This is a genomic window from Halorientalis brevis (assembly GCF_042678165.1).
GTDB lineage: Archaea > Halobacteriota > Halobacteria > Halobacteriales > Haloarculaceae > Halorientalis > Halorientalis brevis.
The window spans coordinates 218,464-550,325 of the sequence record NZ_JBHUDJ010000002.1 but is presented as its reverse complement, the minus strand read 5'-3'; the positions used below and the strand labels follow the sequence as shown (position 1 = coordinate 550,325).

General features: G+C 66.2%; 332 protein-coding genes, 1 tRNA gene and 4 pseudogenes. 156 read left to right on the top strand and 181 right to left on the bottom strand.

Features of this window, described 5'->3' with window-relative positions; genetic code table 11:
* Nucleotides 1-74: 74 nt before the first annotated feature.
* The gene (gene metX / locus ACFR9U_RS06500; protein WP_247379318.1) at nt 75-1,283 is read right to left on the bottom strand and encodes a homoserine O-acetyltransferase MetX; all 1,209 of its coding nucleotides are present in this window, start codon (nt 1,281-1,283) and stop codon (nt 75-77) included.
* Entirely contained in the window at nt 1,284-2,576 is a 1,293-nt protein-coding gene (locus ACFR9U_RS06495; RefSeq protein WP_247379320.1) for an O-acetylhomoserine aminocarboxypropyltransferase/cysteine synthase family protein, read from the bottom strand. It abuts the gene before it with no gap.
* Nucleotides 2,577-2,810: 234 nt separating this feature from the next.
* Between ACFR9U_RS06495 and ACFR9U_RS06490 the strand changes: the two genes are divergently transcribed.
* A complete protein-coding gene (locus tag ACFR9U_RS06490; protein WP_247379323.1) occupies nt 2,811-3,530 on the top strand; it encodes a TraB/GumN family protein in 720 nt (239 codons plus the stop codon).
* A gap of 66 nt (nt 3,531-3,596) precedes the next feature.
* Nucleotides 3,597-4,709, top strand: coding sequence for a pyridoxal-phosphate-dependent aminotransferase family protein (locus ACFR9U_RS06485; protein ID WP_247379325.1), 1,113 nt, complete (start codon nt 3,597-3,599; stop codon nt 4,707-4,709).
* Nucleotides 4,710-4,793: 84 nt separating this feature from the next.
* Here ACFR9U_RS06485 and ACFR9U_RS06480 read toward each other — a convergent pair whose 3' ends face one another.
* Nucleotides 4,794-5,147: a DUF8028 family protein gene (locus tag ACFR9U_RS06480; protein WP_247379327.1), complete on the bottom strand. Its 354-nt coding sequence runs from the start codon at nt 5,145-5,147 to the stop codon at nt 4,794-4,796.
* 158 nt (nt 5,148-5,305) lie between these two features.
* On the opposite strand from ACFR9U_RS06480, the gene ligA reads away from it, so the two are divergent.
* Entirely contained in the window at nt 5,306-7,390 is a 2,085-nt protein-coding gene (gene ligA / locus ACFR9U_RS06475; RefSeq protein WP_247379329.1) for an NAD-dependent DNA ligase LigA, read from the top strand.
* Nucleotides 7,391-7,448: 58 nt separating this feature from the next.
* Here the strand turns inward: ligA and ACFR9U_RS06470 are convergent, their stop codons facing one another.
* Genes ACFR9U_RS06470 through ACFR9U_RS06460 form a run of 3 tightly spaced genes read right to left on the bottom strand, consistent with a single transcriptional unit; the run spans nt 7,449 to nt 9,583 of the window.
* On the bottom strand, nt 7,449-8,303 hold the full coding sequence (locus ACFR9U_RS06470; protein WP_247379332.1) for an ABC transporter permease subunit: 855 nt from the start codon (nt 8,301-8,303) through the stop codon (nt 7,449-7,451).
* A complete protein-coding gene (locus ACFR9U_RS06465) occupies nt 8,300-9,250 on the bottom strand; it encodes an ABC transporter ATP-binding protein (protein WP_247379334.1) in 951 nt (316 codons plus the stop codon). Before ACFR9U_RS06465 ends, ACFR9U_RS06470 begins: the two co-directional genes overlap by 4 nt.
* A 60-nt stretch (nt 9,251-9,310) precedes the next feature.
* Nucleotides 9,311-9,583 (bottom strand): DUF7967 family protein, encoded by a 273-nt coding sequence (locus ACFR9U_RS06460; protein WP_247380103.1) that lies wholly within the window; start codon nt 9,581-9,583, stop codon nt 9,311-9,313.
* A gap of 122 nt (nt 9,584-9,705) precedes the next feature.
* Between ACFR9U_RS06460 and ACFR9U_RS06455 the strand changes: the two genes are divergently transcribed.
* Nucleotides 9,706-10,335, top strand: a complete 630-nt coding sequence (locus tag ACFR9U_RS06455) for a hypothetical protein (RefSeq protein WP_247379337.1) — start codon at nt 9,706-9,708, stop codon at nt 10,333-10,335.
* A 39-nt stretch (nt 10,336-10,374) separates the two neighbouring features.
* On the top strand, nt 10,375-12,183 hold the full coding sequence (locus tag ACFR9U_RS06450) for an excinuclease ABC subunit C (protein WP_247379339.1): 1,809 nt from the start codon (nt 10,375-10,377) through the stop codon (nt 12,181-12,183).
* Nucleotides 12,184-12,505: 322 nt separating this feature from the next.
* Here ACFR9U_RS06450 and ACFR9U_RS06445 read toward each other — a convergent pair whose 3' ends face one another.
* The gene (locus ACFR9U_RS06445; protein ID WP_247379341.1) at nt 12,506-13,138 is read right to left on the bottom strand and encodes a DUF7344 domain-containing protein; all 633 of its coding nucleotides are present in this window, start codon (nt 13,136-13,138) and stop codon (nt 12,506-12,508) included.
* Between the two features lie 323 nt (nt 13,139-13,461).
* On the opposite strand from ACFR9U_RS06445, the gene ACFR9U_RS06440 reads away from it, so the two are divergent.
* The 5 genes from ACFR9U_RS06440 to ACFR9U_RS06420 all read left to right on the top strand — a co-directional run bounded on the left by ACFR9U_RS06440 (nt 13,462) and on the right by ACFR9U_RS06420 (nt 16,731).
* A complete protein-coding gene (locus ACFR9U_RS06440) occupies nt 13,462-14,514 on the top strand; it encodes an SPFH domain-containing protein (RefSeq protein ID WP_345893394.1) in 1,053 nt (350 codons plus the stop codon).
* 63 nt (nt 14,515-14,577) lie between these two features.
* Nucleotides 14,578-15,384: an MOSC domain-containing protein gene (locus ACFR9U_RS06435; RefSeq protein ID WP_247379345.1), complete on the top strand. Its 807-nt coding sequence runs from the start codon at nt 14,578-14,580 to the stop codon at nt 15,382-15,384.
* 314 nt (nt 15,385-15,698) lie between these two features.
* Nucleotides 15,699-16,043, top strand: a complete 345-nt coding sequence (locus tag ACFR9U_RS06430; RefSeq protein WP_247379347.1) for an ArsR/SmtB family transcription factor — start codon at nt 15,699-15,701, stop codon at nt 16,041-16,043.
* Nucleotide 16,044: 1 nt separating this feature from the next.
* Nucleotides 16,045-16,356 carry a DUF7521 family protein gene (locus tag ACFR9U_RS06425; protein WP_247379349.1) on the top strand — a complete coding sequence of 104 codons (312 nt, stop codon included), beginning with the start codon at nt 16,045-16,047 and terminating at the stop codon, nt 16,354-16,356.
* 63 nt (nt 16,357-16,419) lie between these two features.
* Nucleotides 16,420-16,731 (top strand): DUF7521 family protein, encoded by a 312-nt coding sequence (locus tag ACFR9U_RS06420; protein ID WP_247379351.1) that lies wholly within the window; start codon nt 16,420-16,422, stop codon nt 16,729-16,731.
* On the opposite strand, the gene ACFR9U_RS06415 is transcribed toward ACFR9U_RS06420, so the two are convergent.
* The 4 genes from ACFR9U_RS06415 to ACFR9U_RS06400 form a co-directional block, all read right to left on the bottom strand.
* Nucleotides 16,732-17,121 (bottom strand): tautomerase family protein, encoded by a 390-nt coding sequence (locus ACFR9U_RS06415; RefSeq protein WP_247379353.1) that lies wholly within the window; start codon nt 17,119-17,121, stop codon nt 16,732-16,734. It abuts the gene before it with no gap.
* Between the two features lie 40 nt (nt 17,122-17,161).
* Nucleotides 17,162-18,004, bottom strand: coding sequence for an ABC transporter permease (locus ACFR9U_RS06410; RefSeq protein ID WP_247379356.1), 843 nt, complete (start codon nt 18,002-18,004; stop codon nt 17,162-17,164).
* Nucleotides 18,004-19,005: an ABC transporter ATP-binding protein gene (locus tag ACFR9U_RS06405; RefSeq protein WP_247379358.1), complete on the bottom strand. Its 1,002-nt coding sequence runs from the start codon at nt 19,003-19,005 to the stop codon at nt 18,004-18,006. The genes ACFR9U_RS06410 and ACFR9U_RS06405 overlap by 1 nt, the downstream gene beginning before the upstream one ends.
* 102 nt (nt 19,006-19,107) lie before the next feature.
* The gene (locus ACFR9U_RS06400) at nt 19,108-20,226 is read right to left on the bottom strand and encodes a sulfite exporter TauE/SafE family protein (protein ID WP_247379360.1); all 1,119 of its coding nucleotides are present in this window, start codon (nt 20,224-20,226) and stop codon (nt 19,108-19,110) included.
* A 579-nt stretch (nt 20,227-20,805) separates the two neighbouring features.
* Here ACFR9U_RS06400 and ACFR9U_RS06395 point away from each other — a divergent pair.
* Nucleotides 20,806-21,000: a hypothetical protein gene (locus tag ACFR9U_RS06395; protein WP_247379362.1), complete on the top strand. Its 195-nt coding sequence runs from the start codon at nt 20,806-20,808 to the stop codon at nt 20,998-21,000.
* 68 nt (nt 21,001-21,068) lie between these two features.
* Here the strand turns inward: ACFR9U_RS06395 and uvrB are convergent, their stop codons facing one another.
* A complete protein-coding gene (uvrB, locus tag ACFR9U_RS06390; RefSeq protein ID WP_247379364.1) occupies nt 21,069-23,135 on the bottom strand; it encodes an excinuclease ABC subunit UvrB in 2,067 nt (688 codons plus the stop codon).
* Between the two features lie 97 nt (nt 23,136-23,232).
* Here uvrB and ACFR9U_RS06385 point away from each other — a divergent pair, with 97 nt between their 5' ends.
* Nucleotides 23,233-23,493: a hypothetical protein gene (locus ACFR9U_RS06385; protein ID WP_247379367.1), complete on the top strand. Its 261-nt coding sequence runs from the start codon at nt 23,233-23,235 to the stop codon at nt 23,491-23,493.
* Between the two features lie 30 nt (nt 23,494-23,523).
* Here ACFR9U_RS06385 and ACFR9U_RS06380 read toward each other — a convergent pair whose 3' ends face one another.
* Both ACFR9U_RS06380 and ACFR9U_RS06375 read right to left on the bottom strand, forming a co-directional pair.
* Nucleotides 23,524-24,387, bottom strand: coding sequence for a DUF106 domain-containing protein (locus tag ACFR9U_RS06380; protein WP_247379369.1), 864 nt, complete (start codon nt 24,385-24,387; stop codon nt 23,524-23,526).
* Nucleotides 24,388-24,419: 32 nt separating this feature from the next.
* Nucleotides 24,420-25,694, bottom strand: coding sequence for an MFS transporter (locus ACFR9U_RS06375; protein ID WP_247379371.1), 1,275 nt, complete (start codon nt 25,692-25,694; stop codon nt 24,420-24,422).
* A gap of 144 nt (nt 25,695-25,838) precedes the next feature.
* Here ACFR9U_RS06375 and ACFR9U_RS06370 point away from each other — a divergent pair, with 144 nt between their 5' ends.
* A complete protein-coding gene (locus ACFR9U_RS06370; protein WP_247379373.1) occupies nt 25,839-27,065 on the top strand; it encodes a right-handed parallel beta-helix repeat-containing protein in 1,227 nt (408 codons plus the stop codon).
* 20 nt (nt 27,066-27,085) lie between these two features.
* Here ACFR9U_RS06370 and ACFR9U_RS06365 read toward each other — a convergent pair whose 3' ends face one another.
* Both ACFR9U_RS06365 and ACFR9U_RS06360 read right to left on the bottom strand, forming a co-directional pair.
* Nucleotides 27,086-27,709, bottom strand: coding sequence for a rubrerythrin family protein (locus ACFR9U_RS06365; protein WP_247379375.1), 624 nt, complete (start codon nt 27,707-27,709; stop codon nt 27,086-27,088).
* 160 nt (nt 27,710-27,869) lie between these two features.
* The gene (locus ACFR9U_RS06360; protein ID WP_247379377.1) at nt 27,870-28,724 is read right to left on the bottom strand and encodes a sulfurtransferase; all 855 of its coding nucleotides are present in this window, start codon (nt 28,722-28,724) and stop codon (nt 27,870-27,872) included.
* A gap of 272 nt (nt 28,725-28,996) precedes the next feature.
* Here ACFR9U_RS06360 and ACFR9U_RS06355 point away from each other — a divergent pair, with 272 nt between their 5' ends.
* Together ACFR9U_RS06355 and ACFR9U_RS06350 are read left to right on the top strand one after the other, a co-directional pair.
* Entirely contained in the window at nt 28,997-29,812 is an 816-nt protein-coding gene (locus ACFR9U_RS06355; protein WP_247379379.1) for a sulfurtransferase, read from the top strand.
* A gap of 129 nt (nt 29,813-29,941) precedes the next feature.
* A complete protein-coding gene (locus tag ACFR9U_RS06350) occupies nt 29,942-30,184 on the top strand; it encodes a hypothetical protein (RefSeq protein WP_247379381.1) in 243 nt (80 codons plus the stop codon).
* A gap of 257 nt (nt 30,185-30,441) precedes the next feature.
* Here the strand turns inward: ACFR9U_RS06350 and ACFR9U_RS06345 are convergent, their stop codons facing one another.
* Together ACFR9U_RS06345 and ACFR9U_RS06340 are read right to left on the bottom strand one after the other, a co-directional pair.
* Nucleotides 30,442-31,452, bottom strand: a complete 1,011-nt coding sequence (locus ACFR9U_RS06345) for an AI-2E family transporter (protein ID WP_247379383.1) — start codon at nt 31,450-31,452, stop codon at nt 30,442-30,444.
* A gap of 134 nt (nt 31,453-31,586) precedes the next feature.
* Nucleotides 31,587-32,324 carry a class I SAM-dependent methyltransferase gene (locus ACFR9U_RS06340; RefSeq protein ID WP_247379385.1) on the bottom strand — a complete coding sequence of 246 codons (738 nt, stop codon included), beginning with the start codon at nt 32,322-32,324 and terminating at the stop codon, nt 31,587-31,589.
* Nucleotides 32,325-32,429: 105 nt separating this feature from the next.
* Between ACFR9U_RS06340 and ACFR9U_RS06335 the strand changes: the two genes are divergently transcribed.
* Together ACFR9U_RS06335 and ACFR9U_RS06330 are read left to right on the top strand one after the other, a co-directional pair.
* On the top strand, nt 32,430-32,852 hold the full coding sequence (locus ACFR9U_RS06335) for a DUF2391 domain-containing protein (RefSeq protein ID WP_247379387.1): 423 nt from the start codon (nt 32,430-32,432) through the stop codon (nt 32,850-32,852).
* Nucleotides 32,853-32,907: 55 nt separating this feature from the next.
* Nucleotides 32,908-33,486: a DUF7090 family protein gene (locus ACFR9U_RS06330; protein WP_247379389.1), complete on the top strand. Its 579-nt coding sequence runs from the start codon at nt 32,908-32,910 to the stop codon at nt 33,484-33,486.
* Here the strand turns inward: ACFR9U_RS06330 and ACFR9U_RS06325 are convergent.
* The 6 genes from ACFR9U_RS06325 to ACFR9U_RS06300 all read right to left on the bottom strand — a co-directional run bounded on the left by ACFR9U_RS06325 (nt 33,483) and on the right by ACFR9U_RS06300 (nt 38,210).
* Nucleotides 33,483-33,752 carry a UPF0058 family protein gene (locus ACFR9U_RS06325; RefSeq protein WP_282594338.1) on the bottom strand — a complete coding sequence of 90 codons (270 nt, stop codon included), beginning with the start codon at nt 33,750-33,752 and terminating at the stop codon, nt 33,483-33,485. The genes ACFR9U_RS06330 and ACFR9U_RS06325 overlap by 4 nt on opposite strands.
* Before the next feature lie 164 nt (nt 33,753-33,916).
* Nucleotides 33,917-34,714, bottom strand: a complete 798-nt coding sequence (locus ACFR9U_RS06320) for a DUF7089 family protein (RefSeq protein WP_247379393.1) — start codon at nt 34,712-34,714, stop codon at nt 33,917-33,919.
* A 153-nt stretch (nt 34,715-34,867) separates the two neighbouring features.
* Nucleotides 34,868-36,337, bottom strand: a complete 1,470-nt coding sequence (locus ACFR9U_RS06315; protein WP_247379395.1) for an MATE family efflux transporter — start codon at nt 36,335-36,337, stop codon at nt 34,868-34,870.
* Nucleotides 36,338-36,519: 182 nt separating this feature from the next.
* On the bottom strand, nt 36,520-37,125 hold the full coding sequence (locus ACFR9U_RS06310) for a hypothetical protein (RefSeq protein WP_247379397.1): 606 nt from the start codon (nt 37,123-37,125) through the stop codon (nt 36,520-36,522).
* Nucleotides 37,126-37,250: 125 nt separating this feature from the next.
* Nucleotides 37,251-37,496 (bottom strand): ferredoxin, encoded by a 246-nt coding sequence (locus tag ACFR9U_RS06305; RefSeq protein WP_247379399.1) that lies wholly within the window; start codon nt 37,494-37,496, stop codon nt 37,251-37,253.
* Nucleotides 37,497-37,544: 48 nt separating this feature from the next.
* Nucleotides 37,545-38,210 carry a chemotaxis protein CheC gene (locus tag ACFR9U_RS06300; RefSeq protein ID WP_247379401.1) on the bottom strand — a complete coding sequence of 222 codons (666 nt, stop codon included), beginning with the start codon at nt 38,208-38,210 and terminating at the stop codon, nt 37,545-37,547.
* 126 nt (nt 38,211-38,336) lie between these two features.
* Between ACFR9U_RS06300 and ACFR9U_RS06295 the strand changes: the two genes are divergently transcribed.
* From ACFR9U_RS06295 to ACFR9U_RS06280, 4 genes are all read left to right on the top strand, one after another.
* Nucleotides 38,337-40,697, top strand: coding sequence for an ATP-dependent DNA helicase (locus ACFR9U_RS06295; protein WP_247379404.1), 2,361 nt, complete (start codon nt 38,337-38,339; stop codon nt 40,695-40,697).
* Nucleotides 40,697-41,185 (top strand): KEOPS complex subunit Cgi121, encoded by a 489-nt coding sequence (gene cgi121, locus ACFR9U_RS06290; protein WP_247379406.1) that lies wholly within the window; start codon nt 40,697-40,699, stop codon nt 41,183-41,185. Before ACFR9U_RS06295 ends, cgi121 begins: the two co-directional genes overlap by 1 nt.
* Before the next feature lie 79 nt (nt 41,186-41,264).
* A complete protein-coding gene (locus ACFR9U_RS06285) occupies nt 41,265-42,599 on the top strand; it encodes an oxidoreductase (protein WP_247379408.1) in 1,335 nt (444 codons plus the stop codon).
* A gap of 65 nt (nt 42,600-42,664) precedes the next feature.
* The gene (locus ACFR9U_RS06280) at nt 42,665-43,528 is read left to right on the top strand and encodes an alpha/beta fold hydrolase (protein ID WP_247379410.1); all 864 of its coding nucleotides are present in this window, start codon (nt 42,665-42,667) and stop codon (nt 43,526-43,528) included.
* A 118-nt stretch (nt 43,529-43,646) separates the two neighbouring features.
* Here ACFR9U_RS06280 and ACFR9U_RS06275 read toward each other — a convergent pair whose 3' ends face one another.
* On the bottom strand, nt 43,647-44,255 hold the full coding sequence (locus ACFR9U_RS06275) for a MaoC family dehydratase (RefSeq protein ID WP_247379412.1): 609 nt from the start codon (nt 44,253-44,255) through the stop codon (nt 43,647-43,649).
* Between the two features lie 235 nt (nt 44,256-44,490).
* Between ACFR9U_RS06275 and ACFR9U_RS06270 the strand changes: the two genes are divergently transcribed.
* From ACFR9U_RS06270 to ACFR9U_RS06245, 6 genes are all read left to right on the top strand, one after another.
* Nucleotides 44,491-44,799 carry an AbrB/MazE/SpoVT family DNA-binding domain-containing protein gene (locus tag ACFR9U_RS06270; protein ID WP_247379414.1) on the top strand — a complete coding sequence of 103 codons (309 nt, stop codon included), beginning with the start codon at nt 44,491-44,493 and terminating at the stop codon, nt 44,797-44,799.
* 4 nt (nt 44,800-44,803) lie between these two features.
* Nucleotides 44,804-45,352 carry a hypothetical protein gene (locus tag ACFR9U_RS06265; RefSeq protein ID WP_247379416.1) on the top strand — a complete coding sequence of 183 codons (549 nt, stop codon included), beginning with the start codon at nt 44,804-44,806 and terminating at the stop codon, nt 45,350-45,352.
* A gap of 54 nt (nt 45,353-45,406) precedes the next feature.
* Nucleotides 45,407-45,949, top strand: coding sequence for a poly(R)-hydroxyalkanoic acid synthase subunit PhaE (locus tag ACFR9U_RS06260; RefSeq protein ID WP_247379418.1), 543 nt, complete (start codon nt 45,407-45,409; stop codon nt 45,947-45,949).
* Nucleotides 45,946-47,376 (top strand): class III poly(R)-hydroxyalkanoic acid synthase subunit PhaC, encoded by a 1,431-nt coding sequence (phaC, locus tag ACFR9U_RS06255; protein ID WP_247379421.1) that lies wholly within the window; start codon nt 45,946-45,948, stop codon nt 47,374-47,376. The genes ACFR9U_RS06260 and phaC overlap by 4 nt, the downstream gene beginning before the upstream one ends.
* Nucleotides 47,377-47,520: 144 nt before the next feature.
* On the top strand, nt 47,521-48,261 hold the full coding sequence (fabG, locus tag ACFR9U_RS06250; protein WP_247379423.1) for a 3-oxoacyl-ACP reductase FabG: 741 nt from the start codon (nt 47,521-47,523) through the stop codon (nt 48,259-48,261).
* A gap of 6 nt (nt 48,262-48,267) precedes the next feature.
* Entirely contained in the window at nt 48,268-48,717 is a 450-nt protein-coding gene (locus ACFR9U_RS06245) for a TIGR00725 family protein (RefSeq protein ID WP_247379426.1), read from the top strand.
* A gap of 4 nt (nt 48,718-48,721) precedes the next feature.
* Here ACFR9U_RS06245 and ACFR9U_RS06240 read toward each other — a convergent pair whose 3' ends face one another.
* The 4 genes from ACFR9U_RS06240 to ACFR9U_RS06225 are packed head-to-tail and all read right to left on the bottom strand — an operon-like array spanning nt 48,722 to nt 53,332.
* Nucleotides 48,722-49,966, bottom strand: a complete 1,245-nt coding sequence (locus ACFR9U_RS06240) for an ABC transporter ATP-binding protein (RefSeq protein ID WP_247379428.1) — start codon at nt 49,964-49,966, stop codon at nt 48,722-48,724.
* 5 nt (nt 49,967-49,971) lie between these two features.
* Nucleotides 49,972-50,895: a carbohydrate ABC transporter permease gene (locus ACFR9U_RS06235; RefSeq protein ID WP_247379430.1), complete on the bottom strand. Its 924-nt coding sequence runs from the start codon at nt 50,893-50,895 to the stop codon at nt 49,972-49,974.
* Nucleotides 50,895-51,884, bottom strand: a complete 990-nt coding sequence (locus tag ACFR9U_RS06230) for a carbohydrate ABC transporter permease (protein ID WP_247379432.1) — start codon at nt 51,882-51,884, stop codon at nt 50,895-50,897. Before ACFR9U_RS06230 ends, ACFR9U_RS06235 begins: the two co-directional genes overlap by 1 nt.
* Nucleotides 51,885-51,886: 2 nt before the next feature.
* The gene (locus ACFR9U_RS06225; RefSeq protein WP_247379434.1) at nt 51,887-53,332 is read right to left on the bottom strand and encodes an extracellular solute-binding protein; all 1,446 of its coding nucleotides are present in this window, start codon (nt 53,330-53,332) and stop codon (nt 51,887-51,889) included.
* A gap of 211 nt (nt 53,333-53,543) precedes the next feature.
* Between ACFR9U_RS06225 and ACFR9U_RS06220 the strand changes: the two genes are divergently transcribed.
* Nucleotides 53,544-54,146, top strand: a complete 603-nt coding sequence (locus ACFR9U_RS06220) for a cupin domain-containing protein (protein ID WP_247379436.1) — start codon at nt 53,544-53,546, stop codon at nt 54,144-54,146.
* A 27-nt stretch (nt 54,147-54,173) separates the two neighbouring features.
* Here ACFR9U_RS06220 and ACFR9U_RS06215 read toward each other — a convergent pair whose 3' ends face one another.
* From ACFR9U_RS06215 to ACFR9U_RS06205, 3 genes are all read right to left on the bottom strand, one after another.
* On the bottom strand, nt 54,174-55,691 hold the full coding sequence (locus ACFR9U_RS06215) for a glutamate-cysteine ligase family protein (RefSeq protein ID WP_247379438.1): 1,518 nt from the start codon (nt 55,689-55,691) through the stop codon (nt 54,174-54,176).
* 43 nt (nt 55,692-55,734) lie between these two features.
* Nucleotides 55,735-56,115, bottom strand: a complete 381-nt coding sequence (locus ACFR9U_RS06210; protein ID WP_247379440.1) for a universal stress protein — start codon at nt 56,113-56,115, stop codon at nt 55,735-55,737.
* A gap of 101 nt (nt 56,116-56,216) precedes the next feature.
* Entirely contained in the window at nt 56,217-56,432 is a 216-nt protein-coding gene (locus ACFR9U_RS06205; protein ID WP_247379442.1) for a hypothetical protein, read from the bottom strand.
* 504 nt (nt 56,433-56,936) lie between these two features.
* On the opposite strand from ACFR9U_RS06205, the gene ACFR9U_RS06200 reads away from it, so the two are divergent.
* Complete coding sequence (locus ACFR9U_RS06200) at nt 56,937-57,692, top strand: ribonuclease H-like domain-containing protein (protein WP_247379444.1); 756 nt, start codon at nt 56,937-56,939, stop codon at nt 57,690-57,692.
* On the opposite strand, the gene ACFR9U_RS06195 is transcribed toward ACFR9U_RS06200, so the two are convergent.
* The 4 genes from ACFR9U_RS06195 to ACFR9U_RS06180 all read right to left on the bottom strand — a co-directional run bounded on the left by ACFR9U_RS06195 (nt 57,693) and on the right by ACFR9U_RS06180 (nt 61,041).
* On the bottom strand, nt 57,693-59,123 hold the full coding sequence (locus ACFR9U_RS06195) for a carotenoid oxygenase family protein (RefSeq protein ID WP_247379446.1): 1,431 nt from the start codon (nt 59,121-59,123) through the stop codon (nt 57,693-57,695).
* A 52-nt stretch (nt 59,124-59,175) separates the two neighbouring features.
* The gene (locus tag ACFR9U_RS06190) at nt 59,176-59,790 is read right to left on the bottom strand and encodes a GNAT family N-acetyltransferase (RefSeq protein WP_247379448.1); all 615 of its coding nucleotides are present in this window, start codon (nt 59,788-59,790) and stop codon (nt 59,176-59,178) included.
* Nucleotides 59,791-59,979: 189 nt separating this feature from the next.
* Nucleotides 59,980-60,249, bottom strand: a complete 270-nt coding sequence (locus tag ACFR9U_RS06185) for a hypothetical protein (RefSeq protein WP_247379450.1) — start codon at nt 60,247-60,249, stop codon at nt 59,980-59,982.
* Nucleotides 60,250-60,324: 75 nt separating this feature from the next.
* Complete coding sequence (locus ACFR9U_RS06180; protein ID WP_247379452.1) at nt 60,325-61,041, bottom strand: hypothetical protein; 717 nt, start codon at nt 61,039-61,041, stop codon at nt 60,325-60,327.
* 371 nt (nt 61,042-61,412) lie between these two features.
* Between ACFR9U_RS06180 and ACFR9U_RS06175 the strand changes: the two genes are divergently transcribed.
* From ACFR9U_RS06175 to ACFR9U_RS06160, 4 genes are read left to right on the top strand one after another with little or no spacing between them, the layout of a single operon-like run.
* Entirely contained in the window at nt 61,413-62,075 is a 663-nt protein-coding gene (locus ACFR9U_RS06175) for an energy-coupling factor ABC transporter permease (RefSeq protein WP_247379454.1), read from the top strand.
* A complete protein-coding gene (locus ACFR9U_RS06170) occupies nt 62,072-62,353 on the top strand; it encodes an energy-coupling factor ABC transporter substrate-binding protein (RefSeq protein WP_247379457.1) in 282 nt (93 codons plus the stop codon). Before ACFR9U_RS06175 ends, ACFR9U_RS06170 begins: the two co-directional genes overlap by 4 nt.
* Nucleotides 62,354-62,356: 3 nt before the next feature.
* Nucleotides 62,357-63,085 (top strand): cobalt ECF transporter T component CbiQ, encoded by a 729-nt coding sequence (gene cbiQ / locus ACFR9U_RS06165; protein ID WP_247379459.1) that lies wholly within the window; start codon nt 62,357-62,359, stop codon nt 63,083-63,085.
* Entirely contained in the window at nt 63,073-63,816 is a 744-nt protein-coding gene (locus ACFR9U_RS06160) for an energy-coupling factor ABC transporter ATP-binding protein (protein ID WP_417458106.1), read from the top strand. The genes cbiQ and ACFR9U_RS06160 overlap by 13 nt, the downstream gene beginning before the upstream one ends.
* Here the strand turns inward: ACFR9U_RS06160 and leuS are convergent.
* The 4 genes from leuS to ACFR9U_RS06140 form a co-directional block, all read right to left on the bottom strand.
* The gene (leuS, locus tag ACFR9U_RS06155; protein WP_247379464.1) at nt 63,809-66,451 is read right to left on the bottom strand and encodes a leucine--tRNA ligase; all 2,643 of its coding nucleotides are present in this window, start codon (nt 66,449-66,451) and stop codon (nt 63,809-63,811) included. The two genes, ACFR9U_RS06160 and leuS, sit on opposite strands and share 8 nt — an antisense overlap.
* Nucleotides 66,452-67,184: 733 nt before the next feature.
* Nucleotides 67,185-67,619, bottom strand: coding sequence for a hypothetical protein (locus ACFR9U_RS06150; protein WP_247379466.1), 435 nt, complete (start codon nt 67,617-67,619; stop codon nt 67,185-67,187).
* 225 nt (nt 67,620-67,844) lie between these two features.
* Entirely contained in the window at nt 67,845-69,059 is a 1,215-nt protein-coding gene (locus ACFR9U_RS06145; RefSeq protein ID WP_247379468.1) for a site-2 protease family protein, read from the bottom strand.
* Nucleotides 69,060-69,761: 702 nt separating this feature from the next.
* Entirely contained in the window at nt 69,762-70,322 is a 561-nt protein-coding gene (locus ACFR9U_RS06140; protein WP_247379470.1) for a SprT-like domain-containing protein, read from the bottom strand.
* 141 nt (nt 70,323-70,463) lie between these two features.
* Between ACFR9U_RS06140 and ACFR9U_RS06135 the strand changes: the two genes are divergently transcribed.
* Both ACFR9U_RS06135 and ACFR9U_RS06130 read left to right on the top strand, forming a co-directional pair.
* Nucleotides 70,464-71,681, top strand: coding sequence for an acyl-CoA dehydrogenase family protein (locus ACFR9U_RS06135; protein WP_247379472.1), 1,218 nt, complete (start codon nt 70,464-70,466; stop codon nt 71,679-71,681).
* Nucleotides 71,682-71,724: 43 nt separating this feature from the next.
* On the top strand, nt 71,725-72,516 hold the full coding sequence (locus ACFR9U_RS06130; RefSeq protein WP_247379475.1) for an N-acyl homoserine lactonase family protein: 792 nt from the start codon (nt 71,725-71,727) through the stop codon (nt 72,514-72,516).
* Here the strand turns inward: ACFR9U_RS06130 and ACFR9U_RS06125 are convergent.
* The 5 genes from ACFR9U_RS06125 to ACFR9U_RS06105 form a co-directional block, all read right to left on the bottom strand.
* Nucleotides 72,513-73,622 (bottom strand): site-2 protease family protein, encoded by a 1,110-nt coding sequence (locus ACFR9U_RS06125; protein ID WP_247379477.1) that lies wholly within the window; start codon nt 73,620-73,622, stop codon nt 72,513-72,515. The genes ACFR9U_RS06130 and ACFR9U_RS06125 overlap by 4 nt on opposite strands.
* A gap of 52 nt (nt 73,623-73,674) precedes the next feature.
* Nucleotides 73,675-74,772: an NADH:flavin oxidoreductase/NADH oxidase gene (locus tag ACFR9U_RS06120; RefSeq protein WP_247379479.1), complete on the bottom strand. Its 1,098-nt coding sequence runs from the start codon at nt 74,770-74,772 to the stop codon at nt 73,675-73,677.
* Nucleotides 74,773-74,838: 66 nt separating this feature from the next.
* Nucleotides 74,839-75,483 (bottom strand): hypothetical protein, encoded by a 645-nt coding sequence (locus ACFR9U_RS06115; protein WP_247379481.1) that lies wholly within the window; start codon nt 75,481-75,483, stop codon nt 74,839-74,841.
* A gap of 65 nt (nt 75,484-75,548) precedes the next feature.
* Nucleotides 75,549-76,562 (bottom strand): NADP-dependent oxidoreductase, encoded by a 1,014-nt coding sequence (locus ACFR9U_RS06110; protein WP_345893391.1) that lies wholly within the window; start codon nt 76,560-76,562, stop codon nt 75,549-75,551.
* 68 nt (nt 76,563-76,630) lie between these two features.
* Entirely contained in the window at nt 76,631-77,512 is an 882-nt protein-coding gene (locus tag ACFR9U_RS06105; RefSeq protein WP_247379483.1) for a universal stress protein, read from the bottom strand.
* 100 nt (nt 77,513-77,612) lie between these two features.
* Between ACFR9U_RS06105 and ACFR9U_RS06100 the strand changes: the two genes are divergently transcribed.
* Nucleotides 77,613-78,491, top strand: a complete 879-nt coding sequence (locus tag ACFR9U_RS06100) for a universal stress protein (RefSeq protein ID WP_247379485.1) — start codon at nt 77,613-77,615, stop codon at nt 78,489-78,491.
* 21 nt (nt 78,492-78,512) lie between these two features.
* Here ACFR9U_RS06100 and ACFR9U_RS06095 read toward each other — a convergent pair whose 3' ends face one another.
* Entirely contained in the window at nt 78,513-79,670 is a 1,158-nt protein-coding gene (locus tag ACFR9U_RS06095; protein ID WP_247379487.1) for an MBL fold metallo-hydrolase, read from the bottom strand.
* A 222-nt stretch (nt 79,671-79,892) separates the two neighbouring features.
* Here ACFR9U_RS06095 and ACFR9U_RS06090 point away from each other — a divergent pair, with 222 nt between their 5' ends.
* Together ACFR9U_RS06090 and ACFR9U_RS06085 are read left to right on the top strand one after the other, a co-directional pair.
* Nucleotides 79,893-80,609: a hypothetical protein gene (locus tag ACFR9U_RS06090; protein ID WP_247379489.1), complete on the top strand. Its 717-nt coding sequence runs from the start codon at nt 79,893-79,895 to the stop codon at nt 80,607-80,609.
* A 44-nt stretch (nt 80,610-80,653) separates the two neighbouring features.
* Nucleotides 80,654-80,944, top strand: a complete 291-nt coding sequence (locus ACFR9U_RS06085; protein ID WP_247379491.1) for a DUF7526 family protein — start codon at nt 80,654-80,656, stop codon at nt 80,942-80,944.
* Here the strand turns inward: ACFR9U_RS06085 and ACFR9U_RS06080 are convergent.
* The 4 genes from ACFR9U_RS06080 to ACFR9U_RS06065 form a co-directional block, all read right to left on the bottom strand.
* Entirely contained in the window at nt 80,941-81,429 is a 489-nt protein-coding gene (locus tag ACFR9U_RS06080; RefSeq protein WP_247379493.1) for a hypothetical protein, read from the bottom strand. The two genes, ACFR9U_RS06085 and ACFR9U_RS06080, sit on opposite strands and share 4 nt — an antisense overlap.
* Nucleotides 81,422-81,877, bottom strand: coding sequence for a hypothetical protein (locus ACFR9U_RS06075; protein WP_247379495.1), 456 nt, complete (start codon nt 81,875-81,877; stop codon nt 81,422-81,424). Before ACFR9U_RS06075 ends, ACFR9U_RS06080 begins: the two co-directional genes overlap by 8 nt.
* 77 nt (nt 81,878-81,954) lie before the next feature.
* Nucleotides 81,955-82,296 (bottom strand): glutaredoxin family protein, encoded by a 342-nt coding sequence (locus ACFR9U_RS06070; protein WP_247379497.1) that lies wholly within the window; start codon nt 82,294-82,296, stop codon nt 81,955-81,957.
* A 48-nt stretch (nt 82,297-82,344) separates the two neighbouring features.
* On the bottom strand, nt 82,345-82,596 hold the full coding sequence (locus ACFR9U_RS06065; RefSeq protein ID WP_247379501.1) for a BolA family protein: 252 nt from the start codon (nt 82,594-82,596) through the stop codon (nt 82,345-82,347).
* Nucleotides 82,597-82,880: 284 nt separating this feature from the next.
* Between ACFR9U_RS06065 and ACFR9U_RS06060 the strand changes: the two genes are divergently transcribed.
* The 3 genes from ACFR9U_RS06060 to ACFR9U_RS06050 all read left to right on the top strand — a co-directional run bounded on the left by ACFR9U_RS06060 (nt 82,881) and on the right by ACFR9U_RS06050 (nt 85,242).
* Nucleotides 82,881-83,489, top strand: a complete 609-nt coding sequence (locus ACFR9U_RS06060; protein WP_247379503.1) for a class I SAM-dependent methyltransferase — start codon at nt 82,881-82,883, stop codon at nt 83,487-83,489.
* A gap of 56 nt (nt 83,490-83,545) precedes the next feature.
* Entirely contained in the window at nt 83,546-83,995 is a 450-nt protein-coding gene (locus ACFR9U_RS06055; protein WP_247379506.1) for a CBS domain-containing protein, read from the top strand.
* A 272-nt stretch (nt 83,996-84,267) separates the two neighbouring features.
* Nucleotides 84,268-85,242 carry an ROK family protein gene (locus ACFR9U_RS06050; protein WP_247379508.1) on the top strand — a complete coding sequence of 325 codons (975 nt, stop codon included), beginning with the start codon at nt 84,268-84,270 and terminating at the stop codon, nt 85,240-85,242.
* A gap of 10 nt (nt 85,243-85,252) precedes the next feature.
* On the opposite strand, the gene ACFR9U_RS06045 is transcribed toward ACFR9U_RS06050, so the two are convergent.
* The 5 genes from ACFR9U_RS06045 to ACFR9U_RS06025 all read right to left on the bottom strand — a co-directional run bounded on the left by ACFR9U_RS06045 (nt 85,253) and on the right by ACFR9U_RS06025 (nt 88,966).
* Nucleotides 85,253-86,731 carry a sodium:solute symporter family protein gene (locus ACFR9U_RS06045; protein WP_247379510.1) on the bottom strand — a complete coding sequence of 493 codons (1,479 nt, stop codon included), beginning with the start codon at nt 86,729-86,731 and terminating at the stop codon, nt 85,253-85,255.
* Nucleotides 86,732-86,944, bottom strand: coding sequence for a DUF3311 domain-containing protein (locus tag ACFR9U_RS06040; protein ID WP_282594339.1), 213 nt, complete (start codon nt 86,942-86,944; stop codon nt 86,732-86,734). It abuts the gene before it with no gap.
* 74 nt (nt 86,945-87,018) lie between these two features.
* The gene (gene queC, locus ACFR9U_RS06035; protein ID WP_247379512.1) at nt 87,019-87,738 is read right to left on the bottom strand and encodes a 7-cyano-7-deazaguanine synthase QueC; all 720 of its coding nucleotides are present in this window, start codon (nt 87,736-87,738) and stop codon (nt 87,019-87,021) included.
* 2 nt (nt 87,739-87,740) lie between these two features.
* The gene (locus tag ACFR9U_RS06030) at nt 87,741-88,505 is read right to left on the bottom strand and encodes a 7-carboxy-7-deazaguanine synthase QueE (RefSeq protein ID WP_247379514.1); all 765 of its coding nucleotides are present in this window, start codon (nt 88,503-88,505) and stop codon (nt 87,741-87,743) included.
* Complete coding sequence (locus ACFR9U_RS06025; protein WP_247379516.1) at nt 88,505-88,966, bottom strand: 6-pyruvoyl trahydropterin synthase family protein; 462 nt, start codon at nt 88,964-88,966, stop codon at nt 88,505-88,507. Before ACFR9U_RS06025 ends, ACFR9U_RS06030 begins: the two co-directional genes overlap by 1 nt.
* Before the next feature lie 108 nt (nt 88,967-89,074).
* On the opposite strand from ACFR9U_RS06025, the gene ACFR9U_RS06020 reads away from it, so the two are divergent.
* The 4 genes from ACFR9U_RS06020 to ACFR9U_RS06005 all read left to right on the top strand — a co-directional run bounded on the left by ACFR9U_RS06020 (nt 89,075) and on the right by ACFR9U_RS06005 (nt 96,155).
* On the top strand, nt 89,075-90,928 hold the full coding sequence (locus tag ACFR9U_RS06020) for a PAS domain-containing sensor histidine kinase (RefSeq protein ID WP_247379518.1): 1,854 nt from the start codon (nt 89,075-89,077) through the stop codon (nt 90,926-90,928).
* Between the two features lie 175 nt (nt 90,929-91,103).
* Nucleotides 91,104-93,404, top strand: a complete 2,301-nt coding sequence (locus ACFR9U_RS06015; RefSeq protein WP_247379521.1) for a PAS domain-containing sensor histidine kinase — start codon at nt 91,104-91,106, stop codon at nt 93,402-93,404.
* Between the two features lie 328 nt (nt 93,405-93,732).
* Entirely contained in the window at nt 93,733-95,052 is a 1,320-nt protein-coding gene (locus ACFR9U_RS06010) for an APC family permease (RefSeq protein ID WP_247379523.1), read from the top strand.
* The gene (locus ACFR9U_RS06005) at nt 95,049-96,155 is read left to right on the top strand and encodes a 3-hydroxyacyl-CoA dehydrogenase (RefSeq protein ID WP_247379525.1); all 1,107 of its coding nucleotides are present in this window, start codon (nt 95,049-95,051) and stop codon (nt 96,153-96,155) included. The genes ACFR9U_RS06010 and ACFR9U_RS06005 overlap by 4 nt, the downstream gene beginning before the upstream one ends.
* 2 nt (nt 96,156-96,157) lie before the next feature.
* Here ACFR9U_RS06005 and ACFR9U_RS06000 read toward each other — a convergent pair whose 3' ends face one another.
* Complete coding sequence (locus ACFR9U_RS06000) at nt 96,158-97,807, bottom strand: thiamine pyrophosphate-binding protein (protein WP_247379527.1); 1,650 nt, start codon at nt 97,805-97,807, stop codon at nt 96,158-96,160.
* A 148-nt stretch (nt 97,808-97,955) separates the two neighbouring features.
* On the opposite strand from ACFR9U_RS06000, the gene ACFR9U_RS05995 reads away from it, so the two are divergent.
* Nucleotides 97,956-98,531, top strand: coding sequence for a peroxidase-related enzyme (locus tag ACFR9U_RS05995; RefSeq protein ID WP_247379530.1), 576 nt, complete (start codon nt 97,956-97,958; stop codon nt 98,529-98,531).
* Nucleotides 98,532-98,806: 275 nt separating this feature from the next.
* Here ACFR9U_RS05995 and ACFR9U_RS05990 read toward each other — a convergent pair whose 3' ends face one another.
* The 6 genes from ACFR9U_RS05990 to ACFR9U_RS05965 all read right to left on the bottom strand — a co-directional run bounded on the left by ACFR9U_RS05990 (nt 98,807) and on the right by ACFR9U_RS05965 (nt 104,856).
* Nucleotides 98,807-99,580 carry a creatininase family protein gene (locus tag ACFR9U_RS05990; RefSeq protein WP_247379532.1) on the bottom strand — a complete coding sequence of 258 codons (774 nt, stop codon included), beginning with the start codon at nt 99,578-99,580 and terminating at the stop codon, nt 98,807-98,809.
* A gap of 91 nt (nt 99,581-99,671) precedes the next feature.
* Entirely contained in the window at nt 99,672-100,193 is a 522-nt protein-coding gene (locus ACFR9U_RS05985) for an Lrp/AsnC family transcriptional regulator (RefSeq protein ID WP_247379534.1), read from the bottom strand.
* 92 nt (nt 100,194-100,285) lie between these two features.
* A complete protein-coding gene (locus tag ACFR9U_RS05980) occupies nt 100,286-101,074 on the bottom strand; it encodes a carbon-nitrogen hydrolase family protein (RefSeq protein WP_247379537.1) in 789 nt (262 codons plus the stop codon).
* Nucleotides 101,071-101,868 carry an enoyl-CoA hydratase/isomerase family protein gene (locus ACFR9U_RS05975; protein ID WP_247379539.1) on the bottom strand — a complete coding sequence of 266 codons (798 nt, stop codon included), beginning with the start codon at nt 101,866-101,868 and terminating at the stop codon, nt 101,071-101,073. The genes ACFR9U_RS05980 and ACFR9U_RS05975 overlap by 4 nt, the downstream gene beginning before the upstream one ends.
* Nucleotides 101,861-104,053, bottom strand: coding sequence for an acetate--CoA ligase family protein (locus ACFR9U_RS05970; protein ID WP_247379541.1), 2,193 nt, complete (start codon nt 104,051-104,053; stop codon nt 101,861-101,863). Before ACFR9U_RS05970 ends, ACFR9U_RS05975 begins: the two co-directional genes overlap by 8 nt.
* A 2-nt stretch (nt 104,054-104,055) precedes the next feature.
* Nucleotides 104,056-104,856 (bottom strand): enoyl-CoA hydratase/isomerase family protein, encoded by an 801-nt coding sequence (locus ACFR9U_RS05965; protein WP_247379543.1) that lies wholly within the window; start codon nt 104,854-104,856, stop codon nt 104,056-104,058.
* 148 nt (nt 104,857-105,004) lie between these two features.
* Between ACFR9U_RS05965 and ACFR9U_RS05960 the strand changes: the two genes are divergently transcribed.
* From ACFR9U_RS05960 to ACFR9U_RS05945, 4 genes are read left to right on the top strand one after another with little or no spacing between them, the layout of a single operon-like run.
* Entirely contained in the window at nt 105,005-106,093 is a 1,089-nt protein-coding gene (locus ACFR9U_RS05960) for an ABC transporter substrate-binding protein (protein ID WP_247379545.1), read from the top strand.
* 6 nt (nt 106,094-106,099) lie between these two features.
* A complete protein-coding gene (locus ACFR9U_RS05955; protein WP_247379547.1) occupies nt 106,100-107,143 on the top strand; it encodes an ABC transporter ATP-binding protein in 1,044 nt (347 codons plus the stop codon).
* Nucleotides 107,140-108,003 (top strand): ABC transporter permease, encoded by an 864-nt coding sequence (locus ACFR9U_RS05950; protein ID WP_247379549.1) that lies wholly within the window; start codon nt 107,140-107,142, stop codon nt 108,001-108,003. Before ACFR9U_RS05955 ends, ACFR9U_RS05950 begins: the two co-directional genes overlap by 4 nt.
* Nucleotides 108,000-108,788, top strand: coding sequence for an ABC transporter permease (locus tag ACFR9U_RS05945; RefSeq protein ID WP_247379551.1), 789 nt, complete (start codon nt 108,000-108,002; stop codon nt 108,786-108,788). The genes ACFR9U_RS05950 and ACFR9U_RS05945 overlap by 4 nt, the downstream gene beginning before the upstream one ends.
* Nucleotides 108,789-108,864: 76 nt before the next feature.
* Here the strand turns inward: ACFR9U_RS05945 and ACFR9U_RS05940 are convergent, their stop codons facing one another.
* On the bottom strand, nt 108,865-109,269 hold the full coding sequence (locus ACFR9U_RS05940; protein WP_247379554.1) for a CBS domain-containing protein: 405 nt from the start codon (nt 109,267-109,269) through the stop codon (nt 108,865-108,867).
* 204 nt (nt 109,270-109,473) lie between these two features.
* On the opposite strand from ACFR9U_RS05940, the gene ACFR9U_RS05935 reads away from it, so the two are divergent.
* The gene (locus tag ACFR9U_RS05935) at nt 109,474-110,370 is read left to right on the top strand and encodes a hypothetical protein (RefSeq protein WP_247379556.1); all 897 of its coding nucleotides are present in this window, start codon (nt 109,474-109,476) and stop codon (nt 110,368-110,370) included.
* Nucleotides 110,371-110,385: 15 nt separating this feature from the next.
* Here ACFR9U_RS05935 and ACFR9U_RS05930 read toward each other — a convergent pair whose 3' ends face one another.
* From ACFR9U_RS05930 to ACFR9U_RS05920, 3 genes are all read right to left on the bottom strand, one after another.
* On the bottom strand, nt 110,386-111,786 hold the full coding sequence (locus tag ACFR9U_RS05930; RefSeq protein WP_247379558.1) for an MEDS domain-containing protein: 1,401 nt from the start codon (nt 111,784-111,786) through the stop codon (nt 110,386-110,388).
* Between the two features lie 77 nt (nt 111,787-111,863).
* A complete protein-coding gene (locus tag ACFR9U_RS05925) occupies nt 111,864-112,082 on the bottom strand; it encodes a DUF7542 family protein (RefSeq protein WP_247379560.1) in 219 nt (72 codons plus the stop codon).
* Nucleotides 112,083-112,150: 68 nt separating this feature from the next.
* Entirely contained in the window at nt 112,151-113,392 is a 1,242-nt protein-coding gene (locus ACFR9U_RS05920; RefSeq protein ID WP_247379563.1) for an RNA-guided endonuclease InsQ/TnpB family protein, read from the bottom strand.
* Nucleotides 113,393-113,610: 218 nt separating this feature from the next.
* Between ACFR9U_RS05920 and ACFR9U_RS05915 the strand changes: the two genes are divergently transcribed.
* The 7 genes from ACFR9U_RS05915 to sfsA all read left to right on the top strand — a co-directional run bounded on the left by ACFR9U_RS05915 (nt 113,611) and on the right by sfsA (nt 120,815).
* Nucleotides 113,611-114,528, top strand: coding sequence for an SDR family NAD(P)-dependent oxidoreductase (locus ACFR9U_RS05915; protein ID WP_247379566.1), 918 nt, complete (start codon nt 113,611-113,613; stop codon nt 114,526-114,528).
* A 13-nt stretch (nt 114,529-114,541) separates the two neighbouring features.
* Nucleotides 114,542-114,922: a hypothetical protein gene (locus tag ACFR9U_RS05910; protein WP_247379569.1), complete on the top strand. Its 381-nt coding sequence runs from the start codon at nt 114,542-114,544 to the stop codon at nt 114,920-114,922.
* Nucleotides 114,923-115,062: 140 nt separating this feature from the next.
* Complete coding sequence (locus tag ACFR9U_RS05905; RefSeq protein WP_247379572.1) at nt 115,063-115,464, top strand: thiamine-binding protein; 402 nt, start codon at nt 115,063-115,065, stop codon at nt 115,462-115,464.
* 190 nt (nt 115,465-115,654) lie between these two features.
* Nucleotides 115,655-118,369: an aconitate hydratase AcnA gene (acnA, locus tag ACFR9U_RS05900; RefSeq protein ID WP_247379574.1), complete on the top strand. Its 2,715-nt coding sequence runs from the start codon at nt 115,655-115,657 to the stop codon at nt 118,367-118,369.
* 261 nt (nt 118,370-118,630) lie between these two features.
* A complete protein-coding gene (locus tag ACFR9U_RS05895; RefSeq protein WP_247379576.1) occupies nt 118,631-118,882 on the top strand; it encodes a hypothetical protein in 252 nt (83 codons plus the stop codon).
* 131 nt (nt 118,883-119,013) lie between these two features.
* A complete protein-coding gene (locus ACFR9U_RS05890; protein WP_247379578.1) occupies nt 119,014-120,018 on the top strand; it encodes an arsenic resistance protein in 1,005 nt (334 codons plus the stop codon).
* An 83-nt stretch (nt 120,019-120,101) separates the two neighbouring features.
* Complete coding sequence (gene sfsA / locus ACFR9U_RS05885; protein ID WP_247379581.1) at nt 120,102-120,815, top strand: DNA/RNA nuclease SfsA; 714 nt, start codon at nt 120,102-120,104, stop codon at nt 120,813-120,815.
* An 84-nt stretch (nt 120,816-120,899) separates the two neighbouring features.
* Here the strand turns inward: sfsA and ACFR9U_RS05880 are convergent, their stop codons facing one another.
* The 3 genes from ACFR9U_RS05880 to ACFR9U_RS05870 all read right to left on the bottom strand — a co-directional run bounded on the left by ACFR9U_RS05880 (nt 120,900) and on the right by ACFR9U_RS05870 (nt 122,712).
* The gene (locus ACFR9U_RS05880) at nt 120,900-121,172 is read right to left on the bottom strand and encodes a DUF7577 domain-containing protein (RefSeq protein WP_247379583.1); all 273 of its coding nucleotides are present in this window, start codon (nt 121,170-121,172) and stop codon (nt 120,900-120,902) included.
* A gap of 386 nt (nt 121,173-121,558) precedes the next feature.
* Nucleotides 121,559-122,338, bottom strand: coding sequence for a DUF7504 family protein (locus ACFR9U_RS05875; protein ID WP_247379585.1), 780 nt, complete (start codon nt 122,336-122,338; stop codon nt 121,559-121,561).
* A gap of 200 nt (nt 122,339-122,538) precedes the next feature.
* Complete coding sequence (locus ACFR9U_RS05870; RefSeq protein ID WP_247379587.1) at nt 122,539-122,712, bottom strand: DUF7556 family protein; 174 nt, start codon at nt 122,710-122,712, stop codon at nt 122,539-122,541.
* A 754-nt stretch (nt 122,713-123,466) separates the two neighbouring features.
* On the opposite strand from ACFR9U_RS05870, the gene ACFR9U_RS05865 reads away from it, so the two are divergent.
* From ACFR9U_RS05865 to ACFR9U_RS05840, 6 genes are all read left to right on the top strand, one after another.
* Nucleotides 123,467-124,870 (top strand): dihydrolipoyl dehydrogenase family protein, encoded by a 1,404-nt coding sequence (locus tag ACFR9U_RS05865; protein WP_247379590.1) that lies wholly within the window; start codon nt 123,467-123,469, stop codon nt 124,868-124,870.
* Nucleotides 124,871-124,922: 52 nt separating this feature from the next.
* Entirely contained in the window at nt 124,923-125,090 is a 168-nt protein-coding gene (locus ACFR9U_RS05860; protein ID WP_247379593.1) for a hypothetical protein, read from the top strand.
* 71 nt (nt 125,091-125,161) lie between these two features.
* Nucleotides 125,162-125,503 carry an ArsR/SmtB family transcription factor gene (locus ACFR9U_RS05855; protein WP_247379595.1) on the top strand — a complete coding sequence of 114 codons (342 nt, stop codon included), beginning with the start codon at nt 125,162-125,164 and terminating at the stop codon, nt 125,501-125,503.
* A 1-nt stretch (nt 125,504) separates the two neighbouring features.
* On the top strand, nt 125,505-125,831 hold the full coding sequence (locus ACFR9U_RS05850; RefSeq protein WP_247379597.1) for a hypothetical protein: 327 nt from the start codon (nt 125,505-125,507) through the stop codon (nt 125,829-125,831).
* Nucleotides 125,831-126,133 carry a DUF7521 family protein gene (locus ACFR9U_RS05845; RefSeq protein ID WP_247379600.1) on the top strand — a complete coding sequence of 101 codons (303 nt, stop codon included), beginning with the start codon at nt 125,831-125,833 and terminating at the stop codon, nt 126,131-126,133. Before ACFR9U_RS05850 ends, ACFR9U_RS05845 begins: the two co-directional genes overlap by 1 nt.
* 158 nt (nt 126,134-126,291) lie before the next feature.
* Entirely contained in the window at nt 126,292-127,422 is a 1,131-nt protein-coding gene (locus ACFR9U_RS05840) for a hypothetical protein (RefSeq protein WP_247379602.1), read from the top strand.
* A gap of 81 nt (nt 127,423-127,503) precedes the next feature.
* On the opposite strand, the gene ACFR9U_RS21350 is transcribed toward ACFR9U_RS05840, so the two are convergent.
* Entirely contained in the window at nt 127,504-127,734 is a 231-nt protein-coding gene (locus ACFR9U_RS21350; RefSeq protein WP_465262012.1) for a DUF8106 domain-containing protein, read from the bottom strand.
* Nucleotides 127,735-127,756: 22 nt separating this feature from the next.
* Entirely contained in the window at nt 127,757-127,936 is a 180-nt protein-coding gene (locus tag ACFR9U_RS05835) for a DUF7317 family protein (protein ID WP_247379604.1), read from the bottom strand.
* A 289-nt stretch (nt 127,937-128,225) separates the two neighbouring features.
* Here ACFR9U_RS05835 and ACFR9U_RS05830 point away from each other — a divergent pair, with 289 nt between their 5' ends.
* Nucleotides 128,226-128,900, top strand: a complete 675-nt coding sequence (locus ACFR9U_RS05830) for a cupin domain-containing protein (protein WP_247379607.1) — start codon at nt 128,226-128,228, stop codon at nt 128,898-128,900.
* Between the two features lie 108 nt (nt 128,901-129,008).
* On the opposite strand, the gene ACFR9U_RS05825 is transcribed toward ACFR9U_RS05830, so the two are convergent.
* The gene (locus ACFR9U_RS05825; protein ID WP_247379609.1) at nt 129,009-129,308 is read right to left on the bottom strand and encodes a DUF4242 domain-containing protein; all 300 of its coding nucleotides are present in this window, start codon (nt 129,306-129,308) and stop codon (nt 129,009-129,011) included.
* Nucleotides 129,309-129,478: 170 nt separating this feature from the next.
* On the bottom strand, nt 129,479-129,739 hold the full coding sequence (locus ACFR9U_RS05820) for a hypothetical protein (protein ID WP_247379612.1): 261 nt from the start codon (nt 129,737-129,739) through the stop codon (nt 129,479-129,481).
* Nucleotides 129,740-130,142: 403 nt separating this feature from the next.
* On the opposite strand from ACFR9U_RS05820, the gene ACFR9U_RS05815 reads away from it, so the two are divergent.
* From ACFR9U_RS05815 to ACFR9U_RS05805, 3 genes are all read left to right on the top strand, one after another.
* A complete protein-coding gene (locus tag ACFR9U_RS05815) occupies nt 130,143-130,388 on the top strand; it encodes a DUF7861 family protein (protein ID WP_247379614.1) in 246 nt (81 codons plus the stop codon).
* A gap of 106 nt (nt 130,389-130,494) precedes the next feature.
* Nucleotides 130,495-130,926, top strand: a complete 432-nt coding sequence (locus ACFR9U_RS05810) for a ribonuclease H family protein (protein WP_247379616.1) — start codon at nt 130,495-130,497, stop codon at nt 130,924-130,926.
* A 76-nt stretch (nt 130,927-131,002) separates the two neighbouring features.
* Complete coding sequence (locus ACFR9U_RS05805) at nt 131,003-132,268, top strand: saccharopine dehydrogenase family protein (RefSeq protein WP_247379619.1); 1,266 nt, start codon at nt 131,003-131,005, stop codon at nt 132,266-132,268.
* A gap of 46 nt (nt 132,269-132,314) precedes the next feature.
* Here ACFR9U_RS05805 and ACFR9U_RS05800 read toward each other — a convergent pair whose 3' ends face one another.
* The 3 genes from ACFR9U_RS05800 to ACFR9U_RS05790 form a co-directional block, all read right to left on the bottom strand.
* Nucleotides 132,315-133,151, bottom strand: coding sequence for a bacteriorhodopsin (locus tag ACFR9U_RS05800; RefSeq protein WP_247379621.1), 837 nt, complete (start codon nt 133,149-133,151; stop codon nt 132,315-132,317).
* A gap of 142 nt (nt 133,152-133,293) precedes the next feature.
* Nucleotides 133,294-134,511, bottom strand: coding sequence for a PQQ-dependent sugar dehydrogenase (locus tag ACFR9U_RS05795; protein ID WP_247379623.1), 1,218 nt, complete (start codon nt 134,509-134,511; stop codon nt 133,294-133,296).
* Entirely contained in the window at nt 134,501-134,653 is a 153-nt protein-coding gene (locus ACFR9U_RS05790) for a hypothetical protein (protein ID WP_247379625.1), read from the bottom strand. The genes ACFR9U_RS05795 and ACFR9U_RS05790 overlap by 11 nt, the downstream gene beginning before the upstream one ends.
* A 258-nt stretch (nt 134,654-134,911) precedes the next feature.
* On the opposite strand from ACFR9U_RS05790, the gene ACFR9U_RS05785 reads away from it, so the two are divergent.
* Nucleotides 134,912-136,276 (top strand): CapA family protein, encoded by a 1,365-nt coding sequence (locus ACFR9U_RS05785; protein ID WP_247379627.1) that lies wholly within the window; start codon nt 134,912-134,914, stop codon nt 136,274-136,276.
* A 147-nt stretch (nt 136,277-136,423) separates the two neighbouring features.
* On the opposite strand, the gene ACFR9U_RS05780 is transcribed toward ACFR9U_RS05785, so the two are convergent.
* The gene (locus tag ACFR9U_RS05780) at nt 136,424-137,110 is read right to left on the bottom strand and encodes a helix-turn-helix domain-containing protein (protein WP_247379629.1); all 687 of its coding nucleotides are present in this window, start codon (nt 137,108-137,110) and stop codon (nt 136,424-136,426) included.
* A 217-nt stretch (nt 137,111-137,327) separates the two neighbouring features.
* Here ACFR9U_RS05780 and ACFR9U_RS05775 point away from each other — a divergent pair, with 217 nt between their 5' ends.
* From ACFR9U_RS05775 to ACFR9U_RS05735, 9 genes are all read left to right on the top strand, one after another.
* Complete coding sequence (locus ACFR9U_RS05775) at nt 137,328-138,119, top strand: alpha/beta fold hydrolase (RefSeq protein ID WP_247379631.1); 792 nt, start codon at nt 137,328-137,330, stop codon at nt 138,117-138,119.
* A gap of 174 nt (nt 138,120-138,293) precedes the next feature.
* Nucleotides 138,294-139,544, top strand: coding sequence for a hypothetical protein (locus ACFR9U_RS05770; RefSeq protein ID WP_247379633.1), 1,251 nt, complete (start codon nt 138,294-138,296; stop codon nt 139,542-139,544).
* A gap of 236 nt (nt 139,545-139,780) precedes the next feature.
* Nucleotides 139,781-142,657, top strand: a complete 2,877-nt coding sequence (locus tag ACFR9U_RS05765) for a bacterio-opsin activator domain-containing protein (RefSeq protein ID WP_247379636.1) — start codon at nt 139,781-139,783, stop codon at nt 142,655-142,657.
* A 106-nt stretch (nt 142,658-142,763) separates the two neighbouring features.
* Nucleotides 142,764-142,907, top strand: coding sequence for a rubrerythrin-like domain-containing protein (locus ACFR9U_RS05760; RefSeq protein WP_247379638.1), 144 nt, complete (start codon nt 142,764-142,766; stop codon nt 142,905-142,907).
* A 106-nt stretch (nt 142,908-143,013) separates the two neighbouring features.
* Nucleotides 143,014-143,316, top strand: a complete 303-nt coding sequence (locus ACFR9U_RS05755; RefSeq protein WP_247379640.1) for a hypothetical protein — start codon at nt 143,014-143,016, stop codon at nt 143,314-143,316.
* Nucleotides 143,317-143,485: 169 nt separating this feature from the next.
* Nucleotides 143,486-143,962, top strand: a complete 477-nt coding sequence (locus ACFR9U_RS05750; protein WP_247379642.1) for a DsrE family protein — start codon at nt 143,486-143,488, stop codon at nt 143,960-143,962.
* 158 nt (nt 143,963-144,120) lie between these two features.
* A complete protein-coding gene (locus tag ACFR9U_RS05745) occupies nt 144,121-144,777 on the top strand; it encodes a hypothetical protein (protein WP_247379644.1) in 657 nt (218 codons plus the stop codon).
* 384 nt (nt 144,778-145,161) lie between these two features.
* A complete protein-coding gene (locus tag ACFR9U_RS05740; RefSeq protein ID WP_247379646.1) occupies nt 145,162-146,337 on the top strand; it encodes a thiolase C-terminal domain-containing protein in 1,176 nt (391 codons plus the stop codon).
* 7 nt (nt 146,338-146,344) lie between these two features.
* Nucleotides 146,345-146,815, top strand: a complete 471-nt coding sequence (locus ACFR9U_RS05735; RefSeq protein ID WP_247379648.1) for a Zn-ribbon domain-containing OB-fold protein — start codon at nt 146,345-146,347, stop codon at nt 146,813-146,815.
* A 281-nt stretch (nt 146,816-147,096) separates the two neighbouring features.
* Here ACFR9U_RS05735 and ACFR9U_RS05730 read toward each other — a convergent pair whose 3' ends face one another.
* The 6 genes from ACFR9U_RS05730 to ACFR9U_RS05705 all read right to left on the bottom strand — a co-directional run bounded on the left by ACFR9U_RS05730 (nt 147,097) and on the right by ACFR9U_RS05705 (nt 150,547).
* Nucleotides 147,097-147,381, bottom strand: coding sequence for a type II toxin-antitoxin system RelE family toxin (locus tag ACFR9U_RS05730; protein ID WP_247379651.1), 285 nt, complete (start codon nt 147,379-147,381; stop codon nt 147,097-147,099).
* Entirely contained in the window at nt 147,371-147,667 is a 297-nt protein-coding gene (locus tag ACFR9U_RS05725) for a ribbon-helix-helix domain-containing protein (RefSeq protein ID WP_247379653.1), read from the bottom strand. Before ACFR9U_RS05725 ends, ACFR9U_RS05730 begins: the two co-directional genes overlap by 11 nt.
* A 77-nt stretch (nt 147,668-147,744) precedes the next feature.
* Nucleotides 147,745-148,134 (bottom strand): HIT family protein, encoded by a 390-nt coding sequence (locus tag ACFR9U_RS05720; protein WP_247379656.1) that lies wholly within the window; start codon nt 148,132-148,134, stop codon nt 147,745-147,747.
* Between the two features lie 120 nt (nt 148,135-148,254).
* Entirely contained in the window at nt 148,255-149,118 is an 864-nt protein-coding gene (locus ACFR9U_RS05715) for a hypothetical protein (RefSeq protein WP_247379658.1), read from the bottom strand.
* A gap of 217 nt (nt 149,119-149,335) precedes the next feature.
* A complete protein-coding gene (locus ACFR9U_RS05710) occupies nt 149,336-149,662 on the bottom strand; it encodes a DUF3784 domain-containing protein (RefSeq protein ID WP_247379660.1) in 327 nt (108 codons plus the stop codon).
* A gap of 471 nt (nt 149,663-150,133) precedes the next feature.
* Entirely contained in the window at nt 150,134-150,547 is a 414-nt protein-coding gene (locus ACFR9U_RS05705) for an EamA family transporter (RefSeq protein WP_247380111.1), read from the bottom strand.
* A gap of 557 nt (nt 150,548-151,104) precedes the next feature.
* Here ACFR9U_RS05705 and ACFR9U_RS05700 point away from each other — a divergent pair.
* The 3 genes from ACFR9U_RS05700 to ACFR9U_RS05690 all read left to right on the top strand — a co-directional run bounded on the left by ACFR9U_RS05700 (nt 151,105) and on the right by ACFR9U_RS05690 (nt 152,708).
* The gene (locus ACFR9U_RS05700) at nt 151,105-151,386 is read left to right on the top strand and encodes a ribbon-helix-helix domain-containing protein (protein ID WP_247379663.1); all 282 of its coding nucleotides are present in this window, start codon (nt 151,105-151,107) and stop codon (nt 151,384-151,386) included.
* A gap of 6 nt (nt 151,387-151,392) precedes the next feature.
* Nucleotides 151,393-151,656 (top strand): type II toxin-antitoxin system RelE family toxin, encoded by a 264-nt coding sequence (locus ACFR9U_RS05695; RefSeq protein WP_247379665.1) that lies wholly within the window; start codon nt 151,393-151,395, stop codon nt 151,654-151,656.
* Between the two features lie 248 nt (nt 151,657-151,904).
* On the top strand, nt 151,905-152,708 hold the full coding sequence (locus ACFR9U_RS05690) for an SWIM zinc finger family protein (RefSeq protein ID WP_247379667.1): 804 nt from the start codon (nt 151,905-151,907) through the stop codon (nt 152,706-152,708).
* Between the two features lie 31 nt (nt 152,709-152,739).
* Here the strand turns inward: ACFR9U_RS05690 and ACFR9U_RS21345 are convergent.
* Together ACFR9U_RS21345 and ACFR9U_RS05685 are read right to left on the bottom strand one after the other, a co-directional pair.
* Nucleotides 152,740-152,841, bottom strand: a pseudogene (locus ACFR9U_RS21345) (GIY-YIG domain-containing protein); the annotation flags it as partial.
* A 128-nt stretch (nt 152,842-152,969) separates the two neighbouring features.
* A complete protein-coding gene (locus ACFR9U_RS05685; protein ID WP_247379670.1) occupies nt 152,970-154,226 on the bottom strand; it encodes a hypothetical protein in 1,257 nt (418 codons plus the stop codon).
* Nucleotides 154,227-154,427: 201 nt separating this feature from the next.
* Between ACFR9U_RS05685 and ACFR9U_RS05680 the strand changes: the two genes are divergently transcribed.
* Entirely contained in the window at nt 154,428-155,312 is an 885-nt protein-coding gene (locus ACFR9U_RS05680) for a DUF6997 domain-containing protein (RefSeq protein ID WP_247379672.1), read from the top strand.
* Between the two features lie 388 nt (nt 155,313-155,700).
* Here the strand turns inward: ACFR9U_RS05680 and ACFR9U_RS05675 are convergent.
* From ACFR9U_RS05675 to ACFR9U_RS05665, 3 genes are all read right to left on the bottom strand, one after another.
* Nucleotides 155,701-155,773: transfer RNA gene (locus tag ACFR9U_RS05675), tRNA-Gln, on the bottom strand.
* Between the two features lie 222 nt (nt 155,774-155,995).
* Nucleotides 155,996-156,910, bottom strand: a complete 915-nt coding sequence (locus tag ACFR9U_RS05670) for a homing endonuclease associated repeat-containing protein (protein WP_247379674.1) — start codon at nt 156,908-156,910, stop codon at nt 155,996-155,998.
* A gap of 231 nt (nt 156,911-157,141) precedes the next feature.
* On the bottom strand, nt 157,142-158,164 hold the full coding sequence (locus ACFR9U_RS05665) for a restriction endonuclease (RefSeq protein ID WP_247379676.1): 1,023 nt from the start codon (nt 158,162-158,164) through the stop codon (nt 157,142-157,144).
* Between the two features lie 700 nt (nt 158,165-158,864).
* Here ACFR9U_RS05665 and ACFR9U_RS05660 point away from each other — a divergent pair.
* Complete coding sequence (locus tag ACFR9U_RS05660; protein ID WP_247379678.1) at nt 158,865-159,368, top strand: hypothetical protein; 504 nt, start codon at nt 158,865-158,867, stop codon at nt 159,366-159,368.
* Between the two features lie 164 nt (nt 159,369-159,532).
* On the opposite strand, the gene ACFR9U_RS05655 is transcribed toward ACFR9U_RS05660, so the two are convergent.
* From ACFR9U_RS05655 to ACFR9U_RS05645, 3 genes are all read right to left on the bottom strand, one after another.
* Entirely contained in the window at nt 159,533-160,489 is a 957-nt protein-coding gene (locus tag ACFR9U_RS05655; protein WP_247379680.1) for a DUF1214 domain-containing protein, read from the bottom strand.
* Nucleotides 160,490-160,637: 148 nt separating this feature from the next.
* The gene (locus tag ACFR9U_RS05650; protein WP_247379682.1) at nt 160,638-161,738 is read right to left on the bottom strand and encodes a glycerol dehydrogenase; all 1,101 of its coding nucleotides are present in this window, start codon (nt 161,736-161,738) and stop codon (nt 160,638-160,640) included.
* Between the two features lie 492 nt (nt 161,739-162,230).
* Nucleotides 162,231-163,064, bottom strand: a complete 834-nt coding sequence (locus ACFR9U_RS05645) for a hypothetical protein (RefSeq protein WP_247379684.1) — start codon at nt 163,062-163,064, stop codon at nt 162,231-162,233.
* Between the two features lie 416 nt (nt 163,065-163,480).
* Here ACFR9U_RS05645 and ACFR9U_RS05640 point away from each other — a divergent pair, with 416 nt between their 5' ends.
* The gene (locus ACFR9U_RS05640; RefSeq protein WP_247379686.1) at nt 163,481-163,777 is read left to right on the top strand and encodes a PadR family transcriptional regulator; all 297 of its coding nucleotides are present in this window, start codon (nt 163,481-163,483) and stop codon (nt 163,775-163,777) included.
* Between the two features lie 105 nt (nt 163,778-163,882).
* Entirely contained in the window at nt 163,883-164,746 is an 864-nt protein-coding gene (locus tag ACFR9U_RS05635) for a DUF2250 domain-containing protein (protein WP_379813939.1), read from the top strand.
* Nucleotides 164,747-164,896: 150 nt separating this feature from the next.
* Here ACFR9U_RS05635 and ACFR9U_RS05630 read toward each other — a convergent pair whose 3' ends face one another.
* Nucleotides 164,897-166,519, bottom strand: coding sequence for a PAS domain S-box protein (locus tag ACFR9U_RS05630; RefSeq protein ID WP_247379690.1), 1,623 nt, complete (start codon nt 166,517-166,519; stop codon nt 164,897-164,899).
* A gap of 362 nt (nt 166,520-166,881) precedes the next feature.
* Between ACFR9U_RS05630 and ACFR9U_RS05625 the strand changes: the two genes are divergently transcribed.
* Nucleotides 166,882-168,381: a sensor histidine kinase gene (locus ACFR9U_RS05625; protein WP_247379692.1), complete on the top strand. Its 1,500-nt coding sequence runs from the start codon at nt 166,882-166,884 to the stop codon at nt 168,379-168,381.
* A gap of 64 nt (nt 168,382-168,445) precedes the next feature.
* Here the strand turns inward: ACFR9U_RS05625 and ACFR9U_RS05620 are convergent, their stop codons facing one another.
* The 4 genes from ACFR9U_RS05620 to ACFR9U_RS05605 all read right to left on the bottom strand — a co-directional run bounded on the left by ACFR9U_RS05620 (nt 168,446) and on the right by ACFR9U_RS05605 (nt 174,548).
* The gene (locus ACFR9U_RS05620; protein WP_247379694.1) at nt 168,446-170,440 is read right to left on the bottom strand and encodes a vWA domain-containing protein; all 1,995 of its coding nucleotides are present in this window, start codon (nt 170,438-170,440) and stop codon (nt 168,446-168,448) included.
* A 2-nt stretch (nt 170,441-170,442) separates the two neighbouring features.
* Nucleotides 170,443-171,744: an AAA family ATPase gene (locus ACFR9U_RS05615; protein ID WP_247379696.1), complete on the bottom strand. Its 1,302-nt coding sequence runs from the start codon at nt 171,742-171,744 to the stop codon at nt 170,443-170,445.
* 431 nt (nt 171,745-172,175) lie between these two features.
* Nucleotides 172,176-172,805 carry an SOUL family heme-binding protein gene (locus ACFR9U_RS05610; protein WP_247379698.1) on the bottom strand — a complete coding sequence of 210 codons (630 nt, stop codon included), beginning with the start codon at nt 172,803-172,805 and terminating at the stop codon, nt 172,176-172,178.
* A 105-nt stretch (nt 172,806-172,910) separates the two neighbouring features.
* Nucleotides 172,911-174,548 carry a hypothetical protein gene (locus tag ACFR9U_RS05605; RefSeq protein ID WP_247379700.1) on the bottom strand — a complete coding sequence of 546 codons (1,638 nt, stop codon included), beginning with the start codon at nt 174,546-174,548 and terminating at the stop codon, nt 172,911-172,913.
* Between the two features lie 699 nt (nt 174,549-175,247).
* Here ACFR9U_RS05605 and ACFR9U_RS05600 point away from each other — a divergent pair.
* The 8 genes from ACFR9U_RS05600 (at nt 175,248) to ACFR9U_RS05565 (ending at nt 187,369) form a co-directional block, all read left to right on the top strand.
* Entirely contained in the window at nt 175,248-175,487 is a 240-nt protein-coding gene (locus tag ACFR9U_RS05600) for a HalOD1 output domain-containing protein (protein WP_247379703.1), read from the top strand.
* Between the two features lie 53 nt (nt 175,488-175,540).
* Nucleotides 175,541-175,774, top strand: coding sequence for a hypothetical protein (locus ACFR9U_RS05595; RefSeq protein WP_247379705.1), 234 nt, complete (start codon nt 175,541-175,543; stop codon nt 175,772-175,774).
* A gap of 287 nt (nt 175,775-176,061) precedes the next feature.
* A complete protein-coding gene (locus ACFR9U_RS05590) occupies nt 176,062-177,378 on the top strand; it encodes a methyl-accepting chemotaxis protein (RefSeq protein ID WP_247379707.1) in 1,317 nt (438 codons plus the stop codon).
* A gap of 191 nt (nt 177,379-177,569) precedes the next feature.
* Nucleotides 177,570-178,910, top strand: a complete 1,341-nt coding sequence (locus tag ACFR9U_RS05585; RefSeq protein ID WP_247379709.1) for a right-handed parallel beta-helix repeat-containing protein — start codon at nt 177,570-177,572, stop codon at nt 178,908-178,910.
* Between the two features lie 322 nt (nt 178,911-179,232).
* Nucleotides 179,233-180,996 (top strand): right-handed parallel beta-helix repeat-containing protein, encoded by a 1,764-nt coding sequence (locus tag ACFR9U_RS05580; RefSeq protein ID WP_247379711.1) that lies wholly within the window; start codon nt 179,233-179,235, stop codon nt 180,994-180,996.
* A gap of 121 nt (nt 180,997-181,117) precedes the next feature.
* Complete coding sequence (locus ACFR9U_RS05575; RefSeq protein WP_247379714.1) at nt 181,118-183,094, top strand: hypothetical protein; 1,977 nt, start codon at nt 181,118-181,120, stop codon at nt 183,092-183,094.
* 115 nt (nt 183,095-183,209) lie between these two features.
* The gene (locus tag ACFR9U_RS05570) at nt 183,210-185,216 is read left to right on the top strand and encodes a hypothetical protein (RefSeq protein WP_247379716.1); all 2,007 of its coding nucleotides are present in this window, start codon (nt 183,210-183,212) and stop codon (nt 185,214-185,216) included.
* 587 nt (nt 185,217-185,803) lie between these two features.
* The gene (locus ACFR9U_RS05565) at nt 185,804-187,369 is read left to right on the top strand and encodes a sensor histidine kinase (RefSeq protein WP_379813933.1); all 1,566 of its coding nucleotides are present in this window, start codon (nt 185,804-185,806) and stop codon (nt 187,367-187,369) included.
* Between the two features lie 94 nt (nt 187,370-187,463).
* Here ACFR9U_RS05565 and ACFR9U_RS05560 read toward each other — a convergent pair whose 3' ends face one another.
* The 8 genes from ACFR9U_RS05560 to ACFR9U_RS05525 form a co-directional block, all read right to left on the bottom strand.
* Entirely contained in the window at nt 187,464-187,613 is a 150-nt protein-coding gene (locus ACFR9U_RS05560; RefSeq protein WP_247379721.1) for a hypothetical protein, read from the bottom strand.
* Between the two features lie 196 nt (nt 187,614-187,809).
* On the bottom strand, nt 187,810-188,769 hold the full coding sequence (locus ACFR9U_RS05555; protein ID WP_247379723.1) for a hypothetical protein: 960 nt from the start codon (nt 188,767-188,769) through the stop codon (nt 187,810-187,812).
* A gap of 126 nt (nt 188,770-188,895) precedes the next feature.
* Complete coding sequence (locus ACFR9U_RS05550; protein ID WP_247379726.1) at nt 188,896-189,045, bottom strand: hypothetical protein; 150 nt, start codon at nt 189,043-189,045, stop codon at nt 188,896-188,898.
* Nucleotides 189,046-189,155: 110 nt separating this feature from the next.
* Nucleotides 189,156-189,500 (bottom strand): thioredoxin family protein, encoded by a 345-nt coding sequence (locus tag ACFR9U_RS05545; protein ID WP_247379728.1) that lies wholly within the window; start codon nt 189,498-189,500, stop codon nt 189,156-189,158.
* A 57-nt stretch (nt 189,501-189,557) separates the two neighbouring features.
* A complete protein-coding gene (locus ACFR9U_RS05540; RefSeq protein WP_247379730.1) occupies nt 189,558-190,262 on the bottom strand; it encodes an energy-coupling factor transporter transmembrane component T family protein in 705 nt (234 codons plus the stop codon).
* Complete coding sequence (locus ACFR9U_RS05535) at nt 190,256-190,954, bottom strand: energy-coupling factor ABC transporter ATP-binding protein (RefSeq protein WP_247379733.1); 699 nt, start codon at nt 190,952-190,954, stop codon at nt 190,256-190,258. The genes ACFR9U_RS05540 and ACFR9U_RS05535 overlap by 7 nt, the downstream gene beginning before the upstream one ends.
* Nucleotides 190,951-191,532, bottom strand: a complete 582-nt coding sequence (locus tag ACFR9U_RS05530; RefSeq protein WP_247379735.1) for a biotin transporter BioY — start codon at nt 191,530-191,532, stop codon at nt 190,951-190,953. Before ACFR9U_RS05530 ends, ACFR9U_RS05535 begins: the two co-directional genes overlap by 4 nt.
* A gap of 134 nt (nt 191,533-191,666) precedes the next feature.
* Nucleotides 191,667-192,005 (bottom strand): DUF7130 family rubredoxin-like protein, encoded by a 339-nt coding sequence (locus tag ACFR9U_RS05525; RefSeq protein WP_247379737.1) that lies wholly within the window; start codon nt 192,003-192,005, stop codon nt 191,667-191,669.
* 159 nt (nt 192,006-192,164) lie between these two features.
* On the opposite strand from ACFR9U_RS05525, the gene ACFR9U_RS05520 reads away from it, so the two are divergent.
* Nucleotides 192,165-192,689: a hypothetical protein gene (locus tag ACFR9U_RS05520; protein WP_247379739.1), complete on the top strand. Its 525-nt coding sequence runs from the start codon at nt 192,165-192,167 to the stop codon at nt 192,687-192,689.
* A 12-nt stretch (nt 192,690-192,701) separates the two neighbouring features.
* Here the strand turns inward: ACFR9U_RS05520 and ACFR9U_RS05515 are convergent, their stop codons facing one another.
* The 3 genes from ACFR9U_RS05515 to ACFR9U_RS05505 all read right to left on the bottom strand — a co-directional run bounded on the left by ACFR9U_RS05515 (nt 192,702) and on the right by ACFR9U_RS05505 (nt 198,612).
* Complete coding sequence (locus ACFR9U_RS05515) at nt 192,702-196,391, bottom strand: hypothetical protein (RefSeq protein ID WP_379813928.1); 3,690 nt, start codon at nt 196,389-196,391, stop codon at nt 192,702-192,704.
* A gap of 104 nt (nt 196,392-196,495) precedes the next feature.
* The gene (locus tag ACFR9U_RS05510) at nt 196,496-196,921 is read right to left on the bottom strand and encodes a hypothetical protein (RefSeq protein WP_247379741.1); all 426 of its coding nucleotides are present in this window, start codon (nt 196,919-196,921) and stop codon (nt 196,496-196,498) included.
* A 272-nt stretch (nt 196,922-197,193) separates the two neighbouring features.
* Nucleotides 197,194-198,612, bottom strand: a complete 1,419-nt coding sequence (locus ACFR9U_RS05505; protein ID WP_247379743.1) for an erythromycin esterase family protein — start codon at nt 198,610-198,612, stop codon at nt 197,194-197,196.
* Nucleotides 198,613-198,857: 245 nt separating this feature from the next.
* Between ACFR9U_RS05505 and ACFR9U_RS05500 the strand changes: the two genes are divergently transcribed.
* Both ACFR9U_RS05500 and ACFR9U_RS05495 read left to right on the top strand, forming a co-directional pair.
* A complete protein-coding gene (locus ACFR9U_RS05500) occupies nt 198,858-199,436 on the top strand; it encodes an IMP cyclohydrolase (protein ID WP_247379745.1) in 579 nt (192 codons plus the stop codon).
* A gap of 54 nt (nt 199,437-199,490) precedes the next feature.
* Nucleotides 199,491-200,150, top strand: a complete 660-nt coding sequence (locus ACFR9U_RS05495; RefSeq protein WP_247379747.1) for a metallophosphoesterase family protein — start codon at nt 199,491-199,493, stop codon at nt 200,148-200,150.
* Nucleotides 200,151-200,157: 7 nt separating this feature from the next.
* On the opposite strand, the gene ACFR9U_RS05490 is transcribed toward ACFR9U_RS05495, so the two are convergent.
* Nucleotides 200,158-201,552: a tryptophanase gene (locus ACFR9U_RS05490; RefSeq protein ID WP_247379749.1), complete on the bottom strand. Its 1,395-nt coding sequence runs from the start codon at nt 201,550-201,552 to the stop codon at nt 200,158-200,160.
* 101 nt (nt 201,553-201,653) lie between these two features.
* Entirely contained in the window at nt 201,654-202,844 is a 1,191-nt protein-coding gene (locus ACFR9U_RS05485; RefSeq protein WP_247379753.1) for an aspartate kinase, read from the bottom strand.
* Nucleotides 202,845-203,032: 188 nt separating this feature from the next.
* Between ACFR9U_RS05485 and ACFR9U_RS05480 the strand changes: the two genes are divergently transcribed.
* Together ACFR9U_RS05480 and ACFR9U_RS05475 are read left to right on the top strand one after the other, a co-directional pair.
* The gene (locus ACFR9U_RS05480; protein WP_247379755.1) at nt 203,033-203,416 is read left to right on the top strand and encodes a hypothetical protein; all 384 of its coding nucleotides are present in this window, start codon (nt 203,033-203,035) and stop codon (nt 203,414-203,416) included.
* A gap of 21 nt (nt 203,417-203,437) precedes the next feature.
* The gene (locus tag ACFR9U_RS05475; RefSeq protein WP_247379757.1) at nt 203,438-203,935 is read left to right on the top strand and encodes a hypothetical protein; all 498 of its coding nucleotides are present in this window, start codon (nt 203,438-203,440) and stop codon (nt 203,933-203,935) included.
* A 38-nt stretch (nt 203,936-203,973) separates the two neighbouring features.
* On the opposite strand, the gene ACFR9U_RS05470 is transcribed toward ACFR9U_RS05475, so the two are convergent.
* On the bottom strand, nt 203,974-205,614 hold the full coding sequence (locus tag ACFR9U_RS05470) for a DNA-directed DNA polymerase II small subunit (RefSeq protein ID WP_247379759.1): 1,641 nt from the start codon (nt 205,612-205,614) through the stop codon (nt 203,974-203,976).
* 172 nt (nt 205,615-205,786) lie between these two features.
* Between ACFR9U_RS05470 and ACFR9U_RS05465 the strand changes: the two genes are divergently transcribed.
* Entirely contained in the window at nt 205,787-206,485 is a 699-nt protein-coding gene (locus ACFR9U_RS05465; protein WP_247379762.1) for a S26 family signal peptidase, read from the top strand.
* Between the two features lie 19 nt (nt 206,486-206,504).
* Here ACFR9U_RS05465 and ACFR9U_RS05460 read toward each other — a convergent pair whose 3' ends face one another.
* Nucleotides 206,505-208,136 (bottom strand): Cdc6/Cdc18 family protein, encoded by a 1,632-nt coding sequence (locus ACFR9U_RS05460; protein ID WP_247379764.1) that lies wholly within the window; start codon nt 208,134-208,136, stop codon nt 206,505-206,507.
* A 1,284-nt stretch (nt 208,137-209,420) separates the two neighbouring features.
* Between ACFR9U_RS05460 and ACFR9U_RS05455 the strand changes: the two genes are divergently transcribed.
* The 3 genes from ACFR9U_RS05455 to ACFR9U_RS05445 are packed head-to-tail and all read left to right on the top strand — an operon-like array spanning nt 209,421 to nt 211,140.
* Complete coding sequence (locus tag ACFR9U_RS05455; protein ID WP_247379766.1) at nt 209,421-210,062, top strand: Era-like GTP-binding protein; 642 nt, start codon at nt 209,421-209,423, stop codon at nt 210,060-210,062.
* Nucleotides 210,063-210,067: 5 nt separating this feature from the next.
* Nucleotides 210,068-210,454 carry a DUF2073 domain-containing protein gene (locus ACFR9U_RS05450; protein ID WP_247379768.1) on the top strand — a complete coding sequence of 129 codons (387 nt, stop codon included), beginning with the start codon at nt 210,068-210,070 and terminating at the stop codon, nt 210,452-210,454.
* A complete protein-coding gene (locus ACFR9U_RS05445; protein ID WP_247379770.1) occupies nt 210,454-211,140 on the top strand; it encodes a Zn-ribbon domain-containing protein in 687 nt (228 codons plus the stop codon). Before ACFR9U_RS05450 ends, ACFR9U_RS05445 begins: the two co-directional genes overlap by 1 nt.
* Before the next feature lie 283 nt (nt 211,141-211,423).
* Here the strand turns inward: ACFR9U_RS05445 and mdh are convergent, their stop codons facing one another.
* Complete coding sequence (mdh, locus tag ACFR9U_RS05440) at nt 211,424-212,338, bottom strand: malate dehydrogenase (RefSeq protein ID WP_247379772.1); 915 nt, start codon at nt 212,336-212,338, stop codon at nt 211,424-211,426.
* 152 nt (nt 212,339-212,490) lie between these two features.
* Between mdh and ACFR9U_RS05435 the strand changes: the two genes are divergently transcribed.
* The gene (locus ACFR9U_RS05435; protein ID WP_247379775.1) at nt 212,491-213,156 is read left to right on the top strand and encodes an Sjogren's syndrome/scleroderma autoantigen 1 family protein; all 666 of its coding nucleotides are present in this window, start codon (nt 212,491-212,493) and stop codon (nt 213,154-213,156) included.
* A 28-nt stretch (nt 213,157-213,184) separates the two neighbouring features.
* Here the strand turns inward: ACFR9U_RS05435 and ACFR9U_RS05430 are convergent, their stop codons facing one another.
* Genes ACFR9U_RS05430 through ACFR9U_RS05415 form a run of 4 tightly spaced genes read right to left on the bottom strand, consistent with a single transcriptional unit; the run spans nt 213,185 to nt 219,063 of the window.
* On the bottom strand, nt 213,185-215,800 hold the full coding sequence (locus ACFR9U_RS05430; protein WP_247379777.1) for a DEAD/DEAH box helicase: 2,616 nt from the start codon (nt 215,798-215,800) through the stop codon (nt 213,185-213,187).
* A 55-nt stretch (nt 215,801-215,855) separates the two neighbouring features.
* Nucleotides 215,856-216,455 carry a diacylglycerol/polyprenol kinase family protein gene (locus ACFR9U_RS05425; RefSeq protein ID WP_247379779.1) on the bottom strand — a complete coding sequence of 200 codons (600 nt, stop codon included), beginning with the start codon at nt 216,453-216,455 and terminating at the stop codon, nt 215,856-215,858.
* Nucleotides 216,455-218,221, bottom strand: a complete 1,767-nt coding sequence (glyS, locus tag ACFR9U_RS05420) for a glycine--tRNA ligase (RefSeq protein WP_247379781.1) — start codon at nt 218,219-218,221, stop codon at nt 216,455-216,457. The genes ACFR9U_RS05425 and glyS overlap by 1 nt, the downstream gene beginning before the upstream one ends.
* Nucleotides 218,218-219,063, bottom strand: coding sequence for a CBS domain-containing protein (locus ACFR9U_RS05415; protein ID WP_247379783.1), 846 nt, complete (start codon nt 219,061-219,063; stop codon nt 218,218-218,220). The genes glyS and ACFR9U_RS05415 overlap by 4 nt, the downstream gene beginning before the upstream one ends.
* A gap of 345 nt (nt 219,064-219,408) precedes the next feature.
* On the opposite strand from ACFR9U_RS05415, the gene ACFR9U_RS05410 reads away from it, so the two are divergent.
* The 7 genes from ACFR9U_RS05410 (at nt 219,409) to glmM (ending at nt 229,221) form a co-directional block, all read left to right on the top strand.
* The gene (locus tag ACFR9U_RS05410) at nt 219,409-219,573 is read left to right on the top strand and encodes a DUF7556 family protein (protein WP_247379786.1); all 165 of its coding nucleotides are present in this window, start codon (nt 219,409-219,411) and stop codon (nt 219,571-219,573) included.
* 108 nt (nt 219,574-219,681) lie between these two features.
* Nucleotides 219,682-220,104, top strand: a complete 423-nt coding sequence (locus tag ACFR9U_RS05405) for a PPC domain-containing DNA-binding protein (RefSeq protein ID WP_247379788.1) — start codon at nt 219,682-219,684, stop codon at nt 220,102-220,104.
* On the top strand, nt 220,105-225,762 hold the full coding sequence (locus tag ACFR9U_RS05400; protein ID WP_247379791.1) for a DNA polymerase II large subunit: 5,658 nt from the start codon (nt 220,105-220,107) through the stop codon (nt 225,760-225,762).
* A 242-nt stretch (nt 225,763-226,004) separates the two neighbouring features.
* Complete coding sequence (locus ACFR9U_RS05395) at nt 226,005-226,304, top strand: DUF7130 family rubredoxin-like protein (RefSeq protein WP_247379803.1); 300 nt, start codon at nt 226,005-226,007, stop codon at nt 226,302-226,304.
* 9 nt (nt 226,305-226,313) lie between these two features.
* A complete protein-coding gene (locus tag ACFR9U_RS05390; protein ID WP_247379806.1) occupies nt 226,314-227,204 on the top strand; it encodes a ketopantoate reductase family protein in 891 nt (296 codons plus the stop codon).
* A gap of 150 nt (nt 227,205-227,354) precedes the next feature.
* Entirely contained in the window at nt 227,355-227,714 is a 360-nt protein-coding gene (locus tag ACFR9U_RS05385) for a group I truncated hemoglobin (protein ID WP_247379808.1), read from the top strand.
* 142 nt (nt 227,715-227,856) lie between these two features.
* Nucleotides 227,857-229,221 (top strand): phosphoglucosamine mutase, encoded by a 1,365-nt coding sequence (gene glmM, locus ACFR9U_RS05380; RefSeq protein ID WP_247379810.1) that lies wholly within the window; start codon nt 227,857-227,859, stop codon nt 229,219-229,221.
* 5 nt (nt 229,222-229,226) lie between these two features.
* On the opposite strand, the gene ACFR9U_RS05375 is transcribed toward glmM, so the two are convergent.
* From ACFR9U_RS05375 to ACFR9U_RS05350, 6 genes are all read right to left on the bottom strand, one after another.
* Complete coding sequence (locus ACFR9U_RS05375) at nt 229,227-230,372, bottom strand: DUF7118 family protein (RefSeq protein WP_247379813.1); 1,146 nt, start codon at nt 230,370-230,372, stop codon at nt 229,227-229,229.
* A complete protein-coding gene (gene hisI, locus ACFR9U_RS05370) occupies nt 230,365-230,739 on the bottom strand; it encodes a phosphoribosyl-AMP cyclohydrolase (protein ID WP_247379815.1) in 375 nt (124 codons plus the stop codon). Before hisI ends, ACFR9U_RS05375 begins: the two co-directional genes overlap by 8 nt.
* Nucleotides 230,740-230,785: 46 nt before the next feature.
* Complete coding sequence (locus ACFR9U_RS05365) at nt 230,786-231,856, bottom strand: A24 family peptidase (protein WP_247379817.1); 1,071 nt, start codon at nt 231,854-231,856, stop codon at nt 230,786-230,788.
* Between the two features lie 70 nt (nt 231,857-231,926).
* Complete coding sequence (gene fer / locus ACFR9U_RS05360; protein ID WP_247379820.1) at nt 231,927-232,316, bottom strand: ferredoxin Fer; 390 nt, start codon at nt 232,314-232,316, stop codon at nt 231,927-231,929.
* Nucleotides 232,317-232,416: 100 nt separating this feature from the next.
* Nucleotides 232,417-233,628: an inorganic phosphate transporter gene (locus tag ACFR9U_RS05355; RefSeq protein WP_247379824.1), complete on the bottom strand. Its 1,212-nt coding sequence runs from the start codon at nt 233,626-233,628 to the stop codon at nt 232,417-232,419.
* A 71-nt stretch (nt 233,629-233,699) separates the two neighbouring features.
* A complete protein-coding gene (locus ACFR9U_RS05350) occupies nt 233,700-234,368 on the bottom strand; it encodes a hypothetical protein (RefSeq protein WP_247379827.1) in 669 nt (222 codons plus the stop codon).
* Between the two features lie 102 nt (nt 234,369-234,470).
* On the opposite strand from ACFR9U_RS05350, the gene ACFR9U_RS05345 reads away from it, so the two are divergent.
* Both ACFR9U_RS05345 and hisA read left to right on the top strand, forming a co-directional pair.
* Nucleotides 234,471-235,265 carry a DUF7537 family lipoprotein gene (locus ACFR9U_RS05345; protein WP_247379830.1) on the top strand — a complete coding sequence of 265 codons (795 nt, stop codon included), beginning with the start codon at nt 234,471-234,473 and terminating at the stop codon, nt 235,263-235,265.
* Between the two features lie 64 nt (nt 235,266-235,329).
* On the top strand, nt 235,330-236,055 hold the full coding sequence (gene hisA, locus ACFR9U_RS05340; RefSeq protein WP_247380114.1) for a 1-(5-phosphoribosyl)-5-[(5-phosphoribosylamino)methylideneamino]imidazole-4-carboxamide isomerase: 726 nt from the start codon (nt 235,330-235,332) through the stop codon (nt 236,053-236,055).
* Here the strand turns inward: hisA and ACFR9U_RS05335 are convergent.
* Together ACFR9U_RS05335 and ACFR9U_RS05330 are read right to left on the bottom strand one after the other, a co-directional pair.
* On the bottom strand, nt 236,052-236,849 hold the full coding sequence (locus tag ACFR9U_RS05335) for a rhodanese-like domain-containing protein (protein WP_247379832.1): 798 nt from the start codon (nt 236,847-236,849) through the stop codon (nt 236,052-236,054). The genes hisA and ACFR9U_RS05335 overlap by 4 nt on opposite strands.
* A 68-nt stretch (nt 236,850-236,917) precedes the next feature.
* Nucleotides 236,918-237,103, bottom strand: coding sequence for a hypothetical protein (locus tag ACFR9U_RS05330; protein ID WP_247379835.1), 186 nt, complete (start codon nt 237,101-237,103; stop codon nt 236,918-236,920).
* A 170-nt stretch (nt 237,104-237,273) separates the two neighbouring features.
* Between ACFR9U_RS05330 and hisB the strand changes: the two genes are divergently transcribed.
* Complete coding sequence (gene hisB / locus ACFR9U_RS05325; RefSeq protein ID WP_247379837.1) at nt 237,274-237,861, top strand: imidazoleglycerol-phosphate dehydratase HisB; 588 nt, start codon at nt 237,274-237,276, stop codon at nt 237,859-237,861.
* Nucleotides 237,862-237,863: 2 nt separating this feature from the next.
* Here the strand turns inward: hisB and ACFR9U_RS05320 are convergent, their stop codons facing one another.
* The 5 genes from ACFR9U_RS05320 to ACFR9U_RS05300 form a co-directional block, all read right to left on the bottom strand.
* A complete protein-coding gene (locus ACFR9U_RS05320; RefSeq protein WP_247379839.1) occupies nt 237,864-239,480 on the bottom strand; it encodes a long-chain-fatty-acid--CoA ligase in 1,617 nt (538 codons plus the stop codon).
* 140 nt (nt 239,481-239,620) lie between these two features.
* Nucleotides 239,621-240,421, bottom strand: a complete 801-nt coding sequence (locus ACFR9U_RS05315; RefSeq protein ID WP_247379842.1) for a sulfite exporter TauE/SafE family protein — start codon at nt 240,419-240,421, stop codon at nt 239,621-239,623.
* A 1-nt stretch (nt 240,422) separates the two neighbouring features.
* Nucleotides 240,423-241,169, bottom strand: a complete 747-nt coding sequence (locus ACFR9U_RS05310) for an SCO family protein (protein ID WP_247379845.1) — start codon at nt 241,167-241,169, stop codon at nt 240,423-240,425.
* Nucleotides 241,170-241,234: 65 nt separating this feature from the next.
* Nucleotides 241,235-241,756: a winged helix-turn-helix transcriptional regulator gene (locus ACFR9U_RS05305; RefSeq protein ID WP_247379847.1), complete on the bottom strand. Its 522-nt coding sequence runs from the start codon at nt 241,754-241,756 to the stop codon at nt 241,235-241,237.
* Complete coding sequence (locus ACFR9U_RS05300) at nt 241,749-242,819, bottom strand: sulfite exporter TauE/SafE family protein (protein WP_247379850.1); 1,071 nt, start codon at nt 242,817-242,819, stop codon at nt 241,749-241,751. Before ACFR9U_RS05300 ends, ACFR9U_RS05305 begins: the two co-directional genes overlap by 8 nt.
* Nucleotides 242,820-242,971: 152 nt before the next feature.
* On the opposite strand from ACFR9U_RS05300, the gene ACFR9U_RS05295 reads away from it, so the two are divergent.
* Complete coding sequence (locus ACFR9U_RS05295; RefSeq protein WP_247379853.1) at nt 242,972-243,475, top strand: amino acid-binding protein; 504 nt, start codon at nt 242,972-242,974, stop codon at nt 243,473-243,475.
* Here ACFR9U_RS05295 and ACFR9U_RS05290 read toward each other — a convergent pair whose 3' ends face one another.
* Nucleotides 243,476-244,864 carry an RAD55 family ATPase gene (locus ACFR9U_RS05290; RefSeq protein WP_247379856.1) on the bottom strand — a complete coding sequence of 463 codons (1,389 nt, stop codon included), beginning with the start codon at nt 244,862-244,864 and terminating at the stop codon, nt 243,476-243,478.
* 98 nt (nt 244,865-244,962) lie between these two features.
* Between ACFR9U_RS05290 and ACFR9U_RS05285 the strand changes: the two genes are divergently transcribed.
* A complete protein-coding gene (locus tag ACFR9U_RS05285; protein ID WP_247379859.1) occupies nt 244,963-245,565 on the top strand; it encodes an IMPACT family protein in 603 nt (200 codons plus the stop codon).
* 8 nt (nt 245,566-245,573) lie between these two features.
* Here ACFR9U_RS05285 and ACFR9U_RS05280 read toward each other — a convergent pair whose 3' ends face one another.
* The 5 genes and pseudogenes from ACFR9U_RS05280 to ACFR9U_RS05260 form a co-directional block, all read right to left on the bottom strand.
* Nucleotides 245,574-246,539: a TAXI family TRAP transporter solute-binding subunit gene (locus tag ACFR9U_RS05280; protein WP_247379862.1), complete on the bottom strand. Its 966-nt coding sequence runs from the start codon at nt 246,537-246,539 to the stop codon at nt 245,574-245,576.
* A 192-nt stretch (nt 246,540-246,731) separates the two neighbouring features.
* The gene (upp, locus tag ACFR9U_RS05275) at nt 246,732-247,406 is read right to left on the bottom strand and encodes a uracil phosphoribosyltransferase (RefSeq protein WP_247379865.1); all 675 of its coding nucleotides are present in this window, start codon (nt 247,404-247,406) and stop codon (nt 246,732-246,734) included.
* 79 nt (nt 247,407-247,485) lie between these two features.
* Nucleotides 247,486-250,182: an oligosaccharyl transferase, archaeosortase A system-associated gene (locus ACFR9U_RS05270; RefSeq protein ID WP_247379868.1), complete on the bottom strand. Its 2,697-nt coding sequence runs from the start codon at nt 250,180-250,182 to the stop codon at nt 247,486-247,488.
* A gap of 127 nt (nt 250,183-250,309) precedes the next feature.
* A complete protein-coding gene (locus ACFR9U_RS05265) occupies nt 250,310-250,996 on the bottom strand; it encodes a type 1 glutamine amidotransferase domain-containing protein (RefSeq protein WP_247379873.1) in 687 nt (228 codons plus the stop codon).
* Between the two features lie 42 nt (nt 250,997-251,038).
* Nucleotides 251,039-251,221 (bottom strand): annotated as a pseudogene (locus ACFR9U_RS05260) (DUF8107 family protein); the annotation flags it as partial.
* A 111-nt stretch (nt 251,222-251,332) separates the two neighbouring features.
* On the opposite strand from ACFR9U_RS05260, the gene ACFR9U_RS05255 reads away from it, so the two are divergent.
* The 4 genes from ACFR9U_RS05255 (at nt 251,333) to ACFR9U_RS05240 (ending at nt 255,175) form a co-directional block, all read left to right on the top strand.
* Nucleotides 251,333-251,743, top strand: coding sequence for an SRPBCC family protein (locus ACFR9U_RS05255; RefSeq protein WP_247379879.1), 411 nt, complete (start codon nt 251,333-251,335; stop codon nt 251,741-251,743).
* A 161-nt stretch (nt 251,744-251,904) separates the two neighbouring features.
* Nucleotides 251,905-252,201 (top strand): DUF7990 family protein, encoded by a 297-nt coding sequence (locus ACFR9U_RS05250; protein ID WP_247379882.1) that lies wholly within the window; start codon nt 251,905-251,907, stop codon nt 252,199-252,201.
* Nucleotide 252,202: 1 nt separating this feature from the next.
* Nucleotides 252,203-253,174 (top strand): ArsA family ATPase, encoded by a 972-nt coding sequence (locus tag ACFR9U_RS05245; RefSeq protein WP_247379886.1) that lies wholly within the window; start codon nt 252,203-252,205, stop codon nt 253,172-253,174.
* A 174-nt stretch (nt 253,175-253,348) separates the two neighbouring features.
* Complete coding sequence (locus tag ACFR9U_RS05240) at nt 253,349-255,175, top strand: carbon starvation CstA family protein (protein WP_247379888.1); 1,827 nt, start codon at nt 253,349-253,351, stop codon at nt 255,173-255,175.
* Between the two features lie 16 nt (nt 255,176-255,191).
* Here the strand turns inward: ACFR9U_RS05240 and ACFR9U_RS05235 are convergent, their stop codons facing one another.
* Complete coding sequence (locus tag ACFR9U_RS05235; protein WP_247379891.1) at nt 255,192-255,785, bottom strand: DUF8052 family protein; 594 nt, start codon at nt 255,783-255,785, stop codon at nt 255,192-255,194.
* 198 nt (nt 255,786-255,983) lie between these two features.
* Here ACFR9U_RS05235 and ACFR9U_RS05230 point away from each other — a divergent pair, with 198 nt between their 5' ends.
* The 3 genes from ACFR9U_RS05230 (at nt 255,984) to ACFR9U_RS05220 (ending at nt 258,710) form a co-directional block, all read left to right on the top strand.
* Complete coding sequence (locus ACFR9U_RS05230) at nt 255,984-256,205, top strand: hypothetical protein (RefSeq protein WP_247379894.1); 222 nt, start codon at nt 255,984-255,986, stop codon at nt 256,203-256,205.
* Between the two features lie 118 nt (nt 256,206-256,323).
* A complete protein-coding gene (locus ACFR9U_RS05225; RefSeq protein WP_247379898.1) occupies nt 256,324-257,061 on the top strand; it encodes a DUF5828 family protein in 738 nt (245 codons plus the stop codon).
* 464 nt (nt 257,062-257,525) lie between these two features.
* Nucleotides 257,526-258,710 (top strand): inorganic phosphate transporter, encoded by a 1,185-nt coding sequence (locus tag ACFR9U_RS05220; RefSeq protein WP_247379901.1) that lies wholly within the window; start codon nt 257,526-257,528, stop codon nt 258,708-258,710.
* A gap of 17 nt (nt 258,711-258,727) precedes the next feature.
* Here the strand turns inward: ACFR9U_RS05220 and ACFR9U_RS05215 are convergent, their stop codons facing one another.
* Together ACFR9U_RS05215 and ACFR9U_RS05210 are read right to left on the bottom strand one after the other, a co-directional pair.
* Nucleotides 258,728-260,425, bottom strand: a complete 1,698-nt coding sequence (locus tag ACFR9U_RS05215) for a histidine kinase N-terminal 7TM domain-containing protein (RefSeq protein ID WP_247379903.1) — start codon at nt 260,423-260,425, stop codon at nt 258,728-258,730.
* A 125-nt stretch (nt 260,426-260,550) separates the two neighbouring features.
* Nucleotides 260,551-261,960: a hemolysin family protein gene (locus ACFR9U_RS05210; RefSeq protein ID WP_247379905.1), complete on the bottom strand. Its 1,410-nt coding sequence runs from the start codon at nt 261,958-261,960 to the stop codon at nt 260,551-260,553.
* A 156-nt stretch (nt 261,961-262,116) separates the two neighbouring features.
* On the opposite strand from ACFR9U_RS05210, the gene ACFR9U_RS05205 reads away from it, so the two are divergent.
* Genes ACFR9U_RS05205 through ACFR9U_RS05195 form a run of 3 tightly spaced genes read left to right on the top strand, consistent with a single transcriptional unit; the run spans nt 262,117 to nt 263,547 of the window.
* A complete protein-coding gene (locus ACFR9U_RS05205) occupies nt 262,117-262,395 on the top strand; it encodes a glutaredoxin family protein (protein WP_247379907.1) in 279 nt (92 codons plus the stop codon).
* A complete protein-coding gene (locus ACFR9U_RS05200; protein WP_247379909.1) occupies nt 262,395-262,919 on the top strand; it encodes a peroxiredoxin family protein in 525 nt (174 codons plus the stop codon). The genes ACFR9U_RS05205 and ACFR9U_RS05200 overlap by 1 nt, the downstream gene beginning before the upstream one ends.
* Before the next feature lie 40 nt (nt 262,920-262,959).
* The gene (locus ACFR9U_RS05195) at nt 262,960-263,547 is read left to right on the top strand and encodes an L-threonylcarbamoyladenylate synthase (RefSeq protein WP_247379911.1); all 588 of its coding nucleotides are present in this window, start codon (nt 262,960-262,962) and stop codon (nt 263,545-263,547) included.
* Here ACFR9U_RS05195 and ACFR9U_RS05190 read toward each other — a convergent pair whose 3' ends face one another.
* Together ACFR9U_RS05190 and citZ are read right to left on the bottom strand one after the other, a co-directional pair.
* Nucleotides 263,548-263,934, bottom strand: coding sequence for an FAS1-like dehydratase domain-containing protein (locus tag ACFR9U_RS05190; protein ID WP_247379913.1), 387 nt, complete (start codon nt 263,932-263,934; stop codon nt 263,548-263,550).
* A gap of 125 nt (nt 263,935-264,059) precedes the next feature.
* Nucleotides 264,060-265,199 carry a citrate synthase gene (citZ, locus tag ACFR9U_RS05185; protein WP_247379915.1) on the bottom strand — a complete coding sequence of 380 codons (1,140 nt, stop codon included), beginning with the start codon at nt 265,197-265,199 and terminating at the stop codon, nt 264,060-264,062.
* Between the two features lie 199 nt (nt 265,200-265,398).
* Between citZ and ACFR9U_RS05180 the strand changes: the two genes are divergently transcribed.
* Nucleotides 265,399-266,634 carry a potassium channel family protein gene (locus ACFR9U_RS05180; protein ID WP_247379918.1) on the top strand — a complete coding sequence of 412 codons (1,236 nt, stop codon included), beginning with the start codon at nt 265,399-265,401 and terminating at the stop codon, nt 266,632-266,634.
* A gap of 20 nt (nt 266,635-266,654) precedes the next feature.
* On the opposite strand, the gene ACFR9U_RS05175 is transcribed toward ACFR9U_RS05180, so the two are convergent.
* The gene (locus tag ACFR9U_RS05175; RefSeq protein WP_379813905.1) at nt 266,655-266,939 is read right to left on the bottom strand and encodes a hypothetical protein; all 285 of its coding nucleotides are present in this window, start codon (nt 266,937-266,939) and stop codon (nt 266,655-266,657) included.
* A 117-nt stretch (nt 266,940-267,056) separates the two neighbouring features.
* Nucleotides 267,057-267,323 carry a DUF7536 family protein gene (locus ACFR9U_RS05170; protein ID WP_247379924.1) on the bottom strand — a complete coding sequence of 89 codons (267 nt, stop codon included), beginning with the start codon at nt 267,321-267,323 and terminating at the stop codon, nt 267,057-267,059.
* 127 nt (nt 267,324-267,450) lie between these two features.
* Between ACFR9U_RS05170 and ACFR9U_RS05165 the strand changes: the two genes are divergently transcribed.
* Together ACFR9U_RS05165 and ACFR9U_RS05160 are read left to right on the top strand one after the other, a co-directional pair.
* A complete protein-coding gene (locus ACFR9U_RS05165) occupies nt 267,451-268,407 on the top strand; it encodes a succinylglutamate desuccinylase/aspartoacylase family protein (protein ID WP_247379929.1) in 957 nt (318 codons plus the stop codon).
* A gap of 301 nt (nt 268,408-268,708) precedes the next feature.
* Complete coding sequence (locus tag ACFR9U_RS05160) at nt 268,709-269,341, top strand: halocyanin domain-containing protein (RefSeq protein ID WP_247379932.1); 633 nt, start codon at nt 268,709-268,711, stop codon at nt 269,339-269,341.
* Here ACFR9U_RS05160 and ACFR9U_RS05155 read toward each other — a convergent pair.
* Nucleotides 269,338-269,985: a phosphoribosyltransferase gene (locus ACFR9U_RS05155; protein ID WP_247379935.1), complete on the bottom strand. Its 648-nt coding sequence runs from the start codon at nt 269,983-269,985 to the stop codon at nt 269,338-269,340. The genes ACFR9U_RS05160 and ACFR9U_RS05155 overlap by 4 nt on opposite strands.
* 264 nt (nt 269,986-270,249) lie before the next feature.
* Complete coding sequence (locus ACFR9U_RS05150) at nt 270,250-271,635, bottom strand: TiaS agmantine-binding domain-containing protein (protein WP_247379937.1); 1,386 nt, start codon at nt 271,633-271,635, stop codon at nt 270,250-270,252.
* Between the two features lie 147 nt (nt 271,636-271,782).
* Between ACFR9U_RS05150 and ACFR9U_RS05145 the strand changes: the two genes are divergently transcribed.
* Nucleotides 271,783-272,745 (top strand): transcriptional regulator, encoded by a 963-nt coding sequence (locus ACFR9U_RS05145; protein ID WP_247379939.1) that lies wholly within the window; start codon nt 271,783-271,785, stop codon nt 272,743-272,745.
* A 46-nt stretch (nt 272,746-272,791) separates the two neighbouring features.
* A complete protein-coding gene (locus ACFR9U_RS05140) occupies nt 272,792-273,070 on the top strand; it encodes a hypothetical protein (RefSeq protein ID WP_247379942.1) in 279 nt (92 codons plus the stop codon).
* Between the two features lie 25 nt (nt 273,071-273,095).
* Here ACFR9U_RS05140 and ACFR9U_RS05135 read toward each other — a convergent pair whose 3' ends face one another.
* Nucleotides 273,096-273,344: a glutathione S-transferase N-terminal domain-containing protein gene (locus ACFR9U_RS05135; protein WP_247379944.1), complete on the bottom strand. Its 249-nt coding sequence runs from the start codon at nt 273,342-273,344 to the stop codon at nt 273,096-273,098.
* 70 nt (nt 273,345-273,414) lie between these two features.
* The gene (locus tag ACFR9U_RS05130; RefSeq protein ID WP_247379946.1) at nt 273,415-274,782 is read right to left on the bottom strand and encodes an arylsulfotransferase family protein; all 1,368 of its coding nucleotides are present in this window, start codon (nt 274,780-274,782) and stop codon (nt 273,415-273,417) included.
* 110 nt (nt 274,783-274,892) lie between these two features.
* Here ACFR9U_RS05130 and ACFR9U_RS05125 point away from each other — a divergent pair, with 110 nt between their 5' ends.
* Complete coding sequence (locus ACFR9U_RS05125; protein WP_247379948.1) at nt 274,893-275,879, top strand: halocyanin domain-containing protein; 987 nt, start codon at nt 274,893-274,895, stop codon at nt 275,877-275,879.
* Here ACFR9U_RS05125 and pyrE read toward each other — a convergent pair whose 3' ends face one another.
* From pyrE to ACFR9U_RS05080, 9 genes are all read right to left on the bottom strand, one after another.
* Nucleotides 275,880-276,425 carry an orotate phosphoribosyltransferase gene (gene pyrE, locus ACFR9U_RS05120; protein WP_247379950.1) on the bottom strand — a complete coding sequence of 182 codons (546 nt, stop codon included), beginning with the start codon at nt 276,423-276,425 and terminating at the stop codon, nt 275,880-275,882.
* Between the two features lie 67 nt (nt 276,426-276,492).
* Complete coding sequence (locus tag ACFR9U_RS05115) at nt 276,493-277,176, bottom strand: hypothetical protein (RefSeq protein WP_247379952.1); 684 nt, start codon at nt 277,174-277,176, stop codon at nt 276,493-276,495.
* A 133-nt stretch (nt 277,177-277,309) separates the two neighbouring features.
* Nucleotides 277,310-278,338 carry a lysylphosphatidylglycerol synthase transmembrane domain-containing protein gene (locus tag ACFR9U_RS05110; RefSeq protein ID WP_247379957.1) on the bottom strand — a complete coding sequence of 343 codons (1,029 nt, stop codon included), beginning with the start codon at nt 278,336-278,338 and terminating at the stop codon, nt 277,310-277,312.
* Nucleotides 278,339-278,350: 12 nt separating this feature from the next.
* Entirely contained in the window at nt 278,351-279,835 is a 1,485-nt protein-coding gene (locus tag ACFR9U_RS05105) for a sulfatase (protein WP_247379960.1), read from the bottom strand.
* 136 nt (nt 279,836-279,971) lie between these two features.
* Entirely contained in the window at nt 279,972-280,334 is a 363-nt protein-coding gene (locus tag ACFR9U_RS05100; RefSeq protein WP_247379963.1) for a NifU family protein, read from the bottom strand.
* A 75-nt stretch (nt 280,335-280,409) separates the two neighbouring features.
* A complete protein-coding gene (locus tag ACFR9U_RS05095; RefSeq protein ID WP_247380117.1) occupies nt 280,410-281,792 on the bottom strand; it encodes an NCS2 family permease in 1,383 nt (460 codons plus the stop codon).
* A 241-nt stretch (nt 281,793-282,033) separates the two neighbouring features.
* Nucleotides 282,034-282,420 carry a RidA family protein gene (locus ACFR9U_RS05090; protein ID WP_247379966.1) on the bottom strand — a complete coding sequence of 129 codons (387 nt, stop codon included), beginning with the start codon at nt 282,418-282,420 and terminating at the stop codon, nt 282,034-282,036.
* Nucleotides 282,421-282,460: 40 nt separating this feature from the next.
* Nucleotides 282,461-282,781: a DUF5783 family protein gene (locus tag ACFR9U_RS05085; RefSeq protein ID WP_247379969.1), complete on the bottom strand. Its 321-nt coding sequence runs from the start codon at nt 282,779-282,781 to the stop codon at nt 282,461-282,463.
* A 46-nt stretch (nt 282,782-282,827) separates the two neighbouring features.
* Nucleotides 282,828-283,127, bottom strand: a complete 300-nt coding sequence (locus tag ACFR9U_RS05080; RefSeq protein ID WP_247379973.1) for a hypothetical protein — start codon at nt 283,125-283,127, stop codon at nt 282,828-282,830.
* Between the two features lie 126 nt (nt 283,128-283,253).
* Here ACFR9U_RS05080 and ACFR9U_RS05075 point away from each other — a divergent pair, with 126 nt between their 5' ends.
* From ACFR9U_RS05075 to ACFR9U_RS05060, 4 genes are all read left to right on the top strand, one after another.
* Nucleotides 283,254-284,780 carry a phytoene desaturase family protein gene (locus ACFR9U_RS05075; protein WP_247379976.1) on the top strand — a complete coding sequence of 509 codons (1,527 nt, stop codon included), beginning with the start codon at nt 283,254-283,256 and terminating at the stop codon, nt 284,778-284,780.
* 186 nt (nt 284,781-284,966) lie between these two features.
* Nucleotides 284,967-286,157, top strand: a complete 1,191-nt coding sequence (locus tag ACFR9U_RS05070; RefSeq protein ID WP_428222017.1) for an MFS transporter — start codon at nt 284,967-284,969, stop codon at nt 286,155-286,157.
* Nucleotides 286,158-286,209: 52 nt separating this feature from the next.
* A complete protein-coding gene (locus ACFR9U_RS05065) occupies nt 286,210-286,890 on the top strand; it encodes a helix-turn-helix domain-containing protein (protein ID WP_247379980.1) in 681 nt (226 codons plus the stop codon).
* 38 nt (nt 286,891-286,928) lie between these two features.
* Nucleotides 286,929-287,705, top strand: coding sequence for an SDR family NAD(P)-dependent oxidoreductase (locus ACFR9U_RS05060; protein ID WP_247379982.1), 777 nt, complete (start codon nt 286,929-286,931; stop codon nt 287,703-287,705).
* Between the two features lie 530 nt (nt 287,706-288,235).
* On the opposite strand, the pseudogene ACFR9U_RS05055 reads toward ACFR9U_RS05060, so the two are convergent.
* Nucleotides 288,236-288,984, bottom strand: a pseudogene (locus ACFR9U_RS05055) (crotonase/enoyl-CoA hydratase family protein).
* Between the two features lie 307 nt (nt 288,985-289,291).
* Here ACFR9U_RS05055 and ACFR9U_RS05050 point away from each other — a divergent pair.
* From ACFR9U_RS05050 to ACFR9U_RS05040, 3 genes are all read left to right on the top strand, one after another.
* Complete coding sequence (locus ACFR9U_RS05050) at nt 289,292-289,642, top strand: winged helix-turn-helix domain-containing protein (protein WP_247379989.1); 351 nt, start codon at nt 289,292-289,294, stop codon at nt 289,640-289,642.
* 125 nt (nt 289,643-289,767) lie between these two features.
* Nucleotides 289,768-290,499 carry an AzlC family ABC transporter permease gene (locus ACFR9U_RS05045; RefSeq protein ID WP_247379991.1) on the top strand — a complete coding sequence of 244 codons (732 nt, stop codon included), beginning with the start codon at nt 289,768-289,770 and terminating at the stop codon, nt 290,497-290,499.
* The gene (locus ACFR9U_RS05040) at nt 290,492-290,803 is read left to right on the top strand and encodes an AzlD family protein (RefSeq protein WP_247379994.1); all 312 of its coding nucleotides are present in this window, start codon (nt 290,492-290,494) and stop codon (nt 290,801-290,803) included. Before ACFR9U_RS05045 ends, ACFR9U_RS05040 begins: the two co-directional genes overlap by 8 nt.
* 171 nt (nt 290,804-290,974) lie before the next feature.
* On the opposite strand, the gene ACFR9U_RS05035 is transcribed toward ACFR9U_RS05040, so the two are convergent.
* The 4 genes from ACFR9U_RS05035 to hemC all read right to left on the bottom strand — a co-directional run bounded on the left by ACFR9U_RS05035 (nt 290,975) and on the right by hemC (nt 295,277).
* Nucleotides 290,975-292,387, bottom strand: coding sequence for a single-stranded-DNA-specific exonuclease RecJ (locus ACFR9U_RS05035; protein ID WP_247380120.1), 1,413 nt, complete (start codon nt 292,385-292,387; stop codon nt 290,975-290,977).
* A 235-nt stretch (nt 292,388-292,622) separates the two neighbouring features.
* A complete protein-coding gene (locus ACFR9U_RS05030) occupies nt 292,623-293,360 on the bottom strand; it encodes a uroporphyrinogen-III synthase (RefSeq protein WP_247379996.1) in 738 nt (245 codons plus the stop codon).
* Nucleotides 293,357-294,145, bottom strand: coding sequence for a uroporphyrinogen-III C-methyltransferase (cobA, locus tag ACFR9U_RS05025; protein WP_247379999.1), 789 nt, complete (start codon nt 294,143-294,145; stop codon nt 293,357-293,359). Before cobA ends, ACFR9U_RS05030 begins: the two co-directional genes overlap by 4 nt.
* Before the next feature lie 28 nt (nt 294,146-294,173).
* Entirely contained in the window at nt 294,174-295,277 is a 1,104-nt protein-coding gene (hemC, locus tag ACFR9U_RS05020) for a hydroxymethylbilane synthase (RefSeq protein WP_247380002.1), read from the bottom strand.
* Between the two features lie 112 nt (nt 295,278-295,389).
* Between hemC and ACFR9U_RS05015 the strand changes: the two genes are divergently transcribed.
* Nucleotides 295,390-297,156, top strand: coding sequence for a histidine kinase N-terminal 7TM domain-containing protein (locus ACFR9U_RS05015; RefSeq protein ID WP_247380005.1), 1,767 nt, complete (start codon nt 295,390-295,392; stop codon nt 297,154-297,156).
* Here the strand turns inward: ACFR9U_RS05015 and ACFR9U_RS05010 are convergent, their stop codons facing one another.
* The gene (locus ACFR9U_RS05010; RefSeq protein ID WP_247380007.1) at nt 297,157-297,705 is read right to left on the bottom strand and encodes a CDP-2,3-bis-(O-geranylgeranyl)-sn-glycerol synthase; all 549 of its coding nucleotides are present in this window, start codon (nt 297,703-297,705) and stop codon (nt 297,157-297,159) included.
* A 94-nt stretch (nt 297,706-297,799) separates the two neighbouring features.
* On the opposite strand from ACFR9U_RS05010, the gene ACFR9U_RS05005 reads away from it, so the two are divergent.
* The 3 genes from ACFR9U_RS05005 to ACFR9U_RS04995 all read left to right on the top strand — a co-directional run bounded on the left by ACFR9U_RS05005 (nt 297,800) and on the right by ACFR9U_RS04995 (nt 299,820).
* Nucleotides 297,800-298,633, top strand: a complete 834-nt coding sequence (locus ACFR9U_RS05005; protein ID WP_247380009.1) for a proline dehydrogenase family protein — start codon at nt 297,800-297,802, stop codon at nt 298,631-298,633.
* Nucleotides 298,634-298,666: 33 nt separating this feature from the next.
* Nucleotides 298,667-299,347: a DUF502 domain-containing protein gene (locus tag ACFR9U_RS05000; protein WP_247380011.1), complete on the top strand. Its 681-nt coding sequence runs from the start codon at nt 298,667-298,669 to the stop codon at nt 299,345-299,347.
* 191 nt (nt 299,348-299,538) lie between these two features.
* Nucleotides 299,539-299,820: a VHS/ENTH/ANTH domain-containing protein gene (locus ACFR9U_RS04995; protein ID WP_247380013.1), complete on the top strand. Its 282-nt coding sequence runs from the start codon at nt 299,539-299,541 to the stop codon at nt 299,818-299,820.
* A 16-nt stretch (nt 299,821-299,836) separates the two neighbouring features.
* Here the strand turns inward: ACFR9U_RS04995 and ACFR9U_RS04990 are convergent, their stop codons facing one another.
* Nucleotides 299,837-300,766: a branched-chain amino acid transaminase gene (locus tag ACFR9U_RS04990; protein ID WP_247380015.1), complete on the bottom strand. Its 930-nt coding sequence runs from the start codon at nt 300,764-300,766 to the stop codon at nt 299,837-299,839.
* Nucleotides 300,767-301,048: 282 nt separating this feature from the next.
* Between ACFR9U_RS04990 and ACFR9U_RS04985 the strand changes: the two genes are divergently transcribed.
* From ACFR9U_RS04985 to ACFR9U_RS04975, 3 genes are all read left to right on the top strand, one after another.
* On the top strand, nt 301,049-302,227 hold the full coding sequence (locus ACFR9U_RS04985; protein WP_247380017.1) for a carboxylate--amine ligase: 1,179 nt from the start codon (nt 301,049-301,051) through the stop codon (nt 302,225-302,227).
* A gap of 276 nt (nt 302,228-302,503) precedes the next feature.
* Nucleotides 302,504-303,199, top strand: a complete 696-nt coding sequence (locus ACFR9U_RS04980; RefSeq protein WP_247380020.1) for a helix-turn-helix domain-containing protein — start codon at nt 302,504-302,506, stop codon at nt 303,197-303,199.
* Between the two features lie 39 nt (nt 303,200-303,238).
* Nucleotides 303,239-304,003: an alpha/beta fold hydrolase gene (locus ACFR9U_RS04975; protein ID WP_247380022.1), complete on the top strand. Its 765-nt coding sequence runs from the start codon at nt 303,239-303,241 to the stop codon at nt 304,001-304,003.
* Nucleotides 304,004-304,217: 214 nt separating this feature from the next.
* Here the strand turns inward: ACFR9U_RS04975 and ribB are convergent, their stop codons facing one another.
* From ribB to twy1, 3 genes are all read right to left on the bottom strand, one after another.
* Nucleotides 304,218-304,892: a 3,4-dihydroxy-2-butanone-4-phosphate synthase gene (gene ribB / locus ACFR9U_RS04970; RefSeq protein WP_247380026.1), complete on the bottom strand. Its 675-nt coding sequence runs from the start codon at nt 304,890-304,892 to the stop codon at nt 304,218-304,220.
* Complete coding sequence (locus ACFR9U_RS04965; protein ID WP_247380029.1) at nt 304,876-305,577, bottom strand: CTP-dependent riboflavin kinase; 702 nt, start codon at nt 305,575-305,577, stop codon at nt 304,876-304,878. Before ACFR9U_RS04965 ends, ribB begins: the two co-directional genes overlap by 17 nt.
* 264 nt (nt 305,578-305,841) lie before the next feature.
* Nucleotides 305,842-306,810, bottom strand: coding sequence for a 4-demethylwyosine synthase TYW1 (gene twy1, locus ACFR9U_RS04960; protein WP_247380034.1), 969 nt, complete (start codon nt 306,808-306,810; stop codon nt 305,842-305,844).
* Between the two features lie 190 nt (nt 306,811-307,000).
* Here twy1 and ACFR9U_RS04955 point away from each other — a divergent pair, with 190 nt between their 5' ends.
* The gene (locus ACFR9U_RS04955; RefSeq protein ID WP_247380037.1) at nt 307,001-307,549 is read left to right on the top strand and encodes an HTH domain-containing protein; all 549 of its coding nucleotides are present in this window, start codon (nt 307,001-307,003) and stop codon (nt 307,547-307,549) included.
* On the opposite strand, the gene ACFR9U_RS04950 is transcribed toward ACFR9U_RS04955, so the two are convergent.
* The gene (locus ACFR9U_RS04950; protein ID WP_247380040.1) at nt 307,546-307,899 is read right to left on the bottom strand and encodes a hypothetical protein; all 354 of its coding nucleotides are present in this window, start codon (nt 307,897-307,899) and stop codon (nt 307,546-307,548) included. The two genes, ACFR9U_RS04955 and ACFR9U_RS04950, sit on opposite strands and share 4 nt — an antisense overlap.
* Nucleotides 307,900-308,046: 147 nt before the next feature.
* Here ACFR9U_RS04950 and argS point away from each other — a divergent pair, with 147 nt between their 5' ends.
* Entirely contained in the window at nt 308,047-309,804 is a 1,758-nt protein-coding gene (gene argS, locus ACFR9U_RS04945; RefSeq protein WP_247380042.1) for an arginine--tRNA ligase, read from the top strand.
* Nucleotides 309,805-309,810: 6 nt separating this feature from the next.
* On the opposite strand, the gene ACFR9U_RS04940 is transcribed toward argS, so the two are convergent.
* The 3 genes from ACFR9U_RS04940 to ACFR9U_RS04930 form a co-directional block, all read right to left on the bottom strand.
* Complete coding sequence (locus tag ACFR9U_RS04940) at nt 309,811-309,942, bottom strand: hypothetical protein (protein WP_282594342.1); 132 nt, start codon at nt 309,940-309,942, stop codon at nt 309,811-309,813.
* 96 nt (nt 309,943-310,038) lie between these two features.
* Nucleotides 310,039-310,938, bottom strand: coding sequence for a MinD/ParA family ATP-binding protein (locus tag ACFR9U_RS04935; RefSeq protein WP_247380045.1), 900 nt, complete (start codon nt 310,936-310,938; stop codon nt 310,039-310,041).
* 239 nt (nt 310,939-311,177) lie between these two features.
* Nucleotides 311,178-311,777 (bottom strand): hypothetical protein, encoded by a 600-nt coding sequence (locus ACFR9U_RS04930; RefSeq protein ID WP_247380048.1) that lies wholly within the window; start codon nt 311,775-311,777, stop codon nt 311,178-311,180.
* A gap of 808 nt (nt 311,778-312,585) precedes the next feature.
* Here ACFR9U_RS04930 and prf1 point away from each other — a divergent pair.
* Both prf1 and ACFR9U_RS04920 read left to right on the top strand, forming a co-directional pair.
* The gene (gene prf1, locus ACFR9U_RS04925) at nt 312,586-313,845 is read left to right on the top strand and encodes a peptide chain release factor aRF-1 (RefSeq protein ID WP_247380051.1); all 1,260 of its coding nucleotides are present in this window, start codon (nt 312,586-312,588) and stop codon (nt 313,843-313,845) included.
* A gap of 72 nt (nt 313,846-313,917) precedes the next feature.
* The gene (locus tag ACFR9U_RS04920; protein ID WP_379813889.1) at nt 313,918-315,255 is read left to right on the top strand and encodes a hypothetical protein; all 1,338 of its coding nucleotides are present in this window, start codon (nt 313,918-313,920) and stop codon (nt 315,253-315,255) included.
* A gap of 7 nt (nt 315,256-315,262) precedes the next feature.
* Here the strand turns inward: ACFR9U_RS04920 and ACFR9U_RS04915 are convergent, their stop codons facing one another.
* Together ACFR9U_RS04915 and ACFR9U_RS04910 are read right to left on the bottom strand one after the other, a co-directional pair.
* Entirely contained in the window at nt 315,263-315,658 is a 396-nt protein-coding gene (locus ACFR9U_RS04915) for a DUF6276 family protein (protein ID WP_247380057.1), read from the bottom strand.
* Nucleotides 315,659-315,837: 179 nt separating this feature from the next.
* Nucleotides 315,838-316,524, bottom strand: coding sequence for a V-type ATP synthase subunit D (locus ACFR9U_RS04910; protein ID WP_247380059.1), 687 nt, complete (start codon nt 316,522-316,524; stop codon nt 315,838-315,840).
* Nucleotides 316,525-316,681: 157 nt separating this feature from the next.
* Between ACFR9U_RS04910 and ACFR9U_RS04905 the strand changes: the two genes are divergently transcribed.
* A complete protein-coding gene (locus ACFR9U_RS04905) occupies nt 316,682-317,173 on the top strand; it encodes a DUF3592 domain-containing protein (protein WP_247380061.1) in 492 nt (163 codons plus the stop codon).
* Nucleotides 317,174-317,225: 52 nt separating this feature from the next.
* On the opposite strand, the gene ACFR9U_RS04900 is transcribed toward ACFR9U_RS04905, so the two are convergent.
* The 8 genes from ACFR9U_RS04900 to ahaH all read right to left on the bottom strand — a co-directional run bounded on the left by ACFR9U_RS04900 (nt 317,226) and on the right by ahaH (nt 325,390).
* Nucleotides 317,226-318,644 (bottom strand): ATP synthase subunit B, encoded by a 1,419-nt coding sequence (locus ACFR9U_RS04900; protein ID WP_247380065.1) that lies wholly within the window; start codon nt 318,642-318,644, stop codon nt 317,226-317,228.
* Entirely contained in the window at nt 318,644-320,404 is a 1,761-nt protein-coding gene (locus tag ACFR9U_RS04895) for an ATP synthase subunit A (protein WP_247380068.1), read from the bottom strand. The genes ACFR9U_RS04900 and ACFR9U_RS04895 overlap by 1 nt, the downstream gene beginning before the upstream one ends.
* A gap of 3 nt (nt 320,405-320,407) precedes the next feature.
* Nucleotides 320,408-320,728, bottom strand: coding sequence for a V-type ATP synthase subunit F (locus tag ACFR9U_RS04890; RefSeq protein WP_247380070.1), 321 nt, complete (start codon nt 320,726-320,728; stop codon nt 320,408-320,410).
* Nucleotides 320,725-321,786, bottom strand: a complete 1,062-nt coding sequence (locus tag ACFR9U_RS04885) for a V-type ATP synthase subunit C (RefSeq protein WP_247380072.1) — start codon at nt 321,784-321,786, stop codon at nt 320,725-320,727. The genes ACFR9U_RS04890 and ACFR9U_RS04885 overlap by 4 nt, the downstream gene beginning before the upstream one ends.
* Nucleotides 321,783-322,367, bottom strand: a complete 585-nt coding sequence (locus ACFR9U_RS04880; RefSeq protein ID WP_247380074.1) for a V-type ATP synthase subunit E — start codon at nt 322,365-322,367, stop codon at nt 321,783-321,785. The genes ACFR9U_RS04885 and ACFR9U_RS04880 overlap by 4 nt, the downstream gene beginning before the upstream one ends.
* Before the next feature lie 25 nt (nt 322,368-322,392).
* Nucleotides 322,393-322,677 carry a F0F1 ATP synthase subunit C gene (locus tag ACFR9U_RS04875; protein WP_247380076.1) on the bottom strand — a complete coding sequence of 95 codons (285 nt, stop codon included), beginning with the start codon at nt 322,675-322,677 and terminating at the stop codon, nt 322,393-322,395.
* Between the two features lie 192 nt (nt 322,678-322,869).
* A complete protein-coding gene (locus ACFR9U_RS04870) occupies nt 322,870-325,071 on the bottom strand; it encodes a V-type ATP synthase subunit I (RefSeq protein WP_247380078.1) in 2,202 nt (733 codons plus the stop codon).
* Complete coding sequence (gene ahaH / locus ACFR9U_RS04865) at nt 325,058-325,390, bottom strand: ATP synthase archaeal subunit H (protein ID WP_247380080.1); 333 nt, start codon at nt 325,388-325,390, stop codon at nt 325,058-325,060. Before ahaH ends, ACFR9U_RS04870 begins: the two co-directional genes overlap by 14 nt.
* A gap of 378 nt (nt 325,391-325,768) precedes the next feature.
* Here ahaH and ACFR9U_RS04860 point away from each other — a divergent pair, with 378 nt between their 5' ends.
* Both ACFR9U_RS04860 and ACFR9U_RS04855 read left to right on the top strand, forming a co-directional pair.
* Nucleotides 325,769-326,323, top strand: a complete 555-nt coding sequence (locus tag ACFR9U_RS04860; protein WP_247380082.1) for a hypothetical protein — start codon at nt 325,769-325,771, stop codon at nt 326,321-326,323.
* 521 nt (nt 326,324-326,844) lie between these two features.
* Complete coding sequence (locus tag ACFR9U_RS04855; RefSeq protein ID WP_345893396.1) at nt 326,845-327,501, top strand: methyltransferase domain-containing protein; 657 nt, start codon at nt 326,845-326,847, stop codon at nt 327,499-327,501.
* Between the two features lie 35 nt (nt 327,502-327,536).
* Here the strand turns inward: ACFR9U_RS04855 and ACFR9U_RS04850 are convergent, their stop codons facing one another.
* On the bottom strand, nt 327,537-328,001 hold the full coding sequence (locus ACFR9U_RS04850) for a type IV pilin N-terminal domain-containing protein (protein WP_247380086.1): 465 nt from the start codon (nt 327,999-328,001) through the stop codon (nt 327,537-327,539).
* Between the two features lie 28 nt (nt 328,002-328,029).
* Nucleotides 328,030-329,331, bottom strand: coding sequence for a DUF7096 domain-containing protein (locus ACFR9U_RS04845; RefSeq protein ID WP_247380089.1), 1,302 nt, complete (start codon nt 329,329-329,331; stop codon nt 328,030-328,032).
* Nucleotides 329,332-329,532: 201 nt separating this feature from the next.
* Here ACFR9U_RS04845 and ACFR9U_RS04840 point away from each other — a divergent pair, with 201 nt between their 5' ends.
* From ACFR9U_RS04840 to ACFR9U_RS04830, 3 genes and pseudogenes are all read left to right on the top strand, one after another.
* Complete coding sequence (locus ACFR9U_RS04840; protein ID WP_247380092.1) at nt 329,533-330,681, top strand: helix-turn-helix transcriptional regulator; 1,149 nt, start codon at nt 329,533-329,535, stop codon at nt 330,679-330,681.
* Nucleotides 330,682-330,811: 130 nt separating this feature from the next.
* The gene (locus ACFR9U_RS04835; RefSeq protein WP_379813882.1) at nt 330,812-331,606 is read left to right on the top strand and encodes an electron transfer flavoprotein subunit beta/FixA family protein; all 795 of its coding nucleotides are present in this window, start codon (nt 330,812-330,814) and stop codon (nt 331,604-331,606) included.
* A pseudogene (locus tag ACFR9U_RS04830) lies at nt 331,603-331,862 on the top strand (electron transfer flavoprotein subunit alpha/FixB family protein); the annotation flags it as partial. The gene ACFR9U_RS04835 and the pseudogene ACFR9U_RS04830, both read left to right, overlap by 4 nt.

The following is a 331,862-nucleotide window of genomic DNA, read 5'->3' as shown; positions in this document are numbered from 1 at the left end:
GGTTTTTGCGGCGGTGGGTACCCGCAGCAGCGCAAAGCGCTGCGAGGACACCCGCCGTCGCAAAAAAGTGGGTTCTAGTCGGAGAACAGGCTCGTGTGGACGGGCGCGAACTGGCTGCTCTCGTCCTCGCGCTCGACGGTGTCGGTGACCGACTTCCCGTCGACGCCGTCTTCGAGGAAGTCGGCGAGCGGCGGGCCGACTTTCTCGGGTTCGACGAGGAACGCGTCGTGGCCGTGATCGGACTCGATGACGTGGTGGGCGACGGGCTGGTCGACCGTCCGGAGGGCGTCGGCCAGTTCCTCGGCCTGTTCGGTGGTGAAGTGCCAGTCGCCGGTAAAAGACACCACCAGGGCTTCGCCCTCGAAGGCGGCCAGGGCGTCGGCGTCGGACTCGAAGCCGGCCGAGAGGTCGTAGTTGTCCATCGCCCGCGTCAGATAGAGGTAGCTGTTGGCGTCGAACCGCTCGACGAACTTCTCGGCCTGGTAGTCGAGGTAGGATTCGACGTCCCGGTAGGGGAAGAACGTCCCCGCGGGGTCGACCGGAAACGAGCGCATGGCGTCGCGGCCGGCGGCCCGGCGGCCGAACTTGGCCTCCATCGAGGCCTTCGAGAGGTACATGACGTGCCCGAGCTGGCGAGCCAGCGACAGGCCGTCGGTCGGTTTCGCGTCGGTGCCGTAGTAGTCGCCGCCCTGCCAGTCGCAGTCGGTGGTGATGGCGCGGCGCGCGATGGCGTCGATCGCGAGACACTGCGGGTCCAGTCGCGCGGCGGACGCGATAGGGACGACGCGCTCGACGTGGTCGGGGTGGCGCTTCGCCCAGTCGATGGCGTTCATGCCGCCGACGCTCCCGCCGACGACGGCGTGGAGGTGCGGAATCCCGAGTTCGTCCAGCAGGAGCCGCTGGGCCTCCGTCCAGTCGCCGACGGTGACTGCCGGGAAGTCAGTCCCGTACGGCTCGCCGGTCTCGGGGTTCTCCGAGGCCGGGCCGGACGAGCCGTAACAGGAGCCGGGGTTGTTGGCGCAGACGACGAAGTACTCGGTGGTGTCGATGGCCTTGCCGGGACCGACGATGTCGTCCCACCAGGCGCGGGCCTGGCCGGCTGTGCCCTGCGTGCCGCGGTGGCCCGCGACGTGGGCGCTGCCGGTGAGCGCGTGGCACACGAGGACGGCGTTGTCGCCGGTGAACTCGCCGTAGGTCTCGTAGGCCAGCTCCAGGTCCGGGATCGACTCCCCGGACTGGAACTCGAACTCGCCCAGCGAAACGGTGTCGTGGTCAGTCTCCATTCAGGTCGCCTCCTCGATAGCTTGGGCGAGGTCCGCTTTCAGGTCTTCGACATCCTCGATGCCGACCGACAGGCGCACGAGGTCGGGCGTGACGCCGCTGGCGCGCTGTTCGTCCTCGGTCAACTGCGCGTGGGTCGTGCTGGCCGGGTGGACGACGAGCGTCTTGGCGTCGCCGACGTTGGCGAGGAACTGCCCGAGGTCGACCGCCTCGCAGAAGTCGCGGCCGGCCTCGTACCCACCGTCGAGGCCGAAGGCGATCATCCCGCCGTAGCCACCCTCCAGGAACTCGCTGGCGTTGTCGTGGGTCTCGTGACTGTCCAGGCCGGGATAGATGACCCAGGACACCTCGGGGTGGTCCTGGAGGAACTCGGCGACGGCCATCGCGTTCTCGCAGTGGCGTTCCATCCGGAGCGAGAGGGTCTCGCTCCCCTGGAGGGTCTGCCAGGCGTCGAACGGGGCCTGGCCATCGCCGAGCGTGCGCAGGGCGCGGTAGCGGGCGGCCGCCGAGAAGGCGTTCTCGCCGAAGTGCTCGCTGAAGTTCGTCCCGTTGAACGCGGGATTAGGTGCGCCGATCTCCGGGTACCGGTCGGGGTACTCGCCCCAGGGGAACGAGCCGCCGTCGACGAGGACGCCACCGACCGTGGTCCCCGAGCCGTGGATCCACTTGGTCGTCGACTCCCAGACGACGTCCGCGCCGTGGTCGAGGGGGTTGCACAGCGCCGGCGTCCCGAACGTGTTGTCGACGAACAGCGGGACCTCGTTTTCCTCGCAGACGGCCGCGAGTTCGTCGAAATCGGGCGTGATCAGCGACGGGTTCCCGATCGTCTCGCAGTGGACGTAGGCGGTGTCGTCGTCGATGGCGTCGTCGTAGGCGGCGTAGTCGAGCGTGTCGACGAACCGGGCTTCGATCCCGCGCCGACGGGCCGTGTGAGAGAGATACGTGTGCGTGCCGCCGTAGATAGACGAAGCCGACACGACGTTGTCGCCCGCGTCGGCGAGGACGGTCGTCCCCGCGTCGAGCGCTGCCAGTCCGCTCCCGGTCGCGACGGCGTCGACGCCGTTCTCCAGCGACGCCAACCGCCGTTCCAGGGTCCGCACCGTCGGGTTGTGGAACCGGGAGTAGATGTTCCCCTCGCCCTCCAGCGCGAACAGATCCGCCGCGTGGTCGGCGTCCTCGAAGACGTACGAGGTGGTCTGATAGATGGGGGGCGCCCGCGCGCCCGTCGCCGGGTCGGCCTCGGCCTGCCCGGCGTGGACGCAACGCGTCCCGAACCCTCGCGTGTCGTTAGTCATGTACCACACTCATATATCCGCAGCCATCTATAACCAAGAGTTACGGCAAATATCTCAGCGGTGCAAGTTACCACGCGCCATACGTAGTCGCGATGTCACTGTCGCGCGACGGCCACTGCGGACGGTCTTCCCGGCGAGTACGGCCGCCTTACTGGGTAAGCCGTAGGTATCTCGCAAGTACTGGCGCGGAAAGCCAACCTTAATCTCCCTTCACTGGCAGCGTCCCGACAGACGATGGCGGCCGACAGTCCCTCCCCCGACGACCCGCGGCTCGACGACGACCACGTCAGGACGCTCGACGACGGCCAGGTGACGCTCGTCGGCGTCGTTCACGATCACCCTGCCAGTCGCTACCGCGTTCACGAGATCGTCTCTCGTCGCGCGCCCGACGTGCTCGCGCTCGAAACGCCGCCGCTCGCGCTGCCGCTGTTCCGCCAGTACGCGGCCGACGACCGGGACGTCCCAGCGTTCGGCGGCGAGATCAGCGCGGCCATCTCGGCCGCCGAGGAGGCGCGCGTCGTCGGCATCGACGGCATCGACGGCCGCTTCGTGCGGACGCTCGCCGCGAACCTCCGGCAGGAGCGCGCCTCGCTCTCGACGGTCCGGTCGCTCGTCTCGGGGATCACGAGCGTCCTCCGACACGCGACGGTCTGTCGGCTCGCAGCGACCGTGTGCGACCTCACTGGCCTCCGACTGGAAGTCGACGAGCCGGTCGACCACGACTGTAGCCTCCGTGACGCCCCGGCGGTGCAGGCCGACGACGAGCGGTCACAGCTCACCCAGAGCCTGACGCTGTTACGCGTCGCGGACCCGCCCGAACCGGTCAAGCTCCGGGACGAAACCCGCGAGGAATGCATGGCCGAGCGACTGACGGCACTCCGCGAGGAGGGGGACGTCGTCGCGGTCGTCGGGCGCGGCCACCTCGACCCGCTTGCCGACCTGCTGACCCAGTGACTGGGCCGGTATCAAAACTACCATGCCGTCCCGCTCCGAGGGGACACCATACTCAAGGTGGTTTCAGTGACCAAAAAACAAGAATACAAAGACGACTATCCCGACAAGCAGCTGTACATCCCGGGGCCGACCGAGGTGCGCGAGGACGTCATCGAGGCGATGTGCGAGCCGATGTTCGGCCACCGCATGGACCGGATGACCGACCTCTACACGACCATCGTCGAGGACACGAAGGAGTTCCTCGGCACCGACAACGACGTCATCATCCTCACGGGGTCGGGGACCGAGTTCTGGGAGGCGTCGACGCTCAACCTCGTCGACGAGAACATCCTCGTCCCGACCTGCGGGAGTTTCAGCGAGCGCCACGCCAACGTCGCCGAGCGCCTGGGCAAGGACGTCGATCGGCTCGAGTACGAGTGGGGCCAGGCCATCAAGCCCGAGGACATCCGCGAGGAACTCGAATCGAGCGACAAGCACTACGACGTCGTCGCGACGGTGATGAACGAGAGTTCGACCGGCGTCCGCAACCCCATCGAGGAGATCGGCGACCTGATCGCCGAGTACCCGGACACGTACTTCGTCGTCGACGCCGTCTCCGCGCTGGGCGGCGACTACGTCGACATCGACGAGCACAACATCGACGTCATCTTCACCTCCACCCAGAAGGCGTTCGCCATGCCGCCGGGACTGGCGGTCTGCGTCGTCAGCGAGGATGCCTACGACCGCGAACTGGAGAAAGACTCCGCCTCGTGGTACGGCGGCTTCCAGCGCTGTCTCGACTACTACGACCGGAAGGGCCAGACCCACTCCACGCCGGCGATCCCCATCATGCTGGCCTACCGCAAGCAGATGAAACACATGCTCGACGAGACCCACGAGGAGCGCAACCAGCGCCACCAGGAAATGGCCGAGTACACCCGCGAGTGGGCTCGTGAGCACTTCGACCTCTTCGCCGAGAAAGGGTACCGCTCCCAGACGGTGTCCTGTATCGAGAACACGCAGGGCATCGACGTCGCCGAAACCATCGACGCCGTCTCCGAGGAGTACGACATGGTCTTCTCGAACGGGTACGGCTCACAGCTCGGCGAGAAGACGTTCCGCATCGGCCACATGGGCGAGCACACCGTCGAGAGCATCAAGGAACTGACCGACGCCATCGAAGACGTCGCCGGGCTGTAACCACGACAGAACGGGAGGAGTTCCCGACAACAGCTCGCGACGGGGTCGCACGCAGTTTCGTTCTCTCGCGTCGATTCCGTACCGTCAGTCAGCCGCTTCGCTGCGGTCGGTTCCTGCCGTCCGGTCCCGGTCACCGGACCTGTCCGTCGCGTACGGATGACCAACAGAGAGCACCGCGACGTGTGTCACGACCAGCCCGACGAAGACGAGATACTCGGACTGCGTTTTGAGACCGGAGAGCAACACCGGGACGTACAGGAACGGCAGCGGAATCGCCATCCAGAACGCGGCGGCCGTGATGGCGCCACGCAGTCGACCGAACAGGCCGTGTCCGGTCGACGACCGGTCAGTCGTCTGCTCCGTGCGTTCGTCGTCGCCGACCCCCGACGGGACGAGTGACCGAAGCCTCTCCCCGTCGCGGCGCGAGTCCCCCCACATAGTACCTGCAACAACGCCGCAATCCACCATTAGTATACAGCCCGTAATCTCTCGTAACCGACCACTAAACGGCCGGTAGGCGCAGTTTGAGACTTGCTACCAGGTGCCAAAGTCGAGAGGCGGTACAGTTAGGAGTGCAGCGCCCAACCGTCCCGCCGATGGCAGAGACGGAGGCGGCGCCCGAGGACAATCCGTACGTGCAGGCCCCAGAGACGACGTTCCGACCGGTCGACGAGCTCCAGGAGTCCGAGGCTCGCCAGCAGGCGGCCGATCTGCGCGAGGCGATTCGGTTCCACGACTACCGCTACTACGTCGAGAACGATCCGGTGATCGCCGACCGGACGTACGACGCGCTGTTCGAGCGATTGGAGGCACTGGAGGACGCGTTCGACCTCCAGACCGAGGACAGTCCGACCCAGCGCGTGGGCGGGGAGCCCCTGGAGGAACTCGGCACCGTCGAGCACGTCGTGCCGATGCTGTCGATCGACCAGAGCGTCGAGGCCGAGGCGGTCCGGGAGTTCGACCGCCGCGTCCGTGAAGGGCTCGCCGACGCGAACTGGGACGGGAACGTCGAGTACGTCTGCGAGCCGAAGTTCGACGGGCTCTCCGTCGAAATCGTCTACGAGGACGGCGGCTTCGAGCGCGCCGCCACTCGCGGCGACGGCGAGACCGGTGACGACGTGACCGCGAACGTCCGCACCATCCGGAGCGTCCCCCAGCGCCTTCGCGGGGACTACCCCGACCGCCTCGTGGTCCGCGGCGAAGTGTACATGCCCAAAGACGCCTTCACCGAGTACAACCGCGAGCGAGTCGAACGCGGCGACGATCCCTTCGCGAACCCGCGCAACGCCGCGGCGGGCACCCTCCGGCAACTCGACCCGTCGGTCACCGCCGAGCGACCGCTCTCGATTTTCTTCTTCGAGGTGCTCGACGCCAGCGAACGGGCCGACAGCCACTGGTCGGAACTGGATCGCTTCCAGGAGTGGGGGCTCCGCGTCTCCCAGGAAGTCGAGCGCGTCGAAGACGTCGAGGCGGCGATCGACTACCGGGACCGGCTCATGGAGCGCCGCGAGGACCTGGCCTACGAGATCGACGGCGTCGTCGTCAAGGTCGACGACCACGCGGCCCGCGACGTGCTGGGCGCGACGAGTCGGGCGCCCAGGTGGGCCTTCGCCTACAAGTTCCCCGCGCGCAAGGAGGTGACGACGGTCACCGACGTGGTCGTCCAGGTCGGCCGCACCGGCCGCCTGACCCCCGTCGCCCTGCTCGAACCCGTCGAAGTCGCCGGCGTGACCGTCTCGCGGGCCAGCCTCCACAACCCCGACGAGATCGCGTCGCTGAACGTCGGCGTCGGCGACACCGTCCGCGTCAAGCGCGCCGGCGACGTGATCCCGGACGTCGAGGAGGTCGTCGAAAAGCACAGCGAGGGCCACTACGAGTTCCCCGACCACTGCCCGGTGTGTGACAGCGCCGTCGAGCGCGAGGGACCGATGGCGTACTGCACCGGCGGGCTGGCCTGTCCCGCCCAGTTAGAGCGAGCGATCGAACACTACGCCAGCCGCACCGGGCTGGACGTCGAGGGACTCGGTCCCGAGCGCATCCAGCAGCTCCTCGACGCGGGCCTGGTCGAAGAACTGCCGGATCTCTACGATCTCGACCGGGAGGACCTGGCGGCCCTCGACGGCTGGGGCGAGACGAGCGCCGAGAACCTGCTCGACGAGCTGGACGACGCGACGGAGCCGTCGCTCGACGCGTTCCTCTCGGCCATCGGCGTCCCCGAGGTCGGGCCGACGACGGCCAAATCGCTCGCGCGGGCGTTCGGCGATCTGGAATCCGTCATGGACGCGACCGAAGCGGACCTCCGTGCGGTCGACGACATCGGACCCGTCGTGGCCCGCGAGATCCAGGAGTTCTTCGACTCGGACCGGAACCAGGCGGTCATCGAGCGGTTGCGCGACCACGGCGTCGACCCCCAGCCGGTCGAGGTCGACGGCGGCGACGAACTCGACGGCCTCACGTTCGTGTTCACCGGCGCGCTCGACGCGTTCACCCGTCAGGAGGCCCAGGACCTCGTGGAGCGCCACGGCGCGAACGCCACCAGTAGCGTCTCGGGGAACACGGACTACCTCGTCGTCGGCGACAACCCCGGTACGTCGAAACGGGAGGACGCCGACGCGAACGACGTCCCCCAACTCGACGAAACCGAGTTCGAGGCGTTGCTGGCTGACCGCGGCGTGCAGTGACGCGCCGACCGATTCTCACCGGGCCTGCTCGGCCGCGCGACGCGCGCTGTCGCGGGAGCTACAGATCGGCGTCGCGGAATCGCAGGTAGCCCACCCACGACGGGAGGACGATCCACAGCCCCAGGATGACGAGCGCGAACCACCAGGAGAGGTAGAAAGGCACAGGCCCGCCGAGCTTCGACTGGAGGAGGGACGATCCCTGGAACAGGAGGAACGTTCCCTCGTAGGCGCCGGTGGGGCTCAGTCGCTGGAGGAAGACGAACCAGGCCGGGAACTCCCCGGTTGCGGGCATCATCGAGCCGGCCGACAGGAGATACAGAGCGTTCGGAACCCCGCCCCAGACGAAGTTGAACAACGCAAAAGTGCCGACCGCGCCCGCCGCCGCCCGGCTGGCCGACGCCGTGAACGCCGAGAACCCGACGGCGATGCTGACGAACGCCGTCGACAAGGCGACCGTAAACGCGATGAACGCCAGGAAGAGCAGGGGCGAGCTCGACTGGTAGAGGACGAGGCCGATGAGAAACGCCGTCGCGAAGCCAGCAGTGATGGCCGACGCGACGACGAGCGTCCGCCCGACGATCTTCCCGAGCACGACGTCGCGGCGCTCGTGTGGCAGGGACAGCAGGAGTTTGAGGCTGCCGGACTCGCGCTCGCCGGCGATGGCCTTGTACCCGACCAGCAGCGCGGTGATGGGCACCAGCCACCCCGCCGGCGTTCGCAAAAAGAGGATGAGATTGTACATCCGGTTCGAGCTGGGCAGGGTGAGCCGGTCGCCCGATCCCGGTAGCGCGAGGAACGAAAACAGGATCGCGGCGGCGACCGCGAGGACGGCGAACAGGCCCGCGACGACCCACAGCGTCTGCGACCGGATCGCGTCGTGGAAGTCCTTTCGGGCGACGGCGACCCAGGTCATGCCCGTCCCTCCCCGCTGACGGGCTGGGCCGTGTTTCCGGACGTGTACTCGACGAACAGGTCCTCCAGCGAGGCCTCCTCCGTGACGAAATCGAGCACCGGCGCCCCGTGCTGATCCAGTGCGTTGAGCGCCGGCAGTTTCGCCTCGTCGGCACACGCGATCGAGACGGTCGGGTCGGCCGCCCCGCGGTCGGGAGCGACGGTCGAAACCCCGCTCAGAGTTCGGACCGCCGAGACGGCACCGTCGGGAAGCGACTCGACCGTCACGTGGAGCTGTGTCCCGCCGCCAGCGTCGGCGCGCAGCGACTCGACGCGATCGACCGTCTGGACGGCGCCGTCTTCGAGGATGGCGATGCGGTCACAGACGGCCTCGACCTGGCCGAGGATGTGCGACGAGAAAAACACCGTCGCGCCGCGGTCGCGCTCGGTCCGGATGAGTTCGCGCATCTCCCGCGCCCCGTTCGGGTCCAGCCCCGAAGTCGGTTCGTCCAGGATCAGCAGGTCCGGCTCGCCGACCAGCGCCATCGCCAGTGCGAGCCGCTGTTGCATCCCTTTCGAGTAGTCCCCGGCGGTGCGGTCGGCGGCATCGGCGAGGCCGACGCGGTCGAGCAGGCCCGTCACGTCCGCGGCGACGTCCTTCGACTCGGCGACGAACTCGACGTGCTGGCGCGCCGTCAGCCGATCGTACACGTCGAAGCCCTCGGGCAGCACGCCCGTCCGGGCGCGGACCTGTGCGGACTCGGCCTGTGCGTCGTGTCCCAGGACCGTCGCGCGGCCGCTGGTGGGCCGGACGAAGTCCAGCAACACGTCGATGGTGGTCGATTTCCCCGCGCCGTTCGGCCCCAGAAAGCCGAATATTTCCCCCTCTTCTACCGTGAGATCCACCCCACGGAGAGCTGTCACGGCGTCGAACTCCTTGGTGACGCCGTCGAGCTCGATCGCAGCCATACCCACGGATGTTCGTGCTGGCGTATAATTCTGTTTTTTCGACTGATTCTGCCCGGGGCGTCAGACTTCGTCGTCGGGTGCGTGTTTCTCGGCCATGCGCTGGGCCTCGCTGGCGTAGCGCTCCCGTCGGTCGGCGTCCGCGACGGGTTCGAGTTTCTCGGGGTCGGCCTGCGTCGCGGCGGTGACGCCGTTGCGGGTGAGCATCTGCGAGGAGCGGTTGCTCTGCTGGAACCGTTCGCCGTCGGGCGTCGCGTACACGAGCGTGACGAGTCCCTTGTCGTTGTAATCGCGTTCGACGAGCCACAACTGGACGGTGTCGTCGCCGTCGGTCATGTGGGAGCGTTGCCCGCCGTCGGGTTTGTATCCACGCATTGCCGTCGTGCGCGCGTCAGACAGATATCGACAGCGAGAATCGAGGGACGAATTTCATATGCGCGGGCCCGGAAGCCCCGCACATGGCGCGCTGGAGCGAACGGGCACGCCAGCGATTGCGGGACGGCGAGGAGATCGAGGACGCCATCTCGTTCGGGGAGAACGGGATCGTGGTGACCAATCAGCGACTCCTGGCGTTCACGCCCGAGAGCGACGGCGCCAACTACCGGGCCATCGAGCGGCCGAACGTCGAGGGGGCGGCCCTGGAGAGCAGCGGGGAGACCCAGTGGCTGGGGTACATGGGCAAAGGCGGACTCGGGGGTCTCGTCGGCGTCGGCGTCGGCTACACCATGGATTTCGGCGGCCTGATCTCGCTCAGCCAGCTCAACACCAAGGCTGCGAGCCAGACCGGCGTCGGGAGCATGATGGGACTGCTCAGTACCGTCTCGCGGTTCCTGGGGATGCTCGACGACGTGCTGCTCGTGGCCGGCCTCCTCGCCTTCGCCGTCTGTCTCGGCGCGCTGGGCCTGTACATCGAGAGTCGCACGCACGGGCTGTGGATCGCGGTCGCCGGCGACGACGATCTGTACGTCCCCGCGCCGAAGGGGGCCACGACGGAGTTGACCCGCCTGCAGCGACACCTGCGGACCGAACCGGAGCCCGGGGCCGAGACCGCGCCACGGGAGGACCCACTCGAACCCCACCCCGAGTAGCAACGCAAATACGGCGACGGCACCTAGGGCCGCGCCGAGATGGACCCCACTGCGGTTCGGGACCGCGCGGCCGATCTCCCTCGGGAGCCGGGCGTCTATCAGTTCCTGACCGACGACAGCGAGGGACGCAGTCCCTCTGGCAACCGGACGCAGTCCGGTGATAGCGTCGTCCTGTACGTCGGCAAAGCGGTCGACCTCCGCGACCGCGTCCGCTCCTACGCCGATCCGCGCGGCGAGCGCATCCGCCAGATGGTCGCCCGCGCGACGGACGTGGACGTGGCGGTCACCGACACCGAGACCCAGGCGCTCCTGCTGGAGGCGAACCTCATCAAGCGCCACCAGCCCCGCTACAACGTCCGCCTGAAAGACGACAAGTCCTATCCCCTGGTCCAGTTGACCGCCCACCCGTTCCCGCGCATCGAGATCACCCGTGACCCCGACGACGACGCCATCGTCTTCGGCCCGTTCACGGACAAGAGCCGCGTCGAGACCGTCGTCAAGGCGCTCCGGGAGACCTACGGGCTGCGGGGCTGCTCGGATCACAAGTACGCCACCCGCGACCGGCCCTGTCTGGACTACGACATCGGGCTGTGTACCGCGCCCTGCACCGACGAGATCGGCGAGGACGCGTATCGGGACGACGTCGAGAGCGTCCGGCGCTTCTTCGAGGGCGAGACCGGCATCCTCGCGGACCCGATCGGTCGCGAGATGGAGCGGGCCGCCCAGAACCGGGAGTACGAGCGGGCGGCGAACCTCCGTGACCGACTGGAAGCCGTCGAGGCGTTCCACGGCGAGGGCGGCGAGGCGGTCTCGTCAAGCGACGCCGGCGGCGAGCGCGCGGTGGACGTCCTCGGTGCGACCGTCGAGGGCGACGAAGCGACCGTGGCGCGACTCCACGCCGAGGACGGCCAGTTGGTCGACCGGGAGCGCCACACGCTCGCGGCACCGAAGGACGACGGCGTGGCGGGTGACGGCCACGTCGGGGCGGTGTTCGCCGCGTTCATTCCCCAGTACTACGCCGAGCGGGACCTTCCTGATGCGATCCTCCTCTCGGAGCGCCCCGACGACCGCGAACTGGACGCCTGGCTGGACGCCGAGGGCGTGGCCGTCCGCGTGCCCGGCGCCGGCCGCGAGGCGAAACTGGTGGACCTCGCGCTGAAGAACGCGCGCCGCGGCGTCGGCGCCCGACAGGACGAAGGCGGGGCGCTCGCACAGGCGCTCGGCCTCGACTCGGCCGTCGAGCGCATCGAAGGGTTCGACGTGAGCCACGCCCAGGGGCGAGCGGTCGTCGGAAGTAACGTCACGTTCGTCGACGGCAGTCCCGAAAAGAGCGACTACCGGCGGAAGAAACTCGACGAGACGAACGACGACTACGCGAACATGCGGACGCTGGTGCGCTGGCGCGGGAAGCGCGCGATCGACGGCCGCGACGAGCGACCGGACCCGGATCTGCTGTTGATCGACGGCGGCGAGGGGCAACTCGGCGCGGCCCAGGACGCCCTCGCCGAGACTGGCTGGGACGTGCCGGCCGTCGCCCTCGCGAAGGAGGAAGAGCTGATCGTCACCCCCACGGGAACGTACGACTGGCCCGACGACGCCCCACACCTGCACCTCTGCCAGCGCGTCCGCGACGAGGCCCACCGCTTTGCCGTCCAGTACCACCAGTCGATACGAGACGAGGTCTCGACGGCGTTAGACGAGGTGCCGGGCGTCGGACCGGAGACCCGCCGGCGTCTCCTCAGGCGGTTCGGCAGCGTCGAAAACGTCCGCAACGCGTCGGCGTCGGAGCTACAGGGCGTCGACGGGATCGGTGAAAAAACGGCCGCGACGATCGCATCGCGGCTGTAACCGGGGTCAGGAGAACCAAACGCGGAGGTGAAAAACCGGGACGGCACACCCCAATCCACCCGATACGGCTCCCACACCTGGAGGCGAGATGACGCGGCGAGGCCGACTTCACTCACCTCCGCAGTTCCCCATAGCACACCCGGGGTCATTGTAAATTTCCAGGTAACCGTCAGTCTCCGAGATGATAACGCGATAGGGCAGTCATAGAGTGTGACCTTAGGCGGCAGATAAGCTGGTAAAGAGTGACCGAATGAGGGCTGGCCCCCCGCCAGCCCCAGAATCAGAATTGAAACTCAGTGTGGACGCCGACGGGTCGGCCCGGTCACTCTCGCGTCTGCGTGAACTGGAACAGCCCGACCGCACCGACGAGCACTGACACGACGGGCAGCAGGAGTTCCACCACGACAACCGTCGAGACGGCACCGAGCGCTGTCGCGGCGGTGACGAGCAACCCGCTCAGCGACGCGAACAGGTAGCGGTGTAATTCTACCTCGTCGACCGATTCGTCGTCCGCGTCCGCCGCCTCGTCCTGCACCCTCGACGGCGTCTCGTCGAGATAGAGGTACGGTTCGAGGTGGTGAGCGTTCGCTCCGAGCTCGAGCGTCTTCCGGTCGGAGTCGAACTCGATGATCCCGGCCTCGTCCATCTTCGGCAGATGGCACTGGTAGAGACTCACGTACATCCGCTTGCGTTCCTGTGACGTGAGTTCGGTGATCGTCGTCTCGAACTCGGCCGCGGCGAGGTGTTCGGCCAGCGTACCGAGTTCGACCGCAGTGCGACCCTCTTCGAAGAAGAATCGAAGCACGTCTCGTCGGCGCTGGTTCCGTAGGATCTCGAAGACGTCGTCAGGTTCGAGCGTGACCGACCGCGCTGGCGACCCGTCGTCACCACCGACGCCGGCCGAGAACTCACCCTGTCCCCCACAGGAACCGACACTCGTTTCCCCTTTTATCATTGCACGAGAATGTTAACAGCAGGACAAAATAAAGCATTTGGCTAAACAATTATGTGTGTCACATCGTAGCACCCCTCAATCGGCGCGTCGAGTCCGCCACGCCCCGTCCGTAGACCGGTCTGACAGGCCGGTTGTTTATTCGCAAACCGCGCGGTAGAATTAAAACGGAGACGGCCGTACCGGGAGACATGAACAACGACCACCGGGACAGCCTCGCCTACAAGTTGGGGCAGGCGAGCGCTGGCGGTGGCCCCGGGCTGTCGCCCAACGGACTCGCCGCCGCCGTCGTCGGCCTCGCGGTGCTGCTGGCGGCCGTCGGCGCCGTGAACACGACCGGCCTCGTCGGACTGCTCGTCCTGGCGATCGCGATCGTCGTCGTCAACAGCACGGTCGTGATCGTCCAGGCCTACGAGCAACAGGCGCTGGTCGTCCTGGGGTCGTTCCGGAAGGTACTGGAACCCGGCATCAACGTCGTGCCGCCGCTGGTCTCGGAGACGTACAGCTACGACATGCGGACCCAGACGATGGACGTGCCCACGCAGGAAGCGATCACCCGGGACAACTCCCCGGTCACGGCCGACGCCGTCGTCTACATCAAGGTGATGGACACGAAGAAGGCGTTCCTGGAGGTCGAGGACTACGAACGCGCCGTCTCGAACCTCGCGCAGACGACGCTCCGCGCTGTGCTGGGCGACATGGAACTCGACGAGACGCTGTCGAAGCGGTCTGAGATCAACCGGCGCATCCGGCGGGAACTCGACGAACCCACGAACGAGTGGGGGATTCGCGTCGAAAGCGTCGAGGTCCGCGAGGTCAAACCCTCCCAGGACGTCGAGGACGCGATGGAACAGCAGACCGCCGCCGAGCGTCGCCGCCGCGCGATGATCCTCGAAGCCCAGGGCGAACGCCGGAGCGCCATCGAGAAGGCACAGGGCGACAAGCAGTCCGACATCATCCGCGCCCAGGGCGAAAAGCAGAGCCAGATCCTCGAAGCCCAGGGTGACGCCATCTCCACCGTGTTGCGCGCGAAATCCGCCGAGTCGATGGGCGAGCGCGCCGTCATCGAGAAGGGAATGGAGACGCTCACCGACATCGGCCAGGGCGAGTCCACGACGTTCGTCCTCCCCCAGGAACTGACCTCGCTGGTAGGTCGCTACGGCAAGCACCTCACCGGCAGCGACGTGCGAGGCGACGCCGAGGTGCTCGACAGCCTGGACTTCGACGAGGAGACCCGCGAGATGCTCGGCCTCGACGACATCGAGGAGATTCTCGGCGAGATCGACGCGGACCTCGAGGACGCCGGCTCGACGACGAACGGCACGACCGTGCAGGACCCCGACGCGGTCGTCGACGAGATAGACCAGAAGCAGCCCTGAGGCGGGGTCACCGCCCCAGACCGGAATTCTTGAGAGAACTGCCCGCGTAGTCGCCGCCATCGAATGCGCGAACTCGCACGGATCACAGTCTATCCGGTCAAGTCGCTGGACGGCTGCACGCTCGACAGCGCGACCATCGGCGCCCACGGCGCACTCGCGCTCGACCGCGAATACGCCATCTTCGACGCGGACGGTGCGTACGTCAACGGGAAAGCCACGGCGCGAATCCACCGGCTCGACGCCGCGTTCGACCCCGCGACCCACGACCTCACGGTCGGGGAGCGCGGGACCGACGAGCGCCACACCTACTGCCTCCGCGACGAGACCGAGCGCGCGGCGCTGAACGAGTGGCTCTCGGACTTTTTCGACGAACCGGTGACCGTCGAGCGCGACGCCGAGGGCGGCTACCCCGACGACACCGAGATTCACGGGCCGACGGTCATCAGCACCGGCACGGTGCGTGCGGTGGCGGACTGGTTCGACCTGCCGCCGGAGAACGTGCGGCGGCGATTCCGTGCGAACCTCGAACTCGACGCGACCGAGCCCTTCTGGGAGGACCGGTTGTTCGCGGACCACGGCGAGGTCGTCCCGTTCTCCATCGGCGACGTGACGCTCCTGGGAGTCAATCCCTGCCAGCGCTGCGTCGTTCCCTCCCGGGACCCCGACACCGGCGAGGAGTCCGAGGGCTTTCGCGAACGGTTCGTCAGGAAGCGTGAGGCGACGCTGCCGGCGTGGACGCCGTCGGATCGGTTCGACCATCCCTACCGACTCATGCTCAACACCGACGTTCCCGAGTCAGAATGGGGCGCGGAACTCGCCGTTGGGGAGTCAGTCACGGTCGGAGAACGGCGACCTGCCGATGCAACGTAACGGGACCGGTGGAAGGCAGGGACCAGTGACGACGGGCGGCAACGGAACGTCGTCAGTGGCAACCGATCGCTGGTGGGCAGATGCCGTGGCAGGGTTGGCATCGTGGGATCGGGCAGGGAGCGCCCACCAGCAGGGCAGGTGCGTGCGGAGGCCAACTGTCGGGCGGCCAGAGGGCACACGCAGGACAGGGCGAACGTCCTGGGACGGCCCCCGCAGTTCGACAGACGGGAGCCGGGATAGTAAGGGGACGCGGACAGTTTCAGGCCCAGAAAACGTGACCGTTTTTTTAAGGGTACGGTCGAAGAACATGCGCGATGCCCGTGGATGAGGATGCTGACGAGCTCTTCGCGCTGCTCGACGACGAGTACGCGCGGACCATCCTCATCGCGACGAGCGTGGAACCGTTGTCCGCCGACGCGCTCGCCGAGCGCTGTGACGCCTCCGAACCGACGATCTATCGGCGGATCGACCGCCTGGAGACGTTCGACCTGGTCGAGAGCGAACAACAACTCGATCCCGACGGCCACCACTACAAGACCTACGCCGCGCGGCTCGAACGCGTCACGATCGAACTCGAAGACGGCAATCTCTCCGTCGCGGTCGACCGGACCGAAGACGCAGCCGACCGCTTCACGCGGCTCTACGAGGAGTTGAGATGAGATGCTAGGCCCACTCGCGACCACCGGTGGCTCGTTCGCCGTCGTCGTCGCCGCCATGGTCGGCCGCGTCGTCACAGTCGCGCTGGCGCTCGCCATCGCTTACCGGGCCTGCGGTGGCTTCTGCATGAACCGCCGCACGCCACTGTCGTACCTGGCGCTCGGCATCGTCTTCCTCACAGTCGTCCCGACGCTGTTCGGGTTCGTGTTCCCGACGCTGACCGACGTGTCGCGGCTCCAGCAGAGCGTCGTCACCCACGCCAGCCAACTGCTCGGCCTGGGTATCATCCTGTACTCCATCTATGGCAATCCCTGACCGACAGACAGCGGCCGGTGCGTGCCCCCTCGCCAGCGGCGCGGCCGCGCGGCGGTGGTCGCCATGACCGCCGCCCCGCTGCTCGACGGCGTCAGCCCCGTCGACGCCGAGAGCGCCATCTTCGCCATCACGCTGGTGACGGCGACGGTCGGCGCGTTCGTCGCCTATCAGGCGTTCCGCGGCTACCTGCGCAACGCCAGCCAACCGATGTTGTATCTGGCCGTCGGCATCGCGCTGTTGACCGTCGTCCCGTTCCTCGTGACGCGCGGACTGCGACTGGCGGTCACGCTGACCGACGCGCAGTTCCTCTTGCTCGTGACCGCCTTCGACATCGCCGGCCTGAGTGCGATCCTCTACTCGCTCACGCGCGCGTGACTACTCGCTCCCTTCCGAGGGGTCCCACTCGGCGCCGACGCGGTCGTATCCCATCATGTTCGCCCCCTCGTGTTCGGTGAACACGACCTTCATGTTCGGCGTCGGAATCTCGAACTCCTCGGCGGCGAGGTCCATGAGCGCGAGGGCTAGCTCGCGTTTCGTCTCGGACGACCGGCCCCGACGGATCTCCGCGTCGAGAAAGAGGTAGTCCTCGTCGGGGACGCCCCGTCCGATCGACAGCTCGCCGGGCGAGCGCGGCCGCACGACGACGGCCGCGTGACTCGTCCCGGTCTGCATGATCTCACCGTACAGGTCCCGCACCGCGTCGGCGAACGTCCGTTTCTCGTCGGCCGACAACTCGACGGTCGTCTCGAACTGCAGGAGTGGCATACCCGGACAGGTCGCTGCCGAGGCAAAAAGGGTGTCCGAGTCAGCCCAGTTCAGACCGGTCGAACGAACGGTACCCGACCGCGAGCGAGAGGGCCGTCCAGCCGAGCATCACCAACAGCGTGAACCAGGGCTGGCCGTAGAGTTCGCCGGAGTCCTCGAACTGCGCGAACGTGTCGTACTGGTCCATCACGCCGGCGTAGACGGGTTCAGTCGCCCGAAGGTAGGCCGTCCCGGGCGACAGCACGGTCAGGTAGTCCCGCGTCGTCTCCGAGATTTCGGTGCCGAGGAGACTGCCGACGGCGTCGAGGACCGTCTGGAGGTTGACGAGCGGGAAGAAGCCGAACCAGAACACCACGAGCACGAAGTACGCGCCCAGGGCGCCGAACATGGCCCGCGCACGGCTCGTCGTGGCCGCCGAGATGGCCAGGAAGATGCTGACGAACGTCAGCGCGTACACGATCGTCACGGCCGCGAAGGTGGCGAACCGGACGGGACTGGGCGTGTTCGCGTACGTCGCCAGCGAGACGACGAAGCCAACGAACAGACCGGACAGCACGGCCGCGGCGGCGGTCCCGAAGCGAGAGACGAGCTTCCCCGCGAAGTACTCCAGGCGGCTGTTGGGCAGCCCCATGCTGAACTTGATGGTCCCGCTGATGCGGTCACCGGCGATAGAGAGGTACACGAGCGGTGCCAGAAACAGCGGGAACACGAACGAGACGAGGATCGAAACGTCCCACAGCACTCGGTAGGGGTCGTCGTAGATGCTGATCTCGGAGGCGAAGATGAGCCCGACGAGCGCGGTGAACACGCCGATGACGCCCAGGACGATGTACGACCGACGAGCGTTGGTGAAGTCGTCGCGAGCGACGGTGTAGGTCCCCATCAGTCGTCCCCTCCTGTAGCCGGGACGACTGCCGGCTCCGCGTCGGCAGTGGCCGCCTCCTGGCTGGTGTACTCCTCGAACAGCGCTTCTAGCGACGCGTCCTCGATAGCGACGTCGTTGACGGTCGTCGCGTCGTCGAGACGACGGAGTGCGGTCATCTTCGTCTCCGGCGCGTCGCAGGTGATCCGGACCACGTCGTCGGCGACGGACACCTCGCGGACGGCGTCGAGCGCTCGCAGCGGATCGAGGTCCGGCACGTCCGCCACCGTGGCTTCGACGACGGCGCCGGTACCCAGTTGCTCGCGGAGGTCGTCGATCGCGTCGACGGCGACCATCTCGCCGTCGGCCATGATGCCGACGCGGTCGCACACTTTCTGGACCTGGCCGAGCGCGTGGCTGGAGAAAAACACCGTCGCACCGCGGTCGGCCTCCTCGCGAACGATCGTCCGCAGCAGCTTGATTCCCTTCGGGTCGAGCCCGCTGGACGGCTCGTCGAGGAGCAGCAGGTCCGGCTCGCCGACGAGGGCGATGCCGAGCGCGAGGCGCTGGGCCATCCCCTTCGAGTAGCCGCCGGCGGCCCGGCGGGCGTCCTCGGGGTCGAGGCCGACGCGGTCGATGATCGCGTCCGGGTCGTCGTCGGCGCCCTTCGTCTCGATGGCGGACTGCACGTGTTCGCGGCCGGTGAGGTTCTCGTAGAGATCGAATCCCTCGGGGAGGAGTCCGAGCCGCGACCGGAGCGCGGTGGAGTTCTCGGTCACGTCGTGACCAAGGACTTCGGCGCTCCCGCTGGTCGGGTGGATGAACCCGAGCAGCATGTTGATCGTCGTGGACTTCCCGGCGCCGTTCGGGCCTAAAAATCCGAAAACTTCGCCGTCGTCGACCGTGAGGTCGAGGTCGTCGACGGCGAGCACGCCGTCTGACTGCGTTCGGCGACCGAGCGGGCTGAATCGCTTCCGTTCGCCGAACGTCTTCGTCAGGGCGGTCGTCTGGAGGGCAGGCATACAGCCGGCACGTCCACGGCAATCGCCCTTACTTCGACGGGACAGTTTCTCGGAACGAAAGCCGAGACCAAGATTTATGTCCGGGAGGGAATTCGGCGCGGGTTACAGGATGCCGCCACTGGCCATGATGAACAGCGCAGTGGCGATGACGGCGAACAGCACGCCGACGCCCTTTTTGAGGTACTCCGTGTCGAGCGCCGCGGAGACGTAGGGCGCGATCTGCCCGCCGGTGACCGTCGCTGGGACGGTCCAGACGACGATGTTCCAAGGCGTCGTGGCGAGGTCGATCGAATGTCCACCGACGAGGCCGCCGCCGAAGACGTGGACGAGCGAAGCCAGCACGGCCGTGGCGGCGACGACGATGTGGTTCGTGCCGATGGCGACGCGGACCGGGATCGACGTGCGCAGCATCGAGATGATGCCGAGTTCGCCGCTCCCGAAGCCGGCCAGGCCCTGGAAGATACCGCCGATGCTGTAGTTCGCGAACCGTTCGAGGTAGCCACCCCGGCCGTAGTTGTAGTCGGACCCCTCGCGGTCGACGCGGGTCACGACGCCTTCGGAGTCGGTCGCGACGCCCGCAGCGCCGGGTTTGCCGCGGTCGTTCGGGAGGTCCGGTCCGCCGTCCGCTTCGACGGCGGCGTCGTCGTCAGCATCGGCCCCGCCCGGTTCCTCGTGGCCGAGGTCTGCCCGAACCAGAAGGAACGACGCGGCGAGCAGCGCGAGCCCGAGCAACCCGTGGAAGATGGGTTCCGGAATAATAAACGAGAGGAGCGCTCCGCCGACGACGAACGGAATGGAGCCGCCGACGATCGTCAGCGCCAGGCGACGGTCGACCAGGCCGTACTGGATGAACGCGAGCGCCGAACTCGACAGGCCGAACGACTCGCTGATGAGGCTCACCTTCACGATGGTCGACGGGCCGAACGGCGTCGACAGGATCGTCTCCGGCGCCATGTACGGAACTAACACCGGGAAGATGAAGATCAAGAACGGGACGAACAGGGCCGACCCGCTGATGCCGACGGTGTTGACGATGGTCGCACCCAGCAGGAAGAAGGGGAACAACCACCAGTATCGCAGCCAGTAGCCGTCGCCGGCCTCGGCCGGGAGAGGCGCCGCGAAGAACACGGCCGCCACGAACGTGATCGGCGCGAGGAAGACGAACACGTGCTGATACTTCAGGAACGACTTCTGTACCCGCTGGGATGTGGATGCACTCATACGTGTTCAGTAGGCTGCGACTTGGTCCACTGGTCGGCCGACGGCTCTCGTCTCGGACCGGAGATCGGAGTGGACAGCCGGACAATCACGTCGGGAGACGGTGGTTCCCGTCGAAAAGGAGGTCCCTCGGTGGCGCTGCCCGCCACGGGCGGTCGACTTGAAACCCACCGGCGAACGGCCGGCGGGCGAAACTGGGCGTGACTGCATCTAGGAAATCCCCCCGAGCGACGGATCGAGGGTCGAACGGAGATGCACGTACTCTCTGGGGTGGCGGAACATGGTGGTGCCCCGGCCGTAGTGAAAGGACACGTAAAAATCCTATGAGGTTATCCACGTGTGAGACGCCGCCCCACGGCAGTTTCGGGCCGCAGCGACGACGCTCAGCCCGTCCGAGCCCGGAAAAGCAGTGTCCCAGCCAGCGCCGGAGCAGCGACAGAGACCACAGACCGACGCGTATCACCACTGGCCCCCATCCAGTCGCAACCGTCGCCACTGAGCGGGACGGGCACGCTGACAGGCCCAACGTGCACCAGTCAGTGCCCAATATTTATTACAAACGCCGTGGTATTAGTACACGTAATGAGCTTTAAAGAGGGACTCATCGAGGGAGGCGAGCAGTCCGCGTACGGAGACGATCGTGGTGACTCGACGGAGTCTCTCGCAATATCGGAGAGTCAGCGTGGACTCTTCGGCCGTCTGAAACGCCACGTTCGCGAGTGGTCGGGGCGCTACGTCCAGATGCGCATCGACGCGCGGACGGGTCGGAACGACTGACGGACTCCGTTCGAGGCACCATCCGTTTCTGCCACAAACGACCGAGCAGCCGCGCGTCCCCCGGTCGCTCAGAACTCGTCTGCCGGTTCGGGAACGACGCCGTCCTCGTCCTCGCCACCCTGGAGGTCGTACTCGTCGCGCACCTCGCGGATGCGGTCGCGGATGTCCGCCGCCAGCTCGAACTCCAGGTTGTCGGCGGCCTCCTGCATGCGATCTTCGAGGTCCGCGATGAGCTGTGCGGCCTCGTCGTCGTCGGCCGGGTCCATGCCGGCGACGCCACCGGTGTCGGTCTTGCTCCCCGGGAGGTTCGTCTCGCCGACCGGCTTGTCGATGGTCGTCGGCTCGTAGCCGTGTTTCTCGTTGAACTCCTGCTGGATCTCCCGGCGGCGCTGGGTCTCGTCGATGGCCGACGCCATCGCGTCGCTCACGTCGTCCGCGTAGAGGATCACCTCGCCGTTGACGTTCCGGGCCGCCCGCCCCATCGTCTGGATGAGCGTCGTCTCCGATCGGAGAAAGCCCTCCTGGTCGGCGTCGAGGATGGCGACGAGCGACACCTCGGGGATGTCCAGCCCCTCCCGGAGGAGGTTGATGCCCACTAGCACGTCGATGTCGCCCAGCCGGAGCGACCGCACCAGCTCGTGGCGTTCTAAGGTGTCTGTCTCGTCGTGCATGTAGGCGACATCGACGCCGGCCTCTTCGAGATACTCGGTGAGGTCTTCGGCCATGCGCTTCGTGAGCGTCGTCACGAGCGTGCGCTCGTCGCGGTCGATGCGCTCGTCGATCCGGTCCATCAGGTCGTCGACCTGGCCGGTCGCGTCGGCCACCTCGACCTTCGGGTCGACGAGGTGCGTGGGGCGAACGATCTGTTCGGCGATCTGCTCGCTGGTTTCCTGCTCGTAGTCGCCCGGCGTCGCCGAGACGTACAGCGTCTGGTCGGTCTTTTCCTCGAACTCCTCGAACGTGAGCGGGCGGTTGTCGAACGCCGTCGGCAGTCGAAACCCGTTCTCGACGAGGCTCTCCTTCCGGCTCTTGTCGCCGGCGAACTGCCCGCGAATCTGCGGAATGGTCTGGTGAGACTCGTCGATGACGGTGAGGAAGTCGTCGGGGAAGTAATCGAGCAGCGTGTAGGGCGCCTCGCCCGAGTCCCGATCGGAGAGGTGAACGGAGTAGTTCTCGATCCCCGAACAGTAGCCCGTCTCTTTCATCATCTCCAGGTCGAACGTGGTGCGCTCCTCGATGCGCTGGGCCGCGACTGCGTCGCCCTGGCGCTCGAAGTAGCGGATGCGGTCGTCCAGCAGCTCCTCGATCTCCTCGATGGCCCGCTGGAGCCGTTCCTCGGGGATCGAGTAGTGTTCTGCCGGGTGGATCAGGACCGCTGGCTCCTGGCTCTTGACCTCGCCCTCCAGGGGGTCCATCTTCACCAGTCGGTCGATCTCGTCGCCCCAGAACTCCACGCGGACGGCGTAGCGGCCGTACATCGGGTAGATTTCGAGGGTATCGCCGCGCACCCGGAACGTGCCCTGCGTGAAGTCCACGTCGTTGCGTTCGTAGTTCAGATCCACCAGCCGGCCCAGGAGTTCGTCGCGGTCGATCTCCTGGCCCTGCTCGATCTGCAGCGACATGTCGACGTAGTTGCGCGGGTCACCGAGGCCGTAGATCGCCGAAACGGAGGCGACGACGATGACGTCGTCCCGAGTCAGGAGCGAGCGGGTCGCGGAGTGGCGCAGGCGGTCGATCTCGTCGTTGATCGAGGCGTCCTTGTCGATGAACGTGTCCGTCTGTTCGACGTAGGCTTCGGGCTGGTAGTAGTCGTAGTAGGAGACGAAGTACTCGACGGCGTTGTCGGGGAACAGTTCGCGGAACTCCTCGTACAGCTGCGCCGCGAGCGTCTTGTTGTGGGCGATGACGAGCGTCGGTTGCTGGATCTCTTCGACGACCCAGGAGACGGTGTTCGTCTTCCCGGACCCCGTGACGCCCAGGAGCGTCTGGGTATCCATGCCCTGCTGGAAGCCCTCGGCCAGTTGCTCGATGGCCTCGGGCTGGTCGCCCGCCGGGTCGAAGGGCGCGTCGACGCGGAAGTCCCGGTCCACGTCGGGACGGTCCGGACTGAGGGGGCTGCCGGAAGTGTCGCTCATTGCGAGTAGCCTAGACCTGGAGGGACTTCAGGCGCTCGTTTGACACAGCGCGACAGGGAAGCGGAGCCCTAACTGGCTCGCCGTCGAACCGTGTCCCATGCAGGTGTTCTGCACCGACGGCACCGTGTTCGCGTGTCGGAGCTACGACCTCACCGAGTACGGCGTCAAGCTCTACGGGCAGCACCCGGATGCAGACGAACGGTACCGCGACGACCCAGAACAGATCGGGTTCGTTCCCCACGACAGACTGGGGTACATCCTCCCGGACGGCGTCAGGCCGGCGTCACAGTCCGTCGTCGGTGCACAGCCAGTGATGGGGAGCGGGTATCCGCCAGGGCCTGCCGGAGGGGTTCGCTGAGACAGAAGTCGGTCCGACGCGCTCCGACCGCTAGGCCGTCGACGACCGTCGGTCGAGGAGCCGCCGCGTGGACAGTCCGGTGACCAGCGACCAGCCGACGTACCACAGCGTCCAGGCCTGCACCGGCCCGAATACGCGAGCGGTCCAGACCACGCGACCGAGCATGGGGAACACGGTCGCCGTCGGCGCGATGGCCTGGGCGGGCGCGACGACCAGCCACGACACCCACAGGAACGCTGGCACGACGACGAGCATCGTCCAGGCCATCGGTCGGAGCATGGCGGGCAGCAGCCCGAGCTGGTCACCCAGGAGGTTGCGCTGTTGCTGTTGCAACCGGTGGACTGCCTCGTCGTCGCCGCGTTCGCGGGCCGCTTCGAGCCGCTCGCCGACCCGCTGCAGTCGGTCCTGGTGGCGTTGCATGCGATCTCGGTCCCCCAGGCGGCGCTGGATGACCGTCGAGACGACTGCCGTCGCGATCGCCAGCAGCCCGACGACCGCCGGGAACGGGAGGACGGCCTGGAGCGGCCCGAGAACGAGGTCGACGCTACTGGCGACGGCGTCGCGGATAGCCGACACCTGATAGCCAGCCATCAGGGTCAGGGCACAGACGCCGGCGGCCTTGTCTGCGAGCGACCACGCGCTGTCGGCGTCCGCGTCGTGCTCGTCGAGTGCCGCACGAACGGCCAGCGGGTCGTCGACGACGAAGGCGTCGCCAGCGGCGACGAGGAGGCCAGTCCGGAGGAGTCTGGCCCACTCGTCGCTCGTGAGTGCGTCGCTGACGTCGGCCCAGGTCACGGTGCCGTCTCCCTGTTCTGCACGTTCGAGGACCGTCGCCAGTGCGTCGGCCAGCGTCGGGTCGTCGTCGAGGAGGACGTCGGGCGGCTTCGAGCCCATGGGCTACTGTTGACAACGCAGCAGCATAAGTCTCAGCCGCCGTCGAGTCGGTGGAGCCACAGCGCGGCGAGCAGCGCCACCACGCCAGCGCCCGCCACCAGTCCGAACGCGACCCGGTAGCCCAGCACCGAGTAGGCCTGCGTGCCGCCGATCGTCTCGCCGGTCCCGTACGTGTCCAGCACGACCCCCATCAGCGTCGGGAGCAGCGCCGCCCCCGTGAAGGCAATCGTGTTCACAGTGCCGGTCGAGACGCCGCTGGCACCGCTGACGTGGCGTTCCTTGATGACGGTGTAGCCCAGGGCGTACGCCCCGGCGAGGAACCCCGAGGCGAAAAACACCAGGCCGACCACGGGGAGCGGCGGCTTGCCGAGCACGGCTAACAGCGCGTAGCCGCTGGCGAACAGCCCCTCGCCGACGACCATCAGGCTCGTCCGGCGCTCCAGGCGGTCCGAGAGCCAGCCCACGAGCGGCGGACCGACGAGCAGGCCGAGACTCCCCAGCAGCGTGTACGTCGAGGCGTCCGTGACCGACAGCCCGTAGGTCTGGACGAGGTAGGGCACGCCCCACAGGCCGAAGACGGTGATGTTCACGCCCGTCCCGGCGAAGAGGACGATCCCGACGAGCCACGTCTCGGGTTCGCGGAGGACGCCCCTGACGTTCCCGAGGACCGACCGGAGCGAGGGGGTCCGGGCCATCGGCACGCCGTCGATCTCCGGCAGGCCGGCGTCGGCCGGCGAGTCACGCGCCAGCAGGTACGCCAGCGCCGCGAGCACGAACCCCAGGCCGCCGAGCCCGAGCATCGTCGTCCGCCAGTCGGTGGCGGTGACGACCATCGCCAGGGGTGTCGTCGCGAGGATGCCACCGAAACCAGCGGTTGCGATAGTCAAACCACTCATTCGCGCGAACTCGCCGGGTCGGAACCAGTTGGCACAGAACCGCAGGATAGCGATAAAGAGGAGGCTACCGCCGAACCCGATGAGCGCCCGCGCCAGGAAGGCGACGACGTAGCTGTCGGCGGTACCGAACACCAGGACACCGACGCTCATCACGACGGTGCCGGCCGCGACCACGCGGCGACTGCCCAGGCGGTCGGCGACGACGCCGGCCGGGAGTTGCATCGCGGCGTAGATGTAGAAAAACGAGGCGTGCAGCGTCCCCAGCGCGGCGCCGGTCGTCCCGAAGGCGGCCGTCAACTGCTCGGCGAGGACGGCCGTCGAGAGCCGGTGGACGCTCACCAGGGCGTAGGCCGCCGCCAGCGCCGTCCAGGCGATCCAGCGTCGCTTCGTGGGGTCCGACCAACTGCGCACGTGTTCCCGTCCGACCTTACAACTGTTAAGTGTTAGTTCTCATACCCAATGTCCCGTTTGCGAAAACACCCGTCAGCTACTAACAGCATGCTATCGATAACGCCCTCGTAACTAACGAGACGAGCAGTGTTGCCCACCGACCGCATGCAACACAATGGCGACGACAACGACGACACAGAGACACCCACGCGACGGGCCGTCCTCCGACGAGGCGCCCTGACGTCGGCAGCACTCGCAACTGGCGTCGGCGCAACGTCGGCGCCGGCCACAGCCCACCACCGCTGCACCATCACCGTCAACGACGACGGAAGCGCGGATTACTCGACGATTCAGGCCGCCATCGATGCCGCCGCGGAGGGCGACACGATCTGTGTCGAACCGGGGTCCTACAGAGGGACGGTGACGGTAGACAAGGAGGATCTCACTCTTCTGTCGACCAAACGATGTGGAGCGAGCATCATCAACGGCGACAGCGAGACCGGCGCAGCGGTGAGCATCGCGGCTCCCGGCGTCACTGTCAAAGGGTTCAAAGTATCGTTCCCCGACGGCCTGCTCGGCATCGCGGTCCAATCGGGCGTCGACGACGTGACCATTCGGAAGAACGTCGTCACGGACGTCGGCCCAGTCGGTCGGCTCGGCGCAACCGGGATCATCGGCAGTGGCCCACACGACAACCTGACCATCGCGAAGAACGTCGTCGAAGACGTCACGAACGAGATCGACGAAGACTCCAACTTTCCGACCGTCAACGGCATCTTCGTCGACGATCAGGGCAGCGGCTCGCTGACGAACTCGACCATCAAGCGCAACCTGGTGCGGGACCTCAACAGCGACGTCGCGTCGATTGGAATCATCCTCGGAATCGACGCCGAGAACGTCAGCATCAGGGGCAACAAGGTCCACGACCTCGTGGCCGACCCGGCAGTCGACGGCGACGACACCGACGACGCGGTCGACCAACCAAATACGTTCGCACAGGGCCTGAACGTGGACGGCGGGACGACGAACGTCACGATCACGAAGAACGTCGTCAAAGACGTGCGGGCGACGTTCTTCGTCGGCACCGGCCTGAAGATCGACGGAGAAGCCGACGGTCTCACCGTCAGATTCAACGATCTCCTCCCGATCGTCGGCCTCGAAAACGCCGACGACGACACGGTCACCGCGACCTGCAACTTCTGGGGCAGCCCCAAAGGGCCGCGGGTGGTCGACACCAACCGGGAAGCAGACGACGCGCCGAACGCCCGGAAACGGAGCGCCGTCGTCGGCCCCGTCGAATTCGAGCCGTGGTTGGTCCGTTCGATCCGCTCCTGCAAGAACCTCGAAAAGAGCTGCGTCGGTGGCCGCGGCCGGCGATGCGGGCACCAGTAAGCACGGAAACGGGGGGCAGTTCAGCAGACCGGCTTGGGGTTGACGCCCAGGGCTTCGAGCGTCTCGAAGTACTCCTCGTAGGCGGCGTCGATGGCCGTCACGGCGGCCCCCTGGGCCAGGTCCCAGTCGTCGTCGCCGTCACAGACCGCTGGCAGCGTCTCGGCGCCGAGGTCGATGGCGTCCTCGACGCCACCGCGGACCTCGCGGAAGGTACTGGCAGTCTGGGGCGACGCCTGGCCGACGAAGAAGCCGACGGCCTGGCCGATCTTGTTCTCGACGACCAGCGCCCAGCCGACGGCGCCGCCGACGCGCTCGGGCGTCGTCTCAAGACCCTGCAGCGCCTCGACGACGGCGGGCGCCTCGCCAGCGTCGTGGTCGCCGTGTTCGCTGGCAACGGTCTCGTACTGCTCCCCTGTGGTGTCAGCCAGGTCGGCGAACAGGTCGGCAGCGGAGCCGGATGCCTCGTCGGCCCACGTCTCGAACGTTGCTGTGGCGTGGTGGAGGTTGTCGGCGACGGCCGTGAGAACCGGCCCCTCGTCCATCTCGCCCTCGGTGTCGGCGTACAGTGACTTCGAAGAGCCGAGCCGCGACAGTTCCGTCTTGGTCTCGGCGCGTACGGCGTCCGTAAATTCCTCGACGTCCATAGCCGTCGGTTCGCCGGGAAGCCGCTTGTAAGCATCGACAGTGGCAGAGATAGAGCTCGCTATCCGTCGGAGCGAGGCCTCTACAGCCCCAAAACGAAGAGTGTGCTCGCCATGGCAACGCGGATCGGAATCCGTGGTTCAGCCAGCGGGCACTGCTCGGTCAGTTTCCTTTTTCTATGGGCGCGCCGACCAGATTGCCCCACTCGGTCCAGGAGCCGTCGTAGTTGACGGCGTCCTCGTAGCCGAGCAGTTCGTGAAGTGCGAACCACGCGACGGACGAGCGCTCGCCGATGCGGCAGTACGCGACGGTCGTGCTGTCGCCAGTGATCCCCTCGTCGGCGTACAGCGCTTCGATCTCGTCGGCGTCCTTGAACGTGCCGTCGGCGTTCGTCACGGCCGCCCACGAGATGTTGCGGGCGCCGGGGATGTGGCCGCCGCGCTGTGCGGTCTCCTGGAGTCCCGGGGGCGCGAGGATCTCGCCGGAGTACTCCTCGGGCGAACGAACGTCCACGAGCGGAACGCCGCGCTCGATCGCGTTCTCGACGTCCTCGCGGTAGGCGCGAATGGACTCGCGCGGACCGGACGCCTCGTACTCGACTTCGGAGAACTCCGGTACCTCCTCGGTGGTCGGATAGTCGTTGTCGTCCCAGTACTCGCGGCCGCCGTCCATCAGACGGACGTCGTCGTGGCCGTAGTACTTGAACTGCCAGTAGGTGTAGGCGGCAAACCAGTTGGAGTTGTCACCGTACAGAATGACGGTGGAGTCCTCGCTGATGCCGTGGGACCCGAGGAGGTCCTCGAAGTCCTCCTTGTCGAGGATGTCGCGGGTCGTCTGGTCCTGGAGCTGGGTCTCCCAGTTCCAGCCGATGGCGCCCGGCGCGTGGCCCTCGTCGTACAGTTCCGTGTCGACGTCGACCTCGACCAGTCGCAGATCCGAATCGTCGCTCTCGAACTCCGCTAAACGCTCTTCGACCCAGTCAGGGGAGACGAGAACGTCCTTGGCGTAATCGCTCATAATCCGTCTGACCCTATCCAGACCAGCCATATAACGCTCTGCGAGCCGGCACGTTCCGCCACTCATCCCCCGTACCGGCATAGCTTGCCGGTGTTTTGCTACCGGTTCGTACACAGGAAGAACCGGCCCCCGGGAACGGGCGACTGCACGCTGCCCGGCCGCGGGCGTCACACCGGTGGACCGACCTATCGAGCAAGTTGCGGAGAGTGTTGCCCTTATCTCAGAGAATCCGGAACTGAAAGCTTGAAACGGCGGCCATCGTAGGGCAAGGTATGAGCGAGGTAGTAGTTCCGGCGGGGTGGCTGGCCGACCGTCTCGAAGACGTCGCCATCGTGGACGTCCGGGACGCCTGGGAGTTCGACGGCATCGGCCACGTGCCGGGTGCGGTGAACGTCCCCTTCGAGTCGTTCCGCGCCAGCGGCCACGAGGCCGAGGGCGAAGGCGGCCAGGACGGCGAGGAAGGAATGCTCCCGGGCAGCGATCGGTTCGCGGCGTTGCTCGGTGAGGCAGGGATCGAACGCGAGGACGAGATCGTCGCCTACGACGACACCCACGGCGTGTTCGCCGCCCGCTTTCTCGTGACCGCCCAGCTGTACGGCCACGACCCGGCGAAGCTCCACCTGCTCGACGGCGACTTCTCGTCGTGGCAACTCGACCACGAGACGACGAGCGACCCCACCGACGTCGAGCCGACGAGTTACCAGGCGACGCCGCTGGCCGAGGGCGAGACGCCGCTGGTCGACGCCGACGCCGTCGCCGCTGCCATCGACTCCGAGGCCGTCATCGTCGACACGCGCGAGGAGTGGGAGTTCGAGGAGGGACACATCCCCGGTGCAGTCCGGCTGGACTGGCAGGAACTCGTCGACGACGAGACGCGCGGGCTCAAAACCCGCGAGGAGATCGAGCGCATCCTCGACGACCGGGGGATCACCCGCGACCGGCGGATCGTCCTCTACTGTAACACAGCCCGGCGCATCAGTCACACCTACACCGTCCTCCGTCACCTCGGCTACGGGGACGTAGCCTTCTACGAAGGGAGCCTCACCGAGTGGGAAGCCGAGGGGCGGCCGCTGGAGACAGGGAGCTAGGGTCGTTCACCGGGGTTCTCCGGGTCGATCGGTCGTTTTCTCAGTTGCCGGAGGCACCGTGCAGATCGGGACCAAAGGAAGTCCCTCGGAAGTACACAGTTTAAGATTCTGGCAAAACTGGCGTCCGGTATGGACGACGACGCCCTCCTCCGTCAAACAATTCGCCGGTGTACTGCCGTCCTCGTCGCCACCATTGGAATCACCGGATGGACACTCATGGGAGAACGTCAAGCCGGCCCCCCGCTTCTACTGGCTTTCGGTGCAATAGTGTATCTCGCGGCGCAGTACATGGATTTAACACCAACACAAGCGGGAACTGACAAGGACTCGTCCAAGTCTGCCCCCGCCGAAAACTCTGGAAACAACCCATAGTCTACTGCTTCGCTCAGTTGTGACTTGACTTACAGAAGTGACGGTGCAATAATGAGCACGCAAGCATCCGCGCCGCTTTGCGGCGCGGTTCACTCGGCGCGAGCGGTGCGAGGCACGAACGGAGTGAGTGCCTCGCACGGCGAACGGCGTAGCCGTGAGCCAGGGAGCGCCGAGCAGTTTTTAGTCCAGGTTTTTACGAGACGGGTTCCCGCAGGCCGCTTTGCGGCCGAGGAAACCCGTCGCAGTAAAAAAAGTGGTTAGTCAGCCTCGGTCGGTTCGACGCCCATCTCCTCGGAGAGCAGTTGGCCGGCTTCGAGCAGCAGCGCGACCACGAGCGGGCCGGCGATGAAGCCGACGATCCCGACGGTGAGGACGCCGCCGGTGAACCCGACGAAGTAGAGGCTGCCCGGCATCCCGGCCGTAAAGGAGGCCAGACGCGTTCGGATGATCGCGTCCGGGAGAAAGCCCACGAGGACGAGGCCGAACGTGGTCACCAGGATCGCCGCGCCGGTGTTCCCGATGACGAGCTGGTACCCCGCGAGTGCGAGCACGACGACGCTGGGGCCGACGACGGGAATGAACTGCAGGATACCGGCCATGACCGACAGCATCAGCGCCGAGTCGTACCCGAGCATCGCGAAGACGACGTACGCGATGAGGAAGGTGGCGAACGCCGTCGCCGCCTGGAGGACGTAGATAGCGTACAGCGTCGCGCGCACTCGCTCGTGGAACGCGACGACCACGTCGTGATAGCCGATCGGAAAGAAGGCGAACGCCGCCGCCCGGATGTCGTGCGGGCGGAGCAAGAGCGCGTAGACGAGCAACACGAACAGGGCCGCCTTCAGACCGATGACCGGCGCCGCGCCTGCGAAGTCGACGGCGATCCCGGTCAGACTGCGCTGGATGAACCCGAGGGCGACGCTCACGTCGATCGTGTACTCGAACCCGTAGGCCGAGATCGGCACCTCAGCGGGCAGTTCACGGACGAACGCGAGAAACTCCTGGCGGCGGCCGTACAGGGCGCTGACTATCGGAACGACGGCACCCAGGACGGCGAGAAACCCCACCAGCGTCGCGACGGCCGCCCCGACGCGGCGACCCCGGCCCCGGGCGACGACCCACTGCCGAACCGGATACAGGACGTACGCGACCGTGATGGCGAAGAAAACCGTCGCGAGAACGCGTGCGAGGACGGCCATCGTCACCAGCGCTGTCGCGACGAGCAGCGCCAACAGGACGCGGCGACGACGACGGCTGTTCGAATGCACGCGCCGTCCTACTCACCCGTCGGGCAAAACATTTGGTGACAGATACGTCAACAGTTCTGATCTCTCAGGCACCTGGGAAACAGTCGGCCCTTTGCTAACAGTCTGCAAACGAAATCGAGGGGTCGGACGCGCGATCACGCAGAGACCCCAACGGTAAGGAGCGTCCCGTAGACCCGGTAACGCTCCACCATGTCCTCGCGAGTATCCCAGTCTTCAGTTGGAAAGTCTTCGGCCGGCGGAATCTCGGTTTCGCGGTCGGGAACGTTGTCCTGGGCGGCGACGTGAAAGCCAGCCGACCTGAACGCCTCGCGGTACTCGGCGGCCGACCAGCGGGTCATCTCGACGCCGACCGCGTCCGGCCAGTGGTGGGAGTGGACGTTCTCCTCGAAGAAGTTCACCGCGCAGTAGAAGGTGCCGCCCGGCCGGAGCACGCGGTGGAGTTCCGCCAGCGCGGCGTGGGGGTCGGCGGCGTAGTAGAACGCTTCCATCGAGAAGCAGTGGTCGATGCTGTCCTCGGCGAAGGGGAGGTGCTCGAAGTCGCCGTTGACGTAGCCCACCTGCGGGTCGTCCGTGTAGGATCGCGCGTTACGGACCATCTCCGGGGCCGCGTCGAGGCCGTACACCCGGCCGGCGTCCTTGGTCTCGCGGAGGGCACGACCGGCGTACCCGCTCCCACAGCCCAGGTCGAGAATGGTGTCGCCGGCCTCTCGCGGCTCCTCGTCGTCACCGCTCGAGTGTTCCGAGGCGCTCCGCGCCTCGCCCTCCACCGGCATTCGTGCGAGGGCGTGTTTCGCGGTGTGCCAGTGGCGTTCCTCCATGCCCTTGTCGCGCCCCTCGTTGGCCCACCGGTCGAACTCCTCGCTGACGCTCATGTCCGCTGGAAGCGGCGGGGCGGACATAACCGGTTCGGTGTGCAGCGCTGCGCCGCTGGCGTCCGGACCCGGGACGTTTTATCGCTGGGGCGGACTCTCACGAGTATGGGACGCGCGCCACGGTACAAACTCGCGGACACGGCCCAGCAGTTCGTCGGCGGATTCCTGCTCGCCGGGCCGTTCGTCGTCACCCAGGAGGTGTGGGACCTGGCGCGCAACATGACGTACCTGCACGCGCTGCTCACCGTCGGGATGGTCGCCGCCATCGGGTACGGCGCACTGTACAAAGCCGACGACGACCGCGACCCCGATCGGGAAGTGGACGTCGGGGGCGTCCCGCTGCGCTTCGTCTCGCTGCTGGCCGTCGCGTACGGATCGGTTGCGATCCTCGCGCTCGCTTTCACCGCGCCCGGGACCTTCCTCTCCGATCTCGGTGGCGTCGACCGCCTGGAAGTGACCGTCCGTGCGGTCAGCGTCGGCGCGATCTTCAGCGTCGTCGGGGCCGCGACGGCCGACACCGTGTTCTGATGGCGAGTTGTGGAAACCCGCAAAGTTAACGCCCGGCCCCATGTTTGTGGACCACATGGAATACCAGCTCGCTATCGAGAACACGCCGGATACTATCGAGGGTGGGACCGGGATTCTCCTGTTGCATCCGAGCACCGGCGAGACGGACCGCATCGACACTGATTTTCTCGCGACCGACACCGATCACATGCTGATCATCTCGACTCGCACCACCGCCCGCGAGGTCGAGCAGAAGTTGGAGTACTACGAGGTCGACGAGGACTGCGCCGTCATCCTCGACACGCTCTCCATCGAGCGCGGCTACACGCGCCGCCCGTCGGACAAAGTCCGCTACGTCTCCTCACCGGACGACATGGACGGCATCGTCGAGCAGGCCCGGGAGTTCCTCGACTCCCACGACGGGAAGCTCCGCGTCAGCCTAGACTCCATCACCGAGTTGGTGTACTACGCCGACGAAGAGCCCGCTCGCGGCGCCGTCGAAGACCTGCTGGAGTTGCTCGTCGAACACGACGCCGTTGGCCTGTTCCACCTCGCCGAAGAGGTCCACGACGACGACGTGGTCGCCGGGTACCGCGACCTGTTCGATGGCGTCATCGAACTCTCCGAAGACGGGACCGTCAAAAGCGAATTCTAGCCGTCCCAGTTTTCGAGCCGTCGAGACGCGTCCCGCCTTTCGTCGTCCGTCCTCGAGTCCGGCTCCGAGAGCGCAGTCGCGAGTCCCTCGAGCAACGCCAGAACCGCCTCGTGGTGTTCGGCTTTCCGCCGGTGGACCGCAGACGGATCGAGACGGCTGTCGTCGTACCCGGCGAAGGCCCCGGACGCAAGCTCCGTTCGTTCGCCTACCCGTTCCCGCAAGAGCAGGCACAGTGCGTGCAAGTGAATGAGTTCCTGTTTCCGCATGGTGCAGTAGTGAAATCTGATGTCGCTCGCTCGTCGTCGAGGAGTCGCACGGCTAGTCCGAGGACGTGGACACGGTTGAGGGTTCGGCCTGCTGAAACGCTAATAGTTCCGTTCTGGCAAGGATAAGTCCGCCTTACCGGCCGGTCGCCGGATCGGTCGCGGGGCTACTCGCCGAGTTTCTCGAACGTCTTTCGCGCCCACTCGACCGCGTAGGTCGGCCCGTGGTCGAGGTACGCGGTCGTATCGAGCGCCGCGAACGGCGACGGCACCTCTCCCTGGTGTTTGATCGCACTACAGGCCAGTTCCGCCGCCGCCGGGAACGCGGTCTCGCCGCGGGCGAGTTCCTTCGAGAGACCGTCGAGGCGCGGTTTCAACCGTTCGCCAGCGTCGACCCACGCGTCGAAGAGCACGGGGGAGTCGTCTTCCCAGTCCGCGAACACCTCCCGGGTCTGGAGCCCGACGTACCCGGTGTAGAGCGCGGCTGCGAGCTGGTAGGTCTCGGAGGGGGCCAGCGGCACCGCCGCCGACAGCGCTGCGTACTGGTCCTCGAAGAAGCCGAGGAACTGTTCGGGCACGTCCAGCCCGACCTCGACGAGCGCCTCGGCGAGGAGAAAGGCGACGAACGAATCGGGCGACCCGGCCAGCCGCGGCTTGACGAACACCGTAGGCGGGTCGGTCTGGCGCGTCCAGGCGACGCCGCCGTCACCCGGCATCCCGACGGTGAACTCGTCGCTCGCGTAGCGCTGGAGCAACTCGGGCGCACTCTCGGGAACCCACTCGGCGGGATAGCTGTGTGGGTCCAGTCGGTCGGTGAGCAGTGCGAGTTCCTCGGCGACGGCGGGATCGAGGGTCTCGAAGTCCCGCTCGCAGTCGAGGACGAGCGCGTCGGGTGCGTGTCGCTCACGGACCGCCGCCAGTTCGTCTGCGGCCGGCCCAGTGTCGAGGGTGCGCTCGCTGAACATCTACGCCAGCGCGGCGTTGGCGATCAGTACGACGGCCAGCAGCCCGAAGACGGCGAGCGACGCGAGCACGAACTTGGTTGCCTGACTCATACTCGGTCCTTCCGCCAGCAGCGATTTAAAGCCTTCAGTTCGCCGCCAGCGCGCCACGCCGGGTCAATCGTCGTCGGCGCCCGCGCCAACGCTGGCCGCACGCGCGACGCCCTGCCAGTTACCGCTCCGGAACCGCGCGGTGTTGACCGCCGCCTTCACGTAGAAATCCCCCACGAGCGCGAGAAAGACCGCGACGAGCCCGAGCCCCATGCCCGGCGTGACGGTGACGCCGGCGACCGTGAGCGAAAAGGCCGTCGGCAACGCCAGCACGGCGACGGGCAACCGAACCAGATACGACCCCACGAACGTGCCGTAGAGCGGCCAGCGCGTGTCGCCCGCGCCCCGGAGGCTCCCCCGCATCGTCCGCGAGATGGAGAACCCGGCCACGATCAGCCCGAACACGCGGATGAACTGGACGGCGAGGTCGGGGTGAACCGTCCCGAACGCCGTCGCGATAGGACGGGCCGCCAGAGCGATGGCCGCGCCGACGAGCAGTTGCGTCGCCAGCGCGATGCGCATCGTCTCCCAGCCGTAGGCCGTCGCGTCGTCGAGGTCGCCCGCGCCGATCGACTGGCCGACGAGCGTGCTCGCGGCCGTCGAGTATCCCCACGCCGGCATCAGCGCCAGCAGCATGACCCGGCGCCCGATCGCGTAGGCCGCGACCACCGGCGTCCCCAGAACCCCGAGAACGAACAGGAACGGAAACCGCCCGAACGCCTGGAGCAGCCGCATCCCGCCCAGGGGCAGTCCCACGCGAACGATCTCCCGGCAGAGATCGAGGTCGACCTGCGGTCCCCCCACCGGGAACTGCACGGCGTACCGGCCGGAGACCAGCAGGCCGAAGAAGACGACGGCCGCCAGCGCGTTCGCCACGGCCGTCCCCCAGGCCGCCCCCGCCACGCCCAGCGTCGGGAACGGTCCCAGGCCGAAGATGAGGACGGCGTTCAACACGACGTTGGTGGGCAGCGTCAGCAGGCGCACGTACATCGGCGTCCGGGTGTCCGCGCTCCCGGCCAGCGCACGGGCGGCGATCATGCTCCAGAACCGGAAGGCCAGCGACAGCATGACGATCTGCAGGTACACCGCCCCGAGTTCGATCGTCCGCGGATCGTCGGTCAGCACGTCGATCAGCGGCTCGGCGTACAGCCAGGAGAGCAGCGTGAGCGGCAGGGACAGCAGTAGCGAGAGCCACAGCGACTGCTTGACCGCCAGGTCCGCTCGGCCGGGGTCGTCTGCTCCCTTGAGTCGGGAGACGACGCTGATAGTCCCAGACGAGAGCGCCAGCGAGAGGCCGTAGCCGATGAAGTAGTACTGAAAGCCCAGTTCGAGCGCGGCGATAGCGGCGTCGCCGATGGCGATCCCGACCATCAGGAAGTCGGCCATCCGGAGCAGAATGCGCAGGCCGCCGGTGACCATCACCGGGAGCGCCAGGTCGAACGCTTCGGTGCCCTTCTCGCGGTCGACGAGTCCGAGACGGGCCAGTGCGGCGGGAAACGACAGGAGGGCGTCGCGAACGGCGGCACGAGTGCCCATCTACCGGCAGTACGGAGGCGAGTTCCCTGTCACTTTCGACACGAACTCAGAGCGGCACAAGCGTCTGATGCCCCAACGGTTGTTCCAGAGACACGAGAAGTATGTGGTGGCGCCGACGGGACTAGTTCCAAGAGCTGACAGCAATCGGCATGGTCGCCGGATACACCGGGTGACTCGAACGGTTACTCACCGGCGTTCGAGAGGGTCGATTCGACGGCCGCGGCGAGCGTCGCCAGTCTCGCGTCGATCCAGGGTTCGAACCACAGCCCGACGGCGACGAGCGGAAACCCGACGAGCAACGGCAACGCGTCCACGTCTACCGAGCAAGCCCCACCGGGGTGGAAGCTGAGCACCGGGATCGGTTCGGGCAGGTACGTCGCCGAGTAGGCGTAGCCGAGCGACACCGAGAACTGCGGGTCGACGAGGGGTCCCCTGGTGGTGAGCGCACAGCCGACGGCGATCGTCGTCTGGCCGACGGCGAGAATAATCAGTCCTGCACCCACGAGCGCCAGTCCCAGCGTCGGGGCTGACCACCAGTTCCTCGCTGCTTGTGCGTACCGGTTCGCACGCCAGTAACACCACACGGCCACGAGCGCCGGGACGACGATCAGCAGGACACCCAGGAGAGCGGTCGGGATCGGCGAGGTCCCCGTCACGCGTCGTTGCTCGGCGAGCACCCACAGCGTCGTGATTCCGGCGTACTGGACCGCCAGGAGCACCGCGAGGACGGCACCAACCCCGGTCACTCTGAGCAGCACGTGTGGCCGAGTGACGTCGAGGGAGCCCATGGTAACCCAATATCATATTCCCGCTGACAAAAATCTCCCGGGGAGCACGAGTCGCCGGGGCTGACGGCCAGCGTCTCAGACGGATTGTTGGCGGTCGTCACGAGACACAGTTACAACAAGCCGTGTCAGGGGATCAACTGCTCGCCGTCGTCGTCGTACACCGTGATCGCTTCGACGGGACAGGCACGGGCGGCGAACTTCGCGTCGAGTTCGGCGTCGTCGGGCACTTCGCGGACGAACAGATCCTCGTCGGTTTCCTCGCTGTCGGCCAGCACTGCCTTGCCGGCGTCCTCGTCGCGTTCGAACGCGTCCCACTCGGCGACGCACTGGAACATGCCGATACAGGTGTCCTTGTCGTACTCGATTCGCATGGCCGATGGTTTGCGGGACGGAGCCAAAGACCTGACGACGAACGCCGCTCAGGAGAGTTCGGAGAAGTCGGGTGCCGCCTGGGCTTCCTCGGTGATCTCGTCGATGTCGATCTCGTGGATGAGGTCGACGAGCGCGTCCAGTTCGGGGAAGGTGTAACAGGTGAGATCGAGGTCGACGTTCGGGGCAGTGATGTGCGAGTCGATGACGAACACGATGTCGCTGCCGGGCCAGTCGGAGATTTCGTCTAAGATGGCAGCGCTCTTGCCGAAGGCGAAGTGCGGCGGGGAGTGCTTGATCGAGGTGCCGAGGACGTTCGCCCAGCCGTCGATGAAGCTCGACGTCATGATGTTGGCGACCTCCTGGATGGCCGACTTCTGCATGTCCGAAAAGCCCCCTTCGCTGTCTGCGTCCATCTCCTGGCCGAGCATGGCGTTCGCGAGGTTCTTCGCCTGCTTCGTCGAGACCATAAAGAGGAGATAGCCGTACGGTTCGTCCTCCAGTTCGACGTAGATGCCGACCTGCGGGTCGTCACCGGCGGTCGTCTGCAGGTGGGTCTGTACGTCCTCGTAGTCGAGAAAGTTCAGCTTCGAGACCGACGCTTCGGTCTCGATCCCGCTCATCTGCTGGAGATGGTCCGCGACGGTCGTCGCCCCCTCCTTGGCGAGCCCGTTGAACAGATGTAATTTCCGCACGTCGACCTTCAGCGAGTCCATAGCGTAAATTAAACGCCAGGCCACATGAATCCACTCATGACACTCGCTGGAGAGTGAGAAGACCCGGGAGCCCGCGGTGGGCGCGAGACGGAGGTTTAAATCCGGGGACTCGTTAAGGACATCGTAATGGACGTTGCGGAGATTCCGGGGATTCCGGACTGGTTGCCCGCGCACTTACAGGACGCGGGGATCGCCGAACTCTATCCCCCACAGGCCGAGGCCGTGGAGGCGGGGGTCACCACCGGCGAGAACCTCGTCGCCAGCGTGCCGACCGCCAGCGGGAAGACGCTCGTCGCCGAACTCGCCATGCTCTCGCGGGTCGCCGAGGACGGGAAAGCCCTCTACATCGTCCCGCTCCGGGCGCTGGCCTCCGAGAAGAGCGAGGAGTTCGAGCAGTTCGAGCAGTACGGCGTCGACGTGGGCGTCTCGACCGGCAACTACCAGTCCGACGGGGAGTGGCTCGCAGATTCGGACGTCATCGTCGCCACGAGCGAGAAGGTGGACTCGCTCGTTCGCAACGACGCCCCCTGGCTCGACGATCTGTCCTGTGTCGTGACGGACGAGGTCCACCTCGTCGACGACGGCCAGCGCGGCCCGACGCTGGAGGTCACCATGGCGAAGCTCCGCCAGCTCAACCCCGACCTCCAGACCGTCGCGCTCTCGGCGACGATCGGCAACGCCGACGAACTCGCCGACTGGCTCGACGCCGAACTCGTCGACTCGAACTGGCGTCCCATCGAGCTCCAGAAGGGCGTCCACTTCGGCCAGGCGCTCCACTTAGAAGACGGGAGCCAGCAGCGCCTCGAAGTCAGGAACAGCGAGGACGAGACGGCCGCGATCGTCCGGGACACGCTCGCCGACGACGGCTCGACGCTCGTGTTCGTCAACTCCCGCCGGAACGCCGAGGCCGCGGCCCGCCGACTCACGCAGACCACCTCGGAGTTCCTCGACAGCGAGGAACGCCAGCGCCTCCAGGACGTCGCCGACGAGATCCGCGAGGTCAGCGACACGGAGACGAGCGACGATCTGGCCGACGCCGTCGAGCAGGGCGCGGCGTTCCACCACGCCGGCTGTGCCAGCCAGCATCGCGCGCTCGTCGAGGAGGCGTTCCGCGACCGCCTGCTGAAAGTCGTGTCCGCGACGCCCACCCTCGCCGCCGGGGTGAACACGCCCTCCCGGAGAGTCGTCGTCCGGGACTGGCGGCGCTACGACGGCACCGTCGGGGGAATGCAACCCCTCTCGGTGCTGGAAGTCCACCAGATGATGGGACGGGCCGGGCGCCCGGGACTGGACCCATACGGCGAGGCGGTCCTCATCGCCAACAGCCACGACGAACTCGACGAGCTGTTCGAGCGGTACGTCTGGGCCGACCCCGAGCCCGTTCGGTCGAAGCTGGCGGCCGAGCCGGCGCTCCGGACGCACCTGCTGGCGACCGTCGCGTCGGGCTTCGCGAGTTCCCGCGAGGGCCTCCTCGAGTTCCTCGAACGCACCCTCCACGCCTCCCAGAACGCCGACCGGAGCGAACTCGAACGAGTGACCGACCGGATGTTAGACTACCTGGAGGTGAACGACTTCCTGCAACGGGACGGCGACCAGCTCCAGGCCACAGGACTGGGACACACCGTCTCGCGCCTGTACCTTGACCCGATGAGCGCCGCCGAGATCATCGACGGGCTGCGGGACTGGGAGCGCGGGGGCACGACCACGCGGTCCAGCCGCCAGGAGGACGACGCCGTCGGGTTCACGACGGCCAGCGAACTCGCCGCGAACGAGGAGTCGGACGCCGACCGCGGGCCGCCGGGCGCGCTGGGGCTGTACCATCTCGTCGCGCGCACGCCGGACATGTACGAACTGTACCTGCGGTCGGGCGACGAGGAGGAGTACACCCAACTCGCCTACGAGCGAGAAGACGAGTTGCTCGGCCGGACGCCCCACGAGCGCGAGGAGCGGTTCGACGACTGGCTGTCGGCGCTCAAGACGGCGCGGCTGCTCGAAGACTGGGCCAGCGAAGTCGACGAGAGCGAGATCACCGATCGCTACGGGGTCGGCCCGGGCGACATCCGCGGCAAGGTCGACACCGCCCAGTGGCTGCTCGGCGCGGCCGAGTCGCTGGCCAGCGAACTCGGCCTGGACTGCGTGCCCGCCATCCGCGAGGCCAGAACGCGCGTCGAACACGGCGTGAGCGCCGAACTGGTCGACCTCGCGGGCGTGCGCAACGTCGGGCGCAAGCGGGCGCGGCGGCTGTACGACGCCGGCATCCGCACTCGCGCGGACCTCCGGGAGGCCGACAAGTCGGTCGTCCTCGGGGCGCTCCGCGGCCGCGAGAAGACCGCCGAGACCGTCCTCGAAAACGCGGGTCGCCAGGACCCCTCGATGGACGGCGTCGAGCCGGCCGAGATCGACGGCGTCGACGCCGGGACGGAGCAGAGCGAGACCGAGGCGGACGACCAGAGCCCGGATGACCAGTCGAGCCTGGGTGATTTCTGATGGAGGTCGTCGAAGGCCGGGCGACGGTCGACGACCTCGACGCGTTCGTCGCGCGATTGGGCGAGATCGGCGAGACGTACGGCTGTGCGGTCCAGGCGTTCGACGCCCGCTACGTCGTCGACCGGGCACACCTCGAACGAGCGGTCGAGCTGGCGGACCGCGCTCGCGCCCGCGGTGAGGCCATCGCGAACGAGCACGCCGTCGAGATCCTGCTGTACGCGGCCGGTCGCCGCCAGATCAACCAGGCGCTGGAGATGGGCGTCTCGACCGGCGAGTCGCCGGTGGTGGTCGTCGTCCACGGCGACGACGAGGCCGGGGCCGCCGCGGCGGTCCGCGAGGAACTCGCGCCGGCCGACACCCTCGGATCCTACGACGAGGAGCGCGTTCGGTCGTTCTTCGACGTGGGCGACCGGGAGACGGCGGCGACGAGCGCCGACCTCCCGACCCTGGTCCGCGAGCGCGTCGCGCTGCTCACCGTCGACAGGTAGAGCGCGACCCGCCAGCGCGGCCCGCCAGTCGGTTCCGACTCCCGACAGGTCTTACTCGGTGGCCGAGAGACCGAGAGCCATGGCGACCCTCGACGACCCCGTGTCCGTCGGCGGCGTCGAGTTCCGGAACCGGCTGTACCGCGCGCCCCTCCTCGAATGCGCGGGCAACGGCCCCGACGCCGTCGACCGCCTCGTCGACGAACTGACGCCGGCAGCCGAGAGCGGCGTCGGCTGCATTCACCAGGGCGCGACCCTCGTTCGAGGCGAAGGTGGCTGTGCGGCCCCGAACATGACCCGGGTCCACGACCCCGCGTTCGTCGGGTCCCTCGGCGCGCTGACCGACGCCGTCCACGACCAGGGCGGCCACATCTTCGTGCAGCTGGAGGAGGGCGGGCTGCGGAGCATGGAGACGTGGCACGCACAGTACCGCGACCGTCACCCCGACCTCGAACAGCTGGCCGTCTCGCGGCCGCCCTGGCAACTCCGGCTGCTCGACCGGGCAGGCTTCATCGACCTGACGCCGCGCGTCCTCGCGACCGACGAAGTGTACGACCTGGCGCGTGACTTCGGCCGTGCCGCCGAGCGCGCGGTCGAGGCGGGGTACGACGGCGTCCACCTCGCCGGGGCGAACATGGGCATCATCCAGCAGTTTCTCTCGCCGTTCTACAACCGACGCGACGACGAGTTCGCCGACGGCGTCCGCTTTCTCGAACTGGTTCACGACGAGATCCGCGACCGCGTCGGCGGCGTGCCCCTCGTGACGAAGGTCCCCGCGGAGACCGCGGCGCCGCCGACCGTCCGCCGACACCTCTCGCTCGCGGACGGGGTGGCCGTCGCCAGCCGACTCGCCGACGCGGGGTTCGACGGCCTGGTTCCCGTCGAGTGTTCGGTCGTCTGGGACATGAGCCTCGTCCGCGGGGCCTTCCCGGACCGGGCCTGGGCGGCCGAGGACATGCAGGCGGACTACCGCGCGGCGTTCGGGGGACGACTTCGCGCCCGCGCGGTGGCGACGCTGAACTGGCTGCAGGCCCAGCGCTTTCGACGAGAGCCGGGCTGGAACGCACGGTTCTGCCGGCGCGTCCGGGAACGGCTCCACGCCGAGGGGCACGGCGACGTGGCGATCTTCTGTGAAGGGGGCGTCCGGACGCGCGAGCAGTGTGACCGGCTGCTGGGCGACGGGCCAGCCCGCCAGGCAGCCGACCTCGTGGGGATGGGGCGACCGTTCTACGCGGAGCCGCGGCTGGGCGCGCGGCTGCTCGCCGGCGAGGACGCGCTCTGCCGGAGCTGTAACAACTGCACCGTCCCGCAGGCGGCCGGTGCGGACGGGCGGTGTCGCACCCCGAGCATCGTCCGCGAACGAGGGAAACTGGCGGCGGCGGGTGCATACGAAACGGACGAAAACAGCGCCGAGTGACACGGCGAACGACCGTACGTACGGGCCCGAAAGTCCTTGACTGCGGACTGAGTAGTCGCGGCCGAATGGTGCCTCCCCGCAGTGACTCCCGGGAAATCACGGTCACGACAGGAAGCCGGCGACGCCGAGCGAACGAGACGACGATCCGGTATCTGGACGCCGGCGAGGGGCCACCGGTCGTGTTGCTCCACGGGATCGGCCTCGACGCCGCCGCGATTTCCTGGAAACACGCCATCCCGGAACTGGCCGAGACGCATCGCGTCATCGCCCCGGACCTCCCCGGCCACGGCGAGAGCGACAAGCCGCGTCGCCGGTACACCACGGAGTACTACATCGAGACGCTGGAGGCGTTGCTGACGGAACTCGGCCTGGAGACGGTGAGCCTGGCGGGCATCTCGATGGGAGGCTGTGTCGCGCTGGGGTACGCCCTGGAGAACGACGTCGACCGGCTCGCACTCGTCGACAGCTACGGGCTCGGCACCGACGCGCCCTGGCGGCCGATGGCGGCGATGGGACTGCGGGTGCCGGTCGCGAGCACGGTCCTCTGGCAGACGATGGGCGTCAACGAGGGGACCGTTCGGGACACCCTCCGCGGGTACGTGACCAGCGCCTCCGAGGCGTTCGTCGAAGAGATCCACGAGGTCCTGCAGGACCCGGACAACGGCCGGACGCTGCGCAGCTGGCAGCGCAGCGAGTTCCGCTCGTACGGGTTCAGAACGTGCTACCTCGACGAACTGACCGAGTTGAACGCGCCAACGCTCCTGGTACACGGGGACGACGACACGCTCTTGCCGACGTCGTGGTCAGAGCGGGCGGCCACGAAACTGGCCGACAGCGAACTGCACGTCTTCGAGGACTGCGGCCACTGGCCGCCTCGCGAACGCCCCGAGCGGTTCAACAGCGTTCTCACCGAGTTTCTGGCGAGCTAAGGGCGGTAAACGGTCGACGGCCGTCGACCAGCTATCAGATGGTGCGCGAGTCCGGGGGCTCCGGACGCGCAGGCAGCAAAAACGTCAGCGAACGCGAGCGCGCGGCTCGTGGACCCGATCAGTCCGGCTTCTCGTCGATGAGGACGACGGCTTCGCCGTCGATGACGGTTTCGTCCTCGTCTTTGACCTGGGTGGTCAGGCGGAACTGCTTGTTCCCGAGGTCCTCGACGATCTCACAGTCGGCGGTGACGCGGTCGCCGATGCGGACCGGGTTGTGGAACTCCAGATCCTGCGAGAGGTAGACCACGAGCCCGGGGAGGCGGGCGAGCGCGGCGCTGATGAGGCCGCCGACGAGCGTCCCGTGGGCGATTCGCCCGCGGAAGCGGGTCTTTTCGGCGTACTCGTCGTCGAGGTGGAGCGGGTTGGTGTCACCGCTGGCGGCCGCGAAGGACTTGACGTCCTCGTCGGTGATGGTCTTGGTGAACTCGACGCGGTCACCGACGCCCAGCTCGGTCCGGTCGTCTTCGCTGAGTTCGACCGACCACTCGGCCAGGTCTTCGTCGGGTTCGATGCGATCGCGTGCGGTGAGCGCTGCCCCGTCGTCCTGCGATGGAACGCCGAAGGCCGCGAAGGCCGCCCGGTTGGCGGCCATGACACTGTTGAAGACGTGCGATGACGTCTGGGTCCAGGTATCAAGCAGCGCGCTCCGGTGCGGATTGGAGCTCATTGACACCCTCCTTTGGAGATTGCTATATTAAAACGTGGTGGTTCAGCCGACGCTGCAGCCGTCTGCGGCCGTCTCCAGCCCACAGAAGGGACATTCGAAGTATCGTTTGCCCGCGCGCGGACCGGAGCGAAAGCCCCGAAGTAATCAGTTCGTACCATCTGCTTCCATTGAATGGTAACGAGTGGTGAGAATGATAACGCTTATGGTGTCAGCTGGTGTAGGACGGAGTGAAGAGATGACCGACGAGAGCGACAGTCCGGACGGGCTGATGTGGCCCCCATCGATGATGAAGGGACTTCAGCAGGCGAGCGAACAGGCCATGGAGCAACAGCAGGAGTTCATCCAGCAGTTGCTCGGGGCCAGTACCTCCGGTGTGGGGGTCCCTCAGTTGGGTGCGATGAGTCAGATGGCGACGTTCAAGACTCGCGTCCAGAGCGGGGGTCGCATCAGCATTCCCGATGCGGAGCGCGAAGCGCTCGACATCGAGGAAGGGGACATCGTCCAGACCGTCGTGATCCCGGTCAAACGTAACCGCAACGAGTGAAACCATGGAATACACAGCACCCATCACCACGACCTTCGAGATGCAGCGCGCAGCGATCAAGCAGAGCCAGCAGGCCTTCGAGCAGACCGTCGAGTTCCAGCACAACGTCAACGAGGCGTTCCTCGACAGCCTCGACAGCCAGGAGTCCGCCCAGCGCCGCGGCGTCGAACTCTCCCAGTCGGCCATCCACAGCTACCTCGACACCGTCGAGAGCACGGTGCCCGGCGCCGCCGGCTCCGTCGAAGAAGTCCGCAACGCCATCGACGAGCAGTTCGACCTCCTGCTCGAGAACCACGCCGAACTGTTCGAGAACCTCTCGGACGAGTACTCCGAAGGGCTCGACGCCTACGACGAGCTGACCGAGGACTACGTCGAGGCGATGAACGAGCAGATCGAGATGGTGCTCGACGCCCACGAGGACCTCGAAGGGCAGTCCCTCGAGGCCGCAGAGCAGATGGAAGAGCAGATCGAACAGGTCCAGGAACAGGTCGAGCAGGTCCAGGACCAGGTCCAGGAAGTCCAGCAGCAGGCCCAAGAGCAGATCGAAGCGTAGCGCGGACTTCAAGTAGCTTAACTTTTTATTTTCGCAATAGGAGACAACCCACCCATGAGCGATACAACCAACGACGCGATGGAGGACTGGAGCGAGATGGTCGAGCAGATGAACGACGCAGTCGCGGACTCGGTCGAGCAGAACATGAAGGCCCAGGCGGCCTTCATGGAGTCCTGGGCCGACGCCGTCGAGGGCTCGCTGCCGGAGGAAGAGGAACTGGCCGAGGGCTTCGAGGGGTACAACCGCGCCTACGAGGTCTGGATGGACGCCGCCGACAAGATGTTCGAGCGGACCACCGACGCCGCCCAGGGCGAGGACGTCGAGCCCACGGAGATCCGGGACATCTGGCTGCAGTCGGCAAACGAGGCGTTCAAGGAGGTCATGGGCACCTCCGCGTTCGCCGCCGCGAACGGCCAGCTCGTCGAGGCCATGATGGACATGCAGGACGAGGCCGACGACATCACGCAGGACACCATCCAGCAGATGGGGCTGCCGACCCGTGACGACGTGATGGAGGTCGGTGAACGCCTGGTCGAACTGGAACGCCGTCAGCACGCGGTCGAGCAGAAACTCGACCGGATCATCGAGGAACTATGATGAACCCCCTGCAAGCCGCGCTCGACGTCCAGCGGAAGGGCATCGAGGCGATGACCGAGGGCGTCGAGAAGGCCGAAGTCGCGCCGGAGCGGGCCGGCCCGCTCGCGGACATCGACGTCGGACAGACGCCCAGCGAGGTCGTCTACACGGAGAACAAGCTGGAACTGCTCCACTACAAGCCCGAGGAAGCAGGCATCGAGGTGGCCGAGGAAGACAAGTGCGACGTGCCGATCCTCGTCGTGTACGCGCTGATCAACCGGCCGTACATCCTCGATCTCCAGCCCGAGCGCTCGGTCGTGCGCCGCCTGCTCGAAGCCGGCCACGACGTCTACCTCATCAAGTGGAACGAACCGTCGCGGATGGACCAGTTCCTCACGCTCGACGACTACGTCAACCGCTACATCCACAACTGCGTCGAGGAAGTCGCCGACCGCGCCGACCGGGAGAGCATCAACGTCCTCGGCTACTGCATGGGCGGCACCATGTCGGCGATGTACGCCGCGCTCCACCCCGAGAAGGTCAACGCGCTGGCGCTGATGGCCGCCGGCCTCTACTTCGAGGACACCGGCGGGGTGCTCGAAGAGTGGGGCAGCGACGAGTACTACGATCCCGAGGACGTCACCCAGGCGTTCGGGAACATGCCCGCGGAGATGTTAGACGTCGGGTTCGCGCTGATGGACCCAGTCAACAACTTCGTCTCGAAGTACATCCGCCTGTACGACAACATCGAGAACGAGGACTTCGTCGAGAACTTCGCGCGCATGGAGCGCTGGCTCGACGAGGGCGTCGACGTCGCGGGGAAGGCCTACGAGCAGTTCCTCCGGGACATCTACCAGCGCAACGCGCTCTACGAGAACGAACTCGAACTCGACGGGAAGCGGGTCGACGTCGAGAACATCGACATGCCGATCCTCCAGATCATCGGCGAGTACGACCACCTCATCCCCGCCGCCGCCTCGAAACCGTTCAACGACGTGGTCGGCACGGACGACGTCGAGATCATCGAGTACCCGACCGGTCACATCGGGCTCTCGGTGTCGGGATCGTCCCACAAGGACGTGTGGCCCGAGGTGTGTGACTGGTTCCACGAGCGGAGCGAGGCCGCGGACGAACTCGACGAGGAGGAAGCCGCCGAGATCGAGATCGACGACGCCACCGACGGCGGCGACGGTTCGGCCGGCGGGGACGTCATCGACGCCGAGGAGACCAGCCAGGTCGACAACGCAGACGAGCAGGCGACGCTGACCGGCGACGGCACGGCCGACGTCGAGAGCGTCGACGGGATCGGCCCGACCTACGCCGAGCGCCTGCGCGACGCCGGCATCGAGACGACGACCGACCTCGCCGCGGCCGACGCCGCAACCGTCGCCGAGGTCGCAGAGGTGTCGGAATCGCGAGCCCAGGACTGGCTCGACCAGCTCGCGTGAGACGGGTCCGGCAGGCACCCGCCACGGCCCCAGCTGAGAGAGTCTCCGACGGTGAAAACGTCATTTCCCACGAAGGCAACATAATCGGAGCGGCGTGTTCGATCCGCAGATATCCTTTTCCCGCCAGCGGCTGAACAGGTAGGTATGCTTTCCGATCAGACCTGCGTGGTCACCGGTGGATCGCGTGGGATCGGCCGCGGCATCGCGGAGGAACTCGGCCGTCACGGAGCGAGCGTGGCCGTCAACTACCGGTCCTCGGACGCGGAAGCCAGAGAGGCCGTCGCCCAGATAGAAAGTGAGGGCGGCGAGGCGATCGCGGTCCAGGGGGACGTCGCGGACTACGACCAGGTCGAGGCGATGTGCGAGGAGGTCCGCGACGCCTTCGGGTCGGTCGACGTGCTGGTGAACAACGCCGGCATCACCATCGACAAGACGTTCGAGAACATGACCAGAGAGGACTGGGACAGGGTCATCAAGGTGAACCTCGGCGGCGTGTTCAACTGCACGCACTGCCTGTTCGACGACATCAAGGCGGCCGAGGAGGGGCGACTCATCAACATCTCCTCGGTCGTCGGCCAGCAGGGCAACTACGGCCAGGCCAACTACGCGACGACCAAGTCGGGACTGTTCGGGTTCACCCGCACGATCGCGCTGGAGCTGGCGAGTACGGGGTCGACGGCCAACTGCGTCGCCCCGGGCTTCGTCAAGACCGACATGCTCGAAGAGGTGCCCGAGCGCGTCCAGCAGAAGATCCTCGACCGCATCCCGCTCAACCGGTTCGCGACGGTCGACGACATCGCGGGCATCGTCCGGTTCGTCGCCAGCGAGGACTCGAGTTACATGACGGGCCAGATCCTCGCGGCCAACGGCGGGATGGAGTGGTAGCGAGGAATGCGCGTGAGCGTCATCGGCGGCGGGTCGGTCACCGACGAGACGTACCGGACGGCCGTCGCCCTCGGCCGGGAACTCGGCGAGCGCGGCCACACTGTCGTCTGTGGCGGGCTCGGCGGCGTGATGGAAGCCGTCTGCGAGGGGGCACGGGACGCGGGCGGGCACACCATCGGAATCCTCCCGGGACCGGATCGCGAGGCGGCCAACGACTACGTCGAGACGGCGATCGCGACCGACATGGGCAACGCCCGGAACGTCGTGGTGGTGCTGAACGGCGACGCTACCGTCGCCATCGACGGCTCGACGGGGACGCTCTCGGAAATCGGCCACGCGCTGGATTTCGGCCGCCCCGTCGTCGGACTGGACACGCACGACGTCCCGAGCGTCGAATCAGTCGAGACGCCCGTCGAGGCGGTCCAAACCCTGGAGAAGACGGTCGGCGTCGAGTGAGCCGTTACCGGGAGGCGTCGTCGGCCTCCCGTACCTCGTCTGACCCCTGCGTCTCGGACGCGGCCTCTTGCGTTCCCGTGTCGGGAGCCACAGCCGTTGTCACGCCGTGGACGAGCGCTTCGCCGGAGTCGGCGTCGAACAGGTGGATAGCCGACCGGTCCAGTCGTACTCGGGTTCGGTCCCCCTCGGGACCGCCGGAAAGTTCGGGCACGGGCGGCGTGCTCATCAGGAGCTGGTCGGCCTCGTCGACCTCGTCGGCCCGGCCTTCCCCGACCTGCCCCACGTACTCTCCGCCGAGCAGCAGATAGACGAACACCTCGTCGCCGACGGGTTCGACCACGTCGATCGTGGCGACGATGGACTCGGTGGGGTCGTCGACGCGCTCGTCGCTGTCCGAGAGGACGACGTCCTCCGGACGGATGCCCAGCCTGACGGCCTGTCCGGGCGCGAGGCCGAACGCGTCCGGGTCGAGGTCGATCGTGAAGTGCGCCGTGTCGACGCCCGACTCGGTCACCTCGGCGTCGATGAAGTTCATGCTGGGCGAGCCGATGAAGCCGGCGACGAACTCGTTGGTCGGCTCGTAGTAACAGGTCAGCGGATCGGCGAACTGCTGGACCTCGCCCTCGTTCATCACGGCCAACCGATTCGACATCGTCATCGCCTCCTCCTGGTCGTGGGTGACGTAGACGATAGTCGTCCCGAGTTCGCGGTGGAGGCGCTGGAGTTCCGTCCGCATGTGGACGCGCAGTTTCGCGTCGAGGTTCGCGAGCGGTTCGTCCATCAGGAACACTTCGGGTTCGCGGACGATGGCGCGGGCGATGGCGATGCGCTGGCGCTGCCCCCCGGAGAGTTCGTCGGGCATCCGGTCTAACATGCCGTCCATCTGGACCGTCTCGGCGGCCTGCTCGACGCGGCGGTCGATCTCCTCGTCGTCGAAGTCCCGCAGTCGGAGCCCGAAGCTGACGTTGTCCCGGACGTCCATGTGCGGGAACAGCGCGATGTTCTGGAACACCATCGAGAGCCGGCGGTCCTTCGGCGGGAGGTCGGTCACGTCCTCGCCGGCGATCGAGACGCGGCCCTCGCTGGGCGTCTCCAGGCCGGCGATCATCTCCAGGGTGGTCGATTTCCCACAGCCCGAGGGGCCGACGAGCGTGACGAACTCGCCGTCTTCGATCGCGAGCGACACGTCCTCGACCGCCGTCACGTCGTCGTAGCGTTTGTACAGGTGTTCTAGCTTGACGTCTCCCATTGAAATCACTCCTTTAACGCGCCAGCGGTGAGGCCGCTGACGATCTTCTCCTGGGCGACGACCACGAGGATCGCCACCGGCAGGACGCCGATGATGCTCGCGGCCGCCATCAGGTTGTAGAGGTCGGCGTACTGGCCCTGGAACCCGAGGATGCCCCAGACGATGGGCGCCCAGTTCCGGGCCTGGCCGTCGGTCAGCAGGAACGCGAAGAAGAACTCGTTGTAGACGGAGATGAACGTCAACACGCCCGCAGTGGCGACGCCGGGAGCCGACAGCGGCATGATCACCCGGAAGAGCGCGCCGAGTCGGGTCGTCCCCTCCACCCTGGCAGCCTTCTCCAGCCCGTCGGGGATCTGTCGGTAAAAGGTTGCGAGGATGAAAATCGAGAGGGGCATGAACAGGGCGCTGTAGGGCAACACGAGCGCCCCGGGCGTGTTGAACAGCATCGGACTCTGGATCTGACCGACGCCGGGCAGGGTGAGGACGGTCACGTTCCCGGTGAACAGCCGGAACAGCGGCAGCAGGAACGCCGCCGGCGGGAAATACGAGATGGCCAGCACGAGCAGCATCAGCGGCGTCCGCCCCGGGAACTCCAGGCGGCCGAACACGTAGCCGGCGAGGCTCGCGAGCACGAGGACGACGAGCGTCGTCAGCAGCCCCAACACGAGGCTGTTGAACATGTACCAGTGGAACGGAACGGTTTGAAACACCGTCAGGAACGCCTCGGGGTTGAACCCGTTCGGGGCCAGCCCCACGTCCGCGAGCCGGTCGGCGGGCGTCAGCGCCAGCACCAGCAGCCAGTAGAAGGGGAACAAGGTGGTAAACAGGAAGAAGACGGTGACGACGACGAACAGTGCGCGGTACACCTTCTGGGGGTTCTGGATGGCGCTCGACACCCAGCGCTCGTAGGGACCCTGATCGGTCGCCATCAGAGACCGCCCTCCTCGGTGTCGGCGTAGAAGACGATGTAGATCGTCACGAACAGACCGATGATGACCGCGGTGACGAACGCGATGGCCGCCGCCGTGCCGTACTGGCGGGCGCTGAACGTCGAGACGACCAGACAGGAGAGCGACGGAACCGTCGAACAGCTCGTCACCGTCTCGATGAGACCGAACACGCGCATGGCCGCGATGGTCCGGAACAGCATCGCCACGAGGACGGCTGGCAGGACGAGCGGCAGCGTCACGTACGTGAACCGCTGGATCGTCGAGGCCCCTTCGACGCGGGCCACGTCGTAGAGGCTGCGGTCGACGCTCTGGAGGCCGGCGAGGATGATCAGCGCCATGAACGCGGAGGTCTTCCAGACGTCGGCGACGACGACGATGAGCAGTGCGTCGACGCTGTTGACCGTGGGCGTCGCCGAGAAGATTCCCAGGTTCTGCAGCGGTTCGACCAGGAACCCGATGCCGGGCTGGAAGAGCAGGTAGAAGATCATCCCCTGGATGACGATCGGGACCGCCCAGGGGAGGATGATCGCGACGCGGACCCAGCGCCGGCCCGCGAAGTCACGGTCCAGGACGAGCGCCTGGCCGAACCCGATGAGGGTCTCGAACAGCACGCTCACGACGGTGAAGATGAGCGTCACGGTGAGTGCGCTCGTGAACGGCTGGGAGAGGTCGAAGAATGGCCGGGTGAGCTGGGCGTCGATCTCGCCGGTCAGGAGGGCGACGTAGTGGTCGAACCCGATGAACTGCCCGAGCTGCTGGGCGCCGTACAGCCGGTCGGCGTGCAGCGACATGGTGAACGTCCGCAGGAGGGGCCAGAAGGCGATGAGGCCCAGGACGAGGAGCATCGGCGTCAACAGGAGGTAAGCGAACTGCGTCTCGCTCAGGTTCTCGATCCATCTGGTCGCGGCCGCCGACACGCCAGTTGGCCGCTCGCGGGTTCGGTCAGTGGTCTCGGTCTCTGTTGCCATAACTAGGTGGATTGGGCAGTACTCGTCTCGATCTCCCGGAGGAGTCCCGCGAGGTCACCCATGGCAGATCCAGGCGCCTTCTCGCCGGTGAACGCCGCGCTCACCTGCTGGGCGATGCGCGGGGACTCCATCGGCCAGGCCACAGTGACGGGGCGCGGGAGCGCGTGCTCGCCGGCGTACCGGATCGTGTCCACGTACCGCCCCATGACCGGCGTCTGTTTGACCGCCTTCGAATCGAGCAGCCCCGGCTTCGGCGGGACGTAGCCGAGTTCTTCGAGATAGGTGCGGTTGAACTCGTCAGTGGTCATCGCTCGCACCACCGCCTTCGCGGCCTCCGGATGCTTCGCGTTGGGATTGAGCGTGACGTGCCAGCCGCCCAGCGCCGAGACGGACCCGCCCATGCCGGCGACGGACGCGTTCGACTCCCCGACGCCGTAGGGAATCGGCATCACGCCGAGGCGGTCGTCGAAGGCGTCCTCGCCTCCCGTCGCCATGACCGCGAACGGCCAGTTCCGGTGGGCGATCGCCCGGCCGTTGGCGAACGGGGAAAGCGACGGGCCTTCCGACCAGGAGAAGACGGCGTTGGGGCTGATTCCCCCGGGGAGTCCGTCGAACGTGTTCGCGGCGTCGGACCCATGGACGAACGACCGGATCATCCGATTGGCGCGGACGACCGGGTCCTCGTCGACCGTGACCGGCCGCTCGCCGACCGGTCCGAACAGGTACTTTCGGGGACCGAAGTACGACCCGCCCCACGATCCCATAAACTCGGTGAACGTACAGCAGGACAGGCCTTCGTACACGCGCGCCTGGAACGTGAACCCGTAGTCCGTCCCGGTCTGGGCCTGCGCGTCAGCGACGACCTCGGCGAACCGATTCCACGAGATGGGATCGGTCGCCCAGCCGCTGGGGTCGTAGCCAGCCTCGCGGACGAGGTCTTTCCGGTAGAGCATGAGGCCGAAATCGGAGAACAGCGGAACCCCGTAGAGGTCGCCGTCGGGGCCGGTCGCCGTCGCGACGCTGGCGTCGAAGTAGTCCGCCTCGACGCGACTGGCCACGTCCGGGAGTTCGCGGCTCAGGTTGGTCACCTGGTCGCGCAAGATGAAGGGGATGGTCCACCCGCTGTCCATCCGCAGCAGCGACGGCTGGTCGAGGCCGGCCGAGAGCCACTGGGAGAACTGCGAGCGGGCGATGTCCGAGGACGTGCCCAGCACTTCGAGGGTGACGTCGTCGGGTACGCCCACTGCGTGGAGGGTTTCGTTCAATGCGGGCTGGATGGATTTCTCGTCCGAGGACGCGGCCAGCTGGACGACCGTCCCGCTACTGTCGGTCGCGCCACCGAGCGTGCAGCCGGCAGTGCCGACAGCCGATCCCACGGCACCCGCGGCAGCGAGAAATCGGCGGCGCGACGACGAGCCGTCGTCGTTGCTATCGGGCGTCTCCGCCATTTGCCTTCAGTTCGCCGGCCCGGAGACTCATGCCCGTGTCGCCTGCACATGCAACCATCCGGGCAGTGCGCCGGCGGAACGCGAACGTGGGCACCCGATACGCTGGTGTGACGGAGTGGTATCGGAGGCGAGAGGAAAGTGAGATCACTCTCACGCAGGGGAAGAGGCCACCGTAACTACGGCTAAGCCGTGCTAAGTAATAGCACACATCATGGAACCAGAAAAGAGACCCGACAGGGGTTGGGCGGAGACGCTCACAGCCCTCACTCGCCGAACGACGCTGAAAGCCGGGGCCGTCGCGGCCGGTGCACTCGCGACGGTCGGGGCCGCGACCGGGGAGGTACACGAGGACGACGAAGACAGTGAGGGCCAGACCGAGGACGGCGGGCAGGTGGACGAACCGGCGGGGTTCGAGGCGACGGTCCTGGCACCGCACGCGACGTTCCCCGACACCGTGGCAGTCGAGTTCACCGTCGAGGACAGTGCGTACGGAGAGGAAGAGGCCGCGATGCTCGAAGACGCGTCGACGGTCCTCTTCGCGGAGATAACCGTGGAACCCGGCGGGACCTCGGGGTGGCACACCCATCCGGGGCCCGTCCTCGTGAACGTCCGCGAGGGCGAACTCGAGATCACGAGCGACGAGAGATGCGAGCCAACGAGCTACGCCGCTGGCGAGGCGTTCGTCGATCCCGGCACCCACAACGAGGAAGCGGCCAACCCCAGCGACGAGGAGGAGGCTGTCGCCCTCGCGGCGTTCATGGGTGTTCCCGACGGGGAAGAACCGACCGAGTGGGTCGAACCGGCAGACTGCTGAGAGAGACCACCGGGCAGCCGTACGAGGTCATTCGAGCCAATCGGCGAACGACCCCTCGACGAGCGTCTCGGACTGCCGGTCGGCGTACTCGGCCTGCATGCCCCAGACTGCCTCCGTGAAGGGAACGCCGTCATCGACGGCCTCGGAGACGTGGTCGTGTTTCCAGCGGGCGGGGGTCGTCCGGCGGTCGACGCGCTCGCGGAGCGGGCGGATGTACTCGTGTGCCTGCTCGGTCGACAGGCCAGCGAGTTCCAGCCCGTCGCGGGCGTACTCGAACAGTTCGCCGTAGATCTCGTCGATGGACTGGGTGCGCTGGGCGTCGGCGTTCACCCAGGTGAACTCGGCGTTCAGCCCGTCGCAGACGGCGGCGTAGAAGTTGGCTTTGGCCGTCTGCCAGTCGAGTTTCTTGAGCGGATGCTCGCGGCGCGGCAGGCTCTCCATGAGGCCGGCGAAGACGGCCTGGAACGCGACGGCGTCGCGGATCGTCGGCTGGGCCGACAGCGGGCGGAACTCGATGCGGGCGTTGGCCGCCGAGTGGCTCGGCCCGTCGAACACCGGGCGGACCCACCGCCAGTAGCTGCCGTGTTTGTGCCGGAAGTGCCGGAAGCGGTCGTCGAACCGCTGGCCCTGCGGGAGGTCCATCGGGACGATGGTCCGGTCGGCCGCGATGTCGTCGATGGCGTCCTCGACGGTCTCGAAATCCGGCGGGAAACACACCTTCGGATCGCCGTCGCCGGTCTGTGGGTTCAGCACGTCCTCGAAGACGGTGATGCGGTGTTCCATCCAGGCGTCGGCGAGGATGCGCCCCGGCGGCACGTCGTCGTACATCTCCGGCGGGAAAAACGGCGAGTTGGCACCCAGCGCCGCGAGCGGCCCGGCCACGCGCAGCGCGTAGGTGAAGTGCTCGGGCAGGTCCGGCGCGTGGGCGACCTGGTAGTGGGGCTGGATAGAGGTGATGAGGCTCTCGGGCATCACCGTCTCGGCGTCGAGCGTGACGTGCGGGGCGTCGACGCGCAGGCCAGAGGGGTAGTCCGTGTTGGCCATCGCGTGATACCGCACAGAATCGCTCATGTTCGTCGCGATGCGGATACCGTCGGCCTCGATGTTGCCACAGAGGTAGTCCGTCGCCGTCTCGCCGTTGGGCGGGACCGTCCAGAGCCCGTCGCTGACCAGTTGGATGCCCTCGCGCTTGACGGCTTGCTGGGCGGCGTGGAGGTGCGCCCGGAGTTCCGCTTCCTGTGCTTTCAGGCCGTACGCGGACAAGGGAACTGGCGTCGTCTGAATCTCGGCGTTGTGGAGGCCGAGCTCCTTCTCGAAGCCGATACGGTCGAGCAGCCGCCGCGGCACGCGCTGCAGGGCGTCCGTCCGGTCGTCGACGGCGTACAGTTCCTGTTCGAGCCCGATGATCGACTGGGCGTTGTCGAAGGTGCCGTCGAGCACCTCGGCTTTGAGTTGTTCGGCTTCCTCCTCGGCTGAAGACTGGAACGTCTCCGGGTCCACTTCGAGGACCGCTGCGACCTGCGCCGCCAGCTCTGACCCCGACATACCCCTCACTCCACCGGCCACCGTGTTAAGACTGGGGCTCTCCTCACTCCAGGTCGGGCAACGGCACCACGACCACCGGCACGTCGAGGCTGACGATGAGATCGGCCGCGGTGCCGCCGAGCCCCGGTTCGGCGTCGGGATCACCCCGCCGTGGGCCGATCAGCACTTCGTCGACGCCGCGCTCGGCGACGAGTTCCTGAACTGTGTCGCTGGGGCGGCCCTCCTCGGTGATGGTCTCGACAGCCGGGTCGACCAGTCGGGTGCGGGCGACGTTGGTCGCGTCGCCAGCATCTCGCTGGTCCATGCCGGCTTCGGTGACGCTGACGACGAGGACTGTGTCGTCGGGCGTCACGCGCTCGTTCAGGTAGTCACAGACCGCCGCCGTGGTGTGGACCGACGCCGTCGCGACGAGAAACGTGGTCATAGCTGACGATGGGAGTGACAGCACCAAACCAGTTGTCCCGTGTGCGCTCGCTGGCGTGGCCACCGAAGCGACTGGACGACCCAACCGCCCCCGTCGAGCGCTTACTCCGCCGGGAACTCGTCCGCAGAGAGGTTCGTTTGCGAGATCGGGAGACAGCAGAGCGAGTCGCGGCCACTGACGTGATAGCAGACGACGCCCGCCTCCGGATCGACGATCCGGTGGAGCGTGTCCGCCTCGAACGCCCCGTTCCGGATCACCGCACTGTAGCCCGTGATCTCCCTGTGGTTCTCCTCCATCGACCCGTCGTCGAAGTCCATACGCGCCCATAAGTCGGGTCATCTGTTAAGTCCAGCGTTAATTCTAACACTCCGAGAAATCGCCCCTCAAACGCTAAGGCGCACGTCCATTTCTGAACGTCGGAGTAATTGTTGCGAGTTTGTCAACATCTCGAATGCTCACCTCCGGGAGTCCGCAGGCAGACGCTGATCCGAGAGCCACAGGACAACCCTTGGGAGAGAGTGTCTGGCCCGCAGCGCAGACATCGGAACAACCTTTGGTGAGTTACTGAGAGTTTATACTGTCACGGACGGCGTCGAAGGGTCCGCAACCACCTTCGGTTCGCCGGTATACGCCTGCACAGGCGATCCGTGACGGGCGCCGGATTCCTTCCCCACCCCCAGGATCCGTGTGCCACTCTCACTCTCGGTTTTTCGCCGATACCGAACCCGTCGATACCGACGTGAACGAGGTGTCGGGTTGCGAGAGCGACACGCCAGATCGGCAGCGACAGTCTTTAGACCGGGGGACGCACCCAACCGAGTGTGCGCATCGAGAACAGTTTCATCCCGGTACGGGGCGTGGGTGAGAAGACCGAACGGAAGCTCTGGCAGGCGGGCGTGACCCACTGGGACGAGTTCGAGGGGTCGGTCGTCGGGGAGACGACGGCCGACCGCATCCGCTCGTTCATCGACACCGCGCGAGACCGCCTGGCCGCCAACGACGCCCGCTACTTCGACCAGGAGTTCCCCTCCAGCGAGCGCTGGCGACTCTACGAGAACTTCCGCGAAAACGCCTGTTTCTTCGACATCGAGACCACGGGCCTGGACGAACGCCGCGACGAGGTCACGACGGTCAGCCTCCACCAGGCCGGCGACACCACCACCCTGATTCGCGGCGACGACCTGACCGCCGAGAACCTCCGCGCGGCCTTCGCCGACGCCGACTTGCTCGTGACGTTCAACGGCGCGCGCTTCGACGTCCCGTTCCTCGAACACTCCTTCGACGTCTCGCTCGACCACCCGCATCTCGACCTCATGTACCCCTGCAAGCAGCTCGGGCTGTCGGGCGGCCTCAAGCAGATCGAACAGGACGTCGGCATCGAGCGCGACCGGCCGGACATCTCCGGCCGCGACGCCGTCCGCCTCTGGCGCGAACACGAACGCGGCGAGGACGGGTCCCTGGAGACGCTGGTCTCCTACAACCGCGAGGACACGGTCAACCTCAAGACGCTCTCGGAGACCGTCGTCGACCGACTCCACGCCGACGTCTTCGAACCGGCCGTCAACCCGAGTCCGTAGTCAGAGCATCGACGGCGACGGCACCCCATCGCCCCGGAAGAACTGCCCGTGGAACCCGAAGGGCAGCGCGTGGGGCAGCGGCGCGCGAGCGAGTTCTTCGAGCGTCGACGCGTCCAGCACCAGCAGGGCGGATCGTTCTGTTGCCACGTCGAGGACGACCGACAGGAGCACGCCGTCGTCCTCTCCGGTGCCGTCGGGCCGCGGGACGAACACGGCCTCGCCTGGGTAGGTCTCGGGTTCGTGCCAGGTCGACGACGCGCCGGTTTCGACGTCGATCTTCTCGATGGCGTTCAGGAATCCCGGTCCATCGGCGCGGCCGACGCCGTAGACGTAGCGGTGCTGGCGCGCGTTGCGCCCGCGGTAGTCGATCATCGGGAACTCCACTGGCCCCGGATGGAGTCGGTCAGAGTGGACGGTCTCGCTGTCGAGGTCGAGTCTGTATCGGCGAAGCTCACCGCCCGGCGGGTCGATTTCGGGGCGGCGTAACCGGTCGAGATAGAGCGCATCGATTACGCTCGCGTCCTCGAACGCCACCAGGTCGACGACGACCGCAGCGCCGCTGCCCTCGTAGGCATTTACGTGGTGAAATACGAAGAACGGGTCCGTCCGGAGCCGTGCGACGCGCTCGCCAGTGCGCCGGTCCACGACGTGGAAGCGAGTCGGTTCGTCGGGATGCCACCTGAAGTTCTCGACGAACGGTCGGCCGCGAGCCATTCGGAGCGGGTGCACGTCGAACGGCGGTTCCGTGACGACGACGTAGCGGTCGGTCAGCGCGAAACTGTGGAGATACGAGGGGCGGTCGACGGCGACCGCGCCGATCTCCTCGCGTTCGGCCGAGCGTTTCCCGCGACGGAACAGTCGATAGTGGCTCGTCGGTCCGTACTCGAAGCCGAGTCCGATCTCTTCCTCGCGGTCGAAGTCGTAGTGAGCGTGCGCGAGCGAGCCCAGCAGAGAGAGGTCGTCGTCGAACGTGTGCGTGCGGACCGTCGAGAGCGTCTCGGCGTCGACCAGCACGGAGCGAGCGGTCTCGGTGACGGCCGCAATCGTGCCGTCGATCCGAGTCACGTCCACGCTGGCGTTGTCGGTGAGCCGCCCCCGGGCCACCTGGACGAGGCGACGCGGCAGGCTGTAGTCGGGATTGGTCCCGAACTCCATGAAACCCAGTTCGTTCGTCGCCTGGGCGTGCGTGTACGCTTCGCTCCGGAGGTAGCGGGCACTGTACGAAACCGTCCCGTCGCGGATCTCGAACCCGCGGAGGAGCGCGAGCGCGTCGAACCAGTGAGCGACGGACTCCCCACCGACCTCGAACTGGCCCGGTCCGTTCCGCAGGAGGTGGCCGTCGAGCCAGTCCGGAATCGCCCCCGCGACCGGGAGGTCCCGGTCGCGACACTCGTCGGTGAACGTCTGTAACCCCAACCGATGGTCACCCATGTGAGAAGGGATGTCACTGATGCCGAAATAGCTGCCCCCGGCGACCGCAGGCTCACTCCTCGATTTCGGCCGTGGACCCGAACCACTCGTCGGGGTCGGAGTCGTCGTCGAAGTACTCTTCGAGGTCGAACCACTCCCCGGATTCGGCCGCGTCGGTCGCGTCGGCGTCGACGTCGAGGTCGGTGGGATCGAGGTCCTTGCGCATCCGGACCAGTTCCAGGTCGACGTCTTCGATGGTCGTCACCTCGTCGTCCAGCCGCCAGTAGCCGACGGAGCGATAGAACGCGACCGCGTTCTTGGCGGCCATCACGTCGAGTTCCACGATACCCTGGAACTCCGCGGAGAGTTCGAGCTGCTTGACGAGGACCGTCGCGATCCCTCTCCCGTGGTGATCGGGGTGGACGTACACGGCGTCGATGCGTTCGTCTGGGACGTTCAGCGCGCCGTAGCCGACGATCGTGCCGTCGTCCTCGGCGACGTGGACGACGAACCGGTCCGTGTCGATGGCCTGCTCGAACGTGTCGAGATAGCTGTCCTTGGGTGCCCACGCCCGGATCTGTTCGGGGCTGTACTGCCAGTGTTCGAGTTCCTCGATCGCCGCTCGCTTGGTGGCGAGAATCTCCCCGGCGTCGGCGGGCGTCGCGCGACGAAAGCGGATGTCCGACATCGATTCAGTGTCACCCCAAGGCAGGGTCTACGTACACATCGGGAAGGCGCAATAAAAAGGATAGGGCGATACAGTCCACCGAAACAGACTGTCAACCACTCAGAACGACGGGGCGTCCGTTCGAATGGAAACGGGGGGTCGTTCGCCTACTGTTCGACCGGTTCGCCGCGTGGGGTGGCGTCGCCGGACTCAGTTCCCGTCACGTCTACCGCGACGGTGTCGCGCGCGGCGACGGCCGAAGCGCCGTGCGACGACGCTGCCGACGACCGCGATCCCGAGCACAGTCACGAACCTGCGTTTGCGTCCCGCTCCCGGGCGTTCATCGTCGGCAGCCGCCGTCTCGACGTCGACCTCGGTCGAGTCCGCTTGGCCCCCCGTTTCGTCTGCCCGGCTGAAGAGCGAGCCGAACTCCGTTCCGTCGACGTGCACCTCGAAGAGCGTCAGGTTCTCGAATGCCATACCACTGGTACGTCCAGCGAGGACATATAGTAGTAGTGACACGTAATAGCAGCCAGAGAGCCGTGACAGAGGGGTTCAGAACCCGCCCCAGCGGAGGAACACCATCACGGCGATGATTGCCAACTGGAACAGGCCCTGAATCCCGCTCAGTTTGGCGTTGCGCATCCCGATCGTGCTGATGACCTCGGGGTCCGGATCGGCCGACCGCATCTCCATGTACATTCGCACTTCGCCCGGCAGCAACACCCCGAACCCGAGGACCGACAGGACGGCGACGATGCCCAGCGTGACGACGATCACCGGCCGCGTCATCGCGAACGCCGGCAGCGTCAGGCCCAGATACGCGCCACTACCTACGAAGGAAAGGCCGAACGCGGCCAACCACCGCGAGTCCGCAAAGGCGTCGAACTGGAACCCGATGAGTAGGAGGGCGGGCAGCAGCGTCGCCGCCGTCAGGATCGCCAGCCACGGCTCGGCGTGCGGGAAGTACCCCATGTCGAGCGCGAGCGTGATGCCGCCGGCGATGGTCACGAGCGCCAGCGTCGGCATCAGGAACGTCATCTTCGGGGTGAACCGCTGGAACACCTGCGACCGCTCCGTGACGGCCAGCCCGCCGAGGACCGGCCCCAACACCAGTGCCATGAACAGATCGATCCCCGTCCACAGCACCCCAGCCATCACGTGGACGTACATGTGCTGTTGCATCGTGCCGGCCGTCAGCGCGTACGCGAGCGCCCCCAACGGGACCGCAACCGCCCCGACGGCGAACGCCGGATTCGCCCGAGTTCCCATACCCCGAACCGTACCGCGAACGGAAACTGCCATCTCGCTTAGTCATTCAGACAGCGCTCGGAAATACGCACTGGTGACGGCAGATGTGTCGTGCTGACGACGGATTTGCGCCCAGCGTTGAGCCCCCGACTCCCATGCCTATTAGCGCAGTTCCCCTACTCCCGATGTGTCACGAGAGCGTTCATGAGCGCCGGCGGCGTCTCGGCGCGACGGACACCAACAGACGGCAGGGGAGAGGGCCACCGCACACAGCCGCAGAATCGCGGTCGAAATCCATCACGGTGGGTAGACGGCGTATAGAAACTGAATTTGCACTAGCACAAGCGCAATTGTTTTACGGAGCGGGATGGAACCAGGCGTACAGACAGTACATGCACATCATGGAAGGGTTCCTGCCCGGATTCTGGGCGCTGGTGTGGTACGGGATCGCTGCACCAGTCGTCTGCTACGGGACGGTGAAGACGGCGCGCATCGCACGGGACCAGTCGATGACCAAAGCACACGTCGCCGTCGCAGCGGCGTTCATCTTCGTCCTTTCGGCGCTGAAAATGCCCTCCGTCACCGGGAGCACGTCGCATCCGACGGGCACCGGCATCTCGGTCGTCCTCTTCGGTCCGGCCGTCACTGCGTTTCTCTCGACGCTCGTCTTGCTCTACCAGGCGCTGCTTCTCGGCCACGGAGGACTCACGACGCTCGGGGCGAACGTCACGTCGATGGGGATCGTCGGCCCACTCGTCGGGTGGCTGGTGTTCCGGTCGCTCAGGCCGTACACGGACCTCCAGAAAGCCACGTTTGGCGCGGCCGTCGTCGCCGACTGGACGACGTATCTGGTCACGTCGCTGCAACTCGCCCTCGCGTTCCCGGCGGAACCCGGGGTGAGTGGCGTCGTGGACTCCGCCGTCACCTTCGCCGGCGTCTTCTCGGTGACCCAGCTCCCAGTGGGCATCGTCGAAGGGGCACTCGCAGCCGGCTTGATGAGCTACATCGCGATGTCGAACGAATCGCTCCGAAACCGATTGGGAGTGACGGCATGAATCGGTGGCTCGTCGCGGGCGGCCTGCTGCTGGGCGGTCTCGTCCTCTTTTCGTTCGTGACCGCCGGGACGTGGGGCGGCGCCGACGGCGTTGCAGGGGAGAAAGTCGAATCCATCGACCCGGAGTACGAGCCGTGGTTCGAGAGCCGCTGGACGCCGCCGAGTGCCGAGATCGAGAGCCTGTTGTTTAGCCTGCAAGCGGCCGTCGGCGGCCTCCTCATCGGCTACTATCTCGGACGGCGGCCGACCCGAGACAGCGCGCCCGCAACGTCGAAGTGAACCATGCACCACGCGAGCCTCGAACAGATTCAGGCGACTTCGAGCCCCCGAGTCGAGGGGCGGTTGAACGCGTACTTCGCGTTTACCGCGTTAGTGCTGGTGCTGTTCGCTCCCAGTCGGCTCGCGTACGTCAGCGCACTCGTCTGTTTCGTCGCACTCGGCGTCGACGCTGCAGGCCGTGACTATCTCACAGTCGTCCGTCTCCCGGTGTACTTTCTCCTGCCGAGCCTGCTGCTCGTCGTCCTGTTCACGAGCGGGTCGACCGCCCTCGCCTTCGGTCCCTTCTCGGTTTCCTGGGCCGGACTCGATCGGTCGCTTACCACCGGCTTGCGGTCGATCGGGTCGATCACGATACTGAGCTATCTGATCGTGACGACGACGGTTCCGCAACTCGTCGCCGCGTTACAGTCACTGCGGTGTCCCCGGTTCGTGATCGACGTCTCCCTGCTCACGTACCGTGCCATCCAGATCCTGCTCACGGAACTCGCCCGACTCGAACTCGCGGCGACGGGCCGCCTCGGCTTTCGAACGCGCCGGACGACGCTTCGCACGTCGAAGTCGCTCGCGTTTTCGCTGTTCCTGAAGTCCCTGTCGCGGGCTGAAGCGCTCAACGACGCGATGCTGGCGCGGGGCTACGACGGGAAACTCCCGTCGGCGACGACCGCGAGTCGGGGCCACAGCTACGTCGCCGTCGTGCTCGGCTGTATCGCCATCGCTGGGTGGTCCCTGTGATCGAAACCGAGGAGCTGCGCTTTCGACACGGCGACGAACGCGTCCTCGACGGTGTGAACTTCACGGCGAAGGCAGGCGAAGTGACCGTCATTTTCGGTCGGAACGGCGCCGGCAAGTCGACGCTGTTGCGCCACTTCAACGGCCTGCTCGAACCCGATTCGGGGACCGTCTTCGTCGGGGGCGATCCCGTCGCGTACGACGACGACTCGCTCACCGACCTTCGCAGGCGCGTCGGACTCGTTTTCCAGAACCCGGACGATCAGCTCGTCGCGCCGACCGTCGAACAGGACGTCGCGTTCGGTCCCCGGAACGCGGGCGTCGACGAGCCGGAACGGATCGATCGCGTCCTCTCGGAGTTCGACCTCGACAGCCAGACCGAACGCCTGTGCAACACCCTGAGCGGCGGAGAGAAGAAACGCGTCTCGCTGGCGGGCGTGCTCGCGATGGAACCGGAGTACGTGCTCCTCGACGAGCCGACCGCCGGGCTGGACGGGACCGGCTGCCGGGCCATCGGCCAGTTCGTCGAGTCACTCACCGACGCCGGCATCACGCCGATCATCGCGACCCACGACGTGGGGTTCGGGCTGACCGTCGCAGACACGGTGACCGTGCTGGACGGCGGCGTCATCGACTACCGGGGCGACACACTCCCCCGCTCGCTCGCCGATCGATACGGACTCCGACAGTACGTCTTCGAGTCGTGGACTGCACCCGACGGGGACCTCAGCTGATGTGGATCGCCGGCTTGTTGGGTTTCGCTTTCCCGGCCAGCTCGTCGTCGTCGGTGGCCGTCCGCACGGTCACGGTCGCGCCGAACTCGTCCTCGAAGAGCCAGGCAGCCTGCTCCAGGACTTCGAGTTCGCGGTCGGCGTCCATCGTCGGTTCGAGTTCCGCCTGGCGCTCCTGGAGGGCGGCCGCGAAGTCGGCGGCGGCCTCGCCGTGGTCGCCGACCACCTCGTCGTCCATGATCTCGCCCACGACGGCCGTCTCGGCGTCGGCCTCGCTGGCGATCTCGTAGGCGCGGTACTTCCAGTCCTGAGCGACGACGATCTCGATTGCCTCGGGGTCCTCGATGTCGACGACCTCCGTGATGTCGCGCACGTCGTCGAGCGTCCGCCGGATGAGCTGGCGCTCGACCCGATAGTCGTCCACGTCGTGCAGCGGCGTCGGCCAGTCGGCTTCCGCCGCCAATCCGCCCTCGCCCAGGTGATTCCACAGCTCCTCGCCCAGGTACGGCGCGATCGGTGCGACCATGGCCGACAGCGCCCGCAGGCCGCGGCTGTAGGCGTACTTGTACGGCGGTTCGTAGTTGCGGTACCGTCGGAGGAGGCGGGCGAACCGCTGGAGTTCGTTGACGACCTGGTGGAAGCGGAACCGGTCGTACTCCGCGGTGACCGCCGCGACGGTGCGGTCGATCTCCCGTTCGAGGTAGGCGTCGTGGGGTGCGCTTTCGGTGCGAGTGTCGTGGTCACCCTCCGAGAACGCCAGCACCATCCGGTAGAGGTCCTGCTGGAACTCGTAGGAGTTTTTCACGTCTTTCACCGTCCACTCGAAGTCCTGCTGGGGATGGGCCGCCGAGAGGACGAACAGTCGCGTGGTTTCGGCCCCGTACTCGTGGGGCGCGATGGCGTTGCCCTTCGATTTCGACATCTTCTGGCCGCTGTGGAGCACCGTCCCCTGGTTGATGAGCCGGTCGACCGGTTCGCGCACGTCGAGCAGGCCCAGGTCCGCTAGCGCGCGCGTGAAAAAGCGGATGTACAGCAGGTGGAGCACGGCGTGTTCCTCACCGCCGACGTACACGTCGACGGGGAGCCACTCGTCGGCGGTGTCGCTGTCGAACGGCGCGTCGTCGAAGTTCGGCGAGAGGTACCGCAGGAAGTACCACGAGGAGTCGACGAACGTGTCCATCGTGTCGGTCTCGCGCTCGGCAGGGTTGCCGCAGTCGGGACACTCGGTCTCTTTCCACTCCGTGGCGGCGTCGAGCGGGTTGCCCGTCGTCTGGACGAACTCCGGGAGTTCGACGGGCAGGTCCTCGTCAGGCACGGGGACGCGGCCGCAGTCCTCGCAGTGGACCATCGGGATGGGCGTTCCCCAGTAGCGCTGGCGGGAGATGAGCCAGTCCCGGAGCCGGTAGGTCACGTCCGACTCGATGGCGTCGTCGGCAGCCAGGAGCTGCTCGCGGGCGGCCGAACTCGCGAGGCCGTCGTACTCGCCGCTGTTGGTGAGCATCCCGTCGCCGGTGAACGGTGCAGTCGAACTCTCGTCAGTCTCGCCGATGGGTTCGACGACCTCCCTGACGGGGAGGTCCTGCTCGCTGGCGAAGCGGTTGTCGCGCTCGTTGTGCGCGGGCACGCCCATGACCGCGCCCGTTCCCACGTCGTCGAGCACGTACGCGGCGACGTACACCGGAATCTCGTCGCCGGTCAGCGGATGCGTGGCCGTCAGCCCGGTGTCGACGCCGGACATGCCGGCCTCGCCGGGGTCGCTCTCGCGGACGTCTGCGACGTACTCGGCGATCGCCTCGTCGTCCTCGGCGAGGGAGGCCGCGAGATCGTGGCCGGGCGAGAGCGCGACGTAGGTCGCCCCGAAGACGGTGTCCAGACGGGTGGTGAACGCGTCCACCGCCTCGTCCTCCCCTACTTCGAAGGTGACCCGGGCACCTTCCTGGCGGCCGATCCAGTTGCGCTGGATGTCCCGGACGCCCTCAGGCCACCCGTCAAGGTCGTCGAGGCCGGCGTGGAGTTCCGCGGCGTAGTCGGTGATGGTGAAGAACCACTGGTCGAGTTCACGCCGGCCGACGGGCGTCTCGCAGCGCCAGCAGACCTCCTCGGTCCCGTCCTCAGTGTCGTCCTCTATGACTTGTGCGTCAGCCAGGACGGTCTCGCAGTCAGGACACCAGTTGACGGTCGCAGCCTCGTAGTCGACCAGGCCGGCGTCGTGGAGCCGAGTAAAGAGCCACTGGTTCCACCGGTAGTACTCTGGGTCGCAGGTGGTGATCTCGCGGGACCAGTCGTAGCCAAAGCCCATCGTCTCCAGTTCGTCGCGCATCCGGTCGATGCAGGTGCGCGTCCAGGACTCGGGGTCCGTGTCCCGCTCGAAGGCGGCGTTCTCGGCGGGCAGGCCGAACGCGTCCCACCCCATCGGGTGCAGGACGTCGTCGCCGCACATCCGCCGGTAGCGCGCGTACGCGTCGGTGATGGCGTAGTTTCGGACGTGGCCCATGTGGAGCGCGCCCGACGTGTAGGGGAACATTCCGAGGACGTACGTGGGGTCCTCGGCGTCGTCGGGACAGTCGTAGACGTCCTCCCGGTCCCAGACGTGCTGCCAGTACTCCTGCACCCGCGAGTGATCGTATCTTCGCGACATCGAGATTCGCCGTTACCCTCTCTGGTACCGCGGCCCACATCAGGTTTCCCACTTTTTACTTCGTCGGGTGTCCTCGGCCTTCGGCCTGCGGGCACCACTCCTCGTAAAACCTGGACTAAAACTGCCGGACGGCTCACTCCCGCCGGTCGTTCGCGTCCGGAGAACCGCGCGCCTGCAGGCGCGCGGATGCTCGTCTGCTCACGACACGGCCGATTCTTGCTCCACCCGGATAGGAGCCACTCAGACGGCTCCAAGAACGCGAGCGTCCCTGCGCCCGTCATCCGCCAGGAACAGCACGCCTGCCCTTCCCCGTCTCCGCAAACGGAGTGAGCGGATGGCTCGGAAGTGCTTCTCTTCCAGCGAGTCGCGCCATGAACGGCGCTCCCGGCCATGCGGCTGGCGCGCACAGGGTGCGGCGTTCATGCCGCGCCCGACGCGTGAGGTCCCCGTGAGGAAGGCGAACGGGGGCTGTCAGGCTGGTCGCAGTGCTATCTCCGGCCGAGTCGGTTCGTGCTCGTTACGTATTCGGGACTAAGTAGCGAATCGCTTCATCTGCCGGGAATCTGTCAGGTACACGGTGCTACATAGAGAGGTTCCATGCAGCACAGTGACTTCGTTTTTTTTTTTCAGCCACTCTCCGCTGAATCACCTGCTCACTGTGTTTGCGTACTAAGAGATAGCACGAACCTGAAGGGCCGATCAATAATCTGTGTGGGGAGATATGCTGGACCAATCACTCGCTCATCTTCTGGGGAAGCTCGTTCTCAACGACTTCCCCGGTAAAGAGGAGGGTTATCACAAGCGTGACCCAGAGAGAGATCGTTATCAGTACGTCATATTCATTTCCCGCCTCACTACCGAGGGCCATACCGTATCCACCAGTCAAGAGTGCTATGACCAGCAACCAGGAATAACGACTCTCTTGAATCGCTTTGACAACGATGAGTGCGCCCAGCAGAGCCGTGAGTGAACTCGTAAAGATACTATATGCGTCAACAACGCCGAACAGGAATTCGTATCCAACCAGACTTCTGGATTCTGCATAGCCGACTTGGTAGCTGTGGGGAATGAACATGAAAAAGACGAAGAAGAGTATACCAAACAACGACAGGAGATACCCGAGGGCCTGTCCGAAGAGAGTACACGGATTCGATGTGCGGACTGTCATTGAAATGCCCGTTCTAATGTCAAAGCCCAATAATTTTCCACACAGAAAAGCCACAGGTGTCATATCGGGAAACAATCGCCATGATCTGTGAATCATCGCAGGTACCGCTTTGATGCATGTTGTCTGCGCAATCTCAGATCTCTATTCAGCAGACCACTCCCTACAAACCGAGAATCTGACGAAAGTATCGAGGACTACAGCCGGGAATCTGGTGCAGAACCCGTCTCACTTCGCGACGATCCGTTCGACGGCCTGCTGGGACTGGCCGGTCTTGCGAATCTCGAACACCGTCATCAGGTCGGTCCGCGAGACCAATCCCTCCAGATCGCCGCGCTCGTCGGTCACGAGCACGCGACCGATCCCCTGGCGCTGCATGATCGTAACCGCGTCTTCGGCGCCGGTCGTCGCCGACACCGTCTGCAGGTCCGTCGACATCACGTCGCCGACAGTGGCCGTATCGCGACGATCGGGATCGACCGACTGGACGTCTTCGAGCGTCACGAGGCCACGGAGGTCGCCGACTCGCGGGTCGTTCACCTCCCCGCTCACTCTCTCCGAGTCGCTTCGCGACTCGCCGTCGAGCACTGGATACCCGGTGTGGCGCTCCTGGATCATCCGTTCCAGCAGTTCCGAGAGCGGCGTCGTCGGCGTCACCGTGTCGAGGTCGGCCGCCGGCGTCATGATGTCGCCGACGGTGAGTCCCTCGAAGGTGTCCTCCAGCAGTATCTGGCGCGTCTCGCCGGTCGCACCGAGGTAGATGAAGAAGGCGATGGCGATCCAGAAGACGTTGAACAGGAGGATGCCGGCGAAGGTGAGCAGGACGGCGAACGCCTTCCCGACGCCGGCGGCGATCTGGGTCGCTTCCAACCGTGAGCGGTTGCGCGAGAGCAGCGCTCTGAGAACCCGCCCGCCGTCCATCGGGAAGCCGGGCAGCAGGTTGAACCCGGCGAGCACGACGTTCAAAACCGCGAGATACCCGAGGACGAACCTGACGGCAGGGAGGTCCGCGGGGAGAGCAGCGAACCCACCGTAACAGAGCGCGCCGATGACGACGCTCACGATTGGGCCGGCGATGGCGATCTTGAGCTCCTGGGTCCAGCTGTCGGGGAACTCCTCGAACTGTGCGAGACCGCCGAGAAACCAGAGCGTGATCGCCTCGATGTGGACGCCGTAGCGGCGGGCGACCAGCGAGTGGCCGAGTTCGTGCAGGAACACGCCCAGGAACAGGCCGAGCGCGGCAGCCAGGCCCAGCACCCACGGGAGGACGCCGTCGGTGAGCGCGGCGGCGTCGATCTCTCCGCCGAGTAACTCGCCGAGCAACGCGGCGGTCATCCCGATCTGGGTGCCGATGAGATACGCGATGAGCGGCACCACGAGCAGGAACGAGGTCCCGAGTTTGATCGGAATCCCGAAAACGGAGCCGATCCGCACACTTGCCATGCCGGCCGGTTGGCCAGACCCTCAGATAGGCCGACTGCCGGCATGTGCAGGCCACCGGACGGATGTCAACGACCGGCGAGATCCGGAGGTCGATTGCCCTGGAAGCCGTACCGACGGTATGGTGTTCCCCAGCCTCACCGATCCGATGGGACTGTTCGAGTATCTCATCGCGCTCATCATCATTACCGCACTGTTCATGGGTATCGTGCTGGTGCTCGGCCTCGGGCCGTTCTGACCAGTGCCGGGACGCTCCCCGGCGTTCCGCGGGCAGCGTCAGCGCCGACCCGTCACTTTCGGGTCGAGACCGCCCGACACGACAGTGACACCACCGCGCGCGACGGCTGCCGAAACGATCCTTCCGTGTGGACTATAGCCACACTGTCACCCCGGCAGACGAGGTCGACGGCGTCACGCCCCCGGCACCTGCGACGCCGCACCCGTTCGTTTCAGGTCGAAGACCCACTGACGGGACGGGAATTTCCGACCCAGCACCGACGCACGAAACCGACCCCACGACCTCTCCAGAGAGATACGGAGACTGTCCGATCTGCGCTGCACGCAACCCGTTGTCTTCAGGTCGAGAACCCCCAGATGATGGGTCGTCTGACGTCAGTATGAGCGCTCACGAAACGACCCCCAATCGTCTCCGGAGACGGATCGTGTGGTCGCGTGAGAGGGCGTCGGGTCACCAGTCGTCGCCGATCACCAGTCGTCGCCGAGCGCGTCGCGTGCGCGCTGGTACCCCTCGTTGGTCCGCCAGGTACGGCCGGAAGCGACGTGGCGGACGACGTACGCGCTCCCGCAGTCGCCACACCGATAGCCCTCGTCGGGGAATTTGACGGGCTTGGAAGCGCGGTGGCGGTCGGGTCGCCACCCGCAGTCGTCGGCCGTACAGACGAGTTCGAGGCGGCCGTCGGTGAACGTCCGGCAGTGACGCGGGGCGTCGATTTCGTCGGCTTTCTCGCGAAAGCGCTCGCCGTGGCCCGACTCGCCGAAGTGGTGAAACTCCCAGGCGTGGACGAGTTCGTGGCGAATGGTGCCGGTGAACTCCCGCCAGCCGAACTCCTGGTAGGCCGCCCAGGTGAGCACGATCGTGATCGCACCCGTCTCAGCGTTGTACCGACAGCCGCCGGCGCGGCGCTTGGCACGTTCGGAGATGGTCCAGTCGAGTTCGGCGACGGGCACGTCGAGGTCGATCGACTCGGCGTACGCGGCCGCACGAGTCAGCAACTCGCGACGCGTCGTCGGCTCCTCCCGCTGCACAGTACGTCGTGGCTCGAACCCGACCACAAAGTGCGTTTCGCCCACCACCCCTAACGCTCCCCACACTCGCGCGCATTTATTCTAACATTGTTAGAACATGGACCAGTTTTTATTACCGAGTAGGGGAGACACTGAGGGGACATGCTTTCGTTCAACGACTCGGCGGCGGCCGAAGAACTCGCCGGTCGCGCGCGCGACCTGATGGAAGAGGTCGTCATCCCGGTGGAGCGGGAAATGAAGGGCGGGATGACGGTCTCGGACGGGACGATCCGAGAACTGCGGGAGGCGGCCCGCGAGTACGGCGTCTACGCGCCCCAGATCGACGAGGAACACGGCGGGATGGGCTACGACTTCCGCGACACCCTCCCGACGTTCGAGGAGGCGGGGCGGTCGATCCTCGGCCCGCTGGCGATGCGGGTGGACGCCCCCGACGAGGGGAACATGCACCTGCTGGAACTCCACGGGACCGAGTTGCAGAAAGAGCAGTACCTCGAACCCCTCGTCGCGGGAGAGATCGCCTCTGGCTTCTCGATGACCGAGCCGATGCAGGGCGGCGGGTCGGACCCGAAGATGCTCCAGACCACCGCGGAGAAAGACGGCGACGAGTGGGTCATCAACGGCCACAAGTGGTGGACGAGCAAGGGCATCCAGGCCGACGTGCTGCTCGTGTTCGCCCGCACCGATCAGGAGGCACACCCCTACGAGGGCAGTTCCGTGTTCCTCGTCCCGAAGGAGGCCGACGGCGTCGAGGTCGTCCGCAACATCCCCCACGTCGGCAGCGACGTCCACGGCATCGGCCACGCCGAGATCAAGTACCACGACGTCCGCGTGCCGGAGGAACACCTGCTCGGCGAGGAAGGCAAGGGGTTCCAGCACGTCCAGGAGCGACTCGGCCCCGCGCGACTGACCCACTGCATGCGCTTTTCGGGCATGGCCGAGCGCGCGCTCGACATCACGAAGGCGTACATGGACGAACGCGAGGGATTCGGCTCGACGATGGCCGACAAACAGGTCCCCCGGTACGCCATCGCCGAGCAGGAGACGCGGCTGGCGGCCGCCCGGTCGCTGGTCCGACAGGCCGCGGACCAGATCGACGCGGGCGAGGAGGCCCGCACCGCCGTGTCGATGAGCAAGGTCTTCACCGCGAACGTCACCCAGGAGGCCGTCGACACGGCGCTGCAGTTCCTCGGTGGCAACGGCATCGCCAAGGACCTCCCCGTGGCGGACTTCTACGAGGACGTCCGCCAGTTCCGCATCGTCGACGGCGCCGACGAGGTCCACAAGCGGACCATCGCCCGCGAGGCGTTCGCCGACGTGGACGAGGCCGAACTCGACCAACTCACCCGATTCGACGCATGATCCGGGGAAAGGGTTACTCCGCCGCGCGCCGGAGGGGACGCCAATGGTAGACGCGACGCTCACCCTCGTCGACCGCGGGACCATCCGCGCGGACGCGAACTTCCTGCTGGAGAACCACGTCGTCGGCACCGCTGCCGAACCGAACCCGGACGCCCAGTTCGTCGAGGGGCCGGTGTACAACCTCGTCATCGACCACCCCGAGGCGACGATCCTCTGGGACACCGGCTCGCATCCCGACGCCGGCGACGGCTACTGGCCGCCGGAGCTGTACGCCGCCTTCGAGCATTTCGACGCTCACGAGCACCCGCTCCCCGACGCGCTCGCGGAGGCCGGCTACGCGCTCGACGAGATCGACGCCGTCGTCCAGAGCCACCTGCACCTCGACCACGCGGGCGGCCTCCACAACTTCGCCGGGACTGACGTGCCCGTGTTCGTCCACGAGGAGGAACTCAAGTTCGCCTACTACAGCGCCTGCACCGACCACGGCTCGGACGCGTACGTCCGCGCGGACTTCGACCACGAGCTGAACTGGCAGGTCGTCACGCGCCACCGCGAGACCCACTTCACGGACGTGGAGTTCGTCCACCTCCCCGGCCACACGCCGGGTCTGCTGGGGACGGTGCTCCACCTCGACGGGGAGACGGTGATCCTCGCGGGCGACCAGGCGTACGTGCGCGAGAACTACGACGACGAGCAACCGATGGGCGGCGACCTGCTCTGGAGCAAGCGCGACTGGCGGGAGAGTCTCCAGTTAGTCAAGGAACTCCAGCGTCGCCACGACGCCACGGTGTACTGCGGGCACGACCCCGAGGACGTCTCCAGCCTTTCCACTTAGGCCGAGACGACGATCGGGATCGGCGTGAAACACAGCAGTCCGAGTACCAGCGTGAGCGCGCCGAGCGCCTGCCTGCCGGGACCGACCGACGACTGATCCAGGGGTTCCGCGCCGGGGACGCGACTCAACAGCAGCGCGAAAAAGCCCCAGAGCACCCAGATAAAGGCGGCCTGGCCGTCCGCAAACACCAGGAGCCCGCCGGCCAGCGAGAACAGTACGGCGGGCACGAGTTTCTGGACGACGCTCGTTCGATCGCCGACCAGCGCCCGGGTGACGTGCGCGCCGTCGAGCTGGCCCACCGGCAGCAGGTTCAGGAACGTGACGAACGCGCCGACCCAGCCACCGATGACGACGGGGTTGACCATCAGCGACGGGTCGCCGTAGGAGAGCGGCTGACCGAGCGCCGTCGCGATCCCCTGTAACAGGAGCGGATAGCCGAGTTCGGTCTGCTGGACGAGTTGCGACCCGCTCGTCTCGATGGGCGGGAGCGAGACGCCGATCGCGGTGACGACGACGGTCGCGACCAGGCCCGCCAGCGGCCCCGCGACGCCGATGTCGAACAGCGCCTCCCGGTCGGGGATGTGGTCGTTCATGCGGATGAGCGCCCCGAGCGTCCCCAGCAGGTTCGGGATCGGAATGAAATACGGCAGGGTCGCCTCCACCTGGTGGTGGCGGCTCAGCGCGTAGTGGCCGAGTTCGTGGATCGCGAGCACCGATAGCACCGAGAGGGCAAAGGGCCACGCCGCCAGCAGGGAGAGTGGCTGCTCGCCGATGGGGAGGCCGTACCAGCGGGCGCCAGCGAGCAGCGTCGTCACGACGGTGGCGGCGAAGAGCGCGAGGTTGGTCCAGGGGACGGTATCGACGGACAGCGACCGCTCGGTGGCGACGAGCACGTGCTCGCCGGTCTCGTAGCGCAGGTCGATCCGATAGCCTCGGTCGCGGAACCGGGGCGCCAGTCGCTGGACGACGGTCTCTTTGGCATCCAGCGGCTCCCCGTAGTAGCGGACGTCCTGGTCGTCGACTTCCACCTCGTAGACCTGGAAGGAGTCCGTCAGCGCGTCCGGCTCGGGCAGGTTCCCCGGCACCGAGGCCGTCGGTGTCGACATCACCCTGGCTAGGGCCGGGAACGGTAAATACCTGTTCGCGCCCTGGAGCGAGTCAGAACGCCCGACGGTACTGCGGTGGGACCTCGACTGCGTCTTCTCGGTCTAACTGCTGGGCGGCGTGGAGCGTGAAGTACGGATCGCGGAGGTGTTCCCGGCCGACGATCGCCAGATCGGCGCGACCGTTCCGGACGAGTGAATCCGCCTGTTCTGGCGTCGTGATGCCGCCGACGGCACCGATCGCCACGTCAGACTCGACGCCCTCCCGGAGCTGTCGCCCGTAGCGGATCTGATACCCCGGTCCGGCCGAGGGGACCTCCTGGTCGGGGTGGACGCCCCCGCAACTGACGTCGATCAGGTCCGCCCCCGCAGCCGCGGCACGGTCGGCAAAGCGGATCGACTGCTCGACGGTCCACGACTCGCGATCGGGCAGCCAGTCGGTCGCCGAGATGCGGACGAACACGGGCAAGTCCGACGGCCACACCTCCCGGACGGCCTCGATGACTTCCAGCGGGAACCGAACCCGCCCCTCGAAGTCGCCGCCGTACTCGTCCTCGCGCGTGTTCGTGACCGGCGAGAGGAACTCGTGGAGGAGGTAGCCGTGGGCCGCGTGCACTTCGGCGATCTCGAAGCCGGCGTCGCGAGCCCGGCGGGCTGCGTCCGCGAACGACTCCCGCACGTCGGCGATGTCCTCGGTCGTCATCGCGCTGGTCGGCGGCGCGTCGGCCTCGTAGGGATACGGCTCGTCGGTCGGCCCGACGACCTCCCAGCCACCGTCGCCGGGCTGGAGCGGGTCGTGGCCCTCCCAGGGGCGACTGGTCGAGGCCTTCCGGCCGGCGTGGGCCAGCTGGATCGCCGGGACCGAGCCCTGGTCGCGAACGAACGCAGTGGTTTCGGCCAGCGCGTCGGCGTGTTCGTCGCTCCAGATGCCCAGGTCCTCCGGCGAGATGCGCCCGCGCGGTTCGACGGCGGTCGCCTCGGTCATCACGACGCCGGCGCCGCCGACGGCGCGGCTCGCGAGGTGCTGGAAGTGCCAGTCCGTCGCGAGGCCGTCCCGGTCTTCACAGGAGTACTGACACATCGGCGACACCATCACGCGGTTGGGAATCTCCGTTTCGGCGAGCGTGAGCGGCGTGAAAAGGTCGGCAGTCATCACAGGTCCGAGGTGTGGAGCGGTAAAAACCTCAGTGGCCGCGGTGAGACGGGCCGGTATCTCGGGTCACCGCGCGAGATCGAACGCGACGGCGACGTTGAGCGCCCAGAAGACGAACCGATACCGACCGGCCGGCAGGTCCGGACAGACTCGGAGCCGATCTTCGAGGGGATGTTCTGCGACCAGTCCCGTCTTTGTCAGTTCGAGCGTCCACTCGAAGGCCTCCCCCGGCGGGTGGACGATCCCCAGATCGTTATATACTACTGACCTGTCAGACGACGTTCCTCGGACGTCTTGCCATCCAGCCGCCGTCTGGACCTCGATGCTGTACTCGTCACTGGTGCCAGTGTGCTGCTCCTCGTCGCTGACGTTGGTGAGCGTGATCGTTGCGGTCTCGCCGTAGTCGTACGCCAACTGATCGACCCGAAGGGCGAACTGTGGCGTCCCGTCGGTCTCGGTGGTGTCGCCCCACGCCAGTTCGTCGGCGTCGTATCCCGCCGGATGCCGCTCGAAGTCCGTCTCGTCGCAGGACAGCGCCGGCGGCACCGTCTCCGGGTCGTCCTCGGGTCGGACGTGACCGGACAGGTCGTCGGTCGTTGGTGGCTCGTCTGTCGGTTGAGACGACCTGTCGCTACCGAGACAGCCGGCGACGGCGGTTCCGAGCCCAGCACCGGCCAGCGCGAGGGCACGACGACGGCCGAACTGTTGCATAGGTAACCAGAACAAACACCCCGGTAAGGGCTTTGTGTAAAAAAAGCGACCGCCGATCGCTTCGTTCAGTCCTCGACTTTCACGAGTTGCTTGCCGATGTTGACGCCCTCGAAGAGTCCGAGGAAGGCGTCGGGGGCGTTCTCCAGGCCCTCGGTGACGGTCTCCTCGTACTGGATGTCGCCCTGTGCGACCCACTGGGCCAGGCGCTCGGTCGCCTCACGGAAGCGCACAGCATAATCGCTGACGATGAACCCTTCGACGCGGGCCTTCTTCTGGACGAGCGTCGTCAGTTTTCTGGGACCCGTCGGCTGCTCGGTGGCGTTGTACAGCGAGATCTGGCCGCAGACGGCGACGCGGGCGAACTCGTTGAGGTTGGCGAAGGCGGCGTCGGTGATCTCGCCGCCGACGTTGTCGTAGTACACGTCGATCCCTTCGGGACAGGCCTCGGCGACTGCCTGGTGGAGGTCGTCGGCAGTCTTGTAGTTGATCGCCGCGTCGAAGCCGAGGTCGTCGGTCAGCCAGTCGGTCTTCTCGTCGGCGCCGGCGATGCCGACCACGCGACAGCCGTTGCGTTTGGCGATCTGGCCGACGACGGAGCCGACGGCACCGGCCGCGCCCGACACGAGGACCGTGTCGCCGGGTTTCGGCTCGGCCACGTCGAGCAGGCCGAAGTACGCGGTACGGCCGGGCATCCCCAGCACGCCCAGCGCAGTCGAGACGGGGGCGAGGTCCGGGTCGACCGGCTGGAGGGCGTCGCCGTCGGCGGTGGCGTAGTCGGCCCACCGGAGTTCGCCGGTGACGACGTCGCCCGCCGCGAAGTCGCCGTGGTTCGATTCGACCACGTCGCCGACCACGGCGGCTTTCATCACGTCGCCGACGGCCCAGGGTTCGGCGTAGGACTCGGCGTCGCGCATCCGGCCGCGCATGTACGGGTCGACGGACAGATATCGGGTCTCGACCAGCACCTCGCCGGGACCTGGCTCCGGAACCTCGTTCTCGACCAGTTCGAAGTTCTCCATCGTCGGTTCGCCCGTCGGGCGGCTCGCGAGTATCCACTCTCGGTTAGTGTCGGTAGGCACGGTTCGGGACGAGGGAAGTGGGGCGGATGAGTGTTCGCATACCGGAAGGGGTTCGCCGGGATGACGGCTTACTTGCGGGGCGGAACCACGAGCACGGGCACGTCGACCAGCCGGAGGACGCGGTTCGTGACGCTACCGAGCAGGCTCTCGCCGACGCCGGAGTGGCCGTGCGACCCCATCACGACCAGGTCGACGTCGTTGGCCGGGACGTACTCGCTCAGTGCCTGGTGCGGTCGTCCGCGGGTCACCGTCGTCGACACCGAGACTGCCGGGTCGGTCTCGTGGATGCGGTCGGCGACGCGATCCGTCGCTTCCTGGCCGTTGGCCTCGAGTTTCTCGATGAACTCCTGGGAGACGCCGCCGGCGTCGAAGGGGCCGGCGTCGACGAGCAGGTCGATGACGTTCACGACGTCGACCGGAGCGTCGAACCGGCCGGCGAGGTCTCCGGCCCACGGGCCAGCGGCTTCGGCCTCGTCGCTGCCGTCAGTCGGGACGAGCAGTTTCTCGACGGCCACGTCGTCGGGGTCGGTCGGCCCGTCGTAGCAGGTCGTCAGGACCGGGACGCTCCCCTGCCGGAGCACCTTGTCGGTGACGCTGCCCAGGAGGCGCTCGCGGACGCCGGTCGGCCCGTGGCGTCCCATCACGACGAGGTCGCTCCCGTGCTCGTCCGCGAACTCGAGGATCGCGTCGTGGGGCGTCCCCTCGACGAGGTGGGTCTCGACGGACTGGTCGGCGTCGGTCGCCTGCGTCTCGGCGTCGGCGAGGAACTCCTCGCCCCGCTCGCGCAGTGTGTCCGCGTCGGTCGTCGAAAACAGCGACGAGAGGCCGCGGTCCAGGACGTGCAGGACGTCGATCGTCGCGTCGGTGGCGGCTGACAGCGCCAGTGCGTGTGCCATCGCGACGGGCTGGCCGTCGCTCCCGTCGACGGCGACGAGAATCCGGTCGTGCATGCACGAGTGGTCGCCGCGCCGCGTGTTAAATGTAGGTCCACCTGCCAGGACCGTGAGACCCCCGCACTGATACTCGTGGGTGGCGAACGGCAGCGTGTGAATGTTCGACCGGATCCTCGTCCCGACTGACGGCAGTGACGTCGCCCTGAACGCCGCCGACAGCGCCGTGAGACTCGCGGCCCGCTTCGACGCCACGCTGCACGTGCTGCACGTCCTGGAACTCGGGGAACTGCCCCCCGGGATCGAAGACGCGGACGCGGACGAGTTCGCGCACGTCGGCGAAACCGCGATCGACGAGCTCACCAGCGCGGCCGGCGACGCCGGCGTCGAGACCGCCACCGACGTCGTCGAATCGCACGGGCCCACCCACGAGGTGATCGTCGAGTTCGCGAACGAACACGCCGCCGACCTCGTCGTCATGGGCACCCACGGACGCACGGGCCTGGATCGCTTCGTCCTCGGGAGCGTCACCGAACGCACCCTCCGGGAGTCCGACGTGCCGGTGTTGACGGTCCACGAGGGCGGTAGCCTCCCCGCGAACCTCGACCTGGAGAACGTGCTCGTGCCGATCGACGGCAGTCAGAGCGCCGACGCCGCCCTCGCACTCGGGATCGACCTCGCCGCCGAGACCGACGCGACCCTGCACCTGATTACGCTCGTCGACACGAGCAAACCCTGGCACCGCGCTGCCTCGGGAGAGACGCAAGAGGCAGTGGACGAACTCGGCAAGGACGTCCTCGACAACGCGCTCCTCCGCGCCGAGGCCACCGACGTGGGCACCATCGAAGGCAGCGTCGGCCGCGGCAAACCCGAAACGGCGATCCTCGAGTACGCCGCCGACCACGACGCCGACTGCATCGTCATGGGCACCCACGGGCGCAGTGGCCTGAACCGTTACCTCCTGGGCAGCGTGACCGAACACGTGGTCCGCACCGCCGACGCCCCCGTTCTCTCGGTGCGAGCCGTCGAGGATCAGTGACGCCGCCGGCGTTGGCCGTCGTCACTCCGTCATCGCGTCGGTCGACGCAGCGCAGTTGTTCGGGCCGCGTTCGAGTTGCAGCGCACGCTGGCGAGACAGGTCGCGCTGCCCGAGGTTCCCGTCGATGATCTGGGCGTGGTTCGCGGGCCGCGGGGGCATATCCCTCAGCACGTGTTCGATGAACTCCTCGACGGGCAGCGACAGGGCGTCCATCGCCTCGACGAGTTCCCCGAGCGTCGCCGTGTAGCTTCCGTCGGCCGCCGGCTCGGCGGCGTCGCTGTAGTGCCCCGGCGCGATCAGCGTCGTCTCGGGCAGCGTCAGGACGCGCTCCTGAAGCGAGTGGTACAGCTGGGCGGCCGCCTCCGGCGCGCCCTCGGACCCGGCCTCCAGGTCCGGCCGCGCTACGCTCTCGACGAACAGCCCGTCGCCGGTGAACAGGACCGCCTCGTCGACGTAGTAGGCGGTCATCCCCGAGGTGTGGCCCGGCGTGTGGATCGCCTCGATCGCACTCTCGCCCACCGCGAGCGCGTCGCCGTCGGCGATCGTCTCGTAGGCCACGTCGTACTCGACGCCGCGGTCCGTCGCCGCTTCGGGGACGACCGCCGTCGCCTCGGTGTGCTCGCCGAGCGCCCGGACCCCGCTCACGTGATCCGCGTGGACGTGCGTGTCGACGGCGTACCGGATGGTAGCGCCGTAGTCGGCCGCCACGTCGACGTACTCGCCGGCGAACGCCAGCAGCGGATCGATCACCGCGGCCGCGTCCCCGGAGACGACGAGATACGCGAGACACCCGCTCGACGGCCGCCGGAACTGCACGATCGTCGCGTCCGCATCCGTCGTCAGTTCGGTGTGCACGGAGAGGTCTGCCCACGCTTCCATCCCGCCGGCGAGGTTTCTGACGTCGGCGTCAGTCCGCTGGAGGTGCCGCGCCGAGCCCCGACTGATCTTGCCCGTCCCGCAGACCGTGACGACCGTCTCCGTCGGCACGTCCGCCAGCGCGACCGCCGGGTCCATCCGGGAGAGCTTCCGGTCCGGCACGTTGATCGTCTCGACGCTCGGCCCCTCGATGCGCCACTTCTCGAACTCGTGGGGCTGGCGCACGTCGACGATCGTCACCGACTCGCCCGCCTGGATCTTCGCGTACAGTTCCTCGGGCGTGATCTCGGGGACTCGCGACATGTTCGTACCAGTACAGGCGGACCAATTCGCCATAAACGTTCCCCCAGTATTGTACAATATACACAATTATATGAGGGCACTGCCAACCAGGACACACAGCCGGTTTGGGAGAGATCTGTATTCAGTTCCACAGGCGATATTCGAACGGCGAGCACTCGTCCCGTCGTCAGTCGGGGCACTCGGAACACAGCCGTTATGCCCACCGACGGCCTCTCCCCGACGATGATCGACGTGGCCGAACTCGAAGACACGGAGGCCGTCGCCGCCCGCCGCGACGAGATCGTGGCGGCGGTCCGCGACCACGCCGGACGGGTCGCCTACGCGCTGGCGAAACTGCAGGGCGGCGACTACGGCCAGCGAACGTTCGACACCGACCGCGGCAAGTGGACGGTCAAGTACGAGGCCGGCGACCTCGAGTATCTCCGCTTTTCCCCGAAGTCGGGGAGCGATATCTACGTGATCTCGACGAAACAGCCGCCCGAGCCGGAGGCTCTTGCGACGGCCATGCGGGACTACGAGGGATTCGTCGCGAGCTACAACGACCACGTGGCGTCGCTGGACGGCGTCCTCGACGACGTCCCGACCGAGTTTCCCGCCCTGGCGTCGACCGACGGCGTCGTCGCCGAGCGCGATCGCATCGTCGGCCGCATCCGCGAGGTCTGCGACTCGATCGCCCACGCGCTCCACCGCTACGAGGGCACCGACTACGGCACGTTCACCGCCCGCGTCGACGGGACGCGCTGGGAACTGAAGTGGGACGACGAGGGCGCCTCGTACCTCCGCGTCGGCGGCGAAGGCGGGATCTACCTGCTCTCGCAGTACGAACCGCCGGCCGCTCCCGACATCCGCGAACTCGCGCCCGCGTTCCGTGGGTTCGTCGAGGCCTACAACGAGCACGTCGGGGAACTCGAGTCCGACCTCGCGACCGTCGAGCTGTAGCCGCCAACTGCAAGACACATCTGTCTCGAGTGACTGCGGTCGGTATGGCCCAGACGGTGCGTGGGGAAGTGATCCACGTCGTGGACCCGGACGACAGAGACGAGTTCGAGCTCACCGAGGACCTCCGGACGCTCGCCGAGTCGCGGTACATCCTCGTCTGTCGGGAGGGCGGGTCGCCCTCCTGGTTCGAGCGCATCCGCTCGTTCCTGGCGCGCACCCCGATCAAGGCGGTGACGATCGTCTCCGACACCGAAGCATCGGAGGGCGAGGAAGTGACCGCGACCGTCGAGGAGACGGGGATTCCCGGCGTCTACGAGGCGACGGACCTCCGTTAGGCGTCCTCGTCCGACGCCGCGGCGGCCTCGGCGACCGTCTGGCGGTCCGGGAAGTACGCCGGCGCGTCGCGCTCGACCTCGAACCGGACGACCCGTTCGAGCGCGTCCGCACCGTCGGACACGTCGGATTCGAGTTCTGCAGCGAGCTCCGTGTAGTCGGCGGCCAACTCCTGGAAGGCGAGCATCCGGGCCTGTTTGGCCTCGACGAGCGCCTGCTTCTGTTCGAGGTCGGCTTCCCGCGCCTCCAGGTCGTCGAGATCGACCGACTCGTCCGGCCCCGTCGCCGACGGCGGGCCGACAGTGTCGGCGACCTCGTCGGGGCGGCCGTCGAGTTGCGAGCGGATCTCGGCCATCTCCGCGTCGAGTTCGTCCAGCAGGTCGTCGAGGTCGTCGCTCATCGTCTCGACGCGCCCCGAAAGCAGACCCGCCTGCACCTGGCAGTACTCGACGAACTCGTCGACGGAGAGCGCGTCGTCCTCAGCCATGGTTCTCACCGGCGGACTCCGCCGGCGCGTCCGGCTGACAGGTCTCGCAGGCACGCGTGTAGCGCGCGTAGACGAGGCCGCCCAGCAGGACGACGGCGACCGCCCCGAGCAGCGGGCGCAGCGGATCGAAGTACGTCATGAGCGCCGAACTGCTGAACAGCGCCAGGAGGAAGGCGTTACAGATCGGGCAACCGAACGCGAGGAAGCCGCCGACGGTGCCCAGCGTGGCGAGTCGGTCGTCGGATCGGTCCTCGACCGGCGGCCGCTGGGCGACGTAGACGCCGAGCAGCCCCGCCGTGAGGACGAGAAACAGGTAGTCGACGGGCCGGGAGGGAACCATGCGGACGTAGATCGGGTTCGGAATCAATCCCGTCACGACGCCGAACAGGACGAAGCTCCCGAGGCTCACCGCAGCCCCCTTCGCGAGTCGCAACCGTGATGCGTCCATCAGTTACCTCGTCGTACCGGGCGTGCGGGCATAAACGTCCGGGACCCTGGCGGGACGGCTGGCCACGACGGCCCGGCTCAGGCGTCGAGGGTGGCCGCCAGTTCGCCGCGCTCCTCGAGTTGCTCCAGAATGTCGCTCCCGCCGACGAACTCGCCGTCGACGAACGTCTGGGGGATCGTCTCCCGCCCGCTGTGAGGTTCCAGCGCGGTCCGGAACTCGTCGAGTGATTCGAGCACGTCCACCGTCTCGAACTCGTCGCGGTGTTTGCCGATCAGCGCCATCGCCTTCTCGGAGTACCCACACTGGGGCATGATCGGCGTTCCCTTCATGAACAGGACGACCTCGTTGTCCGCGATCGCGTCGTCGACGCGCTCGGTCACCTCGTCCTGCGGCAGGCTCTCGTTCGGGTCGAAAGTCATACCTGTTACGTCGACGGCCCGAGGCAAATGCGTTCCGCTACCCCGCGGTCAGGCCGCGTCGTCACGTTCGGTCGGCGTGTACGTCTCGATCTCCAGCGCGTGGATGTCACGCGTCAGTCGCTCGCCCAGCGCGTCGTGGACCCGCTGGTGGCGGTCGACCAGCGATTCCCCCTCGAACGCGGGCGACACGACAGTCGCCGCGAGGTGATCCTCGTCTTCGGGCCCGCGAGCGTGCGTGACCGTCGCCTCGGCGTCGGGGATCGTCTCCTCGATACACGCTTCGACCTCGTCGAGATCCATGTCCCAGGGGAGGCAACCGAGGCAAAAAACAGTTCCCACCGCGCACGGCGTCCGCACCGCCAGCGAAGCGAGTATCATCGGTGATACTCCGACGGATGGATTTATTACCCATCACCCGCCAGTGTCAGTTACTGGCACACCGCGTGCCACCACCCCCCACCCCCACCCCCCACTTCTTCCTTTCGCGGTACCCACACCAGTATCCGTTCGCGACCGGCGGGTCTCGCCAGTGCGCCCGTGGCCGTCGGCCGGGATTGATGAGGGCGTCAGTCGTAGCGCCGTACATGCCGACGTGGGACGAACGCTTTCGCACGGGATCGTATCCACAGGACCCGGACCCGTCGCCGGTGCTCGAACGCTACCTCGGGGCGTTCCCGGACGGCCGGGCGCTGGACGTGGCGGCCGGGACGGGACGTAACGCCGTCTTCCTCGCCAGTGAGGGATACCAGGTGGACGCCATCGACCAGTCGCGGGCCGGCCTGGAGATCACCCGCGACCGCGCCGGCGAACGCGGCGTCGCCGACCGCCTGAACTGCATCCAGGCGGACGTCCCCTCCTACTGTTTCCCCACCGGCACCTACGACGTCGTGACGATCAGTTTCTACCGGGCCATCGACCGCCTGGCCGACCTCAAGGAGGCGCTGGCGCCCGGGGGCGCCCTCTTCGTCGAACACCACCTCCGGACGACCGACGACGTCGAGAGCGGGCCCAGTACCGATCGGTATCGCTTCGCCGCCAACGAGTTGCTCCGCGCGTGTCTCGACCTGACGGTGCTGTACTACGACGAGCGCACCGAGGACCGCGGGGACGACCGCCAGTCGGCCACCGCGCAGATCGTCGCCCGGAACACGACCGGGCCGCGACAGTCCTACCCCGCGGTGCCTCGCGAGTGACCGTCCAGCCCCGACGCCGCCAACACTGATATCGGAGCAGTGAGAAGACCGCGGGTATGCTCGTCAAGGACGTCATGGCGACCGACATCGTGACGTGTGACGTCGGCGCGACGCTCCAGACCGCGGTCGAGCGGATGCTGAAAAACGACGTCGGGAGCGTCATCGTCACGCACAGCGACGATCCGTACGGCATCCTCACCAAGACTGACGCGCTCCACGCCGGCGCCGTCACCGAACGCCCGTTTCCCGACATTCCGGTCAAGAAGGTCGCCAACAACCCCCTGGTCACGGCGTCGAAAAGCGAGACGGTCCGGACCGCAATCGATCGGATGCACGACAAGAAGATCAAGAAACTCCCCGTGGTGGAGGACCTCGACGTCGTCGGCATCATCACCCAGAGCGACATCAGCGCCCACTTCCACAGTTTCATCCGCGAGGCCCACGCGCTCGAACGGGGACACGCCGACTGGTCGAGCAACGACCGCGTCCAGGGCTTCGACGAGTGACGAGCCCGGCACGGCGTCAGCGCCGACCGCGACGACCTCTCACGAACGTACGCCCCGTACGTTCGACGCGGCAGAGACACCACCGAGCCGACGGCGGACGGTGAGAATCGTGACCCGAGCTCCAGCCACAGAACCGTCACGCGAGCGCCGGCAGCAGCAACGTTCCGCCACTCCGTCGGGGCGGCATCCGTCCCGCGACGGGAGGACGCGGCGTACTCGGTAGCGAGTAAAAATGGCGCATTTAAGTGACTGCATCACCCGGGGTCGACCAGATGGGACGGTACGGTGGTATCGACGTCGGGGGTACCAACACGCGGGCAGTCGTCGGCGACGACGACGGTGAGATTCTGGCGACTGCGCGAGCACCGACGCCGCAGGGACCGACGGGTATCGACGTCACCGAGGCCGTCCTCGACCTCCTCCGGGAGGCGTGTGCGTCCGCGTGGATCGACCCGGAGCGGCTCGACGCGGTCGGGGTCGGCTCGATCGGGCCGCTCGACCTCGCCGCGGGCGCGATCGACAGTCCGGCCAACCTGCCGGCGTCAGTCGAGTGCGTCCCGCTGACCGGGCCGATCAGGGAGCTGGTCGGCGGCAGCGACGTGTACCTCCACAACGACACGGTCGCGGGCGTCATCGGGGAACGGTTCTACGCCGACCACACCCCCGACGACATGGTGTATCTCACCATCTCGACCGGGATCGGCGCCGGCGTCTGCGTCGACGGCCGCGTCCTCTCTGGCTGGGACGGCAACGCCGGGGAGATCGGCCACCTGACGCTGGACCCCGCCGGCGCACTGACCTGCGGCTGCGGCCGCGACGGTCACTGGGAGGCCTACTGCGCCGGGTCGAGCATTCCCCAGTACGCTCGGCACGTCCACGAGACGATCGACGTCGAGACGGCGCTGTCCGTGACCGACGCGTCGTTTTCGGCCGCCGACCTGTTCGCGGCCGCCGGCGAGGACCCGCTCGCCGACGCGGTCGTCGACCGCCTCGCGGACTGGAACACCCGCGGGGTCGTCAACCTCGTCCACGCCTACGCGCCGCTGGTGATCTACGTCGGCGGCGCGGTGGCACTCAACAACCCCGACCTGATTCTCGATCCCGTCCGGGACCGCCTCGACGACGAGGTCATGTCGAACATCCCCGAGATCCGGCTGACGACGCTCGGCGACGACGTGGTCGTGCGCGGCGCCCTCGCCAGCGCGATGACCGCCGGCACCGGCGACCGGTCTCGACTGGCCGACTGACCGCGGCCGGTCAGTCGGCGCGGAGCCCCTCGAAGTAGACGGAGACGTCCTCAGCGGGCCCAGCGGTCGTGAGCGCGGAGAAAACGACGGTCAGCACGAGCCCGAGCACCATTCCGAGCAGCGACGCGTTCCAGCCGCCGAACACGAGCGAGGGGACCTGCGCGAGGAAGACGCTCGCGAGATAGAACGCCTGGCTGCCGACGACGCCGGCGAGGATGCCCCAGCGGGTCGTCCCGGTCCAGTAGAGCGCCACGAGCACGGGCAGCGCGAGTTGGGCGAAGCCGCCGAACGCCGTGTCGCCGATCTGAATGAGCGACCCCGGCGCCCAGAGGCTGGCGACGAACGCGGCCGAGGCGAAGACGACGACGCCGACGCGGGCGACGGCGTCCTCACGGCGGTCGCTGGCGTCCGGGTTGACGAACGGCCGGTAGATGTCGCGCGTGAGGTACGACGACCCCGAGAGGAGCATCGAGTCAGACGACGACATCATCGCCGCCATCGCGCCGGCGGTCACGAGCGCGGCGAACCAGACCGGCGTGTACGACGCGAGCAACACCGGCAGGACGTTGCCGTTCTCGGGCACGGTGACGCCGAGCCCCTTCGCCCAGGCGCCCAGCATGAACGCGGGCACGAACAGCAACACGACCAGCACCGGCCACAGCGAGAAGGTCCGCTTGAGGACGCGCTTGGAGCGCGCGACGAAAAAGCGCTGGTTGATCTGCGGGAACATCGCCACGCCGAAGGCGATGTTCACCGCGCTGGAGACGACGAACGCCGGCGAGTACGGCGCGCCCGGCGCGGCGGCCCCGCCGAGGGCCTTGAACTCGGCTGGCAGGCTGGCCGTCGCGGCGCTCGGCCCGCCGACGGCCGCGAGCACCCAGGCGACCGCCGCCCACACCATGGTGAGCATGAACAGTCCCTGGACGGTGTCGGTCCAGGCGACCCCCTGCATCCCCGCGACGACGACGTAGAGGATCATGAACACGGTGATGCCGCCGGCGCCGACCCAGAAGGGAACCGCCCCGCCGGTCAGCGCCTGGATGGCGGTGCCGGCGCCCTTCTGCTGGAGCATCACGTACGGGAACAGCCAGAACAGGCTGATAGCGGCGACGAGTCCACGCAGTCGCTGGGAGCCGAAGCGGTCGCCGAGCATCTCGCCGAGGGTCATGTACCCCTGGCGGCGCCCGATCAGCCACTGCTTGTAACCGACGACGTACCAGAGGATGGCAAAGAGGACGCCGTCCATCAGCCCCATCACGAGAATCCACTCCGGCCCGGCGCCGTAGGCGATGTTCGGGCCGCCGAAGAACGTGAACGCCGACAGCAGCGTCGCGAACGTCGTGAACAGCAAGACGACGGTCCCGATGTTCCGCCCGGCGAGGTAGTAGTCCTCAGCTGTTCGCTCGGTGGCCCTGTAGGCCACGACGCCGATCAGCAGCGTCACGACGAGGTAGGCCGCGATGATCCCGAGTTCGAGAAGGACGCTCATCTACGCGCCCTCCTCGATGCCGATCCCCCAGGCGCGCGTCGCGAAGACCCGGAAGACGGCAGCCGTCACGGCCATCCAGCCGACGTGCCACCAGACCCACACTGGAAGCCCCGCGACCACCGTCGCGTTCCGCCAGAGAAACCACGGCACGCTGAACGCCACCAGGATCGCAAAGACGGCGGTCCACAGGAGCGCTCGCTTCGATTCGATCATGCTACGTGGTGCTCTCTACAGCCCCGCGAAAGAATAGTACTTGCCAACCGTCGCCGCAGGAGCGCGGCCGAGCGTTACGCGTCGTCGGCGTAGTCCGGCCGCTCCTCGTAGGCGATGGGGTCGGCGACGTCGAGCCGCTGGAACGCCTGCAACCGGAAGGCACACGCGTCGCAGGTGCCACACGCGGGCGACTCCGACCGGTAGCAGCTCCAGGTGTGCTCGTAGGGCACGCCCAGTTCCAGCCCGCGCTCGGCGATGTCGGTCTTCGACCACTCGACGAACGGCGCGACCAGGTCGATCTCCGTGTCGGGTTTCGTCCCCACGTCGACGACCTGCTGGAACGCCTCGAAGAAGGACGGCCGGCAGTCCGGGTACCCCGAGAAGTCCTCGCTGTGGGCACCGATGAACACGGCGTCGCAGTCGTTGGCCTCGGCGTAGGAGACGGCCATCGACAGGAGGTTCGCGTTCCGGAACGGGACGTAGGAGGTTGGCACCTCCTCGCTGTCCAGGGCTGCGTCGGCGATGTCCAGTTCGTCGTCGGTGAGGCTCGACGCGCCGATGGCCGCGAGGTGGCGCGTCTCGACGTGGAGGAAGTCGGCCGCGGCGACCTCCTCGGCAAGCCGTTCGGCGCACTCGCGTTCCCTGTGTTCGGTCTCCTGGCCGTAGGAGGCGTGCAGGAGGTACGGGTCGTAGCCGCGATCCATCGCCTCGTAGACGGCGGTCGCGCTGTCCATGCCGCCGGAGACGAGGATCGCCGCGCGCTGCTCGGTCGTGGTGGGTGTGTCGTCAGTCATGCTCAGGTACCAGGGGCGTCGTTCCAGAGATCGACGTGCAGTCGGGGGGTGTACCGGTAGCCGCGGTCCATCGCCAACTCGGCCACCGCGTTTCGCGTCTCGTCCAGCGCCTCGCGGGTCGCGCCCTCGGGCATCAGCAGCACGTCGGAATCGTGAACGGTCGTCGCCGCCGCGTCGCGGACGCGTTCGACGAGCCGGTCGATCTCCGGCAGGTCGTCGGCGTCGGTGACGACGAACTTCAGCTGGCTCTCGTAGGCGTCGACCAGCGCGGCGAGGGCGTCCAGGTCGACGCGGCGCTGGTCGTGGCGCTCGGCCCACTTGCCCTCGCCCGTCGGGTCCTTCTCGGGGGTTGGCGTGCTACTCTGTAGTTTCGGGCTGATGCTCGCGAGGTCGACGTGCGCGTCCCGGAAGATGGTGCCGTTGGTCTCGACGGTCGTGTGATAGCCGGCGTCGCCGAGGCGATTGAGAAGGTCGACCGACGCCTCGTGGAGCAGCGGTTCGCCACCCGTGAGGACGACGTGCTCGGCCTGGTCGTACGAGTCGACCGCGGCGACGATCTCGTCGACGTCCTGCCAGTCGTGGGTCGGCTCCCAGGACGTGTGGTAAGAGTCACAGAACCAGCACCGGAGGTTGCAGCCGCTCGTGCGCACGAACACGGTCGGGACGCCCGCGAGCCGGCCCTCGCCCTGGAGCGAGTAGAACAGCTCGTTGATCGGCAGGGCGCCCTCGGTTTCGGCGTCGGTGGTGCCGTCGGCGTCGACCGGCATCAGTAGCTCGCGCAGAGTTCGCTCGTCTCGCGGACCTCGACGGACACGTCCGAGACGGTGTCCGGGAACGACTCGAGCATGCGCCGTTCGAGCACGACGCTCATCACCTCGGCCGTCGGCGGGTCCTCGAGGACGACCGTCGCGTCGCCGTCGCCGCTGGCCTCGAACGCCTCGACGAGCGGATCGCCGTCTTCGAGCAGGAACCTGTGATCCCACTCAGAGATGATCCCAGTAATATCGCCTTTGTCGACGACCCACCCCTCCTCGGTCAGTTCGCCCGTGACTTCGACAGTGATCTCGTAGTTGTGGCCGTGCGGGCGCGAACACTTCCCGTCGTGATGCAGCAGTCGATGGCCGGCACTGATCCGAATCGGCCGGTCCCGACCGACGTAGAGGGTTCGTTCGCCGGCAGTCGCCAGCGCCCCCTCGGGCTCTCGCTCTCGAACGCTCCCGTGAGTCATACTCGGAGATTATCCCAGGAGGTCTTATATGGCCGGGTTCGCGGCGCACGAATCACTGCTGAAAACAGGGAGAACGTTATTAATAGTTTAAATGCAATCGACGAGTCCATGGATGAGTCTCCGGCGTCCGTCGACGAGGAGCGGCACAGCGACGGGTTCGGCGACTCACGAGCACAACTGTGGGCAGCCACCGAAGAGTTGGCGGACGCCGGCGGGTGGGAGCTGGACGTTCGCACCCAGACGCTCCGCTGGACGGACGGAACGCGCCGTATTCACGAGGTCGGCGCGGAGTACGAACCGACGCTGGAATCCGCACTCTCGTACTATCACCCGGACGAGCGACCCAGGATGGCCGCCGCCGTCGAAGCGGCGATCGAAGACGAGGCGCCGTTCGACGAGACGGTTCGATTGGTCACCGACACCGACGACGTCCGGTGGGTCCGCGTCCGCGGGGAACCCGTCACGGAAGACGGCGAGACGGTCCGCGTGTACGGCGCACTCAGGGACGTCACCGAGCTGAAGCAGCGCGAGCGGACGCTCCGGACCAACGCCGCGAAGCTCGAGGCGCTGACGGCGGCGTTTCCGGACCTGGCGTTCCTGTTCAACGGAGCGGGGCGCTGCCTGGAGGTGTACGCCAACGAAGACAACGAATCGCTGCTCACGAGATCGCCGGCAGCGATCAGGGGTGAGACGGTCACGGACATGCTGCCGGCCGAGCCGGCCCAGAAGATCGTGAGCGCCATCGAGCGAGCGCTCGAGACGGAGGCGACGCAGGCCATCGAGTATCGGCTCGACGTGCGCGCGGGCACCCGCTGGTTCGAGGGACGCATCGCTCCGCTCACTGAACCCACCGAGGAGGGCGAGGGCGTCGTGATGGTCACCCGCGACGTCACGGACCGACACGAGACCGAGGCGCGACTGCGCGAGCGCAAAGCACACCTCAGGAACGCACAGGCCGTCGCCGACGTGGGCAGTTGGATCCGAGACGTCCCGGACGACGAAATCTGGTGGTCCGACGAGGTGTACAACATCTTCGGACGGTCCCGGGCCGACGGCTCGGTCGACCACGAGGAGTTCATGTCGTTCGTTCACCCCGCCGACCGCGAGCAGATGGCGGACGCGTGGAATGCCGCGCTGGAGGGCGACACGTTCGACGTCGAACACCGCATCGTCGTCGACGGCGAGACCAAGTGGGTGCGCGAGAAAGCGGAGATGGAGTTCGACGCCGACGGGCAGCCCCAGCAGGCGATCGGCGTCGTCCAGGACGTCACCGAACGCAAAGCGTACGAACAGCAGCTCGAAGCCCAAAACGAGCAACTGGCAGTGCTCAATCGGATCATGCGTCACGACCTCCGCAACAAGATGAGCGTCATCCTCGGATACGCGGAGGAACTCGACGAGCGGTTCGACGGCGAGCCCAGTTCCCTCGCGACCCGCCTGCGGACCGGGGCCGAGGAGTTGCTCGCGATCAGCGAGGAAGTCCACGACCTGCGCGACCTCTTCGAGAACGACGCGACACTGCGAGCGCTCGAACTCTCGTCGCTCGTCGACGACGCCGTCGAAGCGGTCCGTCGAGAACACCGCGCGGCGTCGTACGTGACGGCGGTGCCCGACGGCCTCCGCGTCCAGGCCGTCCCGGCACTGCAGGTCGCCCTGACGAACCTCGTCGAGAACGCGATCGTCCACAACGACAGCGAGCAGCCGCGGGTCGCGGTCGCGGCCGAGGAAGCCGACGAGACCGTCACCGTGACGGTGACCGACAACGGCCCGGGCATCCCCGAAACCGAGTACGAACACCTCACGGGAACCCGCGAACGAACCCAGCTCGACCACACGAGCGGCCTGGGACTGTGGGCCGTCCGCTGGATCGTCTCGAACTGTGACGGGGCGGTGCAGTTCGAGACGGCCGGCGACGGAACGACCGTGCGACTCCGACTGCATCGAGCCGCCTCGTCGGCCTGACCGACTCGCGTTGCTCGCGGCCGTGGACGCGTGGCGCCCATCCTGACATCGAAAAATGAACAAATAGTAACATATATCGGCACTCTACTGAAGAACCACAACCTCGAGCGGCCAGGAGTATCAGTTTTGACTTGCGGACCGTCATACTTTCGGAGAGTCAGCAATATGCTTACGTATGGATGCCGACGGTCCCACCGAGGAACAGCGGATCTCGGCGACGATCCGCGACGTCAATCGGGGACTCGTCGAATCGGAGTCGCTCGGAGAACTCGAAACGACGGTCTGTGCGGTGTTCGCCGACGCAGACCCGTACGTCTTCGCCTGGATCGGCGAGTACGACGCCGAGTGCGGGGAGGTCGTCCCGAGCACCGCGGCCGGAGTGGGCGAGGACTACTGCGACGACCTGGTGATCTCGGTACGTGAAGGCCCGGCGAGTCGTGGTCCCACCGCGACGGCCGTCCGGACCGGCGAGATTCAGGCCATCCAGAACATCCACGACGACCCAGACTACGAGCCGTGGCGCGAGGAGGCGCTCGCGCGGGGCTACGAGTCGAGTGCAGCCGTCCCCCTCGTGTGCGACGGCCGCGCATGTCGCGTGCTCAACCTCTACACCGACCGGCCCGACGCCTTCAGCGACGCCGAGCGGGAACTGCTCGCAGAACTCGGCGAGACGATCGCGAACGCCATCGCCGGCATCGAAGCCCGGAACGAGCTCCAGTCCCAGAAAGAGAAATACGAACAGCTGACAGAGCGCATCTCCGACGCGTACTACGCCGTCGACACGGACTGGACGATCACCTACTGGAACGATAAGATGGCCGAGCGGACCGGCGTCGCCGAAGCCGAGGTGCTGGGTGAAACACTGTGGACCGTCTTTCCGGAGGTTCGAGGAACGGAGACGGCAGCCCACTACCGGACGGCGATGGAGACGAGCGAACCGGCGTCGTTCGAGACGTTCCTCGACGATCCCTTCGGATACTGGGTGACGGTCGAGGTCTATCCCGACGCGAACGGACTGTCGATCTTCTCCCGGGAGATCACAGAGCGCAAGGAGTACGAACGGCGACTCGAGGCGATCATCGAGAACACGACGAACCCGATCTACCTCAAGAACCGCGACGGGGAGTACCAACTGCTGAACGACGCGGCTGCGAGCCTCTTCGGGCTGGACCCCGCAGACGCCGTGGGATTGACCGACGACGACCTGTTCGACGCGGAGAGCGCCGCCGCGATCAAGGCACACGACAGCGAGATCGTCGCGTCGGGTCAGTCCGAGACCGGCGAGACAGTCCGCCACATCGGCGGGCGCGAGCACGTCTTCATCGACAACAAGTTCCCGTACCGCGACGGGGCCGGCAACGTCGTCGGCGTCATGGGCATCAGCCACGACATCACCGGCCGGAAGGCACGCGAGCGCGATCTCAGGGAGACCAAGCGCTGGCTCGACCTGGCGCTCGACGCGACCGACACGGGCGTCTGGGAACAGGACCTCGACACCAACACGTCGACCTGGAACGAGAGCATGGAGCAGTTGTTCGGCCTCGATCCGAACACGTTCAACGGCAGTTACGAGGACTTCATCGACCTCGTTCATCCGGACGACGTTCCGGAGATCGCCCGTGCGCACAGACGGGCGATCGAGAGCGGCGACCTGTACGAGGCGGAGTTCCGGATCCAGCCCGACGAGGAGACGGAACGCTGGGTCGAGGCACGCGGGCAGGTCGTCACGACCGACGAGGGCCAGGGCCGGATGATCGGGATCGTCACCGACGTCACCGACCGGAAGACTCGCGAGCGACGTCTCCAGGAGCAAAACGAGCGGCTCGAAGTGCTCAACCGCATCGTCCGCCACGACATCCGCAACGACATGCAGCTCGTGGTGAGCCTGAGCGAACTGCTCGCCGCCCGGACCGACGACGAGACGCTGACCGACTACGCCGACCAGATCCTCGACCACGCCGATCACGTCGTCGAACTCACGCAGATCGCCCGTGACCTGATGGAGACGATCCTGCAGGACGGCACCAACCGCGAACCGACGCTACTCGCGCGCACGCTCGAAACCCAACTCGACGACCTCCAGTCCGCCTACGACCACGTACTCGTCGAGACCACGACGCCCATCCCCAGAACCGCCGTCTACGCCGACGAGATGCTCAACTCCGTCTTTCGCAACCTCCTGAAAAACGCCGTCCAGCACAACGACAGCGACCGCCCCGAAATCGAGGTGTCGGTCACCGAGTCCGACTCGACGGTGACCGTCCACGTCGCCGACAACGGCCCGGGCATTCCAGCGGGTCAGACGGAGTCGATCTTCGGCAAGGGCACCAAAGGCCTCGACAGCGACGGGACGGGGATCGGCCTCTATCTCGTCAACTCCCTCGTCGAGAGCTACGGCGGCGAGGTCTGGATCGACGCGAACGACCGGGACGGGGCGACGTTCAACGTCCGCCTGGAGACCGTCGACGGCGACTGACGCACCGGAACCGGTCCAGCGGGTCGCGGACCGCACACTCGGCCCACAACACCCCGGGACGCCGATCGCGAACCAGTTAGCGAACCATCACGAATATCAGCCGTGATAATCTGGAAGGTGCCTTTATTACCCAGCGGCGGAGAATTGCAGGTACTGGCACGCAGTGTGCCACTCACCCCCCACAACCCCCACCCCCCAATTCTCACTCTCGTGGGTTCCCACCCCCACGTTTCGACGACTGGTAGTGGCCTCGCCAGGGAGACGTGACAGCACAATCCAGTTGGAGGACAAACATTTTCACGCGGTACGACGTGTCAGAGAGTGTCACGTGCAACAGCCACACACCGATGACGGGATCAGCCTGCTCCACGCGGTGACGATCGAGGTCGGCCTGATCGTCGGCGGGGCGCTGTTCAGCCTGACGGGGATCGCCGTCGGCATCACGGGGCCTGGCGTCGTCGTCGCGTTCGTGCTCGCCTTCGGCATCGCCATCCTCGGGTTGCTGCCGACGGCGATGCTCGGCGCGGCGTTCCCGACGACCGGCGGGAACTACCGGTATCCGGCCGCGCTGGTCTCCCGTCCCCTCGCCTTCCTGGCCGCCTGGGGGCTGGGGATCAGCATGTTCAGCGGGGGCCTCCCGCTGTACGCGCTCACCGCCGGCCAGTACGTCGAGTCGCTCCTCCCGGTCAGCCCGACCCTCGTCGGCCTGGCGGTCCTGACGCTGTTTTTCGCCGTGAACCTGCTCGGTCTTCGCCCCGCCGCCACCGCACAGGTCCTGATGTTCGTCGGTCTCGTCGCCGCGCTCGGGTCGTTCATCGTCTTCGGCGCGCCGGCGGTGCGGACGGCGAACCTGACGCCGGCGTTTCCCAACGGCGCCGTCGGCGTCGCGACGGCGGCGGGCGTCCTCTACTTCGTCTGTCTCGGAGCGAACTTCGTCGTCGACATCGGCGGGGAGATCCGCGACGCGACGGTGACCATTCCGCGCTCCTTCGCCGTGAGCGTCCCGCTGGTGCTCGTCATCTACGCGAGCATCGGCCTGGTGGCGGTCGGCACCGTCGGCCCCGAGGCGATGGCGGGCGCGACGCTCGCCGTCCCGGCCGCGCAGTTCCTCCCAGCGGCGCTCCAGTCGCTGTTCGTCGTCGGCGGCGCGCTGTTCGCCATCGCCACCAGCGTCAACGCCGTCTTCATGATCACCCCGAAGTACCTCGAAGTACTGGCCGCCGACGGTCTGATGCCGCGGTCGCTCGCGGCCACGAACGACCGCTTCGACACCCCACACTGGGGCCTGGCGGTCGTCTACGTCTGCTCGGTGGCGGCGCTCGTCTCACCGCTGCCCATCGCCGAACTCGGCTCGCTGCTCGGGTTCGGTGGCGCGTTCCTCCTCGTCCCGGTGATGCTCGCGGCGCTCGCGGCGATCCGGACGAGACCGGGGGAGGTCGCCGCGGCCCTTCCGCTTCCGAACCGGGCCGTCGCCGGTATGGCAGCCCTCGCGATCCCGCTCAACTGCCTCCTGCTCGTCTTGCTGGCGAGCCAGTCGCCCACGGTGTTCGCCGCCTGGGTGGGCTCGCTCGCCGTCGGCGGGAGCTACTACCTCCTCAGAACGCGGACCGGTGAGCAACCGGTCACCGATCCCACTCTCGAGCCATGACACGACCACACACGACCGGCGTCGTCGGCGCTGGCCTGATGGGCCGCGACATCGCGGGCCTGCTCGCGAACGGCGGCTTCCCCGTCACCCTCGTCGACGTCGACGCAGACGCGCTCGCATCGGCACGGGACTACCACCAGACGATCCTCCCGGAGGCCCTCGACGCCGCGGGCCTCGACCCCACCGAGGGCCTGGCAGATCGGATCGACTACGACACCGACCTCGACGCGCTCGCCGACTGCGAGTTCGTCGTCGAAGCCGTCCCGGAACGGCTCGAGTTGAAACGGGACCTCGTGGCGGACCTCGAAGCCGTCCTGCCGGACGATGCCGTCGTAGGCACGAATACGTCGTCGCTGACGCCCGGCGACGTCGCCGCCGAGCTGGAGCGCCCGGAACGGGTCGTCCTCTTTCACTTCGCCAACCCGGCGCTCGAACGCGACGTCGTCGAGATTTCCGGCGACGACGCCGCCGAGCGCGCGCTCTCGATGGCCCGGGCCGTCGGCGAGGCGATCGACCGGACGCCGATCGAACTGGGCGCGGAGTACCGGGCGAACTGCCTCTCGCGGCTCTCGGCGAGCATCAAGTGCGCGGGCACCTGGGAGCTGCTGGCCGCCGACGCCGCAGCCATCGATCGCGGTGCGGCGAACGTCGGCTTCGACCGCGGCCCCATCGAGTTCATCGACCTCATCGGGATCGACGTCCACCTGGCGACCGTCGCGAACCTCGGCGAGGTGTACGGCGATCGGTACGCGCCGCCGCCCCTGATCCACGACCGCATGGACGCGATGGTCGCGGCGGGCGACCTCGGCAAGAAGACCGGGCAGGGCTTTTTCGAGTGGGACGGCGAGACCTGCCTGCTCCCCGCGGTCGACGAGCCCCACGACGTGACGCCCGTCGTCGGCGCGCTCGTCAACGAGGGCCACCGGCTCGTCCAGGACGGCGTCGGCGACGAGGACACGATCGACGAGATCCTCAAGCGCGGGTCCGGTGGCGACGTCGGCCCGTTCGACGTCGAGTCGATGCTCGGCCGGGACTTCCTCCGGGAGACTCTGCAAACGAGGTACGAGGAGACCGGCGCGGCCGTGTACGACCCGGTGTTCTAAAGTTACTCGACCAGCACCGGCGGCGCGGCGTAGGGGTCCACCTGCACGTCCAGCAGCGTCGGTTCGTCCGATTCGAGCGCCTCGGAGATGGCCGGACCGATCCGCTCGGGGTCGGTGACGCGCTCGCCGGCGCAGCCGAAGCCGCGGGCGACCTGCGCGTAGTCGACGCCGTCGTGGAAGTCCGTGGACTGGTCGACGTTGTACGCGCCGAGCTGGCTCATCTTCGATGAGCCCAGCGAGTCGTTGTTCGTGACGACCACCGTGATCGGGAGGTCCTCCCGCGCTGCGGTCTCCAGGTCGGCGACGTGGTAGCCGATGCCGCCGTCGCCCGAGAGCGCGACCACGGGCTGGTCCGGCCGCGCGACCTGGACGCCCAGCGCCTGCGGGAGACAGACGTTGATGCCGTCGCTGCCGCGCGCCTGGAGGTAGCCCAGACCCGCCGTTTCCGTCTCGTAGAACGCACCCGAGAAGAAGCCGGGGAAGCTCGTCGCGCTCACGAGGATCGCGTCGGCCGGCAGCCGCTCGTTCAGTTCGCCCACGACGCGCTGGGGCTTGACCGGGGTCTCGTCGCTCGTCAGGTCGTCTTCGTGGGCGGCGCGCCAGTCCGCGCGGTCGGCGGCGAGGTCGTCGACGCGCGCGGCGCGGTCGGCGTCGCCCGTGGCCGCGTCGGCGAGCGCATCGAGCGTCGCCCGGAGGTCGGCCCGCACCGCCACGGTGGGTTCGTAGTTGCGGCCGAGCCACGCCGGGTCGAGGTCCACGTGAACCAGCGGGACGTCCTCGGGCACGAGCGTCCACCCCACCGAGGTGAGTTCGCCGAACCGCGTTCCGAGCCCGATGACGAGGTCCGCGTCCGCGACGGCGTCGTTGGCCACCTGGCAGAAGCCCCAGCGGCCGACGACCCCGAGGGCGTAGGGCGCGGTCTCGGCGACGGCGCCTTTCCCGTTCATCGAGGTCACGACCGGCACGTCCGCGGTCTCGGCGAACGCCGAGAGCGCGTCGCTGGCACCTGCCCGGATGACGCCCTCGCCCGCGACGATCACCGGGCGCTCGGCGTCGGCGAGCAGGTCCGTGATCGCCGCGATCGAGTCGTCGCTGGGGGCCGGACGCGTCCGCGGATACGTGCCGTCCACGTCGCCGCGGGGCTCGCGGTCGGTCTCGGCTGCCATCACGTCTTCTGGGAGGTTGACGTGGACCGGCGACGGGACGCCGGTCGTCGCCTCTCTGACGGCGTGTTCGACCGCCGCGACGGCTCTGTCCGGCGTCTCCGCGTCGGCCGTCGACGCGGTGAACGGGTCGAGGATCGCCTCGTTGTCGCCGTCCTGGATGACGCCGGTGCCGCGGGTTTCCCGGTCGTTGCCGCCCGTGAGCGCCAGCACCGGCGAGGACGCGCCGGCGGCCTCGCAGAGCCCGACGCTCATGTAGGCGGCGCCCGGGCCGCTGACGCCGTCGACGACGCCGATCGTCCGGGCCGCCCGAGCGTAGCCGTCCGCCATCAGCGTCGCGCTCGCCTCGCTCCGGGCGAGGACGTGCCGCAGATCCGAGCCGGCCAGGCTCGCGTAGTAGGGGTCCATCTGCTCGCAGGGGAAGCCGAACACCGTCTCGACGCCGGCCGCCTCGAAGAGCGCCGCGACGGCGTCGGTCGTCCGCGCCATCAGTACTCGCCTCCGTGCGTCGTGGGGACAGTGTGCATACCAGTGACCTGTGAGAGCAGGGACAAAAACGCTCCCCCGGTTCCAGTACCTGTGCGACCTGGGGCCGCACCGCCCAACACCTATGGCGCCTGCACGAGCAGCCAGTCGTATGGCAGACGAAATCCCAGCCATGACGCGGTTTCCAGTGCCGGACGTCGAGGAGCTCCCCCCGGAACTGCAGGAGCGGATCGAGGAAGAGACCGAGCGCGCCGGCTTCACGCCCAACGTGTTCCGCGCGCTCGCCTACCGGCCACAGCAGGCCCAGGCGTTCATTCAGTACCACGACGCGCTGATCGAGGAGACGGCGCTGGAACGCGAGGAGATCGAGATGATCGTCGTCACCGTCAGCGGCGTGAACGACTGCCTGTACTGCATCGTCGCCCACGGCGCGCTCTGCCGGATCTACGCCGACGACCCGCATCTGGCCGAGCAGCTCGCCACCAACCACCGGACGGCAAACGTCAACGAGGCCCACGAGGCGATGCTCGATTTCGCCGTGAAGGTCACCGAGGAGCCCGCCCGGATCGACGACGAGGACCTCGAAGAACTGGAGGCCCACGGCTTCAGCCGGAAGGCGATCTGGGACGTCGGCAACGTCGCAGCGTTCTACAACCTCTCGAACCGGCTCGCCCACCTGACGGACATGCGACCGAACGCGGAGTTCTACGACCTGGGCCGCGACTAGGGGCGTGCAGTCACGCCCCACGTGCGTGTGATTCCACCACAGACACCGTCATGACCGGCGCATTTAACTACTCAGGACGAGCGCATATGATCCGATGGTGGTCTGTGACATCTGCCAGAAAGAGCACCATACGAAGGTGCCCCCCACGTACTGCACGGAGTGCGGGGCGCGGCTGGAGTGAATCCTGCGGTCGGTGACAGGTGAGGCGCTTCTCGATGGGCGTGACGTCGGTAGCGATGCGTCCGCAGCCGCCAGCCCGCCGATTGCTCGCCGGCTCAGTCAACGTGTGGGTCGGGCATGAGGTCCGCGAACGGCTGGGCAGCCAGCCACTCACAGAGCTTCACGAGCTGGTCGCTCGCGGCCCCGAACAGTTCGGCCCCGATTTCGGGCGTGGCGTCCGTCTGGTCGCCGAACACGCCGTTGGGGCTGTTCTCGACCGCGTCGTAGAACGTGCGGGCGCCGTGCTCGCGAAGCTCGTCCGCCCCCAGCTCGACGCGGCCGCCGTCTCGCGCGTCGGTCATCCGATCTTCGTGGACTAGCTCCCGCGCGATGTGCATGAGCATCGCCGTCTCTTTCGGGCCGCCGTGAGGGCCGTTGTGCTCGAACGCCTCGTCGACGAGGTCGGGGATGCTCTCGTCCCACATCCACTCGATGGCGTAGGCGGTCTCGTCGTCGTGGAGGCGACGACCGACCTCCCGGAGGTGTTCGACGTTGCCGCCGTGGGCGTTGACGTACACGATGCGGTCGATGCCGTGGTACGCGAGGTTGCGCGAGAAGCTCTCGACGTAGTCCCGGAACACCGGCGCGTCCACCCACATCGTCCCGTGGAACTGGCGGTGGTGGGGGCTGACGCCGATGTTGATCGTTGGGGTACAGAGGTAGCCGGTGCGCTCTGCGGCCTCGCGCGCCAGCGCCTCCGCGATGAGGTGGTCGGTGCCTTCCGGGAGGTGCGGACCGTGCTGTTCGGTCGACCCCAGCGGCACGATCGCCAGCGACTCCGCCTCGAAATACGTGCCCAGGTCGGGCCAGGCCTCGTCGGCGAGATACATGTCCGACGGCCTACGCGTGCGAGCCTCAATAGCCTACTGGCGTCGCCCTGCGGACACCGACGCCACGGAGGCGTAATCGCGCCTCGTCGGCTCAGTCGTCGGCCGGCCGCGGGGTATCGCCGAAGATCCGTTCCAAGTCCTCGTCGTCGTAGTTGACCAGCAGGCGGTCCTCGTCCTTGAACGTCCGGAGGACGATGTTCGTCGTCGAGTTGTCCACGCCCTCGGTCTGGATGATCTCCTCCATCAGCTTCTGGAGGTGTTCGTGGTCGCGCACCCGGGAGAGCACGTAGAACGACATCTCGCCGAGCATGAAGAACACGCGCTGGACGCCCGAGAGACCCGCGATCTTCTCGGCGACCTCCTCGTAGCCCGGGCCGTCGTAGTCGGCGTTGATCTCCGTGATCGCCGTCAGCTCCAAGCCGAGTTTCTGCGGGTCGAGCTGGGCGATCTCGCCCTGGACGATGTCTTTCTCCCGGTAGTTCTCCATCCGGTAGTAGATCGTGGAGGTGCTGACGTCGAGTTCCTCGCTCAGTTCGTCGACGTCGATGTCACCGTTCTCGTCGAGTCTGCGGAGGATCTGGAAGTCCACCTCGTCGAGCGCTACCTTCGTCATTGACTGATCATTGGAGTGCATTTCGGTAATAGCTTGGTTTCGTTCCAATTCGCAAGGGGCGTTTCCGGAAAGATCCCAATCGGGACGCGCCGTCACTGACGCGTCGCGTCCGCGTCGGTGGCCGGGCGGTCCCGCCGCATCGGGTTCCGTTCGCGCTCGGCCGCGACCACGCCGGGATCGAGCGTGACGGCGACCTGGCCGGGGCCGGTGCCCAGCTCGACGACCGTCGTGCCGTCGGGTTCGATCACTGTGCTGTGCCCACAGAACGTGTTGCCGGCCTCCGTACCAGCGCGGTTACAGCCAACGACGTACGCGCCCTGTTCGACCGCGCGCGCCGGCAACAACGTGTGCCAGTCGCGTTCCATCGTGTGCGACCAGGCGGAGACGTTGATCACGACGTCACACTCCGCACGGGCGAGCGCGAGACTCGCCGCCGGGAAGTTCAGGTCGTAACAGATCTGGACGCCGACCCGACCGAACGGGGCGTCGACGACAGCGTACTCGTCGCCGACCGCGTAGACCGCGCGCTCGTCGCCCCAGCAGTGGCGCTTGTCGTAGCGCGCCCGTACGTCACCGTCGCCGTCGAGCCAGACTGCGCTGTTGTACACGTCGTCGCCGTCCTGAACCGGCATCCCGAACAGCACCTCAACGTCGGCGTCGGCGGCAGCCGTTCCGAGCGCCTCGGTCGTGGGGCCAGGGACGGGTTCGGCCACCTCGGGGAGGTCGTCGAAGACGTGGTAGCCGGTCGTGGCGAGTTCCGGGAACACCACCAGGTCCGCGTCCGCGGCAGCGATGGCGTCGGTCATCCGATCGAGCGTGCCGTCGTCGGCCGGGCCGAGCGTGCTCTCGAACTGGACGACGCTGACCGTGAATCGCTTCATCGCCCCTCGAACTCCGGTTCCCGGTCCTCCTGGAACGCCGCGACCGCCTCCTCGTGGTCGTCCGTCTGCGAGCAGATGCGCTGTGCGCGGGTGGCGTCACCGAGCGCGCGGTCGATGTCCACGTCGAAGCTCTCGTTGACGAGGCGCTTGCTCTGGGCCAGCGCGACGGGCGGCCGACCGGCCAACTGATCGGCGAACGCCGCGGCGGCGTCGAGCAGTTCGTCCGCAGGGACTTGCTCGCGCGCGAGGTCCCACTCGACGATCTCCTCGCCTGTGAGTTTCTTCCCGGTGAAGATGAGTTCCTTCGCGCGCGCCTCGCCGATGAGTCTGGGAAGGAGGAACGCGCCGCCGTCGCCGGGCACGAACCCGACGTCGATGAACGTCTCACCGACGACGCCCTCGTCGCTGACGACGCGGAAGTCACAGGCCAGCGCCGTGTCACAGCCGGCGCCGAGCGCGTAGCCGTTGACCGCGGCGATGACCGGCGTGTCGATCCCGCGGAGCGTCCGGACGACGTTCTGGAACAGGCCGAGGCCGGTCTCGTACTCGGCGAAGTCCATCTCCGGGGTCAGCGGCATGTCGTTCAGGTCGACGCCGGCGCAGAACGCGTCGCCGGCGCCCGTCAGGACGATCGCGCGTATCTCGTCGCGGTCGTCCAGACGCTCGAACGCCTCGACCGCACCCCGAAGCAGGGGTTCGTTGTACGCGTTCATGGCGTCGGGCCGGTCGTACGTGACGCGGGCGACGTGGTCGTCTGTCCGTTCGACTCGCAGCGGGGCGTCGATTTCAATCATCAGTGGTTCCTCGTGAGAGAGCTGGTTCGCTGTCGGGGCGCACAGTTCCATCGGGATCGAGCGTGATCGCAGCGTCGACGATTTCCACGCCGTCTTCGGTGGCGAACACGGGGTTCAGGTCCAGTTCCGACACCGAAGGGTTCGCCGCGACGAACTCGGACATCGCGACCAGCAGGTCCACGACCGCGTCGCGGTCGATCGGCGGGTTTCCGCGGGCGCCGTCTAACATCTCCTGGGCGTCGATGTCGGCCAGGAGCGCGCGGGCGTCAGCCTCGGTGAGCGGCAGCGCGCGGAACGCGACGTCCTCCAGGACCTCGACGAACACGCCGCCGAGGCCGCACATCACCACGGGACCGAACTGGTCGTCGTCGACGACGCCGACGATGAGTTCGACGCCGGCGTCGGCCATCGGCGAGACGAGCACGCCGTCGACCTGGGCGTCGGGGTCATACTCGTGGGCCGCCTCCAGCAGGTCGTCGTAGGTGTCGGCGGCGTCGTCGGCACTGACGTCCAGTGCGACGCCGCCCGCGTCGGACTTGTGGACGATGTCGGGCGAGACGACCTTCATCGCGACGGGGCCGTCGACCGACGCTGCGGCCTCTCGGGCCTCGTCCGGAGTGGTCGCCAACTCGAAGGGCGTGATCGGCAGGTCGGCCGCCGCGAGTGCCTGTTTGGACTCGAACTCCGAGAGCTGCGTCCGGCCGCCCGCGACCGCGTCGGAGATCGGCTCGGCCGCGTCGGGCCCGTCCGCGAGCTGGAAGTCGCTGCTCTCGCCGGCGGCCGCGACGCGCTCGCCGTAGGTCGCCAGCGCGTCCAGGCTCGCCGTCGCCACGTCGAGCGACTCGACGACGGGAATCCCCTGCTCGCGCAGCACTGCGTGCGGTTCCGTGTCGAATCCTTCGTAGGCACTTTGAACCACCAGGGGTTTCCCGTGCTCTTCGGCGAGGGCGGCCAGGTCGTGGGCCGCTTCGATCTCGACCTCGGTGTACTGCTCGGCGAAGCGGATGCCGTAGCCGCCGAAGAGCCCCGAGAGCATGAGCGCGTCCACGTTCGGGTCGGCGACGATGGCCTCGGCGCAGTCGACGAACACCGACTGGTCCTCGTCGGTGCCGCCCGCGACGTCGACGGGGTTGACGACGCTGGCCGCGTCCGGCAGGACCGCCTGCAGTCGATCCTGGGTCTCGTCGGTAAGCTGTGGGATGGAGAGCCCGCGCTCGGACAGGGCGTCCGCGGCGAGCGTCGCGTGCCCGCCGCCGTCGGCGAGGATGGCGACGTTCTTCCCGTCGGCGCTGGGGAGCGATGACAGCGCGCTCGCGGACGACAGGAGTTCGTCCGAGCGGTCGACGCTGACGACGCCCGCCTGTTCGAGGACGGCGTCCGTCACCGCGGCGTCGCCGGCCAGCGACCCCGTGTGCGAGGACGCCGACCGCTTGCCCACGTCCGAGCGCCCACTTTTCAGCACGACGATGGGCGTGTCGGTCGTCACCTCACGGGCTTCCTCGAGGAAGGCCCGGCCGTCGCTCATCCCCTCGACGTAGCAGACGACCGCGTCGGTTTCGGGGTCGTCGTCGAAAAAGGAGAGGTACTCGTGGAACTGGAGGTCGGCCTCGTTGCCGACGCCGACGTAGTGACTGAAGCCGACGCCCTCGCGGGTGGCGGCTTCGGTGAATAGGGAGATGGCCATGTTCCCGCTCTGACAGAGCAGCGCGAGGTTCCCCTCGGGCACCGTGTCGGCGCCGACGAGGTTCAGGCCCTGGTGGACGTTGATCATCCCCGACGTGTTGGGGCCGATGAGTCTGACGCCGTGTTCGCGCGCGAGGGAGACGATCTCGTCTTCGAGTGCCTCCCCTTGCTCGCCGGCCTCGCCGAAGCCGACGGCGATGACGACCGCGCCCGCCAGGTCCGTGTCCGCGCAGTCTTCGAGGATCTGGGGGACGATCTTCGCGGGCGTGACGATGAGTGCGAGATCGACGCGGCCCGGGATCGCAGACACAGTGGAATAGACGTCGAGGCCGCGGATCTCGTCGGCCGAGGGGTTCACCGGATAGATGTCGCCCTCGTAGCCGCCCTCCTGGAGGGTTTCGATGGCCTGGTAGCCGCGTTTGGTCTCGTCGGTGGAGGCACCGACGACGGCGACGGCGTCGGGGTCCATGATGCGGTCGATGTCGGTCGCGGTGTCCGGCACGATCAGGCCCCCTCGAACGACGGGTCGCGGTCCTCGGCGAACGCGTCGACGCCTTCCTGCCAGTCGTCGGTCGCCATGCAGGCCAGCAGCGCTTCGGCCTCGGCCGTGAGCATGTCGTCGCGCGTCGCCCGGCCGACGCGCCCGAACTGCGCTTTGGCGAACTCCATCGGGATCGGCGCGTTCCCCGCCAGGTCCGCAGCGAGGTCGTCGACGGCGTCGTCGAGGTCGTCTTCGGCGTGGGCGCTCGTGACGATGCCTTCGTGGGCAGCTTCCTCGCCGGTGAGCGACGCGGCCGAGAGGATCAGTTCCTTCGCGCGGGCCTGGCCGACGCGGTCGGCCAGCGTGTAGGTGACGCCGCCGCCGATGTAGGTCCCGATCGAGACTTCCGGAAAACGGAGTTCGGCGTCGTCGGCCATCAGAATGAAGTCCGCGCTCAGCGCCAGTTCCGCACCAGCACCGATGGCGTATCCCTGTACTTTCGCGACCACCGGTTGGGGGTGGGTCTGGACTGCTTCGGCAGCCTCCTGGGCCTGCCAGACGTACTCCCGGCGTTCCTTCTGGGTGCGTTCCGTCTCGTCATGTTTCTCCATGTCAGCGCCCACACAGAAGGCCCGACCCTCGCCTTCGAGGACGACGACGCGAGCGCCCTCCTCGGCGGCCCGGTCGAGTCCGTCGCGGATTCCCTCGTACAACGCGGGCGTCACCGCGTTGAGACTGTCCGGCCGGTTCAGGCGGACGCGTGCGACGTTCCCGTCCCGTTCGTAGATCGTCGGGGACTCCGTCGCTGTGTCTGTCGTTGTCATGGTCAAGCCACTACGTAGACTCAAATCATTTAGCCATATAAAATTTTGCTCGCTCCTAATCCAGAGGTCGAACTTGAGAATTTTCCCAAACAGGGGGTTGAGTTCTACGAAAGATTATTATGTTATTGTGTAGTACACCCTCACGGTAATGTCACACAAAGACATGCACAAACGACGGGACGTGCTGGCAGCGGCAGGCGCAGGAACGTTGACGGCTCTGGCGGGTTGTTCGTCGATCCTCGGCGGCGGCGGCGGTGGCGGCTCGGGCGGTCAACTCCGATTCCTCGGCTTCGGTGGGAACACGCAGAAAGCGCAGATGGGCGTGTTCGACGGCTGGGACTCGGAGACGAGCGTCAAAGGCACGTCCGCTGGCGGAACGACGGAGATGATCTCGCTCATCAAGCAGAACCCCGGCTCGTTCGACGTCGTCGCGTTGAACGACACCGGGATGGCCCGGGCACAGAAGGAAGACGTCCTCGACCCGATCGACCTCTCGAAGGTACCCAACTACGAGAAAAACATCAAGGAGAGCGCTCGCTCGCTGTCGTTCAACATGAACGGCGAGGACACGATGGGGCTCATCCGCGAGAACGGAGCGACCGGCTACGCGTACAACACGGACAAGATCAACAAGAACCTGGATTCCTGGGACGCCGTCCTCGATCCTGCCTACGAGGGCAAAGTGTCGCTCATCGACCGGACGATCGACCGGCTCTCGAACAGCGCGACCGCGGCGGGCATGAACATCAACGAGGTCCCCGGGAACCAGTCCAAGACGGACAAAATGTTCCAGCGGGCGAAAAAGGAGAACCAGAACGTCTTCGCCTACTGGGGCGACGGCGCCACCTCGATCCGCTACCTTCGTCAGGAGAACGCCTGGATCTGTGAGGCCTGGGGCGGTCGCGTCCTGGCACTCCAGAACGAGGGCTACGACAACATCGAGTACGTCATGCCCAAGGAAGGCGCGATGGGGTGGGCCGACAACCTCGCCGTCGTCAAGGGATCGGAGAGTCGCGAGAAAGCCCACGAGCTGCTGAACCACACCTACAAACGCGAGAACCTCCTGACCCTCTCGGATAAGATGAACTACACGGTTCAGGTGAAGAACCCGCCGAAGAAGATGAAGCAGCTGCCCGACTACGCGCCCGCCGAGGACCTGGCGTTCCGTGACTGGAACACGGTCCTCCCCAAGCAGGAAGCCTGGACGCAGCGCCTCGATAAGATCAAACAGAACTAACATCCAATGCTCGAAGTCGAGAACTTCACCAAGTACTATGGTGATCTCTGTGCCGTCGAAGACCTCTCCTTCCACATCGAGGAAGGGGAGTTCGTCACGTTGCTCGGTCCCTCCGGCTGTGGGAAGTCGACCACGCTGCACGCGATCGCCGGACTCGTGGAACCGACCGACGGCCGCATCCTCCTGCGCGGGGAGGACGTGACGGAGCTGCCACCCGAGAAACGCAACATCGGGATGGCGTTCCAGTCCACGGCGCTGTTCCCGCACATGACCGTCCGGGAGAACATCGCCTACGGGCTGAAGATGCACGGCTACTCGACGGGCGACATCGAAGACCGCGTCGAGGAGTCGCTCCAGCTCGTGGACATGCCCGACCACGGCGACCACAAGCCGGGCGAGCTCTCGGGCGGTCAGCAACAGCGCGTCTCGCTGGCCCGCTCGCTCGCGTACGAACCCGACATCCTGCTGCTGGACGAGCCCCTGACGGGCCTGGATCGGGTCCTCCGCGAGGAGATGCGCGGCTGGCTCAACCGCATCCAGCGCGAGGTCGGCGTCACGACGCTGTACGTCACCCACGACCAGGAGGACGCCCTCTCCATGTCGGACAAGGTCGTCGTCCTGAACGACGGGAAGGCCCAGCAGATCGCCAGCCCCGAGGAGATCTACGAGACGCCGACCAACCCGTTCGTCGCGGAGTTCGTCGGCAAATCCACGCAGTTCGACGGGCAGGTCACCCACGAAGACGGCCGGGCGGTCGTCTACAACGACAGCAAGCGGATCACGCTGCCCGACTCGGGCGTCAGTGACGACCAGTCGGTCGCGCTGTACGTCCGTCCGGAGGACATCGACGTGAGCCCCGACCCGACGGGCGCCGAAAACGAGTTCCTCGGCACCGTCACCGACATCGCGAACCTCGGCAACCGAGCGGAGATGACGATCGAACTCGAAGACGAGTCGACGGCGCTCGCACACACCACGCGCTTCCCCGACATCGAGATCGGCGACGACGTCTACCTCAGGTTCCCGGCCGAGCGGGTGATCGTCCTATGAGCGTCGAGCGGGGCGGCCTGGGCAGACTCACGCACGTCATCGGCGAGGGCCTCGAAGGCCGGGTCGCCAACCGCCACCTGGCGCTCTTTGGCCTGGGCTTCGTGGGCCTGTTTTTCATTCTCCCGGTCCTGTTGTTGATCCCGGAGAGTTTAGCGCTCGACTCGTCGACGCCGTTCGAGTCCTACCTGCGTGCGATGGACGGCATCTACGTCGACGCGTTCGTCCGCTCGTTCCTGTTCGGCGTCGTCACGACAGCCGTCACGCTCGCGCTCGCGTACATGCTGTCGTACTTCCTCGCTTTCAGCACCGACCGCGTCCGCACGGCGATGACGCTCATCATCGTCCCGCTGTGGATCGCGTACATCGTCCGGTACTTCGGCATCCTGCTCTTTCTGTCGCCGGCCGGTCCGTTGGCCGACCTGACGGGAATCGAGACGGGACTGCTGTTCACCACGCCGGCGGTCATCATCGGCCTGGCGAACGTGTACCTGCCCTTCGCCGTGTTGCCGATCTACAACTCGCTGAACGCCATCGACGACGAACTCGTCGACGCCTCGCGCGTCCTCGGCGCCGGGAAGTGGCACACCATCGCGAAAGTCATCTTCCCGCTCTCGCTGCCGGGACTGGTCGCCGCCGGACTCATCGTGTTCATCCTCGCGGCCGGGTCGTTCCTCGGGCCGGCGGTGCTGGGCGGGCCCAAGCAGACGATGATCGCGAACGTCATCGCGCAGGCGTTCCTCTCCAACTTCAACATCCAGTTCGCCTCGGCGCTGGCCATCGTCTACACCGTGTTGCTCGTCGGCACCCTGCTGGTGTTCAACACCGTCTTCGACCTGCAGGAGGCGCTCGGTAACATATGAGCACGAGTACGACGGAGCGGCTGGAAGGACTCACCTTCCGTGCGCTCATCACGGTCGTGTTCGCCTTCCTGCTCCTGCCAGTGGTCATCGTCATCCTGACGTCGTTCACCACGCAGACGTTCCCGACGATCCCCCAGGAGGGGTTCTCGATCAAGTGGTACGAGCAGCTCATGGCCGACCAGCAACTGCTGGACGCGCTGACGGTGAGCCTGCTCGTCGCGACGGCGTCGGCGATCCTCTCGGCCATCATCGGGACGATCGCCGCCATCGGCTTCGTCCGCGGGGAGTTCCCCTACAAAGAGCAGATCTCGACGGTCATGCTGCTCCCGATGATCATCTCGCCGGTCATCACGGGGATCGCCCTCGTGCGCTACTTCAGCCAGATCGAACTCCCGTCGGGCTTCCCCGCGCTCATCCTCGGGCACACGGTGCTGTCGCTGCCGTACGTGTTCCTGCTGGTGCGCTCGGAACTGGTCACCTACGACCAGGACCTAGAGCGCGCTTCGCGCGTGCTCGGAGCCGACCCCGTGACGACGTTCCGGCACATCACCGGCCCGATCATCTCGCCGGCGATCCTCGCCGGTGCGTTCATCGCCTTCGTCGTCTCCTTCGGGGAGTTCACCGCGACGCAGTTCCTGATCTCCCCGGGCACGAGCACCGTCCCGGTCGTCATCTACACGATGCTCCGGACGGGGCTGACGCCGACGATCAACGCGCTGTCGGTCGTGCTCATCGTCGTCATGCTCGTGGTCGCCCTGAGCAGTCGGAAACTCTCCTCGACCTGATTCTTTCGCTGTCGATACCCCGTTCAGCGGGCGTCGTGCCGATCGAAAAGAGCGGTCGTTTCAGTACGCAGCGGTGCTACGACGGGTTCGGCGTCTGAACCTGCGAGATGTAGGCCGCGAGGTCGGTCGTCGTGACCATCCCGATGAGGCCCTCGTCCTCGTCGACGACCGGCATGTGATGGAACCCTTCTTCGAGCATCGTGTCGGCCACGTCCTGGATAGAGTCCTGGGCCGTCGTCGTGATCACGTCCGTCGTCATGTAGCGCGACACCGACGTCTCGGCTTTCGGTTTGCTCTCGGAGACGATGGTGACGAAGTCGGTGGTCGTCAGAATGCCTGCGAGCTGGTTGTCCTCGTCGACGACCAGGACCGACCCGATGTCGTTGTCCAGCATGATCTGTGCCGCGTCCTCGACGAGCGTGTCTGGCCGCACGGTGTGCAACCCGGTGGACATGACCCGGGCGACGAAAATATCGTCCATACAGGCACGTCCGCCGGACCGCAGGTGAATGTATTGTAAAATATCACAGACTATTCGGTAGCAATTAGCAAATGTAGTGTTATCGACCCACATAGAACACAACCCCGAAGTTGTTCAATCCGGCACAGCGACGGTCTCGCGAACGGTCAAACACGTGTTTGTGTCTCCTGAAGGCATTTGATGCGTGCCGAAAAACGGTGGAGCATGCACCGACGGCAACTCCTCACGCTCGCCGGCGCCGGTCTCGTCGGACTCGCTGGCTGTCTCTCCGACCCTGGCTCAGGCCCACCGGAGGAGGAACCGAGCGATCCCACCACGACGGATTCCCCGACGAGTTCGCCGACAGGGTCGCCCACCACGTCACCCGACGACCCGCCGTCGCCGGACGGCGTGACCGTCGAGGACGTCGTCGTCCGAAAAGCCGTCACGTACGAGTCGATCATGGGGTCAGGTGGCGTCCTGGCGGCCGAGGGAACCCAATACGTGGTCGCAACGGTGCGGAGCGACCGGAACGACCTGCCATCGTTTACGTTCGAGACGGACGACCAGTCCTGGGAGTCCGGCCTCTCGGACACCGTCGGCGCGGCGAACTTCGCGGTCGCGGGTCACGAGGGCGGGGCGGTCGGTCGCCGTCTCGGCGGCGACGGGGAGTCGTTCCTCGCCTTCGAGATCCCGTCCCCGCTCTCGGCGTCGAATCCGCGCATCCGACTCGGCGGGAGCGACCCCGCCGAGTGGCCGCTGTCCGCCGACGCGACCGCGCGGCTGGCAGCACCCGCGCCCCGCTTCGAACTCGACGAACTGTCCGTCCCGGACATAGTTTCCGAGGGCGACGCCCTGTCGGTCACGCTGACGGTTCGGAACGTCTCGGACACCGACGGCCGCTTCCTGGCGGCGGTGTACTGGCCGACCGCGCGCATCGCCGACGACGACGAGTCCCACCTCGTCGAACGCCAGGTGGCAGCCGGCGAGTCGGCGACCGCGACGCTGGAGCTGTCGACCGAGTACACGGCGGCCGAATCCGGGCCGGTGACGCTCTCGGTCGACGGCCACGTCGCTGCCGAGCGCGAGGTCACCCTGCAGAACGTCTCGACGCCGGCCTGAGCGGCGACTGGCGCGTTAGTGGAGTGGACCGTCGGGAGCGTCCGCGTCCCGCGCGTGCGGGAGCCGTACCTCGACCACGCTCCCCCGCGGCTCGTTTTCCTCGAACGCGAGCGTGCCGCGCGACCGGTCGACCAGCCAGTTGACCAGCCAGAGGCCGAACCCGCTGCCGTGAAAGAGCTGGTCGATGTCGCGGTCGCCGGTCAACACCTCGGCGTCGTCGGCGGGAATGCCCGGCCCGTTGTCGGCGATCCGCACGTTGACCGCTCCGTTGGGCGTACACGACGCGTCGACGCGCACGCGAGGCGCGTCGCTGTCGTTGTGGCGGATCGCGTTGTCGAGCAACTCCTCGAACGCCAGTTCGATGCCGTCGACGGCGAGGACGGGGGCGCGGTCGGGCAACTCCGCAGTCACGGCCGCGTCGGACACCTGTCGCTCGACCCGTTCGAGTTGGCGTGTCAGGATCGGCGTCAGGTCGGCCGTCTGGAACGACTCCGCTCGTTCGAGAATGGTGCTGGCCTGCCGGGCCTGCTCGCTCATCCGGACGAGCGACTCCCCGTGGTCGCGGATCCGGGCCAGTTCCTCGGCGTACTCGTCGCCGAGGTCGCGTTCGAGGAACTCCAGCGTGCTCAAGACGACGTTGACGTTGTTCCGGAGGTTGTGTCGGAGTGCGCGGTTCAACACCTGGAGTTGCACCTCGCGGTCTCGCAGCCGGTTCCGCAAACGCTGGCCCTCCACCAGCGAATCGAGCACTCTGTCGAGACTCCAGGTGTGCTCGGTCGCCAGGAACTCCTCGGGCGGGACGAAGTGCGGGTTCTCACAGAGGGTGTAGCGATAGATGAGCTGGGGGTGCGTCTCGACGACGCCGCGCAGGACCTCGTCGGAGAACCGGGTGCGGTTGTACTGGCAGATGGCGAGACACGCGTGCTCGTCGAGGAAGGGCGTCAGCTTGGCCTCGTACTCCATGAGCCGCTCCGTCCCGGGGTCGCCGCCGAGCTGCCACGTCATCTCTCCGGTGACCCGCAGCGCGTCGAACCCCTCGGCCAGCGCCGCTTCCGTCTCCGTCTCCAGGAACGCCAGCATCTCGTCGGGGTCGAAGTAGCCGTCGCGCAGGTACGTGTCCGCCGGGACCGCCACCTCGAACGCGCCGCTGTCGAGCGCCCGCTCGACGGCCATCCCGCGCGCTTCGAACTCCGATGTGACGTCTTCGACCAGGTTGTCGTCCGCGATGTAGATGCACTTCTCGTCGTTCTCGAGCCCCGCCTCGATGAACGGGAGCGCGGCGTCGAACTGCTCTTGACGGTTCTCGTAGATGAGCGCAAGGTGATCGTGGACGGCGACTTCCTCGATCGCGTCGAGGAGTTCCACTTGCGTCTGCTGTCGCAAGAACGTCGCGTGGTCTTCGAGAGTCCGTCCCATGTCCTTGCTCGGCGACTTCTCACGCAGCTGTTAGTAGTCTTCCGACTCGACGGTGGCGGCGGGACGGCGAGTGACCGTCACTCGGTCAGCGGCTCATCGCTGCCTGGGACGCCACAGACGCCGGCCGCCTCGCCGGCGCGTTCGACGCCCGAAGAGAGGCCGTGCAGTTCCCACGCCGGGTCGTGCCCCGTCTCGGCGCGGTGGTTCTCGATGCACGTGCGCGCTGCCTGGAGCTTCTCGAACGTCTCTTCGAGGTCGCAGGACGGACAGGTGACGGTCGCCCGGTGGGTCGACATTACTCCGACCGAGGAGCGTCGCGGAGTTGAATGTTACCCCGCGCACGGTGGCGCGGGGAATCCTGCTCTCACGAGGGTAGGCTTCCTGTTTCTAAGACGTGACTTGCAGACACACGCTGGAAATCAGCGGCGTCCGTAGCGGTCACAGTCTCCACAGGCGTTCCTTCGGGCCATCCCAGCCCTAGTTCAGAAAAACCGCGCTTCAGAACGTTCATCGCCGCGTTCGCATCCCTATCCGTCTCGAACCCACACGACGGACACGAATGTTCCCTGACCCAGATGGGCTTCGACGTCTCCACACCACACGACGCGCACTCCTTCGTCGTCCCTCGTGCTTCAACCTGCACGACGTGCGTCCCGTACAACTCGGCCTTGTATTCGAGGAGGGTGATGAACTGTCGCCACGCCGTATCCTGCTTGTTCCGAGCGTTCCCGTCGCCCTGAAGCATACTCTGGATGTTCAAGTCTTCAACAAACACGGCGTCGTATTCTTTGACGAGCCATGTCGTGATTTTGTGCTGATAGTCCAGAACCTTCCGACGAATCCGACGCGTGACTTTGGCAACTTCGACTCGTTGTTTCTCGTAGTTGTTCGACCCCTTCTCTTTTCGAGACAATTTCCGTTGTTCGCGGCAAAGACGCTCGTAGTCGTCTTCGAGGTCAAGCCAATCCACGGTCTTGCCATCGCTGGTGTGGATGTAGTTGAGAATGCCGAGGTCGATCCCGACGCTGTTGCTCGTGTCTAATGAGTCCACAGCAGGTTTCTCGGGGAGGTTAGCGTCGTCGGTTTCCAGTCCGAAGGAGACGAACCACTCGCCATTTCGTTCTTTTTTGAATGTGACCTCTTTGATCGTGGCGTGGTCGGGAATCGGGCGAGAATACCGGAGTTTTACCCAGCCGATCTTGCTGAAGCGGACGTAGCCGTATTTGTCGTGGCCCCTCTTTTCATCGAGGTCGAAACCAGACTGGTTGTACGTCACACTCCTATACTCGGCGGGTGCTTGCCGTTTGAGCCGACCGATGTTGTACCCCTTCTCCTTCTTCTTGCGAAGGTTCGAGAGGTTGCGGTGGAAGCGAGCGACGGTGGCTTGGGCGGCTTTCGAGTGCAATTCACTGAACACTGGCCACTTGCGCTTCCATTCGGGGAGTTTGTTGTTCTGGTCGTACTCGCTCGGCTTGTCGTCCTCTGGACTGTTCTCGTAGTCCCAGCGGACGTGGTTGTAGAGTTGGCGATGAACGTTTAGATGATGTTCCAGTCGTGCCGCTACCTCTTGTGTCGGGTAGGCGTGGTAGCGGTGACTGTATTCCATCGCTGTCTCTTGATTATTGATGTTGTCACTTAGTGGTTTGTCTCACGAGTTGTCGGCTTCATCCCCGACCACGGTGGGTCGGGGTATTCGCCTCGCTGACCATTATAAAAGACCCGCCTCTCCCGGTCCGCCCTGCACGGACGGTCCGCACGACCATCACGATTACAGTTGGTTCCCGTTCACGATGGTTTTTGTTGCTGTAGCGCTATTCGAAACCAATGTCACGCGCACCGGAACAGCGCGCGGGGGTTACGAACAGGGATCTCTCGGGGACGCGGGCGCTCGTCACCGGCTCGACGAGCGGCATCGGCCGGCAGACGGCGCTGTCGCTGGCCAGACTCGGCGCGGACGTGATCGTCCACGGCCGCGACGCCGACGCAGGGGCGACAGTCGTCGACGAACTCCGGGAGCTGGGGTCGGACGCCCGGTTCGTCCAAGCGGACTTCGCCGACGTCGAGGCCGTCCGGGAACTGGCCGAGACAGTCAAGAACGACACCGACGAGCTCGACGTGCTGGTGAACAACGCCGGCGGGATGTCCCGCGACGGGCGGCTCACGGACCTCGGCGTCGAGTACACGTTCCACGTCAACCACCTCGCGCCGTTCCTGCTCACCACGGAATTGCTCGACCACGTGGCCGACGGCGGCCGCGTCGTGACGACCGGCTCGCTGGCCCATCGCGGGGTCCGCCTCGACCTCGACGAGGTGACCGACGTCGAGCGCCACACCGGCTGGCGCGCCTACCAGCGCTCGAAGCTCGCGAACGTCCAGTTCGCGCTCGCGCTGGCGCGCCGTCTCGACGCGGCCGGCCGCGACGTCACCTCGAACACGCTCCATCCGGGCGCGATCCCCGGCTCGGGCTTCTCGCGGTTCCTCCCGTCGCCGCTCCCGGAGACGATCTCGCTGCTCGACGGCCTCCCGCTGGTGACCTCCGTCGAAGACGGCGCCGCGGGGCTCGTCTACCTGGCGGCGTCCGACGAGGTCGCGGGCGTCTCGGGGCGGTACTTCTCGAAGCGACAGCCGCGGAAACCGTCGCGAGAGGCGCGCAACCGCGACGCCCAGCGCCGCCTCTGGGAGCGGAGCGCGGCGTTCCTCGACGTCGAGGAACCCCTCGCCGAACCGGCGGCCGTCCAGTGAGGGCGGGACCGAGATGCGACTGTACTACCGCGACGGGCTGTTGGCGGTCGGGAGCCTCGCTGTAGTCGTCGCGGTCGGCGTGCTGACGAGCGGTGTCGGCGCGTTCGGTCGGCCGCTCGCAGTCGGCAGCGGGATCGCCGGGGCGGTCGCGCTGGAAGCGATCTTCCTCCGGTATTCGTCGGTGCTCCTGACGGTCTGGGAGCGACCGGGCGTCGCGCTGGCCGGCGTCGTCGCCCTCGGCTGGGTCGCCCTCTGGGCGGTGTGGTCCGCGCCGTGGGCGCTCGGCGCGATCGCCTGGGGACTCGTCACGTATCTCGTCCTCCTCGGTTGCGTGCTCGGTGGCCTCGGCAACCCGGTCGCCGCTCTGGTTTCGACCGGACGCGAGCGGGAGTGACGGCCCGGAGCCGCCGTCGCGGCGTCGCGGACGCCGACCTCTCGCCAGTCCGCGAAAGTACTTTTGTCCGTGTTCGTAGTTACCACCAGACGCGCCGTCGGCGGTCAGGCGACCGTCCCGGCGGTGTCAGGTATCCAGCCATGTCTGTCATTGCACGATTCGAGGTGATCCCCGTCCGCGAGGGGAGCATGTCCACCGCGATCGCCAGCGCGCTCCGCGCCCTCGATCGGTTCCCCGTCTCCTACCAGACGACCGCGACGGACACGATCATCGAAGCCGACAGCGTCGAGCAGGTGTTCGCCGCCGTGCAGGCCGCCCACCAGGCCATCCCGGACGACCGCGTCATCACGTCGGTCGAGATCGACGAGGATCGTCGCCGCACGCAGGAGATGGGCCAGCGCGTCGCCTCGGTTCAGCGCGAACTCGGGCACCCGCCGCAACGAATCCAGCCACCGGCGTCTCACCACGCGTCTGCCCGGCACGCACAGCAGCGACCGATCGGACAACAAGCCGCACAGCAACCGCAACCCCCGGTAAAATAACTGTTGCTTTGCCGCAGAATCCGGTCGCTCGGGCGGCGAATTCGACCCCGGATTCTTCGCGGTAGCGTCGCCAACACTTTCGATTCACCCGTGGTCGACAGGGACCGGCCGACCCCGGCAACCATAATCATTTATCAGGACACTGGATTCGGAGTTAGTATATATAGTGCCCTCTATTCTGAGGCAAGCAATGACAGAAAGCGATCCGTTCGGAGCGATTCGTGAATTCGAACACGACGGAGAGACGTACAAGATGGCGGATCTCACCGCCCTGGAAGAGGAAGGCCTCTGTGAGCTCGACAAGCTCCCAGTGAGCATTCGCGTGCTGCTGGAATCGGTCATCCGGAACATGGACGGCGAGAACGTCACCGCCGACGACGTGCGCAACGCCGCCTCCTGGGAGCCGGACGTGCCGGACGTCGAGATGCCCTTCCAGCCGTCCCGCGTCGTGCTGCAGGACCTGACCGGCGTGCCGGCCGTCGTCGACCTGGCGGCACTGCGTTCGGCCGTCGACCGCAAGGACCAGGACCCGAGCATCGTCGAGCCCGAGATCCCGTGTGACCTCGTGATCGACCACAGCGTCCAGGTCGACTACTTCGGCGACGAGGACGCCTACGAGAAGAACGTCGAACTCGAGTACGAGCGCAACGAGGAGCGCTACCGCTCGATCAAGTGGGCACAGCAGGCCTTCGACAACTTCGAGGTCGTCCCGCCGGGAACCGGGATCGTCCACCAGGTCAACCTCGAACACCTCGGTCGCGTCGTCCACAACCGCGAGGAGGACGGCGACCAGTGGCTGTTCCCGGACTCGCTCGTCGGCACGGACAGCCACACGCCCATGATCGGCGGCATCGGCGTCGTCGGCTGGGGTGTCGGTGGGATCGAGGCCGAGGCCGCGATGCTCGGCCAGCCGATCACCATGGGTCTGCCGGAAGTCGTCGGCGTCCGCCTGGAGGGCGACCTCCCCGAGGGCGCGACCGCGACCGACCTCGTGCTCCACCTGACCGAGAAGCTCCGCGAAGTCGGCGTCGTCGACCGCTTCGTCGAGTTCTACGGTCCCGGCGTCGAGAACCTCACCGTCGCCGACCGCGCGACCATCTCCAACATGGCGCCCGAGCAGGGGTCGACCATCAGCATGTTCCCGGTCGACGACAAGACCCTCGAGTACCTCGAACTCACGGGTCGTGACGAAGACCACATCGAACTCGTCAAGGAGTACCTCGAAGCACAGGGCCTGTTCGGCGAGCAGGACCCCGAGTTCACCGAGACCGTCGAGTTCGACCTCAGCACCGTCGAGCCGAGCCTCGCCGGTCACAAGAAGCCCCACTCGCGCATCCCGATGGGCGACCTCGACGACCACTTCCCGAACCTGCTCGAAGAGCAGAACGTCGTCGAAGCCGACGGCGCCGCAGCCGTCGAGCAGGGCCTCGACCTCGACGACAAGGTGCCCGTCACGCTCGAAGACGGCACCGACGTCGAGATCGGCCACGGCAGCGTCCTGGTCAGCGCGATCACCTCCTGTACGAACACCTCCAACCCGTCCGTGATGCTGGCGGCCGGCCTGCTGGCTCGCAACGCCGTCGAGAAAGGCCTCGACGTGCCTGACTACGTGAAGACGAGCCTCGCACCCGGCAGCCGCGTCGTCACGGCCTACCTCGAAGAGTCCGGTCTCATGGACTACATGGAGGAACTCGGCTACAGCGTCGTCGGCTACGGCTGTACGACCTGTATCGGGAACTCCGGCCCGCTCCAGGACCCCATCGAGGACGCCATCGACGAGCACGACCTCTGGGCGACCAGCGTGCTCTCGGGCAACCGCAACTTCGAGGCGCGTATCCACCCGAAGATCGCCGCGAACTACCTCGCCAGCCCGCCGCTGGTCGTCGCGTACGGCCTCGCCGGGAACATGGACATCGACCTCGAAGAGGAGCCGCTGGGCACCGACGACGAGGGCGAGCCGGTCTACCTCGAGGACATCTGGCCGTCCACCGACGAGATCCACGACATGGTGCACAACAGCGTCTCCCCGGAGATGTTCGAGGAGAAGTACGCCTCCGTCTACGAGGGCGACGAACGCTGGGAAGCGCTCGACGCACCGACGGGCGAGGTCTACGACTGGGACGACGAGTCCACCTACATCCGCGAGCCGCCGTTCTTCCAGGACTTCCCGCTCGAGGAGCCGGGCGTCGAGGACATCGCCAACGCCCGCTGTCTCATGACGCTGGGCGACACGGTCACCACCGACCACATCAGCCCCGCCGGGCCGTTCGGTGAGGACCTGCCCGCCGGCCAGTGGCTCAAGGAGCGCGGCGTCGAACCGTACGAGTTCAACACGTACGGCTCCCGCCGTGGCAACCACGAAGTCATGATGCGCGGCACCTTCGCGAACGTCCGCATCGAAAACGAGATGCTCGACGGCAAGCAGGGCGGCTACGCCAAGCACCTGCCGTCCGGCGAGGAGACCACCGTCTTCGAGGCGAGCGAGCGCTACCGCGACGACGACACGCCGCTGATCGTCATGTCCGGCGAAGAGTTCGGGACCGGCTCCAGCCGCGACTGGGCTGCCAAAGGGACCGACCTGCTGGGCATCCGCGCGACCATCGCCAAGAGCTACGAGCGGATCTACCGCGACAACCTGCTGGGCATGGGCGTGCTGCCCCTGCAGTTCGAGGACGGCGAGGGCTGGGAAGAGCTCGGCCTCGACGGCACCGAAGTGTTCTCCATCGAGGGCCTCGACGACGGCCTCGAGATGAACGACGAACTCACCGTGGTCGCCGAGGACGACGACGGCGAGACCACCGAGTTCAACGTCACCGCACAGGTGTCCACGCCGGCCGCCGTCAAGTACATCGAGAACGGGGGCGTCCTGCACCTCGTGCTCCGCCGCCTGCTCACCGAAGAGTAAGCGCGGACCCGCAGACCCATAACACCCGTCGCGCTCGCCGGACCGCCCGGCGCGCACGACGCTGATTTCTGTCCCATATTTTCGCGACGGCTGCCACCGGGGCGGCCGGCTGCGATACCGCAGCCAGACGACGGAGCTGCTGCACCCGGTCGGCGCTCGACGAATCAGTACGTCGCCACGTCCCACGACAGGCCGAAGAGCTACATATCGCTCAATAGGGCTCATAGCAGCGCCTTTTTCCAAATCGCGTGAACGGTAGGCATGGTCGAACTCGGCGTTCTCACGTGTCCCGTCTGCGAACAGGCGCGGGTCTGTCGCATGGACCAGTTCGAGACCCGCGACGCGGTCAAAGACTGTGCGAGCGTGCACCTGCGCGAACACCGACTGGACGAGAGCAAACGCGCCATCTACCGGGTGCTGATGGCCGAGCGACTCAATCGGTTCGACGCCACGGATAGCACCGAGTACCCGCTCGGTGAATGGACGACCGACGGCCGAGAACTGTCCGCCTAGGCTCGACGTCAGCCCGGTCTTTCGACCGACACACAACACCAATACAGCACACTGTATTTTCCAAAACCGACAGGCCAATTCCACCAGCCAGACCGGAATGCTATTGTATATCTGGTGCACAACAACCAATAATGGTTCGCAGATACCTCACGCAGCTCAAGGACCACCTCATCTACGTCGTTCTCGGCTCGTTGGTGGCCGGGCTGGCGTTCGGGCAGGTCGCGGGACCGGAGATCAAGGGGCTGCTGAAAGCCGCGATCCTGCCGGTGTTGTTCCTGATGATCTACCCGATGATGATCAACATCGACGTGCGGGAGATTCTGAACGTCCGCGGGCACGCGAAGCCGGTCGGGCTGAGCCTGCTGATCAACTTCGGCCTCGCGCCGCTGCTCGCGATCGGCCTCGCCCGGACGTTCTTCGCAGGGAACCTCGCGTTCGCCATCGGCCTGTACTTCATCGCGCTCATTCCGACCTCGGGGATGACCGCGGCGTGGACCGGCCTGGCGAAAGGCGACCTCGAGACGGCGCTCGTCGCGATGGCAGCGAACCTCCTCGTGGCCATCGCCGTCCTGCCGGCGTACCTGTCGGTGTTGATTCCGGGCAACGTGGGGTTCGAGCCGACGGCGCTGTACCGCCAGCTCGGCCTGATCGTCCTCGTGCCGATGGTCGCCGGCTCGATCACCCGGTGGGGTCTCCTCCAGCGCTACAGCACCGAGGAGTTCAAGCGCATGAAGCCGACGTTCGGTGGTCTCAGTTCCCTCGGCGTCATGCTCATCGTCTTCATTGCGATGGCGATGCGCTCACAGAGCATCCTCGCGGACCCGCTCGCCTCGGCGAGTGCGATCGTCCCGCTCGTCGTCTTCTACGCGCTGCTGCTCGGCATCGGCTCGTTCATCGGGCGCGCGTTCCTCGAACCCGACCGCTCGGTCGCGCTGGTGTACGCGACGAGCATGCGAAACCTCTCGATCGCCGTGGCCATCGTCGCCGCCCCCGGCTTCCCACCGACCGAGGCAGTCCTCCCCATCGCGCTGGCGTACATCCTGCAACCGCCGCTGGGCGCCGTCTACATGCACTACCGCCGCGACGTCGTCGGTGAGGGCCTGACTATCCGCGAAGCCATCGCGAACAGAGTGTAGCGGCCCCTCGCAGGCAGCCGTCCACCCGCGATCGGGACGCTACCGACGAAACGGTAATGCACCACCACCGACCCCCTTGTAGCATGGAGCCGCTAGTCACGTACGAGGACGCCCTCGTCGCAGGCACGATCGTCGACCGGCCGAACCGGTTCGTCGTCCGCGTGCGTTTCGACGACGAGCCGGAACGCGCCTTCCTCGGCGATCCCGGCGCGCTGGAGAACATCCTCGAACCCGGCGCAGAAGTTCTCTGTACGCCCGTCGACGATCCCGAGCGAGCGACGGACCACGACGCCATCGCCGTCCGCGTCGACGACACCTACGTGAGCGTCCGCGCTGCGCTGGCCAACGACCTCTTCGAGCAGCTACTCGTCCGTGACGCCCTTCCTGCCTTCGAGGGCTATTCCCTCGTGAAACGCGAGCCGCAACTTCCCGATCACGGGCGCGCGGACTTTCGACTCGAAACGCCGACCGGGGCGGACGTCTACGTCGAGGTCAAGTCCTCGACGCACGTCGACGACGGCGTCGCCAAGTTCCCCGACCGCCAGACCGAACGCGGTCGCCGCCACCTCCGCAGTCTGGCGGCCCTGGTCGACGACGGAGCCGAGGCCCACCTGGTGTTCGTCGTCCAGCGACCGGACGTCGAGCAATTCCGCCCGTATCGCGAGGTCGACCCCGAGTTCGCCGCCCTCCTCGGTCGCGTCCGGGACGCCGGCGTCGGCGTCCACGCAGTCACGACCGCGTTCGAACCACCGCACTACCGGCTCGAGAGTGCCGATCTGGCGATCGAACTCCCGTGATCGAGTCCGGCCGAAACAGTCGCCGCCTGCCGGTTCTGCAGCGTTCGAGACCCCGACGGCGGCACTGCGTCCCCGCGGCTGCCGTCAGTCGCAGGGCGCGGCGAACGGCTGCTCCGGCAGCGGCGTCGTACACCGGCGGCAGAACTGGTACTCCGACTCGTTCGGCCGCCCGCACTTCCGACACCGGACCGTGTCGACGGTCGCCGGGTCGATGAGCTCCCCGTCGCGAGATTCGGTTCGTGCGGTCGCGTACGTCCCCCCACCGGACGTGAGCGACTCTTCGTACTTCCACCCCCGATAGAGGAAGTGGGCGCTAATCGCCACTGCCATGCCAACCGCCCAGACGGTTGCGTCCATGCACGTGTAGGTGTAGCCGAACTGGCCGATTAAACGCCATCGATTGCGCTCTGCCGCAGGACGCGACCCAGACGTGTGAGCGTCGCGACCGATCACCGGACCGATGCTAACCGCGTTCGCTCACTGGCGCACCGGCCTCGCTCGGGAGGTCCCCGGTTCTCCCGATGAATCGACGCTGCGCGAGTCGTATGTGATGCCGTTACATGACCGAAAACAGACACCGGGTTTCCGGTGAATCGCCGGAGAGCGGAACGGAGACCGCCGACGTGTGCACCCGAAGGTCGGTAGCGTCGGAACGGCCGGGCCCGTTCGGACGAGGAGCCCGTCGGCGTCCGACCCGCTTCCGAAGTGAGGAACGCGAGCTCAGGAGCCGTCGTCCGGACGCGTCACCGCGGGCCGTCAGGGACGTCGAGCACTCCATCGACCGTTTGCGCCAGCGTCTCGACGGTCTGATCGTCGTGCATCCTCGGGTTGAACACCAGCACGCCGGTCCCGTCGAACTCGTCTAGGAGCGAGCGCACCGTGGAGACGAATTCGACGACAGTCTCCAGGTCCGTGTACACGAGTATCGTCGACAGTGAGAGCAGTCCGAGGCGGACCGTCTCTCGGTCCCCGGCAGCCAGGCGCTCCAGTTGGTTCGTCAGTCGGACGCCGACGGTCGTGAGCGCGCCGGGCGTCGACGCGTACTGAACCCCGTCGTGCTGGACTTCTTCTTCGCGGTGCGAGGACTGGCACTCGATGATGCCGTAGTTCGCGAACAGTGCATCCCGGTCAGGCGTCTCACCCCGTCGCTGGTCGCCCTCTCCGCCCGCCAGGAGCGTCTTCAATCGCGTCGAAACGGTCTCGGCGCTGTCGTTCGGGGAGATGACGACGCCGGCGTTCGAAGCACAGCCGGGCTCCGAGACGAATCGGAGCGCGAGGTCGCGCCTGCCGGTGTAGGCGGCCCCGGACAGGAGATACGTCCCCGGGGACAGTTCGTCGAGCGCACGCTGTCGGTCGGCACCCGACTGGGAGTCCATCGAAGAGATCGGTGGCGGTCGCTGCCAGGCTGCACCTCTGCTGTTCACGACCGGTGTGGACTCGACCATCGCCGGAAGCCCGAGTAGTTGCGAAGAGTCCGCGGGCTTCGGGGCGTCGTCGGAGCGACCGAACGCTGCTCTCCGCATCTCGTGTGCGGTCGTTGTACTTCCAAAACCAAATAACTGTACCCGAGGTCGAATCCCAAAGCCAGCGCCCGATATGACAGTAGGTGTTCACGAAATCGGTTCCAAAACTGCACTCGGCTCCCTGCTCGAAGGAGCGCGTCACGTCAACAGGGGAACCGAGCGGCAAACGGTGGCAGGCCGGGCGTGTCGCGAAGACTGAGTCACAGGTGGGCGCGTAGCGACACGGCATCGTCCGCAGCGACCGAGATCCAGGACCCGTCGTGACTGATGTCTGCGATGATGAACTCGCGCCCCGTCGCAGCCTCGTCGAACGCTGCGACGACCATCCGTTCCTCTCCCAGCTGTCCATCGATCGGCGACGTTTCCTGCTCCATGAACGGTTGTACGGCGTATAGGATTATGAACGTTGTGTTTGTTCCACCATTGGTGTAAAGTCTAGCAGCACTTGCGCATAGGATTGAGATGATGTGAATCGAGGAGTCCGCAGATCACATCGGAACGGTCGCAGTCGCGCCAGCGCCCCAGCGTGGTCCGGCGCAGTTGGGCAGTGTGTGATCGTCACCGAACCGACGCCCCAAGCCGGGCGTCGCAGTGCGGATCGGCCGCGTTTCGATTCACGCCACACTGACGACGGCGAGTCGTCGACTCGGGAGCCACAGGTGCGGCCCGCAACTGCTACTGGAACGAACACGTCCGGTACTCGTGAGTCGTGGCGAGCGGAGAGGTCAGCCACCGAGACAGTCTCTCACGTGGCCGACAGGTGGTGCTTCACGGGCTCGGTTGGCCGATTTCACTCGAAACCCGGCGTGTCACAGACTCCGAGTGCTCCGACGAGGTATCAACGTCGGTATCGTGAATCCAAGTCCAGCACAGAGAGCGATCCGTGGTGCAGGCACTGCGTCACGGACAGGCACCAGCCCAGATAACCCACAATATCGCTGCGAGAGAGGCAGGGAGAAAGTGAAAGGAATCGTTTTGCGTGATCCGCCAATCACACAGGTTTTTTGCCAGACGAAGAGACCACACGCAGATTCGGACAACAGCACGCCCGATCCGCGAGACTGCACTAATATTGTACGCTTTACCCAATACATAACAATTATGTTGCGCACGCCGGTAGTTTCGCGTATGAAGACACACGTAGCAGTCGTCGGTGCGTACGGGAGCGCAGGCGTCGCCGTGGCCGACCGGCTCGCTGCCGAGCCGGACGTGGAGCTGACGCTGATCGACGACGGCGATCCCGGGGGCGGACTCTGCATCCTCGAGGGGTGTATGCCGTCCAAGGAGTTGCTCACGGCGGCCGAACGACGCTTCGCCGCCCGCGACGACGAGCGGCTCCGCGGCGCGGTCCCCGACGTGGATTTCGAGCGAGTGATCGAGCACAAGGACGACAACATCTCGACGTACGCCAGCGGGCGACGCTCGCACGTCCAGGAACTCGCCGACCGGGACGACGTCACCCTCCGACGAGAAACCGCCGCGTTCGTCGACGACCGGCGGCTGGCCGTCGGCGACGACGTGCTCGAACCCGACTACGTCGTCGTCGCGACCGGCTCGACGCCGAACGTCCCGCCGATCCCCGGCATCGAGGACGTGCCGTTCGAGACCAGCGCGGACGTGCTCGACGCGACCGAGTTCGGCGAGTCCGGACTCGTGATCGGCCTGGGCGTCATCGGCCTGGAACTCGTCCCCTATCTCTCGGAGGCGGCGGGGATGGACCTCACCGTCGTCGAGCAACTGCCCGCGGTGCTGCCCGACGCCGACCCGGCGTTCGGTGACGCACTCGTCGACTACTACGAGGACAGGTTCGACGTGGACGTCCGGCTCGACACCGGAACCAAGGGGCTCGAAGCGACCGACGACGGCGGCGTTCGCGCAATCCTCGACGACGACGGGACCGAGACTGCCGTCGCGGCCGATCAGCTGTTCGTCTTCACGGGTCGGAAGCCGGCGCTCGATCGCCTCGGCCTCGACGAGACGCGGCTCACCCCCGAGCCCGGCTGGGTCGCGGACACGATGCAGGCTCGCGACGACGAGCGCGTGTTCGTCGTCGGCGACGCCAACGGCACCGAACCGATCCTCCACGTCGCCAAAGAGGAGGGTGCCGTCGCCGCCGAGAACGTCCTCCGGCACCGCGACGGCGAGCCCCTGGAACCCTACGAGAACGTCACCCACCAGGTCGTCTTCTCCGGACTCACCGAACTCCCCTACGCGCGGCTGGGCCACACGGCGAGTTCGGCCAGCGAGGCCGGGATCGACCACGTCGTCGCCACCCGCGAGGTGTCCGGCGAGGGCGTCTTCCGCAGCCGGAACTACTCCGAAGGGCTCGCGCGGCTCGTCGTCGGCACGGACGGGACGGTGCTGGGCTACCAGGGCCTCCACCCCGACGCCGACGTGATGGCCAAGACGATGCAACTGGCCGTCGAGATGGAACTGGACGTGCGCGACATCCCGGACCGCGCGTACCACCCGACGACGCCGGAGATCATCGACGGGTTGCTGCAAGACGCGGCCGCGGCACTCGACGGCTGAGCGTCCACACGCCCGGCAGCGGACAGCACAACACTCGTGCCCTCCGACTCAAGTGCGCGCGTGGTCGCTCGGTCGCCCGTCCGCACGCAGGTTCGCCCAGGAGCAGGCCGACCAGCAGGTAGTAGCCGTACTGACTGGGATGCGCGACTTTCCCGCCGTGCAGGAACGCGAAGACGACGCAGTTCACCGCGAGCGCGAGGCCGACCGCGAACGCTTGTAGCATCGGAGGGACGGCTTCTCCCCCGGAAGCTCCGGGGGCCTTTTTACCATCCCTCGAACACGAGTCGGTGTATGGACGAGGATGACGACGACGTACTCGCGTTGCTCGAAGACGAGTACGCGCGAGCCATCCTCGCCGAGCTCACGACTGCACCCATGTCCGTTTCCGAACTCTGCACGGCCTGTGAGATGTCCGATCCGACGGCGTATCGCCGCCTCGAGCGCCTCCAGGCGGCCGGGCTCGTGACCGACCAGCAGGTGGTCGACGCCGACGGCCACCACTTCAAAAAGTACGTCACGACGATCGAGGACGTGACCGTCACGTTCGACGATGGGACGTACGACGTGACTATCACGCGGCCGTCGACGGACCCGTCCGACCGCTTCACCGATCTGTTCGAGGGGTTGTCCTGACATGCAGGTAGTCCTCGCACAGGTGCGCACGACCGCCGGGAGTTCGCTGGTCGCGCTGGCGGTCGTCGGTCTCTCGGTGCTCACCATCGCGATGTCGGTCGCCATCGCCGTGGTGCTGCTTCGCGGCTCCCGTCGTGAGCCAGGTCACACGGGGCAGTTGCAGCTCGCGGCCGGACTGCTCTTGCTGACGAGCGTCCCGGAGCTGCTGCGGATCGGCCTGCCGACGGTCACGAGCGTCGGCGTCGTGGGCCGCTCGATCCTCGTGAGCGGCTGTGAACTGGCCGGCCTGGGCATCATCCTGTGGGCCGTCTTCGGGGGGCGGTCGTGATGCTCCCCGAAGTCCTGCCGTTGGTCTCGATAACGCCCAGCGACGTCGCGTGGGGGTCGCGGGCGCTGACGGCGCTCGTCGGTCTCTTCGTCGCCGGTCTCGCCTACCGCGGGTACCGACGCAACGACGCGCCGAAGATGCGCTCGCTCGCGCTCGGCATCTTCCTGTTGACCACCGGCGTCTTCCTCACCGTCGCCGTCGTCACCCAGGTTGGTGCCGGAGCCGGCCCGGTGCTGCTCGCACGCGGTCTCGTGACTGTCACGGGCCTCGGCGCAGTGTTGTACGCCCTCGTGTATCAGTAGCCGTGCCGTCCCGGAGTGTCGGTCCACCTCGTTGCCCGGGCAGTCGGTCGGCGATCACCGCCTCGGTCAGTGAACGAATATAAGTATTTCGGCGGTGCTTCCGGCAGAGAAGCACTGCGACCGTTTATACGGGAGTCGTGGACGAACGTTCGGCCGTCATGGCACCCCGCACAACCAGACGACGCTATCTCGGCGGCCTCGCGACGCTCAGTCTCGCGTCACTGGCCGGCTGTATCGACTCGCTCGACGGCCAGAACAGCACGCCCGCAGCGAACGACACGCAACCGACGACGGACAGCGAGACGACCGAGAGCGACGCGACGCCTGGCGACGGGTCCGAAACCGGCGACTCGGTCGCCGGCTCGCCGAAGCAGGTCGTCCGCGCGTACGTCGAAGCCGGGTACGAGAACCCGACCGCGGTTCGACAGCACTTCCACCCGATCCATCCCTTCCACCCGGACAACCTCTCGGCGGAGAAGGCGAAGAAGCTCCTCTCGTCCGAGGGAGCGCTCGCCGAGATCGACCTCGAAACCCGCGACGTGGACGTCACGCCCGAGCTGGTGCAGTCGGCGCCGCTGTTGCGGACGGCAGACGTCGATCAGGAGACGCTCAGCGACGCGCTCGCCGGCGAACAGACGGCCGTCGTCGAAACGGTCGTCACGACGACCGACGGGAAGCGACAGGTTTCCCGGATCGCCACCGTGACCACCGACGGCGAGTGGGCCATCCTCGCGCTGCGAATCGACCCGAAAACCACCCAGTCAGCCCAGTTCGAGGGACGCGTCGTCAGCAAGGTCAGCGTCGACACCGAGAAGGACCGCGTGCGGCTCTACTTCGACGGCGCACCGACCGCAGAGGAGCTCACCGCCAAGACGACGAACGCGCGCTCGTCACGCTCCTCGACGACGCCCGGGTCGATCTCGTACTTCGACCTCTACCCAGATCCGGCGGGCGACGAACTGGTCGTGACCGCCACGGTCGACGGCGACACCCGCACCATCCACAGAGAGCAGTACCCGCCCAGCGAGCGGGCCGTCGAGGACGTCACGTACGACGACGACCCCGAGAGCGACGTGTTCGACGCGGCGGCCACCGTGTCGTTCGCGGACGACCGCGACGGTGAGCGGTACGTCGTCGAGTCGACGATCCACGGCGGGAGCGTCACGCTCGACCCCGACAACCCCGCCACGGCCGTCGTCGGCGTCGATCCGGCGGCCGACGAAGTCGTCGTGACCCGCACCACCGACGGTGCGTCCGACGTGGTGCACCGCGAACGGCACCGGTTCTAGGCACTCGTAGTCCGTACCCGCACTCTGTTTCACGAGACCCTTCCAGAGCACTGATATCGAGAAATACGGTCCTCGAAACCGCTAATCACCAGACGTCGACACTCGCTGCGAGGACGCACACCGCTTTTCGAGCGGCGCGGTGGGTCGAGTCGTCACCGTCGCACGACAGTTCGGGCACAGATAGTGGATTGCATCCCCGTTCACGACACGATTCCAGGCGCTGTCGTACCGCCCCTGGTGATCACAGTCCGGGCAGAAAAGGGTGGATTTTGCAGCGACGTCCGATGCAGTCGACCGTGTATCTGGGCTCATCTCTTTCGACACCAACTCTCAGTTAGTCAGCGGCCTGGGCAGCCAGCACGTCCCGATCCACCTCTCGGACCGGAATGCCGCGCGCACCGAGTGCCGAGGCCATCTTTGGCACCGAGACGCTACTATACTCGGCTGCCTGCTCGAGGGAGAGCGTCTGACTGCGATACAAAGTGAGCGCCGTTGTGAAGGACTTGACTGACATTCCCTGTTCGAATCAACGTCGCCCACCGAGGATGTTAAACTTTTCGGCAATAATACTAATGCTCATCGAGGGAAGAGAGGATTCCTTTCCGTATTGTCACACATAGACGGTCAATAGTAGACGTTCGGCGTTTTCTGGCGTGGTAGACACACCCATAGTAGTCTCGTTTGAGGCGAGAGGCTGGGGACGGCTCTGCGCCGACGGCCAGTGAGAGTGGCGGCCGACCGCGGAGACCCCGGGTGGCCAGGGGAGGCGTGAGGTTTTCGATGGTCGAAACCAACTAGTGGCCATGACAGCAGTCACGACGGGTCGGACGCTCGACGAGAACGGCCGCCCGGTCGCAGACACCGGGTTCACGTACGAACCGGGGAGCCTGCTCGCCGAGACGCTCCGCGACCGGTCAGGGCCGCTCACCTCCCACCCGACGCGCCCGTCGTGGGGGACACTCCCGACACCGACAGACGACGACCCGGGGACACACCGAGCGCTCAGCGTGCTCGGCCCGGGATACGACGGCCCGCCGAGGCACTATCACGAGGTCAGCGAGGAGCACTTCGAGGTGTTACAGGGGATGGTCGCGTTCGAACTCGACGGCACGGAGCGCCGCGTCAGTGCGGGTGAGACGCTGGCCGTTCCGACAGGCGTCCGTCACTCGTTCCGGTGTTCCGGTCCCGAGTTGGCGGTGATGCGGACGGAAATCGCACCCGCGGGCCGCATCGGGTTCGTCCTGCCGACGCTGGGTGGGCTCGCCCACGACGGCGGCATCGACAACCCCCTCCAGCAGGCCGCCATCGCCAAGCGCCTCGAAGGGGACACCGTCTTCGTCGAACCCGACCGCCGCGTAGCCAAGCCGCTGACCGACGCGCTCGCGCCCTTCGCGCGGCTTCGCGGGTATCGCGGCGGGTACGGGAAGTACGCACAGCCCGCGTTCTGGGAACGCCACGTCGAACAGCCGGAGGTGTGATCGTGTCGACCAACCACGGCGGCCACTACGACGCCTCCGCCAGCGCGGCGACGGCGGCGTCGAAACCGGTGTTGCGAGAACTCGTCGTCACCTGTTACCTGAGCCAGGTTACTCGCCTTCGAGCGGTTGCCCGCGGCGGTCGATGCGCGTCGCAGGGAGGTCGGCTCGCTCCGCATGCTCGCGGAGCGCCGCCTCGCTTTCAGCCTGGTAGTGGCAGAACGTGCCCGTGACTTGCCCGTCTTCGTTCGTCATGACTTCTGATTCGACCCAGCGAATACCGGTGCCTTCGTCTCGGAGCGCCTCCAACACCTCGCCGGATTTCTCGCCCGCTGCGTGGAGGTCTTCTTCAGTGATCGGTTCGTCCAGTGCTCGGAGGATGAGGAAGTCCTCTAACTGGTCTTCGGACATGGAACCCACACCCACATCGTGATGTGGTATCACCGGGCATAAACCTACGCGTCAGCCGAACCGAGCGATCAGGGACGAGTGATCCAATGAGCGATTCCTGACTCCGGAATCGACTCTCTGTGACGAAAGCGACGACCACTCGGAGTCGCCTGCACCAGGTCGGAAACGGGTTAGTCGAGAAACTTCGCGGTGATCAGCACGGTCGGAATGAGTATCGGGATCGTCAGTATCGCGCCACTGATGACCACGAACGGGGCGACCCCCTCGACGGGATAAGTCAAGACGTCGACCGTCACCCAGTTGACCACGTTCACCATGACGGAGTACGCGACGGCCGCGAGCACCACGATCAAACCGAACGCGCTGGCCATGACGCCGGCGACACTCCGGACGGATCGACTGCCTGTCTCTGTCTCTTCTTGAACGCTCATTCAGTATTAATTCCCGTACCGATTGTAATAACTGCACACTTTTAAACGAGTTGTATTCGCATACGGAGAGTGCAACGTGACCGATGCGCACATCACGAACGACGATCCGGTCGGTTTCCTGTCGGGCGAGGAGTCGGTTGTGAAACAGTGTTGCGACGGGAAACAGAACTTTCGAAACTGCCGTGCAGTGACGAGCGTCGACGTCGTGCTGGGGACAGAGCGCGTGTCTCACACGGTATCCGCCAGTTCGAGAATGCCACGGCCGCACAATACAGTTTCGACCGTGTCCGCGTCGTCGCCCCTGTTGATCGCCTCAACGCTCGCGTCTTCAGAACTGCCTGCTGTTAGAACAGCGACACCGGCACCGCTGCGCTGAAGCGGATGGACCACCTTCCAGTGGGCAATGGTTCACGACCGGGTTCACGCACGGGAGCCGACCCACGACCGCGAGAGGTGGCAAACCGGCACGATCGCGGACGTGACGGAGCGTGACGGCCACTGCGTCGTCACCGTCACCGACGACGGAACGAGCGTCGAACTGGTCGTCACGGTGGCGATCCGGGACCTGTTCGTCTCGCGGCTGGACGTTCCCGACGGTGGGTCGCCCGTGGGCGAGCAGGTCTGGTACCGCAAGAAAGGCGACCAGTGAGCGCCCGAATTCCGCGACGGCGCGTCGCTGGCACCGGTATGCGAGCGCCGTCCCGGAACCGGGTCGCGAACGCAACACCTGTGTACGCACAGTCCGCAGCGTCCGTATGCGTAGCCCGCCGTCGTTGCTCGCCTACTTCGACGCGAGCGTGCTGTACGGGCCGGACAACGGCACACCGACGTCGGGTGCGATCGGATTTCTCGTCGAAGACGGCACGACGACGTACGTCGAAGCCTCCCGCTCTGTCGGGGCGTTCGTCTCGAGCGCCGCCCTCGAATTCCGCGCCCTCCGGGAGACGGTGAAAGCGGTCGACGAGCAGTTCAGCCACGTGAGTTCGCTGCATCTCCACGGCGACGCCGACGCGGTCATTCGCGCCGCCGACCCCGACCACCCGGCCGAACCTTCGGACCCCATCGTCCGCCGGCGGCTGGCGGACGTCCACGCCCGCGTCGCCGACATTCCGGTCGTCACCTACAAAGTGCTCCCGCGGGGGCGCAACGAGCGAGCCCACGCGCTCGCACGGGCCGGCCACGAGTAGCGCGGCGACGAGCGAGCGCCAGTGCCCGAAAAACGACCACACACTTCAATCGTGACATCCAAGCAAGGAGTAACACATGTCGAGCAGCGACCGACAGTACGATCTCGTCGTGTGGGGGGCAACCGGCGTCGCTGGCCGCCTCACGGCAGAGTACCTGACTGAACAGTACACACCGGACAGTCTCTCACTGGCGATCGGCGGCCGGGACGAGGATCGCCTGCGGGCCGTCGAATCCGAGCTCGTCGACAGGAGTGACGACTGGGAGGAACTCCCGATCGTCATCGGGGACGCGACGGACCCAGAGAGCCTCCGCGATCTCGCAGAACGCACGCGGGTCGTCTGTACGACCGTCGGCCCGTACACGACGTACGGCACCCCACTGGTCGAGGCGTGTATCGAGGCCGGGACCGACTACTGCGATCTGACCGGGGAGGTGAACTGGACCCGCGAGATCGTCGACGAGTATCACGACGCGGCAGTCGCGGCCGGCACGCGGATCGTCCACAGCTGTGGCTTCGACTCCGTCCCTGCTGACCTGGGCACCCTCCTCGTCCAATCGTTCGCAATGGAGGAGTTTGAGGTTCCCTGCCGCCAGGTCCGGATCTACGTCGAAGACACCGCCGGCGGCGTGAGTGGTGGCACGCTGGCCAGCGCCGCCGAACTGTTCGAGGCCGCGTCCAAGGACCCCGACGTCAGGAAGGTGCTCGGGAACCCGTACTCGCTGGCACCACCCGGCGAGCGGGAAGGCGTCGACCCGGGCGAGCAACGTTTGCCCCGGAAGGACCCGCTACGGTCCACCTGGACGGCTCCGTCGCCGATGGCACCGGTGAACGAACGCGTGGTTCGCCGGAGCAACGCCCTGCTGGACTACCCCTGGGGGCGTGACTTCCGCTGTACCGAGGTCATCCCGACCGGGCGTGGACTCGGGGGTGCAGCCACGGCGGGTGTCGTCGCCGGTGGCCTCGGGTTGTTCACGCTCGCGATGTCGATCGGCCCGACGCGCTCGGCGCTCAAACGGTTCGTGTTCCCCGACCCCGGGGAGGGGCCGTCGGACGAACAGATGGAGAAGGGACATTTCAGCGTGCGCACGCGCGGCCAGGGAGTCACCGAAGACGGGCCCTTCACCGTGGACGCCGTGATCGGTGCCGACCGGGACCCGGGCTACGGCGGCACCGCCCGGATGCTCGGCGAGTCCGCGATGTGTCTGGTGGAAGACGACACCGACTCACCGCTGGACGGCGGCGTCCTGACGCCCGCCTCGGCGATCGGCGAACCGCTCGCCGACCGACTCCGCGCGGTCGGGTTCACGGCGAGTGCCAGCGTGGCCGAGGAGTCCAGGTAACATCCGCCGCGTCGCAGTACCCCTCGACGGAGACTGCGAGCGCGTCTCAGTCGTCGGTGGGCGTCGAGGGGGCGGCGCTGCTGCGCGCGGTCGTCGAGACAGTCCCTTCGTTCGCGGCGACCCACCGCAACAGCAGGAAGGCGAACACGTACTTCGCGACGATGTCGAGCACGGAGTAGCCCCACGACGTGAGCCCGATCGACTGGACGATGGCGAACCCTTCGGCGCCGAGCGCCCAGACGATGGGATAGCCGAGCCACAGGACGACCGTCAGCACTCGGAGGGTCGCGAAGATCTCGTCGGTGCCCGCCTCGACGGCCGCCGTCGGCCACTCGGCCAGCAGGGCGTAGAGGACGACGGCGAAGAACGTACAGCTCACGCCGTAGAACACCCACCGGAACAGGTACGCGGAGGTGGTGAGTGCGGCTGCGAGGCCGGTCACACACATCGCAATATCGGCCGCGAGGACGGTGAAGAGACTGGCTCTGTCCACGTCAGCGAGGAGCCCCAGCGCGAGCAGTATCATCGGCGTCGAGAGCGCCCACGTGAGGTACCGGCCCCACTGCACCATGACCTCCTGGCCCCCGAGTGCGTGGCCGGGCGGCATCTCGAGGAACCCGATGGTCAACCCCGACACGAGCCCCAGATAGCTCGAAATCGAGACGAGTGGGATCAGCAGTGTCGCACCCCAGATCAGCCGCGCACGCTCGTCGGTGACGTTCCGACCCATGTAGACGAACAGGAGGATGGACAGCCCCGCGAGGGCGACGTTGCCCCACAGCGAGGAACTGAGGAGGGGATCGGACCGGATCTGCGAGACCGCGTCTGCCTGTGTTGCCTGGAGGGCGACACCAGTCGTAGCACCGGATGCCACTGGTAGCATACACCATACGTTGGCGTTGCTACGGAATATAAGATAGTGCGGCTGCGCAAGAACTCACAGCCAGCGTTCACCGGCCCGTCGAGGTCTGTGTCCGACCCGTCGCGGCCGTCTCGTTGACGGGTTGACGCCTGGACCAGACTGCTCAGGCCGGCCGGAGCCGAACGATCGGCGCGTCGGTGTCGTCGACCGCCACGTACAGGTGACCACTCTCCGGGGCCGGAACCACGTCACGGATGCGCCAGCCACGCTCGGCGAGCAACGGCTCGGCCTCGGTCACCCTGCGGCCGTCGACCGTGAAGCGGGCGAGATACTGCGAGGCCAGGCCGCCGACGAACAGGTCCCCCTGCCAGGACGGGAACGCAGCGCCGGTGTAGAAGGTCATCCCGCTCGGCGGGAACCCGCCACTGCCGCAGGGCCAGGAGTACACCGGCGCGACAACGTCCTCGCGCTCGCTGTGTGAGACCCCGATCGGATCGTCGGTCCCGTACCGACAGCCCTCGTCGGCGACCGGCCAGCCGTAGTTCGCGCCCGCCTCGACGACGTTCAGTTCGTCACCGTCTCGCTCGCCGAACTCGCTTTCCCAGAGGGCACCGGTCTCGGGGTGGACCGTCAGCCCCTGGGCGTTCCGGTGGCCGTAACTGTAGATGGCGTCGCGTGCGTCGGCCCGGTCGACGAAGGGGTTGTCGTCGGGCACGGAGCCGTCCGGCGCGAGCCGCAGCGTCACGCCGTGTTCCGTCGAGAGGTCCTGTGCGGTGTGGTCCGGGCCGAAGTCCTTGAACTGCCGGTCCCCGACCGTCTGGTAGACGAACCCGTCGGGGCCGAAGGTGACCCGCGAGCCGAAGTGCCCGCTCGACTCGACGAAGGGTTCGGCGACGTGTAACTGCTCGAAGTCCCGGAGGGAGCCGCCGTCCCGATCTAGTCGACCTCGGCCGAGGTGTGTCGCGGACCGGCCGTTCCCGTCGGTCGCCGAGTACGTGAGATACACCCAGCGAGCGTCCGGAAATTCGGGATGGAGTGCAATGTCCAGCAGGCCACCCTGGCCCTGGGCGTACACTGACGGCGTGCCCGAAACAGTCCGGATCGTGCCGTCGGCGACGTCGACCAGGCGCAACCGACCGCCGCGTTCGGTGACGAGCAACTCGTTCCCGTCCGGGAGCGGCGCGAGACTCCACGGCTCGGCGACCGGCTCGACGACCGTCTCGACCGCCACCGTGACGTCGCCGCTGGTACTGGTCGGCGACTCGGCTCCGGGAAACGGCCCGGTCGCACACCCAGCGACCGCCCCGAGCGCACCAGTCGTCGCCGCGAGGACTGCCCGACGGGTCACCGACCGACCCGAGGAGTCGTCGTCACCCGGCATGTGTCTGTGTTGCCCGTCGCTCTCTGCCGACGGCCGTCAGCCGCCACCGGCGGACGCCCCAGGTGCTGTCGCAGCCGGCCAGTTTCCTCGCAGACCGCCAGCGCTGGGAGGACGCTGTCTGCGTGAAGGGATCGATGCGCATACGCCCGATTACGGCCCGGCGCGTATGAATGTCCCCCCGGAGGAACGGCCACCGGCTGACCGACCGAGCCGGTTCCGAGGTTCCCGTCGCTGCTGTGTCTTCGTGTTGTCCCACCGCTAGGGAGCCCGCCGGCGTGTGTCTCCGTTACTCGCCACCCGGGCCAGCAGGACCGACGAGATCACAGAACGCCGTCTCTGCCGATCGCACGGTTATATATCACACAGAAGGGATAAGCCAGCACGCGCTGCATGTGGGACCGTGACGCCCGATTCGTTCACCCTTGCTGCCACGGGCGATGCGATCATCGCTCATCCCGTGTCCCAGGTCCAGGGGAACGACGCGCAGTTCGACGCCCTCATCGAGGTCCTCCAGGGGGCGGACGCGGCAGTGACGCAACTCGAACCCGTGTTCGTCGACGGAACCTGTCGCCACGCCTCCCTCGCACAGGTACGCGACCAGTACCAGTACCTGGCCCCGTTTCCGGGCGCCCTCATCGGGACCGACCCCGCGCTCGTCGACGAGTTGACGGCGATGGGGCTGAACCTGTTCACCCTCGCCTCGAACCACGCGCTCGACTTCGGCCACGACGGCCTGGAGACCACGCTGGCCGCACTGCGCAACCACGAACTCACGTTCGCCGGCGTCGGCGACGATCGAGCCGACGCCAGAGCGCCGGCGTACCTGGAGACGGACGCCGGCCGGGTCGGGCTCGTCGACGCGTCGACGAGCGTCCCGCCTGGTGGCGCGGCCGGCGTCTCGACGGACCGCTTCGACGGCGTCCCCGGGATCAATCCCCTCCACGTCGAGTGGACCTATCGCGTCCCGCCGGACCGGCTCGAGCAACTCCGGGCGATCGCCGAGCAGACCGGCATCGAGGCGGTCAAAGGCGAGTGGCTCCGGCGGGAGCACCCGGACTGGGCAGCCGACGACGCGTTTTACTTCATGCAGATGCGGTTCGCCCCGGCGACCGAGCAGCGACCGCCCGGCATCTACCAGTCGCTCCGCCAGCAGGACCGCGAGGCGGTGCTCGCCGGGGTCAGCGACGCGGCCGCGAACGCCGACTGGGTGGTGATGGGCCTCCACTCCCACCAGTCCCGGGCTGGCAGCCGCAACACGAGCGAGGTCCCGTCGTTCCTGCAGGGGTTCGCGCGCGACTGCGCCGACGCCGGTGCCGACGCCGTCGTCGTGACCGGGCCACACACCCTCCGCGGGATCGAGGTGTATCAGGACAGCGTCGTCTGTTACTCGCTCGGGAACCTCTTCTTCCAGGACGACGCCTTCTACCGGATTCCGGACGCTGTCAGCGAGACCACCGACGAAACCGTGCCGGACGTGCGTGGCGACGCCGCGTCCGAGGAGACGACGTCGGACGTCGATCACGACGCGGACAACTGGCAGTCCGTCGTCCCGGAGTGTACGTTCGACGCCGCGGGCGGACTCGACCGCGTCACGCTGTATCCGTGTACTCTCCAGCCGACTGCGGACCGGCCGCGGCGTGGGATGCCGGTACTCGCGACCGGGGAGCGAGCGGAGTCGATCCTCCGAACGGTCGCCCGGCGCTCGGCCCCGTTCGGAACGACCGTCAGCATCGAAGACGGCGTCGGAACTGTCGAGTTGTCGTAACGTCGCCACACGTCTCAGCGGACGGACACCGGATTTCCGGTGTACGGATTGATACGTTTGGCATCGGGCCCTGGACGGCGTGTGGACGGCTCGTCGGCCCGGACGAGACGCCGGAGATGGTCCGTCGAACCGACGAGTCTGTGGCCGTCAGTCGGGGAGCGGCGGCCACGTCGTCGCCACCGTCTCCTGGATGAGCTGGGTCTGGGCGCGCCGCAGTCGCTCGGACACCGAGGAGGCAGTGATCCCTAACTCAGCCGCGACTGCTTCCAGCGACGCCCGACGCGGGATGTCGAAATACCCCAGTTCGTAGGCGATTCGCAGCGCTTCGTGTTGGCGGTCGGTCAACCCCTCACCCGGCGGTTCCGATTCGCCGTCTCGCGTGAGGCGAAGCAACCGGAACCCGGCGTTTCGCTGCCAAAACGACGAGAACTGCGTGAACGCGTCCCGATCGGCGAACCATCCCGTCTGTCGCCAGCCGTCCGGAACCACCTCGATCCGTTCGATAATGGCGTCGGCCGTGGCGAGGGTTTCGAGCCCCGCGAGATCGTCCAGGGAGTCGCCGAGTTGCGCCTCGAAACTGAGCGCTGGGCGCGCCTGATAGCGACGCGTGTCGCCGGCCGCCCCGATCACCGTCCAGTCGGCGACGTCGTAGGCGTCCGAGAGGGCGTCCTCGATCGCCGTCTGTGAGCCGCCTGTGACGGTAACGAGAAACAGGGGCCGCTTCCCGTGGTTGAACTGGAGGTCGAGGCGGAGCGTCGCATCGGACGCCGCCCTCGCGATCTCGACGAGCGGGAGCGCTTCGCAATCGATCTCGAATTCGGCGACGAGCCCCATACCAGCACGTGTCAATCGGCCCTAATGGGACTGGCGAAGGCCGCACTCACGGCCAGACCGCTATGATGCCCACCCGGCTGATCCCCGCCAGCCCACCGACGACAGTCCCGCCGGGTGCACTCCGACGCAGTATGTCCAGCCATCTGCCACCCGCCATTTAAATGGCCCCACCACTGAGAGAGCGACTTAGCCAACACGCCCTCGAAGGCAGCGGTGCATGGTGACGACACAGTCCGCAGATGGCATCGAAGTCGCCTACGAACAGCACGGGACCGGACAGCCGCTCGTCTTGCTGCACGGCGGGATGGCTCCCCGGGAGTACTGGACTCCGGTGATTCCCCACTTCGAGGAGTACGCCGCGATCGTTCCCCAGCGGCCCGGGTTCGGCACGTGTCTGGACGGGCCAGCCGAAACGACCGCCGACGAGATCCTGGAGCGGGAGGCCAGGTACGTCCGAGCGCTCGTCGACGCCGTCGACGGCGAGCCGATTCTGTTCGGGCACTCCTACGGGGCGCTCACCGCGATCGAGGCCGCCACGGCTGCACCCGTCGAGGCGGTCGTCGGCTACGAACCGGCGGTGCTCCCCGAGGGTTTCCGAGCGGAGGCCGACCTCGCCGACCGCATGGACGCGCTCATCGACGCGGGCGACCGCCGGGAGGCCGTGAAACGCTACGTCGAACAGGTGCTCCATCCCCACGGAATCGACGACCTCGACGCCTGGCTGGCGGAGTGGCCGGTCTGGCCCGACTGCGTCGACCTCGCCGAGGAGGTCGTCCGCATGAACCGCGCCGTCGAGCAGTACCAGCTGCCGGATCGGCTCGCCGTCGACGCGCCCGTGCTCGTCCTGACCGGCACCAGCGGTCCGGACTTCCTCCGCGAGAGCGCTCGGGCCGTCCACGACGCGCTCCCCCAGAGCCGCCTCGTCGAGTTCGACGGCGTCAGCCACAGCGGCCCCGGCGAAGCGCCAGCGCTGCTCTCCGCAGAGGTCGATGCGTTCCTCGCCGAGTGAGTTCGAGGGCGTTGAGAGAGCTCAGACCTGAGCGGAGAGGTCTCTGAGCGCGAAGCATCTCTGTCCGCCAGCAGCGATCTGCAACCGTGTATGGGTGAGGCATTGCCTCGACCGCTGTTGCACTGTGGGCAGGAATGGTCACTTTTGTAACGAGTGGCACGGAATAACTTGGGGATGTCCGCCCGACTCCCCCTCCTGCTCGTCGTGCTGGTGGTCCTCGCGGGCTGTAACGCGCCCGGGGCACCGGCCGTCGACACCGACCAGCCGACCGTCAGCGAATCGCCCGCCGCAAACGTATCGCAACCGACCACTGGCCCATCGTCGAACGCGTCGACCGCCAACTCGTCGACGATTCCGGTGGAGGGCGGCCGCCTCGCCGCGGACCCGGACCGGACGTTCCGGCGCGTGACCCGTCAACTCGGGGTCGACGCTCGCCCGCCGGAGCGAATCACGATCGTCGACCCCAGCGAAGCGCCGACAAGCGTCGACCCACCGCACTTTCTCCAGGTGCTGGGCATGGATGCCAACGCGTCCCGGCCGGGACTCGCTGGACAGACCATCGGCGAGGACTGGATCCGCGTCAACCGGACCGTGGCGACGCGGCCGCGCATGGAGGGCGTGCTCGCTCACGAGTACGTCCACGTCGTCCAGAACCAGCAGGGCGTGACGGGACAGCTGTTCGCGTCGGGCGTCTGGGAGTCGGTCCCGCCGTTCAGCGTCGAACGGCCCCTCCTCGTCTCGGCCGTCAAGGAGGGAGCGGCGACCTACGTCGCCACCCAGTACCAACGGAACTACACCGAGATGCGACTGCAGGCCACGCGCTACGGCCGTAGCTATCGCCAGCAGGAGACCGCCGCCGGGCGCTACTTCATGGCCCCCTACTGGTTCGGCTACCGGTACGTCGCCGACCGCCTGGCCGACGACGAGACGCTCGACGCGATCTACGACCGCCCGCCGCGGACGAGCGAAGCACTTCTCCACCGCTACGCCCCGGGTGCGGAACCTCCGGTAAACCTCTCGGTGACTGTCGAGCCGGGCGCGTGGCGAGCGGACAAGCGTGGCCGCGTCGGTGAACTCGGCACGCGCCTCGCGCTCGCTGCGACCCTGAACACCTCGCGGGCCGTCGCTGGTGCCGACGGCTGGGGCAACGACGAACTCGTGATCTTCGAGCGAAACGAGACGCGGGGCTACGTCTGGGTGACCCGCTGGGACGACGCCGCGAACGAAACCGAGTTCCGGACCGCCCTCACCGCCGCGCTCGACCGGCAAGGGACCCGCACGGACGCGGGATGGCGCGACGGAACGACCGCGTTCCGCGTCCGGCAGGGCGACGACCGCACGACGGTCGTCGTCGCCGGCCCGTCGGCGTTCGTTCGGACTGCGAGCGCCAGCGTCGGACAGCAGGTGGTCGTTCGCGGTCCGTAGCCGGGACAGTGAGCCGCCTCACGGGCTGACGACGGGGTCAGTTCGCGCAGGCGCCAGACTGGTCCGGCCACTCAGATCGGCGACCTGCGTTAACTACCAAACAGCTATGTCGCGGAACGCTTATACTGTGAACCATTCATGCGCTCGCAGCTGACGACGCGGCAGCGCCGGCACGCACGGTATCAGTCGGGTGAGGCCCAGCCGTTGGCGTTCGAGAGACTCGACGGAGCCAACTGATGGCAGGTGCCGAGTCTCCCCTCGATTCGTCCCACGTCCTCCTGACCGGGACGACGAGCTGGATCAGCGAACTCGCCGCGCGACTCGACTCTCAGACCGACGCGTCCGTCCACACGGTTGCAACGGCAGCCGAGGGGCTGGATGCAGTCCACCGCAGCACAGTCGACTGCGTCGTCACCGAGTACGCGCTCGCCGAGACGACCGGCGTCGACTTCGTCCAGGACGTCCGGGCGGCCACGACGACGGTGCCCGTCATCCTCGGGACGGCTGACGGGGACGAAACCGTCGCGAGCGACGCGATCGCAGCCGACGTCACCGACTACGTCGTGGTCGAGGAACCGCTCGACCGGACGCTCGACACGGTCCTGACCCGAATCGAGGACGCACTCGAGTCGGCACGGCAGACGAGGATCCGCCGCGAACGAGCGCGCCAGTTCGACGCGGTGTTCCACGACGCACAGACGGCGACGTGGGTCCTCGACCCCGACGGAACGGTCGCACGCGCGAATCAGGCAGCACGCGAGCTGACCGACGAGGACACGTCCGTTGGCGAGCGATTCTGGCACCTCCCGTGGTGGTCGGACACGGCGGCCCAGAACGACATCCGACGGCTCGTCGACCAGGCACGCGACGGCACGTTCGGGAACGCGATCGTCTTCGAGCCACCAGACGCGACCGCGCGGCGCGTGATCGACTTCTCCGTGCGCCCGGTCGAGAACGAACGGGGCGAACTCGCCTCGATCGTCGTCAAAGGCGTCGACATCACGGATCGCGTGACGCTCGAACGGGACCTCCGCCAGTCCGAAGAGCTCCATCGCGTCACGCTCAACAACATGACCGACACCGTCCTCATCACGAACGAGGACGGCGAATACACGTACGTCTGTCCGAACGTCCACTTCATCTTCGGCTACACTGCCGAGGAGATTCACGAGCAAGCGACCATCGACGAACTCCTCGGCGACGACCTCTTCGACCGCGACGAACTCAGGGCAAAGGGCAGTCTCACGAACATCGAGTGTACGGCGACCGACAAGGCAGGCCGCGAACACACGCTGCTGGTCAACGTTCGGGAAGTCGACATTCAAGAGGGGAAACTCCTGTTTAGCTGTCGCGACATCACGAAACGGAAACAGCGCGAGGAGGCGCTGGCCACGCTCCAGGAACTGGCACGGGCGTTCCTGTACGCGGAGACGCACGACGAGATCGCCCAGCACATCGTCGAGGAGGCAGCGAGCGTTCTGGACGTCGATGCGAGCGCCGTCTACCTGTTCGACGCCGATACGAACGAACTCCGGCCGGCGGCACACTCCCAGGCGATGCGAGCGCTCAACGGGCCGCTGCCGAGAGTCCACGCCGACGGCGACACGCTTCCGGGCCACGGGTTCATCTCGGGGGAGACGCTGTTTTTCGACGACGTTCACCAGGAAGACCGACTCGCCAACCGGGCGACCGACCTCAGAAGCGCGTGCTACATCCCGCTGGGCGATCACGGCGTCTTCGTCGCTGGATCGGACGACGTCGGCGCGTTCGACGACGTGACTCGCGAGCTCGCCGACCTGCTCGCCGCGACCGCCGAAGCAGCCCTCGACCGCGTCACGCGGGAGTCACAGCTCCGCGCACAGGACCGACAGCTCCAACAGCAAAACGAGCAGCTCACCGCACTGAACCGGATCAACGAGACGATTCGGGCGATCGATCAGGCCGTCGTCCAGGCCGAGACGCGCGACGAGATCGACCACACGGTCTGTGAACTGCTGACGAGCGACGACCGGTTCAGCTTCGCCTGGATCGGGACCGTCGATCCGACGACCGACACGGTCGAACCGCACGCGTGGGCCGGCGACGAACAGGGGTACCTGGACAGCCAGCGCTTTGCCGTCGGCGAGTCGGGGACGGAGCCGGCCGGTGAAACCGCAGCGACGGGCGACGCGACGATGGTTCCCAACGTCGCGGCCAACCTCCGCAGGGACTCGTGGCGATCGGACGCGCTCACCCGCGATTTCATGTCCGTGTTGAGCATCCCGCTCAGATATAGCGATCTCACGCACGGCGTGCTGACGGTGTACGCGGACGCGCGGAACGCGTTCGACGAGACGGCACGGGCTGTGTTGACCGAACTCGGCGAGACGATCGCCGCTGCACTCAGTGCCATCGAGCGGAAAAACGCACTCCTCACGACGTCGATGACGCGCGTCGAGTTCGAGATCGACGACCCGACGTTCGTGCTCTCGCGGCTCGCGCGGGCCGCCGAGTGCACGCTCTCGTATCAGGGCGGCGTCCAGCAGACGACGACCGGGAGCTACGTGTTCGTCACCGTCGACGACGCTGCCACCGAGACCGTCGAAGCCGCCGCGTCCGAACTGGTCGGGATCGACGACGTCCGCCAGATCAGCGTGGACGGTGACGGTGGCGTCCTGCGACTCGGTCTGACGCAACCGTTTCTCGCACTGGAGCTCGCCGATCACGGTACCGTCTTTCGGGAGGCGACCGCCGATCCGGCGACGACGACGCTCACCATCGACGTCCCGACGAGCATCGACGTCCGCACCATCACGCAACTGGTGACCGACACCTTCGCCGACGTCGAACTCCAGAGCAAACAGACGCTCGATCAGGCCGCCGAACACGGCGTCTTCGCTGACTTCCTCGCGGACCTCACCGAACGGCAGCTCGAAGTCGTCCAGACGGCCTACTACAGTGGCTTCTTCGAGTCACCGCGCGAGAGCACCGGTGAAGACGTCGCGGCGATGCTGGACATTTCCCCACCAGCGTTCTACCAACACGTCCGGACAGTGCAGCGCAAACTGTTCACCGCACTCTTCGAAGAACAGAGCGCGTCCATCGCCGCATCAGCCGACGGGTTCAATAATTAACCACCCGTGTGAATTCGCTTTGATACTGAACGATTGGATATACCCTTATACACTTATTATCGCCAGGTGAGTGCCCGTGCCGACGGGAGGCACTCGTGAAGACACTATGAGAGATGTCACGCAAACTCCCGACGAGGAAACGCCGTACGAGTGCTTCGAGTGTGGGGCTGTCGTCGTCGCAGAGGACAAACCCGACGCCTGTCCCCAGTGTGAGAGCGAGATGCGAAACCGGCAGATCCCGCTCGAGTGACGATGCCGTCCAACACGGCGGTCGCTCGTGACGATCAGTTCGGCACCCTGTCGCGGTCGCTGACCGCGAGGGCAACCGGAGCGTCCCTCGCTCACCAGTCCATTCTATGACAGACGTCCAGGACTTCCTCGAGGACCCGAGGACCGTCAGGCACGTGCGATACCCGACGTCGGTGCCGTATTTCCGGTCCGTCACGCGGATCTGTCACTTCCCGAGCGGGGACGTCCTTCTCGACCGCGCGGACCGTCGTCAGTGTTTGCTCCCGGCGATCGACCGCGTCGACGTGCCAGCGAGTGAGATCCAGCGAATTACAGATGCAGTAGTACTCGACACCGAGGCCACGGTTTACGTCGTCGAGGACGGCGGCGATCGGGTAGTCGTCCCGTTCGACGAGGAGCTCGTCTTGTAGTCGCCCGAGCGGACGAGTCAGCGACTGCGGCCATGGCAGAAGAGAGCGGATCAGGGCTCACGTTGGTGGCCTCGACGCAAGGAGTTTTCGAGGCTGGGACTTGTCCGCTGGCGACTGCGAAACAATCTCGCCACAACGCAGTACCCCGTCCCGTGCGAATGCGGCGTGCATGGAACGACGAGGCTTCGTTTCGGCCGCCGGGACGCTTGGTGCCCTCCTCTTCGGGAGCGAGACGGCCAGTGCGACGCGCGAGCAGCGCGGGACGCAGCCCCAGGACGCTCGCCCGTCGCCGCCCGCGAAGACGGTCCTCCACCTGTCGAGTGGCGAGACGGCGGCCTACAAGGGCGCGCTGATGAACGCACAGAACCTGTTGGCTGACGAGACGGTGCCCGTGACGGAACTCGTCTTCCTGTCGAACGGGCCGGGCGTCAAGCTCTACACGCCGCCGGGCCGGGAGAACGACTTCGCCGACCGCATCAACTCGTTGCAGGAGCGCGGGGTCTCGTTCCGGGTCTGCCAGAACTCCATGGCGATGTTAGACCTCACTGAAGACCAACTGATCGACGGCGTCGAACCCGTTCCCTCTGCCGTCGGCGAATTTGCCCGGCTCCAGGAAGTTGGCTACGGCTACATCAAGGTCCCGTAGCGAGCGACGGCGACGCCGAATCGGGGACAACCGGCAGGTAACACGGGCGGAAGCCGTGACACAGAGCAAATTTGCTGAAGAGACTGGCAGCCGTACAGTACGCGTCGGTGCGCTGGACCGGCACCGCACCGGCCCAGCACCGACACAGCGGGGACAGCATGCACGAGGATTACCTTTCAGCCAGCGTCAACCGACGACGGTTCATCACCGGGGCCGGTCTACTCGGCTCTGGACTCGTCGCCGTCGAGCCGGTTCGGGCGGCAAGCCAGGGCAATTCCGACGACTTCGACGCCGACATCGAGTTCGACGACGACTGCCAGGAGCTCGTGGTCGACCCGACCGACGACGATGCGGAGTACGTCCTCGAGTTCGAGGTGGACGACGACAGCAGCTTCGAGCTCGAGGCGACCGGCCGGATAGAACTGACCACCGACGACGGGTCGTTCTCCCGCGCCTCCGTCGACTACGACGGCGAGGAGGTCGCGTCCGAGGAGTGCGACGCGGACGACGAGGATGACGATGACGACGAGAACGACGACGACGGTGACGACGAGATCGACGTAGACGACGAGGACTTCGACGACACCGACGACGACTTCGACGCCGACGTCAGTTTCGACGACGACTGTCAGACGGTTCACGTCGATCCCACCGACGACGACGAAGAGTACACCGTCGAGGCAGAGATCGAGGATCGCGGGACTTTCACCGAGGACTACGAGGGGGCCGTTCGGCTCGAGAGCGACGACGGTGAGTTCGAACGCGTCACGGTCGAGTACGACGACGAGGAAATCGCCGAAGAAACCTGTTCGTGAGGGACGGGTGTCGGGACGCGGGCTCCCGACGCTCTCCGAGTCTGCGACGCCAATCGGCAGCGACCATTCGCTAAAAGCGTAGAATTATCGAAGGACGGAGCCGGCACACGCGGGGACGATCGGGTGTCGCGGGAACGACGGCACACCGTGGGAAAAACAGCAGTCGGGTGTCGAGGTGCTGCTACTTTCGTTGGGTGGTCGACCGCGGGGAACCTCCGTGACGAGCGGCTCCGCCTGACGAATGTCTGTCCGGCAGTAGCGACGATGCCGAGAGGGACGTCTGGGAACTGTGTCGAGACAGGAGACGAGGCGATACACGCTCTCAACTGCGTACTGCTATCACGCCTGCAAAAGTTAACACCGGGGGAAGACAACCCTCAGAGGATGGCGACAGCTCATCTCATCGCAGTCGGTGCCTCGCCGCTGGGCACGACAGACCTGCCCGGCCGCGACCTGTTCTCGACGGCCCTGGCCGAGGCGTTCGAGGGGTTGCCCGACCCGGCGGACGTCGTCGACGGACTGTACGTCGGCGCCCAGTCCGAACGGTACGAGAACCAGATCATGCAGGGCACGCTCATGGCCGAGTGGGCCGGCCTGCGGAACGTCCCCGCAGAGCGCGTCGAGGCGTGTGCGGCCGCTGGAGCGCTCGCCCTCAAGAACGCAGTCCGGGACGTCCGGGCGGGCGTCCACGACGCCGTGCTGGCCTGCGGCGTCGAGAAGATGACCGCCGGTGGAACCGAAGGCGCCACGAACGCGCTCGGTGCGGCCTTCGAGCGCGCCCTCGAACAGCGGTCCGGGGTCACCGCGCCCGCCACGTACGCCCTGCTCGCGCGGCGGTATCTCCACGAAACCGACGCGACGGAGCGAGACCTGGCCCGGATCGCCGTGAAGAACCACCGGAACGCGGCGGCCAACCCACGGGCGATGTTCCAGCAGGCAGTCGACGTCGAGACCGTCATGGAGGCTGCCGACGTCGCGCCCCCGCTGAAACTGTACGACTGTGCGCCGGTCACCGACGGTGCCGCAGCCGTAGTCGTGGCGAACGACGAGGTGGCGGCCGACCTGCTCGATCGTGAAGAGACGGTCCGCGTGGCCGGCGTCGGCTCGGCGGCCAACAACCTCGCCGTCGCCGAGCGCGACCTGACGTTCGTCGAGGGGGCGAACGTCGCCGCTACGACCGCCTACGAGGACGCCGGCGTGGACGCCGCCGCCGTCGACGTCGCGGAAGTCCACGACGCCTTCACCGTCTGCGAGGCACTCCTGGCCGAGGCCGCCGAGTTCGCCCCCGAGGGGCGCGGCATCGAGACCGTCGAGGACCCCAGCGACCGGTCGGCAGGCTGGACTGACGTCCAGATCAACACCAGCGGCGGCCTGAAGGCCCGTGGGCACCCGATCGGGGCGACCGGGCTGTTGCAGGCAGTCGAAGCCTACGAACAGCTCACCGGGCAGGCCGGCGATCGCCAGGTGGCCGACGCCGACACCGCACTGCTCATCAACGAAGGCGGCGTCGCCGACGCCCACACCGTCGCCCACGTCCTGACTACCGACCGAGGAGCGTGATTCATCCATGCCAGACACCGACCCCACGACGACAGGACCGCTCGCACCAGAGGACATCACCGCCGACTCACCGTTCACGCTGCCCGGCTTCTTCGACGCGTTAGCCGAGGGCCGGCTGGTGGCCGCCCGCTGTACCGAGTGCGACACCCACCTGCTCCCGCCGCGCCCCGCCTGTTACAACTGCGGCAGCCGGGCGGTCACGATCGAGGAACAGCCGCGGACCGGCGAAGTGATCTCGTACACGTCGGTCAACCGGCCGCCGTCCGCGTTCGCCGACTTGGCGCCGATCACCGTCGCGGTGGTCGAACTCGACTCCTCGGCGCGACTGACCGGTCGCGTCGACGCTACGCTCGCGGACGTCACCATCGGCGACCGCGTCGAACTCCAGGTCCGTGATCCCGAGGCAGCCGGTATCGACCCGGAGTTCGACCTGTCCTACGAGGAGGAGTGGCCGGTCCACGTCTTCGAGTTGGTGTGAGCGGACAGCACACTGGCGAGGGTCAGTTCGGGCACACACTCTTCGGACGTTTCTCTGCAGATGGTAACACACCAGGGTTTTCCAGTGGTCAGGGGTGTCTGCCACGATAGATGGCTCGGGAACTAGTCATCTCGGTGTCCAGCATCCTCGTCAGCTCTCACTATACGTTCGTTTCTCGGGAATGACACCGGGCACGCCAACCGTCTGATCGTCTACATCGCCGTCGTCTCGGAGAATAATATACCAGTGGGGATCTGTTGAAACCCTCAAATGAGCCGTGCTCAGTCGTCGGCAGTATAGGCGCCGCTTCGATGTTCGATCCGATGGACTTCGAGGACCGTGGCATCGAAATCAAGGATGCAAGCGAGGCGGTACTGGCCGACGCGGAGTTTCGAAAACGGACCTCCAGTCAACGGCTCCAAAAAGTCGTCGGGATCTCGCCACTCAGAGTTCACCACCTCGTCAAGCTTCGAGACGATGCGGTCTTGGACATGTGGATCCAGCGCGTCGAACTGGTCTGCAGCACGGGGCGTGAACTTCCAGGTCCAGTCCGCATCACTCGTCATCCGCACCCTGATCCATCATCTCGATCACTTCGTCGCGTGAGACCAACTCCGCATCACCGGCCCGTAAGTCGTGTTCGCTCGCCGCGATCTGTTTCCATCCCTCTCGGGAGAACTCGGGATGTTTCACCGCGTCACGAGCAGCGTACCGAAGGAACTCGCTCCGGGAGTTGAATCCCTGTTCCTCCCACGTCGTATCGATGTCCTCGAGGAAGGCCTTGCTCAGTCGGAGGTTGATCTGGACCATCTCTGGTCCGTCGTCTCCCATCCCGGTATCAGCATCGGACATATACACATGCTTTACATCTGTATATAGAAAAAGCTTCTCGCGAGTTGCGGTTGTACGTGGCATCGGACTTACCGTCGTCACTCGCCGTACGTCCGTTTCTCGGGAATGACGCCCCGCACGCCACCCGTCGGATCGACCATGTCGCCGTCGTAGCGGGGGATGACGTGCCAGTGGCAATGGGGCACCGTCTGCCCAGCCGCCTGGCCGTTGTTGAGTCCGATGTTCGTCGCATCAGGATCGTACCGCTCCTTGACCTTCGCATGGGCCTCCTGCAGAAACGCAAAGAGCGCTGATCCGTCGGCCGCTTCGAGATACTGGATGTGTTCTTTCGGCACGACGAGTGCGTGGCCTTCCGTCACGGGAGATGTGTCGAGAAAGCAGAGATATTCCGGTGATTCGTGTAGCACTGTCGCGTCGCGCTCTCCGTCGATGATCTCACAGAACACGCAGTCGTCCGAGCGAGCCATATGCGAGTGTCTACCGGGGAGCAGGGAAAGGAGTTGTCTCGTCGGGACTCCCAGCCACCCAGCGCTTCGAGTTCCTGGTTCGGGTGGCCGACAGTGGTCGGTGGGAAGACGGCGACGGGTTCACATCCCGGTTGGGAGGTGCGTAGCCAGGTCGAAGCGGCGAAGACCGTACTCGAGAGCTGCCGCGATCAGCAGCACGGCCAGAAACAGGAACCAGCCGCCGAAGTAGAGCGCGTGGGGGTCCTCCACGCCTGCCGTGAACTCCGCCCGGACATCGAGCATGATGAACAGCGTCAACAGCGCCGACGGCACGAGTAATCGGTGGCGAACCAGAAGGTAGAGTGGAATCGCAGCGAGCACCCACATGCCACCAGCACCGAACAGAAACAGGAGCCACACAGACCCTCCGGACAGCGTCACTCCGAGACGAGCAGCGAACCACACCATGACGGCAGCGTGGAGCAGTCCGCCCGCGGCAGCGATCGCGGCCGCCCGTCGTCGTGAGGCAGGGATCGCCAGCCCCGGAACGGAGTTCGGGACTGACGGGAGCCACGGCAGGGTATCGCGAGCGACGTACTCGACGAGTCCGAGGAACAGAAACGCGACCGTCCAGACCGAAGCGTTGACCATGTATCGGACGATATACAGACCGTTCTCGACGACCGTGATACCGGTCGGCTCGGCGAGCCCTTCGAGTTCGGCGGCGTCACGAAACGTCGGGCCAGGCGGTGTGAGCTCCATCCCAACGACGTACCCCGTCGTGAGGACCAATCCAACGACGGGCAGTACGAGGTGGTATCGACTCGCGAGATACACTGGCAGCGCCGCCACGACGATCAGCCCACCGTACCGCCATCCGAGTCCAAGAACCGAATAGTTCGCTGGGCCGACCTCGTACCCGAGGCTGCTGGCGACGATGAGTAGTCCTCCCGCGTGGACGAGCCCGAGAGCGAGACTACCGGCTGCCGCTCGGCTGGCGGGCATACGTGTACCGTCGAATGCACGTGCCTTCTGTGTTTGCCCGGCGCCTCTGACGAAATTCTGAACTACCACTGGCTGAGGACAGACGACTCGCTGAATACAGCAGGTATCGATCTCAGGGGGCTGCGTTCACAGCACTGCGACGGGATTCAGCAGTCCCGGGTTGGCATCGCAGTGACGAACGGGTGGCTCGATTCGAATACAGAGCCACGCTCACACGTTAGGCAGTCTGTGAGGGCGACCACGTGTTCAACCGGTAGATCAGCCGGCCCACATCCAGCACGATGACCGCACCGACTACGGGTTCGAGATACGCTGGTGGGGTCGTCACGGACGCGAGCACGCCGACCACGACGGTGGCAATCCCGACGCGGAGGATCGTGTTCCCAGCCATGTCTCGGACGACGTCATCGGACACCGACGAGGTGGACTCGCTGTAGCCAGCCAGCAACCACGTCCAGCCCGCGAACTTGATGAGAGCACCGAGGAGCACGACGAACGCACCACTTGCGAGCCATTCGATGGCGACGGAGTCGAGGGAGGGCATATCTGGAAAATGTTCCAATAGCAGAATAAAGATTAGTGAAACAGAACAAACATCGCCAACGATCGGTCTACGTGACTATCGGACCGCCGCGGAGATCTCGATCGATACCCGGCGCGATTTAGCAGACGAGGTGGCCGAGCGTGAGACGATGGTCCATCGATTGGCGGTCGACGACTCACCCCCAGGATTACGTTAGCGCGATCACCGGCGTGACGGCTGCCGACGAGGAGTTCGTCGCCGCGACAGTGACTGATCTCCGTGTGAGGCAGGCGTTCGACGTGGCGAAAACCCCGTCTACGCGATGAACGGGTAATCGGTCGGCTGCAGGAGGGAGAAGAGGAGAACGGCAGAGACGAATCCGGAGGCTGGCATGGTTCAGGGACCCCGAGGCAGTACAGGTGCGCACTCGTCGGCGCTTGCGCAGCACCGCTGGCAGAGGCGTGCAGGCCGCAGGTGCTCACAGTTAACTCCTCACGAGGCGATGAGAACGACCGCGACAGCACCGAACGCGATACCGAGGGCCTTCTTGGCCGTGAGTCCTTCGCCCAGAAAGACGATGCCGAGGAGGGCACCACCGACGAGGAACATCCCGAAGATCGGGACGACGACGCTCACCGGCCCAGTCGAGAGCGCACGGAAGTACCCGACGACAGCACCGGCGAGACAGAGGCCGGCTGCGAGTGCGAACTGCACCGGCCGCCCCGTCAGTGACGGGACCGACCACTCGCCGACCAGGAACGCCACGGCCGTCGCCCCCGCTGCGAGGGTGAGGATCGCGATCGGCATGACGGTAAACGTCGGCAGCCCACGCAGTGCGAGTTTCATGAAGAGAAACGCAAAGGAATAGCAGACCATCGCGACCACGGCCCAGAACACGTAGCTCATAGACCGTTCACCACCGAATCTCTCCGTTCCAGGTGCCATCGAAAGGTGTCCATACGGTGAGATATCAGGGGAGGTCACCAAAAATCCCAGTGCCAGGTGAGTGACGAGCCTCGCAGGCGACGGGACACGAGAGCGGGTGGATGACGCGGCCGTCACCCGCCGACGCACGGGTGTGAAGCGTCGGATGACGTCCCACAGAGAGACGATCGTGGTCGGGACGAGGCGGCGAGCACTGCGAGGCACGGGCACCCAGTTCGTCGGTAAGGAGTCCCTCTCGAAACAGCGCCGTCCTCGGATCAAAGGGGGATCTGTCTCGCTGACCTGCTCTGCAAGAGAGCCCAGGGAGGCCGAGTCGTAGTCCTCGTCGACGATGAGGTGTTGCGCGAACCGCCGACAGAGGTCGTGACTGCTGACCTCCTCGAAGTCCGGATCACCAGTCTGTGCGGCTGCGGCCTCAGCCGTGCGCTTCACTGCGGCCCGAATACCACGCTCTGTTAGTAGCTCCACCCGTATCCGGGTGGGCAAGACCTTTGTGTAGTACCGCTGTATCACAGTATATGAGCACCGACACGGACGCCGGCGACGATCGAATGGAGAAGATCAACGTTCGCGTCCCTGAGGCCCTGCTGAAGCGTCTCGATGAAGAGTGGGAGCGGCGTGGCTACTCCAGCAAGTCCGAAGCCATCCGCGATGCGCTGCGTGACTGGGTAAACCCGCCGGTCACGCTGTCCGAGGAAACGGTCGATGCCCTCGAAGAGAGCCGCGAGCAGCGTGAGCGAGGCGAGACGCGGTCTCTCGACGAGGTCGCGGAAAAGTACGACGTGGATATCGACGAGTAGGCACGCATGACCGATGTCGAGATTACGCCGCAAGCAGACGAGCAGCTGGAGGAACTCGAGGCCGAAGCCCGCGAACGCATCCTGAAGAAACTCGCCGAGGCACGGGACTGGACCGAACACCGCCTCGACCCACTCACCGGGTGGCCCTACTACAAACTCCGAGCCGGCGACTACCGCGCCATCATCACCTGGGACCGGAACGACGATTGCCTCATCGTCGAGGCCGTGGGTCACCGAAAGAACGTCTACGATCGCCATCTGCCGCCCTGACGCTGACTAGCTATCCGAAATGAATAACTTCGTTATTTTGCAACAACGCTCGGAGCGCGGATCAGAGACGACTTCTCCCAGTCGTTTGTTGACCGGTTTCGATGATCGATCCCGGTAACCCGTCACGAGGGACCAGTCGGTGTACCAACGCGTCCAAAACGTTATTTCCGGTCGTAGATTCCAGAACGAATACACGGGCACGCCGCTGTGCGACCGCCTTCATCGAACCAGCGCCTCGACTGCACACCATGGACATCACTGAGAGCACGATTCGAGACCGATGTACCGATGCGGTTTTCGAGCGCGGCCAGACCTATCGTGACGAGGGACGAATCCAGCGGATCGAGCGGTACGGCGACGTCGTCACTGCGGCTGTCAGCGGATCACAGCTGTACGACGTCACTATCGACCTGGACGACGAAGCCAGCACGCCACACTGTACGTGTCCGTACGACGGGCCAGGAGATTGCAAGCACGTCGTCGCAGTATTGCTCAAAACAGCTGTGACTCCACCGACAGACGAGAGCGAGCGCGTCGAGGCCATCCTCGACGACGTTCCGGCGGACGACCTACGTGCGTTCGTCACCGACGCACTCGCCACTGACCGGGACTTCCGCGACCGATTTCTCGCTCGGTTTGGCGACACGACAGCCAAAACCGTCGACGAGTACCGTCCCGAAGTCGACCGGCTGTTCGCTCAGCACACGGCGGACGATTCGGTCGTCACGGAGGCCATCGACTTCTCGCAGTTGTTCGACGTTGCCGAGGAGTATCGCACACGAGACGAGTATCAGGCGGCAGCGACCGTCTACCGCGCGCTGTTCGAGGGCATCGACGACAACATCGACCTCGTCGACGCTGCCTACGACCACTATGCCAGGGCGTTTCAGACGGCACTCGACGGCTATGTCGACTGTGTGCTGGCGACGGACTCGGATGCCGAGGCGTTCGAGTCGTACGCCGATGTCGTAGCCGAGCGGGCGTCGACCGGTGCCGCCGTCCACCGAGAACGCTTTCAGAAGGCGCTGGGAGACCTCGAAGCCCGGCGATAACCGACGTCGCCACACCCACGGAGGTAGCGGTTCGGTGACTGACCAGCGCCAGCGCGTTCCGCTCGACGTAGGCCCGCTTGCTCTCCGTCCCCGGTTCGTCGTCGATGGTCACCCAGCAGGAAGGTGAGGTCACGGATGTCCTCGCTGACCCGGCGTTCGAGGTCGAGTTCCGCCATGCGTCGGTCCCGATCCCCAGTCGAGCCGACGCCCCACTCCAGAGACTCGTCCTGAAGATTGTCGAAGTCACCCTCAGACCCGTGTTTAGCGGAATCTGTCGAGCGGTTCTCTGAGAGCCCACTCGTCCCGTGTCGGGTCGAGATTCGACGGTTCGACGCCGCTTTCGGTCAGGATCCCAGCGTGATAGAGCATCGTCTTCAACTGGAACACTGTCGGTGAGTGATACACGTCGCCGTTCTCGAGCTGGTCCCGCTGTAGGTCGCCGTCCGCATCGAGGACGCGTTGCCGCACGTCGTCGGTCCCCCGGATGAACAGTTCGACGGTGAAAGTGGGGCTCTGGTCATGGAGATACTCGACGAGTTCGACGATGGATGGCTCCGGGATGCCGTCGTCGTGCATCGTCTGCAGTTCCTCGACGAGCAGTTTCGTCCCCGGATACTCGTAGACGACGCGGCGAGCCACCTGTCCCCACGTCGGAGCGAGGTCACAGAACCGTGTCCGCGAGCGTTTCCAGTCCGCGAAGCCGTCGAGTGCCGCATCGACCGAGCCGTACTCGCGAAGGGCGAACCTGACGACCTCCCTGCCGAGCGGGCGCAGCTGCACGCCGTCGGGTTCGACTGCGATGAGATCGAGGAATTCCGCCCCCGTCCGCGCCCCGTCGACCGCCTTCACTACCCTCTCCGCGAGGACGTCTTCGGTCCGCGCCTCGTGATATACGGCCAGAGGATAGGCGAGATAGTTCTTCGGGTGGTTGAGACTGAAGTTCGTGTCCGCGACGCCCTGCGCGCTCGCCTGGAAGCGAATCGCCGACACCTCGCTGGACGTTCGATTCCCGACGACCCGCGGTTCGAGTGCTGCCGTGACGGCCCCATCGCCGTCGACGGCCAGGATACCGACGTTCAGTTCGCGAGCCAGGGTTCGTGCTGATTGCGACAGCGAATCCTGGGGTGCCGCGAGGAATGCGACGTTCGCCTCGCCGAGGCGGTCGTACGCCTGGACGATCCCGCGTTCGACGTCCGGCCGTTGGGTGCCGGTGTAGCCTTTCGCCTCGATGGCGATCAGTGGTGGCTCCTCCCCGACGCGGTCGACAGCCAGGAGGTCGTTGTCCACCGGGCGGACGCCGACCAGGTCCGGGTAGCCCGAACCGAGCTGGACGTGGTTGAACGGCGCCAGGCGGTCGCGGACCTCGTCGTCGATCCGCTGGTCGTCGATCCAGCGCTCCTGGGCGAACTGCGTGTCGACGACCGCATACGTGTTCTCCGTATCCTCGTCCGGGAAGAGCCGCCGCTTCGTGTGCGCGAGGACGTGCGGTTCCGTCAACTCGGGGGCCGCACTGGCCATGCGCTGGGTATCTCAGAGTGGTAACTTGAAGATACAGGCCACATCGATACCTCCGGTCGAGGGCTGGGAGTTACCTGGTCTGGCCGATCATATGGTCGGTGACGTCCCATTCCGACTGTCGATCCATACGAGAGATTGCTTCTCTGTCCCACTGAAATTATACTGGAAATTTTATCTGTTGTTCGTATGTGATGTCACGGAATGGGTGACAGTCACTGGACGGCTGCCCTCCAGCAGCTTGACGGTGAGTCTGCTGGGTTGTATGGGCCGGAGTCGTTTCTGGACTACCTGCGGGACAGTGGTGAAGACCCGGGCGACTATCGTACTGCCGCGGAGATTTCGATCGATACCCGGCGCGACCTGGCGACCGCCCTCGCCGAGCACGATACCATGATCCTTCGCTTGGGGCGTGCATCGGAAGGCCGGGGCACGCAGTTCGCCCTGGTCAGGGTTCCGGGCCAACTGGACGACTTCTTCATCGACGAAGCCGGGTTCGACACCGACCAGCGTACGCACCTCGACTTTTCGCCCGGTGGGGCTGACGCCGACGCGATCAGTCAACAGGCTCGAGACATGCTCGAGGTGTATCGAATGCTCCCAAAGTTCTCCGAGTCCTCGCTCGTCAATTTCGCCCTGTCGACAGGGCTGCTCAGTCGGGCGCTCGATCTCGACGTCGAGCAGATCGGGGCCGCCCCCACGACGATCGCCTCCACCTTCGACTTCGAATTCGAGCCGCATCGTGCGCTCCCGACAGTCCTCCACCACAACGGCGGCCAGGTGGAGATCGACGCCATCGTGATGACGCGCCAGGACGGGGAGCGTGTCCTAGTCGTGCTGGAAGCCAAGACCGGGCGAGAGCGAGCGCTCGCCAAGCACAAGCTCTGTTATCCGTATCTGGCGGTCGAACAGGAGCTGTCACCGACAGTTGCCGAAATCATTCCCGTGTATCTCCGCGCGCAAGCGACGGACCGCGGGTTGCTGTACGACATCTACGAATGTACTGGCCCAGGGGAGGGCGAGGAACAGCCCTGTCTCAGTGCAATGGAGGTGGTTGCAGACAGTCACTACTTGCTCGAACTGGACTGACGCTTTTGGACTTCTCTTCTGTGCCACCGTGACGCCGTCTGATCCGGTCGGGGCTACGAGACCGTTTCTCAGTTCTGCCAGTTCCGGAGTGGTTCGAGTGGAAACGGTCGTGGCTGCCGGCCGAAGGCCGGGAGCGGAGGGTGGGGTGGTGGGTCGTGGGCTGGCTGGTTCGCATACTTGGGAGAGAGGGATTTCGCCTTGAGAGACTGGCAACGTTGAGAGAATCTCCCAGGTTCTGCAAGACGACCCGCTGAGTAGTCGATCAGTACAGAAATGACAGCGTGATTTTCGGACATAACTCCCAGTTTTCCATCATTGAAATGTGTGCCTTCGGATAAGAATTAAACCGGCATACAAAGCTCTAAGGAGCGTAATTTCGGTAGTAAAGTAGTCTCGGGAGGATTCGAACCTCCGTCGTTGCCCCCAGAAGGCAACAGGATTGGCCGCTACCCCACGAGACTTTGACATGTTTCGCCGGTCACCGTCATCCGGTTCCCAACGAGACAGTCAATGGTTAGCCGCAGTGGTTAATATGTATTGCGGAGTCCGCGGGCTAACAGCACTGTTACCGAGCCCCATAGTCCGAGAATGGCACAACGATTGCTACCTGAAGAGAAGTGGGCCTCGCACTGGGACAGGGTTACAGAGATTTCTCAGATCGGAATACGGCCCTTATCACGAATCTACTCCTCAGACGGGCTCTCGCCCGGTACGACCTCGTAGTGTTCCTTTCGGTGGCAGTTCGCACAGAGCACAACACACTTTTCAACCTCTGCCAGAACCTCTGCGATCGGATAGCTGTCCGAAATCATCTGCCCAACGCCTAGCCGTTTCTCACCATTGTGATGGAACTGGAGGCAGATCGCCGCATCCTCGTTACAGCAGTGACAGCCACGCGCTCGCTTGTAAGCGTGCGTCCACGCCCGGATTCGTTCCTCTTTGGTCAAAGGGATTTCAGCAGTTGCGAGCTGGGTTGCGACCTCCTCGGTGGCTCTGGTTTCCAGTGACGCACGGGGATCTGCGACGTGTTCGATACTGTCCATGTAGTCGGACGCAGTATGGTGTGATTTCCAGTGGCAGTTCGCACAGATCAGCTCGCATTTCTCCACCTCAGCTCGAATATCCGCCTTCGAGTAGCCACGCGGAACCATCTTGTTGACGTCCGCCTCCTTGTCTTCGCCGTCGAGGTGATGAAAATCGAGGCAAGCTGGATCCGACTCGTTGCATTCGGAACACCCATCACTCGAACTCTTGAGCGTGTGAAGCCACTGTCGGAGCTCTGTTCGCCGCTGGAGCGTCCGCTCCGCGTTCTCGTCTTTGTGTCTGTAGTGCCAGCGTTGATCCTGGGAGAGTTCGGCCCACTCCATCCCATCGGGTAACTCGACGTCGTCGGGCTTGTCCTGGACACGTTTCCCTCTGGAAAAGTTCGTTTCCAGTCCGGCCTGCTCTTTCGCGTCGTTCCACCCATCACAATGCCTGAGGATCGTCGATGCTGACGGCGTGATATCGAGATTTTCGTATTCGGCTTTGGTCGGGGACTCGCCGAGGATCTGTGCAGCTTCTCGAAGTGCCTCAATACAATCTTCTTCCGTAATCATAGCAATCAGTGTTGGACGCGTCTTCGGATTTGAAGTCGCGCCCGCACCCCTCAGGGGCACATAAAATTCACATAAGAGAGTATGAGATTCACCCTGCTATCGTGATAATTTACGTTATCTACGTCTGTCCGATCAGTATCCTGCAGTGCTTCGATGCAGTCTTGTTCGGTCGCCACCGCCCATTCCTGGCGACAGAAAGATCACCAGCGGCGAATGGCGGACAACAGCGGTCTACGCCGGCGAATACACGTAGTACTTCTCGTGACCGGATCGTTCCATCGAAACGTCCGGTAACTCGGTCAGCCACGACCGAACCGTACTCCCACGCCGATCAACACTCGCACCCGAAAGCGTCGTCTCCTCGCGTAGGAACGAATCGATCGCATCCATCGAGAGTTTACCTTCGGCCCGAAGCTGTTCGTAGACCAGTTCGACGACCTCGACGGAACGGATCGCCGCACACCGAAGCTCACGCTCCCGCGGCGAACCCAGTTCGGCGTCGAGATACTCGGCGCCGGCAGCCGTCACCCCCCAGCGCTGGACGTCCCGCGAGCCGACGGGAGGCTCTTTCCGCGCCCAGCCCAGCGCCGTCGCCGAATTGGCGTTGATGTAGGTGTGGCGGTCACTCAACTCTCCCGCGTAAAGCGTGCCCTGATTGACCCAGGAGCGGAGACTGGCCGCCGTCCCATCGGTTTCACGCATCGCCGCCAGCACGGCACGCATCCGCTCGAAGTTCGGCGACAATGGAACCTCACTCGCCGGGATGGCCTCGTCACTCCGTTCGAGCGTCTGCCAGAAGCCGTCGTGGAGCTCGAACTCGTCCCCGTGATCAGTCGACACGACACCCAACTCGCGATCAACCATGGCCGCCGAGAGGTCGCGACCCGACACCAGCTTCACAGGGAGCCGCTCGGCCGTCTCCACCGCGGGGCCGGTGAACGAACTCGTGGTGATGAACGTCCCGATCTGATAGTCGCTGTCGAGCAGGGCTCCGGCGAAGCGGTGGACGCGATCACTGCCGACCGTGTTGTCGGTCGCGTTCCGTTTGGCCTGCACGCCGAAGTCGGCCGCCACCCAGTCGTGATCGAGCCGTCCCTCGATATCGATGCCGCCGTCGTGTGACTGGGGCGTTACCGACAGCGAGGCAAAGGACAGTGACTCACCGAGGACGACCTTACAGAGGACCTCGAACTCCGTGGGGGACAGTGAGTACGCCCGGTCGAGCACCTGGTCCTGAGCGACCGCACGTTGCATACTACCTACTATCGCGGTGACCTGATAAGTCGATTACCCATCGGGAGACAACACAGGATCAGTAACGTCGATCCCGCGGCCGCCGCCCACGTAACCGGCCTGGCGTCTCCCCGGGCGGCTTCGGTGCCCGCCCAGTATCCCGAACGCTCGACTCCCAGTGACGCACTTCGTATCCGGCCTGCGTCTCGGAGATGGAACCCTCGTAGTCACGATACACCACACGACCAGACTCCTCTATTCTGGAGAACGAGAATTTGTAGTCCGCGCTGTGATCGGCGGGATCGGACTCGATCGACCGGTCCTGATACGAATACGATTTCGCGTCCAGTTCGTTAGCGCGACAGAAGCCGTTGATGAACGCCTCGAGCGCCGCATCGGGGGTCTGGCCACTGTAGCGTTGCTGTGTCATCTGTTCAACCCTCCACGAGACCGGCTGGGCCGGTCTTCACTGATAGGTGTTTGCTCGCCATCACCCATTTTGGCGACAGAAACCTCACCGGCGACGAGTGGAAACCACCGGCTATGGCGCTCGAAGTCGGCTCCTAGCGCTCGGTAGCAGGGCCAGACAACGAACTTCGTACTCCTCGACGCCCGGGGGGTCGAGACAGCGAAGATACTTATCGAAGGCGTATCACACCCTGCGTAGACGGACGATGCCCTCCACGCACGCAGTGTCTGCAGTTCCTGATCGAGGTCACCAATGAACCGACGCACCGCACTCAAAAGCCTGGCAGCAGTTGGGAGTGTTCCGCTCGCGGGGTGTGCAGCCATCCGTGGGGCCGGTCAGTCGGGAACAGTCCTCGGCAAGATTACAGTCGTCAATTCGTCTCTCGTCCCGAACCGGATTCGCCTCCTGGTGGTCCGTGATGAGACCGACCTGCTCGATCGGACGCTCTCGCTACCCGCGATCGACGCTGCAAACGGCACGCCTGGGACGGTTATTGCGCCGTCGTGGCCCGAGACGCAGGGAGAGTATACCATTCACGCCCATCACATCGAGGAGTCCGGCGAGCGAGAGTCCACCTCCTGGGAGTACACGTTCACACAGGACGACTACGACAGGTACTACGGGGACAGTCACGAGGATCCGGGCTGTCTCGGAGCCGTCGTCACGGTCGGCAGTCTCAACGAGAGTGCGAACCCCGCAATCGGGATCAGTCCCACGTACATGGAGACTCCCTGTGGCACACCGGAGTCCCGATAGGTCGGATGCACGGAGGGTGAGCGGCTGATTCATCTTCTCCTGGCAGACCCCAATCCACTGAAATATGGTCATCCAAACTCCCGATGAGACGGGTCACGCCACCCACGACGAACGAGCAGGAATCGGCCGCCAGCGACCACGAACTGGTCAGCCGCGTGCTCGCGTCACTCGACCGGACGAGATTCAGGGAACTGGTAGCCCCCGTCGAGGATCTCCTCGTGCGGCTGGTAGAGTCGGACCAGATAGGTCCACTCCGGGGGCGTGTAGAGGAAGTTCGGTTGATCGGGGTCACCGCCGAAGTGGATCGTGACACCGCCGTCGTCGTTGCGCGCCGCGGTCACGTTGTTCACCGAGTACGCGTCGTACTCGTTCGCCGCGAGATACCAGTCGCTGTCGTAGACGGTGACCGACCAGAACCCGTCGACGGGGACCTCGTCGACGGTGAGGGTATGTGGCGTCTCGCCGTCGTTCTGGTCGGGAACCCGCGAGAGGTAGAGCGCTTCGGATTCCGGAAACCCGAACGTCGTCACGCTCTGGAGCAAGAACTTCACGGGGTGAACCTCGTCGACGTCCCCACAGGCGCCCCGAAAGTCGTCCATCGTTTTGCTGATCGTGACGATCGCGTCGTGGAGGTCGTCGCGGGAGTGGGTGTCCCAGTCGGGAAGCGCCAACGTACCAGCCGAGTCCTGGCTCACTGTGAGGTCGTCCTGTAATCGCTGGGCGGTCGCTACGTCGTCCGGATCGTCGGGGTCGACGAACGTGCGGACTGCGACACAGACGTACCGGGTCCCGATGTCGTCCTGTGTCAACGTGTACTCGCCGGGACCATATTCGAAGAGCTTGACGTACTGATCCTCGTTGAGGACGATCATCGACTGGTAGCGGTCACCGGAGTCCGGCATGGTGATAGTGACCGGGTCGGTCAGGTCGAAGACGGCGAGCGAGTAGAGCGTGTCACGGTTCATCATGGCTTCGACCTGCTTGTCGAGGGGAGTGAGCGTTCGGTAGTGATAGAACTCGCCGAACCCGCCCCAGTCAGCGAAGCGCTCCATCTCGGCGTGCAACTGTGCGCGCGGGAAGGTCTCCCACGTAACCGGGGTCGGCCCGTCGTCTGTGCTCATGACTCCCGTCTTCGGCCTCGTGGCACTTTGTTAATTTCTCGAACCCCATACCGAATAGATATCGCTCGCTTACTTGGAGACTGGAAAGGTTGGGTTGCAACCGCAGTGAGAACCACGGTGAATCGCGCGACCGCGTGAGGGGGTGCGCTCAGCGGCTCTCGCGAACGCGCTGGGAGAGTTCGTCGGCGGTCTCGAGCGCATCACGGACCATCGGCGGGGTGACTGCGAACGGCTGGTTGTGGATCGTCTCGTCGTCGGCACAGGCCGCCTCGGCGACGACGTCGAGGTCCTCGTCGGCTGGGGCGTCGAGCCCGATGTCCGAGAGCGTGACCGGGAGCCCGATCTCCAGCGAGAAATCGACGTAGTCCTCGATGAAGGCGTCGTCGCGGCCTTCGAGGACGAGCTGTGTGATCGTCCCGATGTTGACCTTCTCGCCGTGGGTCGCGTCGTGGGTCGCCTCCAGTTGGGTGAGCCCGTTGTGGATCGAGTGGGCTGCCGCCAGGCCGCCGCTCTCGAAGCCGAGACCGCTGAGGAGCGTGTTCGCCTCCGTCACGGCCTCGACGCTCTCGGTGACGGCGTCGCGCTCGACCGCGTCGACGGCGGCGACGCCGTGGTCGCGCAGCGTCTCGTAACAGAGGTGCGCTAGTTCGTGGCCGGCTCTGGTGGGCGTCCCGCCGACGACGTTCTCCCCGTCCGAGCGCGCGGTCGCGTCGGCCTCGAACCACGTCGCGAGGCCGTCGGCGGTCCCCGACCGGAAAAAGCGGGTGGGCGCGTCCGCAACGACGTCGGTGTCCACCAGCACGAGATCCGGGTGATCGTCGTAGAACCAGTACTCCTGGAACTCGCCGGCCTCGCTGTAGATGACCGAGAGCGCGCTCGTCGGCGCGTCGGTCGAAGCGACCGTCGGCATCGACACCATCGCACACCCGAGGTGCTGCCGAACGGCTTTCGCGGTGTCGAGCGCCTTCCCGCCGCCCGCTCCGATGAGTATGTCTGCCCCTCGCTCCTCGGCGAGCTCGGTGATGCGGTCGACCTCGGCTTCCGAGGCCTCACCGTTGAATTCGACTGCGGTCGCAGTGAGGCCCGCAGCCTCCAGACTCGCCAGGACGCCGTCCTCGAGGATGCCGAGGACGACGTCGTCGGCGAGCAACAGCGCCTCGTCGCCGAGTGACTGCGCGTGCGTACCGATCTCGTCGGCGACGCCACGTCCCTGGACGTACGACGCCGGCGATTTGAATATCCGTGCCATCGTGTATCAGCGAGTGTAGGCTCGGCGCGCCGATAGTGCTTGTGCTCGCACGACCAGTATGACACGCCAATAGTGCTCTATCCGTCTATTGAGGGTGGTTTCCCACGGAAGAAATCGGCACGTATGAGCATCCCCCACCGCGTGAACACCGCCCAGACACCCGCTCGAACGCGCTGAGGAGGGGTACTGGTTGTAGTTGGAGGGGGAACGAGGGGGTTCGTGGCGAGGGTCTCGGCCAGCCAGCGCACGAGCGCGGTCACCGTCAAAGGAGCAAAACACCGACGCTCGTGAACTACACCACGAAGCCGACCGGTCAAATCCCAGAGCGAGGGTGAAACGGGCCGCAGGACCGGAGTCGCGAGGGCCTTCGCAGTCACTGACATCGCCCCTCGCTCGACCGTCTCCACTGAACCCATCGCCGGCTGTGTCACGAGTCAGTCCCGACAGCATCGTGTCGCCGGGAAGGAAGACGAACCAGTACTGAGGGAGCACTCACCGGACCGGGCTCGCTCCCGAGCCCCCTTCCTGCTCACGCGCCGAGAGACGCTCTTCGAGGTCGGCCACGAACTCCATCGTCGCCAGGTTGAGCGCCACACCCACCGGGGCGACGCCGATCGTGCCGAGCACGATTCCAAGTGGTCCAAGGTTCACCACCACGACCGTCACGACCGCCGACACGGCCAAAACGAGGGCAGCGAACCGCAGTGCGAACCCGAGATACGGCCCGCCCGCCGTCGCGAGCGCGTACGATCGCTTCGCCGCTGGCACGAGCCCGGTTTCGTGGAGGACCAGCAGATACGGCGTCGCGAAGAAGAGGTACGAGCCGACGATGATCGCGGGGAAGAGGACGACGAACAGCGGCCCGGCAGCACGCAGCCCGCCCTGCATTGCGAGCAAAACGAGGGGCCCGACGAGGACGAGTGGGACGAGTTCGTAGAGGAGAAACTCCCAGAAGTACGTGCGCGCGTTCGCGGCGAAGTCGAACGCGTCTGTCGCGAGCACGTCTCGGAGACTGCCGAAGTAGCCCGCCAGCAGTCCGGCCTTCACCGCGATCCCCAGCGGGACGAAGAGCAGGGCCGCAGGCGTCGAGACCGGGAGGCCGGTCGACACCGTGACGCCGGTGTTCGGGACGCTGGTGAACTGCCAGACGTCGACGACCCCCACCGGCAACCCGAGTTTGAAGCCGACGTGCTGGCCGTCGAACTGGAGGACCTGCTCGATCTTCCGGGTGTTCAGCAGCGCCGTCACGAAGGGCACGAGCGCCAACGCGAGGTGACGCGACGCACGCTCCCAGCCAGCGACGAGCCGCTCCGTGAATGCCGACATCACGACCACCCCCGGACCGAGTGCGTCGGCGTGGACGACGACGGCGCGGGACAGTGCCCGTAGGTGGGCCGGAGAGGACGATACCAGAGACTGTAGCGAGTACCGACGGGGAGGGGGACCATACGGCATCGTCCCCAGCCACGGCTGATAATTGCATCGGAGGGATGACAACTGCACAGATGTGTCCCAGGAACTGCACGACGGAGACCTGCAGCCGACGAAGACGAGACGACTCCGCCATCAGTGGTTCTCGGCGTCGCGTGTACTCGGAGGCTGACTGACCGCCGCGCTGCCGAACAGTCGACTGACTACCCCGTGCAGTCCGTGTGACCCGACTACCAGGCACCCACCCCGGCAGTAGTTATAATTCTGTCACAACAGAAGATATATTATAGCGAATACTCATTAAAACGAGTATGCACGACTTGACAGGATTCCAACGAGACCTGCTGTACGTCATCGCCGGAACGGACGAGCCACACGGCCTGGAGATCAAGGACGAACTCGAAGAGTACTACGAGACGGAGATCCACCACGGGCGGCTGTATCCGAATCTGGATACGCTCGTCGAGAAGGGACTCGTCGAGAAAGGGGAACACGACCGGCGGACGAACTGGTATCGCCTGACCAGGCGGGGGAAGCGTGAACTCACGGCCCGCGCCGAGTGGGAACGGCAGTACGTCGACGCGGTGCCAGAGGCAAAAACGGCGTGAACACTGCGGCGAGCGGGTCGACTCGCCCGTCCTACTCCGTTGCGAGAGGGTGAGGGTAGCGGACGCGATGGGTTCAAACGGCCACCGCCGCTAGCCCGACGCAGGATGGTGTCCGAGGCCGAAATCGAACGCTTGCGCCGGGAGGCCGATACCATCATGACTCGGATCCAGGCGGTCGACGAGGCCCTCGAACGGGCCCGGCACGAAGCCGGCGACCACTGGGACGACGGCGAACTCGAACTCACGCTGGAGACGCCCCAGGGCGACTCGCTCGACGTCCAGCTCGATCTCGACGCGGACGCGGCGACCAACGCCCAGTCCCGCTACGAACGCGCCAAGGAACTCGAAGCAGCACTCGAACAGAAACAGGCTGTGGTCGGCCAACTCGCACCGCTGCCCGCCGACCCAGTGGCGTACCTGCTCCTCTATCACCTCGATACCGTCGAAGGCAACTACCCGCGGTCGATGGCCGGCCACCTCGACGCCGAGCGGAAACACGTCGAATCCCTCTGCGAGGAGATGGTGCAGTCGGGGCTGCTCGAACGGGTCGAGTCGGGGACCGTCAAGCAGCGCCGCGTGAAAGCCAAGAAGGCTGACGAAGTCCGCCAGCACCACACCTATTACCGGCTGTCCCGCGAGGGCGATCACCTGCTCCGGTTCCTGGACGACGATGAAGGGCAACTGAACGTGCTCCGACATCTGCCGGACGGCCGGACGCTCGCACAGCGACTGGCACGCGGCGGCCCCGACTACCCGCGGATGACCGCCGAGGAACTCGACATGGAGTTCGAGTACGTCCGCCACCTGTACCGGGCGCTCCGGCGCGTCGGTCTCGTCACCGTCTACGAGGGCAGTACGATCAAGGGGAGCGAGCGAAAGCTCAAACCCAAAGACGAGACCCATCGCAAACACACCTATTATGTCACCACGGCGTCGGCCGAGCAGTTGCTCCGGGAGTTCGAGGACTGAGCAGAGATTCCTGGGAAAGCAACAGTACGAGAGCCGTAGCATCTAAATTCCCTCGAAGGACGCACCAGCTCGGAACGTTTTTAACCAACGGTGAAACGACCAGGCGTGGCGTTGGTTAAGAGAGGGAGAACAGCGGTTCCGCGACCAGCGTCAACCGTCTCGGCGCCGATCGCTGTCTGCAGGGAACTCGAGCACGACGACGCTCCCGCGTGGATCGTTGGCCTCGAAGCTGAGTCGGCCGTTCGAGAGCTGGACGACCCAGTAGACGAACCAGAGACCGATCCCCGAGCCGTGATACAGCGAATCGATGTCGCCCTGTCCGGAGAGAATCTGCCGTTCCTGCTCGGGAATGCCGGGGCCGTTGTCCGCGATGCGAACCGTGACCGAGTCGGACGCGACAGAGACGGAGACCGTCACGACGGGGGCACGGTCACAGTGTTCGATCGCGTTCTGGAGCAGTTCCGCGATCGCCTCGTCGAGTTCGTCGATGGCGACGGCCGTCGCCTCCGCAGGTGCCTCGACGTCGATCGTCGCCGCTGGCCAGGTCTGTCGAGCGGCTGCGACCTGGTCTTCGAGGACCGTCGTCACGTCCATCGCCCGCGGGCGTTGGTTCTCCGCGATGAGGCGGACGATCTTCCGTTCCGTGTCCGCTTTCGAGAGAAGCGACCGGACCGTCTCGCGGACGACGGACGCGTCGGCTGCGGCGTCGGTGTCGGCCGCCGCTTCGATCTGTTCCACGTGGCCCAGAATGACGTTCATGTCGTTGCGGAGGTTGTGACGGAGCACGCGGTCCAGGACCAGCAGGTGACGTTCCCGGTTTTTGCGCTCCGTGGTGTCGATCTGGATGGCGACGAACTCGTCGATGCTGCCGTCCGCGTCGACGATCGGCGTGATCGTCTGATTGGCGTAGTACCGCTCGCCGGATTTGCGCTCGTTGACGATCTCTTCCCGCCAGGTCTCTCCGTCGAGAATCGTCGCCCACAGGTCCTCGTAGTACGACGCGTCGTGTTCGCCCGAGGAGAGTATCCGCGGCGTCTCGCCGAGCGCCTCGGCTTCCGCGTAGCCGGTGATCTCCTCGAAGGCGGGGTTGACGTACTGGATCTCCTCGTCGCGGTCGGTGATGTAGATGGCCGCGCCGGCGGCTTCGACGGCCTGCCGGAACCGTCTGAGCGTCTGTTCGCGCTCTCGCCGATCGGTCACGTCGCGCCTGATAAACAGGACGCGGTCGTCGGCTCCGACCGTTCTGATGCGGGCGGTCCGCCCCTCGTACCAGCGGGGTTCGTCGCCGTCGTGCAGTGCGTACTCGATCCGTTCGGTGGCACCCGTCTCGACCGTCGTCTCGATCGCGTCGCGGATCGCGTCAGCCACCACGTCGGGGCGCACGTCCGCGACACGCTCCCCCGCGAGGTCCGCAGACATCTCGGACGGGCCACTCGCGAACACGTCTCGACAGCGGCCGTCGGCGTCGAAGACCACCAGATCGTCCGGGGACGCCGCCACGGTCGCTTCGAGGTACGTCTGGTTCCGTCGGAGTTCCCGGTTCGCCTCCCTGAGCCTGTCCTTGATCGCTGCCTCGCGACGGGTGTACTGCAAGAGGTAGTAGACGACCACGACCCCCAGGACGCTCACGACGAGCCCCGGGAGTTCAGCGAACCGCGGCACGAGATCGAACAGCGTGAGCAACTGCCGAGTCGCCATGAGCGAAAGCAGCAGCGTCAAAAACCCGAAGCGGAAGTCACGGACGCGATAGAGGAGATAGAGAGAGAAAGCCACGCCACACAGCCGCAGACAGATCGAAACAGCCAGTGTGACGCTTAACGGTTCGAGCATTCGTCGGTCGAGACAGAACGTAAGCAAATCGAGACGAATAATCTGTTGGTATCGCTGCCATAATCGAACTTTCCATCAGTTTAAAATACATGTGTGTAGTTCTATGGTTCTCGGACACAGAGATCCAACCGACGTGCGCTTCCAGTTAGACATACAGACAGTCACGGACGGAAACACGTAGTATTGACTGTGATAACACTGCCACCGCCACCGTCATCCGAGTAGCGAGACAGGGAGTGGAATCGGACACGGTCTGTGTCATTGCAGTGGCTTTATCCGTCGTCTGTAAGATATCGAGTTCGAGAATGCCGCCCCTCGACGCTCGAGATCTGTTGGAGAACGTCGCCGATGGCGTCGTGGTCCACGACGCAGAGACCGGGGAGATACGCGACGTCAACGGCCGTTTCTGTGACCTGTCCGGCTATGACCGCGAGGAACTGCTCGGAGCGACCGTCGATCTGGTGAGCGTCGAGGCACCTGGCTACGAACACGAGGCCGCTCAGGAGTTACTGGCCCAGGCACAGCGAGAAGGAGCAGTGAAGTTCGAGTGGCGAAACGAGACGAAGGCAGGCGAGGTCTACCCCGTCGAAGTGCACCTCTCGATCGGTCCCGATGGCGAGTTCGCTGTCGCGACCGTTCGCGACAGTAGCGAGCGCAAAGCGCGCGAACGGGAGCAGCGAGAGATGGCTGAGTACCGCGATGCGATCTTCGAGAGCATTCCCTTTCCCGTCTACGCGCTGGACGTCGAAGACTACGCGGTCGAACACGCGAACACGCTCGCGAAGGTGCAAGCGGGGGACACCTGCTACGAGGTGACACACCAGCGAGACGAGCCCTGTGACGAGGGAAGCGAGGAGACCCTGGCGTGCCCGCTCTCGGAAGTCCAGCGAACGGGCGAGTCAGTGGCCGTCGAACACACTCACTACGATGCGGACGGGACCGAGCGCATCTACGAGGTCCACGCCTCCCCGATTTTCGACGACGACGGCAACGTCGCACAGATCGTCGAGAGTAACGTCGACATCACCGATCGGGTCGAGTACCGGCAACGGCTGGAAACCCAGCGCGACGACCTGGAACTGCTCAATCAGGTAGTCCGTCACGACATCCGGAACGACCTGCAGCTCGTGCTCACGTACGCCGAGCTACTGGAAGATCGCGTGGCTGCCGAGGAGCGAGCCTACGTGGAGACGCTGCTCGAAAGCACGCGCAACGCGATCGAGGTGACCACGACGGCCCGTGAGATGGCAGACGTGATGCTCCGGGACGACCACACGCGACAGCGGGTCAGTCTCAGACAGACGCTGCTCAGCGAACTCGACGAGGTTCGCTCCGCGCAGTCGAGCGCCCTCGTGTCCGTCGATGGCGCCATCCCGGACGTCACCGTGCTGGCGAACGACATGTTGGACTCCGTGTTCCGGAATCTGCTCCAGAACGCGATCCAGCACAACGACGCGGAGATTCCCGAAGTAACCGTCTCGGCGACGGTCGGTGCTGACACGGTCACCGTCGAGATCGCAGATAACGGGCCTGGGGTGCCCGACGAGCAGAAAGAGGCGATCTTCGGGAAGGGCGAGAAAGGGCTCGACAGCAGTGGCACGGGACTGGGCCTCTACCTCGTCCGGACGCTCATCGAGAGTTACGGTGGCGACATCTGGGTGGCGGACAGAGCAGAGCATCGCTCCGCAGGCAACCGGCCGCAGACCGGTGACAGAGAGGGACAAAGTCCCTCAGCCAACCGAACTTCGTCCGACGACGACCCGGAGGGTGCAGTTTTCGTCGTCGAGTTGCCGCGCGGCGAGTGAGACGCCAGGCGTCGCTCATCGCCCGTGTCGAGGACGGACGAGACGCCGAGGGTCTCGAATCTGGTCAGCCGACGTGCGTGACGAAATCGTAGCACAGTTCCCGGCAGCGGTCGTCGATGGTCTCCGGCGTCGCGTACCGGACCGAGTCGAAGTACCTGTCGTGGTCGCCGTGGCGGTCCGTGGACTCGTCGATGTACACGCCGTACACCGGGACCGACAGCGAGGAGACGTACTGCCGATACGCGGCTTCGTGATCCGGATAACCGTCCGTGACGACGAGGATCAGGTGGTTGTCGAACGACCCGTCCAGCAGTTCCGCTCGCGCGAAGGCGAGACTGTGCGAGAGCGGCGTCCCGCCTCGGGTTTTCGCCGAAAACAGGCGGTTGCGGTGGTCCGCCGGATCAGCACCAAACGGCACCTCGAGGTGAGGGACGTTCTCGTACACCGAGAGCACTGACACGTCGGCCCCGACCGAGTAGAGGCCGCGGCCCAACTGGTACACCGCCCGCTGGGCGTGTTTGATCGCAGCGCCGCGCATCGAGACGGACCTGTCGAGGACGAACTGGACCGAGTACTCGTTGTCCTCGCCGTCGCGCATCTCCGAGCGAACGTTCCGCCGGCCAGTGACGGCGTAGGGGAGCTGTGACGATTCGAGCCGACCACGTTCGGTCCCGTAGCGGCGACTGCTGGTCCGCTCTTGCTGGAGCGTGGCGCGGAGAATCCGGGCGATCGTCTTCGCCTGCCGCTCGCATTCGTTGATCTCGTTGATCGTGATCCCCGTCCGCGACCAGTCGGTCGGGATCGTGATGCCGCCGTCGAGGCCGGTGAACGAGTGGGTCACCTGCTTCTCGTCCGGGGCAGCGTCGCCGCCGGACCGATCCCGGGCGGCCCGACTCGCCTGCTCGTGGTTCGCGAGGGTTTCCTCGTACTCGTCCGTGTCGACCGCCGTGTACGACTCGAAGGTGACCGGGTCGTGGTCGGGCGTAGCGTCGTCGCTGTCGTCGGTGGCGTCGTCGTCGGCTGACCCGTCACACAATTCCGACAGCAACTCCGTCGCGTCCGGATCGCCGTCGCCAGCGTCGGACCCACCGGCCTGCGCACGCTCCCCGCGACCGTCCTGGGGCTCGTCAGTACCCGGCGACTGCGTCGTCGACCGGGCCGCAGCAGCGGGCGTCGACTGCTGGCCGATCCCGACCGAAAAGTCGCTCCTGATGCCGGTTTCCGGGATCGCGACGTCGGGGAGGTCCGCGTGGACGTGCCGGGCGAACTCGAAGAACAGGGCGGCACGCTCCGCGCCGTCCGGTTCAGTCACGGCCTCGGTCATCACGGTCTCGATCCGGTCGTCGAACTGGTCGACGGAGACCCGTCTGGAGAACACGTGACTTCCGACGAACGCCGAGACCCGTCCGGCGTCGGCGTCCGGTTCCCACGCGACGACCGTGACGTCGCCGTCGACGACCGATTGCCAGATCCCCGAGTCGTAGAAGCCGTGGTCCAGCAGGCCGAAACCGATCGCCTCGACCGCGCCGAGACAGGTCCGCTGCCGGTGCGGGGCGACCAGGTTCTCGTAACTCAGGATCAGCTCGTCCCGGAGGTCGAACTCGCGGTCGAGAAACGCGTCGATACAGGCGTCCTCGCCCGCGTTGAACAGGAAGCGAAACAGGGACGCGAGCTCGGGGCTCGAATCCGACGCCGATCGCGCCTCGGCGAGACACTGCTCACTGTGTCGCCTGTAGGCGTCGAAATCGCTCCAGCGGAGGTGGCCGATGCCGTGGAAGGTCAGCGTCTCCTGTTCGACGAGAGTCCACACCGGCGCCGGCAGCTCCGAGACGCGCTGGTCGACCGGGTCGGCAGGCACGTCGATGCGGTGGCCGTCCTGCAGTCGGCTGTTGCGAGCGTGGTCGCCGAGGCGGACCTGCGTCGCCGTGCTGGTGCTGATCTTCGCCAGCCTGTCGAGGTGCTCCTCGCGGCGATCGCCGTGCCGGAGCGCGTCGTCGACCGGTGGCGCCGCCTCGTCGTCGTCCGCGTCAGTGCCTGAAGAGTGAAACGGGAGTCGCATGACTACCCGGCGTACGTTTCGATCGTCTTCTCGACGGAGCTCCGGTGGCCGGACTGTTCGGGGAACCGGTCGACGTACGCCGTTTTGGCGGCCTCTTTCGGCCGCATGAAGCCGTCTTCGAGGAACTCCGCGGCCCGAATCATCGAGCGGAGGGTGATCGGCTTCGGGAGCGCACCGTCGAGATAGGCCTGGCGCAGTTCGCGGCCGATCTCGACGACCTGCCGAACGTCGACCCGCCGCGTCGACGACAGGTCGACTTCCTCCAGGACGATCTCGACCTCCTGGTGCTGGTCGAGGTACTCGAATCTGAGGCTGTGCAGGCGGCTCTCGTAGGCCTTGTTGAGCTGGTTCGAGCCGGCGTAGTTCACGTTGCGCGTCCCGATGAACCGGAAGTCGTCGTGGACGGTGATCGTCTCGCCTTTCTCGGGGATCGTGACCACGGCCTCGCCCTTCTCGGTCGCCGAGTGCAGCAGCGAGGAGACGTCGCCGGAGATCATGTCGTGTTCGTCGGCCACGAACCAGCCGCCGTAGCGCATGCACTTGGTGAGGACGCCGTCGACCCACTGCATCTCGGTCGCGCCGTCGTGGCTGTACACCTCGTAGTGGCCCAGCAGATACGACATGCGGACTTCCTCCGAGAAGTTCACCTGCTCGACGCCGACGTTGACCTGCTGGGCGAGGTGGAGGATCGCCTCTGACTTCCCGGTGCCCGTCTCGCCTTTGAGATCGAGGTGGTTGCCGTGTTTCAGGGCGTGTGCCATCACGTCGAGTTCGGTCTTGCCGGCACGCACCGGGCGCTCGTAGTAGGTGTCGTGACCGGTCGGCACGGTCAACGCGTCGGGCACGTCCGTGCGAATTGCCAGCCCCTTGTACGTGCCAGCGGCGGCGTCCGTCGTCGCCGACTCATCGTCGGCAGTCGTCTCGCCCATGGACGACAGCGCCCCGTCGCGCTGGACCCACTGCATGAACTGCGCGGGGCCGAGGTCGTCGAGTTTCGCTGCCGCCGAATCAGAGCGCTGCCAGGTCGTGAGCAGCGACACGCCCTGCTGTTCGAGCACGCCGGCGTCCGTGATCCAGCCCCGCGACACCCACCGCCCGAACGCGTCCGGTCGCGACCCGGCCGCTTCGAGGCTCCCGTTCGGCCCGTCCTCGGGGTCGTACGTCGCCCGTTTCGCGTAGTCGACGAACCCCAGCACGTCCGACCGCAACTGGTCTGGGCCGTCGTGGCTTCGACCCGTCTCTGACCGTGCCACGTCGGTGGTCTCGCTTTCAGCGTCGGACTGGGACGATGAGGAGTCGGACATGTGATTCGTGGTCGCTACTGCACTGGTGGAGTGGAGGTCGTCACACCCGGGCCGTCTCCGTCGGTTCGCCGGCGGACTGCCGCTCGCGTCGGCTGCGAGTGGGGCGTGCCCGCGACTCCGAGAGCGGCAGTGTGCATGTGTTCGTTCGGGCGAACTTGGGCCTGGGAAATCATAAACCTCTGGACTAGAGTCGCGAGTCGAGAGGGCAGCAGCCGTTCGACTCGCGCCGTCCGGTTCGTCGATCTATTGTGTCTATAGGGGGTGATTTCCCACGGAACGAGTCCCAGAGAGCGACCGACAACGGACTGGCGAGGGGGACTGAGACGCCCGCTCGGGCGTGTTCCGACGGTTACACTGATCCTGGCTGGACACGAAACGAGGGGGTTCACGGCGGGCGCTCGGGCAGCGATCCCGGGCGACGCGTCGGCCGATCAGGGAGACCCAGCGACCTCGACTGCGACTTCGTTCCGCCGCATGAACGGCGGCGTCCACGGGTCGTTGTACCGCAACAGCACGGGCTCGCCGACGGGGTCCAGCCCCGCGGCGTCGAGCGTCGACAGCAGGTCCCGCTCCTGCCGCTCGACCCGCCAGTCAGGGGCGTACCAGGAGAACCGCGTCACCGCCATCGTCTTCGCCGGCTCGGTCCGCAGCGACACGGTCTGATCTGTCGGTACCGGCGCCGTGTCGGGGCTGTACGCCGCGGGCAGGTAGAACGCCATCTGCACGTCCTCGCTCCCAGTCGTTCCGGACTGGACGGGCCCCGTCATCGCGATCGACTCACTACCCTGGGTTTCGACCGGCGCGGTCATCGCGATCGACTCGCTCCCCGCGTTTTCCCCCGAGATGTACCGGAAGAGCCGTCGGAACGCCGTTCGCTGATCCGGCGCCGTCGTTTCGACGAGGACAGTCTCCGGGTAGCGCCGCAGTTCGACGCCGTCCAGCGTCTCCAGCCGCTCGTACGGGACCGATTCGGCCGAGCGCGTCGAGTAGAGTCCCCAGGTGATCCAGCCGGCGAGCAGTGCGCCGCCGCCGACGAGCGCGGCTTTCGTCCGCCGTTGCATACGCGCTCATTCGCCGGCCACGGGGAAGAATGACGCGCCCGGACCGACGGGACTGGACTCTGGCGGCCGATCCGGGAATCACCGCAGTGACCGCGGCTCAGACGCTCAGCCGTTCGGTCGGACCGTCTTCTCGCCGCTGTTGGAGACGTTGATGTTCACCGAGCCGTTGACGGGCACCGTCACGTTCGACCGGCGGACGACGGTCCCCTCGCCGTCGGTCACGACGAGGCGCACCGAGGTGCCGCTGCCGCCGCTGTCCGTCTCGTTCCGGTCGGTGATGTTCACGTCGCTGCCGGTGACGAACGCGCGCACTTTGTTCGTCTTCGAGACGAGGATCGTCTTCCCGCTGTTGGCGTTCACGAAGCCGGTGTAGGTGAGCCCGTTGCTGCTGTCCGGGATGACCTTCACCTGCCAGTAGAGCGTGTCACCGCGGACGACCGGAACCGGCTCGACCGCCTCGACGTTGTTCAGGCGCGCGACGTCCTTGTGCTGGCGGATGAACTTCGTGGCCTTCTGCGGGCCGATCTGGGCGTCGTCGTAGCGTTTGATCGCCGCCGCGCCCGTCTGGCCGTCGAACGTCCAGACTTCGTAGACGCCGCTGCCCGAGCCGGTCGGCTCGGTCGCGACGTAGTGGGTCAGTTCCGGGCTGTCGTCGGACTCGGTCGGGACGGTGACCGGCCAGTCGTTGCCGTCAGCCGGCAGATCGGCCATCTCCAGGACGCCTTCCTTCCAGAACCACTTGTTCAGCGCCCCCTGCTTGTACTTCATCGAGTTGACCTTGTAGCGAACGAGGCTGTAGGGGTAGACGCTCTGGCCGTTCAGTAGGTCGACGCTGGCCACCTTCTTCGCGGGGATGTCACGGATAGACCCGTCCTGGTCCACGACCTGCACGCCGCCGAAGTGCGGGACGGCGTACAGCTGCGGGAGCGGGAAGAGCTTGAACTGCCACTCGTGGGTGACGTACGACTGGGCGAGGTAGGCCTCGCCGTCCTGTTCGAACACGAACCGGGTGTCGGGCTGGTGGTTCACGTCCAGCCGATCGAGGTTGGTGCGGTACCCGAACGAGTCGGTGAACACCTGCCCGACCCCGTGTGTGAACTCGGTTTCGCGGACGCTGACGCGCTTTTCGGACTGTTCCATGTCCACGTAGACGGCCCCGTGCTGGGTCCCCAGCCACGCGACCATCGGATTGTCGGGAGCCAGTCCGTACGACCACGTGTACGTGTCGTTGGTGTACGTGATGTCGGATTCGGTCGTCCGATACTGCGGGAACTGCATCGACGACTGGGCGTACTTGTCACCGACTTGCCGCGGCAGCACGCGCGTGTGTGCTTTCGAGCTGTTGGGGAGGGTATCGACCGTCTGGACGTTCGCCTGCATCGCGTCGGCCGTGTGCTCGTGGGCGTAGATGCCGCCGACCACTGGCCCGACGAACAGTCCCATCACGACGACGATCCCGAGGCCGAGCGTGACGCCCGCCGTCGTCGCTCTGGCCCCGCCGACGGCGACGCCGACCACCAGCACGAGCAGCCCGATTCCGGTCCACCACACCAGCGACGGCGTCGCGACGACCGCCAGGTAGCCGAGCGACTGGACGACCGGGAGAAAGAGGACGACGCCGACCAGCAACAGGACCAGTCCGAGGACGGCGGCGACCGCCAGGGCTCTGCCGGAGAGGTCGGGAATCTCATCAGGGCGCGGTGGCTGTCCACCGTTGAGGAGGGTAATCAGCTCGCGTAACATAGGTGGCATTAGCAACATCGCTGACATTACTCCACTGGTTTCCGACTGGCCCCCCGGACGAGCTCGCCGCACTGCCCAGACAGTCGACTCGTGGCGAACGTCAGTTCCCGCGCCGACGAGAAGCGAGTCCGGCAGTTGTCGGTGGGTGTCGACCCCACACGGTGCACCGCTCCAGACAGAGCTGCATTCATAGTGAGGTGAAAAATAGTCCCATCCGGAACCTGTGGAGATCGACGTACTGTATATATTTTCACACATTGAGAACGCTCGATGCGCTTTCTTTCCGTCCCCTGGAAGTCGTCATCGTCGCGGGACGGATCCAGCTCCTTCAGCCCGACTGCGCCGTATCCCGTGATTGCGGGGCTCATGTCATCCCGCACTCCGATTTCTCGACGAGACCGAGAAGCGCGTAGATATTACGTCTCGCCGACGCGAGAGACGAGGTCGTCCCGCACTCGGTTCGCTCGACACTGGACTCCGCATGGCCAACTCAGCATAACTGGGAGGGCAGAACACGCACCCAGGATGCGCAATTGACAATTGTTGGGATGTGAAGGAGAGGTGTGTGCATCGACGTACACCGTCGAGGTTTTCGAATTATCTTCCATGAAAATGGAAAATTGCAGAACATACCAAAACAGCTAAACAGCTAGCTGTTGGCTCTCCAATACAATGGAGGAAGTTGGGAGGGGCTCCAACGTGTGTGAACATGCGACGCTCTCTGAGAAAGTAATTACAGACATCGCGAAGCGGGAAGGCGTCTCGCCGACGGAACTGACGCCGCTTCACGCGGTCGTCGATCCGGACGCGCTCGACGCACTGTTTCAGCCGACGCCGGACTCGGTCCGCATGGACGGCGACGTCTCCTTTCGCTACTGTGGCTACAGGGTGACGGCCAACGCGGACGGCTGCGTCGAGTTGACGCGACTGGACGGGTAGCCCGGAACGTCGAGTCGAATCGTATTTACTCGCGAGAAAAAACCACGAACCGAATGGCAGCGACCGTGCGGCAGTACGTCGACGTCTGTCTCCACCCGCAGCATCTCGTCCGAACGCTCGCGATCACGGCCCTCGTCGGGACCTGGCTCACGCTGTACAACCAGGGACACCTCCTCGTGGCTGGCGAGGTCTCGACCGCGCTGCTGGGCAAAGTCGCGCTCAACTACCTCACCCCGTTCGTCGTCTCGAACTGGGGGCTGATCTCCCGCGAGGCCGACGACGAGTAACTGCCGCCACCGAGGAACAGACGGCGACGACCGAGGACATCGAGACACTCCGAGCGGAAGTCGAAGAGCAGGCCCGGTGACGCCGGACAGGTGCGCGTGAACGGTTACAGTTACTGAAAGAGGCCTCATTCTACAACGTTGTGAGATAGTGTCGGCGCGTGAGAGGGGAATCCGTGTAACCAGCGGAGAGAAACGAACGATCTTGCAACACAGCCGCTGCACGGTTATATAAAGCGTGTCCAATTACAGCACCACAGATAACAGGTGTTTTTGTGTCGACACTAGTGATGGCAGCTCAGTCGGGAGCAGGCACGCTCGCACCGGACGGGGAAACTGACGCAGGCGCGTTCTGGCGGCACACATTCGAGACGCTCATCGAACAGCTTCCCGAACCCGCGTTCGTCGTCGACGACGACGGCACCATCACGCACTGGAACGACGGGGCGGAAGCGTTCACCGGATACGACGAGTCCGAGGTGCTCGGCAGGCCGGCCTACGACGTGTTCAACACGAAGGGGCAGAGCGAGACGCTCGCCGAGACGGTCGCACGCACGGGCGAGGTCGTTCGGGAAGACGACATCCGGTCGGCGGAAACCGCATCGGGCGAGACGTTCCACGCGCGCGTGCTCGGCGTTCCGATCACCGCGCCGTCGGGCGAGATCGTCGGCGCCGTCGAGATCATGACCCGCGTCACCGAACTCATCGAACAGCGGGAGGCGATCCGGGAACTCCAGTCGCAGATGTCGACCGACGTCGAGAGCGCGGTCGAGGAACTCCGCGACTCGGCGACCGACGTCGCGGAGAACTCACAGGAGATCAGCGACCTCGCCCAGAGCCAGACGGACAACCTCACCGAGGTACAGTCGGAAGTCTCGACGTTCAGCGCGACCGTCGAGGAGATCGCCTCCAGCGCCGAAGAAGTGAGCAGCCAGAGCAACGAGGCGCGCGAACTGGCCGAGGACTCGGCGGAGACGGCGACCGAGACCATCGACACCATGAGCGAGGTGACCGCGTCGGCCGACGACGTCGCCGACGACGCCCAGCACCTGCGCGAGCGGATCGAGGACATCGACGAACTCGTCCACGTCATCAACGACATCGCCGACCAGACGAACATTCTCGCGCTCAACGCCTCCATCGAGGCCGCCCGCGCCGATCAGAGCGGTGACGGGTTCGCCGTCGTCGCCGACGAAGTCAAAACCCTCGCCGAGGAGTCCAAACAGCAGGCCGACGAGATCGACGAGATCGTCACCGAAATCCGGGAGCTGACGATCGAGACCGTCGAGAACGTCGACGCGACGAACGACGAGATCCACCAGTCCGTGACCAAGCTCCGGGAACTCGCGGACAATCAGCAGGCGATCGTCGAGGCGATCCAGGACACCGACGAGGGCATCCGCGAGATCGCCACCACGACCGACGAACAGGCCGCCAGCGCCGAAGAGATCGCCAGCATGGTGGACGACGTCGTCGCCGACAGCCAGAACGTCGCCGGTGCCGTCGACGACGTCGCCGCGGCCAACGAAGAGCAGACCATGATGGTCCAGGACATCGAGGAGAACGTCCAGCAACTCGAAGCCGAGATCGAGGCACGCCTGGACTGACCGGCCGGCGAGTCCCCAGTCACCCGTCTCGGAATCGGTATCTGGGTCCGCCCCATGAAGATCGGTAGTAGATGCTTAGTGCTGGCCCGTGAGCGTATGCGACGGGTAACAACGGGACGCGGCGACGTTTCACCGCCGTGAGATGGGGACCTCGCGTCCGTCGCCGCCGAGTACTGGCGAGTCTCGGTGTTGTGAGCACCGGCGTGGTCGGAGGGTGTTCCCTCCTCGATCCAGCGCGGAACCAGGACCCGTCGTCCCCGCTGTGGACGCCACAACAGATCCCCCGGCGCGAGAAACCGACGGTCGACCCGGAGTTCGAGACGCGCCTCGACGCCGTCGAAGCGGGGGCCGACCCGACCGGCGAGACGCCGATCGATCACCTGCTCACCGACCACACCGAGGAGACGCTGCTCGTGTTTCCCGACGGCCAGTACGCGGTCGAGAACGTGACGATCGAGCGTCCGAGGAACCTCGGCTGGCGGGCGGCCGACGGCGCCACGCCGACGCTGGTCCCTGCCGAGTCGACGCCGGCCGGTGGGTCCGAGTGGCTCTCGTTCAGTGACGCGGAGAACCTGGTACTCGACGGGCTCACCTACGACTTCCGTCGGCCCGGAACCAGTGGCGGGACGGTCATCAGCGGGCCGGGCGACGTGCTCGTCCGCGACCTGACCGTGCGCGGTGAGTTCGATCGCCACGATCAGCAGTTGCTCCGGATCGACGTGACCGACGACGACGGCGTGGCGCTCGTCGAGCGACTCGTCGCCAGCGGCACTCGCCAACCCGGCGTGAACACGACCGGTCCCTACGTCGGGCGCCACCACGCTGGCACGGTGTTTTTCAGCGACTGCCGCCTGTCGCAGTTCTCCGACAACGCGATCTACGCGTCGCCCCCGGGCGGACAGAACGGCGAGTTCGACGCCGAGGACGGGCTGGTCGTCGTCGACGGGGGCCTGTTCAGAAACAACAACATCGCCAGCATCCGCCTTGGGTCGACGGGGGCGACCGCGCGGAACGCGACCATCGTCGTCGACGAGACGCCGCCCCACCCGAACGGGCTCGACGTCCGAGGCATCAGACTCCGGGGCATGCGAGAGCAGGTCGTCGACAACTGCACGATCAAGTACGGCCCGAACGCGGGCATCGGCACTGGGGCGATCGCGATTCACGGCGACAACGGGCGTGCGACCGTCCGGAACACGCAGATTCTGATGGACCGGAACGAGATGGACGCGATCCGGGCGAAGGCCCCCGACGTCGACGGCCCGGTCGGCGTCGTGCTCGAGAACGTCGACATCACCGGGTCGGCCGGCGGCAAGAGCGCGATCCGCATCGACGAGCGCCCCGAGACGGTCCTCCACCGCTGTTCGGTCCAGCAGACCGGTCGTCACCGGAACGGCGTTCTCCTGGTCGATTCCGGCCGCAGCGTCCTCTCGGAGACGACGATCGCCGTCACCGGCCAACCGCTCGTCACGCGGAACTCGCCGGTCGAGACCGCCCACCTGGAGACAACGCGGCTCCCGTCTGACGACTAGCTGTCCGCAAGAGTTGCCGTTTTGCCCGTGACCGGACGTAGTCCACACGTAGAACTGGTGAAAGCTACAGACGTGTAAAGCAATCTTGTTGTTTCCATCTCTAGAACGTAATCAAATATTTGCCAAACTTAGCTGACTGGTAAGTAGACCTATCCAAATAGCGTGTGAGTATTGGTATCTGATAGTTGTATAAATCTACTCTGACAGAAGAGAATTAATTAAGGCATCTATTCCTCGCGCTATGGTGAAACGGCAGCAACCAGAGCGTGATCGATCTAACGTGGATTCGGACAGTAAGCGGGGACTACTCGGGCGGCGTTCGATGCTGAAGCTGGTCGGGGCGACGGCGGCCGTGGGGCTGCTCGGGTCGACGACCGTCACGGCCCAGCAGATTTCGACGGACTTCATCAGCGAGGTCGAAGCGGTTCGGACCGCCAGTGCCGGCTACGGGGCGACCGTGACGGCCGCCGACGCCGACTACACGGTCGGGACCAGCGACGAACTGCTCGACGCGCTCGGGACCGCATCGAGCGGCGAGATCGTCTTCGTCCGGGGCGACGCGGAGATCGACCTGAGCGGGCGCGAAGACGTCGAGATTCCCGGCGGCGTCACGCTCGCCTCCGACCGGCGCGTGAACGGTGCGAGTGGTGGACTGATCTACTCCGACGACCACGTCGGGCGCTTTCTCACCACCGGCGGTGACGACGTGCGCGTGACCGGACTCCGAGTCCGCGGCCCGCACCCGGAAGGGTTCTTCGAGACGGACGACATCTGGGACCACCTCGGCATCGGGTTCCAGGTCGACCACGACGACGTCGAGGTGGACAACTGCGTCATCGAAGGGTGGCCCATCGCCGGCATCAAGCCCGAAGACGGCAACGACACCCACATCCACCACAACCGCATCGAGAACAACGCCGGGGACGGCATGGGATACGGCATCCAGGTCCAGAGCGATCAGATCATCATCGAGTACAACTCCTTCGGCCTCAACCGCCACTGCATCGCCTCGAACGGCGGCAGCGGCGTCGGCTACACCGCCCGGTACAACGTCACCGGACCGGAGCAGGAGGACCACGCCTTCGACGTCCACGAGCCCGGCGGAGACTTCTTCGACATCCACCACAACTGGTTCCAGCACACCGAGACGATCCACGGCAGCGAGATCGAGGCGATCAAGATCCGCGGCGTCCCGGACGACGTCTGTACGGTCCACCACAACCTCTTCGCCCACGAGGACCCGGCGGAGGGTCCCGACTCCGACGAGGGGATCGTCATCAATCAGGACGCCGGCAGCAGCGACTGGGAGAACATGGAGGTCTACGAGAACGAGTACGGCGTCACCGATCCGTCGGGCATCTCCTCACCCGACGACGGCAGCGACTCCGGCGGCACCGACGACCCGACGACCACGAAGACCCTCGAGTATCAGGCTGCGGCTAACCCGGACCCGATGACGGTCTCGTTCACCGTCGATGGGTCCGTGAGCCGGGGGAGCGAAGCGGAGGACGTCGATACGATCGAGGCGGGCAACAACGGCACCGTAACGGCGACAAGCGTCAGCTTTGATCCGGAAGCGCTGGACTCCTGGCACGTCACCGGCGACATCGTCGACTACGAGATCAGCGGCGGCGACCTCGAACGCGTCACCTACGACGGGACCGACACCACCTTCGAGGAGATCGTCGGCCAGCAGTCGAGGGACGACGGGAGCAGCGGTGACGGGTCGAACGACGGCTCGGACAGCGGCTCCGACGGCTCCGACGGCTCCGACGACTCCGGCAGCGACGGCGGGTCTGACGGCGGCTCCGACGGCGACACGCAGACGCTGTCGAACACGCTCATCGTCGACGGGACCGAGGGCGACGACTTCGGCACCTACGAAGTCACGGTCAGCGGTCGCATCGAGGCGGCGGAGTCACTGAGCAGCGACGGGACGTGGGGCACCCAGCAACACGTCTCTCCGGACGGAACGCGGGCCTACGGCCTCATCTACGGCAACGCCGACGGGTTCCGGTTCTCCGGACAGCTCACCGGCATCAGCATCGACGGCGACGCAAAGGTGACCGTCACCAGCGCCGAATAAGCGCTGCTCCCCGGTCGATACCGATTCGGAGCGGCGAGCGACGCCGGGCGTTCGGAAGCAACTGCTTTCAGCCGAGAAGCAACCACTAACAATGGGGTACTACGCTGGAACTTCGGAGCAAATGAGCTTCCGCGTCCGGTCGTATATCGTCTCACCAAAAGCGCTCGTGCTGGTAATCGTCGGCGCTGGCGTGTTGGGGATGCTCGTCCAGCAGGTGTACTCCAACCCCTACTCGACGGCGATTCCACCGCTGCTCATCTGCGGTGGGATCGTCGGCTGGGGCGTCCGGAACGAAGCGGAGTTTCACGCCCCGATTACGGTGTCGGACAGGGGTCTGGTGATAAGCTACGTTTTGGTCGCCGCCGGCGTCCTGGTCGCCTACGCCAGCACGGGGTTCCACAGGCCGTTCGATCTGCCTGTGTTACTGCTCCTCCTGTACGTCGTCACGCTCGCGTGCGTGTTCATGCTCGAGCGGGCCGACGTCGCCGTCGCGCTCGTCGCACTCACGGGCGTGTTGCATCGCGGCTTCGTCTACTATTCGAGTTCCGTCCAGGTCGGGTTGGACCCGCTCTTTCACACGAGCGTCGCCGCTGCGATCAGAGACACCGCACAGCTCACACCGCTCGCGTACTCGAAGTACTGGTACGCGCCCTTTTTCCACCTGCTGACGGCGGCGACCTCGGGCGGCCTCGGGGTGTCCGTCCGGGACGCAGCCTTCCTGACGACGATCATCGCGACCGTCGTGCCGGTCGTCACCATCGCGATCGTCCTCGGTCGGATCTGGCAACCCCACGTCGGCGCGCTCGGCGCCTTCCTGTTCGTGGCGTCTCGACTGAGCGTCGAACAGACGGCCAACACCGGTCCCGAGTCGCTCGGGATCACGCTGTTCGTCCTGCTTCTCGCGCTCGCGATCAGCTACCTGGAGTACGGGACCGACTCGCGGTCGACGCTGTTCGCCTTCGGGGTCACCCTGCTGGTCCTCGTGTTCACCCACCAGTTCAGCCTCTTCGTGGCGGCGCTCGCGATCAGCGTCTACACCGGCGTTCAGGTGCTGTGGCGAGGGCGACCGGGGAGACGAGAGATCACCCTCTGGGGACTCCTGGTTTCGGCCGTCGCGTTCCAGACGTCGATCACGAAGTACGACGGGCCGGCCGGCGGCGGCGAGCCGTTTCTCGTCGAAGTCGCGGGCGGCATCCTGACCGACCTCACCACGTCGGTGTCCCGCGGCGGTCGGGTCGAATCGCTCCCGCACCTCCGGGACGTCACGCTGTCGGGCGCCGACAGCAGCGGCCTCCCCCTGGTTCTCAGTCTCGCGATCCTGTACGGCTTCGCCGTCGCGGGCGCGATTTACTGGATCTCACAGGATCGGGAGTTCCACGTGCGGACCGGGTTGGGCCTCGGCGTGGTCGTGACCACGCTCAGCGCGATCGGTCTCGGCACGCCCCTGCTCGGGATGAACGCCCTGCTGCCCGGGCGGTGGTTCCTGTACCTGGTGCCGCTGCTCGCGATCTTCGCGGCGCCTGGGGTCGCGATGACCGCCAGCGCCGGCGCCCGACTGCTGTCCGGGCGACGCGCGAGCCGCGGCAGCGTCGTGTTGAGCGTGGCGCTCGTCCTCGCGCTCCCGTACCTCCTGTTCGCCATCGGGAGCGTCGCCACGTCGGTCGATGGCCCGTACTTCGACGACGCACCGGGTGCGGCGCGCGCCGCGACGAACGCGACCGAGGCCGACCTCTACCGCTTCCTCGACCAGCACGGCCCCGGTGAGGAGTTACCGGCCAGAGGCGCGGAGAACCCGTACGACGACTCCCGAACGAACATCGTGGCCGACCACGTCGCCAAGCAGGTCATCTCGCGGCACTACCACCAGCCGGCAGTGTACTACAAAACACACGTGGGAGACTCCGGGCCGGCCTACGAGACGAACGCGCTGCTCGTCCACCGCGCGTACGCTCGGACCCCCCACGTCTCCTACGACATCGAGTATCTCGACGAGGAATACCGCGTGTTCGGGCCGCTTCCGACCCCCAAGCACCCCCAGATCGTGTACTCGAACGGCCCCGATCGCGTGTTGTTCGTGAACCAGTCGAGTTCGGACTGACCCGCCGAGACGCCCCACGTCCGAGCAGCGGTCTGCCGGTCGCGGAGCGCGTGACCGCTCCCGACAGCCGCATCGCTCGGGTGACAGAGACCCCCAGCCAGCGACCCACCCACCCATGCCAGACAGCTCCGACACACGCACCGACGAGTCCCGTCCCTCCAGACGCGATTACCTCGTGACAGCCGGCAGCCTCGGCACCGGATTGGCCGGCGGCTGTCTCGGGGCCGACCCGCCCCAGCCAGCGCAGTCCGACGCCGACCCCACCGCGACCAGCCAGCCAGCGAACCGACGGGAAGACTTCCTCTGGCTCGGCAGCGGCCTGTGGCGCGACGAGGCGATTCGGCGGAACCTGTTCGCGTTCGCACGTCGCCACGACCTCGCGGTCGTGCTCGTCCAGCCGACGCCGAGCAACGGCTCGCTCGTCGAGGCGTTCAGGCCGCCGCTCGAAGCCGCCAGCGAGTTCGGGCTCGACGTCTGGCTCAACGCCGGCCTCGTGACCCAGGCGTCGGCAGAGACCCTCGTTACGGACGACGACGCCCGCGCGGACCACCTCGACCGCCTCCGGGCGGTCGCGCGCCTGCACGGCGAGTTGTTCGAGAGCGGCCGGATCATCTGCTGGCAGGAGGCGCCGGTCATGGGGCAGTGGACCGCAGACGGCGACTGGAATCCGCGGTCCGTCGACAACCTCCTCGAGTTCGGGCCGGACCTGTTCGCCGCCCAGCAGCGCGCCGTCGCCGCGGCGAACGACGCGCTCGCCGTCGGGATCTTCGTCCACTACCCCTACATCGTCGACTCGAAGTGGCCCGAGGTGTTCCCGGAACTGACGGACCGGCTCCGGGCGCACGACGCCCCGCCGGACTTCGGCTTCACCGACTTCTATCGCGGCTGGTACGAGATGGCCGCCGGACCGGAGCCGGCCAACGCGGCGGTTCGCAGCCTCCTCTCGAACGCCCGGGACGCGCTCGGCGACCGCCCCGTGTTCTACCTCGGCCAGAGCCACACGATCAATCCGGCCCACACGCCGAGCAAGCAGGCGCTGCGGATGAATCTGCGAGCCGCCACCGAGACGGGCGCAGCCGGCATCGGCTGGTACCTCGGCGGGAACTACGTGCCGACCAAGCAGGGATTCGACCCGTTCGTCCCCAACGACGAGGGGGTCGACTTCCGGAGCGACGCCGTCAACACGCTGACCGTCGCCCGCGATCGCTTCCTGTACGCGTGGCTGGCGACGCGGCAGGCCGCGCGCGACTTCAGCGCCGACGACGCGTTCGACCTCTGGCTGGTCGGCGACGAGTTCGGGCTCTACGACCACCGGCTGTCGGTGCGGACCGTCGACGGCGCCTGGGAGTACCTCGGGGACTTCGGCGGGTACGCTGACGGCGACTACCCCGGCGACAGCGCGGTCACCAACCGGGCGACCGCGTTCCGCGGGCTCAGTCGCGAGCGCTTCCTCGCGGACGGGACGCTCACGTGTCGCGTCGAGACCCGCACCGAGAGCGACGGCGCCCGCCTGCAGGCAGCGGCCGTGATGCCCTGCGACCCGGCCGCCTACGTGACCGAGCGCGAAATCGCGGCGGTCGCTGGTGGCGTCGTTCCGCTGTGGCCGTTTCAACTCGGGCGAACGACGGGGGGAACCACGTTACCACCGGGGTCGACGCGCCGCGTCGCGGTTCCCGTCACCGACGACGGCACGCGGTCGCTCGCACACCTCCGTCACCCCGAGTTCGTCGCGGCGTACCAGCGACTGGCGTCGCTCGAAGCGCGAACCGACCTCGATCCGGCAGCCCGGTTCGACCTGTGGGTCCGCGGAAGCGGCCTCGCGGACCCGTCGTCGCTCCCCTCGCTCCGTGACCGGGACGGCACTGCGAGAGCGCCGGCTGAGCTGGGCGTCACCGCCACGACCGACGGGCTGGCCATCTGCCACGGTCTCGAACGGACCCGGTTCCTCGACGGGGACGGCCTGCAGCCGGTGAACGACGCCGACGCGGCCGTGGAAGCGGTCTACGCGATGCCCTACGCCGGAACCGCCGCGTTCCGCTCGCCGACGCGAGCGGCCGCGCTGCTGGCAGCACAACCCGAGGAGGCGCGGCTCTTCAGCCTCGACGCCGTCGGATCGGTGTGAACCGCGTCCCGGGGACCGAGCGGCCCGCGGACGAACGCCCGCCCGCCGAAAGATTCATGGTATGCTAACCCATACCATGAGATGTCGAGGTGATCTAACAGTCTACTCGAGACGCGACCCGTCGCTCCTGGCCGTACAGACCGCTGACACCCAGTCATCTCGTTCCTGCACGTGAGCCGCCAGTGCCACCCTGGCCTATTCGCTCGTTTCCGTTGGACTCGCCGCCGAGCAACTGCGCGCGATACGAGCCGAGCAGACCTGTCGCCGTCCAGTGTTCCGGCTCGCTCGTCTGCACTCGGGAGCGTCGCGACACGTCGGACTACGACCGCGTAAAAGATGGAGACGACCGCCAGATGTCGCGGGGAAACAGATTGTCCCGATTCCATGTCGACGCCGATTCCAGAGTGGGGTGGAGCCACGTTGCCGTCCCGCGACACCAGAACCCAGCCACGGGTTGGTAAAAACTGACGGGGTGCGTTTTCAAGATGTTAGAATCCCTGTGAGTCGGGGCCAGAACGTGACACTCGTCACCGAGTTTCGTGCTGTGTTTCTGAACGTTCTTTAGACTGGGTTCCGAAGGCGAGGTAGTGGCCCCTCGACAGAGGCTGACGCGGGAACTGGTTGCCGGAGTCGTGAGTGGCGTCGGCGCAGTCGCGAGCGCGGTCAATCTCCTGCACCTGTTCGAGGAGACCGGCGTCGTCGCGATCGTGACGGGCGTCCTGGTACCGATGGGGCTCTCGGTCACGCTCGTCGGCAGTGGCTACTGGCTCTATACGAGCGCTATCGAGACGGAGTTCGTCCCGCGAGTCGGCGTGTGGTTCGTCAGTGGCGTCGTCGGCATGGCAGCGATCGGAGCCGTCCTGCTCGTGTATCAGTCCGCCGAAGACGGGGTGATTCGGCACGGTTGGTTCGTCCTGGGGAACTTGCTGACGACGGGGGGCATCGGTGGCTTCGTCGTCGGTGTCTACGACGCGCGACAGCGCCAGCACCAGCGCGACCTCTCGGATTCGCGCGCACGGTACCGGACGCTGACCGACGTGGCACCGGACGCGATGGTCGTCGCCGACAGCGAGACCGGGGAGATCATCGACGCCAACGCGGAAGCCGAGACGTTGTTCGGTCGCTCGCGAGACGAACTGGTCGGGATGCACCAGACTGCGCTCCACCCCACAGACCGGACCGACGCGTATCGGGAGCTGTTCGAGCGCCACGTCGACGCCGAGAAACAGGTGATGACGGCGCTCCCGGACGGCTCTGACATTCACGTGGTGACCGGCGACGGCGAGACGGTGCCGGTCGAGATCAACGCCGCAGTCTTCGAACAACGCGACCGGTCGCTGGTGCTGGGCATGTTCAGAGACGTCTCGCGACGCAAAGCACGAGAGCGGGAGATGGAACGGACCACCGAAGAACTCGAAATCCTGAACCGCGTCGTTCGACACGACATCCGCAACGACATGGAAGTCGTCAGCAGTTGGCTCGACCTGCTCGACGACCACGTCGATCCGGAGGGCGAGGAGATCATCGACCGCGTCACGAACGCGACCGCCCACACGATCGAACTCACGGACGTCGCGCGCGACTACGTCAAGGTCATCACCGGCCAGGAAACGCAGGACCACACCCGGGTGTCTCTCGCACGCGTGCTCACCGAGGAGGTCGAAACCCGCCGCACGACGTATCCTGACGCCGAGTTCACGATCGAGGACCCGCTCCCGTCCGTCGAGGTCGTCGCGAACGAAATGCTGTCGTCCGTCTTCCGGAACCTGCTGAACAACGCCGTCCAGCACAACGACAAAGCGACGCCTCGAGTGTGGGTCTCGGTCGAGACGTCGCCGGAGACGGTCACCGTCCGCATCGCGGACAACGGCCCCGGCGTCCCGGACGACCGGAAGGACGACGTCTTCGGCAAAGGAGCGAAGGGCCTCGAGAGCCCCGGCACCGGGATCGGCCTGTACCTCGTACAGCAACTCGTCGCCGAGTACGGGGGCGACGTCTGGGTGACCGACAGGGACCCACAGGGAGCCACCGCCAGTCAGCCGGTAGCCGACGCCGGCACGACGACGGCCGCCGGTTCGGACGCGCAGGCCGAGCACGCGGGCGACGCCGTCGGCGCCGTCTTCGTCGTCGAACTCCAGCGCGCCGACTCCTGACGCTGGACGAGTAGGTGACCGAGAAGCGTCACCGTGACGGACGACAGCATCGCCGACGAGCAGCGACGAGAGAAGGCGTCGCTCGAAACCGCTCTCAGGAGAGGTCGGGGACGAGCGGGGCGTCCGCTACGCGCGCCTCTGCCGAGCGTTTGTGGAGGCCGCCGTCCGCGCGAATGGTCGGCTGGCTGGCGGTGGTCTCGCTCGAAACGTCGGGCACGATCGGTGCAAACGCCTCGTTTCGCATCGTATCTCTACCGTCTACCTCCTCCACCATAAACCTTCATCATCTATCATCGCATTCCCGGCAACGTTTGTCGGCAACGGCGTGGTACCACTTGTCTCGGTTGTTTGCCGACCTTCAGCGACGTGCAGGAGTCACAGAGCACAGGCTCACCGAATGCCGTAGAAGACTGCTAAGAACGTTGCGAGACGGACGGCCGCTATCGTGCCGTCAAGGACCCCAGCACGTCGCGCAGTTCGGACGCGCCGGCGACGCTGACACAGGAGATGAAGGCGACTGTCCCGAGTTTGCCGCCGGCGCCCGCGAAGACTGGTGTGACCACGACGAACACCAGCCCACACAGCACTCCAGCGAGGGCGACGGCGCGTTCCGTCACCAGTCGGTCGGGCGAGGACATCCCGACGAACGAGGCACAGAAGGCAGCGGCGGCGAGCGTGCCGCCGACCGTCGGCAGAGCCACGGGGAGCGCGACGCCGGCAACGACGCCGACGAGCGCCGAGCCGATCACGGCACCGAGATCGAAGCGGACGGACAGCGCGAACGTCGCGACGGCACCGACGACGGTCACCGGCACGATCAGGGAGGCACGCCCCCACTGGATCGGCGTCCCGCTGGCGAACGTGGCGCCGGACAGGGCGACCGTCGTGAGGCACCCGAACAGCGCGAGCGTCCCGAGTTTGCCGCCGTAGCCACCGAAGGACTCGGTCGCGGCGACGAACGCCAGCCCGGCGACCACGCCCGCGACGCCGAGAGAGGCGACGGACGGAAACACCGCGGGTGACGCCATCCCGACGAACGAGCCGCAGTAGACCGGGACGTCGACCTCGGGGAGCGCGACGCCGGCCGCCAGCCCGACAGCGGCCGACGCGAGCACCGGCCCGAAGCCGGCGTGGACGCTCAGCCCGTAGGTGAGAGCAGCCCCGGCGACAACGGCCACCACGTCGCGGCCGTCGCGGTGCGTGAATCCGGTCGCACCCAGTTGTCCGACCACGTGGTCGCGCTCCACGACGGCAGCGAACCCGCCGACGAGCAAGACGCCGCCCTCCAGGGTGAGCGCACCCATCGAGAGGGCAGCCGGTGCCGCGAGCGCGTTCACCAGCAGGGCGACCGGCGTCACCACGAGGGCGACGTAGCCAGCGCGCTGTATCGTCCCGTACACAGACGCCACTACGGAGCGTGCAAGGAGAGCGTTCTGGTTCACGGCGGCCGCGCCGTCACGAGACGGCCGACCGGCTCACGAAACCGAACGAGCCGCAGAAACGGATGGTTGGGTCGGACGCCGACCTCAGGAGAGGTCGGGAACGAGCGGGGCGTCCGCTACGCGTGCCTCTGCCGAGCGTTTGTGAAGGCCGCCGTCCGCGCGAATGGCCGGCTGGCTGGTGGTCGTCTCGCTCGAAACCTCGGGCACGATCGGTGCAAACGCCTCGTCTCGCATCGTATCTACACCGTCGAACTCCTCCACCATAAACCTTCATCATCTATCATCGTATTAGCGGCAAGGATTGTCGCCAGCACTCCGTCGCCACCCGACGGACCCGGGTCTCGTTACGCTGCGGCGGACTCGACCCACGAGAGGAGGTCCTCGGCACCGATGAACCCCTCGGCGCGCTGGTCGACTGGCTCGCCGTCGACGAAGAGGACGAACAGCGGGACGCTCTTGACCGTGAAGCGGTCGACGAGCGGCGGATCGTCGCGGGGATTGACGAGCGCGACCGCCGCCTCGGTTTCCCGTGCGACGTTCCCGAGCACCGGTTCCATGCTCTGGCAGATGGTGCACCCCTCGGTGTAGAACTCGACGAGGGCGAGGTCGTGCCCCGAGACGAACTCGTCGAGCGCGTCCTCGTCGGCCAGGTTCGTCGGGCGGGTCGTCGGCGATTCGTCGTCGGACATACCTGTCCTAGGAGACGACGCTGGTTAAGGACGCTGCGAGAGTGACCCCCACACCCGTCACAGCAGCGCCGACACGGCGAGGCCGAGCGCCAGCACCAGGCCGGGCGCGTCCCGCCGGCCCAACGTCAGGCGCGGCAGCGTGGGGTTCCACGCGAAACAGCGGGCCTGCAACGCCAGCGAGAACGCGTCCGAGCGAGCGAACGCCCGCCGCAGCCCCGCCGTCGCGACGAGTTGCATTCGGTCTGTCAGCGGCCGCTCGGTGCCGAGGCGCGCGTGGAGCGCCTCGCGAGCGCGCACCAGATCGTCGATCAACACCGGCAGGAACCGGAACACGAAGGCGACGCCCATCCCCAGGAACTGGCCGGGCTTGCCGGGGACCAGCCACTGGACCGCCGCCCGGGACTCCCGGGTCGGCGTCGTGTGGACGTACGCCGCGCTCACGAACAGGATCAGGAGCACGCGATAGCTCGCCAGTGCCGGAAAACGCGCCTCGGCAATCGAGAACCACGGCGACCCCAGCGTCAGCCCCTCGAGCAGCGGCGCGACGAGGAGGATCGGAAGCGCGACGCGAACGTCCGACAGCGTCGAAAGCGGCGAGAGCCGCGCCGCTCCCACGATCGCGAGCGCCACCACGGTCAGCACCGCGAGGCCGCGCGGCGTCGTGTGGGCGAACGCGGCGACGGCGAAGCCCGCCTGGATCGCGAGTTTCGTCCGCGGGTCGAGCGCGTGGCCGACCGACGATCCCGGTTCGTATCTCAGCATGGTCGAACGTCGAACCCGGACAGGTCGTCCATGACGGCGTCGGGCGTACCGTCGAGCGCCACGTCCCCGTCGTGCAGGACGACGACGCGGTCGGCCACCGCGGCGAGGTCGCGCAGGTCGTGCGTGACGACGACGACGCCGGTTCCCTGGTCGTGGAGTGCGGTCAGTCGGTCGAGGACGGCCTCGCGAGCGGGCGCGTCGAGGCTCGCCAGCGGTTCGTCCAGCACGAGGTGGTCCGGCTCCATGGCGAGCGCGCCGGCGATGGCGACCCGGGCCTGCTCGCCGCCGGAGAGCTGATCGACGCGTTCGTCGCCGCGACCGGTCAGTCGGACGGTGTCGAGCGCCTCGCTCACGCGGCGATCGATCTCGGCGTGGGAGAGCCCGAGGTTCTCCGGGCCGAACGCCACGTCCGCGCGGACGGTCGCCGCGACGAACTGGTCGCGCGGGTCCTGGAACACCATGCCAACGGCCGTGCGTGCGGCCACGAGATCGTCACTGACGGGCCGTCCGTTGACCAGCACCTCGCCCGCGTTGGGGTCTGCCAGCCCGTTGAAGTGCCGGACGAGCGTCGTCTTCCCGGCGCCGTTGGGACCGGCCACCAGGACGAACTCCCCGTCCTCGATCGCGAGGTCGACGCCGTCGAGGACAGGGGTCTCGTCGTAGCGGTGGACCAGGTCGCGCGTTTCGATCATTCCGCGACGAACGCGTCGCTGCGGACGATGCCGACCGCAGCGGCGATCTTGAACGCCTCGGCCGGGATGAACGCCGCCGAGCCGGCCATGAAGGCCGCGACCGGCCCCATCCCAAGGACGAGCATGAGTCCGACGGTCCCGAAGGCGTAGATGAGCGCCGTCCCGACGAGCATCGCGCCGACGAGCCGGACGAGTCCCGCCTCGCGCGGGTTGCCGACGGTGAGCCCGCCGTGGACCACGGCGCCGACGACGAACGCGGCGACCGGCCAGGCCCACAGGTAGCCGGCCGTCGCGCCGACGAGTTGGCCGAAGCCGGCCGCGCCCCCGCTGAACACCGGTGCGCCGACGGCGCCAGCGAACAGGTACAGGACGAGCGAGGCACCGCCCCAGACCGGCCCGAGGAAGATGCCCGCGAGGAAGACGCCCAGCACCTGCAGCGTGACCGGCGCCGGCGAGAACGGGTTGGGGAAGCTGACGTACGCGAACGCGCCAACGAGCGCCGCGAACAGCGCCGCCCGTCCGATGTTTTCGACGACCTCCTCGCCGACGAGGTCCACCTCGTGCGTGTCGGTGCTCACCGCGACCACCCGGCGTACCGAGCCTGACGTGTCATTGGTCGCCACTCACTCGTCGACCGGATTGAACACTTCGGTTGACGGCTCGTCGTGCGCCAGCCGCAGCAGACCGAGTGGCAAAACGGGACTGGAGCCGGCTAGTCCTCAGTCCAGTACCCGAGGTCTTCTTTCTCGGTGCCACAGTTCGGGCAGGTCGCCGGGAGTCCGCCGTCGATCTCACCCATCTCGCCACAGACCGTACACCGCCACACGAGTTCGGCCTCCCCGAACTCGTGGCCGGACCGAGCGTGTTCGATGCTCAGCCCTTCGACTCCCTGGCGAGTCGTGACGAAGAACCCAGCTTCCTCCATCCCCCGTATCTCGCCGAGGACGTTCCCGTCGTCGTTGTAGACGACTTCGCCGAACGAGATCGATTCCGCCGCTTTCTCTGCGTCGTGCTCGCCCTCTTCGGCGGGCGTCTCTCCGCGTCCACTCATGCGCGCGTTTCGCGCTCGACGCGCTTGAATGCTCTGACACGTGCAAGCACGTCGCAAGGTCGTGGCGCTCACCGCGCTCGTGGCCGACGAGACGTCGTCGAGCGATGGCCGAAAGCGCATTTGCCAACCCCTATTGTCCGGCCGTCCGTGCCCTCGCGTATGCAGGAGTTCGTCGCCGAGAACCTCGAGTACTACGGCGAGACCCAGGGCGTGCTCCCCGAACGGCTGGACGCGTTCGGCGAGCAGTACCGTGAACAGGGGTACCTCACGCGCGAGCAGTTGTACGACGTCGCCTACGAGTCCTCGACGCGCAGCGCCTACCACGTCGAGTCGAACCCCGAGGCCCGCTGCCGGGAGGTCACGGCGAACGTCCTCACGGTCGACGGTGACTTCTCGAAGATTCAGCTCATCACCGGCCTCAGCGGGTTCAAGGCGCCCACCGCCTCGTGCGTGCTGGCCGCTCTCGATCCGGAGCGTCACGCAGTGGTCGACACGCGCGTGTGGGCCTCGCTGGACCGGCTGGACTACCTCGACGGCCGCAAGGAGAGCTTCGACGCCGCGGACTACGTGACGATGATCGAGCCGATCAGAGCGATCGCCGCCGACACCGACTACACGGCGGCCGAAGTGGGATACGCCCTGTTCGCCTACGACGACAAGGTCCGCGAGGGCACGCTCCACTAGCCACGGCCGAACTCACTGGTCGGAGTCGGAATCGTCGTCCTCCTCGTCCGCGTCGGACCAGTCGTCGGCGTCGATCGCCTCGCCGTCCGGGTCCGCGTCCCACATCTCGTCGAGGTCGTCCGTTCCGTCCTCGGTTGCATCGCCCATCCAGTCGTCGTCGAGGTCGTCCGTTCCGTCCTCGGTTGCATCGCCCATCCAGTCGTCGTCGAGGTCGTCCGTTCCGTCCTCGACGTCGGAGAACTCGCCGTCAGTATCGCCCGACTCGTCGGTCTCGTCGGCCCACGAGGTGTCGATGCCGCCGAACTGGGACTGCTCGGAGTCCGTGTCGGCGTCGTCGCCTGCCGACTCGGTCGCTTCGTCCGACTCCGTGGACTGTGCAGCGTCGAGTTCGTCCGCCCACGCGAAGCTGCGGTCGTCCGACTGCGGCGGGTCGACGTCGACGTCGTCCACCCAGGACGCCTCATCCGAGGATTCGTCCTCGACCGTCTCGGCCCACGACTCCACCACGTCCTTCGTCTCGCCGTCGCCGTCGTCGGCCACCTCGGCACTGCTGTCGCCGCCGGTCGAGGCGTCGTCGACGTCCGCCCACGACCCACCGTCGTCCCGTTCGGCGTGGTCGTCTGCCGGCTCGTCGGGTTCGTCGGCTGGCTCCTCGTCGAACGCGTCCGGCTCGACGGCCCCGTCGTCGGCGACCGACGAGACGTCGATGTCGCCCGCTTGCGAGGTCTGAATGCCGTCCGTCCACGGATCACCGGTCGAGTCCGCCGCTGACTCGTCGATAGCTTCGTCCCAGCCGTCGTCCGGGAGGTCCCGACCAACCTCGGCCTCGTTGTCAGGACCGCTGGCCGTCCGCTCGTCGGGAGCGTCCGACATCGAGGGATCGCCCTCGTCGGGTTCGGCGCCAGCCGCGTCTGCGTCCACAGCGGCATCGCCCTCGTCGGTCTCGAAGTCGGGAGTGTCCGCCGATTCGTCCGGCTCGAACTCGGGAGCCTCGTCGTCTCCCGCGTCCGGTTCGGCGACGTCGATGTCCGGCGTCCAGTCGTCGTCGGCGTCGACCAGTGCGTCGTCGAGGTCCGCCAGGTCGGCGGCCGCGTCCGCCTGGTCCTCGTCGCGGACGGCGTCGTCACCGTCGTCCAGCGTCTCGTCGACCACCGACTCGTCGCCGGAGTCCTCCAGGTCGGTTGTGTCCACGTCCGCGAGCAGATCGTCGTCGATGTCCGCCGGCCCGGCGATCGCGTCGTCGGGCGACCACCCGTCGTCGCCGGTGTCATCGTCTGGCGCCCCACCGAACGGCCCGTCGTCGGCCACCGGCTCGTCGAGCTCGCCGGGTTCGGACCCAACGTCGTCGAATACCGCGTCCGCGTCCGTCATCGGCTCGTCGGCCTGGGCATCCACGTCCGGCGCTGACTCTTCGGTCTCGCTCTCGGCGGTGACGGCGTCCTGGGACCCGTCGAACGGCGCGTCGTCGAGGTCGTCCGTCGGCGAGATGTCGATCGCGTCCTCGCTCACCGTGGCCGTGACGCTCGTCCCGCCGCGGTCCTTGTTCACGAACACCAGGGACGAGATCCGGTCGTCCTCGACGTTGATGAGGATCGTGAACGGGTCGTCGGTGGGCGTCGCGTGCGCCTGCCGCCTCGCGCCCGGCGGAATCTCGACCCAGTAGTCGAAGACGACTTCGTCGATCGTGTGGCAGCGGAATCGACAGATCAGCGCTCGCTCCGCGGCGTTGCGGAGGGTGAACGTGCCCGGCACCGGCGCTCTCGTCGTCGGGACCGACGCCTCGGCCTCCTCGTCGTCGGCCACGACCAGATCGGTCGCGTCGGCCGCCGCGTCCTCGCCGGCAGCGTCCCAGTCAGCGGCCGCGTCCATCGGGTCGTCGGTGGCCGAGTCGTCGTCCCAGTCGGCGTCGGTCCCGGTCGCGGTAGCGGTCTCGGACTGGGCACCGCCCCCGGCGGCTGCCGCGTTTGCGGTTGTCTCGCCGCCACCGACGTCGATCGGTTCGTCGGTCGGTCCCCCCGTCGCGCCGCCGGCACCGCCTGCGGGACCGCCGGCCGCAGCCCCGGCGGCTCCAGCACCACCGAAGTCGCCAGTGCCGCCCCCTGCGTCGGGACCGGCCCCGCCCGGACCGCCGAACTCGTCGGCGTCGCCGCCAGTCTCACCGAAGCCGTCGAAGTTCCGGCCCGCACCGGTCGAGTCCGGTCCCGAGTCGCCGCCGATGTCGAAGCGGTTGAACACGACGGTCAGGTCGACCAGCGGCGTGCGCCTGTCCAGCGCTTCGAGCGGATCGTCCACGAGGTCCCACAGCAGAAACAGGAATCCCGCGAGGAAGATCGAGACGATCGCGACGACGATGAAGATCGACAGCAGCGACATCTCGTCGTCGCCCGACGTGTTCGCGGCCGATCCTGCACCCGGCGTCGCGGTCGTCGGCTGCTCGCCGAGCGTCGACGCTGAGTCCGGCGTGACCAGCGGGGGCTGTGGCAGCGCAGACGACGTGCGACCGCCGAGTTTGAGTAACCAGCCGGTTCCCGGCCAGCCACGAGGGCTCCCACTCTCCCCGGCGAACACGTAACCGCCGTCGGGCGCAGCCGCGACCCCTGCGAACGAGTCGTAGCTCTGTCCGCCGTAGCTCCGGTTCCACGCCCGCGTGCCGTCGGCCCAGACGTTCACCGCCACGGCGTCGGTCAATCCGGACGCTTCCCGGCTCGTGCCGGCGAGCAGGTATCCCCCGTCCGCAGTCGGCTCCACGTCGTTGAACAGGCCCCCGGTGTACGCCCGACTCCAGCGCGTCGTTCCGTCGGCGTCCATCCGGAGCGCCCAGCCCCGCTCACCCTCACCGAACGACCGACTCGCCCCGGCGAGGATAACCCCGCCGTCGGCGGTTCCCTCCGCGGCCAGGAAGCGGTCGCCGGATCGGCCACCAAAGAACAGCTTGCGCTCGCGCTCGCCGTCGTTTCCGACCAGCAACACCAGTCCGTCGGGTCGCGGGTAGGCGATCGACGACGTCTGTCCGGCGAGCACGTAGCCGCCGGCCTGTCGCGGCTCGATCGCGGTCAGCGCGTCGCTGACCCTGACGTCGTAGCGTCGCGTCCAGTCGAGTTGGCCGTCCGACTGCAGCTTGACCAGCCACCCGTCGGTGTTGCCACCGTCGGAGTACGTCCCGACGACGAGGAACCCGTCACTCGTCCGCTGCACGTCGGCGAAGCGGTCGTCGCCGGGACCCCCGGTCGCGATTCGCCACTCGACGTCACCGTGACGATCGATCTTCAGCACCCAGCCGTCCTCCTGGTCCGTTCCCCGGTCGACGGTCGCGCCGACGAGCAGGGCACCGCCGTCGTCCGTCGGAGTCACGTCAGTGAGCACGTCGTCCGTCTCCCCGCCGTAGCTCCGGTTCCAGCGCTCGGTGCCGTTGATCGAGGCGGTCAGCACCCAGCCGTCGAGTTGGGACCCGTCCGCCGTGGTGATCGAGCCGACGGCGAACGCGGTTCCGTTCCGGGTGACCTCTACCTGATTGATGGTCCCGGCAGTCGGTCCGTACGTGCGATTCCACCGTTCGGGTGGTGGGTCCGCCGGCGTCGCCGCTGCATCCGTCGGAGTCGCTGTCGCCGCGGCTGTCGGTGCGGCCACGCTCCCGCCGACCGACGGCAGCGAAAGCAGCGCCAGGACCGCGACGAACGCGACGAGTCGCCGGCGAGACCCCATCGTATGCTGCCTCTCGGGTACCAGACACTAAGTGTTCGGGGCCGTGTCGAGCATCGAGACGCCACCAGCGAGGGCACGTCGCCGGCACCGGCCGGCCGCGCGAGTCAGTCGTTTCGGTTGAAACCGGGCTGCGACCCCGCGTCCGGCGGCGACGCGGCGACCCAGTTGGCCTCGTCCAGCACGAACGTCGAGATTCGGGCGGCGACCTCGCGCGCGGACTCCTCGCTGGTGAAAAAGGAGAGCTGTCCGAGTGACTTGCCGATGCTCCGACTCACTTCCGTCGTGGGCCGACTCTCGTCGCCGACGATCGACTCGACTTCGCGGGTGACCCGTTCGTCCAGTTCCGACACCGCCGGCTCGGCGAGTTCAGAGTCGGCCGGAAGCAGGTCGTACGTGATGGCGAACCCTTCCTCGTACTGCTCGATCGCGAAGAAGGGGAGTTCGTCCGCTTCGGCCGCCTCGTACTGCTCTTCGACGGTCGTTCGGTTCTCGTACAGTGGAACCTCGGAGGGATCGTAACCTGCTGGCACAGCTAGCCCTAGCAGCCAATGCGGTATGTACCTGTTCCCGCCCCGGCCGTCAGATGTTCGTGGCACCGTCAGACTGAAAACATCTCGACTCGAAACGAAGGATGGCGCAGTCGCTGTGTCCGTGCCAGCACACGACATCGTGGTCACTGTGCCAGTGCGGTGACAGGCCAGCCCGAGCAGACGACGCGACGACATGGGGATTATCACTGATCCGTCCGCCTGTCACCGCGGTATTCCACTTTCGAGCGCGTGAGCCACGGCTGTCCCGCCGGCTACTCGGCGAGCGCGAATGACGCCGGCGACACCTCGCGCACGAAGACGACGCCGTCGTACACCGTCCCTGGAGCGGCCGGCAGCGGAACGGCGCCCTTCTGCGCTGCGCGCGGGACGGAAAACTGTATCTTCGAGGTGCCGTCGAGCCACGACGCGATAGCGGATCGCTCACGCGCCGACGCGACGTCCAGGAACAGCCGCGGCGAGGAAGCGTCCGCGAGCGTCGCCGCGAGCGTTCCCTCGACTGGCCCACCGAGTTCGTACGTTCCGAATTTAGTCCGATCGTGGTTCTTCGGTGCCGTGAACGAACCCGTCCCGAACAGCATCCCCAGCGAGTAGTAGTCGTCGCCGAACCGCTCGGTCAGGTACTGGCCCATCCGCGCCCCCTGCTGATCGGGGTTGCTGTAGCCCCGCATCGTGTGGTTCGAGTTGCCCATCACGACGGCGCGCTCCGAGCCAGTCCAGTCGCGAAGCCACGCGACGTTCTCCGCCATCATCTCGTCGCGGACCTCCTTTCCCCGGAGGTAGTTTTGGTCGGCGAGCGCCGCCTGGAACTGCAGTCCCGTCTCCAGCGTCTCGACGTGCCGCTCGACGAGTTGCCACTCGGACTCCGAAGTCTGTTCGACGTACGCCCGTTTCCGAGCCTGCAACCGCTTTCGGAGGTCCTCGACGAGCGACGCCCGGGCGTCGGTCAGCAGGTCGCCGTGTGATCCCTGGTAGAGGGGCTTCGTGAGCGGTTTCAGTGCGTCGTCGATCGTCCCCAGGTAGTCCGGGTCGACGCGCTCCAGGTACGACCTGATCGCAGCGGCGTTGCGGTCGAAGTGCTGGGCGTCGTACCCGCGGACCACCACCTTGTCCGATTCGGAGCGACCCTCGTTGAACCCCCGGAGCCACTCGAACAGCTGCTCGATCCGGTCGCTCTGCCAGAAGTAGAACTGCAGCGACGACATCGCCGTTTCGAGGTCGCCCTCGCCGCGCGTGACGTAGGCGTTGACGGACGCGAAGTCGCCGAGCGTTCCCTCGATGGCGAGCAGCCGGTAGCCGTGGTCGCCGACGAGCCGGCGAACGAGCTGGCCGGGGATCGCCTTGAACTCCCGGACGCCGTGTGAGTTCTCGCCGATGCCGACGATGGGCGTCTCCGCCAGCGTCTCGGCGACGGCGTCCAGGTTCTCCGAGTCGTCGGTCAGCTCGAACGGGACGGCTTCGCGCTCGATGGCTCCGAGAAGCGCTGACGACCCGTCGGCCGTGGTCGTCCGCGTCGAGTCTGCCGTTTCCTCTGGACCGGGAGTCCCGGTGGTCGTGCCAGTCGTCTCGGTTTGTTCGCTGTCGCTCCCGGCGCACCCGGCGAGGACACCGCAACTCGCCGCGGCGGCCAGGCTGACGAACCGTCGACGTGAAATGGAGGGCGTCGATCGCATTGGTCTCACGCCGACCTATCACCGTCGGCGTAAAGGAGCCGGGTGCAGAGTTTCGAAGCCTGAAGTCGTGCTGTCAGCGGCAGGACGTGACACGGTCCACTCACGGCAGTCGGAAGCAGGAACGCGGGGAAGCCTCCACAGCGGCTGTTCGACACCGGAATCACCGGCGGTCGCCCAGCCAGCGACGAGTTGGCGAGATGGCGTCAATCGACACCTACTTTCCCCAGAGGCGGCGAGAGAGTCGTATGTACGTCGGACGCTTCATCGTGGTCGCACCGGATCGCGCAGCATACCGCGTCTCCTCGCGGTCGTTCCCGAACCGCCAGGTCATCGAACGCGAGGGCGGCACGCTCACGGTCGTCCCGACGGACGACGCCGAGGAGACGGACAACCCCTACATCTCCTACAACTGTCTGCGCCAGACCGACGACGCGGCGGTCATCGGCAACGGGACGCAGGTCGATCCCATCACCGAGAAACTCGAGCTGGGCTACCCCGCGCGGGACGCGCTGGCGGAGTCCCTGCTCGCGCTCGACTACGAGAAAGACGACTACGACACGCCGCGCATCGCGGGCGTGGTCGGCGACGAGGAGAGTTACATCGGCATCGTCCGCCGCGACGCGCTGCTCGTCGAAGCCGTCGACGAACCGACGCTCGTCGCGACCTACGAGAAAGACACCCCGGAAGCCCACGGCCTCGTCAACGAGGACGCCGCGGGCATCGCCACCGAGCTGTACGACCTGGAGTTCGAGCACGCCGTCTGTGCCGCCGGCGTCGCGAAAACCGACGACGGCTTCGAGACGGCCGTCGAGAACGGCGAGTAAGTCGGCCACCAGTTCCGCGGGGGACTTTTCCGCCTCGGCTACGAGGACTCGACCATGCAACTGGGCGTCGTCTCGGACATCCACAGCAACAGGGTGGCGTTCGAGGCCGTCCTCGACGACATGCCGGCCGTGGACGGGTACGTCTGCGCGGGCGACGTCGTCGGGTACGGCCCCTGGCCGGCCGAGTGTCTCGACCTCGTTCGGGACCTCGACGCGCCGACGGTGATGGGCAACCACGACCGGGCGGTCGCCACCGGCGCCTCGTTCTCGTTCAACAGCATGGCCGCCGCCGGTGCCGAGTACAGCCGCGACCAGCTCTCCGAAGAACAGGTCGACTGGCTGTACGCCCTCCCGACCGAACGGACCGAGTTCGAGGGCCGCGTCAAGATCGTCCACGGTCATCCCGACGACCCCGATCGCTACACCTATCCCTCGCTGTTCAAAGCTGACCTGCTCGACGACGAGGACGTCCTCGTGATGGGCCACACGCACGTTCAGGCCCACGAGGCCTTCGACGAGGGGATCGTGATGAACCCCGGCAGCGTCGGCCAGCCCCGCGACGGCGACCCCCGCGCCGCCTACGCGATCGTAGACCTCGACGCGATGACGGTCGAGGAACACCGCGTCGAGTACGACATCGCAGCCGTCGAGGAGGCCGTCGCGGATGCCGGCCTCCCCGCGAAGATCGGGAAGCGGCTGCACAGAGGGCGCTGACTAATCGTCACTCCGCGACCGGTTCCAGGCGCGCCGAGAAGTGGCGCAGTTCCTCGATCGGCGGCTCGTCGACGATCTCGTAGCCCGAGACCTCGTCGCGACGCTCGAAGACGGCTTCGACGGTTTCGGCGACGTGTTCGATGTGTTCGCGGTGATACGTGCGCCGCGGCAGCGCTAGCCGGACGTACTCCGGGCGGTCCGTGTCCGGGAACGCGAAGCTCCCGAGTTCCACCGCTCGGACGCCGCCCTCCCGATACAGTTCACAGACGAGCGCCTGCCCCGGGAACTCAGTCGACGGAATAGCCGGGAAGAACGCGCCGGCGTCGACGTACACCGCGTGGCCGCCCACGGGTTCGACGATCGGGATTTCCGCGTCCCGAAGCAGACCGGCGAGTTCCCGGACCTGGCCGATGCGGTGTTCGAGGTAGGGCAGTTCGACGGCTTCCCGCAGCCCGACGGCCAGCGCCGCCAGGTCCCGGCCCGCCATCCCGCCGTAGGTTGGAAAGCCCTCGTAGAGGATCGCGCGCTGTTTGCAGTGCTCGAAGAGGTCCGGATCGCGCATCGCCGCGAACCCGCCGATGTTCGCGATGCCGTCTTTCTTCCCGCTCATGACGACCGCGTCCGCGAGTCCGAGTTGCTCGCGCGCGATCGCCTGGATCGACGCGTCCTCGTACCCCGGCTCCCGGCTCGGGGCTTCGTCGCTCGCACCATCCGAGGGACTTCGTCCCTCGCGTTCCCGCACGAAGTACGCGTTCTCGGCGAACCGACAGGCGTCGATCACGAACGTCGCGTCGATCTCGTCTGCGAACTCCCTGACTGCGCGGGTGTTCTCGACGCTCACCGGCTGGCCCGCGTTCGAGTTGTTCGTGATCGTGAGCACGACGACCGGGACGGCGTCGGCACCCACGTCGTCGACGTGCTCGCGGGCACGCTCGACGGAGAAGTTGCCGTCGAAGGAATTGCCCTCGTCTGCGGATTCGGCGCTATCGACGGGACAGTCCACGGCGACGCCGCCGTTCGCGGCGACGTGGGCGCGGGTCGTGTCGAAGTGCGTGTTGTTGAGGACGTGGTCGCCCTCGGAGACGAGCGTGCCGTAGAGGACGTTCTCGGCACCGCGGCCCTGGTGTGTGGGAACGACCTGCTCGAACCCCATAACGTCCTGGACGGCCGCTTGCAGGCGGTCGAAACTGTCGCTCCCGGCGTAGGCCTCGTCGCCTTCCAGCATGGCGGCCCACTGGGCGTCGCTCATCGTTCCGGTGCCGCTGTCGGTCAGGAGGTCGACGAACACGTTCTCGGAGTCGAGGTTGAAGACGTTGTACCCGGCCTCTGCGAGGGCAGCCTCCCGTTCCTCGCGTGGCGGGAGAGTCGTGACGCCGGCCATCTTCGTGACGTACGATCGCATATCCGCCGCCAGGGCAGCCAGTGACTTAGTCCTCGGCGGCCAGACGTGTGCAGAAAAGCACCGATGTGTGCGGCAACGTCGGCGATCGGACGCCGACGCGGTTAGTTGTCGAAGACGCCCTGGATGAGTCGGAGCGCGTCCTCACCGTTCTCCCAGTCGACGAACACTGCGACCGAGGTCGCCGAGGTGATGACGTCCTGGACGTTGATGTGGTCCTCGGCGAGCGGTTCGACGATGCGGTGGACGATGCCCGGCTCGGTCTGGAGTTCGCCGCCGGTGACCCGGATGACCGCGAACGGGTCCGCGACGGTGATCGACGAGAGGGTCTCGGAGTCGACGACCGCGTCGTGGAGCAGCGTCTCGGCCTCTTCGGCGTAGTCTTCGTTCAGATAGAACGTGATCGAGTCCATCCCCGAGGAGACCGCGTCGATGTTGATGTCCTCGTCTGCGAGCGCGGTCGAGAGTTCCGAGAGGATGCCCGGGCGGTTCCGGATGGCCCGGCCGGCGATGGTCAGGCAGGCCAGTTTGTCCTCCTGGAGGTCGATGAGGTTCTCGAACTCGCCCTCGATGTTCGTCCCGCCGGTCATGATGTCGCCGTGCTGATAGTGGACGACGCGGACGCCCATCTCCGAATCCTTGTAGGTGAGCGCGCTCGGTGCGACCACTTCGGCACCGCGGAACGAGAGGTTGCGGAGTTCGTCGACGGTGATCTCGCCGACGTTGCGCGCGCCTTCGACGACGCGCGGGTCACCGGTCATGACGCCTTCGACGTCGGTGACGATGACGACCTCGTCGGCGTTCATGTACTTCCCGAGCATGACGGCCGAGGTGTCGGAGCCACCGCGGCCCAGCGTCGTGACGTTCCCGGCGTGGTCCTGCGCGAGGAAGCCGGTGATGACGGGCACGACGTCGTCGTTGTGCATCTGCTCTGCGAGCACCTTCGCGCGGCGGGTGGTCTCCTCGACGTCGACCTCACCGTGTTCGTTCGTGATGACCGGCCAGTCTTCGCTGCCCGGTTCGAGGAAGACGGCGTTGACCCCGCGTGCGGAGAGCGCGCCCTTGAGCATGCGGACGGAGGTCCGCTCGCCCATGCTGACGATCTCGGCGCGGTCGGCCTCGTCGGCCTCGTACTGGATCTCGTCGAGCAGGAAGTCCGTGGTCGACCCCATGGCGCTGGCGACGACCGCGACCTCGTGGCCGTTCTCGACGGCGGCCGTGATCGAGTCGGCGGCACGGTTGACCCGGTCGCCGTTCCCGAGACTGGTTCCGCCGAACTTCGCGACTACGCGCATCCGCCCACCTCCAGGTGTGTGTGGTTGTGGCTCATGTTCGCTGGCTTGTCTAGCGGCGGGGATAACTGCTTTCATTTGCAGGATGTCGGACCGGTTAGCAGTCTCACAGCACGGGCGACAGAAGCCGGGGAGTGCCCGACATCGATTTGTGGATAAACGTTTTGGCCAGTGAGGGGAAACACGAGTGCATGGACGTCCGCGACGCCGTCGAGGCAGACGCCGACCGTCTGGCGGAACTCACCGGCGCGCCCACCGACGTCATGACGAACCTCGTCCACGACCGGACGGTCAGGGTCGCGGTCGACGACGACAGCATCGTCGGCTTCGTCAGCTACGACGCCCGCGAGCGAACGGTCCACGTCACCCAGCTCGAAGGGTCGCCGGACACCTGCGACCGGCTCCTCGAAGAGCCCGTCCGGTTCGCCGAGCGCGAGGACATGGCCGTCGAACTGCTCGTGCCCGAACCGAACGACGACATCAAAACCGCCGCCGACGACGCTGGCTTCGACCAGGTTGGGTCGGGGCCGCTGTTCGACGGCACCCCGACCGTGAAGTACCGACTCGATAGCTAACCCGTTCCACCCGAACTGTTCGTGTCCCGAGTCCGTGACGGCGCGCTCGCCCTCAGCCGGCGAGTCGCACCATGGCAGGTCCTCATCGTGTCCGCCGTCGTCACGGTCCTCCTCCCGCTCGACATCCTGCTTATGATCGAAGACCCGATCTTCGTCTGGCACGACGACCAGCTGCTGTTCGTCTTTACCTCGGGGATCGACACCTGGGTGCCGCCACTGTCGGTGACGGCAATCGCGTTCGGGTTCGGGATGGCAGGCGCTCACGTCGGCACGAGCGCCAGCGAGCAACCACGGCGAACCGCAGCCATCGGGATCGCTGCCGGGTATCTCCGGTGGGTGGTCGCATTCGTCGGATTGTCGCTGGGCAGTTTGCAACTTGCCGGGTACGCGGCAGTAGCAGTAACTGGTGGTCCTTTCTGGTACGGATTAGTGTTTTTCTGGCTTCTATTCTCCGCGGTCGCCGCGATTGTCTTCACGACCGGCGTCGGAGTTGGGTTCCTGTCGAAATACGTACGATGACTACGCGGTAGTGAAGAGCAGTAACGACGGGAAGAGGCTCACGCGAACTTTCGGATCGTCAGGTTCAGCGTGTCCAGATCGACGATCGGCGCCATCGCGCAGTCCGGGTCGATGTTCACGCTCTTCTGGAAGTCCGTCTGGGCCTGCCAGCACCCGGAGTTGATCGTCAGCACGTTGTGGTACTTCCCGTAGCCGAACTTGTGGACGTGGCCCGAATGGAACACGTCCGGCACCTCGTCGATGACCAGGTAGTCCTTCTCTTCGGGTGCGAGGCGGGTGTGGCCGCCGAACTGCGGGGCGACGTGGCGTTTCTTCAGGAGCTGGTACATCGCCTTGTGGGGCTCGTCGTAGCTGGCCTTGTCCTCGGGGAGTTCGGCGATCACTTCGTCCAGCGAGACGCCGTGGTACAGCAGGAAGGAGACGCCCTCGACGGTGATCGTCGACGGGTTCGAGTGGATCGAGCAGTCGTGGGCCGACATGATCTCGCGGAGTTCCTCGTCGAAGCCCGGCTGGGGTTCCGCGAGGCGGACGGCGTCGTGGTTGCCCGGGATCATCCGGATCTCCATGTCGCCGGGGACTTCCTTGAGGTGTTCGCTGAACGCCTCGTACTGGTCGTAGATGTCGATGATCGAGAGTTCCTCGTCCTGGTCGGGGTAGATGCCGACGCCCTCGACCATGTCGCCGGCGATGAGGAGGTACTCGACGTGTTCGGCGTCCTCCGTGTGGAGCCAGTCGGTAAAGCGGTGCCAGGCGTCGGCCATGAACTCCTGACTGCCGACGTGGACGTCGCTGATGAGCGCTGCACTGACCTCGCGGTCGGCCGTCGACGGCTGGTAGGTGCGCGGGATCTCGGGGAAGTAGAGGTTGTCCACGAACAGAATGCCGTCGCCGTCAGCGTTGTCGTCCGAGAGCGTCCCCTCGACGGCGATCACCTCGTCGAACAGCAACTCGTCGACGAGGTCCGCGATGTCCCTGTCTTTCATCACGAGACAGGGGTACGTTCCGTTCGTGTCCTCCAGTTCGATCAACCAGTGCCCGCTGGCGGTCGAACGAATGTCAGACACCATCCCGACGATCGCGGCCTCGCTCCCGCCCGCCATGGCCTGGAGCGCGTCCGTCGGGCGGTGATTGATCCGCCCGCGCAACTGCCCGGCGAGTTTCTCGTAGCGGTCGCGAAACACCGCGACGAAGTCGCTGTACTCCCCCGTCCCGGTCGACTGTCCGGTCATGTCCCCCGCCACCTCGACGACGTGCTGGGACGTGTCGATCGTCCGGCCAGTTTCGGGTGCGTCACCCTGTCCCGGTGACCCCCCTGTTTCGACTGGAGTCTCTCCACGGGGAGCGTTTGGTTCACTGGACGTGTGGGATTCGGTTCCAGTCGAACCGGAGGGGTCGTCGGGCGCAGGTGCGGTCGTCGCAGGGGGTTCGCCTGGCGACGCAGTGGCAGCGGCACTTCCGTCGGTCGTCCCACCACCAGGACCGTCAGTGGCGCTGGCCAGGGCCGTTCGAACGTGATCGACGGTGAGTTTGATCGCGTCGTCGGGGGCGGTTTCGAGTGCGCGGTCGAGCGCGCGTTCCGGATCGCCGGCGTTGGCGAGCAGCGTCACGGCTTCGCGTTCGGCGTTGTACCCGCGCTTGGCGAGGGCTGTGACGATGCGAGCCGGCGTCTCCAGTGGCACGGAAAGTCAGTGGAGTCGACCAAACAAAAAGGATAGCGAATCGAGGGTGGTGGACATCGACCGGAACGTACCGGGCGGGACCTGGGCACAGAGTGTAGTACGAATGTGTGCCAGGAGACACCAGTGCGGTGACACACAAAGTTGAAGCAGTGGCCGAGATAATCCTGTTTCGATGAGTGATCGTAGTGAGGAGCGGAGGGGGCCGCGGTCCGAATCGTCGTCGTCCCCGGGTGACACACGGGGGGGTTCCTTTCTCGACGATTTCCTCGGGAGTATCTTCGCCGTTCTCGGCATCGGACTCCTGCTGTTTGCGATCAGTGGCGTCTGGCCGCCGATGGTCGCAATCGAGAGTCCCAGCATGGAGCCCAACATCGACACCGGTGATCTGGTCTTCGTCATGGAAGAACACCGGTTCCCGGGACCGCGATCGGTCCGGGACACGGGGGTCGTCCCCGTCTACCGGGCACAGAAGTCCGGCTACGCGAAGTTCAACCTCCCCGGAGACGTGATCATCTACGCACCTGACGGCGACACGGAGGCGACGCCGGTGATCCACCGCGCCGTCTTCTGGGTCAACGAGAGCGAAAACTGGTACCAGACGAAGGCCCAGAACAAGTTCCTCCCGGAAGACAAGCGCAGCTGTGAGGCGCTCGAGTACTGTCCGGCGAATCACTCCGGGTTCGTCACACTCGGAGACAACAACCCGACGTACGACCAGCTCGGGTCGTCCGGCGTCTCCGGCATCGTCAAGCCCGAGTGGGTGATCGGCACCGCCGAGTTCCGGATGCCGATCATCGGACGGCTCCGCCTGGGCGTCGGCTCCGTCTCACCGGTTCCGAGCGTCGAAGCAGCCGAGATCGCGGTCAGCTAAACGCCGCAAAAAGTTTCTCTCAGTTGTCGAAGCGCGCCTGCACGAACGGCTGGATGTCCTCGATGTCCCCGAGACGCGAGTCGCTGAGAAGGACCGCTTCCGTCTCCTCGATAGGAACCGAGAGGCTGATCTCCTTGGTCCGGCCGTAGCGGCCTTTGCTCACGACGACGGCGTTGACGATCCCGAGCATGTCCAGTTCGGAGATGAGGTCGGTGACCCGACGCTGCGTGAGCGTGTCGGCGTCGATCTCCTCGCAGAGCCGCTTGTAGATGTTGTACACCTCGCCGGTGTTGATGTTGTGGACGCCGTTTTTCTCCAGGAGGATGATCGAAAAGAGGACGAGTTTCGACTGCGTGGGGAGCGTCCGCACGACCTCGACCACGCGGTCGAGTTCGATCTTCTCCTGGGCGCGCCGGACGTGGTCTTCCTCGACGCGTTCGGTCTGGCCGCGCTCTGCGAGTTCGCCCGCCGTCCGGAGCAAGTCGAGCGCACGCCGGGCGTCACCGTGTTCCTGTGCGGCGAAGGCGGCACACAGCGGGATGACGTCGTCCGAGAGCGCGTCGTTCTCGAAGGCGACCTCCGAGCGGTGCTGGAGGATGTCCCGGAGCTGGTTGGCGTCGTACGGCGGGAAGACGATCTCCTCCTCGCCGAGGCTCGACTTGACGCGAGGATCGAGGAAGTCGGTGAACTTCAGGTCGTTGCTGATCCCCATGATCGACACCCGGGATTTCTCCAGTTCGGAGTTCATCCGCGAGAGGTTGTAGAGTGTGTCGTCGCCGCTCTTCTCGACGAGTTTGTCGATCTCGTCGAGCATGATGACGACCACGCGTTCGTGGTAGTCGACGGCGTCGAAAAAGGTGTTGTACACGCGGTCGGTCGGCCACCCGGTCATCGGCACCTCCTCGAACTCGTCGCGGTCGTCGCGGAGCTGTTCGATCTTCGCGTCGAGGTCCGCCACGGTCTCGACGTCGAGGTCTGACTCCCCGAGCACTGTGTCGTCTTCGCGTGCGCGCTCGCGCAGGTCCTCCAATTCGTCGAGGCGGTCGTCGATGACGCCACGGTTCTTCTCGATGAACTTGTTGGCGAGTTGGGCGAGGACGCGATACTGGGTGTCGGTCACCTCGCAGTTGATGTACTCGACCTCACAGGGAACCTCGTACTTCTGGGAGGTCGTCTCCAGTTCCTCGCTGACGAACTTCGCGCTCGCGGTCTTGCCAGTGCCGGTCTTCCCGTAGATGAGGATGTTCGACGGCGTGTCCCCGCGCAGCGCGGTCACGAGGATCGTCGCCATGTTGTTGATCTGTTCTTCGCGATGGGGAAGCTTGTGTGGCGTGTAGGAGGGACGCAACACCTCCTTGTTCTCGAAGATCGGGGCGCCACTCAGGAGATCGTCGAACAGGCCCCGTGAGGCCTCGTCCGCGTCCTCACCACTGGGCGTCTCTTCTAAGACCACGTCGTCGAGTGACGGGCCGTCGTCCTCGCCACCGAGTGACGGCCCGTCACCGGTCGTCTCGTCTGGGCCGACGCTTATCGAGGGGGCATCATCGTCGACCTCGTCCGCGAGGTCGTCGACCGAAGCCCGACCGTCAGGCCGGTCTGAACCGCCCGTGTTCACGCCGGAGTCATCTGATTCGTTCCCGCCGTCTGTCATATGTGCGACCCCTCCGTTTCAGGTGGAGAGAGATACCTCGCGCCCCAGGAAACACCGCGAAACAGGGTAGAGATGCGATCATTACGCTGATTCGCGAATTTCGGGACGTCCAGTTGAACCACAAGAACCCGTGGTTGACTTCGTATTAAACATTTCGATAGTTAAGGATGAACGGGGGGACAATCGGACCTTGCTGCGACCATTGGAACGCAGCAGTCCTCTCTGAGAGGACAGCATACGGAACCAGTTGCGTCCACACGATCCGATCGAGAGTCTCCGCTATGCAGTCGGACTACGGGTCGGAGAGCAGCGGTTCCCGTCCAGCGCCTGCGGTGTGCTGACGCGAGATGAGAACCACCGACCCGAGCAGCGACTGACTACTCGGTCGATCATATATGATACCTATTTGAGAGAATAGAGAGTCGAGCAGTCAGCCAGCTCGACCCGGTTAGAGTGTCGCCATCCGAGGGGGTCGACATGAAGCGTCGGCACCGTGCAGTGCAGACGACCGAATTGCATCGAGAGAGATTCTCTCCCACAGAACCCCCCCACCCCTTCGTTTCGGGTGGAGTTGGGTTCAAAGGGGGGTGGGGGGACCCCCTCCAGCAAAGAAGTCTCTAGATAGAAGAAAAGCTTAAGTTATACCCAGCAAAACCAAATCCGTACTAGACAAAAACAGACTAGAGTTAGGGAGTTTGCTAGGGAAAGGCCTAGAACAGCAGTGTGAACAACTCTAGCTAGAGGTTTCGAAGTTGCGGGACACTCTTGCGGGACCCCCCTCCCCTCCCTCTTCTCACCGTTCCAGTTGAAACAAGGGGGTGGGGGGCTAGTCCCCGCCAGTCGATCCGGCCTTGCTCCACGGTACTCGTCCCGTTCCCATCGGTTGATCTGTTGACCTCTGCTATGATGCTCTCTGGTAAAGGACCCCTTCTTTCAATTCGAACGCCCTTCCCGGAGTTCTTCGATCACTGCTAGAGGCTGTTACTCGAGGGTGTCTTGATACAGCGGGAAGATCGGTTCGAGTCGAACCGCTCCCCTCCTCGTACAGGTATCTCGTCGAAGTGAGAATTTCGAACGGGAGACATCCACGCACAGTCGCGTCTGGGACGTCAGCTGGCCGCAGGACCTGTCCTCCCCGTCGTTTCGCGTCCGCTCTCCCTCTCGCGGTTTTCCGTTTACATATCGGAATATTTATGTATGTCTGACGTACACTTAAGTGAATCCGATAGGCAAGTTTCCTCAGAGGCTCTCTCGAGTCGATTCGAGGGAGCGGGAGGCACCAGGATGGGACTGATCACGGACATCCGAGACAGCATTTCGAGAGCGATAACGTCGTTGTTCTCCGAGGAGGACCCGAAGCGGATCGGCATTTACGGGCCACCGAACGCCGGGAAGACGACGTTGGCGAACCGAATCGCGCGCGACTGGACTGGCGACGCCGTCGGTCCGGAGAGTCACATTCCCCACGAGACTCGTCGCGCACGCAGGAAAGAGAACGTCGAGATCGAGCGCAACGGCAAATCCGTCACCATCGACGTCGTCGACACCCCCGGTGTGACGACCAAGGTCGATTACACGGAGTTTCTCGAACACGACATGGAGAAAGACGACGCGGTCAGGCGCTCGCGCGAGGCCACCGAAGGCGTCGCCGAAGCGATGCACTGGCTGCGAGAGGACGTCGACGGCGTCCTGTACGTGCTCGACTCGACGGAGGACCCGTTCACGCAGGTCAACACGATGCTGGTCGGCATCATCGAGAGCCAGGATCTGCCCGTCTTGATCCTCGCGAACAAGACGGACCTGCCCGAGTCGAACGTGCGCCGGATCGAGAACGCGTTCCCGCAACACGAGACCATCCCGCTCTCCGCGCTCGAGGGTGACAACATGGACGAGGTCTACGACAAGATTGCGGACTACTTCGGGTGATATCGATGGCAGAAGTCAAAAAAGCAGACGACGGCGTTCAGATCGACCTCATCAGCGGCGAACGGATGGAGGGCATGGCCTCCATGGAGAAGATCCGGATGATCCTCGATGGCGTCCACGACGGCAACATCGTCATCTTAGAAGAGGGACTCTCGCCCGACGAAGAGTCGAAACTGATCGAAGTCACGATGACCGAGATCAGTCCCGACGAGTTCAACGGCATCGAGATCGAGACCTACCCCAAGTCCGATTCCTCTGATGGCGGGTTGTTCAACCGCCTGATGGGCAAAGACACCGATACGAAGAAACTCACCGTCATCGGCCCGGCGAACCAGATCGAGACGCTGCACAAAGACGAGACGCTCATCAGCGCCTTGGTATCCCGGAAATAATGCCCCACCAGTGTACGAACTGCGGCCTGTCGTTCGAGGACGGGTCGAAGGAGATGCTCTCGGGCTGTCCCGACTGCGGTGGCAACAAGTTCCAGTTCCACCCGTCGGACGACGACGTCCCCGAGGAACCCGACACGACGGCCGAGCCACCGGAGCCACCCGGCCCGGACAGTTCGGTCGCTCGCACCGTCGGGAACGCTGCGGCGACCGTTCGGAACCTGGTCGGCGGCTCCGACGCCGGATCTCCGGAGCCAGACGCGACGTCACTGGACGACGCCTCGACGGGTGCACGCACAACTGACTCGTCTGACGCCGCCCCGACGACCGAGGACACGGCACAGGCGAACGCCCGCAGTGAGGTCGTCAGCCCCGACGAGATCCCGAGCAGCGGCTGGGGCCCGACCGACGACACGGACGCCGTCCAGTCGGACGCACCGACGGTATCACCATCCGCCTCCGACGCCGAACCCGCTGGGGAACAGCAGGCCGACGAACTCGCCGAAGACCGGCCCGACCTCGCCCAACTCCGCGAGGAGCTCAACGATCAGTTCGAGAGCATCAAGATCCTCAGCCCGGGCACGTACGAACTCAACCTGATGGAACTCTACGACCGCGAAGAGTACATCATCGCCCTGCAGGAAGACGGTCGTTACACCATCCAGGTGCCCGAAACCTGGCACGAGTAATTCTTTCCCGCCGATCGTGAGTGCTGTACTGCCTGTCCGCTCCGTTACCTGACGGACTGCCCGGCACAATCGTTATATTCGATGCCAAGGATTCTCCCACCTGTAACTCATGCGCCGACGAACCGCACGCCTCTGCGAGTGGGCGGCCCTCGTCGGGGCGGACCTGCCCGACGAGTTCGCCTGCGACCGCCAGGACCCGCCTTCCACTGACCGGTAAACAGCTGTCGCTGGGGGGATCGCCGTCGAAAGAAATCGTGTGTTCGCCTGCAGCGACGACTGCCGATCAGGAGATCTTGTCGTACTGCTCGGAGAGCTTGTCGGCAGCCTCGTCGAGCAGGTCCTCCTCTTTCTCGGAGAGGTCCCAGTCGACGACTTCCTCGACGCCGTCGGCCCCGAGCTTGACTGGGACGCCGAGACCGACGTCGTCGTAGCCGTACTCGCCGTCGAGCTTGAGGGAGGCGGGCAGCACTTCCCCCGTGTCGCGGATGACGGCCTCGACCATGTGGGCGACGCCCGTCGCCGGACCCCACTCGGTCGCGCCCTTGCGCTCGATGACGTTCATGGCGCTCTCCTGGAGGTCTTCGAGGATCTCTTCCTGCTCGTCCTCGGAGAACTCGAGATCCTGGCCGTTGACGCGAACCTTCGAGAACACGGGGACCTGTGCGTCACCGTGCTCGCCGAGGATGGTGGCTTCGACGTTCTGGACCGGCTCGTCGAGGCGCTCGGAGAGGACGTAGCGGAACCGCGCGGAGTCGAGGCGGCCACCGAAGCCGATGACTTTGTGACGGTCGCGGTCGCCGACCTCGTACTGGTGGCGGTTCAGCAGGTCCACCGGGTTCGAGGTGGTGATCGAGACGAAATCATCCGAGTGCTCTTCGAGCTGGGAGATGATGTCGTCCATGATCGGGGCGTTGTCGCCCGCGAGGTCGATACGCGTCTGGCCCGGCTGGCGCGGGATGCCCGCCGTGATGACGACCACGTCGGAGCCGGCGGTGTCCTCGTAGCCGCCCTGGCGGATCGTGGTGTTCGCGTCGTACGCGACGCCGTGGTTCGTGTCGGCCGCCTGGCCGACCGTGACGTCTTCCTGCTCCGGGATGTCGACGTAGACGAGTTCGTCGGCGATGTCCCGCAGCGCGATGTTGTAGCCCGCTGCCGCACCGACGGTGCCCGCCGCACCGACTATGCTAACTTTCGTCATATCGCCTGGAACTGGCGCTCCCGAGGGATTAACTTCTTTCGATACCCCGTCACACCTGTCATGTCCAGTGGTTTTTGCGACCGCCCGCTGGCAGCGTCGGGCGTCACTCGCTCTCGCAAAGCCTTTTCCACCCGAACCGACTCCCTACGTATATGAGCGAGTTCGACAAGGAAGCCGAACGCGAGAAATTGCGCGAGAAGTACGAGCGCGACAAGCAGAACCGAGAGTCGACCGAGCGCATGAGCGACCTCCTCCTCAAGGGCGCGACGATGACCAACAGCCACTGTGGCACTTGCGGCGATCCGATCTTCCGCCACGAGGGCCAGCAGTTCTGTCCGACCTGCCAGGAAGTCGTCGGCGAAGACGAGGGCGAGCAGTCACAGACCACCCCCCAGGACGTCTCGGCCAGTGGACCTGAAACGGAGGGGGTGGGGGGTGTCGAACCGGACGAACCGGCCGACGCGACAGATTCGGTCGACGCCGACGCGACCCCTGAACCGACCTCCCCGTCTCCCTCGCAGCCGCCGGTTCCGTCGGAGAACGAGTTGCCCGATACTGCGCGTGCACGCGACGGGACAACGGGAGTTCCGGACACGACGACTCCACCTGCAACGGACGTTCAACCCCAGCAACAGGAACGCGTTTCCGACGTCGACGGCGAGTCACTGGCGAACGCTCGTGCGTCGCTCACTCGCACGGTAACCCGCCTCGCACAGCAGGCCGAGGCGAGTGAGGACCTCGAACGCGCCCGCGCGTACCTGGCCGCAACTGAGGAGGCGGCCGACGCGCTCGCGGCGGTCAAACGAGCGGACAAATAACCCCTCCGTTTCCAGTCGAACTCTGCTGTCACCCGTCGTAGTCGCTGCCGACCACGTCGCGGATGCGGTCGGCCGTCACCTGGCCGACGCCGTCGACGTCCAGCAGGTCCTCCTCGTCGGCGGTCATGACCGCTTCGACGCTGCCGAAGTGGTCGAGCAGCGATCGTGCGGTGACCGGCCCCACGTCGCCGATCGAGGCGACGACGTACTCCTGCTGTTCGGCCAGCGTCTTCGACTGTTTCTCCCCGTGGACGCTCACCTCGCGGTCGGCGGTCTCCTGTTCGCGGGTGGCGATGACCTCCAGCATGTCGGCGGTCTCGTCCTCGTCGGCGGTTCTGAGGACGCTCACGCCGAAGTCGATCACGAGCGCCGAGAGCGCGCCCCGGACGGCGTTCGGGTGAACGTTGCGCTCGCCGTAGAGGTCGCCGCCCTCGATGATGACCACCGGACGCGTGTAGTGACGACTGGCGTCGCCGACCTGCTCGAACATCGAGCGATCTCCACCGGTGAGCGTGTCCAGGAAGTCCCCGACCGTCTTGCGTTCGACGACGACCCGGTCCGAGAGGACGTAGTCGCCCACTTCCAGCGTCTCCAGCCGCGTCTCGACGCCCTCGCGCGTCGAGAGGTCGCGGGCGATGGTCGAATCGAGTTCGCGCTGGTCGGCCACGATCTCGACGCCCTCCGCCTGGGGTTCGGCCTCGGCGACGACCCCCTCCGTTTCGTCTCCACCGTCGGACCTGTCACTGCTTTCGCCCCCCGTTTCGTCTCCACCCCCCGACCCATCTCCGGTCGACCCCCCGGTTTCGTCTGCAGCAGCAGACCCGTCGCCCGTCTGTCCCGCGCTGTCGGCGGCGGTGGCTTCGTCGGCAGCGAACGCAGTCAGTCCGGACTGTCCCGCGTCCGGCTTGGTTGCGGACTCGCCACCGTTCGTGGCCGTTTGCCCCTTCGTTTCATGTGCAACACCTTCACTAGCGGGGTCGGGGGCGGCTGTCTCGCCCGGATCGGTTTCGCCGGATTCGTCCTCCTCGGGATCTCCCCCGGCTGCGGCTCCGTCGTCCCCGTACTCGTCGACGCCGGGCTGTTCGACGAGTTCCGCCTCGATTTCGCCTGCGACGGATTTGAGGTCGCGCAGCTCGCGTTTCATCCGTTTCTCGTCGTTGCGGGACTTCCAGAAGTACGCCTCGTCGCGGGTGTCCTCGGCGAGCAACACGACGACCTGGCCTTGGGTCTGGCGGCCGGTCCGCCCTTTCCGCTGGATGGACCGAATCGCCGTGGGCACTGGTTCGTAGAACAGGACCAGATCGACTTCGGGCACGTCCAGTCCCTCTTCGGCGACGGACGTCGAGACCAGCACCTCGAACTCCCCGGCCCGGAAGTCGTCGAGGGTCTCCTGCTGCTGTGTTTGCGTCATCCCGTCGCTGCCCTCGGTGTCGCTCTGGCCGACGAACTTGTGCGTCTCGAAGTGCTGGCCCAGAAACTCCGTCAGGGTCTCTGCCGTGTCGCGGGACTCCGTGAAGACGATGACTCGCTCGCCGTCGTTGAGCCCCAGCGTCTCCGCCAGGAGGATGCGCGTCTGGCGGAACTTCGGGTGCAGGTCGTCGTAGTCTTCGGCCCGGCGCATCGACTCGCGGACTTTCGGGTCCGACACCAGTCGCTGGTCTGCCTTCGAGGCGCCCGAACTCCGGGCGGCGTTTTTCAGCCGCTCGAAGTAGCGCCGCAGGGACTCGACGCTCTGGGTCTCGACGTAGTTCACTGCGGTGTTTAACTTCCGGATCTCGGCGTGGAGGCTCATCCCCTTGTACCCCTCCGACTGGTCGTTGTCCATCAACTCCCGCAACTTGCCCTGAATCCTGACCAGCTCCTTTTCCGAGAGGTCGGGACTCGTCTTGTTCGTCACTCCCAGTTCCTTGAGTTTGGTCAGGCGGTCTTTGATGACGTCGTTGAGGGAATCCCGGATCTCCAGCACTTCCTCGGGGAGTTCGACGCGCTTCCACTCCACGTCGGTGTCGTGGGTGTGTTCGGCCACGTCGGCGTCGCGCTCGGTCATCACCTCGACCTCACGAACACCGAGGTTCTCGCACACCTGCAGGATGGCTTCCTCGTCGCCGCCCGGTGAGGCGCTCATCGCGGTGACGAGCGGGTCCTCGGCGTCGGCGTGATAGCGCTCGGCGATGTAGTTGTACGCGTAGTCGCCGCTGGCGCGGTGACACTCGTCGAAGGTGCAGTGCGTCACGTCGGCCAGCGAGACCCGATTGCCGACGAGGTCGTTCTCGACGACCTGGGGCGTCGCGATGACGATTCTCGCGTCGTCCCACAGTTCGGCGCGGTCGTCCGGACGGACCTCGCCGGTGAAGACGACGATCTCGTCGTCGGGGATCTGGAGGGCTTCCCGGTAGAAGTCGGCGTGCTGGTTGACGAGCGGTTTCGTCGGCGCGAGAAAGAGCGCTTTCCCGCCGCGTTCGTGGAGGCGATGGGCGGTCACCAGCAGGCTGACGGACGTTTTCCCCAGCCCCGTCGGGAGACAGACGAGCGTGTGGTCGGCGAGCGCGGCGTCGGCCAGTTGGAGCTGGTACTGGCGTTCCTCCAGCAGCCCGTCGGTCAGGAGCGGGTGTTCGATGTTGTCGACCTCGTCGGTCGCTGCCATTATCCCCCGTATCCGTCCATCCCGGTTAAGGGTTCGCGTACCGCGGCGAAAGTAATCAGAACGTGACTGCGGGGAGATACAGCAGCCCGACGGTCATCGCGACGGCCGCGTAGATCGGAATCGTCAGGTTGTCGTCGACGACGAAGCCGTGGACGATGGGCTTGACGCCGTCGGCGACCATCGCCGCGAGGCCGCCCAGGATCGCCGCCGGCAGCGGCACCCAGATCGACGCGATGAGCGTGCAGACGCCGAACATCGTCACGAGCACGAGCGGTCGCTTGATCGTGCGCAGTTCGTCGGCACTGAGCTGCCCGCTGATCGGATCGGCGAGCGTGAGCATCAGAATCGCCGGAATCGCGATCCGCGGCTCGAAGACGATGCCCGTCAGCGACCCGCTGAACACGTACATCGCGTAGCCGGCGACGCTGTCCTGTTCGTACTCCCGGGTGAGCTTCTCGAAGACGATCCAGTTCCACCCGAAACCCAGGCGAACGATCTCTAGAACGACGGTGATAGCGACGCCTGCGGCGAGAACGTAGCGGATGGACTCCCACGTGAGATACGGCGAGTGGATGAACCGCTGGTTCAACAGGTACAGCGCCGGAATCCCCGCACCACTGGCGTGGACCAGTTTGCGGGCGATCTCGTTGGCCATTAGAGATCGGCGACGGACGTCTCACCTGCACGGAGCGCCCGCAACTGCGCTGCTAGATCCCCGATCCCCACCCTCGCTTGTGCCGTCGAGTCACGGTCCCGAACCGTGACGGTGTCGTCTTCGAGCGTGTCGTAGTCGACGGTCACGCAGAAGGGCGTCCCCACCTCGTCCTGTCTGCGGTAGCGTCGACCGATCGACCCCGATTCGTCGTAGGCGACCTCGAACCCGGCCGCGCGCAACTCGTCAGCGACCTCGCGTGCCCGCTCGCCCAGACCGTCCTTCGCCATCAGCGGGAAGACCGCGACGGTCTTGGGCGCGACTTCCGGCGGCAGCGAGAGCACCGTCCGCTCTTCGTCCTCGTCGTCGGTCTCGCTCTCTTCTTCGCTGACCTCGTCCTCGCGGTAGCTGTGCGCCAGGACGGTGTACACCAACCGATCGACGCCGAAGGACGGCTCGACGACGTGAGGCGTGATGTGCTCGCCCGATTCGGTCACTTCCTCGACGCCGAACCCCGTCTTTTCCACTGGAACCGTCTTCTCGTCGCCGTCGACCTCGACGGTGACCTCGTCGCCCTCGAAGGCAGCCCGGTCGCGTTCGGCCAGGGCTTCGAGCGCGTCGGCCACGGCAGCGGCGTCGCCGCCGAACTCCGGCCCGAGGTAGCTCATGTCCGGATCGACGGTGGCGCGCTCCACAGTAATGGGATCGTCGTACTGTTTGAAGACGGTGAAGTCCTCGTCTGCGTACTCGCCGTGTTTCGAGAGGTCGTAGTCGCCCCGGTAGGCGAAGCCGGTGATCTCGATCCAGTCGCCGCCGATCTCGGCTTCGGCGTCCCAGCAGTCCGCCGCGTAGTGGGCGAGTTCCCCCTCGTTGTGCTGGCGGTAGCGGAACCGGTCCATGTCCACGCCGATGCGTGCGTACCAGTCCTTGGCGACGCCCAGGTAGTAGGCCACCCAGTCGCTGGCGATGACGTCCTCGGCGACGGCGTCCCCGATGGTCATCGACGTCGGCTCGCCGTCGTCGTCGGCCTGCGCGGCGGCCGAGTACAGCGTCACCTCGACGTCCTCGACCTGCGAGAGCGGCGGTTCGTCGGTCTCGGGGTCGATGAAGTGCTCTAGCTCTGCTTGCGCGAACTCGCGCAGTCGGATCAGGCCCTTCCGGGGGCTGATCTCGTTGCGGTAGGCCGCGCCGACCTGCGCGACGCCGAACGGGAGCTGTCCGCGGGCGTACTCCTTGAGTCGCGGGAACTCCACGAACATGCCCTGGGCGGTCTCCGGGCGGAGGTAGCCCGGCGAGGAGCTGCCGGGACCGATGTTCGTCTCGAACATGAGGTTGAAGTCGTCGACCGACTCGCCGGCGAGTTCGGTGCCACAGGTCGGACAGACCAGGTCTTCCTCGGCGATGATGTCCTCGACCTCGGGGATCGGGATGGATTCCGCTTCCTCGATGTCGGTGTTGTCCTCGACGAGGTGGTCCGCGCGGTGGGAGGTCCCGCACTCGGGGCACTCGATGATCATGTCGTCGAAGCCGTCCAGATGGCCCGACGCCTCGAAGACGGGTTCGGGCATCACGTTGGGCGATTCGATCTCCATGTGGCCCTCGCGGCGGACGAACCGATCGCGCCAGGCGTCCTGGACGTTCTCCTTGAGCGTTGCACCTTCGGGGCCGTAGACGTAGAAGCCCGCGACGCCGCCGTAGGCCTCGCTGGACTGGAAGAAAAAGCCCCGGCGTTTCGCCAGTTCCGTCAGTCTCGCTGTGTCGTCTGTCATAGCGCTCGCAGTAGGTCGATGTCCTGGACGATGCCGGTGAGCGTGTCGCCGCCGACCAGCGGAATCTGTTCGATGTCGTTGTCGATCATCTTCTGGGCGGCGTCCTGTGCGGTCCGGCGCTTCGAGACGGTGATGAGGCCATCGGTCATGAACTCACGGACCGGCCGGGCCGGAATCTCGACGTTGCGGGTCGGCATGTAGCTGTTGCCGACGGCCTTGACCGACTCCCACTTCCAGTCGTCGTCCTCGTCGGCGATGGACTCGCCGGTGTCGTCCTCGCCCTCGACGACGCGGGCGACGTCTAAGATGTCGACCTCGGTGATCATCCCGCACATCTCGCCGTCCTCGTCGAGGACGACGCCGTAGGGGACGTCCGCGTGGGACAGTTCCTGTTCGGCGACCGGCAGCGGCGTCTCGACGTAGACGCAGTTGACCTCGCGCGTGGCCAGGTCGCCCAGTTCGGTCTCCCCGTCGACGTCACCCGTCGCGATCGCGTGGACGACGTCGGTGATGGTGACGATGCCTTCGAGTTTGCCGTCGACGACCGGGACCCGACGGGCGTGTTCGTCCACCATCAGCTTCGCGACCTCGGTGATGTCGGTGTCGGCGGTCGTGGTCGGGACTTCTTCGACCAGCAGGGCGAGCTGGTCTTCGTCCGGCTGTTCGATCAGGGCGTCGCGGGAGACGATGCCGCGGAACTCTTCGCCAGCGTCCGTCTGTTTGATCACTGGCACCGACGAGAACGCCCGCTCCTGGAGGTACTCGAGCACGTCGTCCCGGGTCCCCGGAATCTCCACGGTGACGACCTCGGAACGCGGCGTCATGGCGTCTGCGACCTTCATATTGCCCCTAACTCCTGTCTGCTCCTACAAAGTCCTTGCACATTGGTCGGCTTCCGGCCGACGGGTTTGCTCGCCGCGGACTTGGCCCGCCAACCGACCTTTTCCGTCCTCGCGTTCGGGCTCTGTGCCCCGTCACGACGGACTCACCGGCCGCCGCGTGCGTCGCCGTCGACGCTCTCTGCCGGTGATTGCTGGTTCTTACCGTCCAGGCGGCGTCTTCCTCACTGCTCGCTCGAGCTCTCGGGAGTGTCCGTTGCGCTATGTATGCGTACAGTTCCCTTGCCATATGTGGATACTTGGCACGAATTCGGCACGTTTATATGTGGGTGTGTAACAGTAACACACATGGCGCCCGACGCAGCCATCACGGAAGAAGTCGCGCAGTGTGAAGTCATGGGTTCGGTCGACAGCGGCGAGGTCGACCAGTTCGTCCTCGCGGACCCGAGCCAGGACGACTCCTGGATGACGGTCGCACTGACGGACGCGAAAGGCCTCAACGCGTGGTGCTGACTGCGTCTCGGGCTCTCGGCCCTCGTTTCTCTTCGACCGGTCGGTGACTCGATCGGGGACGGCCGCCAACAGTCAAGATTTTTGAGCGACCGGTTCGTTCAGGTCGATATGGATTATCGCGAAGTCGAGGGTGCTCGGGAGTACGTCGCTCGACTGGAACACGGTCGGGGCTGGCGCGAACAGATCGAGGACTTCGCCGACGAGGAGGGCATCGACGCGGCCTTCTTCATCGGCCTCGGCGCGGTGCAGGACGCCACCCTCATGTTCTACGACCAGGACGACCAGGAGTACTACGACGTCGAGTTCGACGAGCCGTTCGAGGTCGTCCCCGCGGTCGGGAACATCTCCTGGCTCTACGAGGACCGCTTCGCGCACACCCACATGACGCTCTCGCGCGAGGACGGTAGCGTCGTCGCCGGTCACCTGGACGAAGCGACGACCTTCGCCGGCGAACTGTACGTTCGGGAGTTCGACGCGGAACTGGACCGCGAACACGACGAGACCACCGACCTGGACCTCTGGCCCCTGTAGATGCGCGAGGAGGACGAACAGTACTTCGAGCGGCTCGAAGCCGAACTCGACGATGCGTTCGACGTGGCGACGGCGGCCCGCGAGCGCGGCGGCGACCCCACGAAAGACGTGGAGATCCCGACCGCCCGCGACATGGCCGACCGCGTCGAGAACATTCTGGGCATCGACGGCGTCGCCGAGCGCGTCCGCGAGTTAGAAGGCGAGATGAGCCGCGAGGAGGCGGCCCTGGAACTCGTCGAGGACTTCGTCGAGGGCACCGTCGGCGACTACGACACCGACGTCGAGAAGGTGGAGGGCGCGGTCCGCACTGCGGTCGCGCTCCTCACTGAGGGTGTCGTCGCCGCCCCCATCGAGGGAATCGACCGCGTCGAAGTCCTCCAGAACGACGACGGCTCCGAGTTCGTCAACGTCTACTACGCCGGTCCGATCCGGTCTGCGGGAGGCACTGCGCAGGCGCTGTCCGTCCTGGTAGCCGACTACGCCCGGACGCTGCTGGGCATGGACGAGTACAAGGCTCGCGACGACGAGATCGGCCGCTACGCAGAAGAGATCGAACTGTACGACAAGGACACCGGGCTCCAGTACTCGCCCAAGGAGAAGGAGACGAAGTTCATCGCCGAGAACATGCCCATCATGCTCGACGGCGAGGCCACGGGCGACGAGGAGGTCTCGGGCTATCGGGACCTCGAACGCGTCGACTCGAACTCCGCCCGCGGCGGGATGTGTCTCGTCCTCGCAGAGGGGATCGCGCTCAAGGCCCCCAAGATCCAGCGCTACACGCGCAATCTCGACGAGGTCGACTGGCCCTGGCTCCAGGACCTCATCGACGGGACCATCGGGAAGGACGACAGTGGTGACGAAGCAGAAGGCGACGGTGACGAGGAGGCGGCCGACGGCGACGACGCCGACGACGAGGAGGAGTCAGAACCCGCTGGCCCGCCCCGCGTCGAGGAGTCCACGAAGTTCCTCCGGGACCTGATTGCCGGTCGCCCGGTGTTCACCCATCCGTGCGAACCCGGCGGGTTTCGACTCCGCTACGGCCGCGCACGGAACCACGGCTTCGCGACGGCGGGCGTCCACCCCGCGACGATGCACCTCGTCGACGATTTCCTCGCGACCGGGACCCAGATTAAAACTGAGCGCCCCGGGAAGGCCGCGGGCGTCGTCCCCGTCGATAGCATCGAAGGGCCCACGGTGAGACTCGCCAACGGCGACGTCCGGCGCATCGACGACCCCGCAGAGGCGCTGGAAGTCCGGAACGGCGTCGAGAAGATACTTGACCTCGGCGAGTACCTGGTGAACTACGGGGAGTTCGTCGAGAACAATCATCCACTGGCTCCAGCCAGCTACACCATCGAGTGGTGGGAACAGGACTTCGAGGCGAGCGGCGCCGACGTACAGGCGATGCGCGATTCGGTCGCCGTCGATCTCGACGATCCCTCTGCAGAGGAAGCCATCGAGTGGGCCGTCGCGTACGATGCGCCCCTGCACCCGAAGTACACCTACTGCTGGCACGACGTCTCCGTCGATCAGTTCGAGACGCTGGCGGACGCGATGGAGGACGCCCGTGTTGCAGAAACAGACGGCGCAGCCCTGTCGGGTGACGCAGGTACCACAGGTGACGGTGACCTCGTCGTCCCCCGGCAGGACGACGCCGAGGTGGCGACGATCCTCGAACACCTGCTGGTCGAACACCACCGCGGCGAGGACCGACTGACCATCCCCGACTGGAAGCCGCTCGTCCGATCGCTGGGCTTTACCGAGCGACTGGATCGAGAGTGGGCAGTCGAGGACCTCTCGACGGCGGCCCGCGAGTACGCCGACGGCGAGAACGCCATCGAGGCCGTCAACGAGGTCGCCCCCTTCGAGATTCGGGAACGTGCGCCCACCCGCATCGGTAACCGGATGGGCCGGCCCGAGAAATCGATGTCGCGCGACCTCTCGCCGGCCGTCCACACGCTGTTTCCCATCGGTGAGGCCGGCGGCAGCCAGCGTGACGTGAGCAAGGCGGCCTCGGCCGGTGACGACATCGACGGCACCCTCGGGGAGGTCGAAGTGCAGGTCGGCCGCCGCCGCTGTACCGAGTGTGGCACCGAGACCTACAAGGCGCGCTGTCCGGACTGCAACGGCACTACCGACGCCGTCTACATCTGCCGCGACTGCGACATCGAGGTCGAACCCGACCCCTCCGGCCGCGCGGAGTGTCACCGCTGTGAGAGCATGGCCTCGCCAGTGCAGACGAAGACGGTCAACATTCGCGAGGAGTTCCACGAGGCCCTCGAAACCGTGGGCGAGCGCGAGAACGCCTTTGACATCGTCAAGGGCGTCAAGGGACTGTCCTCGAAGATGAAGACGCCCGAACCCATCGAGAAGGGGATCATGCGGGCGAAACACGGCGTCTCCTCGTTCAAGGACGGCACCGTCCGCTACGACATGACCGACCTCCCGGTGACGGCCGTTCGTCCGGAAGAACTCGACGTCACCGCCGACCAGTTCCGCGCGCTGGGCTACGAGTACGACATCCACGGCGACCCGCTCCAGCACGACGACCAACTGGTCGAACTCAAGGTCCAGGACATCGTCCTCTCGGACGGCGCGGCCGAGCACATGCTCAAGACCGCCGACTTCGTCGACGACCTCCTGGAGAGCTACTACGGCCTGGAACCGTACTACGACCTGGAGGACCGCCAGGAACTCGTCGGGGAACTCGTCTTCGGGATGGCACCACACACGAGCGCGGCGACGGTGGGGCGAGTTATCGGATTTACGTCAGCTGCCGTCGGGTACGCGCATCCGTATTTCCACGCCGCGAAACGGCGGAACTGCTTCCATCCGGAGACGGAGATCACATACGAGGACGAAAGCGGAACGCTACGACGGCAGTCCATCGCACAGTTCGTCGAACGACGACTGGACGATCCACGTGTCGACGACTTTGGGGCGATCGTTCAGGAACTGGACGGTGAGATTCGCGTCCAGTCCATCGATGACGACGGAAATTGGGTGCGAAAACCAGTCGAAGCAGTCTCGAAACACCCGGTACCGGACCACCTGGTCGAAATCGAAACCGGTAGTGGACGAACGATAACTGTCACGCCGGACCATTCGATGGTGCGGTGGGACGATGGACCGAGCGACGTCGAGGCACACGAGTTGGCTGAGGGCGATGCAGTCCCGCTGTTCGGGGATCGCTGCGTGGGTTCTGAAACCGCTTGCTCGAAGCCGTCGGTCGCTGACGGCGGGACGAACGTTGAAATAGTAGAACGGGTCGAATTCGTCCCGTCTGATGTCGAAAATACGTACAGCCTCACGGTCGCGGACACGAACCGAGTCGTTGCGAACGGAATCGGTGTCGGCCAATGCGACGGCGACGAGGACTGTGTGATGTTGTTGCTCGATGGCCTCCTCAACTTCAGCAAAAAGTATCTCCCGGACAAGCGCGGCGGAAGCGTTGCCGAAGACTCCAGACTCGTCGCGGTCGACCCCGACGACAACGTCCGGTTCCTGACCTTCGAGGAGTTCTGGAACGAACTCGAGTCGCCGCTGGATGTCGACGGGAAGTTCCGGAAGCGTACTTGCTACGAAGAAGGCTGGCAGACCTACGCGTTCGACGAGAACCACGAGGCGTCGCTCCAGCCGATCGAAAAGGCAATTCGCTACCGCGCCGACGAGGAACTCGTCCGAATCGAGACGCAGTTCGGCCGTTCGCTCGAATTGACCAAACATCATAGCCTCTTCCGATACGACGATGGTGTCGAGGAGGTCGCGGGGGCAGATCTCTCAGAGGGCGACCTTATCGTTGCACCTCGGGAACTCGATGTCGAGACCGAACAGACGACGATCGATGTCACAGAGTGCGTCGACGAACCGTACGTCGTTATCGACGACCACGTCGAGGATCTGCTGACGACGGCTTGGGAGACGACCGAACGGGGGAGCCAAACACATCAGGCGTTCGACTCCGGCCTCGCATATCGCCTCTCGAAAAGCAAGATTTCTTACGACCGGTTCGAGCGTATCCTCGATCTTGCTGGTTTTCAGGTCCCACGAGACGTGGAGATCGGTCTCAAAGGATCGTCTGCTGGAATCTCAGGAACTATCGAGGTCGACGAGGACTTCGCGTGGCTGCTTGGACTGTTCGTCGCGGAGGGAACTACGTCTAGCGTCTGTCCGGCGATTCATAACGCCGACGAGGAACTGATCGACCGGGCTGCTGAGATTATCGAGACGACGCTCGGCCACGAACCCGGCCGTCGCTGGTCGAACCGTGCGTACGAACTTAGGTTCCCAGCTGTATTCCGAGAGGTGCTGTACGAACTCGGTTTCGAGGACGCCGACTCCTACAATTCCAGTCAAAAGATCGTTCCGGAGTGCATCCTGAATGCTCCTCGCGATACTGTTATCGCGTTCCTCCGTGGTTTTGTCGAGGGTGATGGGAGCGACTCAGCCGACGGCAACGTGACGACGGTCGGATTCCACACGACGAGCGAGGACGTCAAAGACGGTATCGTCTTTTTGCTCCACCGGCTGGGGCTGGTCGCGAACGTCTCGGCAAAAACCAACCGTGAGGGGAACCGACAGGATATCTATACCGTAACGGTTTCCGGTGGCGCAACCGATAATCCGCTCCACAGGATCTTTGCCGGCGAGGACCCGTACTACCCCAAGAGCCTCGTCGTCTCTATTCCTGACGCGTTGATGGATATTCGCGAGATGCACATCGAGGGGGTCAAGCAATTGATCCCGAAGTACCTGCTGCGTCGGGAGAACATCTCACTGGAGAAACTCCGAGATATCGTCCGGGAACTCGAATCCCGTGACCTTCCCGAACCCGCCAAGGAGAAGCTCAAGGAACTGCGGCCACTCGTCGACGGTGACCTCTCGTATCTCCGCGTCAAGACCGTCGAAACCGTCGACTACGACGGGCATCTCTACGACCTACAGGTCGGCGGCGAGCCGATCTTCACCGCAAATTGGCTGTACGCCCACAACTCTATGGACGCGCCGCTGGTGATGTCCTCGCGGATCGACCCCTCGGAGATCGACGACGAGGCCCACAACATGGACATCGTCGACCAGTACCCCCGGAAGTTCTACGAGGCCACCCGGGAGATGGCCGACCCCGAGGAGGTCGAGGACCTCATCACCATCGCCGAGGAGAACCTCGGCACCGACCGCGAGTACACGGACTTCCGGCACACCCACGACACCTCGAACATCGCGCTCGGACCGGATCTGTCGGCGTACAAGACCCTCGACGACATGATGACGAAGATGGACGCCCAACTGGAACTCTCCAGGAAACTCCGGGCGGTCGACCAGACCGACGTGGCCGAGCGGGTCATCGAGGGCCACTTCCTCCCGGACATCATCGGGAATCTGCGCGCGTTCTCGCGCCAGGAGACCCGCTGTCTGGACTGCGGCGAGAAGTACCGGCGGGTGCCCTTGACCGGCGACTGCCGGGAGTGTGGCGGCAACATGACGCTGACCGTCCATCACGGCTCGGTCAACAAGTACATCGACACCGCGATCCAGGTCGCCGAAGAGTACGGCGCTCGCGAGTACACGAAACAGCGCCTGCGCATCTTGGAGAAGTCCATCGAGCGCATCTTCGAGAACGACCACAACAAGCAGAGCGGCATCGGCGATTTCATGTAGTACCTTTTTACTTCGTCGGGGTTCCTCGCTCGCTAGCGCTCGCTGCGGGAACCTCTCCTCGTAAAAATCTACGCTCAAAACTGCTCCGTGCTCGCGATGCTCGCACGGAGTGAACCGCGCGCCACGGGCGCGCGGATGCTGGTGGGGACCGCACCGCCGCTTTCGCTTCAAGGGTACTGAAAAACTATCGGTAGAACGCCACTAAGCAGCTTTATCTCCCTTGCCACCGAATAGCACGGTATATGAGTGATTCTGCCGAGAGAGACCGGCTCGCGTTCGGTGAGACCGTCTACGACGAGGATGGCAACGAACTGGGGCGCATCCGCGGCTTCGACGAGCACGGCTTCTACGTGACCCTGGAGGAGGGTATGGAGGGCCTCTCCGAAGAGCACGTCACGTCGGGCCACGAGTTCGGCGAGGCCGAACTGATGTGGCGCTGCTGGGAGTGCGGGGAGATGGGCGAACTCGACGAGGACATCCCGGAAGCCTGTCCGTCCTGTGGCGCGCCCAAAGAGGACATCTATTACTGGACCGAGGACTGACGGGCCACCGTGGACGTCGTCGTCTTCGGTGCCGGAAGCCTCGGGTCGCTCGTCGGTGGGCTGCTCGCTCGCGAGCACCAGGTGACGCTCGTCGGCCGCGACCCGCACGTCGACGCGATCGCCACCGACGGCCTCCGCGTCGACGGGGAATTCGAGTTTCTCGTCCGGCCCGACGCAGTCACGTCGCTGCCGGCCGACGTTCGGGCTGATCTCGCCGTCGTCACGGTCAAAGCCGACGACACGGCCGCCGCCGCCAGCGCACTGGCGGACTGTGACCTGCGAGCGGCGCTCTCGCTCCAGAACGGCATGGGCAACGAGGCGACGCTGGCCGCCCACCTCGACTGTCCGGTGCTCGCCGGCACGTGTACGTACGGCGCACTGCTGGCCGAGGCAGGTCGCGTCACCTGCACCGGCGTGGGTGAGATCGCGCTCGGCCCACCCGAGGGCGGTACTGCGGCGGAAGCAGACGAGGTGGGTGACGCCTTCGAACGGGCGGGATTTGAGACGACCGTCGCCGACGACATGCCCCGGCGACTCTGGGAGAAACTGGCGGTCAACGCGGGCATCAACGCGACGACGGCGCTGGCTCGCGTCGAGAACGGTGCGCTGCTGGACGGGCCGGCGCACGCTGTCGCGACGGCCGCCGCCCGGGAGGCGGCACGCGCTGCGCAGGCCGCGGGCGTCGATCTCCCGGTCGCCGACGCGGCGGCTGCGGTCGAGGCCGTCGCCGACGCGACGGCGGCGAACACGTCGTCGATGCACCAGGACGTGCGCGCCGAGCGACGGACCGAGGTCGACGCGATCAACGGCTACGTCGCCGACCGGGCCGAGAACGCGCCGGTCAACCGGACGCTCGCTCGCCTCTTACGGGCCTGGGAACGGTCGCGGGGCCTGCGATGACCGCGTCGGACGTGACGGAGTGCGCTCAGTGCAGTCGCCGTCGAGCCGCGGCCCCGTGCAGCAACGAACGTGTCATGTGTTGTCAAAAGCCGAACGAAGATGTTCGGAACGAACGTTTTGCGCCTCCTCTTTGAACGTCCTGTCGCAACGATGTCTCAATCGATCTACGGCGAAATCGGTGGCCGCGACGCAGTCGAAGCAGTCGTCTCGGACTTCTACGACGCCGTCCTCGCCGACGAGCGTATCAGCCACTACTTCGAGGACCAGGACATGGCGGAACTGCGCGCACACCAGATTCAGTTCATCAGTTCGGTCACGGGCGGACCAGTCGAGTACTCGGGTGCGGACATGCGCGAGGCCCACGCACACCTCGACCTCGACGAGCGCGACTTTCGGGCAGTGGCCGACCACCTCGAAGCGGCACTGCGGGCGAACGGCGTCGCCGATTCGAACGTGGAGCGGATTCTCGAACGCGTCGCGGATCTGAAAGCACCAATTCTCGATCAGTAGTCGCTCGCACGGCTCGTTGCCGGTCGTCCCTCGACGACGTGGGTGAGATACCGGTCGCACATCCGTTCTTTCACTGACACGTCCGTGTCGACGGCGGAGAAGTTGCAAAAGTTTAGTGGGGTCCCGCGCCGAGTCGCTGGTGATGGAAATCTTCGGGTCGAGTGGCGTCCGCGGGGTGGCAAACGAGTACCTCAACCCGGAGTTCGTCTGCCACATCGCCCAGGCCGCGGGGTCCGTCTGGAACACCGACCGCGCAGCGATCGCTCGCGATACCCGCGCGACCGGGCAGATGCTGGCCAATTCCGCGTCCAGCGGCCTCGCCAGCGTCGGCTGTGACGTCGACCGCCTCGGCGTCGTCCCGACGCCCGGCCTCCAGGCCTACTGCGAGGCCGAGAGCGTCCCCGGCCTCATGGTGACGGCCTCGCACAACCCGCCGGCGTACAACGGCGTGAAACTCATCGGGGCGAGTGGTGTGGAACTCTCCCTGGGCACGCTCGAACGCGTCGAAGAGCGCCTCCTCTCGGAGGACTACGCGACCGTCCCGTGGGACGAAACCGGCGCCGAGACGCGCGTCGAGAACGCGCGCCGGGCCTACGTCGACCAACTCCTGGCCGCAGTCGACCGCGACCGCATCGCCGACGGGAACCTCACGGTCGCGCTCGATCCCGGCCACGGCGCGGGCGCGCTCACCAGCCCGGATTTCTTCCGCGAACTCGGCTGTGAGGTCGTCACCGTCAACGCCCAAGAGGACGGTCACTTTCCGGGGCGTAATCCCGAACCGATCGCCGAGAACCTCGCAGACCTCGGGCGACTGGTCCGCGTGGCCGACGCCGACGTGGGGATCGCTCACGACGGGGACGCCGACCGCGCGATCTTCTTCGACGAACGCGGCGAGTTCGTCGAGGGCGACGCCGCACTCGCGGCGCTGGCGGCGGCTGAACTCGACGCTGGCGACGTGGCCGTCTCCGCGGTGAACGTCTCCCAGCGGCTGGTCGACGTCGCCGACGTCGCCGGTGCGGACCTGTCGCTGACGCCCATCGGCAGCACGAACATCATGACTCGCATCCGCGACCTCCAGGGCGAAGGGGAGTCGGTCCCGATCGCCGGCGAGGGCAACGGCGGCATCATCTTCCCGAACTACCGGATGACGCGCGACGGCGCCTACACCGCCGCGCGCTTCCTCGAACTCGTGGCCGAGCAGCCGGCCAGCGAGATCGTCGCCCCCTACGACGACTACCACCTGCTCCGGATGGACATCGAGTACGAGGACGACGGCCAGCGCCGCGCACTGCTCGACGCTGCCGAACGCGTCGCGACCGAGTCCGGCGCGACGCTGGACACCACGGACGGCTACCGCCTCGACTACGGGGACAGCTGGGTGCTCGCCCGCCCGAGCGGCACGGAACCGGTCGTCCGCATCTACGCCGAGTCCAGCGACCCCGGTCGTGCGGCCGACCTCGCAGAAGAGATGCACGAGGCGATGACCGACGCGAAAGCGCGGGCGTAACGCGCCTACGCGTCCGGCAGCTCCGCCAACGTCGCTTCCAACTGTTCTCTGGCCTCCCGCGTGTTCGCCAGTTTCTCGGCGACGGCACCGCTCGCGAGGCGCTCTCGCTGTTCCTCGGTGAGTTGCTCGCGGGCGCGGGCGCTCTGGCGCAGCCGTTCGAAGTCCTCGTCGCCGAGCAGGTCGCGAACGTCGCGGAGCCGTTCGATCACGTCGTCGGCTGCGAACCGGCCGACGACCTGGACCAGTTCCCGGATGCGCCACTGGAGTTCCGCGGCCGGCTTCGGCGGCCACTCGATCTGGAGCGGGCCGGCGTCGAGCCGTCGGAGGTACGTCTGGCTGGTCGCGACGTTGCGCTTGAGTGCGTCGGCGTCGTCGACGTAGTGGTCGAGCTTCGATTTCGAGTAGTCGGCGTACTCCTGGATCTGAGTGATCGATTCGGTCCCGGCCTCGGCGGTCTCGACGTACTCACGGAGGTCCGGCGGCGGGTCCCGATAGGGAACCAGCGGGAAGGCCGTCGTCGCCGCGACGAACGACAGCACGTCGCGGGCGCTCGCCTCCCGCTTGAACGTCTTGAACGCCTCGGCGATGGCGTCGTTGTAAGTCTCGATCGGCTCTCGAATGCGCTCGACGGGCGCGTCGAGGTCCGCGTCCCCCAGTCGCTGGAGCGATTCGAGGTCGTCGACCTGTTCGCCGAGTTCGCGCACGCGCCGGCGCGCTCGTTTGCGAAGCTTCCGATACCGACTCTTCGTGGCGTCTCGCTCCGTGAGCAGCGCTACGTCGTCGGCGACTGGCGAGAGGATCTCACGTGCCTGCGCGAAGTCCGACTCGGTGAGCCGGCGCTGTTGCATCACGTCGTCGACCTCCTCGAACCGCTCGCGATGCGGGAGGTCGTCGGGCAGGTGGTCGATGAACTGCGCCATCGCTTCCTGGAACTCGATGAAGACCTTGAAATCGCCGTCCCCGGTCGCTTCCTCCTCGTAGCGGTCGAACAGCGACTGCAACTCCTCGTAGTGGTCGGCGATCCGCTGGAGCTGTGCCTCGTCGCGCTCGTCGACCCGGGCCGTCGCCCGCTCGTAGGCGTCGTGTGCGGCGTCCAGGTCAGCGATCAGTTCGGCGACGTCGTCGCGGTCGGTCGCCGGGTCGTCACTCATCGTAGACGTCGTCGGGATCGAACACCTGTTCGCCGACGACGTCACCCTCGATGGTCCGATAGAAACACGACTCGTAGCCAGTGTGACAGGCGCCGCCGGTCTGTTCGACGACGTACAGCAGCGCGTCGCCGTCGCAGTCGACCCGAATCTCCTCGACCTCCTGAACGTGCCCGCTCGATCCCCCTTTCTGCCAGAGTTCGTCGCGGCTGCGCGAGTAGTAGTGCGCGAGGCCGGTCTCGCGCGTTCGCTCGACTGCCTCCTCGGTGACGTAGGCGAGCATCAACACCGCCCCCGACGAGGCGTCCTGTGCGACCGCTGGCAACAGTTCCTGCTCGTCGAAGGCCAACTCGACGTCCGTTTCGTCCATACCCCTCCTGTCTCCCTTCCGGCCGATATGTCTTGTGTCGGGTCCCCTAGAAGCCCATGGTGCCGATGAGTGCGTAGAGGACGTCCCCGTACACTAGGCTGACCACCAGACCGACGAACATCGGGACGAGGAAGGGCACGCCCGGCGTGAGCCAGACGGTGTCTTCGGTGGTCAGCACCTCCAGCCCACCGCGGAGTTCCTCGGCCGACGTGCCGTAGGCCGTCCCCGGAATGTCGTCGAGGAACGCCTCGGCGCCCCACGGGTCGTCTGCGGTCTCGAACTCGGGGATCACTGCCCGGTCCCGCCGCTCGGCCAGTCCGTCCGCGTCGGGCGTCGATCGCTCCTCTTTCACTGATTTGCCCCCGTCAGTCACGGGAATCGACCCGTCGCCGGCGGGATTCGGGTCCTCGGGAAGCGTGGTGGGATCACGGTAGTGGTCGGGGTTCTCGCGCACCTCGGCGAGGGTCACGCCGCGCCACCGGAGGTACATCCGGAGGGCGTCCAGGTCGAGGCCGCCGCGCGTGAACCCGTCGGGATTCTCCAGGAGGCGGCCGTACTCCTCGGTGGCCGCGTCCCAGGTGATGGGCCGGCCGACGAACATCGCCTTCCCGACGTGGCCGCCCAGGGCGTTCCGCACCATCAGCACGAACGGGTAGGCGATGCCGATGACGACCGTGTTCGAGAGGACGGTCATCGAGAACACGCCGAGCGTCGGGACGACCTGCGGGAACGCCATCGTCGGCAGGAAGTACGTCGGGTAGGTCGGGAACAGCAGCGCCAGGGTGATGAGCCCCTTCGCGTCGGCGCCGCCGAAGCCGCCGAGCCACCAGAAGCCGTAGGCTAGTGGGACGATGAACCCGACGCTGAACAGCACGCGGAAGAGAAAGCGCGCCTCGTTGACGTAGGTCATCGTGCTGCCGGTGTAGACGAGCCACCCCTCCCAGGCGAGCGTGAGCACGCCGAGGACGAGCAGCGGCAACCACGTCTGGTTGGGGACGCGCCGCGTTCGGATGTCGAGCCAGGCGGCCCACCCGAACACGGGGACGGCGAGAAGGCGCAACAGATCGGGCGCAGAGCCGAGCGACGACAGCTCGGATGCGAGGTCAAGCGAGAGCACGTTCGCCCGGTGCCGCGGCTAGACATTAGCGTTTGCGGCAATGTGCGATCCCGAAAAGGCGAGAACCGCGTTAGATGACGCGGTTCTGCAGGTAGTCGAGGTGCTTTGCGTTGTAGACGATCTTGACCTCGTCGGCGTCGGGGCTGCCGATGCAGGTCAGGCGGACGTTCTTGTCTTCGACCTCTTCGTCCGAGAGGATCTGCTGCATGTCCATGTCGATTTCGCCTTCGACGACGATGGCAGCGCAGTTCGCACAGGCGCCGGCGCGGCACGAGAAGGGCCAGTCGTAGCCCTGTGCCTCGGCGGCTTCGAGGATGTACTCGCCTTCGTTGACCTCGAGAACACCGTAGTCCTCGTCGTCGAGGCCGGCGTCTGCCGCCTCCTCGAAGGTCCCCTCGTCGTACATGTCCCAGCCGTGATCGTCCAGTACTTCGTAATTAAGGTACTCTACCGTGGGCATCAACGTGACCGTTCGACCCCCTGACTGTTAGACTTTGCTGTTCCTGAGCCTCGCTCGCGGAAAAAATGATGACAAACACACCTGCAATCCGGGCGAACAGTTAAAAGAGCGGGACGAACCGGAAGATAAGGTACGAGGCCGCGGTCGCGATCCCCGGCACGATGTTCTGGAGGAACACGACCCGCGCGGTCGTCGACGGCTCGAACAGGTCGGCCGCCTTCGGGATGTCCTCCGATTCCTCCTCGCCGATGGGCTTGCGATCCGTCTCGCTCGGGGTCCCTCCTTCGCCGCCGACCGTCGGCGCGTCGTCCGCGTCGGCAGTCAGCGCGCCGACCGAGACGTCCACCTCTTTCCCACCGCTTTTGACCGTCTCGGAGAGTTTGACCGTCCGGGTCGCTCGCCCCCAGCCCAGGCCGACGATGCTCATCGTCGCGATGATGACGAAACTCGCCGGGATGCCCAGCGCCGAGAGGAAAGTCACCAGCGTCGAACTCACGGTCGCCACGACGAGCGCGGCCAGAATGGGCAGATCCGTCAGGTCGTTCCCCACCGTGTCCATCGTCCGCCGGGCGATGGTGAACGCACCGAGGCCGATCGCTGCTCCCCCGAGCAGGATACCGTCGATGAGTCCCAGTTGGTTACTGCCGACTAGGGGCGCGACGGCGTTGGCGACGTTCGACGCCCCGGCCGAGAACGCCATGTAACAACCGATGAGGATGACCAGCACCGTTCCGATGAACTCCCGCTGTGTCGTCCCCGGGCCGAGCGTCGGCCGGGGCACGGCGCCCGAGCGGTCGACTGCCAGCAGCGACCCCTCCGACTGGGTGATTGCGAACCACTCGACCAGTCGCGGGTAGAAGTACCGGCCGACGACGCCGCTCACCCAGAACGCCGCCAGCGGGGAGACCAGCCACCAGGAGACGATCTCTCCCATCTTCGCCCAGTTGAGCGTCCCCTGGGCCAGGCCCAGGCCGGCGATGGCTCCCACGGCCGTCATCGAGGTGGAGGCGGGGACGCCGACGATGTTCGAGAGGAACAGGGCGAACCCGATGAAGAACAACACGGCGATCGAGGCCTCGATGGTGAACGCGCTCTGGGGGACGATTTCCCCGCCCATCGTCTTGACGACCTCGGTGCCGACGGTGATGCCGCCCAGCAGCGCGAACACCGTCATCAGAACAGCGGCCCCGAACTTCGAGATCGTCTTCGCACCGACGGCGGGCCCGAACGCGACGCCCGTCGACGACCCGCCGATGTTGAACCCCACGAAGACAGCGACGAGAAGGCCGATTGCCAGCAGTACCGATACCATATTACTGCGTGTGGTTCCCGGCGGTTAAACGGTGGCGTTTAGCCACCTCGCACCGCCCCGCCGGCTCACGATCACTCCCCGGTTGCGTCGCCCGGCTCGTCGACCGCGTCCGGGTCCGGCTCGCCCGGCAGCCGTTCCCGCTCGGAGGCCAGTTCGTCGCTCACGTCTTCGGTCGTCTTCTTGACGTCCTCGCTTTGGGCTTTGGCGTCGGCCGTCTCCGCGCGGAGGCTGGCGGCTTCGTCGCGCAACTGACTCGCCTGTGCTGCGAGTTCGTCTTGCGTCTTTCCCTCGATCTGGCCAACGTCGGCTTCGGTCGCCGTCTCGGCCAGCGTCTCGGCGGCCGATTCCAGTTTGTCAGCCCGCGCTTCCAGTTCGTCGGCAGTCGTCGCCAGTTCGTCGGCGGTGTCGGTCACCTCGCCGGCGTGTGCTTCGAGCGTCGCCGCCTGCGTGGCGACGTTGGTCGACTCCCGGTCGAGGACGCGTGCGAGGACGAGGAGTTGCAGGGTGCCGACGACGACGAACGCCGCGATGGCGATCGCGCCGGCCGTTTCCAGCACCGCGACGGTCCCGGGTGCTACGTCGACGCTGCCGACTCTGACGACGGCGTTCGCGAGAACGAGCACCACCGTCACCAGCACCACTGCGCGGACGAACTGCCGGTACAATCGCGCGTGGCTGCCGAACATGAGCCGTTCGAGCGCCCGACCGAGCCAGCGGAGTCCCGGGACTTGCGGTGTCATTGCCCGCAGGTGTCGCCCGGGCGTGAAAAGCCTTTGTCCGGACCGCACACGATGTCACCCGTTTACAAAAAACCCATATCGGATGTTTGCAACGGGATTCTCATGGAACGGAAACAGGTTCTCGCCTGTCTCGCGGTCGCCGTGCTCGCGTTCGGTGCGGGGTGTAGCGGGTTCCTCGGCAACTCCGAGTCCACCGCGACGCCCGGAACGGGAACCGACGCGACGGAATCACAGCGGCCCGTCGCGGTCGACGGCTCGCTCGACGCGACCGCCCTGTTCGCCATGCACAACGACACCGTGCGGTCGGCGGAGACGTTCACGCAAGTGGGCACTGTCGGTGGTGTGTTCGACACCACGATGCGTGCTAACGTCTCGTCCGGTGAAGTCCGCGCCACGATCGAGCGATCCGGGGGACGCAACTCGACTGCCGTCTACGTCGACGAGACCGGGACGCAGTACTCGCGAGTGGTGACCGCGAGCGGAACGGAGTACTACGTCACCGATGGACTGAACGACGGGCCGGACGACCTCTGGAAGGTCACCGCCCGGCCCGACGAGAACCCGATCGGCTCGGCGACGATTCGCGCGATCACGGCGACCAACTGGACCGTCCAGGGGAACACTACCTCCGAGGGAACGACGCTCCTCCGGTTCACCGCGAGCGGTCTCGACGCGACGGACCGGTACGACGCCGCGACCGCGTCGTCGTTCACCGCCGAACTCCTGGTCGAACCCGGCCGCGGAATCCGGAAACTGAACGAGACGGTCACCCGACCCGGAGAGAACGGATCGACGAAGCGATTCAGCATCGTCGTCGAGTACACCGACTTCGACACGACAGCCGTCGACGCGCCCGACTGGACCGACGAGGCGCGCGCGCAGGCGGCCGACGGCTGACTCGCGAGCCGCCCGCCGACAGCGAACCGATATGTTTTCCGCCGCCGGCGTCACAGGTGCTGGCATGTTCCCCGAGTTCGAGGTCGTCCCCGCCGTCGACATGCAGGACGGGCAGGTCGTCCAGCTGGTCGGTGGCGAGCGCGGCACCGAGACGACGTACGGCGATCCCGTCGAAGCCGCCGAGCGCTGGGTCGACGCCGGCGCGCGGACGCTCCACCTGGTCGATCTCGACGGTGCCTTCGAAGGCGAACGACAGAACGCACCCGCCGTCGACGCCATCCTCGACGCGGTCGACGTGCCGGTCCAGCTCGGCGGCGGCATCCGCACCGTCGACGACGCGACCGACCTGCTCGCGCGCGGCCTCGATCGCGTCATTCTCGGCACGGCAGCCGTCGAGAACCCCGAGATCGTCGCCGACATCAGCGAGGAGTACCCCGGCTCGGTGACGGTCAGTCTCGACGCGAAAGACGGCGAGGTCGTCGTCTCGGGCTGGACCGAGAGCACCGGTCTCGATCCTGCCGACGCGGCCGAGCGCTACGAGGATCTGGGTGCCGGCGCGATCCTCTTCACCGACGTCGACGTCGAGGGGCAACTCGAAGGCGTCCGCACCGACCCGGTCCGGCGCGTCGTCGAAGCCGTCGACATCCCCGTCGTCGCCAGCGGTGGCGTCGCGACCATCGACGACGTGGTCGCGCTCAAGAACGCCGGTGCCAGCGCCGTCGTCGTCGGGAGCGCCCTCTACGAGGGACAGTTCACGCTCGACGAAGCGATGGCCGCGGTCGACGACTAGCGCCGGGCGTCCGCGGGCGTCACGCGGTCGCTCGTGAGGTCGCCCAGCGGTTGCTCGACGGTGTAGGACGGCGTCTCGACCCGGATGGACGAGTCGTCGGTCACGTCACTGAAGTGCAACTGCAGTTCGTAGCTGCCGTCGGCGGCGATGGGCGCGGCTTCGCGCTGGCCGGTGGGGTCGTGCCACGCCCAGGCGTCGCCGCCGGCGTCCGCCGGGGCCGTTTCGCCGCGGATCAGGCGCTTGGGCGGACGGGTGGCGACCTGCTGGCCGTTCATCGGATACTCCCGCTCGTGCCACTCGCCGAACCCCTCGTCCAGGGCGAACACGTTCTCGTAGCCAGCGTCGATGAGCGTCTCGGCGCGCATCGAGGAGAGGTGGTGCGGGCAGCCGCAGTAGGTGACGATGAAGTCGTCTGTCGGCCAGTTTTCGACCGTGCCGAGCGGCGTCTCGACCGAACTCAGCACCGCGCCGCGGACGTGGGATCGCTGATAGCTCAGCTGGCCGCGCGCGTCCGCGAACCGCGCTGCGCGTGCGGTGTACCAGTCGTAGGCGACGTCGATGGGGACCAGCGAAATCGTCGTTCCGTTGCGGTCGAGCGTGTCGAAGGAACTCGGATCGACGGTGGAGGGCGGCGCGCTCCCGTCGGCTACGTCGGCAGGCGGGCAGCCGCCCGTCTCGTTTCCGGTGCAGGCGGCTGACGCCCGGATCGTCGACCCGGAGTTCCCACCGAGTCCGAGACACCCGGTGAGTCCAGTTGTGATACCCAGGGCAGCGAGGTACCGGCGGCGGTTCATCGCCTAGTATTCTGCAACCGAGTCACAAAAACGCTGGTACACCCAGCAATCGGCTGAGGGGTACTCGGTCAGAGTTGTTCGCGACGACCGTGCGACTGCTTGACGTTCGGCCGACGGCTCCCGATGTGGGGCAGCAAGAGCAGGTACGTTCCCGCGGCGACCAGTAGCGCGCCCAGCGGGACGGTCGTCATCGTGTTGAACAGGAGCACCCCTGTCAGCAGTACCAGAACCGCGACCGCACTTCGCTTGCCCATGGCTCCCCGTTTGCGATTGTTCCCCATATAGCTATGTCAGACGATCGTCATCCTCGCGTCATCGTCCCGCCGCCCGCGTGCGGTTCGCTCCTGACGGGGGTGGCGCTGGGCTGTGCGACGGCGGCTGGACGAGCGGAATCACCTTATGGCAGGACTGTCTTGAGAGAGGTATGACCGAGCGGACTGGGGCAGTGACGCGCGAGACCGCCGAGACGGAGATCGAGGTCACGCTGGCCCTCGACGGCGACGGCGACGCGACGGTAGACACCGGGATCGGCTTCTTCGACCACATGCTGGAATCGTTCGCCAAACACGGCCTGTTCGACGTGACCGTCCAGTGCGACGGCGATCTGGAGATCGACGATCACCACACCATCGAGGACGTGGCGATCACGCTCGGCCAGGCCATCGACGAGGCGCTGGGCGACAAGCGGGGCATCCGCCGCTACGCCGACCGGAAGGTCCCGCTCGACGAGGCCGTCGCCGAGGTCGTCGTCGACGTCTCGGGCCGGCCGTACTTCGCGTTCGACGGCGCGTTCGCCCAGGAACGAGTCGGCGAGTTCACGAGCCACATGGGCAAACACTTCCTGCGCTCGCTGTCGACCAACGCCGGCCTGACGCTGCACGCCAGCGTCACCGGCGAGAACGCTCACCACCAGATCGAGGCGCTGTTCAAGAGTCTCGCCCGCGCGCTCGACGACGCCACGCGGATCGACGAGCGACGGAGCGACACGCCGAGCACGAAAGGCGAACTGTAGGGTTATCCCTGGCCGACCATCTGGTCTTCGTCGTCCCACTCGCGCTGGCGGAGTTCGTACTTCTGAACTTTCCCGGTGGCAGTCGTCGGAATCTCGTCGACGAACTCGAACTCGTGGACGGCCTTGTAGCCGGCCAGGCGCTCTTTCGTGTACTCCGTGAGTTCCTCTGGCGTGACGCCCGGGTTCTCCGTATCACCGTTCGCGGGGATGACGTACGCTTTGGGCGTCTCGCCCCACTCCTCGCTCGGCGCCGGGATGACGGCGACGCTGCCGACGGCGTCGTGGTCGAACAGCGTGTCCTCCAGTTCGACCGAGGAGATGTTCTCCCCGCCGGAGATGATGATGTCCTTCTTGCGGTCCTGGATGGAGATCATGCCGTCCTCGTTGACCACCGCGAGGTCGCCCGTGTGGAACCAGCCGTCGAGGCGGTCGTGGAACGCGTCCTCGGTCTCTTCGGGTTTGTTCCAGTAGCGCTCCATCACCTGGTTGCCGCGGACGACGACTTCGCCGATGGTCTCGTCGTCGCGGGGGACGTCCTCGCCGTCCTCGTCGACGACGCGGAGTTCCGTGCCGATCGGGGCGATGCCCTGGCGCTGCTTGAGGGAGAACCGCAGGCCGCCCTCGTCGGGGATTAGCCGGCGGGCGTCGGACGTGGCGATGAGCGGGCCGGTCTCGGTCGCGCCGTACAGCTGGGTGAACTCCCAGCCGAACTCGTTTTCGGTGTGGCGGATCGTCGCGCTCGGCGGCGCGCTCCCGGCGGCGGTCACGCGCACCGGGTTGTCACCGCTGTACGCCGGGTCGTTCTCTTCGGCGTACTCTTTCAGCATCGAGAGCACCGTCGGCGCACCGCAGAGGAACGAGACGTCCTCGGTCGCGATGGCGTCGAACACGTCCTCGGCCTCCACGCCGCGCGTGCAGACGTGTTTCGCGCCGCGGCCGGTGACGGCGTAGATGTGGCCCCAGCCGTTGACGTGGAACATCGGCAGCGTCCACAGGTAGACGTCGTCGTCGGTGAGGTGGTGGTGGATCGTCACCAACTGGGCGTGGAGCGACTCGGTGCGGTGGGTCCGACAGACGCCCTTCGGGTCGCCGGTGGTGCCCGACGTGTAGTTGATGGTGATGACGTCGTCCTCGGACATCTCCGGGCGCTCGTAGTCGGCGGGGTCGGCGTCGTCGAGGAACGCCTCGAAGTCCAGCCAGTCGCCGTCGATGGCCGCGGGGTCGTTCGTCACGAACACGTCGGCGGGCACTTCCTCACGGATCGCCTCGATCTTGCTGGCGTACTCGTAGTCGGCGTAGACGACGTCACACCCGGAGTCGGCGAGCAGGTACTCGTAGTCCTCGGGCGTGAGCCGGTAGTTCAGCGGCACGTGAATCGCGCCGGTCTGCATCGCCCCGAAGGCGGCTTCGAGGTGGTAGTGTGTGTTCGGATCGAGGACCGCGACGCGGTCGCCCTTCTCGACGCCGCGCGCCTGGAGCGCGGCCGAGAACCGGTCGACGCGGTCACCGAACTCGTCGTAGGTGAACCGCTCACCGTCGGTGCCGACGATGGCTTCGTAATCGCCGTAGTACGTTCGGGCGCGGTCGAGAAAGTCCGTCACGAGCAATTGTTTTTTCATTCATGAGGGACTCGACGCTCGAACGAACTAAACGCTACGCTTGCAACTTCGATCCGACAATTGGGAGTAACTTACGGATTAGAGTCAAATAATTGCACTTTAGTTGTAGAATAGAACCAACACACTCGCGGCGTGCGTTCTCAGGCTGGCAGACAGTACTGTGCCGCGCCGATGAGCGTGTCGATGGGCTGGTAGATGAGGTCGTGAATCGGCGGGTACGGAACGGGCACGCCGAGCAGGACGAGGCCGTGCGAGAGGGGAAGGTACCCGAGCACGAGGAACGCGACGCCGAGGCCGCGGTGGACGCGCCCCAGCCACTGTTTCGGCGCGGCGTTGACGACCGTCCCGTACACGAACAGCGACGGGAACGTTCCCGCGCCGAGGACGCCGAGCGCGACCGCTCCTTCGACGGGGTCGCCCCGTGCCAGCGCGTAGAGGTACGCCGGGAACAGGAGTGGACAGGGGAGCGCGGCGTGCAGTGCGCCCAGGCCGAGGATACGCGGCCCCTCGACCCAGGTGTCGACCCGCGCGGTGAGTTTGGCCGCGACGCCGCCGGCAGCCTCGATGCGCGCCAGCGGCCCGCCCGCGCCGCCGCGGAGGTAGCTCACGCCGACGAGAACCACCACCGTCCCGACGACGACGCCGACGACCGCGCGGACGCCGTTGGCCGCCTGGGCGATGGCCGCCGCGTCGTAGACGACCGACCCGATCGCCCCCATGAGCCCGCCGACGAGCGCGTACGTCGCGGTGCGCCCGGTGTTAAAGAGCAGGTGCTGGCGGATCTCGCCGAACGAGACCGGCCCGTCGTCGCCCATCCGCGAGGCGTACATCGTCACGAGCGGGCCGCACATCCCGAGACAGTGGGCGCCGCCGAGCAGGCCCACTGTGAAGAACACGACGAGTTCGAGCTGCGGGGCGAAGGCGTATGCGCCCCCGACCATCTCACTCCTCCCGCTCTCGCAGGGTGGCCAGGTCGCTCTGGACGTCCCTCCAGGTCACCGTGTCGCTCTGGGTGCTCTCGGAGCCGCCCGACGCGGCCGACAGCTTGTACGTCCGCTCGACGTAGCCCTGTTTGTTCGCCAGCAACACCACGCCCGAGTGGGCGAACATGTACATGTCCATGTTCTGGGGCGTCGTCTTGGTGAAGCTCACGCCGTAGGTTTCCTGCACGACCTCCTTGGCCCGCTGTTTGTTCTCCGGCCGGAGATACTCCCAGGTGCCGGTGTCGAGGTCGACGTTGTAGCTTTCGGCGTACTCGCGGAACCGCTCCGCGTCGTCGCGCGCGGGGTCGAAGGTGATCTCGGCGAACGCCACGCTGTCGGCGTAGTCGTTCTCGATCGCGTGGTCCTGTACGCCCTCCAGGATCGCGGTCAGCCGCGGACACATCGTCTGACAGTACGTGTAGATGAACGTCATCACGAGGTCCTGGCCCGCGTAGTCGTCCGGAATCGACCGCGTCTCGTCAGCGAGCGCAGCCGGGACGCTCGCCGAGGGTACCTTGTCGCCGTGGGTCGGGAAGGGAAGCGCGTCGGCGTTGCCGCCCCAGTCTTTCGCGTCGAGATAGGTGTTCCCGTCACTGGCGCTCCCACCGCTTCCGCCCAAGATGTTCGAACAACCGGCGAGGCTAGCGAGCGTGCCGGCACCGATGGTCCCGAGCACTGATCGCCGCGAGAGAGGTGACCGCGTCATGCCCGTAGCTTCGACTCGCCCCTCTTTAATGCTGTAGTACGTTCCTCGAACGCGGGACTGCGTGGTCACCCGCTCGCGTCTTCGAGCAGTCCGTCGACCAGGCGCATGAACCGGTCGACGAAGCGCTCGGCGTACGTCGGGGCGACTTCGGCCAGCAACAGCGCGGTCTCCTGGGGCCGTTCGAGATAGAGCGTGACGCGACCCCGGTCGTCGCGGCGTTTCTCGACCACCTCGCGCTCGACCAGGCGATCGAGGTGGTACTCCAGTGTGGAGCGCGCGACGCCCATCTCGTCGGCGAGCGCGCCCGGACGGCGGCCGTCCTTGGCCAGCAGCGCGGCGACCAGCTCCCGCGTGGTCTCGCGTCGGAGCAGCGCGATGGTGCCTTTCTCCCACTCGTCGTAGCCCGTCGGGTAGTAGTGGGTCTGGCCGTACAGCGAGACCCGTTCGAGGTCGCCGTTGCGCACCAGCCGCGAGACGTGGTGCTGGACCTGGCCCGTCGCCTGGTCGAGCGCGTCGACGATGCCGCGGAAGTGACTCCCCGGGTGTTCGCGGACGTACTGGTCGACCTCCGTTCGGGAGCTAGTCATGGCTCACCTCCTCGTCACGCTCCTCGGCAGGGGGCCGGCGCGCGACCGTGTGGGCGGCTGCCGCGAGCAAGATGACGATCGTAGCGTCCGCGAGCAAATCCACCTGTCGATCCACCGCCGGGACCAGCACGTCGGCGGCGACCAGCCGGCCCACCAGCACTTGCCCGGCGAACGCGAGCAACGCCAGGACGACGAACAGGTACGCGAGCGAGCGTCGCCGCACCAGCGCGGTCACGCCGACGCCGAGCAACAACAGGGACCCGACAACGGCGATCGGCATCGCGACGACGACCGGCAGATTCGTTGCTCCGACCGAAACGGTGGGAACGGTGACCAGGCGTCCCACCGGCAACCCGAGCGAGCCCAGCCCCGCCAGGACCGTGCCGGCACCGAGCAGCAGGAAGGCGCCGCCGACCGCGCGGGCACCGACGCGACCGAGTCGAACGGAATTCACGACGAGTCCGAACGCGAGCAGCGCTGGGAGCGTACCGAGTCCGAGCGCCGCGAGCGCCGCGGCCCCGCCGAGCGGGTCGCCGAGCGCGAACGCGTAGAGGTACGCCGGGTACAACAGGGGACACGGGAACAGTCCGTGTGCGAACCCCAGCGCGGCGGTCCGTGGCCCGCCGAGCCAGGCGTCGAGGCGGCGACGAACCGTCCGGCTCACCCGGCCCAGCGGTGCCCAGAGCGTCTGTGCGTTTCCAGCGAGCAGCGGGTTCGGCGTCCCCGCGAGGTGGGCGAGTCCCGACGCCGCGACGACGAGACCGACGACGACGCCGACGACGCCGCGAAGCGCCCCGAACGGTGCCGGGAACGTGCCGACCGCACCGGCGACGAGGCTGCCGGCGAGACCGAACACCCCGCCGAGCAGCGCGTAACTGCCCGTCCGGCCGAGATTGAACAGGGCGTGCTGTCCGAGCGCGCGACGCCGACCGTCTGGCATGCGATCCGCGTACAGCGAGACGAGCGGGCCACACATCCCGACGCAGTGGCCACTCCCGAGAAACCCCACGAGCGCGAACAGTCCGAGCGTGACCGGCGTCTGTTCCAGACCCGTCCCGACCATACCGTCACTCCGCACCCGACACCCAGAAAGCCCCGCTCCGTTCTCACCTTCGAGGAACGTACTCCAGCATTTAAGTCCGCGACGAAGGTTAGCGTGTCCGCTCGGCTGCGGCGAACCAAACGGATATACCCGCTGCGTCCGTCGATGCCCGCATGTTCGAGGACATTATGGAGAAGTTCGAGGGCAGCCCGAGTCAGCAGGCTGTCATCCGGCTGCTGCTCGAACGCGGGTTCTCCGTCAACGACGAGGGGCGGGTCGTCTCCGGCGGGATCGAGATCCCCAACACCGGCATCGCCCGGGAGATCGGCGTCGACCGCCGCGTCGTCGACTCGACCACCGACGCCATCCTCGAGGACCCCGAACTCCGCCGCATCTTCCAGAACATCTCCCAGATTCCCAGCCTGATGGATCTCGCGCCGGTGCTTGACCTGAACGTGCTCACCGTCGACGTCATCGACACCGAGCAGCCGGGCATCGTCGCCGAGATCACCGGCCTCATCTCCGAGGAAGGCATCTCGATGCGCCAGACCGTCAGCGAAGACCCCGAGTTCGCCGTCGACCCCAAACTGTACATCATCACCGAGACGGAACTCCCGGGCCACCTCATCAACGAGATCCGGAACCTGGAGTACGTCAGGAAGATCGAACTGCAGTGACTACCGCAGTTCGACGTAGGGCGGTGCTTCGCGCGGCTCCACGACGCGGGCGTGACCGGGCGTTCCGGCGGGAGACTTCGGCACCGAGAGGTACTGGAGTTGGTCGGCGCCCCGCCAGGTCCGGATGACCTGGTCGGCCGCGCCAGCGAAGAAACTGGTGAGGCGATCGCCGATCACCTCCCGATCGACGGTCAACACGAGCGTCAAGGTGTAGGCGTCGTCGTTCATGAGGTTCCCGCTCGTCCAGTAGAACAGCTGTCTGGCCTGATTCGCGTCGACCAGGTGCTGGAGCGTCGCCTGTTCGAGCACCGCCACCGCCTCGTCGACCTGCCCCCTGAGCCGGTCGACGAGCGTCCGAATCGCCTCCTGGACGCTCCCCTCGACTTCCTGGAGGACGACGTTCTCGCTGGGGAGCTCCGCCAGCGTCGGATCGTCCGGGCCGTGGCTGATCGGGTCGATCAGGTACAGCTGGTTGCGCTCCATCAGCTCCCGGACGGGACCGACCTGCTCGGCGAGCAATCCGTCGACGCGGTTACACAGTTCCCCGGGCGCCGTGATGAGGACGACGGGCCTGTCCTGTTCGACCGCCCGGGCGCACAGCGACGCGGTGATCGGCCAGTGGTCGGCGGTTCCCTCGTGTTCGAAGACGGTCGTCCCGCCGCGGACGAATCCCCCCGTCAGCTCGTCGAACGACGTGATGCCCGTCCGGAAGGGCCGCTCGCTCGTCGCCCACTCCCGGGCGGCGACCGTGACGCCGTCGTCGTCGTGGGCGAGCGCGTGCCGGCGCGTGTCGTGGTCGACGCCGCGGAGTTTCTGGACGCGAAGGAACGTGCGTGCGTCCCCTTCGACCTCCTCGCGCCAACAGCTGAGGACGCCGTGAGCGGCCCGGTCCAGGTCACTCGACTCGTCTCTCGTCGTGGTTAGCAGTGCCGTGGCGTCGTGGGCGTCGAGCCGTTCGAGCAGCCGGAACAGCCCTTCGCGGCCCCGCTGGCGGTCCGGAGCGACGTGGACCAGCCCGGGTGCCCCGTCGACGACGACCCGGTCCCAGTCGGCCTCGGTGAGGCGCTCGATGAGCGCCCCGTAGGCGGTCGTCGCCGTCTCGTCGGCGGTCTCGAACCGGACGCCGCCGCGCTCGTCCTCGCGGTGTGCGGCGGCGACCGTGAGCCCGTCCGCTTCGGGCAGCGACAGCGACGACCTGACGACCTCGCGCGGCTCGTCGGTCGTGACGTACAGACAGTCCTCGGCGGCGGCCAGCCCGGCGTCGAGAAACTGGACCGCGAGTCGGCTCTTGCCGACGCCGGACCGGCCCCGGACCAGGAGCGTCCGCCCGTCCGGGATGCCCCCACCCAGCATCTCGTCGAGTGTCGCATCACCTGTCGAACACGGCATACTAGGTACGTGTTCTCATCGCACATATAAGCACGCCTTCACTTCGCCGGGTCGGCGATCGCGAAACCCGTATCACAGTTCCGCTCGAACGGACGGCCGTGACCGACAGCTACCGGACGCTCGCCGGCCGCGGTGAGGCCGCCTTCGAGATCTCCGGCTCGGAGTTCATCGGCCACGCGGCCCCCGTCACCGACGTGGACGCCGCCGAGGCGTTCATCGCCGAGGTCTCGGCCGAATACGACGACGCCACCCACAACGTTCCGGCCTACCGCATCCGCGCGGAGCCGCTCAAAGAGTGGGCGAGCGACGCCGACGAGCCGACCGGTTCGGCGGGCAAACCGTCGCTGAACGTCCTCCAGCAGGAGGACCTGGAGAACGTCGCGGTGGTCGTCACCCGGTACTACGGCGGGACGAAACTCGGCGTCGGCGGCCTCGCCCGAGCGTACGCTCGCGGGGTCAAGGAGGCGATCGACGCCGCCGGCATCGTCGAGGAGCGGCCCCACGAGGAGTTCGCCGTCACCGTCGAGTACGACGACTCGGGGACCGTTCGCGGCATCTTAGAGTCCTCACCCGGCGAGTTCGAGGCGGCCTACGAAGCCGCGGTCAGCTTCGCCGTCCGGATTCCCGTCGAGGACGCGGCGGCCGTCCGGGATCGAATCCGAAGCGCGACCAGCGGCCGGGCGACCATCGAGCGGGAGTGACCCTCGGGCTACCGGAACACGAGGACCTGCTGGGCGCCGTCGTGGAGTTCGACCGAGCTCGGGATGTGCTCCCTGAACTCCTTTTTGTTCTTCCCGTTGATGTAGCCCCCGCGCGTCTTGATCTCCTCGTTCCCGGCGCTTTTGAGCATCCTGTCCGTGGTGATGGCGACGTTCTTCTTGCCCGCTTCCTCGCCCGCCAACAGGAGCGCCGGAATCCCCACTGTATCGATCATGTAGTTGGTACCATCGTAGATCCCTGCCGGAAGCTGTGCCTCGACGAACCAGTCGTTACTCTTGACCACGTTCGAGCGGACGCTCCCGCCCAGTTCGAGGAGCTTCAGGTCGGGCGCCGCCTCCGCGACGGGTTTGATCGGCCAGTCACCGATGGCGAACGTCACGTCTAACGACCCCTCCTGTAGCTTCGTCATCGCCGTCGACAGCCCGACGTTGCGCAAGCTGAACTCGGCGCCGGACTGGGTCAGGATCTGATTCGCGTTGGACGCTAACCGACTGTTCGTCTTCCCGACGTTCACCGTCGCGCCGGAGAGGTCGCTAACTTTCTCTGCCTGCAGGTCCGGCCGCGCTACGACCGTCACCGGCATCGGGTACAGCGACACCACTGCTCTGAGCTTCGTGTTTTTCGTACTGATCCCCTTCATCCCGGCCCCTTTCTTGGCGAACACGGCGGCGTCCGCGCCCGCGACGGCGAACTCGCCCGTTCCGTCGTTCAGGCGCTTGAGCGCCGTGGCCGCCGTCACGCCCTCTCGGAGCTTGAACTCCCGCGCGTCTCGCGTATTGAGGATCGAAACGAGTTCCTTGGACAGCTGTTTGTTCGTGTCTCCGTAGTACCAGTCTGTCGTTCCGTTGCCACCACCACCACCGCCGATACCGCCTCCCCCACACCCCGCGAGGGCAGCGGCACTGGCAGCGCAGCCAGCGGCGAGAAATTGACGTCGCGTCGACTCCCTCGACATGTATAATTTCTATTTGGTTTGTAGATATTAATATTATGTGGCAGAGTCGATATCCGCGATACTCGCCGCGGAGTCTCCGCAGACCTCCGTTTCGACTGCGCCGACAGTCCCGTTGCTGCACGGGGTTTCCAACTGAAACAAAGGGGTTGCGACGCCGCCCGACGAGTCGGGGTGCGCGGTCCGTCGCTCCCGTCAGGTCGTCCGGAACGCGCGGTCACCAGCATCGCCGAGGCCGGGAACGATAAATCCATCGTCATCGAGCCGGTCGTCGATACTGACCGTCACGACGTCCGCGGCCGGATACTGCTCGGTGACGCGTTCGATCCCCGGCGGCGCGCTCACAGCAGAGAGGACGAACAGCGCGTCCGGCGTGCCCGCGTCCAGCACCCGGTCGAGCACGGTGCACATCGTCGACCCCGTCGCCAGCATCGGGTCCGCGACGACGACCGTGTCCGACTCGGTGATCTCGGGGAGTTTCGCGTAGTCGATGTCGATCGGGAACTCGCCGTCGCTGTTCATCCCGGCGTCCTCGTTGCGCCCGGCGCTGATGACGCCCTGTTTGGCCGTCGGGAACGCTTTCAGCAGTCCCTCGACGAACGGCGTCGCCGCCCGGAGCACGTTGACGATGACCACGTCGTCCAGGCCGGAGACCCGTTCGCCCGTCGTCTCCGTGAGCGGCGTCTCGATCGGGACTTCCTCGGTCGCCATCGCCCCGTCGATGAGCTCGTACCCGCAGATGCGCCCCAGTTTCACCAGTCCCTTCCGGAAGGCTACCTGTTCCGTGTCGGCGCTCCTGAGCTCCGAGAGCGTGTGGCGCGCCAGCGCGTGCGTGACGACGTGCGCTGCTCCCCGTTGCTCGATGGTCATACGTGGGCTATCGACTGCTGTCGGCTTATACTTTCGAACCGTCCGAGGCGGCCGCCCGCGACGACGAGCCCGGTCCCGTTCACCCGTCGCCGGGAACCTGAATCGTCTCGCCGTCGTAGATCGCCGTCTCCGGGACGGAAACGGTCGCCGTCGTCGGTGACGAGCCGCCGACGCGCACCGTGTACGACCCGACGGCGCTGACGCCGCTGTCCGTGCCGCCCTCGCTCGGCGACACCCCGTCGGCGGTGGGGTACGGGACCGTGACTGCGAACGTCCCGTTCTCCGAGACCGTCGTTCGCTGTTCGTACGTGAACGTCCGTCCGGTGTTGGTTCGCAGCTGGAGCGCGACGCGCACGGGCGTCGTTCCGTTCCCGCTGGCCGTCTCGACCTGGCCGGTGAGCGTCGCGCCGGGCACGCGCTCGAACGACTTCACGCGCGACTCCTGCCGGACGTTGTACGCGTACACGTCGGGCCGCTGGAGGAGCTGTAGCGTTCGCGACGTGAGCATGCTGTTGTACCAGCCGACGGACTGAGCACCTCCCGTCTGCGTGGTCTGTGCGAGGTTCAGGAACTGCGTGGTCTCGTTCGACTCGTGGACGAGCCGGTAGTGGGACAACCCGCCGGCGTCCTGGAAGTACAACCGCGACATCATCGTCCGCCGGAACTGCTCGTTGAGCGCGTTCACGCGGACCTGTTGATCGGTTCCGACGAACCGGTCGCCGCTGACGCGCTGTAAGGTGACCTCCTGTGGCGAGACGTACTCCTCGAAGCCCGGTCCGATCCACGTCGCGATCGGCCTGAACTTGTTGTTGCGGTCTCCCGGACTGGCGCCGGACGCCGCGACCATCTGGTCGTCGATCACGACGTACCGGACGTCCTCGCTCGCCTCCTGGGCGGTCCGAGACTGCGCGTACGACTGCAGCTCCGGTCGCATCGACTCGATCTGGCCCGACTCGTCGACCATCGACGTCACCGAGGTCGACCCGTTCATGGCTGGCAGGGCGTCGAGCAGCAGGTTGGCGGTCGGTTCGGACTTCGCCTGGAAGAACGCCGCGGCGACCCGCGGCCCTTGCTGGAACGGGTTCGCCACCGGCACGCGCCGTGCGCTGTGGGTGATCCAGTGCCCGTAATCCCACCAGGACATGACGCCGTAGGCGCGCTCCGGATACGCGAAGTCGCCGTCTGCGGGCCGGTCGTACTGTTCGGTGTAGTCGAGACCCGGCTCCGGCGTCCCGTCGTGCATCCACTCCAGCTCCTGTTGCCACGCCATGTCCGCGCCGCTGGCGTACTCGGCGGTCTGCCACGACGGGTGGAGGCCGCCGGCCGCCACGACGTTCCCGGGGACGATCAGCAGGAGCACGATCAGCCCGGCGACGACCTGCGTGGTCTCGGGCCGCCGCAGCGCCGCCCACGAGTCGAGACCCAGCTGGCCGACCAGGAGCCACCAGATGGCGAGCGCCGCGAGAATCACGACGTTGACGGCCAGATAGTAGCCGAACCGGACCATCGTGAAGTACGCCGACAGCATCGTGAGCGTCCACAGCAACAGGAACAGTTCCGCGGGGCGGTCCCGCCGAACGACTCGGCGGACCAGGACGAGAAAGCCCACGAGCGCGAGCAGGACGATCGGTCCGTAGGCGCCCACCAGACCGCCGACCGTTCCGGGGGACAGCTCGGCCACCGTCAGCCCGGTCGCCGATTTGAGGAGGCCGAAACTGTAGACCCGGACGACGAGTTCTTCGAGGAGTCCGAGCACGCTCGGCGCGACCAGCGCCGTCACCGCGAGCGCTGCGACGAGCAGGCCGACCACGATGCCGGGATACGCCAACGGGTCGTAGTTGTTCCGCGAGACGTACCGCGAGATGCCCAGGAGGACGACGGCGCCGGCGGCGATGCCGAAACAGACGAGCGGCTGCAGCAGCGAGAACGCGGTCGCTTCCAGGACGTACTCCGTGGCGTACAGTAGCGTCAGGACGCCTGCGACCGTCATCGACCCGACGACGCCGAACGCCAGGTAGTCGAGCGGCGTCCGGTGGAGGTGGTCGCGGATCGCCTGGAGGACGACGAACACGCCCATCGTGAACACGAGCATCACGCCTGGCCCCCAGGTCATGAGGTAGGAGGCGATGAGGACGCCCCCCGCGGCCGCGGCGACGACTGGTCGTTTGAGCGCCGCCCAGTCGCCCGCTCGGAGGTCGGCGACGAGCGGCGTCTCGCGATACCCGCTGGTCAGCGCGTACACGAAGCCGAACGCGGCGAGCGTTCCGAAGAACGCCTCGGCAGACTGGTGGTCGGCGACCCCGATGACCGTCCGGTAGAGGAAGCCGCCGCTCACCAGCGCGAGCAGGGCCGCGGCGACGACGCCGGCCCGGCGGTCGTAGAGACGCGCCGTGACCAGATACACGGGGATCGCCGTGACGGCGCCGAAGACGGCCGGCGCGTAGGCGGTGACGACGTTGCTGAGGTAGGGCGACGGCGAGCCGAGACCGACGACGAGCGCGGCGAGCGCGATGAGCTGGTCGAACAGCCCACCGAAGCCCGAGTGGCGCCCGGTGCCGTACGGGAACTGCGAGTAGGGGTCGAACTGCTGGGTAGCGGGGAAGTTGTCGACGACGAACTGCACGACGCGCGCGTGGTACCAGGCGTCGTTACCGCTGAAGTAGACCTGGCCCTGGAGAAAGACGCTGTCTGCGTCCAGGGTTCGGACCCAAAACATGAATCCCACGATCGCGACGAGCGCGATGGGAACGCTGTACTTCTCGATGAGGGAGGGCATCCGACGTTGGCTCATCGGTTGTCCGATACCTCTTCTGGCGGGGTGATAACTCCGATGGAATCCAGGAGTGGTTCGGTGCCGGCGCCGCCGAGGCAGGCCCTCGACCGGCCGTATCGACAGTCGCCAGTCAGTACTCGACGCCCAGCTCGTCCAGCAGCGTCAGCGCCGCCTCGTGGGACGACGGCGGGCCGCGGCCGGTCACGAGGTCGCCGTCGACCCGCACGGAGGTGTCCGCATCGAGGTCGGCGTCCCAGTTCCCGCCGGCGGCTTTCACCTCGTCTTCGACCCAGTAGGGGAGTTTGCGGCCGTCGGGCATCAGGTCGCGGTCGTCGACGATCCCTTCCTCCCAGGCGTTCGGGAAGCCGGTCACGTCCCGGCCCGCGACGAGCAGGTCCCCGTCGGAGCCCCGCGTGAACGCGAGGATGCCGACGGCGTGACAGACGACGAGCGCCTTTCTGTCACCGTCCTCGACGGCGGTCCGCAGTGCGTCCCGCGCGTGGCGGTCCTGCGTGATGTCCCACTCGGTGCCGTGGCCGCCCGGGAACACGACCGCGTCGTACTCGCTGGCGTCGGCGTCGGCCAGCGCGATGGGATCGTTCAGGCGGTCGTCGGTCTCGTGGACCTCTTTGACGTGCGCCGCGGTCTCCTCGCCGACCTCGTCGGGGTCGATCGACCGCTCGTCGATGACCGGCGGATTCCCCGTCGGCGTCGCGACCGTGACGTCGACGCCGGCGTCCGAAAGCGTGGTGAGCGGCTCGACACATTCCTCGCCCCAGTAGCCTTCCTCGCTGACGATGAACAGTGCTGTTGTCATCCGGGGGTCCGTATGGCATCGAACCCTAAAAGTTCAGGCGTGCTACTGGCGGAGCACGACCAGGTACGTCAGGACGGCGACCAGTATCGTCCCGGTCGCCACGTTCCGCAGGGTGAACGAACTCAGGTCGAGGAACGCCAGTCCCCAGACGACGACGGTGCTGAACAGGGCCGACAGCAGCAAATCGAGCACCAGCAACACGCGGATGTCCCCGTCCGACATACCGTGGTCGTCTCGCCCCGTGCTGTTATCTCTGTGGGTCCGCGCTGGGACCGCCCTTCGATCCGCGTCGCCTCACGCCACAGTAGCTTTAGGTGCCCGCTGCCAGGGTCCGGTATGCGCGAGGTCGAGGCGAGCCGGTTCGTTCGCGCGACGCTCCCGGAACTCGAACGGGCAGTGTCGCCGAGCGACGTCATCGAGCACGAAGGGACGTTCACGGTCGCCGAGGTCACGGAGACGGACGACGGCCAGCGGGTCACCGCGCGGGCCGGCGGGATGGAAGTGACGTTCGTCGTCGAGGAGCGCGACGACGGCTACTACTACGCGCAACTGGGCGATCAGGGCCCCTTCGAGTCGATGGAGACGACGGTCACCTTCGCCCGGCGCAACGAGGGGACCGACGTGACGATGCGGTCGACGGTCAGCCTCGGCCTGCCGCTGTCGACGCTCACCGACCGCATCGCGGCCTGGAAGCGGCGCGGCGAACTACAACGAGCGCTGGACAACGTCGCCGCCGCCGTCGAGTGAGGCGGCCGGCGACGGGTGCCAGACAGTGGGTTTATGCCTGCAACGAATCTACCGTCTCGGCACGAACGTGACCGCACGCGACGCAATCGAGACGAGCCAGCAGGCGACGACCCCGCCGGTGCTCCCGGCCGGCCGTGACCGTTCTCGGGGGGCGTGAGACGATGAGCGTGGAACGCCGCATCGAAGCGTATCTCGACGCGATCCGGGAGTGGCTTCACGGCCTGTATCACGGGATGATCGAGCACCCGTCGACGGAACTCATCGAGAAGGAGGCCGAGGACACGGAGGACGTCTTCCTCTTTGCCTGCTTCGCCGACGCCTTCGGCATCCCGAGCCCGGTGTCGTACTACACCGCCGAACTGCTGCCGTATCTCAGCGAGGAGTTCGAACAGTGGGAGCGCCGGATGTGGGACCGCCAGTCGATGCTCGAACGCAAGGGCCAACAGTATCACTTCTGACATGCACAGGTTCGTCTTCTTCGGCGGCAAAGGCGGCGTCGGCAAGACGACGGTCTCGTGTGCCTACGGCCTGAAATGTGCCCAGGCCGGACTGCGCACGCTCGTCGTCTCGACCGATCCGGCACACAGCACGTCCGACGTGCTCGACCAGTCGTTCGGCGACGACCCGGCGGCCGTCGACGGCGTCGAGAACCTCTGGGCGATGGAGATCGATCCGGACGAGGAGATCGAGGCCCACCTCACGGAGACCAAGCGGGCGATGACCGATCAGGTCAGTCCGAGCGTCGTCAACGAGATCGAGCGCCAGATCGAACTGGCCCACCGGACGCCCGGCGCCTACGAGGCGGCGCTGTTCGACCGCCTCATCGACGTGATGCGGACGAGCGACGAGTTCGACCGCGTCGTCTTCGACACGTCACCGACCGGCGGGACGCTCCGCCTGCTCTCGCTCCCCGAGTTCCTCGAAGACTGGGTGGAGCGACTCGCTGCCAAGCGCGAGCAGAGCATCGACCTGTTCGAGAAAGCGGCGATCGGTGACAAGGAGGCCCGCCGGAAACGGGAGGACGACCCCATCATCGACCGGTTGCTGGAGCGCAAGGAGATGTTCGAGTTCGCCGGCGAGACGCTCCGGAACGAGGCCGCCTTCTTCCTCGTGTTGAACCCGGACGAACTGTCGATCAACGAGACCGGCCGTGCGGTCGACAGCCTCGACGAGCACGGACTCGCGATCCGGGGCCTCGTCGTCAACAAGGTCGCGCCGGAACCGGACCCGGACGAGACCGGCCGCGGGGCGACGTACCTCCGGGAACGATACGAGACCGAACAGGACCGTATCAGTCGGATCCGCGAGGAGTTCGACGAACCCGTCGTCGCGGTCGTCGAACAACGAATCCGCGAAGTGAAAGGTGACCTCCTCGACGCGGTCGCCTCGGAGCTCGATATCGACGTCGACCGTCCGACGGAACAGTCCTGACGCCCCAGCTCCCGATCGTCGCTCTCACTGACGACGTTCTTACCATTCCTCGTCCAACTGCCTGCGGCACGGGTCCTTTCTGTGCGGACTAGTGTCTGGTTTGATACGTCCCCTGACAGTTCTTGGAAACTCTTAAGTCCGAATCATCGACTAACATTCATGAGAGTTAATTTCATGGTCCAAGCACTCTGGCTCGTGGTCGCGACGTTGATCACGTTCAGCCTCGGCTACCTGGGGTACTCGCGGTACCTCGTCCAATTCGTGGAACTGGACGAAGATCGCGAAACTCCGGCACACAAGTACGAGGACGGGCAGGAGTACGTCCCGGCGAAGAAGCCGGTCCTGCTCGGCCATCACTACTCGAGTATCGCTGGCGGTGCGCCCATCGTCGGTCCGATCACGGCCGGCGTCGTGTGGGGCTGGGTCCCGGCCCTGCTGTGGATCGCGATCGGGAACCCGCTCCTGGGGAGCGTCCACGACTTCGTCTCGCTGTCGGGGAGCCTCCGTCACGAGGGGAAGTCGATCGGCTACATCATCGGCGAGTACGTCGGCGATCGCGGGAAGAACATGTTGCTGTGGTTCGCGTTCCTGACCATCATCCTCGTCGTCGCCGTGTTCGCGCTGGTGGTCGGCATCGTGTTCGACGCGTACCCGCAGGCGGCGACGGCCAGCCTGGTGTACATCCTGCTCGCGCTGGTGTTCGGCGTCTACCTCTACCAGCTCGACCTCCCCTTCATCGCCGGGACGATCGCGTTCGTCGCCGCCGTCTTCGGGGGCGTCTATATCGGCATCCAGTACCCGCTCGCGCTGTTCCCGGCCGGTCCCGACGCGGCGTATCCGGCGGGGACCATCGTCCTGTTCAGCGGCGGTGCGGCGCTCCCCGGCGCGAGCGCGCTCGGGGCCAACACCGCCGGCTGGGTACCGGTGATCCTGATCTACGCCGCCATCGCGGCGGTGCTGCCGGTGTGGACGCTGCTCCAGCCGCGTGACTTCCTGTCGTCGTTCCTGCTGTACGCGGGCGTCGGCGGCGCGCTGCTGGCGATCATCGTCGGCACGTTGTTCGGGACGTCGTCGGAACCGCTGACCATCTCGCTGGAACCCTACTACGGGTTCATGGGAACCGCGGGCCTGCCGCTGTTCCCGCTGTTGTTCGTGACGATCGCCTGCGGGACCATCAGCGGCTTCCACTCGCTGGTCTCCTCGGGGACGACTGCAAAGCAGCTCAACAAGGAGACCGACGCGCGCGTCATCGGCTACGGTGGCATGCTCGGTGAGGGGCTGCTCGCGACGCTCGCGCTCGCGACGGTCTCGATCGCCGGCGTCACCGCTGGCAGCGGCGTCGGGCGCGCCCTGCCGAACTTCGCGTCCGGTGGCGGCGTCATCCTCACGAGCTTCGGCATCCCGCCGTCCTTCGGCGCGCCGTTCATGGCACTCGTGCTGGTGAGCTTCCTGCTGACGAGTACCGACACGGCGGTGCGGCTCGGCCGCTACATGGCCGAGGAGATCGTCGGCACGCCGGACGCCGACAGCGTCATCGTCCGGCAGGCACAGGAAGCCGGCTCGAACCGGTACTACAACGCCATCATCCAGGTCGTGCTCGCGTACCTCCTGGTGTCCAGCGGGACGTGGTCGGACCTCTGGCCGCTGTTCGGCGGTGCGAACCAGCTCCTGGCCGCGCTGGCCCTGCTGACCGCCACCGTCTGGCTGGCCAACTGGGACGACAACAAGCAGCTCATCAGCACCGGCGTCCCGATGGCGCTGATGACCGCGATCACCGTCGTCGCGCTCCTCTACCTCGCGCTCTATCAGAACTTCTACCAGAAGTTCGTTCTGGGCAACTGGGGCGAGGGCGGCGCGACGATCGCCGCACAGGCGTCCGTGGCCGTCCAGATCGTCATCGCGCTCGTCCTCGTCGGCCTCGCGCTGTCGCTGGCGCGCATCGGCTACGACAACATCAAGAGCGTGCGTCGCGAGCCGTCAGCGGCACCCGCCGACGACTGAGTCCTCGACCGTTTTTTCAGGACCTGAACACCGACACCAGCCGTTCGAGGAGCCCCCGCGACCCCGCGTCGAGCGGGTCCCAGGTCGCGAAGGCTCGCCCGACGTCGGCCTGCTCGCTGGCGACCAGTCGCTCCTCGTCGGGTGCGACCACGACGAGGTTGACCTCGTACTGGCCGTAGTAGCCGTACTTGAGCAGCGTTCGGTCCCGGAAGCCGGAGACGTAGTCCGCGACCGCGTCGGGAACGGTCGGGGCCACGACGACGAACGTGAACTCGGTGCCGTGGTGTTCCTCGTCGGCGGTGATCCACTCCTCGGCGAGCGCGTGCCCGAGGTCGACCAGTCGGTCGAGATCGGCCGTCGTCACGCGGTCCCGACGCGTGACGAACAGGTGTTCCTGGGCCTCGTAGTTCGCGTAGTTCAGCGCCGGGTGAAACAGTTGCTTCTGGCTCTCGACGTGGAGCCGACCGTACATCTCGAATCGCTCGCCCTCGACGCTGTAGGACTGGTCGAGGTCGTAGTTGAACATGAGTCGGTCGCTCACGCGGTCGAGGTACTCGTCGTCCCACTCGGGAACGTCGGACGGCACGTCCGTTCGGTCCTCGTCACTCATCGCTGGACGTGTGAGCGGGCGCGTCGTCGACCGTGCTCTCCCGGGCTCTCATACAGCACCCAGGGCGTCAACGATACAAAAGTCACACTCTTCTCGGGGACCCGACGCCCCACGTCGCGGGGTCGCTGGAGGGACGACCGGGGCGCGGTGACGGACGCCACAAACGTTTATACGCTTGCTCGCCCAAGCCTGGCTGGTATGGGTAGCAGCGACACGGAGGCCTGCGGCCGCTGTGGGATGACGACCGTCGTCAGTGCGACCGAGGACGGCGACGGCGAGGGCGGCGCGGACGTCTTCGACGGTGGACGCATCGAGGTGGCCGAAGCCGACCTCCGAACCGTGGCGTGGCCGGCCCGCTTGCTCGGCCGCGCGAAGCGCAGACTCAACGAGGTCGCCATGCGGCTCACCTACGATCGATGAGTCGCGGCCCGGTGCTGCCGGTGAGAGCGGGACGCGCCTCTGGCAGCCGGCCCGACCGGGGCCGCCGGCCGCGGGAGGAAGACGTATATCTCTCGGCGGCCTGGATACTGGACAACTGATGGAAGAGAGCGTTTCGGGCTTCAAAACCCGCGGACGATGGGTCGACGTCGTCGAGCACGGCGAGCGCATTAGCCGTGCTATCAGAGACATCGAGGCAGACCCGGAGGTCGAACTCGCCACCGACGTCGGTGCCCTCGAGGAGTTCGACGAGTGGCGACCGAAGGCCGACGAGCGACTCGACGAGGACGTCAACGAGAAGACCGCCGAGCAGGCCAGCGTCGACGAGGGCGAAGGCGAGAAGGCGGGCAAAGAGCCCGACGAAGACCTCCAGACGGCCGGCGAGAAACTCACCGAGTCCTACGAGAAACTCGACGAACCCGACGAGGCCGTCGACAAGTGGGGCGAATCCCTCGACTACGTCGCCCGCGCGGCGGACTCGGCCGGGCGGAAAGCCCTCCGCGCCGTCGAGGGCGCCGTCTACCGGAACGTGATGACCCAGATGTCTCCCTATTATTTCGACAACGAACTCGTCAGCGCGAACCTCCAGCGCGCCGGCCGCGGTGACGTCCCCGAGTACGTGTTCGAGGTCAACGTCAACGACGACGACCTGAAGATCCGCGTCTCGAACCGCCTGGCCGACTACGAGCAGTCCGTCGACCGCTGGCACGTCGACACGCCCAAAGAGACCGATGTCATCGAAGCCGTCGAAGGCGTCGAGATGCCCGAACCCAACGGCGAACTCGACCCCGAGACGAACGATCCGTCCGACCCCGACGCCGAACCCGACGACTCCTGACCCCACTCGATCCCGGGCCGTTGGCCGCTACCGGCGTCCTCGTGGCTCCGCGCTGCGCTCCGATCGGACGGTCCCACGGCTCCCGGTCGATGAGCGTCGGTAGAACGGCCGGACGTCGCAGTCCCCCCAAGACCTGCGACGTCCGACTGCGATTACCAGTCGACGCGCTCGATCCGATACCCGCCGCATTCGGGACACACCTGTCGTCGCATCTCGAAACCAGTCTCACACCCCTGACATTTGTAGTCGGTACACCCCGCGTCGGCCGGTCTCGTCAGTTGTTTAAGACGCTTGAACACCATTGGCCCCCACCATGGTGTTTCAGAGTGTGACCATCCAGTCGCTTAATAATTCGGGTCTACCGTGGGTGTAATTATCTACCACGGGCGAAGGCGGGCGAAACCGAGAGACGATCACCGTGTCGGCAGGTTATTACCGTTGCTGGCGTTATTCGAACCAATGAAATGGTAGCCGCAGGGACAGTCGCGACGTTTCTGATCGCTGGTGGGGCGAGTCTGTTCATGGCCTGGGCGATCGGTGCCGGATCGTCCGGGTCGACGCCGTTCGCCCCTGCGGTCGGTGCCAACGCTATCTCGGTGATGCGGGCAGGATTTATCGTCGGCCTGCTCGGTCTCGCTGGCGCGGTCCTGCAGGGAGCCAACGTCACGGAAGCGGTCGGCCGGGAACTCATCCGGAACGTCACGCTCTCGCCGACGGCGGCGACGGTCGCGCTCATCACCGCCGCGGTCCTGGTCGCGATCGGCGTGTTCACCGGCTACCCGATCGCGACGGCCTTTACCGTCACCGGGGCCGTCGTCGGCGTCGGACTGGCCATGGGCGGTACCCCCGCCTGGGCGAAGTATCAGGAGATCGTGACGCTGTGGGTGCTCGTCCCCTTCGTCGGCGGCGCAATCGCGTACGCCACCGCCCGCGCCCTACGGAACGACCGGGTGGCCGAACGCTACGCCGTGCCCCTGCTGGCCGCCGTCGTCGGTGCGATCCTCGCGAACGTCGAGTTCGTCCTGCTGGGCCCGCCCGGTGAGGCGGCGTCTCTGGCGGCGACTGCCGCCACGACCGTGCCGTCGGTTTCGCCGTCCCTCGCCTCCTTCGGTGCCACGCTCCTGGCGGCGCTCCTCGTCGGACTGGTGCTGTTCTGGGACATCCGCGGCGACCCGGCCGCCGGCCAGCGGCACTTCCTGCTGGCGCTGGGCGGCCTCGTCGCGTTCTCGGCGGGCGGCAGCCAGGTCGGCCTCGCGCTCGGCCCGCTGCTCCCCTTGCTCGACCCGTTCGAGGTTCCGCTCGTCGCCGTCCTGCTCGGTGGCGGCTTCGGTCTCCTGCTCGGCTCCTGGACCGGCGCCCCGCGGATGATCAAGGCGCTCGCCCAGGACTACTCGGCGCTCGGCCCGCGGCGCTCGATCGCCGCGCTCATCCCCTCGTTCGCCATCGCTCAGACGGCCGTCTTCTTCGGGATTCCCGTCTCGTTCAACGAGATCATCGTCAGCGCCATCATCGGGAGCGGCTACGCCGCCGGCGGCAGCGACGTCAGCGGCTCGAAGATGGGGTACACCGCCCTCGCGTGGGTCGCCTCCCTCGCGCTCGCCTTCGCCGTCAGCTACGGCGTGTTCACTGCGGTCGACTTCATCCTGTAACGGGGAGAGTGGACCGCCTACTCCTCCTGAACGGTGGCCGCCTGCAATCGCAGCGTGACGGTCGTCCCCCGCTCGCTCACGTCGAACTCGAGCGTGCCGTCGGATTTCATCACGACCCAGTTGACCAGCCAGAGCCCCGCACCGCTGCTGTGATCGAGAGCCGTCTCCTCTAGCTGATCGAGGACCGCGACCTCGTGCTCGGGGATGCCCGGCCCGTCGTCCGCGACGGTGATTTCGACCGTGTCGTCGCGTCGCTCGACGCTGATCTCGACCCGCGGCGTTCCCTCGTTGTGGACGATCGCGTTTCCGACGAGGTTCTCGAGCGCGGCGTCCAGGTCCTCGTGGGCGGTGACCCACGCCGAGTCCGGGTGTGTCGTCTCGATCCGCGCGTCCGGGTGTTTCGCCTGCATCGCGTCCGCGATCGTCTCGACGAGACAGCAGGCGTTGAGCGTCAGCGTTTCGCTGTCCGTTTCGATGATTCGCATGATCTGGCGAGCCTTCTCGCTGGTCCCGACGAGTTCGTCGCTCCGCTCCAGGATGGTCCTCGCGAACTCGGCAGTCTGGCCCTCGTTGGCTCTGACGATCTCCTCGGCGCTGCCCCTGATGATCGTGAGCTCGTTCCGGATGTTGTGGCGGACGATTCGGCTGTGTACCTGTCTGTGCAGGTCTAACTCCTGTTCACGGCTCTTCAGCGCCGTCACGTCGCGCAGGACGATCACCGTCCCGGTCCGCGTCCCGCGCTCGGTGATCGGCGTCGTCGTGGCCGCGAAGTGTTTGACGGCCCCGTCGTCCAGGAACTGGATCGCGGTGGTGCCGTCCTCGCCGTTGCGGTAGTGTTCGAGCAGGTTCGGATGATCGGCGAACACGGCCGAGACTGACTGTCGTACGGGATTGCCGTCCAACAGGGCGCGGGCGGCCGGATTCGCGTCGACGATTCGTCCGTCCCTGTCGGCCGTCAGCACCGCGTCGGGCATCGTCTCGACCGCCGTTCGCCGCCCGATCGGGACGAGCTCGAAGAGACCGTGGCGAAACAGTGCCAGCCCCCAGAGGGCGCTCCCGAGAAGGAAGCCGACCGGTGTGACATCGACGTACGGCGGAAACGGCCACGCTCCGACCTGTTCGAGGAAGAAATCGAACACGGCGACCGTGGCGACGAGCCACCCGCCGAACAGCAGCGTCACCTGGCGCCGGAGAATGCCGCTCGAACCCGGGACCTCCCGGATCAGGGTCGCCGCAGCACCGACGCTCACCGAGAGGAGGTAGACGGTGTGAATCGGATACCACGGACCGAACTCGAACTGGAGGTACCCCTGGGCGGTGACGTGCGTCCCGGCAGCGTACATTAGGTGATGCCAGTCGTTGGTCAGCGCGAGGCCGACCGTACAGACGGGGACCGCCAGCACGGCAGCGACGCGTTTCGACGCCAGGCGAATCCGGCGACGGTGGACGAACTCGACGACCAACAGCGCCCAGCCCAGGATCGTCACGTTGGTGAACACCAGCTGGCCGACCGCTGTGCCGAACCGAAGCGCCGGCGCGTGGACCAACACGCGAACGCCGGTCGCCAGCGACCAGCACCCGAGACCGACGACCGCGACGACGAACCCCCGCACGCCCGGCTTGCCGCTGTACCTGGCTGCGACAGCGACCAGGGCGAGCGCCGGGAGGAGAACGCTCGCCAGCCCGACTCCCACTGCGTCCGCTAGCCCGACCATCGATACGCGAGATAGCTATCTCTGCACTGATAAGTTCTCCGTCCGCAGAATCAGCAGCGAGAACGTATCGGCGCAGGGTCACCTTCCGCCCGGTTCGCCCCGGAGTAGCAGGGAACTGCCGTCAGTCAGTCAGTCTGCGCTTCTTCGGGTTCCGGTTCGCCCTCGCCGTTCTCGTCGTCTTCTTCGACCGGTTCGAGTTTGCGGGTGACGCGGGCTTTCAGAATCCGGGTGTTCTCGACCTGTTCGACGCGGATGTCGACGCCGTCGAACTCGATCCGTTCGCCCTCTTCGACGAGCCGACCCGCCCGGTTGAAGATGAAGCCGGCGATGGTCTCGAACTCCTCGCCCTCCGGGAGGTCGATTTCGAGGGCCTCGTTGACCTCCTCGATGTTCACCTCGCCTTTGACGATGGCCGTCTCCTCGTCGATGAACTCGATTGGCTCTTCTTCCTCGCCCTCGAGGATCTCGCCGACGATCTCTTCGGTGAGGTCTTCCATCGTCACGAGTCCCTCCGTCGTCCCGAACTCGTCGATGACGACGACCATGTGGAGCCGGTTGTCCCGCATCTCCGCGAGCAACTCGTCGACGTTCTTCGACTCGGGGACGTGCAGCGTCGGCTGGATGAGGTCGTCGAGTTCGACCTCGCCGGCGTCGCCGGCCCCGTAGTTCAGGTCGCGCACCAGGTCGCGGATGTGGACGATGCCGATGATGTTGTCGAGGCTGCCCTCGTACACCGGCATGCGCGCGTGGCCGCTCTGGACACAGGTCTCGATCGCCTCGCCGACGCTCGCGTCCGCCGGAACGGCGGTCATGTCCAGGCGCGGCGTCATCACCTCCTTGGCGATCGTGTTGTTGAACCGGAGCGTGCGCTGGAGCATCTCGCGCTCTTCCTCGTCTAAGACGCCCTCGCGCTCGCCGGTCTCGATGATGTCTCGAATCTCCTGGCGCGTCACGTAGGACGTCTCGATCGCCGACTGCCCGCCCGTGATGCGGTTGACCTGCTGGGTGAGGAAGTCGAAGACGACGATGAGCGGGAAGAGCACGCGCTCTGCGGCCTTCAGCGGCCGCGCGATGCGCAGCGCCCACGACTCCGTGTTCTCGACCGCGTAGCTCTTGGGCGCGCTCTCCCCGAACAGCAGGACGAGCGCCGTGATCCCGAACGTCGAGATGGCGACTGCCACGCCCTGCGTGAAGTAGATGGCGAGCAGTCCCGTCGTGATCGAGGTCATCGCGATGTTGACCAGGTTGTTCCCGACGAGGATCGTCACCAGCAGGCGGTGCGGGTCCTCTTTGAGATCCTGGAGCGTCGCCGCACTGGGAACGCCGTCGTCGACGAGCGCCTCGACGCGGTGGGCGGCCAGCGAGAACATCGCGATCTCCGAGGAGGAGAAAAACGCCGACAGCACGAGCAACCCGAGTACGGTCACGACACCCAGTCCGGTCACGAGGCTATCGGTGAGCGGGAGCCCGAACACCTGCGTGACGAGCAGTGTCGCGGCTTCGAACGGCACAGCAGAAGCCGAAGTGACGGCCATTACCAATCTGACTTTGCTGCCAGTATGATTAAGGCTTGTCATAGGCGAAACGAGTTCCACGATCGCCGTCGCCGGCTTCGCCCCCTCATTTCGCGTCCGCGTCTCCGCGATGCATGCCCGAAGGGCTTACCGGCCGTTCGTCCCAACGGACGCGTGATGAGCGATCCAGCGATCACCCTGTACCGACTCCAGGCGTGTCCGTTCTGTGAACGCGTCGTTCGCGTGCTCGACGAGCACGGCGTAGAGTACCAGTCGCGGTTCGTCGAACCGATGCACTCCGAGCGCAACGTCGTCAAGCGCATCGCGGGCGCCCGCACGGTCCCCGCCCTCGTCGACGAGAACACTGGCGTCACCATGGCCGAGAGCGCCAACATCGTCGAGTACCTCGACCGGACCTACGGTGAGGGAGCCGACGCGAACGGAGGTGCCGCCTGATGGACCTCGGTTTCGACGTGGTCGACCTTCCGCCTTCGGGCCATCCAGACGTGGGCGAGCAGGCCCCGGACTTCGAGCGCCCACTGGTCACCGCGGAGTTCTGGGAGGACCGCGCGCTCTCTGACCTGACTGCCGAGGGCCCCGTCCTCCTGGTTTTCCACACCATGGACGGTGCCTTCCCGACGACCTACATGTGGAACGAGATTCGGGACCGCGGCTGGGGCTCCGGGAACGAAGACGGAGGCCTGCAGGTCGTCGGCCTCTCGATCTCGACGCCATACGAGCACAAGACCACCATCGCCGACCGGGAGATCGACTACCCGCTGTTCTCGGACCCGCAGAACGGCGTCGCCGAGCAGTACGGAATCGTCCACGACCTGGACGGGATGGCGGGCGTCAGCGAACCACGGCCCGCCGCGTTCCTGCTCGACGAGGAACGCGTCGTCCAGTACGCCTGGGTCGCCCAGGAGTGGCCCGCGTTCCCCGACTACGACGAGATCGAAGCCCGACTCGATTCGCTGTAAGCGGCAGGGTTTTTCCACGCCGGTCGCCGACTAGTCGGCAATGACCGATTCCGACGTCACCGACGCCGCCGACGCCGTACGGAACGGCGAGCTCGTCGTCTACCCGACGGAGACCGTCTACGGCCTGGGCGCCGACGCCCTCGACGCCGACGCCGTCGAGCGCGTCTTCGACGCCAAGGGCCGCAGTCGCGACCAGCCGGTCTCGCTGGCCGTCCCCGACGCCCAGGCCGCGCTGGCGTACACGGCCCCGACCGCCCGCGAACGCCGGTTCATGCACGAGTTCCTCCCCGGCCCCGTCACCGTCCTCGCCGACCGCACCGAGGCGGTGCCTGACGTGCTGACGGCCGGCCGCGACCGCGTCGGCATCCGCGTCCCTGATCACGACCTCGCGCTCGAACTGCTCGACGCCGTCGCACCGATCACCGCGACCAGCGCGAACGTCAGCGGCGAGGGGAGCGTCCGCGAACTCGACGAACTGGGCGAGCAGGTCCGCGAGGCCGCCGCCGTCGTCCTCGACGGCGGGCGGACGCCCGGCACCGAGAGTACGGTCGTCGACGTCGAGGCCGGCGAGATCGTCCGCCGGGGTGCGATGGCCGACGAGATCGAAGCGTGGCTGGCCGATCAGTAATCAGTCGTCGTAGATTCGGCCTTCTCCGCGGGCGGTCATGACGACCTCGCCGTCCTGATTCGTGCAGGTGATGTCGCCGACGACCTCCAGGTAGCCGTCGGCTTCCGACACCTCGACGCAGTCCCACTCGCAGGTGACGGTGTCGCCGGTGTACACCGGCTTGCGGAAGTGGAAATCTAGCCGACTCGCCAGGACTTCCAGGTTCCCGCCGATCTTCGTCGGGAGCGTCGCGGTCAGCAGCCCGTGGACCATCAGCCGCCCGTCCTCGTCCGGTTCGGTGTGACGAGGCTGGGTGTCCTCCGAGACCTCGGCGAACGCCCGGACGTCCGCTTTGGTGAACGTTCGTTCGACGGTGAAGACGTCTCCCTCTTCGGGACGGTCGGTCATTATCGGGGCAACCACTCGGTCCGGCTAAGGAGTTGTGTGTTCGCGGGCTGTCGACGCCGCGCTCGTCGTGAGCGACGAGCTGTTAGAGAAGCTGAAAAAAGGCGCTCGTCTGGTACTGTGTGAGTTTACCGCTCGTCGACCGGCGTGAACTCCTGACCGGCGTCCGGGCCGACGTAGCGGCCGCGCGGGCGGATCAGGCGGTTGTCGTCGTACTGCTCGAGGACGTGGGCGATCCAGCCGCCGATGCGGGACATCGCGAAGATGGGCGTGTAGATGTCGACCGGGATGCCCATCTGATAGTACGTCGACGCCGAGTAGAAGTCGACGTTCGGGGCCAGGCCCTTGTTCTCGCCGATCCACTCTTCGATCTCCGTGGAGTACTCGAACCACTTCAGCGAGCCCGCGGCCTCGCCGAGCGCCTTGGACTTGTCCGAGAGGATGCGTGCGCGCGGGTCCTTGACGTTGTAGACGCGGTGACCGAAGCCGGGGACGCGCTCGCCGGCGTCGAGTTTGTCCTTGACCCACTGGACCGGCTCTTTGCCGGACTCGTCGAGGTCGAGCAGGGCTTCCATGACGTCCTGGTTCGCGCCGCCGTGGAGCGAGCCCGACAGCGCGCCGATCCCGGCCGGGATGGCCGAGTGGAGGTCTGCCAGCGTCGAGGAGACGACCATCGTCGAGAACGTCGACGCGTTCAGACCGTGGTCGGCGTGGAGCACGAGCGCCATGTCGAAGGTCTCGGCCAGCACGTCGTCCGGTTCCTCGTCGTTGAGCATGTAGAGGAAGTTCTCGGCGTGGCTGAGGTCCTCGCGGGGGGCGACCGGGTCGTTCCCGTCGCGCAGGCGCGTGAACGCGGCGATGATCGTCGGGATCTTCGCCGTGATGCGCCGGCCCTTCCGGAGGTTGGCCTCGCGGTCGGTCGGCTCGGCGTCAGCGTCCGGATCGTACGCGGAGAGGCTGGAGACGGCCGTCCGCAGTGCGGCCATCGGGTTCTCGTCGGCCTCGGCGAGTTGCCGAACCGTCGTCAGGACGTTCTCGTCGAGCTGGCGTTCCGTGCTCATCTCGTCGGTGAACGCCGCCAATTCCTCGCTGCTCGGAAGGTGACCGTGCCAGAGGAGGTACAGGACCTCCTCGAAGCTGGCTTCGCGCGCCAGGTCGTCGATCGAGTACCCTCGATAGATGAGCTGACCCGCGTCACCATCGATGTAGCTGAGCTCCGACTCGGCGACCAGGACACCCTCAAGCCCTTTCTTGAGCTCCTCGGACATAATCCGAGATTTACGACCTGCCGCTAAAAACATTATTATCCGTGGTAGATAGGTGACCGCCAGACGGCGCCGGGATTGGACACATGCCCATTCTTTCACGTCCATGAGTATAGGTATCTTACATCTTTCGTCGGGACGATCCTCGCCGGTCCCTGCGGGCGGACAACGTTTTTGTCTCGGCCCCGTCGAGATACGTGGGATGGCAGCCGACGACGTCGCCTACGAGCCAGTCAGCGTCAAGGAGCTGCTGGCAGAGATGAAAGACACCGCCGAGTTGCTGATCGACCTCTCCTACTCGGCCGTGTTGCTCGGTAACGACGAGGTCGCGGAGGAGGTCCTCGAACTCGAAGCCAAGATGGACCTCCTCCAGATGCGCGCCCGCATGAGCCTGCTGATGGCCGCGCGCAACCCCGAAGACGCCGAAGCGCTCGCGCCCGTCCTCGGCGTCGTCGGCGCCGCGGAGAAAGTGAGCGACGCGGCCGGCGACATCGCCAAGATCGTCTTAGAGGACATCGGTCTTCCCGACGCGATGCGCGCCGCGCTGCCCGAGGCCGTCGAGACGCTCGTGCGCGCCGAAATCACCGGCGACTCCCCGCTCGCCGACCGCACGCTCGGGGACATCCACCTCGAAACCGAGACGGGCGTGCGCGCGCTGGCGATCCGTCGCCAGGGCGAGTGGCTGTTCAACCCGGACGCCGAAACGACGTTCCGGGCCGGCGACGTCGTCCTCTTCCGCGGCCCCGAGGACGGCATCACCCAGGTCTACGAGGACGCGACGGACCGGACCTACAACCCGCCGGAACCGCCCGAACCCGGCATCGAGGACCTCGAACGGGCCGTCGACTCGATCGTCCACATGAAAAACATGAGCGAACTCGCAGTCGATCTGGCGTACGGGGCGGTGCTGTTCGACAGCGACCAGGTCGCAGAGGAGGTGCTCGAACTCGAAGCCGAGGTCGACGCTCTCCAGTCGCGCTTCGAGGCGTGGACGCTCCAGGCCGCAGGCCGCATCGACGATCCGGTCTCCCTGCGCGGGCTGGTCCACCTGGCCAACGCCACCGAGGTCATCAGCGACGCCGCCCTCGAAATCAGCGAGGGCGTCCTCCGGGGGCTGGGCACCCATCCGGTCGTCGCCGAGGCGGTCCGGGAGTCAGACGAGGTGATCGTTCGGCTCACCGTCGCGCCCGACAGCGTCCTCGACGGCGTCACGCTCGGCGAACAGATGGTGAAAACCGAAACCGGGATGCGCGTCATCGCCGTCCGCCGAGCGCGCGACGCGAGCGACCGCACCGGTCGCGAAGGGAGCAGCTGGGTCATCTCGCCCGGGCCGACGACGGAACTGGTCGCCGGCGACGTGTTCATCGCCAAAGGGACCCAGTCGGGAGCGAACCGGCTGGCCGACCTCGCCGGGGCCGAGGCGGGTGTGGAGGACTGATTTTATCCCCGTTGTCTTCCCTATCTGATATCCGGGAGCGAGTTGCCGATCGGTGTGTCTGAGAGGTTATCCACCGTCAGTACCATCGCAGCCAGGACGTACAACACCGTACCGAGTGAGACGATTCGACTTTGCAGCGTGACGAGAGAAAATGCGCCGAACGCGAAAGCAATTGGCCAGACGAGGAGTAACCGCCTCATTCGGACGGCGTAGACGGCGATGACCGACACGCCGAGCATCGCGATCGACCATAGGTACGGGACGAGCGCCGTTGTCTCGGTCTCAGCGAGGGAAGCAACGTACATCGCCGTCACCGCAAACCCGACAGTCGCGCCAAGATGTCCGAGTGCCCTGCCGAGTCGGGATATATTCACCATTCTACCTTGGCAATTAATTCTCACAGGCCGTATTTAGTACCCCTGTTACAGCTCTTTCGAGAGCCGGTAGGCCGTCCGCGCGGTGAGCACCGTCGTTACGATGCCGCCGATGCCGACCGCGAGGACGAACGCCAGCCCCAGGTAGTACAGCTGCGAGCGGTTGGTTCCCGGAATGATGATGAAGAACACGAAGACGGCGACGGTGAACACGAATCCGAACCCGAAGCCGCGGCGTGCGTTCCGTGGCACCTCCAGTGCCTCGATGAATCTGGCCTTTCCGCTGGGTTCCTGGGCGTCGGCGTCTGCTGACACGCCCGGGGGTACGGCCGCACCGCTCAAAATCGCGTCGGTCCGGGTCGACGGACGCGCTTCGCCCAGTTCCGGCAGTATAGCCGGCATATCGAACCGCATAAGAGCATGGGGGCGTCCGTTGGAAACAATGACGAGCCTCGGCACGGCGACTGCCGCCCCGGGAGAGATCGACACGGGGCGGCTGTTCGTCGGAGAGACCCGCGACGGGACCGAGATCGGCCTGCCGGTCGCGGTCATCAACGGTGCCGACAGCGGGAAGACGCTGTATCTGCAGGCGGCCAGCGACGGCGACGAACTCAACGGCGTGGGCGTCATCCGACGCCTGGTCCCCCAACTCGACCCCGACGACATCGCCGGCACGATCCTCGTCGTCGGGATCGTCAACTACCACGCGTTCCAGGTCGCCGAGCACCGCAATCCGATCGACGACACGAAGATGAACCGGACGTACCCCGGCGACGAGACCGGGACTTCCTCCGAGCGCATCGCTGCCGCCACCTTCGACGCTGCGACCCGAGCCGACCTCGTGGTCGACCTCCACCAGGGCTCGACCTCCCGCATGATCGAGGAGTGCCGCGTCCGCTGTGGCCCGCGCCACCGCCTCCACGACGACTGTCTCGAACTCGCGAAGGTGTTCGGCTGCGGTCACATCCTCGATCAGAAGGGTCCTGATGGCCAACTCGCCCGCGCCGGCCCCGACGAGGGCGTCCCCACCATCGACCCCGAGTTAGGGGGGTGTGTGGGTTGGGACGACCACGCTATCGAGACCGGCGTCCAGGGCGTCAAGAACGTCCTCGCCTACTACGGCTTCACCGAGGCCACGCACGTCCCCGAAGCCCAGACCCGCGCCAGCGGCTTCGAGCAGTACGGCTCGCCCGCCGGCGGCCTCGTCACCTTCCACGCCGAGCTGGGTGACCGGGTCTCGCGCAACGATCTCCTCTTCGAGGTGACCGACGTCTTCGGCCGCACCAAAGCCGAGATCACCGCCGACTCCAGCGGCATCTTCTGGCGCGCCCGCCGACTCCCCCAGGTCGCCACCGGTGAGTACGTCTGCTCCGTGGGGACGCAACTCGATACCTACTAACCCACCGTTTTCATCGGAGCCTCGCTCACTTTCGCTCGCTCGATCCCGTCTGCTCACGGGCGCTTCGCGCCAGTTCGCACGACCCGAGGGACCGTCGGTCTCTCGCTGGCCCAAAAACAGCCGGACGTGAGCCGTCGGCTCGCGTCCGGAAACCCCGTCGCGCTGAGTGCCCCTGCCGGTCGAGTTGGCTTCGCGACTGCCTGGCGCGGGTCCTTCGACCACTGCGATTCGTACTCACTGGCCCGGAGACCGAACGAAACCTGCAAATTGACTCATTCCGCTTCAGATCCTGGTATGGGGCATGGGTTCGGCTCACACGGTTTCACGACGTGCGCTGCTCCGAACGACGGCGGGCGCGACGGCAGCGGCGAGTGCGACCGGCGTCGCCGCCGCGCAAGGCGCCTCGGAGATCGACGAGTATCTCAGCGACGCGGACAACTACGACGAGATCGTCGACGAGACGGGCAGCGGGACGGTGACCGTCCAGACGGGCGCGCAGGGCAACGGCGGCGCGTTCGCCTTCGAGCCGGCGGCCGTCCAGGTCGACCCCGGCACCACCATCCAGTGGGAGTGGACCGGCGAGGGCGGCGGCCACAACGTCGTCGACGAAGAGGGCGCGTTCGACTCGGGTACCCCCGTCGCAGAGGCCGGCGTCAACTTCGAGCACACCTTCGAGGAGGAGGGCGTCTTTCTGTACTACTGTGCGCCCCACAAGAGCCTCGGGATGAAAGGCGCCGTCGTCGTCGGCGCGCTCCCGGAAGGTGGCGGCGGTGGCGGCGAGGCCGCGGCCGAGGTCGATCCCGAACACATGGGCGTGCCGTTCCAGGCGCACTGGGTCGGGATCGTGACGATGCTGATGATGTTCGTCACCCTGATTTTCACCTTTTTCCTCCTGAAGTACGGCGAATCGTCCCACGCATCGCACGGGGACTAGCCGGCGTCGAGATACTCGATCGCCTCCTCGTCGGTGACCTGGGTGAAATCCCGGTAGTACTGCCCGACGGCGTGAAAGTCGGGCGGCGTCTCTAACACTACCGCGTCGTCGACCATCCGTTCGAGCTCCGCGATCGTTCGCGGCGAGCCGACCGGCACCGCCAGCACGATCCGTGCCGGCTGTTCCGACCGAACGCGTTCGATACACGCCCGGACCGTCGCACCGGTCGCGACGCCGTCGTCGACGACGAGCACGCGCTTGCCCGCTAACTCCGGTGGCGGGCCGTTCCGGTATCGCTCGGCTTTCTGGCGGGCTTCCGCCGCTTTCTGCTCGCGCTCGCGGGCGACGTACTCGCGGCTGATCCCCTGGCGCTGAATGACGTCGTCGTTGAGCCAGATGCTGCCGTCCGCGGCGACCGCGCCGATGGCGAACTCCGGGTTCCCCGGCGCACCGATCTTCTTCGCGATGACCACGTCGAGTGGGACGCCGAGTGCGTCCGCGACTGCGCGTCCCAGCGGGAGGCCCCCGCGTGGGATGGCAAGGACGACGTCCGCCCCGATGTTCTCCTCTCGGACTCGTTCCCCCAACTGTCGGCCTGCGTCCGTCCGGTCTGCGAACTGCGTGGAGTGGGACCCTCTGTACATCCCGCCCTAGCTACGACGCCAACCACCTAATACCGCAAGCCGACGTGCGTCTCGTCTGTGATTTCGTTCCTGACACTCCACAGTGTGCTACCGCTCCGGATGCGTCGGCGTGTCGAATCCCCCTCGGACCAGCCCACCTTTTACTTCGTCGGGTGTGCTCGCCCTGCTCGCACACCCTCCTCGTAAAATCTGGACCAAAAGGGCCGCGCCCTCACCACGTTCGGGCGCGGTCAACCGCCTTCCCTCCGGTCGGCGGATGCAAACTCACCGCTCGGGATGTGTCGGTGCGTCGAACCCCCCTCGGACCAGCGGCTTCGCGATGTGCCGGCGCGCACACGGCGGCACTTCGTACCAGCCCAGTTCGAGGTCGCGTTCGACCGACTGACCGACTTTGCCGTCCCTGCTCGTCCCGCAGTCCCGGCAGCGATAGCCCGCGTTCCGACCGGCGCTCTTCATCGACCGGCCGCAGTCCGGACACGTCGGCGTCACCAGTTCCGTCTCGTTCAACTCGCGGACGGCGAACTTCTCCAGTTTGAGCGTTCCGTCGGTCACCTCGCCGCAGACGGTCACGCGGTCGCCCACGCGAAGCGCGCGCACCCGGTCGCGGAAGCGTTTGGTCGGCTCGAACGCCACGCACGGGAGCGCGTCCGCATTATTACCTTCGAAGGAAATTTGTGTGAACACGTGTCCCCCCGCTCTGGTTTCCGGTTCGTCGACCACTGTTCCGGTCACTCGGTACGCGCGACCGTCGGTGACGGCGGTCGGGTCGGCGTCCCGGAGGTGCATGTCCGTTCCCTGGTTAGTGACGAACACCGCGCGGCGCTCGACGGCTTCGCTCTCGATGGCGTCGGCCGCCTCGCGGACGGTCTCGGGGTCGTCGCCGCGGATGCCGTGCAGCACCGGACCCGGCGTGTTCGGGACGCAGACGGCCTCGCCCTGCTCCGCGGCTCTCTTTGCTCCGCGGCTCCTGGCGTCGCCGCTCCGCCACGAGGCCTCCCACTGGTCGGCCTCGCCCTCGCCACGGTCGACGGTGTCCCAGATGGTCGGATAGAACTCGTCGGCGACCGCGAACACCGACTCGGGGTCGACGTCGCGGTCGGTGCCCCAGCGGTCGCGCTCGCGGTAGGTGATGGACTCGTAAGACCAGTCGGTCGGCCAGCCGTCGGGTGCGGTCGCCCCGAACGCGCGCCAGGCGCCGATGGCGGCGACGGCGCCGACCAGGCCGCGGCCGTTGCCCCAGCCGCGGTGGCGGTAGCCGGCCTCGGCCAGTGGCTCTTGCACGTCGGCTTCGGGGTCAAGGAGTTCTCGGACGGCCCGACGGGAAATCGACTGCATCCAGTCCGGCCGCGGTCCGAGGGCGTCGTCGGTCACGACCACGCCCGGGTTCGTCCGCTCGTCGGCGGTCTCGGCGTCGGCGGCCACCAGCTCCACTGCGAGGTCGAACGCGCGCTCGACCGGGAGGTCACAGTGGATCGCCAGCGCGGCGTTGCCTCTGGTTTTGAACTCCACGGCGGGGTTCAGGCGGACGAGGAGCAGTCGCTCGACGCGGCCGCCGGCGTCGCGGATGCGGTCGGCGAGCACGGCGGCGGCGTAGGTGGTGCACATCCCCTCGGTTCGGGAGTCCGTGTCGTCGAGGCCGACGATGGTCACGGCCGGCGGTTTGGCCCCGGTGGAGTAACCCGTTTCGGGCCAGTTGTCCTATATGAATCTATCGCCGGCCGACCGGGCAAATCGCAAGACGCGACTGTGTGTCGCGGTCACAATCGTTTTATACGAGGAATGGTTAACCGTAACCTGATGTCACGATCCGCACTGGTCGGGAACGTAACCGCAATGTTGCGGGACGCGGGCTTTCTCGTGAGTGACCGGTGTGCGATCCGACCCAAGAGTTTCGACGTGGCTGCACGCCGCGGCGAGGACACGGTGTTGGTGAAGATCCTGGGCAACATCGACGCGTTCGACGCCATGACCGGCGCGGAGATGCGTCGCCTCGGCGAGTACCTGCAGGCCACGCCGATCGTCATCGGACTCCGGACGCGCGACGAGGACCTCAAGCCCGGTGTGGTGTACTTCCGACACGGGGTGCCGGTCCTCTCGCCCGACACCGCGATGGACCTGTTCGTCGAGGAAGTCCCGCCGCTCATCTACGCCGCACCCGGCGGCCTGTACGTCAACATCGACAGCGAGGTCCTCGAAGACGCCCGCCAACAGCGCGACTGGTCGCTGGGCCGGCTCGCCAACGAACTCGGCGTCTCCCGGCGCACCGTCTCGAAGTACGAGGACGGCATGAACGCCTCCGTCGAGGTGGCGACCCAGCTCGAAGAGCTGTTCGAGGCCCCGCTGACCTCGCCCGTCGACGTGTTCGACGGCGTCGACGAGGTCCGCGACAGCGAGCCGATGCCAGACGACCCCGACGTCGATCCCGACGAGGAGCCGATCATCGCCGTCCTCACCCGCGTCGGCTTCGACGTCCACCCGACCGAGCGCGCACCGTTCCGCACCGTCAGCGAGGACGAACGCCACCAGTCGCGCATGCTGACCGGCCACTCGGAGTTCACCGAGACCGCCGAGAAGCGCGCGCGAATCATGTCCTCGGTCGGCCACGTCACCAGAACGACCTCCATCTACGTCGTCGATCGCGCCAAGCAGGAGTCGGTCGAGGGCACGGCGCTCATCGAGCGCGAGGAGATCGAAGACGTTCGCGACGTCGAGGACCTCAAAGACCTCATCAAGGAACGCGCTGCAGAGAACCCCGCCTGAACCGGGCGGGCACCACGCTTTTCTACCAATTCGTTGAACGGTTCGTATGGGACTGTTCGGTCCGGACGAACACGGTTCTGAGTACGAAGCGCAGTACGACGTCGCCGACGATCCGCCAGACGGCGCCAGCGACGACGCCGAGGAAGCTGACAAGGGACCGGCGTTAACGCTCGCACACATCCACGACGAACACGTTCGGGGGACCATCAAGCGCGTCGTCGACCACGAGGCCGGCGTGATGCTGTACTGTTACAACCACGGGAGTGCGGGGGGCATAGCTGCCGTTCCGCTCAGCGAGACTGACTTCGAGATGGAGCGCGAGTGATCAGGCCGACCGTCGGTGCGGACCGTCAGTTGCCGTAGGTCTCTTCGAGGTACTCGACGATGTCGTCGGACTCGGGCATGGCGTCGACGCCGTGATCCGGGTCGACGAGCACGGGCACGCCGGTCTGGCCGCTGATCTCCTTGACTTCGGTGCGTTCGCCGTGCGAGCGCGGGACCTCGTGAGTCTCGTAGTCCAGCCCGAGTTCGTCGAGCTTTCTCGTGACCTTCTTACAGAACGGACAGCCCGTGAGTTCGTACAGTTCCAGGTTTGTCATCGACAGTTGGTAGGAACCACTGCCTGATAGGCCCAACGGTAGTGTGTACGAACTGAACAGTGCCGCGTCGTCAGCCGCCGGTAATGGTGCGATAGACCCGGTCACCGAGTCGGCCCAGGCGTCGTCGAAGGCGGCGTCGCTGCGCCACGAGCTCGCCCAGTCCCCAGCCGACGAGCACGACGCCAGCGAGCGCGTAGCCGGCGAACGCCCAGCTCGGCATCCAGACCGGCCGGACGAACGGAACGACGTGGGAGTACCGCTCCCCCAGGTCGGACAGTCCCTGGCGTTGCAGCCAGGCGCCGACGCTGGAGTTGGTCGCGACCGTGCCGCCGTCGAGCGTGTAGTTACCGGTGGCGTTCACGTCGGCGATCGTCGGACCGTTCGACCCGTCGCCGGTCCCGATGCGTTCTGAATCGTAGGGTGCCCAGGGAGCGTACGTCTCCCAGACGACGCGTCCGCGCGGCGTCACCTCGATGACGCGGTGGTTCAGCGAGTCGGTGATGAGCGTGTTCCCGTTTGGCAACCGGTCGGCGTCCCTGGGCCACTTGAACGGGCCGGTCAGCGTCCAGGTGCGCTTCCACTCCCCGCCGCGGCGCGCGTACTCGACGACGCGGTCGTTCTCGCTGTCGGCGACCAGCAGCGTCGGCGTGCCGTTCTCGCTTTCGAGGTAGTCGGGGTTGTGCTGCTCGTACAGCGTGTCGTGATCGCCGTCGCTCCCCAGACGCATGTCGATGGCCTTGGTCGAGCGATTGACGACGATCACCTGGTCGAAGTTCCGCACGGAGACCAGGTACTGCCCGTCGGCGATCTTGTCCACGTCGTTGACGTGGGTCCAGTCGCCGGTGTACTCGCCGCCGCCGCTTCGCGGGAAGTGCCGACGAGCCTGCCACTGCCAGACGATCTCGTCTTTCCCCAGGTCGTAGACGTAGATGCGGTCGCGGTTGACCCCGTCCTCGTAGTTGCGCATGTTGGCGACGAGCAACTGATCGCCGTTGATCAGATCGACGTCGTGGGTGTCCTCGGCGTCCAGCGTCTCCTGCCACACGCGCTCGCGGGTCTCGCGGTCGAGTTCGTACACGACGGTCTTGCCCGGCACCGTCGAGGTGACCAGCAGGTTCCCGTTGGGGAGCGGATCCACGTCGTAGAACCAGGTAGCGCCGTGTTTCGAGCCGTTGTACACCCAGTCGGTGCTCCCGTCGGGGGCGACGCTCACCAGTCGCGCGGGCTTTTTCTCGTTCCCGACGCCCTGGAAGTGGAACCCCTGGACGCTGACGATGGTCTGGTTGGTCGCGGCCGACGCGACCGCCCCCGAACCCAGCGTCGCGGGGTCGTACGCGAACGTGGTCGCCGTCGCCCACCCGGCCAGCACCACAAGGACGACGAGCAACACGCTCCGGACGAGCCAGCGACGCGGCGGGTGCGACCCGCTGGAGAACATGGTCCGCGGTACCACGTTCCCCGTGAAGGGTCTGTGGTTACCAGCCACCTCTTCCGTCCTCTCTGAGCGCCATCACGTACTTTTACGGTCGTGTTGGTCGACGTGAATGTATGGACGACACGCGCCGCCAGACCCTCCAGTCCCTGGCCGGTCTCGCGACCGGTCTCGCCGTTGCCGGCTGTATCGAGCAGTCGACGCGCGCAGGCGACGACGCTGACGACGTCCCCGAGAGCACGGGTGACTCCCCGCCGACCGACACCGCGACGGTCGCCGCGAGGGAGCGATCACCCGGCGCACCGGACCTCGGTGGCTACCTCGACGACGCGAACAACTACGACGGGATCGTCGCCGACGAGACGGGCCAGCAAGTAGTGACCGTGCAGGTCGGGGCCGGCGACCCCGGCCTGGCGTTCGGACCGGCCGCAGTTCACGTCGACAACGGTGCCACCGTCACGTGGGAGTGGACCGGGGAGGGCGGCGCCCACACCGTCGTCGCCGAGGACGGCACCTTCGATTCGGGCAACCCCGTCGCGGAGGCCGGCGTCAACTTCGAGCACACGTTCGAGCGGGACGGCATCTACCCGTACTACTGCAACCCACACAAGGCCAGCGGGATGCTCGGTGCCGTCGTCGTCGGCACTGACTATCCGACGGTCGCGTCCCACGCCGACTCGACGCCGACGGAACCGCGTGACGAACCGCCGGCGGAGCAGTCGCCGAGCGACGCGCCGACGACGACGGAGTCCGAAGCGAGTGGCTACGACGGGTATCTGGACGACGTAGCGCCCTTCGACGGGGTCGCCGACGCGACCGACGCGTCGTCGGCCACGGTCACCGTCGGGGCCGGCGACGCCGCCTTCGCGTTCGATCCGCCCGCGCTCCGGGTGACGACCGAGACGACCGTCACGTGGAAGTGGAACGGAGAAGGCGGCGCTCACAACGTCGTCGCGGAGGACGGATCGTTCGACTCGGAAAGCCCCGTCGCCGAGGCGGGCGTCCATTTCGAGCATACGTTCGACGAGACCGGCGTCTACAAGTACTACTGTGCCCCGCACAAGGCGCTCGAGATGAAAGGCGTCGTCGAGGTCGTCGCGTAACTACTCGCCGACGTCCACGTCGTCGGGTGCGTCGGCCAGCAGGTCCGAGGCCGTCACGAGCGACTCCAGTTCGAGGTCGGCGTCGGCGAGGTTCTCGCGAGCGCCCTCCTCGCGGTCGACGACAACGATCACGCGCTCGACCTCGGCGCCGGCGTCGCGGAGCGCCTCGGCGGCGTCGACGGCGCTCTGGCCGGTCGTCGCGATGTCCTCGAGAATGATGACTTCCTCGCCGTCGTCGAGGGTCCCCTCGATGCGGTTTCCGGTGCCGTACTCTTTTGCCTGCTTGCGGGCGATGACGTAGGGATTGCCCGTCTCGACGCTCGTGACGGCCACGAGCGGGACGGCGCCGAGGGCGACGCCGGCGAGTTTCGTGTCGCCGACCCGGTCGGCGAAGGCGTCGGCGATCAGTTCGAGACACCGCGGATTCGTCTCGAAGACGTACTTGTCGACGTAGTAGTTCGAGGTGCCGCCGTGGGAGAGCTCGAACTCGCCGAACTTCACCGCGTCGGCGTCCCGAAGCGCGTCGATGAGCTGCTGGTTGGCCATACCAGACGGTCGGCCAGGGGCACAAATATACTGGCGATTGGCGGCGAGCGAGGGAGAACGGCGGCGCTTACTCGTCGTCGGCCCGTCCGGCAGCGTCCTGGGCCGCCGCGACGTTCCCTTCGAGGTCGTCCTGGAGGTCCTCGAACCGGTGTTCGAGCGCGTCGAGCTGGTCCTGGTACCGGTCGAGCTGCGTTTCGAACTGGCGGCCGAACGCGTCGGCCTGCGCTTCGAGCTGGTCGCCGAACTCCTCGGCCTGGTCCCCGAAGCGCTCGCTGACGTCGTCGTACTCGTCGATGACCTGCTCGATGGCGTCGAGCGTCCGCTCCTCGACGTCCTCGTTGGTCTCGACTACCGTCTCGATCTGCTCGTCGAGCGCCTCCAGCACGTCACCGATCGCCTCGTCGTAGGTGTCGATCCCCTGGGCGTAGTTGTCGTCGATAGCGTCGGCCGCCTCGGCGTGCTGGTCGCGGAGTTCCTCGAAGCCGTCGTCGACGGACTCGCGGACGTCTGCGAGCGCGTCGTCGCCAGCCGGCGTCGTCGCCTCGACGGTGTCCAGGAGCCGGTCGATCGTGTGCTGTGCGAACTCCAGCGTCCGCTGCTGGGCCCGTTTCTGGGGTTCGATCGTTCCGCGGACCGTCTCGTTGACGGTCTTGGGGACCTGCAGCGTCGTCTCGACGAGCCGCGGGCCGGCCTGCAAACTCTCACGCTGTACCTCGAAGATCGCACCGATGGGGGATGTGCGCTGGCTCATGCTGTGGCCTCCTGGGGTCGAGTAGCGGTACGATCCAGAGACCCCTCTTTCTGCTGCCACCGATACACGGCTCCGTTAAGTACCGCCGCCGTCCGCGAGGGACGCGGGGTCGCGTGGCGGGCGTTCGGTCGGGTCAGTTACGGCTGATGACATATATCGCGGCCAGTCCGCCCAGGCCGATCGCGAACCAGTAACTCGCGACCCGGTAGACCAGCGACACCGCGTAGGCTTCGGCTTCCGTGAGGCCGACGAGGCCGATCAACAGCGCCGTCAGCGCGATCTCGACGCCGCCGAGGCCGCCCGGCGAGGGGACGATGCCGGCGATGGTGCTCGCCGGAACGATGAACAGCACGAGCAGCGGGCCGATGGGGATGCCGACGGTCTGGCCGGCGAAGTACAGCGGGAGGGCGAAAAACACCCACCCGACGTAGGAGAAGGCGAGCGCCCGCACCAGCGCGCGGGGTTCGGCGGCGATGCGGTCGAACGCCGCCCCCAGGTCGTGAATGCGCTCGTGGACGCCCTCGACGCTCAGTTTCGGGGTCCGCCGCGCGACGGGCGCGGCCACGCGCATGAACCCCCTCGCCAGCCGTTCGCGGAACCGCCAGCCGGCTATCGTGAGCGCGGGCACGCCCACCGCGAGAACGAGCAGCCCCATCGCCAGCGGGCGGACAGCTGCCGGGAGGCTCGCCTGCCAGAGCAGCCATCCCATCCCGACCGCCGCGAAGCTAAAGAAGGGCAGCAGGTTCAGCAGGTCCGCCGTGACGACGCTCGCGAGGCTGTCCTCGTAGCTGGCCTCCGTGTCCCGCGAGAGAACGTAGGCGATGAACGGCTCACCGCCGGCCTGGCCAAGCGGCGTCACGTAGTTGGCGAACGTCGCCGCGAAGTACGTGACGACGAGTTTGCGGAACGGTTCGTCGATGCCGGCCACTTCCAGCACGACTTGCCAGGCTTTCCCCCAGGCGACGAGACACAGCGCCGTCGAGACACAGCCAAGCGCCAGCCAGCGCAGCTTCGCGTCGGCGAACGCGCGGCTCAGGTCCTCGGTCCCGATACCGACCGCGACGAGGTAGAGGACGAGCGCCGCGACGACGAACCCCAGCAGGACGCGGACGAGCGTCTTCCTGTCGGCAAAATCCAGGATCGCCCGTCCGTCGGTCGTCACGATCAGTCCCCCTCAGCCGAGATACCCCAGGTCTCGGAGCCTGTCTTTCGCTTCGCCGCCCATGTCGTCGAGCACGTCCTCGTCGTCGACGTCGCTCCACTCGCCGCCGACGTACGACTCGAACTCCGCGAGGACGGCCTCGGTCTCGGCGACGGCCGCGTCGTCGTCCCCAGCCAGGTTCCGTTCCTCGCCGGGGTCCTCGTCGATCCGGTAGGCTTCGTCCGGAATCGTCTGATTGCGGATGTACTTGGCGTCCGGCCGGCGCGCGGCGCGCATCCGCGAGTAGAACCGGGAGTCTCTCTCGAGTTCGATGCCCGCCTCCGCCGCCTTCCCTTCGAGCTGGCGCAACTCGACGACCGGGCGGTGGTACTCGACGAATCCGTACTCGCCGCCCTCGAACTGGCGGTGCTCGTCGCGCAGTAGCGACCGCGTCGCCTCGAGCGACTCCCCGCCGGGCGCAGCCGAGACGTCCGTGGCGTCGAGCACCGTGTGGTAGAGGTCGGTCAGCTCGACGGTCGTCTCGTCGTCGCGGCCCCCATCGAGGTCGGGGTGTTTGACCATGAGCGGGACGTTCACGAGCGGGTCGTAGATACAGAACTCGTGGCCGTAGAGGTCGTGTTCGCCGTGGAGTTCGCCGTGGTCGGCACAGACGACGACCATCGTCTCGTCCCAGACGCCCTGGTTTTTGAGCCAGCCGAAGAGGCGACCGAGCTGGTCGTCGATGTGCTTGATCTCGGCGTCGTACAGACCCGTGATGTCGTCCCACTCGTCGTCGTCGATGTCGCGCGCGCCACAGTTGTACTCCTTGGAGTTCTGGCAGACTTTCGTCGTGTCGATGCGCGGGGCGAACTCCTGCTGGTACTCCTCGGGCGGGTGGTAGGGGAGGTGGGCGTCCATCAGGTTGACGAACTGGAAGAACGGGCCCCGGGACTGGGAGATGAAGTCCATCGTGCTGTCGATGACGGCCGGCGTCTTCGTGTCGCCGCCGCCCTCGGAGGCGAACCGCTCGTGGAACTTGTTGCCCAGCTGGACCAGGCGGTTGGCGACCGCTCGCAGCCGATCGTTGTCGTTCATCTTCTTCCAGGCGTCGGCCAGCGGGCCCGAGAGGAAGTCGCCGGGCATGATCTGGAAGAAGTTGTCCTGGTCGTCGAACCCGTCGGTCAGGTGGGTGTAGGGCGTGATCCAGGCGTTCGAGGAGTAACAGGCCGTGTCGTAGCCGGCCGCGGAGAGCGATTCGGCGAGCGTCGTCGCGTCCTCCAGATAGGGGTTCTCCTGGGTCGCGCCGTGTTCGCTCGGGTACAGGCCCGTGAACATCGAGGCGTGGACTGGGAGCGTCCAGGGCGCGGGGGCGACGGCGTGCTCGTACACCGTCGCCTCTTCGGCGAACGACGCCAGGTTCGGCGTCGTCTCCTTGTCGTACCCGTAGACCGAAAGGTGATCCTTCCGGACCGTATCCATCACGACGAAGAGGACGTTCGACGGCCCGTCGCGTGTCATTACGATACTGGCATCTGTCCACCGGGTTAAAGACCCTGATTTCCGTCGCTTCCCCCCGAAATCTGTCGCCGTCAGGCGGTTCGACAGGGACGGACCGCCGGCTCGGCGGCGGGAAAAAACGGCAAAGTGAAACGGCTCAGAACGGGGCTTCCGGGCCTTCGTCGTCGTCGCTGCTGTCGCCGCCCTCGTGGCCGGGGAAGGAAGGGCTCGCACCGCCGGCCATGCCCTCGTTGCCGCCCATGCCGGTGTCGGCGTGGACCTCTTCGATCTCGGGAATCTCCTTGACCATCCGGGTCTTGATCGCCTGGATCGTCATCGGGGAGATGCCACAGCCCGAGCAGGCGCCGCCGAGCTGGATGGACACCACGCCGTCCTCCCGGTCGAGGTGCTGGATGGCCGCGCTCCCGCCGTGCATCTGGATCTGCGGGAAGTTCCGGCGCAGGAAGTTCGTGACCTCCTCGCGCAGGTCGTCGTCGCTCCGCTCAGATTCCGTGCTCATAGTGAATCCGTCTATGCAGCGGGCACGCTTAGGCTTTTGGACTCACCCAGTCGTCGCCCGCCGAAACCGGGCGATTCAGACCGTCGCCTGGATGATCCCGCTGGTCCGGACGGCGAAGTACAGGACGAACGCGCCGGCCAGCACCCACTGGCCGACCTGGACGTCCCGCCACTCGCCCTGTGCGGCCTTGACGACCGGGTAGGAGATGATGCCCGCGGCGATCCCGTACGCGATCGAGAACGTGAACGGCATCACGAGCACGGTGAGCCCGGCGGGCACGGCGTGACTGAGATCGTCCCACTGGATGTCGACGATGTTGCGAAGCATCAGGACCGCGACGACCACCAGCGCGATGTGTGACGCGTGGAGCGGCACGGCCGCGGCCAGGGGGACGACCGCCAGCGACGCGACGAACAGCAGGGCGACGACCAGCGCCGTCATCCCCGTCCGCCCGCCCTCCTCGACGCCCGAGGAGGACTCGATGTACGTGGTGACCGTCGACGTGCCGATGATGCCGCCCACGGTGGTCCCGATCGCGTCGGCCAACAGCGGTTTGTTGATCTCGGGCAGGTTGCCGTCCTCGTCGAGGAACCCCGCGATCTGGGAGACGCCGGTGAGCGTCCCCGCGGTGTCGAAGAAGTCGACGAAGAAGAACGTGAAGACGATGAGCGCGAACCCCATCGAATCGACGTTCGAGAACCCGCGCATGAACGCGCCGATCAGCGGCGTGATGTCGTAGCCCGCGAGGCTGTAGACGATGTCGGTCTGTCCGCTCAGCGACGCCGGCGTGTAGAGGAACACGCCCTCGGCGACTTCGGACGCGTGCGGGGAGTAGCCCATGGCGTCTGCGGCGTAGCTGATGATCGTCGTCGCGATGATGCCGAGAATGATCGCGCCGCTGACGTCGGCCGCGACGAGCGCGAAGGTGAGGAACAGGCCGATCACGCTGATGATCGCGAGCGGGTCGGTCGCGAACGCCGGGTTGAACTGGACGAACGTCGCCGGGTCGCTCGCGATGACGTGCATCGCCTGGAGGCCGATGATCGCCAGGAACAGCCCGATCCCGGCCCCGACCGCGAACTTCACCGGCTCGGGAACCATGTTGATGACGTACTCGCGCGCGCCGATCACGGTCAGAAACAGGAAGATGACGCCCTCGACGACCACGGCCGCCAGTGCCGTCTCCCACGGAATGCCCAGCGTCAGCACGACCGTGAACGCGAAGAAGGCGTTGAGACCCAGTCCCGGCGCCTGCCCGAAGGGCCTGTTCGCGTGGAAGGCCATGACGAAGGTCGCCACTGCGGCGGAAATGAGCGTCACGACCGCGAGCATCTGTTGGGTCTCGGCGGCCGTCCGCCCGTTGACGTCGATCGCGAGACCGAGGATCGCGGGATTCACGACGACGATGTAGCTCATCGTCAGGAAGGTCGTTATCCCCGCGACGATCTCGGTCCGCATGTCGGTCCCGTGTTCGTCGAACTCGAAGTACCGCGCGAACCACGAACCGCCGCCCTGGCTCGCTGTCGCGCTCCGTTGCCCACTGTCGTCTGCACTCTCACGTGCCATCGGTTACCTCCCTCTCACGAGAGATCAGCCAAGTTGCTGTTGGTTCGAACCTGCGGCGCGACCGTGCGTGGCTCGGTCACGGCGCGGGCCGCCAGACGCCCCGCTCGGCGCGTCGCTGTGCGGTGTATGCCACTCAGTCCGCGATCGAGGCCTCCGCTTCGATCTCGACGACGAGCGCCGGGTCGATCAGTCGCTCGACTTCGACCATCGTGGTCGCTGGCTTGACGTCGCCGAACACCTCGCCGTGGGCGCGGCCGATCTCCTCCCAGGCGTCGATGTCGGTGACGTACATGCGCGTGCGAACGACGTCCTCGACGCTCGCGCCCGCTTCGGCCAGCGCGTCCGCGACGAGGTCGAGCGCGCGCTTGGTCTGTTCGTACGGCCCGGCGTCCAGGGGATCGCCGTCGTCGTCGATCGCGGTCGTGCCCGAGACGTGGACGGCGTCGCCGGCTCTGACCGCCCGCGAGTACCCCACCTCGTCTTCCCAGTCGGTGCCGCTCGAAACCAGTCGCCGTTCCATGTCGGGAGCGCGGCGGCGAGCCAGAAGAAGCTACTGGGGGTCAGCCTTCGAGGCCGAAGACGGCGCGGTGCTCGCGTTCGAGTTCGTCGACGTACCGGTCGAGGATCTCGTCGAACTTCTCCTCGTCGACGACGACGCCCTGCATGCGCTCGTAGGGGTTCTCGGGGAGGTCGATGCGGAACTCGCCGTCACCCTCGTAGAAGGGTTCGCTCTCGTTCAGGACGAACTGGTCGATGGCGTGGATGAGTTCCGAGTCGTAGCGGTCGTTCATCCGGTTGAAGGCGTTCTTGTACGCCTCCTGGAGTTCGGTGAAGTAGTTCGCGTACTTGTCCTCGAACTGCTCGGGATCGAAGTCGGCCATTACCGCGACTGTCGCGGAGTGTGGACAAAAGTCGGACGGTCCCGCGTCAGTGCTCGTCGTCCCGCTCGTCGGTGTCGAACCCCACGCGCCGCGGGATACCGAACCCCTGCTCGGGCAGCGCGAGGAGGTACAGCGCCACTCCGACGACGAACGCGAAGACGACGGCCGCGACGACCGGGAGGAGGACGCGCGAATCGAGGAGGCTCGTGATCGTCACCGACTGCGGGGCGACCGTCGAGAGGACCATGCCGAGAATCAGCATGGTGAACGTGACGCCGAGGGCGAATCCTGCACCGAAGATGAGACGCTCGCGCTCGACCGTCTCGTCGGGATTCGGGTGACTCATGTCACGATCGTAGCGACGCCACTGGCAAAACCCTGCCGGCCACTGTGCAGTGCGGTCGTGTCGAGCCCGGGACGATCGTTCTGGCTGAGTGTGTACTTACTTAGTGCTGCCGTCCCAACGGGAGGTATGCACGATACGATCGTCGTCGGCGCGGGCCTCGGGGGCTTGACCGCGGGGGCGAAACTCGCGACGGCGGGCCAGGACGTGCTCGTCCTGGAGAAACACACGATCCCTGGCGGGTACGCGACGACGTTCCAGCGCGGCGAGTGCGAGTTCGAGGTCAGTCTCCACGAGATCGACGGGCTCGACGAGGGCGACGCGAAACGCGAGGTGTTCGCGGAACTGGGCGTGTTCGACGCGGTGGAGTTCGAACCGGTGCCGAACTACCGGGTGCGACACGGCGACGGCGACGTGACGCTGCCCCACGGGCGCGAGGCGATGGAAGCCGCGCTGGTCGAGGCGTTCCCCGAGGAGGCGGCGGGCATCGAGCGCTTTTTCGACGTGGTCTGTCGCATCCGCGAGGAGATCTCGGAGTTCCCGATGTCGGGCGGGTCGCTGCGGACGCTGCTGACGGCGCCGTTCACCAGTCCGACGCTGCTGCGCTACCGGAAGACGACCCTCGGGGAGTTCCTCGACTCGCTGGTCGACGACGAGCGGCTCAAACTCCTGTTGAGCTTCAACTACGCGTACTACAACGACGACCCGTACACGCTGGCGCTCCCGTTCTTCGCCGCGGGGCAGGGGAGTTACCTGGCGGGCGGGGGGCACTACGTCAAAGGTGGCTCGCAGGCACTCTCGGACCACCTCGCGTCGGTCGTCGAGGACGCCGGCGGGAGCGTCGAACTCGGGCGACTCGTGACGGACATCCTCGTCGAGGACGGCCGCGCGACGGGCGTCCGTCACGAGAAGACGAACACCGGCACGGACGCGCGGACCGATCGGGCACGGACAGTCGTGGCCAACGGTGCCATTCCGAACGTCGCCGAGCACCTGCTGCCCGACCCGCACGGCGCGGACCTCCACGCGGAGATCGGCGACTTCGAGCGGGGACCGTCGCTGACGACGCTGTACCTCGCCTTCGAGACGCCGCTGTGCGAACTGGGGAACGACCACTACTCGACGTTCGTCGTCGACGAGAGCGTCGACGCGCTCAGCGAGACCGCGACGAACTCGCACGCCTCGTTCGGCCGGCGGAGTTTCGCCTTCGTCGACTACAGCCAGGTGGCCGCCGACCTCGCGCCGGAGGGCCAGAGCACCGGGACGGTGGCGACGCTCGATGAGTGGGACAACTGGGCTGGCCTCACCGACGAGGAGTACCGCCAGAAGAAAGCCCACGTGAAAGACGTCCTCCTGCGCCGACTGGACGAGCAGATTCCGGGCGCCGCCGACGCGGTCGCCCACGCCGAACTCGCGACCCCGAAGACGATGCACCGGTACACGCGCAACCCCGGCGGTGCGGTGTACGGGTTCGCCCAGACGCCGTCGCAGTCCCTGCTGAATCGGCAGATTCGCGCACCGGTGTCGGACCTGTACTTCGCGTCCGCCTGGTCGTTCCCCGGCGGCGGGTTCTCCGGCGCGATCCTGAGCGGGTACGGTGCCGCCTCGAACGTCCTGCAGCGCGACTCCCGTGCTGAACCAGCGGCCGCCGACTGAGTCGCCGTGCCCCCCAGCGACCGCGAGTCCGTCGGCTCGCTCGCCGACTCCTCTCTGACCGAATTATCGCCGGCCGATAGAACGCTCTCTAGCTGATAGACTATCTGTCACACGGCGTTCGAAATATCTGGTTGCGATTGGCTGATCGAACACGATACGTTTACCGTCGGCAGTCGGTGAGGTTCGATGATGGCAACCGAGTCGCAGTCGGTGAACGGGTCGCGGAGCTGGCGGTCGGTTGCGACGGTCGCGGGCTGGCAGACGACTGCGAGCCTCTGTTACTACACGATCTTCGCCGCGACCGGGTTCCTGCGCGACGCGTTTTCCCTGTCCGAATCGCTCGTCGGCGTCTTCCTCACGGCGGCCATGCTCGGGTACACGCTCATGCTCTTTCCGAGCGGCGCGGCCGTCGACGGCCTCGGCGAGAAACGACTGATGACCGTCGGGCTCGCTAGCCTCGCCGTCGCGGCCGTCGGCGTGTCGCTGGCGCCCACGTTCCTCACGCTGCTCGGCGCCGGCGCGATCCTCGGGGCGGCGTACTCGACGGCGATGCCGGCCTCGAACCGCGCGATCGTCGCCAGCTCGCCCGCCGGACGCCAGGGCCTCGCCATGGGGCTGAAACAGGTCGGCGTCACCGCCGGCAGCGGTGCGGCCTCGCTCCTCGTGACTGGGATCGCCGCCGTCGCCGCCTGGCAGTTCGGCTTCTGGGTCATCGCGCTGCTGGCCGGTGGCTACGCGCTCGTCTTCGCGACGCTCTACGAGGGCTCGCGCGGGAGCGGCGAGTTCTCGCTGCCGGACCTCTCGGGCCTCCGCGCCAACCGGGCCTACGTCCTGCTCGTCGCCGCCGGCCTGTTCATCGGTGCCTCGATCTTCTCGATGCTTGGCTACACCGTCCTCTACGTCGACGACGTCGTCGGTGCGAGCGCCGCTGCGGGCGGGCTCGTGCTCGCGGTGACCCAGGTCACGGGCAGCGTCGGCCGGATCGGCGCCGGCAACCTCGCCGATCGACTCGGCGGGGCGACGGGGGCGGCCACCGTCGCGCTCGGCCAGATGGCGCTCGGGGCCGTCCTCTTTGCCCTCATCGCCACGCGCGCCTGGTCCCTGCCGGTCGCCGTCGTGCTCTTCGCGGGACTGGGCCTCTCGGTCCACGGTGCGACCGGCGTCTTCTATTCGTGTCTCTCCGCGCTCGTCGACGCCGACGACATCGGCGGAGCGACCGCCGGCGGGCAAACCGCGATCAACGTCGGCGGCCTGCTCGCGCCGCCGCTGTTCGGCCTGCTCGTCGAGACGAGCGGGTACAGCGTCGGGTGGGCCCTGCTCGCAGGCACGACGCTCTTCGCGGCGGTCTTGCTCCTGGCAGTTCGGCTGCGGACGTGACGAGGCGCTTCGACCGCACGGACGTTATGTGTCTCGACGCCGACAGCCACGTATGGCTATCGTCGCAGAGATCCTGCTCGCAGATCGGACGCTGCCGCTCGCCGACCTCGCGCGGTCGCTTCCGAGCGGGGAAATCTCGCTCTCGCACTCGGTGCCGCTCGACGACGACGATCGGGACCTGTTCATGGTGAGCGTCGCCGACGGGTCGCGTGCGGCGTTCGACCGCGAACTCCACGGCCAACCCGAGGTCTGCGATTCGACGACCATCGGGAAAACAGGAGACGGCTGGTTCTACCAGGTGTTCGTCGATAGCGACGCGTTACCGTTCGACGCCTGCGACCCGGAGCAGTTCGAGGGCGCGCTCATGGACGCGACGGTCACCGGCGACGGCTGGCGAGAGCGGAAGGTGTTCGCCGACTACGACGCGTTCAACATGTTCCGCGAGCGGTGCGCCGTCAACGACCTGCCACTGGAGTTACTGAACATCGCCTCGGACCCCGACAACCCCGACGAACGTGCCCAGTTCGGACTCACTGACCGGCAGTACACGGCGCTCTCGCTCGCGCTTTCGAGCGGCTACTACGACTCACCGCGGCGCACGTCGACCGAGGACCTCGCCGACGAACTCGGCATCTCCGCTGCGTCCGCGTCCGACCTCCTCCGGCGCGCCGAACACCAACTCATCAGCCAGACCCTCGGTCCGGAGCCCTACTTAAACACGCTTACAGGCTAGCATGCAACTCTCCTCTTCGACGCCAGTACTGACGAGTGATGTCAGAGACAGCTGATTCGACGAGCGACGAGCGGAACGCAGCACCACTCGCCGACTCGGTCGCGATCGTGACCGGCGCGTCTTCCGGGATCGGGGAGGCGACCGCCGAAGCCCTCGCCGAAGAAGGCGCGACTGTGGTCCTCGCGGCCCGTCGCGTCGACGAACTCGAAGCGCTCGCCGACCGGATCGAGTCAGCGGGCGGCGAGACGCTCGTCGTCCCGACCGACGTCACCGACGAGGACGACGTCGACTCGCTGGTCGAGACGGTCACCGACGAGTTCGGTCGCATCGACGTTCTCGTGAACAACGCCGGCGTGATGCTGCTGGAACCGCTCGAACGCGCCGACCGCTCGAACCTCCGCCAGATGGTCGAGGTCAACCTCCTCGGGCTGATGGACCTCACCCACGCCGTGCTGCCGATCATGCAGGACCAGGACGGCGGTCACATCGTCAACGTCTCCTCGGTCGCCGGTCGCAAGACCATGGCGAACGCGAGCGGGTACAACGCGACGAAGTTCGGCGTCAACGCCTTTACCGACGCCCTTCGACAGGAGGTCACGACCCAGAACGTCCGCACGACGATCATCGAACCCGGTGCGGTCGATACCGAACTCGCGAGCCACGTCCCCGACGAACAGGTTCTCGAACAACTCAGTGAACTGTACACTGAATCGCTCGACCCCGAGGACATCGCTCGTGCGATCGTGTACGCGACCACCCAACCCGAGCACGTGAGCGTCAACGAACTCATGATCCGGCCGACCGGGCAGGTCTAATCCTGAGCGACGCCGGTGCTCGATTGCACTTCCCGACGGGACGACACCGCCGAGTCACGGGGCAGACCGCCTGCCGCGCGTGGCCGGCAGTGGCGACGAGCTGTACTGCAAGGGCTCGCCCTCTGGATCGCCGTCGCGCTCGGGTTGATTCTGATCCCAGCCGGCCATCCGCTGCAGATCGCGGTCCTCGTCGCCGGCATCTACGGCGCTGTGCTCCTCCCACTGGCCGCGTATCCGTATCTCCGACACCGAACGGCAGCGGACGAGCGTCCGTTGCCAGCGCTTCTCTCGCGAGATCGCCTCACGGCAGCCTTTGCTCGCTGGCGTGATTTGGGTCGGTGTGCTCTCCGAGCGGGACCGCTCCGACGGTGCGGCTGCGACCCGTGACTTCGATCTCTTTGGGGTCCCGCCCGAGCGCCGTGCCTCCGCTCGCGCCGACCATGCAATTCTATATCGCGACATGCGATTCATTGGCTAATTCTCCCCGATCTCTCCTGACTGCCGTCTGTGGCCGCAAGAAAGGCCGAAGCCTACGATTCGCGCTCTTCGATGCCCTCGCCACTGCGACCCTCGCCGCCAGCGAAGCGATCTGCACCCTCCCGTGCGGTGTCGAGCGCCCGCGAGCCGTGCCAGGCTTCGATCTTCAGTCCCTGGTCGAGCGGTTCGCTGAGGCCGTCGTACACCGCGGCGCGGTCGGTTCGGACGGTCTCCTGCGGGAACGAGGCGATCTGCTCCCCCATCTCGACGGCTGCGTCGAGAGCGTCGCCCTCCTCGGTGACGCGGTTGCCCAGTCCCCACTCCTCGGCGGTCTCGGCGTCCAGCGCGCGCCCGGTCAAAATCAGTTCCAGCGCACGCCCGAGGCCCACGACCCGGGGGAGCGCTGGGTGCCCCCGTCGACCAGCGGGACGCCGAACCGCGGCTCGAAACAGCCGAACTCGGCCGTTTCGCTCGCCACCCGGAGGTCACACCACAGCACCAGCTCGATGCCGCCGGCCACGCAGTGGCCTTCGATCGCCGCGATGGTGGGTTTCGAGACCTCCATCCGGGAAAAACCGTGGTAACCCTCGGGGTCGTCTGTCAGATCCATCGCCTTCAGGTCTGCCCCGGCCGAGAAGGTACCGTTCGCGCCCGTGAGGACGGCGACCGCGGCCTCTTCGTCGTCGAAGCGCTTCCAGGCCTTTCTGAGCGCGAGCGCCGTCTCCCTGTCGATCGCGTTCCGTCGGTCCGGGCGGTCGACCGTGACGACGGCTACCGGCCCGCGTCGGTCGGATTCGACCATGAGCTTCGTTCACAACAACCACGGAATAGGCGGTGCCTGGCTCGACGCTGTTGATCCCCTCGTCTCTCGATACGACGTCGAAAGCGCACTGAGACCGCCGATTCTGGCTGTCGACTCGTAGCTGCCACCGTTCTCAGTAAACTGCTGGGCGCTATACAGAATCCTGCCGTGCTGCCTAACTCTGTTCTGCCAGTCCGCGCTCGAGTGGGCGGCTGGCGTTCGATTTCGGCCGGTCGGGGCGTTCGCTCTCCAGCTCCAGCGTCGCAGCGTCCAGAACTGTTTTGCACGGTGACGCGCAACTGCTGGTATGGCGATTCCCGACTGGACGTGGGAGTCAGCGCCTGCCGACGCCCTCGCCGGGCAGTCGCTGCAGTCGGCACCGCTCGAACCGGTCTCGGAGACGTTCGCGGCGCTCTCGGACGCGACCCGTCTCGAAATCCTCCTCGCGCTCGCGCGTGCAGACACGCCCGTAGCGTACTCGACGCTCCGGAACGCCACGGACGTCGACGACAAGGGCCAGTTCAACTATCACGTCCGCCAGTTGCGCGGTGAGTTCCTCGAACAGGGCGAGGACGGGTACGCCCTGACCGAGGCTGGCCGTGGAATCGTTCGGACTGTTCTGACTGATCCCGAACTGCTCGGCGATCGACCTGACTGAGCTGGGGCCGACGTTTCCGCGCCGAAGGAGAAATCTGCTTCTCCGAGTACTTACAGGTCTGGCACCGCTCTAGCTGTCTCGATGTCGATTGTGTGCCGAGACTGGCGCTCGCGAGGTGACCAGTCGTGAGTACGGACGTTCGCGACCCGTCGGAGCGCCCGGCGGGGGACGACCAGTCGGTCCGATTCTCGTGGGCCGGCATCCGAGACGGCTACCTGCAGTGCGTACCGGTCGCGCTGGGCGTCGCCGGCTACGGCGTCGTCTTCGGGGTGTTGGCCCGCGACGCCGGCCTCAGCGTGGCCGAAGCGACGCTGATGAGTGCGACGGTCCTGGCCGGGGCGGCCCAGCTCGTCGCGATGGAGCTGTGGGCCGATCCGGTGCCCGTCGCGGCCGTGGTCGTCACGACGCTGGTCGTGAACCTCCGGTACGTCCTGATGGGGGCCGCGCTGCGGCCGTGGTTCCAGTCGCTCTCGCCCCGGCAGGCCTACGGGAGCGTGTTCTTCACGGCCGACGAGAACTGGGCGCTCACCATGGGTGAACTGCAGTCGGGCAGCCGCCAGGGCGCGTTCCTCCTGGGGAGCGGCCTCGCCATCTGGTCGTTCTGGGTGGTCGCGACCGTCGTCGGCGCGACTGCCGGCAGCGTGATCGACGACCCCGCGCGGTACGGCCTGGACTTCGCCCTCACGGCCGTCTTCCTCACGATCGCGGTCGAACTCTGGGACGGCCGATCGTCGCTGGCGCCCTGGGTGGCTGCCGGCGCCGTCGCGGTGGCAACGAATCGAGTGCTCCCGGGCCGCTGGTACATCCTCTGTGGCGGACTCGTGGGCGCGCTCGTGGTGGTGGTCCGGTATGAGTGACCTTCTCGACCCGGTGACCGTGGGGGTCATCCTCGCGATGGCCAGCGTGACGTACCTGACGAAAGCCGGCGGGCTGTGGCTGCTCGGGCGCGTGGACCTCTCGGCACGGGCCGAGGCAGGGTTAGAGGCGCTCCCAGGGGCGGTCGTCGTCTCCATTCTCGCGCCGTCGGTCGTAACAGCCGGCCCACCGACGTGGCTCGCGGCCGGCGTGGTCGTCCTGGTCGCCTGGCGCACCGAGAACGTCCTGGCTGCCCTGCTCGTCGGTGTCAGCGCGCTACTCCTCCTGCGGGGGCCACCGCTCTGAACCGCCGTCTGTCCGATTTCGGCGAGTTGCTGACGGCTACCGCTCTTTTTTGCGTCTCGACCCGGTCCGCCGACGCGTCGGCGCTAAACGCGATACCGCTATATCAAATGGGGGCGATCGAGGGCGGCGAAGCTTCTGCCTGGACTGCGTCAGACCCGCTGAAGCAGCGTCTCAGCCGAGTTGCTCGCCGACGATGCCGTCGGCGTGCTCGATGAACTCCTGCTCGCGACCCGCGGGGATGGTCGCGCCGGCGGCGACGTTGTGGCCGCCACCGCCGCCGTCGACCGCGGCACTGGCCTCGCCCATCACGACCGAGAGGTCCAGTCCCTTCCCGACCAGACGGCCGGTCCCGCGGGCCGATACCTTCGTCTCCTCGTCGTTCTTCCGAGCGAAGGCGATGATCGGCACGTCCGGGTCGACCCCGTCCACGCCGACGGCCATCCCGGCCACGATGCCCACGATCGTCTCCCGGACGGCGTCGCCGGCGTCGAACCACTGGAGGTTGTCCTCGCGGGTGACGCCCTGTTCTTTGACCCATTCGAGCCCCTCCGAGAGGTTCCGCCGGTGGTTCTGCAGGAGTCGCCGCGCCCGCTCGAGCCCGGCCTCGCGGTCGCCGAGACACACTGCCAGGCCCACGTCCGCGCGCTCGTAGCGGGCCGTCGCGTTCAGCAAGGTCGAGAACTCGCTTGCGTCCCGGAGTTCCGTCCCCTCGGGTTCGGCCGTCAGGGTGTAGGTCGTCCCGACCAGCCCGTCGATCTTGTCCGCCGGGACGCCGCGCTTGACCGCGCGCTGGACCAGCGAACTGGCGACGGTCTGGCGCTCGTCGTCGGTTAGGTCGACCCAGCGCCGCCACTCGCCGTTGTCCTTCAGGTCGAGCCCGAGGCCGTCGAGGAACTTGATCGACCCGGCCTCGTCGTTCGAGATGCCTGGAATCCCGATCTCGCTGGCGTACTCGAGGAGTTTGGGGAGCGGCCGCGTCTGTTTCCCGTACAGCGAGAGGTCCGTCCCCTCTGTGACGACGCCCGCCGCGACGCCTTCCTCGACGATCTTCTCGTTCGTGCCGACCAGTTCTCCCTCGACTGCCTGCATGTCGCCGACGGCACCGACGATCGCCAGCGCCGCCAGATCGCGGTTGTCGGCGTCCGCGGGTTCGAGTGCCCGAGCGAGGACGTAGCTCGCGCCCGCGCCGGAGAGCTCCGAGGCGCCGTCGATACCCTCTAGCAGGGGATTGAGGTGGAACGCCGTGTCCGCGTCGGCCGGCTGGTGGTGGTCGGCGATGACGGGGATGAAGTCGCCGGCGGCCTCGTGTTCGCTAATGGCGTCGAGCTGGCCGCTCCCGAAGTCCGTAAAGAGGACCGTGTCGTACTCGCGGGCGGCGATCGACGCGATCTCGGTCGGGTCGAGCTGTTTCTTGAACACGACCTCGAACGGAATTCCGGCGCGTTCGAGCGCCGTCGCCGCGATGGCGGCGCTGGTCAACCCGTCTGCGTCGATGTGCGAGGCGAGCAACACGGAATCGGCTGCCCTGAGGTGATCGGCACACGCCGCGGCGCGATCGTCGAGGGCTGGCACTGGTCCGGCCATCATGCGTTTGCTATCGCGGTCTCTGGTTTAAACCTCTGGTTGCCCCGCGCCGTCTCCGAGACGCCGAGATCTGCCGTTCGGCCGGCTCACGGGCTTCACTCCGGGGATAACGTTCGAGCGTGCGGCGACTGTCGCCGACGCGACAGACGGACTCGACTGCGCCACGGCGATAGCGTGCACGCAGCGACGCGATCGTGGGTTCGGCTGACCGCCGCAAAATGTGCCGACGGAGGTTCTATTTCTGGGACGACGCGATCTCGATGGCCTCGCGGGCGAACGCCTCGAAGTCCGCGCGGTCGGGGACCACGTCCACGTCGATGCCGAGCCCTTCGGCGGTCTCGCGGGTCGGCTCGCCGATGGCGCCGACGATCGCCGACTCGTTCAGGCCGGCGATGGCGTCGTCGCGAACCCCCCGCTCGGCCGCGGCGTCGAGGAAGTTCCGGACCGTGAGCGAGGACGTAAACAGCGCGACGCTCAGGTCGTTCGCTGCGGCCCGCGCGGCTGAGTCGCCGGCGTCCTCCGGCCGCGTGAGCCGGTACAGCACCGTCTCGTGGACGAACGCACCGGCGTCGTTCAGGCCGTCGGTCAGCACGGCGCTCCCGTGGTCGCTGCGAGCGACCTCGACGCGCTCTCCCTCGCACTTTCCTTCGAGGGCAGAAACGAGGCCGGCAGAGGTGAACTCCTCGGGAATCAGGTCGACGCCGTACCCTTCAGCTTCGAGGGCGTCCGCGGTCCCTTCGCCGATGGCACACAGCGTCGTGTCGGCGGGCTGCCAGCCGGCGTCGCTGACCAGCTCCGCACCGGTCTTGCTGGTGAGGATCGTGTAGTCGGCGTCCGTTCGGGCGATTCGTCCGGTGGGGTCGACCGCGAGCATCGGGTCTGGAACGGGCGTCGCGTCCAGCGATTCGACGAGGTCGACGGCGTCGGCCAGTCGGTCGTCGTCCGGGCGAAAGAGCGCGACCGAGAGGGTCACGACTGATCCTCCATTCGGTCGTTTTCGAGGAAAGCGAGCACGTTCTGGCGCTCGGCCGCGACGTCGCCGATGACGGTGACGGCGGGCGGCTCGATGCCGGCCTCGTCGCGCGCCTCGACGATTGTGTCGAGGGTCCCCGTGACCACCTGCTGGTCGGTCCAGGTCCCGCGTTCGACCAGCGCGACCGGCGTCTTGGGGTCCATTCCGGCGTCACGCAGCGCCTGCGTGTAGTCCGGGAGCTTCCCGACGCCCATCAGCACGACGATGGTGCCGCCGGTGGCCGCCAGCGCCTCCCAGTCGACGGCCGACTTCTCCTTCGTGGGGTCCTCGTGGCCAGTGACGAACGACACGGACGAGGCGTGGTTCCGGTGGGTGACCGGAATCCCCGCGACGCCGGGGCCGGCGATGGCCGACGTGATGCCCGGCACGACCTCGAACGGGACGCCGTGTTTGGCCAGGTACACCATCTCCTCGCCGCCGCGGCCGAACACGAACGGATCGCCGCCTTTCAGCCGCGCTACCGTCTTGCCTTCGTGGGCAAGGTCCGTCATCCGCTCGTTCGTGTACTGCTGGGAGGTGCGCTCACCGCGGGCGCGCTTGCCCACGTCCTCGCGTTTCTCCTCGGGGATCATCCCAAGGATGTCGGGGCCGGGGAGTTTGTCGTGGAGGACGACGTCTGCGTCCTCGAGAATGCGCTTTGCCTTCACCGTCAGGAGGTCAGGGTCGCCGGGACCGCTCCCCACGAGGTAGACCTTCCCGTCGGCGATGTCGGCGTCGTCAGTCATGATTGGCGTCGCTTCTCCCCCCTGGCCATTATTCCTCCCGTTTCGCTTCGTCCGGTTCTTTCCGGCGGGCCTGCTCGATGAGGTCGGCCGCACCCTGCTCGCGCAACTCGACGGCGAGGTCGCGGGCCGCCGTCGGATGGCGGTCGACCGGGAGGTCCCGGCTGGCGCTGACCTCCTCGCTCCCGTCGCGGCTGAGGACGCGGACGTTCACGTGGACGACGGCACCCTGGACGACGGCGTTGACGCCGATCGGGGCGACGCAGCCGCCGCCGAGTTCGTCGAGCACGATCCGCTCGACGCTGGTGGCGACCCGGGCCGGCGGGTGGTCGAGCCGTCCTCGGATCATCTCGGCGGTGTCGCCGTCCAGCGCAGTCACGGCCAGCGCGCCCTGTCCGGGCGCGGGCACGAACTGCGTCCGCGGGAGCGCCTGGAACTCGACGTGGTGAATCAAGCCGGTCCGCTCCAGGCCGGCGCGCGCGAGGACGATGGCGTCGTACTCGACCTCGACCTCCCGCTCCATCGCCCGTCGTTCGATCTCCGCGAGGCTGTCGAACCACTCCTGATCGAACTCGACGGGCTCCTCGTCGCTGCTGTCGAAGCCGCCCTCCTCGTCGTCGAGCCGCTGTTCGTGCTCGGCCTGGAGACTGGGGGCGAGCAGCTTCTCGATGCGCGTGTCGACGTTCCCGCGGAGCGGCTGGACGTCGAGGTCCGGCCGCTCGGCCAGCAACTGGGCCTGGCGGCGGAGACTCGACGTGCCGACGGTCGCGCCCTCGGGCAGGTCGGCCAGATCCGTGCCGTCGGGGGTCACCAGCACGTCCTCGGCGGCCTCGCGTTCCGGAACGCCCGCGACGACGAGGTCGTCGGGCTGTTCGGTGGGCATGTCTTTCATCGAGTGGACGGCGGCGTCCAGGTCGCCGTCCAGCACCTGCTCGTCGAGGCTGCGAACGAACGCGCCCGTCTTCCCCAGGCGATGGATGAGTTCGTCCTGAATCTGGTCGCCGGTCGTCTCGACCTCGACGAGTTCGACCGTCTGGCGGCGGTCTTCGAGGGCCGACTTGACCGTGGCCGCCTGCCGGAGTGCGAGGTCCGAGCCCCGGGTGGCCAACCGGAGCGTCGTGCCGCGAGAGTTCATGTCTCCCCCTCTGGCGTCCGTGGTGAAAAGCCCACCAGTTCGCCGCCGCTCGCCCGTTCCCGCGGTATACCTTTTTATTCCTACAATTGTAACGTGTCTGCTACCGAACACCATGGTACTGGCTGTCGACGTGCTGGGGGTGGCGCTCGTGCTGACCATCGTCCCAGCCGTGCTGATGACGTACGTCGCCTGGCAGAACAGTGAGAAGCCGGGCGCTCGGTGGTTCTCCGTGTTCGTCTTGGGCATCGCCGGCTGGTCCAGTACCTACGGGTACAGTCTCGTCGCCGACGGCACGCAGGTGACGCTCGCGGCGGTGAACCTCCGCTACTTCTTCACCGACGTCGTCACGATCACCTGGTTCCTGCTCGCCCTGGAGTACGTCCGTCGGCGGCGGCTGTCGCTTCGGTCGCCCTGGCTCGTGCTGTTCGTCTTTCCGTTTTGCAGCCAGTTCGTCATCTGGGCCGTACCGGAGTTCGTGTACACCTCGTGGCACGTCGATCGACTGGGGGTGTTCCACGCCGAGTTCGGGGCGTGGTTCTACGTCCAGACGCTGTTTTCCTACTGTCTCGTCGTCGCCGGCCTCGCGCTGTTCGTCGACGACTATCGCAACGCCCAGGGGATTCGCCGGACACAGACCGGTATCCTCGTCGCGGGCGCGGTGATTCCGTTCGTCGCGAACATTTTCTTCGTGGCCGGTTTCTCGCCGTATCCGGACCTGGACCTGACGCCGCTCGCGTTCCTGCTCACCACGATCCTGTTCGCGTGGGCGCTGTTCCGGTACCGGCTGCTGGAACTCCTACCGATCGCCCGGAAGACGGTGCTCGCTCAGATGCAGGACGCCGTCATTACCATCGACGAGGACGACCGAGTCGTCGACGTCAACGAGGCCGCGCTCGCGCTGTTCGGGACCACCGAGCGAGCGGCCATCGGCACGTCCGGCCGGGAGTTCTTCGCGGACTACCCGGCCATCGTTGCGGAGTGCGGGGAAGCGAGCGACGTCGACACCGACATCGAGTTCGAGCACGACGGCGAGACGCGCCACTTCCATCTGCAGATCTCCCCCGTCAGTTCCGCCAGCGATCTCGTCGACGGCCGGGTCGTCGTCCTCAGGGACGTCACCGAACTCAAAGAGCGCGAGCAGGAACTGGACCTGCTGAAGCAGGTTCTCAGCCGCGTCCTTCGACACAACATCCGCAACGACGTCGCCGTCGTCATGGGGTACGCCGAGGAGATCGCCCAGCAGACGACTGGCGACCCGGCGGCCCTGGCGGGACAGATCCGGGACAAGAGCGACGACATCGCGACCCGCAGCCAGAAAGCCGCGACCATCGAGCGGGTCCTGACCGGTGACAGGGAGCGCGTGGTCCACGACCTCGACAGCGCGATCGACGAAGCGGTCGAGACGGTCCGCAGGAGCGGGACGTCGTTCACGGTACAGCGGCCGTCCGTCGACGACTGCCGGGTCCGTGCTCTGCCCACGCTCCCCGTCGCGCTCGCGAACCTCGTCGAGAACGCCGTGGAGCACGGCTCCACGAGCCCCCGCTCGCAGGCTCCCGGGGACGCCGTCGAGCACGGCTGTGAGACCGCCCAGTCACGGGCTTCAGCGCCGTCAGGCGGCCACGACGACGAGGTCCCGGAAGTCCGGCTCTCGGCGTCCTGTGACGAGGAGACGGTCACCGTGGAGGTGCGCGACGACGGCCCGGGGATTCCCGAGGGCGAACTCTCCGTCTTCGACCAGGGAGAGGAAACGCCGCTGCACCACTCCAGCGGCGTCGGCCTGTGGCTGGTCGTGCTGATCGCGCGGCGGTCCGGCGGGAGCGTGGCCTTCGAGGACGACGGCGACGACTCGGTCGTCCGGCTGACCCTCGAGAAAGCCTGACTACCAGGGTTCGCTCTTCAGCGAGAGCTTGTAGGCGATGACGTTCGTGCTGACGTGCAACAGCGGCGTGATGAGCAACACCGTCGCCAGCACTTCTGGCGTGAACGTCGCGGTGAACCAGCCCCAATCGGCGACGGCAGTCAGGACCAGCGCCATCACGACGAAATCGAGCTGATCGAGTCCCGGGAACGCCGCGCCGCGTTCGCGTCCGGTCCGGCGTTTCAGGAACGAGGCGGTGATGTCACCGAGCAACGCGCCGGTCGGGAGCGCCAGCACCACCGCTGGGGGGAACGGCGCCGGCAACTGAACCGCGAGCACGTCCTGGAGCGTCGGGTGGACGGCGTTCAGCAGGAGCGCGAGGATCGCCCCGGCCGCGATGCCGCCGCCGGTTCCGCGCCAGGTCTTCCCGTCTCCGAGGATGCGCTCCCCGTTCCACGTTCGTCCCCCGTCGATCGGTGGTCCCCCGCCCGTGAGCACGGCCGCGTTGTTCGGCACGTACGCTGGGAGCATCGCCCAGAAGGCCGTCACGAGCACCGCCACGATATCCATTGCTACCTGGTAACTCGCTGTCAGCACCCTTAATCGCGGTGGTTCAGGCCGTTCGACCCGGAAACTGATTAGCTGGTGGGCAATACTTGCCACCATGATCCCGCCGATAGCGCGTCGGTTCGTGGCCGGGGAGCACGAGGCCACCGCCCTGGAGCACGCGCGCCGACTGGACGAGCGATCGGTCGGCACCATCCTGAACCTCCTCGGCGAGCACTACGACGAACGCCCGCCGGCCGACGCGGACGCGGACACGTACTGCCGGCTGATCGACGACGTCGCTGCGACCGACCTGCGTGCCTGCGTCTCGATCAAACCCTCCCAGATCGGGCTGGACGTCTCCGAGGCGGCGTTCCGGGAGAACCTGGCACGGATCACGGAGCGGGCCGCGGCCGCGGACGTGTTCGTCTGGCTCGACATGGAGGATCACACGACGACCGACGCGACCCTGGACGCCTTCGAGGCCGAGACGCGCGCACACGACGGTGGCGTCGGCGTCTGCGTTCAGGCGAACCTCGAACGGACGGCCGCAGACGTCGAGCGGCTGGCACCGTTGCCAGGGAAGGTCCGCCTCGTCAAGGGGGCCTACGACGAACCCGCTGCCATCGCCTACCAGGGCCGCGAGCGCGTCGACCAGGCGTACCGCGACCGGCTGGCGACCATGTTCCGCGAGTTCGATGCCGGGATCGCGGTCGGCAGTCACGACCCGGCGATGATCGAGCTGGCCAGAGACCTCCACGCCGAGCACGGCACGGCCTTCGAGATCCAGATGCTCATGGGCGTGCGCGAGGACGCCCAGACCGACCTCGCCGACGCGTACGACGTCTGGCAGTACGTACCGTACGGGTCGAAGTGGCTATCGTACTTCTATCGCCGAGTGGCGGAACGTAGGGCGAACCTTACGTTCGCCCTTCGGGCAATCGTCAACTAGTAGGGGGAGCAGTGGGAAACCCCTGCCAGTTCAATGGCTACCTGGAAACGGGACATCGCGAGTGGGTTGATCGTGCTCCTCCCGCTGATCGTGACCGCCTACATCGTCGCGATCATCTACAACCAACTCGCGGCGGTACCGGTCCCCATCGAAAACAACGACCCGATACTGCAGGGTCCGCTGAAGGTCACGCTGACCCTCGTCGTGTTCTTCCTGCTGGTACTCTCCATCGGCTATCTCAGTCGGACCGCCTTCGGTGACATTTTCGAGGAGGTGATCGACAACCTGATGAACCGCCTGCCGGGCCTCCGGGTGGTGTACAACGCCTCGAAGATGGCCGTCGAAACCGCCGTCTCCGGCACGGAAGAACTCCAGACGCCGGTCAAACTCGAAGTGTGGGACGGACTCCGCATGACCGCGTTCAAGACCGGCAAGAAGACCCAGGACGGCCGCGACGTCCTCTTTCTCCCGACCTCCCCGAACATCACCACCGGGTACGTCATCGAAGTCGAGTCCGACCGCTACGAGGAAACCGACGAGGGCGTCGAGGACGCGCTGACACGCATTCTCAGTGCCGGCTTCGGGGAGTCCCGCGACAACGGCATCCCGATCGCCGTCACCGAGGAGTACGTCGACGGCGAGGCCGACGACGAATCCGTTCCCACGAGCGCCGACGGGAACGCGTCCGCCAACTCCCGCGACGGCGACGACTGACACCTTTTCTCCGGGCTTACTGCCCCGCTCGCCGCCCCGCTCGCCGCTCCAGCACTCCCGGACGCTGACTCCCGGCTCACAGTGTCACATTCGACATACGATAGCCCTACTCGCGCCGCGTCACAGCACTCCTCGGGCCGGCCGAACAACGCGGTTTCTAACTAAGGTCGTCCTGGCGCTAGCAACGGTGTATGGCGACGCGAACCCAACAGGAAGAAGCGGCGGTCGAAGTCGCACAGCGGTCGAGCACTGACCCGTACATCGTCGCGGCGGTCGCATCGGTGTTGCTGTCCTGGTACGAGTTTTTCGTCCGCGGGAACCGGGAGATGGGACTGTTCGTCGGGCTCTGGCCGCCGACGTTCCTCGCCTTTGGCAGCTACTTCAAGCAAACCCGGCTCAGCAACACGCTCGACCGGGCGCTCGGACAGACCGGCATCATGGACTCCGTCGAGCGGCTCATCCAGAATCGGTGACGCTGGGACTCCGCGATCAGACGTAGCGGAACCAGTCTTCGTAGTCGTCGGTGCGGCGGTTGATGACGTCGAAGAACCGCTCCTGAATCTCGTCGGTCACCGGCCCCTTCGTTCCTGCGCCGATCTCGTTGTCGTCGACGCTCCGGATCGGGGTCACCTCGGCGGCCGTCCCGGTGAAGAACAGCTCGTCGGCAGTGTAGAGCTCGCTGCGCGAGATGGTCGCACCGTCGTGGACGGTGTAGCCGAGGTCCTCGGCGACCGTGATGACGCTGTCGCGCGTGATCCCTTCGAGGATCGACTCGGCCAGTCCGGGCGTGTAGATCTCGCCGTCGCGCACCAGGAAGATGTTCTCGCCAGGCCCTTCCGCGACGTTGCCCTCCTTGTTGAGGAAGATCGCTTCGGTGTAGCCGTTGCCCTTCGCCTCCAGCGACCCGAGGACGCTGTTGACGTACGCCCCGGTCGTCTTGGAGTTGGTCGGGATCTGGCTGGAGGCGTACTTGCGCCACGAGGAGACGGCGACGTCGACGCCCTCTTCGAGCGCTTCCTCGCCGAGGTACGCGCCCCACGGCCAGACGGCGATGGCCACCTCGACGGGACACTCCTCGGGGTTGAGTCCGAGCATGTCGTAGCCGTAGAAGGCGACCGGCCGGATGTAACAGGACTCCAGGTCCTGTCGCCGGATGAGTTCCTCCGTCGCCTCCGTGAGTTCCTTGCGGTCGAACGGAATCTCGATGTCGTACGGTTTGCCCGACTGGTAGAAGCGTTCGAGGTGTTCCTCCCAGCGGAAGATCGCCGGGCCGTTCTCCGTGTCGTAACACCGGACCCCCTCGAACACGCCGGTTCCGTAGTGGAGTCCGTGTGTGAGGACGTGGACCTGCGCGTCCTCCCAGTCGACGAACTCTCCATCCTGCCAGATCAGATCGACGTCCATTTCGTCGAAGCCCATATGAAGGTCTGTTGGCGCAATCCGGCCTTAACAGTTTCCGTACCCGGGTCTCGACCCCGCGAACGTTCCCCTTTGCACTGGCCAGCGGAACCCCGTCCCGGATCGCCAGTAGCCGGCCGATAGTGGCACTTCGGTCCCAACGTGCCCCTGTAAGGGACGCTTTCGAGCCCGAGCGACTGCGGACCGCCGGTGGACGACTGTGGCTCCTCTCGCGTGGTAGCGGATTCTGTATAGCGATACGCAGTTCATACTAAAGGGGCCGTTCGTGAGACTGTGTGGCGAATGTCCCGCGGAGAGCGAGTCGTCGTCCCGTCGCGAAACGACGCGGCTGCGTACGCCTGTGTTCGGTCGCTCGCCCGTCACGACCTCTCGCCGGTGGTCGTCTCGGAACACGACGCCGATCCGGCGGCGGCGTCCCGGTACTGCGACGAGGCCGTCACTGTTCCCGCGCCCACCACTGACCTTCTCGCCTATCGCGACGCGCTCCTCGGGGTGGCGGCCCGCCCCGACGTGCGGACTATCCTCCCCGTCCGGCAGCACGACGCCTATCTCCTCTCGAAGTACCGCGCCCGGTTCGAGCAGTACGTGTCGCTCGCCGTGCCGTCGTTCGAGCGACTCCGCACTGTCCACGACCGGCTCCGACTGGCCGAGATCGCCGCTGCGGCCGACGTTCCCGTGCCGGAGACTCGCCCACTCGCCGCGGTCGACGACCTGGGGGACGACGCCATCGTCAAGGCGCGATACAACGTGCTCGCGGACGCCTACCTCCCGGAGTACACGGAACGAGACTGCGACGTGGTGAAAGACGTGCGCCACCTCCGTTCCGGTGACTCGATCGACGCGGCCGCCGTTCGCGACGAGATGGGCCACGATCCGATCGTCCAGGAGTACGTCCACGCGAGCGACGAGTACATGGTCGGGGCGCTGTGCGACCACGGCGAGCCGGTCGCCAGCTTCCAGCACCGCCAGATCCGCGGCGACTCCTACACCGGCGGCGGCGGCGTCTTCCGCAAAGCCGTCGACATCCCGGAACTCCGCGCGGTCAGTCGAGCGCTCCTCGACGAGTTGAACTGGCACGGTCTGGCCTGTATCGAGTATCTCCGCGACGCCGAGACGGGCGAGTTCAAGTTCGCGGAGGTCAACCCGCGGCTGTGGCAGTCCCTGCCCGCGGCCGTCCACGCCGGCGCGGAGTTCCCCTACTACTACTGGCTGCAGGTGACCGGCCAGTCCGATCGCATCGACTGCCAGTACGAGGTCGGCGCGGGGAGCCACTTCCTCGTCGGTGAACTGGGCCACCTCTTGAGTATCGTCCAGGACTCCTCGCCGCACGTCGAACGGCCGTCGCTCGCCGGCACGCTCGCGTCGATTCTCGGCTCGAGCTACCGGTTGCCGGCGTTCGACTACCTCCGGCTGGACGATCCGCTTCCGTTCATCCAGCGCCTCCGAAACGTCTCTCTGTGACACCGAAACGGCGAGAACAGCCGTGAGACCGTTCTGGGCTGTCTTTTCTGCTGCATGCACCGATTCCTGCTGCAGCGCCGATAAACTGTATTTCGCGATATAGAATGCTGGTGTCGAGCGACGACGCCGGTGCTCCTGAGTACCTTGAATCCGGCCGCTCGGTGTTTCTCGGCCCCGAACACGGGGGTCGGTGGCCTATTCAGTCCGTCGCTGCGGGGCCGTTGCCGGTCGCGCCGTTTCCTGTACGTATTTCTGGACCGACGCGAACGGCGTGACATGGGGCTCCTCGCCGAGTACAAGATCGGTTTCCAGCACCTGCCACTCGTCGACGTGGCGGCAGCCGTGCCCGCGATGACCCTCGAACTCAGGGTGGGCCAGCCGAACCAGGGGGCGCCACCGCCGTTTTTCGTTCGCGCAACGGGGGAGTCGTTCCGGGCGCTGGAACGAGAGTTCGAGACCACTCCCTTCGTCGACGAGTACGCCCGTCTCACCCGGGACGGCGACACGCGGCAGTATCAGGTCCTCCCGACGGCCAGTATGGCGGACCAGCTCGACGACAGGGTCGACGACTTCCCCCGGCTGCAGGCGCTGGCGACGAACAGGTCCGTCGTCGAGCAGATCTCCGTTCAACCCGACGGCTGGGTCCAGCAACGGTGGTTCGCGGATCGGGACGCGTTCCTCGACTACAGTGCATTCTGGCGCGAGAACGCCTCGTTCTCGCTGTTTCGCCTCACGGAGTCCGACGCCAACGGGAACCCGCCGACCGGGCTGACGGACCGTCAGCGCGAGGCGCTACTCACTGCCTACGAGATGGGGTACTTCGACATCCCCAGAACGACGTCGCTCGACGCCGTCGCGGACGAAATCGGCATCTCCGCGCCGGCGCTGTCCGAGCGGCTCCGACGCGCCCACGCGCACCTGATCGAGGAGGTCGTCGCACCTGTCGGGTATATAAACGGCTTTACAGGTTAGAGAACGGCCTACCCGTGTCGCTCGCCGATCTCTCGTTCCATGCAAACCGTCACGTCAACCGATGGGACCAGTATCGCGTACGAACAGCACGGGAATGGCCACCCGATCGTCCTCGTTCACGGCGGCTCCGGAAGTCGGCAAAGCTGGGGCGCGCTCGTCCCGCACCTCGCAGACGAGTTCAGCCTCGTCTGCATGGACCGACGGGGTCGGGGCGACAGCGGCGACGCCGACGCCTACGACCTCGACAGGGAGGTGGCCGACGTCCGGGCAGTCGTCGAGGCCGTCGACGGCGAGCCGACGCTGTTCGGCCACTCCTTCGGGGGCCTCTGTGCGCTCGAAGCGGCCCAGCGCGTCGACGTCGACCGGGTGATCCTGTACGAACCGTCGCTCCTGGTCGGTGAACACCGGACTGGAGCTGATCTGGCCACCCGGATGCAGGACCTCGTCGACGCAGGCGAGCGCGAACGGGCGGTGGAACTGTTCTTCCGGGCGGGTAGCGGCGTCGAGGACGTCGAGCAGTTGCCGGTCGCCCAGGCTGCGACCATCGTCGAGACGATCGTGCGGGAGAATCGCGCCGTCGAGCAGTACGCCCTCGCCGACGACCTCTCGATACCTGCTCCGACGCTGCTGCTGACGGGCGAGCACGGCCCAGCCCACCTCCGCGATGGCGTTCACGCCCTCCAGGACGCACTATCCGACAGTTGGCTCGTCGAACTCGACGGCGTCGGCCACGTCGGCATCTTCTCGGACCCCGAGCGAGTCGCGAGCGAGGTTCGGGCGTTCGCCGGTGCGTCGTCGCCCTGACTCGCGACCGCACCGAGCTAGTGCTTTTCCGGCGTAGCGACGCGCTGTGTGCTGTTTCTGCCGTTCTCCCTGTGGCTTTCTTCGGCGATGCGCACCACATTCTATATCGCGAAATGTGGTTTATCGAAATTTTCGGACCGAATCCGTCCGAGCGTCGATGTCGCTCAAAACCCGTCGCTACTACCGGTGCAGTTACCGAAAACGGAAAAATCGGCTACGACAGTCGCTCGACGAGGTCGCGGCCTTCGACGTAGGGGATGTCGTTGCGCTCGCCGTAGGCCTGGGCGGCCGCGGGCGGGAGCGCTTTGCCGGTTTCGTCGTCGAGCATTTCACAGACCACGACGGCGGGCGCCTGGTCGGCAGCGTCCGCGAGCGCGATGCCCAGTTCCGTGTGGCCCATGCGGTCCGCGAGGAGGTTCGGTGCGGCCTTCAGCAAGTGGACGTGGCCCGGTGCGCGGAACTCCTCGGCGAAGGTCTCGACGTCGGGATCGGCTGCGACCGAGGCGAGCTCCGTGATGGTCAGGGCGCGGTCCTCGTCGGTGATGCCGGTGAAGGTGTCCCGGTGGTTGACCGTCAGCGAGAACGAGGAGCGCTCGTCGTAGTCCAGGTCGTGATCGGCCGCCAGGGGGTGGTCGATGGTCTCCTGGAGGAAGGGAAGTTCGAGCGTCTCGGCGACCTCGTGGGAGAGCGCCGTGCAGATCAGGCCGCCGGCGTCGTTACGCAGGCGGGCGACGGCGTCGGGGGTCACGCCGCCAGCGGGATACACCAGGTCGGTCTCCCCTTCGCGGTCGGCGGCGTCGTGGATCAACACGGGCTGGCCGGCGCGGAACGCAGTGATCGCCGCGTCGACGGTGCTCGACGTCTGGTGCATGTTATCGCTCCTTGACATGGATGCTGATCTCCTCGTCGTCCTCGAGGCCGAGTTCGTCCCGGAGCTTCGCCGGGGCGATGACCTCCAGTTGGTCCTCGTCGTGATGGGTGCGCTCGGGCGCGATGACGTGGGCCGGCTCGTAGATGCTGTCGTCGGACTGAATGGTCGCGGGATAACAGTACGCCGGGCCGTAGGTTCGCTCGTCGTCCTCCCAGCCTTCGATCTGGACGGGTTCGAGCGCGGCCACGCCGGCGCGGGCGCGGACGCTCTCGTCGGTGAGGTCGACGTTGAGCGTGCCGGCGAACGGTTCGTAGCCGAGCTTGTCGATGAACTGCTCCATGTAGCCCGGCAGGGAGATGTAGTGGCGCCCCTCGCCCATGCCGCTCGTCACGAATCCGTGCAGCTCGATGCTCGCGTCGCGCTCGAAGATGCGGCGGTAGTCGGCGTACTCCCGTCGCAGCGCAGACTCGCCTTCGGGCGTGATCGTGACCCACTGCCCGTCGCTGACGATCTCGCGCTCGACGTAGTTCGCGTCGTCGAGTTCCTGTAACCGTCGGGAGGCGGTCTGGTTCGAGGCCGACAGCTCGTCGGCCAGCGCCGAACACGACACCTTCTCCTGGCCCTCCAGGGCTCCCTCCAGGGCCAACAGCTTCAGCGTCGCGAGTTCGTCGTATCCAACGGACCGTCCCGTCGCTTGTGCCATGTCCTCACATTCGTAACTCTCGGGGATAAGCGTAACGAATGTGGAACGCGTCCCAGGGGTGGAACGCGGAGAAACGCAAACGGCGTTTCTTGAGCACTAGTTGGTTGGCAACGGCGTATAAGGGCTGGGGTCGTTCTCACTCGCTGGGGATCGGTCGCGTGAGACGGATTCGCGCTCTCGGATCTCGTTTCGCTCGCGGGTCACTTCGTTCCCCGCTCGCCATTCCGAGGTCGCCTCCTTCGCGTCGCTCAGTCGGCGACCTCGCTACTCCCAGAACTCGCTGTTCTTCTGGAGTTTCGGGACGAGCGTGTTGCGCTCTTTCGCGAGCAGCGCCACGTTCGAGGCGGGCACCTGCTTCAACACGTCGAACTCCGGCATGTCCGCCATGACTTGCTCGGCCCACTCGACGACCTCCTCGTGTTCCGGCATCGAATCGCGGTCGAGCCGACCCCGGGAGTGGCCGACGTGCATGTACCCTTTCAACTCGACGAAGTCCGGGTCGGCCCGCTGGAACATGGCCGCGAACCACTCGGGGCGGCCCATGTTCAGGCCCTTGATGCAGGTCGTCCGCAGGACCGTCCGGGTCTCGTCTTTCGCGGCCAGCACGTCCAGCGTGTCGACGAGCCGGTCCCAGGCGTCGTCTTCCATCGCCTTGACCGTCTCGTCGAACGTCTTCCGGTCGGCGGCGTCGACGCTGACGTACAACTGCGTGGGGTCACATTCGGCCAGCACCTCGGGACGCGTTCCATTGGAGACGAGGAAGGTGGTGATGTCGCGCTCGTGGAACTCCTCGATGAGTTCCGGCAGATAGGGGTAGAGACTCGGCTCGCCGTCGAGGGAGATCGCCACGTGCCGCGGCTCCATGGCCTCCTCGAACATCTCTTCGGGGACTTCCTCGTTCCCGCCGAAGCCAGAGAGGATCTTCGTCTGGAGTTCGAGACTGGCGTCCGCGACGGCTGCGGGGTCGTCCCACTCGACCTCGTCCATCTCGTAGGCGTGGCCCGCGTGGTCCCGCCAGCAGAACACGCACCGCTCGTTGCACTTGACGACGGGCGTCATCTGGATGCAGCGATGTGACTGAATTCCGTAAAACGTGTTTTTGTAACAGCGACCTTCCCCCTTCAACGCGTTCTTGGTCCACCCGCAGGTCTGGGCGGCTGTGTGGTTGATGCTGTGGTAGTTTGGGTCCGAGACCTGTTTCGGTCCCCCGTCCCCGGACTCCGAGTCACTCATGTTGGCGTCAGTTGTGCGTCGGCGGGCAAAAGCATCCGGGTGTCCAGGCCGTCGGCAACCGCTCTCTAAATCGAAACGACAAACTTGGACTATACTGCGGGAAATAAATACGAATGGCTTTGGATTTGCCAAAGAAGACAATGTTTGGCTAGTAGTAAAGACTTTTATTGTGCGTTACGCAAGTCTGTGTATGGTTGCCAATGCGGTGGAGGTCGAAACCAGGGACAGTTCGGAGTCGGACGCGACCACGCGGAGTGAGGAGGAAATGACCGACGGTGAGTCGGCTGACGCGTTCGCAGTCACGGCACACCTCCGAGCGTCACCGACGGGGGCCGCAGCGCGCCGTCAGCAGGCGGTCCTCGACCGGTTGCGGTCGCTCGAAGCCACGGGGACGATCGAGGACCTGACCATCGAGCGGTGGGGAGCGCGCGTGAACGTGCCGGTGTCGGAAGCCGACCGGGACGACGCAGTCGCGCTGTACGCAGAGCTCGAGCGTGCGGCCGCCCGGACCGGGGTCCAGCTCGAACCGTTCTTCGAGTCGCGAAAAGCGGTCGGTGGGTTGCTCTCGTCGGGGCCGCCGACCGAGCGCATCATCGTCTTTCCGGTCGTTTCCATCACGATCCGTCGGGCCGGCGAACTCACCGGGCTGTATCCGTGCTGGTCGGACGGCGTCCACGAGCGCGTCGAGGACTGCCTCGGCGCGCTCGCGAACGACGACCCGGTCGAGAACCTCGACTAGGGGTTCCGGTCCTGGGCCTCGATGACCGCTGCGTTCTGCAGGAAGTACTCTTCGCCTTCCTTCCGAAGCATGATCGGCTTGCCGGGGAGGTCGTTCTGATCCGTATCGACTTCGTCCGGTTCGGTCGGTTCGTCGTTGCGGGGCACTGAAATCGCCGTCACCTCGCTGACGTCGATCTCCCGCCGTAACAGCGTCCGCTCGCCCTGCTCGATCCGTTCCCATCCCTCGTCGACGTCGAGATCGTCCACGCTGAAGTAGTCCGCCGGGCTTCTGTCCGGCTCGACGCTGCCCTGGGATTCGACCGATTCGGTCGCGTCGTCTTCCCGGTACTCGAAGATGGAGACGAGCATACCCGACGTTCGCCACGAGCAGTGATAACAATTATCGGGGGCTACGGTAACATGTGTATTGGCGTGAATCCGGTGGTCGGCTCCCGACGCCGGGCGTCGCACTACCAGTTCGTTATCCCTTTATCTACCCGAACGAGACAGGAGCGTATGTTCCTATCCGCACGTGCGGAGGTCGAGGACGCCCTCACGAGTGCGCTCTCGTCGCTCGACCTCCCGACTGACGACCTCGGCATCGAGGAGCCACCGGCGGACGTCGACGCCGTTCTCGCGTCGAGCGTCGCCTACCGGCTGGCCGGCGAGGTCGGCGCACCGCCACCGAAAGTCGCTGCCGACGTCGCCGACGAGATCGACGCCGCCGACTACGAGTCGCTCGGCGCCGTCCAGACCCAGGGTCCGTACGTCAACTTCCTGCCCAGCGAGGCCTACTTCCAGGGGACGCTCGACGCGTCCCAGGACGAAGAGTACGGCCGACTCGATCCCAAGGACACCAGCGTCGTCGTCGAGCACACGAGCGCCAACCCCACGGGACCGGTCCACGTCGGCCGCGCCCGCAACCCGATCATCGGCGACGCGCTCGCGAACGTCCTCGATTTCGCCGGCTACGACGTCGAGCGCCACTACTACGTCAACGACGCCGGCCGCCAGATGGCCGTGTTCACCTGGGCCTACGAGACCTTCGACGAGGAGGACCTGCCGGAACCGGAACGAGATCGAATCGAGTACGACATGGTCCGGTACTACCGCGTCGGCAACGAGTTCCTCGAAGACGGTCCCGAGGACGAGGTCGAGGCGGCCGAAGCCGAGATCCAGTCGATCATGCAGGGACTGGAATCGGGCGACGAAGCGGCATACGAACGGGTCAGCGAGGTCGTCGACAAGGTGCTCTCCGGGATGAAGGAGTGTCTCGGGCGCCTCCCTGCGGAGTTCGACGAGTTCGTCAAGGAGACGCGGTTCATCCGCGACGGCGCGACCGACGAGCTGGTCGCTCGCCTGAAAGAACTCGACGCGGCCGTTTACGAAGAGGACGCCTGGCAACTCGACCTCCCGGACATCGACAAGAACCTGGTCTTTCTCCGTTCTGACGGGACCAGCCTCTACGCCACGCGGGACCTGGCCCACCACGAGTGGAAGTTCGAGAACTTCGACCGCGCGGTGACGGTGCTCGGCGAGGACCACAAGCTCCAGGCCGACCAGCTCCGAACGACCCTCGATCTGCTCGGCAACGATACCAGTCAGCTCGACCAGGTGCTCTACTCGTACGTCAATCTCCCGGAGGGGAAGATGAGCACGCGACGGGGAACCGGTATCGACCTCGACGATCTGCTCGACGAGGCCATCGACCGGGCCCGGGACGAGGTCGAGACCCGCCTCGACGACCGCCTCCGCAACGACGAACTCGACGAGGACGACGTCGAGCGCATCGCCCACCAGGTTGGCATCGGCGCCGTCCGCTACGACATCGTCTCGAAACAGCCGACGAAAGCGATCACGTTCGAGTGGGACCGCGCCCTCGACTTTGAGGCCCAGTCCGCCCCCTACGTCCAGTACGTCCACGCGCGCACGTGCGGGATTCTCGGTGAGGCGCGCGAGGCCGGTTACGAGGTGCCCGACGCGGACAGTCTCGACGTGGGCGCGCTCGACACGGACGCCGAACGAGACCTCCTGCGGGTCATCGCACGGTTCCCGGCGGTCATCGAGGAATCGGCCGAGGACCACCAGCCCCACCTCGTGGCGACGTACACGCGGGAGTTCGCCGAGCGGTTCAACGCGTTCTACCGGGAGTGTCCGGTGCTCGACGCGGACGACGACGTGAGAGACGCACGGCTCGCGCTGGTGGCTGCTGCGAAACACACGGTGGCGAACGCGCTCACCGTCCTGGGCGTCGCTGCGCCCGAGTCGATGTAGGACCGTCTATAGCGAAACAGGTACGGCGGTCCCGATGATGTCGCCGCCGACGCCCATGACGGCGGCCAATCCGAGACCGAGCACGAGGAGCAGGTAAATCAGAATCCAGCTCAACCGTATCGATTCTTCGTCTGCCATGTCTCCATGTGGCGCAAGGGGCTGTTTGAATGTACCGTTTTGGGAGCAAAAACAGACGGAGACGGGCTGTTCGTCGAAGCGGTGACCGGAACGGCGTCAGTTGAAGAGGCCGAACACGCCGTCTTCGTCCTCGTCGTCGTCGTCGGACTCCGGGCTGGCTTCGTTGCCCGGGCCAATGCCAGTTTCACTGCCGCCTGACTCGGCGGACTCGGCGTCGGCGTCGCTGTCGGCCGCGTCGCTGGCGTCGCCGCTGGGACTGCTCGGCTCGAACTCCTGTTCTGTGGTCGCGCCGCCTTCCGTGTTGACCTCGTAGATCTCCTCTAAGGTCGAGGCCAGTCGGCGATACGCCTCGGCAGCGTAGCTGTCGGAGTGGTTGATGAGCAGCGGTTCGTCCTTGGTGGCGTCCTGGTCCTCCGGGACGACTGCGAGCATCTCCAGATCGAGCTTGTCCGCGACCTGCGAGACGTTCGTGTCGTCGTTGGCTCGAGTCAGGACGGCACCGACCACGTCACCCTCGATGCGCTCGGCGAGCTGTGCGGTCTTGATGGTGTCGCCGATGGCCACGTCGTCGGCCGTCGTGATCAGGAGGACGCCGTCGGCCAACCCGAGGGGCACGGTCGTCTCGTGGCTCAAGCCGGCGCCGGTGTCGATGAGCACGATCTCGTAGGCAGTCGAGAGCGCTTTGACGACCTTCCGGAGCTTCGCCGGATCGGCGTCGGCGAACGCCTCGAGGTTGCGCTCGCCCGGCACGACGGTGACGCCACCTGGCCCTTCGGTGATCGCGTCGCTGACGGCGGCCTTGCCCGCCAGCACCTGGTGGAGACTCGGGGAGTGCTCGATGTCGAGCATCGCTCCCAGGTTCGCCATCCCCAGGTCGGCGTCAACGACGACGACGTCGTGGCCGGCGTCCTGCAGCGCCACGGCGACGTTGATGGCCGTCGTGGTCTTCCCGACGCCACCCTTCCCGCCTGCGACTGTGAAGACGTATCCCGTCATACTTCCTGTTGTGTAGCTACAGACAAGGGAAACATATAAACCCGTGCGTCTGACGGGTCTCCGCTCCCCTCGTCGACTTCCCGCACTGCCGTCCGCGGTGGTCGGCTCCGCGTCGTGACCCCCCGGACGTCTCTATGTACATTGACGCTCGTTACCATTGAAAAACTACCGGTAATTCACATTCGCTTACCCGACCGAAACAGTCACTGCAACTGAGCGTCGCGCCTGGTCGCCCGCAGTCAGGCCGCACCGTCGGCCGCGTACGCCGTTTCGACCTCGTCGACGATGCGCTCGACGCCCTCCTCCTCGACGATGATTGCGAGTCCCTCCTCGAGCGTTCCCTCGACGAAGTCCTCGGCGTACTCGTTCGTGATCGCCATCCGAACCACGAGCTGTGCCACCTCGTCGACCAGGGCGTCGGTGTGGTCGCCTTCGACCAGCTTCTCGCCGATCACGTCCCCGACGCCCTCCACGACTTCGTCGGACTGGCCCATGAGCCCTTTGACGATTCGCTTGAGCGCCCGCCTGATGAACATCGAACGCATCCCCAGGTTGTCGAGGACGACGTCGGCGGTCCGCTCGACGATCGCGTCCGAGTGACCGCCTTCGACGAGGTGCTTGACGATCAGGTCCTTGACGCCGACGACGACGACGTCGGCGTCGCCGTTCGCCGCGATGTTCTCCGCGACGAGGACGCCCACGGCCTCGACGATCTCGTCGGCCTGCTCGTCGGACAGTTCCTCGCCGATTCCGTCCCTGACGAGCTCGGCCACGTCGACCTGCTCGTCCGCCCCGAACTGGATAGTGTGTGCCTCGTCGGTGCGAGATTGCTGCGACATACTTTCACGGTCGACCGGACCGATAGTAAGGATTCGTACTCATATGAGAGGGGTTCTTTACCGTAGTCGTGACGGGCCGTGAGGTGGGGACTCTCGCTCGGCGACCGTCGGGGGCGGGTGGTGGACCTGCGGTCAACAGTTTTAAGAACAAAATCCCGTGCGTGAGCGCGAGGACGAATCTGACGACAGAGAGACCGACCCCGAGTCTTAAATATGCCGACAGCATATCGTTGCGTAAGCACATCTGGCGAAAACTGGAGTTGGTTTGGGGTCTCCGTCAACAAAAAGCAACCCTGCGTCCGATGGCTACTCGGCTTCGGACCGAGTCGGGTCGATGGCACGGCCCGTGGGGTGCAAGCGGATACCCAAGGACACCACGCCTCATATCGAGGCCCGACGCACAGGCCCACAAACCACAGCCGGACCTCCGTGGTCTGGTCAGGGTGCCTTCGGGAGCACACGACTGGCGGGCTGTACCACGAAGGAATCCCTGTGCTTCAGCGCGGGGAGGATGTCAATTACCCTGCATTCGGTTATACGAGAGTAATGAGTAGCCCCGAGCAGGACCAGACGGACGAACAAAACACGAGTTGTCATTTCATCAGTCAAATTGAGCACTACTATAAAGGATACTACAGTTTGTTGAGGCCGCGGTCTTGTCTGTTGATTTTTGCATGTCGGACTCCGAGCCAAGGGGAGGCGTGCCCCGCTTGACACAGAGAATTCTTTTGGAGATTGTGTACGAGTAGTCTCTGTCACCTTTTCTGAATCCCACGTCCTTTAGTCGTCGGGACTGTTACAGAGAGTAATGAGTAGCTCCGAGCAGGACCAGACGGACAAACAAAAATACGAGTTCCGGAAGGTCATCGAAGACCTCAAGGAGTACGAGGGCTCCGGGACGCAGCTCGTCACCATCTACATCCCCGAGGACCGGCAGATCAGCTCGGTCGTCGAGCACGTCACCCAGGAGCACAGCGAAGCGTCCAACATCAAGTCGAAACAGACGCGCACGGCCGTCCAGGACGCACTGACCTCGATCAAGGACAGACTGCGCTACTACGACGTCTACCCGCCGGAGAACGGGATGGTCGTCTTCTCCGGCGCCATCGACACCGGCGGCGGCCGCACGGACATGATCACCAAGGTGCTCGAATCGCCGCCCCAACCCATCGAGTCGTTCCGCTATCACTGCGACTCGGAGTTCCTCACCGAACCCCTCGCGGAGATGCTGGGCGACAAGGGCCTGTTCGGTCTCATCGTCCTCGACCGACGGGAGGCCAACGTCGGCTGGCTCAAGGGCAAACGCGTCGAACCCGTCAAGTCCGCCTCCTCGATGGTCCCCGGCAAACAGCGCAAAGGGGGTCAGTCCCAGGCCCGCTTCGAGCGCCTGCGCAAGGAGGCCATCGACAACTTCTACCAGGAGGTCGCCGAGATGGCCGACGACCTGTTCGTCGAACAGCGCCACGAACTCGACGGCATCCTCGTCGGCGGTCCCTCGCCGACCAAAGAGGAGTTCCTCGACGGTGGCTACCTCCACCACGAGATCCAGGACAACGTCCTCGGGAAGTTCGACGTCTCCTACACCGATGAGTCCGGCCTGTACGACCTCGTCGACAACGCCCAGGAAGTCCTGGGCGAGTACGAGGTCATGCAGGACAAGACGGAGATGGAGGAGTTCTTCGAGGAACTCCACGACGGCGACCTCGCGACGTACGGGTTCGGCCCCACCCGCGAGAACCTCATCATGGGCGCGGTCGACCGCCTGCTCATCTCCGAGGACATGCGCAAGGACGTCGTTACGTACGAGTGTCCCAACGGCCACGAGGAACGCGAGGTCATCGACCGCCGCGAGGCGACGCCCGACCACGAGTGTTCACGCTGCGGCGAGGTCGTCGAGGTCGAGGACGAGGAGGAGGCCCGCGAGGACCTCATCGATCACCTCATGAACATCGCCGAGCAGCGCGGCACCGAGACGAAGTTCATCTCCACCGACTTCGAGAAAGGCGAACAGCTCCTGAACGCCTTCGGTGGCGTCGCCGGCATCCTGCGCTACGATACTGGGGTCTAACGACTTTCGGCTCGCTTCGGGGCTTGCCGCAGCACGAAACCTTCTTGATTGCTGGTTGCCACGTTGGGGGTGATGTCCCCGCACCGTCGAGTGGTCTTTTTGCTCCTCCTGCTCGCCGTTTCAGTAACTGGCGTCCCGACAGTCAGTGGTGCGGTCGACTCTCCAGTTGTGACTGTGCCGGACCCGCAACCCGAACCGTTGACCACTGGAGAGCAGTACTGTCAGGGTCAGCACGTGACCGTCTCACTGCCGAACCCGAGTGCGACGAACACGTCATTTGTGATTACGCGCGTCAACAGTACGGTACCGGTTGTCACCGTCGGTTTCGGCGAGAGCGGCCGAGCCGTGCTGAACACGAGTCGGCTGTCAAACGGAAGCTACGTCCTCCGTGACGATAGCAACGAGACGCTGGAAACCGACGAGACGGGTGCGGTGGTCAGTGCGAGCACCGTGGCCACTGCTTCGTTTCGGGTCCGATCGTGTTCGTTCGACGCACGGTTCGAATACGACGAGTTTGTCGTCGACCCTGGGAGACAGGTCCCGCTGCAGATCGACAGGACTCTCACGGAGGCGGTGTCCCTCGACGTGTCGGGGATTCCCGACGGCGTGCTGGCGAGGATGGCAAACGGGAGCGTGACCGACGGCGGCGTTCGGGTACCCGTGCCTGACAACGGCCGGCTCTCGCTGAACGTCACCCGCGAGTTCTACTGTGGTCCGGGGGCTGGGGAGTACGAGTTCACCGTCACGAGTGCGAAATCAGGCGCAGCCAGGCGGGCGTCGGTAACTGCCGCCTCTGAGCTGGGTGCAGAGGCCGTCTTCGGAACCATCAGGACCGACGAAACCCGAAACGTGGTGACTATACCGATAACGGTCGCGCCTAAACGAGCGCACTGCTGGAACGAGTCGGATCTCGTTCTCCAACTAGGGACGGACACTGACGGGTTCACCGTCCGTACTGGAATCGCGGACGCGAACGACGACGGGACCGTTCTCGTGCGAGTGAACACGTCGACCGTCGGCACTGCCCCTGCTTCGGAGTTCTTACGAGCTGTGGGTAACGACTCGCTTCGGAATCCGATGCTCCTTACCCACCGGACGCGGCCGATTCCTGAGGGAAACTACGAAGTGAAACTGAGTGCCGACGGCAACGAACTTGACGTCGGAAGGATGCTAATTGAACGGAACCAATCGACGCCACCTCAGGACCCGACGTCACCGACGCCAGCCACGGAGTCCGGGACGACGCGGACCGAGGCTGTGATGTCGAAACCCGCTCTGACTGCAACGACACGGCCGGAGACCGCTACTCGGCCGACCACAACTGCCGACGGCGTTGGATTCGGACCGGTGACTGCGATCCTTGCAATCGCGCTGGTCGTTCTGGCCCGACGCGGTTTCGAGTCGACGTAGCGGCTGCCTACTCCAGCAACTGCTCTAACTGCTGTTTCCGACCCTGGAGGTCGATCTGGCTGTCGACGCTCCCGGTCGCCGAGAGCCGATCCATCACGAGCATCGGGTCGGTGCCGGCTTCCTCGACGGCCGTGAACAGTTCGGTGATCTGCTGGCGGTACAGCGCCAGCGACGTCAGCAGGCCCAGACCCAGCGCCATCGGGACCGCAGCGTCGGGGTCCGAGGGGAACGCTTCGCCGATCTTCGCGAAGTCCGGCAACTCTGCCGGCGGCTCCTCGTCGGGGTCCATCGCGAGACAGGTCGGACAGATCGAGACGCCGGGGGCGTCCTTGGGGACGTACTCGGCGTACTCCTCGGGCACCGGGACTCGAAGGACTTGCGTGTTACAGTGCGAACAGTTCATATCGTATCTCGTGACCTGACAGGGAAAAACCTACCCCGACTCGGCCAGCGCGGCGACGGGCTGTCGTGGCCCCGCTCTGGCGACCGATCGGAGGCAAACTGGCTCCGTTTCGCGGGGCTGACCAGGAATACTGTCGCGCTTCGAAAAATCCGGGCGGGTCGATGCCGCAGTGAGGCCGATCAGGCGTCCGCGGGAACGGCTTCGGCGGCTTCTTCCTCGGCTTCGCGTTCTGCTTTTTCCTCTTTTTCTTTCTTGGCCTTGATCTTCTTCATGCGGAAGATCTCCTCGCGCTCCTGCTCTTCGAGCTTCTGCTCGATGTACTCCTGATTGGTCTTGAGGTCGGGGAGGACCTTGAACTCCAGGGCGTTGACGCGGCGCTTGGTCCGCTCGATCTCGTCGAGCATCTTCTTCATCGCGGTCTCGACCTCGGCGGCGAGGATGATGGACTCGAGCAGTTCCTCGTAGGCCTCGGCGGCCTCGTCGATGCGGGCGCTCGTCCCGAGGACGCCGTAGCCTCGCTCGTCGAGGCTCTTTTTCACCTTCGAGGACTCGATCTGGGGAACGACGACGCCCATGATGTTCTTGGACTCGGTGGTGAGCTCCGGGTGTTCCTTGAGCGCGGCGGCGGCACCGCGGACTGCGACGTCGCCTTCCATCGCCCGCGCCATGTTGATCTTGCGCTGGGCGTTCTCGTAGTCGTCGGCCAGGTTCGAGCGCACGTCCTGAGCCTGGTCCAGGATGTCCTGGAACTCCATGATGAGACCGTCCCGCTTTTTCTCCAGCGTGTCGTGGCCCCGCTCGGAGAGTTCGATCCGGTCCTCGATCGCCATGAGGTTCTTCCGGGTCGGTTTGACGTCTTTGGCCATCTGTTGGGTGGACCTTCCTAGCCCAGTCGGTTAACTGTTTTCAGTTCGTCCGTGCGTGCCCGTTGCAGGCTCCGTCTCCCGACAGCCACGCCGCTCTCTGTTCCGCAATGAAGGCGGTGAAAGTTACCTACTTGTAGCCGTGGGTACATTTCAACGTATGGACTCGCTGAAGATTCTCGCCGCGATCTTCGCTGCCGGCGGGATTCTCCTGTTGGGGATCGGGGGGTACGTCCTGTACACGCAGTACACGGCGATCCAGGGCGCAGTCGCGGTCAACGCGACCGTCAAGTCGGCGACCGTCGAGGCCGAAACGGGGGCCAAGTTCGCCCCCTCGGTCGTCTACCGCTACGAGTACGAGGGGAACACATACCAGAACGACGACCTCTATCCTGGTATCGTGAACCAGGAGACGTCGGGCGATCGCGCGTTCGAGATCAGTCACGAGTATCGCTCCGGCGACGAAATCACGGCCTACGTCGACCCGAACGACCCGTCCGAGGCGTTTCTCATCAAGAAACTGGCGTCCCGGATGACGCTGGGGTTCGTCGGCGGCGGGATCTTCATCGTCGGGCTGGCCGTGCTCACGCTGGCCTGGAACAGTCGCCGCGACCAGCTCACGCAGTGGCTCGAACAGGCCGGCGCCGAGTGAGAGACGGCGCTGCTGCTCTCCCCGGTCGAAAAGAACGAAAAAGGAACCGGCGTTATTCCTCGGCTTCGACGGCTTCGGCCGTCTCTTCCTGGTAGTGCTCTTCGATGAGCTCCTCGTCGATACGGTTGAGCTCTTCTTTCGGGAGGTCCGAGAGCAGTTCCCAGCCGAGATCGAGCGTCTCGTCGATGGTTCGGTTGGTCCGGAAGCCCTGCTGGACGAACTCCGTCTCGAACCGGTCGGCGAAGTCGAGGTACTTGTTGTCACGCTCGGACAGCGCTTCACGACCGACGATGTTCACGAGGTCGCGCAGGTCCTCACCCTCTGCGTACGCCGCGTACATCTGGTCGGAGACGTCGGCGTGGTCGGCGCGGGTCAGGCCCTCGCCGATCCCGTCGTCCATCAGCCGTGACAGGCTGGGCAGCACGTACACCGGCGGCTGGATGCCCTGGCTGTTCAGGTCACGGTCGACGTAGATCTGGCCCTCCGTGATGTATCCCGTCAGGTCCGGGATCGGGTGGGTGTCGTCGTCGCCGGGCATCGTGAGGATGGGAATCTGCGTGACGGACCCTTCCTCGCCCTCGATCCGACCGGCACGCTCGTAGAGCTGTGCCAGGTCGGTGTACATGTATCCGGGGTAGCCACGGCGGCCCGGGACCTCTTCACGTGCGGCACCGATCTCGCGCAGTGCCTCACAGTAGTTGGTCATGTCCGTCAGGATGACCAGCACGTGGTAGTCCTTCTCGAAGGCCAGGTACTCTGCCGTCGTCAGGGCGAGGCGCGGGGTGACCGTCCGCTCGACTGCGGGGTCGTCCGCGAGGTTCATGAAGACCACCGAACGCTCCAGTGCACCGGTGCGCTCGAAGTCCTCCATGAACTCGTTTGCCTCTTCCTGGGTGATCCCCATCGCGCCGAAGATGACTGCGAACTCGCTGCCATCGTCGTCGCCGCCCTCTTCTTCTTCCGGCACGGTCGCCTGTCGGGCGATCTGGAGCGCCAGGTCGCTGTGTGGCAGCCCCGAGGCCGAGAAGATCGGCAGCTTCTGTCCGCGGACCAGCGTGTTCATGCCGTCGATGGCGGACACGCCGGTCTGGATGAACTCCTCGGGGTACTCCCGGGAGTAGGGGTTGATCGCTTCGCCGACGATGGGTCGCTCCTCGTCGGGCTCGATGTCGGGTCCGCCGTCGATGGGCTCACCGGTGCCGGACAGGACGCGTCCGAGCAGGTCCTCGGTGAGCTTCATCTGCATGGTCTCGCCGAGGAACCGGACCGAGGAATCGCGGTCGATCCCTTCGGTTCCCTCGAACACCTGGATGGCGACGAAGTCGCTCGTGCTCTCGAGCACCTGTCCGCGGCGCGTGTCGCCGTCGGGGGTCTCGATCTCGACGATCTCGTCGTATCCGACGGGTTCGTCGACTTCGGCGAACACCAGCGGACCGCTGATCTCCGTGATGGTCTGGTATTCTTTCTGCATTAGTAGAGCTCCCTGAGCTGTGATTCGATGTCTGCTTCCAGTTCGTCGACGTACTCCTCGTACTCTTCCTGGACGCCGATCCGGTTCAGCCGCGGTGCGGCCTCGATGTCCGTGATCTCCTCGACCGGCACGCCCGCTTCGAGCGCGTCGAAGGCTTCGTCGTTGAACGTCTTGATGGCGTTCAGGATGCGGTAGGTCTTCTCCGGTTCGCAGTACGTGTCGATGTCGTTGAACGCGTCCTGCTGGAGCCAGGCCTCACGCAGGTAGCGTGCGACCTCCAGCGTCAGCTGCTGGTCCTCCGGCAGCGCGTCCTTCCCGACGAGCTGGACGATCTCTTGGAGTTCGTCTTCCTCGTCGAGGGTGTCGATACCCCACTGGCGCTTCTCCGACCAGTCGTTCCGGACGTTGTCCTCGAACCACGGATCCAGCTGATCGCGGTACAGCGAGTACGACTCGTTCCAGTTGATCGACGGGAAGTGTCGGCGCTCCGCGAGGTCTGCGTCCAGCGCCCAGAACGTCTTGACGATACGCAGCGTGTTCTGGGTGACCGGCTCCGAGAAGTCACCGCCCGGCGGGGAGACGGCCCCGATGACGCTCACGGAGCCCTCCGTGCCGTTGACGTTCGTGAAGTAGCCGGCGCGCTCGTAGAACTCGCTCAGGCGCGCTGCGAGGTATGCGGGATAGCCCTCTTCACCGGGCATCTCCTCCAGCCGGGAGGAGATCTCGCGCATCGCCTCTGCCCAGCGCGAGGTGGAGTCTGCCATCAGCGCCACGTCGTACCCCATGTCGCGGAAGTACTCCGCGATGGTGATGCCCGTGTACACGCAGGATTCGCGCGCCGCGACGGGCATGTTCGACGTGTTCGCGATGAGGCAGGTCCGGTCCATCAGCGCGTTGCCGGTGGTCGGGTCTTCCAGTTCCGGGAAGTCCTCGATCACTTCGGTCATCTCGTTGCCACGCTCACCACAGCCGACGTAGACGACGATGTCCGCGTCGGCCCACTTGGCGAGCTGGTGCTGGGTGACCGTCTTCCCGGACCCGAACGGACCCGGAATGGCGGCCGTCCCACCTTTCGCGATGGGGAACAGGCCGTCGAGGATGCGCTGGCCACTGACCAGCGGTTCCGTCGGCGTCTGCTTCTCGTCGGCGGGGCGCTGGGACCGAACGGGCCACTCCTGGCGCATCCGGATCTCCTCGCCGGTGTCGAGTTCGACGACGGTGTCCTCGACGGTGTAGTCGCCGGACTTGACGTCGACGACTTCGCCGCCCTCCGAATCGGGCGGCACCATCACTTTGTGGTCGATACTCGGCGTCTCGGGAACGATCCCGACGACGTCACCGGCGGCGACGGTGTCGCCTTCGGAGACTTCGGGATTGAACTCCCAGGTCTTCTCCAGGTCGATACCCGGCGCGTCGACCCCGCGGTCGAGGAACGCCGAGCCCATCTTCTCTTCGAGGACGTCGAGCGGGCGCTGGACACCGTCGTAGATCGCGTCCAGCATACCCGGCCCGAGGTCAACCGACAGGGGCGCACCCGTGTTCTCGACGGGTTCGCCGGGTGACACTGCGGAGGTCTCCTCGTACACCTGGATCGTCGTGATGTCGCCTTCGATCTCGATGACCTCGCCCATCAGACCCTCGTGACCGACGTAGACCACGTCGTTCATCTTCGCGTCGAGGTCTTTGGCAGTCACGACGGGACCGCTTACGCTCTCGATGACGCCGTCTTCACTGACGTCTGCTTCCGTTGCTTGACTCATGTTTTAGTCTTCCATTAGGTCGATACCGATCGCTCGCTTGATCTGTTCGCGCAGGTTCCCGCTCCCGGTGCCGCCACCGAGGGTCACGAGCACCGGCTCGACGCTCGTTTCTACGTCGTTGCGGACGGCCCGCGAGAGATGTCCAAGGTCCTCGTCGTGCATGACGATGATTCCGACGTCGTCGTCTTCGAGCATCTCGCGTACCGCGTCGTCCAGTTGGTCGTCTTTCTCGTCGTCGGCGATGTTCGCGAACCGACGGACGCCGGCCAGTCGAAAGCCGGTCGTGAAGTCCGGACTGCCGACGACGGCGATTTCCTGGCTCATAGCATCACCAGCTCCGATTCGATCTCTGACTCCGAGAGACCCGCTTCGCGTCCGCGGGCGATCGCCCGGATGTTCGTCATTTCGCGCTCCTTCGCGATGACGTACGCCAGCACCGGACAGACCGACAGCGGGTAGCGGTTCGACAGCATCTTCGAGTACTCCAGCAGCGCCGCGTCGGTCGCGCGCTCGAAGTCCATGAGGCTGTCGGCACCGCCGAGTGCGTCGAGTCCCGCCTGGAGTTCGTCACCGTACCTGCTCTGGCGGACGTGTTCGACCAGTCGGTCCATGTCGCCTGCCAGCTGGCGGATCTCCCTGCTGTTGAAGAGGTCGCCGCCCTCGATGAAGTACTCCGACGGCTCCATGTCGGCGCCGCTCCGGGCGATCCGGAGCGCGTTCCGGAGGTTGCGGAAGTCGACTTCCGCGCTCAGGAACTCGACGTAGAGCTGCATCGGCCGACTCGGCTCGGTCGGCAGCCCGGTCAGCAGGTCCTCGTAGAAGGCCCGATCGAGTGCGTTCTCGAGGGGCACCAGGACCTCCTGTTCTTTGTACACCTCGTAGGCGTCTGCCAGCGCGTCGCCGTACCGCGTGCGCTCCAATCGCTCGACGACGTTTTCGATCGATCCGGCGTTGATGAGCTCGTCGAGGAACGCCTCGTCGAACTCACCGGCCCGGATCAGGTCCGTCTCGATCTCCTGGCGGTCCGTGCCCGCGTACTGGCCCCGGATGATCGTCTTGAGGTTCCAGACGTCGAACTTCCGGAGGTAGCGGGCGATGTAGTCGTACAGCGACCCTTCGGACCAGCGCAGCAGGTCCTCGAAGTGCTTGGCGATGTTCTGGTTGAGCGCGTACTCGATGAGGTCGACGCCGGAGTGGCGTGCCCCCAGCGCGTTCATCTCGGTTTCGTACTCGGTGTCTTCCATGAACCGAGCGATCTCGCCGGGGCCCATGCGGACCAGCTTCCGGTAGTCGTCGTCGTCGAAAAGTGCGGCACGGCGCGAGCGGACTCTCGCGATGACGTACTCGTAGTTTCCGCCTCGTGCCGTTGGCTCCGTGCTCATTGGTCGAACAGCTTGTCGCTAATCGTTCCGAGGTTCTGTTCCCACACGTCCTCGAGAATCGAGTCGAAGGTGTTGTTCACGCGGATGCGTGAGCCTTCGCTCTCGACGACGACGCCGCCGAGACAGTCGTACTCGCCGGCGTACGAACCGTCGTGGTTTAGCTCTTCGAGCAGCGACTCGATCAGCTCCTCGTCTTCGGGCTGTCCGTACACGTCGAGGGTGGCGTCGTCGTCGAACTCGTCGACGGCTGCGGCGAGCAGCTCGCGGGTGAGCTCCTCGCGCTGGTCGCCGTCGATGTCGGCGACTGCCGATTCGACGCTCTCGCGAACGTCACCGAGGACGGTCCGGCGCGCTTCGAGGCGTGCCTGTTTTGCCTCCAGTTTCGCGCTGGAGATGCGCTGTTCGCGCTCCTGTTCGATCGTCGATTCGACCTCGGCCTCGCGCTCGGCGCGGATCTCTTCTGCGTCCTGCTCGGCCTCCGCGATAATCGCGTCCGCTTTCTCCTCGGCGTCGGCCTTGATGTCCTCTGCACGCGCGCGGGCTTCGTCTCGAATGTCCTCTACGACCGTTTCTAGGCTCATGCGTTAGAAAGTTGAAAAGGGGTGGTTAACCGGCGACGAAGATGACGACCAGTGCCAGGATGACCAGCGTCTCGGGAAGCACTGTGAGGATGAGCCCACGACCGAACATCTCGTCGTTCTCGGCGACCGCACCGACTGCGGCTGCACCGATACCACGCTCGGCATACCCTGCACCGAGCGCCGCCAGCCCGACTGCGAGTGCTGCCGCCGCCTGCGCGGGAATTGCTGGGGCCTGTTCGATGGTCTGGGCGCCCTGTTCCTGAAGAATCGGTGCGAGTCCGCTCACTAGTGCCATGGCGTTTTCGATCATGATTTGTGTCCTTTGGGGATTCGCTCGTTCCGAACAGGCTGATATGGCTGTAGTGGCTTCATAAAACTTCCCAAATGCCCTCGTCAGCGCGTGAGCTACCGATGCGAGACAGTCTCATGATTTCCGACACTACCAGTTACTCGCCCCCGGCTGGGGCAGCAACGCGAGCAAAAGAACGGCTTGGGGGGTCGATTACTCTTCGGTGGTGTACTCGCGGTCGTAGCCGAAGGGGACGTACTTGCGGCCGCCGCCCTCGTAGAACTTCCCGAAGAACTCGACGTACTCGAGACGCACGCCCTGCAGGCCGGCACTGGTGACACCCAGGATCAGCACGAGCAGGTGCCCGATGACGAGGATCAGCACGCCGATGAGCAGGAACGCGACGCTCCCGTGCATCAGGCCGCCGAACATCACGCTCGTGACCTCGTGGCCGTGGTAGGTCCCCTGTTCGAGCATGTGCGCCGGGGAGTGGCTGATGCCGAAGTGCCAGGCGCCGTCGTCGGTCACGTACACGCCGAAGAACAGGAGGTTGACCACGAAGGCCATCCCTGCTTTGGCCAGCAGCACCGCAGCCAGCCGCGTGTACGAGAGCACGTTCACGAGCACGTTCAGGAACTCGACACCCTCGACGGGCTCGGTCGTGACGAGCAAGACCAGGCCCACGGCGAACATCCCGAGGCCAGCCATGCCGATCTCCGGCGAGAAGCCGGTGAATCCGAGCGGGAAGGGGTTGCCGGCGAACACGCTCGTGGATCCGTACATCAGATCGGGTGCGCTTCCGTTCGCGCCGGCGAAGATCCAGGCCCACAGACCGAACAGCATCAGGAGCCAGGAGCCGCTCTCGCCCATGGCCATGCGGAACCCGTGGCCCAGGTTCTCGATGAAGTCGAGGATCCACCCGATCGCGAGGTGGACCATCCCGACCAGCAGACTGATGACCAGCCACGCGAGCGCGTAGTCAGCGTAGTGTGGCTGGAGGCCTTTGTGGATCGGCGGGTTGCCGCCCCAGACGATCTCACCGAGCTGGTGCAATCCGAAGAACTCGCCGTACAGCACGCCGAAGATCATCGTGAAGATACCGGCCCAGATGCCGACACCACCGAGGCTCTTGATCATGTCGCTGTCGAAGCTCCGCATGAGCCAGAAGCCGCCGAGCGTGTACAGGATCCCGTACCCGAGGTCACCGATCATGAACCCGTAGAACGCCGGGAACGTCAGGAAGAAGATGACCGTCGGGTCGAACTCGGAGTACTTCGGCCGGTTGATGACCTCGACGAGCGCCTCGAAGGGCTTCGCCGGTGCTGCGTTCTGCTGGATGACCGGCGGTTCGTCGTGGCTCATCGTGACGAGGCCACCGTCTGTGGCCTTCTCCTTGCCGCTCCCGTCGGCTGCGGTCGGTTCGCCGGGCACCTGACCGCCCTCGTCGACCGGTTCGTGGCCGGTGGCGTGTCCGTCGCTGTCGTAGCTCGCGCGTTCGAGTTCCTCGACGTCGACGTGCTCGCCGACGGTGCTCTCGAGCGTGTTCGCGAGGGTCTCGTACTCCTCGGTCGGAATCCAGCCTTCCGCGACGAACGCGTTGTCGGTCGTCGCGAAGTTCAGCGGCGCTTCGGCCTGCTGGACTCTGATCGCGAGTTTCTCCTCGGTCGCGAGCAGGAAACTCGAAACTTCGAGCTTGAGGTCCTGGAGTTCGTCCTCGACGGTGGTGAGCTTGGACTCGAGCTGCTGTTTGCGGTGCTGCAGTTCGGAGATGTACTCCTCGGGACTCCCTTCTGCGTCGGGAATCTCGTACTCCTGGAACTGTGCGCCGACCAGCAGGTCCTGCATGGTGACGTCGTCGGTGTCGCCCTCGGGATAGACGAAGATGGCGACCGATTTGCCTGCCGACTCGACCATAAACTCCTCGACCTCGTCGGCCGCGGCGAGCTCGGTCTCGATGCCCGTCGCGTCGCCCTTGCCGACGGCGACGGCGAGCGACTCGTAGCCCTGCAGGAGGTCGAGATCGATGCCGAGCTCGGCGTAGGGCTCGACGCTGTCGATCTGTTCCTCGACCTCGCGGAGGTCGTCTTTGAGCTCGCTCCGGCGGTCGTCGAGATCGTTGACGTCCTGGCGGACCCGCTCGAGTTCCTCGTCGATCGCCTCGTCGGTGACGAGCTGGGTCGGCCCGGCATCGTCCTCGTCGACGCCGAGCGTCGATTTCAGCGAGCGGACGGTGACGAGCTTCTGGGAGGCTTCCTCGGCGCCCTCGACGGGATCGCCCAGATCGAACCCTTCCCAGGAGCCGTCGTAGTCGGTGACGTGCAGCAGGTTCAGGTCGTACACTGTCTCGATGACGTCGTCCATGACGGACTTGGAACCAGTCACCGAGACGCGGCTCATCTGCTCAGGTCTGAGCATGCACCGCCTCCTCGAACCGTTCCATTACGTGCTCGATCACCTCGTCTTTCCGCTCTTCCGCCGCTTGTTCGAGTGCCTCACGCTGTTCGTTCCCCTCTGCGAGAATCTTGTCACGCTCGGCCTCGATCTCGTCACGAGCATCGTCGAGTCGGTCCTCCGCGATTTCGTCGGCGTCCTCGCGGGCCTCCTGGCGGATTGCCTCTGCCTCCTCCCTGGCGTCGGCGATCCGGTCCTCGGCCGCCTGCTCGGCCTCGGCGATGATCTCGTCGGCCTCCTCCTCGGCCTCTTTGATCTGATCGAGAACCTCTGGCCTTGGCATTTGAATCATTCGGAGATTGCATAAGCGCCTATATGGTAGTTGCGAAGTCCAACCATGTTTTTCTTCGTCGGGTGCGCTCGCTGCACTCGCGCACCGCTCCTCGAAAAACATGGGTGAAAAAGGCTGAAGCCTCACTTCGTTCGGCTTCAGTGAACCGCGCTCGCTGCGCTCGCGTGGATGCTGGTGCTCTCGATAGTTGCTCAATGTGCCCTACTGACCGCTGAGAATCCTAACAACCTTCGTATGTTTTCTGAAAGCCGTGCACGATGTAGCCAAGAAACTGATCTTATCAATCCTGAATTTAGTCTGTGTGTGAAGAGAATGTTACTGTTCAGGACGGGAGAAAATACTTACTGGAAGAGTTGATAGATAGGCGAAATGAAACGACGTCAGGCCCTCCTCGCCGGCGGTTCCTGTATCAGTGTGCTTTTGAGTGGCTGTGTGGGTGGGACCTCCGAATCAACAGTGGGAACGCCGGTGTACGACTGCGACGATGTTGCCCGTCCGGTATCGCCGTCACCAAATTCCGACCCGCCGGGTGAAGCGGGACGGTACACCTACCCTGACCGACCCGACTCGCTGTCGAACGAGTCGACAGTCCGCACCTACGTGAAGTCGTATGAGCGTGCGTATCGTCTGAGCGCCCTCCACGAAGACTACGAATCCAGTCTCGATCACGCAGGTGTTTCCGTCAGCAACATGTGGACCCACGAAGCGCCGGAGGGGGCAATGATTGTCCGACTCAAGTATCGTTACCGCTACGGCTATGAGGAAGGCGGAAGTCCTATAGAAGCGGATTCGCCCACGATCTACGCATCGTATTACATCGACGACGCTGTCATGCTCAGAGCGGTTCACGAGGGGAATCAAGAGGACGAGTCAGGGCTCGATCCGGACCCAGTGAAACAGGGGCAGCCCGTGGAGTGTTTCTGAATAGTCAGAGCGAAGAATGGATTCGAACTTGAACCGTAGCTATAGTAGTCACCAGAAGTCTTTGCTCACCGTGTGTATCAGACGTGACGATTCGTGCCGTAAACCGGCCTGTTGACGCTCGAGGCCCGTGAAAATTTCTGCTGACTACTATAGATGCTCTCTCTTCATGTGCATGCTCAGTAAGCAACTCTACTGACCGGTTGAATCATCCGGATCAGAGTGAAACCAACGGATGGCCGACTGCTGACTACACCCTTTAAGTCTTGCACGCTGATTCTAACAATCCTCTAGTAAATTAGAATTCGCATCGGTATCTGAGCGCTCTATACTGAGCAACTGGTAGTCGGTGAGATGCTGTCGGACGACTGGTCATTGAGCATCCGCGCGAGCGCAGCGAGCGCGGTTCACGGACGCGAGCCAACGGCGAGCGTCCGGCCTTTTTCACCCATGTTTTTGCGACGAGTGGTCCCCGCAGGTCGCTCGGAGAGCGACCGAGGAGACCCGAGGAGGAAAAAGATGGTATTATGGCGTCGAACGCCCTACACGAATCAATGGGAGTCCTCGAGAACAAGTCGCGGGCACGCACCTTCTACAAGTACCTCTCGAAGGTCTACGACCAGATCAACCCCTTCATCTGGAACGAGGAAATGCGGACCGAGGCCATCGAGATGCTCGACCTCGACCCCGACGATCGGGTGCTCGACCTCGGCTGTGGCACCGGCTTTGCGACCGAGGGCCTGTTGGAACACGTCGATCACGTGTACGGGCTCGACCAGAGTCCCCACCAGCTGGAGAAAGCCTACGCCAAGTTCGGCCGGACTGGCGGCTCGGTCACCTTCCAGCTGGGTGACGCCGAGCGACTCCCGTTCAAAACGAACAGCTTCGACGTCGTCTGGTCCTCCGGGTCTATCGAGTACTGGCCCAACCCCGAATTGGCCCTCCGGGAGTGCCGACGCATCACGAAGCCGGGTGGGCAGGTGCTCATCGTCGGCCCGAACTACCCGAACTCCTCGGTGTTTCAGAAGCTCGCCGACGCGATCATGCTGTTCTACGACCGCGAGGAAGCAGACCGGATGTTCCGCGACGCCGGGTTCAGCGACTTCGAACACCGGATGATGGGGCCGAGCTACAACCCCGAGATCGCCATTACGACGGTGGCCCAGGTGCCGGAAGAGTAACGTCCCGCAAATCGGAGTTGGCTCGCTGGTTCTCGTCAGGCTCGCGCCGTGACCGTAGCGATCCGATAGTGTTCCGTGTAGACGTGGACGGTCACCGTGGCGCCAGTGGTGAGCTGGGGACTGTTCGTATCCGCGATACGTACTGCGCCCGTCTCGCCCGCTCGCCAGGTCCCGTCGGCAGCAGAGTTGAGGGGACCGGTCGGACCGGACTCGAACCCGCTCGCGGCGAAAAAGGGGACTGGCGGCTGTTCTCTGAGCGGCGTCCCGTCGATGCGGATTTCGATTCGGAGATCGCTGACGGCGAGCGAGTCACCGCTGCGGTGTGTCAGCGCGATCCGGTCACGCGCGGCGTCGGCACTGGCAGACATGCTGACGCGCGGGGGAGCACTGTCTGTCGGGCCGATTCCGAACACGGTCGCGCCGACAACTGCCGACGACAGAACTGTGAGGAGAACCATGAGAGCGATGCCGACGACCGAACTCGTTGCGCGCGCGGACACGAAACTGGGTTGGCCGCGGCCCGATACTTCAATCTTCGCCGGGGGAAGCCCCACCGAGGTCGAGGGTCACGTGCTCGCCGGTCGAGGTGGTCGCGTTGACGGTAACCGGACCGTGGGGACGGATCGTCCAGCGCGATCCGTCCAGGCCAGTCTCACCCACGAACTGGCCGTCGACGGTGATGCGTGCGTCGACGGGATCGCCAGTCACTGTGTCGGCGACGGTGACGTTCATGGGGCCGCTCTCGTGGGTGAGGCCGGCCGTGATGGTGAGGTCGCTGGTCCTGTTCGTCGCGTTGCGTGCGATAGCGAGTCGCGAGAGGCGCTTTTCCTGGACTTCGCGGAAGACGTTGGTCGTCGTGCCGTCCAGATAGCTCGTCAGAACGCCCTGTGAGTGGTCGACGTTGATCTGGTAGGCGGAGGTGCTGCCGTAGCCCGTCACGGACGTGCTCGTAATGGAGTTGTTGAAGGCCCACGGGTACAGTTTCAGAGCGCGCTCGTACGCGGCCGTGATCTGGGGCAGGTCGCTCTGAGCGAACTGGTCGGGGCCGGGCTGTTGGTACTCGCTCGCGAGGAAGGCTTCGCGAACGTACCTGCCGCCCGAGAGCCGCGCGAGGACGACCCCGTCGCTCGTCGTTTCGACGTAGACGTCAAGCTCGTCGCTTTCCCCAGCCATCGTCTGGGTCACGCTGGTCCGGATCGGTCCCTGCAAGACGGTCGGTTCGACCTTGACGCTCTCCAGGCGCGTTTTCAGGTCGTTCGGGAGGGAGTAGCCCGGCGTTCGGCCGGTGCGCCGGAGGACGCCGTCGATGTACTGCCTGAGTTGCGACGCCTCGGTGTCGACGACGGCGAGGCGCTGCAGGAACGCGTCCGTCGACAGGTCGCCCCGGTTGTACGCGGTGATCGCCCGCTGCTGACGCGTCCGGAGGGTTTCCGTCCGGTTCTCGATGCGGTTGACCGCTCGCTCGACGATCGCCGTCCGGGCCGTCGTGGAGTCGGCCGCCTGGAAGGCCTTGAGGGTCGCGCTCTCGTTCAATTCCGTCTGGAGGCGACTCCGCTCGGCGGCGACCGTCCCCGTGACGTCCAGAGTCCCGTTCCCGAACTGGGCGTTCGCTCTCGTCTGCCCGGGCAGCGCGAGGTAATCGGTCGTATTCTGGAGGGGATCGATGGGCGACGCGACTGACTGCGTGCTGGCGGCGTCCGAGACAGTGGCCTGTCCCGTGGAGGGGCCAACAGCCGTCTCCGTCTCGGGCGGGAGCGGAACTGGTGTCCCAGCCGTGACGGTTGCCACTGCGACCAGCAGTGCCACCAGTGCGGGGAGGGTGAGACGCATTACCAGCTACATTGACACGCCAGTACAAAAACCCGTTCGACTCACCTGTTCACGTTACGTTTATTTTCATCTGCGCCACTCCTGTTACGTTACTAACCGATAAATGGCGCGCTTAGCGTCGCTTAGACGTTTCACAACGCCCGCTGACGTTTTATTCCCGGATGGAAAGTATTTTCCCCGAGGCGCGACGAGAGGTTCGTAATGTTGTCACGGGCACGTGTCGCCCTGCTAGCCCTCCTCCTCGTCCTTGTGACAGCTGGACAGGTTGCTGCGCCAGCAACCGCCAACCCGGCACCTGCCGTGGACCGGGCAGTCCAGCAATCCGACGCGGCTACGCCGACGCCGAGCGAGACGACCTTTCGAGTCCAGCTCCGACCGAACGGGGACGCTCGCTGGACGGTCCAGATGAACTTCTCGCTCGCGACGGACGCTCGCAGGGAGGCCTTCGAGACGTTCGCAGCACAGTTTGAAGCCACCGCGGACTCCCAGACCCTAACTGCGTTCCGGCAGGCGAACCGGGCGGCCGGTGAGACCACTGACAGGCAGATGTCGATCACGGACGTCGAACGGACCACCAGAACGACGAACGGGACCGGCCATCTGGTCGTCCGGTTCACCTGGACGAACTTCAGTCGGCAGACGAACTCGTCGCTCCACGTCGACGACGTGTTCAACACGACGAGCGGGACGTGGCTCGACGGGCTCGACGACGGCCAGTCGCTCGTCGTCGTGCCGCCGAAGGAGTATTCGCTCGTCGACGCCTCACCACCGGGGTACGCGGTGTCGAACAGATCGGTTCGCTGGGATGGCGAACGAACGTTCGCACCCGGTGACATCTCGATCACCTACGAGAAGGGCGATCAGCGTGGATCGTTCCCGTTCCCGCTGCTGGTCGTCGGACTCGTAGCTGCCGGTCTCGGGGTCGTCGCGGTCCTGGCGTTCCTGTTCTCGACCAGCGACGTCGGCCTGCCCGCTCCACTGGCGATCAGCACGGACGACGGCGATGGCGACGGGACCACAAGCAGTAGCGATGGCGGTACCGTGACGGACGCTGCGGGCACAGCGTCAGCAGCTACTGAGCCGGTCGACCACGACGAACAACCGGACGACGAGATCGACGAGGAACTCCTCTCCGACGAGGAGCGCATCGAACGACTGCTCGATCAGAACGGTGGCCGAATGAAACAGGCGAACATCGTCACCGAAACGGGCTGGTCGAACGCGAAGGTCTCTCAGCTCCTCTCGGCGATGGACGAGGAAGACAGGATCGACAAGCTCCGGATCGGGCGCGAGAACCTCATCTCGTTCCCCGACGAGGACATCACCGACACGAACGGCGAGGAACCCTGATCGATCCCCGCCGAGCTTCCGATTGGAAATGTCACGCCGACTTTCTGTACCGATGAACGAGTGAACAGTTAACAGTGTTTCAGCCGTTCGGAAACGTTTAACCGGGATCAATCGAGAGTCTCAGGTGAGTATGAAGATTCTTGTCACGGTAAAGGAGGTGGCGGAAGTCGAAGACGAGTTCGAGATTTCGGGCGACGACATCGCCGAGCAGTATCTCGAATACGACCTCAACGAGTGGGACGACTACGCCGTCGAGGAAGCCGTCCAGATCAGCGAAGACAACGACGACGTGGAAGTCGTCACCGCCACGATCGGCCCGGAACGGTCCGAGGAGACCATCCGGATGGCCCTGGCGAAGGGCGCCGACCGTGCCGTGCGCGTCTGGGACGACTCCATCGAGAGCGCCGAGTACCTCGACACCGACTCCAAAGCCGACCTGCTGGCTGCGGTCGTCGAAGAAGAGGAGCCCGACCTCGTCCTCTCGGGCGTCCAGTCCGGTGACGAGGCCAACGGTGCGACGGGCGTCGCGCTGGCCGAGAAGATCGGCTACGAGTGGGGCGCGGTCGTCAACGACCTCGAGCTCGACATCGACGGGGGCGTCGCGAGCGTCCACCGCGAACTCGAAGGCGGCGTCGAGGAATTGACTGATATCGAGACGCCAGCCGTCCTCACGATCCAGTCGGGGATCAACGAGCCCCGCTACGCGAGCCTGCGCGGCATCCGCCAGGCCCAGCAGAAACCGCTGGACGTTCAGAGTCTCGAAGACCTCGGTCTGGACGCCGACGTCGTCGAGAGTCCGCTCGCACAGACGTCGATGTACGAACCCGAATCCGAGGGCGACGCCACCATCTGGTCCGGCGACCCCGAGGAGGAAGCCGCACAGCTTGCTGAGTTCCTGCGGGACAAGGGGGTCGTTGACGCATGAGTGACGTACTCGCTGTCACCGAACACCGCCGTGGCGAACTGCGCGACGTCTCGCTCGAGATGATCTCTGCCGGCCGAGAACTGGCCGACGAGACCGGCGGCGACCTGCACCTTGCCGTCATCAGCGGCGATGTCGATACGTACGCCGACGAGGTCAACCGCGAGGGCGTCGACGCCATCCACACCGTCGAGTACGGTGAGGAGTTCAACCACGACGTCTACGCCCAGGCGCTCGAACAGCTCGCCGACGAGCTGGA

Excerpts from the sequence above, each read along its gene's own strand:
- ACFR9U_RS05840 (WP_247379602.1), top strand. The coding sequence starts at position 126,292 with ATGGCACCCCGCACAACCAGACGACGCTATCTCGGCGGCCTCGCGACG.
- ACFR9U_RS05665 (WP_247379676.1), bottom strand. The coding sequence starts at position 158,164 with ATGCAACGTGCGGTCGCTCAGGACCAGGTGCTCGACCGGGCGTACTCA.
- leuS (WP_247379464.1), bottom strand. The coding sequence starts at position 66,451 with ATGTCGCGAAGATACGATCACTCGCGGGTGCAGGAGTACTGGCAGCAC.
- ACFR9U_RS05700 (WP_247379663.1), top strand. The coding sequence starts at position 151,105 with ATGAGCACCGACACGGACGCCGGCGACGATCGAATGGAGAAGATCAAC.
- ACFR9U_RS05465 (WP_247379762.1), top strand. The coding sequence starts at position 205,787 with ATGAGTGATCGTAGTGAGGAGCGGAGGGGGCCGCGGTCCGAATCGTCG.
- ACFR9U_RS05405 (WP_247379788.1), top strand. The coding sequence starts at position 219,682 with ATGGATTATCGCGAAGTCGAGGGTGCTCGGGAGTACGTCGCTCGACTG.
- fabG (WP_247379423.1), top strand. The coding sequence starts at position 47,521 with ATGCTTTCCGATCAGACCTGCGTGGTCACCGGTGGATCGCGTGGGATC.
- ACFR9U_RS05255 (WP_247379879.1), top strand. The coding sequence starts at position 251,333 with ATGCGCGAGGTCGAGGCGAGCCGGTTCGTTCGCGCGACGCTCCCGGAA.
- phaC (WP_247379421.1), top strand. The coding sequence starts at position 45,946 with ATGATGAACCCCCTGCAAGCCGCGCTCGACGTCCAGCGGAAGGGCATC.
- ACFR9U_RS05155 (WP_247379935.1), bottom strand. The coding sequence starts at position 269,985 with ATGTACAGAGGGTCCCACTCCACGCAGTTCGCAGACCGGACGGACGCA.
- hisB (WP_247379837.1), top strand. The coding sequence starts at position 237,274 with ATGACCGAGCGGACTGGGGCAGTGACGCGCGAGACCGCCGAGACGGAG.
- ACFR9U_RS06365 (WP_247379375.1), bottom strand. The coding sequence starts at position 27,709 with ATGGACGTCGAGGAATTTACGGACGCCGTACGCGCCGAGACCAAGACG.
- ACFR9U_RS05445 (WP_247379770.1), top strand. The coding sequence starts at position 210,454 with ATGCCCCACCAGTGTACGAACTGCGGCCTGTCGTTCGAGGACGGGTCG.
- ACFR9U_RS05715 (WP_247379658.1), bottom strand. The coding sequence starts at position 149,118 with ATGCCCGCCAGCCGAGCGGCAGCCGGTAGTCTCGCTCTCGGGCTCGTC.
- acnA (WP_247379574.1), top strand. The coding sequence starts at position 115,655 with ATGACAGAAAGCGATCCGTTCGGAGCGATTCGTGAATTCGAACACGAC.
- ACFR9U_RS05750 (WP_247379642.1), top strand. The coding sequence starts at position 143,486 with ATGGAACGACGAGGCTTCGTTTCGGCCGCCGGGACGCTTGGTGCCCTC.
- ACFR9U_RS06415 (WP_247379353.1), bottom strand. The coding sequence starts at position 17,121 with ATGCCACTCCTGCAGTTCGAGACGACCGTCGAGTTGTCGGCCGACGAG.
- ACFR9U_RS06350 (WP_247379381.1), top strand. The coding sequence starts at position 29,942 with ATGGACGACGACGCCCTCCTCCGTCAAACAATTCGCCGGTGTACTGCC.
- ACFR9U_RS05385 (WP_247379808.1), top strand. The coding sequence starts at position 227,355 with ATGTCTCAATCGATCTACGGCGAAATCGGTGGCCGCGACGCAGTCGAA.
- ACFR9U_RS05995 (WP_247379530.1), top strand. The coding sequence starts at position 97,956 with ATGGCAGACGAAATCCCAGCCATGACGCGGTTTCCAGTGCCGGACGTC.
- ACFR9U_RS05490 (WP_247379749.1), bottom strand. The coding sequence starts at position 201,552 with ATGCGATCGTACGTCACGAAGATGGCCGGCGTCACGACTCTCCCGCCA.
- ACFR9U_RS06410 (WP_247379356.1), bottom strand. The coding sequence starts at position 18,004 with ATGGGGACCTACACCGTCGCTCGCGACGACTTCACCAACGCTCGTCGG.
- ACFR9U_RS05780 (WP_247379629.1), bottom strand. The coding sequence starts at position 137,110 with ATGGGGCTCGTCGCCGAATTCGAGATCGATTGCGAAGCGCTCCCGCTC.
- ACFR9U_RS05660 (WP_247379678.1), top strand. The coding sequence starts at position 158,865 with ATGAACCGACGCACCGCACTCAAAAGCCTGGCAGCAGTTGGGAGTGTT.
- ACFR9U_RS06080 (WP_247379493.1), bottom strand. The coding sequence starts at position 81,429 with ATGGCTGAGGACGACGCGCTCTCCGTCGACGAGTTCGTCGAGTACTGC.
- ACFR9U_RS05395 (WP_247379803.1), top strand. The coding sequence starts at position 226,005 with ATGAGTGATTCTGCCGAGAGAGACCGGCTCGCGTTCGGTGAGACCGTC.
- ACFR9U_RS06305 (WP_247379399.1), bottom strand. The coding sequence starts at position 37,496 with ATGCGAATCGAGTACGACAAGGACACCTGTATCGGCATGTTCCAGTGC.
- ACFR9U_RS05295 (WP_247379853.1), top strand. The coding sequence starts at position 242,972 with ATGTTCGAGGACATTATGGAGAAGTTCGAGGGCAGCCCGAGTCAGCAG.
- ACFR9U_RS05695 (WP_247379665.1), top strand. The coding sequence starts at position 151,393 with ATGACCGATGTCGAGATTACGCCGCAAGCAGACGAGCAGCTGGAGGAA.
- ACFR9U_RS05620 (WP_247379694.1), bottom strand. The coding sequence starts at position 170,440 with ATGCGACTCCCGTTTCACTCTTCAGGCACTGACGCGGACGACGACGAG.
- ACFR9U_RS05950 (WP_247379549.1), top strand. The coding sequence starts at position 107,140 with ATGAGCGTCGAGCGGGGCGGCCTGGGCAGACTCACGCACGTCATCGGC.
- ACFR9U_RS05935 (WP_247379556.1), top strand. The coding sequence starts at position 109,474 with ATGCACCGACGGCAACTCCTCACGCTCGCCGGCGCCGGTCTCGTCGGA.
- ACFR9U_RS04890 (WP_247380070.1), bottom strand. The coding sequence starts at position 320,728 with ATGAGCCAGGAAATCGCCGTCGTCGGCAGTCCGGACTTCACGACCGGC.
- ACFR9U_RS04895 (WP_247380068.1), bottom strand. The coding sequence starts at position 320,404 with ATGAGTCAAGCAACGGAAGCAGACGTCAGTGAAGACGGCGTCATCGAG.
- ACFR9U_RS05810 (WP_247379616.1), top strand. The coding sequence starts at position 130,495 with ATGCGTAGCCCGCCGTCGTTGCTCGCCTACTTCGACGCGAGCGTGCTG.
- ACFR9U_RS04885 (WP_247380072.1), bottom strand. The coding sequence starts at position 321,786 with ATGAGCACGGAGCCAACGGCACGAGGCGGAAACTACGAGTACGTCATC.
- ACFR9U_RS05205 (WP_247379907.1), top strand. The coding sequence starts at position 262,117 with ATGAGCGATCCAGCGATCACCCTGTACCGACTCCAGGCGTGTCCGTTC.
- ACFR9U_RS04910 (WP_247380059.1), bottom strand. The coding sequence starts at position 316,524 with ATGGCCAAAGACGTCAAACCGACCCGGAAGAACCTCATGGCGATCGAG.
- ACFR9U_RS06090 (WP_247379489.1), top strand. The coding sequence starts at position 79,893 with ATGATCGACGTGGCCGAACTCGAAGACACGGAGGCCGTCGCCGCCCGC.
- ACFR9U_RS06370 (WP_247379373.1), top strand. The coding sequence starts at position 25,839 with ATGCAACACAATGGCGACGACAACGACGACACAGAGACACCCACGCGA.
- ACFR9U_RS06015 (WP_247379521.1), top strand. The coding sequence starts at position 91,104 with ATGGATGCCGACGGTCCCACCGAGGAACAGCGGATCTCGGCGACGATC.
- ACFR9U_RS06005 (WP_247379525.1), top strand. The coding sequence starts at position 95,049 with ATGACACGACCACACACGACCGGCGTCGTCGGCGCTGGCCTGATGGGC.
- ACFR9U_RS05850 (WP_247379597.1), top strand. The coding sequence starts at position 125,505 with ATGCAGGTAGTCCTCGCACAGGTGCGCACGACCGCCGGGAGTTCGCTG.
- cbiQ (WP_247379459.1), top strand. The coding sequence starts at position 62,357 with ATGCACCACGCGAGCCTCGAACAGATTCAGGCGACTTCGAGCCCCCGA.
- ACFR9U_RS04995 (WP_247380013.1), top strand. The coding sequence starts at position 299,539 with ATGGCGACGCGAACCCAACAGGAAGAAGCGGCGGTCGAAGTCGCACAG.
- ACFR9U_RS05415 (WP_247379783.1), bottom strand. The coding sequence starts at position 219,063 with ATGAAGGTCGCAGACGCCATGACGCCGCGTTCCGAGGTCGTCACCGTG.
- ACFR9U_RS05040 (WP_247379994.1), top strand. The coding sequence starts at position 290,492 with ATGAGTGACCTTCTCGACCCGGTGACCGTGGGGGTCATCCTCGCGATG.
- ACFR9U_RS05080 (WP_247379973.1), bottom strand. The coding sequence starts at position 283,127 with ATGAGTCACCCGAATCCCGACGAGACGGTCGAGCGCGAGCGTCTCATC.
- ACFR9U_RS06070 (WP_247379497.1), bottom strand. The coding sequence starts at position 82,296 with ATGACTTTCGACCCGAACGAGAGCCTGCCGCAGGACGAGGTGACCGAG.
- ACFR9U_RS06495 (WP_247379320.1), bottom strand. The coding sequence starts at position 2,576 with ATGACTAACGACACGCGAGGGTTCGGGACGCGTTGCGTCCACGCCGGG.
- ACFR9U_RS05875 (WP_247379585.1), bottom strand. The coding sequence starts at position 122,338 with ATGCGGAGAGCAGCGTTCGGTCGCTCCGACGACGCCCCGAAGCCCGCG.
- ACFR9U_RS05235 (WP_247379891.1), bottom strand. The coding sequence starts at position 255,785 with ATGAGTGACGAGGACCGAACGGACGTGCCGTCCGACGTTCCCGAGTGG.
- ACFR9U_RS06180 (WP_247379452.1), bottom strand. The coding sequence starts at position 61,041 with ATGGGAACTCGGGCGAATCCGGCGTTCGCCGTCGGGGCGGTTGCGGTC.
- ACFR9U_RS04905 (WP_247380061.1), top strand. The coding sequence starts at position 316,682 with ATGGACTCGCTGAAGATTCTCGCCGCGATCTTCGCTGCCGGCGGGATT.
- ACFR9U_RS05355 (WP_247379824.1), bottom strand. The coding sequence starts at position 233,628 with ATGGTATCGGTACTGCTGGCAATCGGCCTTCTCGTCGCTGTCTTCGTG.
- ACFR9U_RS04930 (WP_247380048.1), bottom strand. The coding sequence starts at position 311,777 with ATGTCGCAGCAATCTCGCACCGACGAGGCACACACTATCCAGTTCGGG.
- ACFR9U_RS06050 (WP_247379508.1), top strand. The coding sequence starts at position 84,268 with ATGGGACGGTACGGTGGTATCGACGTCGGGGGTACCAACACGCGGGCA.
- ACFR9U_RS06430 (WP_247379347.1), top strand. The coding sequence starts at position 15,699 with ATGCCCGTGGATGAGGATGCTGACGAGCTCTTCGCGCTGCTCGACGAC.
- ACFR9U_RS05485 (WP_247379753.1), bottom strand. The coding sequence starts at position 202,844 with ATGCGCGTAGTCGCGAAGTTCGGCGGAACCAGTCTCGGGAACGGCGAC.
- ACFR9U_RS04935 (WP_247380045.1), bottom strand. The coding sequence starts at position 310,938 with ATGACGGGATACGTCTTCACAGTCGCAGGCGGGAAGGGTGGCGTCGGG.
- ACFR9U_RS05955 (WP_247379547.1), top strand. The coding sequence starts at position 106,100 with ATGCTCGAAGTCGAGAACTTCACCAAGTACTATGGTGATCTCTGTGCC.
- ACFR9U_RS05730 (WP_247379651.1), bottom strand. The coding sequence starts at position 147,381 with ATGACGAGTGATGCGGACTGGACCTGGAAGTTCACGCCCCGTGCTGCA.
- ACFR9U_RS04840 (WP_247380092.1), top strand. The coding sequence starts at position 329,533 with ATGTTGTCACGGGCACGTGTCGCCCTGCTAGCCCTCCTCCTCGTCCTT.
- ACFR9U_RS06315 (WP_247379395.1), bottom strand. The coding sequence starts at position 36,337 with ATGGGCACTCGTGCCGCCGTTCGCGACGCCCTCCTGTCGTTTCCCGCC.
- ACFR9U_RS06300 (WP_247379401.1), bottom strand. The coding sequence starts at position 38,210 with ATGGACTCGCTGAAGGTCGACGTGCGGAAATTACATCTGTTCAACGGG.
- ACFR9U_RS06480 (WP_247379327.1), bottom strand. The coding sequence starts at position 5,147 with ATGTGGGGGGACTCGCGCCGCGACGGGGAGAGGCTTCGGTCACTCGTC.
- cobA (WP_247379999.1), bottom strand. The coding sequence starts at position 294,145 with ATGACTGACGACGCCGACATCGCCGACGGGAAGGTCTACCTCGTGGGG.
- ACFR9U_RS05165 (WP_247379929.1), top strand. The coding sequence starts at position 267,451 with ATGACGAGCCTCGGCACGGCGACTGCCGCCCCGGGAGAGATCGACACG.
- ACFR9U_RS05680 (WP_247379672.1), top strand. The coding sequence starts at position 154,428 with ATGGGTGACAGTCACTGGACGGCTGCCCTCCAGCAGCTTGACGGTGAG.
- ACFR9U_RS06135 (WP_247379472.1), top strand. The coding sequence starts at position 70,464 with ATGCTTTCGTTCAACGACTCGGCGGCGGCCGAAGAACTCGCCGGTCGC.
- ACFR9U_RS06075 (WP_247379495.1), bottom strand. The coding sequence starts at position 81,877 with ATGGACGCATCACGGTTGCGACTCGCGAAGGGGGCTGCGGTGAGCCTC.
- ACFR9U_RS06175 (WP_247379454.1), top strand. The coding sequence starts at position 61,413 with ATGCACATCATGGAAGGGTTCCTGCCCGGATTCTGGGCGCTGGTGTGG.
- ACFR9U_RS06025 (WP_247379516.1), bottom strand. The coding sequence starts at position 88,966 with ATGACTCACGGGAGCGTTCGAGAGCGAGAGCCCGAGGGGGCGCTGGCG.
- ACFR9U_RS06115 (WP_247379481.1), bottom strand. The coding sequence starts at position 75,483 with ATGCAACAGTTCGGCCGTCGTCGTGCCCTCGCGCTGGCCGGTGCTGGG.
- ACFR9U_RS05015 (WP_247380005.1), top strand. The coding sequence starts at position 295,390 with ATGGTACTGGCTGTCGACGTGCTGGGGGTGGCGCTCGTGCTGACCATC.
- ACFR9U_RS05590 (WP_247379707.1), top strand. The coding sequence starts at position 176,062 with ATGGCAGCTCAGTCGGGAGCAGGCACGCTCGCACCGGACGGGGAAACT.
- ACFR9U_RS05115 (WP_247379952.1), bottom strand. The coding sequence starts at position 277,176 with ATGAGCCAGCGCACATCCCCCATCGGTGCGATCTTCGAGGTACAGCGT.
- ACFR9U_RS05000 (WP_247380011.1), top strand. The coding sequence starts at position 298,667 with ATGGCTACCTGGAAACGGGACATCGCGAGTGGGTTGATCGTGCTCCTC.
- ACFR9U_RS05705 (WP_247380111.1), bottom strand. The coding sequence starts at position 150,547 with ATGAGCTACGTGTTCTGGGCCGTGGTCGCGATGGTCTGCTATTCCTTT.
- ACFR9U_RS04915 (WP_247380057.1), bottom strand. The coding sequence starts at position 315,658 with ATGAACTGTTCGCACTGTAACACGCAAGTCCTTCGAGTCCCGGTGCCC.
- ACFR9U_RS05330 (WP_247379835.1), bottom strand. The coding sequence starts at position 237,103 with ATGGGCAAGCGAAGTGCGGTCGCGGTTCTGGTACTGCTGACAGGGGTG.
- ACFR9U_RS05760 (WP_247379638.1), top strand. The coding sequence starts at position 142,764 with ATGAGAGATGTCACGCAAACTCCCGACGAGGAAACGCCGTACGAGTGC.
- ACFR9U_RS05805 (WP_247379619.1), top strand. The coding sequence starts at position 131,003 with ATGTCGAGCAGCGACCGACAGTACGATCTCGTCGTGTGGGGGGCAACC.
- upp (WP_247379865.1), bottom strand. The coding sequence starts at position 247,406 with ATGACCATCGAGCAACGGGGAGCAGCGCACGTCGTCACGCACGCGCTG.
- hisI (WP_247379815.1), bottom strand. The coding sequence starts at position 230,739 with ATGGACGAAACGGACGTCGAGTTGGCCTTCGACGAGCAGGAACTGTTG.
- ACFR9U_RS05460 (WP_247379764.1), bottom strand. The coding sequence starts at position 208,136 with ATGACAGACGGCGGGAACGAATCAGATGACTCCGGCGTGAACACGGGC.
- ACFR9U_RS06355 (WP_247379379.1), top strand. The coding sequence starts at position 28,997 with ATGAGCGAGGTAGTAGTTCCGGCGGGGTGGCTGGCCGACCGTCTCGAA.
- fer (WP_247379820.1), bottom strand. The coding sequence starts at position 232,316 with ATGCCCACGGTAGAGTACCTTAATTACGAAGTACTGGACGATCACGGC.
- ACFR9U_RS06095 (WP_247379487.1), bottom strand. The coding sequence starts at position 79,670 with ATGTCGCGAGTCCCCGAGATCACGCCCGAGGAACTGTACGCGAAGATC.
- ACFR9U_RS06435 (WP_247379345.1), top strand. The coding sequence starts at position 14,578 with ATGCGCGAACTCGCACGGATCACAGTCTATCCGGTCAAGTCGCTGGAC.
- ACFR9U_RS05290 (WP_247379856.1), bottom strand. The coding sequence starts at position 244,864 with ATGCCGTGTTCGACAGGTGATGCGACACTCGACGAGATGCTGGGTGGG.
- mdh (WP_247379772.1), bottom strand. The coding sequence starts at position 212,338 with ATGACGAAAGTTAGCATAGTCGGTGCGGCGGGCACCGTCGGTGCGGCA.
- ACFR9U_RS05690 (WP_247379667.1), top strand. The coding sequence starts at position 151,905 with ATGGACATCACTGAGAGCACGATTCGAGACCGATGTACCGATGCGGTT.
- uvrB (WP_247379364.1), bottom strand. The coding sequence starts at position 23,135 with ATGAGCGACACTTCCGGCAGCCCCCTCAGTCCGGACCGTCCCGACGTG.
- ACFR9U_RS06325 (WP_282594338.1), bottom strand. The coding sequence starts at position 33,752 with ATGCGGAAACAGGAACTCATTCACTTGCACGCACTGTGCCTGCTCTTG.
- ACFR9U_RS06470 (WP_247379332.1), bottom strand. The coding sequence starts at position 8,303 with ATGACCTGGGTCGCCGTCGCCCGAAAGGACTTCCACGACGCGATCCGG.
- ACFR9U_RS06490 (WP_247379323.1), top strand. The coding sequence starts at position 2,811 with ATGGCGGCCGACAGTCCCTCCCCCGACGACCCGCGGCTCGACGACGAC.
- ACFR9U_RS06400 (WP_247379360.1), bottom strand. The coding sequence starts at position 20,226 with ATGAGTGCATCCACATCCCAGCGGGTACAGAAGTCGTTCCTGAAGTAT.
- ACFR9U_RS05350 (WP_247379827.1), bottom strand. The coding sequence starts at position 234,368 with ATGACACCGCAAGTCCCGGGACTCCGCTGGCTCGGTCGGGCGCTCGAA.
- ACFR9U_RS06120 (WP_247379479.1), bottom strand. The coding sequence starts at position 74,772 with ATGACTGCCGACCTTTTCACGCCGCTCACGCTCGCCGAAACGGAGATT.
- ACFR9U_RS04990 (WP_247380015.1), bottom strand. The coding sequence starts at position 300,766 with ATGGGCTTCGACGAAATGGACGTCGATCTGATCTGGCAGGATGGAGAG.
- ACFR9U_RS05130 (WP_247379946.1), bottom strand. The coding sequence starts at position 274,782 with ATGTTCTCCAGCGGGTCGCACCCGCCGCGTCGCTGGCTCGTCCGGAGC.
- metX (WP_247379318.1), bottom strand. The coding sequence starts at position 1,283 with ATGGAGACTGACCACGACACCGTTTCGCTGGGCGAGTTCGAGTTCCAG.
- ACFR9U_RS05605 (WP_247379700.1), bottom strand. The coding sequence starts at position 174,548 with ATGTTACGCGAGCTGATTACCCTCCTCAACGGTGGACAGCCACCGCGC.
- ACFR9U_RS06455 (WP_247379337.1), top strand. The coding sequence starts at position 9,706 with ATGGCGCGCTGGAGCGAACGGGCACGCCAGCGATTGCGGGACGGCGAG.
- ACFR9U_RS05050 (WP_247379989.1), top strand. The coding sequence starts at position 289,292 with ATGGCGATTCCCGACTGGACGTGGGAGTCAGCGCCTGCCGACGCCCTC.
- ACFR9U_RS06205 (WP_247379442.1), bottom strand. The coding sequence starts at position 56,432 with ATGGACTTCGACGACGGGTCGATGGAGGAGAACCACAGGGAGATCACG.
- ACFR9U_RS05980 (WP_247379537.1), bottom strand. The coding sequence starts at position 101,074 with ATGAAGCGATTCACGGTCAGCGTCGTCCAGTTCGAGAGCACGCTCGGC.
- ACFR9U_RS05210 (WP_247379905.1), bottom strand. The coding sequence starts at position 261,960 with ATGGCCGTCACTTCGGCTTCTGCTGTGCCGTTCGAAGCCGCGACACTG.
- ACFR9U_RS05890 (WP_247379578.1), top strand. The coding sequence starts at position 119,014 with ATGGTTCGCAGATACCTCACGCAGCTCAAGGACCACCTCATCTACGTC.
- ACFR9U_RS05855 (WP_247379595.1), top strand. The coding sequence starts at position 125,162 with ATGGACGAGGATGACGACGACGTACTCGCGTTGCTCGAAGACGAGTAC.
- ACFR9U_RS06130 (WP_247379475.1), top strand. The coding sequence starts at position 71,725 with ATGGTAGACGCGACGCTCACCCTCGTCGACCGCGGGACCATCCGCGCG.
- ACFR9U_RS06195 (WP_247379446.1), bottom strand. The coding sequence starts at position 59,123 with ATGGGTGACCATCGGTTGGGGTTACAGACGTTCACCGACGAGTGTCGC.
- ACFR9U_RS05580 (WP_247379711.1), top strand. The coding sequence starts at position 179,233 with ATGCTGAAGCTGGTCGGGGCGACGGCGGCCGTGGGGCTGCTCGGGTCG.
- ACFR9U_RS06065 (WP_247379501.1), bottom strand. The coding sequence starts at position 82,596 with ATGGATCTCGACGAGGTCGAAGCGTGTATCGAGGAGACGATCCCCGAC.
- ACFR9U_RS05270 (WP_247379868.1), bottom strand. The coding sequence starts at position 250,182 with ATGCCCTCCCTCATCGAGAAGTACAGCGTTCCCATCGCGCTCGTCGCG.
- ACFR9U_RS05930 (WP_247379558.1), bottom strand. The coding sequence starts at position 111,786 with ATGGGACGGACTCTCGAAGACCACGCGACGTTCTTGCGACAGCAGACG.
- ACFR9U_RS06145 (WP_247379468.1), bottom strand. The coding sequence starts at position 69,059 with ATGGCAAGTGTGCGGATCGGCTCCGTTTTCGGGATTCCGATCAAACTC.
- ACFR9U_RS05655 (WP_247379680.1), bottom strand. The coding sequence starts at position 160,489 with ATGAGCACAGACGACGGGCCGACCCCGGTTACGTGGGAGACCTTCCCG.
- ACFR9U_RS06055 (WP_247379506.1), top strand. The coding sequence starts at position 83,546 with ATGCTCGTCAAGGACGTCATGGCGACCGACATCGTGACGTGTGACGTC.
- ribB (WP_247380026.1), bottom strand. The coding sequence starts at position 304,892 with ATGTCAAGGAGCGATAACATGCACCAGACGTCGAGCACCGTCGACGCG.
- ACFR9U_RS06275 (WP_247379412.1), bottom strand. The coding sequence starts at position 44,255 with ATGAGCTCCAATCCGCACCGGAGCGCGCTGCTTGATACCTGGACCCAG.
- glyS (WP_247379781.1), bottom strand. The coding sequence starts at position 218,221 with ATGACAGACGACACAGCGAGACTGACGGAACTGGCGAAACGCCGGGGC.
- twy1 (WP_247380034.1), bottom strand. The coding sequence starts at position 306,810 with ATGAGTGACTCGGAGTCCGGGGACGGGGGACCGAAACAGGTCTCGGAC.
- ACFR9U_RS06220 (WP_247379436.1), top strand. The coding sequence starts at position 53,544 with ATGGAACCAGAAAAGAGACCCGACAGGGGTTGGGCGGAGACGCTCACA.
- ACFR9U_RS05720 (WP_247379656.1), bottom strand. The coding sequence starts at position 148,134 with ATGGCTCGCTCGGACGACTGCGTGTTCTGTGAGATCATCGACGGAGAG.
- ACFR9U_RS04955 (WP_247380037.1), top strand. The coding sequence starts at position 307,001 with ATGGTTGCCAATGCGGTGGAGGTCGAAACCAGGGACAGTTCGGAGTCG.
- ACFR9U_RS05265 (WP_247379873.1), bottom strand. The coding sequence starts at position 250,996 with ATGACAACAGCACTGTTCATCGTCAGCGAGGAAGGCTACTGGGGCGAG.
- ACFR9U_RS05520 (WP_247379739.1), top strand. The coding sequence starts at position 192,165 with ATGCAGGAGTTCGTCGCCGAGAACCTCGAGTACTACGGCGAGACCCAG.
- ACFR9U_RS05250 (WP_247379882.1), top strand. The coding sequence starts at position 251,905 with ATGAGCGTGGAACGCCGCATCGAAGCGTATCTCGACGCGATCCGGGAG.
- ACFR9U_RS06265 (WP_247379416.1), top strand. The coding sequence starts at position 44,804 with ATGGAATACACAGCACCCATCACCACGACCTTCGAGATGCAGCGCGCA.
- ACFR9U_RS05300 (WP_247379850.1), bottom strand. The coding sequence starts at position 242,819 with ATGGTCGGGACGGGTCTGGAACAGACGCCGGTCACGCTCGGACTGTTC.
- ACFR9U_RS05710 (WP_247379660.1), bottom strand. The coding sequence starts at position 149,662 with ATGCCCTCCCTCGACTCCGTCGCCATCGAATGGCTCGCAAGTGGTGCG.
- ACFR9U_RS05575 (WP_247379714.1), top strand. The coding sequence starts at position 181,118 with ATGAGCTTCCGCGTCCGGTCGTATATCGTCTCACCAAAAGCGCTCGTG.
- queC (WP_247379512.1), bottom strand. The coding sequence starts at position 87,738 with ATGACTGACGACACACCCACCACGACCGAGCAGCGCGCGGCGATCCTC.
- ACFR9U_RS05815 (WP_247379614.1), top strand. The coding sequence starts at position 130,143 with ATGGTTCACGACCGGGTTCACGCACGGGAGCCGACCCACGACCGCGAG.
- prf1 (WP_247380051.1), top strand. The coding sequence starts at position 312,586 with ATGAGTAGCTCCGAGCAGGACCAGACGGACAAACAAAAATACGAGTTC.
- ACFR9U_RS05310 (WP_247379845.1), bottom strand. The coding sequence starts at position 241,169 with ATGACGCGGTCACCTCTCTCGCGGCGATCAGTGCTCGGGACCATCGGT.
- ACFR9U_RS05870 (WP_247379587.1), bottom strand. The coding sequence starts at position 122,712 with ATGGAGCAGGAAACGTCGCCGATCGATGGACAGCTGGGAGAGGAACGG.
- ACFR9U_RS05500 (WP_247379745.1), top strand. The coding sequence starts at position 198,858 with ATGTACGTCGGACGCTTCATCGTGGTCGCACCGGATCGCGCAGCATAC.
- ACFR9U_RS06445 (WP_247379341.1), bottom strand. The coding sequence starts at position 13,138 with ATGATAAAAGGGGAAACGAGTGTCGGTTCCTGTGGGGGACAGGGTGAG.
- ACFR9U_RS04845 (WP_247380089.1), bottom strand. The coding sequence starts at position 329,331 with ATGCGTCTCACCCTCCCCGCACTGGTGGCACTGCTGGTCGCAGTGGCA.
- ACFR9U_RS06295 (WP_247379404.1), top strand. The coding sequence starts at position 38,337 with ATGGACGTTGCGGAGATTCCGGGGATTCCGGACTGGTTGCCCGCGCAC.
- ACFR9U_RS05145 (WP_247379939.1), top strand. The coding sequence starts at position 271,783 with ATGTCACGATCCGCACTGGTCGGGAACGTAACCGCAATGTTGCGGGAC.
- ACFR9U_RS05615 (WP_247379696.1), bottom strand. The coding sequence starts at position 171,744 with ATGTCCGACTCCTCATCGTCCCAGTCCGACGCTGAAAGCGAGACCACC.
- ACFR9U_RS05650 (WP_247379682.1), bottom strand. The coding sequence starts at position 161,738 with ATGGCACGGATATTCAAATCGCCGGCGTCGTACGTCCAGGGACGTGGC.
- ACFR9U_RS05100 (WP_247379963.1), bottom strand. The coding sequence starts at position 280,334 with ATGAGCACGGAATCTGAGCGGAGCGACGACGACCTGCGCGAGGAGGTC.
- glmM (WP_247379810.1), top strand. The coding sequence starts at position 227,857 with ATGGAAATCTTCGGGTCGAGTGGCGTCCGCGGGGTGGCAAACGAGTAC.
- citZ (WP_247379915.1), bottom strand. The coding sequence starts at position 265,199 with ATGTCCGAGGAGCTCAAGAAAGGGCTTGAGGGTGTCCTGGTCGCCGAG.
- ACFR9U_RS06395 (WP_247379362.1), top strand. The coding sequence starts at position 20,806 with ATGAGCTTTAAAGAGGGACTCATCGAGGGAGGCGAGCAGTCCGCGTAC.
- ACFR9U_RS05545 (WP_247379728.1), bottom strand. The coding sequence starts at position 189,500 with ATGTCCGACGACGAATCGCCGACGACCCGCCCGACGAACCTGGCCGAC.
- ACFR9U_RS06170 (WP_247379457.1), top strand. The coding sequence starts at position 62,072 with ATGAATCGGTGGCTCGTCGCGGGCGGCCTGCTGCTGGGCGGTCTCGTC.
- ACFR9U_RS04940 (WP_282594342.1), bottom strand. The coding sequence starts at position 309,942 with ATGGCAGACGAAGAATCGATACGGTTGAGCTGGATTCTGATTTACCTG.
- ACFR9U_RS05635 (WP_379813939.1), top strand. The coding sequence starts at position 163,883 with ATGGTGTCCGAGGCCGAAATCGAACGCTTGCGCCGGGAGGCCGATACC.
- ACFR9U_RS05375 (WP_247379813.1), bottom strand. The coding sequence starts at position 230,372 with ATGAGTGACGACCCGGCGACCGACCGCGACGACGTCGCCGAACTGATC.
- ACFR9U_RS05345 (WP_247379830.1), top strand. The coding sequence starts at position 234,471 with ATGGAACGGAAACAGGTTCTCGCCTGTCTCGCGGTCGCCGTGCTCGCG.
- ACFR9U_RS05195 (WP_247379911.1), top strand. The coding sequence starts at position 262,960 with ATGACCGATTCCGACGTCACCGACGCCGCCGACGCCGTACGGAACGGC.
- pyrE (WP_247379950.1), bottom strand. The coding sequence starts at position 276,425 with ATGGCCAACCAGCAGCTCATCGACGCGCTTCGGGACGCCGACGCGGTG.
- ACFR9U_RS06385 (WP_247379367.1), top strand. The coding sequence starts at position 23,233 with ATGCAGGTGTTCTGCACCGACGGCACCGTGTTCGCGTGTCGGAGCTAC.
- ACFR9U_RS05985 (WP_247379534.1), bottom strand. The coding sequence starts at position 100,193 with ATGACGAAGGTAGCGCTCGACGAGGTGGACTTCCAGATCCTCCGCAGA.
- ACFR9U_RS04880 (WP_247380074.1), bottom strand. The coding sequence starts at position 322,367 with ATGAGCCTAGAAACGGTCGTAGAGGACATTCGAGACGAAGCCCGCGCG.
- cgi121 (WP_247379406.1), top strand. The coding sequence starts at position 40,697 with ATGGAGGTCGTCGAAGGCCGGGCGACGGTCGACGACCTCGACGCGTTC.
- ACFR9U_RS05560 (WP_247379721.1), bottom strand. The coding sequence starts at position 187,613 with ATGCGAAACGAGGCGTTTGCACCGATCGTGCCCGACGTTTCGAGCGAG.
- ACFR9U_RS05640 (WP_247379686.1), top strand. The coding sequence starts at position 163,481 with ATGCACGACTTGACAGGATTCCAACGAGACCTGCTGTACGTCATCGCC.
- ACFR9U_RS05740 (WP_247379646.1), top strand. The coding sequence starts at position 145,162 with ATGGCGACAGCTCATCTCATCGCAGTCGGTGCCTCGCCGCTGGGCACG.
- ACFR9U_RS05505 (WP_247379743.1), bottom strand. The coding sequence starts at position 198,612 with ATGCGATCGACGCCCTCCATTTCACGTCGACGGTTCGTCAGCCTGGCC.
- ACFR9U_RS05550 (WP_247379726.1), bottom strand. The coding sequence starts at position 189,045 with ATGCGAGACGAGGCGTTTGCACCGATCGTGCCCGAGGTTTCGAGCGAG.
- ACFR9U_RS04965 (WP_247380029.1), bottom strand. The coding sequence starts at position 305,577 with ATGGCACAAGCGACGGGACGGTCCGTTGGATACGACGAACTCGCGACG.
- argS (WP_247380042.1), top strand. The coding sequence starts at position 308,047 with ATGTTCCTATCCGCACGTGCGGAGGTCGAGGACGCCCTCACGAGTGCG.
- ACFR9U_RS06030 (WP_247379514.1), bottom strand. The coding sequence starts at position 88,505 with ATGCCGGTCGACGCCGACGGCACCACCGACGCCGAAACCGAGGGCGCC.
- ACFR9U_RS05495 (WP_247379747.1), top strand. The coding sequence starts at position 199,491 with ATGCAACTGGGCGTCGTCTCGGACATCCACAGCAACAGGGTGGCGTTC.
- ACFR9U_RS05225 (WP_247379898.1), top strand. The coding sequence starts at position 256,324 with ATGGAAGAGAGCGTTTCGGGCTTCAAAACCCGCGGACGATGGGTCGAC.
- ACFR9U_RS06420 (WP_247379351.1), top strand. The coding sequence starts at position 16,420 with ATGACCGCCGCCCCGCTGCTCGACGGCGTCAGCCCCGTCGACGCCGAG.
- ACFR9U_RS04985 (WP_247380017.1), top strand. The coding sequence starts at position 301,049 with ATGTCCCGCGGAGAGCGAGTCGTCGTCCCGTCGCGAAACGACGCGGCT.
- ACFR9U_RS06060 (WP_247379503.1), top strand. The coding sequence starts at position 82,881 with ATGCCGACGTGGGACGAACGCTTTCGCACGGGATCGTATCCACAGGAC.
- ACFR9U_RS05480 (WP_247379755.1), top strand. The coding sequence starts at position 203,033 with ATGGACGTCCGCGACGCCGTCGAGGCAGACGCCGACCGTCTGGCGGAA.
- ACFR9U_RS06405 (WP_247379358.1), bottom strand. The coding sequence starts at position 19,005 with ATGCCTGCCCTCCAGACGACCGCCCTGACGAAGACGTTCGGCGAACGG.
- ACFR9U_RS05190 (WP_247379913.1), bottom strand. The coding sequence starts at position 263,934 with ATGACCGACCGTCCCGAAGAGGGAGACGTCTTCACCGTCGAACGAACG.
- ACFR9U_RS06085 (WP_247379491.1), top strand. The coding sequence starts at position 80,654 with ATGGCCCAGACGGTGCGTGGGGAAGTGATCCACGTCGTGGACCCGGAC.
- ACFR9U_RS05085 (WP_247379969.1), bottom strand. The coding sequence starts at position 282,781 with ATGGCCGACTTCGATCCCGAGCAGTTCGAGGACAAGTACGCGAACTAC.
- ACFR9U_RS06100 (WP_247379485.1), top strand. The coding sequence starts at position 77,613 with ATGTTCGACCGGATCCTCGTCCCGACTGACGGCAGTGACGTCGCCCTG.
- ACFR9U_RS05090 (WP_247379966.1), bottom strand. The coding sequence starts at position 282,420 with ATGGAACGGCGACTGGTTTCGAGCGGCACCGACTGGGAAGACGAGGTG.
- ACFR9U_RS05425 (WP_247379779.1), bottom strand. The coding sequence starts at position 216,455 with ATGGCCAACGAGATCGCCCGCAAACTGGTCCACGCCAGTGGTGCGGGG.
- ACFR9U_RS05400 (WP_247379791.1), top strand. The coding sequence starts at position 220,105 with ATGCGCGAGGAGGACGAACAGTACTTCGAGCGGCTCGAAGCCGAACTC.
- ACFR9U_RS05725 (WP_247379653.1), bottom strand. The coding sequence starts at position 147,667 with ATGTCCGATGCTGATACCGGGATGGGAGACGACGGACCAGAGATGGTC.
- ACFR9U_RS06280 (WP_247379410.1), top strand. The coding sequence starts at position 42,665 with ATGGTGCCTCCCCGCAGTGACTCCCGGGAAATCACGGTCACGACAGGA.
- ACFR9U_RS04870 (WP_247380078.1), bottom strand. The coding sequence starts at position 325,071 with ATGCTCAGACCTGAGCAGATGAGCCGCGTCTCGGTGACTGGTTCCAAG.
- ACFR9U_RS05960 (WP_247379545.1), top strand. The coding sequence starts at position 105,005 with ATGTCACACAAAGACATGCACAAACGACGGGACGTGCTGGCAGCGGCA.
- ACFR9U_RS05795 (WP_247379623.1), bottom strand. The coding sequence starts at position 134,511 with ATGCCGGGTGACGACGACTCCTCGGGTCGGTCGGTGACCCGTCGGGCA.
- ACFR9U_RS06185 (WP_247379450.1), bottom strand. The coding sequence starts at position 60,249 with ATGGCATTCGAGAACCTGACGCTCTTCGAGGTGCACGTCGACGGAACG.
- ACFR9U_RS06465 (WP_247379334.1), bottom strand. The coding sequence starts at position 9,250 with ATGGCTGCGATCGAGCTCGACGGCGTCACCAAGGAGTTCGACGCCGTG.
- ACFR9U_RS05515 (WP_379813928.1), bottom strand. The coding sequence starts at position 196,391 with ATGGGGTCTCGCCGGCGACTCGTCGCGTTCGTCGCGGTCCTGGCGCTG.
- ACFR9U_RS06450 (WP_247379339.1), top strand. The coding sequence starts at position 10,375 with ATGGACCCCACTGCGGTTCGGGACCGCGCGGCCGATCTCCCTCGGGAG.
- ACFR9U_RS06235 (WP_247379430.1), bottom strand. The coding sequence starts at position 50,895 with ATGGCGACCGATCAGGGTCCCTACGAGCGCTGGGTGTCGAGCGCCATC.
- ACFR9U_RS04920 (WP_379813889.1), top strand. The coding sequence starts at position 313,918 with ATGTCCCCGCACCGTCGAGTGGTCTTTTTGCTCCTCCTGCTCGCCGTT.
- ACFR9U_RS05140 (WP_247379942.1), top strand. The coding sequence starts at position 272,792 with ATGGGACTGTTCGGTCCGGACGAACACGGTTCTGAGTACGAAGCGCAG.
- ACFR9U_RS05610 (WP_247379698.1), bottom strand. The coding sequence starts at position 172,805 with ATGCAACGGCGGACGAAAGCCGCGCTCGTCGGCGGCGGCGCACTGCTC.
- ACFR9U_RS06270 (WP_247379414.1), top strand. The coding sequence starts at position 44,491 with ATGACCGACGAGAGCGACAGTCCGGACGGGCTGATGTGGCCCCCATCG.
- ACFR9U_RS04975 (WP_247380022.1), top strand. The coding sequence starts at position 303,239 with ATGCAAACCGTCACGTCAACCGATGGGACCAGTATCGCGTACGAACAG.
- ACFR9U_RS06335 (WP_247379387.1), top strand. The coding sequence starts at position 32,430 with ATGGGACGCGCGCCACGGTACAAACTCGCGGACACGGCCCAGCAGTTC.
- ACFR9U_RS06150 (WP_247379466.1), bottom strand. The coding sequence starts at position 67,619 with ATGACAGTCCGCACATCGAATCCGTGTACTCTCTTCGGACAGGCCCTC.
- ACFR9U_RS05735 (WP_247379648.1), top strand. The coding sequence starts at position 146,345 with ATGCCAGACACCGACCCCACGACGACAGGACCGCTCGCACCAGAGGAC.
- ACFR9U_RS05645 (WP_247379684.1), bottom strand. The coding sequence starts at position 163,064 with ATGTCGGCATTCACGGAGCGGCTCGTCGCTGGCTGGGAGCGTGCGTCG.
- ACFR9U_RS05830 (WP_247379607.1), top strand. The coding sequence starts at position 128,226 with ATGACAGCAGTCACGACGGGTCGGACGCTCGACGAGAACGGCCGCCCG.
- ACFR9U_RS06310 (WP_247379397.1), bottom strand. The coding sequence starts at position 37,125 with ATGGGCTCCCTCGACGTCACTCGGCCACACGTGCTGCTCAGAGTGACC.
- ACFR9U_RS05245 (WP_247379886.1), top strand. The coding sequence starts at position 252,203 with ATGCACAGGTTCGTCTTCTTCGGCGGCAAAGGCGGCGTCGGCAAGACG.
- ligA (WP_247379329.1), top strand. The coding sequence starts at position 5,306 with ATGGCAGAGACGGAGGCGGCGCCCGAGGACAATCCGTACGTGCAGGCC.
- ACFR9U_RS05105 (WP_247379960.1), bottom strand. The coding sequence starts at position 279,835 with ATGACACGCGACGGGCCGTCGAACGTCCTCTTCGTCGTGATGGATACG.
- ACFR9U_RS05175 (WP_379813905.1), bottom strand. The coding sequence starts at position 266,939 with ATGTACGTTGCTTCCCTCGCTGAGACCGAGACAACGGCGCTCGTCCCG.
- ACFR9U_RS05775 (WP_247379631.1), top strand. The coding sequence starts at position 137,328 with ATGGTGACGACACAGTCCGCAGATGGCATCGAAGTCGCCTACGAACAG.
- ACFR9U_RS05800 (WP_247379621.1), bottom strand. The coding sequence starts at position 133,151 with ATGCTACCAGTGGCATCCGGTGCTACGACTGGTGTCGCCCTCCAGGCA.
- ACFR9U_RS05320 (WP_247379839.1), bottom strand. The coding sequence starts at position 239,480 with ATGAAAAAACAATTGCTCGTGACGGACTTTCTCGACCGCGCCCGAACG.
- ACFR9U_RS05435 (WP_247379775.1), top strand. The coding sequence starts at position 212,491 with ATGAGCGAGTTCGACAAGGAAGCCGAACGCGAGAAATTGCGCGAGAAG.
- ACFR9U_RS06125 (WP_247379477.1), bottom strand. The coding sequence starts at position 73,622 with ATGTCGACACCGACGGCCTCGGTGCCGGGGAACCTGCCCGAGCCGGAC.
- ACFR9U_RS06045 (WP_247379510.1), bottom strand. The coding sequence starts at position 86,731 with ATGAGCGTCCTTCTCGAACTCGGGATCATCGCGGCCTACCTCGTCGTG.
- ACFR9U_RS06320 (WP_247379393.1), bottom strand. The coding sequence starts at position 34,714 with ATGTTCAGCGAGCGCACCCTCGACACTGGGCCGGCCGCAGACGAACTG.
- ACFR9U_RS05755 (WP_247379640.1), top strand. The coding sequence starts at position 143,014 with ATGACAGACGTCCAGGACTTCCTCGAGGACCCGAGGACCGTCAGGCAC.
- ACFR9U_RS04875 (WP_247380076.1), bottom strand. The coding sequence starts at position 322,677 with ATGATCGAAAACGCCATGGCACTAGTGAGCGGACTCGCACCGATTCTT.
- ACFR9U_RS05765 (WP_247379636.1), top strand. The coding sequence starts at position 139,781 with ATGGCAGGTGCCGAGTCTCCCCTCGATTCGTCCCACGTCCTCCTGACC.
- ACFR9U_RS05060 (WP_247379982.1), top strand. The coding sequence starts at position 286,929 with ATGTCAGAGACAGCTGATTCGACGAGCGACGAGCGGAACGCAGCACCA.
- ACFR9U_RS05430 (WP_247379777.1), bottom strand. The coding sequence starts at position 215,800 with ATGGCAGCGACCGACGAGGTCGACAACATCGAACACCCGCTCCTGACC.
- ACFR9U_RS05305 (WP_247379847.1), bottom strand. The coding sequence starts at position 241,756 with ATGACTAGCTCCCGAACGGAGGTCGACCAGTACGTCCGCGAACACCCG.
- ACFR9U_RS06225 (WP_247379434.1), bottom strand. The coding sequence starts at position 53,332 with ATGGCGGAGACGCCCGATAGCAACGACGACGGCTCGTCGTCGCGCCGC.
- ACFR9U_RS05965 (WP_247379543.1), bottom strand. The coding sequence starts at position 104,856 with ATGACAACGACAGACACAGCGACGGAGTCCCCGACGATCTACGAACGG.
- ACFR9U_RS05825 (WP_247379609.1), bottom strand. The coding sequence starts at position 129,308 with ATGTCCGAAGACCAGTTAGAGGACTTCCTCATCCTCCGAGCACTGGAC.
- ACFR9U_RS05005 (WP_247380009.1), top strand. The coding sequence starts at position 297,800 with ATGATCCCGCCGATAGCGCGTCGGTTCGTGGCCGGGGAGCACGAGGCC.
- ACFR9U_RS05410 (WP_247379786.1), top strand. The coding sequence starts at position 219,409 with ATGGCGCCCGACGCAGCCATCACGGAAGAAGTCGCGCAGTGTGAAGTC.
- ACFR9U_RS06040 (WP_282594339.1), bottom strand. The coding sequence starts at position 86,944 with ATGATCGAATCGAAGCGAGCGCTCCTGTGGACCGCCGTCTTTGCGATC.
- ACFR9U_RS05315 (WP_247379842.1), bottom strand. The coding sequence starts at position 240,421 with ATGGTCGGGGGCGCATACGCCTTCGCCCCGCAGCTCGAACTCGTCGTG.
- ACFR9U_RS06245 (WP_247379426.1), top strand. The coding sequence starts at position 48,268 with ATGCGCGTGAGCGTCATCGGCGGCGGGTCGGTCACCGACGAGACGTAC.
- ahaH (WP_247380080.1), bottom strand. The coding sequence starts at position 325,390 with ATGCCAAGGCCAGAGGTTCTCGATCAGATCAAAGAGGCCGAGGAGGAG.
- ACFR9U_RS05920 (WP_247379563.1), bottom strand. The coding sequence starts at position 113,392 with ATGGAATACAGTCACCGCTACCACGCCTACCCGACACAAGAGGTAGCG.
- ACFR9U_RS05865 (WP_247379590.1), top strand. The coding sequence starts at position 123,467 with ATGAAGACACACGTAGCAGTCGTCGGTGCGTACGGGAGCGCAGGCGTC.
- ACFR9U_RS05835 (WP_247379604.1), bottom strand. The coding sequence starts at position 127,936 with ATGTCAGTCAAGTCCTTCACAACGGCGCTCACTTTGTATCGCAGTCAG.
- ACFR9U_RS06330 (WP_247379389.1), top strand. The coding sequence starts at position 32,908 with ATGGAATACCAGCTCGCTATCGAGAACACGCCGGATACTATCGAGGGT.
- ACFR9U_RS04950 (WP_247380040.1), bottom strand. The coding sequence starts at position 307,899 with ATGCTCGTCTCCATCTTCGAGTACCGGGAAGACGACGCGACCGAATCG.
- ACFR9U_RS06360 (WP_247379377.1), bottom strand. The coding sequence starts at position 28,724 with ATGAGCGATTACGCCAAGGACGTTCTCGTCTCCCCTGACTGGGTCGAA.
- ACFR9U_RS05990 (WP_247379532.1), bottom strand. The coding sequence starts at position 99,580 with ATGTATCTCGCCGACGAGGCCTGGCCCGACCTGGGCACGTATTTCGAG.
- ACFR9U_RS05845 (WP_247379600.1), top strand. The coding sequence starts at position 125,831 with ATGCTCCCCGAAGTCCTGCCGTTGGTCTCGATAACGCCCAGCGACGTC.
- ACFR9U_RS05215 (WP_247379903.1), bottom strand. The coding sequence starts at position 260,425 with ATGGTCGGGCTAGCGGACGCAGTGGGAGTCGGGCTGGCGAGCGTTCTC.
- ACFR9U_RS05910 (WP_247379569.1), top strand. The coding sequence starts at position 114,542 with ATGCGACTGTACTACCGCGACGGGCTGTTGGCGGTCGGGAGCCTCGCT.
- ACFR9U_RS05975 (WP_247379539.1), bottom strand. The coding sequence starts at position 101,868 with ATGATTGAAATCGACGCCCCGCTGCGAGTCGAACGGACAGACGACCAC.
- ACFR9U_RS21350 (WP_465262012.1), bottom strand. The coding sequence starts at position 127,734 with ATGAGCCCAGATACACGGTCGACTGCATCGGACGTCGCTGCAAAATCC.
- ACFR9U_RS05540 (WP_247379730.1), bottom strand. The coding sequence starts at position 190,262 with ATGCTGAGATACGAACCGGGATCGTCGGTCGGCCACGCGCTCGACCCG.
- hemC (WP_247380002.1), bottom strand. The coding sequence starts at position 295,277 with ATGAACTCTCGCGGCACGACGCTCCGGTTGGCCACCCGGGGCTCGGAC.
- ACFR9U_RS05280 (WP_247379862.1), bottom strand. The coding sequence starts at position 246,539 with ATGTCGAGGGAGTCGACGCGACGTCAATTTCTCGCCGCTGGCTGCGCT.
- hisA (WP_247380114.1), top strand. The coding sequence starts at position 235,330 with ATGTTCCCCGAGTTCGAGGTCGTCCCCGCCGTCGACATGCAGGACGGG.
- ACFR9U_RS06230 (WP_247379432.1), bottom strand. The coding sequence starts at position 51,884 with ATGGCAACAGAGACCGAGACCACTGACCGAACCCGCGAGCGGCCAACT.
- ACFR9U_RS05915 (WP_247379566.1), top strand. The coding sequence starts at position 113,611 with ATGTCACGCGCACCGGAACAGCGCGCGGGGGTTACGAACAGGGATCTC.
- ACFR9U_RS05125 (WP_247379948.1), top strand. The coding sequence starts at position 274,893 with ATGGACGACACGCGCCGCCAGACCCTCCAGTCCCTGGCCGGTCTCGCG.
- ACFR9U_RS05240 (WP_247379888.1), top strand. The coding sequence starts at position 253,349 with ATGGTCCAAGCACTCTGGCTCGTGGTCGCGACGTTGATCACGTTCAGC.
- ACFR9U_RS05625 (WP_247379692.1), top strand. The coding sequence starts at position 166,882 with ATGCCGCCCCTCGACGCTCGAGATCTGTTGGAGAACGTCGCCGATGGC.
- ACFR9U_RS05525 (WP_247379737.1), bottom strand. The coding sequence starts at position 192,005 with ATGAGTGGACGCGGAGAGACGCCCGCCGAAGAGGGCGAGCACGACGCA.
- ACFR9U_RS05905 (WP_247379572.1), top strand. The coding sequence starts at position 115,063 with ATGTCTGTCATTGCACGATTCGAGGTGATCCCCGTCCGCGAGGGGAGC.
- ACFR9U_RS05570 (WP_247379716.1), top strand. The coding sequence starts at position 183,210 with ATGCCAGACAGCTCCGACACACGCACCGACGAGTCCCGTCCCTCCAGA.
- ACFR9U_RS06105 (WP_247379483.1), bottom strand. The coding sequence starts at position 77,512 with ATGCACGACCGGATTCTCGTCGCCGTCGACGGGAGCGACGGCCAGCCC.
- ACFR9U_RS04835 (WP_379813882.1), top strand. The coding sequence starts at position 330,812 with ATGAAGATTCTTGTCACGGTAAAGGAGGTGGCGGAAGTCGAAGACGAG.
- ACFR9U_RS05940 (WP_247379554.1), bottom strand. The coding sequence starts at position 109,269 with ATGGACGATATTTTCGTCGCCCGGGTCATGTCCACCGGGTTGCACACC.
- ACFR9U_RS04980 (WP_247380020.1), top strand. The coding sequence starts at position 302,504 with ATGGGGCTCCTCGCCGAGTACAAGATCGGTTTCCAGCACCTGCCACTC.
- ACFR9U_RS05925 (WP_247379560.1), bottom strand. The coding sequence starts at position 112,082 with ATGTCGACCCACCGGGCGACCGTCACCTGTCCGTCCTGCGACCTCGAA.
- ACFR9U_RS05895 (WP_247379576.1), top strand. The coding sequence starts at position 118,631 with ATGGTCGAACTCGGCGTTCTCACGTGTCCCGTCTGCGAACAGGCGCGG.
- ACFR9U_RS05160 (WP_247379932.1), top strand. The coding sequence starts at position 268,709 with ATGGGTTCGGCTCACACGGTTTCACGACGTGCGCTGCTCCGAACGACG.
- ACFR9U_RS06020 (WP_247379518.1), top strand. The coding sequence starts at position 89,075 with ATGGATGAGTCTCCGGCGTCCGTCGACGAGGAGCGGCACAGCGACGGG.
- ACFR9U_RS05135 (WP_247379944.1), bottom strand. The coding sequence starts at position 273,344 with ATGACAAACCTGGAACTGTACGAACTCACGGGCTGTCCGTTCTGTAAG.
- ACFR9U_RS05820 (WP_247379612.1), bottom strand. The coding sequence starts at position 129,739 with ATGAGCGTTCAAGAAGAGACAGAGACAGGCAGTCGATCCGTCCGGAGT.
- ACFR9U_RS06000 (WP_247379527.1), bottom strand. The coding sequence starts at position 97,807 with ATGGCGCGGACGACCGACGCCGTCGCGGCGCTCTTCGAGGCGGCCGGC.
- ACFR9U_RS05180 (WP_247379918.1), top strand. The coding sequence starts at position 265,399 with ATGGCAGCCGACGACGTCGCCTACGAGCCAGTCAGCGTCAAGGAGCTG.
- ACFR9U_RS05220 (WP_247379901.1), top strand. The coding sequence starts at position 257,526 with ATGGTAGCCGCAGGGACAGTCGCGACGTTTCTGATCGCTGGTGGGGCG.
- ACFR9U_RS05070 (WP_428222017.1), top strand. The coding sequence starts at position 284,967 with ATGATGGCAACCGAGTCGCAGTCGGTGAACGGGTCGCGGAGCTGGCGG.
- ACFR9U_RS05945 (WP_247379551.1), top strand. The coding sequence starts at position 108,000 with ATGAGCACGAGTACGACGGAGCGGCTGGAAGGACTCACCTTCCGTGCG.
- ACFR9U_RS05535 (WP_247379733.1), bottom strand. The coding sequence starts at position 190,954 with ATGATCGAAACGCGCGACCTGGTCCACCGCTACGACGAGACCCCTGTC.
- ACFR9U_RS05095 (WP_247380117.1), bottom strand. The coding sequence starts at position 281,792 with ATGCGGACCGAGATCGTCGCGGGGATAACGACCTTCCTGACGATGAGC.
- ACFR9U_RS04900 (WP_247380065.1), bottom strand. The coding sequence starts at position 318,644 with ATGCAGAAAGAATACCAGACCATCACGGAGATCAGCGGTCCGCTGGTG.
- ACFR9U_RS05745 (WP_247379644.1), top strand. The coding sequence starts at position 144,121 with ATGCACGAGGATTACCTTTCAGCCAGCGTCAACCGACGACGGTTCATC.
- ACFR9U_RS06340 (WP_247379385.1), bottom strand. The coding sequence starts at position 32,324 with ATGAGCGTCAGCGAGGAGTTCGACCGGTGGGCCAACGAGGGGCGCGAC.
- ACFR9U_RS06210 (WP_247379440.1), bottom strand. The coding sequence starts at position 56,115 with ATGACCACGTTTCTCGTCGCGACGGCGTCGGTCCACACCACGGCGGCG.
- ACFR9U_RS05065 (WP_247379980.1), top strand. The coding sequence starts at position 286,210 with ATGGCTATCGTCGCAGAGATCCTGCTCGCAGATCGGACGCTGCCGCTC.
- ACFR9U_RS06460 (WP_247380103.1), bottom strand. The coding sequence starts at position 9,583 with ATGACCGACGGCGACGACACCGTCCAGTTGTGGCTCGTCGAACGCGAT.
- ACFR9U_RS06260 (WP_247379418.1), top strand. The coding sequence starts at position 45,407 with ATGAGCGATACAACCAACGACGCGATGGAGGACTGGAGCGAGATGGTC.
- ACFR9U_RS06190 (WP_247379448.1), bottom strand. The coding sequence starts at position 59,790 with ATGTCGGACATCCGCTTTCGTCGCGCGACGCCCGCCGACGCCGGGGAG.
- ACFR9U_RS05450 (WP_247379768.1), top strand. The coding sequence starts at position 210,068 with ATGGCAGAAGTCAAAAAAGCAGACGACGGCGTTCAGATCGACCTCATC.
- ACFR9U_RS05230 (WP_247379894.1), top strand. The coding sequence starts at position 255,984 with ATGGGTAGCAGCGACACGGAGGCCTGCGGCCGCTGTGGGATGACGACC.
- ACFR9U_RS06215 (WP_247379438.1), bottom strand. The coding sequence starts at position 55,691 with ATGTCGGGGTCAGAGCTGGCGGCGCAGGTCGCAGCGGTCCTCGAAGTG.
- ACFR9U_RS05790 (WP_247379625.1), bottom strand. The coding sequence starts at position 134,653 with ATGCGCATCGATCCCTTCACGCAGACAGCGTCCTCCCAGCGCTGGCGG.
- sfsA (WP_247379581.1), top strand. The coding sequence starts at position 120,102 with ATGGAGCCGCTAGTCACGTACGAGGACGCCCTCGTCGCAGGCACGATC.
- ACFR9U_RS05010 (WP_247380007.1), bottom strand. The coding sequence starts at position 297,705 with ATGGATATCGTGGCGGTGCTCGTGACGGCCTTCTGGGCGATGCTCCCA.
- ACFR9U_RS04860 (WP_247380082.1), top strand. The coding sequence starts at position 325,769 with ATGAAACGACGTCAGGCCCTCCTCGCCGGCGGTTCCTGTATCAGTGTG.
- ACFR9U_RS05035 (WP_247380120.1), bottom strand. The coding sequence starts at position 292,387 with ATGGCCGGACCAGTGCCAGCCCTCGACGATCGCGCCGCGGCGTGTGCC.
- ACFR9U_RS05200 (WP_247379909.1), top strand. The coding sequence starts at position 262,395 with ATGGACCTCGGTTTCGACGTGGTCGACCTTCCGCCTTCGGGCCATCCA.
- ACFR9U_RS06380 (WP_247379369.1), bottom strand. The coding sequence starts at position 24,387 with ATGGGCTCGAAGCCGCCCGACGTCCTCCTCGACGACGACCCGACGCTG.
- ACFR9U_RS05880 (WP_247379583.1), bottom strand. The coding sequence starts at position 121,172 with ATGGACGCAACCGTCTGGGCGGTTGGCATGGCAGTGGCGATTAGCGCC.
- ACFR9U_RS05670 (WP_247379674.1), bottom strand. The coding sequence starts at position 156,910 with ATGATTACGGAAGAAGATTGTATTGAGGCACTTCGAGAAGCTGCACAG.
- ACFR9U_RS06240 (WP_247379428.1), bottom strand. The coding sequence starts at position 49,966 with ATGGGAGACGTCAAGCTAGAACACCTGTACAAACGCTACGACGACGTG.
- ACFR9U_RS05685 (WP_247379670.1), bottom strand. The coding sequence starts at position 154,226 with ATGGCCAGTGCGGCCCCCGAGTTGACGGAACCGCACGTCCTCGCGCAC.
- ACFR9U_RS06425 (WP_247379349.1), top strand. The coding sequence starts at position 16,045 with ATGCTAGGCCCACTCGCGACCACCGGTGGCTCGTTCGCCGTCGTCGTC.
- ACFR9U_RS06285 (WP_247379408.1), top strand. The coding sequence starts at position 41,265 with ATGGCGACCCTCGACGACCCCGTGTCCGTCGGCGGCGTCGAGTTCCGG.
- ACFR9U_RS05455 (WP_247379766.1), top strand. The coding sequence starts at position 209,421 with ATGGGACTGATCACGGACATCCGAGACAGCATTTCGAGAGCGATAACG.
- ACFR9U_RS05335 (WP_247379832.1), bottom strand. The coding sequence starts at position 236,849 with ATGAACCGCCGCCGGTACCTCGCTGCCCTGGGTATCACAACTGGACTC.
- ACFR9U_RS05770 (WP_247379633.1), top strand. The coding sequence starts at position 138,294 with ATGTCCGCCCGACTCCCCCTCCTGCTCGTCGTGCTGGTGGTCCTCGCG.
- ACFR9U_RS05075 (WP_247379976.1), top strand. The coding sequence starts at position 283,254 with ATGCACGATACGATCGTCGTCGGCGCGGGCCTCGGGGGCTTGACCGCG.
- ACFR9U_RS05595 (WP_247379705.1), top strand. The coding sequence starts at position 175,541 with ATGGCAGCGACCGTGCGGCAGTACGTCGACGTCTGTCTCCACCCGCAG.